This is a genomic window from Burkholderia sp. B21-005 (assembly GCF_020843965.1).
Classification (GTDB): domain Bacteria; phylum Pseudomonadota; class Gammaproteobacteria; order Burkholderiales; family Burkholderiaceae; genus Burkholderia; species Burkholderia ambifaria.
Genome location: NZ_CP086301.1, coordinates 2506963 through 2955018 on the forward strand (window position 1 = coordinate 2506963; position 448056 = coordinate 2955018).

Annotated in this window: 413 protein-coding genes, 4 tRNA genes, 1 other RNA gene, 2 pseudogenes and 1 riboswitch (2 of these 421 cut by a window edge); of the genes and pseudogenes, 207 read left to right on the forward strand and 213 right to left on the reverse strand. The window is 67.5% G+C overall.

Going from position 1 to position 448056, the window contains the following annotated elements; all coding sequences use genetic code 11:
• The 4 genes from LMA02_RS11685 to LMA02_RS11700 all read left to right on the forward strand — a co-directional run.
• Positions 1 to 457 carry the 3' portion of a TetR/AcrR family transcriptional regulator gene (locus LMA02_RS11685; RefSeq protein ID WP_059680581.1) on the forward strand. The gene continues 299 nt to the left of window position 1, outside the view, so only the last 457 of its 756 coding nucleotides appear in the window; its start codon lies beyond the left edge, outside the window; its stop codon occupies positions 455 to 457.
• Positions 454 to 1038 carry a TIGR00730 family Rossman fold protein gene (locus LMA02_RS11690; RefSeq protein WP_166726011.1) on the forward strand — a complete coding sequence of 195 codons (585 nt, stop codon included), beginning with the start codon at positions 454 to 456 and terminating at the stop codon, positions 1036 to 1038. The genes LMA02_RS11685 and LMA02_RS11690 overlap by 4 nt, the downstream gene beginning before the upstream one ends.
• Positions 1039 to 1060: 22 nt before the next feature.
• Positions 1061 to 1822: an SDR family oxidoreductase gene (locus tag LMA02_RS11695; protein ID WP_228905018.1), complete on the forward strand. Its 762-nt coding sequence runs from the start codon at positions 1061 to 1063 to the stop codon at positions 1820 to 1822.
• Between the two features lie 229 nt (positions 1823 to 2051).
• Positions 2052 to 3950 carry an ArnT family glycosyltransferase gene (locus tag LMA02_RS11700; RefSeq protein WP_228905019.1) on the forward strand — a complete coding sequence of 633 codons (1899 nt, stop codon included), beginning with the start codon at positions 2052 to 2054 and terminating at the stop codon, positions 3948 to 3950.
• A 101-nt stretch (positions 3951 to 4051) separates the two neighbouring features.
• Here LMA02_RS11700 and LMA02_RS11705 read toward each other — a convergent pair whose 3' ends face one another.
• The 14 genes from LMA02_RS11705 to LMA02_RS11770 form a co-directional block, all read right to left on the reverse strand.
• The gene (locus tag LMA02_RS11705; protein WP_228905021.1) at positions 4052 to 4669 is read right to left on the reverse strand and encodes a DUF924 family protein; all 618 of its coding nucleotides are present in this window, start codon (positions 4667 to 4669) and stop codon (positions 4052 to 4054) included.
• Positions 4666 to 5397, reverse strand: a complete 732-nt coding sequence (locus tag LMA02_RS11710; RefSeq protein WP_228905023.1) for an alanyl-tRNA editing protein — start codon at positions 5395 to 5397, stop codon at positions 4666 to 4668. Before LMA02_RS11710 ends, LMA02_RS11705 begins: the two co-directional genes overlap by 4 nt.
• Positions 5398 to 5500: 103 nt before the next feature.
• On the reverse strand, positions 5501 to 5911 hold the full coding sequence (locus LMA02_RS11715) for a group II truncated hemoglobin (RefSeq protein ID WP_006754237.1): 411 nt from the start codon (positions 5909 to 5911) through the stop codon (positions 5501 to 5503).
• A 43-nt stretch (positions 5912 to 5954) separates the two neighbouring features.
• Positions 5955 to 8459: an ABC transporter permease gene (locus LMA02_RS11720; protein ID WP_228907631.1), complete on the reverse strand. Its 2505-nt coding sequence runs from the start codon at positions 8457 to 8459 to the stop codon at positions 5955 to 5957.
• A 107-nt stretch (positions 8460 to 8566) separates the two neighbouring features.
• Positions 8567 to 9184, reverse strand: a complete 618-nt coding sequence (locus LMA02_RS11725; protein WP_012364337.1) for a DUF4126 domain-containing protein — start codon at positions 9182 to 9184, stop codon at positions 8567 to 8569.
• Between the two features lie 222 nt (positions 9185 to 9406).
• Positions 9407 to 9727 carry a quaternary ammonium compound efflux SMR transporter SugE gene (sugE, locus tag LMA02_RS11730; RefSeq protein ID WP_228905025.1) on the reverse strand — a complete coding sequence of 107 codons (321 nt, stop codon included), beginning with the start codon at positions 9725 to 9727 and terminating at the stop codon, positions 9407 to 9409.
• Between the two features lie 160 nt (positions 9728 to 9887).
• Positions 9888 to 10172 carry a DUF333 domain-containing protein gene (locus LMA02_RS11735; protein ID WP_006752203.1) on the reverse strand — a complete coding sequence of 95 codons (285 nt, stop codon included), beginning with the start codon at positions 10170 to 10172 and terminating at the stop codon, positions 9888 to 9890.
• Between the two features lie 175 nt (positions 10173 to 10347).
• Positions 10348 to 11046, reverse strand: coding sequence for a two-component system response regulator KdpE (gene kdpE, locus LMA02_RS11740; RefSeq protein WP_228905027.1), 699 nt, complete (start codon positions 11044 to 11046; stop codon positions 10348 to 10350).
• Entirely contained in the window at positions 11039 to 13873 is a 2835-nt protein-coding gene (locus LMA02_RS11745) for a DUF4118 domain-containing protein (RefSeq protein WP_228905029.1), read from the reverse strand. Before LMA02_RS11745 ends, kdpE begins: the two co-directional genes overlap by 8 nt.
• A 145-nt stretch (positions 13874 to 14018) precedes the next feature.
• Positions 14019 to 14600, reverse strand: a complete 582-nt coding sequence (gene kdpC / locus LMA02_RS11750) for a potassium-transporting ATPase subunit KdpC (RefSeq protein WP_166725073.1) — start codon at positions 14598 to 14600, stop codon at positions 14019 to 14021.
• A 24-nt stretch (positions 14601 to 14624) separates the two neighbouring features.
• Positions 14625 to 16736, reverse strand: coding sequence for a potassium-transporting ATPase subunit KdpB (kdpB, locus tag LMA02_RS11755; protein ID WP_228905031.1), 2112 nt, complete (start codon positions 16734 to 16736; stop codon positions 14625 to 14627).
• Positions 16737 to 16781: 45 nt separating this feature from the next.
• A complete protein-coding gene (gene kdpA, locus LMA02_RS11760) occupies positions 16782 to 18587 on the reverse strand; it encodes a potassium-transporting ATPase subunit KdpA (RefSeq protein WP_228905033.1) in 1806 nt (601 codons plus the stop codon).
• Entirely contained in the window at positions 18584 to 18676 is a 93-nt protein-coding gene (gene kdpF, locus LMA02_RS11765) for a K(+)-transporting ATPase subunit F (RefSeq protein ID WP_006752209.1), read from the reverse strand. Before kdpF ends, kdpA begins: the two co-directional genes overlap by 4 nt.
• Positions 18677 to 18984: 308 nt before the next feature.
• Positions 18985 to 19959: a quinone oxidoreductase family protein gene (locus LMA02_RS11770; RefSeq protein WP_166725070.1), complete on the reverse strand. Its 975-nt coding sequence runs from the start codon at positions 19957 to 19959 to the stop codon at positions 18985 to 18987.
• Positions 19960 to 20331: 372 nt separating this feature from the next.
• Between LMA02_RS11770 and LMA02_RS11775 the strand changes: the two genes are divergently transcribed.
• Together LMA02_RS11775 and LMA02_RS11780 are read left to right on the forward strand one after the other, a co-directional pair.
• Positions 20332 to 20685 carry a Rap1a/Tai family immunity protein gene (locus tag LMA02_RS11775; protein ID WP_175677880.1) on the forward strand — a complete coding sequence of 118 codons (354 nt, stop codon included), beginning with the start codon at positions 20332 to 20334 and terminating at the stop codon, positions 20683 to 20685.
• Between the two features lie 15 nt (positions 20686 to 20700).
• Positions 20701 to 21168 carry a T6SS effector amidase Tae4 family protein gene (locus LMA02_RS11780; RefSeq protein ID WP_228905035.1) on the forward strand — a complete coding sequence of 156 codons (468 nt, stop codon included), beginning with the start codon at positions 20701 to 20703 and terminating at the stop codon, positions 21166 to 21168.
• A 141-nt stretch (positions 21169 to 21309) separates the two neighbouring features.
• On the opposite strand, the gene LMA02_RS11785 is transcribed toward LMA02_RS11780, so the two are convergent.
• Together LMA02_RS11785 and LMA02_RS11790 are read right to left on the reverse strand one after the other, a co-directional pair.
• Entirely contained in the window at positions 21310 to 21702 is a 393-nt protein-coding gene (locus LMA02_RS11785) for a methylglyoxal synthase (protein WP_228905037.1), read from the reverse strand.
• Between the two features lie 55 nt (positions 21703 to 21757).
• On the reverse strand, positions 21758 to 22537 hold the full coding sequence (locus LMA02_RS11790) for an SDR family oxidoreductase (RefSeq protein ID WP_228905039.1): 780 nt from the start codon (positions 22535 to 22537) through the stop codon (positions 21758 to 21760).
• Positions 22538 to 22760: 223 nt separating this feature from the next.
• On the opposite strand from LMA02_RS11790, the gene upp reads away from it, so the two are divergent.
• The 14 genes from upp (at position 22761) to LMA02_RS11860 (ending at position 35805) form a co-directional block, all read left to right on the forward strand.
• On the forward strand, positions 22761 to 23411 hold the full coding sequence (upp, locus tag LMA02_RS11795; RefSeq protein ID WP_006478229.1) for a uracil phosphoribosyltransferase: 651 nt from the start codon (positions 22761 to 22763) through the stop codon (positions 23409 to 23411).
• A gap of 216 nt (positions 23412 to 23627) precedes the next feature.
• Positions 23628 to 24356: a YebC/PmpR family DNA-binding transcriptional regulator gene (locus tag LMA02_RS11800; RefSeq protein WP_006752214.1), complete on the forward strand. Its 729-nt coding sequence runs from the start codon at positions 23628 to 23630 to the stop codon at positions 24354 to 24356.
• Between the two features lie 105 nt (positions 24357 to 24461).
• Positions 24462 to 25742 (forward strand): phosphoribosylamine--glycine ligase, encoded by a 1281-nt coding sequence (gene purD / locus LMA02_RS11805; RefSeq protein ID WP_228905041.1) that lies wholly within the window; start codon positions 24462 to 24464, stop codon positions 25740 to 25742.
• A gap of 111 nt (positions 25743 to 25853) precedes the next feature.
• Complete coding sequence (gene hemF / locus LMA02_RS11810; protein WP_228905043.1) at positions 25854 to 26774, forward strand: oxygen-dependent coproporphyrinogen oxidase; 921 nt, start codon at positions 25854 to 25856, stop codon at positions 26772 to 26774.
• Entirely contained in the window at positions 26771 to 27529 is a 759-nt protein-coding gene (locus tag LMA02_RS11815; protein WP_228905045.1) for a nicotinate-nucleotide adenylyltransferase, read from the forward strand. The genes hemF and LMA02_RS11815 overlap by 4 nt, the downstream gene beginning before the upstream one ends.
• Before the next feature lie 4 nt (positions 27530 to 27533).
• On the forward strand, positions 27534 to 27974 hold the full coding sequence (gene rsfS / locus LMA02_RS11820; RefSeq protein ID WP_006752218.1) for a ribosome silencing factor: 441 nt from the start codon (positions 27534 to 27536) through the stop codon (positions 27972 to 27974).
• 19 nt (positions 27975 to 27993) lie between these two features.
• Positions 27994 to 28464, forward strand: coding sequence for a 23S rRNA (pseudouridine(1915)-N(3))-methyltransferase RlmH (gene rlmH / locus LMA02_RS11825; RefSeq protein WP_011657522.1), 471 nt, complete (start codon positions 27994 to 27996; stop codon positions 28462 to 28464).
• Positions 28465 to 28514: 50 nt separating this feature from the next.
• Positions 28515 to 29147 carry a Maf family protein gene (locus LMA02_RS11830; protein WP_228905047.1) on the forward strand — a complete coding sequence of 211 codons (633 nt, stop codon included), beginning with the start codon at positions 28515 to 28517 and terminating at the stop codon, positions 29145 to 29147.
• 8 nt (positions 29148 to 29155) lie between these two features.
• Entirely contained in the window at positions 29156 to 30625 is a 1470-nt protein-coding gene (gene rng, locus LMA02_RS11835) for a ribonuclease G (RefSeq protein ID WP_166725064.1), read from the forward strand.
• Positions 30626 to 30746: 121 nt separating this feature from the next.
• Entirely contained in the window at positions 30747 to 31082 is a 336-nt protein-coding gene (locus LMA02_RS11840) for a YggL family protein (RefSeq protein ID WP_006752222.1), read from the forward strand.
• 459 nt (positions 31083 to 31541) lie between these two features.
• Complete coding sequence (locus LMA02_RS11845) at positions 31542 to 32711, forward strand: collagen-like triple helix repeat-containing protein (RefSeq protein ID WP_228905049.1); 1170 nt, start codon at positions 31542 to 31544, stop codon at positions 32709 to 32711.
• A 266-nt stretch (positions 32712 to 32977) separates the two neighbouring features.
• Positions 32978 to 33946, forward strand: a complete 969-nt coding sequence (locus LMA02_RS11850; protein WP_228905051.1) for a PRC-barrel domain-containing protein — start codon at positions 32978 to 32980, stop codon at positions 33944 to 33946.
• Complete coding sequence (locus LMA02_RS11855) at positions 33943 to 35202, forward strand: MFS transporter (protein ID WP_166726467.1); 1260 nt, start codon at positions 33943 to 33945, stop codon at positions 35200 to 35202. Before LMA02_RS11850 ends, LMA02_RS11855 begins: the two co-directional genes overlap by 4 nt.
• Before the next feature lie 36 nt (positions 35203 to 35238).
• Positions 35239 to 35805 (forward strand): FUSC family protein, encoded by a 567-nt coding sequence (locus tag LMA02_RS11860; RefSeq protein WP_228905053.1) that lies wholly within the window; start codon positions 35239 to 35241, stop codon positions 35803 to 35805.
• 52 nt (positions 35806 to 35857) lie between these two features.
• Here the strand turns inward: LMA02_RS11860 and LMA02_RS11865 are convergent, their stop codons facing one another.
• Together LMA02_RS11865 and msbA are read right to left on the reverse strand one after the other, a co-directional pair.
• Entirely contained in the window at positions 35858 to 36238 is a 381-nt protein-coding gene (locus LMA02_RS11865) for an RcnB family protein (protein ID WP_228905056.1), read from the reverse strand.
• Between the two features lie 82 nt (positions 36239 to 36320).
• Positions 36321 to 38072, reverse strand: coding sequence for a lipid A export permease/ATP-binding protein MsbA (msbA, locus tag LMA02_RS11870; RefSeq protein WP_228907632.1), 1752 nt, complete (start codon positions 38070 to 38072; stop codon positions 36321 to 36323).
• 223 nt (positions 38073 to 38295) lie between these two features.
• On the opposite strand from msbA, the gene LMA02_RS11875 reads away from it, so the two are divergent.
• The 3 genes from LMA02_RS11875 to LMA02_RS11885 all read left to right on the forward strand — a co-directional run bounded on the left by LMA02_RS11875 (position 38296) and on the right by LMA02_RS11885 (position 41456).
• Positions 38296 to 39051, forward strand: a complete 756-nt coding sequence (locus tag LMA02_RS11875) for a glycosyltransferase family 2 protein (RefSeq protein WP_228905057.1) — start codon at positions 38296 to 38298, stop codon at positions 39049 to 39051.
• A 145-nt stretch (positions 39052 to 39196) separates the two neighbouring features.
• Positions 39197 to 40039 carry a glycosyltransferase family 2 protein gene (locus LMA02_RS11880; RefSeq protein ID WP_006753773.1) on the forward strand — a complete coding sequence of 281 codons (843 nt, stop codon included), beginning with the start codon at positions 39197 to 39199 and terminating at the stop codon, positions 40037 to 40039.
• A 136-nt stretch (positions 40040 to 40175) separates the two neighbouring features.
• Positions 40176 to 41456, forward strand: coding sequence for an O-antigen ligase family protein (locus LMA02_RS11885; protein WP_228905059.1), 1281 nt, complete (start codon positions 40176 to 40178; stop codon positions 41454 to 41456).
• Between the two features lie 166 nt (positions 41457 to 41622).
• Here LMA02_RS11885 and LMA02_RS11890 read toward each other — a convergent pair whose 3' ends face one another.
• The 3 genes from LMA02_RS11890 to dnaE form a co-directional block, all read right to left on the reverse strand.
• Positions 41623 to 42801, reverse strand: a complete 1179-nt coding sequence (locus LMA02_RS11890) for a glycosyltransferase family 9 protein (protein WP_228905061.1) — start codon at positions 42799 to 42801, stop codon at positions 41623 to 41625.
• 354 nt (positions 42802 to 43155) lie between these two features.
• A complete protein-coding gene (locus LMA02_RS11895) occupies positions 43156 to 44244 on the reverse strand; it encodes a glycosyltransferase family 9 protein (protein ID WP_228905062.1) in 1089 nt (362 codons plus the stop codon).
• Between the two features lie 323 nt (positions 44245 to 44567).
• Entirely contained in the window at positions 44568 to 48101 is a 3534-nt protein-coding gene (dnaE, locus tag LMA02_RS11900) for a DNA polymerase III subunit alpha (RefSeq protein WP_228905064.1), read from the reverse strand.
• 222 nt (positions 48102 to 48323) lie between these two features.
• Between dnaE and LMA02_RS11905 the strand changes: the two genes are divergently transcribed.
• Both LMA02_RS11905 and gluQRS read left to right on the forward strand, forming a co-directional pair.
• Positions 48324 to 49178 (forward strand): sulfurtransferase, encoded by an 855-nt coding sequence (locus LMA02_RS11905; RefSeq protein WP_175700136.1) that lies wholly within the window; start codon positions 48324 to 48326, stop codon positions 49176 to 49178.
• Positions 49179 to 49200: 22 nt separating this feature from the next.
• Positions 49201 to 50094 carry a tRNA glutamyl-Q(34) synthetase GluQRS gene (gene gluQRS, locus LMA02_RS11910; protein WP_228905066.1) on the forward strand — a complete coding sequence of 298 codons (894 nt, stop codon included), beginning with the start codon at positions 49201 to 49203 and terminating at the stop codon, positions 50092 to 50094.
• Positions 50095 to 50359: 265 nt separating this feature from the next.
• On the opposite strand, the gene LMA02_RS11915 is transcribed toward gluQRS, so the two are convergent.
• From LMA02_RS11915 to purT, 4 genes are all read right to left on the reverse strand, one after another.
• The gene (locus tag LMA02_RS11915) at positions 50360 to 51931 is read right to left on the reverse strand and encodes a DEAD/DEAH box helicase (RefSeq protein ID WP_228905068.1); all 1572 of its coding nucleotides are present in this window, start codon (positions 51929 to 51931) and stop codon (positions 50360 to 50362) included.
• A gap of 433 nt (positions 51932 to 52364) precedes the next feature.
• Positions 52365 to 52748, reverse strand: coding sequence for an MliC family protein (locus LMA02_RS11920; RefSeq protein ID WP_228905070.1), 384 nt, complete (start codon positions 52746 to 52748; stop codon positions 52365 to 52367).
• A gap of 99 nt (positions 52749 to 52847) precedes the next feature.
• Positions 52848 to 53042 carry a DUF6726 family protein gene (locus LMA02_RS11925; protein ID WP_228905072.1) on the reverse strand — a complete coding sequence of 65 codons (195 nt, stop codon included), beginning with the start codon at positions 53040 to 53042 and terminating at the stop codon, positions 52848 to 52850.
• Between the two features lie 18 nt (positions 53043 to 53060).
• The gene (gene purT, locus LMA02_RS11930) at positions 53061 to 54275 is read right to left on the reverse strand and encodes a formate-dependent phosphoribosylglycinamide formyltransferase (protein ID WP_228905077.1); all 1215 of its coding nucleotides are present in this window, start codon (positions 54273 to 54275) and stop codon (positions 53061 to 53063) included.
• 216 nt (positions 54276 to 54491) lie between these two features.
• Here purT and LMA02_RS11935 point away from each other — a divergent pair, with 216 nt between their 5' ends.
• Both LMA02_RS11935 and LMA02_RS11940 read left to right on the forward strand, forming a co-directional pair.
• The gene (locus LMA02_RS11935; protein WP_175760379.1) at positions 54492 to 55037 is read left to right on the forward strand and encodes an META domain-containing protein; all 546 of its coding nucleotides are present in this window, start codon (positions 54492 to 54494) and stop codon (positions 55035 to 55037) included.
• A gap of 180 nt (positions 55038 to 55217) precedes the next feature.
• Positions 55218 to 60026: a DNA translocase FtsK gene (locus LMA02_RS11940; RefSeq protein ID WP_228905078.1), complete on the forward strand. Its 4809-nt coding sequence runs from the start codon at positions 55218 to 55220 to the stop codon at positions 60024 to 60026.
• A 100-nt stretch (positions 60027 to 60126) separates the two neighbouring features.
• Here LMA02_RS11940 and LMA02_RS11945 read toward each other — a convergent pair whose 3' ends face one another.
• Positions 60127 to 61374: a lactonase family protein gene (locus LMA02_RS11945; RefSeq protein ID WP_228905079.1), complete on the reverse strand. Its 1248-nt coding sequence runs from the start codon at positions 61372 to 61374 to the stop codon at positions 60127 to 60129.
• 166 nt (positions 61375 to 61540) lie between these two features.
• Here LMA02_RS11945 and LMA02_RS11950 point away from each other — a divergent pair, with 166 nt between their 5' ends.
• Together LMA02_RS11950 and phaZ are read left to right on the forward strand one after the other, a co-directional pair.
• Positions 61541 to 63370 carry a glycoside hydrolase family 15 protein gene (locus LMA02_RS11950; protein ID WP_228905080.1) on the forward strand — a complete coding sequence of 610 codons (1830 nt, stop codon included), beginning with the start codon at positions 61541 to 61543 and terminating at the stop codon, positions 63368 to 63370.
• Positions 63371 to 63581: 211 nt separating this feature from the next.
• Positions 63582 to 65063 carry a polyhydroxyalkanoate depolymerase gene (gene phaZ, locus LMA02_RS11955; RefSeq protein WP_228905083.1) on the forward strand — a complete coding sequence of 494 codons (1482 nt, stop codon included), beginning with the start codon at positions 63582 to 63584 and terminating at the stop codon, positions 65061 to 65063.
• A gap of 102 nt (positions 65064 to 65165) precedes the next feature.
• Here the strand turns inward: phaZ and LMA02_RS11960 are convergent, their stop codons facing one another.
• Entirely contained in the window at positions 65166 to 65798 is a 633-nt protein-coding gene (locus LMA02_RS11960; protein WP_228905085.1) for a TetR family transcriptional regulator, read from the reverse strand.
• Positions 65799 to 65953: 155 nt separating this feature from the next.
• On the opposite strand from LMA02_RS11960, the gene rsxB reads away from it, so the two are divergent.
• Positions 65954 to 66967, forward strand: coding sequence for an electron transport complex subunit RsxB (rsxB, locus tag LMA02_RS11965; protein ID WP_228905087.1), 1014 nt, complete (start codon positions 65954 to 65956; stop codon positions 66965 to 66967).
• Positions 66964 to 67608 carry an endonuclease III gene (gene nth / locus LMA02_RS11970; RefSeq protein ID WP_006754450.1) on the forward strand — a complete coding sequence of 215 codons (645 nt, stop codon included), beginning with the start codon at positions 66964 to 66966 and terminating at the stop codon, positions 67606 to 67608. Before rsxB ends, nth begins: the two co-directional genes overlap by 4 nt.
• Positions 67609 to 67687: 79 nt before the next feature.
• On the opposite strand, the gene LMA02_RS11975 is transcribed toward nth, so the two are convergent.
• The gene (locus tag LMA02_RS11975) at positions 67688 to 68617 is read right to left on the reverse strand and encodes a DMT family transporter (protein WP_228905089.1); all 930 of its coding nucleotides are present in this window, start codon (positions 68615 to 68617) and stop codon (positions 67688 to 67690) included.
• A gap of 234 nt (positions 68618 to 68851) precedes the next feature.
• On the opposite strand from LMA02_RS11975, the gene LMA02_RS11980 reads away from it, so the two are divergent.
• Positions 68852 to 69319: a DUF1841 family protein gene (locus LMA02_RS11980; protein WP_373421674.1), complete on the forward strand. Its 468-nt coding sequence runs from the start codon at positions 68852 to 68854 to the stop codon at positions 69317 to 69319.
• Positions 69320 to 69391: 72 nt separating this feature from the next.
• Here LMA02_RS11980 and LMA02_RS11985 read toward each other — a convergent pair whose 3' ends face one another.
• Together LMA02_RS11985 and LMA02_RS11990 are read right to left on the reverse strand one after the other, a co-directional pair.
• Positions 69392 to 69751 carry a c-type cytochrome gene (locus LMA02_RS11985; protein ID WP_228905091.1) on the reverse strand — a complete coding sequence of 120 codons (360 nt, stop codon included), beginning with the start codon at positions 69749 to 69751 and terminating at the stop codon, positions 69392 to 69394.
• Between the two features lie 40 nt (positions 69752 to 69791).
• Positions 69792 to 70151, reverse strand: a complete 360-nt coding sequence (locus LMA02_RS11990; RefSeq protein ID WP_006754446.1) for a c-type cytochrome — start codon at positions 70149 to 70151, stop codon at positions 69792 to 69794.
• A 244-nt stretch (positions 70152 to 70395) separates the two neighbouring features.
• Here LMA02_RS11990 and LMA02_RS11995 point away from each other — a divergent pair, with 244 nt between their 5' ends.
• The 5 genes from LMA02_RS11995 (at position 70396) to LMA02_RS12015 (ending at position 75530) form a co-directional block, all read left to right on the forward strand.
• On the forward strand, positions 70396 to 71238 hold the full coding sequence (locus LMA02_RS11995; protein ID WP_228905093.1) for an AAA family ATPase: 843 nt from the start codon (positions 70396 to 70398) through the stop codon (positions 71236 to 71238).
• A gap of 21 nt (positions 71239 to 71259) precedes the next feature.
• Positions 71260 to 72435, forward strand: coding sequence for a vWA domain-containing protein (locus LMA02_RS12000; protein WP_228905094.1), 1176 nt, complete (start codon positions 71260 to 71262; stop codon positions 72433 to 72435).
• 56 nt (positions 72436 to 72491) lie between these two features.
• Positions 72492 to 73703: a benzoate/H(+) symporter BenE family transporter gene (locus LMA02_RS12005; protein ID WP_228905096.1), complete on the forward strand. Its 1212-nt coding sequence runs from the start codon at positions 72492 to 72494 to the stop codon at positions 73701 to 73703.
• A gap of 171 nt (positions 73704 to 73874) precedes the next feature.
• The gene (gene tal / locus LMA02_RS12010; protein ID WP_228905099.1) at positions 73875 to 74828 is read left to right on the forward strand and encodes a transaldolase; all 954 of its coding nucleotides are present in this window, start codon (positions 73875 to 73877) and stop codon (positions 74826 to 74828) included.
• 246 nt (positions 74829 to 75074) lie between these two features.
• Positions 75075 to 75530, forward strand: a complete 456-nt coding sequence (locus LMA02_RS12015; protein WP_175656562.1) for a VOC family protein — start codon at positions 75075 to 75077, stop codon at positions 75528 to 75530.
• Positions 75531 to 75613: 83 nt separating this feature from the next.
• Here LMA02_RS12015 and mctP read toward each other — a convergent pair whose 3' ends face one another.
• From mctP to LMA02_RS12030, 3 genes are all read right to left on the reverse strand, one after another.
• Complete coding sequence (mctP, locus tag LMA02_RS12020; RefSeq protein ID WP_166724893.1) at positions 75614 to 77164, reverse strand: monocarboxylate uptake permease MctP; 1551 nt, start codon at positions 77162 to 77164, stop codon at positions 75614 to 75616.
• Positions 77161 to 77403, reverse strand: coding sequence for a DUF3311 domain-containing protein (locus LMA02_RS12025; protein WP_006754439.1), 243 nt, complete (start codon positions 77401 to 77403; stop codon positions 77161 to 77163). Before LMA02_RS12025 ends, mctP begins: the two co-directional genes overlap by 4 nt.
• A gap of 198 nt (positions 77404 to 77601) precedes the next feature.
• Positions 77602 to 78519, reverse strand: coding sequence for a spermidine synthase (locus LMA02_RS12030; RefSeq protein WP_228905100.1), 918 nt, complete (start codon positions 78517 to 78519; stop codon positions 77602 to 77604).
• 217 nt (positions 78520 to 78736) lie between these two features.
• Here LMA02_RS12030 and LMA02_RS12035 point away from each other — a divergent pair, with 217 nt between their 5' ends.
• Positions 78737 to 78991, forward strand: coding sequence for a hypothetical protein (locus tag LMA02_RS12035; protein ID WP_228905101.1), 255 nt, complete (start codon positions 78737 to 78739; stop codon positions 78989 to 78991).
• A 129-nt stretch (positions 78992 to 79120) separates the two neighbouring features.
• On the opposite strand, the gene LMA02_RS12040 is transcribed toward LMA02_RS12035, so the two are convergent.
• From LMA02_RS12040 to LMA02_RS12055, 4 genes are all read right to left on the reverse strand, one after another.
• Positions 79121 to 79597, reverse strand: a complete 477-nt coding sequence (locus tag LMA02_RS12040) for a DNA-deoxyinosine glycosylase (RefSeq protein WP_228905102.1) — start codon at positions 79595 to 79597, stop codon at positions 79121 to 79123.
• Positions 79597 to 80178: a chorismate--pyruvate lyase family protein gene (locus tag LMA02_RS12045; RefSeq protein ID WP_228907633.1), complete on the reverse strand. Its 582-nt coding sequence runs from the start codon at positions 80176 to 80178 to the stop codon at positions 79597 to 79599. The genes LMA02_RS12040 and LMA02_RS12045 overlap by 1 nt, the downstream gene beginning before the upstream one ends.
• 8 nt (positions 80179 to 80186) lie before the next feature.
• Positions 80187 to 82085, reverse strand: coding sequence for a molecular chaperone HtpG (gene htpG, locus LMA02_RS12050; protein WP_228905106.1), 1899 nt, complete (start codon positions 82083 to 82085; stop codon positions 80187 to 80189).
• 156 nt (positions 82086 to 82241) lie between these two features.
• On the reverse strand, positions 82242 to 83702 hold the full coding sequence (locus tag LMA02_RS12055) for a PLP-dependent aminotransferase family protein (RefSeq protein ID WP_166724888.1): 1461 nt from the start codon (positions 83700 to 83702) through the stop codon (positions 82242 to 82244).
• Positions 83703 to 83919: 217 nt separating this feature from the next.
• On the opposite strand from LMA02_RS12055, the gene LMA02_RS12060 reads away from it, so the two are divergent.
• From LMA02_RS12060 to LMA02_RS12090, 7 genes are all read left to right on the forward strand, one after another.
• On the forward strand, positions 83920 to 84612 hold the full coding sequence (locus LMA02_RS12060) for a VOC family protein (RefSeq protein WP_228905109.1): 693 nt from the start codon (positions 83920 to 83922) through the stop codon (positions 84610 to 84612).
• 47 nt (positions 84613 to 84659) lie between these two features.
• Positions 84660 to 85568, forward strand: coding sequence for a DMT family transporter (locus tag LMA02_RS12065; protein ID WP_006752871.1), 909 nt, complete (start codon positions 84660 to 84662; stop codon positions 85566 to 85568).
• Between the two features lie 152 nt (positions 85569 to 85720).
• Positions 85721 to 86902, forward strand: coding sequence for a PLP-dependent aminotransferase family protein (locus LMA02_RS12070; protein WP_228905111.1), 1182 nt, complete (start codon positions 85721 to 85723; stop codon positions 86900 to 86902).
• Positions 86903 to 86946: 44 nt separating this feature from the next.
• Positions 86947 to 87405, forward strand: a complete 459-nt coding sequence (locus LMA02_RS12075; RefSeq protein ID WP_105833026.1) for a RidA family protein — start codon at positions 86947 to 86949, stop codon at positions 87403 to 87405.
• Between the two features lie 22 nt (positions 87406 to 87427).
• Positions 87428 to 88309: a PhzF family phenazine biosynthesis protein gene (locus LMA02_RS12080; protein WP_228905112.1), complete on the forward strand. Its 882-nt coding sequence runs from the start codon at positions 87428 to 87430 to the stop codon at positions 88307 to 88309.
• A 222-nt stretch (positions 88310 to 88531) separates the two neighbouring features.
• Entirely contained in the window at positions 88532 to 90871 is a 2340-nt protein-coding gene (locus LMA02_RS12085; RefSeq protein WP_166724885.1) for an EAL domain-containing protein, read from the forward strand.
• Positions 90872 to 91068: 197 nt separating this feature from the next.
• Positions 91069 to 92277: a chromate transporter gene (locus tag LMA02_RS12090; RefSeq protein ID WP_228905114.1), complete on the forward strand. Its 1209-nt coding sequence runs from the start codon at positions 91069 to 91071 to the stop codon at positions 92275 to 92277.
• 33 nt (positions 92278 to 92310) lie between these two features.
• Here LMA02_RS12090 and LMA02_RS12095 read toward each other — a convergent pair whose 3' ends face one another.
• Complete coding sequence (locus LMA02_RS12095) at positions 92311 to 92757, reverse strand: multidrug/biocide efflux PACE transporter (protein ID WP_228905116.1); 447 nt, start codon at positions 92755 to 92757, stop codon at positions 92311 to 92313.
• A 113-nt stretch (positions 92758 to 92870) separates the two neighbouring features.
• Here LMA02_RS12095 and LMA02_RS12100 point away from each other — a divergent pair, with 113 nt between their 5' ends.
• The gene (locus LMA02_RS12100; RefSeq protein WP_105833029.1) at positions 92871 to 93755 is read left to right on the forward strand and encodes a LysR family transcriptional regulator; all 885 of its coding nucleotides are present in this window, start codon (positions 92871 to 92873) and stop codon (positions 93753 to 93755) included.
• A gap of 34 nt (positions 93756 to 93789) precedes the next feature.
• Here LMA02_RS12100 and LMA02_RS12105 read toward each other — a convergent pair whose 3' ends face one another.
• From LMA02_RS12105 to LMA02_RS12125, 5 genes are all read right to left on the reverse strand, one after another.
• Positions 93790 to 94248 (reverse strand): CopD family protein, encoded by a 459-nt coding sequence (locus tag LMA02_RS12105; RefSeq protein WP_006752878.1) that lies wholly within the window; start codon positions 94246 to 94248, stop codon positions 93790 to 93792.
• Between the two features lie 245 nt (positions 94249 to 94493).
• A complete protein-coding gene (gene parC / locus LMA02_RS12110) occupies positions 94494 to 96815 on the reverse strand; it encodes a DNA topoisomerase IV subunit A (protein ID WP_228905118.1) in 2322 nt (773 codons plus the stop codon).
• A 61-nt stretch (positions 96816 to 96876) separates the two neighbouring features.
• Entirely contained in the window at positions 96877 to 98859 is a 1983-nt protein-coding gene (locus LMA02_RS12115) for a DNA topoisomerase IV subunit B (RefSeq protein WP_228905120.1), read from the reverse strand.
• Positions 98860 to 99132: 273 nt separating this feature from the next.
• Positions 99133 to 101118, reverse strand: coding sequence for an ATP-binding cassette domain-containing protein (locus LMA02_RS12120; RefSeq protein WP_228905123.1), 1986 nt, complete (start codon positions 101116 to 101118; stop codon positions 99133 to 99135).
• Positions 101119 to 101315: 197 nt separating this feature from the next.
• Positions 101316 to 101720, reverse strand: coding sequence for a DUF4399 domain-containing protein (locus LMA02_RS12125; RefSeq protein WP_228905124.1), 405 nt, complete (start codon positions 101718 to 101720; stop codon positions 101316 to 101318).
• 197 nt (positions 101721 to 101917) lie between these two features.
• Here LMA02_RS12125 and LMA02_RS12130 point away from each other — a divergent pair, with 197 nt between their 5' ends.
• The 3 genes from LMA02_RS12130 (at position 101918) to LMA02_RS35540 (ending at position 102715) form a co-directional block, all read left to right on the forward strand.
• Positions 101918 to 102100 carry a rubredoxin gene (locus LMA02_RS12130; RefSeq protein ID WP_012364402.1) on the forward strand — a complete coding sequence of 61 codons (183 nt, stop codon included), beginning with the start codon at positions 101918 to 101920 and terminating at the stop codon, positions 102098 to 102100.
• A gap of 153 nt (positions 102101 to 102253) precedes the next feature.
• Positions 102254 to 102328: transfer RNA gene (locus LMA02_RS12135), tRNA-Arg, on the forward strand.
• A 204-nt stretch (positions 102329 to 102532) separates the two neighbouring features.
• Positions 102533 to 102715, forward strand: a complete 183-nt coding sequence (locus tag LMA02_RS35540) for a DUF6538 domain-containing protein (RefSeq protein WP_416378666.1) — start codon at positions 102533 to 102535, stop codon at positions 102713 to 102715.
• Positions 102716 to 102959: 244 nt separating this feature from the next.
• Here the strand turns inward: LMA02_RS35540 and LMA02_RS12140 are convergent, their stop codons facing one another.
• The gene (locus LMA02_RS12140; RefSeq protein ID WP_228905131.1) at positions 102960 to 103949 is read right to left on the reverse strand and encodes an acyltransferase family protein; all 990 of its coding nucleotides are present in this window, start codon (positions 103947 to 103949) and stop codon (positions 102960 to 102962) included.
• 590 nt (positions 103950 to 104539) lie between these two features.
• Between LMA02_RS12140 and LMA02_RS12145 the strand changes: the two genes are divergently transcribed.
• A tRNA-Met gene (locus LMA02_RS12145) sits at positions 104540 to 104616 on the forward strand.
• A gap of 78 nt (positions 104617 to 104694) precedes the next feature.
• Here the strand turns inward: LMA02_RS12145 and LMA02_RS12150 are convergent.
• Together LMA02_RS12150 and LMA02_RS12155 are read right to left on the reverse strand one after the other, a co-directional pair.
• On the reverse strand, positions 104695 to 105891 hold the full coding sequence (locus tag LMA02_RS12150) for a right-handed parallel beta-helix repeat-containing protein (protein WP_416378667.1): 1197 nt from the start codon (positions 105889 to 105891) through the stop codon (positions 104695 to 104697).
• Between the two features lie 433 nt (positions 105892 to 106324).
• On the reverse strand, positions 106325 to 107065 hold the full coding sequence (locus LMA02_RS12155; RefSeq protein WP_228905135.1) for an SDR family NAD(P)-dependent oxidoreductase: 741 nt from the start codon (positions 107063 to 107065) through the stop codon (positions 106325 to 106327).
• Between the two features lie 115 nt (positions 107066 to 107180).
• Between LMA02_RS12155 and LMA02_RS12160 the strand changes: the two genes are divergently transcribed.
• Positions 107181 to 107795 carry a TetR/AcrR family transcriptional regulator gene (locus LMA02_RS12160; protein WP_228905137.1) on the forward strand — a complete coding sequence of 205 codons (615 nt, stop codon included), beginning with the start codon at positions 107181 to 107183 and terminating at the stop codon, positions 107793 to 107795.
• A 79-nt stretch (positions 107796 to 107874) separates the two neighbouring features.
• Here LMA02_RS12160 and eco read toward each other — a convergent pair whose 3' ends face one another.
• On the reverse strand, positions 107875 to 108375 hold the full coding sequence (gene eco, locus LMA02_RS12165) for a serine protease inhibitor ecotin (protein ID WP_228905139.1): 501 nt from the start codon (positions 108373 to 108375) through the stop codon (positions 107875 to 107877).
• 144 nt (positions 108376 to 108519) lie between these two features.
• On the opposite strand from eco, the gene LMA02_RS12170 reads away from it, so the two are divergent.
• Complete coding sequence (locus tag LMA02_RS12170) at positions 108520 to 108855, forward strand: hypothetical protein (RefSeq protein ID WP_166725399.1); 336 nt, start codon at positions 108520 to 108522, stop codon at positions 108853 to 108855.
• Positions 108856 to 109056: 201 nt separating this feature from the next.
• Here the strand turns inward: LMA02_RS12170 and LMA02_RS12175 are convergent, their stop codons facing one another.
• Positions 109057 to 109458 (reverse strand): hypothetical protein, encoded by a 402-nt coding sequence (locus LMA02_RS12175; protein ID WP_012364418.1) that lies wholly within the window; start codon positions 109456 to 109458, stop codon positions 109057 to 109059.
• Positions 109459 to 109575: 117 nt separating this feature from the next.
• Between LMA02_RS12175 and LMA02_RS12180 the strand changes: the two genes are divergently transcribed.
• Both LMA02_RS12180 and LMA02_RS12185 read left to right on the forward strand, forming a co-directional pair.
• The gene (locus LMA02_RS12180; RefSeq protein WP_228905141.1) at positions 109576 to 109956 is read left to right on the forward strand and encodes a DUF5594 family protein; all 381 of its coding nucleotides are present in this window, start codon (positions 109576 to 109578) and stop codon (positions 109954 to 109956) included.
• Positions 109957 to 110150: 194 nt separating this feature from the next.
• On the forward strand, positions 110151 to 111518 hold the full coding sequence (locus LMA02_RS12185; RefSeq protein ID WP_228905142.1) for an MFS transporter: 1368 nt from the start codon (positions 110151 to 110153) through the stop codon (positions 111516 to 111518).
• A 32-nt stretch (positions 111519 to 111550) separates the two neighbouring features.
• Here LMA02_RS12185 and LMA02_RS12190 read toward each other — a convergent pair whose 3' ends face one another.
• The 3 genes from LMA02_RS12190 to LMA02_RS12200 form a co-directional block, all read right to left on the reverse strand.
• Positions 111551 to 112132 carry an AAA family ATPase gene (locus LMA02_RS12190; RefSeq protein ID WP_228905143.1) on the reverse strand — a complete coding sequence of 194 codons (582 nt, stop codon included), beginning with the start codon at positions 112130 to 112132 and terminating at the stop codon, positions 111551 to 111553.
• Positions 112125 to 113546 (reverse strand): alpha,alpha-trehalose-phosphate synthase (UDP-forming), encoded by a 1422-nt coding sequence (gene otsA / locus LMA02_RS12195; RefSeq protein ID WP_175708972.1) that lies wholly within the window; start codon positions 113544 to 113546, stop codon positions 112125 to 112127. Before otsA ends, LMA02_RS12190 begins: the two co-directional genes overlap by 8 nt.
• 150 nt (positions 113547 to 113696) lie before the next feature.
• Positions 113697 to 113894: a hypothetical protein gene (locus LMA02_RS12200; RefSeq protein WP_228905144.1), complete on the reverse strand. Its 198-nt coding sequence runs from the start codon at positions 113892 to 113894 to the stop codon at positions 113697 to 113699.
• A gap of 285 nt (positions 113895 to 114179) precedes the next feature.
• Between LMA02_RS12200 and LMA02_RS12205 the strand changes: the two genes are divergently transcribed.
• Together LMA02_RS12205 and LMA02_RS12210 are read left to right on the forward strand one after the other, a co-directional pair.
• On the forward strand, positions 114180 to 114731 hold the full coding sequence (locus LMA02_RS12205) for a hypothetical protein (RefSeq protein WP_228905145.1): 552 nt from the start codon (positions 114180 to 114182) through the stop codon (positions 114729 to 114731).
• Positions 114728 to 115222 (forward strand): hypothetical protein, encoded by a 495-nt coding sequence (locus tag LMA02_RS12210; protein WP_011657617.1) that lies wholly within the window; start codon positions 114728 to 114730, stop codon positions 115220 to 115222. The genes LMA02_RS12205 and LMA02_RS12210 overlap by 4 nt, the downstream gene beginning before the upstream one ends.
• A gap of 73 nt (positions 115223 to 115295) precedes the next feature.
• Here the strand turns inward: LMA02_RS12210 and LMA02_RS12215 are convergent, their stop codons facing one another.
• Positions 115296 to 116633: an AAA-associated domain-containing protein gene (locus LMA02_RS12215; protein WP_006755837.1), complete on the reverse strand. Its 1338-nt coding sequence runs from the start codon at positions 116631 to 116633 to the stop codon at positions 115296 to 115298.
• Between the two features lie 22 nt (positions 116634 to 116655).
• Complete coding sequence (locus tag LMA02_RS12220; RefSeq protein ID WP_228905147.1) at positions 116656 to 118413, reverse strand: ABC transporter permease; 1758 nt, start codon at positions 118411 to 118413, stop codon at positions 116656 to 116658.
• Positions 118414 to 118914: 501 nt separating this feature from the next.
• On the opposite strand from LMA02_RS12220, the gene LMA02_RS12225 reads away from it, so the two are divergent.
• The gene (locus LMA02_RS12225; RefSeq protein ID WP_006755676.1) at positions 118915 to 119181 is read left to right on the forward strand and encodes a hypothetical protein; all 267 of its coding nucleotides are present in this window, start codon (positions 118915 to 118917) and stop codon (positions 119179 to 119181) included.
• A gap of 34 nt (positions 119182 to 119215) precedes the next feature.
• Here LMA02_RS12225 and LMA02_RS12230 read toward each other — a convergent pair whose 3' ends face one another.
• Together LMA02_RS12230 and LMA02_RS12235 are read right to left on the reverse strand one after the other, a co-directional pair.
• Complete coding sequence (locus LMA02_RS12230; protein ID WP_228905149.1) at positions 119216 to 120532, reverse strand: ATP-binding protein; 1317 nt, start codon at positions 120530 to 120532, stop codon at positions 119216 to 119218.
• Positions 120516 to 121241 (reverse strand): response regulator, encoded by a 726-nt coding sequence (locus LMA02_RS12235; protein WP_012364426.1) that lies wholly within the window; start codon positions 121239 to 121241, stop codon positions 120516 to 120518. Before LMA02_RS12235 ends, LMA02_RS12230 begins: the two co-directional genes overlap by 17 nt.
• Positions 121242 to 121463: 222 nt before the next feature.
• On the opposite strand from LMA02_RS12235, the gene LMA02_RS12240 reads away from it, so the two are divergent.
• On the forward strand, positions 121464 to 122015 hold the full coding sequence (locus LMA02_RS12240; protein WP_228905151.1) for a Spy/CpxP family protein refolding chaperone: 552 nt from the start codon (positions 121464 to 121466) through the stop codon (positions 122013 to 122015).
• A 70-nt stretch (positions 122016 to 122085) separates the two neighbouring features.
• Here LMA02_RS12240 and LMA02_RS12245 read toward each other — a convergent pair whose 3' ends face one another.
• Entirely contained in the window at positions 122086 to 122784 is a 699-nt protein-coding gene (locus LMA02_RS12245; protein WP_228907634.1) for a pirin family protein, read from the reverse strand.
• Between the two features lie 365 nt (positions 122785 to 123149).
• On the opposite strand from LMA02_RS12245, the gene LMA02_RS12250 reads away from it, so the two are divergent.
• The 4 genes from LMA02_RS12250 to LMA02_RS12265 all read left to right on the forward strand — a co-directional run bounded on the left by LMA02_RS12250 (position 123150) and on the right by LMA02_RS12265 (position 126351).
• Positions 123150 to 123926: an ABC transporter substrate-binding protein gene (locus LMA02_RS12250; protein ID WP_146125729.1), complete on the forward strand. Its 777-nt coding sequence runs from the start codon at positions 123150 to 123152 to the stop codon at positions 123924 to 123926.
• A 229-nt stretch (positions 123927 to 124155) separates the two neighbouring features.
• A complete protein-coding gene (locus tag LMA02_RS12255; protein ID WP_228905153.1) occupies positions 124156 to 124845 on the forward strand; it encodes an ABC transporter permease in 690 nt (229 codons plus the stop codon).
• Complete coding sequence (locus LMA02_RS12260; RefSeq protein WP_166724204.1) at positions 124842 to 125555, forward strand: ABC transporter permease; 714 nt, start codon at positions 124842 to 124844, stop codon at positions 125553 to 125555. The genes LMA02_RS12255 and LMA02_RS12260 overlap by 4 nt, the downstream gene beginning before the upstream one ends.
• Before the next feature lie 16 nt (positions 125556 to 125571).
• Positions 125572 to 126351 (forward strand): ABC transporter ATP-binding protein, encoded by a 780-nt coding sequence (locus tag LMA02_RS12265; RefSeq protein ID WP_011657624.1) that lies wholly within the window; start codon positions 125572 to 125574, stop codon positions 126349 to 126351.
• Positions 126352 to 126406: 55 nt separating this feature from the next.
• On the opposite strand, the gene LMA02_RS12270 is transcribed toward LMA02_RS12265, so the two are convergent.
• Entirely contained in the window at positions 126407 to 126904 is a 498-nt protein-coding gene (locus LMA02_RS12270) for a GNAT family N-acetyltransferase (RefSeq protein ID WP_175669685.1), read from the reverse strand.
• 140 nt (positions 126905 to 127044) lie between these two features.
• Here LMA02_RS12270 and LMA02_RS12275 point away from each other — a divergent pair, with 140 nt between their 5' ends.
• Entirely contained in the window at positions 127045 to 127971 is a 927-nt protein-coding gene (locus LMA02_RS12275; RefSeq protein ID WP_228905155.1) for a LysR family transcriptional regulator, read from the forward strand.
• A 583-nt stretch (positions 127972 to 128554) separates the two neighbouring features.
• Positions 128555 to 129640 (forward strand): porin, encoded by a 1086-nt coding sequence (locus LMA02_RS12280; RefSeq protein ID WP_166724208.1) that lies wholly within the window; start codon positions 128555 to 128557, stop codon positions 129638 to 129640.
• A 159-nt stretch (positions 129641 to 129799) separates the two neighbouring features.
• Here the strand turns inward: LMA02_RS12280 and LMA02_RS12285 are convergent, their stop codons facing one another.
• Positions 129800 to 130138 (reverse strand): P-II family nitrogen regulator, encoded by a 339-nt coding sequence (locus LMA02_RS12285; RefSeq protein WP_006398637.1) that lies wholly within the window; start codon positions 130136 to 130138, stop codon positions 129800 to 129802.
• 83 nt (positions 130139 to 130221) lie between these two features.
• Positions 130222 to 131952, reverse strand: coding sequence for an NAD+ synthase (locus LMA02_RS12290; protein WP_228905157.1), 1731 nt, complete (start codon positions 131950 to 131952; stop codon positions 130222 to 130224).
• Positions 131953 to 132061: 109 nt separating this feature from the next.
• On the opposite strand from LMA02_RS12290, the gene LMA02_RS12295 reads away from it, so the two are divergent.
• Entirely contained in the window at positions 132062 to 133237 is a 1176-nt protein-coding gene (locus tag LMA02_RS12295; RefSeq protein ID WP_228905158.1) for a GNAT family N-acetyltransferase, read from the forward strand.
• Between the two features lie 80 nt (positions 133238 to 133317).
• Positions 133318 to 134175, forward strand: a complete 858-nt coding sequence (locus LMA02_RS12300; RefSeq protein WP_228905161.1) for a GIY-YIG nuclease family protein — start codon at positions 133318 to 133320, stop codon at positions 134173 to 134175.
• 55 nt (positions 134176 to 134230) lie between these two features.
• On the opposite strand, the gene ppa is transcribed toward LMA02_RS12300, so the two are convergent.
• Positions 134231 to 134758, reverse strand: a complete 528-nt coding sequence (gene ppa / locus LMA02_RS12305) for an inorganic diphosphatase (protein ID WP_014896363.1) — start codon at positions 134756 to 134758, stop codon at positions 134231 to 134233.
• A 207-nt stretch (positions 134759 to 134965) separates the two neighbouring features.
• Here ppa and LMA02_RS12310 point away from each other — a divergent pair.
• The 3 genes and pseudogenes from LMA02_RS12310 to LMA02_RS12320 all read left to right on the forward strand — a co-directional run bounded on the left by LMA02_RS12310 (position 134966) and on the right by LMA02_RS12320 (position 138689).
• A pseudogene (locus tag LMA02_RS12310) lies at positions 134966 to 136407 on the forward strand (aldehyde dehydrogenase family protein).
• Positions 136408 to 136481: 74 nt separating this feature from the next.
• The gene (locus LMA02_RS12315) at positions 136482 to 137240 is read left to right on the forward strand and encodes an SDR family oxidoreductase (RefSeq protein WP_126228310.1); all 759 of its coding nucleotides are present in this window, start codon (positions 136482 to 136484) and stop codon (positions 137238 to 137240) included.
• Positions 137241 to 137384: 144 nt separating this feature from the next.
• Positions 137385 to 138689 carry an MFS transporter gene (locus LMA02_RS12320; RefSeq protein WP_228905163.1) on the forward strand — a complete coding sequence of 435 codons (1305 nt, stop codon included), beginning with the start codon at positions 137385 to 137387 and terminating at the stop codon, positions 138687 to 138689.
• A gap of 254 nt (positions 138690 to 138943) precedes the next feature.
• Here LMA02_RS12320 and LMA02_RS12325 read toward each other — a convergent pair whose 3' ends face one another.
• From LMA02_RS12325 to hemC, 3 genes are read right to left on the reverse strand one after another with little or no spacing between them, the layout of a single operon-like run.
• The gene (locus tag LMA02_RS12325) at positions 138944 to 140131 is read right to left on the reverse strand and encodes a heme biosynthesis protein HemY (RefSeq protein WP_228905165.1); all 1188 of its coding nucleotides are present in this window, start codon (positions 140129 to 140131) and stop codon (positions 138944 to 138946) included.
• A gap of 2 nt (positions 140132 to 140133) precedes the next feature.
• The gene (gene hemDX, locus LMA02_RS12330; RefSeq protein ID WP_228905168.1) at positions 140134 to 142101 is read right to left on the reverse strand and encodes a fused uroporphyrinogen-III synthase HemD/membrane protein HemX; all 1968 of its coding nucleotides are present in this window, start codon (positions 142099 to 142101) and stop codon (positions 140134 to 140136) included.
• Positions 142101 to 143087, reverse strand: a complete 987-nt coding sequence (gene hemC, locus LMA02_RS12335; RefSeq protein ID WP_166726488.1) for a hydroxymethylbilane synthase — start codon at positions 143085 to 143087, stop codon at positions 142101 to 142103. The genes hemDX and hemC overlap by 1 nt, the downstream gene beginning before the upstream one ends.
• A 217-nt stretch (positions 143088 to 143304) precedes the next feature.
• Between hemC and ppc the strand changes: the two genes are divergently transcribed.
• The gene (ppc, locus tag LMA02_RS12340) at positions 143305 to 146301 is read left to right on the forward strand and encodes a phosphoenolpyruvate carboxylase (protein ID WP_228905170.1); all 2997 of its coding nucleotides are present in this window, start codon (positions 143305 to 143307) and stop codon (positions 146299 to 146301) included.
• Between the two features lie 153 nt (positions 146302 to 146454).
• Here ppc and LMA02_RS12345 read toward each other — a convergent pair whose 3' ends face one another.
• Positions 146455 to 147207: a class I SAM-dependent methyltransferase gene (locus tag LMA02_RS12345; RefSeq protein ID WP_165751854.1), complete on the reverse strand. Its 753-nt coding sequence runs from the start codon at positions 147205 to 147207 to the stop codon at positions 146455 to 146457.
• Positions 147208 to 147389: 182 nt separating this feature from the next.
• Here LMA02_RS12345 and LMA02_RS12350 point away from each other — a divergent pair, with 182 nt between their 5' ends.
• Positions 147390 to 148199, forward strand: coding sequence for a helix-turn-helix transcriptional regulator (locus LMA02_RS12350; RefSeq protein ID WP_228905172.1), 810 nt, complete (start codon positions 147390 to 147392; stop codon positions 148197 to 148199).
• A 6-nt stretch (positions 148200 to 148205) separates the two neighbouring features.
• On the opposite strand, the gene LMA02_RS12355 is transcribed toward LMA02_RS12350, so the two are convergent.
• Complete coding sequence (locus LMA02_RS12355; protein WP_228905174.1) at positions 148206 to 149201, reverse strand: spore coat U domain-containing protein; 996 nt, start codon at positions 149199 to 149201, stop codon at positions 148206 to 148208.
• Between the two features lie 298 nt (positions 149202 to 149499).
• Between LMA02_RS12355 and LMA02_RS12360 the strand changes: the two genes are divergently transcribed.
• The 5 genes from LMA02_RS12360 to LMA02_RS12380 all read left to right on the forward strand — a co-directional run bounded on the left by LMA02_RS12360 (position 149500) and on the right by LMA02_RS12380 (position 155574).
• Positions 149500 to 150036, forward strand: a complete 537-nt coding sequence (locus tag LMA02_RS12360) for a spore coat U domain-containing protein (RefSeq protein ID WP_228905175.1) — start codon at positions 149500 to 149502, stop codon at positions 150034 to 150036.
• Between the two features lie 6 nt (positions 150037 to 150042).
• Complete coding sequence (locus LMA02_RS12365) at positions 150043 to 150756, forward strand: molecular chaperone (RefSeq protein ID WP_228905176.1); 714 nt, start codon at positions 150043 to 150045, stop codon at positions 150754 to 150756.
• A gap of 274 nt (positions 150757 to 151030) precedes the next feature.
• A complete protein-coding gene (locus tag LMA02_RS12370) occupies positions 151031 to 153277 on the forward strand; it encodes a fimbria/pilus outer membrane usher protein (RefSeq protein ID WP_228905179.1) in 2247 nt (748 codons plus the stop codon).
• A gap of 109 nt (positions 153278 to 153386) precedes the next feature.
• Complete coding sequence (argH, locus tag LMA02_RS12375) at positions 153387 to 154796, forward strand: argininosuccinate lyase (protein ID WP_175696694.1); 1410 nt, start codon at positions 153387 to 153389, stop codon at positions 154794 to 154796.
• A 94-nt stretch (positions 154797 to 154890) separates the two neighbouring features.
• Positions 154891 to 155574 (forward strand): HAD family hydrolase, encoded by a 684-nt coding sequence (locus LMA02_RS12380; RefSeq protein WP_228905189.1) that lies wholly within the window; start codon positions 154891 to 154893, stop codon positions 155572 to 155574.
• Between the two features lie 89 nt (positions 155575 to 155663).
• Here the strand turns inward: LMA02_RS12380 and LMA02_RS12385 are convergent, their stop codons facing one another.
• The 5 genes from LMA02_RS12385 to apbC all read right to left on the reverse strand — a co-directional run bounded on the left by LMA02_RS12385 (position 155664) and on the right by apbC (position 161378).
• Positions 155664 to 156494 (reverse strand): lysozyme inhibitor LprI family protein, encoded by an 831-nt coding sequence (locus LMA02_RS12385; RefSeq protein WP_228905190.1) that lies wholly within the window; start codon positions 156492 to 156494, stop codon positions 155664 to 155666.
• The gene (locus tag LMA02_RS12390) at positions 156494 to 158773 is read right to left on the reverse strand and encodes an arginine/lysine/ornithine decarboxylase (protein WP_138847327.1); all 2280 of its coding nucleotides are present in this window, start codon (positions 158771 to 158773) and stop codon (positions 156494 to 156496) included. Before LMA02_RS12390 ends, LMA02_RS12385 begins: the two co-directional genes overlap by 1 nt.
• An 81-nt stretch (positions 158774 to 158854) precedes the next feature.
• Positions 158855 to 159424: a dCTP deaminase gene (gene dcd, locus LMA02_RS12395; protein ID WP_228905192.1), complete on the reverse strand. Its 570-nt coding sequence runs from the start codon at positions 159422 to 159424 to the stop codon at positions 158855 to 158857.
• 192 nt (positions 159425 to 159616) lie between these two features.
• A complete protein-coding gene (gene sodC / locus LMA02_RS12400; protein WP_105787525.1) occupies positions 159617 to 160153 on the reverse strand; it encodes a superoxide dismutase [Cu-Zn] in 537 nt (178 codons plus the stop codon).
• A 133-nt stretch (positions 160154 to 160286) separates the two neighbouring features.
• Complete coding sequence (apbC, locus tag LMA02_RS12405; protein WP_228905194.1) at positions 160287 to 161378, reverse strand: iron-sulfur cluster carrier protein ApbC; 1092 nt, start codon at positions 161376 to 161378, stop codon at positions 160287 to 160289.
• 356 nt (positions 161379 to 161734) lie between these two features.
• On the opposite strand from apbC, the gene LMA02_RS12410 reads away from it, so the two are divergent.
• The 4 genes from LMA02_RS12410 to LMA02_RS12425 all read left to right on the forward strand — a co-directional run bounded on the left by LMA02_RS12410 (position 161735) and on the right by LMA02_RS12425 (position 167459).
• Positions 161735 to 162382: an OmpA family protein gene (locus tag LMA02_RS12410; RefSeq protein ID WP_006755121.1), complete on the forward strand. Its 648-nt coding sequence runs from the start codon at positions 161735 to 161737 to the stop codon at positions 162380 to 162382.
• A gap of 376 nt (positions 162383 to 162758) precedes the next feature.
• A complete protein-coding gene (gene metG, locus LMA02_RS12415; RefSeq protein ID WP_228905196.1) occupies positions 162759 to 164921 on the forward strand; it encodes a methionine--tRNA ligase in 2163 nt (720 codons plus the stop codon).
• A gap of 206 nt (positions 164922 to 165127) precedes the next feature.
• The gene (locus LMA02_RS12420; RefSeq protein ID WP_228905198.1) at positions 165128 to 166336 is read left to right on the forward strand and encodes a hypothetical protein; all 1209 of its coding nucleotides are present in this window, start codon (positions 165128 to 165130) and stop codon (positions 166334 to 166336) included.
• A complete protein-coding gene (locus tag LMA02_RS12425; protein ID WP_228905200.1) occupies positions 166320 to 167459 on the forward strand; it encodes a DNA methyltransferase in 1140 nt (379 codons plus the stop codon). Before LMA02_RS12420 ends, LMA02_RS12425 begins: the two co-directional genes overlap by 17 nt.
• A 24-nt stretch (positions 167460 to 167483) precedes the next feature.
• Here the strand turns inward: LMA02_RS12425 and LMA02_RS12430 are convergent, their stop codons facing one another.
• Together LMA02_RS12430 and LMA02_RS12435 are read right to left on the reverse strand one after the other, a co-directional pair.
• On the reverse strand, positions 167484 to 171569 hold the full coding sequence (locus tag LMA02_RS12430) for a translocation/assembly module TamB domain-containing protein (RefSeq protein ID WP_228905202.1): 4086 nt from the start codon (positions 171567 to 171569) through the stop codon (positions 167484 to 167486).
• Between the two features lie 28 nt (positions 171570 to 171597).
• On the reverse strand, positions 171598 to 173424 hold the full coding sequence (locus LMA02_RS12435; RefSeq protein WP_228905204.1) for an autotransporter assembly complex protein TamA: 1827 nt from the start codon (positions 173422 to 173424) through the stop codon (positions 171598 to 171600).
• A 264-nt stretch (positions 173425 to 173688) separates the two neighbouring features.
• On the opposite strand from LMA02_RS12435, the gene LMA02_RS12440 reads away from it, so the two are divergent.
• The 4 genes from LMA02_RS12440 to panD all read left to right on the forward strand — a co-directional run bounded on the left by LMA02_RS12440 (position 173689) and on the right by panD (position 176281).
• On the forward strand, positions 173689 to 173877 hold the full coding sequence (locus tag LMA02_RS12440) for a DUF3460 family protein (protein WP_166726287.1): 189 nt from the start codon (positions 173689 to 173691) through the stop codon (positions 173875 to 173877).
• Between the two features lie 4 nt (positions 173878 to 173881).
• The gene (locus tag LMA02_RS12445; RefSeq protein ID WP_166726286.1) at positions 173882 to 174754 is read left to right on the forward strand and encodes a segregation and condensation protein A; all 873 of its coding nucleotides are present in this window, start codon (positions 173882 to 173884) and stop codon (positions 174752 to 174754) included.
• 259 nt (positions 174755 to 175013) lie between these two features.
• Positions 175014 to 175853: a pantoate--beta-alanine ligase gene (gene panC, locus LMA02_RS12450; RefSeq protein WP_228905206.1), complete on the forward strand. Its 840-nt coding sequence runs from the start codon at positions 175014 to 175016 to the stop codon at positions 175851 to 175853.
• A gap of 41 nt (positions 175854 to 175894) precedes the next feature.
• A complete protein-coding gene (gene panD, locus LMA02_RS12455) occupies positions 175895 to 176281 on the forward strand; it encodes an aspartate 1-decarboxylase (protein WP_006754524.1) in 387 nt (128 codons plus the stop codon).
• Positions 176282 to 176473: 192 nt separating this feature from the next.
• Here the strand turns inward: panD and LMA02_RS12460 are convergent, their stop codons facing one another.
• The 4 genes from LMA02_RS12460 to LMA02_RS12475 form a co-directional block, all read right to left on the reverse strand.
• The gene (locus tag LMA02_RS12460) at positions 176474 to 177133 is read right to left on the reverse strand and encodes a ParA family protein (protein ID WP_011657659.1); all 660 of its coding nucleotides are present in this window, start codon (positions 177131 to 177133) and stop codon (positions 176474 to 176476) included.
• 125 nt (positions 177134 to 177258) lie between these two features.
• On the reverse strand, positions 177259 to 177672 hold the full coding sequence (locus LMA02_RS12465; protein ID WP_124827279.1) for a DoxX family protein: 414 nt from the start codon (positions 177670 to 177672) through the stop codon (positions 177259 to 177261).
• Positions 177673 to 177836: 164 nt separating this feature from the next.
• Entirely contained in the window at positions 177837 to 177977 is a 141-nt protein-coding gene (locus LMA02_RS12470) for a hypothetical protein (protein ID WP_166488180.1), read from the reverse strand.
• Between the two features lie 82 nt (positions 177978 to 178059).
• Positions 178060 to 179562, reverse strand: a complete 1503-nt coding sequence (locus LMA02_RS12475) for a cobyric acid synthase (protein WP_228905208.1) — start codon at positions 179560 to 179562, stop codon at positions 178060 to 178062.
• Positions 179563 to 179637: 75 nt separating this feature from the next.
• On the opposite strand from LMA02_RS12475, the gene cobU reads away from it, so the two are divergent.
• The 4 genes from cobU to LMA02_RS12495 are packed head-to-tail and all read left to right on the forward strand — an operon-like array spanning position 179638 to position 183071.
• Positions 179638 to 180198 (forward strand): bifunctional adenosylcobinamide kinase/adenosylcobinamide-phosphate guanylyltransferase, encoded by a 561-nt coding sequence (gene cobU / locus LMA02_RS12480; RefSeq protein ID WP_006754519.1) that lies wholly within the window; start codon positions 179638 to 179640, stop codon positions 180196 to 180198.
• Positions 180192 to 181136 (forward strand): adenosylcobinamide-phosphate synthase CbiB, encoded by a 945-nt coding sequence (gene cbiB / locus LMA02_RS12485; RefSeq protein ID WP_228905210.1) that lies wholly within the window; start codon positions 180192 to 180194, stop codon positions 181134 to 181136. The genes cobU and cbiB overlap by 7 nt, the downstream gene beginning before the upstream one ends.
• Positions 181129 to 182148 carry a threonine-phosphate decarboxylase CobD gene (gene cobD, locus LMA02_RS12490; protein WP_228905212.1) on the forward strand — a complete coding sequence of 340 codons (1020 nt, stop codon included), beginning with the start codon at positions 181129 to 181131 and terminating at the stop codon, positions 182146 to 182148. Before cbiB ends, cobD begins: the two co-directional genes overlap by 8 nt.
• A complete protein-coding gene (locus LMA02_RS12495) occupies positions 182145 to 183071 on the forward strand; it encodes a cobalamin-binding protein (protein WP_228905214.1) in 927 nt (308 codons plus the stop codon). The genes cobD and LMA02_RS12495 overlap by 4 nt, the downstream gene beginning before the upstream one ends.
• A 46-nt stretch (positions 183072 to 183117) precedes the next feature.
• Here the strand turns inward: LMA02_RS12495 and cobC are convergent, their stop codons facing one another.
• Genes cobC through LMA02_RS12525 form a run of 6 tightly spaced genes read right to left on the reverse strand, consistent with a single transcriptional unit; the run spans position 183118 to position 187650 of the window.
• Positions 183118 to 183702, reverse strand: coding sequence for an alpha-ribazole phosphatase (gene cobC, locus LMA02_RS12500; RefSeq protein WP_228905216.1), 585 nt, complete (start codon positions 183700 to 183702; stop codon positions 183118 to 183120).
• Positions 183687 to 184466 carry an adenosylcobinamide-GDP ribazoletransferase gene (locus LMA02_RS12505; protein ID WP_228905221.1) on the reverse strand — a complete coding sequence of 260 codons (780 nt, stop codon included), beginning with the start codon at positions 184464 to 184466 and terminating at the stop codon, positions 183687 to 183689. Before LMA02_RS12505 ends, cobC begins: the two co-directional genes overlap by 16 nt.
• Positions 184456 to 185511 carry a nicotinate-nucleotide--dimethylbenzimidazole phosphoribosyltransferase gene (gene cobT / locus LMA02_RS12510; RefSeq protein WP_228905222.1) on the reverse strand — a complete coding sequence of 352 codons (1056 nt, stop codon included), beginning with the start codon at positions 185509 to 185511 and terminating at the stop codon, positions 184456 to 184458. Before cobT ends, LMA02_RS12505 begins: the two co-directional genes overlap by 11 nt.
• A gap of 52 nt (positions 185512 to 185563) precedes the next feature.
• Entirely contained in the window at positions 185564 to 186376 is an 813-nt protein-coding gene (locus LMA02_RS12515; protein ID WP_228905223.1) for an ABC transporter ATP-binding protein, read from the reverse strand.
• A complete protein-coding gene (locus tag LMA02_RS12520; RefSeq protein WP_006761136.1) occupies positions 186373 to 187371 on the reverse strand; it encodes a FecCD family ABC transporter permease in 999 nt (332 codons plus the stop codon). The genes LMA02_RS12515 and LMA02_RS12520 overlap by 4 nt, the downstream gene beginning before the upstream one ends.
• Before the next feature lie 39 nt (positions 187372 to 187410).
• On the reverse strand, positions 187411 to 187650 hold the full coding sequence (locus LMA02_RS12525; RefSeq protein WP_228905226.1) for a hypothetical protein: 240 nt from the start codon (positions 187648 to 187650) through the stop codon (positions 187411 to 187413).
• A 484-nt stretch (positions 187651 to 188134) separates the two neighbouring features.
• Positions 188135 to 188388, reverse strand: a riboswitch (cobalamin riboswitch).
• Positions 188389 to 188553: 165 nt separating this feature from the next.
• Between LMA02_RS12525 and LMA02_RS12530 the strand changes: the two genes are divergently transcribed.
• From LMA02_RS12530 to LMA02_RS12550, 5 genes are all read left to right on the forward strand, one after another.
• Positions 188554 to 188904: a hypothetical protein gene (locus tag LMA02_RS12530; protein ID WP_006750007.1), complete on the forward strand. Its 351-nt coding sequence runs from the start codon at positions 188554 to 188556 to the stop codon at positions 188902 to 188904.
• Positions 188901 to 189215, forward strand: a complete 315-nt coding sequence (locus tag LMA02_RS12535; RefSeq protein ID WP_006478091.1) for a cell division protein ZapA — start codon at positions 188901 to 188903, stop codon at positions 189213 to 189215. Before LMA02_RS12530 ends, LMA02_RS12535 begins: the two co-directional genes overlap by 4 nt.
• 80 nt (positions 189216 to 189295) lie before the next feature.
• A non-coding RNA gene (ssrS, locus tag LMA02_RS12540) (6S RNA) lies at positions 189296 to 189477 on the forward strand.
• Positions 189478 to 189585: 108 nt separating this feature from the next.
• The gene (locus tag LMA02_RS12545) at positions 189586 to 190047 is read left to right on the forward strand and encodes an EVE domain-containing protein (protein ID WP_228905228.1); all 462 of its coding nucleotides are present in this window, start codon (positions 189586 to 189588) and stop codon (positions 190045 to 190047) included.
• A gap of 197 nt (positions 190048 to 190244) precedes the next feature.
• A complete protein-coding gene (locus LMA02_RS12550) occupies positions 190245 to 190985 on the forward strand; it encodes an SIMPL domain-containing protein (RefSeq protein WP_006750009.1) in 741 nt (246 codons plus the stop codon).
• 154 nt (positions 190986 to 191139) lie between these two features.
• Here the strand turns inward: LMA02_RS12550 and lgt are convergent, their stop codons facing one another.
• Together lgt and LMA02_RS12560 are read right to left on the reverse strand one after the other, a co-directional pair.
• A complete protein-coding gene (gene lgt, locus LMA02_RS12555; protein WP_228905229.1) occupies positions 191140 to 192030 on the reverse strand; it encodes a prolipoprotein diacylglyceryl transferase in 891 nt (296 codons plus the stop codon).
• A gap of 89 nt (positions 192031 to 192119) precedes the next feature.
• Positions 192120 to 193037, reverse strand: coding sequence for a LysR substrate-binding domain-containing protein (locus tag LMA02_RS12560; protein WP_228905231.1), 918 nt, complete (start codon positions 193035 to 193037; stop codon positions 192120 to 192122).
• A gap of 135 nt (positions 193038 to 193172) precedes the next feature.
• On the opposite strand from LMA02_RS12560, the gene ilvD reads away from it, so the two are divergent.
• Both ilvD and LMA02_RS12570 read left to right on the forward strand, forming a co-directional pair.
• On the forward strand, positions 193173 to 194846 hold the full coding sequence (ilvD, locus tag LMA02_RS12565) for a dihydroxy-acid dehydratase (RefSeq protein WP_228905232.1): 1674 nt from the start codon (positions 193173 to 193175) through the stop codon (positions 194844 to 194846).
• A 125-nt stretch (positions 194847 to 194971) separates the two neighbouring features.
• The gene (locus LMA02_RS12570) at positions 194972 to 195301 is read left to right on the forward strand and encodes a c-type cytochrome (protein WP_006750014.1); all 330 of its coding nucleotides are present in this window, start codon (positions 194972 to 194974) and stop codon (positions 195299 to 195301) included.
• A gap of 137 nt (positions 195302 to 195438) precedes the next feature.
• Here LMA02_RS12570 and LMA02_RS12575 read toward each other — a convergent pair whose 3' ends face one another.
• Genes LMA02_RS12575 through LMA02_RS12585 form a run of 3 tightly spaced genes read right to left on the reverse strand, consistent with a single transcriptional unit; the run spans position 195439 to position 198116 of the window.
• A complete protein-coding gene (locus tag LMA02_RS12575) occupies positions 195439 to 196128 on the reverse strand; it encodes a DUF2486 family protein (RefSeq protein ID WP_228905234.1) in 690 nt (229 codons plus the stop codon).
• Between the two features lie 25 nt (positions 196129 to 196153).
• Entirely contained in the window at positions 196154 to 196570 is a 417-nt protein-coding gene (locus tag LMA02_RS12580) for a DNA polymerase III subunit chi (RefSeq protein WP_228905240.1), read from the reverse strand.
• 34 nt (positions 196571 to 196604) lie between these two features.
• The gene (locus LMA02_RS12585) at positions 196605 to 198116 is read right to left on the reverse strand and encodes a leucyl aminopeptidase (RefSeq protein WP_228905242.1); all 1512 of its coding nucleotides are present in this window, start codon (positions 198114 to 198116) and stop codon (positions 196605 to 196607) included.
• Between the two features lie 122 nt (positions 198117 to 198238).
• On the opposite strand from LMA02_RS12585, the gene lptF reads away from it, so the two are divergent.
• The 3 genes from lptF to LMA02_RS12600 are packed head-to-tail and all read left to right on the forward strand — an operon-like array spanning position 198239 to position 200891.
• Positions 198239 to 199330, forward strand: coding sequence for an LPS export ABC transporter permease LptF (gene lptF / locus LMA02_RS12590; protein WP_166722912.1), 1092 nt, complete (start codon positions 198239 to 198241; stop codon positions 199328 to 199330).
• 3 nt (positions 199331 to 199333) lie between these two features.
• The gene (gene lptG, locus LMA02_RS12595) at positions 199334 to 200482 is read left to right on the forward strand and encodes an LPS export ABC transporter permease LptG (protein WP_166722911.1); all 1149 of its coding nucleotides are present in this window, start codon (positions 199334 to 199336) and stop codon (positions 200480 to 200482) included.
• A 25-nt stretch (positions 200483 to 200507) separates the two neighbouring features.
• Complete coding sequence (locus tag LMA02_RS12600; RefSeq protein ID WP_228905243.1) at positions 200508 to 200891, forward strand: sirohydrochlorin chelatase; 384 nt, start codon at positions 200508 to 200510, stop codon at positions 200889 to 200891.
• Positions 200892 to 200995: 104 nt separating this feature from the next.
• On the opposite strand, the gene cobA is transcribed toward LMA02_RS12600, so the two are convergent.
• From cobA to LMA02_RS12630, 6 genes are all read right to left on the reverse strand, one after another.
• Positions 200996 to 201745, reverse strand: coding sequence for a uroporphyrinogen-III C-methyltransferase (gene cobA, locus LMA02_RS12605; RefSeq protein ID WP_212072517.1), 750 nt, complete (start codon positions 201743 to 201745; stop codon positions 200996 to 200998).
• Positions 201746 to 201828: 83 nt separating this feature from the next.
• Positions 201829 to 203145 (reverse strand): sulfate adenylyltransferase subunit 1, encoded by a 1317-nt coding sequence (locus LMA02_RS12610; RefSeq protein ID WP_228905244.1) that lies wholly within the window; start codon positions 203143 to 203145, stop codon positions 201829 to 201831.
• A 22-nt stretch (positions 203146 to 203167) separates the two neighbouring features.
• Positions 203168 to 204130, reverse strand: coding sequence for a sulfate adenylyltransferase subunit CysD (cysD, locus tag LMA02_RS12615; RefSeq protein WP_228905246.1), 963 nt, complete (start codon positions 204128 to 204130; stop codon positions 203168 to 203170).
• Positions 204131 to 204205: 75 nt separating this feature from the next.
• A complete protein-coding gene (locus tag LMA02_RS12620) occupies positions 204206 to 204949 on the reverse strand; it encodes a phosphoadenylyl-sulfate reductase (RefSeq protein ID WP_166722907.1) in 744 nt (247 codons plus the stop codon).
• Entirely contained in the window at positions 204946 to 205494 is a 549-nt protein-coding gene (locus tag LMA02_RS12625; protein WP_228905247.1) for a DUF934 domain-containing protein, read from the reverse strand. Before LMA02_RS12625 ends, LMA02_RS12620 begins: the two co-directional genes overlap by 4 nt.
• Positions 205495 to 205519: 25 nt before the next feature.
• Entirely contained in the window at positions 205520 to 207199 is a 1680-nt protein-coding gene (locus LMA02_RS12630; protein WP_166722905.1) for a nitrite/sulfite reductase, read from the reverse strand.
• A gap of 219 nt (positions 207200 to 207418) precedes the next feature.
• Here LMA02_RS12630 and LMA02_RS12635 point away from each other — a divergent pair, with 219 nt between their 5' ends.
• The 10 genes from LMA02_RS12635 (at position 207419) to LMA02_RS12680 (ending at position 218872) form a co-directional block, all read left to right on the forward strand.
• Positions 207419 to 208360, forward strand: coding sequence for a CysB family HTH-type transcriptional regulator (locus tag LMA02_RS12635; protein WP_228905249.1), 942 nt, complete (start codon positions 207419 to 207421; stop codon positions 208358 to 208360).
• A gap of 151 nt (positions 208361 to 208511) precedes the next feature.
• Entirely contained in the window at positions 208512 to 209669 is a 1158-nt protein-coding gene (locus tag LMA02_RS12640; RefSeq protein ID WP_228905250.1) for an ABC transporter substrate-binding protein, read from the forward strand.
• Between the two features lie 97 nt (positions 209670 to 209766).
• Positions 209767 to 209851 (forward strand) — tRNA-Leu (locus LMA02_RS12645).
• Between the two features lie 435 nt (positions 209852 to 210286).
• On the forward strand, positions 210287 to 210568 hold the full coding sequence (locus tag LMA02_RS12650; protein WP_228905252.1) for a hypothetical protein: 282 nt from the start codon (positions 210287 to 210289) through the stop codon (positions 210566 to 210568).
• Complete coding sequence (trfA, locus tag LMA02_RS12655) at positions 210565 to 211479, forward strand: plasmid replication initiator TrfA (protein WP_228905254.1); 915 nt, start codon at positions 210565 to 210567, stop codon at positions 211477 to 211479. Before LMA02_RS12650 ends, trfA begins: the two co-directional genes overlap by 4 nt.
• A 682-nt stretch (positions 211480 to 212161) precedes the next feature.
• Complete coding sequence (gene pilV / locus LMA02_RS12660) at positions 212162 to 213574, forward strand: shufflon system plasmid conjugative transfer pilus tip adhesin PilV (protein WP_228905255.1); 1413 nt, start codon at positions 212162 to 212164, stop codon at positions 213572 to 213574.
• 336 nt (positions 213575 to 213910) lie between these two features.
• On the forward strand, positions 213911 to 215086 hold the full coding sequence (locus LMA02_RS12665) for an N-6 DNA methylase (protein ID WP_228905256.1): 1176 nt from the start codon (positions 213911 to 213913) through the stop codon (positions 215084 to 215086).
• A gap of 11 nt (positions 215087 to 215097) precedes the next feature.
• Positions 215098 to 215982 (forward strand): hypothetical protein, encoded by an 885-nt coding sequence (locus LMA02_RS12670; protein ID WP_228905258.1) that lies wholly within the window; start codon positions 215098 to 215100, stop codon positions 215980 to 215982.
• An 8-nt stretch (positions 215983 to 215990) separates the two neighbouring features.
• Positions 215991 to 217943: a hypothetical protein gene (locus LMA02_RS12675; RefSeq protein WP_228905261.1), complete on the forward strand. Its 1953-nt coding sequence runs from the start codon at positions 215991 to 215993 to the stop codon at positions 217941 to 217943.
• Entirely contained in the window at positions 217940 to 218872 is a 933-nt protein-coding gene (locus LMA02_RS12680) for a hypothetical protein (RefSeq protein WP_228905266.1), read from the forward strand. The genes LMA02_RS12675 and LMA02_RS12680 overlap by 4 nt, the downstream gene beginning before the upstream one ends.
• A gap of 6 nt (positions 218873 to 218878) precedes the next feature.
• Here the strand turns inward: LMA02_RS12680 and LMA02_RS12685 are convergent, their stop codons facing one another.
• The 4 genes from LMA02_RS12685 to LMA02_RS12700 form a co-directional block, all read right to left on the reverse strand.
• Complete coding sequence (locus LMA02_RS12685; protein ID WP_228905268.1) at positions 218879 to 219319, reverse strand: pyrophosphatase; 441 nt, start codon at positions 219317 to 219319, stop codon at positions 218879 to 218881.
• Between the two features lie 108 nt (positions 219320 to 219427).
• Positions 219428 to 219568 (reverse strand): hypothetical protein, encoded by a 141-nt coding sequence (locus LMA02_RS12690; RefSeq protein ID WP_228905270.1) that lies wholly within the window; start codon positions 219566 to 219568, stop codon positions 219428 to 219430.
• Positions 219565 to 219846: a hypothetical protein gene (locus LMA02_RS12695; RefSeq protein WP_228905272.1), complete on the reverse strand. Its 282-nt coding sequence runs from the start codon at positions 219844 to 219846 to the stop codon at positions 219565 to 219567. Before LMA02_RS12695 ends, LMA02_RS12690 begins: the two co-directional genes overlap by 4 nt.
• Before the next feature lie 20 nt (positions 219847 to 219866).
• Positions 219867 to 220835, reverse strand: a complete 969-nt coding sequence (locus LMA02_RS12700; protein WP_228905274.1) for a hypothetical protein — start codon at positions 220833 to 220835, stop codon at positions 219867 to 219869.
• 768 nt (positions 220836 to 221603) lie between these two features.
• Between LMA02_RS12700 and LMA02_RS12705 the strand changes: the two genes are divergently transcribed.
• Entirely contained in the window at positions 221604 to 222029 is a 426-nt protein-coding gene (locus tag LMA02_RS12705) for a hypothetical protein (RefSeq protein WP_228905276.1), read from the forward strand.
• 15 nt (positions 222030 to 222044) lie between these two features.
• The gene (locus LMA02_RS12710) at positions 222045 to 224300 is read left to right on the forward strand and encodes a DotA/TraY family protein (RefSeq protein ID WP_228905278.1); all 2256 of its coding nucleotides are present in this window, start codon (positions 222045 to 222047) and stop codon (positions 224298 to 224300) included.
• Positions 224301 to 224360: 60 nt separating this feature from the next.
• Here LMA02_RS12710 and LMA02_RS12715 read toward each other — a convergent pair whose 3' ends face one another.
• The 3 genes from LMA02_RS12715 to LMA02_RS12725 all read right to left on the reverse strand — a co-directional run bounded on the left by LMA02_RS12715 (position 224361) and on the right by LMA02_RS12725 (position 225335).
• On the reverse strand, positions 224361 to 224720 hold the full coding sequence (locus tag LMA02_RS12715; RefSeq protein WP_228905281.1) for a hypothetical protein: 360 nt from the start codon (positions 224718 to 224720) through the stop codon (positions 224361 to 224363).
• 15 nt (positions 224721 to 224735) lie between these two features.
• Complete coding sequence (locus LMA02_RS12720; RefSeq protein WP_228905282.1) at positions 224736 to 224999, reverse strand: hypothetical protein; 264 nt, start codon at positions 224997 to 224999, stop codon at positions 224736 to 224738.
• A 69-nt stretch (positions 225000 to 225068) separates the two neighbouring features.
• Complete coding sequence (locus LMA02_RS12725; RefSeq protein ID WP_228905284.1) at positions 225069 to 225335, reverse strand: hypothetical protein; 267 nt, start codon at positions 225333 to 225335, stop codon at positions 225069 to 225071.
• An 84-nt stretch (positions 225336 to 225419) separates the two neighbouring features.
• Between LMA02_RS12725 and LMA02_RS12730 the strand changes: the two genes are divergently transcribed.
• From LMA02_RS12730 to LMA02_RS12745, 4 genes are all read left to right on the forward strand, one after another.
• Positions 225420 to 225902, forward strand: a complete 483-nt coding sequence (locus LMA02_RS12730; protein ID WP_228905286.1) for a 3'-5' exoribonuclease — start codon at positions 225420 to 225422, stop codon at positions 225900 to 225902.
• Between the two features lie 294 nt (positions 225903 to 226196).
• Entirely contained in the window at positions 226197 to 226766 is a 570-nt protein-coding gene (locus LMA02_RS12735; RefSeq protein ID WP_228905288.1) for a 3'-5' exonuclease, read from the forward strand.
• Between the two features lie 63 nt (positions 226767 to 226829).
• Positions 226830 to 227438 (forward strand): YkgJ family cysteine cluster protein, encoded by a 609-nt coding sequence (locus tag LMA02_RS12740; RefSeq protein ID WP_228905291.1) that lies wholly within the window; start codon positions 226830 to 226832, stop codon positions 227436 to 227438.
• Positions 227439 to 227643: 205 nt separating this feature from the next.
• Positions 227644 to 228147: a hypothetical protein gene (locus LMA02_RS12745; RefSeq protein ID WP_228905293.1), complete on the forward strand. Its 504-nt coding sequence runs from the start codon at positions 227644 to 227646 to the stop codon at positions 228145 to 228147.
• Positions 228148 to 228232: 85 nt separating this feature from the next.
• On the opposite strand, the gene LMA02_RS12750 is transcribed toward LMA02_RS12745, so the two are convergent.
• Positions 228233 to 229330: a site-specific integrase gene (locus LMA02_RS12750; protein ID WP_228905295.1), complete on the reverse strand. Its 1098-nt coding sequence runs from the start codon at positions 229328 to 229330 to the stop codon at positions 228233 to 228235.
• A gap of 439 nt (positions 229331 to 229769) precedes the next feature.
• On the opposite strand from LMA02_RS12750, the gene LMA02_RS12755 reads away from it, so the two are divergent.
• Positions 229770 to 229937: a hypothetical protein gene (locus LMA02_RS12755; protein WP_228905297.1), complete on the forward strand. Its 168-nt coding sequence runs from the start codon at positions 229770 to 229772 to the stop codon at positions 229935 to 229937.
• A 24-nt stretch (positions 229938 to 229961) separates the two neighbouring features.
• On the opposite strand, the gene LMA02_RS12760 is transcribed toward LMA02_RS12755, so the two are convergent.
• Positions 229962 to 230864, reverse strand: coding sequence for a LysR family transcriptional regulator (locus LMA02_RS12760; RefSeq protein ID WP_228905299.1), 903 nt, complete (start codon positions 230862 to 230864; stop codon positions 229962 to 229964).
• Between the two features lie 117 nt (positions 230865 to 230981).
• Between LMA02_RS12760 and LMA02_RS12765 the strand changes: the two genes are divergently transcribed.
• Both LMA02_RS12765 and LMA02_RS12770 read left to right on the forward strand, forming a co-directional pair.
• A complete protein-coding gene (locus LMA02_RS12765; RefSeq protein ID WP_228905301.1) occupies positions 230982 to 231719 on the forward strand; it encodes an SDR family oxidoreductase in 738 nt (245 codons plus the stop codon).
• Between the two features lie 76 nt (positions 231720 to 231795).
• On the forward strand, positions 231796 to 232695 hold the full coding sequence (locus LMA02_RS12770; RefSeq protein WP_228905303.1) for an SDR family oxidoreductase: 900 nt from the start codon (positions 231796 to 231798) through the stop codon (positions 232693 to 232695).
• A gap of 31 nt (positions 232696 to 232726) precedes the next feature.
• On the opposite strand, the gene LMA02_RS12775 is transcribed toward LMA02_RS12770, so the two are convergent.
• Complete coding sequence (locus LMA02_RS12775) at positions 232727 to 233617, reverse strand: alpha/beta fold hydrolase (protein WP_228905310.1); 891 nt, start codon at positions 233615 to 233617, stop codon at positions 232727 to 232729.
• Positions 233618 to 233722: 105 nt separating this feature from the next.
• Between LMA02_RS12775 and LMA02_RS12780 the strand changes: the two genes are divergently transcribed.
• Positions 233723 to 234619: a LysR family transcriptional regulator gene (locus LMA02_RS12780; protein ID WP_228905312.1), complete on the forward strand. Its 897-nt coding sequence runs from the start codon at positions 233723 to 233725 to the stop codon at positions 234617 to 234619.
• An 84-nt stretch (positions 234620 to 234703) separates the two neighbouring features.
• Here LMA02_RS12780 and LMA02_RS12785 read toward each other — a convergent pair whose 3' ends face one another.
• The 4 genes from LMA02_RS12785 to copC form a co-directional block, all read right to left on the reverse strand.
• On the reverse strand, positions 234704 to 235633 hold the full coding sequence (locus tag LMA02_RS12785; RefSeq protein WP_228905314.1) for a LysR family transcriptional regulator: 930 nt from the start codon (positions 235631 to 235633) through the stop codon (positions 234704 to 234706).
• 175 nt (positions 235634 to 235808) lie between these two features.
• Complete coding sequence (locus LMA02_RS12790; protein ID WP_027785181.1) at positions 235809 to 236582, reverse strand: SDR family oxidoreductase; 774 nt, start codon at positions 236580 to 236582, stop codon at positions 235809 to 235811.
• A gap of 192 nt (positions 236583 to 236774) precedes the next feature.
• The gene (locus LMA02_RS12795) at positions 236775 to 237275 is read right to left on the reverse strand and encodes a DinB family protein (protein ID WP_228905316.1); all 501 of its coding nucleotides are present in this window, start codon (positions 237273 to 237275) and stop codon (positions 236775 to 236777) included.
• A gap of 65 nt (positions 237276 to 237340) precedes the next feature.
• Positions 237341 to 237715 carry a copper homeostasis periplasmic binding protein CopC gene (gene copC, locus LMA02_RS12800; RefSeq protein WP_228905319.1) on the reverse strand — a complete coding sequence of 125 codons (375 nt, stop codon included), beginning with the start codon at positions 237713 to 237715 and terminating at the stop codon, positions 237341 to 237343.
• Between the two features lie 102 nt (positions 237716 to 237817).
• Between copC and LMA02_RS12805 the strand changes: the two genes are divergently transcribed.
• On the forward strand, positions 237818 to 238534 hold the full coding sequence (locus LMA02_RS12805; protein WP_228905321.1) for a pseudouridine synthase: 717 nt from the start codon (positions 237818 to 237820) through the stop codon (positions 238532 to 238534).
• Positions 238535 to 238640: 106 nt separating this feature from the next.
• The gene (locus LMA02_RS12810; protein ID WP_166722891.1) at positions 238641 to 238829 is read left to right on the forward strand and encodes a hypothetical protein; all 189 of its coding nucleotides are present in this window, start codon (positions 238641 to 238643) and stop codon (positions 238827 to 238829) included.
• On the opposite strand, the gene LMA02_RS12815 is transcribed toward LMA02_RS12810, so the two are convergent.
• Positions 238812 to 239849 carry an NAD-dependent epimerase/dehydratase family protein gene (locus LMA02_RS12815; RefSeq protein WP_228907635.1) on the reverse strand — a complete coding sequence of 346 codons (1038 nt, stop codon included), beginning with the start codon at positions 239847 to 239849 and terminating at the stop codon, positions 238812 to 238814. The genes LMA02_RS12810 and LMA02_RS12815 overlap by 18 nt on opposite strands.
• 106 nt (positions 239850 to 239955) lie before the next feature.
• On the opposite strand from LMA02_RS12815, the gene LMA02_RS12820 reads away from it, so the two are divergent.
• The 3 genes from LMA02_RS12820 (at position 239956) to LMA02_RS12830 (ending at position 242935) form a co-directional block, all read left to right on the forward strand.
• Positions 239956 to 240987, forward strand: coding sequence for a CDP-6-deoxy-delta-3,4-glucoseen reductase (locus LMA02_RS12820; protein ID WP_105787558.1), 1032 nt, complete (start codon positions 239956 to 239958; stop codon positions 240985 to 240987).
• 294 nt (positions 240988 to 241281) lie between these two features.
• Positions 241282 to 242466, forward strand: coding sequence for an acetylornithine transaminase (locus LMA02_RS12825; RefSeq protein WP_228905323.1), 1185 nt, complete (start codon positions 241282 to 241284; stop codon positions 242464 to 242466).
• Positions 242467 to 242479: 13 nt separating this feature from the next.
• The gene (locus tag LMA02_RS12830) at positions 242480 to 242935 is read left to right on the forward strand and encodes a GNAT family acetyltransferase (RefSeq protein ID WP_228905325.1); all 456 of its coding nucleotides are present in this window, start codon (positions 242480 to 242482) and stop codon (positions 242933 to 242935) included.
• 21 nt (positions 242936 to 242956) lie between these two features.
• On the opposite strand, the gene LMA02_RS12835 is transcribed toward LMA02_RS12830, so the two are convergent.
• From LMA02_RS12835 to LMA02_RS12870, 8 genes are all read right to left on the reverse strand, one after another.
• Positions 242957 to 243628 (reverse strand): DUF2278 family protein, encoded by a 672-nt coding sequence (locus LMA02_RS12835; RefSeq protein WP_105833112.1) that lies wholly within the window; start codon positions 243626 to 243628, stop codon positions 242957 to 242959.
• Positions 243629 to 243877: 249 nt separating this feature from the next.
• Positions 243878 to 244594: an ABC transporter ATP-binding protein gene (locus LMA02_RS12840; protein WP_228905327.1), complete on the reverse strand. Its 717-nt coding sequence runs from the start codon at positions 244592 to 244594 to the stop codon at positions 243878 to 243880.
• Positions 244594 to 245370 (reverse strand): ABC transporter ATP-binding protein, encoded by a 777-nt coding sequence (locus tag LMA02_RS12845; RefSeq protein ID WP_228905329.1) that lies wholly within the window; start codon positions 245368 to 245370, stop codon positions 244594 to 244596. The genes LMA02_RS12840 and LMA02_RS12845 overlap by 1 nt, the downstream gene beginning before the upstream one ends.
• 24 nt (positions 245371 to 245394) lie before the next feature.
• Entirely contained in the window at positions 245395 to 246564 is a 1170-nt protein-coding gene (locus LMA02_RS12850; RefSeq protein WP_166722887.1) for an ABC transporter permease subunit, read from the reverse strand.
• A gap of 19 nt (positions 246565 to 246583) precedes the next feature.
• On the reverse strand, positions 246584 to 247534 hold the full coding sequence (locus LMA02_RS12855; protein WP_006757318.1) for a branched-chain amino acid ABC transporter permease: 951 nt from the start codon (positions 247532 to 247534) through the stop codon (positions 246584 to 246586).
• 211 nt (positions 247535 to 247745) lie between these two features.
• A complete protein-coding gene (locus LMA02_RS12860) occupies positions 247746 to 248582 on the reverse strand; it encodes a branched-chain amino acid ABC transporter (protein WP_228907636.1) in 837 nt (278 codons plus the stop codon).
• A gap of 271 nt (positions 248583 to 248853) precedes the next feature.
• A complete protein-coding gene (ispH, locus tag LMA02_RS12865) occupies positions 248854 to 249834 on the reverse strand; it encodes a 4-hydroxy-3-methylbut-2-enyl diphosphate reductase (RefSeq protein ID WP_006750051.1) in 981 nt (326 codons plus the stop codon).
• 2 nt (positions 249835 to 249836) lie between these two features.
• Entirely contained in the window at positions 249837 to 250292 is a 456-nt protein-coding gene (locus tag LMA02_RS12870) for an FKBP-type peptidyl-prolyl cis-trans isomerase (protein WP_006757321.1), read from the reverse strand.
• 135 nt (positions 250293 to 250427) lie between these two features.
• Between LMA02_RS12870 and radC the strand changes: the two genes are divergently transcribed.
• From radC to nadB, 4 genes are all read left to right on the forward strand, one after another.
• Complete coding sequence (gene radC, locus LMA02_RS12875; protein WP_228905331.1) at positions 250428 to 251204, forward strand: RadC family protein; 777 nt, start codon at positions 250428 to 250430, stop codon at positions 251202 to 251204.
• A 237-nt stretch (positions 251205 to 251441) separates the two neighbouring features.
• Positions 251442 to 251675 carry a 50S ribosomal protein L28 gene (rpmB, locus tag LMA02_RS12880; RefSeq protein ID WP_004186391.1) on the forward strand — a complete coding sequence of 78 codons (234 nt, stop codon included), beginning with the start codon at positions 251442 to 251444 and terminating at the stop codon, positions 251673 to 251675.
• A gap of 17 nt (positions 251676 to 251692) precedes the next feature.
• Entirely contained in the window at positions 251693 to 251860 is a 168-nt protein-coding gene (gene rpmG / locus LMA02_RS12885; protein ID WP_006478046.1) for a 50S ribosomal protein L33, read from the forward strand.
• Positions 251861 to 252021: 161 nt separating this feature from the next.
• Complete coding sequence (nadB, locus tag LMA02_RS12890) at positions 252022 to 253608, forward strand: L-aspartate oxidase (RefSeq protein WP_228905333.1); 1587 nt, start codon at positions 252022 to 252024, stop codon at positions 253606 to 253608.
• 94 nt (positions 253609 to 253702) lie between these two features.
• Here nadB and nadC read toward each other — a convergent pair whose 3' ends face one another.
• The 6 genes from nadC to purN form a co-directional block, all read right to left on the reverse strand.
• Positions 253703 to 254584 (reverse strand): carboxylating nicotinate-nucleotide diphosphorylase, encoded by an 882-nt coding sequence (nadC, locus tag LMA02_RS12895; RefSeq protein WP_228905335.1) that lies wholly within the window; start codon positions 254582 to 254584, stop codon positions 253703 to 253705.
• Positions 254585 to 254715: 131 nt separating this feature from the next.
• Positions 254716 to 255852, reverse strand: a complete 1137-nt coding sequence (nadA, locus tag LMA02_RS12900; protein WP_228905337.1) for a quinolinate synthase NadA — start codon at positions 255850 to 255852, stop codon at positions 254716 to 254718.
• A 301-nt stretch (positions 255853 to 256153) separates the two neighbouring features.
• Positions 256154 to 257350 carry an acyl-CoA desaturase gene (locus LMA02_RS12905; RefSeq protein WP_105834862.1) on the reverse strand — a complete coding sequence of 399 codons (1197 nt, stop codon included), beginning with the start codon at positions 257348 to 257350 and terminating at the stop codon, positions 256154 to 256156.
• A gap of 223 nt (positions 257351 to 257573) precedes the next feature.
• Positions 257574 to 258956, reverse strand: a complete 1383-nt coding sequence (locus LMA02_RS12910) for a mechanosensitive ion channel family protein (protein WP_228905339.1) — start codon at positions 258954 to 258956, stop codon at positions 257574 to 257576.
• Between the two features lie 18 nt (positions 258957 to 258974).
• Positions 258975 to 260237 (reverse strand): RsmB/NOP family class I SAM-dependent RNA methyltransferase, encoded by a 1263-nt coding sequence (locus LMA02_RS12915; RefSeq protein WP_228905341.1) that lies wholly within the window; start codon positions 260235 to 260237, stop codon positions 258975 to 258977.
• Positions 260234 to 260896 carry a phosphoribosylglycinamide formyltransferase gene (gene purN / locus LMA02_RS12920; protein WP_228905343.1) on the reverse strand — a complete coding sequence of 221 codons (663 nt, stop codon included), beginning with the start codon at positions 260894 to 260896 and terminating at the stop codon, positions 260234 to 260236. Before purN ends, LMA02_RS12915 begins: the two co-directional genes overlap by 4 nt.
• 123 nt (positions 260897 to 261019) lie before the next feature.
• Between purN and LMA02_RS12925 the strand changes: the two genes are divergently transcribed.
• The 5 genes from LMA02_RS12925 (at position 261020) to dut (ending at position 267236) form a co-directional block, all read left to right on the forward strand.
• The gene (locus LMA02_RS12925; protein WP_228905344.1) at positions 261020 to 262012 is read left to right on the forward strand and encodes a bifunctional riboflavin kinase/FAD synthetase; all 993 of its coding nucleotides are present in this window, start codon (positions 261020 to 261022) and stop codon (positions 262010 to 262012) included.
• A 102-nt stretch (positions 262013 to 262114) separates the two neighbouring features.
• Positions 262115 to 264952, forward strand: a complete 2838-nt coding sequence (gene ileS / locus LMA02_RS12930) for an isoleucine--tRNA ligase (RefSeq protein WP_228905345.1) — start codon at positions 262115 to 262117, stop codon at positions 264950 to 264952.
• A 2-nt stretch (positions 264953 to 264954) separates the two neighbouring features.
• On the forward strand, positions 264955 to 265455 hold the full coding sequence (gene lspA, locus LMA02_RS12935; RefSeq protein WP_228905347.1) for a signal peptidase II: 501 nt from the start codon (positions 264955 to 264957) through the stop codon (positions 265453 to 265455).
• Positions 265456 to 265522: 67 nt separating this feature from the next.
• Positions 265523 to 266734, forward strand: a complete 1212-nt coding sequence (gene coaBC, locus LMA02_RS12940; RefSeq protein ID WP_228905354.1) for a bifunctional phosphopantothenoylcysteine decarboxylase/phosphopantothenate--cysteine ligase CoaBC — start codon at positions 265523 to 265525, stop codon at positions 266732 to 266734.
• A 55-nt stretch (positions 266735 to 266789) separates the two neighbouring features.
• The gene (gene dut, locus LMA02_RS12945; RefSeq protein ID WP_011657718.1) at positions 266790 to 267236 is read left to right on the forward strand and encodes a dUTP diphosphatase; all 447 of its coding nucleotides are present in this window, start codon (positions 266790 to 266792) and stop codon (positions 267234 to 267236) included.
• A 55-nt stretch (positions 267237 to 267291) separates the two neighbouring features.
• Here the strand turns inward: dut and LMA02_RS12950 are convergent, their stop codons facing one another.
• From LMA02_RS12950 to clpS, 4 genes are all read right to left on the reverse strand, one after another.
• On the reverse strand, positions 267292 to 268062 hold the full coding sequence (locus tag LMA02_RS12950; RefSeq protein WP_228905356.1) for a hypothetical protein: 771 nt from the start codon (positions 268060 to 268062) through the stop codon (positions 267292 to 267294).
• Between the two features lie 147 nt (positions 268063 to 268209).
• Positions 268210 to 269589, reverse strand: coding sequence for an amino acid permease (locus LMA02_RS12955; RefSeq protein WP_175692455.1), 1380 nt, complete (start codon positions 269587 to 269589; stop codon positions 268210 to 268212).
• A 102-nt stretch (positions 269590 to 269691) separates the two neighbouring features.
• On the reverse strand, positions 269692 to 271992 hold the full coding sequence (gene clpA, locus LMA02_RS12960) for an ATP-dependent Clp protease ATP-binding subunit ClpA (protein ID WP_006760023.1): 2301 nt from the start codon (positions 271990 to 271992) through the stop codon (positions 269692 to 269694).
• Positions 271989 to 272303 carry an ATP-dependent Clp protease adapter ClpS gene (gene clpS, locus LMA02_RS12965; RefSeq protein WP_006398529.1) on the reverse strand — a complete coding sequence of 105 codons (315 nt, stop codon included), beginning with the start codon at positions 272301 to 272303 and terminating at the stop codon, positions 271989 to 271991. The genes clpA and clpS overlap by 4 nt, the downstream gene beginning before the upstream one ends.
• Positions 272304 to 272851: 548 nt before the next feature.
• On the opposite strand from clpS, the gene LMA02_RS12970 reads away from it, so the two are divergent.
• Positions 272852 to 273055 (forward strand): cold-shock protein, encoded by a 204-nt coding sequence (locus LMA02_RS12970; protein WP_004196460.1) that lies wholly within the window; start codon positions 272852 to 272854, stop codon positions 273053 to 273055.
• Between the two features lie 177 nt (positions 273056 to 273232).
• Here LMA02_RS12970 and LMA02_RS12975 read toward each other — a convergent pair whose 3' ends face one another.
• Positions 273233 to 274840, reverse strand: coding sequence for a multicopper oxidase family protein (locus LMA02_RS12975; RefSeq protein WP_228905358.1), 1608 nt, complete (start codon positions 274838 to 274840; stop codon positions 273233 to 273235).
• 659 nt (positions 274841 to 275499) lie between these two features.
• Here LMA02_RS12975 and LMA02_RS12980 point away from each other — a divergent pair.
• On the forward strand, positions 275500 to 275724 hold the full coding sequence (locus LMA02_RS12980) for a hypothetical protein (RefSeq protein ID WP_006754596.1): 225 nt from the start codon (positions 275500 to 275502) through the stop codon (positions 275722 to 275724).
• 129 nt (positions 275725 to 275853) lie between these two features.
• Here the strand turns inward: LMA02_RS12980 and LMA02_RS12985 are convergent, their stop codons facing one another.
• Entirely contained in the window at positions 275854 to 278082 is a 2229-nt protein-coding gene (locus LMA02_RS12985; RefSeq protein ID WP_228905360.1) for an NADP-dependent isocitrate dehydrogenase, read from the reverse strand.
• Between the two features lie 282 nt (positions 278083 to 278364).
• Complete coding sequence (icd, locus tag LMA02_RS12990; RefSeq protein WP_228905362.1) at positions 278365 to 279621, reverse strand: NADP-dependent isocitrate dehydrogenase; 1257 nt, start codon at positions 279619 to 279621, stop codon at positions 278365 to 278367.
• 275 nt (positions 279622 to 279896) lie between these two features.
• On the opposite strand from icd, the gene LMA02_RS12995 reads away from it, so the two are divergent.
• From LMA02_RS12995 to LMA02_RS13020, 6 genes are all read left to right on the forward strand, one after another.
• On the forward strand, positions 279897 to 280475 hold the full coding sequence (locus LMA02_RS12995; RefSeq protein ID WP_228905364.1) for a pseudouridine synthase: 579 nt from the start codon (positions 279897 to 279899) through the stop codon (positions 280473 to 280475).
• Positions 280476 to 280765: 290 nt separating this feature from the next.
• A complete protein-coding gene (locus tag LMA02_RS13000; RefSeq protein WP_081472895.1) occupies positions 280766 to 280978 on the forward strand; it encodes a hypothetical protein in 213 nt (70 codons plus the stop codon).
• 159 nt (positions 280979 to 281137) lie between these two features.
• Positions 281138 to 281638, forward strand: coding sequence for a DUF192 domain-containing protein (locus LMA02_RS13005; protein WP_105787574.1), 501 nt, complete (start codon positions 281138 to 281140; stop codon positions 281636 to 281638).
• 215 nt (positions 281639 to 281853) lie between these two features.
• Positions 281854 to 283965, forward strand: coding sequence for an elongation factor G (gene fusA / locus LMA02_RS13010; RefSeq protein ID WP_006754591.1), 2112 nt, complete (start codon positions 281854 to 281856; stop codon positions 283963 to 283965).
• Between the two features lie 172 nt (positions 283966 to 284137).
• The gene (locus LMA02_RS13015; RefSeq protein ID WP_228905366.1) at positions 284138 to 285148 is read left to right on the forward strand and encodes a HoxN/HupN/NixA family nickel/cobalt transporter; all 1011 of its coding nucleotides are present in this window, start codon (positions 284138 to 284140) and stop codon (positions 285146 to 285148) included.
• 288 nt (positions 285149 to 285436) lie between these two features.
• The gene (locus tag LMA02_RS13020; protein ID WP_228905368.1) at positions 285437 to 286843 is read left to right on the forward strand and encodes a hypothetical protein; all 1407 of its coding nucleotides are present in this window, start codon (positions 285437 to 285439) and stop codon (positions 286841 to 286843) included.
• Positions 286844 to 286869: 26 nt separating this feature from the next.
• Here LMA02_RS13020 and LMA02_RS13025 read toward each other — a convergent pair whose 3' ends face one another.
• Positions 286870 to 287715 carry an aldo/keto reductase gene (locus LMA02_RS13025; RefSeq protein ID WP_228905369.1) on the reverse strand — a complete coding sequence of 282 codons (846 nt, stop codon included), beginning with the start codon at positions 287713 to 287715 and terminating at the stop codon, positions 286870 to 286872.
• A 167-nt stretch (positions 287716 to 287882) separates the two neighbouring features.
• Between LMA02_RS13025 and LMA02_RS13030 the strand changes: the two genes are divergently transcribed.
• Positions 287883 to 288629, forward strand: coding sequence for a GntR family transcriptional regulator (locus LMA02_RS13030; protein ID WP_166726619.1), 747 nt, complete (start codon positions 287883 to 287885; stop codon positions 288627 to 288629).
• A 21-nt stretch (positions 288630 to 288650) separates the two neighbouring features.
• On the opposite strand, the gene LMA02_RS13035 is transcribed toward LMA02_RS13030, so the two are convergent.
• On the reverse strand, positions 288651 to 290042 hold the full coding sequence (locus LMA02_RS13035) for a CoA transferase (RefSeq protein WP_228905370.1): 1392 nt from the start codon (positions 290040 to 290042) through the stop codon (positions 288651 to 288653).
• Positions 290043 to 290181: 139 nt separating this feature from the next.
• On the opposite strand from LMA02_RS13035, the gene LMA02_RS13040 reads away from it, so the two are divergent.
• Positions 290182 to 291414 carry a citrate/2-methylcitrate synthase gene (locus LMA02_RS13040; protein ID WP_228905371.1) on the forward strand — a complete coding sequence of 411 codons (1233 nt, stop codon included), beginning with the start codon at positions 290182 to 290184 and terminating at the stop codon, positions 291412 to 291414.
• On the opposite strand, the gene LMA02_RS13045 is transcribed toward LMA02_RS13040, so the two are convergent.
• Positions 291387 to 291710, reverse strand: a complete 324-nt coding sequence (locus LMA02_RS13045; RefSeq protein WP_006755900.1) for a DUF2917 domain-containing protein — start codon at positions 291708 to 291710, stop codon at positions 291387 to 291389. The genes LMA02_RS13040 and LMA02_RS13045 overlap by 28 nt on opposite strands.
• 224 nt (positions 291711 to 291934) lie before the next feature.
• Here LMA02_RS13045 and mdtD point away from each other — a divergent pair, with 224 nt between their 5' ends.
• Both mdtD and LMA02_RS13055 read left to right on the forward strand, forming a co-directional pair.
• Positions 291935 to 293371, forward strand: coding sequence for a multidrug transporter subunit MdtD (gene mdtD / locus LMA02_RS13050; RefSeq protein WP_228905372.1), 1437 nt, complete (start codon positions 291935 to 291937; stop codon positions 293369 to 293371).
• A 189-nt stretch (positions 293372 to 293560) separates the two neighbouring features.
• Entirely contained in the window at positions 293561 to 294835 is a 1275-nt protein-coding gene (locus LMA02_RS13055; protein WP_012364534.1) for an EAL domain-containing protein, read from the forward strand.
• A 15-nt stretch (positions 294836 to 294850) separates the two neighbouring features.
• Here LMA02_RS13055 and LMA02_RS13060 read toward each other — a convergent pair whose 3' ends face one another.
• The 3 genes from LMA02_RS13060 to LMA02_RS13070 form a co-directional block, all read right to left on the reverse strand.
• Positions 294851 to 295465, reverse strand: coding sequence for a methyltransferase domain-containing protein (locus LMA02_RS13060; protein ID WP_228905373.1), 615 nt, complete (start codon positions 295463 to 295465; stop codon positions 294851 to 294853).
• Positions 295466 to 295557: 92 nt separating this feature from the next.
• On the reverse strand, positions 295558 to 296613 hold the full coding sequence (locus tag LMA02_RS13065; RefSeq protein WP_228905374.1) for a 2-dehydropantoate 2-reductase: 1056 nt from the start codon (positions 296611 to 296613) through the stop codon (positions 295558 to 295560).
• Complete coding sequence (locus LMA02_RS13070) at positions 296606 to 297130, reverse strand: DUF962 domain-containing protein (protein ID WP_228905375.1); 525 nt, start codon at positions 297128 to 297130, stop codon at positions 296606 to 296608. Before LMA02_RS13070 ends, LMA02_RS13065 begins: the two co-directional genes overlap by 8 nt.
• Positions 297131 to 297211: 81 nt before the next feature.
• Between LMA02_RS13070 and LMA02_RS13075 the strand changes: the two genes are divergently transcribed.
• Both LMA02_RS13075 and chrA read left to right on the forward strand, forming a co-directional pair.
• Entirely contained in the window at positions 297212 to 297919 is a 708-nt protein-coding gene (locus LMA02_RS13075; protein ID WP_228907637.1) for a Crp/Fnr family transcriptional regulator, read from the forward strand.
• A 105-nt stretch (positions 297920 to 298024) separates the two neighbouring features.
• Complete coding sequence (gene chrA / locus LMA02_RS13080) at positions 298025 to 299236, forward strand: chromate efflux transporter (protein WP_267478977.1); 1212 nt, start codon at positions 298025 to 298027, stop codon at positions 299234 to 299236.
• Positions 299237 to 299914: 678 nt separating this feature from the next.
• Here chrA and LMA02_RS13085 read toward each other — a convergent pair.
• The 3 genes from LMA02_RS13085 to xseA form a co-directional block, all read right to left on the reverse strand.
• Positions 299915 to 300835, reverse strand: coding sequence for a metallophosphoesterase family protein (locus LMA02_RS13085; protein WP_228905379.1), 921 nt, complete (start codon positions 300833 to 300835; stop codon positions 299915 to 299917).
• A gap of 266 nt (positions 300836 to 301101) precedes the next feature.
• A complete protein-coding gene (sodB, locus tag LMA02_RS13090; RefSeq protein WP_014896247.1) occupies positions 301102 to 301680 on the reverse strand; it encodes a superoxide dismutase [Fe] in 579 nt (192 codons plus the stop codon).
• Between the two features lie 242 nt (positions 301681 to 301922).
• Positions 301923 to 303305 carry an exodeoxyribonuclease VII large subunit gene (gene xseA, locus LMA02_RS13095; RefSeq protein ID WP_228905381.1) on the reverse strand — a complete coding sequence of 461 codons (1383 nt, stop codon included), beginning with the start codon at positions 303303 to 303305 and terminating at the stop codon, positions 301923 to 301925.
• Between the two features lie 450 nt (positions 303306 to 303755).
• Between xseA and lpxK the strand changes: the two genes are divergently transcribed.
• From lpxK to LMA02_RS13120, 5 genes are all read left to right on the forward strand, one after another.
• On the forward strand, positions 303756 to 304784 hold the full coding sequence (gene lpxK / locus LMA02_RS13100) for a tetraacyldisaccharide 4'-kinase (RefSeq protein ID WP_228905383.1): 1029 nt from the start codon (positions 303756 to 303758) through the stop codon (positions 304782 to 304784).
• Positions 304765 to 304968 carry a Trm112 family protein gene (locus tag LMA02_RS13105; protein WP_006750935.1) on the forward strand — a complete coding sequence of 68 codons (204 nt, stop codon included), beginning with the start codon at positions 304765 to 304767 and terminating at the stop codon, positions 304966 to 304968. Before lpxK ends, LMA02_RS13105 begins: the two co-directional genes overlap by 20 nt.
• Positions 304969 to 305070: 102 nt before the next feature.
• The gene (gene kdsB, locus LMA02_RS13110; protein ID WP_228905386.1) at positions 305071 to 305862 is read left to right on the forward strand and encodes a 3-deoxy-manno-octulosonate cytidylyltransferase; all 792 of its coding nucleotides are present in this window, start codon (positions 305071 to 305073) and stop codon (positions 305860 to 305862) included.
• A 208-nt stretch (positions 305863 to 306070) separates the two neighbouring features.
• Positions 306071 to 306733: an adenylate kinase gene (gene adk / locus LMA02_RS13115; protein WP_228905388.1), complete on the forward strand. Its 663-nt coding sequence runs from the start codon at positions 306071 to 306073 to the stop codon at positions 306731 to 306733.
• A 179-nt stretch (positions 306734 to 306912) separates the two neighbouring features.
• Positions 306913 to 307671, forward strand: a complete 759-nt coding sequence (locus tag LMA02_RS13120; RefSeq protein ID WP_228905390.1) for an SDR family NAD(P)-dependent oxidoreductase — start codon at positions 306913 to 306915, stop codon at positions 307669 to 307671.
• A gap of 77 nt (positions 307672 to 307748) precedes the next feature.
• On the opposite strand, the gene LMA02_RS13125 is transcribed toward LMA02_RS13120, so the two are convergent.
• Together LMA02_RS13125 and murJ are read right to left on the reverse strand one after the other, a co-directional pair.
• On the reverse strand, positions 307749 to 308591 hold the full coding sequence (locus LMA02_RS13125) for a SirB1 family protein (protein ID WP_006750939.1): 843 nt from the start codon (positions 308589 to 308591) through the stop codon (positions 307749 to 307751).
• A gap of 8 nt (positions 308592 to 308599) precedes the next feature.
• Positions 308600 to 310150 carry a murein biosynthesis integral membrane protein MurJ gene (gene murJ, locus LMA02_RS13130; RefSeq protein WP_228905391.1) on the reverse strand — a complete coding sequence of 517 codons (1551 nt, stop codon included), beginning with the start codon at positions 310148 to 310150 and terminating at the stop codon, positions 308600 to 308602.
• A 304-nt stretch (positions 310151 to 310454) separates the two neighbouring features.
• On the opposite strand from murJ, the gene rpsT reads away from it, so the two are divergent.
• A complete protein-coding gene (rpsT, locus tag LMA02_RS13135; protein WP_006482211.1) occupies positions 310455 to 310727 on the forward strand; it encodes a 30S ribosomal protein S20 in 273 nt (90 codons plus the stop codon).
• A 144-nt stretch (positions 310728 to 310871) separates the two neighbouring features.
• Here the strand turns inward: rpsT and LMA02_RS13140 are convergent, their stop codons facing one another.
• A complete protein-coding gene (locus tag LMA02_RS13140; RefSeq protein ID WP_006762342.1) occupies positions 310872 to 311192 on the reverse strand; it encodes a DUF3579 domain-containing protein in 321 nt (106 codons plus the stop codon).
• A 411-nt stretch (positions 311193 to 311603) separates the two neighbouring features.
• On the opposite strand from LMA02_RS13140, the gene argF reads away from it, so the two are divergent.
• On the forward strand, positions 311604 to 312533 hold the full coding sequence (argF, locus tag LMA02_RS13145) for an ornithine carbamoyltransferase (protein WP_228905392.1): 930 nt from the start codon (positions 311604 to 311606) through the stop codon (positions 312531 to 312533).
• Positions 312534 to 312653: 120 nt separating this feature from the next.
• Here the strand turns inward: argF and murB are convergent, their stop codons facing one another.
• Positions 312654 to 313703, reverse strand: a complete 1050-nt coding sequence (gene murB / locus LMA02_RS13150; protein ID WP_228905395.1) for a UDP-N-acetylmuramate dehydrogenase — start codon at positions 313701 to 313703, stop codon at positions 312654 to 312656.
• A gap of 136 nt (positions 313704 to 313839) precedes the next feature.
• On the opposite strand from murB, the gene LMA02_RS13155 reads away from it, so the two are divergent.
• The gene (locus tag LMA02_RS13155; protein ID WP_012364548.1) at positions 313840 to 314325 is read left to right on the forward strand and encodes a YajQ family cyclic di-GMP-binding protein; all 486 of its coding nucleotides are present in this window, start codon (positions 313840 to 313842) and stop codon (positions 314323 to 314325) included.
• Between the two features lie 84 nt (positions 314326 to 314409).
• Here LMA02_RS13155 and plsY read toward each other — a convergent pair whose 3' ends face one another.
• Both plsY and ybaK read right to left on the reverse strand, forming a co-directional pair.
• Positions 314410 to 315048 (reverse strand): glycerol-3-phosphate 1-O-acyltransferase PlsY, encoded by a 639-nt coding sequence (gene plsY / locus LMA02_RS13160; protein ID WP_175723344.1) that lies wholly within the window; start codon positions 315046 to 315048, stop codon positions 314410 to 314412.
• 182 nt (positions 315049 to 315230) lie between these two features.
• Positions 315231 to 315722, reverse strand: coding sequence for a Cys-tRNA(Pro) deacylase (gene ybaK / locus LMA02_RS13165; protein WP_228905401.1), 492 nt, complete (start codon positions 315720 to 315722; stop codon positions 315231 to 315233).
• A 267-nt stretch (positions 315723 to 315989) separates the two neighbouring features.
• On the opposite strand from ybaK, the gene LMA02_RS13170 reads away from it, so the two are divergent.
• Complete coding sequence (locus LMA02_RS13170) at positions 315990 to 317552, forward strand: class I adenylate-forming enzyme family protein (RefSeq protein WP_228905407.1); 1563 nt, start codon at positions 315990 to 315992, stop codon at positions 317550 to 317552.
• Positions 317553 to 317600: 48 nt separating this feature from the next.
• Here LMA02_RS13170 and xerD read toward each other — a convergent pair whose 3' ends face one another.
• From xerD to queG, 3 genes are all read right to left on the reverse strand, one after another.
• Positions 317601 to 318569 (reverse strand): site-specific tyrosine recombinase XerD, encoded by a 969-nt coding sequence (gene xerD, locus LMA02_RS13175; protein ID WP_228905409.1) that lies wholly within the window; start codon positions 318567 to 318569, stop codon positions 317601 to 317603.
• Positions 318566 to 319036, reverse strand: coding sequence for a methylated-DNA--[protein]-cysteine S-methyltransferase (locus LMA02_RS13180; RefSeq protein ID WP_228905416.1), 471 nt, complete (start codon positions 319034 to 319036; stop codon positions 318566 to 318568). Before LMA02_RS13180 ends, xerD begins: the two co-directional genes overlap by 4 nt.
• A 63-nt stretch (positions 319037 to 319099) precedes the next feature.
• Positions 319100 to 320335 (reverse strand): tRNA epoxyqueuosine(34) reductase QueG, encoded by a 1236-nt coding sequence (gene queG / locus LMA02_RS13185; RefSeq protein ID WP_228905418.1) that lies wholly within the window; start codon positions 320333 to 320335, stop codon positions 319100 to 319102.
• Between the two features lie 17 nt (positions 320336 to 320352).
• On the opposite strand from queG, the gene LMA02_RS13190 reads away from it, so the two are divergent.
• Positions 320353 to 320904 (forward strand): bifunctional tRNA (adenosine(37)-N6)-threonylcarbamoyltransferase complex ATPase subunit type 1 TsaE/phosphotransferase, encoded by a 552-nt coding sequence (locus tag LMA02_RS13190; protein WP_012364555.1) that lies wholly within the window; start codon positions 320353 to 320355, stop codon positions 320902 to 320904.
• Positions 320886 to 322415 carry an N-acetylmuramoyl-L-alanine amidase gene (locus LMA02_RS13195; protein WP_228905420.1) on the forward strand — a complete coding sequence of 510 codons (1530 nt, stop codon included), beginning with the start codon at positions 320886 to 320888 and terminating at the stop codon, positions 322413 to 322415. Before LMA02_RS13190 ends, LMA02_RS13195 begins: the two co-directional genes overlap by 19 nt.
• Before the next feature lie 52 nt (positions 322416 to 322467).
• On the opposite strand, the gene LMA02_RS13200 is transcribed toward LMA02_RS13195, so the two are convergent.
• Positions 322468 to 323346, reverse strand: coding sequence for an EamA family transporter (locus tag LMA02_RS13200; protein ID WP_228907638.1), 879 nt, complete (start codon positions 323344 to 323346; stop codon positions 322468 to 322470).
• Positions 323347 to 323600: 254 nt separating this feature from the next.
• Here LMA02_RS13200 and LMA02_RS13205 point away from each other — a divergent pair, with 254 nt between their 5' ends.
• Both LMA02_RS13205 and trxA read left to right on the forward strand, forming a co-directional pair.
• On the forward strand, positions 323601 to 324482 hold the full coding sequence (locus LMA02_RS13205; RefSeq protein ID WP_228905422.1) for a pirin family protein: 882 nt from the start codon (positions 323601 to 323603) through the stop codon (positions 324480 to 324482).
• Positions 324483 to 324534: 52 nt separating this feature from the next.
• Positions 324535 to 325383, forward strand: coding sequence for a thioredoxin (trxA, locus tag LMA02_RS13210; protein WP_228905425.1), 849 nt, complete (start codon positions 324535 to 324537; stop codon positions 325381 to 325383).
• A 92-nt stretch (positions 325384 to 325475) separates the two neighbouring features.
• Here trxA and tcdA read toward each other — a convergent pair whose 3' ends face one another.
• Positions 325476 to 326333 carry a tRNA cyclic N6-threonylcarbamoyladenosine(37) synthase TcdA gene (gene tcdA / locus LMA02_RS13215; RefSeq protein ID WP_228905426.1) on the reverse strand — a complete coding sequence of 286 codons (858 nt, stop codon included), beginning with the start codon at positions 326331 to 326333 and terminating at the stop codon, positions 325476 to 325478.
• A gap of 127 nt (positions 326334 to 326460) precedes the next feature.
• Here tcdA and pdxH point away from each other — a divergent pair, with 127 nt between their 5' ends.
• From pdxH to LMA02_RS13230, 3 genes are all read left to right on the forward strand, one after another.
• Positions 326461 to 327105 carry a pyridoxamine 5'-phosphate oxidase gene (pdxH, locus tag LMA02_RS13220; RefSeq protein ID WP_228905428.1) on the forward strand — a complete coding sequence of 215 codons (645 nt, stop codon included), beginning with the start codon at positions 326461 to 326463 and terminating at the stop codon, positions 327103 to 327105.
• Between the two features lie 133 nt (positions 327106 to 327238).
• A complete protein-coding gene (locus LMA02_RS13225; protein WP_228905430.1) occupies positions 327239 to 328459 on the forward strand; it encodes an SAM-dependent methyltransferase in 1221 nt (406 codons plus the stop codon).
• 23 nt (positions 328460 to 328482) lie between these two features.
• Positions 328483 to 329805, forward strand: a complete 1323-nt coding sequence (locus LMA02_RS13230) for a DUF72 domain-containing protein (protein ID WP_228905432.1) — start codon at positions 328483 to 328485, stop codon at positions 329803 to 329805.
• Positions 329806 to 329854: 49 nt separating this feature from the next.
• Here the strand turns inward: LMA02_RS13230 and msrA are convergent, their stop codons facing one another.
• Positions 329855 to 330415 (reverse strand): peptide-methionine (S)-S-oxide reductase MsrA, encoded by a 561-nt coding sequence (gene msrA, locus LMA02_RS13235; RefSeq protein WP_228905448.1) that lies wholly within the window; start codon positions 330413 to 330415, stop codon positions 329855 to 329857.
• Between the two features lie 571 nt (positions 330416 to 330986).
• Here msrA and LMA02_RS13240 point away from each other — a divergent pair.
• From LMA02_RS13240 to LMA02_RS13250, 3 genes are all read left to right on the forward strand, one after another.
• Positions 330987 to 332393: a selenium-binding protein SBP56-related protein gene (locus LMA02_RS13240; protein ID WP_012364564.1), complete on the forward strand. Its 1407-nt coding sequence runs from the start codon at positions 330987 to 330989 to the stop codon at positions 332391 to 332393.
• Complete coding sequence (locus LMA02_RS13245) at positions 332390 to 333055, forward strand: hypothetical protein (protein WP_228905449.1); 666 nt, start codon at positions 332390 to 332392, stop codon at positions 333053 to 333055. Before LMA02_RS13240 ends, LMA02_RS13245 begins: the two co-directional genes overlap by 4 nt.
• A gap of 274 nt (positions 333056 to 333329) precedes the next feature.
• On the forward strand, positions 333330 to 333839 hold the full coding sequence (locus LMA02_RS13250) for a flavin reductase family protein (RefSeq protein WP_228905450.1): 510 nt from the start codon (positions 333330 to 333332) through the stop codon (positions 333837 to 333839).
• Here LMA02_RS13250 and LMA02_RS13255 read toward each other — a convergent pair.
• Entirely contained in the window at positions 333826 to 334326 is a 501-nt protein-coding gene (locus LMA02_RS13255) for an Lrp/AsnC family transcriptional regulator (protein WP_006477992.1), read from the reverse strand. The genes LMA02_RS13250 and LMA02_RS13255 overlap by 14 nt on opposite strands.
• A gap of 130 nt (positions 334327 to 334456) precedes the next feature.
• Between LMA02_RS13255 and kynB the strand changes: the two genes are divergently transcribed.
• The 3 genes from kynB (at position 334457) to kynA (ending at position 337384) form a co-directional block, all read left to right on the forward strand.
• Positions 334457 to 335098, forward strand: coding sequence for an arylformamidase (kynB, locus tag LMA02_RS13260; RefSeq protein WP_228905452.1), 642 nt, complete (start codon positions 334457 to 334459; stop codon positions 335096 to 335098).
• A gap of 25 nt (positions 335099 to 335123) precedes the next feature.
• Positions 335124 to 336377, forward strand: coding sequence for a kynureninase (gene kynU / locus LMA02_RS13265; RefSeq protein WP_416378649.1), 1254 nt, complete (start codon positions 335124 to 335126; stop codon positions 336375 to 336377).
• Between the two features lie 80 nt (positions 336378 to 336457).
• Positions 336458 to 337384, forward strand: coding sequence for a tryptophan 2,3-dioxygenase (kynA, locus tag LMA02_RS13270; protein ID WP_228907640.1), 927 nt, complete (start codon positions 336458 to 336460; stop codon positions 337382 to 337384).
• A gap of 21 nt (positions 337385 to 337405) precedes the next feature.
• Here kynA and LMA02_RS13275 read toward each other — a convergent pair whose 3' ends face one another.
• The 4 genes from LMA02_RS13275 to mdlC all read right to left on the reverse strand — a co-directional run bounded on the left by LMA02_RS13275 (position 337406) and on the right by mdlC (position 343112).
• Entirely contained in the window at positions 337406 to 338803 is a 1398-nt protein-coding gene (locus LMA02_RS13275) for an MFS transporter (protein WP_228905454.1), read from the reverse strand.
• 262 nt (positions 338804 to 339065) lie between these two features.
• Positions 339066 to 340010 carry a ketopantoate reductase family protein gene (locus LMA02_RS13280; protein ID WP_228905457.1) on the reverse strand — a complete coding sequence of 315 codons (945 nt, stop codon included), beginning with the start codon at positions 340008 to 340010 and terminating at the stop codon, positions 339066 to 339068.
• Positions 340011 to 340023: 13 nt separating this feature from the next.
• Positions 340024 to 341475 carry an aldehyde dehydrogenase gene (locus LMA02_RS13285; protein WP_228905460.1) on the reverse strand — a complete coding sequence of 484 codons (1452 nt, stop codon included), beginning with the start codon at positions 341473 to 341475 and terminating at the stop codon, positions 340024 to 340026.
• 29 nt (positions 341476 to 341504) lie between these two features.
• Entirely contained in the window at positions 341505 to 343112 is a 1608-nt protein-coding gene (mdlC, locus tag LMA02_RS13290) for a benzoylformate decarboxylase (protein WP_228905469.1), read from the reverse strand.
• 99 nt (positions 343113 to 343211) lie between these two features.
• Here mdlC and LMA02_RS13295 point away from each other — a divergent pair, with 99 nt between their 5' ends.
• The 4 genes from LMA02_RS13295 (at position 343212) to LMA02_RS13310 (ending at position 348396) form a co-directional block, all read left to right on the forward strand.
• Complete coding sequence (locus LMA02_RS13295) at positions 343212 to 344132, forward strand: LysR family transcriptional regulator (RefSeq protein WP_228905475.1); 921 nt, start codon at positions 343212 to 343214, stop codon at positions 344130 to 344132.
• Positions 344133 to 344307: 175 nt separating this feature from the next.
• The gene (gene dalD / locus LMA02_RS13300) at positions 344308 to 345702 is read left to right on the forward strand and encodes a D-arabinitol 4-dehydrogenase (RefSeq protein WP_228905477.1); all 1395 of its coding nucleotides are present in this window, start codon (positions 344308 to 344310) and stop codon (positions 345700 to 345702) included.
• Positions 345703 to 345831: 129 nt separating this feature from the next.
• On the forward strand, positions 345832 to 347313 hold the full coding sequence (gene xylB / locus LMA02_RS13305) for a xylulokinase (protein ID WP_228905480.1): 1482 nt from the start codon (positions 345832 to 345834) through the stop codon (positions 347311 to 347313).
• Between the two features lie 126 nt (positions 347314 to 347439).
• Complete coding sequence (locus LMA02_RS13310) at positions 347440 to 348396, forward strand: sugar-binding transcriptional regulator (RefSeq protein WP_228905482.1); 957 nt, start codon at positions 347440 to 347442, stop codon at positions 348394 to 348396.
• 22 nt (positions 348397 to 348418) lie between these two features.
• Here LMA02_RS13310 and LMA02_RS13315 read toward each other — a convergent pair whose 3' ends face one another.
• Positions 348419 to 349630 (reverse strand): MFS transporter, encoded by a 1212-nt coding sequence (locus tag LMA02_RS13315; protein WP_228905484.1) that lies wholly within the window; start codon positions 349628 to 349630, stop codon positions 348419 to 348421.
• Positions 349631 to 349793: 163 nt separating this feature from the next.
• On the opposite strand from LMA02_RS13315, the gene LMA02_RS13320 reads away from it, so the two are divergent.
• Positions 349794 to 350678, forward strand: coding sequence for a LysR family transcriptional regulator (locus LMA02_RS13320; RefSeq protein ID WP_011657782.1), 885 nt, complete (start codon positions 349794 to 349796; stop codon positions 350676 to 350678).
• Positions 350679 to 350691: 13 nt separating this feature from the next.
• Here LMA02_RS13320 and LMA02_RS13325 read toward each other — a convergent pair whose 3' ends face one another.
• The 8 genes from LMA02_RS13325 to LMA02_RS13360 form a co-directional block, all read right to left on the reverse strand.
• Positions 350692 to 351801 carry an ABC transporter ATP-binding protein gene (locus tag LMA02_RS13325; protein ID WP_175660332.1) on the reverse strand — a complete coding sequence of 370 codons (1110 nt, stop codon included), beginning with the start codon at positions 351799 to 351801 and terminating at the stop codon, positions 350692 to 350694.
• An 83-nt stretch (positions 351802 to 351884) separates the two neighbouring features.
• A complete protein-coding gene (locus LMA02_RS13330) occupies positions 351885 to 352628 on the reverse strand; it encodes an HAD family hydrolase (protein WP_416378650.1) in 744 nt (247 codons plus the stop codon).
• A complete protein-coding gene (locus LMA02_RS13335) occupies positions 352625 to 353476 on the reverse strand; it encodes a carbohydrate ABC transporter permease (protein ID WP_105786271.1) in 852 nt (283 codons plus the stop codon). Before LMA02_RS13335 ends, LMA02_RS13330 begins: the two co-directional genes overlap by 4 nt.
• Entirely contained in the window at positions 353473 to 354420 is a 948-nt protein-coding gene (locus LMA02_RS13340; RefSeq protein ID WP_006759345.1) for a carbohydrate ABC transporter permease, read from the reverse strand. Before LMA02_RS13340 ends, LMA02_RS13335 begins: the two co-directional genes overlap by 4 nt.
• Before the next feature lie 102 nt (positions 354421 to 354522).
• Entirely contained in the window at positions 354523 to 355848 is a 1326-nt protein-coding gene (locus tag LMA02_RS13345) for an ABC transporter substrate-binding protein (protein ID WP_228905486.1), read from the reverse strand.
• A 110-nt stretch (positions 355849 to 355958) separates the two neighbouring features.
• Positions 355959 to 357311 carry a D-tagatose-bisphosphate aldolase, class II, non-catalytic subunit gene (locus LMA02_RS13350; RefSeq protein ID WP_228905488.1) on the reverse strand — a complete coding sequence of 451 codons (1353 nt, stop codon included), beginning with the start codon at positions 357309 to 357311 and terminating at the stop codon, positions 355959 to 355961.
• Complete coding sequence (locus tag LMA02_RS13355) at positions 357299 to 358255, reverse strand: sugar kinase (protein WP_228907642.1); 957 nt, start codon at positions 358253 to 358255, stop codon at positions 357299 to 357301. Before LMA02_RS13355 ends, LMA02_RS13350 begins: the two co-directional genes overlap by 13 nt.
• A gap of 72 nt (positions 358256 to 358327) precedes the next feature.
• Positions 358328 to 359104 carry an L-iditol 2-dehydrogenase gene (locus tag LMA02_RS13360; RefSeq protein ID WP_228905490.1) on the reverse strand — a complete coding sequence of 259 codons (777 nt, stop codon included), beginning with the start codon at positions 359102 to 359104 and terminating at the stop codon, positions 358328 to 358330.
• Positions 359105 to 359431: 327 nt separating this feature from the next.
• Between LMA02_RS13360 and LMA02_RS13365 the strand changes: the two genes are divergently transcribed.
• The 4 genes from LMA02_RS13365 to LMA02_RS13380 are packed head-to-tail and all read left to right on the forward strand — an operon-like array spanning position 359432 to position 362533.
• Entirely contained in the window at positions 359432 to 359893 is a 462-nt protein-coding gene (locus LMA02_RS13365; protein ID WP_011657790.1) for a Fur family transcriptional regulator, read from the forward strand.
• Positions 359894 to 359939: 46 nt separating this feature from the next.
• Positions 359940 to 360854, forward strand: coding sequence for a metal ABC transporter solute-binding protein, Zn/Mn family (locus tag LMA02_RS13370; RefSeq protein ID WP_228905491.1), 915 nt, complete (start codon positions 359940 to 359942; stop codon positions 360852 to 360854).
• A gap of 13 nt (positions 360855 to 360867) precedes the next feature.
• Positions 360868 to 361758, forward strand: a complete 891-nt coding sequence (locus LMA02_RS13375; RefSeq protein WP_228905493.1) for an ABC transporter ATP-binding protein — start codon at positions 360868 to 360870, stop codon at positions 361756 to 361758.
• Entirely contained in the window at positions 361751 to 362533 is a 783-nt protein-coding gene (locus LMA02_RS13380; RefSeq protein ID WP_228905496.1) for a metal ABC transporter permease, read from the forward strand. Before LMA02_RS13375 ends, LMA02_RS13380 begins: the two co-directional genes overlap by 8 nt.
• A 101-nt stretch (positions 362534 to 362634) precedes the next feature.
• On the opposite strand, the gene fghA is transcribed toward LMA02_RS13380, so the two are convergent.
• Positions 362635 to 363483, reverse strand: coding sequence for an S-formylglutathione hydrolase (gene fghA, locus LMA02_RS13385; RefSeq protein WP_228905497.1), 849 nt, complete (start codon positions 363481 to 363483; stop codon positions 362635 to 362637).
• Between the two features lie 241 nt (positions 363484 to 363724).
• Positions 363725 to 365206: a xylulokinase gene (locus LMA02_RS13390; protein ID WP_228905498.1), complete on the reverse strand. Its 1482-nt coding sequence runs from the start codon at positions 365204 to 365206 to the stop codon at positions 363725 to 363727.
• 447 nt (positions 365207 to 365653) lie between these two features.
• On the opposite strand from LMA02_RS13390, the gene LMA02_RS13395 reads away from it, so the two are divergent.
• The gene (locus LMA02_RS13395) at positions 365654 to 367027 is read left to right on the forward strand and encodes a nucleobase:cation symporter-2 family protein (protein WP_228905500.1); all 1374 of its coding nucleotides are present in this window, start codon (positions 365654 to 365656) and stop codon (positions 367025 to 367027) included.
• Positions 367028 to 367142: 115 nt separating this feature from the next.
• On the opposite strand, the gene LMA02_RS13400 is transcribed toward LMA02_RS13395, so the two are convergent.
• From LMA02_RS13400 to LMA02_RS13430, 7 genes are all read right to left on the reverse strand, one after another.
• Positions 367143 to 367595 (reverse strand): hypothetical protein, encoded by a 453-nt coding sequence (locus LMA02_RS13400; protein WP_228905502.1) that lies wholly within the window; start codon positions 367593 to 367595, stop codon positions 367143 to 367145.
• Positions 367596 to 367617: 22 nt separating this feature from the next.
• Positions 367618 to 368226, reverse strand: a complete 609-nt coding sequence (locus LMA02_RS13405; RefSeq protein ID WP_228905503.1) for a M35 family metallo-endopeptidase — start codon at positions 368224 to 368226, stop codon at positions 367618 to 367620.
• Between the two features lie 41 nt (positions 368227 to 368267).
• Positions 368268 to 368822, reverse strand: a complete 555-nt coding sequence (locus tag LMA02_RS13410; RefSeq protein WP_228905506.1) for a hypothetical protein — start codon at positions 368820 to 368822, stop codon at positions 368268 to 368270.
• A complete protein-coding gene (locus LMA02_RS13415) occupies positions 368819 to 369496 on the reverse strand; it encodes a PAAR domain-containing protein (protein WP_228905508.1) in 678 nt (225 codons plus the stop codon). The genes LMA02_RS13410 and LMA02_RS13415 overlap by 4 nt, the downstream gene beginning before the upstream one ends.
• A gap of 477 nt (positions 369497 to 369973) precedes the next feature.
• On the reverse strand, positions 369974 to 371497 hold the full coding sequence (locus tag LMA02_RS13420) for an efflux transporter outer membrane subunit (RefSeq protein ID WP_228905510.1): 1524 nt from the start codon (positions 371495 to 371497) through the stop codon (positions 369974 to 369976).
• Positions 371497 to 374697, reverse strand: a complete 3201-nt coding sequence (locus tag LMA02_RS13425; RefSeq protein WP_228905512.1) for an efflux RND transporter permease subunit — start codon at positions 374695 to 374697, stop codon at positions 371497 to 371499. The genes LMA02_RS13420 and LMA02_RS13425 overlap by 1 nt, the downstream gene beginning before the upstream one ends.
• Before the next feature lie 15 nt (positions 374698 to 374712).
• Positions 374713 to 375999: an efflux RND transporter periplasmic adaptor subunit gene (locus LMA02_RS13430; protein WP_228905514.1), complete on the reverse strand. Its 1287-nt coding sequence runs from the start codon at positions 375997 to 375999 to the stop codon at positions 374713 to 374715.
• Positions 376000 to 376397: 398 nt separating this feature from the next.
• Here LMA02_RS13430 and LMA02_RS13435 point away from each other — a divergent pair, with 398 nt between their 5' ends.
• On the forward strand, positions 376398 to 377039 hold the full coding sequence (locus LMA02_RS13435) for a TetR family transcriptional regulator (RefSeq protein WP_166725180.1): 642 nt from the start codon (positions 376398 to 376400) through the stop codon (positions 377037 to 377039).
• 120 nt (positions 377040 to 377159) lie between these two features.
• Here LMA02_RS13435 and LMA02_RS13440 read toward each other — a convergent pair whose 3' ends face one another.
• On the reverse strand, positions 377160 to 377813 hold the full coding sequence (locus LMA02_RS13440; RefSeq protein WP_228905515.1) for a cysteine hydrolase family protein: 654 nt from the start codon (positions 377811 to 377813) through the stop codon (positions 377160 to 377162).
• A 152-nt stretch (positions 377814 to 377965) separates the two neighbouring features.
• Between LMA02_RS13440 and LMA02_RS13445 the strand changes: the two genes are divergently transcribed.
• Positions 377966 to 378967, forward strand: a complete 1002-nt coding sequence (locus LMA02_RS13445) for a helix-turn-helix domain-containing protein (protein WP_228905517.1) — start codon at positions 377966 to 377968, stop codon at positions 378965 to 378967.
• Between the two features lie 54 nt (positions 378968 to 379021).
• On the opposite strand, the gene LMA02_RS13450 is transcribed toward LMA02_RS13445, so the two are convergent.
• From LMA02_RS13450 to LMA02_RS13475, 6 genes are all read right to left on the reverse strand, one after another.
• Positions 379022 to 379729 (reverse strand): CoxG family protein, encoded by a 708-nt coding sequence (locus LMA02_RS13450; protein ID WP_228905519.1) that lies wholly within the window; start codon positions 379727 to 379729, stop codon positions 379022 to 379024.
• Between the two features lie 29 nt (positions 379730 to 379758).
• Positions 379759 to 380118, reverse strand: a complete 360-nt coding sequence (locus LMA02_RS13455) for a DUF427 domain-containing protein (RefSeq protein ID WP_228905521.1) — start codon at positions 380116 to 380118, stop codon at positions 379759 to 379761.
• 136 nt (positions 380119 to 380254) lie between these two features.
• Complete coding sequence (locus LMA02_RS13460; RefSeq protein ID WP_228905523.1) at positions 380255 to 380692, reverse strand: carboxypeptidase-like regulatory domain-containing protein; 438 nt, start codon at positions 380690 to 380692, stop codon at positions 380255 to 380257.
• Positions 380693 to 380786: 94 nt separating this feature from the next.
• The gene (locus LMA02_RS13465; RefSeq protein WP_166725175.1) at positions 380787 to 382271 is read right to left on the reverse strand and encodes a DegQ family serine endoprotease; all 1485 of its coding nucleotides are present in this window, start codon (positions 382269 to 382271) and stop codon (positions 380787 to 380789) included.
• A gap of 133 nt (positions 382272 to 382404) precedes the next feature.
• The gene (locus tag LMA02_RS13470) at positions 382405 to 383742 is read right to left on the reverse strand and encodes an ATP-binding protein (RefSeq protein WP_228905525.1); all 1338 of its coding nucleotides are present in this window, start codon (positions 383740 to 383742) and stop codon (positions 382405 to 382407) included.
• A 3-nt stretch (positions 383743 to 383745) separates the two neighbouring features.
• On the reverse strand, positions 383746 to 384408 hold the full coding sequence (locus LMA02_RS13475; RefSeq protein ID WP_228905527.1) for a response regulator: 663 nt from the start codon (positions 384406 to 384408) through the stop codon (positions 383746 to 383748).
• Between the two features lie 181 nt (positions 384409 to 384589).
• On the opposite strand from LMA02_RS13475, the gene dacB reads away from it, so the two are divergent.
• From dacB to LMA02_RS13490, 3 genes are all read left to right on the forward strand, one after another.
• The gene (gene dacB / locus LMA02_RS13480) at positions 384590 to 386122 is read left to right on the forward strand and encodes a D-alanyl-D-alanine carboxypeptidase/D-alanyl-D-alanine-endopeptidase (protein WP_228905535.1); all 1533 of its coding nucleotides are present in this window, start codon (positions 384590 to 384592) and stop codon (positions 386120 to 386122) included.
• Between the two features lie 242 nt (positions 386123 to 386364).
• Positions 386365 to 387279 (forward strand): sterol desaturase family protein, encoded by a 915-nt coding sequence (locus LMA02_RS13485; RefSeq protein ID WP_175669933.1) that lies wholly within the window; start codon positions 386365 to 386367, stop codon positions 387277 to 387279.
• 95 nt (positions 387280 to 387374) lie between these two features.
• The gene (locus LMA02_RS13490; protein ID WP_228905537.1) at positions 387375 to 388511 is read left to right on the forward strand and encodes an SGNH/GDSL hydrolase family protein; all 1137 of its coding nucleotides are present in this window, start codon (positions 387375 to 387377) and stop codon (positions 388509 to 388511) included.
• Between the two features lie 87 nt (positions 388512 to 388598).
• Here LMA02_RS13490 and LMA02_RS13495 read toward each other — a convergent pair whose 3' ends face one another.
• The 6 genes from LMA02_RS13495 to pyk all read right to left on the reverse strand — a co-directional run bounded on the left by LMA02_RS13495 (position 388599) and on the right by pyk (position 395515).
• Positions 388599 to 389627: an L-threonylcarbamoyladenylate synthase gene (locus LMA02_RS13495; RefSeq protein ID WP_228905539.1), complete on the reverse strand. Its 1029-nt coding sequence runs from the start codon at positions 389625 to 389627 to the stop codon at positions 388599 to 388601.
• 11 nt (positions 389628 to 389638) lie between these two features.
• Entirely contained in the window at positions 389639 to 390835 is a 1197-nt protein-coding gene (locus LMA02_RS13500) for a 5-(carboxyamino)imidazole ribonucleotide synthase (RefSeq protein ID WP_006749979.1), read from the reverse strand.
• An 88-nt stretch (positions 390836 to 390923) separates the two neighbouring features.
• Positions 390924 to 391445: a 5-(carboxyamino)imidazole ribonucleotide mutase gene (purE, locus tag LMA02_RS13505; RefSeq protein ID WP_006749978.1), complete on the reverse strand. Its 522-nt coding sequence runs from the start codon at positions 391443 to 391445 to the stop codon at positions 390924 to 390926.
• Between the two features lie 66 nt (positions 391446 to 391511).
• On the reverse strand, positions 391512 to 392402 hold the full coding sequence (locus LMA02_RS13510) for a phosphoribosylaminoimidazolesuccinocarboxamide synthase (protein ID WP_006749977.1): 891 nt from the start codon (positions 392400 to 392402) through the stop codon (positions 391512 to 391514).
• A gap of 221 nt (positions 392403 to 392623) precedes the next feature.
• Positions 392624 to 393688 carry a class II fructose-bisphosphate aldolase gene (fba, locus tag LMA02_RS13515; protein ID WP_011657813.1) on the reverse strand — a complete coding sequence of 355 codons (1065 nt, stop codon included), beginning with the start codon at positions 393686 to 393688 and terminating at the stop codon, positions 392624 to 392626.
• Positions 393689 to 394078: 390 nt separating this feature from the next.
• Positions 394079 to 395515 (reverse strand): pyruvate kinase, encoded by a 1437-nt coding sequence (pyk, locus tag LMA02_RS13520; protein WP_011657814.1) that lies wholly within the window; start codon positions 395513 to 395515, stop codon positions 394079 to 394081.
• On the opposite strand from pyk, the gene LMA02_RS35260 reads away from it, so the two are divergent.
• Positions 395514 to 395642 carry a hypothetical protein gene (locus LMA02_RS35260; RefSeq protein WP_256097633.1) on the forward strand — a complete coding sequence of 43 codons (129 nt, stop codon included), beginning with the start codon at positions 395514 to 395516 and terminating at the stop codon, positions 395640 to 395642. The genes pyk and LMA02_RS35260 overlap by 2 nt on opposite strands.
• Positions 395643 to 395799: 157 nt before the next feature.
• Here LMA02_RS35260 and LMA02_RS13525 read toward each other — a convergent pair whose 3' ends face one another.
• The 3 genes from LMA02_RS13525 to LMA02_RS13535 all read right to left on the reverse strand — a co-directional run bounded on the left by LMA02_RS13525 (position 395800) and on the right by LMA02_RS13535 (position 398352).
• A complete protein-coding gene (locus tag LMA02_RS13525; RefSeq protein WP_228905544.1) occupies positions 395800 to 396996 on the reverse strand; it encodes a phosphoglycerate kinase in 1197 nt (398 codons plus the stop codon).
• Between the two features lie 280 nt (positions 396997 to 397276).
• Positions 397277 to 397600, reverse strand: a complete 324-nt coding sequence (locus LMA02_RS13530) for an AzlD domain-containing protein (RefSeq protein ID WP_228905545.1) — start codon at positions 397598 to 397600, stop codon at positions 397277 to 397279.
• Positions 397597 to 398352, reverse strand: coding sequence for an AzlC family ABC transporter permease (locus tag LMA02_RS13535; RefSeq protein WP_175656354.1), 756 nt, complete (start codon positions 398350 to 398352; stop codon positions 397597 to 397599). Before LMA02_RS13535 ends, LMA02_RS13530 begins: the two co-directional genes overlap by 4 nt.
• A gap of 208 nt (positions 398353 to 398560) precedes the next feature.
• Here LMA02_RS13535 and LMA02_RS13540 point away from each other — a divergent pair, with 208 nt between their 5' ends.
• From LMA02_RS13540 to LMA02_RS13565, 6 genes are all read left to right on the forward strand, one after another.
• Entirely contained in the window at positions 398561 to 399484 is a 924-nt protein-coding gene (locus tag LMA02_RS13540) for a branched-chain amino acid transaminase (protein ID WP_228905546.1), read from the forward strand.
• Between the two features lie 50 nt (positions 399485 to 399534).
• Entirely contained in the window at positions 399535 to 399729 is a 195-nt protein-coding gene (locus LMA02_RS13545) for a zinc-finger domain-containing protein (RefSeq protein ID WP_006749970.1), read from the forward strand.
• Positions 399730 to 399865: 136 nt separating this feature from the next.
• Positions 399866 to 400903, forward strand: coding sequence for a lipopolysaccharide heptosyltransferase II (waaF, locus tag LMA02_RS13550; protein ID WP_105832452.1), 1038 nt, complete (start codon positions 399866 to 399868; stop codon positions 400901 to 400903).
• A 115-nt stretch (positions 400904 to 401018) separates the two neighbouring features.
• On the forward strand, positions 401019 to 401465 hold the full coding sequence (locus tag LMA02_RS13555; RefSeq protein ID WP_228905548.1) for a nuclear transport factor 2 family protein: 447 nt from the start codon (positions 401019 to 401021) through the stop codon (positions 401463 to 401465).
• A gap of 33 nt (positions 401466 to 401498) precedes the next feature.
• Entirely contained in the window at positions 401499 to 402536 is a 1038-nt protein-coding gene (locus LMA02_RS13560; protein ID WP_228905549.1) for a hydrolase, read from the forward strand.
• Positions 402529 to 403134, forward strand: coding sequence for a DUF2946 family protein (locus LMA02_RS13565; protein ID WP_228905551.1), 606 nt, complete (start codon positions 402529 to 402531; stop codon positions 403132 to 403134). The genes LMA02_RS13560 and LMA02_RS13565 overlap by 8 nt, the downstream gene beginning before the upstream one ends.
• Before the next feature lie 30 nt (positions 403135 to 403164).
• On the opposite strand, the gene LMA02_RS13570 is transcribed toward LMA02_RS13565, so the two are convergent.
• Positions 403165 to 404859, reverse strand: coding sequence for a M48 family metalloprotease (locus tag LMA02_RS13570; protein WP_228905553.1), 1695 nt, complete (start codon positions 404857 to 404859; stop codon positions 403165 to 403167).
• A gap of 240 nt (positions 404860 to 405099) precedes the next feature.
• Between LMA02_RS13570 and moaC the strand changes: the two genes are divergently transcribed.
• The 3 genes and pseudogenes from moaC (at position 405100) to LMA02_RS13585 (ending at position 407284) form a co-directional block, all read left to right on the forward strand.
• A complete protein-coding gene (gene moaC, locus LMA02_RS13575) occupies positions 405100 to 405588 on the forward strand; it encodes a cyclic pyranopterin monophosphate synthase MoaC (RefSeq protein ID WP_044844513.1) in 489 nt (162 codons plus the stop codon).
• Between the two features lie 43 nt (positions 405589 to 405631).
• Positions 405632 to 406039, forward strand: a pseudogene (locus LMA02_RS13580) (type VI secretion system Vgr family protein); the annotation flags it as partial.
• 39 nt (positions 406040 to 406078) lie between these two features.
• Positions 406079 to 407284 (forward strand): hypothetical protein, encoded by a 1206-nt coding sequence (locus tag LMA02_RS13585; RefSeq protein ID WP_228907643.1) that lies wholly within the window; start codon positions 406079 to 406081, stop codon positions 407282 to 407284.
• Between the two features lie 75 nt (positions 407285 to 407359).
• Here the strand turns inward: LMA02_RS13585 and LMA02_RS13590 are convergent, their stop codons facing one another.
• The 9 genes from LMA02_RS13590 to recA form a co-directional block, all read right to left on the reverse strand.
• The gene (locus LMA02_RS13590) at positions 407360 to 407710 is read right to left on the reverse strand and encodes a TonB family protein (RefSeq protein WP_105787010.1); all 351 of its coding nucleotides are present in this window, start codon (positions 407708 to 407710) and stop codon (positions 407360 to 407362) included.
• A 439-nt stretch (positions 407711 to 408149) separates the two neighbouring features.
• Positions 408150 to 409928 carry a PglL family O-oligosaccharyltransferase gene (locus LMA02_RS13595; RefSeq protein ID WP_228905555.1) on the reverse strand — a complete coding sequence of 593 codons (1779 nt, stop codon included), beginning with the start codon at positions 409926 to 409928 and terminating at the stop codon, positions 408150 to 408152.
• A gap of 162 nt (positions 409929 to 410090) precedes the next feature.
• A complete protein-coding gene (locus tag LMA02_RS13600; protein ID WP_324251208.1) occupies positions 410091 to 410687 on the reverse strand; it encodes a pilin in 597 nt (198 codons plus the stop codon).
• Positions 410688 to 410784: 97 nt separating this feature from the next.
• A complete protein-coding gene (locus tag LMA02_RS13605; protein WP_166723955.1) occupies positions 410785 to 411489 on the reverse strand; it encodes a TerC family protein in 705 nt (234 codons plus the stop codon).
• 158 nt (positions 411490 to 411647) lie between these two features.
• On the reverse strand, positions 411648 to 412529 hold the full coding sequence (gene sucD, locus LMA02_RS13610; protein WP_006477916.1) for a succinate--CoA ligase subunit alpha: 882 nt from the start codon (positions 412527 to 412529) through the stop codon (positions 411648 to 411650).
• Positions 412530 to 412597: 68 nt separating this feature from the next.
• Positions 412598 to 413764 carry an ADP-forming succinate--CoA ligase subunit beta gene (sucC, locus tag LMA02_RS13615; RefSeq protein WP_014896152.1) on the reverse strand — a complete coding sequence of 389 codons (1167 nt, stop codon included), beginning with the start codon at positions 413762 to 413764 and terminating at the stop codon, positions 412598 to 412600.
• Between the two features lie 68 nt (positions 413765 to 413832).
• Positions 413833 to 414441: a DUF2889 domain-containing protein gene (locus tag LMA02_RS13620; RefSeq protein ID WP_006755513.1), complete on the reverse strand. Its 609-nt coding sequence runs from the start codon at positions 414439 to 414441 to the stop codon at positions 413833 to 413835.
• Positions 414442 to 414586: 145 nt separating this feature from the next.
• The gene (recX, locus tag LMA02_RS13625; RefSeq protein ID WP_228905560.1) at positions 414587 to 415456 is read right to left on the reverse strand and encodes a recombination regulator RecX; all 870 of its coding nucleotides are present in this window, start codon (positions 415454 to 415456) and stop codon (positions 414587 to 414589) included.
• The gene (gene recA / locus LMA02_RS13630) at positions 415456 to 416535 is read right to left on the reverse strand and encodes a recombinase RecA (RefSeq protein ID WP_284894758.1); all 1080 of its coding nucleotides are present in this window, start codon (positions 416533 to 416535) and stop codon (positions 415456 to 415458) included. The genes recX and recA overlap by 1 nt, the downstream gene beginning before the upstream one ends.
• A gap of 187 nt (positions 416536 to 416722) precedes the next feature.
• On the opposite strand from recA, the gene LMA02_RS13635 reads away from it, so the two are divergent.
• From LMA02_RS13635 to LMA02_RS13650, 4 genes are all read left to right on the forward strand, one after another.
• Positions 416723 to 417451 carry a response regulator transcription factor gene (locus LMA02_RS13635; protein ID WP_012364629.1) on the forward strand — a complete coding sequence of 243 codons (729 nt, stop codon included), beginning with the start codon at positions 416723 to 416725 and terminating at the stop codon, positions 417449 to 417451.
• A 16-nt stretch (positions 417452 to 417467) separates the two neighbouring features.
• Positions 417468 to 419033: a sensor histidine kinase gene (locus LMA02_RS13640; RefSeq protein WP_228905561.1), complete on the forward strand. Its 1566-nt coding sequence runs from the start codon at positions 417468 to 417470 to the stop codon at positions 419031 to 419033.
• A gap of 229 nt (positions 419034 to 419262) precedes the next feature.
• A complete protein-coding gene (locus LMA02_RS13645) occupies positions 419263 to 420921 on the forward strand; it encodes an MFS transporter (RefSeq protein WP_228905562.1) in 1659 nt (552 codons plus the stop codon).
• A 118-nt stretch (positions 420922 to 421039) separates the two neighbouring features.
• Positions 421040 to 421116 (forward strand) — tRNA-Met (locus tag LMA02_RS13650).
• Positions 421117 to 421259: 143 nt separating this feature from the next.
• Here the strand turns inward: LMA02_RS13650 and LMA02_RS13655 are convergent.
• From LMA02_RS13655 to LMA02_RS13670, 4 genes are all read right to left on the reverse strand, one after another.
• Positions 421260 to 422210 (reverse strand): hypothetical protein, encoded by a 951-nt coding sequence (locus LMA02_RS13655; protein WP_228905564.1) that lies wholly within the window; start codon positions 422208 to 422210, stop codon positions 421260 to 421262.
• Positions 422211 to 422309: 99 nt separating this feature from the next.
• The gene (locus tag LMA02_RS13660; RefSeq protein WP_228905566.1) at positions 422310 to 422615 is read right to left on the reverse strand and encodes a cellulose synthase; all 306 of its coding nucleotides are present in this window, start codon (positions 422613 to 422615) and stop codon (positions 422310 to 422312) included.
• Positions 422616 to 423527: 912 nt separating this feature from the next.
• Positions 423528 to 424499, reverse strand: coding sequence for a LysR family transcriptional regulator (locus tag LMA02_RS13665; protein WP_105784989.1), 972 nt, complete (start codon positions 424497 to 424499; stop codon positions 423528 to 423530).
• 199 nt (positions 424500 to 424698) lie between these two features.
• Entirely contained in the window at positions 424699 to 425667 is a 969-nt protein-coding gene (locus LMA02_RS13670; RefSeq protein WP_228905568.1) for a GlxA family transcriptional regulator, read from the reverse strand.
• Between the two features lie 114 nt (positions 425668 to 425781).
• Between LMA02_RS13670 and LMA02_RS13675 the strand changes: the two genes are divergently transcribed.
• Entirely contained in the window at positions 425782 to 426465 is a 684-nt protein-coding gene (locus LMA02_RS13675) for a DJ-1/PfpI family protein (protein WP_228905575.1), read from the forward strand.
• Positions 426466 to 426547: 82 nt separating this feature from the next.
• Entirely contained in the window at positions 426548 to 426859 is a 312-nt protein-coding gene (locus LMA02_RS13680) for a cupin domain-containing protein (RefSeq protein ID WP_006751320.1), read from the forward strand.
• Positions 426860 to 426902: 43 nt separating this feature from the next.
• Here LMA02_RS13680 and LMA02_RS13685 read toward each other — a convergent pair whose 3' ends face one another.
• The 4 genes from LMA02_RS13685 to LMA02_RS13700 all read right to left on the reverse strand — a co-directional run bounded on the left by LMA02_RS13685 (position 426903) and on the right by LMA02_RS13700 (position 431452).
• On the reverse strand, positions 426903 to 427187 hold the full coding sequence (locus LMA02_RS13685; RefSeq protein ID WP_228905577.1) for a PAAR domain-containing protein: 285 nt from the start codon (positions 427185 to 427187) through the stop codon (positions 426903 to 426905).
• A gap of 127 nt (positions 427188 to 427314) precedes the next feature.
• A complete protein-coding gene (locus tag LMA02_RS13690) occupies positions 427315 to 428517 on the reverse strand; it encodes a porin (RefSeq protein WP_228905579.1) in 1203 nt (400 codons plus the stop codon).
• 113 nt (positions 428518 to 428630) lie between these two features.
• Entirely contained in the window at positions 428631 to 430103 is a 1473-nt protein-coding gene (locus LMA02_RS13695; RefSeq protein WP_228905581.1) for an amidase, read from the reverse strand.
• Between the two features lie 32 nt (positions 430104 to 430135).
• On the reverse strand, positions 430136 to 431452 hold the full coding sequence (locus LMA02_RS13700) for an MFS transporter (protein WP_228905583.1): 1317 nt from the start codon (positions 431450 to 431452) through the stop codon (positions 430136 to 430138).
• A gap of 210 nt (positions 431453 to 431662) precedes the next feature.
• Here LMA02_RS13700 and LMA02_RS13705 point away from each other — a divergent pair, with 210 nt between their 5' ends.
• The 3 genes from LMA02_RS13705 to LMA02_RS13715 all read left to right on the forward strand — a co-directional run bounded on the left by LMA02_RS13705 (position 431663) and on the right by LMA02_RS13715 (position 437111).
• The gene (locus LMA02_RS13705) at positions 431663 to 432580 is read left to right on the forward strand and encodes a LysR substrate-binding domain-containing protein (protein ID WP_228905585.1); all 918 of its coding nucleotides are present in this window, start codon (positions 431663 to 431665) and stop codon (positions 432578 to 432580) included.
• Positions 432581 to 432871: 291 nt separating this feature from the next.
• Positions 432872 to 433759 carry a LysR family transcriptional regulator gene (locus LMA02_RS13710; protein WP_228905586.1) on the forward strand — a complete coding sequence of 296 codons (888 nt, stop codon included), beginning with the start codon at positions 432872 to 432874 and terminating at the stop codon, positions 433757 to 433759.
• Between the two features lie 244 nt (positions 433760 to 434003).
• Complete coding sequence (locus tag LMA02_RS13715) at positions 434004 to 437111, forward strand: biosynthetic peptidoglycan transglycosylase (RefSeq protein WP_228905588.1); 3108 nt, start codon at positions 434004 to 434006, stop codon at positions 437109 to 437111.
• A gap of 34 nt (positions 437112 to 437145) precedes the next feature.
• Here the strand turns inward: LMA02_RS13715 and LMA02_RS13720 are convergent, their stop codons facing one another.
• A complete protein-coding gene (locus LMA02_RS13720) occupies positions 437146 to 437493 on the reverse strand; it encodes a GFA family protein (RefSeq protein ID WP_228905591.1) in 348 nt (115 codons plus the stop codon).
• Positions 437494 to 437647: 154 nt separating this feature from the next.
• Here LMA02_RS13720 and LMA02_RS13725 point away from each other — a divergent pair, with 154 nt between their 5' ends.
• Positions 437648 to 437893, forward strand: coding sequence for a DUF1272 domain-containing protein (locus tag LMA02_RS13725; RefSeq protein ID WP_166723938.1), 246 nt, complete (start codon positions 437648 to 437650; stop codon positions 437891 to 437893).
• Between the two features lie 27 nt (positions 437894 to 437920).
• On the opposite strand, the gene LMA02_RS13730 is transcribed toward LMA02_RS13725, so the two are convergent.
• Positions 437921 to 438604: a FadR/GntR family transcriptional regulator gene (locus tag LMA02_RS13730; RefSeq protein ID WP_228907646.1), complete on the reverse strand. Its 684-nt coding sequence runs from the start codon at positions 438602 to 438604 to the stop codon at positions 437921 to 437923.
• 153 nt (positions 438605 to 438757) lie between these two features.
• Between LMA02_RS13730 and dgoD the strand changes: the two genes are divergently transcribed.
• A complete protein-coding gene (gene dgoD / locus LMA02_RS13735; protein WP_006751313.1) occupies positions 438758 to 439906 on the forward strand; it encodes a galactonate dehydratase in 1149 nt (382 codons plus the stop codon).
• 156 nt (positions 439907 to 440062) lie between these two features.
• Here dgoD and LMA02_RS13740 read toward each other — a convergent pair whose 3' ends face one another.
• The gene (locus LMA02_RS13740; RefSeq protein WP_228905592.1) at positions 440063 to 440995 is read right to left on the reverse strand and encodes a CopD family protein; all 933 of its coding nucleotides are present in this window, start codon (positions 440993 to 440995) and stop codon (positions 440063 to 440065) included.
• A 377-nt stretch (positions 440996 to 441372) separates the two neighbouring features.
• Here LMA02_RS13740 and LMA02_RS13745 point away from each other — a divergent pair, with 377 nt between their 5' ends.
• The 3 genes from LMA02_RS13745 (at position 441373) to LMA02_RS13755 (ending at position 445030) form a co-directional block, all read left to right on the forward strand.
• A complete protein-coding gene (locus LMA02_RS13745; protein WP_228905594.1) occupies positions 441373 to 442137 on the forward strand; it encodes a c-type cytochrome in 765 nt (254 codons plus the stop codon).
• A 19-nt stretch (positions 442138 to 442156) separates the two neighbouring features.
• A complete protein-coding gene (locus LMA02_RS13750; RefSeq protein WP_228905596.1) occupies positions 442157 to 443455 on the forward strand; it encodes a c-type cytochrome in 1299 nt (432 codons plus the stop codon).
• A gap of 129 nt (positions 443456 to 443584) precedes the next feature.
• The gene (locus tag LMA02_RS13755) at positions 443585 to 445030 is read left to right on the forward strand and encodes a DEAD/DEAH box helicase (RefSeq protein WP_228905597.1); all 1446 of its coding nucleotides are present in this window, start codon (positions 443585 to 443587) and stop codon (positions 445028 to 445030) included.
• On the opposite strand, the gene LMA02_RS13760 is transcribed toward LMA02_RS13755, so the two are convergent.
• The 3 genes from LMA02_RS13760 to LMA02_RS13770 all read right to left on the reverse strand — a co-directional run.
• Positions 445024 to 445533: a hypothetical protein gene (locus LMA02_RS13760; protein WP_043173289.1), complete on the reverse strand. Its 510-nt coding sequence runs from the start codon at positions 445531 to 445533 to the stop codon at positions 445024 to 445026. The genes LMA02_RS13755 and LMA02_RS13760 overlap by 7 nt on opposite strands.
• A gap of 66 nt (positions 445534 to 445599) precedes the next feature.
• Positions 445600 to 446427 (reverse strand): ferritin-like domain-containing protein, encoded by an 828-nt coding sequence (locus LMA02_RS13765; protein WP_006751307.1) that lies wholly within the window; start codon positions 446425 to 446427, stop codon positions 445600 to 445602.
• Positions 446428 to 446742: 315 nt separating this feature from the next.
• On the reverse strand, positions 446743 to 448056 hold the 3' portion of the coding sequence (locus LMA02_RS13770) for a gamma-glutamyltransferase family protein (protein ID WP_228905599.1). Its footprint extends 327 nt past the window's final position; only the last 1314 of its 1641 coding nucleotides appear in the window; its start codon lies off the right edge, out of view; it ends in the stop codon at positions 446743 to 446745.

The following is a 448056-nucleotide window of genomic DNA, read 5'->3' on the forward strand; positions in this document are numbered from 1 at the left end:
CCTGTATCGCGACCTCAACGACCTGCTCGCGCGCAACCGCACGCTCGAGACGCACTTCAAGCAGATCATCAGCCACAAAGTGCGCTTCGCGCACGACATGTGCGAACTGCTCGTGTCCGACGCCGAAATGGTCGCGACGCCGGCCGAGATCGAAGTCATCGCCACCAACATGGCCGTGATCTCGACGTACTGGCTGTCGTATCAGTACGTGATGCATCCGCGCAAATACAACGATCAGGACGCGATCCGCGAAGAGCTGCACCAGGTGAGCATGCACGTGATCTCGGTGATGGCCCCGTATCTGCGCGGCCGTTCGCGCCAGCTGTTCGACGATCTCGTCTCCGGCAAGCTGCCCAAGCGCCAGTTCACCGACTACCTGCCGCCGCGCGACGGTTCGCCGCGCCCCGCCGGCAGCCCGGTCACCGCCAAGCCCGCCGCGAAGGATACGAAACAATGAAGGCAGTGTGTGTTTATTGCGGCTCGTCGTCCGGCGTGCGGCCCGTCTATGCGGACGCCGCGCGCGCGTTCGGCCGCGCACTCGTCGATGCGGACCTGACGCTCGTCTACGGCGGCGGCCGTGTCGGCCTGATGGGCGTGATCGCCGATGAAGTGATGGCGGCCGGCGGCCGTGCGGTCGGCGTGATCCCGGAGCTGCTCGTCGACAAGGAAGTCGGTCATACCGGGCTGTCCGAGCTGCACGTCGTGCCCGACATGCACCACCGCAAGAAGATGATGGCCGACCTCGCCGACGCGTTCGTCGCGATGCCCGGCGGCGCCGGCACGCTCGAGGAACTGTTCGAGGTCTATACGTGGGCGCAGCTCGGCTATCACCGCAAGCCCGTTGCGGTGTACAACATCGATTCGTTCTACGATCCGCTGATCGCGCTGCTGCGCCATACGGTCGACGAAGGCTTCATGCGTCCGACCTACTTCGACGCGCTGTGCATCGACTCCGAACCGGTCGCGCTGATCGAGCAGTTGCGCCGCTACCAGCCGCCCGTCCGCGACAAGTGGGCGTCCGACGACGCGGCCAAGTAACGCTTCCCGGGAGCCACGCGCGATGCCCGCACCGTCCGATCGCAAAGCCGTCCTGATCACCGGCGCGAGCCGCGGCATCGGCCGCGCGACCGCCGTGCTCGCGGCCGAGCGCGGCTGGGACGTCGGCATCAACTACGCGCGTGACGCGGCGGCCGCCGAACTGACCGCGCAAGCCGTTCGCAACGCCGGCGCACGCGCGTGCGTCGTCGCCGGCGACGTCGCGGACGAAGCGGACGTCAACGCGATGTTCGATGCAGTCACGGCGGCGTTCGGCCGCCTCGATGCGCTCGTCAACAATGCGGGGATCGTCGCGCCGTCGATGTCGCTCGCCGACATGCCGGTCGACCGGCTGCGGCGGATGTTCGACACCAACGTGCTCGGCGCCTACCTGTGCGCACGCGAAGCCGCGCGCCGGCTGTCCACCGACCGCGGCGGGCGCGGCGGCGCGATCGTCAACGTGTCGTCGATCGCGTCCCGGCTCGGTTCGCCGAACGAGTACGTCGACTACGCGGGCTCGAAAGGCGCGGTCGATTCGCTGACGATCGGCCTGGCGAAGGAGCTCGGCCCGCACGGCGTGCGCGTCAACGCGGTGCGCCCGGGGCTGATCGAGACCGAAATTCATGCAAGCGGCGGCCAGCCGGGCCGCGCGGCGCGCCTCGGCGCGCAGACACCGCTCGGCCGTGCGGGCGAAGCGCAGGAGATCGCCGAGGCGATCGTCTGGCTGCTCGGCGACGCGGCGTCATACACGACGGGCGCCCTGCTCGACGTCGGCGGCGGACGATAATCGCCCTCCAAGGCACCAAAACGGGCCGACTGAAACATTCCCCTGGTCACGACACCACAAATCTCCACAATATCGTGACCATTTCAGTAAACGTTCGTAACAGTTCCATGCTTTACTAGCGCCAAGCCTGAAAACGGCCGGTCACCGGCTGTCTTTCTCGCCTTGATGTGCCCCTTATTGGTTCCGGCCCATGTCGCCGGACCGGCTTGACCCGACCGAGATCTTTTCCATGCCCGGAACCGCAGCACCCGGCCGGCGACGCACGTCCTCCGTGCCCGCTTCGGCCACGCACGCCCGATCAGCCGCCGATCCCGACCTCAACGCGACGCTCAATGCCGCCGGCACGCCCGCCGTGGCCGGCGCGAGCGCGACGAACGGCGTCGGCGATCGCGTGCTGCGGCTCGGCTGGCGCGTCTGGCTGCTGGTCGCCGCGCTGGTCTGCGCGTATACGCTGCCGGGCGTGCTCGGCCACGATCCGTGGAAGCAGGACGAAACCTATACGTTCGGCATCATTCAGCACATGCTCGAGACGGGCGACTTCGTCGTACCGACCAACGCCGGCCTGCCCTTCATGGAAAAGCCGCCGCTCTACGCGTGGGTCGCGACGAGCCTCGCGTGGCTGCTGCAGCGCGTGATGCCGCTGCACGACGCGGCACGGCTCGCGAGCGCGCTGTTCGCCGCGCTTGCGTTCGGCTTCATCGCCCGCGCGGCACGCAGTGCCAGCCGGGCCCAAGGCTGGCTCGAGCTGCGCGTGATGGGCCCCGTCGTGCTGAGCGCGGGCACGCTCGTCGTCATCAAGCACGTGCACGACATGATGACGGACGTCGCGCTGTTCGCCGGCACGGCAATGGCCTTCTGCGGCCTGCTCGAGCTCGTGATGCAGCACGTCGCGCGCGCGCAGCAGATGCGGCATGCGCTGCCGATGCAGCCGTCGAGCCGCTGGGCCGCGCCGATGTTCGGCGCGGGCGTCGGCATCGCGCTGATGGCGAAGGGGCTATTCGTGCCGCTGGTGTTCGCCGCCACGCTCATGGGCGCGCTGGTGCTCTACCCCGCCTGCCGTACGCGCGCGTTCGCGCGCTCGCTCGGAGTCGCCGCGCTCGTGTTCGCACCGTTCGCACTGATCTGGCCGACCGCGCTGTTCCTGCGCTCCGAGACGCTGTTCATGACGTGGTTCTGGGACAACAACGTCGGCCGCTTCTTCGGCTTCTCGGTGCCGGAACTCGGCGCGGAAAACGACAAGCCGTTCTTCATCCTGCGTGCGTTCCTGCTCGTCGGCTTCCCGGTCGCGCCGCTCGCGATCGTCGCGCTGGTGCGCGGCGCATGGCGTGACTGGCACGCGCCGCGCGTCGCGCTGCCCGTGCTGTTCGCCGGCATCGGCCTCGCGGTGCTGCAAGTGTCCGCGACCTCGCGCCAGCTCTACATCCTGCCGTTCTTCGCGCCGCTCGCGCTGGTCGCCGCGCAGGCGATCGAACGCCTGCCGCGCGGGCTGCATCTCGCCTGGGATTACCTGAGCCGCCTGCTGTTCGGTACCGCCGTCGCGCTCGCGTGGGTGATCTGGGCGGTGATGGCCGATCCGCGCGCATCGCGGGCGAGCCTCGCCCCGCTCGGCCGCTGGCTGCCGCTCGACTGGACGATGCCGATCGAGCCCGGGTTCGTGATCGGCGCGCTGGTGCTGACCGTCGGCTGGCTGTGGCTGCTGCCCAAGCTGCGCACGACCGGCCTGTGGCGCGGCGCGCTGTCGTGGGGCGCGGGCGCGCTGGTGGCATGGGGCCTCATATATACGCTGCTGCTGCCGTGGCTCGACGTCGCGAAGAGCTACCGGTCGGTATTCGACGACCTGAACGCGCATCTCGCGCTCGAATGGAGCGACGGCGACTGCATGGCGAGCCTGCACGGGCTCGGCGAGTCGGAAGCGCCGATGCTGTACTACTTCTCCGGGATCCAGCACACGCCGATCGACGACGCGAAGACGACGCGCTGCACGTGGATGATCGTTCAGGGCGTGCGGGCCGTCGATCCGGCGCCGGGCAGCGAATGGAAACTGTTCTGGACCGGCGCGCGCCCGGGCGACAACGAGGAACTGCTGCGCGTCTACGTGCGCACGCCTGAAGAACACGACGCGCCGTGATGCCAGGCGGCGCCGCGCAACGGCGCCGTCGTGATCTCCGGCATGCGACGCAAGCGGTGCGCGAGCGCGGCGTCACGCCCGGCGCGCCACCGCTGCGCACGTCAAAACGACGAACCGGGCTCGCGCAGGAATGCCGCCTCTTCGTCGGTCGACGCGCGACCGAGAATCGCATTCCGGTGCGGGAATCGCCCGAAGCGCTCGACCACGGCCGCGTGGCGCAGCGCGAAGTCGTGATAGCTCTCGCACCCGGCCTCGCCGCGAATGCCCGCGCACAGCCGCACGGCCTCGCGCTGGCTCTCATCCGACTCGTCATGTTCGAACGGCAGGTACGCAAACGCGCGGTGATGGCCGCTCGGCAGTTGCGCGTCCCACCCGGCCGCGACGACGCGCCGTGCGAGCGCCAATGCCTTCGGATCGGCGGCGAATGCGCGCGGCGTGCCACGATGAATGTTGCGCGAGAACTGGTCGAGGACCACGATCAGCGCGAGCGCGCCAAGCGGCGTGGCGGCCCAGCGATCGCACGCGCCGTCGCACGCGGCGTCGAGCAACGCGCCGTAGCGCGTGCGCAGCACGTCGTCGAACGCCGCGCCGCCGTTGAACCATACCTTGCGCGCGTGGCCGAACTCGGCCGAATCCGGCTCGCCGAACCAGAAATCGAGAATCTCGCGCGCTTGCGGATCGAGCGCCGCGGCGCTGTCCATCAGGTTGTCGATCGTCATGCAAACTCCAGTACGAGGCGCCGTGTCCGCGCGCTCTTCTTTTCAAGTTTGGCGACCCGCAGGTCGCCGATTTCCGACGTATTGTGCACGTGCGTGCCGCCGCACGGCTGCAGGTCGACGCCGGCGATGCGCAGCAGCCGCACGCGGCCCAGCCCCATCGGCGGCTTCACGCTCATCGTGCGCACGAGCTCGGGCCGCTCGGTCATCTCCGCGTCGGTGATCCATTCGGTCGTGACCGCATGCGCGCCGCGGACCAGCTCCGCGAGACGGCGCTCGACGTCGACGCGATCGATCGCGTCGGACGTCGCGAAATCCAGCCGCACGTAGTCGGCCGTCACGCTGCAGCCGTCGACCGGGTACGGCAGCACCGCGCACATCAGGTGCGCGGCCGTATGCAGCCGCATGTGCCGGTAGCGGCGCGGCCAGTCGAGGTCCGCGACCACGCGCGCGCCGGGCGTGAGCGCCGCTACGCGCGCCTCCTGGCCCGGCGCGGGCACGTGCACGGCGTCGTCGGGGGTTGCGCCGTCGAACTTCGCCTTGCGCGTGTCGGCGATCGCGATCGTGCCGCCGTCGGGCAGCGTCAGCATGCCGCTGTCGCCAGCCTGGCCGCCGCCGAGCGGATAGAACACGGTGCGGTCGAGCCGGATGCCGTCATCGCCGACGGCCGCGACGACGGCGTCGCATTGCGTCAGATAGGCATCTTCGCGAAACAGGGCCTGGGTCGTCATCGGGGGACCTCGTATCGATCGGGGAAACGGTCAGTGTCGCGCCGCACCGGATCGGCACCCATACGCAGATCGTCCAGCGTCCGGGCAGCGGCGTACCGGTCGATCAACCGGGCCGGTTGCGCATCCAGTCGGCCGTGTCGTAGAACGAATGCATGAGCCGCTCGCGCAGCGGCTCGGGCAAGCCGGTGTCCTCCATCGCCCACGCCATGCAGCGCAGCCACTGGTCGCGCTCGACCGACGCGATCGGGAACGGCAGGTGCCGTGCGCGCAACCGCGGGTGGCCGAACCGGCTGATGTAGTGGTCGGGGCCGCCGAGCCAGCCGCACAGGAACCAGAACAGCTTGTCGCGCGAACCGTCGAGCGACGCCGGATGCAACGCGCGAATCTCCGCGAACTCGGGCTCGAGGTCCATCAGGTCGTAGAAACGGTCCACCATCTCGCGCACGCGGGCTTCGCCGCCCACGAGCTCGAACGCCGTCGGCTGCGACGGCGCATCATCATTCACATCGGTCATTACGGATAATCGGAAACGGGATATTCGGGGCCGCCGGCGACGCTCAGGCGTCGCGCAGCGACTGCAGCGCGGGGCGCCGCAACACATTATGCAGGCTCAGCCAGCCGGCCGCACCGGCGCACGCGACGCCGGCCGCGATGCCGGCCGGCACGAGCCACGGATCGACGGCGAGCTGGAAGTCGAACACGCGCGATGCAAGCACCCAGCCGACCGCGATCGCGCCCGCCGACGCCAGCGCGCCGGCGAGCGCGCCGACGACGATGAATTCCGCGCGCTGCACCGCATTGACCTGCGCGCGCGACGCGCCGAGCGCGCGCAGCAGCGCGGCCTCGTGCACACGCTCGTCGCGCGAGCCGGCGAGCGCCGTGTACAGCACGAGCACGCCGGCCGCGAGCGTGAACCCAAACAGGAACTGCACCGCGCCGACCACCTGCAGCATCATCCGCTGCAGCTGCGCGAGGATCGGCGCGACGTCGATCGCGGTGAGGTTCGGGTAGCGCGCGATCAGCGGATCGAGCAGCGCCGCCTGCTCGGCAGGCAGGTGGAAGCTCGTCAGGTAGACGGCCGGGAAATCCTTCAGCACGGGCGGCGGCATCAGCACGAAGAAATTGACGCGGAACGAGCCCCAGTCGAGCTTGCGCACGCTGGTGATCGGCGCATCGACCGTCAGCCCCGTCACGTCGAAGCGCAGCGTGTCGCCCGGCTTCACGTTCAGGATCTTCGCGAGCCCGTCCTCGATCGAGATCTCCGGCCTGGCCGAGTGGCCGAACCAGTCGCCCGCGACGATCCGGTTGTCGGACGGGAGCTCGGTCGTATACGACAGGTTGAATTCACGGTCGACGAGCCGGCGCGCCTCGTCCGACGGATACGCGTCCGGGTTCACCGGCTTGCCGTTGATCGCGACGAGCCGGCCGCGCACCATCGGCGCGGGCACCGCGTCGCGCACGCCGTGCGCGGCGAGCCACGCCGCGACGTCGTCGCGCTGGTCGGGCTGGATGTCGATCAGGAACTCGTTCGGCGCATCGGGCGGCGTCGACTGCCGCCAGCCGGCGACCAGATCGTTGCGCGTGATCGCGATCAGCAGCAGGCACATCAGGCCCAGCGCGAGCGCGGTGATCTGCAGCGCACTCGCCGTGCCGCGCCGGTGCAGCGACGCGAGCGCGTAGCGCCAGCCGATGCCCGCGGCCACGCGCGCATTGCGCACCGCGCGCGCCGCCACGTACAGCACGAGCCTCGCGATCAGCGAGAAACCGACCAGCGCGCCGGCGAACCCGCCCGCGACGATCAGCCCGAGCTTCAGGTTGCCCGCCGCGACGATCAGCAACCCCGCGAACATCACGACGCCGATCGCATATGCGGCCCACGCGATACGCGACGCGTCGCCCCAGTCGCGCCGCAGCACGCGCACCGGCGGCACGCGCGTGAGCGGCGCGAGCGGCGGCAGCGCGAAGCCGAGCAGCAGCACGAGCGCGGCGCCGACCCCGACGAGCGCGGGCCAGAGTGTCGGCGGCGGCAGCGCGACCTCGATCAGGCCGCCGAGCGCAGCCAGCAGCGCCCAGTGGCCGCTGTAGCCGAGCACCGCGCCCGCGATGCCCGAGACGATGCCGATGCCCGCGAATTCGAGCGCGAACAGCGCGCCGAGCGTGCGGCGGCTCACGCCGAGACAGCGCATCGTCGCGCAGCCGTCCAGATGGCGCCGCATGTAGCGCTGCGCGGCCATCGCGATCGCCACCGCCGCGAGCAGCGCGGTCAGCAGCGCGACGAGCGTCAGGAAATGGCGTGCGCGATCGAGCGTCTGGCGCACCTGCGGCTGACCTTCCTGCAGCGATTCGAGGCCGACGCCGCGCAGCTTGCCGCCGTCGACGCGCCCGTGCGCGTAGGCCTCGAAGCGCGCGACGGCCGGCGTGTCGCCGGCAATCAGCAGCCGGTACGTGACGCGGCTGCCGTAGCCCGTGAGCCCGGTCGCGGCGAGTTCGTCCGCGCGCATCATCAGCCGCGGCGAGAAATTGACGAACGAGAAGCCACGATCGAGCTCGCGGGAGATCGACGCGGCGACCGTGAACGTGCGCAGCCCGACGCGCACGGTGTCCCCCGCCTTCAGATGCAACGCATCGAGCAGCGCGGGATCGGCCCACACGGTGCCGGGCGCGGGAATCGCAGTCGCCTTGTGCGCGGCGCTCGCGCCGGCCGGCACGATCTCGACCGCGCCGCGCAGCGGATAGTCGGGCGATACGGCCTTGACGGCCGCGAGGCGCGCGGGTGCCGCGTCGCTCGCGTGACCGCCGGCGGCCGACGCGATCATGCTCGGGAAGATGGCGGTCGTCGCGGTGCGCAGCCCGAGTGCGCGCGCCTCCTGATCGAACGACGGATCGACGGGATGGTCGGCACGCACGACGAAATCGGCGCCGAGCATCTGGCGCGCGTCGCGCTCGAGCCCCTGGCGCAACCGGTCGGCGAGAAAACCGACGCTCGTCAGCGCCGCGACCGCGAGCACCAGCGCCAGCACGAGCAGCGTCAGCTCGCCGGCACGCCAGTCGCGTGCGGTCATCCGCGCGGCCTGGTGGATCAGGTCGTGCCAGCCGAAGCGGCCGGCGTGGCCGGGCCGCCCGGCCGGCGACGGGTCAGCGTGCTGCCGCTCGGCGGGTGACGGCGCCTTCAATCGCGCTTGCCCCCGATCGAGTTGAGCCGCGTCACCATGTGGTTGGCCATCCCGCGGAACCCGCCGGACACGCCGCGCCACAGACGCGGCAGCGCCCACGCCGACGCCGCGATGAACGCCGCGAGCAGCACGAGGAACGCGAGCGGAACGAAGAACGCGAGCGCGAGGCCGCCGAACACGAGCCCGTCCTCGGTAGACGACGCGACCCAGTTGGAGATCGGTTCCGGAGACAGGTTGATCAGCGCGCGCGTGCCGGCCTTCGCGACGTGCGCGGCGCCGGCGAGCGAACCGCCAGCCAGCCCGGCGACCGCGAGCACGGTCGGGTCGGCATGACCGAGCGCACCGGCGGCCAGCACCGCGCCGGCCGGAATGCGGATGAACGTGTGCACGGCGTCCCACAGCGAATCGAATGCGGGAATCTTGTCGGCGAGGAATTCGGTGACGGCGAGCACGGCGGCGGCGCCGATGACCCACGGCGACGTCAGGACCGCCAGCGTATCGGGCAGATGAAGCCAGCCGACCCGCGCGAGCACGCCGGCGATCAGAACCGTCAGGTAAAGGCGCAGCCCGCTCGCCCACGCGAGCCCCGCGCCGAGCGAAATGGCTTCGATCATGGCCCTCTCCTTGCACGTGCCGTGCGATTTGCCGATTGATCGGATCGAGTCGGTATGACCGGCCGCGGGGCGCGTGGCGACCGGCCCCGCCTGCCGCGAACGGCGCAACGGCATTCAGGCCCGAATGCGTTCCATTATAGACAGGCTCTCAGGAGGGCCGACGCAATTCCGCGGTGCGTCACGGCCGGGCGCGGGCGCCAGTCGGCGCCCGGCAGGTCGGCATCAGGCAGCGGACGACAGTTTCAGGCCGACCAGCCCGAGCACGATCAGCGACGCGCTCGCGACGCGGGCGACGGTCAGCGCCTCGCCCATCATGACGATCCCGAACACGAACGCGCCGACCGCGCCGATACCCGTCCACACCGCATACGCGGTGCCGAGCGGCAGCTGGCGCATCGCGACCGCGAGCAGCCCGAAGCTGGCGAGCGACGTGACGATCGTAAACACCGACGGCCAGAGTTTCGTGAAACCCTCTGACGATTTCATGCCGGCCGCCCAGGCCACTTCCAGCAAACCGGCGATCAACAACAATACCCACGCCATCTCGATTACTCCGTATCGGATGGGGCCGTCCCCGTTGAATCGAATGACCCGGGGTCGTCCCCGGGCGGCGCCGAGTATAACAAGAGGCTTACAGGTATGCAGGATGCCCACATTGAGAATCGGGCCGGAACATGGTCCGGCCGCGGCGGCCGCGCCGCGCTCAGTTCGACACGCGCTTGGCGCCGCCACCGCCGACGCAGCGGTCGTCGCGGTACAGCGCCCATTCGTCGCACACGCGGCCGTCCTTGAACACGCACATCCCGACCTGACCGCTCGGCAGGTTGCGGATCATGTGGCGGCCGCCGAGCTTCACGCAGTTGACCGACGCGGGATTGGCAAGCGCCGCTTGCGGCGCCGAAGGCTGCTGCCCGGGCGGCAGCGGCTGCGAGAACGCGCCGGACGCGGCAAGCGCCAGCGCACACATGACGACCAGACGGACGGACATTGCATGCTCCTCGGTTTCGTTCGCGCAACGGTCAGCATAGCGGGGAATGCGTGGCGGGTGTGCGCGGCCGGCGCATGTGGCAACGATGTCGCGCCGATGCAACTTCACCGGCGGGCGGCCTTGCATTCCGGCCGCATCGCGCGGCGGGCATCACGCCGCACGCATCACGCCGCAATCACGCAGCGCCCACGAGCCGGTAGCCGACGCCCGTCTCGGTGACGATGTGCTCCGGCTGCGCGGGATCGCGCTCGAGTTTCTGGCGCAGGTGCGCCATGTAGATGCGCAGATAGTGGTGGCTCTCGACATGCGACGGGCCCCACACGTCGCGCAGCAGCTGGCGATGCGTGAGCACGCGTCCCGCATGCCGCACGAGCGTCGCGAGCAGCCGGTACTCGAGCGGCGTCAGGTGCACGATCTCGCCGTCGCGCCACACCTGGCGCAGCGCGAGATCGACGCTCACGCTGCCGAAGCTGACCTTCGGCGATTCGTTCGCGCCGCCCTGGTTGCGCCGGCGCAGTTGCGCGCGGATCCGCGCGCGCAGTTCGGACACGCCGAACGGCTTCGTCAGGTAGTCGTCGGCGCCCGCGTCGAGCGCGGCGACCTTCTCGTCTTCCTGCGTGCGCGCGGACAGCACGATCACCGGCACTTCCGACCAGCCGCGCAGCTCGCGGATCACGTCGAGGCCGTCGGTATCGGGCAGGCCGAGGTCGACGATCACGAGATCGGGCTTGCGGGTCGCCGCGTCGATCAGCCCCTGCTTGCCCGTCTCCGCCTCGAACACGGCGATGTCCTCCTCTTCGAGCGCGGCGCGCACGAAACGGCGGATCTGTTTTTCGTCCTCGATCAGGACGACGGTCAGGCTCGGTTCACTCATGATCTGGCAATGGCTCGGAGGGTGACGGTGCGCCGGGCACGTCGAGGTCGTCGGGTACGGCAGGCACGGCCGGCGGCGTGTCGACCGGCAGCGTGAACCAGAAGCGCGCCCCCGTCACGCGGCCGTCGGGCCCGGTCCGGTTGAGCGCGCCGATTCTACCGCCGTGCGCCTCGACGATCGCGCGGCAGATCGCGAGGCCGAGCCCGATGCCCGGCGTCGCCGATTCCTTCTCGCCGCGCGTGAACTTGTCGAAGATGCGCGTTTCCATCCCGCTCGGCAAGCCCGGGCCGTGATCGTCGACGTGCACGCGCACGAACGGGCGCCCGTCGTCGGTCACGCGTGCCGCGCCGATGTCGATCGGCGTGTCGGCCGGCGTGTACTTCGCCGCGTTCTCGAACAGGTTGGTGAGCAGCCGCTCCATCAGCACCGCGTCCATCTGCAGGAGCGGCAGGTCGGCCGGCAGCGACACGCGCGCGGGATGGTGCGCGAGCACGCGCTTGCATGCGGCGAGCGCGGCGCCGACGGTTTCCTCGAGCAGCGACCACTCGCGCTTGAGCTGCACGCTGCCGGCCTGCAGCCGCGCCATGTCGAGCAGGTTCGTGACGATGCCCGTCATCCGCAGCGCCTCGTCGTGGATCGCGTCGACGAGTTCGCCTTCGCGCTGCGCGCACCGTTCGGCCGCCGGCGTGTGCGGCGCGGCCGCGCGCGCGTTCGCGAGCATCGACGAAAAGCCGACGATCGTCGTGAGCGGCGTGCGCAGGTCGTGCGAGATCGCCGACAGCAGCGAGTTGCGCAGCCGCTCGGACTCCATGTTGACGAGCGCATCGCGCGCGATCTCGACGTAGTGCACGCGTTCGAGCGCGAGCGCGATCTGCGCGGCGAACGCATCGAGCATGCGCAGCTGCTCGGGCACCTCGAGCTCGCGCGGCTCGCGCGACGCCACCGCGAGCACGCCGCGCGTGCGCATCGGCGCCTTCAGCGGCAGGTACAGCGCGGCGGTCGCGGGCAGCGTGTCGGTGCCGCGGCCGGCCGGCTTCTGCTGGTCGTACACCCACTGGCCGACGTCGCTGTCGAGATCCGCGCCCGTCAGCGTGACGGCCTCGTCGGGTTCCTCGATCTTCTGCCGTACCTGGTCCGCGCTGTCGGGCAGCAGGAACGCGACGCGTGCGCGGAACACCTCGCCCACGTGGCGGCTGCCGATCTCGACGATCTGTTCGGTCGTCAGCGCCGCGCCGAGTTCGCGCGCCATCGCGTAGATCGCGCCGGTCCGGCGCTCGCGGTGCTGCGCGACGCTCGCCTGGCGCGTCAGCGTCGACGTCAGGTGGCTGATCACGAGCGACGTGAGCAGCATCCCGAAGAAGGTCAGCAGGTATTGCGTGTCGCTGACCGAGAACGACATGCGCGGCGGCACGAAGAAATAGTCGAACGCCGCAACCGACAGGAACGACTGCAGCACGCCCGGGCCGCGTCCGAGCCGCACGGCCGAGAACACGACGCCGAGCAGGTACAGCATCACGAGGTTCGTGAGGTCGAGCCGTGCGGATACGAGGCTCGCGACGCCGGTGATCGCCGCGCAGATCGCGGCGGCGTACAGGTAGTGTCGCGGCGGCGAACGCCGCGTGCCGAATTGCGCGAACGCATCGCGCCAGTCGCGGGCGCGCGCGTCGAGCGGCACCGCGCGCACTTCGTCGCTCGCCGACGCACGGATCAGCATCAGGTCGACGTCGCCCGCGCGTTCGGCGAGCTTTTCGCCGAACGGCCGCGCGAAGCGGCGCGCGAGCCCGACCTTCGGCGAGCCACCCGCGACGATCTTCGACACGTTGCGCACCTTCGCATAGCCGATCAGCGCGGCGACCGCGTCGTCGCCGGCGAGCGTGGCCGTCTCCGCGCCGAGCTCGGCCGCGAGCTTCAGCGCATCGAGCGTGCGCTGCCGCCGCGCGTCGGGCAGCCGCTGCAGCCGCGGCGTCTCGACGTACACGGCGATCCAGTCGGCCTTCACGCTCGCGGCGAGCCGCGCGGCCGCGCGCACCAGCGTCGGCGCCTCGGGACCGGGCCCGACGCACACGAGCAAGCGCTCGCGCGCCTGCCAGATGCGCTGGATCGAACGATCGGCGCGGTACTCGCGCATCTGCGCGTCGACGCGGTCGGCCGTGCGCCGCAGCGCCAGTTCGCGCAGCGCGATCAGGTTGCCCTTGCGGAAGAAGTTGCGCACCGCGCGCTCGGCCTGCTGCGCGAGATACACCTTGCCGTCGCGCATCCGCTCGAGCAGCTCCTCGGCCGGCAGGTCGACCAGCGTGACCTCGTCGGCCGCGTCGAACACGCGGTCGGGCACGGTCTCCCACACGCGAATGCCGGTGATCGCGCCGACCACGTCGTTCAGGCTTTCGAGGTGCTGGACGTTGACGGTGGTGTACACGTCGATGCCCGCATCGAGCAGTTCGTAGACGTCCTGCCAGCGCTTCAGGTGACGTGCGCCCTGCACGTTCGAATGCGCGAGCTCGTCGACGAGGATCAGCTGCGGGGCGCGCGCGAGCGCGCCGTCGAGGTCGAATTCGGCGAGCGTGCGGCCGCGATAGTCGATGCGCGCGAGCGGCAGCACGTCGAGGCCGTCGAGCAGCGCGGCGGTTTCGCCGCGGCCGTGGGTCTCGACGATGCCGACGACGACGTCGACGCCGTCCTGCAGCCGCTGGCGCGCGGCCTGCAGCATCGCGTAGGTCTTGCCGACGCCCGCGGACGCGCCGAAGAAGATCTTGAGCTGGCCGCGCCGCTGCTTTTCTTCGTCGCGCTGCAGCTTGTCGAGGAGTTGGTCGGGATCGGGGCGGTTCATGCGTGAGGAAGGCGAAGCGCCGGATTGCGCGCGAGTATCGGCATTGTTGTTCCAAATCGCCGCAAAAGGCAAAGACGGCGCAGGCGCCGTCGGAAAAGTCGGACCCGGCGCGCCGCAAGCCGCGCCGGGAAGCCCCGATCCGCGTTCAGTGCGCGGCCTGCGCCGCGTCGAGCGCGAGGTTCAGCTTCAGCACGTTCACGCGCGGCTCGCCGAGCACGCCGAACTGGCGGCCCGCCGTGTTCGCGGCGACGAGCTGCGCGACCGCGTCGGCCGTCAGGTTGCGCGCCTTCGCGACGCGCTCGACCTGGTACGCGGCCGCGGCCGGCGTGATCTCCGGATCGAGGCCGCTCGCCGAGGCCGTCACGAGGTCGACCGGCACGGGCTTCGACAGGTCGGTGCCCGCGTCACGCAACGCGGCGATGCGCGCCTTCACCTGGTCGGCGAGCGACGGATTCAGCGGGCCGAGGTTCGAGCCGCCGGAGCCGCTCGCGTTGTACGGCATCGGCGAGGTGGCCGACAGCCGGCCCCAGAAGTACTTCGGCGCATCGAACGGCTGGCCGATCAGCGCGGAGCCGACCGCACGGCCGTCCTTCTCGATCAGGCTGCCGTTCGCCTGCGACGGGAACACCGCCTGGCCGAACACGGTCATCACGGCCGGGTAAGCGAGCCCCGTCACGACGGTCAGTACGACAAAGATCACGACGAGCGGGCGAATCAACGTTTTCATGATGGTTCCTTCAGGTACGGCGCATCAGGCCCAGCCGAGTGCGGCGAGCGTCATGTCGATCAGCTTGATGAACGGGAACGGCAGCAGCAGGCCGCCGAGGCCGTACACCAGCAGGTTGCGGCGCAGCAGCGACGCGGCGCCGAGCGGCCGGTAAGGGACGCCCTTCAGCGCGAGCGGAATCAGCGCGACGATGATCAGCGCGTTGAAGATCACCGCCGACAGGATCGCGGATGCCGGCGAGCTCAGGTGCATGATGTCGAGCACGCGCAGCTGCGGGTACGTGGTCACGAACGCGGCCGGGATGATCGCGAAGTACTTCGCGATGTCGTTCGCGATCGAGAACGTCGTCAGCGAGCCGCGCGTCATCAGCATCTGCTTGCCGATCTCGACGATCTCGATCAGCTTCGTCGGGTTCGAATCGAGGTCGACCATGTTGCCGGCTTCCTTCGCCGCCTGCGTGCCGGTGTTCATCGCCACGGCCACGTCGGCCTGCGCGAGCGCCGGCGCATCGTTGGTGCCGTCGCCCGTCATCGCGACGAGCCGGCCGGCCGTCTGGTGCTCGCGGATCGTCGCGAGCTTGGTTTCCGGCGTCGCTTCCGCGAGGAAATCGTCGACCCCCGCCTCCGCCGCGATCGCCGCTGCCGTCAACCGGTTGTCGCCCGTCACCATCACGGTCTTGATGCCCATCTTGCGCAGCTCCGCGAAGCGCTCCTTGATGCCGCCCTTCACGATGTCCTTCAGCTCGATCACGCCGAGCACGCGCGCCACGCCGTCATGCAGGTCGGCCACGACGAGCGGCGTGCTGCCGCGGCGCGCGACGTCGTCGACCGCGCGGCGCACTTCTTCCGGGAAGCGGCTGCCGTGCGTCTCGACGTAGCGGCGAATCGCGTCGGCCGCGCCCTTGCGGATCTCGCGACCGGGCGCCCCGGCGGAAGTCCCCTCGGGGAACAGATCGACGCCGCTCATGCGCGTCTGCGCGGAAAAGCTGAGGAACGTCGCGTGCAGTTGCGCCATGTCGCGCTGGCGGATGTTGAAGCGTTCCTTGGCCAGCACGACGATGCTGCGGCCTTCCGGCGTTTCGTCGGCGAGCGACGACAGCTGCGCGGCATCGGCCAGCGCTTCCTCGGTCACGCCCGGCGCGGGCACGAACATCGACGCCTGGCGATTGCCCAGCGTGATCGTGCCGGTCTTGTCGAGCAGCAGCACGTCGACGTCGCCGGCCGCTTCCACCGCGCGGCCCGACGTCGCGATCACGTTCGCCTGCATCATCCGGCTCATCCCCGCCACGCCGATCGCGGACAGCAGACCGCCGATCGTCGTCGGGATCAGGCACACCAGCAGCGCGACGAGCGCGGTGATCGTCACCACGTGACCGGCCTTCATCGCTTCGACCGAGAACATCGAGAACGGCAGCAGCGTCGCGGTCGCGAGCAGCATCACGATCGTCAGCGCGACGAGCAGGATCGTCAGCGCGACCTCGTTCGGCGTCTTCTTGCGCTTCGCGCCTTCGACCATCGCGATCATCCGGTCGAGGAACGCCTCGCCGGGGTTCGCGGTGACCTTCACGACGATCCAGTCGGACAGCACGCGCGTGCCGCCCGTCACCGACGAGAAGTCGCCGCCCGACTCGCGGATCACCGGCGCGGATTCGCCGGTGATCGCCGATTCGTCGACCGAGGCGACGCCGTCGATCACCTCGCCGTCGGCCGGGATCACGTCGCCGGCCTCGACCAGCACGACGTCGCCACGGCGCAGCTCGGACGCGGTCGTGATGCGGATCGGCGACTTCGGATGCGGCTCGTTCAGCTTCTTCGCCATCACATCCTTCTTCGCGCTGCGCAGCGACGCGGCCTGCGCCTTCGAACGCCCTTCGGCGAGCGCTTCGGCGAAGTTCGCGAACAGCACGGTGAACCACAGCCACAGCGCGATCGCGAGGATGAAGCCCGCCGGCGCCTCGGCCTGGCCGGCGAGTGCCGCGATCCACAGAATCGTGGTCAGGATGCTGCCGACGTACACGCAGAACATCACCGGGTTGCGGAACTGCGTGCGCGGCGTGAGTTTCTTGAACGAGTCCACGATCGCCGGACGCACCAGCGCCGGATCGAACATGGACCGTGTTGCGGAATGTTGAGTCATTGCGATCTCTTCAGTCTTTTCAAGGTGTCGCGATGCGGGCGCGCGTTACGCGCCCAGCCACATCATCAGATGTTCGACGCCCGGGCCGAGCGCCAGCGCCGGCACGTAGGTCAGCGCGCCCACCAGCAGCACGGTGCCGAGCAGCAGCACGACGAACAGCGGACCGTGCGTCGGCAGCGTGCCGCTCGTCACCGCGATGCGCTTCTTCGCAGCGAGCGAGCCGGCGATCGCCAGCACCGGCACGATCGTGCCGAAACGGCCGAACCACATCGCGATCGCGGTCATCCAGTTGTAGAACGGCGTGCCGACCGTGAGGCCCGCGAACGCGCTGCCGTTGTTGTTCGCGGCCGAGCTGAATGCGTACAGGATTTCCGAGAAGCCGTGCGGGCCCGGGTTCGCGATGCCGGCCTTGCCTGCGTCGGCCAGCACCGCGATCGACGTGCCGACCAGCACGAGCAGCGGCGTGAGCAGCACGACGATCGACACCATCTTCATCTCGTACGACTCGATCTTCTTGCCGACGTATTCGGGCGTGCGGCCGATCATCAGGCCGGCGACGAACACCGCGAGCAGCGCGAACACGAGCATCCCGTAGAGGCCCGAACCGACACCGCCGAAGACCACCTCGCCGAGTTGCATCAGCAGCATCGGCACGAGGCCGCCGAGCGGCGTCAGCGAATCGTGCATCGTGTCGACCGCGCCGCACGACGCGGCCGTCGTCGCGACCGTGAAGATGCCGGTCTGCGCGATCCCGAAGCGCGTTTCCTTGCCTTCCATGTTGCCGCCCGGCTGCAGCGCGCCGGCCGACTGGTCGACGTGAAGCGCGGCGAGCGTCGGGTTGCCGGCCTGCTCGGCGCTCACCTCGACGCCGATCGCGACCGCCAACGCGACCGTCATCGCCGCGAGCACCGCAATGCCCTGCCGGCGGTCGCCGATCATGCGGCCGAACACCAGGCACAGCGCGGCCGGGATGATCAGGATCGAGAAGATCTGCAGGAAGTTCGCGAACGGCGTCGGGTTCTCGTACGGATGGGCGGAGTTCGCATTGAAGAAGCCGCCACCATTGGTGCCGAGCATCTTGATCGCTTCCTGCGACGCGACCGGGCCCATTGCGAGCGTCTGCTTGACGAGCGGGGTCGGCACCGTCACCGGGTTGCCCTTGTCGTCCTTCACCGGGCTGCCCTGCGCGTCGAGCTTCGGCGCCGCGTAGGTGCTCGCCTGCAGCACCGGCACGTCCTGGTACGCCTTCATGTTCTGGATCACGCCCTGGCTCATCAGCAGCGCGGCGACGAGCGCGGCCATCGGCACGAGCACGTACAGCGTCACGCGCGTGAGGTCGACCCAGAAGTTGCCGATGGTCTGCGCGGTGTGGCGCGCGAAGCCGCGGATCAGCGCGATCACGACGATGATGCCGGTCGCCGCCGACAGGAAGTTCTGCACGGTCAGGCCGAGCATCTGCGTCAGGTAGCTGACCGTCTGCTCGGGTGTGTAGTCCTGCCAGTTCGTGTTGGTGACGAAGCTGACGGCCGTGTTGAACGCACCGTCGGGCGTCATCGCGCCGAATTGCTGCTGGTTGCCGGGCAGAAAGCCCTGCAGGCGCAGCAGCCCGTATAGGAACAGTACGCCGAGCGCGTTGAACGCAATCGTCGCGATCGCGTATTGCTTCCAGTTCATTTCGGTGCCGGCGTCGACGCCGGCGATGCGATACAGCGCGCGCTCGAGCGGCCCGAACACGCGCACGACGCGCGAGCTGCCGTCCATCACGCCGGTCAGGTAGCGCGCGACGGGCACGGCCGCCGCGAGCAGCACGACGATGAACAGCAGCGTCTGCAACAGGTTGTTCGCGTTCATTCGATGTCCTCCGCGCGCAGCAGCGCAAAGACGAGGTACGCGAACAGCAGGGCCGTCGAGGCGCCCGCCAGCCAAAGCATCCAGGTCATGCTCGCCCCCCGCGACCGTATTGCACGAGCTTCTCGCAACCGGCAAGCAAACCGAGGATCAGCGCGGTGAACAGCACCAGTGCACCGATGAAAACCCCATCCATTTTTGTGTTCTCCGTCGTCGAAATCTGACGACTCGAACATTATGGGAATGCGCGTAAAGGACGGGTCAAAGGTGATCGGGCGGGTGTAAAAAACGCGTAAACGCGTGCAGCGGAGGACGGCGGGCGGGACAGGAGACAGGACGGGCGGCGGCCGGCGCCGCCCGCAAGGGCGCGTGCCGGCGGGGTGCCGGCACGAAGGGAGCGTCAGGGAATGAGGATCGTCGAGCCGGTCGTCTTGCGCGATTCGAGGTCGGCATGCGCGCGGCCGACTTCCGCGAGCGGATAGCGCTGGTTGATGCTCGTCTTCACCTTGCCCGACAGGATCACGTCGAACAGCTCGGCGGCCGCGGCTTCGAGATCGGCGCGCTTCGCGATGTACGTGAACAGCGTCGGCCGCGTGAAGAACAACGAGCCGCGCGACGCGAACTCCTTCGAGTCGATCGCCGGCAGCGGGCCCGATGCATTGCCGAAGCTGACGAAGTAGCCGAGCGGCGCGAGGCAGTCGAGCGAACCGATGTAGGTGTCCTTGCCGATCGAATCGTAGACGACCGGCACGCCCGCGCCGTTCGTGATCTCCTTCACGCGCTGCGTGAAGTTCTCGCGCGTATAGACGATCGGATGATCGCAGCCGTGCGCCTTCGCGAGCGCGGCCTTCTCGTCGGAACCGACCGTCCCGATCACGGTCGCGCCGAGCGCCTTCGCCCACTGGCACACGAGCAGGCCGACGCCGCCGGCCGCCGCATGGATCAGGATCGTGTCGCCGGCCTTCACCGGGTAGGTGCGGCGCAGCAGGTAGTGCGCGGTCAGCCCCTGCAGCATCACCGAGGCCGCGTCGTCATAGCTGATTCCGTCCGGCAGCTTCACGAGCCGCTCGGCCGGCATCACGCGCTCCTGCGCATACGCACCCGGCGGCTGCCCGACGTACGCGACGCGATCGCCCGCCTTGAGCGCGGTCACGCCGTCGCCGACGGCCGTCACCTCGCCTGCCGCCTCCATCCCGAGGCCGCCGGGCAGCGGCTGCGGATAGAGGCCCGTACGGAAATACACGTCGATGTAATTGAGCCCGACCGCGTGCTGCCGGATGCGGACTTCGCCCGCTTTCGGCGCGCCGACCTCGACATCGACCCACTTCATCACGTCCGGGCCGCCCGGCTGGTCGTATCGGATTGCTTTCGGCATCGTTTCGCTCCTCGTTTGTCTGGAAATCGGATCTGGCAAACGCGTCAATGTCGCCCGATAGGCGATGCATGCAGACGCAGGGCTCAGCGCCTGATTCTCGCGCGTCGTATGCAGCGCGTCGCCGAAATCCCTTCACGTCCGTAGGGTTTTCGCGAAAGAGGGATGGCACGACGTCCAGCCGGTCATGCGCAACACTTTGTCACCTTCAAGTCACGACTTGCAGGGTAGATGAAATGGACGCCGGGTACGCGACGGCAAAGCGCTGCCGCCCGGCGGCCCCGCGTGCCGTGCCCTGCCGTGGAGCGTCGAAGGAAGCTGTGGGGAAGACGGCCATGCTATTTTGCTTTTCGCCGAATCCACGAGCCCCATGCCATGAACGTCTTTGTCATCCGAAGTGTGTTTGTTTTCGCGTCGTTGTCGGCAAGCATCGGCATCGCACACGGCGCAGGGGTACCGCGTGTCGACGGCACCCGACTACTCGACGGCATGAGCCGCACCGACAACACGCCGTACGCCGACGCCGAGCGTCACGCCATGACCGGTTATCTGGCCGGCGTGGCCGATACTTCCGAAGGCAAGGACTGGTGCGACAACGGGCGCGTCAAACCGGGAGAAATCGATTCCGAAGTACTCGGCGATCTCCGGAAACTACCGAACGTTGCGTTGCGGGCAAACGCAGCAGGACTGGTCATCCGCATCCTGCAACAAAAATATCCTTGCCGTTGATCGGAGAACATTTGTTTGAGACCGCACTTTTCTTTGCTGAGCAGCCACTACCCGAGCAACAGAACCGTTTCGCGGGAAGCGCTTTACGAAGCATTGGGCTGGCAGGACCTGATCTCCAATCCGTCGTATGCGAATACCTGCGCCATCCGGGTCAGCCTGGCACTCGTCAGGAGCGGCATGACATTGCGCGGCGGGCTCATGATTCAGAAAGGTCCGCACCGGGGGCGGCGCATTGAAGCCGGACAAGCCAGACTGGCCAGAATGCTGACAGAGCCGGCGTATTTCGGCAAAGCCGAAGTGTTTCGGCGGGACGACGCGACAGCCGGCATTGCCGGCAGAAAAGGCGTGGTGGCGTTCTGGAATATCCCAGGCTACATGAACGGCCGTGGCGGCCACATCGACCTGATTGACGGTGCACGCGCCCTCTGCAGCTCGGATTGCTACTGGACGGCATCGACCGTGTGGTTCTGGCCGCTACGATGATCGCCGGTCCCCGATCTCGCCCGTCGCAATCGGCACCCATGTCGACACACCGCCGACACACCCTGAACGCTCGGCGTCATCTGCCGCATCCTCCACGCGACCGATGACGCCGACCGAGCGCGCTCATCTGTAGCCCGCGCCCTAGCAGACGTCCTGCATGTTCCGCGCCAGATCGTCGAGCAGCATCCGCGCGGTCGCGACGTTGGTCGCGACCGGCACGTCGTGCACGTCGCACGCGCGCACCAGCGCGGTGATGTCCGGATCGTGCGGCTGCGCGGTCATCGGGTCGCGCAGGAACACGACGATGTCGACGCGGCCGTCGGCCAGCTCCGCACCGATCTGCAGGTCGCCGCCGAGCGGCCCCGACAGCTTGCGCTCGACCTCGAGCCCGTGCGCGGCGGCGATGCGGCTGCCCGTCGTGCCCGTCGCGACCAGCCGGCATTGCGCGAGCGTCTCGCGGAACTGGCCCGTGAGCGCGACGATCTCGTCCTTCTTCGCGTCGTGCGCAATCAATGCGATGCGGGGTTTGCTCATCTCCGGTTCCTTCGTGGTTCGATAGTTGTCGTCTTCGTGAATGGCGGTGCGTGCGTCAGAAGGTGCCCGGATACGCGCCGCCGTCGAGCAGCCAGTTCTGCCCGGTGATATAGCCGGCATGCACGCTGCAGAGAAACGCGCACGCGGCGCCGAATTCGGCACGCGTGCCGAGGCGCCCGGCCGGGATCTCCTTCGCGCGCCGCGCGCGCAGTTCGTCGACCGTCACGCCCTGCGCCTTCGCCGACGCGGCAAGCGTCGTCGCGATCCGGTCGGTGTCGAACAGCCCCGGCAGCAGGTTGTTGATGGTCACGCCCTGGCCGGCGACCTTGCGCGACAGCCCCGCGACGAAGCCGGTCAGCCCCGAGCGCGCGCCGTTCGACAGCGCGAGCACGTCGATCGGCGCCTTCACGGCCGAACTCGTGATATTGACGATCCGGCCGAAGCCGCGCCCGATCATCCCGTCGACGGTCGCGCGGATCAGCTCGATCGGCGTCAGCATGTTCGACTCGAGCGCGCGGATCCAGTCGTCGTGCGAGAAATCGCGGAAGTCGCCGGGCGGCGGGCCGCCCGCATTGTTCACGAGAATGTCCGGCTGCGGGCAGGCGGCGAGCGCGGCCGCGCGCCCGTCGGGCGTCGTGATGTCACACGCGACGGCGGTGACCGACACGTTCGACCCGGCGCGGATCTCCTCGGCGGTTTCCTCCAGCGTGTCGCGCGTGCGCGCGACGATCACGAGGTTCACGCCCTCGGCGGCCAGCGCTTCCGCGCAGCCGCGCCCGAGGCCCTTGCTCGCCGCGCACACGAGTGCGGTCTTTCCTGCGATGCCGAGATCCATCGTCGATTCCTTTATGGCGACGCGCGCCGGCGCGGCCCCGCTCGGACGCATCGCCGGACGGGCGAACGGTCGCGAACGGGCTGACACGACGCGCGGATTGTCGTGAGACGTCGATAATATCCGGATCGCGCGGCGCGCCTTGGTAAAATTGCGGCCATAAGCGGCAGCCGGCTTGCGCCCGCCGCCGCCCCCGATCCCCTTTTGCCGTCAAGGCGCCCCCGTCATGAAACAGGACAGCCGTTTCCCGAATCTCTTCATCACCGATCACCCGCTGATCCAGCACAAGCTCACGCACATGCGCGACAAGGACACGTCGACACGAACGTTCCGCGAACTGCTGCGCGAAATCACGCTGCTGATGGGCTACGAGATCACCCGCAACCTGCCGATCACGACCAAGCGGGTCGAAACCCCGCTCGTCGCGGTCGACGCACCGGTGATCGCGGGCAAGAAGCTGGCGATCGTGCCCGTGCTGCGCGCGGGCATCGGGATGTCGGACGGCCTGCTCGACCTGGTCCCGTCCGCGCGGGTCGGCCACATCGGCGTGTACCGCGCGGAAGATCACCGCCCGGTCGAATATCTGGTGCGCCTGCCGGATCTCGAAGACCGCATCTTCATCCTGTGCGACCCGATGGTCGCGACCGGCTACTCGGCCGTGCACGCGGTCGACGTGCTCAAGCGCCGCAACGTGCCGGCCGCGAACATCATGTTCGTCGCGCTGGTCGCCGCGCCCGAAGGCGTGCAGGTGTTCCAGGACGCGCACCCTGACGTGAAGCTGTTCGTCGCGTCGCTCGACTCGCACCTGAACGAGCACGCGTACATCGTGCCGGGCCTGGGCGACGCGGGCGACCGCCTGTTCGGCACCAAGAACTGACGCGCCGCGGCCGGGCCGAACGGCCGGTGCGCGGCGACGGCCCGCACCGGCCGTTCGGCCATGCGCGGCGGCCCCGAAGCGACGGTCGCCGCGTGATAAAATCACCTTCTACTCGACACGCGCGGCCCCGCGGCATCACGCCCGCCGACACGGCCGCCGATTCAACGACACATTGGCACAATCGCCCGCGCAGCGCGCCCGGGCACGGAGAAAGGTATGGCTGGTCATTCGAAATGGGCCAACATCAAGCATAAGAAGGCAGCAGCCGACGCGAAGCGCGGCAAGATCTGGACCCGCCTGATCAAGGAAATCCAGGTCGCGGCCCGTCTCGGCGGCGGCGACGCGAATTCGAACCCGCGTCTGCGTCTCGCGGTCGACAAGGCGGCCGACGCCAACATGCCGAAGGACAACGTCAAGCGCGCGATCGACCGCGGTGTCGGCGGCGCGGACGGCGCGAACTACGAAGAAATCCGTTACGAAGGCTACGGCATCAGCGGCGCGGCCATCATCGTCGACACGCTGACCGACAACCGCACCCGCACGGTCGCGGAAGTCCGCCACGCATTCTCGAAGTTCGGCGGCAACATGGGCACCGACGGTTCGGTCGCGTTCATGTTCGATCACGTCGGCCAGTTCCTGTTCGCGCCCGGCACGTCGGAAGACGCGCTGATGGAAGCCGCGCTCGAAGCCGGGGCGGACGACGTCAGCACGAACGACGACGGCTCGATCGAGGTGCTGTGCGACTGGCAGGCGTTCTCGGCGGTGAAGGACGCGCTCGAAGCCGCGGGCTTCAAGGCCGAACTCGCCGAAGTGACGATGAAGCCGCAGAACGAAGTCGAATTCACCGGCGACGATGCGGCAAAGATGCAGAAGCTCCTGGACGCGCTCGAGAACCTCGACGACGTGCAGGAGGTGTATACGAACGCCGTCATCGTCGAGGAATGAGATGCCGGCCGCCGTGCCCACAGTCACGGCGGCGGCCCGACCGATTTCGCGGCCGGCGCGCCTGAGCGTGCCGGCCGCCCTGTTTTCTAGTCTGCGGGGAATCCCATGAAACTACTCGTCGTCGGTTCAGGCGGCCGCGAACATGCGCTCGCGTGGAAGCTCGCGCAATCGCCGCGCGTCCAGATGGTCTACGTCGCGCCCGGCAATGGCGGCACGGCGCAAGACGAGCGTCTGAAAAACGTCGACATCACGTCGCTCGACGCGCTGGCCGATTTCGCCGAAAGCGAAGGCGTCGCGTTCACGCTCGTCGGGCCGGAAGCGCCGCTCGCGGCCGGCATCGTCAACCTGTTCCGCGCACGCGGCCTGAGGGTGTTCGGCCCGACCCGCGAAGCCGCGCAGCTCGAAAGCTCGAAGGATTTCGCGAAGGCGTTCATGAAGCGTCACGGCATTCCGACCGCCGACTACGAAACCTTCTCCGACGCCGCCGCCGCGCACGCGTACATCGACGCGAAGGGTGCGCCGATCGTCGTGAAGGCCGACGGCCTCGCGGCCGGCAAGGGCGTCGTCGTCGCGATGACGCTGGAAGAAGCGCATGCCGCGGTCGACATGATGCTGTCGGGCAACAAGCTGGGAGATGCCGGCGCGCGCGTCGTGATCGAGGAATTCCTCGATGGCGAGGAAGCGAGCTTCATCGTGATGGTCGACGGCAAGCACGCGCTGGCACTGGCATCGAGCCAGGACCACAAGCGCCTGCTCGACGAGGACCGCGGCCCGAACACGGGCGGCATGGGCGCCTATTCGCCCGCGCCGATCGTCACGCCGCAGATGCACGCACGCGTGATGCGCGAAATCATCATGCCGACGGTCCGCGGGATGGAGAAGGACGGCATCCGCTTCACGGGCTTCCTGTATGCGGGCCTGATGATCGACAAGGAAGGCAATCCGCGCACGCTCGAGTTCAACTGCCGGATGGGCGACCCCGAGACGCAGCCGATCATGGCGCGCCTGAAGAGCGATTTCTCGAAGGTCGTCGAACAGGCGATCGCGGGCACGCTCGATTCGGTCGAGCTCGACTGGGATCGCCGCACCGCGCTCGGCGTCGTGCTGGCCGCGCACGGCTATCCGGACGCGCCGCGCAAGGGCGACCGCATCAACGGGATCCCGGCCGAGACGGCACAGGCCGTGACGTTCCACGCGGGCACGACGCTCGCCGAAGGCGACAAGCTCGTCACGTCGGGCGGCCGCGTGCTGTGCGTGGTCGGCCTCGCCGATTCGGTGCGCGAAGCGCAGCAGCATGCGTACGACACGATCAACCAGATCAATTTCGAAGGCATGCAGTACCGGCGCGACATCGGCTTCCGTGCACTGAACCGCAAGAGCGCGTGACGCACTGACCGCCGCCCTGCTCGCGCAGGCCCCTCTGCCGGGGTTCGATAGAATGCCCGGCAGCGGCCTTTTTTCCGGCCCCCGCTTCGCGCGGGGGCACCCAGTCCAGACATGACCGATTCCACCTACGACGTGCCACGCGTGCGCACGTACCTCCAGGGCCTGCAAGCTCGCATCGCCGACGCGCTCGGCGCGCTCGACGGCACGCCGCTTGCGACCGACGCATGGCAGCGCGGCCCTGAAGAGCGTCTGCGCGGCGGCGGCTGTACGCGGATTCTCGAAGGCGGCCGCGTGTTCGAGCGCGCGGGGATCGGTTTTTCCGACGTCGCGGGCGACGCGCTGCCGCCGTCGGCGAGCGCCGCGCGCCCGCAGCTGGCCGGCCGCGGCTTCGAGGCGCTCGGTGTGTCGCTCGTGCTGCACCCGCGCAACCCGTACTGCCCGACCGTGCACATGAACGTGCGGATGCTGATCGCGACGAAGCCCGGCGAGGCGCCGATCTTCTGGTTCGGCGGCGGCATGGATCTGACACCGGTTTATCCGTTCGAGGACGACGCGCGGCATTTCCACCAGGTCTGCAAGGACGCGCTCGATCCGTTCGGCGCCGAGCTCTACCCGCGCTTCAAGACCTGGTGCGACGAGTATTTCTTCCTGAAGCACCGCAACGAGACGCGCGGCATCGGCGGGATCTTCTTCGACGATTTCTCCGAGCCCGGATTCGAACGCTCGTTTGAGATGATGCAAAGCGTCGGCGACGCGTTCCTGAACGCGTACCTGCCGATCGTCGAACACCGTGCCGCGCTGCCGTACGGCGAGTGCGAGCGCGACTTCCAGGCTTACCGGCGCGGCCGCTATGTCGAATTCAACCTCGTGTTCGACCGCGGCACGCTGTTCGGTCTGCAAAGCGGCGGCCGGACCGAATCGATCCTGATGTCGATGCCGCCGGTCGCGAACTGGCGCTACAACTGGCAGCCCGAGCCGGGCTCGCCGGAAGCGCGCCTGACCGAGTTTCTCGTGCCGCGCGACTGGGTGTGAGCCCGCCGCGCCCCGCCGCCCCAAGAACAGGACACGTTTTTCTGGACACCACCGCCCGCCCCACCCCGCAGCCGCACCCGCCGTTACGTCGCATCGGCCTGCTGGGCGGCACGTTCGACCCGATCCACGACGGTCACCTCGCGCTCGCGCGCCGGTTCGCCGACGTGCTTGGCCTGACCGAGCTCGCGCTGCTGCCGGCCGGGCAGCCGTACCAAAAGCGCGACGTGTCGGCCGCCCAGCATCGGCTCGCGATGACGCGCGCCGCTGCCGGCTCGCTGTCCCTGCCCGGCGTGACGGTCACCGTCGCAACCGACGAGATCGAGCACGCCGGGCCAACCTATACGGTCGAGACGCTCGCGCGCTGGCGCGAGCGGATCGGCCCCGAGGCGTCGCTGTCGCTGCTGATCGGCGCCGACCAGCTGGTGCGGCTCGACACCTGGCGCGACTGGCGCAAGCTGTTCGACTACGCGCACGTGTGTGCGTCGACGCGCCCGGGTTTCGACCTCGGCGCGGCGTCGCCGGACGTCGCGCGGGAAATCGCGCGGCGGCAGGCCGGCGCCGACGTGCTGAAAACGACGCCGGCGGGCCACCTGCTGATCGATACGACGCTGGCGTTCGATATCGCCGCAACCGACATCCGCGCGCATCTGCGCGAATGCATCGCGCGTCACGCGCAAATGCCCGATGCGTCGGCCGAGCATGTGCCGGCCGCCGTCTGGGCCTATATTCTTCAACATCGTCTCTACCATTCCTGATTCCATGGATATCCGCAAACTGCAGCGCGTGATCGTCGACGCTCTCGAAGACATCAAGGCGCAAGACATCAAGGTGTTCAACACCAGCCACCTGACCGAACTGTTCGACCGCGTGATCGTCGCGTCGGGCACGTCGAACCGCCAGACCAAGGCACTCGCGTCGAGCGTGCGCGACAAGGTCAAGGAAGCCGGCGGCGACATCGTCAGCTCCGAGGGCGAAGACACCGGCGAATGGGTGCTGGTCGACTGCGGCGACGCCGTCGTGCACATCCTGCAACCGGCGCTGCGCCAGTATTACAACCTCGAGGAAATCTGGGGCGACAAGCCCGTGCGGATGAAGCTCGGCGGCGGCAAGGACGGTTTCGCGACGGCCAGCGAAGGCGAGGACGACGAGGAAGAAGCGCCCGCACGCCCGGCGCGCAAGACGGCGGCCCGCCGCCGCTGAGTCGCAGCGAGTCGTCCCGATGAAGCTTTTCATCCTCGCGGTCGGCCACAAGATGCCCGGCTGGATCGCGTCCGGCTTCGACGAATACACGAAGCGGATGCCGCCCGAGCTGCGCATCGAGCTGCGCGAGATCAAGCCCGAACTGCGTTCAGGCGGCCGCAGCGCGGACAGCGTGATGGCGGCCGAGCGGCAGAAGATCGAGGCCGCGCTGCCGAAGGGCGCGCGCATCGTCGCGCTCGACGAGCGCGGCCGCGACTGGACCACCATGCAGCTCGCACAGGCGCTGCCCGGCTGGCAGCAGGACGGCCGTGACGTCGCGTTCGTGATCGGTGGTGCCGACGGGCTCGATCCGGAGCTGAAAGCGCGCGCCGACGTGCTGCTGCGCATCTCGAGCATGACGCTGCCGCACGGGATGGTACGCGTGCTGCTTGCCGAACAGCTTTACCGGGCGTGGAGCATCACGCAGAATCATCCCTATCATCGCGCATGACGTGCCGTCCTCGGACGCGCGCCGCGCGCGCTCACCGAGATAACGACACCATGCCGTCCAGCACGCCCTCCGCCTTTTTTCCGATTCTTTACCTCGCTTCGCAAAGCCCACGCCGCCAGGAACTGCTGCAGCAGATCGGCGTGCGCTTCGACTTGCTGCTGCCGGGCCCCGACGAGGACGCCGAGGCGCTCGAAGCCGAACTGCCCGGCGAAGCCGCCGATGCGTACGTGCGGCGCGTCACCGTCGCGAAGGCCGAGGCCGCGCGTGCGCGCCTCGTCGCGAGCGGCAAGCCGGCCGCGCCGGTGCTCGTCGCCGATACCACGGTGACGATCGACGGCGCGATCCTCGGCAAGCCGGCCAACGCCGACGACGCGCTCGCGATGCTGACCCGCCTCGCGGGCCGCGAACACGAGGTGCTGACCGCGGTTGCCGTGATCGGCGCCGACGGCGAACTGCTGCCGCCCGCGCTGTCGCGCTCGTCGGTGCGCTTTTCGGCCGCACCGCGCGACGCATTCGCGCGCTACGTCGAAACCGGCGAGCCGTTCGGCAAGGCGGGCGCGTATGCGATCCAGGGGCGCGCCGCCGAATTCATCGAGCGAATCGACGGTTCCCATTCGGGTATCATGGGTCTGCCCCTTTTTGAGACTGCCGCGTTGCTGCGCACCGCGCGCCTCGCCTTCTGAATCCCACCATGAACGAAGAAATCCTGATCAACCTCACGCCCCAGGAAACACGGGTCGCACTCGTCCAGCAAGGCGCGGTGCAGGAGCTTCACGTCGAGCGCACGCTGTCGCGCGGGCGGGTCGGCAACATCTATCTCGGCAAGGTCGTGCGCGTGCTGCCCGGCATGCAGTCGGCGTTCATCGACATCGGGCTGGAGCGCGCGGCGTTCCTGCACGTCGCGGACATCTGGCATCCGCGCCTGGCCGGCGAGCCGCAGTCGGGCGCGCCGCACCAGCCGATCGAGAAGATCGTGTTCGAAGGCCAGACGCTGATGGTCCAGGTGATCAAGGATCCGATCGGCACGAAGGGCGCGCGACTGTCGACGCAAGTCAGCATCGCGGGCCGCACGCTCGTATATCTGCCGCAGGAGCCGCACATCGGCATCTCGCAGAAAATCGAGAGCGAAGCCGAGCGCGAGGCCGTGCGCGCGCGCCTGACCGCCGTGATCCCGCCGGACGAGAAAGGCGGCTACATCGTGCGCACGATCGCCGAGGATGCCACCTCCGAGGAGCTGGCCGGCGACGTCACGTACCTGCGCAAGACCTGGGCGACGATCGTCGCGCAGGCGCAGCGGCTGCCGGCGACGAGCCTGCTGTACCAGGATCTCGACCTCGCGCAGCGCGTGCTGCGCGATTTCTCGAACGACGACACGACGCGCATCCAGGTCGATTCGCGCGAGACGTACCAGCGCCTCGCGGAATTCGCGGGCGAGTTCACGCCGGCGGTGAGTCCGAAGCTGCATCACTACACCGGCGAGCGGCCGCTGTTCGACCTGTACAACATCGAGACGGAGATCCAGCGCGCGCTGTCGCGCCGCGTCGACCTGAAGTCGGGCGGCTACCTGATGATCGACCAGACCGAGGCGATGACGACGATCGACGTCAACACCGGCGGCTACGTCGGCGCACGCAACTTCGACGACACGATCTTCAAGACCAATCTCGAGGCCGCGCACACGATCGCGCGACAATTGCGACTGCGCAATCTCGGCGGGATCATCATCATCGACTTCATCGACATGGAGAACGCCGAGCATCGCGACGCGGTGCTGTCGGAGCTGAAGAAGGCGCTGTCGCGCGACCGCACGCGCGTGACGGTCAACGGCTTCTCGCAGCTCGGGCTCGTCGAGATGACGCGCAAGCGCACGCGCGAATCGCTCGCGCACGTGCTGTGCGAGCCGTGCCCGACCTGCCAGGGCAAGGGCCAGGTGAAGACGTCGCGCACCGTGTGCTACGACATCCTGCGCGAGATCCTGCGCGAGTCGCGCCAGTTCAATCCGCGCGAATTCCGCGTGATCGCCGCGCAGCAGGTGATCGACCTGTTCCTCGACGAGGAGTCGCAGCATCTCGCGATGCTGATCGACTTCATCGGCAAGCCGGTGTCGCTGCAGGTCGAGTCGAACCTGAGCCAGGAGCAGTACGATATCGTGCTGATGTAACCTCCAGCCTGCCCGCCGCCGGCTTTGCCGCGCGGCGCCCCGATGCGGCCGCCCGGACCGCTTGCGCATGGCGCGCCAGCACCCGCCGCCGCCCTTTTTCTCTTCTCGTACATCACCCACCATGAGCCAACGCCACAACCGTCGCCAGCGCAAGAAACTCCACATCGCCGAGTTCCAGGAACTCGCGTTCAACGCGACCGCGCAATACCGCAACGAGCTGTCCGACCTCGAGCGCGGCCAGCTGATCGATTCGTTCATCGATTTCGTCGAAGCGAACGGGCTGCTCACCGTCGCGTCCGCCGACGAAGGGATCGGCGCCTACGTGATCTCCGGCGCGCCGCGCGGCACGACGACCGATGCCGACCGCGAGAGCGTGCGTGCGTGGCTGGCCGCACGGCCGGAGCTGACCGACGTCCAGGTCAGCGAATTCAGCGACGCGTGGTATCCGGACGCCTGACGCTCCGGCTGCTTCACCCGTCGCGCGCCGCCCGCGCCTGCCCCCGTGAGGGCGGACCGGGCCGGCGCCGCCGCTTCACCCGCACGTCTCCCCCCCTTCCTCCCTTCTCCTCCTGCCCATCACACGACGCGCCCCGTGTCGATCGTGATTACCCCGATTCCGGCAGTGAATCGGACGCTTACTTCAATTTAACGATCATTAAAAGACGGCTCGCGCAGACGGACCTACTCTGATCGTACGAATCCGGTGATTTCCGGCACGATCGGCAAGCAAGACGAAAGAATGCAAACGACTCGTCCTGCAAGCGCTCCGGATTCCGACTCAGGCGAAGACGCGACACGGCGACAGGTCAATCAGGGAGACAACAACAATGCGCCCGCCGCTTCACTTCCGCAGCGACGGCACGTCGGCGCACACGAAGGCCGCCTGATCCATTTCCATAATCGAGACGAGGACGACATGAACACGCCCAGCACCCATCAAGCAGGACTCCGAATGATCATGATCGCGGCAGGCGTTGCGGCGCTGATGTCGCTGTCCGCGTGCGGCGGCTCCGGCTCGCTGAGCCAGGGCACCGGCGGCTCCGGGTCGGGGTCCGGCGACACGACGGCGTCCACCGGCGGTACCAGCAACGGTACGAGCGGCACGACGGCGTCGACCGGCGGCACGGGCAGCACCGGCAGCACCGGTACCGGTGCGAGCGGCACGTCGGCCAACGGCGTCGGCCAGACGGTCGCGGCGTCGAGCAACATCGTGACGGCCGGCGGCGGCGCCATCTCGGGCGTCGGCACGGCGATCGCGGCCCAAACGCTGCCCGGCACGAACCCCGCGACGACGCAGGGGCTCGGCACGGTCGTGCAGGATGTCGGCGCGGCCGTCACGACGCTCGGCACCGGCCTCGGCTCGGGCCTCGGCCAGCTGGGCGCGTCGTCGAATCCGATCGGCACGACGGTCGCGAGCACGGGCGGCGTGGTCACGAATCTCGGCCAGGCCGTCGCCGCGACGGGCGGGGTCGTGTCGAGCCTGGGGGCCAGCGGTTCCGCACTGGCGCCGCTTGCGCCCGTCACCTCGCCCGTCGGCGGTGCCGTGACGATGCTCGGCAACACGATCGCGGGCGGCGGCGCGACGCTCGGCACGCAGCTGTCGACCGGCCCGATCGCGCAGGTGACGGGCGCGGCCAGCTCGGCGATCACGCCGATCACGACGACGGTCGGCTCGCTCACGCAGACGGCCGCCGCAAGCACGCCGCTCGGCGCGCCGCTGACGAACCTCGTCACGACCGTCGGCAACGGCGTCGCGAACGCCGGCACGACGATCGCGAAGACGGGCAACAATCCGGTCACGACCGGCGTCGGCAACGTCGTGACCGCGACCGGCAATACGGTCGCGACCGCAGGCACCGCGCTGCTCGGCGGCGGCGCGGCCGCAACGAATTCGCTCGCACCGGTGACGGGGCTCCTGTCGACCGGCGCACTCGGCGGCACGACGGGCGGCAGCAACCCGGCCGGCGCGCTCACGTCGGCGGTCGGCGGCCTGACGGGCGGCAGCGGCAGCGGCGCGCTGTCGAAGACCGGCGGCGGTCTGCTCGCCCCGGTCACGACGACGCTTGGCACGCTGGCCAAAAAATAACGTCACGCCGGCACCCCATGCGGCGCCCGTACCGTCGTCGACGGTCGGGCGCCGCGCGCGTTAGGGCACCCGGACACCCGATGCCGCCCGCCCCGCGATCGATCGCTACCCTTTCCCCGCCATTCCGCACCCAATCCTCCGCATAAATCGGTCCTGAAAGGAAGACACGTTAAACTCTCACCTCGCGAGGTGCGCCGCCCGCACCCGCCATCCATCGCCAGCCGCGCCCCCCCGGGCCCGGCCCCCGACCCATGGAGTGAGTGTCAATGAGCGGCGGACTCCCGTTTCCCGCATCCCGAATGTCGTTCCCGTCCTCGACGGTCTTCCTGGTGCTCGCAGCCGCCGCGCTGCTGTCCGGCTGCGGCTTGCTGCCGACCCAGAATCCGCCCGCGCCGATCAGCGAGGCGCTCGTCGAGCCCATCGAGGAAACCGCCGGCGAGCCGCTGACGATGCCGCCCGTGCCCGCGCCGACGCCCCCGGAGGAACCGGAAGCGCCGAAGAAGCCGCACCGTGAAGTCACGCGGCCGAAGCCCGTGCAGCGCCCCGAATCGCCGACACCGCCGCCGCCTCCGCCCGCGCCGCTCGTCGCGACGCGCCCGCTCGACCGCACCCAGATCCATGCACTGCTCGACAGCGAAGTCGCGCGCCGCAACGGCAAGGTGATCGGCCGCGCGGTCGACATGGTGATCGACGCGAACGGCAATCCGCGCGAGATGATCGTCAACCTGCAGGGCTTCATGGGCATCGGCGACCGCAAGGTCATCTTCCCGTGGAACGTGTTCCGCTTCACGCCGGGCGGCAAACAGGAGCCGATCGTGCTCGACGTGCCGTCGGGCGAACTGCCGCCTGCCGCGAGGCCCAAGGCCGTGCCGCTGTCGGGCTCTGCCGCGGCGTCACCCGCCACGCGACTGCCGATGCTCGACAGCGACGTCGAGCGCCCGAACGGCACGAAGATCGGCCGCGTCGTCGACGTGCTGATCGACCGCGCCGCGCAGCCGCAGGCCATCGTTCTCGACCTCGGCGGCCTCGTCAATACCGACCGCCGTTCGATCGCCGCGAGCTGGGGCGCGCTGCGCTTCGTCACGCGTGACAAGGCGCTGCACCCGCAGCTCGACCTGAACGACGCACAGATCAAGGCGGCGCCGCCCTACGCGGCCGACAAGCCGATCGTCGCGGTCTACCCGCCCGTTGCCCCGGCACCGGCGCAGGCTTCCTCTGCGAGTGCGACCCGATGACGATCAAGCATTCCGTCACCGTACGCAGTCTGCGGTCCCTCGACTGGCTCAACTTTTTCGTTGCAAACGTTCAAACCGGGTTCGGTCCGTTCATCGCGTCCTACCTCGCGTCGCACAAGTGGACGCAGGGCGAGATCGGCATGGTGCTGTCGATCGGCACGATCAGCGCGATGGTCAGCCAGGTGCCGGGCGGCGCCGCCGTCGACGCGCTGAAGAACAAGAAAGGCGCGGCCGCATGGGCGATCGTGGCCATCATCCTGTCCGCGGTGCTGCTCGCGTCGAGCCCGACGATCGTGCCGGTGATCGCGGCCGAAGTGTTCCACGGCTTCGCGAGCTGCATGCTCGTGCCGGCGATGGCCGCGATCTCGTTCTCGCTGGTCGGCCGCGCCGATCTCGGCGACCGGCTCGGCCGCAACGCGCGCTGGGCGTCGATCGGCAGCGCGGTCGCGGCGGGGCTCATGGGGCTCACCGGCGAGTATTTCTCCGCGCGCGCGGTGTTCTGGCTGACCGCGGTGCTGGCCTTGCCCGCGCTGTTCGCGCTCGCGATGATCCAGCCGACGCACGAAGTGATTCCGCAGTCGTCGAAGCCCGACGATCACGACGAAGGCGAGCACCGCGAGACGCTGCTCGAGCTGCTGCGCGATCGCCGGATGCTGATCTTCGCGTCATGCGTCGTGCTGTTCCACCTGTCGAACGCGGCGATGCTCAACCTCGCGGCCGGCGAAGTCACGGCCGGGATGGGCGAGAACGTGCAGCTCGTGATCGCCGCGTGCATCATCGTGCCGCAGGCGATCGTCGCGATGCTGTCGCCGTGGGTCGGCCGCTCGTCGCAACGCTGGGGACGCCGGCCGATCCTGCTGCTCGGCTTCTCCGCGCTGCCGGTGCGCGCGCTGCTGTTCGCCGGCGTGAGCAGCCCGTACCTGCTCGTGCCGGTGCAGATGCTCGACGGCATCAGCGCGGCCGTGTTCGGCGTGATGCTGCCGCTGATCGCGGCCGACGTCGCGGGCGGCAAGGGCCGCTACAACCTGTGCATCGGGCTGTTCGGTCTTGCGGCCGGAATCGGCGCGACGCTCAGCACGGCCGTGGCCGGCTATGTCGCCGATCACTTCGGCAACACGACCAGCTTCTTCGGGCTGGCCGCGGCCGGCGCGCTCGCGGCGCTGCTGGTCTGGCTCGCGATGCCCGAAACGCGCGTCGAAAACGGCGACGTGACCGCCGGCGAGCCGGCCGCCGCGTCGCCCGAACAGGCGCACTGACGCGCTCGCACCGCCCCCGCTTCTTGGCACGACACGATGGATACGATCAGGACACTCAACGAAGCCCGCCAGCAGATCCAGCAGTCGATCTTCGATCTGTTCAAGGGGCTGACCTTCGGCGAACGGCTCACGCAGGGCACGCTGATGGCGCTGCAGGCGGTCTGCGGCGCGTGCCTCGCGTACACGATCGGCCGCGCGCTGCACACCGAACAGGCCGTGTGGGCGGCGGTCACCGCGATCGCCGTGACGCAGCACAACTACTCGGACACGATGTCGCTGTCGCGCGATCAGTTCATCGGCGCGATGATCGGCGGCCTGCTCGGCTTCGCGGGCGCGGCGCTCGGCGGCGACCGCCTCGTCGCCTATGCGATCGCGGTCGCGCTCACGATCGTCAGCTGCTGGTGCCTGAACGTCGGCAGCGCGGCGCGGCTTGGCGGCGTGACCGCGACGATCGTGCTGCTGTTTCCGGGCAACGGCCCGCTATGGGACATTCCGCTGATGCGGCTCGGGGAAGTGGCGCTCGGCACCGTGTGCGCGCTGGCCGTGTGCTGGGCGATGTCGCTGATCGAGCGACGCTGGTTCCGCCGGGCGGCGGCAAAGTGACGCGGCGCCGGGCAACGCGCCCGGCAGCCGGATGAACCATCGGAAAGAAACGTTACGGACCGACCCGCAGCACGATGCCCGAACCGATCTGCACGAGCAGGTAGTCGCCGCCGACGCCGACCCACTGATAGCCGCGCGGCGGCGCACTCAGATGATAGCCGCGCCAGTCCTCGACCACGTACTGGCGATCGCGGAATTCGCCGGGAAGCCGGTCGCCCCTGTGCCACTCGCGACGCGGCTGGTCGGCCCAGCGCGGCGGCACGTCGTCCTCGTGGCGCATCTGGCCGGGTGGCATGTGCTTCGGGCCATGACCGCGGTGCATGCCATGATTGCCGTGGTTGTCATCGTTGCCGTGATCCTGCGCCATGGCTGCGGGTGCCGCGAAACCCGCCACGATCAGCGCGGCCAGCATCGTCCCGTGCATCTTGTTCATTGTTCTTCCCTCCGAGTTGTCACGTCGAACCGGAAACAACGGTGCCTGCCAATCAAGACTAGCACACCGGCGTGACCCGGCGTCACGCCGCCTGCTGCTGGTACTGGATCCGGTGGAGGTGCGCGTACAGCCCGCCGTGGCGCAGCAGTTCTTCGTGGCTGCCCTCTTCGACGATCTTGCCGGCTTCGAGCACGAGGATCCGGTCCGCACGCTCGATCGTCGACAGCCGGTGCGCGATCACGAGCGTCGTGCGCCCTTCCATCAGCCGCTCGAGCGCGGCCTGCACGTGGCGCTCGGACTCCGAATCGAGCGCGGAGGTCGCCTCGTCGAGGATCAGGATCGGCGCGTCCTTGTAGATCGCGCGCGCGATCGCGAGCCGCTGTCGCTGGCCGCCCGACAGACGCATCCCGTTGCCGCCGACCAGCGTGTCGAGCCCGTCGGGCATCGCGGCGACCGCGTCGGCCAGGTTCGCGGCCTCGAGTGCCGCCTGCACGCGTGCGCGGTCGGGCGTCTGGCCGTACGCGACGTTCGCGGCGATCGTGTCGTTGAACAGCACGACGTCCTGGCTGACCATCGCCATCTGGCCGCGCAGCGCGTGGAGGTCGTAGTCGGCCACCGGCACGCCGTCGACCAGGATCGCGCCGCCCGTGGGGTCGAAGAAGCGCGGCAGCAGGTTCACGAGGGTCGTCTTGCCGCTGCCCGACGGCCCCGCGAGCGCGATCATCTCGCCCGGCGCGACCTTGAACGAAATGCGGTCGAGCGTCGGCCGCTCGGATGCGCCGTAGTCGAACGACACGCCGCGGAATTCGATCTCGCCACGTGCGTGCGGCAGCGCACGGCCGCCGCCCTGCGGCTCGGCCGGCTCGTCGATCAGCCCGAAGATCAGCTCGGCGGCCGTCATCCCGCGCTGCAGCGGCTGGTTCACGTCGATCAGGTGCTTGAGCGGCGAAATCACCAGCAGCATCGACGTGACGAACGCGACGAAGCCGCCGACCGTCGTCTGATCGTTGGTCGACTGCACGACCGCGATCGTGATCACGACCGCGAGCGCGATCGACGCGAGGAACTGCGTCAGCGGCTGCGCGAGCCCGCCGGAGATCGTCATGCGCATCGCGTAGCCGCGCAGGCGCTTGCTCATCGCCGTGAAGCGGTCCATCTCGTACGTCTCGCCGTTGTGCACCTTGACGACCTTGTAGCCGCCGACCGTCTCCTCGACGATGTACGACAGCTCGTTGGTCAGCGTCTGGTGCTCGCGGTTCAGGCGGCGCAGGCGGCGGTTGATCTTGCTGACGAGCCAGCCGATGCCCGGCAGGATCACCGCGACGATCAGCGTGAGCCGCCAGTTCAGGTAGAACAGGTAGCCGAGCAGGAACATCACGGTCAGCGAGTCGCGCACGAGCGTGACCATCACACCGGTCAGCACCGACAGGATCTGGTTGACCTCGAACACGATCGCGTTGATCACCGTGCTCGCCGTCTCGCGCTGGAAGAACGACGCGCCCGTGTGCAGCATCCGCTGGAACATTTCGAGCCGCAGCTGCAGCAGGATGCGGTTCGATACGTAGTTGAGCAGGTAATTCGACGCGTACTGCGACACGCCGCGCACGAGCGCGAGGCCGATCACGGCCATCGGCACATACCATTTCGCGCGGTCGCTGCCGTGCGAGCCGAAGCCGTGGTCGAGCAGCGGCTTGAGCAACGCCGGAATCCCGGCTTCCGTGGCCGCGACGACGCCCATCGTGACGACGGCGAGCACCACGATGCCGATCAGCGGCCGGATGTACGGCCACAGGCGCTTGAGAACCGTGAGCGGCGACGTGCCCGTGCCGTCCATCGGTTTGCGAAGAGTGTTCTGGGTTTCCAAGGCAATCCTTCTTGAGCCGCGACGCGGCGCCCGGGGCATGGCTGCCCGGGATTCGCCCAGTCCGGCGGTTGCCGAAAAAGGCCCAACATTATAGCTGTACCGCCCGCGCCGGCACGGCCGTTGCCGAAGCGGCCGCCGGCCGGTGCGCGGGTATACTGCCGCTCACCGTTTTCTCCGCCTTTTCGACGATTTCATGGCAGAACCCACCCTCGGCGTCGCCCTCATCGCCCTCAACGCGGCCGCGCGGCTTGCGCAGTGCCTCGACGCGCTGGCCTTCGCCGACGACGTCGTCGTGATCGACGGCGGCAGCACCGACGATACCGTCGCGATCGCCCGTGCGCACGGCGCCCGGGTGATCGTCGAGCGTGACTGGCCGGGCTTCGGCCCGCAGAAGAACCGCGCGCTCGCCGCGCTCGACACCGACTGGATCCTGTCGCTCGACACCGACGAGGTGGTCAGCCCCGAACTCGCACAGTCGATCCGTGCGGCCATCCGTGCGCCGGCCGCGCAAGTCTACGCGCTCGATCGGCTGTCGAGCTTCTGCGGCCAGTGGATCCGCCACAGCGGCTGGTATCCGGACTGGGTACCGCGCCTGTTCCGGCGCGGCGCCGCACGCTTCTCCGACGATCTGGTGCATGAACGGCTCGTGTTCGACACGCCCGCGCAGCGGCTGCCGGGCAAGCTGATGCACTATTCGTACGAGGATTTCGAAACCGTCGTGCGCAAGCTCGATGCGTATTCGACGGCCGGCGCGCGCCAGCGCCGCGCGGCCGGCCAGCGCGGCGGCTTCGGCAAGGCGCTCGCGCGCGGCGCATGGGCGTTCGTGCGGACCTACGTGCTGCGGCGCGGGTTTCTCGACGGACGCGCGGGCTTCATGATCGCCGTGTTCAACGCGGAAACGGTGTACTACCGGTTCCTGAAGCTCGGCCACGAACAACCAGCCCGCTGAGCGCGGCCCGCCGCGCCCCACCCCGACGCCGCCGGCATGCGGCCGGCCCGGCGTTACAATGCCGGGCTGCCTGCGTGCCATGCGCGCCCCAAGCGCGGCGCCGCGCCACGCGCCGCCGACACGACGACCACCGAATCCGACCGCCATGTTCTCCATCATCATCCCGACCTGGAACAACCTGCCGTACCTCAAGCTCGTCGTCGACAGCCTGCGCCGCCATTCGGCGTACGACCACCAGATCATCGTGCACGTGAACGACGGCTCGGACGGCACGCTCGACTGGGTGCGCGGCGAAGGCATCGAGCACACCGCGTCGCCGACCAACATCGGCATCTGCCACGCGGTGAACCTGGCCGCCGCGCGCGCGACGCGCGACTACGTCGTCTACATGAACGACGACATGTACTGCTGCCCCGGCTGGGATGCGGCGCTCGTGCGGCGCATCGAGCAGATGCCGACCGACCTGTTCATGCTGTCCGGCACGATGGTCGAGCCGGTCGACACGCGCAACCCGTGCGTCGTCGTCAGCAATTTCGGCCGCGACGCCGAGCAGTTCGACGCGGCCGGCCTCGTCGCGGCCACGCCGCGGCTCGCGCGGGCGGACTGGCTCGGCTCGACCTGGCCGCCGACGCTCGTGCACCGCGACTGGTGGAACCGCATCGGCGGCTACAGCAGCGAACTGTCGCCGGGAATGAGCAGCGACAATGACTTCTCGATGAAATTCTGGGACGCCGGCTGCCGGATCTTCCTCGGCGTCGGCGACAGCCTCGTCTATCACTTCCAGCAGAAGAGCACCGGCAAGATCGTCAAGAACGACGGCCGCCGCCAGTTCCTCAACAAATGGGGCATGACGCAGGCCACGTTCGACCGCTATTACCTGCATCGCGGCGAGCCGGCCGGCTCGCGTATCGCGCTCGACACGCCGGCCGTCGACGGGCGCCTCAAGCGCGCGCTGCTGCGCTCGCGGATCAAGCGCGCATTCAGCTGATCAGACCCCGGAAACCCCACGGAAACGCGCGCCGCTTCGCGTATACTGCGCGCTTCGTCCCGGGCACTGCCGCCGCGGGGCGCGCGGCGCGCAGCACGGTGCCCGCATGCCGCATTCGTCCATTCGACAGGTTCCGATGCTTTCGTTTTCCGCTCCCGCCACGCGGCGCCTGACCGCCGCCCGCGCCTTCGCCGTCATCGCGCTCTGCATGGTGCCCGTCTCGACCGCGCTGACCAATGTGTTCTGCGGGCTGTTCGCGGCCGCGCTCATCATCTCCCCCGAATTCTGGCGCGACCTGCGCTCGTTCGTCACCGAACCGGCGTCGCTCGCCGCGCTGCTGATCCTCGTGGCGCTGACGGCGAGCGTCACCTATACCGTCGCGCCGCACCCGAAGGCGTGGAACTGGATCGGCAAGTACGACAAGCTGCTGCTGCTGCCGTTTGCGGTAGTCGCGTTCCGCCATTCGAACTGGGCGCCGATCGTGCGGCGCGCGTGGTTCGGCACGCTGTGCGTGATCCTGTTGCTGTCGACCACCAACTATCTCGGCCTGACCGCGATCGGGCCCGCGCATGCGACCGATCTGCCGCTGTCGCGCGCGTGGGTGTTCAAGAACCACATCGCGGCCGGCATGTTCGGCGCGCTGCTGTTCTATCAGGCCGCCGACCTGGCGCTGTCGGCCCGCACCGCGCTGTCGCGCGCCGCGTATGCAGCCGTCGCCGCATGGTCGTTGATCAACGTGTTCGTGATGCTGCAGGGGCGCACGGGGCAGGTCATCGCGCTGCTGCTGATCCTCGTCGTCGCGGTGCGTTTCGTGTTGTTGCTGCGCCGCCAGTCGGCGCTGCGCGCGACCCTCGCCGCCGGAGCGCTGGTCCTGGCCGGCGTCGCGCTCGTCGCCGCCGCGTGCACGGTGCACAACGGCCGCCTCGTGAAGGTCGTGACGGAAGTGCAGCAGTATCGGCAGACCGATGCGGCCACGTCGACCGGGCTGCGTCTCGAGTGGTACAAGAAGGGGCTCGAGCTGTATCGCATGCGCCCCGTGATCGGCTACGGCTCGGGCGGTCTCGAGTTCGAGTTCGAGAAGCTCACGGCAGGCAAGACGGCTGCCGAAGGCCAGCTCACGTCGAACCCGCATAACGAATACCTGCTGATGGCCGTGCAGCTCGGCACGCTCGGGGTCCTGCTGTTCGTGAACCTGATCGTGCAGATCGCGCGCGGCAGCCGCGCGCTCGACCCGCGTTCGCAGCACTTGCTGCTCGCATGGCTCGCGATCTTCGCGATCGGCAGCCTCGCGAATTCGCTGCTGCTCGATTTCGCCGAAGGTCACCTGCTGGTGCTGCTCGCCGGCATCCTGCTCGGCTGCGCCGAGCGCGGCGAAGCGCTGCCGCGCGAGACGTCGGCGATCCGGCGCAGCGCGTAACGCATCACACGCCGGGCTGGTGGGCGGCGCATGGTGCCGCCCGCCCCCGGCTCGTCTTCAATGACGGCGCGCGCCGCTGCCGGATGCGCGGCCGCACGCCTTCGACGCGTGGCGCCGCAATGCCACGCTCCGCCTTTCAAGTCGGGAAATGTTCAGGGCTCGCGCGTCAGTCCGAGCGCGCGCGATGCAGCCGCGACGTGTCGATGACCGTATCGGCGGCGTCCGGCGGATTCAGCCCGAGCATCTCGGCCGCCGCCATCTTCACACGCTGCGTGCCGAGATTGACGAGGCAGTCGCTGTGACTGTCCACATGGCGCTCGCAGCCCTCCTGCCGGCACGGCACGCAATCGCCCTCACCCTGCAGCAGCCATACGTTGCCGTGCCGCGCGGAGCCGCGCAGCGCCCACGGATTTTCGGTCGGCGGCCAGTGCTGCGGCCACGGCCCCCAGCGCACCGGGTCGGACGGACCGAACAGCGCGATCGTGTCGACGCCCGTCGCGGCCGCGACGTGCGTCGCGCCCGTATCGGGCCCGACGAACAGCCGCGCGCGCCGCACCAGCTCCGCGCTTTCGCCGAACGTGAGGCGGCCCACCAGGTTCAGCACGTCGCCGCCCGCCCCGGCCGCGACCTGCTCCGCGTACTCGCGCTCGCGATCGGCCGGGCCGCCCGACAGCGCGATCGCAAAACCCTGCGCGCGCAGCCATTCGATCATCTCGATCCAGCCTTCGAGCCGCCATTGCTTGTAGCGAAACATCGGGTACGGATGCAGCACGACGAGCGGCTTGCCGTCGCGGATGGCCGGCGACTCCGCGAGCCACGCGTCGAAACGCGCGCGCCGCGCGGGATCGTCGCCGATTCCCGGCGCAACGACCTCGGACACCGGCTCGATGCCGATCACCGGCGCGAGCGCGAGCGTGCTGACGACCGTGTGCGCGGACTCGTGGTGATTGATCGCGATGCCGTTCAGCATCATCCGCGTAAGCCACGTGACACGGTTCGGATCGACGAGGCCGACGCGCTTGCGGCCGGCGAACCAGCTATAGAAGCGCGGCCGGTCGGAGCTCAGTGCCGCGCACGCGAGATCGTAGCGGCGCCACATCGACAGCGCGTCGCGCAGCCGCTCCCGGAACCCGGCGCGCTGCGCGACGACGATCACGCGCCGCACGTCGGGGTTGTGCTCGAGCACGCCCTCGGTGCCGCGAAACACCAGCATGTCGATCTGCGCATCGGGCCAGCGCGCCTTCAGCGAACGCACGAGCGGCGTCGTCAGCAGCACGTCGCCGATGCGGCGCGGTGCGGCGACGAGGATGGTTCTGGGCGGGTGGGCGGAAGAAAACAGGGCCACGGCGATCGTTCCGTCAAGCAGGCTGGACAAGGCTCGCAATGTACAGGATTTTGCGGCCGCAGGCGTGGCGTCGGGCAGCGGGCTTCGAGTGTGGGCGGCACGTTCCGGCGGCGGGTGGTAGCCGGTGCCGCCCTTTCCGGCGATGCGGCAACGGCGGGCGGCGGGCGGCGGCCAGCGGGCATCGAGCGGGGGCGGCACGTCCCGGCGGCGGCCGGTAGCCGGTGCCGCTCTTTCCCGGCGACGCGGCAACGGCGCGCCGCGCGCTGCGGGACCTGCGGCCACCGCGTCGCGTTGCTCCCGTTTGCGCCCGTTTGCTGCCGCTGGCCTGTCCCGTGTCAGCGCCGGCCGGGCGCGCTACGAAACGATCGCACCGACCTCGGGTACGGCGAGCGTGACGTCCGGAAGCGGCAGCGCGCCGCCCGTCGCGTCGTCGGCCCGCCCGGCCTTCGTCAACAGATGCAGCACCGCGCGCTCGAGCGCGTCGACGCCGATCGCGTCGACCGTCGCGCCGGCCCGCAGGATCATGTGCGGCACGCCGAGCGGATGCCAGCGCCGGTATTTCTCGGGACGGTCCTCGAACAGCGCGGCCACCGGCACGCCGAGCGCCGACGCGAGATGCACGGGAGCGCTGTCGGCCGACACGATCGCGTCGAGCAGGCTCGTGGCGGCCACCAGTTCGGCCACCGACGACGGCGCGACATGCCGGGCGTTCACATCCCGCCACGCGTCGCCGTCGGCCTCGGCTGACACCGCGGGATCGCGAAACACGATCACGTCGGCGAACGGCGCGAGCCGCCGGCCGAGATCGCACCATCGATCGGCCGGCCAGCGCCGCTCCGTCGCCTTGTTCGAGACGAACAGGCCGACGCGCGGCTTCGTGCGGGCCCCTAGCAGCCGATACCAGGTGTCCTGCAGCGCGCGATCCGGATGGACGGACAGCGCGAGACCGTCGAGATCAGCACGACCGAGTTCGGGCACGAGCCGGAATCCCGACAGCGCTTCATGGCACATCGGCCGCGACGCAACGTGTGCGGGCTTGCGATCGTCGAATTCGGAATCGGCATCGTGCCAGCGGCAATCCTTCACGCCGAGCTGCCGTGCCAACTGGATGCTGCTGCGATGCATGCCGCCGTTCGGCACGACCACGAGGTCGAACCGCAGGCGGCGCAGCCGGCGCACGAGCCGCAGCCGGTCGAAGAACGCGCGCATCCGTCCGGGGCGGTCGTTGCGCTCGCACTGACGGCTGTACACATACGTATGGACCGCGTGCACGTCCGAGTTGCCGTCCAGCGCGCTCGCGTTGTAGCGGTTCGCGACCACGTGCAGTTCCGCGTCCGGCCAGCGCCGTTTCAGCGCGCCGAGGAAAGCGGTCGTGCACAGCATGTCGCCCAGAAAATCAATCCGGATCACGAGGATCCGCCGCTTCGGTGTCTCATTGGCCATTGTTATGGTGTCACTGTCGATTTGTTATCGTCGCGCACAGACCGGCATCCTGACGTCCAGCGCCGCGCCGGCCTCCTCGCGGGGTCGCTCACGGCGCCGCGCCGCATCGTGTGCCGCGCGAACCGTCCCCGTTTTCAAGCTCGTGATGTCACCGCCGGCCGGAGGATGGACCGCGGCCGGCGTCGGATCTGCATTGCGCGCGACGGATTGTATAGCGTCCGAATGACAGCCCCAAGCACCCGCCGAAATGAAAACGGCCCGCCGCACCGCACGTTGGCGATGCGACGGGCCGTAAAAGCGACGACCGTCCGGCGGGGACGCGTTCAGTACGTGATTTCGACGACGCTGCCGTCGAAGGTCGCGCGCAGCTCCGCGAGCAGCGTGTCGCTCGGCTTCACGCGCCACGCGTCGCCAAGACGCATTTCGCCCTGCGCGCGCGCGTTGCTGTAGTGAACCTGCACCGCGAGCCCGTTCGGCAACGGTGCCTGCGGGCGACGGCCGCCGTCGCGCCCGCCGCCACGCGGCATGGGCGCCTCGACCGGAGGCGCGGCCGCCGAATCGTCCTTCGACACGTGCGGTTCGAGCACGCGGCGCAGCACCGTCGCATCCGCATTGCCGTTCATCGTGAGCCGCACCGCCTGCGCGTAGCGGCTGCGCGCACGTTCGAGATCCATCACCGTGTCGGCCGTGAAGCGCAGACCGCCGGTGAACGCGTCGTTGCGCGCCTGCCCCTGCACGATCAGCAGTTCGTCTTCCTTGAACAGCGCCTTGTTCGCCTCGAACTGCTCGTTGAAGATCGTGATCTCGCACTGGCCCGAACCGTCGTCGAGCAACGCGATCAGCATCTTGCCGCGCTGGGTCATCTGCGTGCGCAGCGACGCGATGATGCCCGCGACGAGCTTGTCGCGCCCCTCCTTCAGATCGCCGATCTTCTGCCTCACGAACCGGCGCACTTCATCGCGATACGCGTCGAACAAGTGGCCGGACAGGTAGAAGCCGAGCGCGCCCTTCTCTTCCTGCAGGCGGCGCTTGTCGTCCCACGCGGGTTCGTCGACGAGCGCATGCGCGTGCGGCGACTCGGCGCCCATGTCGAACAGGCCGGCCTGCATCGCGTTCGCCGCGGCCTGCTCGGCCGCTTCCATCGCGAGCGGCACCGACGCGAGCATCTGCGCACGGTTCGCGTTCAGCGAATCGAATGCGCCGGCGCGGATCAGCGCCTCGACCGTGCGGCGGTTGACGACGCGCCGGTCGATCCGTTCGCAGAAGTCGAACAGGTCGGTGAACGGCTTTTCCTCGCGCGCACGCAGGATTTCCTCGATCGCATTCTGGCCGCTGCCTTTCACCGCGCCGAGGCCGTAGCGGATCGTGCGCGAGCGCTTGCCGTCGGCTTCGCCGACCGGCTCGAAGCGGTAATGCGACTGGTTGATGTCCGGCGGCAGCACGACGAGGTTGTTCACGACGCAATCGTCGAACAGGATCTTCACCTTGTCGGTGTCGTCCATCGCGAGCGTCATGTTGGCCGCCATGAATTCGGCCGGATGGTGCGCCTTCAGCCACGCGGTGTAATACGCGAGCAATGCGTAGGCCGCCGCGTGCGACTTGTTGAAGCCGTAGCCCGCGAACTTCTCCATCAAGTCGAAGATCTCGTCGGACTTCTCGCGCGTAAGGCCGTTCTTCGCCGCACCCTCGGCGAAGATCTCGCGATGCTTGACCATCTCCTCGGGCTTCTTCTTGCCCATCGCGCGACGCAGCAAGTCGGCGCCGCCGAGCGAGTAGCCGCCGATGATCTGCGCCATCTGCATCACCTGCTCCTGATAGACCATGATGCCGTAGGTCTCTTTCAGGACGGGTTCGACGCGCGGATCCGGATACTCGACCTTCTCGCGGCCGTGCTTGCGGGCGCAAAAGCTCGGGATCAGGTCCATCGGGCCCGGACGGTACAACGACACGAGCGCGATGATGTCCTCGAAGCGGTCGGGCTGCGCATCCTTCAGCATGCCCTGCATCCCGCGGCTTTCCAGCTGGAACACGGCGACCGTGTTGGCCTTCTTCAGGATCTGGAACGACGCGGGATCGTCGAGCGGCACCTGCGCGAGCGACCAGTCGGCCTTCGACGCATCGAGGCGGCGGATGTAGCGCTCGGCCCAGTCGAGGATCGTCAGCGTCGTGAGACCCAGAAAGTCGAACTTCACGAGGCCGACGGCTTCGACGTCGTCCTTGTCGTACTGGCTGACGACGCCGCCGTCGTCGCCCTGCGTGTACAGCGGGCAGAAATCGGTCAGCTTGCCGGGCGCGATCAGCACGCCGCCCGCGTGCATCCCGACGTTACGCGTCAGGCCCTCGACGCGCTGCGCGAGGTCGAGCAGCTGGTGCACTTCGTCCTCGTGGTCGTAGCGCTCCTGCAGTTGCGGCTCTTCCTTCATCGCGTCGGCGATCGTCACGTGCTTGCCCGGCTTGAACGGGATCAGCTTCGCGATGCCATCGGTGAACATGTAGCCGAGATCGAGCACGCGGCCGATGTCGCGCACGGCCGCCTTCGCGGCCATCGTGCCGAAGGTGGCGATCTGCGACACGGCGTCCGCGCCGTATTTTTCCTTCACGTACTGGATCACGCGATCGCGGCCGTGCTGGCAGAAGTCGATGTCGAAGTCGGGCATCGACACGCGTTCCGGATTCAGGAATCGCTCGAACAGCAGGTTGTAGCGCAGCGGATCCAGATCGGTGATGCCGAGCGCGTACGCGACCAGCGAGCCGGCGCCCGAGCCGCGGCCCGGGCCGACCGGCACGCCGTTGTTCTTCGCCCAGTTGATGAAGTCGGCAACGATCAGGAAGTAGCCCGGGAAGCCCATCTTCGTGATGGTCCCGCACTCGAATTCGAGCCGCTTGTAGTACGTGTCGCGCTGCGCGTCACGCTCGGCCGTATCCGGAAACAGCTGTTCGAGGCGCTTCTCGAGCCCCTCCTTCGACAGCTGGACCAGGTAGTCGTCGAGCGACATGCCGTCCGGCGTCGGGAACAGCGGCAGCTTCGGCTTGCCGAGCTCGAGCTTCAGGTTGCAGCGCTTCGCGATCTCGACCGTGTTCGCGACCGCCGACGGCAGGTCGGCGAACAGCGCGACCATGTCGTCCTGCGTGCGGAAGTACTGATCGGTCGTGAAGCGCTTCTGGCGCCGCGGATTCGCGAGCATGTCGCCTTCCGAGATGCACACGCGCGCTTCGTGCGCGGTGAAATCATCGTCGGTCATGAACTGCGTCGGATGCGTCGCGACGACCGGCAGACCGAGCGACGCGGCGAGCGTCGCGGCCTGCTGGATGTACGCCTCGGCGCCCGGCTGGCCGTAACGCTGCAGCTCGATGTAGAAGCCGCCCGGGAACACCTTCGCCCAGCGCTCGGCATGACGGCGCGCGGCTTCCTCGTTACCGGCCGCGAACGCGAGCCCGATATCGCCCTGCTGCGCGCCCGACAGCGCGAGCAGCCCTTGCGACAGTTCGCCGTCGAGCCAGCTCGCGTCGAGCTCCGCGCGGCCGCGATACTGGTTCGTGAGCCACGCCTTCGACAGCAGCTCGCACAGGTTCAGGTAGCCGACCTTGTCCTTCACCAGCAGCAGCAGGCGCGACGGTTTGTCGCGATCGTCCGGATTGGTGATCCAGACGTCGCAGCCGGCGATCGGCTTGATGCCCTTGCCGCGGGCTTCCTGGTAGAAACGGACGAGGCCGAATGCGTTGCCGAGATCGGTGAGGGCGAGCGCGCCCTGGCCGTCCGCGGCCGCCGCCTTGACGATGTCGTCGAGACGCACGATGCCGTCGGCAATCGAGAATTCGGAGTGAACGCGAAGATGGACGAAGCGGGGATCTGACATGGGCGTTATTGTAGCCGCGTCGTCGCGCAGGCTGCCCAAAAAATCCCCGCGCCCGGCCGTTCGGCCGATGCACGCGATGCAGGCCGAACGCTCAGGTGCCGGCGCATGCGCAGTTTGCGGGATAATACGGGTTTTCGAATCTTCGCCCCGGCTTCGCACCCTTTTTTGCGGGGCCGCCGTGCGCCCCGCCGCACGGCCGCGGCCGTTTCCCGTCGGACCATCATGACCATCGTCAACCTCGCCGCCTACCACTTCGTGTCGATCGACGCGACCGAGCAATGGCGCCCCCTCGTCACCGCCCGCTGCAACGAACTCGGCCTGCGCGGCACGATCCTGCTCGCGCCGGAAGGCATCAACCTGTTCGTCGCCGGCCCGCGCGAAGCGACCGACGCGTTCATCGACTACATCCGCCACGATCCGCTGTTCGAAGGCAAGTTCGCGACGCTGCAGTTCAAGGAGAGCCTGTCCGACTCGCAGCCGTTCCGCCGGATGCTCGTGCGCCTGAAGCGCGAGATCATCACGATGAAGAAGCCCGCGATCAAGCCCGAGCTCGGCCGCGCGCCGTCGGTCGACGCACGCACGCTGAAGGCGTGGCTCGACCGCGGCCACGACGACGCCGGCCGCCCGGTCGTGATGCTCGATACGCGCAATGCCTTCGAAGTGGACGTCGGCACGTTCGACGGCGCGCTCGACTACCGGATCGACAAGTTCAGCGAGTTCCCGGAGGTGATCGACGCGAACCGCGCCGATCTCGAGGGCAGGACGGTCGTGTCGTTCTGCACCGGCGGGATCCGTTGCGAGAAGGCGGCGATCCACATGAAGGAAATCGGCATCGACAACGTGTACCAGCTCGAGGGCGGGATCCTGAAGTATTTCGAGGAAGTCGGCGGCGCGCACTATCACGGCGACTGCTTCGTGTTCGACTACCGCACCGCGCTGAACCCGCAACTGCAGCCGACCGAGAACGTCACGTGCTTCGCGTGCCGCGCGGTCGTCACGCCGGACGCCCAGCAATCGCCGAGCTACGTGCCCGGCAAGTCGTGCCCGGCCTGCGCGCAGGCAGCCAGCGCCGCGTAAGCGCGCGTTGCGCCGCGCCCCGATGAACGGCTACCGCGGCCGCTTCGCGCCGTCGCCCACCGGCCCGCTGCATTTCGGCTCGCTGGTCGGTGCGCTCGCGAGCTGGCTCGACGCGCGCGCGCACGGCGGCGCGTGGCTCGTGCGCATCGAGGACATCGACGGCCCGCGCACGGTGCCCGGCGCCGCTGACGACATCCTCGCGACGCTCGCGCATTTCGGCATGACGCCCGACGAGCCGCCCGTATGGCAAAGCACGCGCGATGCCGATTATGCGGCCGCCCTCGAACGGCTCGTCGCCGCGGGGCGCGTCTATCCGTGCGGCTGCACGCGCAAGGAAATCACCGATTCGCTGCGTGCCGCGCACGAGCGTCACACGACACTCGCGTACCCCGGTACCTGCCGCACCGGCCTGCACGGCAAGCCCGCGCGCGCGTGGCGGCTGCGCGTGCCGGACGGCGACGATGCGATCGTCACCTTCGACGACCGCTGGCAGCACACGCAAACGCAGAACCTCGCGACCGAAGTCGGCGATTTCGTGCTGAAGCGCGCGGACGGCCAATGGGCGTATCAGCTCGCGGTCGTGGTCGACGATGCCGACGCGGGCATCACGCACGTCGTGCGTGGCGCCGACCTGCTCGATTCGACCGCGCGCCAGATCTACCTGCAGCGCTGTCTCGGCGTGCCGACACCCGCCTACCTCCACGTGCCCGTCGTCGTCGACGCGAACGGCGAAAAGCTCAGCAAGCAGACGGGCGCGATCGCGCTCGAACGCGACGATCCGCTGCCGGCGCTGCGGGCCGCCGCCGCGCATCTCGGCCTGGCAGTCGATGGCGGTCCATCGGGCGATACGATGGATGCGTTCTACGCGGCCGCGACCGAGGCGTGGGCACGCCGCTTCGGACAGCGCGCCGATTGAATCGCGCGCAGGACACGGTCCGGGCCGACCGCGTTCCTGCATCCGTCGGCGCCGATTCAAGTTGCATGAGGACAACAGCACGCCCGCTGACTGCACGGCACCGGAGCGTCCCCCGGACTGCGCCGCCCCGCGCGGCACGTCATGGCCCCCGCTCACCCACGCGCTCGCAATCCACTCGCCCAATGAAAAACGGGCACATGCTCATCGCATGCACCCGTTTCTGCGGCAGCGCTCGCGCGCCGCACCAACCGCTTGACCCGCCCGCTTACGCCGACGGCTTGCGCGGCATCCCGAAGCCGCCGAGCAACGCGGCGACCTGACGTTTCGGCCCCTTCTTCTCGTGCTGCTGCGCGGACTGCGTCTCTTCCGGCTGCGTCGCCGGCACCGACGGTTCGTACGGCTTCAGGAAGAAATCGTCGACCGGCGCCTCGTGGCGACGATGGTGGCCGCCACGCTCGGACCCACCCGAACGACGCGCCGACGCACCGCGATGCTCGTCGCGCTCGCGCCGACCGCCGCGTTCACCACCGCGTTCGCCGCTGCGCTCCCCGGCACGCTCGCCGCCACGCTCGCCGCCGCGCTCGTCGTGACGATGACGCGACGGCTTGTCGAGCGCGAGCGTCTGCACCTCGAGCGGACGCTTGATCAGCTTTTCGATATCGGCCAGCTGCTTGCGCTCGTTCGGGCTGCACAGCGACAGCGCATCGCCCGTCGCGCCCGCGCGACCCGTGCGGCCGATCCGGTGCACGTAGTCTTCCGCGTTGAACGGCAGGTCGAAGTTGATCACGGCCGGCAGTTCGACGATGTCGAGACCGCGCGCGGCCACGTCGGTCGCGACCAGCGCCTCGATCTCGCCGCGCTTGAACGCGTCGAGCGCCTGCATCCGCTCGAGCTGCGACTTGTCGCCGTGGATCGCCGACGCGACCACGCCGTCGCGCTCGAGGTTGCGCGCCAGCCGGCTCGCGCCGATCTTGCTGTTGCAGAACACGATCACCTGCTTGAGCCCGCGATCGCGCAACAGTTGCACGACGGCCGAGTGCTTGTCGCCTTCGGCCACGTCGTAGACGATCTGCGTGACGTTCGCGTTGGTCGAGTTGCTGCGCGCGACCTCGATCGTCTGCGGGTTGCGCAGGTAGGTCGATGCGAGCTTCTTGATTTCCGGCGAGAAGGTGGCCGAGAACAGCAGCGTCTGGCGTTCCTTCGGCAGCAGGTTCAGGATGCGCTGCAGGTCGGGCAGGAACCCCATGTCGAGCATCCGGTCGGCTTCGTCGAGCACGAGGATCTGGACCTGACCGAGGTTCGCCGTCTTTTGCTGCACGTGGTCGAGCAGGCGGCCCGGCGTCGCGATCAGGATCTCGACGCCGCGGCGCAGCTCGGCCATCTGCGGATTCATGTCGACGCCGCCGAACACGACCGCGCTGCGCAGCGACGTGTGCTTCGCATACGCGTGCACGTTCGCGGCGACTTGGTCGGCGAGTTCGCGGGTCGGCGTGAGGATCAGCGCGCGCACCGGGTGGCGCGCCGGGGACGCGCTCGTGCTGGCCTGCGGCAGCAGCCGCTGGATGATCGGCAGCGAGAAGCTCGCGGTCTTGCCGGTACCCGTTTGCGCGGCGCCCATGACGTCGCGCCCGGCGAGCACGACGGGAATGGCCTGCGCCTGGATCGGCGTCGGCGTCGTATAACCCTGCTCCGCAATGGCTTTCAGGATATCGGCGGCAAGGCCGAATTGATCGAAGGTTGCGTCGACTGGCTTGGCGACAGAATCGGACATGGTGGCGTTTCGCTCAAAAGGCGCGGCGGGGACATCGTGCGTCAGGCCCGCCGGGCCTGCGCTCATCACAATTCGGAAGTAGACGGAGCCGCGGCGCGCCGCGCGGCGCCGCTCTGGCGCTTGGGACCGGTTCGATTCGAACAGCGGGCACCACAGGCCGTGCGGACTCCGTTCGGCGCGAATGCCGGCGGAAAGGGCCGTATTGTAGCACTGCGCGGCCATCTGTCCGTGACAACACCGCGAACGGCCCCGGGTGGCGGTTCGCGGCGTGCGCCGGGAGGCTGGGCGCGGGCGATGCGCGGAGCGATCGGGCTATTCCGATCGGCCGATGGCCGCTATTAGGGGCCGGATCGCGGTCGTGGAGATCGAAAAATCACCGGATGGCCGGCGAGCCCGGGGGGCCGCCCGATCCGCCGTCCGGTTCAGGACCCCACCCGGCTGGCCGCGCCGGTCGCGGCGATCGGCACGCTCGCATCACGTATCCGATCGCGTGCGGCGCTCAGCCCTTCTTCTTTTTCTTCTTCTCGACCTGCATGCAGTCGCCCAGCAGCGGTGCCGCATTCTGGTCGGCGATCTCGTCGCGCAGCGTCCCTTCCCTGCCCTTCGTCCACCACGTATAGCGTCCGGCCTGATAACGCGCGCCCGACGCCGATACGGTGTCGACGAACAGCAACTGCTGCCCGTTGACCGGCACCAGCGCGAAGCTCTGGCCGTTGGCCGCGCGCCAGTACGACACGCGTACCGGCTGCTTCAGGTTCGCGCACTGATAGATGGTCTGCTCGCGCGCATCGGCGTCGATCTCCTCGACGGTCAGTTGCGCGGCATGCGCGACGGAAACGGCGATGCCGGCCAGCGCGAGCGCGGCGAAGGTTTGGCGAATCATGCAGATCCTTTCACGAGACGGGTGGAAGCGCGCCCTCGCGGAACGCGCGGTTATCGTTGGTGATGGGACGAGGGTGCCGAGGGGACGAGGATTCGGCGCTCAGGGATCGATGACGTCGGCGCACGCGTCGGTCGGCGCGGCCGCGATATGGCCGACGAGCGGCACGATCTTCAACCCGGCCGATGCGACCCGGCACGGCGCGGCCGCGAGGCCGCACCCCGCGAGACTCGCGATCAGCGCCAGCGCGGTGCCCAGCCTGCCGATACGTCCGATCCGCCGCCATCTCGATGCCATCGCGCGCGCCTCGTCTCGTCAGCGCGTCGACACGGGCCGCACGGCCGCCGCGGCACGCTTCGCGCGTTCGCGGGCTTCGTCGACGCTCGCGCCGGTCGCGAGGGCGACGCCCATGCGCCGCTTCGCAAAGCTTTCCGGTTTGCCGAACAGGCGCAGGTCGGCGCCCGGCACGGCCAGCGCGTCGCGCACGCCCTCGAACGCGATGCCGCGCTCGTCGAGCCCGCCGTAGATCACCGCCGAGGCGGCCGGCGAACCGAGCGTCGGATCGACCGGCAGCCCGAGAATCGCGCGCGCGTGCAGCTCGAACTCCGACTGACGCTGCGACGCGAGCGTGACGAGACCGGTGTCGTGCGGCCGCGGGCTCACCTCGGAGAACCACACGTCGTCGCCGCGCACGAACAGCTCGACGCCGAACAATCCGCGCCCGCCGAGCGCCTCGGTCACCTTGTGCGCGATCTCGCGCGACTTTTCCAGCGCGAGCGCGCTCATCGGCTGCGGCTGCCACGATTCGACGTAGTCGCCCGCCACCTGCACGTGGCCGACCGGCTCGCAGAAGTAGGTCCGCGTCTCGAGCGTCGCCGGGTCGATCGCGCGCACGGTCAGTTGCGTGATCTCGTATTCAAAATCGATGAAGCCCTCGACGATCACGCGGCCGTGGTTCACGCGGCCGCCCGCCATCGCGTAGTCCCACGCGGGCTTCACGTCGGCTTCGGTCCGCACGACCGACTGCCCCTTGCCCGACGACGACATCACGGGCTTCACGACGCACGGCATGCCGATCTTCTCGACGGCCGCGCTGAATGCGTCGAACGAATCCGCGAACGCGTACGGCGACGTCGCGAGCCCGAGCTCCTCGGCCGCGAGCCGGCGGATGCCTTCGCGGTTCATCGTGAGCTGCGTCGCGCGCGCGGTCGGGATCACCTCGGCCAGGCCGGCCGCCTCGATCGCGGCGAGCGCGTCGGTCGCGATCGCCTCGATCTCCGGCACGATCAGGTGCGGACGCTCGGCCTCGACGACCGCGCGCAGCGCGGCGGCGTCGGTCATGTCGACCACGTGCGCGCGATGCGCGACCTGGTGGCCCGGCGCGTCCGGGTAGCGGTCGACCGCGATGACTTCGACGCCGAGCCGCTGCAACGCGATGATGACTTCCTTGCCGAGTTCGCCCGCGCCGAGCAGCATGACGCGCGTGGCCGAGGGAGAAAGCGGTGTACCGAGCCGCTGACCGATCTGCATGTGATTTCCCGCTGGTTCTGTTGGAGGACGAAAACGGCTTCGATGTTAACACGCGCACCCGCGCCGGTTTGGCCGGTTTCGTCGCGCCGCCGCCCCGCCGCGCGCGGCCCGCGGGCGGGCCGCGAACGTTTTCACGCGCGAAGTGTCGGCTCGCCTCGCGCGGGGCGGGTGCGTTACTCTTACGCCTTGATCAGAATCCGATGAGGAACGAGGCTCATGTCCCACTTGTCCGCCGCCGCACGCGCACGCACCGGTCTGCTTCGCCCGTTGCGCGCGCCGCTCTGCGCGTTGACGCTTGCCACGCTTCTCGCCGCCTGCGCGATGCCGACCCACCCCGATTCCGCCGCCCCCGCACCCGACCCGTACAATCCGGCCGCCGTCCAGCTGCTCGACGACACGAGCTGGGAGCTCACGAGCTGGCTGAACGCCGACGGCACGCCGCGCACGATTCCGCACGGCGACAACGGCGAGCCGATCAAGCTCGCGCTGTCCACCGAATCGGGCGTCCGGCGCGCCAGCGGCTTTTCGGGCTGCAACCGTTACATGGGCACCTATGCGCTCAAGAACGGCCTGCTGAGCTTCGGACCGCTCGCCGGCACGCGCATGGCGTGCCCGAACGCGCTCGGCGGCCAGCTCGAGCACGCCTACCTCGATGCGCTCGCGCACATCGAAAAGACCGGCGTGCAGATGCGCGAGCCGCAGCAACTGCAGATCGTGACCGAAGCCGGCGCGACGCTGACCTTCACGCGCCGGAGCCCCTGATGCGGCGCGCGGGCGAAGGCCGACCGGCCGCCTTCGCCACGCGCGCAACCCGGACGCATACGTCCCGCAGCCTGGAAGCGCAGCGCTGCCTTCATGCTGCATTAGAGTCCTGTTCGTCGGCCGGTTAAACTCGGCGGGTCGCGCACCGCGCTCCCCGCCCTCTTCCTGTTTCATCAAAGCATGCACACGGTTGTCTTCGGCTGGTTCGGCATCTCCGCCGTCTGGTTCCTCCTTCTCTTCTGGCGTCTCGTTCAGGCGATGCTACCCGCTGGCGGCGGCCTCGCCGGCCGCGGCTCGATTCGCCTGTGGCTGGGCTTCGCGGCCGTGTTCGTCGCGAGCTGCGCACTGACGAGCCCGTTGTCGGGCCCCGACACGAATGCGCTCGGCCACGCGTTCTCGAACGGCTTCGCGCACGTGCTCGGCCCGATCGGCACGCCGGTCGCGATGGTCGTGCTGTTCTTCGCGGGCCTGCCGTGGCTGACCGGCATCGGCTGGCGGCAGTTCGCCGCGTGGGTCGACACGTCGTTCGGCGTCAAGCTCGCGCGCGACGTCGACGACGACGATGTGCGCGGCGTCGCCGATCTGCCGCGCAGCGCGCTGCACCGTGACGACGACCTCGTGCAGCCGACGACCGCCCATACCGTCAACTCGATGGCGCCGCGGCAGAACGGCCGGTATTCGCGCCCGACGGTGTGGAAACCCGATCCGCAAGCCCGGCCGAAGCCGCGCAGCAAGGCAGCACCGCGTCCGCTCGCGGAGCCGGTCGCGCCGTCGGGGTGGCTCAAGCCGACGCCGGCCAGCCGGATGCCGGCACCGCCCGCACCGGGCACGGCGAGCGCAATGCCGCCCCCGACGACCGGCAGCACCGCCAGCCTCGCGCGCGCCGCCGCGAACGCACAAGTCCCGCGCCCCAATCCGGCCCCGCTGCCGGCCGGGTTCGAGCCCGTTCGGCCGCAACCGACCGCCGCGCGACCGGCCGCGGCCGCGCTGAAGCAGCCGGCCGCGCCTCGCACCGCGGTCACGCCGCGTCCGGTCGGCACGACGCCGCCGCGCACGCCGGCACGCCCGGTGACGGGAGCCGGCGCCGCCGGCCAGTCGCAGGATGCGGCACGCCGCCGCCCCACGCCGCCGACACCGGCACGCGCGCCGCTCTACGCATGGGTACAACAGCCCGCGGAGCCGATCACGCCCGCGCCGAGCGTTCACGACACGCTGCGCTCCATCGAGGCCAGCACCGCGCAGTGGGCGGCGCTGGATGGCGTGCGCCCGACCGATGGGTCGCCGGCGACGGCCGCCGCAGCGACTGCGGCGACCGTGGCCGGCACGGTTGCTGCCGCGGGCAGCGTGGCCGCGTCAGCATCGGCGGCATCGATGGCCTCGACTGCATCGACTGCCGTACCGGCTGGCGTCGTTCAGGATGCGCGTCAGTTCGCACCTCTCGACACAACCCGTCCGGATGCGCACGAAGCTGCGTCGGCATACGACGACAACGCACCGATCGTGCTGGATGCGTTCATGCCGGCCGAGCCGATCGTGCGCGCGCCTGCTGTTACTGTTGATGCGGTTGATGCTGTTGATACCGGCACCTCTACGTTCAGTGACGCCGCGCGCCATGCCATGTCGGATTCCGCCATCGAGGACGATGCGCCGACGCGTCATGCGGACGGCGAGCATCGGCATGGCGCCGATGTTCCTGCCGCGCCAGCATTCGATGCACCGATCGACTTTGCGCCGTGGGAAGACATCGTCAGCCAGCCGGTTTCCGGACTCGGCGAATCACACCAGCGCCCGGTTGCCACGCCGCTGTCCGCCACGCGTGAGCCGGTGGCCGCACACACGGCTGTCGAAGCGCCTGCGGCCGCCGTCACACCGACGGCAAGCGATATGGGCCGCCCCGTCGATGCGAAGGACGTGGGAACGGCCGCCAGGATCGCCGGCCAGTTCCAGCCGCAATCCGCGCCTCCTGCCGACACCGGCGTATCGGTCGAGGCGAAACAACACGCACACGCAACCCTGGACGACGTGAAGCCCGTCCAGCCGGTCGCGCCGGGCACTCCCCTCCCCGCTTCGTCGATCGCGGCAACGCCGACGCGTCCGCCCGCCGACGCAATGCCCGTCGCGGCAGCGACGACGACGACGCCCTTTGCCGCGTCGAATGCCGCACTGGCCGACGCCGTGACGGGAACGGTCTGGAAGGTAGCGGAAAATCACACTGGCGACACCGCGCCGTTGCCCGCAGACACGCAACGCGCGACGCCGGTGGCGTCTGCTGCGGCGACTGCGTCGACCTTCGCGAGCGCTGAATCTGCGTCCGTCGATTCCGCTGCGCCCGCGTCGTGGTCGAAACCGTTGTCGGCTGAACCCTTCGCTGTCGCGCAGACAGCCCCGGTAGCTGGCACGCCGTCGCCCATCGGCACCACGCCCGGCTCCGCTGCGCCGGCACCGGCACCGGCACCGGCACCGGCAAACACGTCGAACAGCACGCCGCTCGCCGCCACGCCTTCGTTTGCCGGCGTGACGAACACGGCCTCCGGTTCGCTGTCGCAACCGGCCGCATCGGTCGCGACATCCGTCCCGACGTCCGCAGCGGGCGCTTCCAGCCCGACCACAGCGCCGTCTTCCGTATCCGCACCGTTCGCAGCGGCTGCGACGTCCGCGACGGGCGCCTCGGGCATGCCCCTCGCGCAGCCTGCTACGACCGCGCCGACCGTGACAGCCTCGTCGGCACCTGCATCGACCGGCGCGTCCTTCAACGCAACCGCCTCGCAACCGACGCCAAGCACGCCGGTGTCGCCTGCCGCAGTGTCGTCCGCCGCGTCAGGTAGCGCATTTGCCACAACGTCGAGCGCGTCGGCCACGCCTTCGGCAGCACCGCCGAGCCGCATGCCCGACGCTTCGGCGATCGGTCAACCGTCCATGTCGACGGGCGCAGTACAGACGGCAACCGGCACCGCGCCTGCCGCTGCCGTTGCCGCCGCTACTGCCGCCGCCGTCCCAGGCGCTCTCACCCCGACGAGCCCGGTCGCGGCCGCTTCGCCCGCCGCATTCGGCGGCACGCCAGTCTCGACGAGCGGTGCGCTTGCCTCCGTCGCCGTAACCCCCACCGCGACGGCATCGGCTGCGCCCGCGACTTCCGCGAGCCCGTCGGCGTCGGCCTTGCCGACCCTCTCCGTTCCGGGCGCCTCCATCGACGTGGCGACACCGACACCACCCATCGCGCCCACCCCGGCGCCGCAGGCCCAGCCGTTCGCCGCCCCGCCGGCTGCCGCTGCTGCGCCGTCGAGCTGGGCCATGCCCGGCGCCGGCGCAATGCCCACGACGACCGGCACCGCGATCCCGGCCGTCACGACCGCGCCGCTCCCGGCCGCAACGTTTCCCGCGGCCACCCTGCCGACCGCAGTCGATCCCGCCGCACTCGTGGAATCGAGCGCTCCGAGCCCCGACGCACCAGCCGCACCCGAGCGCCCGCCGCGTCCGAACGCATTCGAATTCCACGCGCCCGCCTCGTTCAACGTCGAACTGCCGACGCTCGATCTTCTCGAGCCCGCCTCCGGCGACGTCGAACCGATCACCGAAGAACATCTCGCGCAGACGGGCCAGGTGATCGAACAGCGCCTGCAGGAGTTCAAGGTGCCGGTGACGGTGGTCGGCGCATCGGCGGGCCCGGTGATCACCCGCTTCGAAATCGAACCCGCGCTCGGCGTGCGCGGCAGCCAGATCGTCGGCCTGATGAAGGACCTGTCGCGCGGCCTCGGCCTCACGTCGATCCGCGTCGTCGAGACGATTCCCGGCAAGACCTGCATGGGCCTCGAACTGCCGAACGCGAAACGCCAGATGATCCGCCTGTCGGAGATCCTCGAATCGCGCCAGTACCAGCACTCGACGTCGCAACTGACGATCGCGATGGGCAAGGACATCACCGGCCACCCGGTCGTCACCGATCTCGCGAAGGCGCCGCACATGCTGGTCGCCGGCACGACGGGCTCCGGCAAGTCGGTCGCGATCAACGCGATGATCCTGTCGCTGCTGTACAAGGCGACGCCCGAGGACGTGCGGCTGATCATGATCGACCCGAAGATGCTCGAGCTGTCGGTCTACGAAGGCATCCCGCACCTGCTCGCGCCGGTCGTCACGGACATGAAGCTCGCGGCGAACGCGCTGAACTGGTGCGTCGGCGAAATGGAGAAGCGCTACCGGCTGATGTCGGCCGTCGGCGTGCGCAACCTCGCGGGCTTCAACCAGAAGATCCGCGACGCGGAAGCGAAGGAAAAGAAGATCGGCAACCCGTTCTCGCTGACGCCCGAAGATCCCGAGCCGCTGTCGAAGCTGCCGCTGATCGTCGTCGTGATCGACGAGCTGGCCGACCTGATGATGGTCGCCGGCAAGAAGATCGAGGAGCTGATCGCCCGTCTCGCGCAAAAGGCGCGCGCGGCCGGCATCCACCTGATCCTCGCGACGCAGCGCCCGTCCGTCGACGTGATCACCGGCCTCATCAAGGCCAACATTCCGACGCGCGTCGCGTTCCAGGTGTCGTCGAAGATCGACTCGCGCACGATCCTCGACCAGATGGGCGCCGAATCGCTGCTCGGCCAGGGCGACATGCTGTTCCTGCCGCCGGGCACCGGCTACCCGCAGCGCGTGCACGGCGCGTTCGTCGCCGACGAGGAAGTGCACCGGATCGTCGAATTTCTGAAGCAGTTCGGCGAGCCGCAGTACGAGGAAGGGATTCTCGACGGCCCCGCTGCCGACGGTGCGACGCAGGACCTGTTCGGCGACGCGCCGGATGCGGAAGCCGATCCGCTGTACGACGAAGCGGTCGCGTTCGTCGTGCGCACGCGGCGCGCGTCGATCTCGTCGGTGCAGCGTCAGCTGCGCATCGGCTACAACCGTGCCGCACGCCTCGTCGAGCAGATGGAAGCGGCCGGACTCGTGTCGGCGATGGGCATCAATGGCAGCCGCGAGGTGCTCGTGCCGGCCGCGGCCGACTGAGCATGGCGGCCGCATGGCCGCAGACGATCGTTACGGGCGCCCCGCGCAAGCAGCCGCCCGACACTGAAAGGGCGCTGCCTCGGCAGCGCCCTTCGTGCATTTACTGCGCCACCGGCACCAGCTTGAAGTCGACCGGGCTGCCGAGCGCAACCTTCTGCGGATTCGAGCCGAGCTGCCCCGTTTCGACATCGCGGCTGAACACGTAGAACGTGTCGCTGTCCTGGTTGCCGACGATCAGCCACTTGCCGGTCGGATCGATCAGGAATTCGCGCGGCGTCTTGCCGAGGCTCGACTGGCGGCCTACAAGCTTCAACCGGCCGTCGGCCTGGCTCACCGCGTAGATCACGATGTCGTTCACGTCACCGCGGTTGGTCACGTACAGGAAGCGGCCGTCCGGCGACAGGTGGATCGCGCCGCCGCCGACCTTGCCCTTGAAGCCCGGCGCCGTCATCGGCAGCGTCTCGACCGGCGTCAGCTTGCCGTCGTGGTAGCCGAACACCTCGACCGAAGCGTTGAGTTCGCTCGTCACGTACGCGAACCGGCCGTCGGCGCCGAATACCATGTGACGCGGGCCGGAGCCGGCCTTCACGGGCGTGTAGCGCGTGTCGGTCGGGCTGATCAGCCCGCGGCTGCCGTCCACCGTGTAGCGGTAGCCATAGAGCTTGTCCGCGCCGAGATCCTGCACGAACAGGTAGCGACCATCGGGCGAGAACACCGTCGAGTGCACGTGCGCGCCGTCCTGGCGCCCCTTCACGGGCCCCGTGCCTTCGTGGTGCACGGTGAGCACGGCCGGGCCGACCGCGCCGCCGTCGCGGGTCGGGAACACCGCGAAGCTGCCGCCCGGATCGGCCGCGACCGAATAGTTGGCCGTGACGAGGTACTTGCCGTCCGGCGACAGCGCGAGATAGCAGGGATCGTTCCCTTCCGACGAAACGCGGTCGATGAACGTGAGCGCACCCGTTTTCGGATCGAAGCCGAACGCGCTGACGCCGCCGCGCTGCGTGGCCGGCCCGTTGTCGCCGGGCAGTTCGTTGACCGCGTAGACGGTGCGACCGTCGCGGCTCGGCAACAGATAGGACGGATTCACGGTCTTCGCCGACGACACGGGCGCGACGCTGCCCGTTTTCGTATCGAAGTGGTACACATAGATCCCGTCGCTGCCGTGCCCCGTATAGGTGCCGACGAGCAGGTTGTAGACGCCGTCGGCCGGTGCCGGCGATTGTTGTGCGTAGACGTGGGTCGCGGACAAGGAAAGCACGAGCGCGAAACCTTTCATCCAGTGAGCGAGCCTAAGCGGGAACCCTCGTGTCGAAGCGCGTGCGTCATGCTCGCGTAAACGGTTGGGCATTGAATCCTCCTTGCATCGAGTCGCTTCAAGTGTTGAGATAGGACGAAACGCCGGCCGTTCATGCGCTCCGCCGCCCGGCCGAGTATACGGGGCGCGACGCCGACACGTGAAGCCCGGGCGACGCAGCCTGCATTGTGAACTCGAATAACCCAAGGACCGCTTGCCCATGCCCGCCCTGATCGAAGACTACGCCCTCGTCGGCGACGGACACACCGCCGCGCTGATTTCGAAAGACGGCTCCGTCGACTGGCTGTGCTGGCCCCGCTTCGATTCGGGCGCCTGTTTCGCGGCGCTGGTCGGCACCCCCGAGCACGGCCGCTGGCTGCTCGCGCCGGCCGCCGACGCCGCGATCACGCACACGTCACGCCGCTACCGCGGCGACACGCTGATCCTTGAAACCGACTACGAAAGCGTCGACGGCGCCGTCACCGTGATCGACTTCATGCCGCCCGGCAACGGCTGGTCGGAACTCGTGCGGATCGTCGTCGGCCGGCACGGCACGATGAAGATGCGCATGGAACTGGTGTTGCGCTTCGACTACGGTTTCTCGATCCCGTGGGTCACGCAGTTGTCACGCGAGAACGGGATGAAAGCAATCGCCGGACCCGATACGGTCGTGCTGCGCACACCGGTCGAGCTCACTGGCAAGAACCTGCACACGCTCGCCGAATTCACGGTGAGCGCCGACGAGCGCATCCCGTTCTCGCTCGGCTACGCGGCGTCCCACCTGCGGCTGCCGCCCGCGCGCGACCCGCTGTCGATGCTCGCGCGCACCGAGAACTACTGGCTCGAATGGTCGGGGCGCTGCCAGGTGCAGGGCCGCTACGCGGCCGCCGTGCGCCGCTCGCTGATCACGCTGAAGGCGCTCGCGTACGAGCCGACCGGCGGCATCGTCGCGGCGCCCACCACGTCGCTGCCCGAGAAGATCGGCGGCAACCGCAACTGGGACTATCGCTACTGCTGGCTGCGCGACGCGACGATCACGCTGCTCGCGCTGATGCGCGGCGGTTATTACGACGAGGCGCGCGCGTGGCGCACGTGGCTCGGCCGCGTGATGGCCGGCTCGCCCGAGCAGATCCAGATCATGTACGGGATCGCCGGCGAGCGCCGGCTGCCGGAAATGGAGCTCGACTGGCTGCCCGGCTATCAGGATTCGAAACCGGTGCGCGTGGGCAACGGCGCCGCGAACCAGCTGCAGCTCGACGTGTTCGGCGAGATCATGGCCGCGCTGCACCTCGCGCGCGTAGGCGGCCTGCAGGCCGACGACACGGTCTGGTCCGTGCAATGCGCGCTGCTCGACCATCTCGAGAAGATCTGGCAGGAGCCCGACGAAGGCATCTGGGAAACACGCGGCGGCCGCCGCCATTTCACGTTCTCGAAGGTCATGGCGTGGGTCGCGTTCGACCGCGCGATCAAGTCGGCGGAGATGTTCCGGCTGCCCGGCTCGCTCGACCGCTGGCGCGCGCTGCGCGACCGGATCCACGCGGACGTATGCGAGAACGCATGGCATGAAGGCAAACGGTCGTTTGCGCAGAGCTACGGCAGCGACGAGCTCGACGCGAGCGTGCTGCTGATGCCGCTGCTCGGCTTTCTGCCGCCGGAAGACCCGCGCATCGTCGGCACGGTCGACGCGATCGAGCGGGAATTGCTGCACGACGGGCTCGTGATGCGCTACCGCACGACCGAATACGACGACGGCCTGCCACCCGGCGAAGGCACGTTTCTCGCGTGCAGCTTCTGGCTGGTCGACAATTACGCGCTGCTCGGCCGGATCGACGACGCGCACCGGCTGTTCAGCCGGCTGCTCGCGCTGTCCAACGACCTCGGGCTGCTTGCCGAGGAATACGACCCGGTCGAAGGCCGGCTCGTCGGCAATTTCCCGCAGGCGTTCTCGCACGTGGCGTTGGTGCATACCGCCATGAACCTCATGCACCACGAAGATGCAATGGCGCGCGCGGCAGGCCAGCCCGCACCGGCCATGGCGACGGGGCGCTGACCGGCGGCGGGGCGGCTTCTTCAGAGATCGTCAATTCGCAAAAGTTTGATGAAAAATCGGGGAAATGTTGCATTGCAACATCCATCGTTGTCCGATATGATCAACTCGATTGTCCGGCCGCACTGCAATATGGCCGGTTGCTGACCCACACGGCACGCCGCGACGCACCACACCGCCCCTGCGCACCGTCCCCCAAGCGGGAGTAGTCTGCATGCTTTACCAACTGCACGAATTCCAGCGGGCCATGCTGAGCCCGCTCACGGCCTGGGCCCAGGCCGCCTCCAAGTCGTTCGCCAATCCGTCCAGCCCGTTCTCGCTGATGCCCGGCGCGACGCGGATGGCGGCCGCTTACGAGTTGATGTACCGGCTCGGCAAGGATTACGAGAAGCCCGAATTCAACCTGCACCAGATCGTCAAGGACGGCCACAACATCCCGATCGTCGAGCAGACGATCGTCGAGAAGCCGTTCTGCCGGCTGCTGCGGTTCAAGCGCTATTCGGACGACGCCGACGCCGTCACGCAACTGAAGGACGAGCCGGTCGTGCTGGTCTGCGCGCCGCTGTCGGGCCACCATTCGACGCTGCTGCGCGATACCGTGCGCACGCTGCTGCAGGATCACAAGGTGTACATCACCGACTGGATCGATGCGCGGATGGTGCCGGTCGAGGTCGGCCCGTTCCACCTGCACGACTACGTCGCGTACATCCAGGAATTCATTCGTCACATCGGCGCGCGCAACCTGCACGTGATCTCCGTGTGCCAGCCGACGGTGCCGGTGCTCGCGGCGATCTCGCTGATGGCGAGCCGCGGCGAGGACACCCCGCTCACAATGACGATGATGGGTGGGCCGATCGACGCGCGCCGCAGCCCGACCTCGGTGAACTCGCTCGCGACGCAGCACTCGACCTCGTGGTTCGAAAACAACGTGATCCACACGGTGCCCGCGAATTATCCGGGCGAAGGCCGCCACGTGTATCCGGGCTTCCTGCAGCACACGGGCTTCGTCGCGATGAACCCGGAGCGCCACGCGCAATCGCACTGGGATTTTTATCAGAGCCTGCTGCGCGGCGACGAGGAAGACGCCGAAGCGCACCGCCAATTCTATGACGAGTACAACGCGGTGCTCGACATGGCCGCCGAGTACTACCTCGAGACGATCCGCGTCGTGTTCCAGGAATTCCGGCTCGCGGAAGGCACGTGGGATGTCGAAGGCGAGCGCGTGCGTCCGCAGGACATCAAGCACACCGCGCTGATGACGATCGAGGGCGAGCTCGACGACATCTCGGGCAGCGGCCAGACGCACGTCGCGCACGAGCTGTGCACGGGCATCCCGCAGGACGATCGCCGCAGCCTGACCGCGGAGAAGTGCGGTCACTACGGGATTTTCTCGGGCCGCCGCTGGCGCACGATCATCTACCCGCAACTGCGCGACTTCATCCGCGAGCATGCGCCGGAACCGAAGAACGGCGCGACGAAGACGCCCGCCGATGCCCCGGCCACGACAACCCTCGCCGCCGTGCCGGCCAGCAAGCAGCCCGAAACGACGCGCGCCACCGTCGCGAAACGCGTGCGCGCGAAGGCGCCGGCCGCGACGGTTGCCCCCGCCAGGACGGCAACCGTGAAGGCCGCGCCGGCCGCGAAAAGCACAGGCAGCACGCGGGTCAAACCCGTTCGCGCGCGCAAGGCCGCCTGACGCGCCGCATTCCGACGCAAAAACGCCGCCGTTGCTTGTGTGCACGGCGGCGTTTTCTTATGCAGCGAGCGGCCGCGAGTGGGCCGCTCATCGGCGCACGGCTCAGCGTCGCAGCAGATACGCGAGCAGCACCTCGGTGTTCATCCTGACCATCTCCGCACGCTCGTCGGCTTCGCTGAAGTCGCGCCCGAGCGTCGCGGCGAGCGTGAAGCGGTTCGACACGATGTAGTAGCCGAGTCCCGACAGCGTCACGTAGAAGTGCAGCGGATCGACGTCGCCGCGGAACAGCCCGGCCTTCTGGCCGCGCATCAGCACGTTGCCGAGCTTCGCGACGATCGGCGACATCATCTCGCGGATCCGCGTCGACTTGTGCAGGTAGCGCGCCTCGTGCAGGTTCTCGTTGTTGATGAGCCGCAGCAGCTCAGGATGATCGCGGTAGTAATCCCACACGAAATGCGCGAGCCGCGTGACGGCTTCGACGGGTGCGACGCCATCGAGATCCAGCACGCGCTCCGCGTCGGTCAGCGCGGAGAACGCGTGCTCGAGCACGGCCGTAAACAGCTGCTCCTTGCTGCCGAAGTAGTAATAGAGCATGCGCTCGTTGGTTTCGGCCCGGCGTGCGATCTGATCGACGCGTGCGCCGAACAGCCCTCCACTCGCGAACTCTTCGGCTGCCGCCATCAGGATGCGACGGCGCGTACCTTCAGGATCTCTTTTGATTTTTGGCTGATTCATGTGGCGTTTTGCTATGTGAGCCGCGTGATCCGGACCGGCACCCCCACCGCCTCGGCGCCGGCCGCCCTGGAACGGGCGCACCACGTGCGGCCGCCCTCCTGCTGAGCCCCTGCAAAAAAGCGGTTCGATTATGCGCACAGACGGCGTCCAGCGCAATGCGGGAAATCGGCGATAATCAAGGTTTGGCAAACCTTTCCGGCCGCGCCACACGCGGCCGAGAGCCATTCGGCGCTACAGCGCCCGTTGTCACCGTGACTGATTCCAAGACCCTCGCGGATCGCATCGAAGATCTGCTTCCCCAGACGCAATGCACGAAGTGCGGCTATAACGGCTGCCGTCCGTACGCCGACGCGATCGCCGCCGGCGACGCGAGCTACAACCAGTGCCCGCCCGGCGGCGCCGAAGGCATCGCGCGCCTCGCGCGCCTGCTCGGCAAGCCCGTGATCCCGCTGAACCCCGTCAACGGCACCGAGCATCCGCGCGCCGTCGCGTTCATCGACGAAAGCATGTGCATCGGCTGCACGCTGTGCATGCAGGCGTGCCCGGTCGACGCGATCGTCGGCGCACCGAAACAGATGCACACGATCGTCGAATCGCTGTGCACGGGCTGCGACCTGTGCGTGCCGCCCTGCCCGGTCGACTGCATCGCGATGGTTCCCGTGACCGGCGAGCGCACCGGCTGGGACGCGTGGTCGCAGCAACAGGCGGACGCCGCACGCGAGCGCCACGACCGCCGGCTCGCCCGCCAGCGCCGCGAACGCGAGGCCGCCGAAGCGCGCGCCGCCGCCCGCCGCGCCGCCAGCGCCGGTGCCGCCAGGACGGCGCCGGCCGCGGCCGAACCCGGCAAACAGCCTGACGCACCGAGCGCCGCGCCGGCCGACGACGCCGACGCGAAGAAACGCGCGATCATCGCCGCCGCGCTCGAACGCGCGCGCAAGAAGAAGGAAGAACTGTCCGAGCAAGGCACCGGGCCGAAGAACACCGAAGGTGTGAGCGCGGCCGTGCAGGCGCAGATCGACGCGGCCGAAGGCCGCCGCAAGCGGCTCGCCGAGCAGCAGGCGCAGCGCGACGCGCAAGCCGCGGCAGCCGGCGACGATAACGACAACGACGATCCAGACAACAACGACGACCGGAGCAGCCCGTCCGCACCGCCCAAGAACCGTCCATGAACGCCACCAAACGACGCGCGATCTACGAAACGCTGCAAAGCCTCAATCCGCATCCGACCACCGAGCTCGAATACACGACGCCGTTCGAGTTGCTGATCGCGGTGATGCTGTCCGCGCAGGCGACCGACGTGTCGGTCAACAAGGCGATGCGCAAGATGTTTCCGGTCGCGAACACCCCGCGACAAATCGTCGCGCTCGGTGAAGAAGGCGTCGCCGACTACATCAAGACGATCGGCCTGTACCGCACCAAGGCGAAGAACGTGATCGCCGCGTGCAACATCCTGCTCGAGCGCTACGACGGCGAGGTGCCGGCCGATCGCGAAGCGCTCGAAAGCCTGCCGGGCGTCGGCCGCAAGACCGCGAACGTCGTCCTGAACACCGCGTTCGGCCAGCCGACGATCGCGGTCGACACGCATATCTTCCGCGTCGCGAACCGAACGGGGCTCGCGCCCGGCAAGGACGTGCGGGCCGTCGAGGCCGCGCTCGAGAAGTTCACGCCGAAGGAATTCCTGCAGGATGCGCATCACTGGCTGATCCTGCACGGGCGCTATGTGTGCAAGGCCCGCAAGCCCGAATGCTGGCACTGCGCGATCGAGCCGCTGTGCGAATTCCGGCCGAAGACGCCGCCGCCGAACGAGTGAGCGCGAGCCGCGGCTGACGGGCCGCGCGCCTTGCAACCGGCCGGCTCCATCGTTGCGCCGGCGGCTTTCCCCTTCCCTGCTATGCGTTGGACGTCGCCGTCGCGTCGTCGGCCGCCGCGCCGCCCGCGCGCACGAGCGCCAGCACAGCCGCGAGGATCGCGACGCCGCCGGCCCACTGCAGCGGCGACAGCGCCTCGCCGAACAGCAGCGCCGCGAGCGCGACCGTCACGACCGGTTCGAGCGTCGACAGCATCGACGTACGCGCGGCCCCCAGCCGCTCGAGCCCGGCGAAAAACGCGAGCATCGCGGCGACCGTCGACACCAGCGCGATCGCGAGCATCGACGCCCAGCCGGCGGCCGTCGCCGGCCAGCGCGGCGGCGCGCCGAACGCCGTGGTCCGCACGATCGCGATCGCGACGAGCGTCGCGGTCGCCGACAGGCAGATGATCGCGGTGGTCGCGAGCGGATCGACGCCGCGCGTCGCCTTCGTGCCGCCGACGATATACAGCGAATAGATCACCGCGGAAGCCAGCGCGAGCGCGATGCCGAGCGGCTCGCCGTGGCCGCCGCCGACCATCAGCGCCGAGCCCGCGACACAGAGCACGAGCGCGACCGCCTTCGCGCGCGTCAAGCGCTCGCCGAGCCACCACGCGGCCAGCAGCGTGACGAAGGCCGGATACAGGTACAGCAGCAAGGCGACGAGGCTCGCCTGCGCATGCTGGAGCGCGCTGAAATAGCAGAACGACTGTCCGACGTAGCCGAGCGCACCCATCGCCACGAGCGGCACGAGCGTGCGGCCGCGCGGCCATGCGACGCGGCGGTGCCGGGCGATCGCGGCGAGGATCGCGCCGCCGATCGCGAAACGTACGATCAGCAGCCCGAGCACGTCGACACCGGCCGCATACGCATAGCGGCCGAAGATCGCCATCGCGCCGAATGCGGCGGCGGACAGCGCGACATAGAGCGCGCCCTGCAGCGCGGGGGACGATGAGCGGGCGGTGGCGGACATGTTGAGCGGGTTGAGCGGTGCAAGCGCGACGACGGGAATCGTCGGAGTGTAGCGGCGCGGCGGCCGGCAGCCTAGCCCGCGCTTACCCGTTGCGCCGCGCCGCGGCCCGCGGCAGGCTGGCTCCCGCCCACGCCGCCCACGCCACCCCCGTGGACCGCCACGATGCGCGCCCCGCCCGCGCGCCCATCGCCGCCAGCACCGTGCGCCGACCCGGCGTACAATGCGCGACGCGGCATGACGCCGCCCGAATCACGACGTTTCCCCACCATGTTCAATCCGAGTCGCGACGAAGTCCGTCGCTTTTTCACCGAGACCTGGCGCAAGCAGCGCGCCGGCGAGATCCTGACGCCGCTGGAAGCGATGGCAGCCGACTGGATCGTCGAGCACCCCGAATACCACGCCGACCTCGCGGACGCCGACGGCGCCACCGCGCGCGACTACACGCCCGAGGAAGGCCGCACGAACCCGTTCCTGCACCTGTCGATGCACCTCGCGATCAGCGAGCAGTTGTCGATCGACCAGCCGCCCGGCATCCGCGCCGCGCACGACAAGCTGGCCGCGAAGCTCGACTCGACGCACGAAGCGCAGCACATGATCATGGAATGTCTCGGCGAGACGATCTGGGAAGCGCAGCGCACCGGCACGCCGCCCGATACGGACGCGTACCTGCAGCGCATCCTGCGCCGCGCGTCGCGCGACTGAGCGCCGCGGACAAAAAAATACCCCGCCATGGCGGGGTATTCCTGCTGCACGGACCGGCAAGGTCCGGCGCGCTTACTTCTTGAAGACGAGATCGGTCTCTTTCAGCGACTCGATGTAGGCCGCGATGTCCTTCATGTCGCTGACCGACAGGTTCTGGACCTGCGCCTGCATGATCGCGTTGTTGCGACCGAGCAGCGGGTTCGTCAGCCCCATCTGGTACTGGCGCATCGACCACACGAGGTAGTCGGCGTGCTGGCCCGCGAGGCGCGGATACTCGGCGTTGATCGGCTTGTTCAATTGCGCGCCGTGGCAGGCCGCGCAGTTGTGCGACTCGACCAGTTCCTTGCCCTTCACGGTGTCCGCCGCATGCGCGGTACCGATCGCGAGGCCGGCCGCCAGTGCAACCGCCGCCGTCTTGAATGCGTTGTTCATGAATGCTCCTGTCCCGCCGGTCAGATCGGCGGCGCGCGCTTTACTTGTAGGGATTGTCCTTCGTGTCGGCCTTCTGGGCGGCGTAGTAGGCCGCCAGATCCGCGATGTCCTGGTCCGTCAGCGAACCGGCGATCGCGTTCATCGACGGGAAATGACGATCCTTCTTGCGGTAAGCCTTCAGCGCGTTCTCGAGGTATTGCTGGTTCTGGCCGCCAAGGACGGGCACCCGGTAGACCTCCGGGTACGCCGCGCGGTAATCCTGGATGCCGTGGCAACCGATGCACATGGCGGCCTTGCCCGCCCCGTCCTTCGGGTTGCCGACCACACCGGCCGCCTGCGCGCTGCCCGCGAGCGCCACGAGCGCCGCGACAACGACGTGTTTGCCGACGAATTTGTTCATAGCTCTTGTAACCTAGCTTGAGGGGAAACTGGCGCCGAAGCGGCAACGGCCCGCGCCGTTTTGCTTATCGGATCGCCACGCAGGCCAAAAAAAACGGCCAGATTGTACCGCGTCGGCGGGGAACGCGTCCACCAGGCGCCCCGGCCCGCCCCGCCGCAGCTCCGCAACGATACGCGCCCCCGGCCCGACTGGACAGCCCTTCTGACTTATACTGGGTTTTTTTGCGATTAAGAAGAGCGCCACCATGCGTTTCGAAGGATCCTCGCACTACGTCGCCACCGACGACCTGAAACTCGCGGTCAACGCCGCGCTGACGCTGCAACGCCCGCTGCTGATCAAGGGCGAGCCCGGCACCGGCAAGACCATGCTCGCCGAGGAAGTGGCGGCCGCGCTCGACATGCCGCTGCTGCAGTGGCACATCAAGTCGACGACCAAAGCGCAGCAGGGCCTGTACGAATACGACGCGGTATCGCGGCTGCGCGACTCGCAGCTCGGCGACGAGCGCGTGAAGGACATCTCGAACTACATCGTGAAGGGCGTGCTGTGGCAGGCGTTCGACGCCGAGCGCCCGAGCGTGCTGCTGATCGACGAGATCGACAAGGCCGACATCGAATTCCCGAACGACCTGCTGCGCGAGCTCGACCGGATGGAATTCCACGTGTACGAGACGCGCGAGACCGTGCGCGCGAAGCACCGCCCGCTCGTGATCATCACGTCCAACAACGAGAAGGAGCTGCCCGACGCGTTCCTGCGCCGCTGCTTCTTCCACTACATCCAGTTTCCCGACGCGTCGACGATGCAGAAGATCGTCGCGGTCCACTTCCCGAACATCCGCGAGGAGCTGCTGCGCGCGGCGCTCGAGAGCTTCTTCGAATTGCGCACCGTATCGGGGCTGAAGAAGAAGCCGTCGACGTCCGAGCTGCTCGACTGGCTGAAGCTGCTGCTCGCCGAGAACATCCCGGCAGACGCGCTGCGCAGCGTCGACGCGAAGCAGATCGTGCCGCCGCTCGCAGGTGCGCTGCTGAAGAACGAGCAGGATCTGAGCCTGCTCGAGCGGCTCGTCTACATGAACCGGCACAACCGGTAACCCACCCGCGAAGGCCCGGCCATGCTGCTCAATTTCTTCTACGCGCTGCGCGCAGCCAAGCTGCCCGTCTCGGTGAAGGAATACCTGACGCTGCTCGAATCGCTGAAGGCCGGGCTGATCTCGCCGTCGATCGACGCGTTCTACTTCCTCGCGCGCATGACGCTCGTCAAGGACGAGCAGTACTTCGACAAGTTCGACCAGGCGTTCGGTGCGTATTTCCACGGCGTGTCCGCGTTGCCGTCCGAAGCGTTCGACCTCCCGCTCGACTGGCTCGAGAAGCGTCTCGAACGCGAGCTGTCGCCGGAGGAAAAGGCGCAGATCGAGGCGATGGGCGGGCTCGACAAGCTGATGGAGCGCCTGAAGGAACTGCTCGACGAGCAGAAGGAACGCCACGAAGGCGGCAACAAGTGGATCGGCACGGGCGGCACGTCGCCGTTCGGACACGGCGGCTACAACCCCGAGGGCATGCGCATCGGCGGCCCGTCGAACGGCAACCGCACGGCGGTCAAGGTGTGGGAGGCGCGCGCGTATCGCGACTACGACGATTCGGTCGAGATCGGCACGCGCAACATCAAGGTCGCGCTGCGGCGCCTGCGCCGCTTCGCGCGCGAAGGCGCGGCCGAGGAGCTCGACCTGCCCGGCACGATCCGCAGCACGGCCGCGAATGCCGGCTGGCTCGACCTGCGGATGGTGCCCGAGCGTCACAATAACGTGAAGGTGCTGATGCTGCTCGACGTCGGCGGCTCGATGGACGACTACATCAAGCGCACCGAGGAGCTGTTCTCCGCCGCGAAGGCCGAGTTCAAGCACCTGGAGTTCTACTACTTCCACAACTGCGTGTACGACCACCTGTGGAAGAACAACCGCCGCCGTCATGCGGAGCGCACCGCGACGTGGGACGTGCTGCACAAGTTCACGCCCGACTACAAGCTGATCTTCGTCGGCGACGCGACGATGAGCCCGTACGAGGTGCTGCAGCCCGGCGGCTCGGTCGAATACAACAACCCGGAAGCCGGCGCCGTCTGGCTGCGCCGCCTCGCCGACCAGTTCCCCCACCATGCATGGCTGAACCCCGAGCCCGAGCGGCTATGGGAATACCGGCAATCGGTCGCGGTGATCCGCGACCTGCTCGGCCAGCGCATGTATCCACTCACGCTCGCGGGCCTCGAAACCGCGATGCGCGCGCTCAGCAAGTAACGAACCCAACCTGCAGACACGAAGGCCGCGTCCGAGCGGCCCTCTCCGGAGATAGCATGAATCCTTCGCCCACCGCGAGCGCAGCCCGCGCCGGCGGCCGCCGCTTTTTCACCGATACGTCCGTCTCCGCGCTCGTCGCCGGCTTCGTCGCGATGATGACGGGCTACACGAGCTCGCTCGTGCTGATGTTCCAGGCCGGTCGCGCCGCGCACCTGAGCGACGCGCAGATCTCGTCGTGGATCTGGGCGCTGTCGATCGGCATGGCGCTGACGACGATCGGCCTGTCGCTGCGCTTTCGCGCGCCTGTCGTGGTCGCATGGTCGACGCCCGGCGCCGCGCTGCTGATCGCGTCGCTGCCCGGCGTGCCGTATCCCGAGGCGATCGGCGCGTTCGTCGTGTGCGCGCTGCTGCTGACTGCGGTCGGCGTGAGCGGGCTGTTCGACACGCTGATGCGGCGCATTCCGGCCGGGATCGCGGCCGCCTTGCTCGCGGGCATCCTGTTCGAGATCGGCATCGAGATCTTCCGCGCCGCGCAGTTCCAGACCGCGCTCGTGCTCGCGATGTTCTTCACGTACCTGATCGTCAAGCGGCTCGCGCCGCGCTACGCGATCGTCACGACGCTGATCGTCGGCACCGCCGTGGCCGGCGGCCTCGGCCTGCTCGACTTCAGCCGCTTCCACATCGCGCTCGCGCAGCCCGTGTTCACGATGCCCGCGTTCTCGCTCGCTTCGATCGTCAGCATCGGCATTCCGCTGTTCGTCGTCGCGATGGCGTCGCAGAACGTGCCCGGCATCGCAGTGCTGCGCGCGGACGGCTACACGACACCGTCGTCGCCGCTGATCGCGACCACCGGCCTCGCATCGCTGCTGCTCGCGCCGTTCGGCTCGCACGGCGTGAACCTCGCGGCGATCACCGCGGCGATCTGCACCGGCCCCGAAGCACACGAGGAGCACGCGAAGCGCTACACGGCCGCCGTGTGGTGCGGCACGTTCTACCTGATCGCCGGGATCTTCGGCGCGACGATCGCCGCGCTGTTCGCGGCGCTGCCGAAGGCGCTCGTCGTGTCGGTCGCCGCGCTCGCGCTGTTCGGCTCGATCATGAGCGGCCTCGCGAACGCGATGCAGGACGTGAAGCAACGCGAGGCCGCGCTCGTCACGTTCATGGTCACCGCGTCGGGACTCACGCTGCTGTCGATCGGCTCGGCGTTCTGGGGGCTCGTCGCGGGAATCGTCACGCAGGTGATCCTGAACGCACGGCGCCCCGCGTAGCGCCGCCCCACGGCGGGGGCCCGCCCTGCAAACGGCACGCCAAAACGTGCGCGACACGAATCGGGCCTAAAATGATGAATCGGAGGCGGCGCCCGGCGCCGCTTCGCTTCGCTGCCGCGCTCGCGCGGCCCGTGAGAACCCCGGCGCCCCGCGCCCTCCTCCCGAATCGCCATGACTACCGCACTCGACCAGCTGAAGCAGTACACGACCGTCGTCGCCGACACGGGCGATTTCCAGCAGCTTGCGCAATACAAGCCGCAGGACGCGACCACGAACCCGTCGCTGATCCTGAAGGCCGTCCAGAAGGACGCGTACAAGCCGATCCTCGAGAAAACCGTCCGCGATCACCGCGACGAATCCGCCGATTTCATCATCGACCGCCTGCTGATCGCATTCGGCACCGAGATCCTGAAGCTGATCCCGGGCCGCGTGTCGACCGAGGTCGACGCGCGCCTGTCGTTCGACACGCCGCGCTCGATCGACAAGGGTCGCGAACTCATCAAGCTGTATGAAGACGCCGGCATCGGCCGCGAGCGCATCCTGATCAAGCTCGCGTCGACGTGGGAAGGCATTCGCGCGGCCGAAGTGCTGCAGAAGGAAGGGATCAAGTGCAACATGACCCTGCTTTTCTCGCTCGTGCAGGCCGCCGCGAGCGCGGAAGCCGGCGCGCAGCTGATCTCGCCGTTCGTCGGCCGTATCTATGACTGGTACAAGAAGCAGGCCGGCGCCGACTGGGACGAAGCGAAGAACGGCGGCGCGAACGATCCGGGCGTGCAGTCGGTGCGCCGCATCTACACGTACTACAAGACGTTCGGCTACACGACCGAAGTGATGGGCGCGAGCTTCCGCACGACGAGCCAGATCACCGAGCTCGCGGGCTGCGACCTGCTGACGATCAGCCCCGACTTGCTGCAGAAGCTGCAGGACAGCAACGACACGGTCGAGCGCAAGCTGTCGCCGGACGCGCTGCTCGACAAGCCGACCGAGCGCGTCGCGATCGACGAGGCCTCGTTCCGCTTCCAGCTGAACGACGAAGCGATGGCGACGGAAAAGCTGTCCGAAGGCATCCGCGTGTTCGCCGCCGACGCGGTGAAGCTCGAAAAGCTGATCGACTCGCTGCGCTGATCCGCACAGCGCATGACTGCTGTCAGTTGAACTGTCAGCAACGCTGACAACAGACGTCAGCAAGCGTTGCGAACGGCCGCGAACCTCGTGTTCGCGGCCGTTTTTATTTTTCATTCCATCGTCAAGCGCGCGCACTACAATCCACGTCACGAGTGCGCCGGCCGCATCCCGACGCGCTCTTCCCGGTCAATCTTCGAAGTACCCGGGCCGGCCCCGACACGCCAGCCCGGTCAACAGGAGACAACGATGCAAGTCCAACCGTACCTGACGTTCTACGGCCGCGCGGAAGAAGCCCTTCAGTTCTACGAAAAGGCGCTCGGCGCGAAGACGATGTTCAAGATGCATTTCAAGGATGCGCCGCCCAATCCCGATTACCCGATGACGCCGGAAATGGCCGACAAGGTGATGCATGCCAGCTTCACGATCGGCGACTCGATGATCATGTGCTCGGACGGCGACTGCAGCCAGCCGGGCGGCGGCATGCACGCCGGCTATTCGCTGTCGCTGAACCCGGCGACGGTCGACGAAGGCCAGAAGCTGTTCAATGCGCTCGCCGACGGCGGCGAAGTGACGATGCCGTTCGGCAAGACGTTCTGGGCGCTCGGCTTCGGGATGGCGAAGGATCGTTTCGGCGTGCACTGGATGGTCAACGTCGAGGATCTGTCGCAGCGCGAGGATCTCGCGAAACGCGCGCAGGGCTGACGCCAGCGAAAACGCCCGCCACTTCGCAGTGACGGGCGTCGTTGTTGCGGCGCGATGCGCGGCGCGCGGCCGCGCCGCCCGTATCAGCTCTCGACGACGTCGAGATAATCCTCCGGCCGCGTGCGATCCTCCGCATGCGCCATGCCCATCACGCGCACCAGCACGCTCACCGCCACCGACACCACCAGGTTCACGATCAGCGACCACACGGCCGCGTAGCCGGGAATCGCGAGACCGAACAGGTGGATCGTGAAAATCGATCCGGCCAGCTTCAGCGAGATCGCCATCCACGTGCCGCACACGATGCCGGCCGCCCAGCCGGCCAGCAGGCCGCGATGGTCGAGCACGCGCGTGTACAGGCCGAGCACGATCGCCGGCAGCGTCTGGATGATCCAGATCCCGCCGAGCAGCTGCAGCTGGATCGCATACGTCAGCGGCAAGCCGAGGATGAACGCGACCGCGCCGACCTTCACGATCAGCGACACGAGCTTCGCGACGTGCGTCTCCTGCTGGTGCGTCATGTTGCGGTTTACGAACTCGCGGTGGATGTTGCGCGTGTACAGGTTCGCGGCCGCGATCGACATGATCGCCGCCGGCACCAGCGCGCCGATGCCGATCGCCGCGAACGCGACGCCGACGAACCACGACGGGAAATACTCGAGGAACAGCGCGGGCACCGCGAAGTTCGGGCCGAACGCCTTGAAGTACGGCGCGTACTGCGGCATGTCCTTCACGCCCGCCGCGAGCGCCATGTAGCCGAGCAGCGCGAGCAGGCCGAGCACGAACGAGTATGCGGGCAGCATCGCCATGTTGCGGCGGATCGAGTTGCCCGACGACGACGACAGGATCGCCGTGACCGAGTGCGGATACAGGAACAGCGCGAGCGCGGAACCGATCGCGAGTGTCGCGTACGCGCTGTAGCCGTTCAGGCTCATCGCGTCAGGCGCCTTCAGCAGCAGCTTGGCCGGCGGCACCGACGCGAAGATGTGCCCGAAGCCGCCGAGCTTCGCGGGAATCACGATGACTGCTGCTGCGATCGTGATGTAGATCAGGACGTCCTTCACGATCGCGATCATCGCGGGCGCGCGCAGCCCCGACGTGTACGTGTACGCGGCGAGGATCGCGAACGCGATGATGAGCGGCAGATCGCCGACGAAGCCGGTCGTGTCGAAACCGAGCGCGCCGATCACGACTTCGATGCCGACGAGCTGCAGCGCGATGTACGGCATCGTCGCGAGAATGCCCGTCACCGCGATCGCGAGCGCGAGCATCCGGCTGCCGTAGCGTGCGTTCACGAAGTCGGCGGCCGTCACGTAGCCGTGGCGCTTCGCGATGCTCCACAGCTTCGGGAACACGACGAACGCGAACGGATAGATCAGGATCGTATAGGGCAGCGCGAAGAAGCCCATCGCGCCGGCGCCGAACACCAGCGCGGGCACCGCGACGAACGTATAGGCCGTGTAGAGGTCGCCGCCGAGCAGGAACCACGTGACGATCGTGCCGAAGCGGCGTCCGCCAAGGCCCCATTCGTCGAGATGGGCGAGATCGCCGCGCCGCCAGTTCGCGGCCAGGAAACCGATGATCGTGACGCCGATGAACAGCAGCACGAAGACGAAGGTTGCGCCGAGGTTCATTGCGCACCTCCCTGCGGGCCGCTCGCCTTCCACGCGTTCTTGGTCTTGAAATAGACGAACGCGGTGATCACCGCGCTAATGAAGACCCACAGCAGCTGGTACCAGTAGAAAAACGGAAAACCGAACCATTGCGGTTCGATCTTGCTGTACGACGGTACCCAGACCATCGCGATCAGCGGCAGCACCAGCAGCCAGAGCCAGCGCTTCGCGGCCCGATTGGCGTCGGCATCGTGAGCCATGACGTCTCCTCTTCTTTCCCGGTTATCGATCTTGTTGAGCGGGTACGGCGCCGGGAGGAGCGGCGAAACGGGTAGGCTGCGGCTCCCCTGGCTTCGCGCCAGTATAGGAGCCGCGAGCACGCGGTCAAGCGGGGGCGAACCCGAGGTGATCCGCCCCCAGTCGCGCGGTTGCACCGGCATGCGGCCGGTGCATGAGCGTCAGATCGCGAACGAGGATTCGCGTGCGCCGGTCGTTTCTTTCAAAGCTTTCACCCACTTGCGCGCGGGCAGTTTCAGCGTGTCCTCGATCAGCTTCGCGCGTGCTTCCAGCTGCGCGAACGACACGTCGAGCACGGGGCCCGAGAACGCGATCGCGATCCGGTTGCCGTCGTGCACTTCCGGCAGCGCGATCACGCGATGGTCGAACGCCGCGTTCAGGTGCTTCATGTTGCGCACGAAGCTCGGATGGTCGCCGAACAGGTTGATCGTCGCGATGCCCGCGTCGGCGAGGCAGCCGCGCACCGCGCGATAGAACGCGACGCTGTCGAGCACCGGGCCGCGCGCGGTCGCGTCGTACAGGTCGATCTGCAGCGCGCCCGTCGTGCCGCGGTTGGCCGGATCGTTGACGAAATCCCATGCGTCGGCTTCGTGCACGACGAGGCGTTCGTCGTCGGGCGGCAGCGCGAACATCGTGCGCGCCGCGACGATCACGGCCGGGTTCAGTTCGACGGCCTCGACCTTCGCGTGCGACAGGAAGCGGTGCGAGAACTTGGTCAGCGCGCCGGTGCCGAGCCCGAGCTGGACGATCCGTTCGGGCGTTTCGAGGAACAGCAGCCACGCCATCATCTGCTGCGCGTATTCGAGCTCGATGTGCAGCGGCTTCGAGATCCGCATCGCACCCTGCACCCATTCGGTGCCGAAGTGCAGGAAGCGCACGCCGCGCTCTTCCGAGAACGTGACGGGCGCGAAGCGCGGCTTGCGCGGCGCTTCGAGCACGGGCACGTCGTCGTGTTCGTCGATTTCCGGGCGGCGCTTCATGCGCGGCGGCTGGAGCTTGTCGGAGCCGTTGTAGGCGGACGTCTTGCGTTGCTTGAACGCGCGCGCCTCGGCGGACGCGCGCTTGATGAGTCGGGACATGATTGAATCTCGCTGGGTGATGCTGGGTAATGCCGGATGAGCGGACGAGAGGATAGCATTGGTGGGAGCGGGCCGGCCGCCAGGCAAGCGCACGGCCGGTCGCGCGGCCATTCGATCGACTTGCATGCGCTTCGGGCAGGCGGGACAGCCGAACGGTGACGACGCTTGCAGTTCGCCATCCGCGAGAACGCGACTACCACTAACGACAGGGCGTCATATGAGCTCGAACGACAAAAAGATCTGGTTTCCGGCCAAGCGCTACGGATGGGGCTGGGGTTTGCCGGTCGCGTGGCAGGGCTGGGTCGTGTTGCTGCTGTTCGCGATCGGGATCGGCGTCACTGCATGGCTTCTGCCGCCGAAACGATCGCCGCTGGCATACGGCGCCTGCATCGTGGTGTTGGTCGCGCTGCTGACCGCCGTGTGCTGGCTCAAGGGCGAGAAGCCCCGGTGGAGATGGGGCAAGGAGGACTGATCATCGGGCGCGCAGCGGAAACGTCTACGCTGATCCTCATCAAGGCGCGCAAATGCATGCTGCGCTCGATCACGCCCTGCCAACGACTTCACAGCGCTGGCCGTGAGTGCGGCGGCAGCGCTTGGGCGCTCAGGAAGCAATGTGACGCCACTGCTCCAGCTTCTGCTCGAACGACAGCATCGCATTCGCCGGGCTCGACGAAGGCAGCACCAGCGTTTCATACCCGGCCTGCCCGATCACGTCGGCAAAGCGCCCCGCCGTCTTCCCGTTGAAACACACCTTCTTCAGCAACGGCGCATGCTCGCGCAACGACGCAAAGTCGTTCGGCTTCGCATTCCGGATCGCTGAATCGAGACTGCCTTGCCGATGGCATGCATCGAGGACATCCCAGATGCCGATGCCGTGCGAAAGCACACTTTCGAGCCGTGCGTCGTACGCAAGCTCGTGCAGCCCGGGCTCGCCGAGCACCGCACCGAGCAACCGCCAGAACTGATTGCGCGGATGCGCGTAGTACTGCGCGGCATCGAGCGACGCCTCGCCCGGAAAGCTGCCGAGAATCATCGTGTGCGTATTCGGCCCGACGACCGGCGCAAAACCTTGCAGCATCACGCGGCTCCGCGCGGCCCGTCGCCATGCGCATCGAGATGGCGCCACAACGCGGGCAGCATGCACTCGGTGACCATCAACGGCTTGCCGTGCCGCTGGAACACCGAGCGCCGCGCGACGAACGCGTGTGGCGCCCGCGCACCCTGCAACGCATGGCTCGCGAGCGCATAGAGTGGATGACCGGCGATCACGCGCCGGCTGACGAGCGCCGAGCGCTCGACCTGCGGATCGCTGTACAGCAGCTCCGCGAGCGGCCGCGTGCGCAACCGCCGCATCGCCTGCCATACCCCCTTGCTGGCCGCGAGCGTCGCGATGCTGTGCGCGGCGACGTACGGCGTGCCGTCCACCGACAGGATCACCTCGCGCACCCACATCGGCGCGCGCGGCGCACTGTCGAGTGCGTCAGGCTCGTCGAACCACGGACAGTCGACGGCCTCGCGTGTCACGCGCACGCTCACGCTGCCGAGCCGCGCGAGATGCGCGGTCAGCGAACCGCCGCGCGTCAGCCAGTCGCGCTGGTCGAGCGTGCAACCGGGCCGGGGCGTTTCGCGCCAGCCCGCCTGTGCGCCGTCGAATCGAATCCGCGTGCTCACGCAGTGCGCGACAGCAGCAGCGCGTTGGTTCGCTTCACGAAGCTCGCCGGATCGTCGAGCATCCCGCCTTCGGCCAGCAATGCCTGGTCGAACAGCAGATGGCACCAGTCGCCGAAATTGGCGCTCTCGGCGTTGAGCTGCTTCACGAGCGCGTGCTCCGGGTTGATCTCGAGGATCGGCTGCATCGCCGGCGCGTTCTGACCAGCCGCCTTCAGCATCCGCTGCAGGTAGCCGCTCATGTCGTTGTCGTCCGCGACGAGGCACGACGGCGAATCGGTCAGGCGGAACGTGACGCGCACTTCCTTCACCTTGTCGCCGAGCGCTTCCTTCATCTTCTCGACGACCGGCTTGATCGCCTCGCCCGCCTGCTCCTGCGCCTTCTTTTCCTCGTCGTTCAGCTCGCCGAGGTCGAGATCGCCGCGGGCAACGCTCGCGAGCGGCTTGCCGTCGAATTCATGCAGGAACGACAGCATCCATTCGTCGACGCGATCGGTCAGCAGCAGCACCTCGACGCCCTTCTTGCGGAACACTTCCAGATGCGGGCTGTTCTTCGCGGCCTGCCACGTATCGGCGGTCACGTAGTAGATCTTGCTCTGCTCCGACTTCATGCGCGACACGTAGTCGGCGAGCGACACGTCCTGCGCGTCGGTGTCGCCGTGCGTCGAGGCGAAGCGCAGCAGCTTCGCGATGCGCTCGCGGTTCGCGTGATCCTCGCCGAGGCCTTCCTTCAGCACCTGGCCGAACGCGCTCCAGAACGTCTTGTACTTCTCCTTGCCGGCATCCTCTTCCGCGTTCGCGAGTTCCTCGAGCATCGACAGCGCGCGCTTCGTCACGCCTTCGCGGATCGCCTTCACGTCGCGGCTTTCCTGCAGGATTTCACGCGACACGTTCAGCGGCAGGTCGGCCGAATCGACCACGCCCTTCACGAAGCGCAGGTATTGCGGCAGCAGTTGCTCGGCGTCGTCCATGATGAACACGCGCTTCACGTACAGCTTCAGGCCGCCGCGATAGTCGCGGTTCCACAGATCGAACGGCGCGTGCGCCGGCACGAACAGCAGTTGCGTGTATTCGCTGCGGCCCTCGACGCGGTTGTGCGTCCACGTGAGCGGGTCCTGGTGGTCGTGCGCGACGTGCTGGTAGAACTGCGTGTACTGCTCGTCGGTGATGTCGCTCTTCGAACGCGTCCACAGCGCGCTCGCCTGGTTGACGGTCTCGTCCTCGTCCTTCAGGACCATCTCGCCCTTTTCCTGATCCCACTCTTCCTTCTGCATCAGGATCGGCAGCGCGATGTGATCGGAATACTTCTGGATGATCGACTTCAGGCGGTGCGACGACAGCAGCTCGTCCTCGCCTTCGCGCAGGTGCAGCGTGATCGTCGTGCCGCGCTGCCCGCGCTCGATCGCGTCGATCGTGAAATCGCCCTCGCCCGCGCTTTCCCAGCGCACGGCTTCGTTCGCCGGCAGGCCGGCGCGGCGCGTCTCGACGGTGATCTTGTCAGCGACGATGAAGCCCGAGTAGAAGCCGACGCCGAACTGGCCGATCAGCGCCGCGTCCTTCTGCTGGTCGCCGGACAGCTTCGTGAAGAATTCCTTGGTGCCCGAGCGCGCGATCGTGCCGAGGTTCGCGATCGCCTCGTCGCGGCTCATGCCGATGCCGTTGTCGTCGATCGTGATCGTGCGTGCAGCCTTGTCGAAGCCGATGCGGATGCGCAGGTTCGGATCGTTCTCGTACAGCGCGTTGTCCGCGAGTCCTTCGAAACGCAGCTTGTCGGCCGCGTCGGACGCGTTCGACACCAGTTCGCGCAGGAAGATTTCCTTGTTGCTGTAGAGCGAATGAATCATCAGGTGGAGGAGTTGCTTGACCTCTGCCTGAAAGCTCATCGTTTCGTGTGCCATGGATGCTGTTTCCTCTTACTTGAACTTGAATGGTGTGGCGCGGGCGCCCGGCGCGCGATGCCGGAGGGCCCGTCAAGGACGACCGCCTGGCGCAAGCGGTTTGCGCGGGTATCTGGGGCCGGGCGGCCGGATTTCAAGGGGCGGCGTGCCGCCCCATCACGACGCGCGACGCGCCGCCGACTCGATATAGCGCGCGAGAAAGCCCGGCAGCGCCGGATCGCCGCAGTTCGCGACGTTGAAGCGCGTCCACGTCGACGACGACTGCTGCGGCGAGAACAGGCTGCCCGGCGTCAGCAAGAATCCTTCCTCGTGCGCGGCGGCCGCGAGCGCGTCCGAATCGACGCCCGTGTCGGCCCACAGGAACATCCCGGCTGCCGGCATCGTGAACAGCCGCAGCCCGGTGCGCTCGAGCATCCGCGCGGTCTTGTCGCGCACGCCGTCGAGTCGCGCGCGCAAGCGCTCGACGTGGCGCCGGTAATGCCCTTCGGTCAGGATCTTGTAGAGCACGCGCTCGTTGAGCTCCGGCGTCGTCATCCCGACCAGCATCTTCTGGTCGGTGATCGCCTTCGCGATCTCCGGCGCGCAGGCGACATAGCCGACCCGCAAATTCGCCGCGAGCGTCTTCGAATAGCTGCCGAGGTAGATCACGCGCTTCAACTGGTCGAGGCTCGCGAGTCGCGTCGCCGGGTAGCTCGGCGGGCACAGGTCGCCGTACACGTCGTCCTCGACGACGAGAAAGTCGTACGCCTCCGCGAGCTTCAGGATCCGGAACGCCTGCGCGGCCGACAGCGACGTGCCGGTCGGGTTCTGCAGCACCGAATTGATCACGAGCATCTTCGGCCGCCACATCTGCACGAGCGTTTCCAGCGCGTCGAGATCGGGGCCGTCGGGCGTATACGGCATGCCGACGAGCTGCGCGCCCTGCGACGCGAAGCGGCCGAACATCTGGAACCACGCGGGATCGCCGACGATCACCGCGTCGCCCGGCTGCACGTAGATGCGCGAGATCAGGTCGATCGCCTGCGTGATGCCCGACACCATCACGAGTTGCTCGGGCTTCGCGCCGATCTCGACTTCCGCCAGCCGCGTCTGCAGTTGCTGGCGCAGCGGCAGAAAGCCCTGCGGCGTGCCGAAGCCGAGCATCTGAGCGCCGGACTGGCGCCCGAGCGCGCGCAGCGAGCCGGTGATCAGCTCGCCGTCGAGCCAGCGGCCCGGCAGGTAGCCGAGACCCGGCCCCTTTTCCGGGCTGGCGGTGTGCAGCATGTTGCGCAGCAGCCAGACGACGTCGATCGTGTTGTGCACGGGCGCGGCCTCCGCCACGCGCGCCACGTTGTCGACCGGCTGCGGACCGACGGCCGTGCGCTCGCGCACGTAGAAACCGGAGCCGCGCCGCGAATCGAGATACCCCTGCGCGACGAGCCGCTCGTACGCCTCGACGACGGTGAAACGCGACACGCTCTTGTCGAGCGCGAGCTTGCGGATCGACGGCATGCGCATGCCGGGCCGGAACACACGCTCGTCGATGCGCCGCCGCGCCCACTGGACAAGCTGGTCGACGAGCGTGAGGGTGGCCGTATCGTGCGGCGCGGGAATCTGGGCGAGAGGAACGGTGGACACGGGCGGCAACTCCAACTGTACCGAAGGCTATCGCGCCGATTGTACCGTTACTGTGCCGGTGCCGACGATTACAGTTGACCTCAATGGCGACCTGCGGCCGCCGTTCCGGCCCGGCCGCACGCGGGGCCGCACCGCCCGGCGTGCAGCGCGGCCCGGGCACCGGCCGGTCGCGCTACCGTCCGCCCACCATGACACTTTCGCTTCCCGACCGACGTTCATGCCAGCCCGCTCCCTGACCCTCGACCATCTCGTGATCGCCGCGCGCACGCTCGACGACGGCGTGCGCCATGTCGCCGACGCGCTCGGCATCCAGCCCGCCGGCGGCGGCCGCCATCCGCTGATGCGCACCCATAACGCGCTGTTCGGCGCGTGGGGCGGGCTGTACCTCGAAGTGATCGCGATCGATCCCGACGCACCGGCCACCGGCGACGACGCCACGCCGCCGCGCGCGCGGCTGTTCGGCCTCGACGATCCGGCGATGCACGCACGGCTCGCGCACGGCCCGTTCCTCGCGCACTGGGTCGCGCGCGTCGACCGCCCGCGCCAGCTCGCGCTGTGGCAGAGCCAGTACCCGACGCGCATCGCGCCGGTCGTCGCGATGCGGCGCGGCGACCTGAGCTGGGGCCTCACGGTGCCCGACGACGGCGCATTCCCCGCGTGGCAAGGCGCCGGCGACGGCCTCGTGCCGTCGCTGATCCAGTGGGACAGCCCGCGTCATCCGGCCGAATCGCTGCCGGACAACAGCGTCGCGCTGAAGTCGCTCAAGGGCGTCCACCCGCGTGCGGACGCGATCCGCGAGCAGCTCGACTGGCTCGGCGCCGGCCATCTGCTCGACGTCGAAACCGGCGACGGCCCACCCGCGCTCGTCGCGGAATTCGACACGCCGCAAGGCGCCCGCACGCTGCGCTGACCGCCCGTTCGATTACACAAACCCAGCAATACGGAGACACCCAGTACATGAATTCGCGCGAAACCCGGGGCATGCTGCTCGGCCTCATCGGCGTGATGATCTTCAGCCTGACGCTGCCGATGACGCGTATCGTCGTCTCCGAACTCAATCCGCTGCTCAACGGGCTCGGCCGCGCGCTCGCCGCGTCGGTGCCGGCCGGCCTGCTGCTGTGGTGGCGCCGCGAACGGCTGCCGACGCGCGCGCAACTGAAAAGCCTGGCCGTCGTATCGGCCGGCGTGATCATCGCGTATCCGGTGTTCTCCGCCTGGGCGATGAAAACCGTGCCCGCGTCGCACGGCGCGGTCGTCAACGGCCTGCAGCCGCTGTTCGTCGCGCTGTACGCGGCGTGGCTGTCGCACGAGCGCCCGTCGAAGGCGTTCTGGGCCAGCGCGCTGGCGGGCAGCGCGCTTGTGATCGCGTTCGCGCTGCGCGACGGCGGCGGCACCGTGCAGGCGGGCGACGCGCTGATGCTCGTCGCGGTCGGCATCGGCGCGCTCGGCTATGCGGAAGGCGCGCGCCTCGCGCGCCAGATCGGCGGCTGGCAGGTGATCTGCTGGGCGCTCGTCGTGTCCGCGCCGTTCCTCGTGCTGCCGGTCGGCTGGCTCGCGTGGACGCAGCACGTCGCGCATCCGGCCCCGCTTGCGCTGCGCACGTGGCTCGCCTTCGGCTACGTGACCCTTTTTTCGCAATTCATCGGCTTTTTCGCGTGGTACGCGGGGCTGGCCATGGGTGGCATCGCGCGCGTCGGCCAGGTGCAGCTGCTGCAGATCTTCTTCACGATCGCCTTCTCCGCGCTGCTGTTCGGCGAAACGGTGACGCCGTCCACCTGGCTGTTCGCCGCCGCCGTGATCGCGACCGTGATGCTCGGCCGGCGCTCGGCCGTGGCCACGGCCCCGCGTCCTGCTCGCGCCGGTTGATGAGGTGCGCCATAATGTTTGTTTTGCCAGAACGGTTTTGCCCACCCGGCCGCGACGGCCCGATCGCGCTCCCGCATGCCTACCCGGCCGCGTCGACGCAATCTGCCTGATCGACCTTTCTTGACTGACCCCGATATCCGAACGAGGAGACTATGAATCCGACCGACCTGCATCCACCGCACTGGCAGCTTTCCGAACGCGCCCGCAAGCTGACGAGCTCCGCGATCCGCGAGATCCTGAAGGTCACGGAACGCCCCGAGGTCATCTCGTTCGCAGGCGGCCTGCCGGCTCCGGCGACGTTCCCGGCCGAACGCATGCGCGCCGCGTCCGACCGCGTGCTGCGCGACGCGCCCGCCGCCGCACTCCAGTACAGCGCGACCGAAGGCTACCTGCCGCTGCGCGAATGGATCGCCGAGCGCTACAGCGTGCGCGTGTCGCAGGTGCTGATCACGACCGGCTCGCAGCAGGCGCTCGACCTGCTCGGCAAGGCGCTGATCGATCCGAACAGCCCGATCCTCGTCGAAACCCCGACCTACCTCGGCGCGCTGCAATCGTTCTCGCTGTACGAGCCGCGCTACGTGCAGGTGCCGACCGACGAGCAGGGCCTCTTGCCCGAAGGCCTCACGCCCGAGCTGACGCAAGGCGCGCGCCTGCTGTACGCGCAGCCGAACTTCCAGAACCCGACCGGCCGCCGCCTGCCCGTCGAGCGCCGCCGCGCGCTCGCCGCGTTCGCGCAGTCGAGCCCGTTCCCGGTGCTGGAAGACGACCCGTACGGCGCGCTGAACTACCAGGGCGAGCCGCTGCCGACGATGCTGTCGATGGCGCCGGACCACATCGTGCACCTCGGTACGTTCTCGAAGGTGCTCGCGCCGGGCCTGCGGATCGGCTACATCATTGCCCCCGAAGAACTCCACTTCAAGCTCGTGCAGGCCAAGCAGGCCACCGACCTGCACACGCCGACGCTCACGCAGCGCATCGCGCACGAAGTGATCAAGGACGGCTTCCTCGACGAGCACATCCCGACGATCCGCCAGTTGTACGGCGCGCAATGCGAAGCGATGCTCGCGTCGCTCGCACGCCACATGCCGGAAGGCGTCACGTGGAACCGTCCGGAAGGCGGGATGTTCATCTGGGTGAACCTGCCCGCGCAGATCGACAGCATGAAGCTGCTCGCCGCGGCCGTGGACAACCACGTCGCCTTCGTGCCGGGCGCGCCGTTCTTCGCGGACGACGCTCAACAGAACACGCTGCGCCTGTCGTTCGTGACGGTGCCGCCCGAAAAGATCGAGGAAGGCGTCGCGCGGCTCGGCAAGCTGCTGCGCGAGCGTCTCTGATCCCCGCTTTTTCCTGTCACGACTCTCTACGAGGAATCGAACGCATGGCTAACGTCTACGACAAACTGAAGTCGCTCGGCATCGAGCTCCCGACCGCCGGCGCACCGGCCGCCGCCTACGTGATGAGCGCGCAAAGCGGCAACACGGTTTACCTGTCGGGCCACATCGCGAAAAAGGACGGCAAGGTCTGGGCCGGCAAGCTCGGCGCGGATCTGCAGACGGAAGACGGCAAGGCGGCCGCACGCTCGATCGCGATCGACCTGCTCGCGACGCTGCACACGCACACCGGCGACCTGAACAAGGTCACGCGCATCGTGAAGCTGATGAGCCTCGTCAACTCGACGCTCGACTTCACCGAACAGCACGTCGTCACGAACGGTGCGTCGGAACTGATCGCGGAAGTGTTCGGCGACGCGGGCAAGCACGCGCGTTCGGCGTTCGGCGTCGCGCAGATTCCGCTCGGCGCATGCGTCGAGATCGAGCTGATCGCCGAAGTCGCGTAACTCACGTCGCGCAATCGTCACGATGACTAGCCACGGCGTCCGTTTCAAGCAGGTCGACGTCTTCACGTCGGTGCCGTTCAAGGGCAACCCGCTCGCGGTGGTGTTCGACGCCGATTCGCTCGGCGACGACGACATGCTGGCGATCGCCCGCTGGACGAACCTGTCGGAAACGACGTTCGTGTGCACGCCGACCGATCCGGAGGCCGATTACCGCGTCCGGATCTTCACGCCGGGCGGCGAACTGCCGTTCGCCGGCCACCCGACGCTCGGCACCGCGCACGCGTTCCTGGAAAGCGGCGCGCGACCGCGCACGCCGGGCGTGCTGATCCAGCAATGCGGCGTCGGCCGGGTCGAACTGCGCGAACAGGCCGACGGCTGGGCATTCGCCGCGCCGCCGGCACGGTTCATGCCACTCGACCGGTCGGACTATCCGGTGCTGGCGGCCGCGTTGCGCAGCAATGCGATCGATCCGGACGCCGAACCGTGCGCGGTCGACAACGGCGCGCCATGGCTCGTCGTGCGGCTTACGTCGGCCGAGGCCTGCATCGGCCTCGCGCCCGATCCGGCCGCGCTCGAGGCCCTCACCCATCGCTACGGCGCGCACGGCCTCGCGGCCTACGCGCCCCACCCCGACGACAGCCCCGCGACGTTCGAAATCCGCTGCCTGATGACGGGCGGCGGTTTCGGCATCGGCGAGGATCCCGCCACCGGCAGCGCGAACGCCGCGCTGGCCGAGCTGCTGAGCCGCCAGCAGCGCCGCCCCGGCACGTCGTATACGGCCCGCCAGGGCACGGCGATCGGCCGCGACGGCCGCATTGCCGTTCGCTATGACGACGACGGCACGATCTGGATCGGCGGCCACGTCGTGACGGTCGTGGACGGCACGTTCCAGATGCCCGCCTGACGTTTCGACGTTTCACCATGTGCGATGGCCCGGCCGGGCGCCCTGAGGTTGCCCGGCTATCGCAAAAACGTTCCAACCAGTAATATCGGGCCTAATCCGTCGCTTCGGCGGGTCTGTCCATGGTTGCGCATCCCGCGAACGAACAGACGCCGGGGCGACCCCAACCATAGCCGGCCATCCCGACGAGGATGGCGCAAGCGAGCAGGACGCCGCCCTTCTTCAATGAGCTCCGCCCGGTCCAACCACACGCCGCCGACCCGGCCGCTACGTGCGCCGCGCAAATCGCGCCGGCGTGCGCTGTTCGCGATCCCGCTGCTCGGGATGCTGGCGCTCGCGCTGCTGTGGGCGGTGATCATCGCGCGACTGTCGGTCGAAAAGGACAGCGCGTACAAGGAAGCGGCGGCATCCGCGGCGATCCTGTCGTCCGCGCTCGAGCAGCACACCGTCAAGGCGATCCACCAGGTCGACCAGATCACCCGCTTCGTCAAGTTCGAATTCGAGAAATCGCCCGCGCACTTCAACCTCGCGAGCGCGGTCGAAAAAGGCGTCGTGCCGAGCGACACGCTGATCCAGGTCTCGCTCGTGAACGCGAAGGGTATCCTGTTCGCGAACACGGCCGAACTCCATCCGCAGCCGATCAACCTGTCGGATCGCGAGCACTTCAAGGTGCATCTCGCGCACAACGACGACCGCCTGTACATCAGCAAGCCGGTGCTCGGCCGCGTGTCGAGCCACTGGACGCTGCAGATGACGCGGCGCCTGAACAACCCGGACGGCAGCTTCGCGGGCATCGTCGTGGTGTCGGAAGACCCGAGCTACTTCACGAACGACTTCTACAACAACGCGGCGATCGGCAAGGAAGGCGTGATCTCCGTGGTGTCCGACACGGGTGCCGTGCTCGCGCGGCGCACCGGCTCGCTCAGCAACGCACCGGGTGCGTTCTCCGCCTCGGGCGTGTACCCGATCGCCGAGCGCGTGACGGGCACGATCATCGACCCGATCGACGGCGTGACGCGCATCGTGTCGTACCGCCACCTCGACGGCTACCCGCTCGCCGTGATGGTCGGGCTGTCGCAGACCGAGGAATTCGCGGACTACTACCACACGCGCAACGTCTACCTGCTGATGACGAGCTTCATCACGCTCGCGATGCTCGCGTTCTTCAGCGTCGCGACAGGGCTGATCGGCAAGTTGCTGGGGCGCGAGCGCGAGATGACCCAGCTCGCCGAATACGACCTGCTCACCGGCCTCGCGAACCGCTACGCGACGCTGCGCGGGCTGCGTAACGACGTGTCGATGCCGGCCAGCCTGTCGCGGCTCGGCCTGCTGTTCATCGACCTCGACAACTTCAAGACCGTCAACGACACGCTCGGCCACAACGCCGGCGACATCGTGCTGCAGATGACCGCGTCGCGCCTGTCGGATGCGGTCGGCGACGAAGGGTCGCTCGCGCGGATCGGCGGCGACGAGTTCGTGGTCGTGATGAAGGGCGACGACATCGAACGGCGCGCGGTGCGGCTCGCGGAAGCGATCATCCGGATGTTCGGCGAGCCGTTCGACGTGCGCGGCAGTTCGTTCGTGCTGCACGCCAGCATCGGCATCGCGCTGCACAGCGTCGCGAACGAAAGCGAGATCGACCTGCTGAAGAAGGCCGACCTCGCGATGTACAGCGCGAAGGACGCCGGCAAGAACTGCTACCAGTTCTACGCGCCGCACCTGTCGCACCGCGCGGACCACCTGATGCGCTGGGAACAGCAGTTGCGCGTCGCACTCGCCGAAGGGCAGCTGTTCCTCGCCTACCAGCCGAAGATCGACCTGACGCACCGCACGATCACCGGCTTCGAGGCGCTCGCGCGCTGGGACCACCCCGAGCACGGAGTCATCTCCGCGAACGAATTCATTTCGATCGCCGAATCGACGGGCCTGATCGTGCCGATCGGCGACTTCGTGATCCGCACCGCATGCGAACAGATCGCGCGCTGGCGCGACGACGGCCACGACACGCTGACACTCGCGATCAACATCTCGCCGGTGCAGTTCTGGCGCGGCGACCTGATCGAGACGATTTCCCAGGCGCTGCAGGACACCGGCATCGACGCGAACCGGCTCGAACTCGAGATCACCGAAACCGCGATGATGGAATACCCGGAGCTCGTGTCCGAGAAGATCGTCGCGCTAAAGAAGCTCGGCATCCGGATCGCGCTCGACGATTTCGGCACCGGCTATTCGTCGCTGTCGTACCTGCACCGCTTCTCCGTCGACACGCTGAAGGTCGACCGCTCGTTCGTGCAGGCCATCCCGAACGATCGCAGCGTGTGCGTGATGGTGTCGTCGATCGTGCATCTCGCACGCTCGCTCGGCCTGACGGTCGTCGTCGAGGGCACCGAGACCGAGGAGCAGATCGCGTGGCTGTCCGCGCTCGGCGAGATCGAGGCGCAGGGCTTCCTGTTCTCGCGCCCCGTGCCGGCCGACGCGATTCCCGCGCTGATCGCACGCTTCGGCGTGCGCGGCGCCCGGCCGAACGTCCTCGCCCACCGCGCGACCGGCAGCACGGGCGCCTGAGCCCGCAACACGCACGGCACGTGTTGCGCGGCCCATCGATTGTTTCGGCTTCCGATCCGATTGTTTAGTCCATTTACTAGCGTTTTCGCGCATGGCAGTGTCACGATGCGCGGCGGACAATCGGGAGGGCCACCGTGTCGGCGGGCCGCCGGCACGTTTTCACGCGCGAGACCAGGCCCAGCGCCAACAGCATAGTCATGACAACCGTCGAAGTCGAAGCGGCCGAACGTGTCGAACAGGCACAGGCCTCCCTATGGACCTTGTTCAAGGTCATCGCCGGCATTTCCGCCGTGTCGTGGGGCGGGCTGTCGATGATGGCGCAGCTCGAACGCCACTACGTCGACCGGTTGCAGCGCATCGAGCCGCACGTGTTCGCCGATTTCATCGCCCTCGCATGGCTCGTGCCGGGCCCCGTCGGCTGCAATGTCGCGGTGCAGGTCGGCCAGACGCTGCACGGCCGCATCGGCGCGTGGATCGCCGGCATCGCGAGTGTGCTGCCGTTCTTCCTGCTGATGACGCTGTTCGCGATCTTCTACCGCACGCCGATCGTGCGCTCGCTCGCCGCGCCGATGCTGATCAATCACTTCGGGATGGTGCTCGCCGCGCTGATCGGCGTCACGTGGATCAAGCAGTTGCGTACGCTCGTGCGCACGCGGCTCGAACAGTTGATTGCCGCGCTATCGACGATTCTGCTCGCTTTCGCGCATAGTCCTGCCGCGTTCGTCGGGATTCTTTTCGCTGCGTTTGCAGCCGGCTGGCTGACCGGGCCGCCGCAAGACGACGTGGTCGACTTCACGCTGTCCCGGCGCGACCGCAACCTGCTCGTGCTGCTCGCCGTCCTCGTCGCGCTGTTCGCGCTGCCGCTGTCAGGCGACTATCAGATGACGCTGCTGTGGCCGCGGCTCGCCGGCGCCGGGATGACGCTGTTCGGCGGCGGCTTCTCCGCGCTGCCCGTGCTCAAGACGCTGTTCGTGTCGCCGGGGACCGGCATCTCCGATCACGACTTCACGCTCGCGTTCGCGCTGTCGCCCGTATCGCCCGGCCCGCTGCTGAACGTCGTGCCGTTTCTCGGCTACCTGACCGACGGCTGGATCGGCGCGCTGCTCGCGACCGCCGCGCTGTTCATTCCGTCGGGGTGTCTCGTCGTGTTCGCGCAAAACCATCTGTTCCGGCTCAAGCGCCACTCGCGCTTCGAGCACGGGATGCGCCTGATGCGCGCGGCGACGACGGGCTTTCTGGTCGTCGCCGTCGTGAAGATCCTGCATCGCGAACCGGCCGATCCCGTCTATTGGCTCACGGGCGCCTTTGCGATGCTGTGCTTCGCGCGCTTCAAGGTGCCCGTGTATGCCGTCTACGGCGCGGTCGCGATCGCGTGCGGCGTATGGCTGTGGGCCGTCGCGCATTGACGGCCGGTTGCGATCACCGCCACCGCTTGCCGCTCAGCCTGCTTGCACCGCGACGCGGCGTGTGACCCAGCGCGCCCGCAGCGCGTCGTAGGCGAGGTTGAAGCAGAACGTGTAAGGCAGGAAGAACAGCACGATGCCGAGGTCGAGCAGCAGCGCCTCGACGAGGCTCACATCCAGCCACCACGCGGCGACCGGCACCACCATCGCGACGAGGCCGAGCTCGAACGCGACCGCATGCGCGATCCGCATCCCGAGCGTGCGCGTGAGGCCGGCCCGCCGCTCGAAGCGGTCGAACAGCGTGTTGAACGTCATGTTCCAGGCCATCGCGATCAGCGACACCATCACCGTCAGCACGCCGACGTGCGAGACCGGCATGTCGAGCAGCCACGCGCCGATCGGCGCGCACAGCGCGATCGCCACCAGCTCGAACGTCAGCGCGTGAACGAGGCGTTCCGTCACCGTTTTGTTCATCTGTTTCATGCTTCCCTCCGATTCGTTGGTCCAGCTCATGTCGGCCATTTTGATCGGCACGACCGTATGAATCCAGTTTGATATCATCGGTTTTACCGATACAACGCCGTGAGGTCCGCCGCATGCGCCACGCCCCCGAAGCCCTGCTCGCCTTCGCCGAAGCCGCGCTGCTCGGCTCGTTCACGGCCGCCGCGCGCAAGCTGGGCAAGCGGCAGTCGACGGTCTCCGAAGCGATCGCGAACCTCGAGATCGATCTCGGCGTGCAGCTGTTCGACCGCTCGACGCGCACGCCGACGCTGACCGATGCCGGCCGCGCGCTGCTGCCGCAGGTGCAGCGCACGCTGGAAGCCGGCGCGGCGATCGACCGCACCGCCGCGCGGCTCGCGCAGGGCGAGGAAGCGCGGCTCACGCTCGTCGTGTCCGATACGTACCAGTCGAAGCGATACGAGGAAACCTTGATGGCGCTCGAGCGACGTTTTCCGGCGCTCGAGCTCGAATGCCAGATCGCCGAGCACGAGGACGTGCTCGACCTGATCCAGCAGGGCCGCGCCCAGCTCGGGCTGATGGCCGCGCGCGCCGTCTACCCGCCCGATATCGGCGCGGCGACGGTGGCGGAGGAATCCGAGATCGGTCTGTTCGTCGGACGCACGCACGCGCTGGCCGCCCACGGCGACGCTGACGTGCCGCATGCGGCGCTGCGCGACGCGCGCGAGCTGCGCCTGAACACCTACGTGAAGCCGGAGGATCGCGGCGCCGACGACCGGATCGTCGTCGGCACGCAGCGCTGGCTCGCGCCGAGCTATCTGATGCTGCTGGAGATGGCGGTGCTGGGGTTCGGCTGGGCCGAGCTGCCGCGCTGGATGGTCGAGCACTTCGCGCGCGACCGGCTGTGCGAGCTGCGCTCGCGCGGCTGGCCGCGGCGCGTGCGGGTCGATGCGGTCTGGTCGCGCAACCGGCCGCTCGGCCCGGCCGGCGCGTGGCTGCTCGACGCAATGCTGGCCGCGTAGCGGCGGGTGCCGAACGGCGCCGCGGAATCGGAGGTCAGAAGCCGCGCGACAGCACGGCGGCGCCGATCGTCACGACGCCGAGCACGAGATTGACGACGACGAGCAGGCGCACCGTGTTCACGGCACGCGCGCCATCGGGCCAGTTCTGCGCCTGCACCGCGCGGCGGATACGCGGGAACAGCGCGAAGCGGATGTGGCCGAAGATCAGCATCATCACGACGCCCAGCCCCGCCATCGCATGCAGCGTCCACGTCGCGTGCGCGCCGCCGAATGCCATCAGCAGGAACCCGCCGGACAGCAGGATCACGATCACCGAGCCCGACACCCAGTTGAAGAAGCGGCCGAACACGCCCTCGATCAGCGGCAGCCGGAGCTGCGGCGTCAGGTCGGACAGCGCCGGGCGCAGGCAGAAATTCGCGAAGACCATCCCGCCCACCCACACGGCGACGGCCAGCAGGTGAAGAAACAGCGCGACGGCAACAGCGTGGGACATGGCGACAATCCTGATAGGGGTTGGGTGCAACGAACAGCCGCGTCACGCGCGGTCTCGAGCGACGTTCGACCGGCGGCCCGCCGCTCGGTTCAGACCCCGGGCGGCATTTCACACTATTTTGCAAATTCCGCGTGGCGCCGCCACTGTCGCTTACCTGAATACGCCGCGCAAAAGAACAGGCCGCACGCCCGCCGAAGCGGAGGTGCGGCCTGCGATGCCGGTCGAGCCGGCAAGCGGATGCGGCGTCAGCCGAGCAGCGGACGCAGTTCGTTGACGACCTTGAGCTTCGTCTCCGGCGCGCGGCCCTTGCGTGCGCGCTTGCCGATGTGCGGCGCGAGCCCCGCGTACGACAGCGTTTCGTCCTGCGCCTTGCCGCCGCGACCCGTGCCGATCAGCACGACGCCGGCCGGGTCGATCGCGAGCGCCTGCACGAGCGTTTCCTTGTCGTCGAGCGCCATCAGGATCACGCCGCGGCCGCCGCCGGACAGCGTCTTCATCTCGTCCATCCCGAACACCAGCAGCCGGCCGCCGCTCGACAGGCATGCGACCTGCGTCGCGTTCGGCAGCACGGGCATCGGCGCGAGCGGCACCGCGCCCGTATCGATCGTCATGAACGCCTTGCCGGCCTTCACGCGGCTCACCATGTCGCCGACCTTCGCGAGGAAGCCGAACCCGTTGCTCGACGCGAGCAGCAGTTGCTGGTCGACCGGCGCCGCGTAGTAGTGCATCAGGTGCGAGCCCGATTCGAGCTCGATCAGCGACGTCACCGGCACGCCGTCGCCGCGGCCGCCCGGCAGCACCGACACGTCGACCGAGTACACGCGGCCGCTGCTGCCCCACGCGATCAGGCGGTCGGGCGTGCGGCACTGGAACGCCGCGTACAGGTGGTCGCCCGCCTTGAACGTGAAGCCGGCCGGGTCGAGCCCGTGACCCTTCAGCGCGCGCACCCAGCCCTTCTGCGACACGACGACCGTCACCGGCTCGTCGACGACCTTCGCCTCGAACGTCGCGCGCTTTTCCTGCTGGATCAGCGTGCGGCGATCGTCGCCGTACTGCTTCGCGTCGGTCTCGATCTCCTTGATCATCAGCCGCTTCATCGCGCTTTCGTTCGCGAGCAGTTCCTCGAGCTTCGCCTTCTCGTCGCGCAGCGTCTCGAGTTCCTTCTCGATCTTGATCTTCTCGAGCCGCGCGAGCTGGCGCAGCCGGATTTCGAGAATGTCTTCCGCCTGGCGGTCGGTGAGGCCGAACGCGCTCATCAGCGCGGCCTTCGGCTCGTCCGCCTCGCGGATGATGCGAATCACCTCGTCGATGTTCAGGAAGACGATCATCCGCCCTTCGAGGATGTGGATGCGGTCGTCGACCTTCGCGAGACGATGGCGGCACCGGCGCGTCATCGTCAGCTGGCGGAACTTCACCCATTCGTCGAGGATCGTCAGCAGCCCCTTCTGGCCCGGCCGGCCGTCGGCGCCGATCATCACGAGGTTCAGCGTCGCGTTCGACTCGAGGCTCGTATACGCGAGCAGCGTGTTCACGAATTCCGTCTGGTCGATCGTGCGCGACTTCGGCTCGAACACGAGCCGCACCGCCGCTTCCTTGCCCGACTCGTCGCGCACCGCGTCGAGCAGGTCGAGCATCGCCTTCTTCGTGTTGAGCTGTTCGGGCGTGAGCGTCTTCTTGCCGAGCTTGAGCTTCGGGTTGGTCAGCTCCTCGATTTCCTCGAGCACCTTCTGGCCCGACGTGCTCGGCGGCAGCTCGGTGACGACGAGTTGCCACTGGCCGCGCGCGAGATCCTCGATCTTCCAGCGCGCGCGCACCTTCAGGCTGCCGCGGCCGGTTTCATAGGCCGCCGCGATCTCGGCGTCGCTCGAGATGATCTGGCCGCCGCCCGGGAAGTCCGGGCCGGGGATCAGGTTCATCAGCTCCGCGTGCGTGAGCTTCGGATTGCGGATCAATGCGACCGCCGCCGCCGCGACTTCGCGCAGGTTGTGCGACGGGATTTCGGTGGCGAGGCCGACCGCGATGCCCGATGCGCCGTTCAGCAGCACGAACGGCATGCGGCTCGGCAGCGTCTTCGGTTCCTCGAACGAGCCGTCGTAGTTCGGCATGAAGTCGACCGTGCCCTGGTCGATCTCGTCGAGCAGCAGCTTCGAGATCGGCGTGAGCCGCGCTTCGGTGTATCGCATCGCCGCCGCGCCGTCGCCGTCGCGCGAGCCGAAGTTGCCCTGCCCGTCGATCAGCGGATAGCGCAGCGAGAAATCCTGCGCGAGACGCACGAGCGCGTCGTAGGCCGACTGGTCGCCATGCGGGTGGTATTTACCGAGCACGTCGCCGACCACGCGCGCCGACTTCACCGGCTTCGCGTCGGGGCCAAGGCCCATTTCGTTCATCGCGAACAGGATCCGGCGCTGCACCGGCTTCTGGCCGTCGCACACGTCGGGCAGCGCGCGGCTCTTCACGACGCTGACCGCGTAGCTGAGGTACGCCTGCTCCGCGTAATTGCCGAGCGTCAGCGCATCGGCGTCCGGTGCGTCGGACCCGGCGAAGAGATCGGAAGTATTGTCGTCCATCTGAATTCCGTATTCGTAAATGGCGTGAGGCCGGGCCGGGCGTCATGCCCGGCCGCGCGGGTTAGATGTCCGCTTCGACGTCGTTGCCCTTTTCCTCGAGCCAGCCGCGCCGCGCGGCTGCCTCGCCCTTGCCCATCAGCATCGTCATCCGCGCGACGGTCGCCTCGTAGTCGAGCTCGCCGAGCTTTACCGGCATCAGGCGGCGCGTGTCGGGGTTCATCGTCGTGTCCCACAGCTGCTCCGCGCTCATTTCGCCGAGACCCTTGAAGCGGCTGATGCTCCATTGGGTTTCACGCACGCCGTCCTTGCGCAGCTTGTCGAGCGTCGCCTCGAGTTCGCCTTCGTCGAGCGCATAGAGCTTCTGCGCGGGCTTCTTGCCGCGCGCGGGCGCATCGACGCGGAACAGCGGCGGCCGTGCGACATGCACGTGGCCGCGTTCGATCAGCTGCGGGAAGTGCTTGAAGAACAGCGTGAGCAGCAGCACCTGGATGTGCGAGCCGTCGACGTCCGCGTCCGACAGGATGCAGATCTTGCCGTAGCGCAGGTTCGACAGGTCGACGGTTTCGTCCGGGCTGTGCGGATCGACGCCGATCGCGACCGAGATGTCATGCACCTCGTTGTTCGCGAACAGGCGGTCGCGCTCGGTTTCCCACGTATTCAGCACCTTGCCGCGCAGCGGCAGGATCGCCTGGTATTCCTTGTCGCGGCCCATCTTCGCGGAACCGCCCGCCGAGTCGCCCTCGACGAGGAACAGTTCGTTGCGCGCGATATCTTCCGTCTCGCAATCGGTCAGCTTGCCGGGCAGCACCGCGACGCCCGAGCTCTTGCGCTTCTCGACCTTCTGGCCCGCGCGCGTGCGCGCCTGCGCCTGCTTGATCACGAGTTCGGCGAGCTTCTTGCCGTGCTCGACGTGCTGGTTCAGCCACAGCTCGAGCGCCGGCCGCGAGAACGACGACACGAGCTTCACCGCGTCGCGGCTGTTCAGGCGTTCCTTGATCTGCCCCTGGAACTGCGGGTCGAGCACCTTCGCGGACAGCACGAACGACACGCGTGCGAACACGTCTTCCGCGAGCAGCTTCACGCCCTTCGGCTGCAGGTTGTGCAGTTCGACGAAGCTTTTCACCGCCTGGTAGAGACCGTCGCGCAGGCCCGACTCGTGCGTGCCGCCGGCCGGCGTCGGAATCAGGTTCACGTACGATTCGCGCACGAGCGAACCTTCCTCGCTCCATGCGACGACCCACGACGCGCCCTCGCCTTCGGCGAAGGTTTCGTCGGTCGAACGCGCATCGGCAAAGCGCTCGCCCTCGAACAGCGGGATCAGCAACTCGCTGCCGTTCATCTCGTCGAGCAGGTAACCGCGCAGGCCGTCCTCGTATTTCCAGGTCTGGCGTTCGCCGGACTTCTCGTTGACGAGCACGACCTCGACGCCCGGCAGCAGCACGGCCTTCGAGCGCAGCAGGCGCTGCAGCTCGCCGAGCGGCAGGTTCGGCGAATCGAAGTACTTCGGATTCGGCCACACCTGCACGCGCGTGCCGGACTTCTTCTCGCCGCGGCCCGCGCCTTGCGTCGCGAGCGGCTTCACGACATCGCCGTCGGCGAAGCCGAGTTCGGCGATCTTGCCGTCGCGCCAGACCGTCACGTCGAGGCGCGTCGCGAGTGCGTTCGTCACCGACACGCCGACGCCGTGCAGGCCGCCCGAGAACGTGTACGCGCCGCCGGCGGCCTTGTCGAACTTGCCGCCCGCGTGCAGGCGCGTGAACACGATCTCGACGACCGGTACGCCTTCCTCGGGGTGCATGCCGAACGGGATGCCGCGGCCGTCGTCCTCGACCGACACCGACTGGTCGGCGTGCAGCGTGACCGTGATCTGCTTGCCGTGGCCGCCGAGCGCCTCGTCGGACGCGTTGTCGATGACTTCCTGAATAATGTGCAGCGGATTTTCGGTACGGGTGTACATGCCGGGCCGCTGCTTGACCGGCTCGAGACCCTTGAGCACCTTGATCGATGCTTCGCTATAGGCCGCGCTGGGCTTCTTCGTTGACATAGGCGCTGAATTTCGTCATTCATCGGGACGTTGTCCACGCCTGGTGTGGATAACGTCGTGGACAAAACGTTGAGTTCCGTAAAAAAGCGAATCGAAACAACGCTGTGCTTGGACTGCTTCGAAAGCGGGCGCGCGGCATGCGCTACGCGACCCGGGACGCGCGGTATTTTACTGGTTCCGCGTGGCGCGCCATCGCAAGATCGTCGCACGGCGCAACCGGTCATGCGACCGGCGATACGACGCGCCGGCCGGCGACGCGCCGCGCGCCGCGCGTCAGACCGGCTTGCGCTTCGCCTCGAGCGTCTCCCACCGCTCGAGCGCGGCGAGCAGTTCGTCGTCGATCGCCGCGAACCGTTCGGTCAGGCGCGTGCCTTCCTGCGGATCCTTCGCGAAGATCGCGCCGTCCTCGAGCTGCGCGTTGATCGTCTTCTGTTCTTCCTCGAGCGCCGCGATCTTCTGCGGCAGCGCATCGAGTTCGCGCTGCTCGTTGAACGACAGCTTGACCGTGCGCTGCGCGTTGCGGCCGGCGGCACTTTTCGCCGGGTCTTCCTTGACCGGCGCCGCTTCCTTCACCGCGCGCTTCGCTGCTTCCTGTTGCGCGAGCTGCTGCGAACGCTCGCTCTGGATCTGCCAGTCGGTGAAGCCGCCGACGTATTCGCGCCACTTGCCGTCGCCCTCGGCCGCGATCACCGACGTCACGACGTTGTCGAGGAACGCGCGATCGTGGCTGACGAGCAGCACCGTGCCGTCATAGTCGGCCAGCAGCTCTTCGAGCAGTTCGAGCGTCGGGATGTCGAGGTCGTTGGTCGGTTCGTCGAGCACCAGCACATTGGCCGGACGCGCGAACAGGCGCGCGAGCAGCAGCCGGTTGCGCTCGCCGCCCGACAGCGACTTCACCGGCGAGCGCGCACGTTCCGGTGCGAACAGGAAGTCGCCGAGATAGCTCATCACGTGCTTGCGCACGCCACCGATCTCGACCCATTCGCTACCCGGGCTGATCGTGTCGGCCAGGCTCTTTTCCTGGTCGAGCTGCGCGCGCATCTGGTCGAAATACGCGACCTGCAGGTTCGTGCCCGTGCGCACCGTGCCCGTGTCGGGCTTCAGCTCGCCGAGGATCAGCTTGAGCAGCGTGGTCTTGCCCGCGCCGTTCGGGCCGACGAAACCGATCTTGTCGCCACGCATGACCGACGTCGAGAACGTGTCGACGACCGTTCGATCGCCGTAGCGCTTCGTCACGTCCGTCAGTTCCGCGACGATCTTGCCCGACTTCTCGCCCTGCGCGACGTCGAGCTTCACGTTGCCCTGCGAATTGCGGCGCTCCGAGCGCTCGTTGCGCATCTGCACGAGCCGCGCGATGCGCCCGACGCTGCGCGTACGCCGCGCCTCGACGCCCTTGCGGATCCACACTTCTTCCTGCGCGAGCAGCTTGTCGAACTTCTCGTTTTCCACGCGCTCGACTTCGAGCTGCTGCGCCTTGCGCGTCTGGTACGCGGAGAAATTGCCCGGATACGACAGCAGCCCGCCACGATCGAGCTCGACAATGCGTGTCGCAACGCGGTCGAGGAACGCGCGATCGTGGGTGATGAACAGCAGGCCCGCGCGCTGCGAGACCAGCAGTTCTTCCAGCCAGCGGATGCCGTCGAAGTCGAGGTGGTTGGTCGGTTCGTCGAGCAGCAGCACGTCGGGCTGCAGCACGAGCGCGCGCGCCAGCGCGACGCGCTTCTGCATCCCGCCCGACAGCGCGTCGACGCTGGCGTCGCCGTCCGTCAGGCCGATCTGCGCGAGCGTCATCGACACACGCGTGCGCCAGTTCCACGCGTCGTGCATGTCGAGCGACGACTGCAGCGCGTTCATTCGCGCGAGCAGCGCATCGTGCTCGGCGCCTTCGGGTGTGTCGGCGAGGCGGTGCGCGATCGAATCGTATTCTTCGAGCACTTCGCGCGTGTGCGTGAGCCCCGATGCCACGGCCTCGAACACCGTCGCGCCGGGTTCGAATTCGGGCTCCTGCGGCACGTAGACGGTCACGAGCTCCTGCTGGCGCGTGATCAGCCCGTCATCGGGCTTCGCGAGCCCGGCGACGATCTTCAGCAGCGACGACTTGCCCGCGCCGTTGCGGCCGATCAGGCCGACGCGTTCGCCTGCCTCCAGCGAGAAGTCCGCGTGATCGAGCAACGCGACGTGACCGAACGCGAGGTGCGCGCCGGTAATGGAATAAAGCGACATGGGGAGACGGCGAAGAGAGAAATCGGAAGCGCCCATTGTACCGGTGGCGGACGCCTGCGCCGGGATGGCCGGACGGACTATGCCGGTGCGCGGTGCTTTTTGTGCTGTGACTGCGTGTAGGCGTGCGCTCGGCGGACGGCGCCGGCATCGCGCACTTCGCCGCCACGCGAAGCCGGCACGGCGGGCATCCGGCCGCAGCTTCGCGGCCGGGCGCCCGCACGCGGGAGGTGCGATTACTTCACGTTGACCGTGATCGTCGAGCTCAGCTCGGGACCGTACGAACGGTGTGCGCCGTCGCCGAGTTGCAGCGTCAGCGTGTGCTGGCCAGGCGGCAGCTTCACGTCGGTTTCGGTCTGGCCCTTGCCGAAGTGCAGCGAATGGTCGGAGGCGGGAATCACGTCGCCCTTCGGCACCGGCTTGCCGTCGATCAGCAGGTGATGGTGGCCCGTGTCCGGCGTCATGTCGCCGGCCGGCTTGAGCGCCATCCCTTCGAGGCCGAACTGCACGTGCACGGGGCTCGACACCGTCGCGCCATCCTTCGGCTCGACGAAGAACACGCGCGCCTCGGCACGCGCGAGCGTCGACACGGCCAGTGCCGCGACACATACCGCACCCGCGATCCATTTCTTGTTGAGCATCGTTTCCTCCTTCAGATTGAAAGGCTCACGAAGCATACACTGCGTGCCCGGCCCGTGCGATGACAGCCGTTGTTCGCGATGCGTACGTTTAAAAGGACGTTGCGCAGGTGTTCGGCGAAATTACGGTACTATTGCGCCTTTCGTCCGTTGGCCGCACCGCGGACGGCATGACCGACTTTCTTCATCGCGAACGCCCTATGAGCGAAGTAATCGAATACCAGAGCTGGGTCTGCCTGATTTGCGGGTGGGTCTACAACGAAGCCGAAGGGCTGCCCGACGAGGGCATTCCCGCCGGCACCCGTTTCGCCGACATTCCCGCCGACTGGCGGTGCCCGCTGTGCGACGTGGGCAAGGAAGATTTCGTCGTCGTGGATTTCTGATTTCGATTTTCGGTTTCTGGACACACTGAGCACGCGCGCCGCGCATCGGCACGCTTTCCGTCCGCCGATTCGCCGCGCGTTTGCTATACTCTGCGCGCTGTCCACATCGCCGTCCCGGTCGCGTTTTTTGCACGCGATAGCGCGGACTCGGCTCTCCCCGTAGTTCAATGGATAGAACAAGCGCCTCCTAAGCGCTAGATACAGGTTCGATTCCTGTCGGGGGGACCAGAGATCCTCCAGCAAAGCCTTATCTGGCTTGCCCGAAAAGGTTAACAGGGTCGTGCATGGGTACCACAACGGTTACCACATGCGGTACTCCAATGGCCCTGTTGCATCTCTCCTCACTCGTGTCCGTTAAGCTTAAACGTCTGGCAGAAGTCGAATAGCCCACTGCTGTACTTCCGCCGCCGCATCCCCGAGGATGTAAAGCCGCTGCTTGCCGCCGCTGGCTCTCCGCATGCGGGAAAGATTCACTACGTAGTCTCGCTACAGACCGCGGATCCTCGGGTGGCAGCGCCCAAGGTCGCCAAGTGGGTAAAAGAGACTGACGAAGATTGGGTGCGCTTGCGCAATCCCACCCGGGCGGAAGGGCGAGCGGAGCGCGTACCGCAGTAACCGCGAAAAAATTCGATGCTCGAACCGTGTGCAGAAGCGACCATCATCAACGTTCAATTTTCCGACTGAATCGGAAGTGATTGCGTATTTCTCGGCCCCGCAAGGCCCTGAAATCTATGAACACCTCGTCACCATCGATACCTACGATGAGCTCCGGTCAGCGTTTTATAACGGAGCCGGAGGCGCGCATTCCGGATTGCCGGCTCCCGACCAAGTCGCTCCGGAGGCGTGAACATCGCAATCGCTAGCTAGCCTTCGAGAGTTCCGTTGATGTTCCGGATTTGGCATCGGCTGGATTTTTGCGCAACAGACGGCGGGCCGCCACGACTCTCTTCTCGACTAGTTCGTATGACACCCATGCGAGTATTAGCGAGCTCGCGACCAAGGTAGGGATGTAGAAATACGAGCTCCGAGGAAGGCCCACGATCTGAAGGCACCAAATGATGAAGAAGTGATTTAAGTAGACGCCATAGCTCAGGTTCCCGAACAGTTCATCAAATGATCCGAAGGTGACCTTTCTCAGTGCGACCACGATCGGCACTCCAATTGCGATTCCAAACGTGACCTCGAACAGCGGATACTTGATCGCGTGATAGGTTGCCGACAGCACACACAGTGCAACCGATGTCACGTAGACGAACACTACCAAGGGCTTTCTATCTTCGGTTCGAAGAAAGCTTCCGGTTATGAAGATGAACAGGGTGCCTGGAAGCATCCTGTAGCTCCACGTGTCTGGATCGATCACATCAAAAAAGGGAAGCAAGAAAAAGGACAGCGACAGAAGAATCGCCGGAACGCGAAGGCCCAAGATCAAGATAAACGGAATGACCAGGTAGAACTGTGCCTCGAGGCCGAGCGACCATGCTTGGGGCACGGTTTGCGCGTTCGGGAAGTATCGAAAGAAGTTCAGCGGCAGCATCGTCAGATTCATGGCCACGGTCGATGGCGTCAACCCCGAGGTGAACTCGGACTCAGGGTGAAACAAGAAAATCAAAACGAGCGTGAGGGAACTGTAGAACAGAAACTGCGGAAAGAGCCGCATCGAGCGATCGAGGAGAAACCTCGGAAAGGAAGAAGCGCTCGCATAGTGCCGCTCGATCAAAGCGGTCATGACATAACCGCTCAGCAGGAAGAAAGACACGACCGCAACGATGCCGGGATTCTTCCCATGGACGGCAATGCCGACGTGAGACAGGACAACGGCGAGTGCGAGCAAGAGGCGATAGATACCCATGGAGAGTTGGTGCCAGGTCGAGCGATCAGGAACAGTGCAGGATTGTAGCAACTCAATGAATCCAACCGGCTTCGGGCCATTTCTCGTTTACGGGGAATGAAGGACCGACAACGCGGCACGCACGCGCGTCGACGAACGACTCCACGCAGGGGGCGTCGCTTCCAAGAACTCGAACAACGCCTCGACGAGAGCGCTACGAAAGAAGAGCTTCAGCGCTAGGGCGAAAAGAACGACGGGATCGTGGCCTCGGTCGCGACGGTCCGGACGAACACGCAATCGATAGTCGACACGTGGGAAGGTGGCGCCCGAGGGTTGCGCGTGGTGGCATCGGTCAGAAAGCGGTCCGGAAGCGCGGGAAGCTGACTTGCGCTTGCGGAAGATGAGATGAGCTTCCAAGCATCTAACACCAACCGCCGGAGGACAGCAAACATGGATCCGTTACCTTGATCGGAACCAAGGTAACACCCGGGTATCCAGAGAACCCTGGCAATGCCAGCGAGCGCATTCTGATGGGCGACGCGCCATCGCCCCGGACGAGCCATATCATTGATCATTTGACGCACTGCAACAGTCCGGGGTACACTTCGCGCCGCGGGGTGGAGCAGTCTGGCAGCTCGTCGGGCTCATAACCCGAAGGTCATAGGTTCAAATCCTATCCCCGCAACCAACATCGAAGCCCGCTCTGCGAAAGCAAGCGGGCTTTTTGATTTGCATGTTGTTGTACCAGCACGGCCGGCCCCCAGCCTCACTGCGTCAACCCCGTCCTGACCTTCGGCATCAAACTCGCGTTCACCCCCGTCACGGCAAACGTGCCTGTCGACGACGCCCCGGCCGGCAGCGCCAGCACACTGCCATCCCCGAGCCGATTCGCATCGACAACGATCTGGCTCACCGCGCACCCATTCGTCAACAGCCCGACCGGCGACCCGGCGATCGACGAAAACGTGTTGCCCGTCACGCTGAACGAACACACGTTTCCATACGCCCGGAACCCCGCATAGCCGGACCCCGACACGCGGTTATCCGTCACCGCGACGCCCGACACCGTTCCCGTCCATGTATCCAGTTCGATCGCGCCCTGTTGCGTCGGCTGCAGGCCGTTGTTCACGTTCGAGTTCTGGATGTTGGTCACGGTATTGCCGGTGATGACGACGTTCGATGAACCATAAGTCTTCCAGCTGTCTTCCTGCGCGACCAGGATACCCGCCGCCTTCTCGACGCCGTCGACCGTGTTGTTCGAGATCGTCACGCCCTGCCCGCCGACAACGGTAATACCGCGCCCCCACGAGTTCCCCGACACTGAATTGTGATCGATCAGCACGTTGCTGCTGAGCCGGCCGTCGCCGAGATAACTGACCACGGCGATCAGATCGTCGCCGGTGCCCGTCACCGTATTGTTCTGCACCAGCACGTTGGTCGAACCGTAAGTCGTGTGGATGCCGTCGGCCAGCGTCGCCCGCACGGTATTGCCCACGATCGCGACACCGTTGCCGCCGAACACGAAAATCCCCGCGCTCGCGCCCCCTTGGATCGTCACACCGAGCACCTGAACGTCCGCGCCCGTCACCTCGACCTTGGTCGACTCGGGCGTCGTGAGCCGCGTCGTGCCGGTCCCGGCGAGCGTCACGCCGACGAGCGTCGAACCGGCGCCCCTCATCACGATCGTCTGGTCGGCCGGATTCGTGGCCGCGAGCGTCGCACCGTATCCTGAGATCACCGCGTGCGGCACGGTCACGGCAAGCGAATGCCCGACAACATAGCAGCCCGGCGCAATCACCAGGCGCTGGCCGGCCTGGAGGCTGTCGAATGCTTTCTGCAACGCGTCGGCCTGATCGCTGCCGTCGGCGGCCGGGGAGACCGTCACATCGGCGACGAGAACCGGTTTGGAGCCGCTGGGCGGCTGAAGCGTCGCACCGGGGGTGACGCCGGTCGCCCCTGCGATTGGGCCGGAGCTTCCGGAATTCGTCGATGAAGTGGATGCGCCGGATGCCGTGTCGGCAGATGTCGATGTACCCGCAACGGTTTGCGGTGCCGGCGCCGCGTTGTCGTCGCCACCGCCGCATGCGGCAAGACAAAGGCAGAGCGCGGCAAGCATCGCCTGATCGACTGTACGCATACGATGTTCCGCTAGCCCAAGTTGGCGTCATCGTAAGTACGCCAGCGCACTTTGTAAATGGATTCCGTGCGGAGGCACCGTTCGCAGTCCTCCATCATTCATCGCCGCTGACGCGCATCCTACATTGCATAGAAGCCCGAACCTTATTCAGCACGCGAACGTCAGGGCTGATTCGGACGCGCGCGACCTCGAGATCGCGCGCGGCATCGGTGCAGCGATTGCCGGCCGCACACGAGCAAATTACATCGCACTTCTACGCTTATGCATTCGCGCCGCCATCGATTGTCAACCCGGTACCGTTAATCGACCGCCCTTCCGGCCCGACGACGAACGCGACGAGTGCCGCCACGTCCTCCGCCTTGCCGTACTGCGGAATCGCCATCCGCGAACGTTGCGCGCCGGCATGCTCACCACCGGCCGGATTCATGTCCGTGTCGGTCGACCCCGGATGCACGAGATTGACCGTGATGCCGCGCGCACCGAGATCGCGCGCGAGCCCCTGCGTCCAGCCGATCAGCGCGGCCTTGCTCGCCGCATAGAGGCTCATCCCCGCATCGGGCACGCGCGTCGCGAGACAACTGCCGGTCGACACGATGCGCCCACCCTCTCCGAGATGCCGCGCAGCCGCCTGCGACGCGACGATCACCGCGCGCACGTTCACGTTCAGCGTCGCGTCGATATCGTCGAGCGTGAGGTCGTCCAGCGCGCCCGCGCGGAAGATGCCCGCGTTGTTGACGAGGATGTCGAGGCCGCCGAGCGTCTGCGCGGCATGATCGACCGCGCCGCGCACGGCAACCGGATCGGCGCTGTCGGCCTGGATCGCGACGGCCCGGCGGCCCAGCAACTCGATGTCGGCAACGACGGCCCGCGCCCGCTCCGCCGATTTCTCGTAAGTGATCGCGACGTCGGCGCCGTCGGCCGCCAGCCGTTTCGCAATGGCCGCGCCGATGCCGCGACTGCCGCCCGTGACGAGTGCACGCTTGCCCTGAAGTCGATTCATGAAAGCTCCTGTGGTCATTTATGTAACGACCGACACAGAATGTGGCAGGTTGCGCGGCGCTGTCAATTGAATTATTTTATCGAGCGATACAGATATCACCGAAGGAACGGACGTCATGGCTGAACGGGGCCGACCGAGAAGCTTCGACAAGGAAGCGGCGCTGGATCGCGCGATGGAGGTGTTCTGGCGCCTCGGCTACGAGGGTGCGTCGATGACGGACCTGACGGCCGCGATGGGCATTGCGTCGCCGAGCCTGTACGCGGCGTTCGGCAGCAAGGAGGCGTTGTTCCGGCAGGCGGTCGAGCACTATCGGGAAACGGAGGGCCGTGAGATCTGGGACGGCGTCGAACAGGCCGGCAGCGCACACGACGCGATCGAGAACTACCTGATGCAGACCGCGCGCGTGTTCACGCGCCGGTCGAAGCCGGCCGGCTGCCTGATCGTCTTGTCGGCGCTGCATCCGGCCGAGCGATCGGACACGGTTCGGCAAATGCTGATCGCCATGCGCGAGCAGACGCTCGCCGCGTTACGCGCGCGGCTCGGCGAAGGCGTTGCAGCGGGCGAGATCTCCGCGCACGCGGATCTCGACGCGATCGCGCGCTACTACGTGACGGTGCAACAGGGGATGTCGATTCAGGCGCGCGACGGCGCGAGCCGTCGCGATCTGGAAGCGGTCGCGCAAGCCGCGCTGGCCGCGTGGCCGGCGCTTGCGGGCGCACGCGGCGGCTAGCGGCAGGCCGCGGAAAGAAACCCGCGACACCGCGCGCGGCCGGGCGGCGGCAAGCGGCCGGCATGGCCGCGCGGGTACCTTACTGCGTCACGGCGTGCTGCACGTCCTTCGACGCATGCCACACGCGGTAGCGCACGTCGAAGCCGTCCGGCACGTACACGACGAGCGGCAGGCGGCTGTTGTAGCGCAGCAGCTGGCCGTCGCCACGCACCTGCACGAACCGCTGCTGCGGCGCCTGGCCCGGGCAGGCCATCAGCGTCGACGCCGGCCCCTTCACATCGGTCAGCCGATAGTACGTATAGCCCCAGCCCTTCACGTCCTCGGCGGTCAGCTCGCCGCCGAACCATTGCTGGTTGCAGTCGGTCTGCAGCGTCTTGCCGATCATCAGTTCGACGCGCGCGTCGCCTTCGTTCTCGAGCGCTGGCAGCGCGATCACGGCGCGTTGCTGGCCGGCCGCCGGCTGCGGGAACATCTTGATCGACTCGGCCGGCACGGCGGGCGCCGATGCGGGCCCGGCCGCGCAGGCGGCGGCGGTCGTCACGCAAAAGGCGGCCAGGACAGCCCGGATCGCGAATTTCATCGATGTGCTCCTGATAAACAAAATGGGCCCCGGATGCTAACACTTTCGTCGCAAGACCTTACGAGGCTGTAATTTGACGACACAATTGCAAACAGTCGCCAATCCCCGCGCGCGGTACTTATAGGGGAACCCACGGAGAACATCATGCTGAAGCTCATTGCTGCCGCCGGCGTCGCCACGCTGCTGGCCGGCTGCGTCGTCGGCCCGGACGCCGGATACGGCTACGGACAGCCCTACTATTCCGATCCCGGCTACGCGTACGGGCCGGCCTACGGGGCGGCCCCGGTCTATGGCACGGTCAATATATGGGGCGGCGGCGGCGGCGGGCGCGACTGGGATCGCGGCCACCGCGACTACCGCCGCTGGGATCGCGATCGCGGCGATCGCGGTGACCATGGCGGCTGGGGACGCGGCGGCGGACGCCGCGGCGACTGGAACGAAGGCGGCGGCGGGCGCGGCGACGGCGGCCATCGCCACTGATTCCCCTGATCCCGCGGATCCAATTGCAACCGTTTGTATCCGCAGGCGGCTCCGTGCAGCCGCTGCGTGGGGCGCAAAAACCAGCTCCCCCGACATGACAAAGGCCCTCGCATCACGCGAGGGCCTTTCCTTTTGTCATCCTGCGTACCGGCAACTCAGTCGGCACCGATCAGGCGGCGCCGAGCCCGGTCACGCGTCCGCTTACCAGCCGGCCGGCTGCGCATAGCCGCCCGACACGGGCGCGCCGCACACATACGCGCGCTGATAGCGGTCGTAGCAATAGTTCGGGCCGCCGTCCTGGTACTGCGCCTGCTGGTAGCTCGGATACGCCGGCTGCTGGTAGGCCGGCGCCTGGTAGTACGTCGGCGGCTGATAGGCCGGCGCCTGATACACGGGCGCCTGGTACGCGACCGGCGGGTTCATCGCCGACGTCACGATCGCGCCGAGCACCGCGCCGCCGATCAGCGCGCCAATGACGGCGCCCCCGTCGCGGCCATGCGCGGACGCCGGGCCCGCCACGGCGAGCGAACCGGCGAGGACACATACAGCGGCAATTTTTTTCATGATGGACTCCCACGCGAAGTGGTACTGGATGCGATGCATTGTGGCCGCACGCGGTCGTAATAGATGCAGCAAGTGGTAACGCGCCATTACGGGTATCACGCACACCGAAACGCGGTACGGCCGTGCTACGATTTTCAGCCCACAGGAGACGCGTTCATGCAGCCCGAAACCGCCCGCCGTTTCGATACCGAATTCGCGCCGCGCATTGCGCAGGCGATCGCCGCCTTCTTCGCCGATCACGTCCAGGCCGACGTCGTCCCGTACGGCGGGCACGGGCAACCGACGCGCGTGCGGATCCGCAGCGCGCCGCACGAGCACGTGAGCGGCTTCGTGCATCCGCTGAACCTCGAGTTGACCTGGGACACCGACGAGATCGAGCGGCTGATGGAGCCGGACAGTCCGCAGCGCTTCGAGCATTATCTGGCCGCGCTGCCGAAGAAACTGGGCGCGTGGCAGAGCGCGCGCGACATCGATCTCGCGTCGCGCACGCAGGCCGACCCGCTCGTGCGGCTCGGCGGCCTCGATTTCGAAGGCTGAATGCGCGCGCCGGACGGCGGCCGGCGGCCCCGCGTGCGTTGGCGTCGCGCGATGCGGCCCGGTGATACACTCGACCGGCCCCGCGCCGGCGCCGCCAGGCCGGCCGGGCCACTCACCGCCGCCTCCACCCGCGAGCATGGTTGCGCACACAACCGGTGCCCGGGCGCGCGGACAACCACGCTTTCGCTCCCGTCATGAACGCCGATACCGGCCTGCCGCTTCCGCAACGCTACTGGGCGATCGTCTGCGTCGCACTGGGCATCACGCTCGCCGTGCTCGACGGCGCCATCGCGAACGTCGCGCTGCCGACGATCGCGCGCGACCTGCACGCGTCCGATGCCGCATCGATCTGGATCGTCAACGCGTATCAACTCGCGGTCACGATCACGCTGCTGCCGCTCGCGTCGCTCGGCGAGCGCGTCGGCTATCGCCGCATCTATATCGCGGGGCTCGCGCTCTTCACCGCGGCGTCGCTCGGCTGCGCGCTCGCCGGCTCGCTGCCGATGCTGGCCGTGATGCGTGTGATCCAGGGGTTCGGCGCAGCCGGCATCATGAGCGTCAATGCTGCGCTGGTCAGGATGATCTACCCGTCGTCGATGCTCGGGCGCGGGCTGTCGATCAACGCGATGGTGGTCGCGCTGTCGTCGGCGATCGGGCCGACGGTCGCATCGGCGATCCTGTCGTTTGCGTCGTGGCCGTGGCTGTTCGCGGTCAACGTGCCGATCGGCATCGCCGCGGTACTCGGCAGCGTGCGCGCGCTGCCGGCCAACCCGCTGCACGACGCGCCGTACGATTTCCCGAGCGCGCTGATGAACGCCTGCGTATTCGGGCTGCTGATCACGGCCGTCGACGGGCTCGGCCACGGCGAACGCCACGCTTACGTCGCAGCGGAGCTGGCCGTCGCGTTCGTCGTCGGCTACTTCTTCGTGAAGCGCCAGTTGTCGCAGCCGGCGCCGCTGCTGCCGGTCGACCTGATGCGTATCCCGATGTTCGCGCTGTCGATCTATACGTCAATGGCGTCGTTCACGTCGCAGATGCTCGCATTCGTCGCGCTGCCGTTCTGGCTGCAGAATTCGCTCGGCTTCTCGCAGGTCGAAACCGGCCTCTACATGACGCCGTGGCCGCTCGTGATCGTGTTCGCCGCGCCGCTGGCGGGCGTGCTGTCGGACCGCTACTCGGCCGGCGTCCTCGGCGGAATCGGACTCGCGCTGTTCGCGGCGGGCCTGCTGTCGCTTGCGACGATCGGCGCGCACCCGGGCACGGTCGACATCGTGTGGCGGATGGCGCTGTGCGGCGCGGGCTTCGGGCTGTTCCAGTCGCCGAACAATCGCGCGATGCTGTCGTCGGCGCCGCGCGAGCGCAGCGGCGGCGCGGGCGGGATGCTGAGCACGGCGCGCCTGACCGGCCAGACCCTCGGCGCCGCGCTCGTCGCGCTGATTTTCGGGCTCGCGCCCGACCACGGCCCGACGATCGCGCTGTATGTCGCCACGGTGTTCGCGGCGATCGCCGCGGTGGTCAGCATGCTGCGCATCACGTCGCCACGCCCGGACGCGGCGACCTGACGCCGCCGCGCGCCGCGCGCCGCGTGCGCGCGTCATGCGGCGTCGAGCGCGTCCATCACGAAGCGCACGCGCGCCTTCACGCTCACCCGCGGCAGTTCGATCAGCCGATACCCGTACGCCGTATAGCAGTCGACCATCGCGTCGTAGGTACGCACGGCCTCAGCGAAATCCTGCCGCCGTTCGGTGTCCTGCGCGTAGATCTCGGGCCACGGCGGCGCGATGAACACGCGCCGGTGATAGCGAAAGCGCCGCGCCGCGGCCTCGGCATGCGCGGGCACGGCGAGGCCCGTCAGCCGCAGGTAACCGATCACGTCCGGCACGCCACGATCGAAGAACACGGGCCCGCGCGCATCTTGCGCGAGACGGTACGAACGCATCTCCCAGTTCAGCATCTGCTCGGCGAACGCGGCCCGGTCGCGCCACGGCAACGCAGGGCCGTCGATCGCCATCTGGTCACGGATCACGCCGCGCCCGGCCTCGTGCGAGCGCGCGAAACCGGTGCGTTCGAGCGCATCGAGCAACGTGCTCTTGCCCGAGCCCGGGCCGCCCGTCACGACGAAGAAGCGGGCCGACGCTTCGTCCGCCGCGCCGCCCTCCTCCACCCGCTCAGACATGCGCGGCCCGCCGGCCCGCGCGCTGCGTGACCGACGCGGCCGCCGCGACGCTGCGCAAGTCGGCGACGAACGTGTCGCGCCAGACCGACAGGTTGTTCTCGCGCAGCCGCGCGAGGTTCTCTTCATGTCGCGCCTGGCGCTCCGCGAGCGGCATCGACAGCGCGCGTTCGAGCGCGTCGGCCATCTGCGACAGGTCGTACGGATTGACGAGCAGCGCGCCGGTCAGCTCGGCCGCCGCACCGGCGAACTCCGACAGCACGAGCACGCCCGGATCGGCCGGATCCTGCGACGCGACGTATTCCTTCGCGACCAGATTCATCCCGTCGCGCAGCGGCGTCACGTAGCCGACCTGCGACATCCGGAAGAACGCCATCAGCAGATTGCGCTCGTATTTGCGGTTCAGGTACTGGATCGGCGTCCAGTCGAGTTGCGAGAAGCGGCCGTTGATGCGGCCGGCCTCGCCTTCGAGCGTTTCGCGAATGTTCTGATAGGTCTTCACGTCGGAACGGGTCGGCGGCGCGATCTGCACGAGCGATACGCGCCCCTGCCAGCCCGGCGCGTTGGCGAGCATCCGCTCGAACGACTGGAAGCGCTCGACGAGCCCCTTCGAATAGTCGAGCCGGTCGACGCTCATCACGAGCTTGCGGCCGTCGAGCGCGTCGCGCAGCATCTTCACCGGCTTGCGCGAGCCGTACTGGACGGCCGCCTCGGCAATCGCATCCGGATGCACGCCGATCGGATAGGCGGCGACCTTCACGACGCGGCCGTGCGCATGCAGCATCCCGTCGTCGCTCGCCGCGCCGATGCCGCGCCGCTCGATGTAGTCGGTGAACGCCTGCTTGTCGGCATCGGTCTGGAAACCCGCGATGTCGTACGCGCACATGAACTTCACGAGCTCCTCGTGCGGCGGCACGACGCGCAGCATGTCGGGCGAAGGGAACGGAATGTGCAGGAAGAAGCCGATCGGGTTCTTCACGCCGAGCTCGCGCAGGCAATGCGCGAACGGCAGCAGGTGATAGTCGTGCACCCAGATCAGGTCGTCGGGCCGCAGCAGCGCGGCGAGCTGCTTCGCCAGCATCGCGTTCACGCGCAGATAGCCTGCATACTCCTGCCGGTCGAAGCGCGTGAGATCGCCGCGGTAGTGGAACACCGGCCACAGCGTCGCGTTCGAGAAACCGCGGTAGTACTGATCGTAGTCGCGCCGGGTCAGCCCGACCGTCGCATACGTGACGTTGCCGTCCCGCTGGATCGCGGGTTCGGCGTCGGGCGTACCGACGATCTCGCCGTTCCAGCCGAACCAGACACCGCCGGTGTCCTTCAGCGCGTCCATCACGCCGACCGCGAGACCACCTGCACTCGGGCGTGTGTCCTCGCCGGCGGCGACACGGTTCGATACCACGATCAATCTGCTCATGCGGCTTCCCCTCCTCGATTCGATTGGATGACGCGCGACGCGCGCCAAGGCGGACGCGACAGCCCGCAGGCGGTCGCGCGGCGATTCAGATGTGAGCGATGCAACAAAGAGCGCAATGAAATGCGGCGGCGGAATGCAACGGCGACGGGATCAAGCGTCCTGCTCCTGACCGAGGTCGCGTTGATAGTCGAGCCCTTCCGGGCGTGCGCCGCCCTGGTTGTGATCGCCGTCGGCCGGCGTCTCGCCGGGCGCGCCGGCAGGCGGTGCGGCCGGCGCATCGGTCTGCGGACGAGGACGCTCGGCGCCCCCATCGGGCGGCCGGGGAGAAAATCGTTTCGAACGGCGCATGGCTGGGTGTCTCATATGCGGCGCGGCTCGGAGCCGTCGGAGAAACATTCCATAACAAAACAGTCTAGGTCGCTTCCTTGCATACCAAGGTAACAATTACCTTCAATTTGTAACGTTTCGACCCCGCTCCAGCCGTCTGTCCGACAATAGCGCGGCGCGCACGCGCGAGCCGCCGGCCGCGATTTGTCAAAGCTTTGCAGTTTTCCTATGACAATTGCGAAACAATGACGCGGCAAGGGGGCGCGCATGCGTCGCCGCTCACCCAGACAGGACTTGCACTCAGGGATGAACATTCGTTTTGAACCGCCGCGCCGGGCCATGACGGCGCGCATCGTGTTGGCCGCGCTCGCCACGGCCACACTGCTGTCCGGCTGCAACTCGCTGTACAGCGAAGGCGCGACCGCCGGTGCCGGTATCGCGGGCGCCGCGATTGCCTCCAAGGTCACCAACAACGCCGCCGTCGCGACGGGCATCGGCCTCGGCGCCGTCGCCGGCGCGCGGGCGGGTGTCCAGTACTCGCAGCGCGTCGCACACCGCTACACGCAGGAACAGATCGCGAAGGCGGCCGCCCCGCTCGACGTCGGCGGCGTCGCGCCGTGGTCGACGCACCATTCGTTCCCGATCGAGGACGACGAACAGGGCCGCGTGACGGTCAGCCGGATGATCAGTATCGGTCCGCTCGACTGCAAGGAAATCGTGTTCGCTGTCGACACGCCCGCGAAGGCCGACAAGGCCGCGCAGTCGGCGTTCTACGTCGCCACGATCTGCCGCGACGGTCCCGTGTGGAAATGGGCGTCGGCGGAGCCGGCAACCGAACGCTGGGGCGCGCTGCAATGAGCATCGCGATCCGTATCGCGACGATCGGCGCGCTGTGCGCGGCCAGCGCCGCGCTGTCGGGCTGCGGGTCGGTCGGCGCGGCGAGCGGCGCGCTCGCCGGCGCGGCGACGGGCCTCGTCACCGCCAATCCGGCCGTCGGCGTCGGTGTCGGCATTGCCGTGCAGGCGGCGACGGACGAAGCCGTCAACCGCACGATGAAGCAGCTCCATCAGAACCAGCAGGATGCGATCGCGAAGGCGGCCGGCAGCCTGGCCGTCGGTGAAGTCAAGCCGTGGAAGGTGAAGAACACGCTGCCGCTGGAAAACGGCGAAGGCGAGGTGCGCGTCACGCGGGCGTACTCGACGGCGCTTGCGCTGTGCAAGGAATTCGCGTTCTCGGTGAAGGACGGCGACAAGGCCGACTGGTATTTCGCGAATGCGTGCCAGCAAGGTACGCACTGGAAGTGGGCGTCTGCCGAACCGGCCGTCGACCGGTGGGGCAATTTGCAGTAACGATGCGATGCGCGGCGCTGACCCCAAGCGCGGCGCAGGCGGATGCCGGGCCATACGGCCCGGCTCGGCGGCCTCAGGACTCGACGTCCTCGAGGCTGAAGATTTCGGTCTGGTCGTTGTACGAGAAAATCTCGCCGTAACGGCCCCAGTCGATCACCGCGTCGAGCGTTTCCTCGGCCGCGCCGTCCGACAGAAAATCCTCCAGCTCCTGCTCGAAGCGCACGCGCGGCGCACGATGGCCCGGGCGCTCGTTCAGCACCTTCTTGATCCGCGCGGCGAGCGGCACGTGCTTGAGCAGGTGATCCGCGAACATCAGCTTGCGCTCCTGCGTGCCGAATTCCGCGAACACGCGCCCCGGCGGCGTCAGGAACACGTCCCCTTCCCGCACGTCCGCGAAACCGAGGTACTGCAGCACTTCGGCGATCGGGAACAGGTCGTCCACTTCCAGATGCAGCGTGCGCGCGATTTCCGGCATGTCCGCGCGGCCGTGGTACGGCGCCATCGCGAGCGTCTCGATCAGGCCGGCCATCAGGTTGGTCGACACCTGCGGCAGCCAGCTGCCAAGCTCCAGGCCCTTCTTCGTCGCCTCGCCGGTCTGGCGCGCGGTCATCTTCGCGTAGATATCGTCGACCAGCTTGCGGAAGGCCGGGTCGAGCCGGTTGCGCGGATGCTTGAACGGCACCTTGATCTCGGCGATCACGCGGCCCGGGTTCGACGACAGCACGAGGATCCGGTCGCACATGAACACCGCTTCCTCGATGTTGTGCGTGACGATCAACACCGACTTGATCGGCATCCGGCCTTGCGTCCACAGGTCCAGCAGATCGGTACGCAGCGTTTCGGCCGTCAGTACGTCGAGCGCGGAAAACGGCTCGTCCATCAGCAGGATCGTCGGATCGACGACGAGCGCGCGCGCGAAGCCCACGCGCTGGCGCATGCCGCCCGACAGCTCGCGCGGATACGCGTTCTCGAAGCCGTCGAGACCGATCAGGTCGATCGCGGCGAGCGCGCGTTCGCGCCGCTCGCGCGCGCCGACGCCAAGCGCTTCCAGCCCGGCTTCCACGTTCTGCAGCACGGTCAGCCACGGGAACAGCGCGAAGGTCTGGAACACCATCGCGACGCCTTCGGCCGGGCCGCGCAGCGGCTTGCCGAGATAGGTCACTTCACCGCCGGTCGGCTCGATCAGCCCGGCGATGATCCGCAGCAGCGTCGACTTGCCCGACCCGGAACGGCCGAGCAATCCGACGATCTCGCCTTCGCGCAGCGACAGGTTCGCATCGTCGAGCACCAGCAATTCGCCCTGCGTCTTGTTGAAGCCGCGGCAAACGTGATCGACACGCAGGATTTCCTCGCCGAGGCGCGGCGGCTGGGACGTCTGGACGGGGGCGTTTACAGCATTCGGATTGTGCATCGCGTTTCGCTCTCAATCGGTCTCAGTCGAGCCGCAGCTTCGCTTCGGCGAAGGCATACAGCGGGCGCCACAGCAGGCGGTTGAACAGGGTAACGAACAGGGACATCACGGCGATGCCCAGGATGATCTTCGGAAAGTCGCCGGCGGCGGTGGTCTGCGCGATATACGCGCCGAGGCCGTGCGCCTCGATCTTGGTCGTGCCCCACTGCACCGCTTCCGACACGATGCTCGCGTTCCACGCGCCGCCCGACGCGGTGATCGCGCCGGTCACGTAGTACGGGAAGATGCCGGGCAGGATCGCCTGGCGCCACCACTGCCAGCCGCGGATCCGGAAGTTCGTCGCCGCTTCGCGATAGTCGTTCGGATAGGACGTCGCGCCGGCAATCACGTTGAACAGGATATACCACTGCGTGCCGAGCACGATCAGCGGCGACAGCCAGATGTCGGGGTTCAGGTGGAAGCGCGCGATCACGATCACGAACACCGGGAACAGCAGGTTGGCCGGGAACGCGGCGAGGAACTGCGCGAGCGGCTGCAGCTTCTCCGCCAGCCGCGGACGCAGCCCGACCAACACGCCGATCGGCACCCAGATCACGGACGCGATCGTGATCAGCACGACCACGCGCAGCAGCGTGATGAGCCCGAGCACCAGCACGTGGCCGACGTCGGCCATCGTCACGCCGGTCGCGACGAAGCTGAAGACGCGCCACACGATATAGGCCGTGCCGATCAGCACGAAACCCGACCACGCGATGTCGACCGTGCGCGACGCCTTCTTCTCGACTTTCGGCAGCGTGAAGCGCATCGTGCCCGACAGCGGCAGGCGCAGCGGAATCCGCGCGGCCTTCGCGAAGAGCCAGCCGGCCGGCACGAGCAGCTGATGGATCAGGCGCGTGCGGCGCACGAGGTCGAGCAGCCAGGACTGCGGCGCATCGCCCGACGCGGTGTTCTCCATCCGGAACTTGTCGGCCCACGCGATCAGCGGGCGGAACAGGAACTGGTCGTACGCGAGAATCACGACCGTCATCGTGAGGATCACCCAGCCGATCGCGCCAAAGTTCTTGTCCGAGATCGCCTGCGCGAGATACGCGCCGATCCCCGGCAGCGTGATCGTCTGGTTGCCGACGGTGATCGCCTCCGACGCAACGACGAAGAACCAGCCGCCCGACATCGACATCATCATGTTCCAGATCAGCCCGGGCATCGAGAACGGCACCTCGAGCTTCCAGAAGCGCTGCCACGACGTCAGGTGGAAGCCGCGCGACACTTCGTCGAGGTCGCGCGGGACCGTGCGCAGCGACTGGTAGAAGCTGAACGTCATGTTCCACGCCTGGCTCGTGAAGATCGCGAAGATCGCCGCGAGTTCGGCGCCGAGCACCCGGCTCGGGAACAGCGCGAGGAAGAACGTGACCGTAAACGAGATGAAGCCGAGCACCGGCACCGACTGCAGGATGTCGAGGATCGGGATCAGCACCATCCCCGCGCGGCGGCTTTTCGCGGCGAGCGTACCGTAGACCAGCGTGAACACGAGCGACGCGACCATCGCGGCGAGCATCCGCAGCGTCGTGCGCAACGCGTATTCGGGCAGGTTCGACGGATCGAGCGAGATCTTCTGGGTCTGAAGGGTCCCGATCGGCGCCATCGTTTCATGAAAGCCGACGACCGCCATCGCGATCAGGCAGATGATCAGCGGGAACGCGATGAAGTCCCACCGGTTCGGCAGAACACGCCACGCGGACGCGTTGGCGGTCCGGTTCGGATTGAAGAATCCGACGTCCATCAGGCGCCCTCCCCGGTAAGGCCGAACGAAGCCGGCAGACGATGTTGATTCATGGCAAAGCGCACGGGCGCGGTAATTCGACGCGGTAATTCGATTGATTCACGATCTCACGCCGGCGCGACGCGCCGTGCGTGCAAGCTGCGCCCCGGCGCGGCGAGTCGGCCGCGACGGCACGACACTACACCAACCTGTATTTCAGGTACAACCGTCCGGGGCCAGTGTGGCGCCGCGCGACGCGTGGGCGGTGCGTGGATCGTGCCGGGCGCGCGGGCGGACGGCGGGCGCGCGGGGCGGTGCAGCCCGGCCGCAGTCGTTCGGCCGGCGTGCAGGCCCCGAATTATGCCGTGATCCGGGCCGGCCGGGAACCCGCCAGCCGCACACGGGCGCAAACCATGCCGGACGTCAGCGGACGATCGCGGCGAAGGGGGTATGATCGGGGCTAGCCCCTGGGGTGTGCCGACCCATGGCCCCGGGGATTGACCGACCAGCTGGAGGAAGGGAATGGCAGGAAATTTGGTGATCGTCTGCCGCGATCAGGACGCCGAGGCGTTCTACGAGCTGATGCAGGAATACGGGTCGTTCCAGACCCGGCTGTCGTCGACGGCGTGGTACCTGAACATGAACGTCGTGCCCGAATCACTGCAGGAGGAAATCCTGGAGCGCCTCGGCCGCTATACGACCGTCTATATCTTCGAGGCCACGAGCGTGACCTACAACACCATCGACAGCAACGCCGCCGAGACGCTCGGCACGCTGTTCGGCGAATGATGCCGGGCGGCGCCTGCCCGGCAGGCGCCGCTTCTCACGCAGCCTGTGCGTGAAGTTCGTCTTTCGGCACCACGTCGAACGGGAACGTCATCGCCACGCGCAGGCCGCCCTCGGGACGGTTACCGATCTCGCACGTCCCGCCCAGCCTCAGCACGAGCCGCTCGACGATCGCGAGCCCCAGCCCGCTGTGGCCGTTCCCGCCGCGCGCGGGGTCGAGTCGCACGAACGGCCGCGTCGCGGCCGCCAGGTCGCGCGGCGCAATCCCGCCGCCGCTGTCGCTGACCGACAGCACATAGCCCGTCGGCGTACGCGCCGTCTCGACCAGCACCGGCGGCGCGCCGTACGCATGTGCATTGTCCAGCAGGTTCGACAGGATCCGGTCGAGCGTCGCGGTCGGCAGGCGGAAGCCCGCGTCGGCCGTGAGATGCGTCTGGACCGCCGGCGCGTTCGGTGCGACCGCGCGATAGCTGCGCGCGATCCGCTCGCAGGTCTGGTCGACCGGCACGGGCTCGCTGCGGTCCGCCCCGCCGTGCGCGAACGCGAGGAACTGGTCGACGATGTGCGACATCGAGTCGACATCGCGCACGACGCCATCGCGCAGCCGCGCGTCGTCCATCATTTCGGCACGCAGGCGCATCCGCGCGAGCGGCGTGCGCAGGTCGTGCGCGACGCCAGCCAGCATCACCGCGCGGTCGCTGTCGGCCTGCGAGACCTGTTCCACCATCTGGTTGAAGCCGCGCGTGAGCTGGCGCAGCTCGCGCGGGCCGCGCTCGCGCAGCGGCGGCACCGGCTGACCGCGGCCGAAGCGCGCGACCGCACGCGCCAGCGAGCGCAGCGGCTGCTGCAGCTGCCAGGCCGCGAACAACGCGGCGATCACGCCGGCCGAGAAGATCGTGCCGAGCCACAGCAACATCCGGTCGAGCGAGCGCGGCGGCCGCAGCGGCTGCACCGGCACCACGATCCAGTTAGGGTCGGTCGGCTCCTTGACCCACAGCACCGGCGGATGACCCGGCGCGCCGATCTCGACCTGGGTGCCGTGCGGCATCCGCTCGCTCACGTCATCGCGGAAGCGCTTGAGCGGCGCCGGCAGGTTCGTGTCGGCCACCTTCGGCACGTCGGGACTGTCCGGCGACACGAGCCGCACTCGCGACGGCAGCGGCTGATCGGGCGTGCGCTCGACGTGCTGGCGCACCGCGTCGACGAGGAACGCGGCCTCCTCGACCGCGTAGCGCGTCTGCATCTGGTTGCGCTCGATGCGCATCGCGAAGAACCACGCGAAGTGCGACAGGAGCAGCACGCCGATGACCAGCAGCGCCAGCCGCCCGAACAGTGAATCAATGGGCTTGCGCATGGGCCTCGCCGTCGGGCACGAACACGTAGCCGCGCCCGCGGACCGTCTGGATGAAGCGCGGCGCGGACGGATCCGTTTCCAGGATGCGGCGCAGGCGCCATACCTGGACGTCGATGCCGCGGTCGGTGCCGTCGTACTCGGGCCCGTGCAGCAGCTCGAGCAGCCGCTCGCGCGTGAGCGTGCGCAGCGCATGGTTCACGAAGATCTTCAGCAGCGCGAATTCGCTGCTCGACAGCGTCGCCGGCTTGCCGTCGACCGACAGCGTGCGCGCCTGGAAGTCGAGCACGAAGCGGCCGAACGCGAACGGCTCGCGCTGCTCGGGTGCCGCCGCCGACGGCGTCGCGCGGCGGCGGCGCAGCACGGCCTGCACGCGCGCGAGCAGCTCGCGCGGGTTGAACGGCTTGCCGAGATAGTCGTCCGCGCCGAGTTCGAGCCCGACGATGCGGTCGACGTCGTCCGCGCGCGCGGTCAGCATGATCACGGGGATGTCGTCGCCGGCCGCGCGCAACTGGCGCAGCGCGGTCAGGCCGTCCACGCCCGGCATCATCAGGTCCAGCACGATCAGGTCGGGCCGCTCGCGCTCGAGGCGCTTCTCGAGCGTCGCCGCGTCGTGCAGCACGGACACTTCCATCCCCTGACGCACGAGATAGTCGCGCAGCAGGTCTCGGAGTTCTTGGTCGTCGTCGACGATGAGGATCTGGGTAGTCATGGCTTGAAGTTTACCGCGCGAGTGTGGAGTCGAAGAACGAAACAAAGGGACGAAAGGGTTACTGCGGGTTACGGCGCAAGGGAACTGTAATGCGCCGTAACCCGGCAGCCACCCCGCGTAACACCGGCGGGGACCCGCGCCGCTAACCTGCGTCTTACCGGATGCGGACACGAATCACCGCGCATCGCATCGCCGGACCCTTTGATACAAGGAGTTTCTGAAATGTATAAGAAGACTTCCCGCGTGGCCATTGCGGCCGCCACCGTGCTCGCTCTCGCATTCGGCACCGCGCATGCCGCGCAACCCAACGACATGCCGCCGCCGGGCGGCCCCGGCATGCACCAGATGCACGGCGGCCATGACGGCGGCCCGTTCGGCGTGATCATGAAGCTGCACGACCAGCTGAAGCTCAACGCGTCGCAGGAACAGCAGTGGCAGACGGCCGTCAACACGATGAAGCAGAACCATGAAGCGATGCGCAAGAGCCACGAGCAGATGCGCGAGCAATTCAAGGCGCAGCAGAACCAGCCGATCCTCGACCTGAGCGCGATGCACGCCGCCCGCCAGCAGGCCGAGCAGCAGAATGCGCAACTGCGCGAGCAGAGCTCGGCCGCGTGGCTCGCGTTCTACAACGGGCTGAACGACCAGCAGAAGACCACCGTCAGCACGGCACTCAAGCAGCAGTTCGCACGGATGGAGCAGCGCCACGAGAAGATGAAGGAACGTTGGCAGCAGCACGGCGCGGCCAAGGGCGCGTCGGCGCCGGCGCAGTAAGCCGGCAGGCCGCCTCCCAGGCGGCACCGCGGGGGACGCGGGCGCTCAGCGCCGCGTCCCCTGTTTCATTTCAGGCGACGTCGAACAGCAGCACCTCGGCCGCCCGGCCGCGGGCGAACGCGACCGTGTCCACGCCGGCGATCCGCGCGCCGTCTCCCTCGGCCAGCGTGTGGCCGTTGACCTCCACGTCGCCGCGCGCCACGTGCACGTATGTGCTGCGCCCGGCCGGCACGCCGAAAGCCGTCTCCTCGTCGCCATCGATCAGCCCCGCGAAGATCCGCGCGTCCGCACGGACCGACAATGCGCCGTCGTCACCGTCGGGCGACGCGACGAGCCGCAGCCGGCCGCGCTTCTCGTCGTCGGCAAAGCGCCGCTGCGCGTAGCCGGGCCGTCCGCCCCGCTCGGCCGGCTGCAGCCAGATCTGCAGCAGATGCAGCGGCCGGTCGCACCACGCATTAGTTTCGCTGTGCATGAGCCCCGTGCCGGCGCTCATCCGCTGGATGCCGCCGGCGCGCACGATCGCGCCGTTGCCGAGGCTGTCGCGATGCGCGAGCGCGCCGTCCAGCACGTAGGTGACGATCTCGAGGTCACGGCGCGGCTGCATTCCGAAGCCGCGCGTCGGTGCGATCCGGTCCTCGCTCAGCAAGCGCAGCGCGCCGAACGGCGGATGCGTGGCCCCGGCGTGGCCGGCAAGCGGGATGCTGCTGCTCGATTCGAGCCAGCCTTGACGCGTGTGGCAACGGTCGGCGGCGCGGCGGATCTGGAACATGGGGCGGGCACTCCGGCAGGCGGCGATTCTTTTCGGGTTTACCTGTACTGTAGGCTCGCCTCCATCCAGCCACAATCCGCCGCCCGCGCACCGCATCGTTGCGCTCACGAATCCAATGGACGCAATACTCGTTGCGAATACCACGATTGCCGCAACAGCCGATTCGAAGAATCGATCGGTCGCGCCGGATTGCCGTTTTCCGGGTATCGCGTTCGGGTAAAATACCGCCCTTTTGGCGTTCGCCCGTCCGGCGGGCGCCGTTGCCAGCGCGCCGAAACACGAATTTTGGCCGTCTAGAATACGCCGCGGCGCCCGGCCCGACCGGCCGCGAGCGCCCCCCGGAAGTGAGCGACAAAAGGATGGAAATGAAGAAGGCCGCCCTGTGCGCCGCCCTCGCCCTCGTGGCGAGCGGCGCCTTCGCGAAGGAGTGGAAGACCGTGCGGATCGGTGTCGATGCCAGCTACCCGCCGTTCGAGTCGACCGCGCCGAGCGGCGAGATCGTCGGTTTCGACGTCGATCTCACCAAGGAAATCTGCAAGCGGATCAACGTGAAGTGCGTGTGGGTCGCGCAGGATCTCGACGGGATCATCCCCGCGCTGAAAGCGAAGAAGTACGACGTCATCGTGTCGTCGCTGACCGTCACGGACAAGCGCCGCGAGCAGATCGACTTCTCCGACAAGGTGTACGACGCACCGGCACGCATGATCGCGAAGGCCGGCTCGCCGCTGCTGCCGACGGTCGCGTCGCTCAAGGGCAAGCACGTCGGCGTCGAGCAGGGCTCGACGCAGGAAACCTACGCGAAGGCGTACTGGGAACCGCAGGGCGTGACGGTCATTCCTTACCAGAACCAGGACCAGGTCTATGCCGATCTCGGCTCGGGCCGCCTCGACGCGACACTGCAGGATGAACTGCAGGCCGACTACGGCTTCCTGCGCACGCCGCGCGGCAAGGGCTTCGCGTTCGCCGGGCCGGAAGTGAAGGATCCGAAGACGATCGGCGACGGCACCGCGATCGGCCTGCGCAAGGAAGACACGGACCTGAAGCTCAGGATCAACAAGGCGCTGGCCGACATGCACAAGGACGGCACCTACGACCGGCTGTCGCACAAGTATTTCTCGTTCAGCGTCTACTCGGCTCGCTGAGCGCCGACAATGACGGGAAGCGGATGCGGGGGCGGCCCCGCGTCCGGCAGCACAGGCAGTCAACCACGCGCCGCCCGCCCCCTTGCCCGCCGCTCACGCGACGGGCGGGCCCGGCACCGTTGCCGGGGCGGACGGTCATGATACGCACGGGGCGTTCCGCGCAGCTTGGCGGGCGCGTATTTCGCGGCGCACCGCATGCGCCCTCAGGGACCACACCAGGGACCACTCTATGTTTCTACAAGGTTACGGCCCGCTGATCCTCGCAGGCACCTGGCAAACCGTCAAACTGGCGGTGCTGTCGCTCGCGTTGTCGTTCCTGCTGGGCCTGCTCGGCGCGGGCGCGAAGCTGTCGCGCAACCGCGTGACGAACGGCATCGGCACCGTCTACACGACGCTGATCCGCGGCGTACCCGACCTCGTGCTGATGCTGCTGCTGTTCTACAGCCTGCAGATCTGGCTGAACTCCGCGACCGACGCGCTCGGCTGGGACCAGATCGACATCAACCCGTTCCTCGCCGGCGTGCTCGTGCTCGGCTTCATCTACGGCGCGTACTTCACCGAGACCTTCCGCGGCGCCTTCCTGTCGGTGCCGCGCGGCCAGCTCGAGGCCGGCAGCGCGTACGGGATGACCAACTGGCAGGTGTTCGCGCGGATCATGTTCCCGCAGATGATGCGCTTCGCGCTGCCCGGCATCGGCAACAACTGGCAGGTGCTCGTGAAGTCGACCGCGCTGGTATCGATCATCGGCCTCGCGGATGTCGTGAAGGCGTCGCAGGACGCCGGCAAGGGCACGCTGCGGTTCTTCTTCTTCACGCTGATCGCCGGTGCGGTGTACCTCGCCATCACGACGATCTCGAACTTCGTGCTGATGTGGCTGGAAAAGCGCTACTCGACCGGTGTCCGCAAGGCTGACCTATGATCGAACTCATCCAAGAATACTGGCGCAACTACCTCTATACCGACGGCTTCCGGATCACCGGCGTCGCGATCACGCTGTGGCTGCTCGTCGTGTCGATCGGCCTGGGCTTCTGCCTGTCGGTGCCGCTCGCGGTGGCCCGCGTGTCGAAGAGGAAGTGGCTGTCGCGCGCCGTGTGGCTCTACACGTACGTGTTCCGCGGCACGCCGCTCTACGTGCAGCTGCTGCTCTGCTACACCGGCCTCTACAGCCTGCAGTTCGTGCGCGGCACGCCGCTGCTCGATTCGTTCTTCCGCGACGGGATGCACTGCACGCTGCTCGCGTTCACGCTGAACACGTGCGCGTACACCACCGAGATCTTCGCGGGCGCGATCAAGGCGACCTCGTACGGCGAGATCGAAGCCGCGCGCGCATACGGGATGTCCACCTTCACGATGTATCGCCGCGTGATCCTGCCGTCCGCACTGCGCCGCGCGCTGCCGCTCTACAGCAACGAAGTGATCCTGATGCTGCACGCGACCACCGTCGCGTTCACAGCGACCGTGCCAGACATCCTGAAGATCGCCCGCGACGTGAACTCGGCGACCTACATGTCGTTCCATGCATTCGGCATCGCCGCCCTGCTCTATCTCGTGATCTCGTTCATGCTCGTGTGGCTGTTCCGCCAGGCCGAGCGTCGCTGGCTCGCGTATCTGCGCCCGCAAGGCAAGTAAGTTTTCGCAGGACTATATGAATTCCCAGACTCAGAAACTTTTCGTCGACGATCTGCACAAGCGGTACGGCGACAACGAGGTGCTCAAGGGCGTGTCGCTGAAGGCGAACTCGGGCGACGTGATCAGCGTGATCGGCTCGTCCGGCTCCGGCAAGAGCACGATGCTGCGCTGTATCAACTTCCTCGAACAGCCGAACGCAGGCCGCATCGTCGTCGACGGCGAGGAAGTGCGCACCACCGCCGACAAGACGGGCGCGCTGCGCGCGGCCGATTCGAAGCAGCTGCAACGCGTGCGCACCAAGCTGTCGATGGTGTTCCAGCACTTCAATCTCTGGTCGCACATGAACGTGATCGAGAACGTGATGGAAGCGCCCGTCAACGTGCTCGGCATCCCGAAGAAGGAAGCCGAGGATCGCGCCCGCACGTATCTCGAGAAGGTCGGTCTCGCGCCGCGCGTCGAGAAGCAGTATCCGTCACATCTGTCGGGCGGCCAGCAGCAGCGCGTCGCGATCGCGCGCGCGCTCGCGATGCATCCCGACGTGATGCTGTTCGACGAGCCGACGTCGGCGCTCGACCCGGAACTCGTCGGCGAAGTGCTGAAGGTGATGCAGAAGCTCGCCGAGGAAGGCCGCACGATGATCGTCGTCACGCACGAGATGGGCTTCGCGCGCAACGTGTCGAATCACGTGATGTTCCTGCACCAGGGGCGCGTCGAGGAAGAAGGCGTGCCGTCCGAGGTGTTCGCGAATCCGAAGAGCGAGCGCCTGCGCGGGTTCCTGTCGGGCAGCCTCAAGTAACGCGCGCTGCGCGATACAACACACGAGCGGGCGCCAGGCGGCGCCCGTTTCGCGTTTACGCGGCGTCCACCGGCGCGCCGTCCGCGAACGCGCGCAGCGCATCGCCCGCGAGCCGGTAGCGCACCCATTCGCTCTGCGGCGCCGCGCCGACGCTTTCGTAAAAGCGGATCGCCGGCTCGTTCCAGTCGAGCACGCTCCATTCGAACCGTCCGCAGCCAGTGTCCACGGCGATGCGCGCGAGCGCCTTCAGCAGCCGCAGCCCGGCGCCCGCGCCGCGAAAGCGCGGCGATACGTACAGATCCTCGAGATACAGCCCCTGGCGGCCGAGCCACGTCGAATACGAGAAGAAGTACACGGCGAAGCCGGCCGGCTCGCCGTCGACCTCGCAGATCAGCGCACGCGCGGGCGAGCCTTCGCCGAACAGGCTGCGCTCGAGCGACGCGGGCGTCGCGACCACCTCATGCTCCGCCTTCTCGTAGATGGCCAGCTCGGTGATGAAACGCAGGATTTGCGGGACGTCGGCGACGGTGGCGCAACGGATGTCGATTTGCACGGCGGGGAGCCCTCCTTCGGCCCGGACTGGAAACGGAATGCAGCCGTGGCCCGCGCAAATGCGCGTGGCGGCGGTCAGATCCACATGCTACGTTCCCTGCTCAACTGCAGGAAGTGCAGTTTCTTCATCCGGACATGAACATGATGCATCCCGATCTGCGCCGTCTCGACCTGAACCTGCTGCTCGCGTTCGACGCGCTGTATCGCCACCGATCGGTGGCCGCGGCCGCGCACGAACTGGCGATGAGCCCGTCCGCGCTGAGTCACGCGCTCGCGCGGCTGCGCGACGCGATCGGCGACGCGCTGTTCGTGCGGCTCGGCAACGAGATGCAGCCGACTGTACGCGCCGACGACATCGCCACCTGGGCCGGCGACGCGCTCGACACGATGTCGAAGGGGCTCGCCCGCGCGCGCCGCTTCGATCCCGCGCAAAGCGACCGCACGTTCGTGTTCGCCGCGAGCGACTACACGGCGTTCGCCGTGCTGCCGGCCTTGCTCGCGCGCATCGAGCGGGTCGCGCCGCGGCTGCGGATCCGCGTCGTCCATTCCGAGCGCAAGATTTCGATCGACGAGCTCGCGGCCGGCCGCATCGATTTCGCGCTCGGTTATCACGAGGAGTCGGCCGCCGACTCGCCGGGCATCGAGGATTTCGACTGGTTCTCGGATGACTACGTGGTGATCGCGAGCGCCGCGCATCCGGACATCCGCCGGCGGCTGACGCTGGACCAGTATCTCGCGGCACGCCACGTGGTCGTCACGCCGTGGAACGAGTCGCGCGGCGTCGTCGACTACGTGCTCGACCGGCTCGGCCTCGCGCGGCAGGTCGCCGTGCAGCTGCCGAGCGTGCTGGCCGCACCGTTCGCGATCGCGGAATCGGCGCTGCTGATGACGGTGCCGAACCGCGCCGCGCAGGCGCTGCGCCACGCGGCGCCGATCCGCATCTTCCCCGCGCCGTTCGAGATCCCGCGCTACACGGTGAAGGTCTACTCACACGCGAAGCACGCACGCACCGATGCGCACCGATGGATCCGCGCGCAACTGCTCGCTGCACGACCGGCGCAGGGTTGAGCCGGGCGCGCTTGCCCGGCGGTCGAGGGCCCATGCCGCACAAGCGTTTCAGCGTCGTTTCAAATGCGGCCCGGCGACCGCGGGCCACGCCCGATTTATTACGAAATACTTACCAATTTCACGTCTCCGACGCTTACGCTCGCGCCTCGGCAACGTCAATAGTGGCAATCCTTGACCCCACACCGCGGAATCCGTGTCTCCCTTTCCGGACAAGGGTTTACGGGGACCGGCGGCCCTCCGCGCTGCCGCCGCGCACTCTGTTGCATGGCAAATTGGCGACACGTGTTAGTCAAACAACGATTTCCATCGCCACAAAATTGTATTTTTGCTAAATTAGTAACCAAAGTAGCAAAACGAAGTTCGTGAAATGTAGTTTAGCTTCACGACACAACAAGGAGACCCCGCAAGCCGACCCGGCCGCGCGGGACCGCTCAACGGTTTTTCCGTCCGCTTGCCCGCGTGCCGCGCTTACCGGCCCTGCACGAGGTCTCCCTGGTTATCCCGCTTTTCGCTTTTGCCCGACGCTCGCAGCGCCGGGCATCTCGTGCAGTCTGGGTTGACTTTTTGACAGGGTATGGAGGAGATGATGAAGAAAGCTTTGGTCGCGGCCGCGCTGATGGCTGCTGGGGTGGTTACGGCGCACGCGCAGAGCAGCGTCACGCTGTACGGTCGCCTGGATGCCGGCCTTGAGTACCTGAACGGCCTGCAGAACGGCCACCAAGTGCGCGCGGAAAGCGGCGACTGGGGCACGAGCCTGTGGGGCTTGAAGGGCAGCGAGGACATCGGCGGCGGCAACAAGGTCCTGTTCCACCTCGAAGGCGCGTTCAACACGATGAACGGCGGGCTCGGCACGAGCGGCTCGATCTGGGATCGTTTCGCGACCGTCGGCATCTCCAACGACCGCTACGGTACGCTGCTGCTGGGTCGCGAACTCGCGATCGCGAACGGCGTGTGGGACTTCGATCCGCTGGGCCAGTCGAGCTGGTCGTCGGCATCGCTCGTGCGCGGCCGCAACTGGAACAAGACCAGCAACAACGTGTCGTACCAGTCGCCGCAGTTCTACGGCCTCGACTTCTACGGCCAGTTCGCATTCTCGAACTCGACCAGCTTCAACGGCAACACGACGGCCGGTCAGCCGGGCCGTGCGGCCGGTGCGCAGGTCACGTACACGAACTCGCTGTTCCAGTTGCGCGGCATCTACGACGAAACGCGCGATAGCAATGGCCGCTTCTCCGACGTGTTCAACTACTCGCGTGAATACTTCGCGGGCCTGAACGTGTTCCTCGGCCAGTTCAAGCTGCAAGCGGCTTATCAGTCGTCGCACGCGGACGGCAGCGGCGGCCCGGCCGTCAACAACGGCATCACCGGCACCCAGCAGGTCTGGGGCGGCGTGACGTGGCAAGCCACGCCGGCGGCCGCGCTGATCGCAGCCGTGTACCACGTGAATGCGAACCACGGCGGCGGCAACGCGAACATCTACACGGTCGGCGGTTCGTACAACATCTCGAAGCGCACGCTGTTCGACCTGCAGGTCGCGACGGTGCGCAACAGCTCGACGGCCAACTTCGGCCTGAACGCGAACGGTGCGGGCACCGCCGTATCGACGGGCAACCCGCATCCGGGCGGCAGCCAGACCGGCGTCTACGCCGGCATCCAGCACCTGTTCTGATCAGGCGCCGTCCAGAGAACGATTCGACAACACTTTCCACGCTGCTGCGAGAGGCGCGTATCGGTGCGGTACCCACCCGGGTATCGCACCGTTTTTTTATTGGCGGGCCGGAATCGTGCGACCCGCGGCCGGATCGACCTGATCGGCCGAGTGCGGCGCTCAGACCGCCGCTTCGTTCTCTTCGCCGGTGCGGATGCGGATCACGCGCTCGACGTCCGAAACGAAGATCTTGCCGTCGCCGATCTTGCCCGTGCGCGCCGCGCCGATGACCGCGTCGATCACCTGGTCGACCTGCGCTTCCGCGACGACCACCTCGATCTTCATCTTCGGCAGGAAGTCGACGACGTATTCGGCGCCGCGATACAGCTCGGTGTGCCCCTTCTGGCGGCCGAAGCCCTTCACTTCCGTTACGGTCAGCCCCGTGAGGCCGACTTCGGCGAGCGCTTCGCGGACTTCGTCCAGCTTGAACGGCTTGATGATGGCGGTGATGCGTTTCATGATGGTTGTCCCTCAATGCTCGTTTGGATGCACAATCGCGATCCCGATTGTAAGCCGGCCGGCCGCGTACGGCCCAGCACCGCTCAGTCGAGACGTTCGGTAAAGCGTGACGTGATCGGATAGCGCCAGTCGCGCCCGAACGCGCGATGCGTGACGCGAATGCCGATCGGCGCCTGGCGGCGCTTGTATTCGTTGATCTTGATGAGCCGCGTCACGCGTGCGACGTCGGCCTCCGCATAACCGGCCGCGACGATCTCCGCGAGCGGACGGTCCTCCTCCATGTACATCCGCATGATCGCGTCGAGCACGTCGTACGGCGGCAGGCTGTCCTGGTCCGTCTGGTTCTCGCGCAGCTCGGCCGACGGCGCGCGCGTGAGGATCCGCTCGGGGATCACGTCGCGCTGCCCGTAGTCGGCGGTCGCGTTGCGATAGCGGCACAGCTGGTAGACCAGCGTTTTCGCGATGTCCTTGATCACCGCGAAGCCGCCGGCCATGTCGCCGTACAGCGTGCAGTAGCCGACCGCCATCTCGCTCTTGTTGCCGGTCGTCAGCACGATCGAGCCGAACTTGTTCGACAGCGCCATCAGCAGCGTGCCGCGGATGCGCGCCTGGATGTTCTCTTCCGTCGCGTCCTCCGCGCGGCCCGCGAATTCGTCCGCGAGCGCCGCCCGGAACGCGTCGAACATCGGCGCGATCGCGATCTCGTCGTAGCGCACGCCGACGCGCCGCGCCATCTCCGCCGCGTCGGTGGTCGAGATGTCGGCCGTGTAGCACGACGGCATCATCACCGCGCGCACGCGCTCGGGCCCGAGCGCGTCGCATGCGACCGCGAGCACCAGCGCCGAGTCGACGCCGCCCGACAGCCCGATCAGCACGCCGGGAAAGCCGTTCTTGCCGATGTAGTCGCGCACGCCGGTCACGAGCGCGCGATAGACCTGCGCGTCGACCGGCAGCGCGGGTGCGACCGCGCCGGGCAGCGGGCGCGCGCCGTCGAATTCGACGATCGCGTGCCCTTCGTCGAACTGCGGCATCTTCGCGACGAGCGCACCCTGCGCGTCGAGCACGAACGAGCCGCCGTCGAACACGAGCTCGTCCTGGCCGCCGACGAGGTTCACGTACACCATCGGCAGCCCGGTCTCGCGGATCCGCGCGCGCAGGACGTCGATGCGCAGCGCCTCCTTGTTCATGTGGTACGGCGAACCGTTCGGGATCAGCAGCACCTGCGCGCCGGCGGCCTTCGCGATCTGCGCGGCCGACGCATGCCATGCGTCCTCGCAGATGATCACGCCGAATTTGACGCCGTTCAGTTCGAACACGAGCGGTTCGGCGTCGGTCGCGAAATAGCGCTTCTCGTCGAACACGTCGGCATTCGGCAGATCCTGCTTGCGGTAGGTGCCGGCGATCTCGCCGCCGACGATCAGCGATACCGCGTTGTAGGTGTCGGCCGGCGGCACGCCGCGCTCGATCGGGCGGTTTGCATTACCATCGACGGCTGGCGCGCGTGCATCGTCGCCACGATCCCTGCCCGGTCCCCTGCCCGGACCCCGCAACGGATGACCGACCAGCACCGCGAGCCCGTCGAACGGGCGCAGCGCGTCGGCGAGCGCGTCGAGCGCGGCAGCGGCCGCCGCGTAGAACGCGGGCCGCAGCAGCAGGTCTTCCGGCGGATAGCCGGACAGCGCGAGCTCGGGTGCGACCATCAGTTGCGCACCATCGTTGTGCGCGGCGCGGGCGGCCGCGACGATTCGCGCGACGTTGCCGGCGAAATCGCCGACGGTGACGTTGATCTGGGCGAGAGCGAGTCGGGTCTTCATGACGGGATCGGCGCAGCCCGGCGGCGCGCCCTGAACGGCTGACGAAATCGTCCCGGACGCGGGCCATGGCGGCACGCATCCGGCGGCATCCAACAGTACGGATTCACGCTTGAAACACGAACGCATCGATTATCGCACGGGCATCCTGTCGTCCCCCGCGGAAGTGCCGGCCGACGAATGGAACGCGCTGCTCGAGCGCGACGCGCAGCCGACGCCGTTCCTGCGCCATGAATTCCTCGACGCGCTGCACGTCGCGCGCTGCGCGGTCGACGACACCGGCTGGTCGCCGCACTTCGTCACGCTGACCGATGCGCGCACGGGCCGGCTCGCGGCCGCCGCGCCCGTCTATGCAAAGCAGCATTCGTACGGCGAATACGTGTTCGACTGGGCATGGGCCGACGCGTACCAGCGCAACGGCCTGTCCTACTACCCGAAGCTGCTGTGCGCGGTGCCGTTCACGCCCGTGCAGGGCACGCGCCTGCTCGCGGCCGACGACGACGCACGCCGCCAGCTCGCGGCCACGCTGCTCGCGTTCGCCGAGCAGAGCGACGTGTCGTCGCTGCACGTGCTGTTCCCGACTGGCGACGAAGCGCGGCTGCTGGAATCGATGGGAATGATGTTGCGCGAAGGCGTGCAGTTCCACTGGCTCAACGACGGCTACCGCGACTTCGACGACTTCCTCGGTACGCTCGAGCAGAAGAAGCGCAAGAACATCCGCGCCGAACGGCGCAAGGTGCGCGATGCCGGCGTCACGTTCCGGCGGATCACCGGCGACCGGATCACCGATGCCGACTGGCGCTTCTTCTCGCGCTGCTACCGGCAGACCTACCGCGAACACTACTCGAGCCCGTACCTGAATCTCGACTTCTTCCGCGCGATCGGCGCGACGATGCCGGAGAACCTGCTGCTCGTGATCGCCGAAGCCGACGGCCGCCCGATCGCGAGCTCGCTCGCCGTCTACCGGCGTGGCGCGAACGGCGGCGGCACGCTGTACGGTCGCTACTGGGGCGCGCTCGAGCACGTGCCCTGCCTGCATTTCGAAACGGCGTACTACCAGCTGCTCGAATTCTGCATCGAGGCCGGGCTCGATACGTTCGAGGGTGGCGCACAGGGCGAGCACAAGCTCGCGCGCGGCTTTCTGCCGACCGTCACGCATTCCGCGCACTGGCTCGCACATCCGGCGTTCTCAGATGCGGTCGCGCATTTTCTCGCACGCGAGACCGAGCATATCCACGCGTACGTCGACGAGTTGCGCGAGCACGATCCATTCCGGCACCACACGTGACGACGCTCGCGCATCGCGTCTTTCGCGGTGCGAGCCGCCATTTCTGAGACACTGGCGGCTTCGCATCCCGCCGCTTTCCCATGTCCTGGTTTCTGTATCTGATCGAGTGCGCCGACGACAGCGTCTACACGGGCATCACGACCGATGTCGCCGCGCGCTTCGACGAACACGCATCCGGCAAGGGCGCACGCTACACGCGTTCGCGCAAGCCGCGCGCGGTGCTCGCGTCGTTCCCGCTGCCCGACCGCTCGATCGCATCGCGTGCCGAGTACTGGGTGAAGCGGCTCACGGCCGCACAGAAGCGCGAGCTGGCGGCCGGAATCCGGACGCTGGAATCGGTGTTGCCGGCCGGGATGTCGATCGACGGCAGCGTCGAGGCGGCCGGTGTGCAGGCCGGCTCGCGCGGGCGGAAGAAGGCGAAGGGCAAGGACACGCCCGGCGACGATGCGCCGCCGCCTGCCGAAACGAAACAGCCTCTCAAGAAAGCCGCGAAGTCAGGCAGCGACGCGAAAGCAGCCAGGACCGTGAAGTCCAGAGAAGCCCCGCAGGCTTCCACGAAGACCCGCGCCGCGCCGGCAAGTAAGCGTGCAAAGACCGGCGACGCCCCTGAAGGGAAAAAGATCGCGTCGCGCGGCAAGTCGGCCACAAACGCAGCGCCGCAACGGAAAGCGCCGGCGGCGGCCGGCGGCAAGTCCGCAACGGATGAACGGCCAGACACCGCGTCCGCACCGGCGCGCGGCCGTGCATCGACGAGAAAGGCCGCCACCGAAGCCGTCGCAGTCACGGCCGCGCCCGTCGCCGCTGCACGCCGCGCAACCGGCGCGAAACGTGCGAAGTCCGCACCGAACGCTGCCGCCCTGCCCACTGCCGCACGCGCACGAAAGAACACCCCCGCACGCGCCGCACCGCGCACAAAACAAAACCGCGCGGCCTCCTGAGGAGACACGCGCGGTTTGCGTTCCGAACGAACCGGCGCGAAGCCGGCCAACGGGCTTACTTCTGGTAGTTCGCGGCGCCGTCGGTGATTTCCTTGTGCGCGGCGTCGATGCCGGCCCAGCCTTCGACCTTCACCCACTTGCCCTTCTCGAGCGCCTTGTACTGCTCGAAGAAGTGCTTGATCTGATCCTTCAGGTATTCGGGCACGTCGTCGATCGACTTCAGGTTCGCCGTCATCGGGCAGACCTTGTCGTGCGGCACGGCGACCAGCTTCGCGTCGACGCCCGACTCATCGGTCATCTGCAGCATGCCGAGCACGCGCGAACGCACGATCGAGCCGGCCAGCAGCGGGAACGGCGTGATCACCAGCACGTCGACGGGATCGCCGTCGCCCGACAGCGTCTGCGGGATGTAGCCGTAGTTCACCGGGTAGCGCATGCCGGTACCGATGAAGCGGTCGACGACGAGGAGACCCAGTTCCTTGTCCGCCTCGTACTTCACCGGATCGCTTTGCGCGGGGATCTCGATGATCACGTTGAAATCGTGCGGCAGGTCCTTGCCGGCCGGAACATGATTAAAGCTCATAGCGCTCTCTGTTGGTCGATGGAATTCGGGACAGGGCGCCGCGGGCGCTGCACCGCCGCGGGCGTCCCCGCAGGGAATGCGCCATTATAGCCAATCGACCGGTGGCGTCCGGATGACGATCGGCGCGATAATCGTTCCGGATGTCCGGCCACCGAACCACGGGCGACGTCGTCCGTCGCCTCGAAGCATGGGACCCGAGGAGCAGGCATGGAAGAAGCGAAGCACTTCATCGCGGGCGAATGGACGTTGCCCGCGCAACTGGAGACCATCCCGGTCGTCGATCCCTCCGACGGCCAGCCGTTCGCGACGATCGCGCGCGGCACGGCACCCGACATCGAGCGCGCGGTCGCCGCGGCCCGCGAAGCGTTCGTGGGCCCGTGGGGCGCGGCGAGCGCCGCCGAGCGCGGCCGCGTGCTGATGCGGCTATCGGCACGCATCGCCGACCATCTCGAGGAACTCGCGACGATCGAGGCGCGCGACACCGGCAAGCCGCTGAAGCAGGCGCGTGCCGATGCCGCCGCGCTCGTGCGCTATTTCGAGTTCTACGCGGGCGCCGCCGACAAACTGCACGGCGAGACCCTCCCCTATCAGGCCGGCTATACGGTGCTGACCGTGCGCGAGCCGCATGGCGTGACCGGCCACATCGTGCCCTGGAACTACCCGATGCAGATCTTCGGGCGCAGCGTCGGGGCGGCGCTCGCGGCCGGCAACGCGTGCGTCGTGAAGCCGGCCGAGGATGCGTGCCTGTCGGTGCTGCGCGTCGCCGAGCTGGCCGCCGAAGCCGGGCTGCCGGCCGGTGCGCTCAACGTCGTCACCGGCTACGGCCATGAAGCGGGCGCCGCGCTCGCGCGCCACCCAGGCATCGACCACATCTCGTTTACGGGCTCGCCCGCGACCGGCAAGCTGGTCACGCAGATGGCCGCCGAGAACCACGTGCCCGTCACGCTCGAGCTCGGCGGCAAGTCGCCGCAGATCGTGTTCGCCGACGCCGATCTCGAAGCGGCGCTGCCCGTGCTCGTGTCGGCGATCGTGCAGAACGGCGGGCAGACCTGCTCGGCCGGCAGCCGCGTGCTGATCGAGCACGCGGTCTACGAGCCGCTCGTCGATCGGCTCGCCACCGCATTCAACGGGCTGCGGGTCGGCCCGAGCCGCGCGGATCTCGACTGCGGCCCGCTGATCAACGCGAACAGCAGCAGCAGCGCGTGTGGGATTTCCTGTCCGACGCGCAGCATGACGGCATTCCGATGGCAGGGCACGGCCAGGTCGTCGCCGACGCGCCCGAAAGCGGCTTCTACCAGGCCCCCGCGCTGCTGCGCGACGTGCCGGCGTCGCACCGGCTCGCGCAGGAGGAAGTGTTCGGCCCGGTGCTCGCCGCGATGCGTTTCGTCGACGAGGAGGAAGCGGTCGCACTCGCGAACGGCACGCCGTACGGCCTCGTCGCAGGCATCTGGACCCGCGACGGCGCGCGCCAGCTGCGCCTCGCGCGGCGCCTGCGCGCCGGTCAGGTGTTCATCAACAACTACGGTGCGGGCGGCGGCGTCGAACTTCCGTTCGGCGGCGTCGGCCACTCGGGCCATGGCCGCGAGAAAGGCTTCGAGGCGCTGTATGGCTTCACCGTACTGAAGACGATCGCGATCCGGCACGGCTGACCCGTTGAACCCGGCCGGCAACGACCGGCCGCGCACCGAAACACCACGCACGCATCCAACAGAGGAGACACACCATGCGGTTGAGCGGCAAGACGGCCATCGTCACCGGCGGCGGCTCGGGCTTCGGCGAGGGCATCGCGAAGACCTATGCGCGCGAAGGCGCGAACGTCGTCGTCAACGACCTGAACGGCGCGGCGGCGGAGCGCGTCGCGAGCGAAATCGCGCTGGCGGGCGGCAAGGCGATCGCGGTCGCGGGCGACGTGTCCCGCGACGCCGACTGGCGCGCGCTGCTGCAGGCCGCGCTCGACGATTTCCACTCGGTGCAGATCGTCGTGAACAACGCCGGCACCACGCACCGCAACAAGCCGGTGCTCGACGTGACGGAGGCCGAGTTCGATCGCGTGTACGCCGTCAACATGAAGAGCCTGTTCTGGAGCGTCCAGACCCTGGTTCCGTATTTCCGCGCGCAGGGCGGCGGCGTGTTCGTGAACGTCGCGTCGACGGCCGGCGTGCGGCCGCGCCCGGGCCTCGTCTGGTACAACAGCACGAAGGGCGCGATGATCACCGCGAGCAAGTCGCTCGCGGCCGAGCTCGGCGCCGACCGGATCCGCGTGAACTGCATCAACCCGGTGCTCGGCGAGACGGGCCTGATGACCGAGTTCATGGGCTGCGAGGACACGCCGGAGAATCGCCGCCGGTTCCTCGCGACGATTCCGCTCGGCCGCTTCTCGACGCCGCAGGACATCGCGAACGCAGCCCTGTACCTCGCATCCGACGAAGCCGAGTTCATCACCGGCGTCTGTCTCGAAGTCGACGGCGGGCGCTGCATCTAGCCGCACGACCGTGATGGCGCGCGCCGGCATCGCCGGCCGCATCCACGCATGGTGCACCCACGCATCGGCATTGCTTCGCAAGACACCGGATCGGGCGCCGACGCGCCGGCTCCGGCACATGACAAGACAAGGACAGGAGACAACATGGCTACATCGATGCAGTCGCTGCCGGGCTCGTCCGGCGCATTCGAGGAAGCAACCTACCGCAAGGTGTCGTGGCGGCTCACGCCGCTCCTGCTGCTGTGCTACGTGGTCGCGTATCTCGACCGCGTGAACGTCGGCTTCGCGAAGCTGCAGATGGCGAGCGACCTGAATCTCAGCGACACCGTCTACGGGCTCGGCGCCGGGATCTTCTTCTTCGGCTACTTCTTGTTCGAAGTCCCGAGCAACATCATCCTGCACAAGGTCGGCGCGCGCGTCTGGATCGCGCGGATCATGGCGACGTGGGGCGTGATCTCGATCCTGACGATGTTCGTCACGACGCCCGCGATGTTCTACGTGATGCGCTTCCTGCTCGGCGTCGCCGAAGCCGGCTTCTTCCCCGGCGTGATCCTGTATCTCACCTACTGGTATCCCGCGCACCGGCGCGGCCGGATGACGACCTTCTTCATGACCGCCGTCGCACTGTCCGGCGTGATCGGCGGACCAATCTCGGGCTTCATCCTGAAGGCGTTCAACGGCGTGAGCGGCTGGCACGGCTGGCAATGGCTGTTCCTGCTCGAAGGGATCCCGTCGGTGCTGGCCGGCGTGCTCGTGTTCTTCGCGCTCGACGACCGAATCTCGAAGGCCAAATGGCTCACCGACGAGGAAAAGGCGCTGCTCGCGCGCAACGTCGACGCGGAGGAAGCGACCAAGGAAGACCTGCCGCTCGGCGCGGTGATGGCGAGCCCGCGCGTGTGGCTGATGGCGCTCATCTACTTCTCGTTCGTGATGGGCCTGTACGGCGTCGGCTTCTGGCTGCCGACGATCATCAAGGCGACCGGCGTGGTCGACACGTTCACGATCGGCCTGCTATCGGCGATTCCGTATGCGGCGGCGGTGGTCGCGATGATCCTGATCGCATACAGCGCGGACAAGCGGCGCGAACGACGCTGGCACCTTGCGATTCCGGCCGCGTTCGGCGCGCTCGGGCTCGTGTTGTCGGTGATCTGGGCGCACCAGACGGCGCTGGCGATGCTCGGCCTCACGCTCGCGACGATGGGCATCCTGACGACGCTGCCGCTGTTCTGGAGCCTGCCGACCGCGTTCCTCGGCGGCGCGGCGGCCGCGGCCGGCATCGCGATGATCAACTCGATCGGCAACCTCGCGGGTTTCCTGAGCCCGTACCTGATGGGCTGGCTCAAGCAGGCGACGGGCGCCAACGACGCGGGCATGTACATGCTCGCCGCGTTCCTCGTGCTCGGCGGGCTGCTCGCGCTGTCGGTGCCGAAGCGACTCGTCGACAAGTGACGCGGTGGGCGTAACCTCGTCGCACTCGCGCGCGAGCATGAAGCCGACCGGGTCGCGCCCGCCGCCGGTGCGCCGCACGACGACGTCTACCGGCTCGGCAGCGGGCTCGACTGCGGGCTCGCGGGCGCCGTGCTGCAAAAGCACGTGAACCACGGCGTCCGGGCCGGCCTGCCAGGCGGCACCGGATAAAAAATGCCCCGAAGGCCAATCGGCGTTCGGGGCATGTCCACGCGCGGCAGAGGACCGCCGCCGCGTCAGACCACGGTGATCGCGAGCGCGCTTTCGCGGTAGTGCTTCGCCGCCTTGTCGGTTTCGCCGAGATGCTCGAACAGGCGTGCGAGCGCACGGTGCGCACGCACTTTCAGCGCCTCGTTGTCGGCCTGCTTCAACGCGGCCTCGAGGAACGACTGCGCCTTGCCCCATAGCTGCTGCTGCTGGCAGAGACGGCCGAGCGCGAACAGCAGGTCGGCATCGTCCGGGTGATCCTTCTTCCACCCTTCGGCCTTCTGGATCAGCGGCAGCGCATCGCCGCCGGCCGTATCCGGATAGCGGCGCAGCAGCCGCGCATCCCAGTTGTGCGCGAGCGCGTCCTCGACGATGCGGCGCGCTTCGGGGCGACGCTCGAGCGGCACCAGCAGTTCGGCCGCGAGATCGGCGAGGCGCGGCGACTGACGCTCGAGCGGCGACAGCGACTGCCACACTTCGAGCAGCGCGTCCGGGTCGTGCCGGCGTTCGCGCAGCAGGTTCTCCGCCGCCTGCTGGCGCAGCCGCACGGCCGCGGCCGGATGCAGCGCCTCGCGCTTCTCGAGCGCCTTCGCGAGCTTCAGCACCTCGGCCCAGTTCTTCAACTGCTGCTGCGCGCGCAGGGCGACCTGCTGCGCATGGATGCGCTTGCCGCCCGCCTGCAGGTCGGCCAGCGCGGCGAGCGCGCCGTCGGCATCGCGTGCATCCGCGCGCATGTCGGCCGCGGCAAGCAGCCTCGCGTCCTGCCATTCGGGCGCGTCCACCTTCGACAGCCAGTCGTCGCGGCGCGTGTACTCGTGCATCCGGTGCGCGGCGGTCGCCGCGACGAGACTCGCGGCGCCCTGGTTCGCATCGACCGCGAGCGCGTCGCGCGCGGCCTTCTCGGCGCGCGAGAAGCGGCCCGCATACAGGTTCGCGATCGCATCGCGCAGCGACGCCTGTGCCTTCTCGTTGCGCGAACGCGCACGATACGCGGCGACCCGCTGCGGCATGCGCCAGATGTTGCGCACGATGCGCAGCAGCGCGTACACGACGATGAACAGCACGACGATGCCGATCACGAACAGGTTCAGCGACACGTCGATCCGGTACGGCGGATAGACGAGCAGCACCTGCCCCGCGTCGAAACGGCCGACGGTGGCGAGTGCCGCGGCGATCCCGAACAGGATCGCGAGCCAGACGATTCCTCGAAGCGTCATCGTTACCCCCGGCTCTTGAACTGCTGAACGGCGTTCAGGCTCGTGTTCAGGTTCGGCACCGCGACCGTCAGCGATGCGCCGTCGACCTGCCGGAGCAGATCCTGGACGGTTTGCGTGTCCTTCGATGCCGGGTCGAAATACTTGCCGAGCGACGCCTGCGCGGCATGCAGGTCGGCCTTCATCGCGGTGTCATTGCGCGAGAGCAGCGACAGCCGCGCGGTGAGCAGGCGCAGCTTCACGTTCTCGCGCACGAAGTAGCCCTGGTCGGGCGACGCGAGCATCGCGTCCGCATTGTCGATCCGGCGCACCTGCACGAGGCCCTTCAGTTGCTCGCCGAGGCCCGCCGAGAAGTCATGCCACCACACCTTCCAGCGCGGCGTGTCCGCCGCGACCGACGATGCGGCATCGGCCGGCGCGGCCTTCGGCGCCGCGTGCGGAACGATCGCCTCGCCCGACAGCGGCAGCGCGTCGATCTTCGCGATCGCGTCGTCGAGCTTGATCGCGAGGCCCGTGAGGTCGGCCGACGGTGCGGCCTTCAGCTTCTCGATGTCCTGCGCGAGCGCCTTGCGCACCGTGACGGCCTGCGCGCTCTGCGACGTCGCGAGGCGCGCGTCGGCATTCTGCAGCGCGATCAGCGCGAGCTGCGTGTTGCCGCTGAGCTGCAGTTGCTGGCTCGCGCTCGACAGCATCTGGTCGACTTCTTCCAGCATCCAGGCATCGCGGTTGCGCGACAGGTCCTGGTACTGCTGCTGCAGCGCCTGCTGCGCGCTCTGCGCGTCGGCGAGCTTGCCGTCGAGCTGCGCGAGCTGCGTGTCGACCTGGTGCGTGCCCGCGAGCGCCTGCTCGGTCTTCATGCGGGTCTCGGCCGTTTGCGCGTCGAGCGCCTTCTGGCGCGCGACGAACGTGGCGTCGAGCCGGTCGACCTTGCGGTTCAGCGCGTAGGCGCCCACGCCCGCGGCGCAGCCGAGCACGACGACGACGAACCAGAGCGCCGCGCTGCTGCCGCGGCGCGCAGGCGATTGCGCGAGATAAGGGGGACTGGACGGCGGCGCGGAGGCAGCGGCCGGCTGGGAAGCGACGCTTTTGGAATCGTTGGTATCTGTCATGCGTTTAGTCACCGGTGCGGCTGTCGCCGGTTGGACGGCCTCGTCGGCCATCGTTCGAAACGCGCGGACGATGCGCTCATCGCCCGCGCCGGTCAGCGTAATCCTATCAAAACCCAGTGCGCGGGCGGTCTGCTCGATGCGCGGGTGCGGCGTCACGAGCGGCGCATGCTTCAGCGCTTCGATCTCGGCGTCGTTCAGGTGGGTGCGCGCGAGTTCGTGCAGGTTGCGCACCCCTTCCGAGCTCGTGACGAGCCACGCGTGCGGCGCGCCGGCGAGTAGCGCATGCACGCGCTCCCACGCGCCGACGCGCGGCTCGGGCACGACGCGCCGGTACGCGGCGACCAGCGTGACGTCCGCGCCGGCTTCGCGCAGCCGCTCGGCGAGCCATTCGCGCCCGCCGTCGCCGCGCACGATCAGCACGTGCTTGCCGGCGAGCGCCTGCGCGCCGCCGAACGCGGCCTCGATGCTCGCGAACAGGTTTTCCGAATCGTAATGCGGCACGCCGCCGTCGGCGGGCGCCTGCGGCGCGATCACGCGATGCGCGGGCGCCGCGATTCCGTGGCGCTCGAGCGCCGCGACGCTGCCCGGGCCGACGACGCCGACCGGCAGTGCATTCGGCCAGATCGCGCCGTACTGCGCGAGCGCGCGCTCGATCGCGTTCGGCGACACGAAGATCACCAGCGCGTAACGGTCAAGCGCCGCGAACGCGGCGTCGAGCGGCGCCGGATCATCGACCGGCGCGATGTTGATCAGCGGGAATTCGAGCACGTCGCAGCCGGCCTTGGCCAGTTGGGCCGAGAGTCCGGCCGACTGCCCGTCCGGGCGCGTCAGGACGGCGGTGAACGCGCGCGCGCCGCCCGCCATCAGGCGTCGCCCTTGCCGGCCTGCGACGCGGCCAGCAGTGCGTTGACGATGTCGAGCGCGCCCTGCGCCTCGAGCTCGTCGGACACCGCGCGGCCGAGCGCGAGCGCATCGGCGACGGTCATGACGGCGCCGCACTCTTCGGCCGTCAGCACGCGCTGGCCGTCGGTCGTCGACACGCGGCCCGTCAGGTACAGCTCGCCGGCGCGCCACACCGCGTGCGCGGCGAGCGGCACCTCGCAGCTGCCGCCGAGTGCGCGCGACACCATCCGCTCGGCCTCGACCGCGAGCGCGGTCTGCGGGTCGTGCAGCGGCGCGAGCCATGCGGCGACGTCCGTGCGGTGCGCGGCGATTTCGATGCCGAGCGCGCCCTGACCGGCCGCCGGCGGGCTGTCCTCGACGTCGATCAGTGTACGGATTCGCGCTTCGAGGCCGAGGCGCTTGAGGCCGGCGGCCGCGAGAATGATCGCCGCATAGTCGCCGCGATCGAGCTTCGACAGGCGCGTGTCGAGGTTGCCGCGCAGCGGCAGCACGTCGAGGTGCGGATAGCGCGCGCGCAGCATCGCCTCGCGGCGCAGGCTCGACGTGCCGACGACGGCACCGGCCGGCAGCGCGTCGAGCGACGCGTAGTCGTTCGACACGAACGCATCGCGCGGATCCTCGCGCTCCATGATCGCGGTGAGCGCGAAGCCGTCGGGCAGCGCCATCGGCACGTCCTTCAGCGAATGCACGGCCAGGTCGGCGCGACCGTCGGCGAGCGCATTCTCCAGCTCCTTCACGAACAGGCCCTTGCCGCCGACCTTCGACAGCGTACGATCGAGAATCTGGTCGCCGCGGGTCGTCATCCCGAGGATTTTCACGTCGCAAGCTGGATATAATTTGCGCAGCGCATCACGCACATGTTCGGCTTGCCACATCGCCAGGCGGCTCTCGCGCGAAGCAATCGTCAGCGTCGCAGGGGCTTGTGCCGAAATAGTCTCGGAATTCATTGCTGGAACATCGAAGGACGGGATGGAAGATCGAACAATGGTAGCACGCACGCTTCGGCCCGCCCGGGCCCGGAGCCCGCGCCCGCCGCGCTTCGGCGCGGGCGGGGACACCGATGCGCGGATGCGCCGCACGTAGCTGGTTGCTTGACCGCAGTTCCCGTAGTTTCCGCAGTACCCGCAGTCCCTTTTGACTCGAGCTTTCCCAAGGAAACCCATCGTGAAGTCTTCCGGATCGGCGCGTACGACGCGCCGCAATGCTGCCTTGCCCTCCCCCGACGCCCAGACGGGCACCATCGCTACCGCCGCGAACGGCCGTGCGAAAACGGCAACGAAACCGAAAGACTCGATACCTCGGACAAAACGCGCGATCAAGACGTCGGGCCCGGCTGCCCGCACGGCGAAGCCGGGCGTGCGCACGCGCGAGGACAAGGACGGCCCGCTGTTCGAGGACATCCGCTTCCTCGGCCGCCTGCTCGGCGACGTGGTGCGCGAACAGGAAGGCGACACGGTGTTCGACGTCGTCGAAACGATCCGCCAGACCGCGGTGAAGTTCCGCCGCGAAGACGACAGCGAAGCCGCGCAGACTTTGGAGAAAAAGCTGCGCAAGCTGACGCCGGAGCAGACGGTGAGCGTCGTGCGCGCGTTCAGCTATTTCTCGCACCTCGCGAACATCGCGGAAGACCGCCACCACAACCGCCGCCGCCGCATCCACGCGCTGGCCGGCTCCGCGCCGCAGCCCGGCACCGTCGCGTATGCGCTCGAACAGCTGAAGACGACCGGCAACGCGTCGAAGCGCCTGCTGCAGCGCTTCTTCGACGATGCGCTGATCGTGCCGGTGCTGACCGCACACCCGACCGAAGTGCAGCGCAAGAGCATCCTCGACGCGCAGCACGACATCGCGCGGCTGCTCGCCGAACGCGACCAGCCGCTCACCGCGCGCGAACGCTCGTACAACGAATCGATGCTGCGTGCGCGCGTGACCGCGCTGTGGCAGACCCGCATGCTGCGCGACTCGCGCCTGACGGTCGGCGACGAGATCGAGAACGCGCTGTCGTACTACCGCGCGACGTTCCTCGACGAGCTGCCCGCGCTGTACGGCGACATCGAGGCCGCGCTCGCCGAGCACGGCCTGTCCGCGCGCGTACCCGCGTTCTTCCAGATGGGCAGCTGGATCGGCGGCGATCGCGACGGCAACCCGAACGTCACCGGCCCGACGCTCGACGAAGCGATCAACCGCCAGGCCGCGGTGATCCTCGAACATTATCTGGAACAGGTTCACAAGCTCGGCGCCGAGCTGTCGGTGTCGAACCTGCTGGTCGGCGCGAACGACGCGGTGAAGGCGCTCGCGGCCGCGTCCCCCGACCAGTCGCCGCACCGCGTCGACGAACCGTATCGCCGTGCGCTGATCGGCATCTACACGCGGCTCGCCGCCAGCGCGCGCGTGCGCCTTGGCGAAGGCACGGTGCCGGTGCGCAGCGCGGGCCGCGGCGCGCCGCCGGTGCGCGCGATTCCGTATGCTGATTCCGAAGCGTTCGTCGCCGACCTGAAGGTGCTGACCGCCTCGCTCGACGAACACCACGGCGCGTCGCTCGCCGCGCCGCGCCTGGCTCCGCTGGTGCGCGCGGCCGAAGTGTTCGGCTTCCATCTCGCGAGCATCGACCTGCGCCAGAGCTCCGACATCCACGAAGCCGTGGTCGCGGAGCTGTTCGCGCGTGCCGGCGTCGAAGCCAACTACGCGGCGCTCGCCGAGGAAGACAAGCTGCGCGTGCTGCTGGCCGCACTCGCCGATCCGCGCCCGCTGCGCTCGCCGTACCTCGAATACTCGGCGCTCGCGCAGAGCGAGCTCGGCGTGTTCGAGAAGGCCCGCGACGTGCGCGCGCAGTTCGGCGCGCGCGCGGTGCGCAACTACATCATCTCGCATACGGAAACCGTCAGCGACCTCGTCGAGGTGCTGCTGCTGCAGAAGGAAACGGGCCTGCTCGAAGGCCCGCTCGGCAGCCATGCGAAGAACGGCCTGATGGTGATCCCGCTGTTCGAGACGATCCCCGACCTGCGCGACGCCGCGCGCATCATGCGCGAGTACTTCGCGCTGCCGGGCATCGACGCGCTGATCGCGCACCAGGGCGCCGAGCAGGAGGTGATGCTCGGCTATTCGGACAGCAACAAGGACGGCGGCTTCCTGACGTCGAACTGGGAGCTGTATCGCGCCGAACTCGCGCTCGTCGACGTGTTCCGCGAACGCAAGATCACGCTGCGGCTGTTCCACGGCCGCGGCGGCACGGTCGGCCGCGGGGGCGGCCCGACCTACCAGGCGATCCTGTCGCAGCCGCCGGGTACCGTCAACGGCCAGATTCGCCTGACCGAACAGGGCGAGGTGATCGCGAGCAAGTTCGCGAACCCCGAAATCGGCCGGCGCAACCTCGAGACGGTGGTCGCCGCGACGCTCGAGGCGTCGCTGCTGCCGCAGTCGAACGCGCCCGCACAACTGCCCGCGTTCGAAGCCGTGATGCAGACGCTGTCGGACGCCGCGATGGCGTCGTATCGCGCGCTCGTCTATGAAACGCCCGGCTTCACCGACTACTTCTTCTCGTCGACGCCGATCACCGAGATCGCGGAACTGAACATCGGCAGCCGCCCGGCCTCGCGCAAGCTGCAGGATCCGAAGAACCGCAAGATCGAAGACCTGCGCGCGATTCCGTGGGGCTTCTCGTGGGGTCAGTGCCGGCTGCTGCTGACGGGCTGGTACGGCTTCGGCAGCGCGGTGAGCGCGTATCTCGACGGCGCGCCGGACGAGGCCGAACGCACGAAGCGCCTGACGCTGCTCAAGAAGATGAACAAGACCTGGCCGTTCTTCGCGAACCTGCTGTCGAACATGGACATGGTGCTCGCGAAGACCGATCTCGCGGTCGCGTCGCGCTATGCGCAGCTGGTCGCCGACCGCAAGCTGCGCAAGCACGTGTTCGAGCGGATCGTCGCGGAATGGGAGCGCACGTCGCAGGCGCTAGCGGAAATCACCGGGCACGAAGGCCGCCTCGCGACCAACCCGCTGCTCGCGCGCTCGATCAAGAACCGCTTCCCGTATCTCGATCCGCTGAACCACCTGCAGGTCGAGCTGATCAAGCGTCACCGCGCGGGCGACACGAACGCGCGGCTGCGCCGCGGGATTCACCTGACCATCAACGGGATCGCGGCCGGCCTGCGCAACACGGGCTGATCCGCGCGCGGCGCGGGTCCGCCCCGCGCCGCGCCGGCATCGCGATAGGAAAGCCGCGATACGCGCGTCACGCGTATCGCGGCTTTTTTCATCGGACGGCGCGGCGGCACAGCGGTACGACGGCACGATTGAGATGGCCGCCGTGCCGCCGATTCATCGCGCGTCGATCAGCAACGCATCGTGCTCGAACGACCCGTCCGGCTGCACCGCGTAGTAGCCGCGCACCTCGTCGGGCGCATGCGCCCACAGCGCGCGGATGCCCGCGACGCTGTCGGCCGGCGTGCGAATCCGCTCGACCCACGTCTCGAAATCGATCGGCAGGCGCCAGCGGCTTTGCACCTGTGCATCGAAACCGGCGCCGCGGAACATCGCGAGCCATTCGTCGGCACGGTAGTCGCGCACGTGGGACGCGTCGCGCAGCACTTCCGCGGCCTGCAGATACGTGTCGAGCAGCGGATGGTCGTTGCCCGCGATGTCGATCATCAGCACGCGGCCGCCCGGCTTGAGCACGCGGCGCACCTCGGCGAGCGCCGCGCGCACGTCGTGCCAGTGGTGCGCACTCATCCGGCTGACCACCCAGTCGAAGGTGCCCGCGTCGAACGGCAGCCGCTCGGCCGGGCCCTGCTGCGTGCGGATGTTCGCGAGCCCGCGCTCGCGCGCGGCGGCGTCGACGGTCGCGAGCATCGGCGCGGCGAGATCGTAGGCGACCACGTCGCGCACGTGCGGCGCGACTGCAAAGCTCGCGTGGCCCGCGCCGCAGCCGAGATCGAGCACCGCGCCGTCGGGCGTCGCGCGCACGGCGTCCGCCAGTGCCTGCAGATCGGCGCCCGTCGCGTGGACCGTGCTCGTCAGGTAGGCGGCGGCCGTCGTGCCGAATGCGTCGGCGACCTGGTCGTGGTGTTTCATCGTTCGCTCCTTCGTTGGGTGGGGCGCCCGCTGCCTGTCAGCGCGCGAATCGCTACAATAGGGCCGCGCTTGTACCAGTACAAGTTAAGCGGTTATTCTGGTATTTGTTACACCTGCCTGATTTCCGGCCCGATCTTCGCCGCGCGTCCCGCGCCCTTTTTCGTCGTTTCAGCCGTTTCCGCATGAACCAGCCGTCCTCCGCCCCCACCCCGCCGCTCGACGCCACGCCCGCCCGCGCGCTCGGCGAATTCATCCGCGCGCATCGCGAACGGCTGTCGCCGCAGGCCGTCGGCCTGCCGCCCGGCCCGCGCCGCCGCACGCCGGGGCTGCGGCGCGAGGAAGTCGCGCAGCTGTGCGGCGTCAGCCCGACCTGGTACACGTGGATCGAGCAGGGCCGCCCGGTGTCGGCGTCGGCTGACGCGCTCGCGCGGATCGCCGTCGCGCTGCAGTTGTCGAAGGCCGAACGCGCGTACCTGTTCGAGCTGGCCGCGCAGCGCGATCCGGCCGAGCCCGACGTCGCGGCCGGCGACCTGCCGCCGACGCTCGCGGCGACCGTCGCCGCGATCGCCACGCCTGCCTACGTGCTCGACCGGCAATGGAACGCCCTCGCCTGGAACGCGCCGGCCGCCGCGCTGTTTACGGGCTGGCTCGACGGCGAGCACGACCGCAACCTGCTGCGCTTCACGTTCATGGCGCCGGCCGCGCGCACGCTGATCGTCGACTGGGAAACCCGCGCGCGCCGGCTCGCGGCCGAATTCCGCGCCGACTCGATCCGCCACCTCGCCGACGCGCCGACCCGCGCGCTGATCGACGCGCTGATGGCTGGCAGCGACGCGTTCGCGCAGTACTGGGCGTCGCAGGACGTATTCGAGCGCGAAGGCGGCCTGCGCGAGTTCGACCATCCGGCCGACGGCCGGCTCATGTACCAGCAGATCACGCTGAAGCCCGCACACCGCGAGGACCTGAAGCTCGTCGTGCTGGTGCGCGATTGACGCGACTCAGAAGCTGATCGTCGCGGTAATGGTGTCGCTGTAGTTGCCGGGCGCCGGCGTCGTCTGCGCGGGGACGCGGCCGTACACGGTGATCGCCTGCGCGAACCCGCTGCCGGTGCCCGTCGCCATCGACGTGCCGCCGGTGCCGTCGCCCCACGGCTGCGTGTGGCCGCTGTCCTGATAGAGCTGATAGCTGACCGAGCCGCCGCCCGTGCGCTGCATCGTGCGTGCGACGACACTGCCGCTGACCCCGCCGTTCAATGCGATCTGGAATGCATCGCCGCTCGTGCACCGCGCACTGATCGAGCCGCTCGCGCTCAGCGCCGACGTCAGCACGCCCGCAGCCGGAAACGCAACGCCGGTCGCGCTGATGATGCAGTTGTTGACGACGGTGGCGGTAGCGGCAAAGCTCATCGTGCCGGCCGTCGACTGCGACGCGCATGGCGTCGGCAGCACGCCGAGCAGCGAAAAACTGAAGCTGTAGGCGGCCTGGTTGCCGGCGAAACTTTGCGTATAGACCGTGCTGGCATTGTTCACGGTCGGCACGGTCGGCTGGTTCGACGCGATGCGGCCATAGATGGTCACGTTGGTACTCGCGGTCGTGCCGAGCACCGGTTTCGTCAACGAGACGGAGATCGGCGTCGTGCCGGCACTGACGGCGCCCCAAGGCTGCGAATAGCCGGCGTCCTGATACAGGTCGTACTGCATCTGGTTCGTCCCGTTGGTCAGGTAGCGCGGGCTCGTGCCGCCGAGGTTCACGCAAACGAGCACGCCGGTGTTCACGCTCAGTGCATCCCACGTGCAACTGACCGTCATCGTGCTGTTCGTCGTATAAGCCTGCAGCGTGATCGGACTGACCGAGCCGAAGCTCGGCGCCGGCGGCGTCACGGAACACGTGTCCGCTCGGGCCGACATCCATGGCATGCCGAGCAGTGCGGCCAGCAGCACGCACGCTAGCGCGCGCATCCAGCGGCGCGCCGTGTCGAATTCGTCATCCGCCATGCGTTCCCCCCGAACATGCTCGTCCGCTCGACCGGGCTTCCGGCCCTGGCGGCGCCTCATCGTATCCGGCCGCGCATCAATCGTTCGCACTGTTACTTGATCCATGTCAAATGGGCCACTGGCAATCGGTCCGCAACCCCGCACAATGCGTTCCGGGTCGGCGTTTTCTCGATTGCGCGCCCCTGAATCCGTGGAGTAGTCTTCCAACAACGACAGAGCGGTTACGGCGACCGGCAACAGACCACGCGGCAGGCACTCCGCGTCCGGGCGACCCCTTGAACGGCAGGAGACAATCATAATGAACGATTCCCGACGTCGTGTTCTTTCGGCCATGCTCGCGGCCAGCTTCGCATTCGCGCCCGCGCTGCAGCCCGTCGCCATTGCGGCAGTCTATTCGAACGGCACCGCCACCACCCAATTCAACGTCACGCTCACGATCCAGGCCAACTGTACGATCGCCGCGAACCCGCTTGCATTCGGCACGGCCGGTGTGCTCGCGTCGGCAGTCAACCAGCAGACCACGGTCTCCGTCACCTGCACGAACTCGACGCCCTACAACGTCGGACTCGACGGCGGCACGGTAAGCGGCTCGACGGTCACCAGCCGGCTGATGGGCGGCACGACAACCGGCAATACCGGCACGACGGTCGGCTATCAGCTCTACCAGGACTCGGGCCACTCGACGATCTGGGGCAACACGCAGGGCACCGACACGGTCGGCGGCACCGGCACCGGTTCCGCGCAAGTGCTGAACGTGTACGGCCAGGTGCCCGCGCAAGCGACGCCGAAGCCCGACACCTACCAGGCCTCCGTCACCGCCACCGTGTACTTCTGACGCGCCATGGCAGGGTTCCCGCGCGCATTGGCCGCGCTGTGCGTCGTGTCGGCGTGCGCGGCCGCATCCGCCGCCACGCTGCAGATCACGCCCGTGACGATCGAGTTGGCGCCGTCGGCCGCCGCCGCGAGCATGACGCTCAGCAATCCTGGCGGACAGCCGATCTACGGCCAGGTCCGCACCTATCGCTGGACGCAGCAAAACGGCGACGACGTGATGACGCCGACCGACACGCTCGCCGCGTCGCCGCCGCTGCTGCAGATCGGCGCGAACGCCGAGCAGTTGATCCGGCTCGTGCGCACGAGCCGCGGCGCGCCGCCCGCCGAGGAAAGCTATCGCGTGCTGATCGATGAACTGCCCGCGCCCGGCACGCCGGTCGCGAACGGCGTCACGATCCGGCTGCGCTATTCCGTGCCCGTATTCGTCGAGCCCGATGGCGCACCGGCGTCCCCGAACCTTGACTGGCGCGTCGAGCGTGACGGCGCCGGTGCGCGGCTCGCGGTCGACAACCGCGGTGGACGGCGTGCTCAGATTTCCGCGGTTCGGCTCATCGACGCGCGCGGCACCGTGCATGACGTCACGCGCGGCCTGCTCGGCTATGCGCTCGCGGGCAGCACGCGGCGCTGGCCGCTCAAGCTGGATGCGGGCCCGGCGACATTCGTCAGGATCCAGGCGACCGTCAACGCGCAGCCGGTCGAAGCGCGGCTGACACCGCCCTGATCCGGCTCGGAAGGATCGCACGACGTTGCCCGTTCCGACGACGCGCACGGCCCTCCAGGCTGCTGCCTGCCCCGCACGATATGCCCGGCACGCCGCCGCGTTGCTTGCACTGGAGCTGACACTGCATGCAGGCCCCGGCTGCGCGCTAACGGCGCCGGTGCAGGTGGCTGCCGCGCCGGTGCAGGTGCCCGTGCCTGCGCCCATGCCGGTGCCGGGGCCGGGGCCGGGGCCGGGGCCGGGGCCGGGGCCGGGGCCGGGGCCCACGCCCACGCCCATGCCTGCGCCGATGCCCGCGCCCGCATCCGACGCACTGTTTCTCGACGTCTCGGTCAATGGCGAACCGACGCACCGGATCGCACGCTTCCAGCAAATCGGCGGACGACTGTACGCGGCCTCCGCCGACCTGAACGACCTGGGTATCGCGACGAACGACCGGACGAACGACCGCACGCCGGAGCCGTCGAACGCGCTCGTCGCCCTCGACACGCTCGCCGGGCTGCGCTACGACTACGACGCGGGCCGGCAGACGCTCGACCTGCGCGTGCCCGACGCGCTGCGCATCCCGCACACGTTCGATACGCGCGCACTCGCGGCCGCGCCGCCTGCCACGTCCGGCCGCGGCTTCGTGCTGAACTACGACGCCTACGCACAGACCATCGCCCATGCCCCGCTCGCGGTCTGGAGCGAGGCGCGCTATTTCGATCCGTACGGCGTATTCAGCAGCACCGGCGTCGCGTATCTGTACGACGACCGCCGGCGCTATGTGCGCTACGACACGTCGTGGAGTCATTCGAACCCCGGCACGCTCACGACGACCCAGATCGGCGACACGATTTCGTCGTCGTTGTCATGGACCCGCTCGCTGCGCATCGGCGGCGTGCAGTGGCGCAGTAATTTCGGCCTGCGCCCCGATCTGGTCACGTTTCCGGTGCCCGCGCTGTCCGGCAGCGCGGTCGTGCCGACCTCGGTCGACCTGTACGTGAACAACGTGCGCCAGTTCAGCGGCAACGTGCCGAGCGGGCCGTTCGTGATCAACAGCGTGCCCGGCATCACCGGCGCGGGCAACGCAACCGTCGTCACGCGCGACGCGCTCGGCCGCTCGATCGCGACGTCCATTCCGCTGTACGTCGACACGCGCCTGCTCGCCCCCGGCCTCGCCAGCTATTCGGCGGAAGCCGGGTTCCTGCGCCGCGCCTATGGCGCCGATTCGTTCGACTATGCGCGCACGCCGGCCGCGAGCGGCTCGCTGCGCTTCGGCATCAGCGAGCGGCTGACCGTCGAGGCGCACGCGGAAGCGACGGCCGGCGTCTACAACGCAGGCGCCGGCGCGCTCGCACGTCTGGGCGAACGCGGCGTGGCGAACGCGTCGCTGGCGCTCAGCGCGCCGGGCCGCACGGGCATGCAGGCCGGCATCGGCTACCAGTACGTGACGCCGCGCTTCTCCATCGATGCCCAGACGCTGCGCGCCTTCGGCGACTACAGCGATCTCGGCAGCCGCGAAGGCGTGCCGGTGTCGCGCGCCACCGACCGCGTCACGGTCTCATTCCCGTTCCTGCGCATGCAGACGCTGTCGTTCAGCTATCTCGGCCTCAAGTATCCGGGTGTCGCCGCCTCGCGCATCGGCTCGATCGCCTACCTGGTCAATCTCGGCGGGCTGACCTCGATCACGTTCAGCGGCTTCCAGGACTTCCGCCAGCGCGACACGCGCGGCTTCTTCGTGAGCCTGAGCATCGGGCTCGGCGGCAACATGTCCGTCTCGGCGAACGCCGGGCGGCAGAACGGCGACTCGACCTACACGCTGAGCGCGACACGGCCGCCCGACTATGGCGGCGGCGTCGGCTGGAACGTGCAGGCGGGCGCCAACGCAGGCATGCGCTACGCGCAGGGCCAGCTGCAGTATCTCGGCCGCGCGGGCGAGGTCACGTTGCTCGCGCAGTCGTTCGACGGGCACCGCAACGCGTCGGTCGACGTCACGGGCGCGATCGTGCTGATGAACGGCCAGCTGATGACGGCACGCCGCGTCGACGACGGCTTCGCGCTCGTCTCGACCGACACCGGGCGCGTGCCCGTGCTGCACCAGAACCGGCTGATCGGCGAGACGAACCGGGCTGGCTACCTGCTCGTGCCCGACCTGAATGCGTACCAGAGCAATCGCGTCGCGATCGACGGCACCGCGCTGCCCGCTGACGCACGGATCGCCGACACGACGCTCGATGTCGTGCCGCAGGCGCGCTCCGGCGTGCTCGCGCACTTCGCCGTGACACGCTACAGCGCCGCGTCGATCGCGCTGCGCGCGCCGGACGGCACGCCGCTGCCGCCCGGGCTCGAGGTTCGCCACGTCGAAAGCGGTCAGCGCACGATCGTCGGCTATGACGGCCTGACCTTCGTCGACGGCCTCGTCGCGAACAACCATCTGGAAATCTCCGGCGGCGGCCGCGATTGCGCGGTCGCGTTCGCCTACCGGCGCCCGGACGACGGCACGCTGCCGCGGATCGGCCCGCTGACCTGCGGCCCGCGGTAATCCGCGCCCGTTCGCGACCGGCGCGCGCCGGCCGTCAGCCCCGCGAATGTTAGAATTGCGGGATTCCCTCGGCGGCGCACGCCGCCCAACTCCCCTTCGAAGAATCGCCATGACGTCCCAACTGCACAAAAAGGGCGAGGCCTGGTCGGCCCGCTTCTCGGAACCGATGTCGGAGCTGGTCAAGCGCTACACGTCGTCGGTGTTTTTCGACAAGCGCCTCGCGCTCGTCGACATCGCCGGCTCGCTCGCGCACGCGAGCATGCTCGCGGCGCAGAAGATCATCAGCGCCGACGACCTCGCCGCGATCGAACGCGGGATGACGCAGATCAAGGGCGAGATCGAGCGCGGCGAATTCGAATGGCAGCTGGATCTCGAGGACGTCCACCTGAACATCGAGGCGCGCCTCACCGCGCTGATCGGCGACGCCGGCAAGCGCCTGCACACGGGCCGCTCGCGCAACGACCAGGTCGCGACCGACATCCGTCTGTGGCTGCGCGGCGAGATCGACCGCATCGGCGGCCTCCTGAACGACCTGCGCGGCGCGCTGATCGACCTCGCGGAGAAGAACGCCGACACGATCATGCCGGGCTTCACGCACCTGCAGGTCGCGCAGCCGGTCACGTTCGGCCATCACCTGCTCGCGTACGTCGAGATGTTCACGCGCGACACGGAACGCATGCGCGACTGCCGCACCCGCGTGAACCGCCTGCCGCTCGGCGCGGCCGCGCTCGCGGGCACCAGCTACCCGATCGACCGTCACGCCGTCGCGAAGACGCTCGGCTTCGACGGCATCTGCGCGAACTCGCTCGACGCGGTGTCGGATCGCGACTTCGCGATCGAATTCACGGCGGCATCCGCGCTCGTGATGACGCACGTGTCGCGCTTCTCCGAAGAACTCGTGCTGTGGATGAGCCCGCGCGTCGGCTTCATCGACATCGCCGATCGCTTCTGCACCGGCAGCTCGATCATGCCGCAGAAGAAGAACCCGGACGTGCCCGAGCTCGCGCGCGGCAAGACGGGCCGCGTGAACGGCCACCTGATGGCGCTCCTCACGCTGATGAAGGGCCAGCCGCTCGCGTACAACAAGGACAACCAGGAAGACAAGGAACCACTGTTCGACACGGTCGACACCGTCGCCGACACGCTGCGGATCTTCGCCGAGATGGTCGCGGGCATCACCGTGAAGCCGGACGCGATGCGCGCGGCCGCGCTGCAGGGCTTCTCGACCGCCACCGACCTCGCCGACTATCTCGTGAAGCGCGGGCTGCCGTTCCGCGACGCGCACGAAGCCGTCGCGCACGCGGTGCGGATCTGCGACGACCGCGGGATCGACCTCGCCGACCTGACGCTCGACGAAATGAAGCAGGAACTGCCGAACGTCGCGCACCTGATCGGCGACGACGTGTTCGGCTATCTGACGCTCGAAGGTTCGGTCGCAAGCCGCAACCACGCGGGCGGCACCGCGCCCGACCAGGTGCGTGCGGCGGTCAAGGCTGCCCGCGCCGCGCTCGGCACGTAAGCCCGTCGTCCCGGACGGACGCCTCCGGCGTCCGTTTCTCATTCGGGCGGCCGCCGCGCCGCCCATTGCCTGCCCCGCTTCCCGGATACCGCCGATGACCTTCTCCGCCGCGCTCTTCGACATGGACGGCCTGCTCGTCGATTCCGAGCGGACCATCATGAACACGTGGATCGACGTGTCGAACGCACACGGCGTCACGTTGACCGAGATCGACTACCTGCAGATCGTCGGGCGCTCGTTCGCCGAAGGCCAGGTGATTCTCGCGCGGCTGATCGGCGACACCGATACGTTCGACGCCGTGCGCCTCCTCGTGCGCGAACAGCTCGCCGCGCCCGAACCCCATCCGAAGTTTCCGCTGAAAGCGGGCGCGTTTGCGCTGCTCGAGGCGCTCGCGCAGGCCGGCATTCCGTGCGCGGTCGCGTCATCGTCCGCGCGCGACGTGATCCGTGCACGGCTCGACGCGGTCGGCGTGCTGCCGTTCTTCCGCGCGATCGCGGGCGGGGACGAAGTCGCGCGCGGCAAGCCCGACCCGGCCGTGTACCGGCTCGCGGCCGAGCGCCTCGGCGTGCCGGCGCACGCGTGCGTCGCGTTCGAGGACAGCGACTTCGGCGCGCAGTCGGCCGCCGGCGCCGGCGCATCGGTCGTCACCGTGCCCGACCTGAAGGCGCCGACGCCCGAGATCGTCGCGCTGAGCCTGCACGTGCTCACGTCACTCGACGATGCGGTCGCGCTCGTGCCGTCGTGGTTCGGCGGCCTCGACACGCAGCAATCCGCGTAAGCGCCGCACGCGGCACGCCACATGCAAACGGGCACCCGAGGGTGCCCGTTTTGCGTTGCCGCGCCGGATGACCGGCGTCGCGGCGATGCCTACTTGTTGCCGGCCGTCTCCGACAGCCGCTTCATCGTCGCGATGCGCGCGCCGATCAGGTCGACGCGCCCGTCCTCGCCGACGAGCGGCGCGGTCGCATCGCGGAACCCGACCCATGCGCGTTGCGCGCGCACGAGCGTCGAGGTCGAATGCGCGGGCATCTTGCGACGCAGCTTCTGGTAATAGCGGTTCAAATCGAACAGCGCATGCTCGCACGCGGCATCCTCCCCGCACGGCCGCACGCGGCGGATCGCCGGATCGCGCGACCCGTTCGCCGGCTTGCCGCCGACTGCCGCGGCGGCGCCCGGCGCCGCGCTCACACCGCCCTGCGCACCGCTCGTGGCGGCCACCGGCACGGCGGCAGGCGGCGGCGCATAGCGGTCGGCCGCCGCGCGTAGCGCCAGCGCGCGATCGCGCACCGGCTGCAGTTGCATGTCGGCGCTCGACATCGCGTATGCCGTGCCGCGCGTCGTGTCGTACACGGCCTTCAGCAGCTGAATTTCATCCTTGCGCCACGTGACCCAGTGGCGCTGGCTGTCCTGCCAGCCGCGCTTCACGTCGGCCGGCGCATCGTCCGACAGGCGCTGGTACGCGCGGTCCATCACCGTCTGCCACTGCTGCTGCGCCTCGCCCATGCACTGGATCTGGCCGGCCGTCGACGACCGGTCGCGCCGCGCGAGACACTGCCGCATCGCGACGTCGATCGGGTCGGCCGCCGCCACTTCCGCATGCGCGGCATTCAACCCCGCCGGCCCTGCCGACCACGCGGCCCAGACGACGAGCGCGGCCAGCGCCGCGCGCATCGTCCGGATTCGTCCCTGCGTCGCCATCAGTCGCGCACGCAGTCGACGAAGTACTCGACGCGACCGTTCACTTCTTCCGCGACGAGGCCGTGGATGTCGGTATGGAAGCCCGGGAAGCGTTCGTTGAAGTCGCGCGCGAACCGCAGGTAGTTCACGATCGTCTTGTTGAAGCGCTCGCCCGGGATCAGCAGCGGAATGCCCGGCGGGTACGGCGTCAGCAGGATGCTCGTCACGCGGCCTTCGAGCTCGTCGAGCGGCACGCGGTCGATCTTGCGGTGCGCGAGCTTCGCGAACGCGTCCGACGGCTTCAGCGCCGGCTCCATGTCCGACAGGTACATCTCCGTCGTCAGGCGCGCGATGTCGTTCGCACGGTACACGTCGTGGATCTGCGTGCACAGGTCGCGCAGGCCGACGCGCTCGTAGCGCGGATGCTGCGCGACGAATTCCGGCAGCACGCGCCACAGCGGCTGGTTGTTGTCGTAGTCGTCCTTGAACTGCTGCAGTTCGGTCACCATCGAGTTCCAGCGGCCCTTCGTGATGCCGATCGTGAACATGATGAAGAACGAGTACAGGCCGGTCTTCTCGACGATGATCCCGTGCTCGGCCAGGTACTTCGTGACGATCGCGGCCGGAATGCCCGTCTCGCCGAACTCGCCGTCGACGTCGAGCCCCGGCGTGATGATCGTCGCCTTGATCGGGTCGAGCATGTTGAAGCCTTCCGCCAGCGGGCCGAAGCCGTGCCAGTGGTCGTTCGGCTTCAGCATCCAGTCCTCGCGCGAACCGATGCCTTCTTCCGACAGGTCGTCCGGGCCCCACACGCTGAAGAACCAGTCGTCGCCGTATTCGGCGTCGACCTTGCGCATCGCGCGGCGGAAGTCGATCGCCTCGGCGATCGATTCCTCGACGAGCGCGGTGCCGCCCGGCGGCTCCATCATCGCGGCCGCGACGTCGCACGACGCGATGATCGCGTACTGCGGGCTCGTCGACGTGTGCATCAGGTACGCCTCGTTGAAGCGGTGCTTGTCGAACGTGCGGTTCTCGGAATCCTGCACGACGATCTGCGACGCCTGCGAGATGCCCGCGAGCAGCTTGTGCGTGGAGTGCGTCGCGAACACGAGCGCGCCCGTGCGCGGACGGCCGTCGCCGATCGCGTGCATGTCGCGGTAGAAGTCGTGGAAGGTCGCATGCGGCAGCCACGCTTCGTCGAAGTGCAGCGTGTCGAGCAGGTCGCCGAGCAGGTCCTTGATCATCTCGACGTTGTAGACGACGCCGTCGTACGTGCTCTGCGTGATCGTCAGGATGCGCGGCTTCAAGTCCGGATTCTCGCGCAGCGCTTCGCGTGCGAACGGGTTCGCCTCGATCTTCTTGCGGATGTTCTCCGGCTTGAATTCGTCGCGCGGGATCGGCCCGATGATGCCGAAGTGGTTGCGCGTCGGCGTGAGGAACACCGGAATCGCACCCGTCATCGTGATCGCGTGCAGGATCGACTTGTGGCAATTGCGGTCGACCAGCACGATGTCGCCGGGCGCGACCGTCGCGTGCCAGACGATCTTGTTCGACGTCGACGTGCCGTTGGTCACGAAGAACAGGTGGTCCGCGCTGAAGATGCGCGCCGCGTTGCGCTCGGAGGCCGCGACCGGGCCCGTGTGGTCGAGCAGCTGGCCGAGTTCGTCGACTGCGTTGCAGACGTCCGCGCGCAGCATGTTCTCGCCGAAGAACTGGTGGAACATCTGGCCGAGCGGGTTCTTCAGGAACGCGACGCCGCCCGAGTGGCCCGGGCAGTGCCACGAGTACGAGCCTTCGTCCGCGTACTTGACCAGCTCCTTGAAGAACGGCGGCGCGAGCGAGTCGAGATAGACCTTCGCCTCGCGGATGATGTGGCGCGCGACGAACTCCGGCGTGTCCTCGAACATGTGGATGAAGCCGTGCAGTTCGCGCAGGATGTCGTTCGGCAGATGCCGCGACGTGCGCGTCTCGCCGTACAGGAAGATCGGGATGTCCGCGTTGCGGCGGCGCACTTCGGTCACGAACGCGCGCAGCTCGATGATCGCGGTCGCCAGCTCGGGCAGTTCGCCGTCCGAGCCCGTTTCGCCGAGCATGAGTTCGTCGTCGTCGATCGACAGGATGAAGCACGACGCGCGGCTCGACTGCTGCGCGAACGACGTCAGATCGCCGTAGCTCGTGAGGCCGAGGACTTCGACGCCCTCCTTCTCGATCGCTTCGGCCAACGCCCGGATGCCGGAGCCCGAGATGTTCTCGGAGCGGAAATCTTCGTCGATGATGACGACGGGAAAACGAAACTTCATGGGCGATTCTCCAAAAAGAACGACCGCGGCGCGTCACGCGCAGCGGTCACCCGGAAACCGGTGAGACGATATGCAACCAGATCAGGTTTTCGGCAGCGTGACACCACGCTGACCCTGATACTTGCCGCTGCGATCGGCGTACGACACGTCGCACACCTCGTCGCTTTCGAAGAACAGCACCTGCGCGACCCCTTCGTTCGCGTAGATCTTCGCGGGCAGCGGCGTGGTATTCGAGAATTCCAGCGTGACGTAGCCTTCCCACTCGGGTTCGAACGGCGTCACGTTGACGATGATCCCGCAGCGCGCGTACGTCGACTTGCCGAGGCAGACCGTCAGCACGGTGCGCGGGATGCGGAAATATTCGACGGTGCGAGCCAGCGCGAACGAGTTCGGCGGGATGATGCACACGTCGCCCTTGAAATCGACAAACGAGCCCTCGTCGAAGTTCTTCGGATCGACGATCGTCGAATTGATGTTGGTGAAGATCTTGAATTCGTCCGCGCAGCGGATGTCGTAGCCGTAGCTCGACGTGCCGTAGCTGACGATCCGGCGACCATCCTCGGACGCGCGAACCTGATCGGGCACGAACGGCTCGATCATCTTGTGTTCTTCGGCCATGCGCCGAATCCACTTGTCGGACTTGATGCTCATGCCAGCCTCCGGGCCGTCCCAGGAAGGCTGAGCGCCCCGTCGGAGGGCAGCGAACAAAGTGAGCGTTGGGGTCGTTTCATATCGGGGCGCCTGGAAACGCTGCGTGACAGTCGGTGACGGCCGTACCCGCGAGGCGGCGGCCGGGAAAGGCGCACATTTTACGCGATCATCGGCTCGCGCACGCGGCGACCGTCAACGGATCACGCCGCACGCGAGCGCAGCGCCCGCGCCATGCTGCGAAAAGATCGGATCGCTCGGGTCGCGGTGCACCAGCGCCGCCCGGTTCAGCGCGGAGCGCACACCATCGAGGGCCAGATCGGGCGCGACGATGAAACCGGCCGCGACGCCGTTCGCGTCCGCATGGATATTGCCGAGGTCGCCGGCGACCCGCGCGCCCGCGCGCAGGCGCTCGGCGGCCGGCGCGAACACCGGGCCGGCGCTCGAGCCGTCGCCCGCGTTGCAGTCGCCGCGCTCGTGCACCTGCAGCGCGTGATCGCTGTTCGGCGGCAGGCCGACCAGGTTGTACGTGACCTGGACGCCGTCCGGGCGTTCGACGAACGTCACCGCGCCGCGTGCCTGCGAGCCGACCGTCGGCTGCAACTGCGCGTCGGCGCGCTTTTCGTGCGACGAGGAAAAGGAGGTACAGCCGGCCAGCAGGCCCAGCGCGGCGGCGGCCAGCAGCGCGCGCCGCGCGCGGCCGGCGCGCACGCCGTGATGTCGTTGGTTCATTCGATCCTCATGCCGGCTGGCGGCTGTTTGATACGGCCGCCATGCCGGGTGGGTAAAGGGACCCGGGAAAAGTCGCCATGATACCGCGCCTCGCGGCGCCGTAAACAGCGTGAGCCCCCGCCCCGCAAGGGTTTTACGTATTTTGAACAACGATCGACGGGAACTTCGACGTCATGTCGCGCGCGCGCTCGGCGATCGCCAGCGCGACGCCGCGCGCGATGTCGCGATAGCGCCGCGCCAGCGCGCCGTCCGGCTCGGCCGCGACCGTCGGCGTGCCGCTGTCGGCGCGCTCGCGGATCGCGATGTCGAGCGGCAGGCTGCCGAGCACGTTCACGCCGTAGTCCTGCGCCATCCGCTCGGCGCCGCCCGCGCCGAAGATGTGCTCCTCGTGGCCGCAGTTCGAGCAGATGTGGATGCTCATGTTCTCGACGATGCCGAGGATCGGAATCCCGACCTTCTCGAACATCTTCAGGCCCTTCTTCGCGTCGAGCAGCGCGATGTCCTGCGGCGTCGTCACGATCACGGCGCCCGTCACCGGCACGCGCTGCGCGAGCGTGAGCTGGATGTCGCCCGTGCCCGGCGGCATGTCGACGATCAGGTAGTCGAGCTCGCGCCAGTTGGTCTGGCGCAGCAGTTGCTCGAGCGCCGACGTCGCCATCGGGCCGCGCCACACCATCGGATTGTCTTCCTCGATCAGGAAGCCGATCGAGTTCGCCTGCAGCCCGTGGCCGACCAGCGGGTTCATCGACTGGTTGTCCGGCGACTCGGGGCGCTGGCCGTGAATGCCGAGCATCGTCGGCAGCGACGGGCCATAGATGTCCGCGTCGAGAATGCCGACCGATGCGCCTTCCGCGGCGAGCGCGAGCGCGAGGTTGACGGCCGTCGTGCTCTTGCCGACGCCGCCCTTGCCCGACGCGACCGCGACGATGTTCTTCACGTTCGGCAGCAGCTTCACGCCGCGCTGCACCGTGTGCGCGACGATCTCCTGCGACACGGCGACACGTGCGTCGCGCACGCCCGGCACGGCCTTCAGCGCAGCGGCGATGCGCGCGCGCACGTCATCGTGCTGGCTGCGCGCGGGATAGCCGAGCACCACGTCGACCGCCACGGCGTCGCCGTCGATCGCGACGTTGCGCACGCCCTTGTTCGCCGCGTACGGACGGTCGGTATTGGGGTCGACGACAGCCGCCAGTGCGGCGTCGACTTGTGCCCGGTCAATGCTCATCGAAACTCCGTGAAAACGTTTTTCTCCCGCGCAAACGTCAAAAAATATCAAATTACGCTGCGAAAATCGGGAAAAGTGAAAGAATCTGTTGCATGCCATTGCGCGAACGCGCGCGGCGGCGCACTCTTCGCGTGCGGCATGCTATGGGGCCAAATCGGCCGCCAACCGCCTATATTGTAGAGGCTGACGCGTCACCCTGTCCGGAACAGCCACGCTGGCGAACAGGGCATGCAGCCGCCTCGGCGGCTGCCGCGCGCCCGGGCCTGCCCTCCTTTTTCGGGCACCCGTGGAGGGAGCCGTAACTGTTGTTTGTCGTCGTTGTCGACTCGTTCAACCAAGAAAGAGAGGAATCCAAGATGAACATGAAAATCGCTACCCGCTTGTCCGTCTTCGCATTGGCCGGCGCATTGCTGGCAGGCTGCGCCACGCAGCAAGGCAACAACGCGGCTGTCGGCACCGGCACCGGTGCGGCGCTGGGCGCGGGCATCGGCGCACTGGCCGGTGGCGGCAAGGGCGCGGCGATCGGCGCGGGCGTCGGCGCACTGGTCGGCGGCGTGACCGGTTACAACTGGCAAGCGATCAAGAACAAGCTCGCACCGTCGGCCGCCCAGACCGGCACGCAAGTGACCGAGCAGCCGGACGGCTCGCTGAAGCTGAACGTGCCGAGCTCGGTGACGTTCGCGACGAACCAGTACGCGATCACGCCGGCCTTCACGCCGCTGCTGAACGACCTGGCGACGACGCTGAACCAGAACCCGCAACTGACGGCATCGGTCGTCGGCTACACGGACAGCACGGGTTCGGCACAACTGAACCAGACGCTGTCGCAGAACCGTGCGCAAAGCGTCGTGAACGCGCTCGTGCAGCGCGGCGTCGCGGGCGGCCGCCTGTCGGCCCAGGGCATGGGCGCGTCGAACCCGATCGCGGACAACGCGACCGAAGCCGGCCGTGCGCAAAACCGCCGCGTCGAGATCTACCTGCGCGCGCCGCAGCAGCATCAGTAAGCATCGCCACGAGAGGGAACGGGGCCGTGCGCCACGCGCTCAGCCCCGCCGCACAAGGCTTCCAGCAGGATCCGTAACAAATCGAAAAAAATTTCGAACTTCCGTCGCGGCCTGCGGTCTGTCTTTACGGTACGCGGCTGGCGCTGCCGGCGCGTCACCATTCTCCTCTTGTCGTTGTTGCTCCGGGGCCGAATCCGCCCCGGTTTTTTTTGCCCGAAAATCGTGTGCTGCATTGCAGCATTTCACTACCGGGCACGCGCCCCCCGCCCTCTCGCCCGTTGCGGCGCCCGCTCCCGAACACCCGCCCCGGCTGACCGGCGCGCGCCCCTGCTAGAATCGCAGTTTCCGTCGTTTCCGCCGTTCTTCTACAGACCCTATGTCCGCATCCGACCTGACTTCCGTGCAGGCTACGGCGCCGCAAGGCCGCCGCCAGATCCTCGTTACGTCCGCACTGCCCTATGCCAACGGCCAGATCCACATCGGCCACCTGGTCGAGTACATCCAGACCGACATCTGGGTGCGGACGATGCGAATGCACGGCCACGAGGTCTACTACATCGGCGCCGACGACACGCACGGCACGCCGGTCATGCTGCGCGCCGAGAAGGAAGGCCTCACGCCGAAGCAGCTGATCGACCGCGTGTGGACCGAGCACAAGCGCGACTTCGACAGCTTCGGCGTGTCGTTCGACAACTTCTACTCGACCGACTCGGACGAGAACCGCGTGCTGAGCGAGAACATTTATCTCGCGCTGAAGGAAAACGGCCTGATCGCCGAGCGCGCGATCGAGCAGGCGTACGACCCGGTCAAGGAAATGTTCCTGCCGGACCGCTTCATCAAGGGCGAGTGCCCGAAGTGCCACGCGAAGGACCAGTACGGCGACAACTGCGAAGTGTGCGGCTCGACCTACCTGCCGACCGAACTGCTGAACCCGTACTCGGTGGTGTCGGGTGCGACGCCGGTGCGCAAGACGTCGACGCACTACTTCTTCCGCCTGTCCGACCCGCGCTGCGAGTCGTTCCTGCGCGAATGGGTCAGCGGTCTCGCGCAGCCCGAAGCCACCAACAAGATGCGCGAATGGCTCGGCGACGCCGGTGAAGCCAAGCTCGCCGACTGGGACATCTCGCGCGACGCGCCGTACTTCGGCTTCGAGATCCCGGGCGCGCCCGGCAAGTACTTCTACGTGTGGCTCGACGCGCCGGTCGGTTACTACGCGAGCTTCAAGAACCTGTGCGACCGCGAGGGCATCGACTTCGACGCGTGGATCCGCGCGGGTTCGACGGCCGAGCAGTATCACTTCATCGGCAAGGACATCCTGTATTTCCACACGCTGTTCTGGCCGGCGATGCTCGAGTTCTCGGGCCATCGCACGCCGACCAACGTGTTCGCGCATGGCTTCCTGACGGTCGACGGCGCGAAGATGTCGAAGTCGCGCGGCACGTTCATCACCGCGCAGAGCTACATCGACACCGGCCTGAACCCCGAATGGCTGCGCTACTACTTCGCCGCGAAGCTGAACGCGACGATGGAAGACATCGACCTGAACCTCGACGACTTCCAGGCGCGCGTGAACAGCGACCTCGTCGGCAAGTACGTGAACATCGCGAGCCGCGCGGCCGGCTTCCTGATCAAGCGTTTCGACGGCCGCGTGCAGGACAGCGCGATGAACCATCCGCTGGTCGCGAAGCTGCGCGATGCGATTGCGTCGATCGCCGCACACTACGAAGCACGCGAATACAGCCGCGCGCTGCGCCAGACGATGGAACTCGCGGACGAAGTGAACGCGTACGTCGACGGTGCGAAGCCGTGGGAACTCGCGAAGGATCCGGCCAACGCGGTCGCGCTGCACGAAACCTGCAGCGTGAGCCTCGAGGCGTTCCGCCTGCTGTCGCTCGCGCTGAAGCCGGTGATGCCGCGCGTGGCCGAAGCCGTCGAAGCCTTCTTCGGAGTCGCGCCGCTCACGTGGGCCGACGCCGCGACGCCCCTGTCGTCGGCGCAGCCGATCAAGGCGTACCAGCATCTGATGACGCGTGTCGATCCGAAGCAGATCGACGCGCTGCTCGCCGCGAACCGCGATTCGCTGCAGGCCGACGCGGCGGGCGCCGCTGCCGCGGGCGCGACCGCCGCCAACGCCGCGAAGGACGCGAAGAACGCCAAGGCCAACGCGAAGGCGGTTGCCGCGAACGGTGCCGACGACGCGCCGATCTCGATCGACGATTTCGCGAAGGTCGACCTGCGCATCGCGAAGATCGTCGCGTGCCAGGCCGTCGAAGGCTCGGACAAGCTGCTGCAGCTCACGCTCGACATCGGCGAGGAAAAGACCCGCAACGTGTTCTCGGGCATCAAGTCGGCCTACCAGCCCGAGCAGCTCGTCGGCAAGCTGACGGTGATGGTCGCGAACCTCGCGCCGCGCAAGATGAAGTTCGGGCTGTCCGAAGGGATGGTGCTCGCCGCGTCGGCAGCCGACGAGAAGGCCGAACCGGGCCTCTACATCCTTGAACCGCACAGCGGCGCGAAGCCCGGCATGCGCGTGAAGTAAGCAGCACACGCCGCTGCTTGACCAAGAAAGCCTCGCACGATACGTGCGGGGCTTTTTTTCATGGCGTGGCGCGTGCAGCACCGCCCGACGCGCAGCGCGCGCGAGTTCCGCTAACATGGCGACGACATCGGGCCCGCCGGATTCCGAAGACCGCCTCGAGCGGTCACCCCTGGCCGTGGCGGCGGGCCTCGCCCCAGAACAACGACATGACACACACTTCCGACGCCCCGCCAGCGGAACGCACGCGTGCTTCGCCGCGCCCGAGCCGTGCCCGCGCCCCGATCACGATTCCGCTCGTGCCGATCGCGCACGCCAACGCCGTCGCGCCGCTCGTCGCACGCAGCCGCGCGTTCGACACGCTCGCCCGGCGCTTCGCCTGGCTCGCGTTGCGCGAGCCGCCCGCCGACGACAGCCGCCGCTGGCATGTCCATACCGTTGCCGGCCGAACGATCCGCTTCGCGCAGCCGCTCACGTTCACGCCTTACGCCGCGGCGCAGCCCTGCTCCGCACGCTGCCGGTTCTGCTCGGAAACGCTGGTCGACGAAACCGCGTCGGGCCCGGTCGCGGCAGGCCTGCGCCCGCCGGCTGACTATTTCGACACGCTGCGGCGTGCGCTGCGGGCCCTGCGCGGCGTGCCGCTGTCGTACTCGCTGTCCGGGCTCGAGAACACGGACGATCCGCGCTGGCTGCTGTCGCTCGTCGCGACGCTCGGCGCGGCCGGCGACGACGGTCCGGACGCGACCGGCAGCGTGCTGTACACGAACGGCGCCGGGCTCGTCGAACACGGTGACGCGCTGCTGCCGGCCCTCGCGGACTTCGGGCTGTCCTGGCTCGAATGGTCGCGTCATCACGACCGCGACGACGTGAACCAGTCGATCATGCGCTTTCGGCCCGGCCGGCACGTGATGCACCAGCACGCATTCGAGACGGCATTTGCCGCCGCGCGCGCGCACTTTCCGGTCAAGCTCGTCTGCATCGTGCAGCGCGGCGGCATCGAGACGCCGGCGGACGTGCTCCGCTACCTGGCCCACGCGCGCGCGCTCGGCGCCCGCGCGGTGATCTTCCGCGAGTTCTCCGCGCTGCCCGACACCTATCGGCACAACGCGACGCGGCGCTACATCGACCGCACGCGGGTTCCGATCGACGCGCTGCTGCTTGCCTGCACGGCGGACGCCGCGTTTTCCGCGCAGTACGAACCGATCGCGCTGACGGGCGGCTACTACTTCTGGAATGCGCGCTGGACGCATCGCGACGGCTTCGAGGTCGTGTTCGAGACCTCCGACTACGGCGCGATGCGCGAGCACGAGTTGCGCGACGCCGTGTACAAGCTCGTGTTCCACCCGAACGGCAACCTGTGCGCCGGCTGGCATCCAGCGCGCGACATCCTGTGGAGCAACGATGACCCTCGTGACTAGCTGGCTGCGCCTGACCGACGAGGCCGCCGACACCACCCTGCCCGCCGACCTGCGCGCGCGGGATGCGTTTGCCGCGCGCGATTGCGGCTGGGTCGAGCAGATGGTGCCGTTCATCGGCAGCCACGCGACGCCGGGCGGCTGGATCGTCGATCCGTTCGGCGGCTTCGGCACGACGCTCGTCGCGGCCGCGCGATGCGGTGTGCCGGCGCTTGGCGTCGAGATCGACCCGACGCGCGTCGCATTCGCACGCGAACGACTCGCGCGCACGGGCGCGCCAGCCGCCCGCTACCCGGTGCTGGCCGGCGACCTGTCGAGCGACGCGACGCAGGCCGCGGCACGCCGCACCGGCGGCCCGTTCACGCTGTGCCTGACGAGCGTGCCGTACTTCGGCTGCGCCGGGCTGCCCGACAGCCCGCGCGACGGGCAACTGTACGGCGTCGATTGCTATGCGCCGTATCTCGAACGGATGCGCAACGTGTTCGCCGGCGTGCATGCGCTGCTCGAACCCGGCGGCTGGTGCATCGCGATGGCGCAGAACCTGCGGGTCGGCGGCCGGTTCGTGCCGCTTGCATGGGATGTCGCGCGGCTGCTCGGCGAGCGCTTCGTGTTGCACGAGGAACGCGTGCTGATCTACGAGCGCGCCGACGGTCCCGCGCCGCACGGCGCCGGCGCCACCGACCGCACGCATGAATACGCGCTCGTGTGCCGCAAGGCGCCGCTCGCGAGCGACGCCGACGCGGCCCGCGCGCTGGTTGCCGCGCTGACGCACGCCGGTTTCGCGTTCGCGGTGATCGGCGGCTTCGCGCGACAGCTCGCGGCGGCAGCGGACGATGCCGCCGCCGATGCGCTGCTGAACGACGTCGACCTCGTCGTGCCGCCCGACGATGCGGACCTGTCGCGGCTGCTGCAATGGCTCGACGCCGACGGCTTCTCGATCGAATCGTGGAATGCGCGGGTGACGCCACCGGTGGCCGCCGCCGCGCTGCAATACCGCCACTACTTCCGCGCACGGCGGCTTGATGCACGCGGCCGCTGGCTGCAGGTCGACGTGACGGTGGCCGCTACGCGGGAAGCCTTCGACGCATGCATGCGCGCCAACCTGGGGCCGGGCGCGTCGGGCTGAGCGGGCCCGGAGCGCGCCCCTTGATCACCGCTGGCTGAACCAGCGATCGAAGCGCCGCGTGTAGTTCAGGTCGACGCCCTGGAACGTGCCGCCATACGCGGACACCGACCAGAAGCGCGTCAGGTTGATCGTCGCCTTGAACGCGTTGCTCGCCGATTGCAGCCCTTGCTCGTAGCCGAGCACGAAGCGCTCGTTGATCGCCTTCGAGATCTGCACGACCTGCGAATCGGTCAGGCCGACATCGCTGCGGCCGATCGAGAATTCGTCGAGACCGATGCTCTGCGCGACCCGCTTGCCGGTCGCGCTGCCGAGCAGCGCAAGCGCGGCGGTCATCGCATTCTGCTGGCCGACGTTGTTGCCCTGGTCGGTGCCGTGACCGAACAGCAGCCACGACAGCTTCTCGTTGTCGGTGACGTTCGGCTCGGACACGAGCTTGACCGTCGGCGACTGGATCGTGCCGATGACCTGCACGCCGGCCTCGACCTCCTGGTTGCGCCGCATCGCGAGGATGTTGATGCCCGGATTCGACACCGGGCCGTTGAACGTGAAGAAACCGTTCTCGACCGCGAGCTTGCGGCCGAACGACGTATAGGTCGACCCTTCCGTCACGCGCACGTTGCCGACCGCGCGCAGCGGCACGCCCGGCGCGCTCATCACGGTGATCGTGCCGCGCAGCCCGAGGTCCGCGCCGTGGCCCCTGAAGCGGAAGTTGTTGCCGAGGCCGATGTCGATGTTGGCGCGCGGCGCGAGCGACGGCGCCGGCTTTTCGTCGACCTTCTGCGGCTTCGCGACCGCGGTGCCCGTCTGCACGTCACCGCGCACCGTGCCGTCCGGGCGCACGATCACGACGTCGTCGGACAGATGCGGCGCCCCGTTCTCCGGCAGGTCGAACAGCGCGCGATCGACGACGAACTTGCCGTCGATCGACAGCGCGCCGCGCGGCCCGTCGTTCGCGACGGTCGCCTTGCCCGACAGCGACAGCTTGCGGTCCGGTGCCGCGAACAGCTCGAGCTTGTCCGCGACGATGCTCGCGGTCAGGTCCGGCGCCTCGCCGTCGAGACGCACGCGGCCGATCGCGCGCAGCGTGCCGTCGCCACCGTGGAACTCGACCTGCTGGAATTCGACGAGGTTCTCCGCGAGCTTCACGCGCACGATGCCGTCCTTCAGCTGCACGCCCTGGTCGACGAGCGTCGCGGACAGATCGTCGCCCGTCAGCATCCCCGACACGTTCGGCTTCACCGGCGTGCCCGCGATCGTCAGGTTCAGCGCCGCGCGCCCGCCGAGCAGGTAGCTCGGCCCGAACAGGTTGCCGGTCGCCTTCAGTGACGGGATGTCGGCGTCGATGCGGCCCGACAGCGGGCCGTCGTCGACGACGCCGAACACGCCGTCGCGCAGCGCGAACGGCACGGTGACGTTCGCGGCGAGCGAGCCGATCCGGTTCGCCTTCGCGAGCGCCACCACGTTGAGCCGGTTGCCGGGGACGAAGCTCGCGCGCGCGGACAGGTCGGTCAACCCGAGCGATGCGATGCCGCGCCCGCTCTCGATCGTCACGTCGCCGCCGCGCCGCTTCACCTGCACGTGGCCCGTTGCATTCGCGCCGAGCGAGAAGTCCCAGTCGGCATCGAGCACGACGTCGGTGCGCACCGGCGGCCGCTGGCCCGTCAGCACCTGGCGGATCTCGAAGAAACGCGCGACCGATGCATCGCGCACGGAGCCTGCGGAGCGCATCTGGCCGCGATCGAACACGAACGACTTCAGGTCGATCGCCGCGCCTTCGAGCGTGAGCCGCGTCGCGCCGAGCGTCACGCGGCCGGCGCCGGCCGAGACGGTGAGCGGCGCCTGCAGCGCGAGCGCCGGCGTGCCGCGGTTCGCGAGGCGCGTGACGGTGCCGTCCCAGCGCATCCCGTCGCGGTTCTCGACCACGCCGCCGTTCGCCGCGAGCGTCAGGTTGATCACGCGGCCGTCGGCGATCCCCATCGCTGACGCATCGAGCGTGTGCTTCGCGCGCGTGCCGTCGAGGTTCGCGCGCAGCGATTTCAATTGCAGCGAGCCGAGCGCGATATCGGTCGCGTCGGCCGTGAACACGAGCGCGCCGTGCGCGCCGTCGCGGATGTCGGCGTGGCCCTGCGCGGCGCCGATCCGGTTCGAGCCGACCACGACGTGCTGGGCCTTGTAGGTGGCCGTCACGTTCGGATGCGCGAAGCTGCCGGTCAGGTCGCCCTGCGCCTGCACGAGCCCCTGCATGCCGAAGCCGAGCCGGTCGAGCTCCGGCGCGTCGACGACGAAGTGCAGCCGGTCGCCCGGCGCGCCGAAGCTGCCGCGCAGGTCGACATGGTTGCCCGCGATCGACAGGGTCGCGTTGCTCGGCAGAATCCGCGTGCCGACCAGTTGCACGACGCCGGCGCCGGTCAGCGGCACGCCGTCGTACAGGCTGTCGCCGAGCTTGAAGGTCGCCTTTGTCGACACCTGCGGCGCGAACGCGCCGGAGGCCGTCAGCGTGCCCGATACGCGCGTCTCGCCGTGCTTGGCCGGCGCCTTGGTTGTCGCTTTAGCCACGTTGGCCGTCTTTGCCGGCTTTGCAGCCGCCTTTGCAGCCGGCTTGCCGCTAGCCGCGCCCGGCGCATTCATCGCGGCGAGCAGCAGCGGATCGAACGCTGTCAGCGTCGCCTTCGCGTCGTAGCTCGAATGCGCGTCGTGGCGGAACACGCCCGTCAGGTCGATACGGCCCTTGCCGGCCGTCACGCGCGCATCGGTCAGCACCGTCTGTTGCGCCGTCAGCGCGACCTTCGCACGCGCGCCGAGCGCGAGCTTCGGATCGTTCAGGTTGAAGTCGACGGTCGTCACGTCGCCCGCGAGCGTCACGCCGAGCGGGCCGCCGAGGCGCATCGGCCGCAATTGGGCGACGAATGCATTGAGGTCGAGATTCGCGACCTGCAGGTCGAAGCGGCCCTTGCCGCCCGTCAGCGTGCCGCTGCCGGTCACGCTGCCGTCGCGGATCAGCTTCAGCGCGAGGCCGTCGATCCGCTGCGCATGCGCGTCGAGATTCACGGTCGCATGCGCGTCGACGACCGGCAGCAGGTGCTCGCCGAGCAAGCCGGGCTTCGCGTTGACGATCGACACCGGGCCCGTCACCGCGAAGCCCTTCGCCGGTGCGGCGCCGGCCGGCGCGGTCACGGGCGCCAGCTCCGCGCGCACCGCGAGATCGGCGGCCGGCGCGCCCGGCGAAATCGCCTGCGGGTTCACGTGCTCGAACGCGATCGACGCCCGCGTGAGCGGCACCGCGCCGAACGGCGCGGCCTCGACGTGCGCGCGCCCGTTCAGCTTCATCCCGCTCGCGGCGACGTCGGCGACCAGCGCCTCGAGCGAACCCGATACGTTCGCGCTCGCGTTGACCGGTTCGTCGGCGAGCTTGCCCACGTAGGTCGCGTTGCCCGTCAGCGCGAACGGCTTCACGCCGTCGAGCTTCGCGCGCGCGGTGAGCGCGCCGTACGGCGTGTCGACGCCGTCGAGCGCGAGTTCATGGTGACGGCCGTCGCTGCGGCCGTTCAGCGCGAGATGGTCGAGCTGCGTCGTCGAGCCGCCTTCGTGGATCGCCAGGTGATCGACGCGCAGATCGTCGATCCGCACCTGCAGCGGCAGGCTCAGGTCCTGCGGTGTCGTGGCCGGTGTCGACGGCCCCGGCACGATCCGCACGTCGATCGTGCCCGCGCGCAGGTACGCGACCGACAGCCGCCACGGCGCGCGGGTCAGCGCCCAGCGGCCCTCGAGCCGGTCGATCCGCACTTCGGTGCCGGCGCCGCCGGGGCTCGTCCACGCGAAGCCGCGCAGCCGCACGCCGGTCGCGAGCGCGCCGCCTTCCAGCGTGCCCGTCAGCCGAGCGCCCAGCACGCGCACGGCCGTCTGCCATGCGAGCCGCGTGCCGCGCTCGGTCGTCGCGGCGGCCAGCACGAGCCCGACCGCCAGCACGACGAGCAGCACGACCGTCGCGAGCGTCCACCCGACGATCCGGCCCGCCCGCGCGCGGCGCGGTGCGCGCGGCGGCGCGGCGGGCACGCGCTCGGGCGAATCCGGATCGTGAGGCGGCGGGGTGTCGTTCGGGTCCTTCGTCATGCGGTTCGTCGTGGATCGGGCAATAAGGTCAGAAAGCGATGCCGAGCGTCAGGTACGGGCGCACGCTGTGGTTGCGCAGCCCGTACGCGACGTCGACGTTGATCGGGCCAACCGGGCTGCGCCAGCGCGCGCCGATGCCGACACCCGGGTAGAACACCTTCTCGCCCCACGCATCGGTCGCGGTGCCGATGTCGAAGAACGTCGCGGCGCCCCAGTCGCGGTTGAACCAGTGCTGGTATTCGGCGGTGCCCGTCATCAGGTACTTGGTCGGCAGCACGGAGCCGGCGACGCTGTTGCCGATGCTCTGGTAACCGTAGCCGCGCACCGAGTTCGAGCCGCCCGCGCGGAACAGCAGCGACGCCGGCACGCCGGTCGAGCTGCCGCTCGTGAACACGCCGCCGAGCTCCGCGCGGAACACGAACAGGTCGCGCTTGCCGATCGGCACGTACTGCTGGCCGCGCGCGTAACCGCGGATGAAGGTCTGGTCGGTCAGCACGCCCTTGATCGCGAAGCCGGCCTCCGCGTGGATCAGGTTGCCCGAGCGCGGGAACAGCGGATCGTCGACGTTGCGGCGCGTCCATGACCACTGCGGCACCAGCGCGCGGCTCGTGGTCGGGCCCGCGCCGTTCTGGTCGAGCCGGTCCTGGTAGTACATCAGCGAGTACGCGTAGTCGATGAACTGGCCGGTGCGCGTACGCTGCGCGCCGATCCGCGCGCTGTAGATCCGCGTGTCCGACACGTTGGTGTTCGTGTACGACGCGAGCACGCTGTTGGTCCACCCCTTCTCGCCGGGCGGCATCGACAGCTGCACCTGGCCATACTGCTGGATCTGGTCGACCCGGCCCGACACGGTGAACGGCCACGCGGCGCCGAACGTGTCGAGGTACGTGTACGAGCCCTGCACGTGCGGGCCCGTGTCGGTCGCGTAGCCGACGCCGCCGCGAATGTTGTTGTACGGGAACTCGCTGACCTTCACATGCACGGGCGTGAGCTCGGGCTTCGACGTGTCGTCGCCGACGTCGATCGCGACGCTCGCGTAGTACGGCGTGTTCTGCAGTTGCCGCTGCAGCTCGGTGATGCGCCGTGCGTCGTAGATCTCGCCTTCGGACAGCGGGTTGACGTTCGTGACGATCTTCTCCGGATAGCGGCGCACGCCGTCGACGTCAACCTTGCCAATCGTAAATGTCGGGCCGCTGTCGAACGCGACGGCCAGCGTCGCGCGCTGCGTGCGCGGATCGATGCGCGCCTCCGACGACGTGATTTTCGCGCCCAGGTAGCGGCGCGACTGCAATTGCTTGAGCGCCTCGCCCTTTGCGGTGTCCCAGTCGGACTGCGTGAATGGATCGCCGGGCTTCAGCGAGAACGCGAAGCGGGTCGCGGTCTCCTGCTTCGGATCCTCGGTGTCGACGGGCCCCTTGAACGTCAGGTCGACCGTCGACACGACGGTCTGCGGCCCCGGATCGACGGCGACACGGACGTCGCGCTTGCCGTCGCGCGTGCGCACGTCGGTGCGCACGACCGGCGAAAAATAGCCGGCCGTCGCGGCCAGGTCGCGAACCTGCTGCGGCGTGGCGGTCACGAGGAAGTCGAACTGGTCGTCGCTGATGTCGTCGCGCTTCGCGAAGCGCGCAATGTCGAGATGGGCCTTGAGGAGCTTGCGGATCGAGCGCGGCGCGTCGATGTCGACGTCGTACTTTGCGTAGGCCGGCAATACGACGCACGCGGCGAGACAGCCCACGAGGGCGGCCCGGGCCGCGGCACCGACGCCGCGCCGTGCGCGATCACCCACGTGACGGGCCGCGCGCGGCCCCGCCTCATGCGCCGGATATGCTTGCTGGTTCGCCTGACCCGCCAAATATGACCTCGCCCTCGGTTGTCATGGTTTCGTGGAAAGCCCTGTATTTGACCACAGGGCAGCGGCCCTGCCCGCGCGGGCGCCGCTTTGACGCTTGCGCGCAACGACGCGCGCGCCCGGCCAGTCATGCCCGGCCAGCCGCGCCGCACGCGCCGGCCAGCGGATTCGACGCGCGATTGCCGCCGGCTGTTCCCCGCGATGCGGTAAAATCCCGCCATCGAGAATCCGGCGCATCGTGCGCCGCCCGAAACGGAAAGCCAAGCCATGCCGTACCAGTCCGACGTCACGCAATTCCTGAATCAGCTCAAGCAACAGAAGCCGACGCTCGAAGCCGAGCAACGCAAGGGCCGCTCCCTGCTGTGGGACAAGCAGCCGATCGACCTCGACGAGCGCGAAGAGCAGCAGGAATCGCGCGTGAAGCAAACGTCCTACGTCTACTACCAGAACTTCTGACGACGTGAGCGCCGCCGACGAGGCCAGCGCCGCCCGGCAGGACGACGCGGTCGCCGCGCCCGCGGGCGCCGATTCGACGCCCGACACGGTAGACGGCGTCGCGGCATTCGCACGCCTGTACGGCGAGCCGCTCTTCAAGCTGCCGCAGGATCTCTACATCCCGCCCGATGCGCTCGAGATCTTCCTCGAGACGTTCGAAGGCCCGCTCGACCTGCTGCTGTACCTGATCCGCAAGCAGAACTTCAACGTGCTCGACATCCCGATGGCGCAGGTCACCGCGCAGTATCTGGGTTATGTCGACCAGATCCGCACGTCGAACCTCGAGCTGGCCGCCGAATACCTGCTGATGGCCGCGATGCTGATCGAGATCAAGTCGCGGATGCTGCTGCCGGTCAAGAAGGCCGACACCGGCGAGGAAGCCGAGGATCCGCGCGCGGAACTCGTGCGCCGCCTGCTCGAGTACGAGCAGATGAAACTTGCCGCGCAGCGCCTCGACCAGTTGCCGCAGCTCGGCCGCGACTTCCTGCGCGCCGAGGTCTACATCGAGCAGAGCACCACGCCGCGCTTCCCGGACGTCGATTCGAACGACCTGCGCGCCGCGTGGGCCGATGTGCTCAAGCGCGCGAAGCTCGTCCAGCACCACAAGATCTCCCGCGAGGAACTGTCGGTGCGCGAACACATGAGCCTGATCCTGCGCCGGCTGCAGAATGCGCGCTTCATGGAGTTCGCCGACCTGTTCGACACGTCGCGCGGCGTGCCGGTCGTCGTCGTGAACTTCATCGCGATGCTCGAGCTCGCGCGCGAGTCGCTCCTCGAGATCACGCAGGCCGAACCGTTCGCGCCGATCTACGTGCGCCTCGCTTACCTGCCCGCCTAAGGGGCGCCCCCGCGCCCGCGTCGTCCCCGCACACCGCCACGCACCGCATTGCGCCGCCGGGCCCGCCCGCGTGGCCGGCCAGCGGCACGCCCGACTAAAAAGTGAACGACCGTACTTTTTTCGATGCGCCCGGCGGCCAAATCCTCTACAATCCGCCGACGCCCGATGCGCCGCCCGCGCGCCGGCGTTCTCCGCTTCGACCCCGACGCCGCTGTTGCGGCGCCAACGCGCGCATGCGCGAGGAACCCGCTACCCGATCATGAAAGTCATCAGCTCGATCCAGGAACTGCGCGACCAGTTGCGCGGCCAGAACCGCACGGCGTTCGTGCCGACGATGGGCAACCTGCACGAAGGTCACCTGTCGCTGATGCGCCTCGCGCGCCAGCACGGCGACCCGGTCGTGGCGAGCATCTTCGTCAACCGGCTGCAGTTCGGCCCGAACGAGGATTTCGACAAATATCCGCGCACGCTGCTGGACGACATCGAGAAGCTGCAGAAGGAAAACGTCTACGTGCTGTTCGCGCCGACCGAGCGCGACATGTATCCGGAGCCGCAGGAGTACCGCGTGCTGCCGCCCGACGACCTCGGCGGGATCCTCGAGGGCGAGTTCCGCCCCGGCTTCTTCGCCGGCGTGTGCACGGTCGTCACGAAGCTGATGTCCTGCGTGCAGCCGCGCGTCGCCGTGTTCGGCAAGAAGGACTACCAGCAGCTGATGATCGTGCGCCGGATGTGCCAGCAGCTCGCGCTGCCGGTCGACATCATCGCGGCCGAGACCGTGCGCGACGAGGACGGCCTCGCGCTGTCGTCGCGCAACCGCTATCTGACGACCGACGAGCGCAAGGAAGCGCCCGAACTCGCGAAAACACTTCAGCGCGTGCGCGACGGCGTGCTCGGCGGCGAACGCGACCTCGGCAAGCTCGAGCAGACCGCGTGCACGCACCTGGCCGAGCGCGGCTGGGCGCCCGACTACATCTCGATCCGCCGCCGCGCGAACCTGATCGCGCCGAGCGCCGCCGAGCTCGAAGCCGGCGAGCCGCTCGTCGTGCTCGCGGCCGCGAAGCTCGGCGCGACGCGCCTGATCGACAACCTGGAAATCTGACGGGCCGCCCGCCCTCGCCTCTCACGCATCACGGAGATACCATGCAGCGCCACATGCTCAAATCGAAGATCCACCGCGCGGCCGTCACGCACTGCGAGCTGCATTACGAAGGCTCGTGCGCGATCGACGAAGACCTGCTCGAAGCAGCGAACCTCGTCGAAAACGAACGGATCGACATCTGGAACATCAACAACGGCGAGCGCTTCTCGACGTACGCGATCAAGGGCGAGCGCGGCAGCGGGATGATCTCGCTGAACGGCTCGGCCGCACGCCGCGCCCAACTCGGCGACCTCGTGATCATCGCGGCGTTCGCGATGGTCGACGAAGCCGAGCTGCAGGCCGGCTGGAAGCCGAAGCTCGTGTTCATCGACGAAGGCAACAAGATCAAGGGCCACCGCGATCACGTGCCGACCCAGAACTGGACCTGAGCCAGGCCGCCGCCGGCGTGTCGCGACACGCCGGGTCGCGGTCGCGGCGCCGCGCGCGCCGTGACGGCCGGTGTCGTGCAGCCGTATACGTACGAAGGGCCTGATCCGGCGCGATGCCGGATCAGGCCCTTCGTCATTCGACCGGATCGCAGTCGATTCGCCGTCGGTTCTCTCCGGCTTCGGCCAGTGCGGTCAGGACGCCTTGCCGACCTTCTCCGCTTTCGGCGCGCGGCGCTCGGCCCATTCGACGATCGGCCGCCACTGCTCGAGATCCTTCTCGACGCGGCTCTTCGCGACGTCCCACAGCGTCAGGCCGTGCGCGGCGATCTGCACGTAGTTCTGCGTGTCGCGCACGTAGCCGAGCACCGGCAGCCCGAGCCCTTCGACGAAACGATGCAGCTGGTCGGACGAGCGCGTGCGCGCGTCGACCCGCATCCCGACGATCCCGACCTCGACGCTGCCCTTGCGCACGGCCTTCTCGCCGGCGAGGCGCTCCAGAAACTGCTGGGTCGCGAGGATATCGAACATCGACGGCTGCAGCGGCACGATCACCTTGTCGGCGAGCTGCAGCGCGACGCTGAGCCGGTTGCCGTGCAGGCCGGCCGGCGTGTCGATCACCGCATATTCGAGGCCGCGCGGCGGCTTCGACGGCGCGTCCGGATCGAGCTCCCACGCCTCGATCGCCGGCAGGCCGGCCGGCCGCAGGTCGAGCCACGCATGCGCGGACTGCTGCCGATCGAGATCGGCGAGCGCGACCCATGCGCCCTGCGCCGCGAAATAGCCGGCAAGATTGGTGGACAGCGTGCTCTTCCCCACGCCGCCCTTCGGATTCGCCACCACGATGACCGTCATGAATTCCCCCAAAAAGCCGCGCGGCGCCTGCCGCCTTGCAGGCGCCGCTCGATTGCGGATACAGGGAGCGATGATATCGGCAAACGGGGTATCACCGGAACGGGTCGCGCCGATGCCCGCCCCGTTTATGCGGTCCGCGTTGCGGCGCGCGGTGCGCCGAGCGCGAACGCGCCACCGCCCAGCAGCGCCTGCACGGCCAGCGTGACGGCCCAGAACGCCGGGTATTCCCAGCCGCCGTTGGGCGACGCGAAGCTCCAGCCGTTCGGCAGATGCGCGGACACCGCGCCGAGCATGAACGGCAGCAGCACGAGCGCGGCGATGCGCACGCGGAAACCCGCGAGCAGCGCGAGGCCGCCGGCCAGTTCGACGAACGTCGTCACGTACGCGAGCCAGCCCGGCAGGCCGATCGACGCGAAGAACTGAGCGGTGCCGGGCAGCGTGAAGACGAACACCTTTTGCGCGACGTGCGCGAGATACAGCACGCCGAGTGCGACACGCAGCAGCGTCGCGCCGAGATCGTTCAGGCGATTGGGGTTCATGGCGAATTCCTTCGTGAGTGGCTGAGAATGGATTGCACTCTATTCGAATCGATTCGGCCGATAAACACGCACCAAGGCTTTAATTGATTCCTATTGAGAACGAATCGAGCCATAAAAAAGGGCATGACCGATCATGCCCTGACGTCCTGTCTCCGATACGCCTGTCAGCCGCCGCTCTTGCCTTGTGCGGCGTCGCCCGAGCCGGTCGAACCGCCGCCCGGTGTGTACGAGTCGCACGCGTGCGCAAGCGCTGACGCGCCCAGCAGCGCCGCGAGCAGCACGCTCAACCACCATCGAGCCTTCATCGTCGCGCTCCTTCGGGCGGACCTCCGCCCACCTGAGTTGTACGCGATTCTGCGCAAAATGCCAGGCCGGCCGCGCCGTGCGTCAGCGGAACTCGGCGTACAGCGCGCGGAGGTCGAGATGCTCGGCGAACGAATCGGCCAGCCGCGCCAGCGACGCTTCGCGCAGCGCCGGATAGTCGATGCGTTCCGCGCCGTCGAGCCCGGCCCACGCGAGCAGTGCCGCGCACCCGTCAGGCGCGTCGAACAGCCCATGCACGTAGGTCGCGAGGATCTGCCCGTCGGCCGACACCGCGCCGTCCGTGCGTACGCCGCCCGGTGCGTCGCCCGCCGCCAGCGCCAGCGCGGGTGCCGCGAGCGCGGGCCCGCGCGTGTCGCCCATGTGGATCTCGTAGCCGTGCACGGCGGCCGCGCCGGGCAGCGCGAGATGCCCGGTCACGTTCTTCAGCGTCTTGTCCGGCTGCAGCGTCGTGTCGAAGTCGAGCAGCCCGAGCCCCGGCACGCTACCGGGCGTGCCCTCGAGGCCCAGCGGATCGTCGAGCGTGCGGCCGAGCATCTGCATCCCGCCGCAGATGCCGATCACCTTGCCGCCATAGCGCAGGTGCCGGCGGATCACCGCGTCCCAGCCGGCGTCGCGCAGCCACGCGAGATCGCGCTGCACGCTCTTCGAGCCGGGCAGGATCAGCAGGTCGGCGTCCGGCACCGGGCCGCTCTTCCAGTACGTGAACTCGACCTGCGGATGCGCGCGCAGCGGATCGAAATCGGTGTGGTTGCTGATCCGCGGCAGCGCGGGCACCACCACGCGCAGCACGCCGGCGGCGCCGCGCGCGGCGGCGCTGCGTGCCTGCGACGGCAGCATGTCCTCGGCGTCGAGCAGCAGCCCGTGCAGGTACGGCAGCACGCCGAACACCGGCTTGCCCGTCTGCGCGCGCAGCCAGTCGAGGCCCGGTTCGAGCAGCTTGATGTCGCCGCGAAAGCGGTTGATGACGAAACCACGCACGCGCGCGCGCTCGCTGTCCGACAGGCACGCGAGCGTGCCGACCAGGTGCGCGAATACGCCGCCGCGATCGATGTCGGCCACGAGCACGACCGGGCAGTCCACGCGTTCGGCAAAGCCCATGTTCGCGATATCGCCTTCGCGCAGGTTGATCTCGGCCGGGCTGCCCGCGCCTTCGACGAGCACCGTGTCGTAGCCGGCGCGCAGCCGTGCGTACGATTCGAGCACCGCGTCGAACGCGACCGGTTTGTAGTCGTGGTACGCACGCGCATCGAGGTTCATGCGCGCCTTGCCGTGAATGATCACCTGCGCGCCGCGATCGCTCGTCGGCTTCAGCAGCACCGGGTTGAAATCGGTATGGGGCGCCACGCCCGCGGCGAGCGCCTGCAGCGCCTGCGCGCGGCCGATCTCGCCGCCGTCGGCCGTCACCGCGCTGTTCAACGCCATGTTCTGCGGCTTGAACGGCGCGACGCGCGCCCCCGCGCGGCGCGCGAGGCGGCACAGGCCCGCGACGAGCGTGCTCTTGCCCGCGTCGGACGTCGTGCCCTGGATCATCAACGTGCCGCGCGGCGGCGGTTCGGGTGCGTTCATCGTGTGCAAGGTCGTGGCGAAGCAAAGGCCGCATTATCGCCCGCGCCGCCGCGCGCGCGCCGTTACAATCACGCGATGATTCCGCACGACCTCACCTTCGTCCTCGGCGGCGCGCGCTCGGGCAAGAGCGCGCACGCCGAGCGGCTCGCCGCCGACAGCGGCCGCTCCGTCACCTATATCGCGACCGCAACCGCGAGCGCCGCCGATGCCGAGTTCGAACGGCGCATCGCGCATCACCGCGCGCGCCGGCCGGCCGACTGGGGCTTCGCCGACGCGCCCGTCGACCTCGCAGGCACGCTCGCGCGGCTCGACGATCCGCGCGCGTGCCTGCTCGTCGACTGCCTGACGCTGTGGCTCACGAACCTGCTGTGCCCGCTCGACGGCGAACCGCTCGACGACGCGCAGTACGCGGCGCAGGTCGAGCGGCTCGAACACGCGTTGCGCAACGCACGCGCGAAGGTAATCGTCGTCAGCAATGAAATCGGGCTCGGCGTCGTGCCGCTCGGGTCGGTCACGCGCCGCTACGTCGACGAACTCGGGCGCCTGAACCAGCGCATCGCCGCGCTCGCGACACGCGTAACGCTGCTGGTGGCCGGGCTGCCGCTCGAGCTCAAGGCCGGGGCGCCGTCATGCTGATGCTGTCGCTGCCCGTCGTCGCGATGCTCGCGGTCGCGGCCGTGATCGTCGATCGCATCGTCGGCGAACCGGCCGGCTGGCATCCGCTCGTCGCGTTCGGCCGGCTCGCCGGCCGCATCGAAGGCGCGCTGAACACGGGCCGGCGCGGCCGCGTGGTCGGCGTCGCCGCATGGGTCGCGGCGGTGGTGCCGCCGGTTGCCCTCGCCGCGTGGCTCGTGGCCGTGCTGCCCTGGCCGCTCGCGGCCGCGCTGCACGTCGCGCTGCTGTGGTTCGCGCTCGGCGCGAAGAGCCTCGCCGACCACGTCGCACCGATCGCCGCCGCGCTGCTGCGGCACGATCTCGACGCCGCACGCGCGCTGACCGCGCGCATCGTGTCACGCGACACGAGCGAAGCCGACGAAGGTGCGCTGTCGCGCGCGGCCGTCGAATCGGCGCTCGAGAACGGCAACGACGCAATCTTCGGCGCGCTCTTCTGGTTCGTCGTCGCGGGCGGCCCCGGCGCGCTGCTGTTCCGGCTCGCGAACACGCTCGACGCGATGTGGGGGTACCGCACGCCGCGCTTCCTGACCTTCGGCTGGGCCGCCGCGCGCCTCGACGACGCGCTCAACTGGATGCCCGCACGCCTCACCGCCGCGAGCTATACGTTGCTCGGCGACACGGCCGCCGCGTGGCGCTGCTGGCGCACGCAGGCACGCCACTGGGACAGCCCGAACGCGGGCCCCGTGATGGCCGCAGGCGCCGGCAGCCTGAACGTGCAGCTCGGCGGCCCGGCCGTCTATCACGGCGAAATCGAAGACCGTCCCGCGCTCGGCACCGGCGCGCCCGCGACGGCCGTGCACGTCGTCGCCGCGCTGTCGCTCGTCACGCGCACGCTCGCGCTGTGGCTCGCGCTGCTCGTCGCGAGCGGCGCCCTCATCCTCGCTACCCATCATGTCTGACGCACGCATCCCGCACGGCGGCAACCTGCACGAAGCCGCGCGCCGCCACGGCATTCCGCACGACGACTGGCTCGACCTGTCGACCGGCATCAATCCGGTCGGCTATCCGGTGCCGCCGGTCCCGGCCGACGCCTGGCGCCGGCTGCCCGACGACGGCGATGCGCTCGCCGCGTGCGCGGCCAGCTACTATCACGCGCCCGATGCCGCGCACGTGCTGCCGGTCGCCGGCAGCCAGGCCGCGATCCGCGCGTTGCCCGCGCTGCTGCCAACCGGCGACGCCGGCGTCGCCGCACTCGCGTATGGCGAATACGCGCCTGCCTTCGCGCGCCACGGCCATCGCGTCGTACCGCTCGACGTCGACACGAACGTGTTGCCTGCAACGGTACGTCACGTCATCGTCGGGAATCCGAATAATCCGACCGCCGAATGCGTGCCGGCCGAACGGCTGCTCGGCTGGCATGCGCAGCTGTCGGCACGCGGCGGCACGCTGATCGTCGACGAGGCCTTCGCGGATACGGGCGCCACGCCATCGCTCGCGCAGTACACCGATCGCCAGGGTCTGGTCGTGCTGCGCTCGGTCGGCAAGTTCTTCGGGCTCGCCGGCATTCGCGCGGGCTTCGTGCTCGCGCATCCCGACCTGGTCGCCGCGCTGCGCGACGTGCTCGGCGCATGGACCGTCAGCGGCCCCGCGCGTCACGCGGTCACCGCCGCGTTCGCCGATCGCGCATGGCAGGCGGCCGCGCGCGATCGGCTCGCGACCGACGGCGAACGACTCGCCACGCTGTTGCGCACGCACGGCTTCGCCGTGCACGCGACACCGCTCTTCAGCTGGACCGACGACCCGCGCGCCGGCGCGCTGCATGCGGCGCTCGCCGCACGCGGAATCTGGACGCGGCACTTCGCGCAACCGTCGAGCGTGCGCGTCGGCCTGCCGGGCTGCGAAGCCGAATGGCGGCGCGTCGCCGGTGCGCTCGCGGAGTGCGTCCCGATGCTGCAACAGGTATCCGCATGAACGCTCGTCTGTTGGGCCTGTCGCGCCGGCTGCCGCCGCTCGCGACGCTGGTCGCGCTCGCGCACGCGCCCATCGCGCACGCCGACGTCACGGCCCGCGACGATGCCGGCAATACCGTCACGCTGCCCGCCCCGGCGCAACGCGTGATCAGTCTCGCGCCGCATGCGACCGAACTGGTCTACGCGGCCGGCGGCGGCGCGAAGCTGGTCGGCACGGTCACGTACAGCGACTATCCGCCCGCCGCGCAGGCCGTGCCGCGCGTCGGCGACAACAAGGCGCTCGATCTCGAGCGGATCGCCGCGCTGAAGCCGGACCTGATCGTCGTCTGGCGGCACGGCAATGCCGAACGGCAGACCGATGCGCTGCGGGCGCTGCACATCCCGCTGTTCTTCAGCGAACCGAAGCGCCTCGACGACGTGGCGACGTCCCTGCGCCAGCTCGGTACGCTGCTCGGCACGGCACCGGTCGCCGACGCGGCCGCGGCATCGTTCTCGCGCGACATCGCGGCACTGCGCGCACGCTACGCGGCGCGCGCCCCCGTCACGATGTTCTTCCAGGTATGGGACCGGCCGCTGACGACGCTCAACGGCGCGCACTTGTTCAACGACGTCATTGCGCTGTGCGGCGGCCGCAACGTGTTCGCGGCGCTGAAGCCGCTCGCGCCGAGCGTCACCGACGAGGCCGTGCTCGCGGCCAATCCGGAAGCGATCGTGACGACGAGCGCGGGCGCGACGCGCTCGGACGCGCCGCTGCCGAGCCTCGCGCGCTGGCGCGCATGGCCCGCGCTGACGGCCGTGGCGCGCAACAACCTGTTCGCGATCGACGGCGATCTGCTGACCCGGCCGTCACCGCGGATCGCGCAAGGCGCGGCCGCGCTGTGCGAGGATCTCGACGCCGCGCGGGCGCGGCGGCCGGCGCACTGATTCCGGGCTTCGAAGCGTTTGCGCTTCAGGCGAGCATGCGCTTCGCCTACGCGTCCCAGTGGACGACTTCCCACGTGCGCGCGGCATCATCCACACGCAACCACACGACGCCGGCCGTCGGCACCGGCCGCGCCAGCAGCGTATCGAGCGGCACGCGCAACGCGTGCGCTGCGAGCGTGCGAATCACGCCTGCATGCGTGAGTACCCATTGCGGCGCGTCGTTCTGCGCGACCGCGTCCGCGATCCGTGCGACACGCGCGGCGAACCGTGCAACGCTTTCGCCGCCATGCGCGCACGCATGCATCAGGTCGGCCGCCCACGCATCGAGCGCGGCGCGGTCGATATCGTCCCAGCGCTGCAGCTCCCACGCGCCGAAGTTCATTTCCTGCCAGCCCGCGTCGCGCCGCAGCGGCACGCCCAACGCCTGCGCGAGACGTTCGGCGACCGACGCGCAGCGTATCAGCGGGCTCGTCCAGACCTGCTCGGGCAGCGGCGCCCCGAGCGCCGCCAGACGCTCGCGCACGGCCCGCGCGCCCGCGTCGGCCGAGGCGGCGAGCGGCACGTCGCTGCGTCCGTAGCAAACGCCCGGCTCGACATCGACGGCCGGATGGCGAATCAGGACGAGATCCATCCGAGCACCACCAGATAGATCGCCAGTTCACCCAGTTGCTGCGCGAAGCCGAGACAGTCGCCGGTATAACCGCCGATCCGCTTCACGAAATAGCGGGCCGCCCATGCCCGCACGAGCATGAGCGCGACGAAGGCCGCGACGCCCGCGCGCCAGTCCGGCCACAACAGCCACGGCAGCCCGAATGCGGCCGCGACCCACGCCGCGCGCGCGCCCATGCGCTGCGCGACCGGCTTCGCCTTGCCCTCCGGCCGAACGTAGTCGAGCGACATCAGCAGGCTCACGGCCGCCGCCCGGCTCGCCGCATGCGCGGCGACCATCGTCCACGCGGCGCGCAGCGGCGGCATGGCCGCGAGCGCCTGCCATTTCAGGCCGAGCGTGATCACGAGCGCGACCGCGCCGAACGTGCCGATGCGCGAGTCGTGCATGATCCGCAGCACGTCTTCGCGCGTATAGCCGCCGCCGAACGCATCGCAGCTGTCGGCCAGGCCGTCCTCATGGAACGCGCCGGTCGCGAGCAGCGTCGCGGCCATCGACAGGCCGACCGCGATCGACGCGGGCAGCACGCGCAGCGCCGCGAGATAGATGAGCGCGCCCCACGCGCCGACGCATACGCCCACCAGCGGGAAGTAACGCGCGGCCTGATCGAGATCGCCGGCCGCATAGCCGATCGCACGCGGCACCGGCACGCGCGTGAAATAGCCAAGCGCGACGAAGAAGTAGCGCAGTTCGGCGCGTACGCCGCCGCGCGCGCGCTCAGGCGTCACGATTGTCGACGCCCGCGGATTCGAAGCTCGCCATCTCGGTGAGGAACGCGGCCGCCGCGCGCACCAGCGGCAGCGCGAGCGCGGCGCCCGTGCCTTCGCCGAGCCGCAGGTCGAGCGCGAGCAGCGGCTTCGCGCCGAAATGCTCGAGCATGCGCCGGTGGCCGGCCTCGTGTGACGTATGCGAGAACACGCAGTAATCGCGCACGCCGGGCGCGATGCGCTCGGCGACGAGCAGCGCGGCCGTCGCGATGAAGCCGTCGACGAGGATCGTCATCCGCTCGCTCGCGGCCGCGAGATACGCGCCCGTCATCATCGCGATCTCGAAACCGCCGAACGTCGCGAGCACGTCGAGCGGCGCGATCGCGTGCGAATGCCGGACGAGCGCGCGGCCGAGCACCGCGCGCTTGTGCGCGAGCCCCTGGTCGTCGAGGCCCGTGCCGCGCCCCACGCACGCGTCGATCGGCACGTCGAGCAGGCGGCTCATCAGGCACGCGGCCGACGACGTGTTCGCGATCCCCATTTCGCCGAAGCCGATCACGTTCGTGCCGAGCGACGCGTGCAGGCGCACGCGCGCGGCGCCGGCCGCGAGCGCCGTCGCCGCCTCGTCGCGCGTCATCGCGGGTTCGGCCGCGAAGTTGCGCGTGCCGCGCCCGACCGGCAGCGACACGAGCCGGTCGGATACCGGCAGCGGCGACGCGACGCCCGCATCGACGATCTCGAGCACGCACTGCGCGACACCCGAAAACGCATTGATCGCCGCGCCGCCGGCCAGGAAGTTCGCCACCATCTGCGCGGTGACCGCCTGCGGATACGGGCTCACGCCCTCGGCCGCGATCCCGTGGTCGCCGGCGAACACGATCGTCACGGGACGCTGCACGTGCGGCCGCTCGGTGCGCTGGATCAGGCCGATCTGCAACGCGATCGCCTCGAGCTGGCCGAGGCTGCCGGGCGGCTTGGTCTTGTGATCGATCACATGCTGCAGGCGCTTGCGCAACGCGTCGTCGAGCGGCGCGATCGCGGGCGGGAAGTCGGTCGGATTCGTCATCGGAAGATTGCCTCGTTGGCGCGGCCGGTGCCGCGCATCGAAAGAAGGAAGTTCATCGCCGCTCGGGCCACGCGGGCAGCAGCGCGTCGCGGCCGTTCTCGCGGATCAGCACGAGCGGGTAGCCGAACGCGTCGCTCGCGCGCGCCGGCGTCAGCACGTCGTGCACGGGGCCCGCCCACGCATGGCCGCGGCCGTCGAGCAACAGCGCGTGCGTCGCGAAACGCCGCGCGAGATTCAGGTCATGACACGAGAACAGCACCGTGCGCGGGCCCGCGTCGAGCCATGTGCACAGCGCGGTGAGGCCATCGATCTGGTGATGCAGGTCGAGATGGGCGAGCGGCTCGTCGAGCAGCATCAGCGGCGCGTCCTGGCACAGCGTCGCGGCCAGCGCGACGCGCTGCCGCTCGCCGCCCGACAGCGACAGCACGTCGCGCGACGCGAGCGCGCTCAGCCCGAACGTCGCGAGCGCATCGCGCGCAGCCGCGCGGTCGCCGTCGCGTTCCCAGCCCCAGCCGCCGAGATACGGAAAGCGGTTGAGCAGCACCGTGTCGAATACCGTCGCGCTGAACGCGTCGTGCAGTTGCTGCGGCATCAGCGCGCGGCGCCGTGCGAGCTGTTGGGGTGGCCACGCGGCGAGTGGCAGGCGGTCGATCTCGACGTGGCCGCCGGCCGGCTGCCACAGGCCCGCGAGCGTCGCGAGCAGCGTCGTCTTGCCGGCACCGTTCGGCCCCGCGACGCACCAGATCTCGCCGGGCCGGAACGCCTGCGTGAAGCCGTCGAGCAGGGTCCGGTCGCCGGCCTTCAGCGTCAGGTCGACGGCCGCGCAGGTCATGTCGCCGGCGGTGTGCGGTACGGCGTGCGTCATCGCATCGGTCTCCTCAGCAACATCCACAGGAACACCGGCACGCCGATCAGCGCGGTCATCACGCCGACCGGCAATTGCGCGGGTGCGATCGCGGTGCGCGCGAGCAGATCGGCCGCCATTACGCCGCCGCCGCCCGCGAGCATCGCGGCGGGCAGCAGCATGCGCTGGTCGTTGCCGAATGCGAGCCGCAGCGCGTGCGGCACGACGAGGCCGACGAAACCGATCGTGCCGGCCGTCGTCACCGCGGCCGCGGCGGCCAGCGACGCGACGAGGTAGATCCGCATGCGCAGCCGCGCGACCGGCACGCCGAGCGCGAGCGCGGTCGCGTCGCCGCGCAGCAGCACGTTGAGTTGCGGCGCGGCCGGCAGCGCGACGCATGCGGCCAGCAGCAGCGCGCCCCATGCGAACCAGGGCGCCGTCACGCCGTTCAGGTCGCCCGTCAGCCAGAAGATGATGCCGCGCAGCCGCGCATCGGGCGCGAGCGACAGCAGCAGCGTGACGAGCGCGCCCCACCCGGCCGCGATCACGACACCCGTGAGCAGCAGCCGCGGCGACGCATCGCGCGAATCACCGCGCCCCAGCTCGCGGCGAGCAAGCCCGAGCACGAGCGCGACCGACACGAGCGCGCCGGCGAACGCGGACGCATCGACGAGCCACCACGCGGCGCCCGCGATCATCGCGACGAGCGCGAAGCCGGCCGCCCCGCCCGATACGCCGAGCACGTACGGCTCCGCGAGCGGATTGCGCAGCAGCACCTGCAGCAGCGCACCGGCCAGCGCGAGCAGCGCGCCGCATGCGAAGCCCGCGAGCGCGCGCGGCAGCCGCAGCGTGCGCACGATGTCGGCGAACAGCGCGTCGCCGCCGTGCGGCACGAGCGACGCGAGCGCCTGCCACGGCGACATCGGCACGCTGCCGATCGACAGCGACGCGACGAACAGCAGCGCGACCACGGCCGCGAGTGCGGCCCAGATCGACGCGGCACGCGCGGCGCTCATGCGGTGCACGACATCGTGCACGATGCACGATGCCTTCGCTTATCGCCGTTGCCGGCCGTGCGCGGCACGGGCATCGCGCCGCGGCGTGTTGTAGGCATACGCAAGCTCGTCATCCTCGTTGAGCAGGTTGTTGATGCGTGCGCGGACGACCGGTGACCCGGCGATGTCATCGCGCGCGGCAGGATTGACGATCGCGTCGTCGCGGCGCCGCGTGCCGCCCGAATCATTGGGCGCATGGCTCAGGCACCACGCGCAGCCGAACGCGCGATTCGCCGCCATCGACGCACGATACCGCGTGCGGCGATCGGCCCCCCGATTCCGCGTTTGGCCGAGCGCGTCGCGCGACGTGGCGGCAGGTCGCTCGTCGGTCGAGCCGACGCCACACGGTCGCGCACACGGCCGCGATCCGTCGAGCCGCACGTTCGCGGGGCCGACGTTCTGCGCAATATAGTGGAAGCCGCCCCATCGGGTCGACCGGCGTCGCGCCGGCGTCACCGTCAAGCACGACCGGCTCGGCAACGGCGACTTCCGGCGGCAAGGGTGCGTCAGCACGCCGCGCGACGGATCGCGGCGCCGCTTGACGTGCGACGGGCGACGTCGCCGCTCCGGACGGATCGGCGTATGCCGCAGCCTGCGCGACGGCGGCAAGCGGCACGCCGCGGCGCGCACCGGGCGCCGGGCGAACGATTGGGGTCAGCATCGAAGACAAGTCCCGTGAAGCACTGCGCGCCCCGCTTCCCCGCAGGCCGCGCGTCATGAAGCCGTGCAGGCTCCTCGCCTCGGCCGGTATCCGGGCTGGCGGCGTACCGGCTCGCCTTCCCGCGCGTTTCACGCGCAGTGGCCCGCGCCCGCGTGCGACCTGCACGCGAAACGCGCCCGAGCCGGCCTGCGTCATGCGACGCGGCCGCTTACCGTTGCGGGGGCAGCGCAGGTTGGCGATCTCCGTGCGGAGCACGCGCCCTGCTTCCCGTTTAACCGCGCGACGCACGCGCGAGCACCGAGGCGGCGCCAGTTTAGGAGCGGGTCGCACGAGCGTCAAGAAAGCGCCCAAACGCATGCCGGGAGCGCGTCGGACGCGCATATTCGCGGCAAGAAGCGGGGGTGTTACGACTGGAAACGTTACAGATGTCGGAATGCGCGTTATTCCGCGCTAAAATGCTGGGTCTTTAGAGGACGCAGCAGATGCTCAACGAACTCGAAACTTTATCTCAAAATATTGGCCGTCTGATCTCGCTGAACAAGCGCTATCACTCGGAACGGCTCGCGCTCGAGGAGCAGGTCGCGCAAATGCGCGCGGAAGCGGACACTGTCCGCGCGGAACTCGCGCAACTGCGCGACGAACGCAATGCACTCGCGGCGGAGCGCGACACGCTGTCGGCAAAGATCGACGACGCTCAGGTCAAACTGAACGCGATTCTCGAAAAGCTGCCGCGCACGAAGAGCGCCGAGCAAGCCGACAACCAGCTCGATCTGCTGGATGCACAGGCGCGCCCGGATAGCGACGACGCGGCCAGCCACGGAGAACATGCATGAGCACCAAGCAGATCGAAGTCTCGATTCTCGGTCAGCCCTATCGGCTCGCCTGCTCGGCCGAGACCGAAGCGGCGCTGCTCGAGGCCGTCGCGCGCGTCGATGCCGAAATGTCGAAAATCCGCTCGAACAGCTCGGTGCGCGGCACCGATCGCATCGCGGTGATGGCGGCCCTGTCGCTTGCATCCGAATTGCTGCGACTGCAAACGAGCGTGCGGCACGGTGAAGCATTTCCGGCGGAAGAAATCCGTCGTACAATGCACCAGATGAACGAACAGCTCGGCGCGGTGCTCGCACAGCACGAGACGCAGTAACGTTTGATCGATGCGTCGATTCCCCTTGATCTCAGCGATCAACGGTGGTCAAATTGGCGCAACGAAACACAGTTCAGTCAGCTTCCCTGCCTGGTTCGCCAAGGTCATATATTCCTTGAACCAATGCCATGTGCACGGTTGCGGAAATTTGTAGCACGGGCGCGCGCGTCACTCTGTCTGATGTACCCGAAGTGCTGCTAACTGCGACCAATTCTGAACCTCAGGTTCAGGATGCCGGCCTAGCGGCCAAGGCGGGGACCTATTCAACGGCATCGGGCCATCCCGATGCCGTTTCCTTTTCAAGGTCTGTCTGCATGCCGAACGCGTATGCAGTCAGGCCGTCACGCCCTTTCTGCATCGATCACGATCCATGCAATACTGGCTGATGAAGTCCGAACCGGACGAAGCAAGCATCGACGATCTCGCCCACGCGCCGCAGCACTCGCTGCCCTGGACCGGCGTGCGCAACTATCAGGCGCGCAATTTCATGCGAGACACGATGAAGATCGGCGACGGCGTGCTGTTCTATCACTCGAGCTGCCCCGAGCCGGGCATCGCGGGCCTTGCCGAAGTCTCGTCGACGCCCTACCCTGATCCCACCCAGTTCGATCCGAAAAGCCCGTATTACGATCCGAAGTCGACGCAGGAAGCACCGCGCTGGCTGCTCGTCGACGTGCGCTTCGTGAAAAAGTCGCCGCTCGTGCCGCTCCCCGCGCTGCGCGAACACGACGAACTCGCCGACATGCGTGTGCTCGCACGCGGCAACCGGCTGTCGATCACGCCGGTCACGCGCGCCGAATGGCGCTTCATCACCGAAAAGCTGATGAGGTAGGCACGCGCAGCAGGCGCGCGCAAGCCAAAGGTCAAATCCCGTCAACACACGCCACCGCCACGGAACTCGCGGCGCGTTCGCGCAGCCTAAGCAACCGCTGTCGCCCGCTCGGGCCGACAGCCGTTTTTTCGTCGCGCGGCACGCCCGCGTCGCGCACGCGTGATCCGCGTGCGCGCCCTCGCACAAGGAGTCCAACAATGACCAAGAAAACCGCACTCGCGCTGTCGCTCGCCCTCGCCGCCGCCGTGCCCGTCGCGCTGACGCTCGCGTCGCCGGCCGCGCATGCGCAAACGGCGAACCCGCACTTTCCGGAGCCGGCGGGCGTGCTGTCGCTGTCGTCGCAGGCCAGCGCCGATGTGCCGCAGGACATCATCCACATCACGCTGTTCTACGAACAGCAGGCGAAGGACCCGGGCAGCCTGACGTCCGCGCTGAACCAGCGCGCCGATGCCGCGCTCGCGCAGGCGAAGGGCGTGTCGGGCGTCACCGCGCACACCGGTGCGTTCTCCGTGTATCCGAGCACCGATCGCGACGGCAAGATCTCCGCATGGCGCGGCCGTACCGAAGTCGTGCTCGAATCGCGCGATTTCGCGGCGGCGTCGAAGCTCGCGGGCCAGTTGTCGAACCAGATGCAGATCGCGAACGTCGAGTTCTCGCTGTCGCCCGAAGCGCAGCGCGCGGCCGAGCAGAAGCTCACGACCGAAGCGATCAAGTCGTTCCGCGCGCGCGCGGACGAAGCCGCGAAGGCCTTCGGCTACGGCAGCTACTCGATCCGCGACGTCAACGTCGGCGGCGGGCGCAACGTGCAGCCGTATCCGCGCATGATGGCGATGGCCGCGGCGCCGATGGACAGCGCGAAGATGAGCGCACCGATCGCGGTCGAAGGCGGCAAGGCGACCGTGTCGGTCACGGTCAACGGCTCGGTGCAGATGAAGTAACGCACATCGCGCCGCACACGGCAGATGCAAAAACGCCGGCCCTCGGGCCGGCGTTTTTCGTTTGCGCTCCTGCGATCGATGCGCATGCCGATCGACTACATCGGCATCGCATCACGCATCATGCGTCACACTGCTCGCGCACGACGCAACCCCATCACGCAGCCGCATTCACCGGGCGTCGGCGGTAGCCCCACACCAACAGCGCGATGCCCACGAGGATCATCGGCAGCGACAGCCACTGTCCCATCGACAGGCCGAGCGCGAGCAGGCCGAGGAAGTCGTCCGGTTCGCGCGCGAATTCGACCGTGAAGCGCGCGAGCCCGTAGCCGATCAGGAACAGCGCGGACACCGCACCCAACGGCCGCGGCTTGCGCGCGAAGAAGAACAGCACGAAGAACAGCGCAATGCCTTCGAGCGCGATTTCGTAGAGCTGCGAAGGATGGCGCGGCAGCATCTGGTACTGCATGAACACGTCGGCGAGATGCCACTTCTCGACGAGCGCCGGATGCTTCGGCAGCCATGCCGCGTCATCACGCATCGCGCCCGGGAACAGCATCGCCCACGGCGAATTCGGATCGGTCACGCGGCCCCACAGCTCGCCGTTGATGAAGTTGCCGAGCCGCCCGGCCGCGAGCCCCGCCGGCACCATCGGCGCGACGAAATCGGTGACCTGCAGCCAGTGGCGCTTGCGCTGCCACGCGAACAGCACCATCGCGAGCGTCACGCCGAGGAAGCCGCCGTGGAACGACATCCCGCCCTCCCACACCTTGAACACGTCGAGTGGATGCGAGAAGTAGAAGTCGGCCTTGTAGAACAGCACGTAGCCGAGCCGGCCGCCGAGCACGGTGCCGAGCACGCCGTAGAACATCATGTCGTCGATGTCCTTCGCGGTCCAGCCCTGCGCCGCGACATGCGGCAGCTTCAGGCGGATCCGGCCGACGACGATCGCCGCGATGAAGCCGACGAGATACATGAGGCCGTACCAGCGCACGGCCAGCGGCCCGAGATGGATCGCTACGGGGTCGAAATTCGGGTGAATGATCATGGATTAGCGATGAAGTTTTCGAATGCGATACGGCGCTCGCACCGGCGCCGCACCGCGCATTGGACGGCGCCGGCGCGCCATCGTTCGCATCACGTGGCGAGACCGTGCGCGCGCACGACGTCGATGAAGCCGGCGAGCACGGGACTGACATCGCCCGTGCGCCATACGAGGCCCGTCTCGACGACCGGCGCGTCGCCGGCGAGCGGCCGGTAGACCACGCCGGTGCGCCGCAGGTTACGCAGCGATTGCGGCACCAGTGCGACGCCCATGCCGGCCGACACGAGGCTGACGATCGTCTGCATCTGGATCGCCTCCTGGCCGATGTGCGGGGTTTCCCCCGCCGCGCCGTAGCAGCCCGTAATGATGTCATAAAAGCCGGGCGCCAAACGACGCGGGAAGATCACGAGCGGCAGCGCGGCCAGGTCGGCCAGATGCACGGGCTCGTCCTCGGACACGTCGGGCGCCGCGGCCGCCGGCATCGCGACCACCAGCGGCTCGCGCACGACCGGCAGGTACGACAGCCCGGCCGCGTGGCGCGGCGGCACCGGGGGAATCACGAGCCCCGCGTCGATGCGTCCCGCGACGAGTTCGTCGATCTGCACGTCGCTCGTCGCCTCCGCGAGCTGCAGCCGCACCTGCGGATAGCGCGCACCGAACGCGCGCAGCAGCGACGGCAGCAGCCCGTAATCGGCGGTCGACACGAACGCGAGCGACAGCGAGCCGGCTTCGCCGCGCGCGAGGCGCCGCGCGAGCGGCGGCAGCGCGTCGGCCGACGCGAGCAGCCGGCGCACGTCGGGCAGCAGCGCCGCGCCGACCGCCGTCAGCGCGACCGAGCGCTTGGTACGCACGAACAGCGCGACGCCGAGCGCATCCTCGAGCGCCCGGATCGCCTGCGACAGCGGCGACTGCGTCATCGACAGGCGCTCGGCCGCGCGGCCGAAGTGGCGCTCGTCGGCAACGGTCACGAAATAGCGCCACTGGCGCAGGTCGGGCGTCGGCTCAGCCATGCTTCACTCATTCGCAAAACGACTTAATAAGCGACAAATAATATATTGGACATCCCAAACCGGAAACTCCATTCTTGATTGATCCGAACCGGCGCGCCATTCGCGAGCGCCGCCAACACAACGATGGAGTCCCCCATGCCGTACAACCGTCGCTCGAAGCACATCACGCAAGGCGTGGCCCGTTCGCCGAACCGCTCGATGTATTACGCCCTCGGCTACCAGAAGGACGATTTCGACAAGCCGATGATCGGCATCGCGAACGGCCACTCGACGATCACGCCGTGCAACTCGGGCCTGCAGCGGCTGTCGGACGCGGCCGTCGCGGCGATCAAGGCGGCCGACGCGAACCCGCAGATCTTCGGCACGCCGACGATCTCGGACGGCATGTCGATGGGCACCGAGGGGATGAAGTACTCGCTGGTGTCGCGCGAAGTGATCGCCGACTGCATCGAGACTTGCGTACAGGGCCAGTGGATGGACGGCGTGGTGGTGGTCGGCGGCTGCGACAAGAACATGCCGGGCGGGATGATCGCGCTCGCGCGCCTGAACGTGCCGGGCATCTACGTGTACGGCGGCACGATCCGCCCCGGCCACTGGAAGGGTCGCGACCTGACGATCGTGTCGTCGTTCGAGGCGGTCGGCGAGTTCACCGCGGGCCGGATGTCGCAGGAGGATTTCGAAGGGGTCGAGAAGAACGCGTGCCCGACGTCGGGGTCGTGCGGCGGGATGTACACCGCGAACACGATGAGCTCGTCATTCGAGGCGCTCGGCATGTCGCTGATGTACTCGTCGACGATGGCGAACCCCGACCAGGAGAAGGTCGATTCGGCCGCCGAATCGGCGCGCGTACTGGTCGAGGCCGTGAAGCGCGACCTGAAGCCGCGCGACATCATCACGAAGGCATCGATCGAGAACGCGGTGTCGCTGATCATGGCCACCGGCGGCTCGACCAACGCGGTGCTGCACTATCTCGCGATCGCGCACGCGGCCGAGATCGACTGGACGATCGACGACTTCGAGCGCATCCGCAAACGCGTGCCGGTGCTCTGCGACCTGAAGCCGTCGGGTCAGTACGTCGCGACCGATCTTCACCAGGCAGGCGGCATCCCGCAGGTGCTGCGCATCCTGCTCGATGCGGGGCTGCTGCACGGCGACTGCATGACGATCACCGGCCGCACGATCGCCGAGGAACTGAAGGACGTGCCGGGCGTGCCGCGCGCGGACCAGCATGTGATCTTCCCGATCGATCGCGCACTGTACAAGGAAGGCCATCTCGCGATCCTGAAGGGCAATCTCGCGGAAGACGGCGCGGTCGCGAAGATCACGGGCCTGAAGAATCCGGTGATCACGGGCCCGGCGCGCGTGTTCGACGACGAGCAAAGCGCGATGGACGCGATCCTCGGCGACCGGATCCGCGCGGGCGACGTGCTGGTGCTGCGCTATCTCGGCCCGCAGGGCGGCCCCGGCATGCCGGAAATGCTCGCGCCGACGTCGGCGATCATCGGCAAGGGGCTCGGCGAATCGGTCGGCTTCATCACGGACGGCCGCTTCTCGGGCGGCACCTGGGGGATGGTGGTCGGCCACGTCGCGCCCGAGGCGTTCGTCGGCGGCACGATCGCGCTCGTACAGGAAGGCGATTCGATCACGATCGATGCGCACCGGCTGGTGCTGCAGCTGAACGTCGACGACGCGGAGCTCGCGCGCCGCCGCGCCGCGTGGAAGCAGCCGGCGCCGCGCTACACGCGCGGCGTGCTCGCCAAGTATGCGGCCCTCGCCCGCCCGGCGAACCAGGGCGCCGTTACCGGTTGATGCGGCGCGCGGGGCATGCGACCCCATTTCAGGCGACCGCTGGGGAAACGCGTAAAACGCGTTTCCCCTTTGCTTTTATAATGCGCGGACCGTGAAGCCGGCCGTCCCCGCCGGCGGAGAACCGCATGAAACAGACGATATTGCGCGCGCTGCTCGCGGCGCTGCTGACCGGCAGCGCGGCGGCCGCGCACGCCGACCTGGCCGGCGACGGGCTCGCGCTCGCGCAGCGCAAGAACTGCGTGGCCTGCCATGCGGTCAGCAAGCCGCTGATGGGCCCGCCGTTCCACGACATCGCCGGCAAGTACGCGGCGCGCGCCGACGCGGTCGATTACCTCGCGCAATCGATCGTGAAGGGCAGTATCGGGGTGTGGGGCAGCGTGCCGATGCCCGCCAATACGCAGCTGACGAGCGCCGAAGCGCACACGCTCGCGCAGTGGGTGCTGTCGCTGCATTGAACTGGATGAACGGGCGCACGCGCGCTGCGCTTCGCGCCGGGCACCGTGCTGCTCTCCTCGACATGACCGGCTCGTCGATCGTCATCGACGAGGAACGGAACCGCACTCGCGTTCCCGTGCACGAAACGATCGTGCACTCAGCCTGAACGACCGGTCCGGCGGCGGGCGATCTCTTCGTCGACCGCGTCGCGAACCCACTCCATCACTTCGGTTTCGAGCGCCAGCGCCACCTCGCGCGTGATCTGGCCGACCAGCCACGCCGTATGGTCGTGCAGCGCGTCACGGCAGCGGGCCTCGATGGCCTCGCGCCCTTCCCCGGTCAGATAATTCGTCAGCCGATTGCGCAGACGCTCGGCGATATGCTGCGCGTCCTCTGGCGTCAACGCGACGGCCGCATGCGTGTCCGGCTGCGCCGCGCCGGCGAGATGATCGGTAGCCAGCCCGTCGGCAGCCGGCGCGCCCCGGTGCGACAGCACCGCTTCGTCGGCCTCCTCCGGCGCCGCGGCCAAGCCAGACTGCTGCGCATCGTCGGCGGCCAGCGCGGATCGCAGCGGCGCCTGCATCCCGGCCGATTCCTCGGCGACGACGTGCCCGGCGGCACCGGGTAGCGCCGGTGCGTCGCTGTCGCCCGGCAGTTCGACGGTCGGGACGTGCGGCGTCGGCACCGGCTCGACCACCACGAATTCGGGGTCGGTTCCTGTGTGTTCCGGCACGGCGGCATCGTCGCGCGGCGGCATATCGGCCACGGAAGAACGCGCCGGCACCGGCTTGCCCGGCACCAGCACGTCGGTCAGCGTCGGGATCGAAGAGGATTCGGCTTGTGTCACGGGAAGGCTCCGTCGACGGTTGCGGCTAGCTGCCCTGCTTGTAATTGTTCAGCGCGTAGCCGCGATCGCGGTAGAAGCGATAGCGGTCGCGGCCCGCGGCCAGCTCGTCCGGCGCGTTGCCGACCACCTCGAGCAGGCGCTCGAAGCGGGCGAACTGCGCGGGCACGGCCGCGCCGAGGTTCAGCAGCACATGGTAATGCGGCGCCTGGTCGAGATCGGCGGCCAGCACGATCGGCGTGCCGGCCGCGTGCGCGCTGTCGACGCCGCAATGCGGGATGAAATCGAGCGGCGAGAACGTCCAAAGCCGCTCGTCGAGCGCGCGCAGGCGCGCGGGGTCCGCGAGCACGACAACCGGCTGCCCGGCCTGATAGGCCTTGCGCAGCAGCCGGCATGCGTACGCGAGCGAATCGCCGACGTTCGAATGGAAATCGATTCGCGTCATTGCCCGCGCACCCGCATCGTCGTGAGACCTGCCATCACTGGCCGGCGCGGTCGATCAGGAACTGCGCGAGCAGCGGCACCGGACGGCCGGTCGCGCCCTTCGCCGCGCCGCCCTTCCAGGCGGTGCCGGCGATGTCCAGGTGCGCCCACGGATAGCTGTCGGTGAAGCGCGACAGGAAGCACGCCGCCGTCACGGCACCGGCCGGACGCCCGCCGATGTTCGCGATGTCCGCGAAGTTCGACTTCAGCTGATCCTGGTACTCGTCGTCGAGCGGCATGCGCCACGCCGGATCGTTCGCTTCGCGCGATGCGTCGAGCAGTTCGCCCGCCAGCGCGTCGTCCTTCGAGAACAGGCCGCTGTTGTGGGCGCCGAGCGCGATCACGCAAGCGCCCGTCAGCGTCGCCACGTCGATCACCGCGGCCGGCTTGAAGCGCTCCGCATAGGTCAGCGCGTCGCACAGGATCAGGCGACCCTCGGCGTCGGTGTTCAGCACCTCGATCGTCAGCCCCTTCATGCTGGTGACGATGTCGCCCGGCTTCGTCGCGTTGCCGCCCGGCATGTTCTCGCAGGTCGGCACGATCGCGACGACGTTGATCTTCAGCCCCATTTCGGCGACCGCACGCATCGTGCCGAGCACCGAACCGGCGCCGCACATGTCGTACTTCATCTCGTCCATGCCCTCGCCCGGCTTCAGCGAGATGCCGCCCGTGTCGAACGTGATGCCCTTGCCGACCAGCACGACCGGTGCGACCTTCGCGGCGGCGCCCTGGTAGTGCAGCACGATGAACTGCGGCGGCTCGACCGACGCACGCGCGACCGACAGGAACGAGCCCATGTTGAGCGCCTGGATCTGCTTCAGGCCGAGCACCTCGGCCTTCAGACCCCAATCCTTCGCGATCTTCTTCGCGGTGTTGCCGAGATAGGTCGGCGTGCACACGTTGCCGGGCAGATTGCCCAGGTCGCGCGTGAGATCCATCCCGTTCGCCAGCGCGACGGCCTGCTTGACTGCCAGCTTCGCCGCCTTTTCATCGGCCGGATCGACGCTGAACACGACGCGCTTGAGCGTGTGCGACGCCGGTTCCGGCTTGCTCTTCATCTGCGTGAAGCGGTAGGTCTCGTTGCGCAGCGCGAGAATCGCCGCACGCACGCCCCAGTCGGAGCTGCGCTCGTCGACCGGCAGCTGCGCGAGCGTGAACGTGACCTGGACGATCTTGGTCGCCAGCAGCGCGCGCCATGCGGCCGTCACCGCGTCGTTGTAGGCTTTCTGATTGAAAGCATCCTGCTTGCCGAGGCCGACGAGCAGCACACGCGACGCACCGATGCCCGATACTTCGTGCAGGAACAGCGTCTTGCCGCGCTTGCCGTCCATGTCGCCGGCCTTCACCACGCGCGAGATCAGCCCCTTGGTGGCCGTGTCGATGTCGAGCGCCGCGCCCGACAGGGTTTGCGCCTCGAAGATGCCCAGCACGATGCAATCGGACTTCCCCGTCAGGAACCCCTTGGCCTCGCCTTTGCTCCAATCACAGCCTTTTATGCTAAAGTCCATCGCGCTTGTCCTCGGATAAAATCTGGGCTAAGGATGAAAGCCGCAATTATCCGCTATTTTTCCCGTGGCGGCGCGAGCGCTCCACCACGCGTGCGCAGCCTCCCGCCCTCTTCTCATCAAGAATGATCTTCGAACGCTCCCTCCAGCGCGAGCTTGCGTATACGGCTGGCGCCGTGTTCATGGTGCTGCTCACGATCATGCTCACGACGATGATGATCCGCATCGTCGGCTATGCCGCGTCCGGCGAAATCGATCCGCGGGACGTGCTCGTGCTGATCGGCCTGACCGTGATCGGCTATCTCGCCGTGATGCTCGTCGTCACGCTGTTCGTGTCGATCCTGTTCGTGCTGACCCGGTGGTACCGGGACTCCGAAATGGTGGTCTGGCTCGCGTCCGGCGTCAGCCTCACGCGCCTGATCAAGCCGATCGGCGTGTTCGCCACGCCGATCATCCTGCTGATCGCGTTCTTCGCGTTCGTCGGCTGGCCGTGGTCGAACCAGCAGAGCAAGATGATCAAGGCGCGCTTCCAGCAGCGCGACGAGATCTCGCTGCTCGCGCCCGGCCAGTTCCGCGAATCGGCGTCGAACCATCGCGTGTTCTTCATCGAGAAGATGTCGCCGGATCAGAGCAAGGTGCAGAACGTGTTCGTCACGTCGACCGAGAACGGCAAGGTCAATATCGTCGTATCGCACACGGGCCACACGGAAACGAAGGACGGCGATCGTTTCGTCGTGCTGGAAGATGGCCGCCGCTACGACGGCACGCCCGGCCAGCCGAACTTCAAGATCATGGAGTTCCAGCGCTACGGCGTGAAGATCACGAGCACCCCGGTCACCAACGTGCCGACCACCAACAGCACGCCCACGCCGGACCTGCTGCGCAACCCGACGCGCGACAACCTCGCGGAATTCGCATGGCGCGCGGGCTTGCCGCTGATCGCGATCAACCTGATGGTGCTCGGCATCCCGCTGTCGTACCAGAACCCGCGCCGCAGCCGCACGATCAACCTCGTGATGGCCGTGCTGATCTATCTCACGTACTCGAACCTGCTGAACGTCGTGCAGGCGCAGATCGAGCAGGGCAAGATGTCGTTCGGCGTCGGCCTGGTTGGCCTGCATGTGGTCGTCGCGGCGATCGTCGCGCTTATCTTCTGGTTGCGCGTGCGCAATCGTCCGCTGTTGACACGCGCGCTGTTCGGCCGCTCGGGAGCATGATCGATGCGGCTCTATGAAAAATACTTCGCGCGGCAGATCTACGTCACGTTCGTCTTCATCCTGTTCGCGTTCTCGGGCCTGTTCTTCTTCTTCGACCTGATCAGCGAACTGAACTCGGTCGGGCACGGCAACTACAAGTTCGGCTACGCGGTGCTGCGCGTCGCGCTGCAAACCCCGTCGCGCTTCTACGAGATCATCCCGGTCGCCGCGTTGATCAGCGCGATCTACGTGTTCGCGCAAATGGCCGCGAACTCGGAATTCACGATCTTCCGCGTGTCGGGCCTCGCGACCAACCAGGCGCTGCGCTCGCTGCTGAAGATCGGCATTCCGCTCGTGATCATCACCTACATGATCGGCGAATTCGTCGGCCCGTACGCCGACCAGCTGTCCGAACGCGTGCGGTTGCAGGCGCTCGGCGCGTCGGTGTCGTCGAACTTCCAGTCGGGCGTGTGGGTGAAGGACACGCTCGCGGCCCGCGAGAACGGCGAGCAGGTCACGCGCTTCGTCAACGTCGGCAACCTGTCGCCCGATTCGACGATCAGCAACGTGCGCATCTACGAGTTCGACTCCAAATTCCAGCTGCAGAACGTGCGGATCGCGCAGACGGGCCGCTACGAGCCGCCCGGCCACTGGCTGCTCACGGGCGTCACGGAAACCGAACTGACGCCGATCAAGCCGATCAGCGGCGCACCGGCCGACGCGCTGAACCCCGTGTACCGGTCGCAACAGGTGACGCTGCCGGAATACCGGCTGCGCTCGGACCTGACGCCGCAGATCCTGTCGGTGCTGCTCGTGTCGCCGGAACGGATGTCGATCATCAACCTGTTCCGCTACATCCAGCACTTGCGCGAAAATCAGCAGGACACGCAGCGCTACGACATCGCGCTGTGGCGCAAGCTGCTCTACCCGTTCGCGGTGTTCGTGATGCTCGTGCTGTCGCTGCCGTTCGCGTACCTGCATACGCGCGCCGGCGTGGTCGGCGTGAAGGTGTTCGGCGGCATCATGCTCGGCATGAGCTTCCAGTTGCTCAACACGCTGTTCTCGCACATCGGCACGCTGAACACGTGGCCTGCGCCGCTGACCGCGGCGACGCCGGGCCTCATCTATCTCGCGCTCGGCCTGTTCGCGCTCAAGTGGGTCGACCGGCACTGAGCGCCGTCACGACGGAGGCTTCGACATGAGTTCGCACGGCATCGTCCTGTTCGGCCACGGCGCACGCGATCCGCGCTGGGCCGAGCCGTTCGAGCGGCTGGCCGCGCGGCTGCGCGGCAGCGGCGCACCCGCGCCGCACGTGTCGCTCGCGTTCCTCGAACTGATGACGCCTTCGCTCGACACAGCCGTCGCCGCGCAGGTCGCGGCCGGCTGCACGCGCATCACCGTGGTGCCCGTGTTCTTCGGCCAGGGCGGCCATGTCCGTCGCGACCTGCCGCAGCTCGTCGATGCCTGCCGGGCCGCCCATCCGAATGTCGAGATCCATTGCGCGACGGCGGTCGGCGAAGACGACGGCGTGCTCGATGCCATCGCACGCTACTGCATCGACCAGATCGGCCGCAACGCGTAGCCGGATCAACGGCACCAACAAAAAAGCGCCGGCTTCCGCCAGCGCTCTTTTGAATCACCCACCGCGAAGCCGAGCGGCTGCCGCATGGGAACCGCTACGTCGACTCAAGCCGCATTGCGCAACGCATCGCCCGCTTTCGCGGGTCGCACGCGTTCGGCGAATGCATCGCCGATCATCAACAGGCTCGGTTCCGCCGGATCGAGCCACGCCTGCGCGTCGCCCGCCGCCATCTGCGCGAGCGTCAGCGTCAGCGTGCGTTCGCGCACCGTGCTGCAGGCCTCGACGATCGCCACCGGCGTCGCGGGCGCCCGGCCCGCGTCGATCAGCTCCTGCGCGATACCGGGCGCGCTGTCGCGGCCCATGTAGTAGACGATCGAATCGGCGCGCGCCGCCTCGCGAATCTCGTCGCTACCGGGTGCGCGGCTGTGCGTCGCGAACGCGACGCTGCGCGACACGCCGCGCAACGTCAGCGAGCGCTTCAGCGTCGCCGCGCCGGCCAGCGCCGCGGTGATGCCCGGCACGACCTCGTAGTCGATGCCGGCCGCCTCGAGCGCACGCATTTCCTCTTCGGCGCGACCGAACAGCATCGGGTCGCCGCCCTTCAGCCGCACGACGCATGCATGCTCGCGCGCCGCGTCGACGATCTGCTTGTTGATGAAGTGCTGCGCGGTCGAACGCTGCCCGCAGCGCTTGCCGACCGCGATCTTGCGCGCGTTCGGCGCGTAGTCGAGCATCGCCGGCTCGACCAGCGCGTCGTGCAGCACGACGTCGGCTTGCTCGAGCAGCCGCGCGCCGCGCACCGTGATGAGGTCCGCGGCGCCCGGCCCTGCTCCGATCAGATACACCTTGCCCATGTTTGTCGCTTCGCTTCGCTTCGGTTCTGCCCGTGCGGACGGCGGCCGGCCCGCGCCGCCACGAGGGCGGCGCGCAACGCCGGTTACGCCGAGAACGCCCGGATCATGCCGGCGGCGACCGTGTGGTGCGTCGCCTCGTCGATCAGCACGAATGCGCCCGTGCCCGGATGTGCATCGTACGTGTCGCAGACGATCGGCTTCTGCAGCGTCAGCGCGACGCGGCCGATGTCGTTCATCTTCAGTTCCTGGCGGTCGGTCGCTTGCGACAGCGTATGCACGTCGAGCACTTCCTTGACCGCGCCGATCTTCGCGAACACCGTGCTCGTGGTTTGCTTCAGCAGATACTTGCGCTGCGGCGACAGCGGCGTCTCGTCGAACCAGCACAGGTCGGCCTCGAGCTTCTTCGCCGGCTCGACCGGCTCGGCGGTCGTGACGAACATGTCGCCGCGCGACACGTCGACATCCTCCGCGAGGCGAATCGTCACCGTCTGGCCCGCGAATGCGTGCGCGACGGACGCGGTGCCGCCCGGCACCGGCGCGACGATCTCGGCGACCGTCGCGGTGCGGTTCGACGGCAGCACGACGATTTCGTCGCCGACCTTCACCTCGCCCGATTCGATCCGGCCCATGTAGCCGCGGAAATCGTCGGCCGAGCTGCCGTCCTGGCGTGCGACCCACTGCACCGGGAAGCGCAGCGCGTCATGCGCCTGCGTCTCGACCGGCAGCGACTCGAGCACGTCGAGCAGCGGCTCGCCCGCGTACCAAGGCATGCGTTCGCTCGCGCCGACGATGTTGTCGCCCTTCAGCGCCGACACCGGCACGAACCGCACGTCGGTCAGGCCGAGCTGCTTCGCGAGCGTGACGTAGGCGTCGCGGATCTCGTTGAAGCGCGCTTCGCTGTAGTCGACCAGGTCCATCTTGTTGATCGCGACGATCACGTGCTGCAGCGCCAGCAGCTTCACGATCGCGCTGTGGCGCTTCGTTTGCGGCAGCAGTTGCGCAACGCCGTTCTCGAGCGTCACGCGCGTCGCGTCGACCAGGATGATCGCCGCATGCGCGGTCGATGCGCCCGTCACCATGTTGCGCGTGTACTGCTCGTGGCCTGGCGTGTCGGCGATGATGAACTTGCGCTTCGCGGTCGCGAAATAGCGGTACGCGACGTCGATCGTGATGCCCTGCTCGCGCTCGGCTTCGAGCCCGTCCGTCAGCAGCGCGAGGTCGAGCTCGTCGCCGACGGTGCGCTTGTTCTTCGCGCGCGACAGCGCGGACAGCTGGTCGGACAGCACGGCCTTGCTGTCGTACAGCAGGCGGCCGATCAGCGTGCTCTTGCCGTCGTCGACGCTGCCTGCGGTGATGAAGCGCAGCACGCCGAGGTCTTCGGTGTTCTCGATGATGCTCATGATTTGAATGTCCTCGTGTGCTTCAGAAATAACCTTGCTTCTTGCGCTGTTCCATCGCGGCTTCGGAGGCCTGGTCGTCCATCCGGGTCGCGCCGCGTTCGGTGATCTCGGTCACGGCCGTCTCGGCGATGATCTTCTCGACGTCGTCCGCATCGCTCGCCACCGGGCACGTGCAGCTGATGTCGCCGACCGTGCGGAAGCGCACCTGCGCGATCTCGCTCGTCTCGCCGTCACGCATCGGCGTGAGCGGCGTGACGGGCACGAGCAGCCCGTTGCGGCGCACGATCTCGCGCTCGTGCGCATAGTAGATCGACGGCAGTTCGAGGTTCTCGCGGGCGATGTACTGCCACACGTCGAGTTCGGTCCAGTTGGAGATCGGGAACACGCGCAGGTGCTCGCCCTTGTGCAGGCGGGCGTTGTACAAGCTCCACAGTTCCGGGCGCTGCGCCTTCGGATCCCACTGGCCGAATTCGTCGCGGAACGAGAAGATCCGCTCCTTCGCGCGCGCCTTCTCTTCGTCGCGGCGCGCGCCGCCGATCAGCGCGGTGTAGCCGTGCTGCTCGATCGTCTCGAGCAGCGTGACGGCCTGCGCGGCATTGCGCGAATCGGTTTCGCGGCGCAGCACGACCGTGCCGCGCTTGATCGAATCCTCGACGTGGCCAACCACCAGCTCGGCGCCGAGCTCTTGCGCACGGCGATCGCGGAAGTCGATCACTTCCTCGTAGTTGTGGCCCGTGTCGATGTGCACGAGCGGGAACGGCAGCGTGGTCTTGCGGTTCGTGCCGAGGCCGAATGCCTTCAGCGCGAGGTGCAGCACGACGACCGAATCCTTGCCGCCCGAGAACAACAGCGCCGGCTTGCTGCACTCGGCGACCAGCTCGCGCAGGATGTGGATCGACTCGGCTTCGAGCCAGTCGAGGTGGCCCATGCGGTTGTCGGTACCGGTGGGCGGGGCAAAGGCGGATTGCTCGAGCGTCGTGCTCATGATTTCAGTCCTTCTCTTCTGGGTTCGTGCCGCCCGCTGTCGCAGGCGGCGCAATATTCGGTTTCTTGTCGGCTGTCAGTGCGCGGCGCCAGCTTCGGCGTTCGCGGGAATCGGCGTGATCGTGATGTGCAGCCCGCATTCCTTCGTGTCGCGCGACTCCCACCACCAGCGGCCCGCCCGGCTGTCCTCGCCGGGACGGATCGCGCGCGTACAGGGCTCGCAGCCGATGCTCGGGTAGCCGCGCGCATGCAGCGGGTTGACCGGCACGTCGAACGCCTTCAGGTACGCCCACACGTCGGCTTCCGTCCAGTCGGCGAGCGGGTTGTACTTCGCGATCCCGCGCGCTTCGTCCTGTTCTTCCTCGTGCAGCTCCGCACGCGTGACCGACTGCTCGCGACGCTGGCCCGTGACCCACGCGCCGACGTCGGCCAGCGCACGGTTCAGCGGCTCGACCTTGCGGATGTGGCAGCACGACTTGCGCAGCTCGACGCTTTCGTAGAACGCGTTCAGGCCATGCTCGGCGACGTACTGGTCGACCGCGTCCTGCTGCGGGTGAAACTGCTCGATCTCGTAGCCATAGCGCTCGCGCACGCGGTCGATCATGCCCAGCGTTTCCGCATGCAGGCGGCCGGTGTTCAGCGAGAAAATGCCGATCGATGCGCCCTTCGACAGGATCGCGTGCGTGAGCAGCATGTCTTCCGCGGCGAGGCTGCTCGCGAACTTCACCTTCTCGTGCCGGGCGCCGATCTGCGCGAGCAGCGCGTCGAGGCGCTCGACCTTCGCGGCGAGTTCCGGCGTCAGTGCGTTCGCGCTGCTCATGCGCTCACCTTCGCGTCGGGCGTCGCTGCGTCGGCGCGGCGGCGGAACAGCGGCGCCGGCTCGTCGAACGCGCCCTGGTAACGCTGCGTGAATTCGGCGAACGCGTTCAGCGCGTCGTGGATGTCCTTGTCGGCACGCACCGCGAACGCGTCGAAGCCGCAACGCGACATGTACAGCAGCTGGTCGCGCAGCACGTCACCGATCGCGCGCAGCTCGCCGGTCCAGCCGTGGCGCTCGCGCAGCAGGCGGCCGATGCTGTAGCCGCGGCCGTCCGCGAAGCGCGGGAAGTCGACGGCGATCAGCGAGATCGCGCCGAAGTCGGCCACGAGATCGGCCGGCTCGCTGTCGGGCGCGAGCCACACGCCGAGTTCGTCCTTCGTCTTCGCGGCGACGAGCGCCGCGCGCTCGGCCTGCCACAGGGTGAACGGCACCAGCACCTTGCCGGCCGGCAACGCGTCGACCGTGGGCAGCGCACCGTCTTCCGCCGCGCGCACGACCTGCCATGCGTCGTCGATCACTGCGCGGTTCTTGATAATCGAAGCCATCTGCAAATTCCTTCTAGCCGGTTGGTTACGCGTTCACTGCCTGGCGCGCCGCATACACGCGCTCCTTGAACGGCGCGATGCCGATGCGGTCGTACGTGTCGATGAAGCGCTCGCCGTCGGTGCGCGCCTCGACGAACGTGTCGATCAGCTTCGCGATCACGTCCGGCACTTCTTCCGCCGAGAACGACGGCCCGATCACGCGGCCGAGGCGCGCGCCGTTGCGGCCCGTGCCCTGCTCGCCGCCGAGCGACACCTGGTACCACTCGGCACCGTCCTTGTCGACGCCGAGGATGCCGATGTTACCCACGTGATGATGACCGCACGAGTTCATGCAACCGGAAATATTCAGCGACAGGTCGCCGAGGTCGTACACGTAGTCCAGATCGTCGAAACGCTGCTGGATCGCCAGCGCGATCGGGATCGACTTCGCGTTCGCGAGCGAGCAGAAGTCGCCGCCCGGGCACGCGATGATGTCGGTCAGCAGGCCGACGTTCGGCGTCGCGAAACCGGCCGCCTTCGCCTTTTCCCACAGCGCGAACAGGTCGCGCTTCTTCACGTTCGCGAGAATCAGGTTCTGCTCGTGCGACACGCGCAGTTCGCCGAACGAGTACGCGTCGGCCCAGTCGGCCACCAGGTCCATCTGCGCGTCGGTCGCGTCGCCCGGGGCCACGCGGTGGTCCTTCAGCGACAGCGTCACGGCGGCATAGCCCGGCACCTTGTGCGGCGCGACGTTGCGCTCGACCCAGCGCGCGAACGCCTTGTTCTCGAGCAGGTGCTGTTCGAACGATGCGTCGGTGTCGGCGAGCTTCTCGTAGACGGGCGGCAAGAAGGACTGCGACACGCGGTCGAGCTCGGCCTGCGTGAGCGTCGACGGGCCGTCCTTCAGGTGCTGCCACTCTTCCTCGACCTGCTGCGCGAACTTCGCGGGCGACAGCGCCTTCACGAGGATCTTGATCCGCGCCTTGTACAGGTTGTCACGGCGGCCGTAGCGGTTGTACACGCGCAGCACGGCTTCGCAATAAGTGAGCAGGTGCTGCCACGGCAGGTCTTCCTTGATCACCGCGCCGACGATCGGCGTGCGGCCGAGACCGCCGCCCGCGAGGATGCTCGCGACCACTTCGCCCTGCGCATTCTTCTTCAGGTACACGCCGAGGTCGTGGATCTGCACGGCCGCGCGGTCGTCCTTCGAGCCGGACACCGCGATCTTGAACTTGCGCGGCAGCCATGCGAATTCGGGATGGAACGTCGACCACTGGCGCAGGATCTCGGCCCACGGACGCGGATCGATCTCCTCGTCCTGCGCAACGCCGGCGAACTGGTCGGCCGTGATGTTGCGGATGCAGTTGCCCGACGTCTGGATCGCGTGCATCTGCACCGATGCGAGCTTCGCGAGGATCTCCGGCGTTTGCTCCAGCTCGACCCAGTTGAACTGGATGTTCGAGCGGGTCGAGAAGTGGCCGTAGCCGCGGTCGTGTTCGCGGGCGATGCGCGCCAGCATGCGGAGCTGGTCGCTGCGCAGGTTGCCGTACGGAATCGCGATGCGGTGCATGTACGCGTGGCGCTGCATGTACAGGCCGTTCTGCAGGCGCAACGGACGGAACTCGTCTTCGCTCAACTCGCCCGACAGGCGGCGGCGCACCTGATCGCGGTACTGTGCGACTCGCTCGTCGACGATCGTCTGGTCGTACTGGTCGTACTGATACATTCGGGGACCCCAGGGTTTTCGTGGTGACCGCGCGACGTCCTAGCCACGTCGCGCCCGAATCTCCGTTCCGCCGCCACCGCCGGCGGCCTTCCGCTGCCCGGCTGGATTGCTAATGACGAAAACAGATATCCATATTTGAAAAACTCCGGTGAATCGTAATAAACTCGCCTTATATTTCAAACGACTAAAAAATTCTGTTGATATGCGAAAGGGTTATAAATGAACCTGCACCAATTTCGCTTCGTGCGCGAGGCCGTCCGGCAGAATTTCAACCTCACCGACGCCGCCAAGGCCCTCTTCACGTCGCAACCGGGGGTATCGAAGGCGATCATCGAGCTTGAGGACGAGCTCGGGGTGGAGATCTTCACGCGGCACGGCAAGCGCGTGCGCTCGCTCACCGAGCCGGGCAGGATCATCCTCGCGTCGGTCGAACGAATCCTGCAGGAAGTTGAAAGCCTGAAAAGGGTCGGAAAAGATTATGCGGCGCAGGATCAGGGCAACCTGACGATCGCCGCCACCCACACGCAGGCCCGCTACTCGCTGCCGGCCGCGATCGCCGAGTTCAAGAAGCGCTTCCCGAAGGTGCACCTGTCGATCCTGCAGGGCAGCCCGACGCAAGTGGCCGAGATGGTGATCCACGACCAGGCCGATCTCGCGATCGCGACCGAGGCGATCGCCGACTACAAGGAACTCGTGTCGCTGCCCTGCTTCCAGTGGCATCACGCGGCCGTGGTGCCGGCCGATCACCCGCTGCTCGAACGCAAGCCGGTCACGCTGGACGATCTCGCGCAGTACCCGCTGATCACGTACGACGATGCGTTCGCGGGCCGCAAGAAGATCAACCATGCGTTCGCGCTGCGCGGGCTGTCGCCGGACATCGTGCTCGAGGCGATCGACGCCGACGTGATCAAGACCTATGTCGAGCTCGGCCTCGGCGTCGGGATCATGGCCGACATCGCGTTCAACCCGGAGCGCGACCGCAACCTGCGGCTGATTCCGGTCGGCCACCTGTTCGGCAGCAACGTGACGCGCGTCGCGCTCAAGCACGGCGCCTACCTGCGCAGTTATGTGTATACGCTCGTCGAGCTGCTGTCGCCGACGCTGAACCGCAAGCTGATCGAGCAGGCGCTCAAGGGCGAAGCCGACTCGTACGAGCTTTGACCAGCGCCCCCGACCTGTCGCTTCGCGCCAGGCGCCCCGCGGGGATCAAGAACACCTTGGGGCGGCCGGCGTTTTCTTGAAGCGACGTGTACGTGTATAACCACAGGGGCGCATATCGCGCCCCTTTTTGTTGCCCGACGGAGATTCCCGCATGACGCTTCCCGCCCTGTTGCGCCGCGCCGCCGGCGCCGCCCTCGTGCTCGGCTGCACGGCCGCGCATGCCGACCTCAAGGTCGGCGTCGACCTGTCGTCCACCGGCCCGGCCGCCGCGATAGGCATCACCAGCAAGAACGCGATCCTGATGTGGCCGAAGACGATTGCCGGGCAGCCGGTCCAGGTGACGGTGCTCGACGATGCGTCGGACCCGGGCACTGCCGTGCGCAACATCCGCAAGCTGGTCGACGAAGATCACGTCGACGTCGTGGTCGGGCCGAACATCACGCCGGCCGCGCTCGCGGCGCTCGACGCGGTGGCGGCCGCCCAGACGCCGATGATCACGCTGGTCGGCTCCGGCGCGATCGTCGAGCCGCAGGAAGGCGCGCGGACCTGGGCGTTCAAGATGGCGCAGAGCGACAGCGCGATGGCCGACGTGATGACGCGCTATATGGCCAATCACGGCGTGAAGACCGTCGGCTTCATCGGCTTCGCGGACAGCTATGGCGACAGCTGGCTGAATGAATTCACGCGCTTCGCGCAAGTGCGCAAGATTCGCGTGATCGCGACCGAGCGCTTCAACCGCACCGACGCGAGCGTCACCGGCCAGGCGCTGAAGTTGATCGCGGCGAAGCCCGATGCGATCCTGGTCGCGGGCTCGGGCACGCCGGCCGTGCTGCCGCAACGCACGCTGATCGAGCGCGGCTACAAGGGCGCGATCTATCAGACGCACGGGATCGCGACGCCGGAATTTATCAAGCTCGGCGGCAAGGACGTCGACGGGACGCTGTTCCCGACGCAGCCGGTCGTCGTCGCGCGCACCCTGCCTGCCGACCACCCGGCGCGCAAGGCCGCGCTGGCATTCGTCGACGCCTATGAAGCGAAATACGGTGCCGGCACCGTCACGCAGTTCGCGGGTGACGCGGCCGGCGTGTACCCGCGCCTGGCGGATGCGGTCGGCCGCGCGCTGAAAACCGCGCAGCCCGGCACGCCGGCCTTCCGCGCGGCGCTGCGACGCGAACTCGAACGCGCGAACGAGCTCGTCGTGCCGAACGGCGTCGTCAATACGAGCGACAAGGATCATGTGGGACTCGACCAGCGCGCGAGCGTGATGGGGATCGTCAAGCAGGGCCAGTTCGTCTACCTGAGCCAGTAACGCGCGAACGGCTCGCCGCGCGGCTTGCCCCGCGCCCCGTTTTCCGCCATAATCCGCAGTTCGCCGCGCGCAACTGCAGCGCGGCCAGGATCAAAAAGCCCAGGTGGTGAAATTGGTAGACGCAGGGGACTCAAAATCCCCCGCCGCAAGGCGTGCCGGTTCGATTCCGGCCCTGGGCACCATTTAAAATCAAAGGGTTACCGTACCCTGCGATACCTTCAGATACCGCGAAATACCCTCTTTTTCGCGAAAAATTTTCCCAGATTGTCACACCCATTCGTCGTTGACGCTCGATGGGTACTTTGCGATACTTCTCGCCATGCTGCGGGGAGGCAGGTCACACTCCCCTGTCCTGGAGGGACGAGATTAACTCCAGGGAACTGCCAGTCGATAGTCGACGTCGGGTCGACTCCCTTGAGTGGTGGAGAAGCGGCTAGCCCCTATGCAAGGCGGGTGCAGAGAACGTTCACCTCGATAGAGGTCGAGCGGAAGAGACATTGGGTCCACGGGCCACCAGTTCTCGATTGCACTGCGCAGCTATCTCCAATCCCCGACTTTCCTTAGCTTAGGCCCGTGGGCCGACCCGGTTGCGCCGGGCCGTTAGGGAAAGTCCGTCTGTGCTTACCAATTCCACTCTCGACTATCTGGAGAGCCTGTGGCCGCGTCAGGCCCTCGTACCCGTACTTGAGGCGGGGAAATGCCTCAGCTACGCACCTCAAACGACGCGGAACAAGCTTGCAAAGGGCCAGTTCCCCGTGCCGACCGTATTGGTCGGCGGTAAACGTCTTGTCAATAAGACGCAGCTCGCGCGCTACATCGACGAACTCAGCATTGAGAAAAAGCGACGCGGACGACCAACAAAAGCCGAAGTCATCGCCCGCGATCGAGGTGGTCGATGAGCGGCGCCGATGCATCCGTAGACGCACACATCCCAGATAACCGCGGCATCGGAGCCGCCTTGGCATTGGTTCGACGACTCGAAGCTGAGCGTTTGACGCGCGCCGATGCACCGACCGAAAAACGGTCGCCGCAGCAGCTCTTCCTGCCCGGCATGGACGATTTCATGCGGGCCATGCCCAATCACATCGCGCGATCGAGCCTCTTCGCCCCGGTCGCGCGTGGCCGGAAAACGATGCACAAGGACACAGTGCTCGTGAGCCGCTCCGATGCCGTCATCAAGTTCTGGGGTGAGCAACTCGACGAAGCGCAGGCGGACGTGTGGATGCAAGCCATGCACGAGGCCAGCAAGCACCCACTGGGCGAGCCGGTAGCAATTCGTCGCGCAGCCTTTCTTCGCTCCATTGGACGGCACGTCGGCAACTACGAGTACAAATGGCTGCATCGTGCCATGGAAGCACTGACATTCGCGATGCTGGTGATCGAGGTCACCAAAGACGGCGCTCCGAAGCTTGAGATCGGCAAGAGCCGAGCGCTCCACCTGATCGACGGTTTCGATTTTGACGTCGAGAGCGAAACCTACATGCTTCGCGTCGACCCGCGTTGGCAAGCTATGTTTGCCAACCGCGAATTCGCGCTCATCGATTGGGACAAACGCCTCCGAATCGATCCGCGGCAAGACATGGCAAAGGCGCTGCAGCGGCTAGCCGCAACATCCGACGAGACCATCCAGCGATACGCACTTGACTGGCTTAAGCGGAAACTCGAATACACAGGGCGTCCGAGAGACTTCGTCGATGCGCTGAAGCGCGCTATGCGCGAGCTTGAGCGACACGACGTAGGAATCATTGCCGGCGGTCGGATAGAGACGAGCACCAAAGGCAAGCTGCAGGCGGTGTGGACAAAGATATGAAAACCATCGGGGTCACGTCGCGTCTTCTTCGGGGTTACGTCGCTGGGCGTCGGGGTTACGTCGCTCTTTCTCGGGGTTACGTCGCACAGCGGGCGCATAAGCCATTGTTCTTCTTGGTATTTCCCAACAAATCTCGCCCTCTACCTTTCTTCTACCTTCTTTCTACCAGAGGTCCCTGTGGACAACCGGCGGCCTCCTCAACACCAGCGCCGTGCAATCGTCGGTGGCCCGCGCCATCGGCTCGCCGGGCTGCGGGGTCACCCACCCTGCGGGCGGGCGAGTCCTACCGGACCGGCCCCTACCGGCTCGGCGGCTACGCCGCTTCCCTATATGGCGCGGCGAACACGTCTGATGCGCGCGAACGTAGGACAAGTTTTGCAGGAATGACGCACTGGCAAAGCAACCGACCATGGCCCGAAGCAGCGCCTGCAACCGGCCCTTCGCCAGTTGTCTCTTTCTCATTGGGGCAAGGCCCTTCAGGGCCGCGTCAGGCCCGTAAGGGCTACGGCCGCGAGGAGCCGGTGGACGGGTGCGGAACCCCGGCCGCTCGGCCGGGGCTGTCCACACCCTCGAGGTGTGGGCAGCGCAGCCGTCCACGGGCGGGCGCGAGCGCAACCCATGACCTGTCCTTCACGACGCTTTTGCGCCCTCTCGCGGGCGCGTAACGGGATCCTCATCGACCATGAAATCGAAATCGAACATTGAGCGCCAGCGAGGCGCCATCACGTTGGTTGAAACACTCGGCGTTCTTATCATTGCGAGCCTCATCATGCCCACGGTTTGGGGCTGGCTGTCGGACGACGCAGACAGCAAGGTCAACCGTGCGACCGCAGACCATGACAAACAGGTAGTCCTCGCTGCCGGGCAGTACATCAAAGATAACTACGCCGCCGTGTTGGCTAACGCGAGCGCTACGACGCCGGCGACGATTACGGTGCCAATGCTGCAGTCCCAGTATCCGCAGATGTTCGCGACGGGCTTTTCGGTAAAAAACCCGTATGGGCAAACGGTGACGGCGCAGGCATACCAGCCCACCGCAGGTACGCTCGATACCATCATTGTGACGTCGGGGGGGCAGACGATCAGCGAAGGAAACATGCGAAAAATTGCGCAGCTGATCGGTGGCGCCGGCGGCTATATTTCTTCGACCAATCCGAGCGTTGCGAACGGCAGCTACGGCGCATGGGGGCCCAAGACAATTCCGAACTCACCCGGGGGCGGCCACATGGTCTATTCGCTTATGTTCGAGAATGGATCAATGGTGACTGATTACCTCTATCGAAAGGCGGTGCCGGGACACCCCGAGCTGACCAACATGCAGACGGATCTTGGCATGACGGATACGAGCGGTACGCCCCACAACGTTACGGGAGCGAACCTGATTAGTTCCCAAAGCCTGCAGGCGCTCTCGAACGGCTCGGTGGGCGCGCCTTCCGTATCGTTGGCTAATGGCAAGGTGATTAGCTTCAATCAGGTGCCAGAGGGCGGGGTGCTGGGCCTAGTAGGCGCGAATGGTCAGCCCATTTATCTAGAAAGCCTCAACGGCACCTTCCGCCTTGTGAACGGACCGTGGAACGCGCAACTTTTCTCCGTGGATCAAAGTGGCAACGTCAACGCGAGCGGCAACCTCACAGCAAACGGCCAAATCACGACCAACAGCAACGTGTACCTGGCGCAAAATGGCACGTCGGTGCTCGGCGGCGGTCAGTTGCAGGTGAACGCCAATGGTCCGCTGTATCTGAACCCCTGGTCAGGCGGTCAAACGATCGTCGGCGGGGGCGGTGGTAGCGGAAATCTGCAGGTGACGGGTAACGTCGACGGAGACGGCTACATCCGGGCTGGGCAGATTGCATCGACGGGTGCGCGGTGCGGGCCGAACGGATCGTTCGGTAACGACGGGCGGCAAGCGTTGTTCTGCAATGACGGTGTTTGGACGGCGGTTGGTGAAAGCCAAGCATGGCGATGCGTTCAATACTGGTCCGTTTGGGCGTCGGGAATTTTGCAGGACCACTACTTCTCCGTTTTCAACTCTACTTCCGACGTCTCCTATGGCTCCGAAGGTAACGGTTGGATGGCTGTGTGCAGGTTAAGTTAGCCGGAATACTTAGACGTGACATAGCCTAGCGAGATGCACTTTGATGGCTCCGGCCCTTTGCTAAAACCGATCGCCGCGACCACTGATATCGCGAACGGCACCGCAGCAGCGGCCGCCGTTAGAACGCCCGCTGCAGTCGTCGAAGCTTCCACCTAAGCTGGATTTTTTGGACGAAGCGATCGTGACATGGGGTCGGCTATCGCTTTAGAATATGCGGTTGCGCAAGGGGGGGAGATGGCGGCGTCATCAAGTGGTCTTAGGCAACAGCCGACCCAGTCGGGCCAGTACTCCGATCCATGGGGGCGGTACTACACTTCTGCTGAAGTCGGCCGCTCGTTGATCGAGCGCATCAAGGCACACAAGCCCAAACTGGTGCTAGAACTGGGTTCAGGCTCAGGATCTCTATGTTCGGCCGCTGCCAACCGATGGCGCGACGCCCAGCTCGTCACGGTCGATGTTGATCGCCAGGCCCCGAAGCGACTAGATGCAGAACAGATTGGCCCAAACTCGAAGCATATTCACTTTGTGCACGACGCGCTTGATGAAGCGCTCTCGGACAAGATCGGACTTTGCCTGGGTACCGTGGACGTCGCGGTCTGCAATCCGCCCTACATCCGGCCGCGGTGGCGATCCGACTTCGGCAAGATCCTGGAGGACGCGGGCCTTTCAGCCGCTCTCGCCTCACTTCGGGACGCTGGCGCCGACCTGCTTTTCTTAGCACAGAACCTGCGGCTGTTACGCCGCAATGGCAAGCTCGGATTGATCCTGCCGGATGGGCTGATCACCGCCGAGCGGTTCAGTGGCGTGCGCCAAGCGCTTATGCGCCAACACAAGATCGAGCAAGTCGTTCAGCTTCCACGCGGGGTGTTCAAGAGCACTGAAGCTCAGACCTACCTCGCCGTGCTCTCGAAGATGGCTGGAGAGACCGACCAAGTGAAGCTGCGGCAGATGGGGCATGACGGACGTCTGAGCGCGGCTATCGAGGTTCCTCAGGATCTCGCGGCCAAGCGACTCGACTACACGTTCCACGCGCGGCCGAGCTTTCAAACGCGCCACGGCACCCTTCAATCGATCGCTGTGGGCGCGGCCGTTACGCATGTCGTACGAGGGACGATTTGCTCGTCAGCGATCTCGGCGTTTCCAACGCCGGTGTTCCACCTTAGCGACTTTGCTGAGTCCACTAGCGAGCGGGGTATCCGCGTCGTCCCCAAACGCTTCGCCCTCGGAAACCGATCCGCCGGAATTGCGTCGCAGGATGCCCGCTTGGCGCTACCCGGCGATATCCTTTTGGCACGAGTGGGCCGGAGGCTTGAGAGCCAGCTCGCGCTGGTGGTCCACGGCCCATGCGTCATCAGCGACTGCGTCTTTGCTCTGCGCACGACCGACGAGTACCGGGAGAGGCTTTACCGTTTCTTTGAAAGCGAAGCCGGCCGGCTTGCTCTCGCGACATCGGCCCATGGCGTCGCGGCCAGGTTCTTATCAAAGACCAACCTTTTCGAAATCCAATTCTGAACGGCCGAACGATGTTGCAGATACCCCAACTCGGTAGCTTCGATCAACTTGCCGTGGAGCGGGCGGTCCACGCCCTTAGCCGCTCGAACGTGCGCAACCCCCTGTCCGTCGAGCGCATCAAGGTGTGGGTCAAACAGTTCGTGTCGGACGAGGAAAAGACACTTGCTTGGTTGATCCTGCGCAACCTGATTTTCCGGACCAGCGAACAGCTGCAGTCATCGATGCGCCAAGCCTTGAAGCAGGCTGCGCTGCACTTCCTCGACAAGACTGGCCAGCGGGATACGGTTGCTTGGACCGACGCCCTGAAGGGCGCCGCGGGGCTGGCTTTCTACTGCGGTCCACCGTCGGCCGCGCTCTACAGCAAGCCCGGCAAGAGCGGCGACGTGATCGCTAGGGCGATCAATCAACGGTACGGCATCGAGAAGTTGTTCCCATCCGACGTCACAGTACTGAGCGAGAAGGAGCGATTCATTGTCGTGGACGACGGCACTTACACTGGCACACAGCTTGCTAACTTCCTTGAGAGTTGGGAACAAGACTATTCCAGCGGGCGCGTGGCCATCGCTGTCGGTATGGCACACCAAACGGCTTGCGATCACCTGCGCACCCGGTTTCCTGAGGTGCCGCTATTCCACGGTGAGTTGCTGACGCCGGAAACCTGCTTCGTCTCGCTGGCCCAGAAGTGGATCGAGACTCAGCAGTGGACGTACGATAAATCGCCCCTTGAGGTCTACGCTGAGGTTCACAATCGCGCCCAGCCATTTAAGGAAGGAAACGGAGAAAATGGCTACGGCAACATCGGCGCGTTGGTTGCGTTCAGCCACGGCGTGCCGGATGACTCGATTCAGTTGCTCTGGGGCGCTTCCGAAAACTGGAAACCTCTGGTCGAACGATAGGCTTGATCATGCATATTGACGCTTCCATGCTCGCGCGCACCCGCGCAGAGGAACATAGCGCCGACGTCTGGGGCGAATTCTTCATCCCCCCCTACTTCGATCGGTTGGCTCTCACGTCGGCCACGCGCTCGGTCTACATCACCGGCAAGCGCGGCTGCGGCAAGACCATGCTGCTGAAGTACTTCGATTACCACACCGCATTTTCCAAGCGGCGCAAGGAAATCCCGGTCGATGCCATCAACCATGTCGGCATCTACTGGCGCGTCGACACTCAGTTCTGCAGCTCGCTGAAGCACCGCGGCATCGAGGACGACGAATGGAGCGTGGTGTTCGAGAGTTACTTCGGCCTGGTGATCGCCACCGAACTCCTGCATGCCGTCGAGACCATCGCCGAGAGCACCTTCTCCGGCTTCAACCGTGAGGATCTGGCCGCGCTACGGCTGCCCAGCGCCGCAGACTACCTCGCCGAGGCACCCACTAGCGTGCGCGAGCTGACCAAGTACCTTGAATCGCTGCGGCGCAGGTTCACGACCTGGGTGTCCAATGTCAAGGCCATGGACTGTCCTATTCTGCCCCCGGGCCGAGAGTTCATCCTGTCCTTGATCGCCGACTTGCAGGCCAACGTGGCACTTTCGACGCTTGCCGTCTTTGTCTACGTCGACGAGGTCGAGAACCTGGTGCCCTACCAGCGCCACGTGCTGAACTCCTTCCTAAAGCACAGCCAGCGCCCGATGATCGTCAGCTTCACGTCGAAGGAACATCCATCCGACAACGACACGTCCGGCTCCGAGTCAATCAATGCAACCCACGACTACCGGCTGGTAGACCTAGACTACTTGCTGGCCCTCAGCGACACCGCGATGATTTTTTTCGCCGAGGTGTTCCTTGGCAACCTGGACATCGCCGCAGGCCGAAGGGAGAGCGAGCGGCTGGATATCGTCAGGTCGCACGACCGGCTGGCTGAACGCCAAACACCTGCATATCAGAAGGCGGTGCTGACCGACATGCGCACGCGGTTCCCCAACATGGCGGACAAGCAGATCGCCATCCATGCTCTGCAGCAGGCGCCACTACGCAAAAGCATCCACGAACGGATCAGCAGGGCCCTGAAAGATCGCAAAAGCGGCCTGACCGTCGATGATTTCCTGTTCGAGGGCGCGCCGGCTGAAGCAGTCGTGACGCTGCCCGCGCTGCTGAACCGAGAAACGCTTCATCCCGACAAGGTGCTGGCCGAGCTGAAGAGCTTTGCCACCGATCAGAAGGGGCAGTTCAGCAGCAGTTGGGTGCACAACAACCTGTTCGGATCCCTGCTGGAGTTGTATCGACCTTTCGGGCGCGAATGCCCGCTGTATAGTGGCTTCGAAACTCTGTGCACGATGTCGAACAACAACCTGCGGAATTTCCTCATCCTTTGTTACAAGACTCTCGAAGTCGCGGAGTTGCGGGACCAGCCAGACGCGCCGTACGCGGTATCGATCCAATGCCGCGCGGCATACGATGCGTCGGAACAATTGATCAAGGAAATCCGGACGTTTGGGCGATTCGGTGAGCCGCTGCGGATGTTCGTGCTGAGGCTGGGCAATATCTTCCGGGCGTTGCAGGCCAGCCCGACCATGAGTGAGCCCGAGCAGAACCAGTTCACGATCAATTCAGGCGGTCGCTCGCTCAATAAAGCCGAGCAGGACTTCATCGCGGAGGCGCTGCGCTACGGCATCTTGGTCGAGCAATTGGAAACCAAATCGAAGTCCGGCGTTGGACAGGACATCGTCGACTACCTATTGAACCCTATCTACGCGCCCTACTTCCAGATTAGCTACAGGCGCAAGCGCAAACTCGAAATCTCGGTGGAGCAGTTCCACACACTGGTGATGGGCAACGAGAACGAATACAAGGAGCTGGCTCGTGGCCTCGCGCGGCAGCTATCGGACACCGACGCCCAACAACTCGGCTTGCAGTTATGATGAAGACAAAGTTTTTCTCAGTCTCCGGCAAAAGCGCTGCAGACCTCCAACTTCCCGAGGACATGATCCTGCTGCACGGCGAGGAATTGGATGATCGAGGTGAATCGGCCTGCCGAAGCGCGCCTGAAAACGGCCGAGTCCAGCTGAGCTTCGGTGTGGACGACATGTCGCTGACCGTCGGTACACAGAAGAAGTCCAGCGACTCGGCCGCCGAACTGCTAAGCGAGTACGACTGGCGCAAGGTGGTGCTAGAAGCCACCACACTCGGCTTTGCCGAGCTGTTTTGTGCCGTCAACGCGCTGCTGGCGAGCGGCGCCACCTCGATCAACATCATCTACGTTGAGCCGGCCGAATACACGCGCGACGGCAAGGGCGCAGAGCTGTTCGCGCTGTCCGAGCCGACCCGCGGTTACGTGGCCATTCCGAACGCTATCGTCGACCTAGCCAGCGAGGAGGTCGAAGCCGGGGTATTCTTCCTCGGCTTCGAGCCTGAGCGGCTCGACCGTGCACTTGAGGAATACCAGATGATCGCGTCGAAGTACGTAAAGGTGGTGTTCGGGATCCCGGCATACCATCCTGGCTGGGAGCTCGATGCCATCATTCCGCATCTCACAGCTCTGGAAAGCCACAAGCTGCAGCTCGATTATTGCTCGGCCAACGACCCTGAGGCCGCGTTCGAATGCCTCGAACGCACGCGCGACACACTTAGTGCCGAAAAGCGGATGTTCGTTGCGCCCATCGGCCCGAAGCCATGCGGCATCGCGTCGGCGATCTTCGCGAGTGTCTATCCCAAGCAGGTTGGCCTTCTGTTCGACCACCCACGTCGCAAGAAGAAGCGTTCCTCGGGCGTTGACCTTTGGCATCGATTCACGGTGACGGTCGATCGCATCGACGAATCGGCGGCTGCGGCGCCAGCCGCAACCGCCTGAACCGGTTCAGGTCTTGGCGTTGGCAATGGCGGCCTGGAGGAGTTCCCTGATCTTCGGCTCGGGCTTCCAGTAGTTCGGCCCCTTCAGGAACTTGCCGTTGTCGTCGTAGATGGGCTTGCCGTCCGCGCCGAGCTTGCTCTCGTTGCTGTCCATGATGATAGACAAAACCTCTTCGAGCGGGATGCCGTATTTCAGCGCTTCGGACCGGCAATAGACGATCACGTCACCAAGAAGATCGGCCACTGCCACGAGGACATCTAGGGGATCCACCTGTCGCTCGACGGCAATGACGATCTCGTCGATCTCGTTGACCTCGTCCAGCAGGGTCGCCTTGAATTTTCGCAACCTGTCGGCAGGTGCGGCTGGCAATACGGGGCTCGGCTGCGCCGGCAGCTTGTACATCGCGTTCATCGCGGCGATGCGCTTGGCAAAGGTCGGTTCAGTCAATCTTGCTCTCCAACAACGATCGGGCATCAGGGTACAGTAATACCGCCCGCCCAAAGTCATTTATTCTAGATGTGTCGCCGGCGCAAGGCACCAGAGCGGCGCACGGCTCTACTGCGTCAGCGTCGCCAGCCTTAAGCCTCTCATGGTCTTCGCCAGGGACGCCCGCGCCCACTGTTGCTGTAGCGAATAGTAGAACAGGTTTTCAAGCAAACCGTCCAGTCGCTCGATCTGTCTTGGCAACAGCTTCATTGCGTCGGCGCCTGCATGGCGACCGCTGGCACGTTGAGCACATTCGCAGGCGAGAGCCGGCGCGTCTCGCATTCGAGCGAGCGTTGCGCCTCGGGCAGACCGGCCATTTCCCGCGCGATACATGCTGCGTTGTCGCCACAGTAAACGCTTTCTCGCTCGACTTGCTGAGGATCCTTGCCCCCGCACGGATTTCCGTCGACGGGCGCTGCGGTGGCGAGTGCGGAGACTAAAATCAGTGTGGCTGCAACGGCAAGCAATAGCATACGTCGGAAGCTCATGTCGGTCCTCGAGTGGTTCGTTAACAAGTAGGATCGTTTCGGCGGTGCGCAATGTACGGACGTGCCTTCGCACGCACCGTTTGAATTTCCGGGCCGATGGGTGCGACGCGGATCGACGATTGGCCGGCACGAGCGCGTGCGTAGTGTCGCCCCGCCGTGTCGTCGCTGGCGTGACCTAGCAACGCAGCGACCTCCTCCTGTGTCCATCCCGACGATTTCGCATCGGCCGCGAATTGGTGTCTGGTCGAGTACAACGTCGGATATGTCTTCCGTGAACCGAAGCACGCTCTCGTTGCCCTCTTCATGTAGTGCGTCAGGGCCGCTTGCAGCCGCTCGAACGGCATCTCGCGCTCATAGCCCTCGAGCATCGCGAGGATCTCGTGTACGACGTCCACGTCCGCCGTCGACGTTGTGGACAGGTCGAGGGTACGGAACGTGCCATTGGCGCGGCGGTTCGTGGCCTTCCCATTCTTCACGATCAAGCATGGCCGACCACCGATCTCTACAAGGCCAGCGTGCTCCCATTCACTCGGGCGGAGGCCTGTAATCCGGGATGCAAGCAGCCAAGTCCGCAGCGCGTTCGCGAACCTATGCCGACCGATGTTGGCATTTAGGTAGGCGTGGAAGCGGTCGAAATCTGCCTGCTTGAAACCTTTCTGCTTGGTCGCCGAGGTTCTGGTTCCCCGCTTCATCGCACCGGTCGATGACTCAGCATCAAGCACCGCAATGGCCACGTGCAGTTCCTCAAGGGCGACCGAATCATCCGTTTCGATGGCGAGTGATTGGAAATGGCTACGAAGCGCGTTCTTGTATTGCTTCCAGGTGTTCCTTCCGATCGTCGGTTTACGACCAATCAGGTGATCGACGATAGTGGTTGGGGGGACCGAATAGGGGGAAAAGTAGCCGAGCTCACGTGCAACTCGGGAGCGAATCTGCAGAGCTCTGTTGGCATAGCTTTCCTCTGTTTTCGGAGTTCGAGTTGTGGTCATCTAAGGTCAAAAATCTGGTGTCCGTACGTTACTTGGCTCGGCGTCACGCCTCCGCTCCCTGCGGAGCTCCGCCGAACGCCAAGCCAAGTAACGCCTGAGGTTGCTCGATTGCGTCACATGTGACTCGGATGGCCGAAGGTTTTCAATCTGGAAAACGGACGGTTGGGTCACATGTGGCGTGCGAGGATGATTAGCGGCGGCAACTTGGGTCACATGTGGTTGCATCTACTACGCACCAGCTCGATCGATTGGGTCACATGTGACCGCCGCGGGTCTCGCCGTCTGCAAAAGTGAGTCACATGTGTCTCCCGTTGCTGCGCACCACCTCTCGAGTTTGGGTCACCTGTGACCAGCGGGCTCTTCAGGCGGACCGAAGTGCGTCACATGTGACCTCGTTACCCTTGGTTCAGTGCTGCCTGCCGCTATCGGCAGCCGAAGCGAGCGTCACGGCTGTAATTTCAATCGCGCCAGCTTCATTCCCACTCTCCTTTTCGATTAAGTGAATTGAAAACATGAAAGGTGAAAGTTTATGGGGAAAATCAGCGGCCATAGCATCCCCGCTTCCAGACGGATAAAAATTCCACCACTTTCATCACACTATAAATATAATTCAATTCGCCAAGTAACTGATGAACAAGGATTTTTTCGTTGCACTATAACAAAACTCAATCCCCACATCCTTTCACCTTTGGATGATGTTATTAACGCGTATTTTTGCGCATTAGTGCGCGTTGTCAGCCCCATTTATTTTCACCTTTGAGGACAACCATGCGGATTTCCACCCCTCATTCGATTGTGGCGGCACCTGTAGCGACGTGGTTGCTGCGATCCCTGTTCGGCTATGCAGTGCTGGTCTGCGTCAGCCTTTGGTTCCCCGCAGGCCTTCACCGCGTCGTAATGGGGCGCCGTGATTGGTGGCACTTCCCACTGACCTACGTGGCGCTGCTCCCCGGCGCAATCGCCTGGATCGCCGCGGGCCGGCATCCGCTTGCGGTCGCCCTCCTGGTGAGCGGTGGCTTATTTTGGTACGGGCTGCTGGTCAAGGATCTCTTCACGATGTGGAGCTGGCATTGGCCCTTCGGTTCGATCGCCGACCGGTTCGAAGCGCTCAACAAGCGTTTCCACCTCGTCGAGAACGCTGGGGTGTTCGTAATCGTCGCGCTCGCAATGGCGCTTTTCGCGCAGCTGTCCTGACTAGGGACCGCGACGATGAAAAGAATCCCCGTCCTCGCCGTGTTGTTGCTCACCGCTTCCGGCGCAGCACTAGCCGCTGACGCGGGCAGCATGAGCCTTCACGCCTTCTCTCCGCCGGTGGGCGACGCAGCAGTCGCGTACCTGCGACAGGTCTTTGGCACGGTGATCGATACGATCACCGCGAATGGCAATGCACAGGGCATGACGACCGATTCGACACTCGGTGCGATGCTGCAGCCGTTCAACTCGGCCGTGCTTTTTGTCGGCATGCTGTACATGGTCTATACGACCGTGAAGGGTACGGTCGATTCGGCTCATGACGGCGAATTTCTCGGCGCCCGTATGTCGTCGGTCTGGGTGCCGATTCGCGCAGTCGCGGGAACGGGCATGTTGCTTCCGCTCGCGTCCGGCTATTCGCTGATTCAGGTCCTCGTGCTCTGGCTCGCGATCCAGGGTGTCGGAATCGGAGACGCGACGCTTTCTGCGGGCTTGGACTACGTGACAAGCACGTCGCTTGTCGCGCGACCGAATCTCCCCGAGACGCGCCCGCTCGCGGCCAATATCCTGCGGTACGAAACGTGCATGGCGGCCATGAACAAGCAGTATGAGGCGTCAGGTCGATCGACTCGCATTACGGAGCAGGAGCATTCTCGGACCCTCAGCAATACCGGCGAGCTCGGCTTCGGCGATGCGGTGACCGCTGGTGCCGCCGGCGCGGCCTTTGGACCTCTCGGCGCGCTTGGTACGGCCGCGAACGCGTTGGCGAACGCGACATACACAGTTACCGACTATCAGTGGGCCGCAAATGACAACTCGTATACGAATCCCGCCGTGTGTGGTGCGATCAGTTGGCAGCAATCGGCCGCATCTTCTCAGGGAGACGGAAACGCGTCGATTTCCAAAGCGGCAATCATGCAGGCTCATGCGAACGCCGTGCACGCAATGATCGCCTCTCTGCGGCCAGTGGCAGAACAGATCGTGGCGGGCCAAAAACCAGCGCCGGGTGCAATTGAGCAAGCTGCGGCGACATACGAGAACACGCTTTTTTCAGCCGCCAAGTCGGCGCTCGACTCATCCCAGCAGAGCGCAAATCGCACACAGTTCATCGACAACGCGAAAAGCGCCGGCTGGCTATTCGTCGCGACGTGGTACAACCAGCTAATCCAGCTCAACGACTCCATGCAGAGCGCATTGAACACTCTGCCCGCCTCGAAGCCGGTGAATATCGATGACAAGGAGATTGGTGACGTGCTCGTCGACTACCGAGACGCGATGGCAGTCGCCGACGAATACATCAAAAATCACAGCGCCGCGGTTCAGGATGCTTACGATCAGCAGGCGCAGGATGCCGTCACCGTTCCGCACTCGTGGGAGGATATGAAGCGCCTCCTGTCGCGTCCGGCGATCGCAGCGATCCATCAGTTCGTCGAGCGGCTCGCCGGGGGCGGCATGTCACATGTGGCTCAGGTCAAGTCGGTCGGCGACACGATCATAGGCGCGGGCGAGGCCATAATCGCCGCGACATTCACGGCGACCGGCCTGGCGGGCTCCAACGCCGCGACGCTCACGATCGGTAACGTGTTCAACATCGGAACCGCTCTGTCGTCGATCAGCGGGGTGCTAACGGCCCTCGTCATCCTGATTTTTACTTTTGGCGGGACGTGCGCTTACTACATCCCCATGATTCCGTATATCGCGGGCATTACCGCCGTAATCAAATGGTTCGTGCTCGTATTCGAATCCGTCATCGCGGCGCAGCTCTTCGGTGTGGCGCACGCGCACCCGGAAGGACACGACGCCGTCGGGCACGCTGGCCCCGGCTACATGCTGCTTCTCGGCGTCACGCTGCGCCCCGCCCTCACGGTCCTCGGCTTCTTCGGGTCGATCTGGCTCGCCCAGCCCATCTCCGAGTTCGTGAATCTGAGCTACGCAACGACAGTAGCGGGTGCCGAGCACAACAGTCTGACCGGGATCGTCGGGTTCATCGCATACGTCGCGATCTACGCAATTATCATGACGACGGTCATGCATGGGGTGTTCACGCTAACAAACTGGGTACCCGATAACGTACTGCGCTGGATTGGCGGGCGTCTTGGCGCTGATGGCGTGGCCGATCGCGAGCCGGGTGAAGCGTCCGAACGATTCCACAAAGGTGTGGGTACGCTGACGCAAAACTCGATACCGACTGCCGAGAGCGGGAGCTCGAATCGTCCAAACGGAGATAGTGCCAGCGCGCCCCAAGTGCGCGACCTTATGCCGCCAGTGGACTGAGAGTTGGGGAGGGGCCAATCGTCCGGGCCCCTCCAGCGGTACCGCTGCCAAAGGGGAGCCCTACACACCAAATCGCCGACCGGCGTTAGGAGTCATCTCTCCACTGGTGACATCGTACTCGTAGCCGTGCTCGTCTAGATAGTTACATACCGCCGTATTGCCGATTTGCGGCAATGCCGCCAGCAACTTGTGTGTCGGATCCAAAGCGGCCAGCGCTTTCCGAAGCTCCTGCTGCTGCGCTTGCCGTCCCGCCAGCTGCGCACCATTCTTGAGAGCCGCCATCTCAGCAGATCTCAATTTTGCGAGAAGATCATCGGCATACGCCTTCCACTCGGCTACGGTTGCTCGAGCGTCTGCCTGCACTTTACGCGCTCGAGCCTGGGCGAAAGCCATCCCGTCAAGGTAGTCGGAAGACGACATTGCTCCCTCCGTTGGTTAATCGAATGCGAGCTCGACGTTGTAGACAAAGCGCTGAAACGCCCTAGTAGCGGATACGCTCGAACGCTGAAGCCTCTGGGTCTCGCGATCAACGGCCGCGTAAAACGCGCCGCGAGACAGTTGGACCGCTTCGATTACAGCATCCGTGCTTGGGCGCAGTATGGCCCGCACGGCGCCAATCTCACCGTCCGTGAACAGTTGCGGCAGCGCCTCAACGATAGCATCGTCGAGGAGCGCGTTCGATACAATTGACGTCGTCATAGTCATCACCTGTGTGTGAGGTGGGTTGTGACAGGTCCGCTGCAGGGTTGCCGCCCTGCAGCGGACCACTTACTTGTCCGCTTTGCTCCGCCATGCCGCAAGATCGACGGTTGCAGTCGGAACGTCGCGATCCCTCAAATAGCGCAGGGCCGTGTCAAGGCTCGCAAAACGCCGGCGAGGCTCGCGTTGAGAGCGCAAATAAAACGTGCCATTAATGCGGACCTCCCATCGGTCACCGCCGTCGCTCGGTACCAATTCGACGACCCTGACCGCATCGGCCAGAAGGAGCGCACTGAATTGCGCATCGGTTAGTGAATTTTCATCAGTTGCGCTCATGATGATTATCACTTTAGCACTAAGTGATCGTCGAAAGTATAATTTTGACTAACGATGCATCAATCTCACAAGCAACGAAACCCCATGTCTAAACTGCCCGCTGCGCGTAGCGTTTGGAAGACTCGATACTTCGTGGATACCGAGTTCACGGACTTTATTGATTGCCAGCTCATCAGCCTGGCGGTCGTTGGCGAGGACGGCAGTGAGTTCTACGGCGAGTGCTCCGACTTCGAGCAATCGGCATGCAGCGAATTTGTTCGTGCCGCCGTATTGCCCCAGCTCGGCCAGTTTCCCGGCCGCTCGATGCCGGCAAGGCAGCTCCGCGACGAGCTAAGGACGTGGCTGCTCGCCCTGCCGGCAAAGCCCAAACGAGTCCTGTGTTTCGACTATCAGGGCGACTTCGATCTGCTCTACGACCTGCTCGATGGCGATATTCCGACAGGCTGGAAGTGTGAGCACATCGGGCGCCGGCTCAACGTTGAACGGCTGGAAGCGTATTTTCGCGAACACGGTGGACGGCACCACGCGCTACATGACGCACGCGCCAACGCTCTTGCGTTCACGTAATGGGACTTTGGCCCGCAAGTGTTGGCGCTATCGTGAGGTGACGGTGAAAGAACATGGGGCAAACTGGGCATTGCCGCTTATCGACGTCGGCGACGGCAGCGGCGACAAACTCTTGCAGCTTCCGACCGAGTTGCTGGACGCGCTCGGATGGACAGTTGGAGACGAGATAGAGCTATTCCCTCAGGAAAACAGTGAGCTTCGGTTGCGGCGGGCTAAGCCGGGGCGCTTATGAAACTCACGCTAATGTCCCGAGAAAGCGCTGTCCTGCTCAGCCGAGAAACCGGAGCTACGTATATGCCGCCAATCCTCGTTGTGGATCTCGAGGCCACGTGCGACGAAAACGTGCCGTCGTTTGACATGGAAACGATCGAGATCGGTGCGGCTTGGATTGCGGCCGATGGAGTCGTCCTCGATCGCTTCCAATCGTTCGCGCGGCCGATCGTCAATCCAACGCTGACGCCTTTTTGCAAGCAGCTGACCGGGATCACGCAGGCCGACGTGGACGCCGCACCGCTGTTCCCGATGGCCGCTGATGCGCTGCGCGCCTTCGTTGCGAAAAACCAGGATGCAAGTTCCGTTTGGATGAGCTGGGGGGCTTGGGACCGCACGCAACTCGAACGCGATAGTGCACGGCACGGCGTCGCCATGCCGATTGCTCTGCCACATCAGAATGCCAAGCGCCTTTTCGCCAAGACGAAACGTATCAAGCAAGTGGGCATGGCCAAGGCCTGTGAGCTTGTCGGACTCACCCTCGTCGGCGCACATCACCGCGCCCTCGACGACGCGCTGAATGTTGCCCGGCTGCTACCATGGGTGTTGGGTAATTCCAACCCTGTCGCTGCCGTCGCGGCGCTCAAGATTTGACGGCTCCTGTCCGATATAGCGCTTTGCAAGAGCACGTTGCAACTCTTTATCTGGGGAGATATCGTGGCATCAACACCCGTTAAGTTTTTCAAGAACCCTGAGGACGTAAAGCTCCCACCGATTCCACAGTCACTCGTTGACGAAGCCAATGCGCTTTACGTATCGCTGAATGAGCCGGGACAAGAACTGGGCGCACAATTACAGCGCGTGTACGCGTACCTCGACAGGTTCAAACCGTACATTAGCGAGTTCGTCTCCTGCTCGAAGGGCTGCTCGCATTGCTGCTCGATAGACGTCCAGCTGACCACTCTCGAAGCTGAGTACATACAGGTCAATACGGGCGTGCCGGCTCGTACTGACGGTCGTTTGAGCACCGGGCATCGTAAAGCCTGCCCTTTCCTCACCGAGGCGGGGGCCTGCGGGATATACGAACATCGGCCGCTCGTGTGTCGCATGTTCCATGCTTTGGGTGACCCAGAGAATTGCCGGCCAGGTCGCTCGCAGATCCAGTATGGCGCACCGCCAAAATACGGGAACAATATCTTCGCAAACCTGATCGGGTGGGTGCACCACGTCAACGCACATGGGAATGGGACGTGCAAGGATATTCGGGACTTCTTTCCCCATCCTCGGCCTCAGGTTCAATCGTTCCTGTCGCAACGACCTGTTTGAAGCGCAAACCATCTACGCGGTCGCCTCGGGTATATCCGTCATGCCTACCTCTCGAACATCTGTTGGCCCAATTTGGTGGGAAAAAACTGTCGAGTATCTATACGCGTCAAGGGAGTTGTCTCGGTACTCCTTCGTCGCACCGCTCGCTGGCCGGCAGGAAGCAGCCGGCGATGTGGTACTGAGGGACCTTAATGCACGATGGAACTTGATTGAGTTCAAACGCACGGCAGCCGATATTCAGTCGGAACTGTTGAAATACGATCACAGGGGGGAAGCCTTCGGTCAACTCGCCGAATTTTTGTGCATCGGCAGCAAGAGCGCCCCTCACTTCATCGTATTCGGCTGTTGCGATGAATTGGGAATGTTGGAGCTCCGGGCGCAACACTATTGGGGGCGCTGGACCGGTGTCAAATCCGCAGAGGATCGCCATGTCGAGGTTGAATCGATCCCCAAACTCGGCCGCGAATATGACCACTTCGTGAAATATCTGACTGCTCTGCTTTCCATCAAATCCAAAACGGCATCAGGCTCAGCGGGCTCCCTGCAATTTAATGCAGTCGTTGGGATAGCCGGCGATCGCGTCGTAACGGCGAGTCTGTCGGACTTCATCGACCGGACGCCGAAGCTCGCACGTCAGATTCAGGTTACCCCGCCTGCTCCGGATCTGACGATGCCGGAGCCTAATCCCAGCTGGGGTATGGAGCCGTAACGGTTTGTGCGCGCGCCTCATACGGTCGTGCGTAGTTTGGTGGTTACGGGCTGAAAGCTTCGTACAGCTCCTATCACCCGCCCGGTCACGCGGTACCGCTCGCCGGCGCCAACCGCTTCGCCAAGTTCAACTTACGCGCGAGGCCCTCGGCACGAAGATGGGTGTAATCCTTCAACATTTGCAGCGTCTTGTGTCCGGTGATCGACGCAGCCTCGATCCGATCCAAGCCGAGCTCGAACAAGCGGCTAGTAGCCTCGTGCCTGAGATCGTGGAAGCGGAGCCCTTCGATCTGAGCCCGCTCGCACGCGTTCTCCCATGCCGAACGTAGCTCGGATGTCTTGATCGGGAAAACCGGCCCGCCCTTGAGAGGGCGCGGCATAGCTCCCAAGATGGCACAGGCGGTAGCCGTCAGCGGTACTATCCGACCGTCGCCGTTCTTCGTGTCGTGGAGCATGGCTGTTCCATGGTCACCGACGATTCTCACATCGGACCAGGTCAGAGCAAGAAGCTCCCCTTGCCGCATAGCCGTTTCGATAGCCAATCCAACCAACGGCACAACAACAGTTGCTCTCCGTGCCTTCGCAAGCTCCGCCAGCAACCGCGCCTCTTCACCGTCCTCCAGCCGACGGCTGCGGGATCGCCCGGCACGCGGCAGTTCGATCTCGATGACCGGGTTTTTCACATCCATCCGCCACCGCTTTCGCGCGATGGTGAACACGTGCGACAAAAGTGCGGCCAGCTTACGTTTCGTGGATTCCGACAGCGGAGCGCCAATCATCGGCCCCTGCTGCTCTCGGCGCAGCCCATTCAAAAAGGCGAGGATGTCTTCCGGCGTGATCCGGTACAGGCTTTTCTTCGCCAGGCTGCTGCGCTGAATGCGCGCGATCTTGTGAGCTTCCGAGTCCGACGACTTCTTCTTCGACGAAATCTCCTTGTTGTACCGATCGAGGATCGTCGACAGCGTCGCTGCCTTCACGTCGCTGCGCTTCGCACGAGTCTCAAGCAGGCGCTTCGCATCCGGATCCAGCGTCAAGGCCGCGCGCTTGGCGTCGCGAAACGCCCTAGCCTCTTCGAATGAATCAAACGTCCCGACAATACGATGGCCGTCGACCATCAGCTTGACTTGGAATGAGAACGGGCCGCGCTGGTAGATCCCCCGTTCGATCGTCGTATTTTTTCTCAATTTGTCCCAGTAATTCAGCCGGAATATTGGAAATGGATTGTACAGCGGGCCTCTCAGCCCTCAAAGTCAGGGGACTCAAAATCCCCCGCCGCAAGGCGTGCCGGTTCGATTCCGGCCCTGGGCACCATCGAATTCCTTCAAAGCCTTATCCAGCAAGGCATCCCGGCAGTTTAGGGCGTGTTTCTGTGGTAACTTCCGTGGTTACCACATCCTATGAAGCTACGCCTAGGCGCGCTCACCGGATAAGGCTTTGAGGCCCACGGTTCGATTCCTAGAGTCCGGCCCTGGGCACCAGCATTTCGCAGCGTCATGCGCTGCACTCGAAACCCGCGCAAGCTCGCTGCTTCGCGGGTTTTTTGTTTTTCGGCCGTACGCCGCAACGCGTGCCGCCCTCCGGCGGTCCAAGCATCATGATGAATGCGCGGCACGGAGGCAGGCCATGTCGATGCGCACGATGTCATCCGCGCTCTGCCGCGGCGCGCTCGCGGCGGTGCTCGTCCTCGCGCTCGGCGGATGCGACGTGCTGACCGCACCGCCCGTGCCCGACTGGCCTGGGCCGCATGCGCCCTATCCCTTCCCCGACAACATCCCGCATCGCACCGAATGAACGGCCGCCTTGCGCCGTACACGCTCAGCCCGTCAATTCCCGCACGAAGTCGAGAAACACGCGCACCTTGGCGGAAACGAGATTCGACGCGTGGTGATACGCATAGAGCGGGAATGTCTCGTCCGCCCATTCCGGCAGCAGCTGCACCAGCCGCCCTTCGGCAAGGATGTCCCTCGCATAGAGTTCCAGCAGCTGCGCAACGCCCTCTCCGCCAACGCATGCGCCGAGCAGCGCCCCCGTATCGTTGACCGTCAGCCGGCCGGTGGCGTCGAACGGCACCACCTCGTCGCCGCGATGGAATTCCCATCCGTACGGCCGGCCCGTCACCGGATCGCGAATCAGCACGCAGCGGTGCCCGTCCGCGAGATCCCGCGGGTGCCGCGGCTCGCCGTGACGCGCGACATAGGCCGCCGACGCGCAGGTGAGCACGTGCGTCTCCAGCAGCAGCCGCGCACGGTATGACGACGGCTCCGGAATGCCGAAACGCACCGCCACGTCGAACCCGTCGGCGACGAGGTCGCCCATCCGGTCGCGCACGCTGATCTCGACGGACAGCTCGGGGAAGCAGTCGAGGAATTCGGCCATCCTCGGCGCCAGCACGTAGTGGCCGAAGGTGCCGTCCACGTTGACCCGCAGCCGTCCCCTGACACGCGCCCGGGAACGGCCGGCGTCGACCGCCGCCTCCTCGATGCCGGCCAGCAGCGGCGCGACCGCCTCGTAGAAGCGCCGCCCTTCGTCGGTCAACGTGATCGCGCGCGCCGTCCGGTTGAAGATCCGGATGCCGACGCGCTCTTCCAGCCGCGCGACCGCGCGGCTCACCGCCGGCTGCGTCAACCCCATCGCCTCGCCCGCGCGCGCGAAGGTACCGGCCTCGATCACCGCCGAGAGCACACCGATACCGCTGAGGAGCCTGCTGTCGAACGCCATGAGACATACTTTCAGTCATTCTTGATCTGATCATTATTCATTATTTTTATTTATCGAGGAAGCCTACATTAGTCCTGTCGCCGGATCGCCCGGCCCTCACGAACCAAGGAGCAGGACATGAACGCATCGAAACAGGTCGCCCTCGTCACGGGCTCGTCGCGCGGCATCGGCGCGGAAATCGCTCGCCGCCTCGCCCGGGACGGCTTCCAGGTCGTCGTGAACTACGCCGGTGGCGCCGGCCCGGCGCGCGAAGTGGTCGACGCGATCGCCGCCGACGGCGGCGAGGCCATCGCGGTACAGGCGGACATCGCCGACCCGGCGGCGGTGACCGCGCTGTTCGATGCGGCCGAGCAGGCGTTCGGGCGCATCGACGTGGTCGTCAACAGCGCGGGTGTCATGAAGCTCGGGGCGATCGCCGACTACGACGACACCACGTTCGACCAGACCGTCGCGATCAACCTCAAAGGCACCTTCAACGTCAGCCGCGAGGCGGCAAAGCGCGTGCGCAGCGGCGGCCGCATCGTCAACCTGTCGTCGACGATGGTGGGCGTGCGTCTGCCCACCTACGGCGTGTACGTCGCGACCAAGGCAGCCGTCGAGGGACTGACGCAGGTCCTCGCGCAGGAAATGCGCGGCCGCGGCATCAGCGTGAACGCCGTCGCGCCGGGGCCGGTCGCGACCGAGCTGTTCCTGCAGGGCAAGAGCCCCGAGCAGGTCGATCGCCTGGCGAAGATGAACCCGCTCGAGCGGCTGGGCCAGCCCGCGGACATCGCCGGCGTCGTCGCGTTCCTCGCCGGCCCCGACGGCGCGTGGGTCAACGGCCAGATCCTGCGCGCCAACGGCGGCATGTGCTGACCGACGCAGGAACCGCGCACACCGCACAAGGGCCGCCCGCCACGGCCCGCCCCCACCCGCTTGCAGGAGATCGATCATGAAGGAAGTCATTCTCGTCACCGGTGCGTCCAGCGGCTTCGGCCTGCTGACGGCCCAGGCACTCGCCCGCGCCGGCCATACGGTCTACGCGTCGATGCGCGAGAGCGCCGGCCGCAATGCGCCGCGCGTCGCCGCCATCGCCGACTACGCACGCGAGCACGGCGTCGACCTGCGCACCGTCGAACTCGACGTCGGCGACGACGCATCCGTCGCCGCTGCGATCGAGCGCGTGATCGCGGACAACGGCCGCCTCGACGTCGTCGTCCACAATGCCGGCCACATGGTGTTCGGCCCGGCGGAAGCGTTCACGCCCGATCAGCTGGCGCAGCTCTACGACATCAACGTCGTGTCGACGCAGCGCGTGAACCGGGCCGTGCTGCCGCACCTGCGCAGCCGGGGCCGCGGCCTGCTGGTGTGGGTGTCGTCCTCGTCGGCGCGCGGCGGCACGCCGCCGTTCCTCGCACCCTACTTCGCCGCGAAGGCCGCGATGGATTCGCTCGCGGTGTCCTATGCGGCCGAGCTCGCGCGCTGGGGCATCGAAACCTCGATCGTCGTGCCGGGCGCGTTCACCCACGGCACGAACCACTTCGCCCACGCGGGCAAGCCGGCCGACACGGTGGTGCAGGCCGCGTACGACGACGGCCCCTACGCGAGGGTCGCCGAGCAGGCGTTGCAAGGCCTCGCCGCACTCGAGCCCGCGGACGCCGATGCCGCTACCGTCGCGACGGCGATCGTCGACATCATCGCCGCGCCGTCAGGCAAGCGCCCGTACCGCGTGTTCGTCGATCCGTCGCAGGACGGCGCGGAAGAAGTGTTCCGCGTCGGCGATCGCATTCGCCGCGAGATGTTCCGCAACATCGGACTCGCCGACCTGCTTGCGCCCCGCGTCGGCAGCTGATCACGCCTCGCGCCGGGCCGGCCGGCGCGCGTCAGTCGCGCTCGCAGAACCCGAGGATTGCCTTCGCGACCGCCGCCGGCGCCTCCCGCTGCGGAAAGTGCCCCACCCCGTCCAGCACCTGTCGCGCGCAACGCCCCGTGAAGAACCGCTCGCGCCCGGCCGAGCCGTCCGGGTGATTGCAGGCATCCGCGCCGCCATGCAGCACGAGCGTCGGCACCGACAGCCGCGGCGCCGGGTTCAGCCGCGCGTCGTCGTCCGCATAGGCCGGCGTGCCGGGCGCGAAGCCCCACCGCTGCCGGTACGAATGCAGCACGACGTCGATCCAGTCGGGTCCGTCGAACGCCGTGGCAGCCGCGTCGAATTCCGCATCGCGGTACCAGCCCGGCGGCGACCACGTATCCCACATCAGGCGCGCGAACGCGCGACGGTCGTCGCGCAACGCCTGCTCGCCGCGCGGCGTCGCCATGAACCAGTGATACCAGTAATTGCGCGCCTGCTGCAGCGACAGCGGCTGCGCGGGATCGTTGGTGCCGTAGCCGACCGACAGCATCACCAGGTGCGACGCGACGCCGTCGCGCAGCCCGCATGCGTTCGCGACCGCGCGGGCGCCCCAGTCGTGTCCGACCAGCACGGGCCGCTCGAGGCCGAGCACGTCGACGAATTCCAGCACGTCGCGCCCGAGCGCCGCGAGCTGGCCGCTGCGCGGCACCGTCGCGTCGCGAAAACGGGTCGGCGCGAAGCCGCGCAGCGCAGGCGCCAGTACGCGGTAGCCGCGGACAGCCAGCGTTTGCGCCACCGTCTCCCAGCCGACCGGGCTGTCCGGCCAGCCATGCAGCAACACGGCCACGCGTTCGCCGCGCGGATTCCATTCGAGATAGGCGAGTTCGAGCGACGCGGTCGTCGCAAATCGATAAGCGGTCATCGTGTACTCCGGCGGGTCGGTTTGAAGGTCGATGGTAGAGCCGCCTCTCATCATGATTCGCGGCGTATCATGATCCATTCTTTGAATATCGCGTTGAATCGACCTATGGAATCGCCGACCGATCGCGCATCGACCGCGCTCGACATCGCGCTGTTGCGCACCTTCCTCGAAGTCGTCGACAGCCGCGGCTTCGCGCCAGCGGCGGAGCGCCTCGCGCTGACGCCGTCCGCGGTCAGCGGCCACATCAAGCGGCTCGAACAGGCGGCCGGCACGGTGCTGCTCGCGCGCACCACGCGCCGCGTCGCGCTCACGCCGGCCGGCGACACGCTGTACGCGTACGCGCGCAACATCGTCGACATGGAGCGCGAGGTGCGTGCCCGGCTGCGCGGCGCGCCCGCGCATGGCCGGCTGCGCGTCGGCGCGTCGGAGGACTTCGCGGGCACGTGGCTGCCGCAGGTATTGCGCACGTTCCGCGACAACCATCCGCGCACGTCGATCGAGCTGAAGGTCGGGATCACCGCGTCGTTGTTGCGCGAGCAAGCGCTGGGCCGGCTCGACGTCGTGTTCGGCAAGCAATGCCGGCAGGTCGACGCAGCGGGCGAACTGCTGTGGGAAGAACCGCTCGTGTGGGCGTTCGCGTCGGATACGGCGCTCGACGCCGAAGGCGACGTGCCGCTCGCGCTGTTTCCGGAGCCGTGCGTGTATCGGGAAGCCGCGGTGTCCGCGCTCGCCGCCGCGCTGCGGCCGTTTCGCGTGCTGTTCGAAAGCGGCAGCATGGCCGGGTGCATATCGGCCGCGCTCGCCGGCTTCGCGGTCACGGCGCTCGCGCGCAGCCAGTTGCGCGACGGCCTGCGCGCATGCGGGCCCGACGACGGCCTGCCGGCATTGCCGGCCGCGCGCTTTCATGCGTTCGCATCGAAGCCCGACGGTACGGCAGCCGCGCTGATCGACGCGGTGCGGGCCACCGGGCGCAGCCGGCAGTTCGCCGCGCGGCCCGGCTGAACCCGCACGCCGCGGCCGCGACACCCGTCGACGGTCGCTCACACCTGCCGATCGCGGTCGGCGCAGGCGAGCGCAGCGCCCTTTTCAGTCGCCGCGCGCGGGCGCGCCCGTGTCGCTCAGCGCATTCGCCATCAACTCCCCGAACCACTCGATGAACGCGTTGAGCCGCCGCGACCGGTGCCGGCGATGCGGATACACGGCCGACACGTCCATCGGCGCGGCGCGATGGCCCGGCATCACCTCGACCAGCGCACCGCTGTCGAGCAGGTGCACGACGTCGAAGCGCGGAATCTGGATCAGCCCCATCCCGGCGATGCAGCTCGCGATATAGGTTTCGGCGTTGTTGACGATCACGCGGCTCGGCAGCGCCAGCGTGTGCTGGCCGCCGTCCGCGCAGTATTCCCAGCCGAGTTCGCGCCCGGTCGTCGGCGACGCATAGCCGATCGCCCAGTGTCCGTGCGCGAGCGCATCCGGATGCTCGGGCACGCCGCATTCGCGCAGATAGTCGGGGCTCGCGCAGTTGATCAGCGCGAACTGCCCGAGCGGCCGCACGACGAGGCTGCTGTCCGCGAGCCGTCCGACCCGGATCGCGCAGTCGACGCCCTCCTGCACGAGATCGATCGTGCGGTCCGTCGAGCCGAGCGACAGTTGCAGCTTCGGGTAGCGGCGAAACAGCGACGGCAGTGCCGGCGCGATCACGCGGCGCGCGATCCGGCTCGGCGCATCGACGTTCAGCCGCCCGACCACGTCGCGATCGCGACGCCGGAACAGCCGGTCGAGTTCGTCGGCTTCCGCGAGCAGGCGCCGGCCGCGCTCGAGCAGCAGCGCGCCGTCGGCGGTCAGCTGAACCTGCCGCGTCGTGCGGTGCAACAGGCGCGTGCCGAGCGCCGTCTCGAGCTGCTGGACAGCGGCCGACACGGTCGCGCGCGGCACGTCGAGCGCATGCGCGGCCTTGATGAAGCTGCCCATCTCGGCAACCTGAAGGAAGATTCTGACCTGGTCCAGCTTGTCCATCGGAGCAAAACGTAGATTCGGACGACCGTCGCCGGCACCCGTCGCATGGCGCGGCCGAGTTCGGCGGCACAGGAAAAGCGGGCGCGCGGCTTCGTGCCCGCGCGCCCGTCCATTGTCCATGCAAACGGTCCATTGCGGGTCGCCGCGCGCACGCGACGACCGCCGGCGCGGCCCGTTACTTGGTCGTATAGCCGCCGTTGATCAGGATCGTCTGGCCGGTGATCCACCAGCCGTCGGTCACGAGATGGCGGATGAACGGCACGACGTCCTCGATGTCGGTAAGGCCCGTCTTGCTGAACGGCGACAGCGCGGCTGCCGTCTTGTGATACGCGACCGCGTCGGCGCCTTCGGCCGGATAGAAGAACGGCGTGTCCATCGGACCCGGCCCGACCGCCGTCACCGAGATGCCGCGCGCGCCGTACTCCTTCGACGCGGCGCGCGTGAAGTGCTCGACCGGCGCCTTCGACCCTTCGTAGGCCGCATAGAACGGCGTGAACGCGCCGAGCAGCGACGTCACGAGCGTGACGAGCTTGCCGTGATCCTCGAGGTGCCGCCCTGCCTCCTTGATGAAGAAGAATGCCGACTTGCTGTTCACCGCGAACATCTCGTCGTATTCGGCCTCGGAGATTTCGGTGAACGGCTTCTTCAGCACCTTGCCGACGGTATTGATCGCGATGTCGATCTTGCCGAAGCGCTGCTTCGCGTCGTCGAACAGCTTCTCGACCGCGGCGGCCGTCGTCAGGTCGGCCTGGAACGTCGCGGCTTGCGCGCCGGCCGCGCGCACCGCGGCAGCCGTCTCTTCGGCCTGCGCCTGCGACGCCGCGCTGTTGTAGTGAATCGCCACCGCCTTCGCGCCGTGGCCGGCCAGGTCCCGGGCGATCAGGCCACCGAGATTCTTGGCGCCGCCTGCGATCAGGACGACCTTGTCTGCGAGCGTGTGAGTCGCCACGGTTGACTCCTTTTAGCGTTGAATGAAGCTAGGAGTGTAGGCACGCACGCCGCGACGGTCAGCCGGGCACGGCTGGATGAATTATCCAGAAAAACGATCCAATCATTCGGCCGGAATGGTGGGCTGCCGCACCGACAACGGCCGCACGATCTGCTCGACGCGACACGATGCCCGGCCACCGGGCCGCACGCGTCAGCGTGCGTACAGCACCGCGTCGATCTTGCCGAGCAGCCACTGCATGCCGGCCAGATGCTGCTGGTCGTGGCTGCACAGGTAGTGCAGGAGGCCGCGCACGGTCAGCGCGCCGTGGCCTTCGAACTCGCCGGTGCGGGCGAACTGCGCGGGCGTGATGCGCGCCACGAGGTCGAGCGTCTCGCGCCGGGCGTCGCGAATCGCCGCGAGCACATCGGAGGCGTAGGCGGCGTCGTAGCGGCGTTCGATCGCAAGCGCGTCGCCGTCGACCGACACGAGCAGCGGATGATCTTCTTCGAGCATCCGCCGCAGCCGCACGTGATAGCCGTCGATCTCGATGTCGCGCACGTGGCAGAGCTGCCCGAGCGGCGAGAAGTGCTCGCTCGGGATTCCGCTCCAGTCGTCGGGGGTCCAGCGCGCGTAGCCGTCGGGCACGGCGGCGAAATGGGCTTCGAGCTGGCGGGGAAAATCGGCGAGTGCATCGAGCGTCGTTGGATTCATGCGGCAACCTCCGGGTCGGATGAAGACGACGGCAGCCCTGGCACGGGCCTGCCGCCACAGTGGCACTACTTCACGCTGAAGCCGTACAACCCTTGCGTACGATGCCCGTCGGCCGCGACGGCCACCCATTTCACCGTATAGGTGCCCGCGCCGAGCGCGGTGAGCGGCACCGTCATGCGCTTGCGGTTCGCGGCGTCGATCTTCGCCTGGCCGTCGGACACCGGCTTGCCTGCGCCGTCGACGACGATGATCGAGCTGAATGCCGGCTCCAGCGGCTCGGTGAACGCGATCGTGACCGCGGCCGGCGCGGCGGCCAGCGCCGCGTTCGCGGCCGGGTCGCTGCTCGCGACGTGCGCATGCGCGAATGCGGCCGACGAAACCGTTGCGGCCAGCACGATGGCGGCGGCCTTCCGGCCGAACAGCAGCGAATCGAATGGCATGGACTTTCCGTGAAGAATGAACGCGCGCAGCGCTCCGGGAGCTTACCAGCGCGAGCGCGTTCGTGCCGGTGCCGGCACGCCGCTTGATAGAATGCGCGCGCTATGGATCTCGAAAGCATTCTCTACACGCAGGGCTTCGGCTCGCGCCGCCAGTGCCGCGGCCTGATCGAAACGGGCCGCGTCACCGTCGCGGGCGCGAGCGCGACCGACCCCGACGCGTCGTTCGACACCGACGGCCTCGTATTCACGGTCGACGACACCGCATGGCCGTTCCACGCCCGCGCGTATCTCGCGCTCAACAAGCCGGCCGGCTACGAGTGTTCGCGGGACCCGCAACACCACGCGAGCGTATTCAGCCTGCTGCCCGCGCCGCTCGTCGCACGCGGCGTGCAGTGCGTCGGCCGCCTGGACCAGGACACGACGGGCCTGCTGCTGCTGTCCGACGACGGCCAGTTCGTGCACGCCTACACGTCGCCGAAGCGCAAGGTGCCGAAGACCTACGTCGCGACCGTGCGCCACCCGCTCGACGACACCCAGCTGAACGCGCTGCGCGCCGGCGTGCAGCTCCACGGCGAGCCGAAGCCGATCGCGGCGGTCGCCGCCCACGCGCGCGACACGCACGCGCTCGCGCTGACCGTCCTCGAAGGCAAATATCATCAGGTGAAACGCATGGTCGCCGCGGCGAGCAACCGCGTCGAGGCGCTGCACCGCGAAAGCATCGGCGGCTTCACGCTGCCGGACGACCTGGTGCCCGGCGCGTGGCGCTGGCTCGGGGAAGGCGAGCTTTCAGCGCTGCGCGATTCCGTCAAAACCCTCTAAGGGAAAATCCGCACGACCGTTCGATGTCCAGCCGCATCGCGGCCGCACGAACCCCCGCTATACTGAAATCACAAGCTGTACGAGCAGCGATGCAGGGGGAGACATCATGAACATCAATCATTCGTTGGAACTGTCGTACGTGATGATCGCGTTCGCGGTCGTGGGCGCCATCGTGATCGGCGCACTGCTGGCCACAATGCACAGGAAGCACAAATATCATCCGAACCTGATCGGCGCGCTGATCGGCGCGTTGCTGTGCTTCCTGCTGATCGAGGCGTTACCGGCGCTGACCTGACGCGTCGCGCGGCGCGAGCGTTTGAAGGAATTCGTCTACGGTCGGGTAGCGCAACGTCACGCACAATTCGGTCTTGAGGCGTGCATTGGACAGGCGCCGCGACTCGCGCATGAACGACAGCAGCATCGGCTCGAGCTGATGCTCGGCGTTCGCGCGGCTGATGCGCGGCGGCGGCGGCAGGCCGAACACCCGCGCGACCCCGTCGAAATACTCTCCCATCCGCAGTTCGCTGTCGTCCGACGCGTGCACGGCGCGCGCCGGCTTGCCGCGCACGGCCGCTCGGCGCAGGATCGTCGCGAGATCGTCCGCGTGGATGTGATTCGTGTAGACGTCGTCGGCCGCATCGAGCGCAGGCGTGCCGCGCTCGAGCCGCGCGAGCGGCAGCCGGTTCGCCGCGTAGATGCCGGGAATGCGCACGATGCGCGCGGACAGTGCGCCGCGCACCGTCGCCGCCCGCAGCTGACGCTCGGCCGACACGCGCCGGAACGCGCGCGGATTCGCCGGGCGCAGCGGCTGCGTTTCGTCGATTCGCGCCCCGCCGCAATCGCCGTAGACGCCCGTCGTGCTGGCGTAGACGAGCGTCGGTGCGCGAAGGGCGTCGGGTACAATACGCGCTGCCCGACCGGGCGCGCCGGCCTGTCGGGTCGCAACGCGCAGTGTGCGAAGCCGGCCGACCGCGGACACCGACGGTGCGGCGGGTCGCCGCGCAGGCACGGACAATGCGGCGATCAGCGCACGGGTGCGGCGATCGTCACTGCCGTCGGATTGCGGCGGCGCGAGATGCAGGATCGTGCGGGCGAGCCCGGCAATCCTTCCGAGTGTCGCCCGGCGATCGAGGTTGCCGACGATCGGCGTCGCGCCTGCCGCGCGCAATTCGTCGCAGCGGCCCGGATGGCTCGTCAGCGCGACGATGCGCAGGTCGCGGCGCGCGGCGCGCCATTGCGCGACGCAGCGCAGGCCGACGTCGCCGCAGCCGACGATCAGTGCGCGCGGGCGGCGCAGGATTCGAGTCGCGATCATGTTGGTTGCGAAATCAGTAGCCACCGTTGCGCGGCGCGCAACGGGTTTGCATTGTAGCTGCCGTGCGCGACATGCACGGTTCCCACATTTTGTTCTATTTGGTTCTATGGCATTCAACGTTACTCTCAAGCAAAGCGGCCGGCAGTTCCAGGTCGAGTCGGACGAAACCGTGCTGGCGGCGGCGCTGCGCCAGAACGTCCATCTGCCGTACGGGTGCAAGAACGGCGCGTGCGGCTCCTGCAAGGGCCAGATCGTGTCGGGCCAGATCGAACAGGGCCCGCACGCCGCGTCCGCGCTGTCCAACGACGAGCGCACGCGCGGCCTCGCGCTGCTGTGCTGCTCGAAGGCGCAATGCGACCTCGAGATCGACGTGCGTGAGATCGCCGGCGTCGACGGCGTGCAGGTGAAGAAGCTGCCGTGCCGAATCGCCGCGCTCGAGCGCCGTGCCGACGACGTGATGGTCGTGAAGCTGCAGCTGCCCGCCAACGAACGCCTGCAATACCTCGCGGGCCAGTACGTCGAGTTCATCCTGAAGGACGGCTCGCGCCGCAGCTACTCGATGGCGAACGCGCCGCACGAGGAAGGCCCGGTCGAGCTGCACATCCGCCACATGCCGGGCGGGAAGTTCACCGATCACGTGTTCGGCGCGATGAAGGAGCGCGACATCCTGCGCTTCGAAGGCCCGCTCGGCACGTTCTTCCTGCGCGAGGATTCCGACAAGCCGATCGTGCTGCTCGCGTCGGGCACCGGCTTCGCGCCGATCAAGGCGATCATCGAGCACGTGAAGCACACGGGCATCACGCGCCCGATGACGCTCTACTGGGGCGCTCGCCGCAAGAAGGACATCTACCTCGGCGAACTCGCCGAGCAATGGGCGCGCGAGATCCCGAACTTCAAGTACGTGCCGGTGCTGTCCGAGCCGGACGACGCCGACCAGTGGACCGGCCGCACCGGCTTCGTCCACCGCGCGGTGATCGAAGATCTGCCCGATCTGTCGGGCTATCAGGTGTACGCATGCGGCGCGCCGGTGATGGTCGAATCCGCGCAGCGCGATTTCACGCAACACCACGCGCTGCCGGCCGACGAGTTCTACGCGGACTCGTTCACGAGCGCCGCCGATCTCGCGCATCCGGTCTGAGCACCGGGCGCGCCCGCGCTTCCCGCTGCGCACCGCCGTGTCACATCCGTGGCATCGCGGCGGTTTACAGTGGGGCGCGGGATGCCTTATGCTTGCGCACATGAACCGCTTCCTGTCCGCTCTCCGACGTCGCCGCTCGCCGCTCCGCCCGGATGCCGCCGGCTCGTCACGGACTCGCGCGTAACCCTCCTCCGCTTCACCGGTTACGCACAAGCTGTTCGATCCACCAGCCACGGCCTTCCGTGGCTTTTTTATTGCCCGTTTCCCTTTCAACGCCCGCTGGAGTCTGCTGCCATGCCCCTGAACGATTACCCGATCGACTCGCTGATGTACATCACGAACCGCCCCGACATCGTGTTTACGCACGGCAAGGGTTCGTGGCTCTACGATCACACGGGCAAGCGCTATCTGGACTTCATCCAGGGTTGGGCCGTCAACAGCCTCGGCCACTGCAACGACGGCGTGGTGGACGCGCTGAAGAGCCAGGCGGAAAAGCTGCTGAACCCGTCGCCGGCGTTCTACAACGAGCCGATGGCGAAGCTCGCGGCGCTGCTCACGCAGCACAGCGTATTCGACAAGGTGTTCTTCACGAACAGCGGCGCCGAGGCCAACGAAGGCGCGATCAAGCTCGCCCGCAAGTGGGGCCGCAAGTTCAGGAACGGCGCGTACGAGATCATCACGTTCGACCACAGCTTCCACGGCCGCACGCTCGCGACGATGTCGGCCAGCGGCAAGCCGGGCTGGGACACGATCTACGCGCCGCAGGTGCCAGGCTTCCCGAAGGCCGAACTGAACAACATCAACTCGGTCGAGAAGCTGATCACCGACAAGACTGTCGCGGTGATGCTCGAGCCGATCCAGGGCGAAGGCGGCGTGATCCCGGCGACGCGCGAGTTCATGCGCGAGCTGCGCGCGCTGACGAAGCAGCACAACCTGCTGCTGATCGTCGACGAAGTGCAGAGCGGCTGCGGCCGCGCGGGCACGCTGTTCGCGTACGAGCTGTCCGACATCGAGCCGGACATCATGACGCTCGGCAAGGGTATCGGCAGCGGCGTGCCGCTCGCGGCGCTGCTGTCGAAGGCCGACGTCGCGGTATTCGAGGCCGGCGACCAGGGCGGCACGTACAACGGCAACCCGCTGATGACGGCAGCCGGCTATTCGGTGATCTCGCAACTCGTCGCCCCCGGCTTCCTCGAAGGCGTGCGGGCGCGCGGCGAATACCTGAAGCGCAAGCTGCTCGAACTGTCGGAGGAGCGCGGCTTCGAGGGCGAACGCGGCGAGGGCCTGCTGCGCGCGCTGCTGCTCGGCAAGGATATCGGCCCGCAAATCGTCGAGAAGGCGCGCGACATGCAGCCCGACGGCCTGCTGCTGAACGCGGCGCGCCCGAACCTGCTGCGCTTCATGCCCGCGCTGACCGTGACGACCGAGGAAATCGACCAGATGATGGCGATGCTGCGGTCGATCCTCGACACGCTCTAAGGAGACCGCCGCGATGGATGCCGCCGCCGATGCTGTCGCCATCCGCCCGTTCGAACGCGCCGACACCGATGCCGTGCTTGCCGTCTGGCGCGACGCATTCCCGCAGTACGACGAAGCCGGCGCGCCGCCGCACCGCGATCCGCTGCGATCGATCGCGCTGAAGCTCGCGACGCAGCCGGAGCTGTTCTTCGTCGCGACCTGCGGCGCGCGGGTGGTCGGCACGCTGATGGCGGGTTTCGACGGACATCGCGGCTGGCTCTACTCGTTCGGTGTGTCGAACGACGCGCGGCGACTCGGCATCGGCCGCGCGCTGATCGCGCATGCGGAACGCGCGCTCGCCGCGCGCGGCTGCCTGAAGATCAATCTCCAGGTGCTGCCCGGCAACGACGATGCGTGCCGCTTCTATGCGGCGCTCGGCTATCGCGTCGAGGAACGCATCTCGTTCGGCAAGACGCTGCCGGCCGCCTGACGACACCGGCAGCCGCCCGCCTCAGCGCGTGATCGGCCCCGCGTCCGGCAGCGGATTGCCGAGCGCGTCGGTCGGCACGGCCTGCTTCTCGAATGCCGCGAAATACGCGGCCCATTGCGTATCGCTCACGCGCACGATCAACGCGCCGTCCTGCCACACGTCGTTGTGATCGTTGTGGTCGTTGCCCGCGCGGTGCAGGTAGTTCGAGCCCGTCGAACCCTGGTTCATGTGCGTGTCGTGGATGCCGTTGCCTTGCGCATACGTGCGGCCGAACACGACGACGTCGAGCCCCTGCGACTGCGCGGCGTTGACGAGCCGCAGCAGCGACGGAATCGGCTCCGCGCTCTCGGTGCCATCCATGACGGCGCTGGCACGCCATGCGCCCGTCTCGTTCAGGATGTCGCTGCGCAGATAGTCGAGCGCCGGCAGCGCCGTTTGCCCGGTGAGATCCGTATAGCCTTCGGCCGCGGCCGCGAGCGTCGCCGTGACCGGATGATGGAAATCGTAGACGAGCTTGTAGTTCAGCAGGTCGTCCGCGTCGTTGGTGCCGACGTTGATCGCGACGTCCCAGTCGCCCGTCGGCAACGCGAGCGTCAGGTGAATGTGATACTGGATCTCGCTGCCGTGCGGCGAGCCCTTGAGCTTCGCCACCGACGTCACCTTCGCCTTCACGAAACCGTAGTCCAGACTCATGCGTGCTCTCCGTGTCCCGATGGATCGACCATGCTACGCAGCCCGCGTGTCGGTTTGCGGACGGCCGGTTGCGGACGGCCCGTAGCAGATGGCCGGTGTCACTATCGAATCAATGGAGTCGCATCCGCGCGCACAGTTCGCCGTCGGGCGCGCCGCACGAAAAAAAGGCTGTCACGAGATCCCGTGACAGCCTTTCGAAAACCCTGGCGCGACACGCCGGCATCCGCCGCCGCGTCGCCCCGGGCCCGCTCATTCACCCAGATACGCGGCCCGCACCTTCGGATCGTCGAGCATCTGCTTCGCATCGCCTTCCATCGTGACCGTGCCCGAGTCCATCACGTAGCCACGGTCGGCCGCCTGCAGCGCGAGGCGCGCGTTCTGCTCGACCAGCAGCACCGTGATGCCCTCCTTCGAGATCTCGCGCACCACTTCGAAGATCTTCTCGACCATGATCGGCGACAGGCCCATCGACGGCTCGTCGAGCAGCAGCAGCTTCGGCTTCGAGAGAATCGCGCGCGACATCGCCAGCATCTGCTGCTCGCCGCCCGACAACGTGCCGGCCAGCTGCGTCGCACGCTCCTTCAGGCGCGGAAAGAAGCCGAACATCCGCTCGACGTCCTTCTTGATCTGCTCGTTGTCGTTGCGCAGGTACGCGCCCATCTGCATGTTCTCGATGATCGACATCCGCGCGAAGATCCCGCGGCCTTCCGGCACCATCGCGAGGCCGCGCTTGAGCAACTCGTGCGACGGCACGCCCTTGATCGACTTGCCGTTGTATTCGATGTCGCCCGCCGAATACGGCTTCAGACCCGTGATCGCCTTCATCGTCGTGGTCTTGCCGGCACCGTTCGCGCCGATCAGCGTCACGAGCTCGCCCTGACGGACTTCCATGTCAACGCCCTTGACGGCCTGGATGCCGCCGTAGTTGACCTGCAAGCCCTTGATTTTCAACATTGCCGCTGCCATCAGTGCACCCCTGCGCCGAGATATGCCTCAATCACCTTCGGATTCTTCTGCACGTCCTGCGGCAGACCCTCGGCGATCACCTTGCCGTAATCGAGCACCGTCATCCGGTTGCACAGACCCATCACGAGCTTCACGTCGTGCTCGATCAAGAGGATCGTGCGGCCGTCCGAACGGATCTTGTCGAGCAGGCGCGTGAGTTCGACCTTCTCGGTCGCGTTCATCCCGGCCGCCGGCTCGTCGAGCGCGAGCAGCTTCGGGTCGGTGGCAAGGGCGCGCGCGATCTCGAGACGGCGCTGGTGGCCGTACGACAGGTTGCGCGACGTATAGTCCGCGTACTGCAGCACGCCGACGTATTCGAGCAGCTCGATCGCACGTTCCTTGATCTCGCGCTCTTCCTTGCGCTCGGCCGGCGTCTGGAACACCGCGCCCAGCAGCCCGTGCTTGGTGCGCACGTGGCGGCCCACCATCACGTTCTCGAGTGCGGTCATCCCGCCGAACAGGCGGATGTTCTGGAACGTGCGCGCGATGCCCGTCTTCGCGACCTGGTGCACCGCGGTCGGCTTGTATTCCGTGCCATCCAGCTTGAACTCGCCGGAGTCCGGCGTGTAGAGGCCCGTGATCACGTTGAAGAACGTCGTCTTGCCGGCGCCGTTCGGGCCGATCAGGCCGTAGATCTCGCCTTCCTTGATCTGCAGGCCGACATCGGACAGTGCCTGCAGCCCGCCGAAGCGTTTGTTCACGCCCTGCACGGACAGTCGGATTTGCTTGTCGCTCATGTGTGTATCCCCTGTGTCCGTCGATTAAGCGCGCACCGGCTTCTTGCTGGCGCGCTTCGCCAGTTTCGCGATCTTGTCCTCATGCTTCGGCGCGGGCCACAGGCCTTCCGAGCGGTACAGCATGATGATCACCATCGCGAGGCCGTACAGCGCCTGGCGGATCACTTCCGTATCGACGATGTCATGACCGAACAGCGCATGCTGCAGCGGGCTCATCGTCGAGCGCAGGAATTCCGGGAAGATCGCGAGCAGCACCGCGCCCAGGATCACGCCCGGGATGTGGCCCATGCCGCCGAGCACGACGCAGGCGAGCACGACGATCGATTCCCAGAACGTGAACGATTCCGGCGACACGAAGCCCTGGAACGAACCGAACATCGCGCCCGACAGGCCGCCGAACGATGCGCCCATCGCGAACGCGAGCAGTTTCACGTTACGGGTGTTGATGCCCATCGCCTTCGCCGCGATCTCGTCTTCGCGGATCGCCGCCCACGCGCGGCCGATACGCGAGTGCTGCAGGCGCGTACAGACCCAGATCACCAGCAGCGAGCAGAGCACGAACAGGTAGTAGTACATGTACACCGACGGCAGCTGGAAACCGAACAGCGTGTGCGTTTGCGACAGGTTGAAGCCGCCGACGTGCACCGGATCGATGCCCGTGATCCCCTTCGGGCCGTTGGTGATGTTCACCGGACGGTCGAGGTTGTTCATGAAGATCCGGACGATTTCACCGAAGCCGAGCGTCACGATCGCCAGGTAGTCGCCGCGCAGGCGCAGCGTCGGTGCACCGAGCAGGATCCCGAAGGTGGCCGCCAGCGCCATCGCGATCGGCACGATGAGCAGGAACGGGATGTGCAGCCCGTTCGGCGCGAGCGCCGCGATCCACTCGAACTGCGAGGTCAGGTGCGGCGAGCTCAGCAGCGCCGCCGTGTACGCGCCCACCGCGTAGAACGCGATGTAGCCGAGGTCGAGCAGGCCGGCGAAGCCGACCACCACGTTCAGACCCAGCGCGAGCATCACGTACAGCATCGCGAAGTCGAGCACGCGGACCCAGTAGTTGCCGCCGGCCGAGCCGATGATGATCGGCGCCGCGATCACGAAGGCCGCGGTCAGGATGCCGATGATGACGGTCTTGGTGGTGTTGCGCTCTTCGACGAGCGACGTCGAGGATTCGATCGGTTGAATGGATGTCATGTTGTTTGCTCCCCTTCCGTTACGCGCGATCCGCGACACGTTCGCCCAGCAGGCCCGACGGACGGAACACCAGCACGATGATCAGCACGATGAAGGCGAACACGTCCTGGTAGTTACTGCCGAATACGCCGCCCGTGAGGTTTCCGATGTAGCCGGCACCGAGCTGCTCGATCAGACCGAGCAGCACGCCGCCCACCATCGCGCCGCCAAGGTTGCCGATCCCGCCGAGCACCGCCGCCGTGAACGCCTTCATGCCGGGAATGAAGCCCATGTAGAAGTGCACGTTGCCGTATTCGGACGCGATCATCACGCCGGCCAGCGCGGCGAGCGCGGAGCCGATCATGAACGTCGCGGAAATCACGAAGTTCGGGTTCACGCCCATCAGGCTTGCCGTATTCGGGCTTTCGGCGATTGCGCGCATCGCGCGGCCGAGCTTGGTCTTGTGCACGAGCAGCAGCAGGCCGCCCATCACGATGAACGCCACCGCGATGATCACGATTTCAGTGACCGAGATCACGGCGCCAGGCGTCGTGTCGGTCGCCTTGATCACGTTGATCGGGTCGGTCGGCAGCAATTGCGGGAACGGCAGCGGGTTGCGCGACCAGATGATCATCGCGGCCGTCTGCAGCAGGATCGACACGCCGATCGCGGTGATCAGCGGTGCGAGGCGCGGCGCGCGGCGCAGCGGCCGGTACGCGACGCGCTCGATCGCGAAACCGACGAACGCACACACGACCGCCGCAATGCCCAGGCCAATCGTCAGCGTCGCGACGTTGCCGAGTCCGGGAAAGTGGTTCTGCAGCACGGTGATGGCCGACAGCGCAACCATCGCGCCGATCATCAGCACGTCGCCGTGCGCGAAGTTGATGATGCCGAGAATGCCGTACACCATCGTGTAGCCCAACGCGATGATGGCGTACACACTGCCGAGCACCAGCCCGTTGAGAACCTGCTGGACGAAAATATCCATTTAAAGCTCCTTGGCCCATGCTGCCGGAGGACGTTGCGCCCCGCGGGTAAGCGAGGAATCGCGCCTTCTCGGCGACACTGCGGGTACTAGTCGATACCGGTAAGGGTGGATCGTCCCGGCGCGCGCCGCCCGGCCTGTACGGCCGGACCTGCCGCCGGAGCGGATACAAAAACAGCACCGCACTGTTCCGGTGCCATCAAGAGTCCTGTCGCTAAATCGTCACGACATCGAGGACGGTGTACTTGGCCTCCTTGAAGTCGTAGGGCAGCGTGCCGAAACGGCCGGCCTCCGGTTTACCGAAGTCCACGCCTTTTTCCGTCCGGGCCGGGGCGAACCCCGCGTCCGGGCAGATCAGGTTCCGCGCCGCGTCGCCCGCGGGCTCGACCACCTTGACGGCGCACATGCCATTGTCGCCAAGGATTTGCGCTCCGATGCCGGACGCCGTCGCCTGTTTGGCAAGCCGGCCGTCCGCCGCCGCCCGCGCGGCGCCCGAACGGGCATCGCGAAGGTGGTGCCCGACTTTCGTCAGGACTGCGTCGGAATTCGTGAAACGAAGCGTGCCGCCCGCCGCGCCGCGGCTCGCGGCGACACGCTGTTTCGTCGAATCGAAATGAAAGGGGATCAGTGACATCTGCACGCCGCCTGCGTTGCCCCGAAACCCGGGCGTCCGTCGTATGACGCGCCCTGCTGCCGCCGCATCACGGTCGGCGGCTCGTTGTCGGGCGAACCACGTGCCCGTCGCCCGGTTGGCCGCAGCGCTGCCGGCGAGTGCTGCCCGCCGTGCCGAATGCATGCCGATCTTCGGGCCCTGCGCGTTGAAATCCTCGATCGCCAAACGTGCCCCGTTATCCTTGTCACCGTCCGATTGCGCGATGCGGCACGCCGCCGGCGTCGCACGACCGGTTCCGGCAGCGTGCACGTCGCTGCTCGCCGGTACTGCGTATGCCGCAGCCTCCCCACCCGCCCCGTCGTCGCTCTTTTTGCTGCAACCGGCAAGCATTGCAACCGGTGCGGCGACGAACCTGGCGTAAGCCAACCTCACATGCATCGAATAGGTCTCCCGCGCCTTCCCAAAACCCGATTTCAAAGCCATTCCGGCCTGAAAACGGGCGCATTGTAACTCCATTTACAGGACGCCAATATTCCTGATTCGATGGGGTTTTCCTGCATTGCAACCAATTTTGAGAGACGGTTAAGCGCGGGGATAGCAACCGGGTTGCACTATTAATGTGAATAATGGTTGCGATCTCGTTTTTCATGACGCAAAAAAAGCGCGCCCGGAGGCGCGCTTTTGGAGTACCGCGAGTGCGATGCGGCAATCAGACGGCGGGCGGCAGGTTCAGGCCGCGCGGCAGCGGAAACGACACGTTTTCCTCGATGCCGTCGAGGGCGCGGACGTTGCGCACGCCGAGCTCGCGCAGCCGCGCGATCACGGCCTGGGCGAGCACTTCGGGCGCCGATGCGCCGGCCGTCACGCCGATGCGGCGCTTGCCTGCGACCCATGCGGGATCGATCTGGTCGGGTGCGTCGACCATGTACGCGGCCACGCCGCGCTTCTCGGCCACTTCGCGCAGGCGGCTCGAATTCGAGCTGTTCGGGCTGCCGACGACGATCACGACGTCGCATTGCGGCGCCATGAACTTCACCGCATCCTGGCGATTCTGCGTCGCGTAGCAGATGTCCTGCTTCTTCGGCTCGCGGATCTTCGGATACTTCGACTTCAGCGCGCCGATGATCTCGGCCGCGTCGTCGACGGACAGCGTCGTCTGCGTGACGAGCGCGATGCGCTCGGGATCGGCGAGCTCGAGCTTCTGCACGTCCTCGACGCTTTCGACGAGATGCATGCCGCGCTCGACCTGCCCCATCGTGCCCTCGACTTCCGGATGGCCCTTGTGGCCGATCATCACGATGTCGACGCCGTCCTGGCGCATCTTGGCCACTTCGACGTGCACCTTCGTGACGAGCGGGCAGGTTGCGTCGTAAATGCGCAGCCCGCGCACGTCCGCCTCGTCGCGCACGGCTTTCGACACGCCGTGCGCGCTGAAGATCACGGTGTTGCCGGCCGGCACTTCCTCGAGTTCCTCGACGAAGATCGCGCCCTTCTTCTTCAGATCCTCGACCACGTACTTGTTGTGGACGATCTCGTGACGGACGTAGATCGGCGCACCGTGCATCGCGATCGCGCGCTCGACGATCTCGATGGCGCGGTCGACTCCTGCGCAGAAACCGCGCGGCTGGGCCAGCAGGATTTCGGCATCGGCGGCGACGGTCTGCCCGGACAGCGTATCGGTGGTACTCATGATTACAGGATTCCGATGATTTTCACTTCGAACGTGAGCGCCTGGCCCGCGAGCGGATGATTGAAGTCGAACAGCGCCGAGGTTTCGCTGACTTCCTTCAGCACCCCTGCATAGCGGCCGCCGTCCGGCGCGTTGAACTCGATCAGCTCGCCCGGCGTGAAATCGTCGCCGACCATCCCGTTCTCGCGCAGCGTCGACAGCGTCACGCGCTGGAGCATGTCGGGATTGCGGGGACCGAACCCCTGCTCGGGCGTTAGCTGAAAAGTCGAATGGTCGCCGACCCGCAGCCCGAGCAGAATCTGTTCCAGCGAGGGCGCCAGTTGCCCCGCGCCGAGCAGCAGCGTGGCGGGCTTGTCGGAGAAGGTGTTGACGATGTCGGCGCCGTCGGCCAGTGCAAGCCGGTAATGCAGCGTGACATGGGAACCGGGCTTCACTTCGGATAGATCGATGAGGCTCATGAATGACTCGTGTTCGTCGGCGCCCGAACTGGCCGAAAGGCCCGGCGCAAAGCCAATATTGTAAGTCACCTGAGCGCGCAAGGCTGAAAGTGCGACGACGTCGCATCCACGCCCGCCGCCAATGGAGTTTCGCTCATGCTGTCACCCTGCCTCGCCGCCCCGGCGACCGAATGTCGCGACACCGTCGATGCCCCGGCCGCTCCAGCCCGCCACACGGGCGCGGCCCGGCCGCGCAAGCGCCGCCCGCGAAACTGGAAGCCGCATCTGCCGCGCGAGCGGTTGCTGGAACGCGGGCCGGCCGCGCTGACCGACGCGGAGCTGATCGCGCTGCTGCTCGGCACCGGTGGCGGCGGCCGCGATGTATTCGCCAGCGCCCGCGCGCTGCTCGCCCGGTTCGGCGACTCGCTGCGCGACATGCTCGATGCGGAGCCGGACGTGTTCGCCATGCACCCGGGCATCGGCACGGCCCGCTCGGCGGTGCTGATCGCCGTGACCGAGATCGTGCGGCGCGCGCTGGTCGAAAAAGCGCGCGAGCGGCTGCAGATCGACTCGCCCGGCGCGGTCGAGGACTATCTGCGGCTCAGGATCGGCACGCGTCCGCACGAGGTGTTCGTCACGCTGTACCTGGACGCCCGCCACGGCCTGATCGACGTGGAAGAAAGCGCCCGCGGCTCGCTGACGCGGATGGCCGTCTATCCGCGCGAGATCGTGCGGCGCGCGCTCGTGCTGAATGCCGCCGCGCTGATCATCGCGCACAACCACCCGTCCGGCGCGGTGCAGCCGAGCGCCGAGGACCGGCGGCTGACTCGCGTGCTTAACGAGGCGCTCGCGCTCATCGACGCGAAGCTGCTCGATCACGTGGTCGTCGGCACCGCCGATACATTTTCGTTCGCGCGCGCCGGTTGGCTGTAGACTGTGGCCCGGCGACCCGCCTTGGGGCGCCGCGACGATGAAGCGAAATTGGGTTTGATTTTTCTGAACTTTTTCTGCTAGAATCATCGTCTGTCTTTTTTCCAACCAGTTCTAGCCATCGAAGGGCCTTGTCTGTAAGGGCTTCGGCGTTCTGAGTGCAGCCATGGATCACGTGGCGGTACGATGGAACCTTCATCGGCGATCGAACCCCGAATTTAGCGTATTAGGAGTGCTCTCATGGCACGCGTATGCCAAGTAACTGGGAAAGCGCCGATGAGCGGCAACAACGTTTCCCACGCCAACAACAAGACCAAGCGTCGCTTCCTGCCGAACCTGCAAAACCGCCGGTTCTGGGTAGAGAGCGAAAACCGCTGGGTGCGCCTGCGCGTCTCGAACGCCGGCCTGCGCCTGATCGACAAGAACGGCATCGATTCCGTGCTCGCTGACCTGCGCGCACGCGGCGAAGCCTAAGCCCAAGGAGCATAATCATGGCAAAAGGCGCACGCGACAAGATCAAGCTCGAGTCGACCGCTGGCACGGGTCACTTCTACACGACCACGAAGAACAAGCGCAACATGCCGGAAAAGATGGCGATCAAGAAGTTCGATCCCGTCGTCCGCAAGCATGTGGAATACAAAGAAACCAAGATCAAGTAATCTCCGGTTTCTGTAGCCTGACGGCGACCAAAAAGCCCCGCACATGCGGGGCTTTTTGTTTTGCGCACGCGCGCGCGGGCCCGACGCGGTATGCTCTTCCCTTTCCGCGGCCCCGGCCGACGGAATGCACAAGATCTAAAGCGTAACGATGGAGATGCAGCATGAAATTCGACGTGGCGATCGTCGGCAGCGGCCTGGCAGGGCTGTCGGTCGCACTCAACCTGGCCAGCACGCGACGTGTCGCGCTGATCGCGAAACGTTCGATGATGGAGGGGGCGAGCGATAACGCGCAAGGCGGCATCGCGGCCGTCCTCGACTCGGCGGACAGCATCCAGAACCACGTCGACGACACGCTGGTCGCCGGCGGCGGGCTGTGCGACGAAGGCGCGACGCGCTACATCGTCGAGCACGGCCGCGAAGCGATCGAATGGCTGATCTCGCAAGGCGTGCCGTTCACGAAGGACGATGCGGCCGAACTCGGCTTCCATCTGACGCGCGAAGGCGGCCACAGCCACCGCCGGATCATCCATGCGGCCGACGCGACCGGCCATGCAGTGCTCGCGACGCTGTCCGAGCGCGCACGCCAGCATCCGAACATCACGTTCTTCGAAAACCACCATGCGATCGACCTGATCACGTCGGACCGGCTCGGCCTGCCCGGCCGCCGCTGTCACGGGCTGTATGCGCTCGACGTCGACAACGACCGCACGATCACGATCGAGGCGCCGCACACGGTGCTCGCGACCGGCGGCGCCGGCAAGGTGTACCTGTACACGACCAACCCCGACACCGCGACCGGCGACGGCATCGCGATGGCGTGGCGCGCGGGCTGCCGCGTGTCGAACATGGAATTCATCCAGTTCCACCCGACCTGCCTGTTCCATCCGTATGCGAAATCGTTCCTGATCTCGGAAGCCGTGCGCGGCGAAGGCGGCTTGCTGAAGCTGCCGGACGGCACGCGCTTCATGCCCGCGCACGATCCGCGCGCGGAACTCGCGCCGCGCGACATCGTGGCGCGCGCGATCGACTTCGAGATCAAGAAGCGCGGGATCGACTGCGTGTATCTCGACATCAGCCATCAGCCGGAAGCGTTCCTGCGCGAACACTTCCCGACGATCCACGCACGCTGCCTCGAATTCGGCATCGACATCGCCCGGCAGCCGATTCCGGTCGTGCCGGCCGCGCACTACACGTGCGGCGGCGTCGTCACCGACCTCGCGGGGCGCACCGATCTCGCGGGCCTGTATGCGGTCGGCGAAACGTCGTATACGGGGCTGCACGGCGCGAACCGGCTCGCGAGCAATTCGCTGCTCGAATGCCTCGTGATCGGCCGCGCGGCGGCCGAGGCGATCGAGGCGGCCGGCTTCGACGCCGAAACGCCGGCCACGCTGCCCGCATGGGACGAAAGCCGCGTGTCGGATGCGGACGAGGAAGTCGTCGTTGCGCACAACTGGGACGAGCTGCGCCGGCTGATGTGGAACTACGTCGGCATCGTGCGTACCGACAAGCGTCTCGAACGCGCGAAGCACCGCTTGTCGCTGCTGCGCGACGAGATCCACGAGTACTACGCGAATTTCCGCGTGACGCGCGACCTGCTCGAACTGCGCAATCTCGTCGACGTCGCGACGCTGATCGTGAAGAGCGCATACTCGCGCCGCGAAAGCCGCGGGCTGCACTACAGCCGCGACTGGCCGCACACGCTGCCGAAGGCGCTGCCGAGCGTGCTCACGCCACGCTCGCGCCGCTGACCGGCACGCCCCTCCCGGCGCGGCCACCATACAGAAAAAAGCCGTTGGCGCTTGCACGCCAACGGCTTTTTTCGTCAGACGACATGCCGCGCAGTCAGTCGACGATCCGCATCGAATAGTCGGTCGCGCGCACGTCCTTCGTCAGCGCGCCGATCGAGATGCGGTCGACGCCCGTTTCCGCGAACGTGCGCACCGTATCGAAATTGACGCCGCCCGACACTTCGAGCACGGCCTTGCCGGCCGCGACGCGCACCGCTTCGCGCATCATGTCGAGCGTAAAGTTGTCGAGCAGCACCGATTGCGCGCCATGCGCGAGCGCCGTGTCGAGCTGCGCGAGCGTCTCGACTTCGACCTGCACCGGCACGCCCGAATCCAGCGCGAACGCCGCATCGAGGGCTTCGCCGACGCCACCGGCTGCCGCGATGTGGTTTTCCTTGATCAGGATGCCGTCATACAGCGCGAGACGCTGGTTCTCGCCGCCGCCGACCCGCACCGCGTACTTCTGCGCGAGCCGCAGGCCCGGCAGCGTCTTGCGCGTATCGAGGATCTTCGCGCGCGTGCCTTCGACGCGATCGACGTAACGACGCGTCGCGCTTGCGACGCCCGACAGCAGTTGCAGGAAATTCAGCCCGTTGCGCTCGGCCGTCAACAGTGCGCGCGCCGGCCCTTCGAGCTCGCAGACGGTCGAATCCGGCGTCATCCGGTCGCCTTCGCGATAGCGCCACTGCACGACGATCGACGGATCGATCCGCGCGATGACGGCCTCGAACCATGGCACGCCGCACAGCACCGCTTCCTCGCGCACGATGATGCGCGCACGGCGCCGCTCGCCGGCCGGCACAAGCCGCCCGGTCTGGTCGCCCGTGCCGACGTCTTCGGCGATCGCATCGACGACGTTGCGCGCGATCGCTTCCTCGAATGCCGCACCGTATTGTGCGCGGACCGCCTCGAACAGCGGGGAGACTGCGGTCGACACGACGCCTTCCGGCGCGCCGCCCTCAAGCGAGGTGGCTGCCCCGTCGGAGGGCGCCGTGCATGGGACCAGAGTGAGCGCCGAAGCGCCAACTTCGGTCGACAGCGGACGAATATGAGCGCGGGGGCCGGTCATTACGCAGCCCCCACGTTCGCGAACAGTTGCTGGTCGCGCTGCAGATCGCCGCTCGCCTGTACGCGCTTCTTGTGCGCCGCTGCGAAATCGAGCATCCGGTCGATCGGCAGACGCGCACGCACGCCGATCGCGGGATCGACGAAGATCTCGTTGTGACCGCGCTCGAGCACGTCGGCGAGGTTCGCGAGGCCGTTCATCGCCATCCACGGGCAATGCGCGCAGCTCTTGCAGGTCGCGCTGTTGCCGGCCGTCGGCGCGGCGATGAAGGTCTTGCCGGGCGCCGCGAGCTGCATCTTGTGAAGGATGCCGAGATCGGTCGCGACGATGAAATGCGTCGCGTCGAGCTTCACGGCTGCGTCGATCAGTTGCGTCGTCGAGCCGACGACGTCCGCCTGCGCGACGACGTTTTCCGGCGACTCGGGATGCACAAGCACCTTTGCGTCCGGATATTCGGCGCGCAGCAGGTCGAGCTCGACGCCCTTGAATTCGTCGTGGACGAGGCACGAACCCTGCCACAGCAGCATGTCCGCGCCGGTTTTCTTCTGGATGTAGCTGCCGAGATGGCGATCGGGTGCCCAGATGATCTTCTCGCCCCGCGCGTGCAGGTCGGCGACGATCTCGAGGCCGATCGACGACGTGACCATCCAGTCCGCGCGCGCCTTCACGGCGGCACTGGTGTTCGCGTAGACGACGACCGTGCGATCGGGATGCGCATCGCAGAACGCGGAGAATTCGTCGGCCGGGCAGCCGAGATCGAGCGAGCAGGTCGCATCGAGGTCGGGCATCAGCACGCGTTTGCCGGGACTCAGGATCTTCGCGGTTTCGCCCATGAAGCGCACGCCGGCGACGACGAGCGTCTGCGCGTCGTGGTCACGGCCGAAGCGGGCCATTTCGAGCGAATCGGCGACGCAGCCGCCTGTTTCATCGGCCAGTTCCTGCAGCTCGGCGTCCACGTAGTAGTGGGCGACGAGCACGGCCTTTTCACGTGCGAGCAGCGCCTTGATGCGCGCCTTCAGTGCAGCGCGCTCCTCGGGGGACGGCGCGTCGGGCACCTTGGCCCATGCTTGTCCCACGCCGCACACGGTCCCTGCCGCGACGGGCCGGTCGTACTCGACGGGTTTGATCGTCGATTGCATCTCCATATCTCCTGTCGACCAGAGTTAGTGCTTTAGCACTTACTCTGGTCCCATGCTTCGCGGTCGACCAGAGTTAGCACTTTAGCGCTTGCTCCGATCCCATGCTTCGCGGTCGACCGGAGTGAGCGGTTTGACGCTCACTCCGATCCCATCCTCTGCGCACGCCCGGGGCATCGAATCCACTGCCCCAAGCCTCATACCAATCCACCCTGCCGATCGGCCATCAAAAACCGGCGGCCCAAATGAAAAAACCCCGCCAACGCGGGGTTTGTGACGTCCTTAGATTCTAATCGATTTCGAATCAGGCGTAGCGACGCAGACGTGTCGCGAATTCCTGCAGCGCCTTGATGCCGCTTTGTTCCGCGCGATGGCACCAATCCTGCAATTGCGCGAGCAGCTGTTCGCGCGATGCGGTCGAACGATCCCAGATCGCGGCCAGATCCTGGCGCAGCTGGAAGTACGTCTGCAGCTTCTGGCTGTTCGCGAAGATTTCCGGCAGCAGCTTCTTCTGCGGCTCGTCGAGGCCGTCGGCGTCCTTGTGGAACCACTTGCGCGCGCTGCGCATCAGCTGGTACTTGTCGCTCGCACCGAGCTCCTTCAGGTGCGCGAGCTCCTGGCGGTATGCACGCTTGACGGCCTTGCCGTAGCGCGCCATCACTTCGTAGCGGTTCGACAACACGGCCTGCAGCGTTTCCTGGTCGAGCACCGTCTTCGGCTTGTTCAGGCGCGGCGTCGGTGCGACCTTCTTCACCTTCGCGAGACCGAATGCCGACATGATGCGGATGTACATCCAGCCGATGTCGAACTCGTACCACTTGTTCGACAGCTTCGCCGACGTCGCGAACGTGTGGTGGTTGTTGTGCAGCTCTTCGCCGCCGATCACGATGCCCCACGGGAACAGGTTCGTGCTCGCATCGGCCGAGTTGAAGTTGCGGTAGCCCCAGAAGTGGCCGAAGCCGTTCACGACACCGGCGGCCCAGAACGGAATCCAGACCATCTGCACGGCCCACACGGTCAGGCCGAGCACGCCGAACAGCGCGACGTCGAGCACCATCATCAGGCTCACGCCGAGGATCGGGTACTTCGAGTACAGATTGCGCTCGATCCAGTCGTTCGGCGTGCCGTGGCTGAACTTGCGCATCGTTTCTTCGTTCTTCGCTTCCGCGCGATACAGCTCGGCGCCTTCGAGGAACACCTTCCAGATCCCGCGCGTCTGCGGGCTGTGCGGATCTTCCTCGGTTTCGCACTTCGCGTGGTGCTTGCGATGGATCGCGGCCCACTGGCCCGTCAGCATGCCGGTCGTCATCCACAGCCACATGCGGAAGAAGTGGCTCGCGATCGGATGCAGCTCCAGCGCGCGGTGCGCCTGGCAGCGATGCAGGTAGACCGTCACGCCGATGATCGTGACGTGCGTGACGGCGAGCGCGAACAGCGCGACCTGCCACCACGAAAAACGCAGGAGCCCGTGGGAAAGAAAATCGAGCAGGGAATTCAACAAGGCAGTTACCTGTGGTGAGAGCGACGCCGACGCGGGCCGACGTCATAAAAATGAAAGCATACCGCGTGTAGACCGGAATTTTACTTCAACCGTTCCAAGTCTTTGTAAAAAATGAATATTTTCTTGTGTTGACGCAATTCGGATAGTCCATCTCCGGACCCGGAGAGCCCCGCGATCCCGTTTTGGCCGTCGAATTTACCGATTCTGGCCGGCGCGCCGCGCCTTAGGCCGCCGACGCCTGCCCGTCCACCGGGCCGACACTGGCCACGGGCACGCCCTGCGCTACCACGCCTGTCGCCGCAAGACCGTCGGGCAGGCCGACCACGCGCACTTCGCGCTGCGGGAACGGGATCGAGATCCCGTGCTCGCCGAACAGCCGCCAGATGTTGCGGTTCACGGCCGAGCGCACGCCCGACGTGCCCTTCGCCGCATCCTCGATCCAGAAACCGAGCTCCAGATCGATCCCGTCCGCGCCGAAGCCGACCAGGTACGGAGCCGGCGCCGGCTCCGCGAGCACGCGCGGCACTCCCTTCGCGGCTTCCGCCAGCACCGACAACGCCTGCTCGACGTCGTTCGTATAGGCGACCTGCACGGCGACCTTCGCGTAGCCGCGCGTCAGGTACGACGACTGGTTCTGCACGACGTCCGTGATCAGCTTCTCGTTCGGGATCAGCGTCTCGTTGCCGTCGAGGCCGCGCACGACCGTATAGCGCGTGCGGATCTGCGTGACGACGCCCTGCAGCCCGCCGACGCTGATCGCGTCCCCGAGCCGCAGCGAGCGATCGAGCAGGATGATGAAGCCCGACACGTAATTGCTGGCGACCTTCTGCAAGCCGAAGCCGAGGCCGACGCCCAACGCGCCGCCGAACACGCCGAGCACCGTCACGTCGATGCCGACGAGCGACAGCCCGATCAGGATCGCCGCGAACACGAGCAGCGCGCGGCCGACCCGCGACAGCACGACCTTCAGGTTCGCGTCGAGCGTGCGCGCGCGCGCGAGGCGATCCTCGAGCACCGAGCCCAGCCACATCGCGACCATCAGCGTCACGCACACCCACAGCGCGCCGGAGATCACCGACAGCAGCGTGAGATGCGCATTGGCCACGCGGAACTGCACGCTGTCGAGCCAGCCGAGCACGTCGCGCTGGATGCCGAGCACGGTCAGCACCATCGCGGCCCACACGACGGTCGATACGATCTTCTCGACGATCGACAGCCACGCATGCGTGTGGCCGTCGCGCGCAAACACGCGCCGCGCGAAGAAGAACAGCACGTAGATCAGCCCGATGCCGAACAGCGGCACGAGCGCGAGCGACAGCAGCGACGTCGACATGAACGGCTCGAACGCGAGCTGCGCGACGCCGACGAAAATGCCGCCGAACAACGGGAACAGCGCACGTTTCAGGCTATCCGCGCCCGCACCGGGCGCGCGTCCGGCCGCCCTGCGGCGCGCATCGATCCAGCCGTGCACGAAGCGCGCGGCCAGCCATGCGAAACACAGTGCGCCGACGAGGATCGCCGCCTGCCAGATCATCACCGGCTGGTGGAAATCGCGAATCACCGAGGCCAGCCGGCGCGACAGCAGGCGGCTTTGCAGACTCTCCATCGTCCGTCCGCGCCGCTGTTACTGCGCGCGCCGTTCGAGCACCGCGGCGAAGAAGCCGTCGGTCGCGTGGCGGTGCGGCCACAGCGACAGGTAGTCGCCGGTCTCGATCTCGATGCGCTGGTCGGCCAGCACCTGCTGCGCGGGCACCAGCACGAACTCCGGATGATCGGCCAGGAACTGCTCGACGATCGCTTCGTTCTCCGCGTGGAGCACGCTGCAGGTCGCGTACACGAGCCGGCCGCCCTTCTTCACGAGACGCGCGGCGCTCGCGAGGATCGACGCCTGCTTCGGCGCGAGCTCCTCGATCGACGTGCGCGTCTGGCGCCACTTCAGGTCGGGATTGCGGCGCAGCGTGCCGAGGCCACTGCACGGCGCGTCGACCAGCACGCGGTCGATCTTGCCGGCGAGCCGCTTGATCTTCGCATCGTGCTCGCTGTCGATCAGTACCGGGTTCACGTTCGACAGCCCGCTGCGCGCGAGGCGCGGCTTGAGCTTGGTCAGGCGCTTTTCCGACACGTCGAACGCGTAAAGGCGCCCGGTCGAGCGCATCATCGCGCCGAGCGCGAGCGTCTTGCCGCCGGCGCCCGCGCAGAAATCGACGATCATCTCGCCGCGGCGCGGCGCGACCAGCGAGCACAGCAGCTGGCTACCCTCATCCTGCACCTCGATCTGCCCTTCCTGGAACAGTTGCAGGCGCGTGAGCGCCGGCTTGCCGACGACGCGCACGCCCTGCGGCGCGAACGGCGTCTCGCCTGCGTCGATGCCGTTCGCGCGCAGCGCGTCGATCACCTGGTCGCGCGTCGCCTTCTGCGCGTTGGCACGCAGGTCGAGCGGCGCCGGGTAGTTCAGCGCGGCGGCGAGCTGCGCGAGTTCGTCGGCGTCGAAACGGGCCGACAGCGCCTGGTAGATCCAGTCCGGCAGGTTCGTGCGCACGCGCACCGGCAGGCTCGCCGGATCGATCTTCGACACGTGCTCGAGCCACGCGGCCTCGGTGTCGGACACGAACGGCTTCAGCGCATTGCGGCCGAGCGTCTGCATCAGGCCCAGCAGCGTGAGGCGCCGTGCGGGGCTGCCCGTGCCGCTCTCGGCGAGGTGCGAAAACTCCATCTTCCGGCGCAGCACCGCGAACACCGCCTCGGCGATCACGCCGCGCTCGGCGTGGCCGAGCTTCGGGTGCGCGCGGAAGAACCGGCTCGTCGTCGCGTCGGCGGGGCCGGTGAACTTCAGCACCTCCGCCAGCAAGGTCTCGGTCTGGCCAATCAGGAATCCGTGCAGCTTCATACGCCCTCGCTCGTTTCGGTATGCGGTTGATCCGCGAAAATCCAGCGCGCCTCTTCCGGCGCCACCACTGCCCGGCCGTTCTCCAGGCGCAGGCGCCCCTCGACGAACCAGCGCACCGCACGCGGATACAGCACGTGCTCGACCGTCAGCACGCGCCGCGCGAGCGCGGCCGCGTCGTCGCCCGCGCGCACGGGCACCGCGCCCTGCGCGACGATTGCGCCGCTGTCGAGCTCGGGAATCACGAAATGCACGCTCGCGCCATGCACTGCGACGCCGGCATCCAGCGCCTGCTGGTGCGTGTGGATGCCCTTGAAGCTCGGCAGCAGCGACGGATGGATGTTCAGCAGCCGGCCTTCATATCGTCTGACGAAATCGGGCGTCAGGATGCGCATGAAGCCGGCGAGCACGACGAGATCGGGCGCGAAACGGTCGATTTCGGCGGCGAGCGCCGCGTCGAAGCTGTCACGGCCGTCGAACGACCGGTGGTCGACCACCGCGGTCGCCACCCCGTGCGACGCGGCAAAAACCAGGCCGGCCGCGTCGGGCCGGTTGGCGATCACGGCGGCGACCTGGGCCGGCCAGCGTTCCTGCGCACACGCGCGGACGATGGCCTCCATGTTGCTGCCGCGACCGGAAATCAGGATCACGAGTTTTTTCATCCGCGAATTTTACCATTCGCCCCCGCGTTTCCCCCCTTCTCGGCCGCCGGGCCGCCCGAACGTTTATAATCTTCTGCTTTGCGGCATCCCACCGCCCATTCCCCCGACGCTGCATCCGCTATCGTGAAAGTCTTCCGCGGCCTGCCCAACGCCGAGAGCCGCGCGCCGTGCGCGCTGACGATCGGCAACTTCGACGGTGTCCATCGCGGCCACCAGGCCCTGCTCGCGCGCGTGCGCGCGGCAGCGGACGCGCGCGGCCTGCCCGTGTGCGTGATGACCTTCGAGCCGCATCCGCGCGAATTCTTCAATCCGGCCGGCGCGCCGCCGCGCATCGCGATGCTGCGCGACAAGCTGGAAGCGCTGCGCGACCACGGGGTCGACCGCGTCGTCGTCGAGCACTTCAACCACACGTTCGCAAGCCAGTCGCCGCAGGCGTTCGTCGAACGCACGCTGGTCGGCGGGCTGCACACGCGCTGGATGATGGTCGGCGACGATTTCTGCTACGGCGCGAAGCGCGCGGGCACCTTCGACACGCTGAAGGCGGCCGGCGAACAGTACGGTTTCGAAGTCGAGCAGATGGGCACGGTCTCCGGCAGCGACGGCACGCGCATCTCCAGCTCCGGCGTGCGCACCGCGCTCGCCGCGGGCGATCTCGACGCGGCCGCGCAGGCGCTCGGCCACGGCTACGCGATCAGCGGCCACGTCGCGCACGGGCTGAAGCTCGGCCGCGACCTCGGCTTCCCGACCCTGAACCTGCCGATCGCGCACAAGCGGCCGGCGCTCGCGGGCATCTTCGTCGTGCAGGTGCACGGCCTGGGCCCCGCCCCGCTGCCGGGCGTCGCGAGCCTCGGGCTGCGCCCGACGGTCGACGATTCCGGCCGCGTGCTGCTCGAAGTCCACCTGCTCGACTGGCACGGCGATGCGTACGGCAAGCTGATCCGCGTCGAATTCCTGAAGAAGCTGCGCGACGAGGCGAAGTTCGACGATCTCGAGGCGCTGTCGCGCGCGATCGCACTGGACGTCGCGAATGCGCGCGCGTACTTCGTTGAGCGCGCCCGCGCGCCGGGCAGCCGCGCGACCGGCTTCTCGACGTCGGCGACCGACCGAATTAGCTGATCCGGCCGGCGGCGCCACGCGCCGCGCCCTCGCGCCGCCCACCCGCGCGCATCCCCGATTCACGACGCACGAGCGTCCCTCGATTTAGATAGCGATCCCATCATGAGCAACAAGAAAGCCGATTCGAAACCGCAGGCCAAGTATCCGGTCAACCTGCTCGACACGCCGTTCCCGATGCGCGGCGACCTGCCCAAGCGCGAGCCGCAGTGGGTCAAGGAATGGGAAGAGCGCGGCATCTACGAAAAGATCCGCGCGGCCAGCAAGGGCCGCCCGAAGTTCATCCTGCACGACGGCCCCCCGTATGCGAACGGCGACATCCACCTCGGGCACGCGGTCAACAAGATCCTGAAGGACATCGTCGTCAAGTCGCGCAACATGGCCGGCTTCGACGCACCGTACGTGCCGGGCTGGGATTGCCACGGGATGCCGATCGAGATCCAGATCGAGAAGCAGTTCGGCAAGTCGCTGCCGGCGGCCGAAGTGATGAGCAAGGCGCGCGCGTACGCGACCGAGCAGATCGAGAAGCAGAAGGTCGGCTTCAAGCGCCTCGGCGTGCTCGGCGACTGGGCGAATCCGTACAAGACGATGAACTTCGTCAACGAGGCGGAAGAGATCCGCGCGCTCGGCAAGATCATCGAGAAGGGCTACGTGTACCGCGGGCTGAAGCCGGTGAACTGGTGCTTCGACTGCGGCTCGGCGCTCGCCGAGGCGGAAGTCGAGTACAAGGACCGCACCGACCCGACGATCGACGTGATGTTCGCGTTCGCCGAGCCGGAAAAGACCGCCCAGGCGTTCGGCCTGCCGGCGCTGCCGCGCGCCGAGGGCGGCATCGTGATCTGGACCACCACGCCGTGGACGATCCCGGCCAACCAGGCGCTGAACCTCCATCCGGAAATCGTCTACGCGCTGGTCGACACCGAGCGCGGGCTGCTGATCATCGCGGAAGAACGCGTCGCCGCCTGCATGGCCGACTTCAAGCTGACCGGCCGCGTCGTCGCGACCGCGCCCGGCGTGAAGCTCGCGAACCTGCGCTTTCACCACCCGCTCGCGTCGGCCCACCCCGGCTACAAGCGCACCGCGCCCGTCTACCTCGGCGACTACGTGACGACCGACACGGGTACCGGCGTCGTGCACTCGTCGCCCGCCTACGGCATCGAAGACTTCATCTCGTGCAAGGCGCACGGGATGACCGATTCGGACTTCATCAACCCGGTGATGGGCGACGGCCGCTACATCGAATCTCTGCCGCTGTTCGGCGGCCTGTCGATCTGGGACGCGAACCCGAAGATCGTCGACGCGCTGAACGCGGCCGGCTCGCTGCTGCGCAGCGAGAAGTACACGCACAGCTACATGCACTGCTGGCGCCACAAGACGCCGATCATCTACCGCGCGACGTCGCAATGGTTCGCCGGCATGGACGTGACGCCGCGCGACGGCAGCAAGACGCTGCGCGAAGCGGCGCTCGAAGGCGTCGAGGCAACCGCGTTCTACCCGTCGTGGGGCAAGCAGCGCCTGTTCAGCATGATCGCGAACCGTCCCGACTGGACGCTGTCGCGCCAGCGCCAATGGGGCGTGCCGATGGCGTTCTTCGTGCACAAGGAAACCGGCGAGCTGCACCCGCGCACGCTCGAGCTGCTCGAGGAAGTCGCCAAGCGCGTCGAGCAGTCGGGCATCGAGGCGTGGCAGTCGCTCGATCCGCGTGAGCTGATCGGCGACGACGCGAACATGTACGAAAAGAATCGCGACACGCTCGACGTGTGGTTCGACTCGGGCACGACGCACTGGCACGTGCTGCGCGGCTCGCACAAGGATCAGCTGCAGTTCCCGGCGGACCTGTACCTCGAAGGCTCGGACCAGCACCGCGGCTGGTTCCACTCGTCGCTGCTGACCGCGTCGATGATCGACGGCCGCGCGCCGTACAAGGGCCTGCTCACGCACGGCTTCACGGTCGACGGCGAAGGCCGCAAGATGAGCAAGTCGCTCGGCAACGGTGTCGACCCGCATGAAGTCGCGAACCGCCTCGGCGCGGAAATCATCCGCCTGTGGATCGCGTCGACCGACTATTCGGGCGAGCTCGCCATCTCCGAGGAAATCCTGAAGCGTGTGACGGAAGGCTATCGCCGCATCCGCAACACGCTGCGCTTCCTGCTCGCGAACCTGTCGGACTTCGACTTCGCGCAGCACGCGGTGCCGGTCGACGAATGGCTCGAGATCGACCGTTATGCCGTCGCGTTCTCCGCGCAACTGCAGACGGAATTGCTCGGCCACTACGAGAAGTACGAGTTCCACCCGGTCGTCGCGAAGCTGCAGACGTACTGCTCGGAAGATCTCGGCGGCTTCTACCTCGACGTGCTGAAGGACCGCCTGTATACCAGCGCGGCCGATTCGCGCGCGCGCCGCTCCGCGCAGACCGCGCTGTACCACCTGACGCACGGGCTGCTGCGCGTGCTCGCACCGTTCCTGTCGTTCACCGCGGAAGAAGCGTGGAAGGTGTTCCAGCCGGCCAGCGACACCGTGTTCACGGAAACCTACTACGCGTATCCGGAAGTGGCCGGCTCGGCCGCACTGATCGAAAAGTGGGCGCTGCTGCGCGACGTGCGCGGCAACGTGACGAAGGCGCTCGAGGAAGCACGCACCGCGAACCGCATCGGTTCGTCGCTGCAGGCCGAAGTGGCCGTGCATGCGAGCGGCGCGCGCTACGATGCGCTGACGAGCCTCGGCGACGACCTGAAGTTCGTGCTGATCACGTCGGCGGCGACGGTCGCGAAGGTCGACGACGAAGCGCAGGAAAGCGTCGACGTCGCGGCGTCGAAGTACCAGAAGTGCGAACGCTGCTGGCACTACCGCGAGGACGTCGGCGCGCACGCCGACCACCCGACGCTGTGCGGACGCTGCTTCTCGAACCTGTTTGAAAACGGCGAAATCCGGAGCGCGGCTTAACTATGGCAAAAACCCTGTCGAAACCGGCCAGCGGCGCGCTCGCGCCCTGGCTCGGCATTTCGCTGATCGTGATCCTGTTCGACCAGCTGTCGAAAATCGCGATCCTGAAAACGTTCGCGTACGGCGCGCAGCATGCGCTGACGTCGTTCTTCAGCCTCGTGCTGGTGTACAACCGCGGCGCCGCGTTCGGCTTCCTGTCGACCGCGAGCGGCTGGCAGCGCTGGGCGTTCACCGCGCTCGGCATCGGCGCGACGCTCGTGATCTGCTTCCTGCTGCGCCGCCATGGCCAGCAGCGGCTGTTTAGCCTGTCGCTCGCGCTGATCCTCGGCGGCGCGCTCGGCAACGTGATCGACCGGCTGGTCTACGGCCACGTGATCGACTTTCTCGATTTCCACGTCGGCGGCTGGCACTTCCCGGCGTTCAACCTCGCCGATTCCGCGATCACGATCGGCGCGGTGCTGCTGATCTACGACGAACTGCGTCGCGTGCGCGGCTCGCGCTGAGCGCGCATACTCGGTGTCGACGGCCGGCTTCGCGCCGGCCGTTCCGTTTGACCCTTGGAGGCCTGAGTTGGCACACGCAGAACTCGCTGGAAAACACCTCGTTCTCGGCCTGACGGGCGGCATCGCCTGCTACAAGATCGCCGAGCTCACCCGGCTCCTGACGAAGGCAGGCGCGACCGTGCAGGTCGTGATGACCGAAGCCGCCGCGCAATTCATCACGCCCGTCACGATGCAGGCGCTGTCCGGCCGGCCCGTCTATACGAACCAGTGGGACGCGCGCATCGACAACAACATGGCGCACATCGACCTGTCGCGCGAAGCCGACGCGATCGTGATCGCGCCCGCGTCGACGGATTTCCTCGCGAAGCTCGCGCACGGATTCGCGGACGACCTGCTGTCGACGCTGTGCGTCGCGCGCGACTGTCCGCTGCTCGTCGTGCCCGCGATGAACCGCCAGATGTGGCAGAACCCGGCCACGCAACGCAATGCCGCGCAACTGCGCACCGACGGCGTGTCGGTGCTCGGCCCCGATTCGGGCGCGCAGGCCTGCGGCGAAATCGGCGACGGCCGCATGCTTGAACCCGAGGCGATCTACGAAGCCATCGTCGCGCACTTCGCACCGAAGGTGCTCGCGCACCGTCGCGTGCTGATCACGGCCGGCCCGACGTTCGAGCCGCTCGACCCGGTGCGCGGCCTCACGAACCGCTCGAGCGGCAAGATGGGCTTCGCGCTCGCGCGCGCCGCGCAGCAGGCCGGTGCCGACGTGCATCTCGTCGCGGGGCCGGTCGCGCTCGACACGCCGTGGGGCGTGACACGCCAGGACGTGCAGACCGCGCAGCAGATGTACGACGCGGTCATGCACGCGGTATCCGACGCGGACATCTTCATCGCGGTGGCCGCGGTCGCCGACTGGCGCGTCGACCAGCCGGCCGAGCACAAGATGAAGAAGACGGCCGATCGCAAGATGCCGGCGCTCGCGTTCGTCGAGAACCCCGACATCCTCGCATCGGTCGCGGCGCTACCCGATCCGCCGTTCTGCGTCGGTTTCGCCGCCGAAAGCGGCGACCTCGACGTGCATGGCGACGAAAAGCGCAAGCGCAAAAACGTGCCGCTGCTGGTCGGCAACCTCGGCCCGCTGACGTTCGGCCGCGACGACAACGAAGTCGTGCTGTTCGAGGCAGCCGGGCTCACGCGCCTGCCGCGCGCGCCGAAGGACGAGCTCGCGCACGCGCTCGTCGCCGAAATCGCAAAGCGCCTGCCCGACAATCACCTGATCTGATCCATTGCGCGGCGGCACGCGCCGCCGCGCCCCTCCCGACCGATTCGACGACCGCATGAAACTCGACCTGAAGATTCTCGACGCGCGCATGCGCGACTACATGCCCGCCTACGCCACCACCGGCAGCGCGGGCCTCGACCTGCGCGCATGCCTCGACGCACCCGTCACGCTGCAGCCGGGCGAAACGACGCTGGTGCCGACGGGCCTCGCGATTCATCTCGCGGATCCCGGCTATGCGGCGCTGATCCTGCCGCGCTCGGGCCTCGGCCACAAGCACGGGATCGTGCTCGGCAACCTCGTCGGCCTGATCGATTCCGACTACCAGGGCCAGCTGATGGTGTCGACGTGGAACCGCGGCCAGACCGAATTCGTGCTGAACCCGTTCGAACGGCTCGCGCAGCTCGTGATCGTGCCGGTCGTGCAGGCGCAGTTCAATATCGTCGACGATTTCGCGCAAAGCGATCGCGGCGAAGGCGGCTTCGGCAGCACTGGCCGTCACTGAACGGCGTGATACGAAAAGGGGGCCTCGCGGCCCCCTTTCCTTTTTCCGTTTCCCCTCACCGATCGGCCGTCTGCGCGATCCGCGCGGGCGCGAGTTCGCGTCGCCGTGCCTGCGCGATGCTCGCATAGATCACCAGCGCGGCCAGCACACCGAGCAGCACCGCCGACGAGCCGACCGTGCCGAGCGCGAGCCCGCCCTTGGCGACCGGTTTCGTCAGCAGGTCGCCGACCGTCGCGCCGAACGGACGCGTGAGCACGAACGCGGCCCAGAACAGCAGCACGCCGGAGATCCGCGTGAAGTAATGCGCGAGCACGATCGCCGCGAGCAGCGCGCCGATCAGCAGCGCGCCGCCGCCGAAGCCGAGCCCCGAGCTGTCCGCGAGGAAATCGCCGAGCGCGGTGCCGAGCGTGTTCGAGAACAGGATCGCGATCCAGTACAGCAGCTCGACCTTGCGCGTGCGGATCAGGTCCACCGACAGCGACTCGCCGCTCAGGCGCCACACCGCGAAGATCGCCAGCAGGATCGCGACGAGAATCGATGAGCCGGCCGCGTAGCCGAGGCCGAGCGTGCGGTCCATGAAATCGGACATCGTCGTGCCCGCGGTGCTCGTCGCAACGATCACGGCCCAGTAAATGGCCGGGCGATAGCCGGTCGTCCTGAGCTGCGCACCGAGCGTGACGAGAAAGAAACCGAACAGCAGGATCGAGCTCACCGCGTAGCCGACGTTCAGCGTCATCGACAGCAGGTCGCCGCCGGTTTCGCCGAGCGTCGTCGCGCAGATCTTCATGATCCAGAACGCGAGCGTGATTTCGGGAAGTTTGTTCATTCGAACCCCTTTTGACAGGAACGCAGCGAGCCGACGTGGGCCGGCCCGCCATGCAGACAGGTTCGAATGTTATCGCCGCCGGCTTAACGCAACCTTAGCGGCCTCGCCTCGCCGCGCGGGCCACCGCCCGCGGCGTGCGCTCACGCGTCAACGCGCGTGCTGGTGCCGGTAGTGCAGCGCGTATGCGAGCGTCAGCAGCACGACAAACACGACGCCGACCACCATCGTCATCCGGAATTCGCGCGTGAACGCGGTCGTGAGCAGGACCGCGCCGACGAGCCCCGCACCGAGCAGGCTGCCGAACGGGTGGCCCCACATCCGGAATGCGAGCGCCGGGCCACGATACCGCACGCGAAAGCGCAGGTGCGTAACGAAGATCATCAGCCACGTGAACAGCGCGCCGAACATCGCGATCGCCATCATCACGGTAAACGCGGTGTCGGGCGACAGCGCGACCAGCACGGCCGCGACCGCGACGCCGCTGGTCGAGATCCACAGCGCCGCGCGCGGCACGCCGTTGTTGCCGAGCCGGCCGAACACCGCCGGCGCGAGCCGCGCACGCGACAGGCTGAACATCATCCGCGTCGTCACGTAGAGCTGGCTGTTCATCGCCGACAGCGCCGCGATCAACAGCACGAAGTTGATCACGCCGGCCGCATAGGGCACGTGCGTCGCCGCCATCACCTTCACGAACGGGCTTTCGTCGGTGCCGGCCTGCGTCCAGGGCACGATCGCGAGCATCAGCGACAGCGTCAGCAGGTAGAACAGCACGAGCCGGAACACCGTCGAGCGGAACGCACGCGTGACCGCATGCTGCGGATCGCGCGCCTCGCCGGCCGCGATCGCGACCGCCTCGATGCTCATGTAGCTGAAGATCGCGACGATCACCGCGACCCAGGTGCCCCACGGCCCTTTCGGCATGAAGCCGTCGTGCGCCGTGTAGTTCGCGAAGCCGATGCCCGACGCCGCCGGCGCCGACCACACGAGATACGCGCCGAGCACGATGAACACGACGATCGCCGCGATCTTCAGCAAGGAAAACGCGTATTCGACCGATCCGTACAGCGTGACGCTCGCGAGGTTCACCGCAATCAGCAGCGCGGAGAAGCCGATCACCCAATACCAGCCGGGCACGGCCGGGAACCAGTACTTCATGAAGACGGCGATCGCGCTGATCTCGGTGCCGATCGCGAACACCACCGCGAACCAGTACGCATAGCGCACGAGAAAGCCCGCGAGCGGGCCGACGTAGTGCTCGGCGTATGCGCCGAACGAACCGGCCGTCGGATGCGCGACCGTCATTTCCGCGAGCGCGCCCATCAGCAGCAGCGCAATCAGCGCGCCGATCGCATACGAGACCAGCACGCTCGGACCGGCGAGCCCGATCGCGAACCCGCTGCCGAGGAACAGCCCCGTGCCGATCGCGCCGCCGATCGCGATCATCGCCATCTGCCCCGACGTCAGCGCGTGGCGCAACCCTTGTTCGCGCGCGACGATGTTGTCGAACGACCGTTGTTGTTGTGTCACTGCGTTGCTACTCCCTGCCCCACCATTGCGCCACCGGCGCCAGATAAAACGAAACGGCGCGGAGAACTTCCCGCGCCGTTCGCATGAACAACGAATTATCGCTTACTCGACTTCGACCGTCTCTTCGTTCGGCTTGTGCGGCGGATTCGCCAGCTTGTCGAACGACAACTGAACCTTGTCGCTTTCGTCGACGTCGACCGTCACGTGCCCGCCGTTGACGAGCTTGCCGAACAGCAGTTCGTCGGCCAGCGCACGACGGATCGTGTCCTGGATCAGCCGCTGCATCGGCCGCGCGCCCATCAACGGGTCGAAGCCGTGCTTCGCGAGATGCTTGCGCAACGCGTCGGTGAACAGCGCGTCGACCTTCTTCTCGTGCAGCTGCTCCTCGAGCTGGATCAGGAACTTGTCGACCACGCGCATGATGATTTCCTCATCGAGCGAGCGGAAGCTGATGATCGAATCCAGGCGGTTGCGGAACTCCGGCGTGAACAGACGCTTGATGTCGGTCATCTCGTCGCCCGTCTCGCGGCGCGTCGTGAAGCCGATCGTCGCCTTCTGCATCGACTCGGCGCCCGCGTTCGTCGTCATGATGATGATGACGTTGCGGAAATCCGCCTTGCGGCCGTTGTTGTCCGTCAGCGTGCCGTGGTCCATCACCTGCAGCAGCACGTTGAAGATGTCCGGATGCGCCTTCTCGATTTCGTCGAGCAACAGCACGCAATGCGGCTTCTTCGTGACGGCTTCGGTCAGCAGGCCGCCCTGGTCGAACCCGACGTAGCCCGGCGGCGCGCCGATCAGGCGGCTCACCGCGTGACGCTCCATGTATTCCGACATGTCGAAGCGGATCAGCTCGATGCCGAGCGTGAACGCGAGCTGGCGCGCCACTTCGGTCTTGCCGACGCCCGTCGGGCCGGAGAACAGGAACGAACCGATCGGCTTGTCCATCTTGCCGAGGCCCGCGCGCGCCATCTTGATCGATGCGGCGAGCGCGTCGATCGCCGGATCCTGGCCGAACACGACGCTCTTCAGGTCGCGATCGAGCGTCTGCAGCTTGCTGCGATCGTCCTGCGACACGCTTTGCGCCGGCACGCGCGCGATCTTCGAGATGATTTCCTCGATCTCGCTCTTGCCGATCGTCTTCTTCTGCTTCGACTTCGGCAGGATGCGCTGCGCGGCGCCCGCTTCGTCGATCACGTCGATCGCCTTGTCCGGCAGGTGCCGGTCGGTGATGAAGCGCGCCGACAGTTCGGCCGCGGCCGACAGTGCGCCCGACGAGTACTTGACGCCGTGATGCTCCTCGAAGCGCGACTTCAGCCCGCGCAGGATCGCGACCGTCTGCTCGACGGTCGGCTCCGTCACGTCGACCTTCTGGAAGCGCCGCGACAGCGCCGCATCCTTCTCGAAGATGCCGCGATACTCGGTGAACGTGGTCGCGCCGATGCACTTGAGCGTGCCCGACGACAACGCCGGCTTCAGCAGGTTCGACGCGTCGAGCGTGCCGCCCGATGCGGCGCCCGCGCCGATCAGCGTGTGGATCTCGTCGATGAACAGGATCGCGTGCGGACGCTCTTTCAGCTCCTTCAGCACCGTCTTCAGACGTTGCTCGAAGTCGCCGCGATACTTGGTGCCCGCGAGGAGCGCGCCCATGTCGAGCGAATACACCTGTGCGTTCGCCAGGATGTCCGGCACTTCGCCGCGCGTGATGCGATAGGCGAGCCCTTCCGCGATCGCGGTCTTGCCCACGCCCGCTTCGCCCACGAGCAGCGGATTGTTCTTGCGGCGGCGGCACAGCACCTGCACGACGCGCTCGACCTCCGGCTCGCGGCCGATCAGCGGATCGATGCGGCCGTCCTTCGCCATCTGGTTCAGGTTCTGCGTGAACTGCGCGAGCGGCGTTTCCTTCTGCGCGTTCGCGTCTTCGCTTTCCGCGTTCGCGTCGGTCGACTTCGCGGCTTCGCCGCCGTTCGTCTTCGCGATGCCGTGCGAAATGAAGTTCACGACGTCCAGGCGCGTGACGCCCTGCTGCTGCAGGTAATAGACGGCGTGCGAATCCTTCTCGCCGAAGATCGCGACCAGCACGTTCGCGCCGGTGACTTCCTTCTTGCCGTTCGACGTCGACTGGACGTGCATGATCGCGCGCTGGATCACGCGCTGGAACCCAAGCGTCGGCTGGGTATCGACATCGTCGGTACCCGGGACGGTCGGTGTGTTGTCGTGGATGAAATTGCGCAGGTTCTGACGCAAGTCCTCAATGTTGGCCGCACACGCGCGCAACACCTCGGCTGCCGTCGGATTATCCAGCAGAGCCAGCAGCAGATGCTCGACCGTAATGAACTCATGGCGCGCCTGGCGTGCTTCCATGAACGCCATGTGCAGGCTGACTTCCAATTCCTGGGCAATCATGCTTCCTCCATCACGCACTGCAGCGGATGCCCGGCCTGCCGCGCATGGGTAACGACTTGCTCAACCTTGGTCGACGCGATGTCCCGCGTATAGACCCCACATACCCCTCGCCCTTCGCGATGGACCTTCAGCATGATCTGCGTGGCCGTCTCGCGATCCTTCTTGAAATACTCCTGTACGACCATCACGACGAACTCCATCGGCGTGAAGTCGTCGTTCAGCAGCACCACCTTGTACATCGAAGGCGGCTTGAGCTTCTGCTGCTTGCGTTCCAGGACGGTACTGTCCTGCTTGTCCGGGATAATCGCCATACACCCATTCTAAACAACTCGGACAGGCCCGCAATCCTGCCATTACCCGACCGACCGGCCGGCGCCCTCCCTGGTTCCCGACGACATGCGATCGTCTTCGCGCCATACGAAAGCCGGCTGCGGTGCCGGCTTTCACGCGTGGCGCGGAACACGAACCGTCAGGGGGAGACTGCACCGGACCGTCGCATCCGCATCCAGTATCCCACAAGCCGGGCCGACTCGATCGCGTGTCACTCGAGCCTGGTATATGAGCCGATTATGCGACTTTTCAAGTCCGCGCGCTCGGCGGCATGCTGCGAAGCAAAGCCGGAAAAACCCTGAAAATGGGTTCTTTACAACGGCCCTCTAACCGTCTAAAAATTCCACTTGACACTCAAATAAAGAGCGCCAACAATCAAGCTGGCACTTTTTTCAATTTGCCAGTTGGCGAAATGAAAGAGGCCGAAGGTGAGCTTGTGAGGGGGGAACGGCTGTATTTTCCGGTCGTTTAGCTTTTCGAGCGTGCTCGTGGTAAGTAGCAGCGACTGTGTGACAGGGGAAGTAGGAAAATGGCAACTGGTATCGTTAAGTGGTTCAACGACGCGAAGGGCTTCGGTTTCATCACCCCCGACGAGGGCGGTGAGGATCTGTTTGCGCACTTCTCGGCCATCAACATGCAGGGCTTCAAGACCCTGAAGGAAGGCCAGAAGGTGAGCTTCGAGGTCGTTCAAGGGCCGAAGGGCAAGCAAGCGTCGAACATCCAGGCCGCGTAAGGCACCGGATATTGGACGAAGAAACCCGGCATTGCGCCGGGTTTCTTTTTTTCAGGCCGGCCATTCGTTAATTCGATTGGCCGGCCTTTTCGTTCAATCCGGATTATTGAACACGTATTGTCTTGTTGCACATGCAGATCGAATGCCGTCATACATGTGAAACATAATCGATACGCGTTACACGACCTTCAGCGTGCCCATCATGCCGAGATCCTCGTGTTCGAGAATATGGCAGTGGAACATGCGCTCGCCGGGCATGTCTTGCGTAACGAGAATCGTCACGGTCTCGCCGCTGCGCACGTTCACGGTATCCCGCCACGCGCGGAACGGTTCACTCGTGCGCGTGCCGTCCGATGCACGCTCGATCACCTGGAATTGCGTGCCGTGCAAATGGAACGGATGATCCATGTCGGTCGCATTGCGGATCGTCCAGCGCTCGATGTCGCCGCGGCGGCTCGTCAACGTCGCGCGATGCGGTGCATAGGTCGCGCCGTTGATCGTGAAGCGCATCCCGGCCGGGCGGCCATGCATCGGGCCGTTCATCATTGCGTCCATGTCCATCTCTTCGCCGAACGCGACCTCCTTGTGCGCGACCGGCTCGCCGAGCGCCGGCACCGTGCGTAGCGTCGCCGGCAGCGCACGGGCGGCGGCCGGTGCGAACGCGACGTCGGCCAGCGGCAGCGCCGGATCGGGTGGCAGGCTACCGTGGCCGTCGTCGTGGGACATCGCCATCTTGCGGCGGTCGTATTCGGCCGCCTGCAGCACGGCGCGTGACGCGCGCTCGCCGGCGCGCACCAGCAGTTCCGCGCGCTCGCCCGGCGCGAGCAGCAGCGACGTCACGCGGCGCGGCGCATCGAAGAGCCCGCCGTCCGTGCCCGCATGCTCGAACGCGCGGCCGTCGTCGAACGCCACGCGCAGGTAGCGCGCGCTGCACGCGTTCCACACGCGCCAGCGCTCGTCACTCGCGACGTCGATCCGCGGCCGGCGCGCACCGTTGACCAGCACGAACTGACCTTCGCGGCCGTTCATCCAGTCCATCATGTCGTTCGGCGCAATCGTGCCGTCGCGCGCGAGCTTCAGGTCGGACACGAACAGGTTGCGCTCGGGCCAGCCGGCGAGCGGATCGTCGGCGGCGCGCACGACGAACGGGCCGGCCAGCCCGCGGAACACCTGCTCGGCGGTCATCATGTGCGGATGCGGGTGATACCAGTAGGTGCCGGCACTGCCCTTCGGCAGCGTGAAGCGGTACACGTGCGACGCACCCGGCGCGACGGGGTCGGACGGGTTGCCGTCCTGGTCGGGTGGCACCGGCAGGCCATGCCAGTGGATCGTCGACGGTTGCGGCAGTTTGTTCACGAAGCGGATTTCGACCGTATCGCCCTCGCGTACGTCGATCAGCGGGCCGACCACCGGCCCCTGCGTGCCCGTGCCGAACTGCCAGAACGTTGTCGGACGCGCTCCGTGCAGCAGCGGACGCGCGACCGGCTGCGCGACCAGCGTCGCGCGGAACGTGCCGGGCTCACGACTTTCGTTCGCGAGCGTGCGCAGCGACGCGAGCGGCGCGCCGGCTGGCAGCGCATCGGCCGCCGCGAGCGCGGCCGGCGCCGGCTTCGCGTGCTGCGTGTGGCCCGCCATCCCTGACATGCCCGACATGCCGGGCATGTCGTCCATCTGATCCATGCCGGCCATGCCCGCGTGTGCGGCATGCTGCGCCCAGGCGGTGCGCGCAAACAGCGATGCGGCCGCAACGCCGATGGCATGCGACAGGAAGGTTCTCCGTATCATCAATCATTCCTCGTTATTCGTGCTGCGTCGCGCGGCCGTCGCGACACCCGCGCCGGCCGGTGCGCAAGCGCCCACGCGCGACGCGAAACCTGATGCCCGCGTCATCATAACCGCGGGCCGTGGCCGAAGCAGCGCGGCACCGCGCAAGCGGCGATACGCCGCAGTGCACTGCCGGGCCCGACGGCCCGGGCGCCGTTCGCGCGGCGTTTTCAACCATCGCCCGACGCCGCGACGCCCTACCACATTCATACCGGCCGCCTGGTCGACGGCATTCGCTCCTGGCGTTCGCCCCGCCCGATCAGGGCAATTCGCACCCCCGTTCATCCCGCCAGCGGCACGCCACACACCTTCGATGCACGGATCCGTTGATTTTTCACGATGCGGAACAAGTCTCTGCGTTATAAAAATTCGTGGTGCACGGCACAAATTCGCTGTTTCGCGATGCCAAAAATCGTTCCGCAATACAAAACGCCCGAAATAACCCGATGTTTTTAAATGGGATTTTTTGTTTCGAGCAAGCGTTCTACGCGCACCATCGATCGCGACCATGGACGTAGACTGGGTTCCATGCACCGACGCTTCGCCACGACGTTCGATACGAAACGCCAACCGGCGGGCGGCACAACAGAATCGCTTGTAATCAGAAAGGGAGAACGGAAATGAAGGGATTTCGCTTTGGTTCAGCGCTCGGGTCGTTCTACATCCTGCCGGGTAACGGCGGCTGGGAAGCGACGTTCGGCAACGCTCTGCTCGGCGCGTTCTCGTGCCCGGAAGTGGCCGCCGACCACATCTCCCGCGGCGACTGCGAGCAACCGTCCGAACTGGATACGGCCACGCTCGAAGTGCCGCCCGAAATCAGCGAATGGGAAATCGTTCACGTCTGAATGGCACGCCTGCAACGAAAAACGCCCCGGGCGACCGGGGCGTTTTTATTGTCGGCGCAGCGGCGAGCCGTGAGGCCCGCCGCGTCGGCGGCTGCCGTTGCCGTGGCGCGCGCGTGGGCGCGGCCGACGTCAGGCGACTGCGTCGACGATGGCGTTCAGCGTTGCGCTCGGACGCATCGCCTGGCTCGTCAGCTCGACGTTCGGACGGTAGTAGCCGCCGATCGCCTGCGCGGTGCCCTGCGCGGCCGACAGCTCTTCCAGGATGCGCGCTTCGCTGCCGGACAGCGACTTCGCGACGCCTTCGAACTGCGCCTTCAGCGCGGCATCGTCGGTCTGCTCGGCCAGCGCCTGCGCCCAGTACAGGCACAGGTAGAAGTGGCTGCCGCGGTTGTCGAGGCCGCCGACCTTGCGTGCGGGCGACTTGTTCTCGTCCAGGAACTTGCCGGTCGCCTGGTCGAGCGTCTTCGCGAGCACGAGGGCCTTCGGGTTCTGGTAAGCGTGGCCGAGGTGTTCGAGCGACGCGGCCAGCGCGAGGAATTCACCCAGCGAATCCCAGCGCAGGAAGCCTTCCTCGACGAACTGCTGCACGTGCTTCGGTGCCGAGCCGCCCGCGCCCGTTTCGAACATCCCGCCGCCAGCCATCAGCGGCACGATCGACAGCATCTTCGCGCTGGTGCCGAGTTCCATGATCGGGAACAGGTCGGTCAGGTAGTCGCGCAGCACGTTGCCCGTGACCGAGATCGTGTCCTTGCCCGCACGGATGCGCTCGAGCGAGAAACGCGTCGCGTCCACCGGCGTCATGATGCGGATGTCGAGGCCGTTCGTGTCGTGATCCTTCAGGTAGCGTTCGACCTTCGCGATGATCTGCGCGTCGTGCGCACGTGCCGGGTCGAGCCAGAACACGGCCGGCGCGCCGGTCGCGCGGGCACGGTTCACCGCGAGCTTGACCCAGTCCTGCACCGGTGCGTCCTTCGTCTGGCACATGCGCCAGATGTCGCCCGACTCGACCGCGTGCTCGAGCAGCACGTTGCCGGCTTCGTCCGTGACGCGCACGACGCCATCGGCCGGGATCAGGAACGTCTTGTCGTGCGAGCCGTATTCCTCTGCCGCCTGCGCCATCAGGCCGACGTTCGGCACGCTGCCCATCGTGACCGGGTCGAATGCGCCGTGCTGCTTGCAGTCTTCGATCACGGCCTGGTAGACGCCCGCGTAGCAGCGGTCCGGAATCACGGCCTTCGCGTCGGACAGTTCGCCGTCCGGGCCCCACATGCCGCCCGAGTCGCGGATCATCGCCGGCATCGATGCGTCGACGATCACGTCGCTCGGCACGTGCAGGTTCGTGATGCCCTTGTCCGAGTTGACCATCGCGAGACGCGGGCGCACCGCGTACTCAGCCTTGACGTCGGCTTCGATCACTTCGCGCGTGTCGGCCGGCAGGTCCTTCAGGCGCGCGTACAGGTCGCCGATCCCGTTGTTCGGGTTGAAACCGAGTTGCGCGAGCACGTCGGCGTGCTTCGCGAGCGCGTCGCTGTAGAACACCGACACGAAGTGACCGAACAGGATCGGGTCCGAGACCTTCATCATGGTCGCCTTCAGGTGCACCGAGAACAGCACGTCCTGCGCCTTCGCGTCGGCGATCTGCGCTTCGATGAAGCTGCGCAGCGCCTTGCGGCTCATCACCGATGCGTCGATGATTTCATCGGCCTTCACCGCCGTCTTTTCCTTCAGCACCTTCTTCACGCCGTCGGTCGTCGTGAGTTCGATCTTCACGCTGCCGGCCGCGGCGATCAGCGCCGACTTTTCGCTGCCGTAGAAGTCGCCTTCGCTCATGTGCGCAACGTGCGCCTTCGACGTGGCCTTCCATGCGCCCATCTTGTGCGGGTGCTTGCGTGCGTAGTTCTTCACCGACAGCGGCGCGCGGCGATCCGAGTTGCCCTCGCGCAGCACCGGGTTCACCGCGCTGCCCTTGATCTTGTCGTAGCGGGCCTTGACCGCCTTCTCTTCGTCGGTCGACGGATCTTCCGGATACGCCGGCAGCGTGTAGCCCTGCGCCTGCAGTTCCGCGATCGCGGCCTTGAGCTGCGGCACCGATGCGCTGATGTTCGGCAGCTTGATGATGTTCGCTTCCGGCTTCAGCGTGAGCTGGCCCAGTTCGGCCAGATCGTCGGAACCCTTCTGCTCCGGCGGCAGGACGTCGGCGAATGCCGCGATGATACGGCCGGCGAGCGAGATGTCGCGCGTTTCGACGGCGACGCCGGACGAGCGCGTGAAGGCCTTGACGATCGGCAGCAGCGAATAGGTCGCGAGCGCGGGCGCTTCGTCGGTGAGGGTGTAGATGATCTTGGGCGAAGTGGACATGGTGGTCAAAGCATTGCTACGTGAATGTTGGACTGAGAAGCGCCGGCGGTAACCGGCGGGGAGCGACCGGGTGGGTCGCGAAAGGGGCGCGCCGGCTCAGCCGGGCGGTGGTGTTGCGAGGGCCGTCATGTTCTACCTTGCAGGGCATGCGGGCCGCATCGCGGCGCCGCGGCCCGCACGCCGGACCGCCCTGCCAACAAACCTGCCATCCACGAAACGCCCCGGCGCCGGCAGTAGGCGCCGGAGCGGCCGGCGATCCGCCGGCCCACCCCGGAAGGGGTCTTACATGTTCTCGATCAGCACTTCGCCGAAGCCGGAGCACGACACCTGCGTCGCGCCTTCCATCAGGCGCGCGAAGTCGTACGTGACGCGCTTCTGCAGGATCGACTTTTCCATCGAGGCGATGATCGTGTCGGCCGCTTCCGTCCAGCCGAGGTGGCGCAGCATCATTTCCGCCGACAGGATCTCGGAACCGGGGTTCACGTAATCCTTGCCCGCATACTTCGGCGCCGTGCCGTGCGTCGCCTCGAACATCGCGACCGAATCCGACAGGTTCGCGCCCGGCGCGATCCCGATGCCGCCGACCTGCGCGGCCAGTGCGTCGGAGATGTAGTCGCCGTTCAGGTTCAGCGTCGCGATCACGTCGTATTCGGCCGGACGCAGCAGGATCTGCTGCAGGAACGCGTCGGCGATCGAATCCTTGATGACGATCTCGTTGCCCGTCTTCGGGTTCTTCACGCGCATCCACGGGCCGCCGTCGATCAGCTCGCCGCCGAATTCCTTCTGCGCGAGCGCGTAGCCGGCGTCACGGAACAGGCCTTCCGTGAACTTCATGATGTTGCCCTTGTGCACCAGCGTGACCGACTTGCGATCGTTGTCGATCGCGTACTGGATCGCCTTGCGCACGAGACGCTCGGTGCCTTCGGTCGACACGGGCTTGACGCCGATCCCCGAGGTTTCCGGGAAGCGGATCTTCTTCACGCCCATCTCGTCCTGCAGGAACTTGATCACCTTCTTCGCCTGCTCGGAGCCCGCGGCCCATTCGATGCCCGCGTAGATGTCTTCCGAGTTCTCGCGGAAGATCACCATGTCGATCTTTTGCGGCTCGCGAACCGGCGAGGGCACGCCCTTGAAATACTGGACCGGGCGCAGGCACACGTACAGATCGAGCTCCTGGCGCAGCGCGACGTTCAGCGAACGGATGCCGCCGCCGACCGGGGTCGTGAGCGGCCCCTTGATCGACACCACGTATTCCTTCAGCACCTGCAGCGTTTCGTCCGGCAGCCACACGTCCGGACCGTACACCTTCGTCGCCTTCTCGCCCGCGAAGATCTCCATCCAGTGGATCTTGCGCTTGCCCTTGTAGGCATGGGCGACCGCCGCGTCGACGACCTTGATCATGACCGGCGTGATATCGAAGCCCGTACCGTCGCCTTCGATATAGGGAATGATCGGCTGATCGGATACGTTGAGCGAGTAGTCCTTGTTGACGGTGATCTTGTCACCGCCCTCCGGAACCTTGATGTGCTGATACGGCATGATCGACTCCAGTGACGTGGCTGAGCAGGTATTGCTGGTCGAAACTGCGCGCGTGGCGAGGTGGCCTTGCCACCTTCGTGACGGCAACAGCGAGCCGCTATTCTAGCGCCCCAATCGGGGCCGGCGGCACGAAGCGCGACGCTGCGTATCAAGTCTTCCCTTATGTCTTATATAAGACAGATGACTTGCCGTTCCGTATTATGCATTAAGATTCCGCCATTTGCCATAGACCGCCGGTCCCGCCTTCCTGCGGCACGCCGCGCGGGCGCCCCGCCATGACCCTGATCGCCCTCAACAAGCCGTTCGGCACGATTTGCCAGTTTTCCGCGCACGAGACGCGGCCGTCGCTCGGCGACTGGGTAAAAACGCCCGGCGTCTACCCGGCCGGCCGGCTCGACGCGGACAGCGAGGGCCTGCTGCTGCTCACCGACGACGGCGCGCTGCAGGCGCGCATCGCGGAGCCGCGCCACAAGCTCGTCAAGCGCTACTGGGCGCAGGTCGACGGCGCGCCGGGCCCGGCCGACCTGAAGACGCTCGCGCGCGGCGTCGATCTCGGCGACTACGTGACGCGCCCCTGCCGCGCCGAATTCATCGAGCCGCCCGCCGCGCTGTGGCCGCGCAACCCGCCGATCCGCTACCGCGCCGCGATCCCGACCACGTGGATCGAACTGACGATCACCGAAGGCAAGAATCGGCAGGTGCGCCGGATGACGGCCGCGATCGGCTTCCCGACGTTGCGTCTCGTGCGCGTCGGCATTGGCGCGTTGGACATATTCGCGCTCGGCATTGCACCGGGCGAAACAATCGCGCTGCCGCCACGCGCCCCGTGGGACGGTTTTGCACGCGGCGCATGACCGCGTCGGCAACTTTCGATTTTTTTCGTCATCTTTTTCGTCAACCGCCGGCGAAGATCGCGCGTTAAACCACGCAGATGCCATCCTGAGCTATCCGGCATTGGCAGCCGAACCGGTATTTCCGTGTTTGCGTCACGAAAGCGACGTTTTCTTCGAATACGATTCGGCGCCCGCAGCGCAATGAGAAATTTCTCGAAGCGTCTGTCAACCGAAAGGTGGATGGCACCGTTAGACGACATGACTCCTATGCCGGGTCATTTGGTTAATTAACTAAAGCTGAGGAACACAACATGAACAAACTGATCGCCGCTCTGGTCGCTGGTCTCTTCGCAACGGCTGCTTTCGCACAAGCTTCGGCTCCGGAAGCTGCTTCGGCTGCTGCTCCGGCAGCTGCTTCGGCACCGGCAAAGAAGGCCCACGCCAAGAAGCATCACGCTAAGAAGCACCACGCAGCGAAGAAGGCTGCTAGCGAAGCCGAAGCCCCGGCAGCTGCTTCGAACTAAGCAAGCTGGTTGTAATAACGCAGTCAAGAACACGCAGTCTTGCCGTTCTTACGGCGTTGAAAGGCAGATCACCGCGAGGCGATCTGCCTTTTTCTTTTTGTGCCCGCCGGCGCGCTTCGCGTACCATGCGGGTCTCGTTTTCCCGATAGGAGCCTTGCTGTGCGATTCTCCCTGCGCTCGTCGCTCGGCCGCCTTGCGCGCGCCGCCGTGTTTCCCGCCGCGCTCGCCGTCCTCGCACTCGGCGTGCACACCGCCCACGCGCAGATGCCGCCCGGCGCCAAGCAGCCGAGCGAGTTCCCGCACGTGAAGCTGCGCGCCGGCATGTACGTGATCGACGCGGCCGTCGCCGCGAACGACGCCGACCGCGAACAGGGGCTGATGTACCGGTCGCAGCTCGCTCCGAACGAAGGCATGCTGTTCGTGTTCAACGAGAACGCCGTGCACTGCTTCTGGATGAAGAACACACTGATCCCGCTGTCGATCGCGTTCATCCGCGCGGACGGCACGATCACCGACATCGACGAGATGCGGGCCGAGACGACCGACAATCACTGCCCGCGCAACAACGGCGTCTATGCGCTCGAAATGAGCAAGGGCTGGTTCGCCGCGAAGGGCATCAAGCCGGGCATGAAGCTCGACGGGCTGCCCAAGCCCCAGTAACGGCGAATGCCGCGGCACCGCCGCGCATCGACCGAAGCCGGCCGCCCGTTGCGCGCCGGCTTTTTTTTCGCGTGCCGGCGGCGCCCGCCTTGATTCGGCAAACGCTGGCCGCATCTGCAAAAGCCACGGACAAGCGCTATCCTTTAAATCTCGCTTGTTCCAATCCGGACCGGCCCAGCCGGCCCGCTTACGATCCGAACCACCAGGAGGTTCACGTGCCCCGCAAAACCCCCATCGAGCGCTATCGCAACATCGGGATCAGCGCTCACATCGATGCCGGCAAGACCACCACGACCGAGCGCATCCTGTTTTACACCGGCGTGAGCCACAAGATCGGCGAAGTGCACGACGGCGCGGCCACGATGGACTGGATGGAGCAGGAGCAGGAACGCGGCATCACGATCACGTCGGCCGCGACCACGGCCTTCTGGAAGGGCATGGCCGGCAACTATCCGGAACATCGGATCAACATCATCGATACCCCCGGGCACGTCGACTTCACGATCGAGGTCGAACGCTCGATGCGCGTGCTCGACGGCGCGTGCATGGTCTACGACTCGGTCGGCGGCGTGCAGCCGCAGTCCGAAACCGTGTGGCGCCAGGCGAACAAGTACAAGGTGCCGCGCATCGCGTTCGTCAACAAGATGGACCGCGTCGGCGCGGACTTCTTCCGCGTGCAGCGCCAGATCGGCGAGCGCCTGAAGGGCGTCGCGGTGCCGATCCAGATTCCGATCGGCGCGGAAGATCATTTCCAGGGCGTCGTCGATCTCGTCAAGATGAAGGCGATCGTGTGGGACGACGAAAGCCAGGGCGTGAAGTTCTCCTACGAGGAGATCCCGGCGAATCTCGTCGAGCTCGCGCACGAATGGCGCGGGAAGATGGTCGAGGCCGCCGCGGAAGCCAGCGAGGAATTGCTCGAGAAGTACCTGCACGACCATGAGTCGCTGACCGAGGACGAGATCAAGGCCGCGCTGCGCCAGCGCACGATCGCGAACGAGATCGTGCCGATGCTGTGCGGCAGCGCGTTCAAGAACAAGGGTGTGCAGGCGATGCTCGACGCGGTGATCGACTACCTGCCGTCGCCGGTCGACGTGCCGGCCATCCTCGGCCATGACTACGCCGATCCGGAAAAACCGGCGGAACGCCACCCGAGCGACGACGAGCCGTTCTCGTCGCTCGCGTTCAAGATCATGACCGACCCGTTCGTCGGCCAGCTGATCTTCTTCCGCGTGTATTCGGGTGTCGTGGAATCGGGCGACACGGTGCTGAACGCGACGAAGGACAAGAAGGAGCGGCTCGGCCGGATCCTGCAGATGCACGCGAACGAGCGCAAGGAAATCAAGGAAGTGCGCGCCGGCGACATCGCGGCGGCGGTCGGCCTGAAGGAAGCGACGACGGGCGACACGCTGTGCGATCCGACCAAGCCGATCATCCTCGAGAAGATGGAATTCCCGGAGCCGGTGATCTCGCAGGCCGTCGAGCCGAAGACGAAGGCCGACCAGGAGAAGATGGGCCTGGCGCTGAACCGTCTCGCGCAGGAGGATCCGTCGTTCCGCGTGCAGACCGACGAGGAAAGCGGCCAGACCATCATTTCGGGGATGGGCGAGCTGCACCTCGAAATCCTGGTCGACCGGATGAAGCGCGAGTTCGGCGTCGAGGCGACGGTCGGCAAGCCGCAGGTCGCGTATCGCGAAACGGTGCGCACGACGGCGTCCGACGTCGAAGGCAAGTTCGTCAAGCAGTCGGGCGGGCGCGGCCAGTACGGGCATGCGGTGATCACGCTCGAGCCGAACCCCGGCAAGGGCTACGAGTTCCTCGACGAGATCAAGGGCGGCGTGATTCCGCGCGAATTCATCCCGGCCGTCGACAAGGGCATCACCGAAACGCTGAAGAGCGGCGTGCTCGCCGGGTATCCGGTCGTCGACGTGAAGGTGCACCTGACGTTCGGCTCGTACCACGACGTCGACTCGAACGAAAACGCGTTCCGGATGGCCGGCTCGATGGCGTTCAAGGAAGCGATGCGCCGCGCGAAGCCCGTGCTGCTCGAGCCGATGATGGCCGTCGAGGTCGAGACGCCCGAGGATTTCATGGGCAACGTGATGGGCGACCTGTCGAGCCGGCGCGGCATCGTGCAGGGAATGGAGGACATCGCGGGTGGCGGCGGCAAGCTGGTACGCGCCGAAGTGCCGCTTGCCGAGATGTTCGGCTATTCGACGTCGCTGCGCTCGGCAACGCAAGGCCGTGCGACGTACACGATGGAGTTCAAGCAGTACGCGGAAACGCCGGCGAACGTGTCGGAAGGCGTGATCAACGCGAAAGTGAAGTAAGCGCCGGGCGCGTATGCCCGGTGGCAAGTCGCAGGCCCGTCCGGTTCCGGACGGGCCTTTTTTCATCCGTCGCACGCGCCGATGCGGGCGGCCGCCGACGTTTGCGATCGGCACGCCAGGCATTTTTTCACATGTCACAATGGATCGCGATTCGTCCGACGGAACCTTCGCCATGCCGCCCACCCCTGCCCTGCGCCGCCTGCTGACGCTGTATGCGGGCCTGATCGCCGCCAACATCGCCGTCTGGCTGTGGGCGCTCACGGTGCTGCGCGACCATCCGCTGCTGCTCGGCACCGCGGCGATCGCGTACGGGCTCGGGCTGCGTCACGCGGTCGACGCCGATCACATCGCCGCGATCGACGTCGCGACGCGCAAGCTGATGCAGGACGGCCAGCGTCCGGTGACTGTCGGCCTGTGCTTCTCGCTCGGCCACTCGACGATCGTGATTGCCGCGACACTCGGCATCGCGCTGACCGCGTTCGCGCTGCGCGACCGCTTCGACGCATTCCGCGAGATCGGCGGCACGATCGGCACGGCGGTGTCCGCGACTTTCCTGCTCGTGCTCGCATGCATGAACCTCGTGATCCTGCGCGGCGTGTGGCGGCGCTATCGCGGCGCGCCGGACCATGCTCACGGCGGCGCGCACACGCATCGGGCGGGCGGCCTCGTGTCGCGGCTGCTGCGGCCGTTGTTCCGGTTCGTGTCGAAAAGCTGGCACATGTATCCGGTCGGCGTGCTGTTCGGCCTCGGTTTCGATACTGCAACAGAAATCGCGCTGCTCGCGATCGCGGCCGCGCAGGCAAGCCACGCGCTGCCGCTCTATACGGTGATGCTGTTTCCCGCGCTGTTCGCGGCGGGCATGACGCTGATCGACTCGACCGACAATGTGCTGATGATTCACGCGTACGGTTGGGCGATGGACGACCCGCAGCGCAAGCTGCTCTATAACGCGAGCATCACGCTGCTGTCCGCGGTCGTCGCGCTGGCCGTCGGCGGGATCGAGGCCGCCGGCCTGCTCGCCGACAAACTGTCGCTGACGGGCCCCGTACGCGATGCACTCGATACGCTCGGCGAGCACTTCGGCGCGATCGGCTATGGCATCGTCGCGCTGTTTCTCGTCGGCTGGATCGCGTCGATCCTGTGCCATCGCTGGCCGCGCGCTGCCGATACGACGGCGCGCTGATCTGGTCAGACGTTTCATTCCAGAAACAAAATGCTCACAACAGCGTTTCACGCGCTGTCTGCTATATGTGCACGCCTTGCGCCACGGGCATAGCCGGCCGGTGGCACGAATCTCGCAGTTAGGGATTCGCACGGCGGGCCCGCGTGCCGATCCGAGTTCGCGGCTGGCCTCCGGCGCCAGTGCGACACGCATCGGCCGCCGAAACGACATTGCATCGTTGCTGGTCCCCTGCATCACACGTTGACGGTCGCGCGTGACGAGGCATCGCGCCCATCGGGGAGATCAATGATGAGCATAACGAAACAATTGTCCCGCACGGCGGACCGGTGCTTTCACACGACCCTGCTGGCCGCGGCCGCGTTTGCATGCTGCTGCTCGTACGCCAGTGCGCAGGACGCGACGGCCGCCGCCTCGCCCGACGCGATTGCCGGCGCGGACCCCGTCATGACGCTGGTCGAGAACGCGGCACCCTGCGCTGCCAATCCGGCTGCATGCGCGGTACACGTCTATGCCGGCCGTGGCGCGGCAGGCAGCGGTGCCGGCAATACCACTGGCGGTGGCAGCCCGGGTAACGGCGGCAATGGCGGAAGCGGCGCTGTCGGTCCCGCGGGTGTCGGCGGAGCCACGGGAGCGACATCCGGCGGTATGAATGGCACGGGCCGTGGCGGCAATGCATCCGGCAACGGAGGTAACGGTAATGGGACTTCGGGTGGTGGCACTTCGGGTAACGGCACTTCGGGTGGCGGTACTTCTGGTGGTACTTCTGGCGGTGGTACTTCTGGTGGTGGTACTTCTGGTGGCGGCACTTCGGGTGGCGGTACCTCGGGTGGCGGCACTTCGGGCGGCGGTACCTCGGGCGGCGGTACCTCGGGCGGCGGTACCTCGGGTGGCGGTACCTCGGGTGGCGGTACCTCGGGTGGCGGTACCTCGGGTGGCGGTACCTCGGGTGGCGGTACCTCGGGCGGCGGTACCTCGGGCGGCGGTACCTCGGGCGGCGGCACTTCGGGTGGTCATGGTGGTCACGGCGGTGGTGGTCATGGCAACGGTGGCGGCAATGGCAATGGCAACGGCAGTGGTGGTGCCGGCAATGGTGGGGGGAATGGCGTAGGTAACGGCGGCGGCAACGGTGGCGGTCACGGCAGCGGCAACGGCGGCGGCAATGGCGGCGGCAACGGCGGTCATGGCAACGGCGGCGGCGGCGGCGGCAGCGGCGGCAGCGGCGGTGGCGGCGGTGGCGGCGGTGGCGGTGGCGGTGGCGGCGGCAGCGGCGGCAGCGGCGGTGGCGGCGGCAGCGGCGGCAGCGGTGGCAGCGGCGGCAGCGGTGGCAGCGGTGGCAGCGGCGGCAGCGGCGGCAGCGGTGGCAGCGGTGGCAGCGGTGGCAGCGGTGGCAGCGGCGGCAGCGGCGGCAGCGGCGGCAGCGGCGGCAGCGGCGGCAGCGGCGGTCATGGCAACGGGAATGGCAATGGCAGCGGCGGTGCCGGCAATGGCGGCGGTAGCGCCGGTGGCAACGGTGGCCAAGGTAATGGCGGCAATGGCAGCGGCAGCGGCGCCGGCGGTCATGGAACCGGTGGGCACGGCAACAGCGGCGGCAACGGTAATGGCAACGGCAATGGTGGCGCCGGCAGCGGCGGTGCCAACGGTGTCGGCAACGGCAATGGCAGCAGCGGCGGATCGGCCGGTGGCCATGGTCACTGACCGACGCATCGCCTGAGCAGGTGCCGTCAGAGCATTTCGAGCGCGCGCTTGCTGCGCGGCGGACGGAAATAACCGTCGATCTGCGCGCGCTCGTCATCGCTCAACACGAGATCGAGCGCCGCACGATTGTCGCGCACGTGCTCGATCCGCGACGCCTTCGGAATCGCGAACACACCCGGTTGCGCGAGCACCCAGGCAAGCGCGACGCGCGTCACCGACACGCCGCGCTGCCGCGCGATGTCGTCGAGCGGCGAGCGCTTCGGCAGCCGCCCGTGATCGACCGGGCTGTAGGCCATCGCCGGCATCCGGTGGTCGGCGAGCCACGGCAGCAGGTCGAATTCCGGACCGCGCCGCGCGATGTTGTAGAGGATCTGGTTGGTCGCGCACGCGCCGCCGCCCACCTCGTCGACGAGTTCGGCCATGTCGGCCGTATCGAAGTTGCTGACGCCCCAGTGCCGGATCTTGCCCGCGCGCCGCAACGCCTCGAACCCCTCGACCGTCTCCTCGAGCGGCACCGAGCCGCGCCAGTGCAGCAGGTACAGGTCGAGATGATCGGTACGCAAACGCTGGAGGCTCGCCTCGCATGCGGCGACGACGCCGCGTCGGCTCGCATGATGCGGGTACACCTTGCTGACGAGGAACACGTCGTCGCGCAGGCCGGCCAGTGCCTCGCCGACGAGTTCCTCGGTCGCGCCATCACCGTACATCTCGGCGGTGTCGACCAGCGTCATCCCGAGCGCGATACCCTCGCGCAATGCGGCAATCTCGTCGGCGCGGCGCGCGGGCCGCTCGCCCATTTCCCAGGTGCCCAGGCCGAGCTTCGGAATCGTCTCGCCGTCCGGCAGGGCGACCGTTGCGATCGTGTCTGTCATGCGTTCCTCGCTGCGGATTCGTGGCCGCGCATCGCGGCCGAAGCATCAAATACGACGCATCAGTGTAGTCAATCGGTGCGGCGCTCACCTATTACACGGCAAAAACCGGCTATAACGGCGCCGCATGATGACTTAGAATGGCCGGCAACCTGATCGATACCCATTCCATGAAGTCACCCACGGACGACCGCTGGCAGGACCTGCGCCCCGACCCCGACCACGACACGCCGCTCTATCTGCAGCTCGCCCGCAAGCTCGGCGACGCGATCCACGACAATCGCTGGGCGGCCGGCGAGGCGCTACCGTCCGAGCGCGTGCTGTCCGAAGCGCTCGGCGTGTCGCGCATCACCGCGCGCAAGGCGATCGCGCTGCTCGTCGAGCAGGGCCTGATCCGCCGCACGCAGGGCGCCGGCAATTTCATCCAGCCGCGTTACGAGGATCCGCTGTCGCGGCTGTCGAGCTTCAGCGAGATGCTCGAGCGCCGCGGCTTCAAGCCGAGCTCGCAATGGCTCGAGCGCGAAATCCAGCCGGCGAACCGCGACGAAGTGATTCAGCTCGGCCTGTCCCCCGCCGCATCGGTCACGCGGCTGAAGCGCCTGCGCCTCGCCGACGGCATCGTGATGGCCGTCGAGAACTCGACGTTCCCCGCCACGCTGATTCCCGATCCGCAAGCGATCGGCGGTTCGCTGTACAGCTATCTCGAAGCGCGCGGCACGCCGATCGTGCGCGCGCTGCAGCATTTCCGCGCCGTCAATGCGACCGATGAGATCGCGCAACAGATGGGCATCGCGCCGCACGACGCGCTGCTGCTGATCACGCGGATCGGCTATACGGCCGACCAGCGCGCGATCGAGCTCACCGATACCTACTGCCGCAACGACTACTACGACTTCGTCGTCGAGCTGCGCAAGTAACGGGCACGGCGCCGCCGGCGCTCACAGCCAGCGCGCGTCGTCGGTGCCGAGCGGGACGGGGGGCCGAGCGAAGCGCGGCGGCGTCGCCGACAGGTGTTCGGCCGGACGCACCGCATCGATCGTGCCGAACGGCGACGCGCTCCGGTCGATCCGGTCGCTCACGTCGTCAGGCGTGAACTCCGGTGCGTGCAGACCGTCCGGCACCACGCCGAACGATTGCAGCCAGCGCCCCGTCTGCGCGAGCGACAACCGCACGTGCCAGCTTCCCCCTTCCGTCGCCCGGCGCGCGAGCGCGATCATCGCGCCGAACGCCGCCAGATAACCTGTCGCATGATCGAGCGCCTGGCACGGCAGATGGCGCGGGCCGTCCGCGTGCGCGGCGTACTGCTCGCTCCATGCGATGCCGCTCGCCGACTGCACGAGGCTGTCGAAGCCGCGCCGCATCGACCATGGCCCCGCGTGCCCGTACGCGGATACCGACACGCAGACGATGCCGGGCCGCAGTTCCGCGAGCGCCTGCGGCGAAAACCCGCGCGCCGCGAGCGCGCCCGGGCGATAGGCCTGCAGGAATACGTCGGCGTGGCGTGCGAGATCGCGCAACGCGGCGACGCCCTCCGCCTCGCGCAGGTCGATCCACGTCGAGCGCTTGCCGCGCCCGTTGTCGATCACGAGCGACGCGATGTTCGGCAGATGCGGGCCGTTGACGAGCAGCGTTTGCGCGCCGTGCGACGCGAGCGTGCGGCCCGCGACCGGCCCCGCGATGATGCGCGTGAGATCGAGCACGCGCACGCCCGCGAGCGGCTGGTCGGGCTCGCCGCGACCGATCGCCTCGACGGGTGCATCGCCGATCCGCTCGATCTCGAACAGCGGCAGCGACGCGAGCGCGCGCGCCTGGTCGTGCGAAGCCCATTCGTCAGGGGTTCTGATCAATGCCGCGCACAGGCCGGCCTCGGCCAGCGCGGTATCGAGCGCCGTGCCGTCCCATGTGCGGATCGCCGCGGCAACGTCGTCGCGCCGCGGGCCGCAGCCGAGCACGTCGAGAATCCCGTGCAGGTGATGCGGAAAGTTCGCATGCAGCTGGATCCAGCGTCCGTCGCGCGTGTCGTAGAAGCCCGTCACCGGATGACGCGGCTCCGGCGGCGGGCCATCGTCCACGCGCAGGTAGCGTTCGCTGCGGAACGCGACGAGCGCGTCGCGCATCGACACGTCGACGCGCTGCGCGACACCCGTGCGCAGCCGGTGACATTCGGCCGCGGCGAGGCCGGCTGCCGCGATCGTCGCCGCGGCCAGCGTGCCGACGTGGAACGTCGACGGCAGCGTCGGGTCCTGCCCTGTCACGGCCGCGCGGGCCAGCGCGTCAGGCGCGCCGTGCGCGAGTTGCCACAAACGGGTCAATGCGAGTTCGGGGGTCATGGTGAAAGCGCGCCGTTGAGGAGACTGAATCGAGTCTAGAATTCGCGACGGGTGCGATCAATCTTGATTGCGCGAATCAATGCATAACGATTAGTTGTAGCCGGGCTGCGTTTCATGCGCCCCGACAGGAGCGATCCGCATGACGTCCCTCAGCGCGCCGGAAGCCGCCGGCATTCTCGGTGTCAGCGTGAGCACCCTTTATGCGTATGTGAGCCGCGGCCTGCTGCGCTCGCTGCCCGACGGCGCGAGCAAGCGCCGCCGCTACGACGCGGACGAGGTGCGCCTGCTCGCGCGCCGTCGCGCCGATGCAAAACGCGCGGGCGGCGTCGCCGAACGCTCGCTCGACTGGGGCGTGCCCGTGCTCGAATCGCGGATCACGCAGATCGCCGACGGCCGCCTGCACTACCGCGGCGCCGATGCGATCGCGCTCGCGAACGACGCGACGCTCGAGGAAGCGGCCGCACGGTTGTGGGATTGTCCGCCCGCGCGGCTCGCCGCCGCATCGCTGGCGTCGACCGGTTTCGACGCCGCGCAGTGGGACGACTGGGCTCGCCGCTGGGCGCATCTGGCGCCGCTCGAGCGCACGCTGGTGCTGCTCCCCGCCGCGGCCGCGTCGCGGCCGCGCCTGTGGGCGCAGGGGCGCGACGCGCAGTTCGACGCGGCCACGCTGCTGCTGCGCGTGACGGCGGCCGCGCTGGCCGGCAGCACGCCGCATGACGCGCCCGTGCATCGGCAGCTCGCCGCCGCGTGGCGCATCCGGCGGCGCGACGAAGCCGACCTGCTGCGCCGCGCGCTCGTGCTGTGCGCCGATCACGAGCTGAATCCGTCGACCTTTGCGGTGCGCTGCATCGCATCGACCGGCACCCACCTGTTCGGCGCGATCGCGGGCGGGCTCGCCGCGCTGTCGGGCCCGCGCCACGGCGGCGAGACGTTCCGTGCGGGCGCCCTGCTCGATGAAGCGGTGCGTGCCGCCGACCTCGATCGCTATCTCGCGCTGCGCGTCGCGCACGACGAATGCGCGGACGGCGCACGCACGGTGCTGTCCGGCTTCGCGCACCCGCTCTATCCCGACGGCGATCCGCGTGCCCGTGCGTTGCTCGACGCACTGCACACGACGCTGCCCGACCGGGCCCCGCTCCAGGTGGCTCGCGCGCTCGCCGCGCGCGTGGAAGCGGCGACCGGCCTGCGCCCGTCGATCGATTTCGCGCTCGCGGTGCTGGAGCGCACGTTGGCGCTGCCCGACGGCGCCGCGTTCACGCTGTTCGCGGCCGGCCGCACCGCGGGCTGGATCGCGCATGCGCTCGAACAGTATGCGGACGGCAAGCTGATCCGGCCCCGCGCACGCTACGTCGGCAGCGATGCGACGGCCTGAGCGCGGCCGGCGCGCCATGCGGCAAACCGTCGCCACGCGATCGGCGTGGCGTGCACGGCCGGCGCCGCCTGCGGGCCGAACGCGAACACCGCACCGCCCGCCGCCGCGCTGATCCATACGCGCATACCGGGCAGCAGCGCCAGCGACTCGCCGGCGCGCAGCCAGTGATCGTCGGGTCGGCCCTCGACCGTCACCCACAGGTCGCCGTCCGCGACCTGCAGCGCGGTGCGATCGACGATCCGCCACCGCGCGGCCGGCTCGTTGCCGTCCATCTCGTAGAGTCGCAGTTCGCGCATGGCGGCCTCCGGGTCGCGTGGGTTCGATGACACCAGTATTCCGGACAGCGGCAACACACGGACAGATACGCCTGCAGACACTTTCGGCTGAACTGTACCGGTCCGCCGGCGGACGGGCGTCCGCCCGGTATCGGGTCCGGACGGCTGGCACGCCCGGCCCCATTCTGCGTGTTCCGGTGGCTTTGCCTACAATGGCGGCTGTCCCGCGCCCCCGGTCCGCCCCCATGTTCCAACGCCCTCCCGCCGCCGCTCCCGGCGAAAAGAACCTCACCGTGATGCTGTGGCTCGTCGCGACGGGCTTCTTCATGCAGACGCTCGATGCAACGATCGTCAATACGGCGCTGCCGTCGATGGCTGTGAGTCTCGGCGAATCGCCGCTACGGATGCAGTCGGTCGTGATCGCTTACTCGCTGACGATGGCGGTGATGATTCCCGTTTCGGGCTGGCTCGCGGACACGTTCGGCACGCGGCGCGTGTTCTTCAGCGCGATCCTGGTGTTCTCGCTCGGCTCGCTGCTGTGCGCGAACGCGCATACGCTGCAGCAGCTCGTCGTGTTCCGCGTCGTGCAAGGGGTGGGCGGCGCGATGCTGCTGCCGGTCGGGCGGCTCGCCGTGCTGCGCACGTTCCCGGCCGAACGCTACCTGCCCGCGCTGTCGTTCGTCGCGATTCCCGGGCTGATCGGTCCGCTGATCGGGCCGACGCTCGGCGGCTGGCTCGTGAAGATCGCGTCGTGGCACTGGATCTTCCTGATCAACGTGCCGGTCGGCGTCGCCGGCTGCGTCGCGACCTTCTACTCGATGCCCGACTCGCGCAACCCGGCCGTCGGCCGCTTCGACCTGAAGGGCTATCTGCTGCTCACGATCGGGATGGTCGCGATCTCGCTGTCGCTCGACGGGCTCGCCGATCTCGGCATGCAGCACGCGGCCGTGCTGGTGCTGCTGATCCTGAGCCTCGCGTGCTTCGTCGCGTACGGACTGTACGCGGTGCGCGCGCCGCAGCCGATCTTCTCGCTCGAACTGTTCAAGATCCATACGTTCAGCGTCGGCCTGCTCGGCAACCTGTTCGCGCGCATCGGCAGCGGCGCGATGCCGTACCTGATCCCGCTGCTGCTGCAGGTGAGCCTCGGCTATTCGGCGTTCGAGGCCGGGCTGATGATGCTGCCGGTCGCGGCGGCAGGGATGTTCTCGAAGCGGATCATCACGCACCTGATCACGCGGCACGGCTACCGCAAGGTGCTGCTCGCGAACACGATCATGGTCGGCGTGATGATGGCGAGCTTCGCGCTGATGCGCGACACGGTGCCCGTGTGGGTAAAGGTCGTCCACCTTGCGCTGTTCGGCGGCTTCAACTCGATGCAGTTCACCGCGATGAACACGCTGACGCTGAAGGATCTCGGCACCGGCGGCGCAAGCAGCGGCAACAGCCTGTTCTCGCTCGTGCAGATGCTGTCGATGAGCCTCGGCGTCACGGTCGCCGGTGCGCTGCTGGCAACCTTCACCGGGATGCTGCGCACGGTGACGCCGAGCAATACGCTGCCCGCGTTCCATGCAACCTTCATCTGCGTCGGGATCATCACGGCCGCGTCGGCGTGGATCTTCGCGCAGCTCGCACCCGAAATCCGCGGCCGCGCGCAGAAGACCGACCCGTCCGAACGCGCGTGACGCCCGGCGCACGCCGTCGAGATCGCCGCGATCGCCACGACGGCGCGGCGCGCACCATGTCGGTGCGGCCGTGCTGCACCGCGCGGCAGCCGGCTCCCGCGGTGGGCCGCCGCACGGGGCACGACGCCGTGCATGCTTCTTGCTCGCCTATTCTGTAGGTAAACTGGCAGTCTTCCTTCGGCCGACATCATGAGCATGATCGACATCGATCCCCCCGGCTTCCAGCCGCCCCGCCCCGTCGCCGGTGACGACGGAAAGCGGCGCACCGTGCTGTACGGCGCGTACACCGTGTTCAGCGTGTTCCAGCCTGTTTTCTCGGTGTCGCACCGCCGCGCGATCGGCTATCACGCGTCGCTGCGCGCGCACGACGAGGAAAGCCGCCAGGTCGCGTCGCACGAGGTGTTCACGCAGGCGGCACGGCGCGGCGACCTGCTCGAGCTCGGCCGGCTCGCCGAATCGCTGCACCTCGGCAACTTCCACGCGTTCGACAGTCACGACGAATGGCTCTTCCTGAGCCTGCATCCGGCCGCGCTGATGGACACCGTCTACGGGGACGCGCTGCTCGCGAACCTGAAGGCGCTCGGCCTGCCGCCGCATCGCGTGGTGCTCGAGGTGCCCGAACAGGCGGGCGGCGAGACGCCGCGCTATGCGGCGATCGTCGACGGGTTGCGCAAGGCCGGCTTCCTGATCGCGCTCGGCGGCTTCGGCGCGAAGCATTCGAACATCGACCGCGTGTGGCACCTGCACCCCGACATCGTCACGCTCGATCGCGGCATCCTCGCGCAGGCGAGCGAGCACTCGCATCTCGAACGCGTGCTGCCGGGGCTCGTGTCGCTGCTGCACGAATCCGGCCAGCTCGTGCTGATGGGCGGGCTCGCGACCGAGCGCGACGCGCTGATCGCGCTCGAATGCGACGTCGATTTCGTGCAAGGGCAGTACTTCGCGGGGCCGAGCGTCGATCCCGTCCAGCCGCAGGCCGCCGCCGGCTGCATGGACACGCTGTCGGCCGCGTTGCGGCTGCGCGTCGCCCAACGCGAGCGCACGCAGGCCGAACGCCTCGCGCCGTATGTCGCCGCGCTGGAGGAAGCGAGCCAGAAGCTCGCCGCCGGCGAGCCGCTGATCGACGCCGCCGGCGCCGTGCTCGGGTTGCCGGAAACCGCGCGCTGCTTCCTGCTCGATGCATCGGGCCGCCAGATCGGCGACAACGTGCTCGCGCGCGGCAGCGTATCGCAGCGGGCGAAACGCTTCCGGCCGCTGCTGCATTCGGAAGGCGCGAGCTGGGAGCGCCGCCCCTACTTCAGCCACGCGATGCGCGCGCCGGGCCGCGTGCATCTGACGCCGCCGTACCTGTCGATCAACGAGGCGCACCTGTGCGTGACCGCATCGATCGCCGCGCCGGTCGCGACCGGCATGCAGGTGCTGTGCGTCGACATCAACTGGGAAGCGGCGCTCAACCGCGAATGAAGATGCGCGCCGCGCTCATGCGGCGCCGTCGACATCGTCGGCCCGGCGCGCGATCAGACGATGCACGCGCTTGCCGGACGACGCGCTGACGACTTCATGCTCGTCGATCACCTGCATGCCGGCGCCGAGTGCCGCACGCATGCGCGCCGAATCGAGCGGCGTGTACAAGCGGCCGCGCTCGTCGCGCAACCCACCGTTGCCGGCCACCCGCCAGCTCAGGTACAGCGTGCCGCCGGGCAGCAGCAGCGCGGCGAGCCGTGCGGCCGCCGCGGCCGCATCGGCCTGGTCGAGGTGCATCACGACCGTCTCGCACAGTACGTTCCGGAACGCGCCGGACGGCACGCCGGCGAGCGCCGGCAGCGTGGCCAGCTCGAACGTCAGCGACGGGTGGCGCAAGCGCGCCTCGGCGAGCAGCGCGGCGCTCGCGTCGTAGCCGCGCACGTCGAATCCTTGCGAAGCGAGCCAGGCGGTGTCGCGCCCCGCGCCGCAGCCGACATCGGCCGTCGGCCCCGGCGAGAAATGCTGCTCGAGCAGCGCATACATGTCGTCGGGGGCGGCCTGGTCGAGCCAGTCCTGCGCGTATTGCGCGGCATGGGCTTCGTAGGCGTCGAGAGTCGGGCGATCCACCATGGCGATTGCTCCGCGTACGCGTCTGATCGTGCGACGCATCCCGCATCTTAGCCGTTGCGGATCGCGCGTGGTATGGCGCGAGGCGCGCGGCCCTACGCCGCTCGCATGCCGCCCGCGCGGGTCACCTCGACAGTCAGTTCGGCCCACAGCGCGTCGCCACGCCAGGCCGGCCGCGATGCCGCCGTTTCCGCGTCGTGAACGAGTGCGCAGAGCCGCGCGTTGACCGGCGCCGGCGCGCCGAAGCGCGCGGCCAGCCGGACGATCTCGCCGTTGATCCATTCGACTTCGGTCGCCCGGCGCGCGGCGAGATCGTCGGACATCGACGAACGCGCGAGCGGATCAATCGCGAGCATCCGGCCGCCCAGCGCGCGAAACGCGGGATCGGGGAGTTCCAGCACCGCGGGAATCCATGCGGCCGGCAACGGCGTGAGCCGCGCGGGCCGGATCGCGGCGCGGGACAACACGTGCAGCGCTTCGCGCTGCGCCAGCGCAACGCAGCGCCGGTATGCGCGTTGCGAGAGTTCGTCGCGCAGCGGCAGGTTCGCGAGCGCATTGACCGCGTTGTTCAGGTTCAGCAGCAGCTTCGCCCATTGCACGGCGCGCATGTCGCGGTGCAGCGCGAGCGGCAGCCCGGCACGCGCGAACGCGCGGGTGAACGGCCGCAGCGCGGGCGACGCATCGGCCGCGAGCGCGCCGGTCGAACCCTGGTGAAACGCGCCGGGCCCGCGCTCGATCACGTTGAACGGCACCATGCCGGCCAGCACGGTCGCCTGCGGCAGCGCAGCGCGCAACACGTCGGCGTTGGAGAGGCCATTCTGGAAACTGACGACGACCGTGCCGGGCCGCAGCACGTCGGAGAGCTGCGCCGCGGCGTCATGCGTCGCGGCCGACTTCACCGTGACGAGTACCAGCCGCGCGGTGGCCGCGGCGGCCGGATCGGTCGAGAACGCGACCTCGGCCGGCTCGAGCGTCGCGCGATAGCCGCGCGAGTCGGTCAAGGTCAGCCCGTTCACCCGAATCGCGTCGCCAATTCGGGCTCGGCCGACGAGCGCCACCGGCGTACCGGCCGCCGCGAGCCGGCCGCCGAGATAGCAGCCGACCACGCCCGCGCCGAACACGCAGACGGGCGCGGCCGACGGGTCAGACATGCGAATGCGCGCCGCCGTGGACGGGCCCCGAGCGCCGCTCGACTTCGCGGCGCACGTCGCCGCGCAGGCCCGCGAAGAACGCGACTTCGGCGACGACGAACAGCGGCCCGACGATCAGGCCGACCAGGTCGTCGACGAACGCGGGCTTGCGCCCCTCGAACCAGTGCCCGACGAACTGCACGATCCAGCCGACCACGAACGCGCCGATGCCGATCCCGAGCCACTGCGCGGTGGGCAGCAACGCGAGCGTCTGCGCGGCCCACAGGCCGAGCGCGAACAGCGCGGTCATCACCACGCCGAAGCGCAGGTCGAGGCGCAGGTAGAACACCACGGACGCCACGGCGAGCAACAGCGCGGGCGACAGCGCGACGCCGGCCAGCGTGCCGAGCGCCGGCCGCGACAGCAGCACCTCGACCGCGAACACGATCATCGGAATACCGACCAGGTGCGTCGCGATGTTGCGCGCGTCGCGATGGTAGGCCGCATACTGGGAAAGGTGGTCCTCGAGGGTCTTCATGGTGTCTCCTGAACGATCATTGAGCGCTATGATGCGCGTCACGCCCGAGAACCTCTGTCAGCTACCCGACATCGCGTGCCCATGCCCTCGTCGCTCGCCCCCTACCTGCCGCAGATCGAAGCGCACCCGTGGTTCGCCGCGCTGCCGCCTGCGTTGCGCGCCGACCTGCTCGCCCGCGCCGCAGTGCGGCGCCTGCCGGCCGGCCACGCGCTGTTCCGCCGCGGCGACCCGCCATGCGGGCTGTATGCGGTGCTGGCCGGCTCCCTCACCATAGGCGCGGTGGATCCGCAGGGCAAGGAAGCGCTGCTGATGGTCGCCGAACCCGTCACGTGGTTCGGCGAAATCGCGTTGTTCGACGGCCAGCCGCGCACCCACGATGCGATCGCGCTCGACGACACGCTGCTGCTGCACGTCCCGCAGGCCGCGCTGCTCGCGATTCTCGACACGACGCCCCAGTACTGGCGGCAGTTCGCGCTGCTGATGGCGCAAAAGCTTCGGCTGAGCTTCCTGACCGTCGAATCGATGAGCGTGATGCCGGCCGCGCAGCGGCTCGCCGCGCGGCTGCTGATGATCGCCGACGGCTACGGCGGGATCAGCGCCGGCCGCACGCACATCCGGCTGTCGCAGGAAAAGCTTGCGGCGATGCTGTCGCTGACGCGGCAGACCACCAACCAGCTGCTGAAGGCGCTGCAGGCCGACGGCGTCGTGCGGCTGCACGTCGGCGAGATCGAACTCGTCGACGTCGACGCGCTGCGCCGCGCGAGCGGACTGCCCGGCAGCACGGACTGACACCGCCGCGCAAGCGCAGCAATACCGCAAGCGCCGCAACCTCGCATTCCCGCCGTCATGGCATTGCGCTATCGTGGCGGCTCGCTCACCCTCCCCGATCCGCGCTTGAACACGTCGACCGTCACCGCCCCCTCCCGCCATGCCTGGCCCGTGTTCGTCGCGTTCCTGCGGCTCGGCCTGACGTCGTTCGGCGGCCCCGTCGCGCATCTCGGCTACTTCCGCGATACGTTCGTCACGCGGCGCGGCTGGCTGACCGAGCGCGCCTATGCGGATCTCGTCGGGCTGTGCCAGTTCCTGCCGGGGCCGGCGAGCAGCCAGGTCGGGATGGCGATCGGACTGTCGCGCGCGGGCTATGCAGGGATGTTCGCCGCGTGGCTCGGCTTCACGCTGCCGTCGGCGCTGCTGATGATGCTGTTCGCGCTCGGCGTGCATGCGACGGGCATGCCGGTCGCCGCCGGCGCGCTGCACGGGCTGCGCATCGTGTCGGTCGCGGTGATCGCGCAGGCGGTGTGGGGCATGGCGCGCACGCTGTGCCCGGATGCGCGCCGCGTTACGCTGATGGCGATCGCGGCCTCCATCGCGCTGCTCGTGCCGGCCGCGTGGCTGCAGGTTGCCGTGATCGTCGCGGCGGGTATCGCCGGTCTCGTGCTGTTGCCGCAGCCCGAGCGCGGCGCGCACGATCCGTTGCCACTGCATGTGTCGCACCGCGCCGGCGTGCTGTGGCTCGCGCTGTTCGCCGCGCTGATCGTCGTGTTGCCGTTCGCGGCCCGCGCGTTCCATTCGAACACGCTCGCCGTCGTCGACGCGTTCTTTCGCACCGGCGCGCTGGTGTTCGGCGGCGGGCACGTGGTGCTGCCGCTGCTGCAGGCCGCCGTCGTCGCGCCGGGCTGGGTCGGCGATTCGGCGTTCCTGGCCGGCTACGGTGTCGCGCAGGCCGTGCCGGGGCCGCTCTTCACATTCTCGGCCTTCCTCGGTGCGTCGCTGCGCGATGCGCCGAACGGCTGGCTCGGCGGGACGATCGCGCTCGTGTCGATCTTCGCGCCGTCGTTCCTGCTCGTGGCCGGCACCGCGCCGTTCTGGGAACGCCTGCGCCGCAGCACGCGCATGCAGGCCGCGCTTGCGGGCGTGAACGCGGCCGTCGTCGGGCTGCTGCTCGCCGCGCTCTATCACCCGGTATGGAGCGACACGATCGTGTCGCCAGGCGATTTCGCGGCCGCACTCGTCGCGTTCGTCGCGCTCGTGTTCTGGCGCGTGCCGCCGTGGGCGGTCGTGATCGCAAGCGCGGCGCTCGGGTGGTTGGCGGGGATGATCGCCTGAGCCGGCGAATGTCGGGTGTCGATTCACGTCCGACAAAAACAAAAAAGCCCTCGTCACGAGGGCTTTTTTTGGGTGCCGCGCGCCGCATAGGCGCGCAGGACACGTGTTCCGTGACAATAAAGTTTCGAACGTATCGCAATAAAGTTCGGAAAGCACCAACTTCGCGCCGTCGCAGTTGGAATGGCAAATAATGCGACCATCATATCAAATTCATCATGGAATTCGTTCTGTTCATAACCAGTTTCGCATATTCACTTCGTCATCCGCGCTTCTAGACCGCCATGAAATCTTCATGAAAGAACATTTCCGGACTTCTTTGTTCGTCTACGCAAACGCAGTTGACCAATGACGGCGCTTATCTCGAGGGCAAACTAGCGTTGCGTCGATCAAAAGTTTGGCGTGCTTTCGTGTACCGCTCCAGCACCCTTGACTTGCGGGCCTGGTTGCTCTACCCGCTCATCGCCTCTGATTGACCCAAGGCGGCCCTTCGGGCGAGCAACGTCTCAACGCCCCCTTCCGAGGCACTACGGCCGTTCCTTATCTTGTATCGTAAGGCGGATCATCGGCCAGGCCGGGCGTTCAACCCCATTCCCTTTTCAACCGAATAAACAAGTGTCTGACCGGTCGCAGCAGCGCCCGTCGCATCGTCGGGAATCGTACTCGCTCATACAAACAGCGTTATCCGTCGCCATCATCCAGAAGCTTTCGAGCACGCGAGTCATGCTGCCAAAGCGCGCTCACTAGGAATTGTCGGTTAGCCGAAAGAAACGCCTTCAACGTGCGAGGTGACTTGAGCTTCAACTTCGCCAGCATCGGCTGGGCCCGATGCACGATAAACTGGCAATCGATCAATATCTGTTCCGCCTCGCGCAGCCGGTCGATCGTGGCTCGGTCGAGGCTTCCGGGCGCCGGCAAACTCTCGTGTTGGGCGGCGGCATCCTGCAGCCAAGAAAGTGGGTGATGGGCAATGAGCACCAGCTCCTCGCCGGCAGTGATTGGTAGAACGCGCTGACGGGCGCCAAGCAAAAGCTTCCCCTCTTCATCCTTCAGGGCACCACATATAAGTGCCGTGTTCAGCCCGATAAAGCGAAGTACCCGATTCGGCGCGAGCTCGACGGTCCGCGCTCCAGCGTTACCGCCTTCGAAATCGAGCGGACACCCGTAGCCCTCGCCAAATGGACGGTAGCCGTCGAACCGCGCGTAAAACATCTCGCGATCCTCAGGTGCCACCAGCACTCGGTCTAGCTCTTGCTCCCCTTGATCTGCGATGTTCCTAAGCGTCTGTCCGATGATATGAGAGACACGGGTGCGGTCGACATCGTGATTTCCAGGGACGACTTGAATTGCCGTGATAGGACAACCTGCTGCAGCTGCCAATTGATCGAGCCAACGAGCCGCATCCGCGTATTCATCGGATTTTCCAGCGTACGCGATGTCACCGGAGATGATGACTCCGTCGACTCTCGGTTCGGGTAGCGTCCCCGTAACTTTGCGCACATCATCGATCAGGCGTGCCTTGACGTCGTTGTGGGTAACAACAGTACCGCCCTTTTCTTGGCCGAAGTGAATGTCCGACAGATGGATGTAAGTGGTTGCCATGCATTGCCCCGCAAACGTTTGTTCTTTTGCTGCCCACGACAGTGCCAGATTGTATCGTCAGACCGGAACTCGACGGGCATTGCTGGTAGTCAAGAAGTCGCCGATATGCACCGCTAAGACCAAAACGAGCATGAAAAGCAGAAAGCCCTCATACCGAGGGCTTTCAATTTCACTACAATTTCAAAACTTTATTGCGCGGCTCAGTCCGGGTTTTCCAGTCTTTATTGCACTTTCCAAACTATATTGTCACGCTACAACACGTGGACTTACGCGAAGTTCTTCGCTGCGAAGTCCCAGTTCACGATGTTCCAGAACGCTTCGACGAACTTCGGACGTGCGTTGCGGTAGTCGATGTAGTACGCGTGTTCCCACACGTCGATCGTCAGCAGCGCCTTGTCGGCCGTCGTCAGCGGCGTTGCGGCGTTGCTCGTCGACACGATGTCGAGCGAACCGTCGGCCTTCTTCACGAGCCATGCCCAGCCCGAACCGAACGTGCCGACCGCTGCCTTCGAGAACGCTTCCTTGAACGCGTCGTACGAACCCCACTTCGCGTTGATCGCGTCGCCCAGCGCGCCCGACGGTGCGCCGCCGCCATTCGGCGACAGGCTGTTCCAGAAGAACGTGTGGTTCCAGATTTGCGCGGCGTTGTTGAAGATGCCGCCCGACGACTTCTTCACGATCTCTTCCAGCGACAGGTTTTCGAATTCCGTGCCGGGGATCAGATTGTTCAGGTTCGTCACATAAGCCTGGTGATGCTTGCCGTAGTGGTACTCGATCGTCTCTTTCGAGATGGTCGGCGCGAGTGCGTCTTCAGCGTACGGGAGCGGCGGGAGCGTATGAGCCATGGCGATTCCTTCGTTGAGTATGTAGGGAGGCTGTGTTGGATGCTGCCGAGCGTCCGATTGTAGGCGAGTCCGAATATCCCCGCAAACTCACGGGCATTTATCCGCGGTATGCAGAAAATCGGCGTTGGTGCTTCATCCGGCACGACGAGACGACGATGCGCAGCATCCGTTCCCGCGCGCGGCGCAACCGGTAGATCCGGGACGCCGGGCGCGCGACCTCCGTTTCGCGTACGCCGCCCTCGTCAGATCGAATCGGTCAGCCGCGGCTGCACGTCGGCAAGCGACACGTCGGCCGAGCCTTCGGCGAGATGCACGGTCAGGCGGCGCTGCGGCTTCAGCGCGCTCGGCGCACGCACCGCACGGCCGGTCTGCGCGTCGATCAGCGCCGCGTAGCCGCGCTCGAGCGTGCGCTGCGGGCTCAGCACCTCGAGCCGCGCCGCGCAGGCCGAGACCCGCGCGGTGTCGCGCTCGTGACGGCGCTGCAACGCCACGGTGAGACGCTGCGACAGTCCTGCGAGCGCATGGCGCGCCTGCGTCGGATCGGGCCGCGCGCGCTGCCAGCGCAGTTGCGCGAGCGCGAAACGCGCACGCGCGTCGCGCACCGGCCGCGACGCCGCCGACGCGAGCCGCACCGCCAGTTGCTCGACGTGGGTGCGCTGCCGCTGCAGCCGTTCGGCCGGGCTGACGAGCCGGCGTGCGAGCCAGTCGAGCTGCTGCGCGCGCTGCTCGAGCCCGCGCTCCAGGCTGCGCGCGAGCGCGCGCTGCCGGTCGGCGACCTCGCGCAACAGCAACGCGCGCTGCGGACTTGCGAGCTCGGCCGCGCCGGTCGGCGTCGGCGCGCGCAGGTCGGCCGCGAAGTCCGCGATCGTGAAATCGGTTTCGTGGCCGACGCCGCTGACGACCGGCAGTTCGCTCGCGGCGATCGCGCGCGCGAGCGCTTCATCGTTGAACGACCACAGATCCTCGATCGACCCGCCGCCGCGACACACCAGCAGCACGTCGACCTCACGCCGCGCGTTGGCGGCCTGCACGGCCGCGACGAGCTTCTCGGCCGAGCCCGCGCCCTGCACGGGCGCCGGATAGACGATCACCGGGATGTGCGGCGCGCGGCGCGCGAGCGTGGTCAGCACGTCACGCAGCGCGGCGGCCTGCAGCGACGTGACGATGCCGATCGCGCGCGGGTGCGCCGGCAGCGGCCGCTTGCGCTCGGGTGCGAACAAGCCTTCGGCCTCGAGCTGCGCCTTCAGCCGCAGGAACGCCTCGTACAGGCGCCCTTGCCCGGTGCGCCGCACGGCCTCGACATTGAGCTGCACTTCGCCGCGCGGCTCATACATTGTGACGACCGCGCGCACCTCGATCCGGTCGCCTTCGCGCGGCGTGAACTCCGCATACTGCGCGCGACCGCGAAACATCACGCAGCGCATCTGCGCCTGCTGGTCCTTGATCGAGAAATACCAGTGGCCGCTCGCGGCGCGCGTGAAATTCGACACTTCGCCCGAAATCCACAGCAGCGGAAACGAGCGCTCGAGCATCGTCGAAATCGCGCGATTGAGCGCCGAAACGGGAATCACTTCGTCGCCGCCGCGGGTGGCGCCGGGAACGGAAAAAGGAGAGTCGGAAAGCATGGGCGATCGAATGAATGCTGGCGGCGACACGATAGTCCGACACGCGCCCGACGTCCAGCGCCGACCGTGCGCGCCGCGATGCGCGAAATGTGTCCACACTCTGGCAATCGTCCGCCAAAAACGCTGGAAAACCGCGGAAAAATCCAGACGATTACTTGCAACACCTTGATTTTTATATATTTTTAAACCTTACGAATTGATTCTCGACCGATTCGATGTCCGCCCGGCGGGCGTTTGGCGCGAACAGGCGGGGAGTTCTTCACAGACTTATCCACAGCCCGCCCCGATCCGGCCCCGTCGGGTGCGTCGCCCGGCCGCGCTTGCCGCGCCCGCGTGCGGCGCGCTAGAGTGCCGCCTTCCGAAGACCTTGCGGCATGCGCCGCGCAACGGAGAATCCGTCTTGACGAATCCGTCCCACGCCGCGGCGCACGACACGCCGCGCCCGGCCCGATGAGCGCGCCCGGCGGCCCGCTCGCGCGGCTCGAAGCGCGCCTCACGCGCGAATGGCAGCGACGCGGCGCACTCGCCTGGGCGCTCACGCCGTTCGCGTGCGTGTTCGGCCTGTGCGCGGCGCTGCGCCGTACCGCCTACGCACAGGGCTGGAAACAACCGGTCGACGTCGGCGTGCCCGTCGTCGTGGTCGGCAACGTGACCGTCGGCGGCACCGGCAAGACGCCGACCGTGATCGCACTCGTCGATGCGCTGCGCGCGGCCGGGTTCACGCCGGGCGTCGTGTCGCGCGGCTACGGCGCGAATGTGAAGGCGCCCACCGCGGTCACGCCCGCGTCGCGCGCGAGCGCGGCCGGCGACGAACCGCTGCTGATCGCGCGCCGCACCGATGCGCCCGTGTGGGTGTGTCCCGACCGCGTCGCGGCCGCACAGGCGCTGCGCGCCGCGCACCCGGACGTCGACGTGATCGTCAGCGACGACGGTCTGCAGCACTACCGCCTCGCGCGCACGGTCGAACTCGTCGTGTTCGACCACCGGCTCGGCGGCAACGGTTTCCTGCTGCCGGCCGGCCCGCTGCGCGAGCCGCTGTCGCGCCACCGCGACGCGACGCTCGTCAACGATCCGTACAGCGGTGCGCTGCCGCCGTGGCCCGACACCTATGCGCTCGCGCTGACGCCGGGCGCCGCGTGGCACCTCGACCAGCCGGCGCTGCGCCGCCCGCTGTCGCAGTTCGCGCACGAGCGCGTGCTCGCCGCGGCCGGCATCGGCGCGCCGGAACGCTTCTTCGCGACGCTGCGCGCGGCCGGCCTCGCGCCGGCGACGCGCGCGCTGCCCGACCATTACGCGTTCGCCGACAATCCGTTCGTCGACGACGCAGTCGACGCCATCCTGATCACCGAGAAGGATGCAGTAAAATTGGGCGCTTCCTGGCGCGACGCTCGGCTGTGGGTCGTCCCCGTCGAAGCCGCGCTCGATCCTCGCCTCATTGCCCTCGTTGTGGAGAAACTCCGTGGACGCTCGCCTGCTTGAAATCCTTGTGTGCCCTATCTGCAAAGGCCCGCTCCACTATGACCGCGCCGCGCAGGAGCTGATCTGCAACGCGGACAAGCTCGCCTACCCGATCCGCGACGGCATCCCCGTGATGCTCGTCGACGAAGCACGCCAGACCGTCGAAGGCACGCCGGTCGACCCCGCAGGCCCGGCCGGCAGCTGAACGCCGCCCTGCGGCACCGGCACGCGGCCGCGTGCCGAACCCTGCCGGGCGGCCTGCTTTCGACGCGTCGCCCACCCCAGCCCTTCTCACCGCCCAGCCCCGATGACTCATCAGCAGCCCTTCATCGCCGTCATTCCTGCCCGGCTCGCGTCGACGCGCCTGCCGAACAAGCCGCTCGCCGATCTCGGCGGCAAGCCGATGGTCGTCCGCGTCGCCGAGCGCGCGCGCGAAGCGGGCGCGCAGCAGGTGCTCATCGCGTCCGACGCGCAGAGCGTGCTCGACGCGGCACGCGATCACGGTTTCGAAGCGGTGCTGACGCGCGCCGACCATCCGTCCGGCACCGACCGGCTCGCGGAAGTCGCCGCGACGTTCGGATGGAGCGACGACACCGTCGTCGTCAACGTGCAGGGCGACGAACCGCTGATCGACCCGGTGCTCGTGCGCGACGTAGCGTCGCACCTCGCCGCGCATCCGGACTGCGCGATCGCGACCGCCGCGCACCCGATCCACGACGCGGCCGACGTGTTCAACCCGAACATCGTCAAGGTCGCGCTCGACGCGCGCAACGTCGCGATGTACTTCTCGCGCGCACCGATTCCGTGGAGCCGCGACGCCTATCTGCCGCACTGGCCCGACGTCGCAGCCATGCCTGCGCCGGCCTTTCCGGTCCATCGCCACATCGGCCTCTACGCGTATCGCGCGCGCTTCCTGCGCACCTATCCGTCGCTCGCGCAGGCGCCGGTCGAGCAGGCGGAGCAGCTCGAACAGCTGCGCGCGATGTGGCACGGCGAGCGCATTGCCGTGCTGATTACCGAGCACGCGCCCGAAGCCGGCATCGACACGCCGGCCGATCTCGCACGCGTGCAGGCCCTTTTTCGTCCGGGTTCAAAATAACCCGTGGCATAATCAGGCGATTGTGCGAGCCGTCCGCGACCCGCGCGTTCTTGCTTGACCCCGCCACGGCCCGTCCCGGCAGCCGCGCGTCGCTTTTCGCTGACGCGCAGCATCAGACCGGTTCGCCGCGCGCCAGGCAAGCCCCGCGCACGCTGTCGCCGACACTTTTGCGTCTCGCCAGACGAATCTACATACTGGAGATATCACCATGCGTTTGATCCTGTTGGGCGCGCCCGGCGCGGGAAAGGGCACCCAGGCAAACTTCATCAAGGAAAAGTTCGGCATCCCGCAAATCTCGACGGGCGACATGCTACGCGCGGCCGTCAAGGCCGGCTCGCCGCTCGGCGTCGAGGCGAAGGGCTACATGGACGCCGGCAAGCTCGTGCCGGACGCGCTGATCATCGGCCTCGTGAAGGAGCGCCTGAAAGACGCCGACTGCGCGAACGGCTACCTGTTCGACGGCTTCCCGCGCACGATCGCGCAGGCTGACGCGATGAAGGACGCCGGCGTCGCGATCGACTACGTGCTCGAAATCGACGTCCCGTTCTCGGAAATCGTCGAGCGCATGAGCGGCCGCCGCACGCATCCGGCATCGGGCCGCACGTACCACGTGAAGTTCAACCCGCCGAAGGTCGAGGGCAAGGACGACGTGACGGGCGAACCGCTGATCCAGCGCGACGACGACAAGGAAGAAACCGTCAAGAAGCGTCTCGAGGTGTACGAAGCGCAGACCAAGCCGCTGATCACGTACTACGGCGACTGGGCGAAGCGCGGCGAGGAAAACGGCCTGAAGGCCCCGCAGTACCGCAAGATCTCGGGCCTCGGCAGCGTCGACGAAATCCGCGAGCGTGCGTTTGACGCACTGAAGTAAGCACCGCGTCGTGCACCCGCAAGCCGCCCTTTCCGGGCGGTTTTTTTTCGTCTGCTTGATCCGCTTCGGCTGACGGGGATTCGCACGATCGTGCCGGTCTCTCCGCCGCCTGGCGGCGCCCCGTACAATCGATCGGACGCAGGTGCCGACCGGCATCGGACCCAACCAAGGAGACAGTGATGGAGATTCGCGGCAACGTCTTTCTGATCACGGGCGGCGCATCGGGCCTCGGCGCCGGAACGGCCCGCATGCTCGCGCAGGCCGGCGGCAAGGTCGTGCTCGCCGACCTGAACGAGGCGGCCGGCACGGCGCTCGCGAACGAACTGGGTGGCGTATTCGTGCGCTGCGACGTGTCGAGCGAGGCAGATGCGCAGGCAGCCGTCGACGCCGCGACGCGCGCGGGCACGTTGCGCGGCCTCGTGAACTGCGCGGGCATCGCGCCCGCCGCGAAAACCGTCGGCAAGGACGGCGCCCATCCGCTCGACGTGTTCGCGAAGACGATCAACGTGAACCTGGTCGGCACCTTCAACATGATCCGGCTCGCGGCCGCCGCGATGGCCGCGACCACGCCGAACGACGGCGGCGAGCGCGGCGTGATCGTCAGCACCGCGTCGGTCGCCGCCTACGACGGCCAGATCGGCCAGGCCGCGTACGCGGCGTCGAAGGCCGGCGTCGCGGGCATGACGCTGCCGATCGCACGCGACCTGGCTCGCCAAGGCATCCGCGTGATGACGATCGCGCCGGGGCTGTTCGAGACGCCGATGCTGCTCGGCATGCCGAAGGACGTGCAGGACGCGCTCGGCGCGATGGTCCCGTTCCCGCCGCGGCTCGGCAAACCGGACGAATACGCGATGCTGGTGCGCCAGATCGTCGAGAACCCAATGCTCAACGGCGAAGTGATCCGTCTCGACGGCGCGATCCGGATGCAGCCGAAGTAAGTGCAAACAACTGCAAACAAAAAACGCCCGCTATGCGGGCGTTTTTCGTTCGAGGCGCCCGGCGCCGCGCCAGCGGCTCAGTCCTCGTCGTCGCGCTGCATCCGCTGCCGCAATTCCGTCACCTGCGATTCGACGACGGTTGCATCGTCCGCATCGGGCCGCTCGCCGAGATACTGCTCGAGATCCTCGAGCGCGGGGCGCAGGTAGTCGAGCCGTGCATACGCGAAGCCGCGGTCGCGCACCTCGTCGAGGTGCTCCGGCAGCAGGATCACGAGCCGCTGCTGTACCGCGAGCAGCCGCTGCCAGCGTTCCGTCTGCAGATAGATCGTCTTCAGGTTGCGCAGCATCCGCGCGATGATCTCGCGGCTCGTGGCCGGCTGCAGCAACGCGCGCAACGCGCTGTCGACCGCGCCCGCCGCACGCGCGACGTACGGCTCGAGCATCTCGACCATCTCGGCTTCGGACAGCGAATGGCCATTGGTCGGATCGATGATCAGGTCGCCGTCCGGCAGCGTCACGCGCAGCAGGAAATGGCCGGGAAACGACACGCCGCGCGCCGGCACGCCGATCTGTTCGGCGAGCTCGAGATACAGCACCGACAGCGAGATCGGAATCCCGCGCCGCCGCTTCAGCACCGCGTTCAGGTGGCTGTTATCGGGGTCGTAGTAATCGTTGTGATTGCAGGCGAAGCCGAGTTCGCGAAAGAAGAATTCGTTGAGCGCGGCGACGCGGTCCTTCAGGTTCGCATCGTCGGCGAGCCGGCGGCGCAGCCGCGCGGCCAGCATGTCGAGTTCGGCCAGCGTGCCCTGCAGGTCGAGGTCGGGATAGGCGTCCTGTGCGAGCGACAGCGCGGTCTCCGTGACGGGCAGGCTGTCGTCGTCCGCCACGAGCGTGCTGAAGTAGTCGAGGACGCGGGTCATTGCGGTCGTCACTTGGCGCGCCTTCTGAAGTAAGCGTATTTGAAGCCCATCACCCACAACATACCGAAATATAGTGCAGCGAACAGCACGAGGCACGCGGCCATCAGCGCAATGCGATCGAGCGGCTGCGCGCGCATGCCGGTCCAGTCGAAGCTGATCGCGCACCAATGCATCAGGCCCGCGAGTACGAGCGTCGCGCCAATGAGCTGCACGAAGAAGCGCGGCCAGCCCGGCGACGGCTGGTAGATGCCGCGCTTGCGCAGCCCGAGGAACAGCAGCAGCGAGTTCAGGCACGCGCCGACGCCGATGCTCAGTGTGAGGCCTGCATGACCGATCAGCGGCACGAACACGTAGTTCGACAGCTGCGTGACGATCAGCACGCCGATCGCGATCTTCACCGGCGTCTTGATGTCCTGCTTCGCATAGAAGCCCGGCGCGAGGATCTTGATCAGGATGATGCCGACGAGGCCGATCCCATAGGTCGCGAGCGCGCGGGCGACCATCGTGACGGTATGCGCGTCGAACTTGCCGTAGTTGAACAGCGTCGCGGTGAGCGGCGTCGCGAAGAAGAACAGCGCGAGCGCGCTCGGCGCCGCGAGCAGGAACGTGACGCGCAGCCCCCAGTCGAGCAGCGACGAATACTCGTTCGCATCGGCGTCGACGTGCGCCTTCGACAGGCTCGGCAGCAGGATCGTGCCGAGCGCGACGCCGAGCAGCGCCGTCGGGAACTCCATCAGGCGGTCGGCGTAGTTGATCCACGACACCGCGCCCTGCCCGAGCCGCGACGCGATGTTGGTGTTGATGATCAGCGACAGCTGCGCGACCGACACCGCGAATGTCGCGGGCACCATCTTCGCGAGCACGCGCTTCACGCCCGGGTGTCGCAGCGCGCGCAGCGGGTTGATGCCGATCAGCGGCACCATGTCGATCTTCTTCAGCCCCGGCAGTTGCACGAGGAACTGCAGCACGCCGCCCACGATGACGGCCCACGCGAGCGCATACACCGGCACCTTCAGATGGGGCGCGACGAACACGGCCGCGGCGATGAACGCGACGTTGAGCAGCACCGGCGCGAACGCGGGCAGCGAGAAGCTCTTGTAGGTGTTGAGCACGCCGGACGCGAGCGTCGTCAGCGAGATGAACACGATGTACGGGAACATGATCCGCGTCATCGTGACCGCGAGCGGGAATGCCTGCCCGTCGGTATGCAGGCCGGAGGCGACCGCGAACACGACCCATGACGCGCCGGCGATCCCGAGGACCGACAGCACGGCAAGCGCCCACGCGAGGACGGTCGACATCGCGTCGACGAGCGCCTTGGTCGCATCGTGCCCCTGCTGGTTCTTGAACTCGGCCAGGATCGGCACGAACGCCTGCGAGAACGCGCCTTCGGCAGACAGGCGGCGCAGCAGGTTCGGAATACGGAAGGCGACGTAGAACGCGTCGGTGTATTGACTGGCGCCGAACGCACGGGCGATCAGCGTCTCGCGGGCCAGTCCGGTCACGCGCGACAGCAGCGTGAAGCCGCTGACCGTCAGCAGGGCTCGGAATAGATTCATGGGGCGCTTATTATACGGACGTTGCGTGTCCCGGCACGGACGGATGCCGAAAAGGACATGCGTCGCCGGCGCCCTCGCCTGGCGGGCGTTACGTTGAACTTGCCACGCGCTTGATTTTGTTGCTATAATTGCCGGTTTCTGAGCCTGTTACATGCACGGCACCTGTCGTTTTCATGTCTCGGCCTCGGTTAAACTCACCGTTTTTTATGCGCCCCTGGGCAATCGTTCTCAGGGGACGGATCGAAAAGCAGCGCTTGGCCGTCAGGCTCCAAGCTCTGGAAACAGGACAGGATAAGGAACCGTCATGGCTAACTCCGCACAAGCACGCAAGCGCGCCCGCCAAGCCGCGAAGGCAAATTCGCACAACTCGGCGCTGCGCTCGAAATTCCGTACCGCGATCAAGTCGGTTCGCAAGGCTGTTGAAGCCGGCGACCAGGCAAAGGCTGCCGAGCTGTTCAAGGCTGCCGTGAAGACGATCGACACGATCGCCGACAAGAAGATCGTTCACAAGAACAAGGCCGCTCGCAGCAAGAGCCGCCTCGCCGCGGCCGTCAAGGGCCTGCAGGCAGCAGCGTAAATCTGGCGCGCCCGCTTCGGCGGGCGTTCCTGTTTCCTGCGATCGCAAAAAAGCCCGCCTAGGCGGGCTTTTTTGCGTGTCGTCCGCGCATCGCGCCGGACGACCACCAGACGCGGGCGCGGCATGCGCGCACGCCCGTCGATCTCACTTCTTCTCGTTGTAGTCCGGCAGCTCGCACGCCTCGGTGACGACGAGGTTGTTGTCCTTCGCGAAATTCAGCACGAAATCGAACGCCATCGGCTCGATGTCGCGCAGCCGGGAATCGAGGATCACGCATTTCAGGTCGCCGAGCATCGTCGGGCGCACGTACAGCGAATATTTCAGGCGCGCGTTCGGCCCGCTCGCACCCGGCCCGAAGCAGGCCATCACGCCGGCCAGACGCTCCGACCAGTCGCTCGGGCGAAACTTTTTCCCGTCTTTCGTGATGCCCTGGATGAAGAATTCGGTCGGAGGGGTTTCAGCCATGTGGTTACCCAAGTGACGGCCCGGCGATGTCCAGGCGACGGCGCCTGGATACGCGAACACAAAGCTGGAGTGGACGACACACGCACTTCGATATCCCGAAAACAGGCCGTCGATGCGTGCCGCCGGCGCGCCGCACCGGATGTGTGCAGCGCATGGCTTGTGTCCGGCAGAGCGCGAAAAGCCTTGCCTGCCGGGCTGGAGAAAACTTTTGGATTATACCGCAGCGCGCCATCGCGCGTCGTCTCGCCGCCCCTGTTCCGGCGTTCTCCAGCGTGCGTGACGATCCCGCCCCGGTTTGTGCCGCGGCTCGTCAAAGCACAGAAAATCCTTTATGCTGCTTCGAAGTTATCCACACCCGACGGCGGCGGCGTCCGGCTCCGCAGCCGGCTCCAACCCGCCGTATTTCGTTTCATGACCGCCAAAACCATTCGTCACTACCTGCAGTTCAAGGATTTCTCGCTGGAAGACTACGAGTACGTGCTCGAACGCACGGGTATCCTGAAGCGCAAGTTCAAGAACTACGAGACCTATCACCCGCTGCACGACCGCACGCTCGCGATGATCTTCGAGAAGAGCTCGACGCGCACGCGGCTGTCGTTCGAAGCCGGCATCTTCCAGCTGGGCGGCCACGCGGTGTTCATGAGCACGCGCGACACGCAGCTCGGCCGCGGCGAGCCCGTCGAGGATTCCGCGCAGGTCATCTCGCGAATGGTCGACATCATCATGATCCGCACGTTCGAGCAGGACGTGATCACGCGCTTCGCGGAGAACTCCCGCGTACCGGTGATCAACGGCCTGACCAACGATTACCACCCGTGCCAGGTGCTCGCCGACATCTTCACGTACTACGAGCACCGCGGCCCGATCGCCGGCAAGACGGTCGCGTGGGTCGGCGATGCGAACAACATGCTGTACACGTGGATCGAAGCCGCGCAGATCCTCGGCTTCAAGCTGCGCCTGTCGACGCCGCCGGGCTATGCGCTCGACATGAAGCTCGTGTCGCCGGACAGCGCGCCGTTCTACGAAGTGTTCGAGGATCCGAACGAAGCGTGCAAGGGTGCCGATCTCGTGACGACCGACGTATGGACGAGCATGGGTTTCGAAGCCGAGAACGAAGCGCGCAAGCAGGCGTTTGCCGACTGGTGCGTCGACGAGGAAATGATGGGCCACGCGAACGCGGACGCGCTCTTCATGCACTGCCTGCCCGCGCACCGCGGCGAGGAAGTGACGGCCGGCGTGATCGACGGCCCGCAGAGCGTCGTGTGGGACGAGGCGGAAAACCGCCTGCACGTGCAGAAGGCGCTGATGGAGTTCCTGCTGCTCGGCCGCCTCAAGCACTGAACGCAGCCCTCGCGCGCCACCGGAATCCGGCGGCATGCGAAAAAAAGCGCCGATCGATGATCGGCGCTTTTTTGTTTGCGCGGGCGAAAGCGCATGAAAGGTGCGGGTCGAACGCCCGCGTTACACGCACACCGGCTCGGGTTCGAGCTCGACGCCGAACTGCTTGCGCACGTCGTCCTGGATCGCCCGCGCCAGTGCGAGCACGTCGGCGCCCGTCGCGCCGCCGCGATTGACCAGCACGAGCGCCTGACGGTCGTGCACGGCCGCCGCGCCGAGCGTGCGCCCTTTCCAGCCGCAGCGGTCGATCAGCCAGCCGGCCGCGAGTTTCACCTGGCCGCCCGGCTGCGGATACGACACGACGTCCGGCACGCGCGCGCGCAGCGCATCGAACCGCGCGGCGTCGATCACCGGATTCTTGAAGAAACTGCCCGCGTTGCCGAGCTCGAGCGGATCGGGCAGCTTTGCGCGGCGGATCGCGACGACCGCGTCGAATACGTCGCGCGGCGTCGCCGCGCCGGGCGCGATGCCGCGCGCGTCGAGCTCGCGCGTGACATCCGCGTAGCCGAGCCGCGGCGTCCAGTGCTTGGGCAGCCGGAACGTCACCGCGACGATCGCGAAGCGGCCGCGCCCTTCCCGCTTGAAGAAGCTGTCGCGATAGCCGAACGCGCAGCGCGCGGCGTCGAAGCGCTCGCTGCGCCCCGTCGCGAGTTCGATGGCGACCAGCGAGTCGAAATACGTCTTCATCTCGAGGCCGTACGCGCCGATGTTCTGGATCGGCGCGGCGCCGACGGTGCCCGGAATCAGCGCCAGATTCTCGAGGCCCGGCATGCCGTGCTCGAGCGTCCACGCGACGAATGCGTGCCAGGTCTCGCCGCCGCCGGCCTCGACGTACCACGCGTCGTCATCCTCGCGCACGACGCGGCGCCCGGCGATCTCGTCGAGCAGCACGACGCCGTCGAAATCGCGCGTGAACACGACGTTGCTGCCGCCGCCCAGCACGAGTTGCGGCAGGTGCGCGACGCGCGGATCGCGATGCAGCGCCGCGAACTGCGCCGCATGCGTGATGCGGGCGGCAAAGCGCGCGGTCGCGTCGATGCCGAACGTATTGTGCGCGGCAAGCGGATGGTCGGGGAGCAGCGACAGGGCGGAATCGTCAGGTGGCATCGGCATTCGCGGTCACGTCCGCCGGGGCGGCATCAGGCCGGCCTTGGGCAAACGCAGGGGCATCGGTAAAATGGCAAACAGTCCGCAATTATAGCGAGTGCCCGCGCGCAAGCCGGGCGCTTGCATCTCAAGGGAGAATGCCATGCCATCGTTCGACGTCGTTTCCGAAGCGAACATGATCGAAGTGAAGAACGCCATCGAGCAGTCGAACAAGGAAATTTCGACGCGCTTCGACTTCAAGGGCTCCGACGCGCGTGTCGAGCAGAAGGAGCGCGAGCTGACGCTGTTCGCCGACGACGATTTCAAGCTCGGTCAGGTCAAGGACGTGCTGATCAACAAGCTCGCGAAGCGCAACGTCGACGTGCGCTTCCTCGACTACGGCAAGGTCGAGAAGATCGGCGGCGACAAGGTCAAGCAGATCGTCACCGTGAAGAAAGGCGTGACGGGCGACCTCGCGAAGAAGATCGTCAGGCTCGTGAAAGACAGCAAGATCAAGGTGCAGGCGAGCATCCAGGGCGACGCGGTACGCGTGACCGGCACGAAGCGCGACGACCTGCAGAGCGTGATCGCGATGCTGCGCAAGGACGTGACCGACACCCCGCTCGACTTCAACAACTTCCGCGACTGATCGACGCCGTCGACCGGTCACTCCGCGCCGCCGGGCCCCGCATGCGGGATGCCCCGGCGGGCGGCGACAGCAGCACCCCCTTCCTCAGAGCTTCCCGCCGTCCTGCGCGCCGCCGTCGGCCGCGGCCTTCTTCTTGTCGCCGATCCGGCTTTCCTGCCCCGCCAGCAGCTTCGAGATGTTGCCGCGGTGACGCCACACGAGCAGCACGCTCATCGCGAGCACGGCCCACGCGACCGGGTTGTGGCTCGTGCCGAACAGGAACACGTCGAACAGCGGTGCGAACACGGCCGCCACCAGCGCCGCGAGCGACGAATAGCGGAAGAAGAACGCGACGATCAGCCAGGTCAGCGCGGTCGCGAGCCCGAGCACCGGGTGCACCGCGAGCAGCACGCCGGCCGCGGTCGCGACGCCCTTGCCGCCCTGGAAGCGGAAGAACACCGGATACAGGTGGCCAAGGAACACGGCGATCGCGACCCACGCGACGGCGACGTCGGGCAGCCCGAAGTGCCGCGCGAGCCAGACGGCGAGCCAGCCCTTGAACGCGTCGCCGACGAGCGTCAGGATCGCGGCCTTCTTGTTGCCGCTGCGCAGCACGTTGGTCGCGCCGGGATTCTTCGACCCGTACGAACGGGGATCGGCCAGGCCCATCGCGGCGCTGACGACGACGGCGAACGACACCGAACCGATCAGGTAGGCAACAAGTGCGGCGAGCAGGATCTGCATGCGGAGAACTCTTCTTTCAACGTATCGGTGAAGGGGCGGCCGGGCGCGGCATGCCGGCCGGTTGCGGCAGGTGCCGTCGCGGCGAACCGCCGGCAGGCCATGGCGGCCGGCCGTGCGGGCCGACCGGCCGAAACGGCGCCCATTCTACCGAACGCGCACGGCCTGCCACGAAGGTGAAACCCTCAGTCGACGCTCGCGCACTGCACGGACATCGCGCCGAGCAGCGTCGTGAGCACCACCGGCGCGAGGCTGACGAGATAGCCGCGGCGGCCGCCGTTCAGGTAGATCGTCGGCAATTCGAGGATGGTCGACTCGACGTACACGGGCATCGGCTTGCGCGTGCCGAACGGCGACGTGCCGCCCACCAGGTAGCCGGAATGGCGGTTCGCGACGTCGGGCTTGCACGGCTCGACGCGCTTCGCGCCGATCTGCCGCGCGAGGTTCTTGGTCGATACCGTGCGGTCGCCGTGCATCAGCACGATCAGCGGCTTTGCATGCTCGTCCTCCATCACGAGCGTCTTCACGACGCTGTGTTCGTCGACGCCGAGCTGGCGCGCCGACTCGCCGGTGCCGCCGTGCTCGACGTAATCGTACGGATGCTCGCCGAATGCGACACCGTGGCGACGCAGCAGCTGGGTCGCGGGTGTCTCGGACACGTGTCTGGATTTGCTCATGGCGGCATTTTAATGGCGAACGACCAGCGGGCGCGCGCGCCATCGCCCCTGCGCGTGCTCGCGGTGGGTTGCGGCGCGCCGACGGTATACTCGCGGCCCTTTTGTTCCGGACGGGCGCGCCGGTCGCCGCAGCGCGCCCGTCCATCATCATTGCGGACTTCGCGAAGTGCCATTGACCGAATGGCCGATTGTGGCGCGCCCGCCGTCATGGCACGATCGTTCGTAAAACTCGCCGCGCCACCGCCCGGCCCATCTTCTGGAGACGCCATGTCCTCGCCTGCCCGCTCATCCGCGCCGCTCGACGTCGCGGCACTGCTCGCCGCGTTGCCCGGCCGCATCGCCGACGTGCCCGCCCGCTGGGCCGCGCACGCGCCCGCGCATCCGGCGCTGATCGAGGACGCGCGCCGCCTGTCGTACGGCGAGCTGGCGCAAGCCGTCGATGCTGCCGCCGAGCGGCTCGCGCGCCTGGGCGTGCGCGGGGGCGATCGCGTGATGATCGTCGCGGAAAACAGCGTCGCGCAGATCGTGCTGCTGTTCGCGGTCGCGCGCGTCGACGCATGGGCGCTCGTGTCGAACGCGCGGCTGTCGGCCAGCGAACTCGATGCGATCGCCGCGCACGCGCGCCCGAAGCTGATCGCGTTCGCAACGGAAGCGTCGCCCGACGCGCACACGCACGCGGCGCGCCACGACGCGACGCCCGCCGACGCGCTGCCGGTCGACATCGGCGCGTGGTCGTACCGCGTCGATCCGAGCGCGCCCGACGAACCGGTGGCGGCCGACGGCGCCGCCCAATGCGCGGCGCTGATCTACACGACCGGCACGACGGGCACGCCGAAAGGCGTGATGCTGTCGCATCGCAACCTGCTGTTCATCGCCGCGATGTCGAGCACGCTGCGCCGCGTGTCGCCCGACGACGTCGTCTATACGGTGCTGCCCGTGTCGCACGTGTACGGGCTCGCGTCGGTCTGCCTCGGCAGCCTGTACGCGGGCGCGACGCTGCGGCTCGCGCCGCGCTTCTCGCCGGAGGCCGTGCGCGTCGCGCTCGCCGACGAAGGCGTGACGATCTTCCAGGGCGTGCCCGCGATGCACGCGAAGCTGCTCGAGCACCTGCACACGCACGCGCACGCATGGCGCGCGCCGCGGCTGCGCTTCGCGTATTCGGGCGGCTCGCCGCTCGACGCCGACCTGAAGGCGCGCGTCGAGCACGTGTACGGCGTGCCGCTGCACAACGGCTACGGGATGACCGAGAGCAGCCCGACGATCACGCAGACGCCGCTCGACGCACCGCGTACCGACTGCTCGGTCGGCGTGCCGATCCCGGGCGTGGAGATGCGGATCGTCGCACCGGACGGCACCGACGTGCCGCAGGGCGAAGTGGGCGAAATCCGCGTGCGCGGGCCGAACGTGATGCTCGGCTACTACCGCAACGCGGATGCGACACGCGCGGCCGTGTCGCCCGACGGCTGGCTCGGCACCGGCGATCTCGCGCGCCAGGAAGCGGACGGCTCGGTGACGATCGCGGGCCGCAGCAAGGAGTTGATCATCCGCTCGGGCTTCAACGTGTATCCGGTCGAGGTCGAACAGGTGCTGAACGCGCACCCGGACGTCGTGCAGGCGGCCGTCGTGGGCCGCGCGGTCGAGGGCAACGAGGAAGTGCTCGCGTTCGTCGAGCTGGTGCCGGGCGCGAGCGCGACCGAGGCCGCGCTGCAGGCGTGGTGCGCGCAACGGCTCGCGCCTTACAAGCGCCCTGCGCGGATTCGCGTGCTCGATGCGCTGCCGGCCGCTTCGACGGGCAAGGTGCTGAAGCACAAGCTGCGCGAACTCGCGTAACGCGCGGCGCCGGTCGCATGCCGCGCACGGGCCAGCGCACGCACCGTGCTAGCCGCGCGGATGGTGCTGCGCGTGCAGCGTCTTGAGCCGCTCGCGCGCGACGTGCGTGTAGATCTGCGTGGTCGAGATATCGCTGTGGCCAAGCAGCAGCTGCACGACGCGCAGGTCGGCGCCGTGGTTCAGCAGGTGCGTCGCGAACGCGTGTCGCAGCGTATGCGGCGACAGGTGCGCGCGCACGTCGGCCTGCTGCGCGTGGCGCTTGATGATGTTCCAGAACTGCTGGCGCGTCATCCCGTCGCCGCGCGCGGTCACGAACAGCGCGTCGGCCGCGCGTGCGCCGAGCAGCGCCGGCCGCGCGTTGCGCAGGTAGCGCTCGATCCAGCCGTGCGCGACTTCGCCGAACGGCACGAGCCGCTCCTTCGAGCCCTTGCCCATCACGCGCACGACGCCCTCGTTGAGCCCGACCTCGACGGTCTTCAGCGTGACGAGCTCGCTCACGCGCAGCCCGCTCGCATACATCAGCTCGAGCATCGTGCGATCGCGCAGGCCGAGCGGCGTGCCGACGTCGGGCGCACCGAGCAGCGCCTCGACCTGCGCCTCGGACAGCGTCGACGGAAACCGCGCGGCCTGCTTCGCCGACGTGATCCGCAGCGTCGGGTCCGCGCTCGCGTGATGCTCGCGCACGGCCCAGCCGTAATAGCGACGGAACACCGACAAGCGCCGGTTCGACGACGTCGCCTTGCCGTCGCTGCGCGCGGCGATGTAGCCGGTCAACATCGCTTCGTCGGCCGAGTCGAGCGGCGCGTCGTGCGTCGCGGCCAGCCATTGCGAAAACAGCACCAGATCGCGCCGGTACGCATCGAGCGTATTGCGCGCGAGCCCGTGCTCGAGCCACAGCGCATCGCAGAACACGTCGATCGACGCGCGGCTCGCGAGCAGCGCGGGCGATGCGGCCGCCGCGTCGCCGTCGGTGTCGGTGTCGGACGCGGAGTCGGGGGAAAGCAGCGATTCACTCATCGGTACAGCACGCCCTCATGCGCCAGCAGCCAGCGCTTTACTTTCTGGTAATAGCCATTGTCGTCGTGGTTCGCGAAGCCGCCGAGGCCGCCGGCCGCGACGACGCGATGGCACGGAATCACGAGCGGGAAATAATTCGCGCCGCACGCCTGGCCGACCGCGCGCGGCGCGCTGCCGATCCGCTTCGCGACCTGTCCGTAGGTCAGCACCGTGCCCGGCGCAATGTCGCTAATCACGTTCCACACGCGATGCTGGAATGCGCTGCCGACGTCGGCGAGCGGCAGGTCGAAGCGGGCCGATGCACGCTCGAAATAGCGTTCGATCTGCTCGACCGCGCGCCGCGCGAGCGGCGAATCCGGCTCGACCGACTTGACCGACTCGGGCAGATAGACGATCTCGCGCACCACCGCGGCGTCGGTGCGGATGCCGACCTTGCCGAACGGTGCGTCGATGACAGCGTTGAACATGAGCTTCTTCTCCCCGATGAAACGCGCGCCGCCGCCGCGCGCCGACGATACTTTACGCCGCGTTCATGCGGCACGCAGCGCCCATTCGACATGCTCGCGCACGATCGGCGACGGATCGTCGGCCCGGGCGCGCAACGCGGCGATGATCGCGTCGCGCGCATCGGGCGCGAGCCGGTCGGCCGGCGCGCGCAATGCATTGCCGAGCCCGACCGCGAGATTGCGCAGCCAGCTTTCATGGCCGATGCGCCGGATCGCGCTGCCCTGCATCCGCGTATCGAACGTGTCGGCATCCCAGCCGAACAGTTCGACGAGCGTCGCGCGGTCGAGCCCGTTCCGCACGTCGAAATCGGCGACGGGCGCGGCCTGCGCGAACTTGTTCCACGGACATACGAGCTGGCAGTCGTCGCAGCCGTACACGCGGTTGCCGATCATCGGCCTCAGCGGCTCCGGAATGCTGCCTTTCAGTTCGATCGTCAGGTACGAGATGCAGCGGCGCGCGTCGACGCGATACGGCTCGACGATCGCGCCGGTCGGGCATGCATCGATGCAGCGCGTGCAGCTGCCGCAGTGCGCGCCGGGCGTCTCGGGCGCGACGTCGGGCGCCGTTTGCGCGTCGGTCGGCAGCGGAACGTCGACGTAGATTTCGCCGAGGAAGAACAGCGAACCCGCGTCGCGCTGCAGCAACAGCGTGTGCTTGCCGCGCCAGCCGACACCGGCCTTCTGCGCGAGCTCGACCTCGAGCACCGGCGCCGAATCGGTGAACACGCGGTAGCCGAATGCGCCGATCTCGTGCTCGATGCGCTCCGCGAGCGTCTGCAGCCGGTTGCGCAGCACCTTGTGATAGTCGCGGCCGCGTGCGTAGATCGACACGACCGCCGCCTGCGGATCGTCCAGGCGCGCGCGCTCACGGGCGCGCCAGTCGTGCGGAACGAGTGCGCCGGAGGCTGCATCGGGCGCGTCGGCCGCGAGCGTTTGGGCCGGCAGATAGGCGAGCCGCGCGGAGATCACACGTCGCGTACCGGCCACAAGTTCGGCCGGCCGCGCGCGTTTCGTCCCGTGTTTCGCCATATAATCCATTTCGCCGTGGTACCCGGCTTCCAGCCAGGCGGCGAGGCCTGCTTCGGCATCCGAGAGATCGGTATCGCTGATGCCGATCGCCCCGAAACCCAATTCGCGCCCCCACGCCTTGATGCGAGTGGCGAGCGCAGTCAACGTCGCATCATCGAGCGCGCACGGCGCCACGCCTTCGGTACGAGTCGAAGGCCTGTCGGATGCGGCGAGTTCCGGTAAGCGGTTCATCGCACTATTTTACGAGAATGCCAGCCACGTCCCATACGCCTCATGCCGACACGCTGCCCGCCCCGCTCGCGGAGCGCGTGATCGCACTCGCCGACGAAGCGGCGACCGAGGCCTTCGGCGCCCGCTTCGCGCACGCGCTCGACGCGGCGCGCGGCGAACTCGCCCGCGCGCACGCGTTCGACGGGCTGCAGATCCAGCTGATCGGCGACCTCGGCGCGGGCAAGACGACCCTCGTGCGCGCGATCCTGCGCGGCCTCGGCCATCCGGGACGCGTGCGCAGCCCGACCTATACGCTCGTCGAGCCGTATGCATTCGCACGCGACGATGGGGAACTTGAGGTCTATCACTTCGATCTGTATCGATTCAACGATCCGGCCGAATGGTCCGACGCGGGCTTTCGCGAATATTTCAATTCCAGCGCGATCTGCCTCGTCGAATGGCCGCAACAGGCGGGCACCCTGCTCGGCGTGCCCGATCTGGTTTTCTCGCTCGACGTGGATGGCGACGGTCGCGCCCTCACCGTCCGGGCGTTCAGCGCTTCAGGAAAGGCATGTCTCGAAAGATGTTGATCAAACCGTTCCGCTCGATCGAATCGGCGGCCACCGCGACGCACAACTGGCGGCGCCGCCAGATCCTGCGCGCGGGCGCGTCGACGCTGGTGCTCGGTCTCGCCGCGCCGCGGCTCGCGCACGCGTCGTCGGTGCTCGGCGTGCGCGTGTGGCCCGCGCGCGATTACACGCGCGTCACGATCGAATCCGACCAGCCGCTGCAGAATAGCCAACAGCTGTTGCAGGGCCCCGACCGGCTCGTCGTCGACCTGAGCGGGCTCGATCTCGATCAGGCCCTGCGCGACCTCGTGTCGAAGATCGCGCCGAACGATCCGCAGATCCAGTCGGTGCGCGTCGGCCAGTACCAGCCGCACGTCGTGCGGATGGTGTTCGACCTGAAAGGCTCGGTGAAGCCGCAAGTGTTCACGCTGCCGCCGGTGGGTACCTACAAGTACCGGCTCGTGTTCGACCTGTATCCGGCCGTCGCGCCCGATCCGCTGTCCGACCTGATCGCGCAGACGGAACGCAAGGAACAGGCGCTCAACGACACCGCGCGCGCGCAGCAGATGCAGCCGCCGACCTCGCTCGCGGGCCCGGCCGCGCCGTCGGCGCCCGCCGCGGGCGACAACACCGACGCGTTCTTCCAGCGCTTCGCGCAGAACACGCCGGCCACGCCGCGCACGCCGCCGGCCGCCGCGACGCCCTCCACGCCCGCGAAGCCGACCGTCAAGCCGCCGCCCGTCATCGCGCGCCGCGACGACAGCGACGACGACGGCGACACCTACAAGTTCACCGCACCGAAATCCGGCAAGGGCGGCACCATGCGCCTGCTGACGGTCGCGATCGATCCGGGCCACGGCGGCGAGGATCCGGGCGCGATCGGCGGCGGCGGCACGTACGAGAAGCACATCGCGCTCGACATCGCGAAGAAGCTGCGCGCGAAGATCGACGGCGCACCGAACATGCGCGCGATGATGACGCGCGACGCCGACTTCTTCGTGCCGCTGAACGTGCGCGTGCAGAAGGCGCGCCGCGTCGGCGCCGACCTGTTCGTGTCGATCCACGCGGATGCGTTCACGACGCCGTCCGCGCGCGGCTCGTCGGTGTTCGCGCTGTCCGACCACGGCGCGACGAGCGCCGCGGCACGCTGGATGGCGAACAAGGAGAATTCGTCGGACCTGATCGGCGGCATCAACATCAAGACGCAGGACGCCGCCGTGAGCCGCGCGCTGTTCGACATGTCGACGACCGCGCAGATCCGTGATTCGCTGCGCTACGGCGGCTACGTGCTGAAGGAAGTCGGCGGCATCAACAAGCTGCACAAGGGCTCGGTCGAGCAGGCCGGATTCGCGGTGCTGAAGGCGCCCGACATTCCGTCGATCCTCGTCGAGACCGCGTTCATCAGCAACCCGGAAGAGGAGAGCCGGCTGAACGACGAAAGCTATCGCGACCAGATGGCCGACGCGATCTTCCGCGGCATCAAGCGTTACTTCGCCGCGAACCCACCGCTCGCGAAGAACCGGATGGCCTGACGCACGGCCGCCCGCTCTTCCCCACCGCCGGCACGCGCTGCGTGCCGGCCCGTCACGACGCCGCGAAGCGGCGCACCAGCTTCCCACCGAATACGTTCACTGCGAGCCCGCCCATCACGAGCGCGGCGCCCGCCAGCTGCGCGCGCGTCAGGTGTTCGTCGAGCAGCAGCGCCGACGACGCGAGTCCGACGATCGGCACCAGCAGCGAGAACTGCGCGACCTGCGCGGCCGGATAGCGCGACATCAGGCGGCTCCACAAGCCGTAGCCGAGCAGCGTCGCGACGAACGCGAGATAGACGACCGCGAAGATCGACGCGCCGTTCAGTCCGGCCAGCGCGGCGCCGATCCGCTGCGGCCCCTCGAACCACAGCGACAGCAGGAAGAACGGCACGGGCGGCACGAGGCTCGCCCACACGACCAGCGACACGAGGTTCGCACGGCCAACCTTCTTCGTGACGATATTGCCGATCGCCCACATCGCGGCCGAGCAGATGGTCAGCAGGAAGCCGGCGAGCGTCATCGCGCGGCCGCCCTGCGCCGCGATCACGACGAGCCCGGCCGCGGCGATCGCGAGCCCGATCAGGTTCTGCATGCGCAGCCGCTCGCCGAGGAACAGCATCGCGAACACGAGCGTGAAGAACGCCTGCGACTGCAACACGAGCGACGCGAGACCGGCCGGCATGCCGACGTACATGCCGGTGAACAGGAACACGAACTGGCCGAGCTGGATCGTCGCGCCGTACAGGATCAGCATGCGCCACGGAATCTGCGGCCGGCGGACGAAAAACACCGCGGGCACGGCCGCGAGCGTGAAGCGCAGCGCGCCGAGCAGCATCGGCGGCATGCCGTGCAGCCCGACCTTGATCACGACGAAGTTCACGCCCCACGCCAGAATCACGACCAGCGCGAGCAGCAAGTCCTTCGGGGCCATCATCGGCGTCTCCTCGATTTGAATGGTTGTTCCGAAGCGGCTCAGTCTACCGGGTTCCGCCGCCCGGCCCGATACCCGCGCGGCGCGCATGGAATCGGCCACGTGCGGAGCCGCGCGTCGACAGGAAAGCCGCATCGCGCGTGCCCGCTGCGTCCGGTATCGCCAGCCGGCGCATCGCCATGCCCGGTGCGCGCGTCGCCGCCGCGCCGCCAGTACAATGACCGGCATCCCCGCCGTTCGCCACGAGGCCTGTCATGACCGAACCGATCAAAGCCTTGCTGAAGCCGCACATTCGCGACATCGGCAACCTGCAGGTGCGCCGCACACTGCCCGCGCTCGCCGCGCGCCTCGTCGGCCCGTTCATCTTCTTCGATCACATGGGGCCCGCGACGCTGCCGGCCGGCACCGGGCTCGACGTGCGCCCGCACCCGCATATCGGGCTCGCCACCGTCACCTACCTGTTCGACGGTGCGATCCTGCACCGCGACAGCCTCGGCTCGCGGCAGGAGATCGTGCCGGGCGACGTGAACTGGATGACGGCCGGCCGCGGCATCGTCCACTCGGAGCGCACGCCCGACGCGCAGCGGGCGAACGGCCATACGGTGCACGGGATCCAGACCTGGGTCGCGCTGCCCGTCGCCCACGAAACCACCGAGCCGTCGTTCGAGCACCATGCGGCCGACACGCTGCCCAAGCGCGACGAAAACGGCGTGACGCTGACGGTGATCGCCGGCGACGCGTTCGGCCTGCGCTCGCCCGTCACGACGTTCTCGCGCACGCTGTACGTCGCCGCCGAATTCGCGGCCGGCGGCCGCCTCGAACTCGACGCGTCGCACGAGGAGCGCGCGGTCTACGTAGTCGACGGCGACCTGACGATCGACGGCACGCCGGTGCCGGCCGAGCAGATGGCCGTGCTCACGCCGGGCGCGACCGTCACGCTCGCGAGCGGCAACGGCACGCGCGCGATGTTGCTGGGCGGCGACAAGATCGACGGCGAGCGCTTCATCGAATGGAATTTCGTCGCCAGCAGCCGCGACGCGATCGAGCGCGCGAAAGCGGCGTGGACGAACCAGGAAATGGGCAAGGTGCCCGGCGAAACCGAGTGGATTCCGCTGCCCGAATCGAAGCCGCGTTGAAAAAGGCGCGCGCCGCCCCCATCCTGACGACATTCGACTGGAAGAGAACGACATGGACACCACGCTTGCCACTTTCGAGAAAGACGTCATCGAGGCGTCGCTGGACGCCCCCGTGCTGGTCGACTTCTGGGCGCCGTGGTGCGGCCCCTGCAAGACGCTCGGTCCGCTGCTCGAAAAGCTCGAAGCCGACTATCAGGGCCGCTGGAAGCTCGTGAAGGTGAACGTCGACGAGAACCAGGAGCTCGCCGCGCACTTCCAGACGCGCAGCATCCCGCACGTGATCGCGTTCGCCGACGGGCGCCCGGTCGACCAGTTCATCGGCGTGCTGCCGGAAGGCCAGTTGCGCGCGTTCCTCGACCGGCTGCTGCCGGCGCCCGAGGAAGCCGAACGCCGCGCCGCGCAATACGCGATCGCCGAGTCACGCTACGACGATGCGCTCACCCACCTCGAGGCGGCGCTCGCGCTGAACCCCGGTTTCGACGATGCACGGCTTGACCTGATCGAACTGCTGCTCGCGAACAACCAGGTCGATGCCGCGCGCACGGAGGCCGAGCGCCTGTCGCCGCAGACCGTGCAGGGCGCCGACCCGCGCTACCAGGCGATCAAGACCCGTTTCGATGCGCTCGACGCGACGGCCGACCTGCCGCCGACCGACGCGCTCGAAGCGCGTATCGCGGCGAACCCCGCCGATCTCGACGCACGCTTCGACCTCGCGCAGAGCCTGATCGCGCGACGCGCCTACGAAGGCGCGCTCGAGCAGCTGCTGGAAATCGTGTTGCGCGACCGCGTGTATGGCGACGACCTCGGCCGCCGCACGATGCTGTCGGTGTTCGAGCTGGCGGGCGACAGCCCCGAGCTCGTCGCCGCGTGGCGGCGCAAGCTGAGCATGGCGCTCAACTGACGAACGGCCGGCCGGGCCGCAATGGCCCGCAATGGGCCGGCCGTCGCGCCGCGCCATCGCAGCATGCTGCTGCGCGTCGAGCGATTTCCGGATCAGCCCGCGGCCCGCGCCGCGAGCGCGCGCAGCGCATGCGCGGCGGCCGCGAAACCGAAGCTCGCGGTCACGCACACGCTGGAACCGAATCCCGCACAGTTGAGCCCCGCGACATGCGCGGCCGCGGACGGCTCCGCGCCATCCTCGATGTCGCAAGCGGCCGCTTCCGGATAGATCAGCGGCTCGTCCGAATACACGGCGCTGACCTTGAAGCGCGCCTTCGGCCCGCGCGGAAAGCCGTGCTGCTTGCGCAACTGCGCGCGCACCTTCGACAGCAGCGGATCCTGGATCGTCAGCGCGAGATCGTCGATCCGGATGCGCGTCGGGTCGAGCTGCCCGCCCGCGCCGCCGACCGTGACGAGCGGCTGCCCTTTCGCGACGCACCACGCGATCAGCGCGACCTTCGTACGCACGCTGTCGATCGCGTCGATCACGTAGTCGAAGCCGCCGCCGAGCAGCGCATCGAAGTTGTCGGGTTCCGCGAAATCCTCGATCCGGTTCACGCGGCACGCGGGATCGATCAGCGCGATCCGCTCGGCCATCGCATCGACCTTCGGCTTGCCGTAATTGCCGTCGAGCGCGTGGATCTGCCGGTTCGTGTTGCTTTCCGCGACGTTGTCGAGATCGATCAGCGTCAGCGTGCCGATCGCGCTGCGCGCGAGCGCCTCGGCCGTCCACGAACCGACGCCGCCGATGCCGATCACGGCGACATGCGCGCGCTGGAACGCGGCGAGCGCGGGGGCGCCGTACAACCGCGCGATGCCGCCGAAACGGCGTTCGCGATCCACGTCAAGCTGGATTGTCGGGCTCGGGGTAAGATCAGAAGAACTGGGCGGGGCAGCGTCGGGGGCGGACATGGCAGCAAGGAAAACGTAAGCGTACAGCCCTCTATTTTGCCTGAACTCGCCGCCTACACGCGCCACTGTGCACGCACGATTCTCGCGCGTTCGCTATACTGGCCCCGGATTGAAGCGTTTGCATAACATGACAACTCTCGCCGATCTTCGCATCAACTATTCGCGTGCTTCGCTCGACGAAGCCGATGCCGCCCCCGACCCTTTCGCCCAGTTCGATCGCTGGTTCAAGGAGGCGCTCGCCGCCAAGCTTCCGGAGCCGAACACGATGACGCTCGCCACCGTCGGCGACAACGGCCGGCCGTCGGCCCGCATCGTGCTCATCAAGGGTGTCGACGAACGCGGGTTTGTCTTCTTTACCAATTACGAAAGCCGCAAGGGCCGCGATCTCGCCGCCCATCCGTACGCGGCGCTGCTGTTCTACTGGATCGAACTCGAGCGCCAGGTGCGCATCGAAGGCCGGATCGAGAAAACCAGCACTGACGAAAGCGACCGTTATTTCGCGTCGCGCCCGCTCGGCTCGCGCATCGGTGCGTGGGCATCCGAGCAGAGCGCCGTGATCGACAGCCGCGCGACGCTCGAAGCGCGCGAGAAGGCTGTGGCCGAACGCTACGGCGAGAATCCGCCGCGCCCGCCGCAGTGGGGCGGCTATCGCGTCGTACCCGACGCGATCGAATTCTGGCAGGGCCGCCCGTCGCGGCTGCACGATCGCCTGCTCTACACGCGCGACGCCGCGGCGGCGCCAGGCTGGACCCTCTCGCGCCTGTCGCCGTAAGCAAGGCTGCGGCAGCGGCGCCGGCGCACGCCGGTCGTGTCTCGTGTTGCATCCGGGCGCCCGCCTCGCGAGGAGCGGGCGCCGGTCAAGATACTTGGCTGTATTCGATTCAACGAACAAACGGAGAATCCAAATGTTCTGGGAAAAGAAGCTGGCACAGTGGGCGGACGAAGTACGGGCGAAGGCGAACATACCGGCGCGCCTCGTGCTGTGGAACGGCGATCAACTCGATTTCGGCACCTTCAGCGCGCCGCAGGTCACGCTGAAGGTCAACAGCGCGTCCGCGTTGCCGCTCCTGCTCGAACCGAGCCTCGACAATCTCGGCGAGGCGTACGTGAAGGGCAAGATCGACATCGAGGGCAGGCTGTCGGACATCATCAACATCAGCTACTCGCTCGCGCGCAGCACCGTCACCAGCGCCAGCAAGCTCGCGCGCGTGAAGCGCTACTTCAATCATACGAAGAACACCGACAGGAAGGCGATCCAGTATCACTACGACGTCTCGAACGAGTTCTACCAGCTGTGGCTCGACGAGAACATGGTGTACTCGTGCGCGTACTTCGAGAACGGCGACGAGGATCTGGCCACCGCGCAGATCAAGAAGATCGACCACATCCTGACCAAGATCCAGCTCGAGCCCGGCCAGCGCCTGCTCGACATCGGCTGCGGCTGGGGCGCGCTCGTGCTGCGCGCCGCGCAGAAGTTCGGCGCGACCTGTCTGGGCGTGACGCTGTCGCAGAACCAGTTCGATCTCGCGACCGCACGTGTGAAGGCTGCCGGGCTCGAGGACAAGATCGAGATCCGCCTGCAGGACTATCGCGAGATCGACGGGCAGTTCGACCGCATCACGAGCGTCGGGATGTTCGAGCACGTCGGCCGCAAGAATCTGCCGCTCTATTTCTCGCGCGTGCATGACCTGCTGACCGACGACGGCATCGCGATGAACCACGGGATCACGTCGACCGACGCCGAAAGCGGCGAGACGGCGCTCGGCGGCGGCGAATTCATCGACCGCTACGTGTTTCCGGACGGCGAGCTGCCGCACATCAGCCTCGCGCTCGAAGCGGCGCAGCGCGGCGGGCTCGAGGCGATTGACGTCGAAAGCCTGCGGCGGCACTATGCGCGCACGCTCGAGATCTGGACCGAGAACTTCGAGGCGAAGGCGGACGAGGCGCGCGCGCTCGTCGACGACGAAAAATTCCGCATCTGGCGCGTGTACCTCGCCGGTTGCGCGTATGCATTCGAGCACGACGACGTGTCGATCTTCCAGATCGTGTGCCGCAAGGCCGGACGCAGCGCGAAAACGCTGCCGTGGTCGCGGCGCTATATGTACGAACACACGCTGCCGCGCTAGGCGGCACTTCACGCTGGGCACGCATGGGTGACGGCAGGACGCGGCGCAACACGCCGCCGCAACGACAGCAGCACGACGAACCGGACGGGTCGCCCGCCGATGGGCAGTTCGACCTGTTCGGCGCGCCGCCCGACGACGCACGCGCAGCGGCTGCGCCCTCGGACGACGACAACCCTGCCGGCGCCGGCGATCGCGTGACGCCGGGCGCGCACAATGCTGCGCAACCGGCAACGTCGCCTGCGCGCGCGGGCCGTGCGTCGCCCCGCCCTTCCTCCGACCAGGAGCCGGAACCCTCCCCCGCCTCAGGCCTGCTGTGGGACGAACCGTTGCCGCCTGCCACGCCGCCGAAGAAGGGCCGGCGCCAGCGCGGCGTGCCGCCCGCACCGGTTTCCGCGGAAGTTGCCGACGTGGCGGCCGCCTTGCCGCCGAATGTGCGGCTCGGCACATCGTCGTGGTATTTCCCCGGCTGGGACGGCATCGTCTACGACGGCGATTTCGCGCAGACGAAACTGTCGCGCGAGGGGCTCGAGGCGTACGGCGCGCATCCGCTGCTGAAGAGTGTGAGCCTCGACCGGTCGTTCTACGGCCCGCTGTCGGTGGCCGACTACCTGCGCTACGCACAACAGGTGCCGGACGACTTCCGCTTCGTCGTGAAGGCGCCGGCGTCCGTTACCGACGCGGTCGTGCGCGGCCGGCGCGGCGAGCCGTCGGGCCCGAACCCGACCTTTCTCGACGCGCAGCTCGCCACCCGGGAATTCGTGCAGCCGTGCATCGAAGGACTCGGCAAGAAGGCCGGCGTGCTGGTGTTCCAGTTTTCGCCGATGCCCGATCAACTGCTCGTCGAACCGGCCGCGCTGATCGACCGGCTGTCGGCGTTCTTCGCGGCGCTGCCGTCGCTGCCGCCAGACGCCGACGGCACGCGCTACGCGATCGAGATTCGTGACGCGTGCCTGCTCACGCCGCGCTTCATCCGCGCGCTCGCGGCGCTCGGCGTGCGCTACTGCGTCGGCCTGCATGCGCGGATGCCCGACCCGCTACGCCAGGCGGCCGCGCTCGCGCTGCTCGACGGCGACGCGCCGGGCCCGCTGATCGTGCGCTGGAGCCTGCATGGCGGATTCAAGTACGAACAGGCCAAGGCGAAGTACGAGCCGTTCGACAAGCTCGTCGACGAGGATCCGGCCACGCGCGCGGCGCTCGCCGAATTGGCCGCGCGCTACGCGCTGGCCGGACAGCCGGTGATCATCACGATCAACAACAAGGCGGAAGGCTCCGCGCCGCTGTCGTGCCTCGCGCTCGCGCGCGAGATCGCCGCCGCGTGCGCGCAATGGCGCAGCGAGGCGGCGTAGGGCCCGGCGGCGCCCGTCTAGCGGCGCCGCCTGCGGGCTTGTCGCCCGATTACGCGCCGCGCAGCGACTTCAGCCGGTGCGAGAACTTCTGGCGGAATTTCGCGAGCTTCGGCCCGATCACGACCGAGCAGTAGCCCTGCCCCGGATTGCGCGCGTAATAGTTCTGGTGATACTCCTCGGCCGGCCAGTAGTTGTCGTTGAGCGGCACGACCTGCGTGACGATCGGCTGCCCGAACACCTGCTCGCGCTCCAGTTCGCGGATCACGTCCAGCGCGACGTCGCGCTGCTCATCCGAATGCGTGAACACGACCGAACGGTACTGCGTGCCGACGTCGTTGCCCTGCCGGTTCAGCTGGGTCGGATCGTGCGTCGCGAAGAAGATCTCGAGGATCTCGCGATAACCGATGCGCGCCGGATCGAACGTCACGTTCACGACCTCCGCATGACCGGTGTCGCCGTCGCACACGTCGCGATAGCCGGGATTGCGCATATGGCCGCCCGCATAGCCCGACTGGACGGCCGTCACGCCGTCGACATCGAGAAACACGGCCTCCGTGCACCAGAAGCACCCGCCGCCCACGGTCGCGGTTTCAAGCATCTCGTTCACCATGAAATCATCACCTCGTTGATGACGGCGACCGGCACGCAAGCGCGCGCCGGCGCCGCCGGTCCGTATCGCCGCTGCCCGGTTGCCCGGCGCGAAGCGGCACGCGTTCAAGTATCTCACTCGCGCGCGAATCAGGCAGAAACGCGTGCGTGCCGCGCACCACCCGCGGGGCGTTTCTCGACTACACTTAGGCACGCTTGCCCGCGACGGCACACCGTCCGGCTGCACGCAGCGTCCGATGCATGCCCGCCCCGATGCCAACATCATCCGCCGGAACATCGCTATGCACGCCCCGACAGAAATCGTCCGGATTGCAGCTCCGCCCGCCGGTGCCCCGCGCGCTGGCACTTCCATCGCACCATTGCGCCACCATGCATCCGTTGCGCCCGTTGCGCCGCATGCGCGGCGATCCAGCGCACCGCGTTTCCCCGCTGTCCCGATCTGATGCACCGCACCGCGCGTCCTGCCACGCGTGCGGCCGCCGGTGCATGCGCATCACGCAACTGTTCGACCCGCACGTCCGCAACGAACGGCCGTGCGCCCGTGATCCGATACAACCGAGAGAGGCATTACGATGAGCATGCGGCCTGACCCGACATTTCACGCTTCGCCGGAACTCGCGATGCAGGCGCCGGCGGAAGAGTTCGCCTATACATTGTTGCTGAGCCCCGATTTTTCCAGACCCGACGCGCTCGCCGTGATCGACGTGAAGCCCGGTTCCTCGACCTACGGCAAGATCGTGCACACGGTGACGATGCCGAACACCGGCGACGAGTTTCACCACTTCGGCTGGAATGCGTGTTCGTCGTCGCTGTCGCCGCTGACCGGCCACGCGTTTCTCGAGCGCCGCTTCCTGATCATCCCCGGCCTGCGCTCGTCGCGGATCTACGTGATCGACACGAAGCCGCACCCGACGCAGGCGCGCATCCACAAGATCATCGAACCCGACGAGATCTTCGCGAAGACCGGCTATTCGCGGCCGCATACGGTCCACTGCGGCCCCGAGGGCATCTACGTGAGCACGCTCGGCGGCGCGGGCAAGGACGGCACCGACGGCGCGCCCGGCATCTTCATCATGGACTGCGAGACCTTCGACGTGCTCGGCCGCTGGGAAATCGACCGCGGCCCGCAGGACAAGCATTACGACTTCTGGTGGAACCTGCCGCGCGACTACATGGTGTCGAGCGAATGGGCGCTGCCGCCGCAGTTCGAGAACGGCATCGTGCCGGAAGACCTGCTCGCGAACCGTTACGGCCACCGGCTGCATTTCTGGGACCTGCGCGCGCGGCGCAATGTGCAGACGATCGATCTCGGCGCGCAGCACCAGATGGCGCTCGAGGTGCGGCCCGCGCACGATCCGGTGCGCGAATACGGGTTCGTCGGCGTCGTGGTCGATACGACCAACCTGGAAGGGTCGATCTGGACCTGGTGGCGCGAGGACGGCCAGTTCCATGTGAAGAAGACCGCGACGATTCCGCCCGAGCCGGCCGCGGCCGACGAGTTGCCGCCGCTGCTGCAAGGGTTCGGCGCGGTGCCGCCGCTCGTGACCGACATCGACCTGTCGCTCGACGACCGCTTCCTGTACGTGTCGTGCTGGGGCACGGGCGAAATGCGCCAGTACGACGTGTCGGATCCGCATCACCCGGTGCTCGCGGGGTCGGTGCGCATCGGCGGCATCGTGCGCCGCGCGCCGCACACGAACGGCCGCGCGTTCGCGGGCGGCCCGCAGATGGTCGAGATCAGCCGTGACGGCCGGCGCGTGTACTGGACCAACTCGCTCTACTCGACGTGGGACGACCAGTTCTATCCGGACGGCGTGCCGGCCGCGCAGGTGCTCGCGCATGTGGGGCCGGAGGGCGGCCTGACGCTCGCCGACGACTACTGGGTCGAGTTCCCCGACGGCTATCGCGCGCACCAGATCCGGCTCGAGGGCGGCGACTGCTCGACGGACTCATTCTGCTATCCGTCGGTCAAGCGTTGAGCACCGGCCTCTCCGCGCCGCTCGCGCTGTGGGCGGCCGTGCTCGCGAGCGGCGTCTATCACGGACTCAACCCGGCGATGGGCTGGCCGCTCGCGGTATCGAACGCGCTGATGACGCGCCGCGGCGGCGCGCTGGTCGCGGCGCTCGGCTATCTCGCGCTCGGCCATGCGCTCGCTGTCTTCATGGTGATGCTGCCGTTCGGGCTGCTCGCCGCGTTGCTCGCGTGGCAGTCGGCGATCCGGATCGGCGCGAGCGCGCTCGTGATCGGCTTCGGCGCGGTGCTGCTGATCCGGCGTCGCCACCCGCGCGCGCTTGCGCGGATTGCGCCCGCGCGGCTCGGGCTGTGGTCGTTCGCGGTCGCGCTCGCGCACGGCGCGGGACTGATGCTGGTGCCGATCTATCTCGGGCTCTGCGGGCTCGACCGGGATGCCGGCCATCGCGCGGCGGCCGCGCTCGTCGACGCGCATCTCGGGATGGCCCTCGTCGTCGCGGCCGTGCACGCAGCCGCGATGATCGGCGCGGGCGGCGTGCTCGCGTGGCTCGTGTACCGCTATCTCGGGCTGAAGTTCGTCGCGCGCAGCTGGTTCAACCTCGACGCGGTGTGGGCGTCGAGCCTGATCCTGACGGGCGCGCTGTCGCTCGGGCTGGCGGCGGCGCGCTAGCATCTGGCGCACAGCGCGGCCGCGGATGGCGCGCGGCAAAACGCGACAGAACGGCCGTTCCGCCTCGATCGCGGCGCCGCGCGACAGTGTTCGCTACCTCACGCTCACTCCGCAATGCGCCGTCCGCACGGGCCCGGCGGTCGCGATTCCGCTAAAATCCGACCATGCGCACCCCTTCCCAACCGATCGCCCCGGCCTTGTCGCCTTTCGTCCGCCGCGCCCGTTGCATCCGCCGCGCGCCGCGCCCGTCCGTTTCGTTCCGGATGGCCGCCCGATGAACCATGCCAACCCGCCGGATTTCGATTCGGCCGCATTCCGCCAGGCGCTCGGCCAGTTCGCGACGGGCGTCACCGTCATCACGACGCAGGCGCCGTCCGGGCAGTTGATCGGCATCACCGCGAGCTCGTTCAACTCGGTGTCGCTCAATCCGCCGCTCGTGCTGTGGAGCCTCGCGCACAAATCGGCGTCGACGCCGGTGTTCCGCAGCAACAGCCATTACGTGGTGAATGTGCTCGCGGCATCGCAGATCGACTTGTGCAAGCGCTTCTCGACCTACAAGGGCGACCGCTTCGAAGGCATCGCGCACGTGGCCGGCAACTCGGGCATGCCGGTGCTCGACGGTGCGCTCGCGTGGTTCGAATGCCACAACCGCAGCCGCTACGACGAAGGCGATCACGTGATCTTCGTCGGCGAAGTGGAACGCTGCGGCGTGCGCGCGGTATCGGATACCACGCCGCCGCTCGTGTTCCACGGCGGCGGCTTCCACGGCCTCACACCGCTTTGATCGCCCCGGTGCGCGCCAATCCGACCGGCGCGCCCGCTTCGTCCTTCAGCGTCTGCAGCACGATGTTCGAACGGATGTCCATCACACCCGGCGCCTTGTAGAGCCGGTTCAGCACGAAATCCGAATAGTGCTTGAGGTTGTGCGCGAGCACGCGCAGCAGATAGTGGCTCTCGCCCGTCACGACGAACGCGCCGACCACCTCCGGCCATTCGCGCAGCGCTTCCGCGAAGCGCTCGTGCCATTGATTCTCTTCGTTGCGCATCGACACCTGCACGAACGCCTCGAGCTCGAAGCCGAGCTTCTCGCGGCTCAGGCACGCGCGATAGTGTTCGATGACGCCCTGCTCCTCGAGCAGACGCATCCGGCGCAGACAGGCCGACGGCGAAAGCGAGATGCGTTCGGCCAGGTCGAGATTGCTGATTCTGCCTTCCTCCTGCAGTACCGCCAGAATCCTGCAGTCGGTGGCATCGAGCGTGATCGCATGCATTTTTGGTCCCCCTTTTCCCTCTCATTCGAATTATCTGCCAATTCGGCGGATTGTCCATGTTTATTTCGCAAGCACTTTCTGCGAGCGTCCACCTATCATTCGAAGGATCGATTCACCGATTCGTCATGCCATGGACACACTCTGGGACATCTCGCCGCCCGTCAGCCCCGCCACCCCCGTGTGGCCGGGCGATACGCCCGTTTCCGTCGAACGCGTGTGGCGGATGGAGGCCGGCTCGCCGGTCAACGTCGCGCGCCTGACGCTGTCGCCGCATACGGGCGCCCACTGCGACGCGCCGCTCCACTATGACGCCGACGGCGCGCCGATCGGCGCGGTGCCGCTCGATACCTATCTCGGCCCGTGCCGCGTGATCCACTGCATCGGCGCAGCGCCGGTCGTGCGCCCGGCCGACATCGAGGCCGCGCTCGACGGCGTGCCGCCGCGCGTGCTGCTGCGCACCTATGCGCGCGCCAGCGTCGAGCAATGGGACAGCGGCTTCTGCGCGGTCGCGCCCGAGACCGTCGACCTGCTCGCCGCGCGCGGCGTGAAGCTGATCGGCATCGACACGCCTTCGCTCGACCCGCAGGAATCCAAGACCATGGATGCGCATCATCGCGTGCGCGCACACCGGATGGCGATCCTCGAAGGGATCGTGCTCGACGACGTGCCGCCCGGCGACTACGAGCTGATCGCGCTGCCGCTGAAGTTCGCGACGCTCGACGCAAGCCCCGTGCGTGCGGTGCTGCGCGCGCTGCCCGGCCACGCCTCCTGATTACCCGACCCACTGACCCGACATCATGATCAAGACCCGTGAAGACGCGCTCATCCTCGACCGCGACGACCCGCTCGCCGCGCTGCGCGACCAGTTCGCGCTGCCCGACGGCGTGATCTATCTCGACGGCAACTCGCTCGGCGCACAGCCGCGCGCGTCGGCCGCCCGCGCACAACAGGTGATCGGCGCCGAATGGGGCGAAGGCCTGATCCGCAGCTGGAACACCGCCGGCTGGTTCGCGCTGCCGCGCCGCCTCGGCGACAAGCTCGCGACGCTGATCGGCGGCGCGCCGGGCGAGACCGTCGTGACCGACACCATCTCGATCAACCTGTTCAAGCTGCTGTCGGCGATGCTGCGGCACCAGGCCGAGCGCGCGCCGGAGCGCCGCGTGATCGTGTCGGAGCGCTCGAACTTCCCGACCGACCTGTACATCGCACAAGGGCTGATCGAGCAGCTCGGCGGCGGCTACGAGCTGCGCCTGATCGACGATCCGGCCGACCTGCCCGACGCGCTCGGCGCGGACACGGCCGTCGCGATGATCACGCACGTGAACTACCGCACCGGCTACATGCACGACATGCCGGCCGTCACGCAGCTCGTGCACGACGCGGGCGCGCTGATGCTGTGGGATCTCGCGCACTCGGCCGGCGCGGTGCCGGTCGACCTGAACGGCGCGCACGCGGACGGCGCGGTCGGTTGCACGTACAAGTACCTGAACGGCGGCCCCGGTTCGCCGGCGTTCGTGTGGGTGCCGCAGCGCCATCACGCGCATTTCTCGCAGCCGCTGTCGGGCTGGTGGGGCCATCGCGCACCGTTCGCGATGCAGCCGGGCTTCGCGCCCGATCCGGGCATCGCGCGCTTCCTGTGCGGCACGCAGCCGATCGTGTCGATGTCGATGGTCGAATGCGGGCTCGACGTGTTCCTGCAGACCGACATGCAGACGATCCGCCGCAAGTCGCTCGCGCTCACCGATGCGTTCATCGCACTCGTCGAAGCACGCTGCGCGGGCCTGTCGCTGAAACTCGTCACGCCGCGCGCGCATCACCAGCGCGGCTCGCAGGCGAGCTTCGAGCATCCGCACGGCTACGAGGTGATGCAGGCGCTGATCGCGCGCGGCGTGATCGGCGACTACCGCGAGCCGTACGTGCTGCGCTTCGGCTTCACGCCGCTCTATACGCGCTTCGTCGACGTGTGGGATGCCGTCGAGACGCTGCGCGACATCCTGGCCACCGATGCGTGGAAGGCACCCGAGTTCGCCGAGCGCGGCGCGGTGACCTGATCGGCGTCGATCGGCGCGCGCAGGCCGCGCGCCGCGCCCCCCGTCATTCAAATCTGGAGAGAGTCGTGAATTCTGGTCATATGCAGCCACCCGGCGACAATGCGCCGGCGGGCTGCCCGTTCTCGAGCGCACGCGCGGCCCAACCCGCTCATGAAGCGCCGCACGTGCCCGGCGATGCGGCAGGCGAAGCCGGCTGGCACGACGCGCAGCTCGATTTCTCGAAGTCGATGAGCTACGGCGACTATCTGTCGCTGAATTCGATCCTCGACGCGCAGCATCCGCTGTCCCCCGATCACAACGAGATGCTGTTCATCATCCAGCATCAGACGAGCGAGCTGTGGATGAAGCTCGCGCTGTTCGAGCTGCGCGGCGCGCTCGACGCGGTGCGTGGCGACGCGCTGCCGCCCGCGTTCAAGATGCTCGCGCGCGTGTCGCGGATCCTCGAGCAGCTCGTGCAGGCGTGGAACGTGCTGTCGACGATGACGCCGTCCGAGTATTCGGCGATGCGGCCGTATCTCGGCCAGTCGTCGGGCTTCCAGTCGTACCAGTACCGGCAGCTCGAATTCTTGCTCGGCAACAAGAACGTGCAGATGCTGCAGCCGCATGCGCACCGGCCCGACATCCTCGAGCAGGTGCGCGCGACGCTCGAGGCGCCGTCGTTCTACGACGAGGTCGTGCGCCTGCTCGCGCGGCGCGGTTTCCCGATCGCGCCCGAGCGGCTCGAGCGCGACTGGACGCAGCCGATGCGTCACGACGAAACGGTCGAGGCCGCGTGGCTCGAGGTCTACCGTCACCCGCAGCAGCACTGGGAGCTGTACGAGATGGCCGAGGAACTCGTCGATCTCGAGGATGCGTTCCGCCAATGGCGCTTCCGTCACGTGACGACCGTCGAGCGCATCATCGGCTTCAAGCAGGGCACGGGCGGCACGAGCGGCGCGCCGTATCTGCGCAAGATGCTCGACGTCGTGCTGTTCCCCGAGCTCTGGCACGTGCGCACCACGCTGTAACGCACGGCATGCGCCCGCGCGTCACGACGACGTGCGGGCCAGCTCCTCCCCTTCGCGCGGCAACGCCCGTTCGCGCGCGAACCGCGGAATGTGCCGCCGCATCGCGAGCAGTGCGACGCACACCACGCCCATCGCGGCGGCCAGCATCGCCAGGTACGTCGTCGCGCCGCCCGCGGTGATCACGATCGCGCCCGCGAACGCGCTGAGGATCGCGCCGAGCCGGCCGAATGCGAGCGCGCTCGCGGTGCCGGTCGCACGCACCGCCGTCGGATAGATGTACGCGCAGAGCGCATACATCGTCGACTGCACCGCGTTGACGAACAAACCGTGCAGGCCGAGCCCGACGATCAGCCAGCCCGTGTGGCGTCCCGCATCGATACCCATCAGCCATATCGCGCTCGCCACGCCGCCGATGCTGCACAGCGCGAGCGGCCAGCGTGAACCGGCATGCGTGATCGCCCATGCGCACAGCAGCGCACCGATCACGCCGCCGAGGTTGTAGGCGGTCAACCCCGAGCCCGCGACCGACACGCTCAGCCCGCTCGCGGCCAGCATCGTCGGCAGCCAGCTGAATGCCGCATACACGGCGAGCAGGCACATGAAAAACGCGCACCACAGCGCGATCGTGTCGCGCGCCTGGTGGCCGGCGAACAAGGCGCCGAACCCGCCGCGCGCGCCGGGTGCGCGCGCATCGCGCAGATCGGTGAACACGGTGCCCGGCGCGATCGGCCGCTGCATGCGCGCGAGCAGCGCGCCGAGTTCCGGCCAGCGCGCGGGGCGGCGCGCCAGATAGCGTGGCGATTCGGGCAGCGCGCGCACCAGCACGAAACCGAGCACGAGCGGCAGCGCGCCGCCGGCGAAGAACAGCCCGCGCCAGCCATAGCGCGGGAGCACCTCGTGCGCGAACAGTCCGGCCAGCATGCCGCCGAGCGGTACGCAGACGATCGTCGCCGTCACCATCATCGTGCGGCGCCGCGCGGGCGTGTATTCGGCCGTCATCGTCGTGGCGGTCGGCAGCGCGCCGCCGATCCCGAGCCCCGCGCAGAAGCGCAGCATCGCGATCGCCGCGACATCCGGTGCGAAGCCGATCGCGCAGGTCGCGACGCCGAACAGGAACACGCTGCCGATCACGGCCTGGCGGCGGCCGAAACGATCCGCGACGATCCCCGCGCACGCGCTGCCGATGCCCATGCCGATCAGCCCGGCGGCCACCGCCGGCGCGAATGCGCCGCGCGTGATTCCCCATTCGCGGATCAGCACCGGAATCGCGAAGCCGATCAACTGGCCGTCGAAGCCGTCGAGCACGATCGCGAGCGCGGCGAGCAGCACCACGCAACGCTGCATCGTCGTGAACGGCCCGTCGTCGAGCGTCGCGCCGATATCGACCGCCGGCGGCTGCACTCCGTCGCGCGTGCTCATGCGGCCTCCCGGCTGCCGCGCATCGGCGGCAAGGTGCGCGAACGGCGCGCGGCAACACAACGGTATTCGATGAGTTTCATGGCGTCTCCTGTTGCCCGGGCTGACGCTGGCGCGTGCCCGGATCTCGTGCTGCGCGGCCGGCCGACGTCAATGCATCGGCGCCGGCCCCGGCATCCTGTCCAACCCGTCCCGATCCGGCGGCATCGCCTCACGCGGCGCGCCCGTATCGTCGTGCGGCGCAAGCCGGCCGCCGGCCTGATGCTCAGTCGAGCTGCGCGTCGATCAGCCGGACCAGCGCGAGCAGCGTCTCGACGTGCGGCACCGCGACGCCCGTCTCGCGCGCGGCCGCGACGACCTGACCGTTGATCGCGCCGATCTCGGTGCGGCGGCCCGCGAGCACGTCCTGCAGCATCGACGGCCGGTGGCCGCGATGCTCGCGGATCGCGTGCTCGACATTGCGCGCGATTCGCTCGCCGTCCACGGCGACGCCTTTGGCGCGCGCGACGGCAGCCGTCTCCGCCGCGATCGCGAGCGCGAGCCGCGGCCCTTCGGGATCGCGGCCGAGCTGGTCGACCGTGCAGCCCGTCGCCGCGCACAGCGTGTTGAGCGCCGCATTGAACGCGACCTTCTCCCAGATCGCGGCCCAGACGTCCGCATCGAGCGAACACGCGAGCCCGGCGCGCGACAGCGCGTCGGCCACGGCCGCCGCGAACGGGCGCGACGCGCCGTCCGCCGTCATCATGCGGATCGTGCCGGCACCGTGCGAGCGCACGTGCCCGGCGCCCGCGAAGTCGGCCGGCCACGTCGTGACGCCGACCAGAATGCGCTCGAGCGGCACGAACGTATTCAGCGTCTCGACGTTGCCAAGGCCGTTCTGCAGCGTCAGCACGGATGTCCGCGGCGTCAGCAATGCGTGCACGCCTTCGAGCGCCGCGCAGGTGTGCAGCGATTTCGTGAACACGATCAGCAAGTCGAACGGTGCATCGGGCGCGTCGCCTGCCGCCGCATTCGCGGCTTCCGGCCGCACGGCCCGCAGCGTGCGGATGCGGCGTTCGCCGCGATCGTCGTCGATGCGCAGCCCGTCGCGACGGATCGCATCGAGATGCGCGTCGTTCACGTCGATCAGCGTCACGGCTTCGCCGTGCTCGGCCAGCCGCGCGCCGAACAGCGAGCCCATCGCGCCGGCACCCAGAATCGCAATCCTCATCGTCGGTCGCCTCTCAGAACGGATAGTGGCGCGGCGTGGTCTGCACGGTGATCCAGCGCAGGTCCGTGAACGCGGCGATCCCGGCCTTGCCGCCGAAATGCCCGAAGCCGCTGTCCTTCACGCCGCCGAACGGCATCTGCGCCTCGTCGTGCACGGTCGGACCGTTCACGTGGCAGATGCCCGATTCGATGCGCGCCGCGACGCGCATCGCGCGCGCGACGTCGCGGCTGAACACGGCCGACGACAGCCCGAACGCGTTGTCGTTCGCGCAGTCGATCGCGGCCGCCTCGCCGTCGACCCGCACGATGCCCTTCACCGGCCCGAACGACTCCTCCGCGTAGATCCGCATCGCGGGCGTCACGTGATCGAGCAGCGTCGCCGGGAACAGCGTGGTGTCGGACTTGCCGCCGCACAGCAGCGTCGCGCCGTGCGCGAGCGCATCGTCGATCAGCGTGTTGCAGCGCTCGACGGCCTTCATGTCGATCAGCGAGCCGAGCACGACGGGCCCGTGGCGCGGGTCGCCCAGCGGCAGCGACGCGGCCCGGGCGGCGAGCTTCGCGACGAACGCGTCGGCGATCGATGCGTCGACGATGATCCGCTCGGTCGACATGCAGATCTGCCCGGAATTCGCGAACGCGCCGAACGCGGCCGCCGCAACCGCCGCGTCGAGATCCGCATCGTCGAGCACGACGAACGGCGCCTTGCCGCCGAGTTCGAGCACCGACGGTTTCAGATGACGCGCGCACGCTTCGGCGATGATCCGCCCGACGCGCGTCGATCCGGTGAAATTCACGCGGCGCACGGCCGGATGCGCGATCAGTGCGTCGACGACGGCGCCCGCGTCCTCGGGCGCGTTCGTCACGAAGTTGACGACGCCCGGCGGCAACCCGGCCTCCTGCACCGCCTCGACGACCAGCCCGTGCGTGACCGGGCACAGTTCGGAGCCCTTGAGCACGATCGTGTTGCCGCACGCGAGCGGCAGCGCGAGCGCGCGCGTCGCAAGGATCACCGGCGCGTTCCACGGCGCGATGCCGAGCACGACGCCGGCCGGCTGCCGCACGCCCATCGCGAGCGAACCGGGCACGTCGGACGGGATCAGCTCGCCGCCGACCTGCGTGGTCAGCGACGCGGCCTCGACGAGCCCGCTCGCGGCAAGGTGCACGTTGAAGCCGGCCCACAGCGCCGACGCGCCGGTTTCGGCCGCCATCGCGGCGACGAACTGCTCGTGCTTCGCTTCGAGCGCGGCGGCCGCCTTCAGCAGCAGCGCGCGGCGCGCGCCGGGGCCGAGCGCCGCCCATTCGGGAAACGCGCGCGCGGCCGCGTCGGCCGCCGCGCGCGCATCGTCGACCGTGCACGCCGGCGCGGCCGACGCGACTTCGCCGTCGAGCGGATTGCGGCGCACGAAGGTCGCGCCGCTGGACGAATGACGGCGTTGGCCGCCGATCAGCATCGATACGGTTTGCATGAATTCTCCGGAACGACGCGCGCTGCGCGTCAGGCAACCTCGACGTCGACGACGACGGGCGTATCGGCCCGCAGCGCATCCGTCAGCGTGTCGCACAGGCGTGCGGCATCGGTGACGCGGATGCCGCGGCATCCCATCCCTTGCGCGAGCGCGACGAAATCCAGATCGGGCAGATCGGTGCCCTGCACCGGATCGTCGGGACCGAAACCGAACACGGGCGCGAAGTCCTGCAGCGCCGCGTAGCGGCGATTGTTCAGGATCACGAACGTGATCGGCAACTTCTGCTGCGCGGCGCTCCACAACGCCTGGACCGAATAGAGGCTCGACCCGTCGCCGATCAGCCCGATCACGCGCCGCCCCGGCTGCGCGAGCGCGACGCCGACCGCGGCCGGCATCCCGTAGCCGAGGCCGCCGCTGTCCATCGTGTAGAACGTGCCGCTGCGCGTGAACGGCAGGTGCGTCTGCATCACCGGCCGCGCGCTCGGCGCTTCCTCGACGACGATGTCGTGCGCGTCGCGCAGGTCGGCGAGCGTCTGCAGCGCGAACGCCACCGACATCCGCTCGCCGGCGGCCGGTGCTTCGGCGCGCGGGCGCGGCGGCCGCGGCGCGGGCATCGGCCGCTCGGGCGGCGCCGGCCGGGCCAGCAGGTCGCGCGCCGCGAGTCGCAGGTTGCCGACGACCGCGTCGCCCGACGGCGTCCATGCGGCGATGCCCGGATCGTCGACGAGCTGCACGAGCGTGGCGCCCGGCGGCACATGCGGGCCGAAGCCTTCGACGTGATAGGTGAACGCGGGCGCACCGAAGGCGAACACGAGGTCGTGCCCGTCGAGCCGCGCGACGATCTTCTCGCGGATCGCGGGCAGGAAGCCGGCGAACAGCGGATGGTCCTCGGGAAAGCTGCAGCGCCCCGACATCGGCGCGGCGTACACGCTTGCGCGGTGCCGCTCGGCAAGCCGCACCACGTCGTCCCACGCACCGGCCCGATCGACGGCCGCGCCGACCACCAGCGCGGGACGCCGCGCGGCATCGAGCGCGTCGCCGAGCCGGGCGAGCGCGTCGGGATCGGGCCGCACGACGCTGCTCACGTCGCGGCGCGGCAGCAGCTCGGCCGGCTGGTCCCAGTCGTCCACCGGGATCGACACGAACACCGGCCCGCGCGGCTCCTGCATCGCGATCCGGTAGGCGCGCGCGATCGCGGCCGGCACGTCCTGCGCACGCGCGGGCTCGATGCTCCACTTCACGTACGGCTTCGGCATCTCGGCGGCCTGCGTCGCGCCGAGGAACGGATCGAACGGCAGGATCGCGCGTGCCTGCTGGCCGGCGGTGACGATCAGCGGCGTGCGGTTCCTGAACGCGGTGAACAGGTTGCCCATCGCGTTGCCGACGCCGGCCGCCGAATGCAGATTGACCACCGCCGCATTGCCGGTGGCCTGCGCATGACCGTCCGCCATCCCGACCACGACGGCCTCCTGCAGGCCGAGCACGTAGCGGAAATCGGCGGGGAAATCGCGGAACATCGGCAGCTCGGTCGAGCCGGGGTTGCCGAACACGCGATCGATGCCGAACTGGCGAAACAGGTCAATGACCGCGTCGCGGACGGTGATCGGGGCGGCGGATTGGGACGGGGTGCCGGACATGCTCGGGCGTCTCCTCGATGGCTTGGCGGTTTCCACAGTATCGAAGCGCGAGTCATTCTCGGATACTGTATTTTCTGCGAAAAGCCATTACGATTCGGCATGACTTTCGATCTCCGGCAATTGCGTGCATTCACGACCATCGTCACCTGCGGCAGCCTGGGCCGCGCGGCCGACGCGCTGCACGTGACCCAGCCGGCGCTCAGCCGGATCCTGAAGCGGCTCGAGGATCAGGTCGGCGCGCCGCTGTTCGAGCGTCACTCGAAAGGCGTGCAGCTGACCGCGTTCGGCGAGGCACTGCTGCCGCACGCAACGCTGCTGCAGCACGAGGCCGAGCACGCGCGCGAGGAGCTCGATGCGATGCGCGGCTTCGCGAAGGGCACGATCAAGGTCGGCACGGTGGGCAGCATCGCGAGCCTCGTGCTGCCGGTCGCGGTCGGCCGCGTGCTCGACCGCTGGCCGAACCTGCGCGTCGAGATTCTCGAAGGCGTGTGGGACCGACTCGCGGATGGGCTGAACAAGCACGAGATCGATCTCGCGCTGTCCGCGCACGGCCCTGACACCGACGAGATCGTCGCGATTCCGGAGTGCCGCTGGGAGGATCGCAGCCATATCGTTGCGGCGCCGCACCATCCGCTACGCGCGCTCGGACGCGCGCCGACGCTCGCCGACACGCTTCACGCGCGCTGGGCGATTCCGCCGCGCGGCACCCCGCCGTTCGACCACATGCGCGCGACCTTCGACGCGCACGGGCTCGCGCTGCCCGACATCGCGGTCGAGACGCGCTCGGTCACGACGCTGAAGAGTCTCGTCGCGCACGCGGGCTTCCTGAGCTGGATGGCCGAACCGATGTACGGCGCCGAACAGCGCGCCGGCACGATCGATACGCTGCCGGTGCGCGAAGTGGTCGCGGTGCGCACGCTCACCGCGTTCCGCCGCCGCCACGGGATCCTGCCGGGGCCGGCCGGCAAGCTGCTCGACGAACTCGTCGCGCTCACCCGCAATGCACGCGACGCACGCTGACGCCCGCCCTCCCGCCCCGCAGCGCACCATCGAAATGCCGTGTCGTCGCCTTGACTTTCGTTCGCCCGAATACGATCATTCGCTCACATAATGAGCAAATGATCGTATTCGACGGCGCGGATCGCGGGTGCTGCCGCCAGGCCGGCCGGGATCCGATCGCGACAGGAGACACCGGATGACCGAATCGCCCTCCGCCCGCACGCCCGTGCTGCTGCACATCGGCGCAGGCTCGTTCCACCGCGCGCACCAGGCGTGGTATCTGCATCGCGTGAATGCGGCCGTGCCGGCCGGCGAGCGCTGGTCGCTGACCGTCGGCAACATCCGCGACGACATGCGCGCGACGATGGACGCGCTCGCCGCGCAGCACGGCGCGTACACGCTCGAAACCGTCACGCCGCAAGGCGAGCGCGCATACGAGACGATCCGCGCGATCTCGCGCGTGCTGCCGTGGTCGATCGACCTCGCCGCGCTGATCGACGCCGGCGCCGACCCGGCGTGCCGCATCGTGTCGTTCACCGTCACCGAAGGCGGCTACTACCTCGACGAACACAACCGGCTCGATATCGCGAACGCCGATCTCGCGGCCGACCTGCAGGGCGCACGCACGACGTTGTACGGCGCGCTCGCGGCGCTGCTCGCCGAACGCGTGGCGCGCGGCGCGGGCCCGCTCACGCTGCAGAGCTGCGACAACCTGCGCAACAACGGCGCGCGCTTTCGCGCGGGCATGCGCGAATTCCTCGAACGGCGCGGCGAGGCCGGCCTGCTCGCGTGGTTCGATGCGAACGTCGCGACGCCGAGCGCGATGGTCGACCGCATCACGCCGCGCCCGACCGACGACGTGCGCGAACGCGTGCGCGCGGCCACCGGCGTCGACGACGCGTGCCCGGTGATGGGCGAATCGTTCATCCAGTGGGTGATCGAGGACCGCTTCGCGGCCGGCCGGCCGCGCTGGGAGCTGGCCGGCGCGGAACTGGTCGACGACGTGCACCCGTACGAGGAAGCAAAGATCCGCATCCTCAATGCGACGCACAGCTGCATCGCCTGGGCCGGCACGCTCGCGGGCCATACGTACATCCACGAGGGCACGCACGACGCGGCGATCCGCCGCTTCGCGCACGACTACGTGACGCAGGACGTGATCCCGTGCCTCAGCCCGAGCCCGCTCGACCTCGAACGCTATCGCGACGTCGTGCTCGAACGCTTCGGCAACCCGTACGTGCTCGACACGAACCAGCGCGTCGCGGCCGACGGCTTCTCGAAGATTCCCGGCTTCATCGCGCCGACCCTCGTCGAATCGTTCGCGCGCGGCGCGGCGCCGGTCGCCACCGCGGTGTTGCCGGCGCTGTTCCTGCGCTTTCTCGAACGCTGGGCGCGCGGGCTGCTGCCGTATGAATACCAGGACGGCGTGATGGATGACGGCACCGCGCGGGCGATCGTGGAAGCCGACGACCCGGTCGTCGCGCTGTGCGCGAGCCGCGCGCTGTGGGGCTCGCTCGCCGGCAACGCCGCGCTGTTCGACGCGCTGCGCGCCGGGCTCGCACGTGTCGACGCCTGGCTCGCGCAGCGCTGATTCACGGCCCCTTGGCCCTCGCCCGGCGGCCGGCGCGCCAAGCAGCCGCGCATCCGGGCGAACCTGCGTTGGCATGCGCGGGTGCGTACGGCTAAAGTAGCGGCTCCTCACTGATGGAACGGATCGCTCATGTATCTCGGCATCGACCTCGGCACCTCGGAAGTGAAGGTGCTGCTGCTGGCCCCGGACGGCACCGTGGTCGGCACCGCGGGCACGCCGTTCGGCGTGTCGCGGCCGCACCCGCGCTGGGCTGAACAGCATCCGGACGACTGGTGGCAAGGCACGCTCGCCGCGCTCGCGGCGCTGCGCGAACGGCACCCCCAGGCGTTCGCGCAGGTGCGCGGGATCGGCCTGTCGGGCCAGATGCACGGCGCCGTGCTGCTCGGCCGCGACGATCGCGTGCTGCGCCCCGCGATCCTGTGGAACGACATGCGCAGCGCCGACGAATGCGCGCTGCTCACCGAACGCGCGCCCGATCTGCACGCGCTGGCCGGCAACCTCGCGATGCCCGGCTTCACCGCGCCGAAACTGCTGTGGGTCGCGAAGCACGAGCCCGACGTGTTCGCCGCGACCGCGTGCGTGTTGATGCCGAAGGACTACCTGCGCTTCCGGCTCACCGGCGCGAAGGTGTCCGACCCGTCCGACGCGGCCGGCACGCTGTGGCTCGACGTCGCGCGCCGCGACTGGTCCGACGCGCTGCTCGCCGCGTGCGACATGACGCGCGAGCAGATGCCGCGCATCGTCGAAGGCAACGCGCCGTCCGGCACGCTGCGCGCGGATGTCGCGCGCGAACTCGGGCTGTCGGAGGCTGTCGTGGTGGCGGGCGGCGGCGGCGACAACGCGACGAGCGCGCTCGGCATCGGCGCGATCCACGCGGGCGACGGCTTCGTGTCGCTCGGCACGTCGGGCGTGCTGAGCGTGGTCGGCGACCGCTTCATGCCGAATCCCGCCTCGGCCGTGCATGCGTTCTGTCACGCGATTCCCGATCGCTGGCAGCTGATGAGCGTCGTGCTGTCGGCCGCGAGCTGCCTGCGCTGGGTCTGCAAGCTGACGGGTACCGACGAGCCGGCGCTGCTCGCCGAAATCGAGGCGCTCGACGCGGACGCGCTCGCCACGGCGCCGCTGTTCCTGCCCTACCTGTCCGGCGAACGCACGCCGCACAACGATCCGTATGCGCAGGGCGTGTTCTTCGGGATGACGCACGCGACCGAACGCGCGCATCTCGGCTACGCGGTGCTCGAAGGCGTGACGCTCGGCCTCGCGGACGGCCTCGACGCGCTGCACACGGCCGGCGTCGAAACCGACCGGCTGTCGCTGATCGGGGGCGGCGCGCGCAGCGCGTACTGGGCGCAGCTGATCGCCGATGCGCTGAACGTGCACACGCGCCAGCACGGCGGCGGCGAAACCGGTGCGGCGCTCGGTGCGGCGCGCCTGGGCTGGCTCGCCGTCGGAGGCGATCCGCAGGTGGTGCTGACCAAGCCGCCGGTGCGCGCCGAATACACGCCCGACGCCGCGCGCCATGCGCTGCTGCGCGAGCGCCTCGACGCATTCCGCGCACTGTATCGCCACGTGCGCCCGCTTTACGAACCGTCGCGCGCGCGGCTCGCGTAAGCGCCGCCGCGGCGACGCGCAGCGGCCGTCGGCCGCGCGCCCGGCATGCGTTACAGTGGATGCCGTCGGCGCCCCCTGACGGCTGGCCCGCGGGGGCGCCCCCCCGATCCAAACCGAACCGCTATCGTGTCCAAGTCCTCAGAAAAACTCGATCTCGCCACGCGCGCCGCGTGGCTCTACTACGTCGCGGGCGACACGCAGAATGAAATCGCCGAGAAGCTGCAGGTGTCGCGCCCGGTCGCGCAGCGCCTCGTCGCGTTCGCGGTCGAGAAGAACCTGATCCGCGTGCGCGTCGATCACCAGCTCGCCGACTGTCTCGATCTCGGCGCGCAACTGTCGAAACGCTACGGGCTCGCGATGTGCGAAGTCGTGCCGGTCGATGCCGACGCGCCCGAAGCAATCGACCGCAAGCTCGCCGTCGCCGGCGCGCAGGTGATGGAGCGCTACCTGAACGAAACGCGGCCGATGGTGATCGCGATCAGCAGCGGCCGCACGCTGAAGGCGGCGGTCGCGCAGATCGCGCAGATCGAGCGGCCGCAGCACCGACTCGTGTCGATGGTCGGCGCGATCGCGGCCGATGGCTCGTCGAACCGCTACGACGTCGCGCAGTACATCTCCGAGAAGACCGGCAGCAAGCACTTCCTGCTGCCCGCGCCGCTGTTCGCCGACAGCGACGCCGAGCGCGCGCAATGGTGCAATCACCGTCTGTACCGGATCGTCGATGCGCTGTCGGCGCAGGCCGACGTCGCGTTCGTCGGGATCGGCAACATCGGCCCGCACTGCCCGCTCTACGAGGACGGCTTCATCACCGAACAGGAACGCGACGAGATGACCGCGCTCGGCGCGGTCGCCGAGCTGCTCGGCGTGCCGATCGATGCGCGGGGCAGGCTGGTCGACGTGTCGACGAGCGCGCGCGTGACGAGCGTCGCGCTCGACGCGCCGCCGAAACGTCCGACGATCGCGTTCGCGGGCGGCCCGAAAAAGCGCGACGCGGTAATCGCCGCGCTGCGCGGCGGCTGGCTGTCGGGGCTCGTCACCGACGAGACCTGCGCGCGTGCGGCACTCGAGGCGAAGGCGGCCTGACACCGCCGTCGACCACCCCGGCTCAGGCCGCGCGCGGCGCCGGGAACGCATGCCGGCGCGCACGCCACGCGACGGCCCACGCGGCCGCCAGCAGCGCGACGAGCACCCACGGAATCGCGCCGGCGCCCGTTGCGCCGAGCAGCATCCCGCCCGCGATGCCGCCGCCCGCGATCGCGAGATTCCACACCGTCACGAGCATCGACTGCGCGACATCGGCCGACTCCCCGGCCGCGTTCGCGGTGGCCGTCTGGAACAGCGTCGGCGCACCGCCGAACGCGAGCCCCCACAGCACCACGCCCGCATAGACGATCGTCATCCCGGAGCCGGCGCCGAGTATCGCCGCCGCGAGCGCGAACAACGCGATGCTCGCAAGCGTCAGGCGCCGCTGCGCCGCACCGATCCAGGCGCCCGTCAGCGCGATGCCGACCAGCGACGCGATGCCGAACACGAGCAACACCACATCGACCTGCGCGCCCATCCGCATGCCCGCGAGGAACGGCGCGACGTACGTGTACAGCATGTTGTGCGCGAGCACGTACGCGAACATCACCGTCAGCACCGGCCGCACGCCAGGCAGCGCCATCACGCCGAACACCGGTTCGCGCGCGCCGGCAGGCTGCCCCGGATAATCGGGCACGCGCAGGCGGATCAAGCCGATCAGTGCCAGCGCCGCGAGCGTGATGCCCGCGAACGCGACGCGCCACCCGAACGCTGCGCCGAGCGAAGTGCCGGCCGGAATACCGATCGACATCGCGACCGGCGCGCCGAGCATCGCGACCGCGATCGCGCGGCCGCGCAGCGACACATCGACCATCCGGCTCGCGTAACCGGCTAGCAGCGCCCACAGCAGCCCGGCCGCCATCCCGGCGACGAAACGCGCGACGAGCGTGAGCGCGTAGTACGGCGACACGGCCGTCACCGCGTTCGACACGACGAAGCCGGCCAGCGCCGCGAGCAGCAGGCCGCGCCGGCGCATCGCGCGTGTCGCGGCGACGAGCGGAATCGCCGCGACGATCGAGCCGAGCGCATACACGGTCACGAGCTGGCCGATCAGCGCCTCGGTCACATGCAGGTCGACGCTCATCAGCGGCAGCAAGCCGGCCGGCAATGCTTCGGTGAGGATCGTGATGAAGCCGGCCGTCGCGAGCGCCAGCAGGTTCGCGACCGGCAGGCGTTCGGCCGCCTGCGCCGGCCGGCCGGCAACACGGCCGTCCATCGACGGGCAATCGCTCATGATGCGCTCCCGGCTTCGACGCGACGAGCGATGACAGGCAGGGATGACATGGCGTGACCTCGAACAGTGAAGGAACGCCCATCGTAGGGAGCCGGCGCAAGAAGAAAAACCGGGTTAGAGTTCCGGACACTCCGGACATCGATGTCCGCAATCGGGAACCTGCATGGAAAATCTTGGCGGCTTCGTCGTGTTCGTCCAGGTCGCGGAAACGCGCAGTTTCGTCGCGGCCGGCCGCGCGCTCGGGCTGTCGGCGTCCGCGATCGGCAAGCGCATCGCGCGGCTCGAGGCCCGGCTGAACGTGCGGCTGTTTCACCGCAGCACGCGCAGCATCACGCTGACCGCGGAAGGCACGCGTTTCCTAGAGCGATGCCGGCGCGTGATCGCCGAGATCGACGCGGCCGAGCAGGAACTGACGCACAGCGCCGAAGCGCCGCGCGGGCGCCTGCGCGTGAGCCTGCCGACGATCGGCACGCTGCTGCTGCCGCTGCTCGCCGATTTCATGGCAGCGTATCCGGAGATCGAACTCGACATCGATTTCAGTGACCGCCTGGTCGACGTCGTCGAAGAAGGCTTCGACGCGGTGCTGCGCACCGGCCAGCCGACGGATTCGCGGCTGTCGTCGCGGCTGCTCGGCCATTTTGGCCAGCACCTCGTCGCGTCGCCCGACTATCTCGAACGGCACGGCACGCCGCGCACACCGACCGATCTCGCACGGCACCGCTGCCTGCACTACCGCTTCCCGAGCAGCGGCAAGCTCGAGATCTGGCCACTGCGCGCGTCGCGCTCGGGCACACCACCGGCGGTGCCGGTCTCGATGGTCAGTAACAGCGCGGAGACGCGTCTGTGCTTCGCGCGGCGCGGGCTCGGCATCGCGTGCCTGCCCGAATTCTTCGTGCGCGACGCGCTCGACGACGGCACGCTGCGTGCGGTACTCGCCGAACACATCGTGAGCCGCACGCCGTTCTACGTGCTGTGGCCATCAGGCCGCCATCCGACGCCGAAGCTGCGTGCATTCGTCGACCACATGGCCGAGCACTTGCGCCTGTAACCGGCGCAAGCCGTTACGCCGCCTTCGCGTGCGCGCTCAGCCGCCGGAACGCCTGACCCTGCTCGTCGAACAGGTGGCAATGCTCGGCCTGCGCGTGCACGTGCAGCGCTGCGCCGGTGCGGTACGTGTCGAGCGGCGGAATCCGCGCGATCAACCCGTCCGGCGCGACCGCCGACTCCGCGTACAGATACGCGGCATCGCCGAGCGATTCGACGGCCATCGTCCGCGCGGCGACACCGGTGCCCGCCGCGCCCACCAGCAGATGCTCGGGCCGCACGCCGACAGTCACGGCCGCGCCGGGCTGCAGCCCCGCCGCATCGACCGCCACACGCTGCGTCTCGCCGCTGTCGAAGCGCACCAGCACGCCGGTCGCATCGGCCGACTCGGCCGTGCCCTTCAGGAAGTTCATCTTCGGCGAGCCGATGAAGCCCGCGACGAACTGGTTCGCCGGCGCGTGATACAGCGTGTTCGGCGTGCCGACCTGCTGCACCGCGCCGCCCGACAGCACGACGATCTTGTCGGCGAGCGTCATCGCCTCGACCTGGTCGTGCGTCACGTAGATCATCGTCGTCTTCAGCTCGTCGTGCAGCCGCGCGAATTCCAGCCGCATCTTCACGCGCAGCGCCGCATCGAGGTTCGACAGCGGCTCGTCGAACAGGAACACCTTCGGCTTGCGCGTGATCGCGCGGCCGATCGCGACGCGCTGCCGCTGGCCGCCCGACAGCTGCTTCGGCTTGCGCTCGAGCAGGTGATCGATGTGCAGGATCTTCGCAGCCTGCTTCACCGCCTGGTCGATCTCGGGCTTCTTCGCGCCAGCGAGCTTCAGGCCGAACGCCATGTTGTCGTACAGCGTCATGTGCGGATACAGCGCATACGACTGGAACACCATCGCGATGCCGCGCTTCGCGCTCGGCACGTCGTTGACCTTCGCGCCGTCGATCAGCAGCTCGCCGCTCGAGATGTCCTCGAGCCCGGCGATCATCCGCATCAGCGTGGATTTGCCGCAGCCGCTCGGGCCGACGAACACGACGAATTCGCCGTCGGCGATGTCGAGGTTCACGTTGCGCAGCACTTCGGTGTCGTCGTAGCGCTTCGCGATGTTGCGCAGGAGCACGCTTGCCATGGTCTGTCTCCGTTCGTTCGTGATGCGCCGCGTTCGACGCGGCGCGCAATCGTTCGTGGTGAGGGTCTGTTTCAGCTCACGTCCTAGCCCGGCAGCACCGCGCCCGTCGCCTGCCAGCGCGCGACGTAGCCGGGCAGCTCGTGCATGTCGTCGAATACGTGACGCGCGCCGATCCCGCGCAGCGCGTCGACCTGCGCGGCCGACGCATGCCCGCCGCCGACGAAGCCGAGCACGGTCATGCCGGCCGCGGCGGCCGCGGTGATGCCCGTCACGCTGTCCTCGACGACGAGGCATTGCGCGGGCACCGCGCCGAGCGCGCGCGCGGCCGCGAGATACACGTCGGGCGCGGGCTTCGGCCGCGCGACGGCGTCCGCGCAGAACAGCCGGTCGCCGAAGAAGCGTGCGAGGCCGGTGCGCGCGAGCGCCGCCTCGACATACGCGCGGTAGCTGTTGCTTGCGCACGCCGTCGGCAGGCTGATCGCCGCGAGTGCCGTCTCGATGCCGTCGACCATCGGCGCGTTGACGGCCGCCGCCTCGACCGCGCGGCGGATCGCGTCGACGTCGTCGGCCGACAGCGTGCGGCCGACGGCCTCGCTTGCGCCCGCCAGCACGCGCTCGATGCGCAGCCCCAGCAGCGGCATCACGGCTGGCCGCGCATCGACACCCGGCCAGCGCGCGTCGAGCTCGCGCACGATCACGTCGGCGGCGACGGCCTCGCTGTCGATCAGCACGCCGTCGCAATCGCAGATCAGCACGTTCAACCCATGGCCGACCATGCCTTCGCCGGCCGCACCTGCGCCGGCCGCACCTTTGCCGGCCGCGCTCATTTAACCGCCCCGAACGTGAGCCCGCGCACGAGCTGCTTCTGCGACAGCCAGCCGACGATCAGGATCGGCGCGACCGCGAGCAGGGAAGCGGCGGACAGCTTCGCCCAGAACAAACCCTCGGGGCTCGAGTACGACGCGATGAACACGGTGAGCGGCGCGGCGTTCGAGCTCGACAGGTTGATGCTCCAGAACGCCTCGTTCCACGACAGGATCACGAGCAGGAGCGCGGTGGACGCGAGGCCCGGCAGCGCCATCGGCATCAGCAGGTAGACGATCTCCTGCCACGTCGACGCGCCGTCGATGCGCCCCGCTTCGAGGATGTCCTTCGGGATCTCGTTGAAGTACGTGAAGGTCATCCATACCGCGATCGGCAGGTTGATCAGCGTGTACACGATCACGAGGCCCGACACGGTATCGAGCAGCCCCGCGTTCTTCCACAGCAGGTAGATCGGCACGAGCACGCCGACCGACGGCATCATCTTGGTCGACAGCATCCACAGCAGCACCTTCTGCGTGCGGCGGTTCGGGAAGAACGCCATCGCGTAGGCCGCCGGCACCGCGAGCAGCAGCGAGATCACCGTGACGCCCGCCGAGATCAGCACCGAGTTCCACGCGAAGCCGAAGTAGTTGCTGCGCGCGAACACCTCGCGGAAGCTGTCGAACGTCGGCACGAAGAACAGCGTCGACGCGTAGGCCTGCTGCTCGGTCTTGAACGCGGTGATCGCCATCCAGAAGATCGGGAAGAACAGCAGCAGCGCGATCAGCCACGCCAGCGCGCCGGGCAGCGCGCGCCGCACGAGGTCGAACGGGGCCGGCGCGCGCCGGCCTTCCAAAGTCAGGTCGCTCATTTCTCGTACTCCCCCTTCAGGTTGCGCGCGAGCATCCGCACCAGGAAGAACGACACGACGTTCGCGACCACGACGGCGATGATCCCGCCCGCGGACGCGAGGCCGACGTCGAACTGCTGCAGGCCGAGCGCGTAGATCAGGTACGACAGGTTGGTCGTCGCATTGCCCGGGCCGCCGCCCGTCGTCGTGTAGATCTCCGCGAAGATCGACAGCAGGAAGATCGTCTCCATCATCACGACCACGGCGATCGCGCGCTTCAGGTGCGGCAGCGTGATGTAGAAGAACATCGCGATCGGGCCCGCGCCGTCGATGCGGGCGGCTTCCTTTTGCTCCTGGTCGAGCGACTGGATCGCGGTGAACAGGATCAGGAACGCGAACGGCAGCCACTGCCACGCGACGATCATGATCACGGCGGTGAGCGGGTAATCGGCGAACCAGTCGACCGGCGTCATCCCGAGCGCGCGCATCGCGTTCGCGACGAGCCCGTACACCGGATGCAGGATCATGTTCTTCCAGATCAGCGCGGCGACCGTCGGCATCACGAAGAACGGCGCGATCGCGAGCAGCCGTGCGATGCCCTGCCCGTAGAACTTGCGGTCGAACAGCACGGCCATCAGCACGCCGCCGACCACCGTGATCGCGAGCACCGCGCCGATCAGCACGAGCGTGTGCCAGATCGCGGGCAGGAACGACGGATCGGTCGCGAGGAAGCGGTAGTTGTCGAGCCCGGCGAAGCCCTTCACGTCCGGGTTCAGCAGGTTGTAGCGCGAGAACGAATACCAGATCGTCATCGCGAGCGGAATCGACATCCACAGCAGCAGCACGGCGACGGACGGCGACACGAGCCAGCTCGGGCCGCCGCGCGCGCGGCGCGGCGCGCCCGGCGGCGACGACGCGTCGCCGACCGACGGCGCGTGGCTCAGGGGAAGACGCAAGTGACGCATGATCGGAGTCCCTCCGGTTGAGGCGCGGGCGCGAACGGCCGGCCCGCGTTGTTGCTTCGGTCACGTGCACCGTGCGCGGTGGCGCGCACGGTGCGGGCCGCGTTACTTCTTGTAGCCGGCCTGCCGGACCGCGCGGTCGGCGGCGGCCTGCCCGGCGGCCAGCGCCTGGTCGACCGTCATCTGGCCGGCGACCGCACCCGCGATCGCCTGGCCGACCACCGTGCCGAACGACTGGAATTCAGGAATCCCGACGTACTGCACGCCCGTGTACGGCACCTTCTTCAGCGACGGATCGTTCGGGTCGGCCGTCTCGATCGCCTTCAGCACGAAATCCGAGAACGGCGCGGCGGCCTTGTACTCGGGACGCTGGTAGGTCGACGTGCGCGTGCCCGGCGGCACCGACGCCCAGCCTTCGTCCTTGCCGGCCATCTCGATGTACTGCTTCGACGTCGCCCACGCGATGAACTTGCGCGCGGCGTCCTGCTGCTTCGACGTCTTCGGCACGGCCAGCGCCCACGCCCACAGCCAGTGCGAGCCCTTCGGCGTGGCGGCCACAGGCGCGGCCGCGAAGCCGATCTTGTCGGCGACCTGCGACTGCTGTTTGTTATAGAGCATCCCGGCCGCGACCGTCGCGTCGATCCACATCGCGCACTTGCCCGAGGCGGTCAGCGTCAGGTTCTCGTTGAAGCCGTTCGAGCTGGCTCCCGGCGGGCCGTCCTTCTTCAGCAGGTTCACGTAGAAGCCGATCGCCTTCTTCCATTCCGGCGACGTCAGCTGCGCATTCCAGTTCTCGTCGAACCAGCGCCCGCCGAACGTGTTCACGACCGTCGACACGTACGCCATGTTCTCGCCCCACCCGGCCTTGCCGCGCAGGCAGATCCCGTAGGTGCCCTTCGCCTTGTCGGTGAGCTTGTCCGCGAACTCGGCGATCTGGTCGTAGGTCGGCTGGTCGGGCATCTTGAGCCCCTTCGCCGCGAACAGGTCCTTGCGGTAGAAGGTCATCGAGCTCTCGACGTAGAACGGCAGCGCATACAGCTGGCCGTTGTACGACAGGCTGTCGCGCGCGGTCTTCACAATGTCGTTCAGGTCGTAGTCGGCGGGCAGCCCCGTCATCGGCGCGAGCCAGCCGCGCTTGCCCCACTGCGGCGTCTCGTAGGTGCCGATCGCCATCACGTCGAACTGGCCGCTGCCGGTCGTGATGTCGGTGGTCGCGCGCTGGCGCAGCACGTTCTCCTCGAGGATCACCCAGTTCAGCTTGATGTCGGGGTTCGCCTTCTCGAACGCCGGCGACAGCTTCTTCAACTCGATCATGTCCGGGTTGTTCAGCGTCGCGATCGTCAGCGTGCCGGCGGACGCCGCGCACGCGGCCGTCGCGAGCGCGGCTCCGGCGAAGCAGCGTGCGGCGGCATCGAGCATCTTTCGTTGCATGGCATGTCTCCTGTGATTGTTCGAACTGTCGTCGGTGTTGCGTATCGTGTGTTGCGTATTACCGATTACGTATTGCGTGTGTCGCGTTGCTGCGTTTCCTTCTCGGCCCGTCACGCCGGCCGCTGCATGCCGCACGCGCGCGCATAGTGCGCGATCACCTCGCGGATCCGGTGGCGCACCCACGCGCGCGGTTCCTTCGCGAGGCCGCCCGCGCGGCACGCCGCGTACACGTCCGGCAGCCACTGCGCGACGAGCGTCTCCGGCACCGGCTGCCGCGCGAGGTTGTCGAACAACTGCTCGACCGCCGCCGCGACGGCCGGCTGCAGCCAGTAGTAGCGGATCCGGTCGCTGTAGCTGAACTGGCGCGCGAGCCGCTGCTCGGTTTCGTCGCCGCGGTAGTACGGCGCCCAGTGCTCGGGCTGCGCGCGCATCGCGGCGTCGACGACCTCGCGCAAGCGCGAGCGCTGCGCGACGTCGCCGATCAGCGCGTCCTCGATGAAGGTGAGCGCGAACAACGCCTCGCGCAGCGCGAAGGTCAGCGCGGGGCCGACCTTCAACACCGCGAAGTGGTCACGCACGAGCGCGGCGAGCGCGCCTTCGGTCTGGTAGTCGGTCGAATGCGCTTCGAACACGAGACGCGGCGTGCGCAGGATGCTCGCGCCGAGCGACGCGGCCTTCGCGCTGTCGTAGTCGAGCACGTGGCGATCGTCGAAGTCGACGCCCGGCTGCGCGACGATCGCGACCACGCGGGTCCACGCATCGTCGAGCCCGGCCGCCGCGAATGCGCCGCGGTGCGCATCGAGCGTCGCGGCGATGCTGTCGCCGCGCGTGACCGCGATCCGCGCGATCGCATCGCCATCCGCGCCGCCGGCCACTTCGCCGCCCGGCGTCGGCACTTCGGTGCCGATCACGTAGACGGGCGCGACACCAGCACGCGCCGCCGCGTCTTCGGCCGCGCGGCACAGCTCGGCCGCGCGCGCAGCGATCGTCCGGTCGTCGAGCCGCGGCGGATCGTCCGCGCACGCCATGCTCGCATCGAGGTGGATCTTCTCGAACCCGGCTTCGACATACGCGGCGACCATCGCGGCCGCTTCGCGCATCGCGTCGGCCGCGCGGCGGTGCCGCCACGGGTTCGGGCCGAGGTGGTCGCCGCCGAGCACGAGCGCCGATGGCGCAAGCCCGCAGCGCTGCGCGATCGCATCGACGTCGCGCCGGAAATCGGCCGGCGTCATGCCCGTATAGCCGCCAAGATGGTTCACCTGGTTGCAGGTCGCCTCGATCAGGAGCGGCGAGCCGTCCGCGCGCGCGGCCTCGCAAGCGGCCTCCAGCACGAGCCGGTGCGCGCTGCAGATCGAATAGATGCCGCGCTGCGCATCCGCGCGATTCGCGTCGAAGATCATTCGCAGCACGGCGTCGGCGTGCGCGTGGCGCGGGCGTTCGGCGGTGGAGGTCAGGCCGGACATGCGACACCTCGTTCGGTCAGGAAGCCATCGATCTCGGCCGCGCTGCTGTTGCCCTCCATCGGGCCGCGCCGCGTGACGGCGATCGCACCGGCCGCATTCGCACGGCGCAGCGCGACGTCGATCGGCAGGCCCGCGACGAGGCTCGCGACCAGCGTGCCGCCGAAACAATCGCCGGCGCCGGTCGGATCGAGTTCGTCGACCGGCCAGGCCGGCACGTCGACGCGGCTCGCACGATCGAATGCGGCGCTGCCGGCCGCGCCGCGCTTGAGCACGACGCGCTCGAGCAGCGGATGCGTCGCGAGCAGCCCCGCGATCGCACGCTCGGCCGGCTGCGGCCCGCAGAAGAACGGCAGGTCGGCCTCGCTCGGCAGGAACAGGTGACACGCGGCGAGCATCGCGTCGAGTGCCGCGCGCATCGGCCGGAAGCTCAGCATCTCCGGCCGAACGTTCGGGTCGAACGACACCTTCGCGCCGACGCGCGCCGCTTCGATCACGCCGCGCTGCACCGCCGCGATCGCCGATTCGCTCGTCAGCGACGAGCCCATCACGTGGAAGTAGCGGCAGCCGTCGAATATCGCGGTGTCGACGTCGGATGCGTCCACGCACGCGGCCGCGCTGGTGGACAGGCTGAAGACGAAGCTGCGCGAGCCGTCGTCGCGATACGCGACGAATGCGGTGCCGGTCGGGCGTGCAACGCGGCGGATGCGCGCGACGTCGACGCCGTCGCGCTCGAGCCGCGCGACGATCGCGTCGCCGAACGCATCGCGGCCGACGCAGCCCGCATACGCGACGCGCGCGCCGAGCCGCGCGGCCTGGTCGGCGAAGATCGCCGGCGCGCCGCTCGGAAACGGGCCCGCGAACAGGCCCCGCGTGTCGAAACCCTGGCCGCGCTCGGCGGCGACGAATTCGGCCAGCAGTTCGCCGGCGACCACGATCTCGGCCATCATGCGGGCCCTCGTGCGGCGGCGGCCGCGTTTAGCGACCCCGCCTGAGTTACGCGTGCGAGCATCGTCAAGTCAGCTCATCCAGTTGCCGCCGTCGACGTTCAGCGTCTGGGCGGTGATGTAGTCGGCGTCGGCCGACGCGAGGAACAGCGCGGCGCCCGTCAGGTCGCCCGGCACGCCCATCCGGCCGAGCGGCACGGCCTCGCCGACGAGCCGCTTCTTTTCGCCGGGCGGACGCTGCTCGTAGCGCGCGAACAGCGCATCGACCTGCTCCCACATCGGCGTGTCGACCACGCCCGGCGCGATGCCGTTCACGTTGATCCGGTGAGGCGCAAGCGCGAGCGCGGCCGACTGCGTGTAGCTGATCACCGCGGCCTTGGTCGCGCAGTAGTGCGAAACGAGAGCCTCGCCGCGACGCCCTGCCTGCGACGACATGTTGACGATCTTGCCGCCGCGGCCCTGCTCGACCATCCGCTGTGCCACGGCCTGCATCAGGAAGAACAGCCCTTTCACGTTGACCGCGAACAGCCGGTCGAACACGTCCCAGGATTCGTCGAGGAGCGGGCGCATGTCGAACAGCGCCGCGTTGTTGAACAGGATGTCGACGCCGCCGAAGCGCTCGACCGCGGTGGCGACGATCCGCTCGATGTCGTCGCGGCGCGTGACGTCCGCGGTGACGGCCACCGCGCGGCCGGGACTGGCCTCGATCAATCGTGCGAGCGAACCGCCCGCCGGCTTCACGTCGACCAGCACGCAGCGCGCGCCTTCGTCCAGATAGCGTTGCGCGACCGCCTCGCCGATGCCGCTTGCCGCGCCCGTCAGGATCGCGACCTTCTGTTCCAGTCTCACTGGTTGTCTCCGGTTCGTTCTGCTGCTCGAAGGTCGCGAGGTGAGCGAACGCTCGCTGACCGATCAATTGCTCTGTTGGTGATCGAATGATCGGATACGCGATTCGCGCTGTCAAGGCGACGCGGCGGCTTTCGATGATGCGCTGCGGCACGGCGCAGCGCAGCGCTGGCTCGTGACCCGCGTCCGGCAAGGCGCGGCGCACCGGGTGCGGCGCGGCTGAAACGGCGATGAAGGGGACGGAGCGGATGCGCGGGAAGGAATTCGGGCTGCACGGTGGGGAGATACGTTATATCATCGCCATACTTCGTTTCTCGCCTGCTTCACGCCATGGCCACCTCATCGCCCATCGACGCCCGGCTGTCCCGGGCCGACGCATTTGCCGCCGAGCACGGGCTCGCGTGGACGCCGCTGCGCCGCCAGGTCTACGAACGCGTGCTGGCCGCGCAGCGCCCGATCGGCGCGTATGACCTGCTCGCCGAGCTCGAGCCGCAGCGCGGCCGCGTGCCGCCCACGACCGTCTATCGCGCGCTGGATTTCCTCGTCGAGCACGGCTTCATCCACCGGATCGAATCGAAGAACGCGTTCTTCGCGTGCTGCGAGATCGGCGTGCCGCACGAAGGCCAGTTCCTGATCTGCGATTCGTGCGGCGAGACCGTCGAGATCCCGGGCAGCGACCTCGCGAAGCAGCTGTCCGCGAGCGCGCCCGCGCACGGGTTCGAAGTCCATCACCAGGTCGTCGAGCTGAACGGCCTGTGCGGGCACTGCAAGGGCAAGCCCGCGCACCGCTGACGCCCCGCGCGGCGCTCGGCGCCGCCCCCTTCCAACGAGGAGTTCCATGTCCATTGCCCTGAAGCGCGCGCCACGACGCGCCCTGCCGCTTGTTCGCCTGCTGGCCGCCTCGGCTGCCGCGCTGTCGATCGCGGCGCCCTCCTTCGCGCAGGCCGCGACCGTCAACGTCGTCGCCGCCGAGAATTTCTATGGCGACGTCGCATCGCAGATCGGCGGCCGCCATGTCGCGGTGACCAGCATCCTCAGCAATCCCGACCAGGATCCGCACCTGTTCGAAGCGAGCCCGAAGACCGCGCGCGCGCTGCAGCATGCGCAGGTCGTGATCTACAACGGCGCGAACTACGATCCGTGGATGGGCAAGCTGCTCGGCGCGTCGAAGCAGGCGAAGCGCGCGACGATCGTCGTCGCGGATCTCGTCGGCAAGAAGGCCGGCGACAATCCGCACGTCTGGTATGACCCGGCGACCATGCCGGCCGCCGCGCGCGCGATCGCGGCCGAGCTCGGCCGTGCCGATCCGGCGAACAAGGCCGACTACGACGCGAACCTGCAGACGTTCGTCGCGTCGCTGAAACCCGTCGACGACAAGGTCGCCGCGCTGCGCGCGCAGTACAAGGGCGTGCCGGTGACGGCCACGGAGCCTGTGTTCGGCTACATGTCCGACGCGATCGGCCTCGACATGCGCAACCAGCGCTTCCAGCTCGCGACGATGAACGACACCGAAGCCAGCGCGCAGGACGTCGCCGCGTTCGAGAACGACCTGCGCAACAAGCAGGTGCGCGTGCTGATCTACAACAGCCAGGCCGAAGCGCCGATGACCAAGCGCCTGCTGAAGATCGCGCGCGACGGCGGCGTGCCGAGCGTGAGCGTCACCGAGACGCAGCCGGCCGGCAAGACCTTCCAGCAATGGATGGCCGGCCAGCTCGACGCGCTCGCGGCCGCGCTTTCCGCCAGCAAGAAATGATCGACGCAACAAAATGACCGCTACTCCCCACGCACTCGCACTCGATCGCGTCACGCTCGAACTGGGCGGCCGCACGATTCTGCGCGACGTCAGCTTCTCGATCGAACCCGGCGAATTCGTCGGCGTGCTCGGGCCGAACGGCGCGGGCAAGACGACGCTGATGCGCGCGGTGCTCGGCCTCGTGCCCGTCTCGAGCGGCACGCTGTCGGTCGGCGGCGTGCCGCTCGTGCGCGGCAACGCGTCGATCGGCTATATGCCGCAGATCAGGAGCGGCCTCGCGAATCGCCGGATGCGCGGCTATGACTTCGTCGCGATGGCCGCCGACGGCCATCGCTGGGGGCTACCGCACCCGAACGCCGCGACGCGGCGCGACGTCGAGCGCGTGCTCGAGCTCGTCGGCGGCGCGGCGCTCGCGCGCCGGCCGCTGTCGGAACTGTCGGGCGGCGAACGGCAGCGGCTGCTGCTCGCGCAGTGCCTGCTCGGCAGCCCGAAGCTGCTGCTGCTCGACGAGCCGCTGATCAGCCTCGACCCGAACCACCAGCGCGGCGTCGTCGAGCTCGTGCGCAACGTGCAGCGCGAGCTCGGCATCACCGTGCTGTTTTCCGCGCACGAACTGAATCCGCTGTTGAACGCGCTCGACCGCGTGCTGTATCTCGGCAACGGCGTCGCGGCGCTCGGCACCGTCGACGAGGTGATCACCAAGCCGGTGCTGTCGCGACTCTACGGCTCGCCGATCGACGTGATGCGCGTGAACGGCAAGATCTTCGTGATGTCGGGCGACGTCGAAGTCGAGAAGCACGATCACGAACACGAGGACGACGACGGCCACTCGCACGGCGGTGGCGGCGGCCACGGCCATCACCACCACGGACACGCTCATCCCGGGCATTCGCACGATGTTTGAATACGACTTCATGATCAACGCGTTCGCCGCGTCGGGGATCGTCGCGGTGCTCGCGGGCATCGTCGGCTACTTCCTGGTGCTGCGCGGACAAACCTTCGCCGGCCACGCGCTGTCGCACGTCGGCTTCACCGGCGCGACCGGCGCGGTGCTGCTCGGCATCTCGCCGATCTGGGGGATGGTCGGCTTCACGCTCGCGGCCGGAATCGGGATGGGCGCGCTCGGCGAACGGCTCGCGGGCCGCGACGTCGCGATCGGCGTGGTGCTGTCGGGGGCGCTCGGCTTCGGGCTGCTGTTCCTGCACTTCTACACGTCGTTCGCGACGCAGGTCACCGCGCTGTTGTTCGGCAACGTGCTCGCGGTCAGCCGCGACACGCTCGCGGTGCTGGCCGGCATCGGCGCGGTGAGCCTCGTCGCGCTCGCCCTGATCGCGCGGCCGCTGCTGTTTGCGTCGCTGCAGCCCGAGCTGGCCGAAGCCAAGGGCGTGTCGCTGCGCACGGTGTCGATGCTGTTCCTCGCGGTATGCGCGCTCGCGGTGGCCGCGGCGACGCAGATCGTCGGCGTGCTGCTGGTGTTCACGCTGCTGGTCGGGCCGGCCGCGGCCGCCCAGAACGTGTCGACGCGGCTGTCGACCGGCGTGCTGCTCGCCGCGTTGTTCGCGCTGTTCGAAGCGTGGCTCGGGATCACGCTCGCGTATCACACCGACTGGCCGACGAGCTTCTGGATCACCGCGCTGTCCGCGCTCGTGTATGGCGCGAGCCTGTTGCGGCGCCATTGATCGTCGGGCGGCACCAATGAAAAAACGCCGGCACAGCCGGCGTTTTTTCATGCTTCACGCGAGCGCACCGCGCGCCGCGAGTTACAGGCTTCGTGCGCGGTTCACCGTGCCAGCACGCGCGCATGATGCGCGACGTGATCGGCGATGAACGTCGAGATGAAGTAGTAGCCGTGGTCGTAGCCCGCGTGTCGGCGCAGCGTCAGCGGCTGGCCGGCCTTCGCGCACGCGGCTTCGAACACGTCGGGGTTCAGCTGGTTCGCGAGGAACGAGTCGGCGAGGCCCTGGTCGACGAGGATGCCGTCCGCGAACTTCGGCGCATCCGCGCGCGCGACGAGTTCGCTCGCGTCGTGCTGCTTCCACGCGTCGCGGTCGGCGCCCAGGTAGCCCGAGAACGCCTTCTCGCCCCACGGGCAGCGCGTCGGCGCGGCGATCGGCGCGAACGCCGACACCGAGCGGTACAGGTCGGGATGGCGCAGCGCGAGCGTCAGCGCGCCGTGCCCGCCCATCGAGTGGCCGAAGATCCCGAGCCGCGCGCCGTCGATCGGCAGCTCGGCCGCGACGAGTTCGCGCAGCTCGCCCGTCACGTACGACTCCATCCGGTAATGCGTCGACCACGGCGCTTGCGTCGCGTCGACATAGAAGCCCGCGCCGACGCCGAAATCCCACGCATCGGTCTCGCCCGGCACATCCGCGCCGCGCGGGCTCGTATCGGGCATCACGAGCGCGAGGCCGTGCTGCGCCGCGTACTGCTGCGCGCCGCCCTTGATCGCGAACGTTTCCTCGGTGCACGTGAGCCCCGCGAGGTAGAACAGCGCCGGCACGCGGCCGTGCGCCGCCTGCGGCGGCAGGTACACCGAGAACTTCATCGGCAGGCCGATCGCCTTCGAATCGTGGCGATAGAAGCGTTGCTCGCCACCGTGGCAAGCATGCGAAGAAACGAGTTCGAGCATGGGGTTCCCTTCCGTTCAATACAGCACGATCGGGCGAATCGATTCGCCCGTCTTCATCGAGTCGAAGCCGTCGTCGAGCTTCCCGAGCGGCAGCGCGTGCGTGTCAGGCCAAGCCGTGCCGCGCGACACGGCGAAACCGTGCCCGGCATGATCCCCGATCCCGCCGCCCGTCGCGTGCGCGAAACAGTCGTCGGCTTGCCGCGATGCGTCACCGCCGTCGCAACAGGACAAGTGCCCGAGTTTAAACGGCGGTCGTGAACCACGCATCCGTTCGCGCATACAGATCGACGAAACGCGCATGGCGTGCGGCCAGCGCGCGATCGTCGCGCGGCGCGGCGACCGGCGATGCAGCCGGCGCCAGCGTGCGCAGCGCGTCTTCATGCCAGTGCCCGATCGCGACGCCCGCGAGCAGCGCGGCGCCCCGCGTCGCGGCGTTCGGGCAATCGACCGCGTCGAGCGAGGCGCCGAGCGCATCCGCGAGCAACTGGCGCCAGCGCGGATCGACCGAGCCGCCGCCGGCGAGGCGCAGCGTCGTCACCGGATCGGCCGGGTTCGCGTCGCGGATCGCATCGAGCCCCGCGCGCAACGCGAACGCGACGCCTTCGAATGCGGCGCGCATCATCGCGCCGCGCGTGTCACCGAGCCCCAGACCGAGCCAGCCGCCGCGCGCATCGGGATTCATCCACGGCGAGCGCTCGCCCGTCAGGTACGGCAGGAAGCAGAGCCGCTCGGACGGCGGCTGCGCGAACGCGTCGTCGTACGCCGCCGGCCAGCCGGCATAGCCGAGCCAGCCGCGCACCGCTTCGAGCGCGATCCCGACGTTCTGCATCGCGGCCATCGTGTAATAGCCGCCGCCGGCCGCCGTGCGATAGCGATGCAGCCCGCGCCGCGCGGGCGGCAAGCGATCCGCGAGCACGACGATCTGGCCGCCGCTGCCGGTGGTCAGCAGCGCGTCGCCGGCGGCGACGAGCCCGCTGCCGAGCGCCGCGCACGCGGTATCGGCCGCCCCCGTCGCAAGCGGCACGCCGGCCGGCAGCCCGAGTGCCGCCGCCGCCGTCGCGGCGAGCACGCCGCAGCGCGCGCTCGACGCCTGCACCGGCGCGAAGCGGTCGGCCGACAGGCCCAGCGAGTCGATCAATGCCGTATCCCACGCGCCGTCCGGCGTCGCGAGCGCGGTCGCGCACGCATCGCTCGGATCGGCCGCGATCTCGCCGCCCAGTGCGATGCGCAGCCAGTCCTTCGGCTGCACGGCCCGGCGCGCGGCCCGCAGCGCCTGCGGTTCGTGTGCGGCCAGCCAGCGCAACAGCGGGCCCGCCATGCCGGGCGCGACGGGATTCGGTGCGACGGGCAATCCGGCGACGGGCAATCCGGCGACGGGCAAACCGGCGCCGGGCCAGTCGGCCGCGTCCGCTTCACGCACCGCGCGCGTGTCGGGCCACAACAGTGCGGGCCGCACCGGCTGCCCGGCCGCGTCGATCAGCACGACGCCATGCATCTGGCCGGAGAAGCCGATCGCGGCGACCTGCTCGCGCTCGGCGGCCGGCAGCCGCGCAGCGGCGCGCACGAGTGCCTGCCACCACACGTCGGGCGCGATTTCGGCCCAGCCGGGCTGCGGCGAAGACAACGCATAGGGTTCGCTCGCAACCGCGCGCTCGACGCCGTCGGCATCGAGTGTGACGAGTTTGATGGAGCCGGTACCGAGGTCGATTCCGAGCAGGCGCATGGCTGAATGGTGTAGTCGAGTAAACGGATATCGATGATAGCGGGATCGCGACCCGCGCCCCGATTTGCGCGGCGCTTTTGCCGCCGCGGCAACGCGAAAACGCGGCCGCGCGCGGCGGCTTCACGAGGCTGCATCTTGCGCGTGAAAACGGCCGCTCGCGGGTTAACCCGGCACGATTTTTCGCAGGTCGTTTTTGCCACTATGCCGCCGTCCCGATACACACCATAAAGCCGGCGATATTTGACATGGGGGTCCGCACTATTTTGAAGGGCTATAAAACCGGGGAACCTCACTCCAGCGGCGTTTCCCGATGATCTTCCCCCTGTTGCATGCCGAAACGGCATATCGAACCAGCAAAGAGCGGAATAGTACCCAGTGCTCTTGTTGCGATGGTGCATTCCGCATAACTTCGTACCACCCCGAAAACAAGATCATGGAGTGAGACAGATGCAATCGAACACGGTCCATCCGTGCGATGAGGTGCTGCCGACCGGCAAGCTTGTAACGCTTGGTCTCCAGCACGTCCTCGTCATGTACGCCGGCGCTGTCGCCGTGCCGCTTATCGTCGGCGGCGCGCTGAAGCTGCCGAAAGACCAGATCGCGTTCCTGATCAGCGCCGATCTGTTTTCGTGCGGCATCGCCACGCTGATCCAGACGCTCGGCCTGTGGATCTTCGGGATCCGCCTGCCCGTCATCATGGGCTGCACGTTCGCCGCGGTCGGCCCGATGATCGCGATCGGCACCAACCCCGGCCTCGGCATTCTCGACATCTTCGGCTCGACCATCGCGGCCGGCATCATCGGCATCGTGCTCGCGCCGATGATCGGCAAGCTGCTGCGGTTCTTCCCGCCAGTGGTGGTCGGCACCGTGATCGCGGTGATCGGGCTGTCGCTGATGGAAGTCGGGATCAACTGGGCCGCCGGCGGTGTCGGCAATCCCGAATACGGCAGCCCGGTCTATCTCGGCCTGTCGCTGCTCGTGCTCACGCTGATCCTGCTGATCAACAAGTTCGGCCGCGGCTTTCTCGCGAACATCTCGGTGCTGCTCGGCATCGTCGCCGGCTTCGTGATCGCGTTTGCGGTCGGCCGCGTGAATACGGACGGCGTGGCGCTCGCACCGTGGGTCGGCTTCGTGATGCCGTTCCACTTCGGCCTGCCGCACTTCGACCCGCTGTCGATCGCGACGATGGTCACGGTGATGTTCGTCACGTTCATCGAATCGACCGGCATGTTCCTCGCGGTCGGCGACATGGTCGATCGTCCGGTCAACCAGGACCGCCTCGTGCGCGGCCTGCGCGTCGACGGCCTGGGCACGCTGATCGGCGGCATCTTCAACTCGTTCCCGCACACGTCGTTCTCGCAGAACGTCGGCCTGATCGGCGTGACGGGCGTGAAGAGCCGGTACGTCTGCGCGACGGGCGGCGTGATCCTGGTGCTGCTCGGCCTGTTCCCGAAGATGGCGCAGGTCGTCGCGTCGGTGCCGCCGTTCGTGCTCGGCGGCGCAGGCATCGTGATGTTCGGGATGGTGGCGGCAAACGGCATCAAGGTGCTGTCTAAGGTCGACTTCGTGAACAACACGCACAACCTGTTCATCGTCGCCGTGAGCGTCGGCATGGGCCTCGTGCCGGTCGTGTCGCCGCACTTCTTCTCGAAGCTGCCGCCCGCGCTCGCACCGATCCTGCACAGCGGCATCCTGCTCGCGTCGGCCTCCGCCGTGATCCTGAACATCGTGTTCAACGGCGTGAAGGGCGAGAAGGACGCGAAGTGCGAGATCCGCCGTGCAGGACATGACTTCGACGGACGCCCGGCCGATCTGCACTGATGGACACCACGCATGCGTCGGCTTGTGACGGGCCGGCGCTTACCACATGGTGCGTAAGGGGCCGCTTAATACTGTCAAAATATGCAGCACTGCACGGCAGATCGCGGCCAAGACCTCATTTCACTTGGCAAGGGCATTCATGCGGGCAACCGGGAAGGAAGTCGACTTCTACTCGTCGGCCATTATCCGGCAAACCGTTCAAATGATGCGGCTTATAAAGCCTGGCGTCGACGTCGATAGGTGCTCGACCAAGCCCCAATGTGATTAGAAGTCCCTTGATACTTTCCGCGCGTTGTTGAGCCAGCACGCGCGGCTGTCTTTCGTCAGCTTCGGCAAGGCCACCGACAGACGTACGATCAAGATTGGGATATTTGAGTTGAAGGTCTATCGCCCAATTGGCCAGTTTTATGAGCTCATCGCCGGGCAATTTGGCAGAATCTCTCCCAAACGAAACATCAAGCGTATGGACCGGGGAGCAGGCGAATGTTCCGGCGGAGAGAAATGCCAGCGCAATACATGCCGATCCTTTTACCATATCGACTTTCCGTGACCCAATCAGATTCAACAAGGGTCGCCCTGCCCCGCTACCTCTAATCCTCATAGATGATATACCCGGCAATGCTATCCGCATTATTGATTACGAGATCGGGACGCGTGCGAGCCAATACCAGGCACTCACGCATGAAATATTGATGATCCTGAGCGCCAAAAGTGTCGGAAAAATGAGTGCACTCGTGAATGAGTGTCGATAACATCGAGTCCTTCGCGCTGGATATGGGACGCATCCCACAAAAATTCTCACGAATACAAATAGTATGTGTAGCAGTGTCAGGGCCGCAAACATGAGCGACGGCGCCATCAGGGTCCTTGTTATTCGGCGTACAACCAAGATATCGATCAAGCTCCTCTGAGTGACGAACAAAATTTCCAGGCTTGAGATCGCACATCACCCGACTTACTCGTGCGAGGCCGACTGTCAGACGTTGCCGAATCGTTTCGTCGCTTGAGCCAAACCACGTTGCGACGCGTTGACGTTCGACCGCCCCCCACTTGCGCAAGTCTACGAGCCGTACGTCGATCATTTGTACGGCTCTGTCGCGTAACGTTAGAACCATACGGCGAAATTCCGCATCAGTCATGTTTGGACAGATGGGCGGCCCGTTCGATATTAATGCTTCGATTACCGAACCTTGTTTCATGTCCGTCCTCGCCTCTGCAATTGCTACACGATCGCCGTCACTCATTCTTCTTCCCCGCTGATTTCCAGTTTTACCGATTCAGACTTCGGTGTGACCACTCGCATGGTATGGCCCTGCGCATCAGTAGTCCCTGACGCCAGCACGTCACCACGGTAATTTGTGATCCAATACCGAACGCCCACCACCGGTTGCCTGGACTTCTTGTTGCGAATGACGAACTGCTGATCGTGGACTGCTGTGCTACCTCTTGCAGGGGCGACACCCGAGTCATTCTTCCCTGTCAACCGCGCCACCTCTTCAGCGGCAAAGATCATCTTCATGCCGCGCTCGGCGTAGAAAACAGGTGGCGGATTGCAATCACAGACGTTGATATCACCACTCAACGCCCACGGCTTGCCGTTTGGTCCAGTGCCGGGCCAGCGTGGGCCCTCCGGGGCGACAAACCCTTCCTGCTTGCATGCCGTGCAGTACGTCTTCATGTAGAGCGTTGCAATATGTACGCGCGGCGGCGGATTGGAACAGGTGACGTCCTCCAGTCCTTCCGTAATCGTGGCGCTGCCGCCCTGATCACCTTTGGCAAGGAAATAACGAATCATGAGGTCTTGCCTCGATGCGCAACAGTTGGCCGCCTCACAACGGTGAAGGCATCAGCAGATACCAGACCATCACGCTCAGGGCTATCGGTAATGACGTCGTCGTTATCTAGTTCGCTACCGACGAAAGCCAGCGGCTGGAAGTCTCCGTTATCCACCAGCCCAAGGCCGCTTATGATTCGCGCGGTCGAACCGTCTGCGTAGTGAATCTGATTACCCACGACACCGGCCTTGCCAAGACGAACGCCGGTGTCCCACGTGCCGGTAGCTTCGCGCAACGCACCGCCTCGCGCGGTCGTGGCTCCCCGTACAGCCAACCGGTGGCGCGGCACCGCAGGCGGCGGCACATAATCCTCGTTAAACAATCCCTCGGCCGTTTCGCCAGCCGGTACGTGAATTCCCCAAAACCGCTGAAGCGTTTCGACGATACGATCGCCGTTGCTCAACCGGCTACCCACCAGCGCAAACGGCTTGTCGCTGCAAATCGCATATTCGCCTGCGCCATCCATAATGACAGCCTCGCTGCCATCCTCGTAAGTGACGACATCTCCAACGCGGGCAACGACAAGGCCGGCGACTGTCAGGCCGCTGGTAGCATTGGTTACCCGCCCACCGCGCTCAGTGAGTGCCCCGATGGTGGCAAAAAGATGGGTCTGTGCGGTCTGCTCGCTCTTCATCCGGATTTCCTTTCTCGACAATGGGTGAGGAATGCTCCACGCAAATTTGCGCGGACGAGAAAGAAGAATCAATCAGACGAATTCGAATTTTGGATAGCTAATTGTTATATGCACCGTTCAACAGCAAACGAGCCTGCAGTTCGCTTCCATCGGGCGATGAGCATGAATAGGGGGAGTGAGCAAGGACTGCCGATGGCCGACAGGCTACCGGAGAGGGATGATCATCGATCGGGCGAAACAAGAATCTGCAGGGTGAGCCGGTACGCGTCGCGCTCGACGGCGCTCGGCCGCTGGATTTCAAGCCCGCTGCCGATACATGCGTGTTCCGCGTAGATCGCCGCAGCATTCGCACGCAAGGTTACCGCGCACTCAGTTGCGCTTCGTATCGTTTAGTAACAGCCAACTTACTGCAGGACTAACACCCGCACCGTCCTGCCTGCGCGCGAAGCGACCGTACGCAGGCAGGACAACCGCAGGTTACCCGTTCGTCGACGTGGCCGACGCAGGCGCCGGCGCGGCCGGCTTGTCGTAGTCGACCGTCTGGTCCGGCGCGCGCGGCGTCTCGCCGGCCTGCTGGATCCAGCCGCCGCCCAGTGCGCGGTACAGCGTGACCAGGTTCGTCCAGCGGGCCAGACGCGCGTTGATCAGCGACTGCTGCGCGGTGTACAGATCGGTTTGCGCGGTCAGCACCGACAGGTAGCTGTCGACCCCGTTCTTGTAGCGCAGGTCCGACAGATCGAAACGACGCTGCTGCGCGTGCTCGTTGCGCTCGAGCGCGGCGATCTGCTGGTCGTACGTGCCGCGTGCCGCCAGCCCGTCCGACACTTCGCGGAACGCCGACTGGATCGCCTTCTCGTAGTTGGCGATCTCGATGCGCTTCTGCACGTTCGCGAGGTTCAGGTTCGCGATGTTCTGCCCGCCTTCGAAGATCGGCATCGTGATCTGCGGCGCGAACGACCACGCCGCCGTGCCGGCCTTGAACAGCCCGCCGAGCGTGGGGCTCCCGGTGCCGAACGCGCCCGTCAGCGAGATGCGCGGGAAGAACGCCGCGCGTGCCGCGCCGATGTTCGCGTTCGCGGCCAGCAGCGTCTGCTCGGCCTGCATCACGTCGGGGCGACGCGTCAGCAGGTCCGACGGCAGGCCGGCCGGCACGTCCGTCAGCAGGTTCTGCGCGTCGAGCGGCATGCCTGCGGGCAGATCGTCCGGCAGCGGCTCGCCGACCAGCAGCACCAGTGCATTCAATGCCTGCGCACGCGCGCGCGCCTGCGCCTGCTGGTTCGACAGCGCCTGCTCGACCACCGTCTGCGCCTGACGCAGCTCGAGCTCGGAGCCCGTGCCGTTGTCGAACTGCAGCTTGGTCAGGTCGTACGACGCCTGCGCGGTCTTCAGCGTGTCTTCCGTGACCTTCAGCAGGTCGTCGGTCGACAGCAGCGTCAGGTACTGATCCGCGACCTGCGACACCAGCGAGATCTCGGTGGCCTGCCGTGCATACGACGTCGACAGGTACTGCGCGAGCGCCTGGTCCTTCAGGCTCTGCACGCGGCCGAACAGGTCGAGCTCCCACGACGCGGACAGGCCGACGTTGTAGGCGCGCGAGATGTACGGCGCACCGGTCTGCGAAAGGCCCTGCGGCACGCGCTGGATATTGCCGGTGCCCGTGCCGTCGAGCGTCGGGAACAGGCCGGCGCGCGTGATCTGGTACTGCGCGCGCGCCGCCTCGATGTTCAGCACCGCGACGCGCAGGTCGCGGTTGTTCTTCAGCGCGATCTCGATCAGCCGCTGCAGGCGCGGATCGACGAAGAATTCGCGCCAGCCGATGGCGGTCGCCGCCTGGCCGTTCGCGCTGCGCGCGCCGGCAGCACCCGGCTGCGTCGCATAGACGCCGTCGGCCGGGTACGCCTGTGCGACGGGTGCGTCGGGCCGCTTGTAATGCGGCGCCATCGTGCAGCCCGTGGCAAGGAGCGCGACCGCGATTGCAGTCAAAGCGTGTTTTTGCATCATCACTGTCCCTTGTTGCCTTCGTCGCCGTTGCCCGGCTTCTCTTCGTGGTGCGAGTGCTCCTGAGCCAGGCGCAGCGCGTCGTCGACGTCTTCCTTCTCGCCGCTGAAGATCGCACGAATCTTCACGAAGAACATCGGGATCATGAAGATCGCGAGGAACGTCGCCGTGATCATCCCGCCGATCACGCCGGTACCGATCGCGTGCTGGCTCGCCGAACCCGCGCCGTTACTGATCGCGAGCGGCATCACACCGAGAATGAACGCGAGCGACGTCATCAGGATCGGACGCAGCCGCAGGCGCGCTGCTTCCAGCGCGGCCTCGATCGGCCCCATCTTCTCCGTCATCTGCAGTTCGCGCGCGAACTCGACGATCAGAATCGCGTTCTTCGCGGACAAGCCCACGGTGGTCAACAGGCCGACCTGGAAGAACACGTCGTTCTCGAGGCCGCGCATCGTCGCCGCGAGCAGTGCGCCCACGACGCCGAGCGGCACCACCATGATCACCGAGAACGGGATCGACCAGCTTTCATACAGCGCCGCGAGACACAGGAACACGACCAGGATCGAGATCGCGTACAGCACCGGCGCCTGCGAGCCGGACTGGATTTCCTGGAACGACAGGCCGGTCCACGAATAGCCGATACCGACCGGCAGCTTCTTCGCGAGCCCTTCCATCGCGGTCATCGCCTGACCGGTCGACTTGCCCGGTGCGGCCTGACCCTGGATTTCCATCGCCGACACGCCGTTGTAGCGCTCGAGCTTCGGCGAACCGTACGTCCAGTGACCGCTCGCGAACGCGCCGAACGGCACCATCCCGCCCGCCCCGTTGCGCACGTACCAGATGTTCAGGTCGTCCGGCGTCATCCGGAACGGCGCGTCCGACTGCACGTACACCTTCTTGATCCGGCCGTCGGTGTCGAGGAAGTTGTTCACGTACTTCGACGCCCATGCGATCGAGAACGTCTGGTCGATCGCGTCCGCCGTCACGCCGAGCGCGTTCGCCTTCTCGCGATCGATGTCGACCTTGTACTGCGGCGTATCGTTCAGCCCGTTCGGACGCACGCCCTGCAGCGTCGGATCCTTTGCGGCCATCCCGAGCAGCTGGTTACGCGCGGCCATCAGCGCGTTGTGGCCGAGACCGGCGTTGTCCGTCAGCTCGAAGTCGAAGCCGGCGGCCGTGCCGAGTTCCGGAATCGACGGCGGGTTGAACGGGATCACCATCGCGTCCTTGTAGCCCGCGTAGCGGCCGAACATCCGGCCGATCAGCGCCTGGACCTTCTGGTTCGCGTGCTGACGCTGCGAGTAGTCCTTCAGGCGCACGAACACCAGACCGGAGTTCTGGCCGCGGCCGGCGAAGCTGAAGCCGTTGACCGTGAACGCCGATTCGACGATTTCCTTCTCGTCCTTCAGCAGGTAGTCGGAAATGTTCGCGAGCGTTCGCGCGGTCGTTTCCTGCGTCGAACCCGACGGCGTCTGCACGATCACGAACATCAGGCCCTGGTCTTCATCGGGCAGGAACGACTTCGGCAGGCGCACGAACAGCAGCCCGACCGCGACGATCACGACCAGATAGATGATGAGCCAGCGGCCCGAGCGCTTGATCACGTGGTGCACGCCGACGTGGTACTTCTCGCGGCTGTTGTTGAACGTGCGGTTGAACCAGCCGAAGAAGCCCTTCTTCTCTTCGTGATGGCCCTGCGGGATCGGCTTGAGGATCGTCGCGCACAGTGCGGGCGTCAGAATCAACGCGACCAGCACCGACAGCACCATCGCCGACACGATCGTCAGCGAGAACTGACGATAGATCGCGCCGACCGAACCGCCGGAGAACGCGACCGGCACGAACACCGCCGACAGCACGAGCGCCACGCCGACGAGGGCGCCGGTGATTTGGTCCATCGCCTTGCGGGTCGCCTCCTTCGGTGACAGCCCCTCTTCCGCCATCACGCGCTCGACGTTCTCCACCACCACGATCGCATCGTCCACCAGCAGGCCGATCGCGAGCACGAGGCCGAACATCGACAGCGTGTTGATCGAGAAGCCCACCATCGACATGATCGCGAACGTGCCGAGCAGCACCACCGGAACCGCGATCGTCGGGATGATCGTCGCCCGCAGGTTCTGCAGGAACAGATACATCACGAGGAACACGAGCACGATGCCTTCGAGCAGCGTCTTGACCACTTCCTCGATCGACAGCTTCACGAACGGCGTCGTGTCGTACGGATACTTCACGACGAGGCCGTGCGGGAAGAACGGTGCGAGCTCGTCGATCTTCGCGCGCACGGCCTTCGCGGTCGCCAGCGCGTTCGCGTTGGTCGCGAGCTGGATACCGAGTGCCGCGGTCGGCTGACCGTTGTACTTCGTGTCGAAGTTGTAGTTTTCGCCGCCGAGTTCGATCTTCGAGACGTCCTTCAGGCGAACCTGCGAGCCATCCTGGTTGACCTTCAGCAGGATGTTGCCGAACTGCTCGGGCGTCTGCAGCAGCGTCGATTCGGTGATCGTCGCCTGCAGCACGGTGCCCGGCTTGGCCGGCGTGCCGCCGATCTGGCCGCCCGCGATCTGCACGTTCTGCGCGGCGATCGCGCTCGACACGTCGACCGGCGTGAGGCCGTAGTTCGTCAGGCGGGTCGGGTCGAGCCAGATCCGCATCGCGTACTGCGAGCCGAACAGCGTGACGGTACCGACGCCGTTCAACCGGCTGATCGGATCCTTCACGTGCGACGCCACGAAGTTCGCGAGGTCGTACTTGTTCATGCTGCCGTCTTCGGAGTTGAAGGCGAGCACCAGCAGGAAGCTGCTGCTCGACTTCGTCACCGACAGACCGAGCTGCTGCACGACCTGCGGCAGAACCGGCGTCGCGAGCGACAGCTTGTTCTGCACCTGGACCTGCGCGATGTCGGCGTTGGTGCCCGGTGCGAAGGTCAGCGTGATCGTCGCGTTGCCCGAGTCGTCACTCGTCGACGACATGTACAGGAAGTTGTCGAGACCGCTCATCTGCTGCTCGATCACCTGCGTCACCGTGTCTTCCACGGTCTTCGCGGAAGCGCCCGGGTAGTTCGCGGTGATCTGGATCGATGGCGGCGCGATCGTCGGATACTGCGAGATCGGCAGCGTGAAGATCGCCGCAACCCCGGCCAGCATCAGGATGATGGCGATCACCCACGCAAAGATCGGGCGATCGATAAAAAACTTTGCCATGAAACAGGCTCCCTGTTATTTCGCGCTCGAAGCAGCGGCGGCGCTCGCCGGCGCTGCGCCCGATGCGGCGGCATCCGATGCGGAGGCACCCGAAGCGGCGGCACCCGAGGCAGCGGCGGCGGCCGGCGCGGCGGATGCGGCTGCACCCGATGCGGCATCGGCGGCCGGCAACTGCGCGGCGACCGACTTCACCGTCGCGCCCGGACGAACCTTCTCGACGCCCTGCACGATCACGCGGTCGCCCGCTTGCAGGCCGCTTTCGACGATCCAGTTCTGACCTTGCATGCCGGTCGTCTTGAGCGGACGCGGCTCGACCTTGTTGCTCGCGTTCACGACCAGCGCGACCGCCTGGCCCTTCGCGTCATGCGTGACGCCGATCTGCGGCACCAGGTACGCGTTCTCGTTCACGCCTTCCTCGATCCGTGCGCGCACGAACATCCCCGGCAGCAGCACGCGGCCCGGGTTCGGGAACACCGCGCGAATCGTCACCGAGCCCGTCGTCTGGTCGACCGTCACGTCCGAGAACTGCAGCTTGCCGGCGTCGGAATAGGTCTTGCCGTCCTCCAGGATCAGCGACACCTTCGCCGCGCCCGGGCCGCTCGTCTTCAGGCGGCCGCTCTGCACGTCCTGGCGCAGCTTCAGCCCCTCGAGGCTCGACTGCGTCAGGTCGACATAGACCGGATCGAGCTGCTGCACCGTCGACATCAGCGTCGCCTGGCTCGCCTGCACGTAAGCGCCCGGCGTGACTTGCGAAATGCCGACGCGGCCGGTGATCGGCGACACGACGTCCGTATAGCCGAGGTTGATCTGCGCGGTATCGACCGCTGCCTTGCCGGCCGCGACGTCCGCAGCCGCCTGCCCTTGCGTGGCCACCGCGTTGTCGTATTCCTGCTTGCTGACCGCGTTCGCGGCCACCAGCACCTTGTAGCGCGCGACCAGTGCGTTCTGCGTGACGAGGTTCGCCTGCGCCTTCGCGAGCGTCGCCTTCGCGCTGTTCAGCTGAGCGATGTACGGTGCCGGGTCGATCTTGTAGAGGCGCTGGCCGGCCTTGACGTCGCCGCCTTCGGTGAATTCACGGCGCAGCACGATGCCGTCGACCCGTGCGCGCACTTGCGCGACGAGGAAGGCGCTGGTGCGGCCCGGCAGTTCGGTGAAGACCGGGACGGCTTGCGGCTGGACGGTGACGACACCGACTTCCGGCGTTTGCGGCGGCGGTGCCGATTCTTTTTTTCCGCAGGCAGCCAGGAAAACCGCGGCTGCCGCGACAGTGATCAAGCGGTATGGAACCCGTTCGACGCGCATGGAGCGACCTCTGTTTGTAACCAATGGAATGAGTGCGGCGCCCCGCGGGAGCGCAACACGGATGCGCCTCGCGGCGCAGATCGAACACCTGAATTACTGGACTGCTGGATACAGCAAGTCGGCACGAGACCTCCATGCCGACGAGATGCCGCGAACTGCGGACTGGTACTTTGGCGGGAATCAGCAGAGTGGGATATTAACTGATTGCCACTTGGGCCATTCGATCGTAGGGTGGTATTGTATATACATTCACGAATGTATGTAAAAAGCCCGATCGCCCGTCGCGACCCGCCCAATCTTACGAATTATTTCCAATCGAGAGCATAGCGGCTCCCGGAGACGGCGACGAGGGTTGCAGACCCTATATTCACCTACGATCGATCCATTCAGGCCTGCACATGGTCAGACGTACCAAGGAGGAGGCGCTCGAGACGCGCAATCGCATTCTCGATGCCGCCGAACACGTATTCTTCGAGAAGGGCGTGTCGCACACTTCGCTCGCGGACATCGCCCAGCATGCCGGCGTGACGCGCGGCGCGATCTACTGGCATTTCGCGAACAAGAGCGAGCTGTTCGACGCGATGTTCGACCGCGTGTTCCTGCCGATCGACGAGCTCAAGCGGATGCCGCTCGACGCGCCCGGCGGCAACCCGCTCGACAAGATCCGCAAGATCCTGATCTGGTGCCTGCTCGGCGTGCAGCGCGACTCGCAGTTGCGACGCGTGTTCAGCATCCTGTTCATGAAGTGCGAATACGTCGCGGACATGGAGCCGCTGCTGCAGCGCAACCGCGCGGGGATGAGCGAGGCGCTGCACGCGATCGATGCCGATCTCGCGGGCGCCGTCAGGCTCAAGCTGCTGCCCGAGCGGCTCGACACGTGGCGCGCGACGCTGATGCTGCACACGCTCGTCAGCGGTTTCGTGCGCGACATGCTGATGCTGCCCGACGAAATCGACGCCGAGCAGCATGCGGAACAACTCGTCGACGGCTGCTTCGACATGATGCGCTACAGCCCGGCGATGCTGAAGACGGGCGACTGACGGGCGCCCCGCCGACGGCGCGACATGCGCCGTTTCATCGTCATTGGTCGGTCAATCCGGCCATGCGCGGGCGGGCAGCGCCGTGCCGCCCGATCGATTCCTCTACTTTCCCCGGTTCGCTCAGGCCGCCTTCGCGCGTTGCGCGCGGGCCCGCCGGTTCGACGCGGCCACCGAATCGCGCGTCGGCATCGCCGCGCCGCCGAGTCCCGCGATCCATGCATCGGTCGACATCACGGCCGCGAAATTCGACTGGAACACCACCGTGTACGCGCGGTGAATCTCCTCGGCGCTCGCCGCGCCCGCTTCGTTCGCGTACGGCAACGCACCGGTTGCATCCGTCAGGTACTCGACGGCGAGCCCCGCATGCGCCGCGTGATAGACCGTCGCCGCATTGCAGTTGTGCGTCATGTAGCCGGCGACCGAGAGCGTGTCGATGCCGTGCGCGTCGAGCCACGCGGCGAGATCGGTGCCGGCGAACGCGCTGGCCTGCGCCTTCACGATCAGGTGCGCATGCGGCCGGTCGGCGACGACCGGATGCAGCGCGACGCCGTCCGTGCCGGGCGCGAAGATCGGTGCACCCGCCGGCGCGACGTGCTGGACGACGATCACGGGCACGCCGGCCGCATGCGCGGCGTCGATCGCGCGGCCGATGTTCGCGAGCGATGTGTCGACGCTCGGATACTCGATCGGCAGGTTGCCCGTCACGTATTCGTTCTGGACATCGATCACGATCAGGGCACGGCGGGAAGCGGAAGGCGATACGGCGTTCGACATGGCAGGCTCCGGGTTCGGCCGCGCCGCCCCGCTCCGAAACGGGGCGGACAGCAGCGCGATGGGATGCATTGTCGGATCGCGTCGCGCTTGACGACAGTGGCCCGATAGCCATTCTTCGATAAAATCGGGCCATCGCCATTCCGGAGCCCGTCATGCGCGCCGCTGCGTCGTCCGTTGCCCCCGCCCCGACCGTCGTCGCCGTGATCGCGTACGACGGCATCAGCCCGTTCCACCTGTCGGTGCCGTCCGTCGTGTTCGGCCAGGAGCGCGATGCGGCCGCGACGCCCGCGTTCGAGTTCCGCGTGTGCTCGGCCGAGCGCGGCCCGCTGTCGACGACGGGCGGCTTCACGATCATCGCGCCGCACGGGCTCGACGCGCTCGACGACGCGGACATCGTCATCGTGCCGGCATGGCGCGATCCGGCCGAAGCGCCGCCGGACGTGCTGGTCGACGCGGTACGCGCGGCGGCCTCGCGCGGCGCGCAGGTCGTCGGCCTGTGCCTCGGCGCGTACGTGCTCGCCGCGGCCGGGCTGCTCGACGGGCGCCCGGCCACGACGCACTGGGCGTGGGCCGACGACTTCGCGCAGCGCTTTCCGCGCGTGAAGCTCGACCCCGACGTGCTGTACGTCGACGACGGCAACCTGATGACGTCGGCCGGCACGGCCGCGGGGCTCGACTGCTGCCTGCACGTGGTGCGGCGGCGCTTCGGCTCGGACGCCGCGAACCAGATCGCGCGCCGTCTCGTGATCCCGCCGCACCGCCAGGGCGGGCAGGCGCAGTACGTGCCGCAGCCGGTCGCCGCGCATCCGCGCGACGCGCGGCTCGCGGGCCTGCTCGACTGGGTGCGCGCGCATCTCGACGTCGCACACAGTGTGGATTCGCTCGCCGAACGCATACTGATGAGCCGGCGCACGTTCACGCGCCACTTCCGCCAGGCGACGGGCACGACCGTCACCGCGTGGCTGCAGGCCGAGCGGCTCACGCGTGCGCAGCATCTGCTGGAAACCACCGGACAGTCGATCGACGCGATCGCGCAGGCGGCCGGCTATGGCTCGAGCGTGTCGCTGCGCCAGCATTTCGCGGGCGCGCTCGGCACGTCGCCGTCGGCATATCGGAGGGAATTTCGCGGGGCCGGGCCCGACGCGCGGCGCTAGTGGGCGCCGCGCCGCCGAGGATCGGCCGGGCAACGCGCCAGCGGGCGCGGCCGCTCAGGCGCCGTTGATCCAGCGCGCCGCATACAGCAGCAACGCGACGAACACGATGATCGCCGCCCATGCCCAGACGGGCAGCGGGCCGGATTCGCGATGATGAACGGCGCTCGCGGCACGGCCGCTCAGCGCGCTGCCGAGGTGCGACGGCAGCGGACGCTTCGCCGCGGCCATCAGCGACGCGGGCCGCAGGAACACATGCTGGCGACGTTGCGGGCTCGAACGCGCGCGGTTCGGCACAAGACCGTGCTTCGCCTGCACGACCGCGCAGAATTCGCGGAAGAAATCGTCGGTCCACTCGTGCAGCGCATTCTCGATCTGCCGCGCCGGCAACTCGGCGAGCGGCCCGCTCGCGGTCGCCCACACCACGTATTCGATGCGCGTCGTGGCCTCGTCGTCGTCCGGCAGCAGCACGAGCTCGACCTGCCCGCGCAGCGCGCCGAGGCCGTCGGCCCGCGCCTTGAAGTTGAGCACGCGGCGCGGCTGCCCTTCCGCGTCGCCCTGTTCGCTCGCCGAATGCGCCCGCACGTCGTAGCGCGCACGCAGCGGGCCGAGCGGGACCGTGATCGTCAGCGCGAACTCGCCGTGCGCGAGCTTCACGAACGATTCGCAATGGTCGAAGCTGGCCCGCAGCAACGCGAGATCCTCAAGTGCCTCACGCACGACAGCCGGCGCGAGCGGTACGCGTAACGTGTCGGTCAGTTCCATGATGCCTCCCCCGATGAACCGACGCCGTCTCAGGACGTCTCGATGAGATTGTCGACCCGTGCGACATCGAAGGCGACGTAGTGCGCGAGCACGGACGCGGTCTCCCCCGGTTCCTCGTAACTCCACGCGGCGTTCTCGATCACGCCGTCTTCGGTCTGCAGGTGGAAATACACGGCCAGGCCCCTCAGCGGACACGCCGTCGTGACGCTCGACTTCACGAGCCGCTGCATGTTGACGTCGCCGCGCGGCAGGTAATGAATATCCGGCAGGCCCGTTTCGCGCACGGTCAGTGCGCCCTGCGAGTCGGCGTACGTGATGCCGCGATGAATCACGCGCACGCGATGGCGGTTCGGCACGATTTCTAGGCGAGGGTCGGCGGCATCGGACATCGTTTCTTCTCCGGGCGGCGGCCCCGGCGGGCAAGCCGGGTACAGGAAACGAAAAAGCCACGGCACAGGTGCCGTGGCTCTCATTATGGGCGAAACTGCACCCGATTGCGCGACCAGGCCGGGCCCGCGCGATCCGCTATTGCGTATTCCACCGGAACGCGGCCTTCGCGCCGCCCTTCGCACCGACCGTGACCGCGCGCGATTCGTCGCTGCCCTGGTACGACGCGTGAACGGTGTAGCGCCCCGGCGGCAGCTTCACGAGCATGTATGGCCCGCGCGCGTCCGTCTTCAGCAATTCGGTGCCCTTGGCGTCGACGATCCGCACATGGACGTCGGCCAGGAATTCGCCGCCCGCGCCGGTGAAACGCAGCGCCAGCGGCCACGCCGCTTCGCTTTGCTCGAATGCCGTCGATTGATCCTTGCCGATGCCGCCTGATACATAGCTGACATCGCCCTGCTGGCTCGCCGCGGGCAAGCCGTCCGATTGCGCGTAGGCGCCGGGCGCGGCGCCGACAAGGCCGGCGGCCAGTGCCGCGGCGGCGGCAATTCGGGACACGTTGCGTAGATATTGCATGGCTCTCTCCTTTCGGGTCGGAACACAGCACCACGGGGCCGAACGCCGGCAGCGCCCGCGAGGGCCGGCGAGGCCGGCCCGCAACGGCCGCCGGTCAGCTCAGGTCGACCGGCACGAAGATCTGTGCATTATCGCGCTGAATCAGGAGAGCAAGACTGTTGCCCGCTCCCTTGACCGCATCGCGCAATTGCTCGGCGCTCGTGACCGGGCGGCCGTTGACCGCCAGGATCACGTCGCCGGGCTGGATGCCCGCGGTCGCGGCCGGCCCGCCGGCCTGCTGCACGATCAGCCCGTGCGACAGGTTGGCGGCGCTGCGCTCCTGCGGCGTGAGCGGCCGCACCGCGACGCCGAGGCGCCCCTGCTCGACCGGGCCGCCGTCGTTCGACGCGAGCTTCGCGTCGGTCATCGCGCCGAGCGTCACGCTGATCGACTTCTTCGACTTGTCGCGCCACACCTGCAGGTCGGCCTTCGAGCCCGGCTTCAGGTTCGCGATCTGCGCGGGCAGCGACGTCGAGTCGGCCACCGGCGAGCCGTTCACCCCCAGGATCACGTCGCCCGGCTGCAGGCCGGCCTTCGCGGCCGGGCCGTTCGGGTCGACCGAGCTGACGAGCGCGCCGTCCGGCTTCTGCAGCCCGAACGAGCTCGCGAGCGTCTGGTTCAGCCCCTGCACGGCGACGCCGAGGCGGCCGCGGCTCACGTGGCCCGTCTTCACGAGCTCGTCCTTGACCTTGATCGCCTCGTTGATCGGGATCGCGAACGACAGGCCCTGGAAGCCGCCCGTCTGCGAGTAGATCATCGAGTTGATGCCGATCACCTCGCCCTGCAGGTTGAACAGCGGGCCGCCCGAGTTGCCGGGGTTCACCGGCACGTCGGTCTGGATGAACGGCGTGTAGTTCTCGTCGGGCAGCGCGCGCGATTTCGCGCTGATGATGCCGGACGTGACCGTGTTGTCGAAGCCGTACGGCGAGCCGATCGCGACAACCCACTGGCCGACCTTGCTCTGGCCCGGGTCGCCGATCTTCACGGTCGGCAGGCCGCTCGCGTCGATCTTCAGCACCGCGACGTCGGACTGCTTGTCGGAGCCGACGACCTTCGCCTTGTACTCGCGCTTGTCGGTCAGCTTGACCGTGACGACGTTCGCGCCGTCGATCACGTGCGCATTGGTGAGGATGTACCCGTCGGCGCTGACGATGAATCCCGAACCGAGGCTCGCGCTCGGCTGGTCGTCCGGCTGCGCGTCGCCGCCCATGCCCGGCACCTGGCCGTAGAAGTGCTTGAAGAACTGGTAGAACGGATCGCTCGGATCCATCGGCAGCTGCGGCTGCTGCACCCGTCGCGACACCTGCTTCACGACGTGCTTCGCGCTGATGTTCACGACCGCCGGGCCGTAGGTTTCGACCAGCCCGGAGAAATCGGGAATGCCGGTCTTCGCCGCGGCCTCGGCCGGCATCAGCGCAGCGGCCTGCGCGGGCGTGATGATCTGCGGATCGGCGCGGCGGGTGCCCGCGACATAGCCGGCGGACAGGGCGGCCGCCACGGCGACCGCGACGGCGCCGCGCGCAAGGAATCGGGTGTTCATCGTAGGACCTCCTCTTTGTTAGGACGCAGCGTAACGACCCTGACTTAAAGGAGGCTTAATCGACCTCAAGCGAGGCCTGGACCCTGTTCACGCTGATGACGGGCTGGCGCCGGCGCCCGCGCGGCGCCGCGCATCATGCGGATTCGGAAGCCTGTGCCGGCATCTCGGCGTCGCGGAACACGACGCTCACGAGCAGGCCGCCCGCGGCCGCGTCGCCGAGCGACACCGTCGCGCCCTGCTGCGCCGCCACGCGCTTGACGATCGCGAGCCCGAGCCCGCTGCCCGACACGTCGGCGCGCGCCCGCGCGGAGCTGTCGCGGTAGAAGCGGTCGAACACGCGCTCGCGCTCGTCGGCCGGGATGCCGGGCCCGCTGTCGCCGATCTGCACGCACGCGCGGCCGGCCGCGTCGCGCGTCAGCGACACGTCGATGCGGCCGCCGTCGGGGGTGTACTTCACCGCGTTGTCGAGCAGGTTGCCGAACATCACGCGCAGCGCGCCGACGTCCGCGACGACGGTCGCCGCGCGGGTCTCCTCGAAGCCGAGATCGATATGATGCCGCTGCGCGAGCGGCGCATGCGCGGCCACGCATTCGACGAGCAGCGCCTGCAGATCGATCGGCTCGCGCATCGTCGCGCCGTCCGGTTCGGCGCGCGCGAGCGCGAGCAGTTGCTCGGTGAGACGCGTCGCGCGCGACACGCCGTCCTGAAGATCCGTAATCGCCTCGCGACGCGATGTATCGTCCTTCGCGCGGGCGACGAGCTGCGCCTGGATCTGCACGGCCGCGAGCGGCGTGCGCAGTTCATGCGCGGCATCGGCGACGAAGGCCTTCTGCGTGTCGAGCGCCGCCGACAGCCGCGCGAGCAGCCCGTTCAGCGCGCGCACGAGCGGCTGCACCTCGAGCGGCAGGCCCGCATCGTGCAAGGGATCGAGCGCTTCCGGGCGGCGCGCCTCGACCGCGCGCGTCACGCGGGCGAGCGGCGCGAGCCCGCGCCCGACGATCACCCAGACCGCCGCGCCGAGGAACGGCAGCAGCACGATCAGCGGCCACAACGTACGCAGCGCGACGTTCGCCGCGAGCCGGTTGCGCACCGACAGCGGCTGCGCGAGCTGCACGACGTTGTCGCCGACGATCGCGCCGTACACGCGCCATTCGCCGCGATCGGTGCGCTCGGTCGAGAAGCCGAGTTCCGCCCGCGGCGCGATCGGCGCGCGCGGATGCGAGAAGTACATCAGCACGCCGTTGCGGTTCCAGATCTGGATCACGATGCCTTCGTCGCCGTTGGTGCGCGAACCGAACACCTGCGAGAACGGCTCGGACGGCAGTGCCGCGGCGATTTCCTGCAGCTGGTAGTCGAACAGCTCGTTCGCTTCGGCGAGCGCCTGCCGGTAAATCAGCCAGCCCGCGAGGCCCACGCCGGCGACAACGATCGCGAGCAGCCAGATCAGCAATTGATGACGAATCGACCTCACGCGTCAGCTTTCCTTGACGACCATGTAGCCGAGCCCGCGCACGTTGCGGATCAGGTCCGAACCGAGCTTCTTGCGCAGCGCGTGGATGTAGACCTCGACCGTGTTGCTGCCGATCTCCTCGCCCCAGCCGTACATCTTCTCCTCGAGCTGGCTCTTCGACAGCACCGCGCCGGGCCGCGCCAGCAGCGCCTGGAGCAGCGCGAACTCGCGCGCGGACAGCGCGACGGGCGCGCCGTCGAGCGTCACCTGGTGCGACGCGGGATCGAGCGTCAGCGCGCCGTGGCGGATCAGCGACTCGCTGCGCCCGGCCTGGCGGCGAATCAGCGCGCGCATCCGCGCGCCCAGTTCGTCGAGGTCGAACGGCTTGACGAGGTAGTCGTCGGCGCCCGCGTCGAGCCCCTTCACACGATCGGCGACCGCATCGCGCGCGGTGACGATCAGCACCGGCAGCGACTGCCCGCGCGAGCGCAGCGTGCGCAGCACGTCGATGCCGTCGCGCTTCGGCAAGCCGAGATCGAGCAGCAGCAGGTCGTACGCCTCGCCGCCGAGCGCCGTGAGCGCGGCGTCGCCGTCCTGCACCCAGTCGACCGCGAAGCCGTCGGCGCGCAACGCCTTGCGTACGCCTTCGGCAATCATTCGATCGTCTTCAACAAGGAGAATCCGCATCGGAACCGGAACCCATGGGGCGAGTCAACATGGCGACCATTGTAGCGCCGCGAATCGCGTGCGCCCCCTGCAATGCAACAGAAAGGCGGATTGCAAGGGACGTGTCCGCACTTGTCTCTACAATGTGCGCTCCGGCGCCCCGCGCGCCCTGCCCGAACCCCTGCATTTCCCGTATTCGCCCATGCCGATTTCCGATCTCTCCGCCCGGTTCGCGCCCCGCGCCCGCCTCTGCCTGCGTGCGGCCGCCGTCGTCGCCACCTGCACGGCCCTTGCGTTCGCACCTTCCGCGCAGGCCCGCAAGAAGCCCCTCAAGGAAGCGCGCAAGACCGTCGTCGTGTCGCCCGCCGCGCGCGCGGCCGGCCTGCCGGCGTCCGTGCTCGTCGCGCTGCAGCGCGCGAAGGTGCCGGCATCGGCGATGAGCGTCGTCGTCGAGCGCGTCGGCAATCCCGAGCCGCTGATCGAATGGAACGCGAACCGGCCGATGCTGCCGGCATCGACGATGAAGCTCGTCACGACCTTCTCGGGCCTGTCGATCCTCGGCCCCGACTTCCGCTGGCGCACCACCGCGTATGCGGACGGCCAGGTCGATCCGGACGGCACGCTGGAGGGCAACCTGTACATCAAGGGCACCGGCGATCCGAAGCTCGTGCCCGAGGAGTTGATCGACCTCGTCGACAAGCTCCGCAAGGCGGGCATCAAGCGCGTGGCCGGCGGCCTCGTGCTCGACAAGAGCTATTTCGCTGCGTCGACGCGCGACCTGCCGTCGTTCGACGACGACGTGAGCGCACCGTACAACGTCGGCCCCGATCCGCTGCTGTACGCGTTCAAGGCCGTGTCGTTTACGGTGACGCCGGGCGACGACGGCAAGGTCGCCGTCGATGTGCTGCCGCCGCTCGCGAACCTGTCGATCGACAACCAGCTGTACGAAGGCAGCGGATCGTGCGGCGCGGCTGCCGCGGCCGCGCGTCCGACGCTGTCGGCCGGCAGCGGGATCATGACCGCGTCGTTCGCCGGCGACTATCCGCTGCACTGCGGCGCGCGCACGACCAATCTCGCGATCCTCGATCACACGACGTTCTTCGCGCGCGGCTTCCTCGCGCTGTGGCAGCAGGACGGCGGCACGATCGCAGGACCGGTCAGCGAAGGCAAGGTGCCGACCACCGCGCGCCCGCTCGCCGTCCATCACAGCCCGGTGCTCGGCAGCATCGTCTACGACATCAATAAGTTCAGCAACAACGTGATGGCGCGCAACCTGTTCCTGACGATCGGCGCGGTCGCCGGCAAGCCGCCCGCGACACCCGAGCAGTCGAGCCGCGCGATTCACGCGTTCCTGCAGAAGAGCGGGATCGCGATGCCCGACCTCGCGCTCGAGAACGGCTCGGGCCTGTCGCGCGACGAGCACGTGAGCGCGCTGTCGCTCGCCGCGCTGCTGCAGGCCGCGAACGCGAGCCCGGTCGCGCAGGCGTTCGTCGATTCGCTGCCGGTCGCCGGCATCGACGGCACCATGAAGAACCGCCTGACCAACGCCGGCGTGCTCGGCAATGCGCACATCAAGACGGGCACGCTGCGCGACGTGCGCGCGATCGCGGGCTACGTCGCGGGCGCGGACGGCCAGAGCTACGTCGTCGTCAGTTTCATCAACGACGATCACGCGGAAGCCGCGCGCGCCGCGCACGACACGCTGCTCGAATGGATCTACGCGGGCGCGCACTGACGGCGCGCGCGGCGCGACGCGGCGCAGCCGCGCACCGCCCGCGCGCTGCGCCATAAAACGGGGCCGCACCGCGCGGCCCCGTTGCACATGGTTTCCGTAGAAACCCTGTCCTCAGAGGGAACCCTCTACGCTGCCCTCTCGCCTAGCGCGTGGCGATTGCGTAGGCTGTTGGCCTGACCGATATCTACAACGGGCCATGGGCCCGGCCTCACGGCTTGCAGGGGAAAGGAGGAGACACGTCCATGCGATTCGACGTCGAATTGCTTCTGCTCGCGCTGGCGCCCGTCTTCCTGCTCTGCATCGCGTGGGAGGCCTGGCACCTCGCCCGCACGCGCGCGCAGGACCCTGTCTATGCGTGGCGCGACACGCTGTGCAACGCGGCGCTCGCGCTGATGCACCAGGGCGCCGACAAGCTCGCGTGGCTGTTCGTGATCCCCGTTTATGCGTACTGCTACGCACATTTCCGGCTGTTCACGTGGCACGACGGCTGGCTGTCGTTCGCCGTGCTGTTCATCGGCCAGGACTTCCTCTACTACGTGTTCCATCGCGCGAGCCATCGCGTGCGCTGGCTGTGGGCCGCGCACGTCGTGCACCACTCGTCCGAGCGGATGAATTTCTCGACCGCGTTCCGGCAGAGCCTGATGTATCCCGTCGCGGGCATGTGGGCGTTCTGGCTGCCGCTCGCGTTCGTCGGCTTTCCGCCGCAGCAGATCGTCGGCGTCGTGCTGATCAACCTCGCGTTCCAGTTCTTCGTGCACACGCAGGCGATCGGCAAGCTCGGCTGGCTCGAATACGTGCTCAACACGCCGTCGATCCATCGCGCGCACCATGCCCGCAACCCGCGCTACATCGACCGCAATTACGCAGGTGTGCTCGTGATCTGGGATCGCCTGTTCGGCAGCTACGTCGAGGAGTCGCCCGACGATCCGCCGCGCTATGGGATCGTCGAGCCGCTCGGCTCGAACAACCCGCTCGTCGCGACGTTCCACGAGTGGGTGTCGATGGCGGCCGACGCGTTGCGCATCGACGGATGGCGCAACAAGCTGCGCGCGATTTTCGGCCCGCCCGAATGGGCGAGCGCTTATCATGCGCAGATTGCAGAGGCCGCGAACCAGGATCCGCGCGCCGTGCCGCTTGCGGCTGCGCGTGACCAATAAACCGTTTCAGCCAACGGCCGCCGCGCAGCCCGGAACCGGGCAGGCACGCGGCAGATGAGAAACACATCAGGCCATATCTACGAGGAGATCGAACGATGCAATCACAACAACACGCACCTTCCCGCACCCGGCAGCGCATGCTGCGCACCGCGCAGGTCGCGATCGCCGGCGCCGCGCTCGCGCTGCTCGCCGCCTGCGGCGGCGGCGACGACAACAACAGCAGCGCGTCGAACACGCCGCCGTCGGGCGTGAAGATGCAGATCGTATCGTTCGGCGACAGCCTGTCCGACGCCGGCACCTACTCGCAGATCAAGCTCGGCTTCGGCGGTGGCCGCTTCACGACCAACCCGGGGCAGGTGTGGACGCAGGACGTCGCGCAGTACTACGGCGACACGCTGCAGCCCGCGAACCAGGGCGGCTTCGGCATTCCGCTGCAGGCCACGGGCGCCCTCGGCTACGCACAGGGCGGCTCGCGCGTGACGCTGCAGCCGGGCATCGGCCACGCGGCCTCGAGCGTGCCGAACGCCGACTACGCCCAGGCCACGACGACGCCGATCGCCGATCAGGTCAAGCAGTACCTGACGCAGCACGGCAGCTTCAATGCCGGCCAGATCGTGCTGATCAACGGCGGCGCGAACGACATCTTCTATCAGGCGCAGGTCGCGCAGGCGCAAGGCAACACACCGGCCGCGCAACTCGCGGCCGCGCAGGCGATCGGGCTGGCCGCGCAGCAGCTCGGCGGCATCGTCCAGCAGATCGTCGCGGCCGGTGCGTCGCACGTGTTCGTCGCGAACGTGCCGGACATGGGCGGCACGCCGCTCGCGCTGCAGGGCGGCACGCAGGCCGCGTTCACGCAACTGTCGGGGCTCTTCAACCAGACGCTGGTCGGCACGCTCGCCGCACTGAAGGTCGACACGACGAAGTATGTGGTGGTCGATTCGTTCAAGTGGCAGGACGGCATCGCGGCCAACTACCAGGCGAACGGCTTCAGCGTGTCGAACACCGACACCGGCTGCAACCTGAAGGCGATGGTAGCGGCGGCGACCCAGTACGGCGTCGCGGATGCGACCGCCTTCGGCTCGTCGCTGTTCTGCTCGCCGCAGACCTACACGACCGCCAACGCGGACCAGACCTACATGTTCGCCGACCTGGTCCACCCGACGACGCACCTGCACGCGCTGTTCGCGCAGTACGTCGAGAAGCAGATCGCGGCATCGGGCGTTGGCAAGTAAGCCGCCTGCCACGCGCTCAAACGAAAACGCCCGACCGGTTCGCCAGTCGGGCGTTTTTTTATTCCGGATCGGATGCGCGACGCTGCGTCAGTCGTGCGCTTCGAATGCCGCGGCCGCGCGGCCGAGCCGGTCGTTGACCGCAATCCATTCGACGGTGTCCGGCAGCTTCTCGACGAGAATCCGCGCGACGTCCGCACGATCGAGCGCGCGCAGCATGCCGTACAGGTCGCGCGCATACGCCTGCGGATCTTCCGGCGCCGCGACGAAATGCACGCCGTCGGCCTGCGCCCAGCGTCCCGCGCGCGACGCGCGTGCGACGAGCGCGACGCGTTCGCCATCGGTCTGCGCGGCCGCGAGCAGCGGCTCGAGCGCATCGAACGGCAGCAGCGAGAGCGGCGTGCGCGGCGCGTAATGGGCCTTCAGCGTGCCGGACGCGCGCGGCGCGGTCGCGTCGCCGCCGTCGGGCAGGCGCGGCGCGCGGCCGAGCACGTCGGCGATCTGCCGCGGCGTCACGTGGCCCGGGCGCAGCAGCGCCGGGAAGCCGCGCGACAGGTCGAGGATCGTCGATTCGATGCCGACTTCGGACGCGCCGCCGTCGAGCACATGCACCGTGTCGCCGAATTCGTCGCGCACGTGCTGAGCGGTAGTCGGGCTCACATGGCCGAAGCGGTTCGCGGACGGCGCGGCAACGCCGCCATGGCCGCCGCGCCGCGCGCTGAACGCGGCCAGCAGCGCCTGCGCGACCGGATGCGACGGGCAGCGCAGGCCGACCGAATCCTGCCCGCCGCTCACGGCGTCCGGAATGCGCGCATGGCGCTTCAGGATCAGCGTCAGCGGGCCCGGCCAGAATGCATCGATCAGCGCCTGTGCATCGGCCGGCAGGTCGTCGGCCCAGTAGCCCGGATCACCGCCCGGCGGCAGATGCACGATCACCGGATGGTTCGCCGGGCGCCCTTTCGCCGCGTAGATGCGCGCGACGGCTTCGGGATTCGCCGCGTCGCCGCCGAGTCCGTACACGGTTTCGGTCGGGAATGCGACGAGCTGCCCCGCGTCGAGCAGCGCGGCGGCCGCGTCGATCTGCGCGCGCGTCACGGAGTTCGGGAGATCGATGGACATCGGCTGGCGCCTCAGTCGAGCGGCACGCGCAGCAGCTGCGCACACGCGGTGGCAGCGGCGACGGCGGCGTCGCGCGTCTCGGCCGTGAAGTTCACGTGGCCCATCTTGCGGCCGACGCGCGCTTCTTCCTTGCCGTACAGGTGCAGGTGCGCGGCCGGCATCGCGGCGACCGTGTCCCACGGCGGCGTGACGGCCTCGGCCGCCCCACCATTGGGGAACCACACGTCGCCGAGGATGTTCAGCATCGCGGCCGGCGAATGCTGGCGCGGGTTGCCGAGCGGCATGCGCGTCATTGCGCGCACCTGCTGCTCGAACTGGCTCGTTGCGCACGCATCGACCGTGTAGTGGCCGGAGTTGTGCGGGCGCGGCGCCATTTCGTTCGCGACGAACGAGCCGTCTTCCAGCACGAAGAATTCGACGCACAGCACGCCGACGTAGCCGAGCGTATCGGCGATCCGGACGGCCGCCTGTTGCGCCTCTTCGACACGCGCGGCATCGGCGGCCGGCGCCGGCACGATGGTTAGCGCGAGGATGCCGTTGTGATGCACGTTCTGCGCGAGCGGGAAGGCGGCCGAGCGGCCGTCCGCGCCGCGCGCGATCAGCGCGGACACTTCGTACTTCAGCGGCAGGCGCTTTTCGAGCACGCACGGCACGCCACCGAGCGCCGCATGCGCATCGCGCGCTTCCCGCGCGGTGCTCACGCGCACCTGGCCCTTGCCGTCATAGCCGAGACGCGCCGTCTTCAGGATGCCCGGCAGCACCGCGTCGAGCGCGGCATCGTCGAGCGCGGCCAGTGCCGCCGCCGATTCGATCACGACGTGCGGCGCGACCGGCACGCCGGAGGCCTCGATGAAACGCTTCTCCGCGATCCGGTCCTGCGCGACCGCGACGCAGCGGCCGGCCGGCGCGACAAACGTCGTGCGTGCGAGAAAATCGAGGCTCGCGGCCGGCACGTTCTCGAATTCAGTCGACACGGCTTCGCACAGTCCGGCCAGCTCGGCGAGCGCGGCTTCGTCGTCGTAGGCCGCGCGCAGGTGGCGGTCGGCGACCGCGCCGGCAGGGCTCGCCGGATCGGGATCGAGCACGGCGACGCGATAGCCCATCGACTGGGCGGCAAAGCAGAACATGCGGCCGAGCTGGCCACCGCCGACCATGCCCAGCCACGCGCCGGGCAGGATCGGGGAAACGGAATCAGGAGTTGCGGTCATGTCAGTGGTCGGTCGCGGCGGGCGCTGCCCGCCGCTGTGAGGAAAGTCAGGCGGCCGCCGGAATGGCAGTGCGGCCGCCGGTGTGCCGTCATGCCAGCGGCGGCAGCACCATGGCGTGCGCAGCTTCGTTCTGGCGCACGCGGAACGCGGCAAGCCGGTTCGCATAGTCGACCGACGTGCCGGACAGGATCGACACCGCGAACAGCGCGGCGTTCGCGGCGCCGGCCTCGCCGATCGCGAACGTCGCGACCGGCACGCCCTTCGGCATCTGCACGATCGAGTGCAGCGAATCGACGCCCTTCAGGTACTTGCTCGCGACCGGCACGCCGAGCACCGGTACCGTGGTTTTCGCGGCCAGCATGCCGGGCAGGTGCGCGGCACCGCCGGCGCCCGCGATGATCGCGCGCAGCCCGCGCTCGCGCGCCTTCTCCGCATAGTCGAACATCTCGTCGGGCATCCGGTGCGCGGACACGACCTTCGCTTCGTACGGCACGCCGAATTCCTGCAGGATCGCGACCGCGTTCTTCATCACGTCCCAGTCGGAACTCGAACCCATCAGCACGCCGATGAGCGGCGCGCTGTGCGTGTGGGCGGTCTGGACTTCACTCATTTTCGTATGTCCTTGTCGACCCGAGTTAGCGCTTCAGCGCTTACTCGGGTCCCATGCAAAGCTCGCTCAGGCGAGCGGCTGGCCGGTGATGCGCTCGAGCGCTTCCTGGTACTTCGCGGCCGTCTTCTCGACGACGTCGGCCGGCAGCGCGGGCGCCGGTGCGGTCTTGCCCCACGGCTGCGTCTCGAGCCAGTCGCGCACGAACTGCTTGTCGAACGACGGCGGGTTGGTGCCGACCTGGTACTGGTCGGCCGGCCAGAAGCGCGACGAATCGGCCGTCAGCACTTCGTCCATCAGGTACAGCTTGCCGTGATTGTCGAGGCCGAATTCGAACTTCGTGTCGGCGATGATGATGCCGCGCGTCGCCGCGTAGTCGGCCGCTTCCTTGTACAGGCGGATCGAGATGTCGCGAATCGTCGCGGCCAGCTCGGTGCCGATGCGGCGCTCGGTTTCCTCGAACGTGATGTTCTCGTCGTGCTCGCCCAGCTCGGCCTTCGCGGCCGGCGTGAAGATCGGCTCGGGCAGCTTCTGCGCGTTCTGCAGGCCTTCCGGCAACTGCACGCCGCACACGGCGCCCGACGCCTGATATTCCTTCCAGCCGCTGCCGGCCAGGTAGCCGCGCACGACCGCTTCGATCATGATCGGCTCGAGGCGCTTGACGACCACGCCGCGGCCCTTGACCTGCTCGACCTCGTCGGCCGCGACGACCGCTTCCGGCGCATCGCCCGTCAGGTGGTTCGGCACGATGTGCGCGAGCTTGTCGAACCAGAAGTTCGCCATCTGGTTCAGCACGCGGCCCTTGTTCGGAATCGGCTCGCCCATGATCACGTCGAATGCCGACAGGCGATCGGTCGTGACGATCAGGAGCTTGTCGTTGCCGACCGCGTAGTTATCGCGGACCTTGCCGCGACCGAGGAGCGGCAGCGAGCGGAGCGTGGATTCGTAAAGGGTAGACATCGTCTTTTCGCAGATAAGGAGCCAAACAAAAAGGGAAACGCCGTTCCCCGCGGCAGGCGGGAACGGCGGTCTTGCAATGCGTCGGCGAACCGGCGGGCGATCGTGCCCACCGGTTGCCGGCCGGCCCTCGTTCGGCCGGACGGAACGGCTGCCGGGGCCGGATCAGATCCGGCAGCGGGCAGCCGGCCCCAGCCTTTCGGCGGGGCAATCGTACTACAGTCTCAGCGCACGACCTGCGCGAGCGCGCCGGACTTGTACTGTTCGGCGATCTTGTCGAGCGACACCGGCTTGATCTTCGCGGCCTGGCCTTCGCAGCCGAACGCGAGGTAGCGGTCGACGCATACCTTCTTCGCCGCTTCACGCGCGGGCTTCAGGTAGTCGCGCGGATCGAACTTGCCCGGGTTCTCGAACAGGTAGCGGCGGATCGCGCCGGTGATCGCGAGACGCAGGTCGGTGTCGATGTTGATCTTGCGCACGCCGTGCTTGATGCCTTCCTGGATTTCCTCGACCGGCACGCCGTAGGTTTCCTTCATGTCGCCGCCGAACTGGCGGATTTCTTCCAGCAGCTCCTGCGGCACCGACGACGAACCGTGCATCACCAGGTGCGTGTTCGGGATGCGTGCGTGGATTTCCTTGATGCGCTGGATCGACAGGATGTCGCCCGTCGGCTTCTTCGAGAACTTGTACGCGCCGTGCGACGTGCCGATCGCGATCGCGAGCGCGTCGCACTGCGTGAGCTTCACGAAGTCGGCCGCCTGCTCCGGATCGGTCAGCAGCTGCTCGCGGGTCATCGTGCCTTCCGCGCCGTGGCCGTCTTCCTTGTCGCCCTTCATCGTCTCGAGCGAGCCGAGCACGCCGAGTTCGGCTTCGACCGTCACGCCGATCGAGTGCGCCATCTCGACGACCTTGCGCGACACGTCGACGTTGTACTCGTACGAGGCGACCGTCTTGCCGTCGGCTTCGAGCGAACCGTCCATCATCACGCTGGTGAAGCCGCTGCGGATCGCGCCCATGCAGACTGCCGGCGACTGGCCGTGGTCCTGGTGCATCACGACCGGGATATGCGGATACGACTCGACCGCCGCTTCGATCAGGTGGCGCAGGAACGGCTCGCCCGCGTACTTACGCGCGCCGGCCGATGCCTGCATGATCACGGGCGCGCCGACCTGATCCGCCGCCGCCATGATCGCCTGGACCTGCTCCAGGTTGTTCACGTTGAAGGCCGGCAGGCCGTAACCGTGCTCTGCCGCGTGGTCCAGCAATTGACGCATTGATACGAGAGGCATTGTGGAACTCCTTGGAATGAAAACCGGTGCGCCCTGACGCCGGCGCGGCGCTCGCTCCCCGTTCGAACCGGGGCGGCACGGCGCGGCTGAGCGTCGAATAGCGGCATTTTATCGCGAAGCGCCTCCGATTCCGACCGCCCGGTGGCGCGTACTCGCAATTTGTTACCTTCGCACGGCACAATGCGGGCAAAAAACAGAAAAAAAGCCGCGCGGGGTATCAGACCCCGCGCGGCTTCCGTCAGTAAACGGTGCCCGATCAGCTCGGGCGGGCCGGCGGGCCGGCCCGGCGCATGCCGGCGCTCTCAAGAAAACGCCGGGCCGCCCCCAGGTTTTCCTGCCCCCCTCGGGGGCTTGGCGCGAAGCGACAGGTTTGGGGGCGCTCAGCTCAGCTCAGTAATGCTCGCCGACCCGCACGATCTTCAGCGTGTTGGTGCCGCCCGCCTGCCCCATCGGCTCGCCGACGGTCAGCACGACCATGTCGCCGTGCTGCACGTAGCCCTGCTTGACGACGATCTCGAGCGCCGCCTGCAGCGCCGAGTCGCGGTCGCTGTTGAAGTCGACATGCAGCGGCGTCACGTTGCGGTACAGCGCCATCGTGCGCTCGCTGCCGACGCGCGGCGTCAGCGCGAAGATCGGTACGTGCGTGTAGTGACGCGACATCCACAGCGCGGTTGCGCCCGATTCGGTCAGCGCGATGATCGCCTTGGCACCCAGGTGATAGGCGGTGAACAGCGCGCCCATCGCGATCGACTGGTCGATCCGCGTGAACGTGCGGTCGAGGAAATCCTTGTCCAGTTCGACGTGCTCGGACTTTTCCGCCTCGACGCACACGGCCGCCATCGTCTCGATCGTGACGACCGGGTACTTGCCGGCGGCCGTCTCGGCCGACAGCATCACCGCGTCGGTGCCGTCGAGCACCGCGTTCGCGACGTCCGACACTTCCGCGCGGGTCGGCACGGGTGCGAGGATCATCGACTCCATCATCTGCGTCGCGGTGATCACGAGCTTGTTCGACTCGCGCGCCATCCGGATCATCCGCTTCTGCAGCGCCGGCACGGCCGCGTTGCCGACTTCCACCGCGAGGTCGCCGCGCGCGACCATGATGCCGTCGGACGCGTCGAGGATGCTCTGCAGCGCCGGAATCGCCTCCGCGCGCTCGATCTTCGCGATCATCTTCGGCTTGATGCCGTAAGGCGCGCCCGCGATGTTCGCGAGCTGGCGCGCCATTTCCATGTCGGTCGCGTTCTTCGGGAACGACACCGCGACGAGATCCGCGCCGAGCGACATCGCCGTGCGGATGTCCTCCATGTCCTTCGCGGTCAGCGCGGGCGCCGACAGGCCGCCGCCCTGGCGGTTGATCCCCTTGTTGTTCGACAGCTCGCCGCCCACCTTGACGACCGTGTGGATCTCGTCGCCGAGCACGCGCTCGACGGTCAGCACGATCAGGCCATCGTTCAGCAGCAGCAGGTCGCCCGGCTTCAGGTCACGCGGCAGTTCCTTGTAGTCGAGGCCGACGCGCTCGTCGTTGCCGAGCTCGCAGCCCGCGTCGAGGATGAAGGCCTGGCCCGGCTCGAGCGTCGTCTTGCCGTTCTCGAACTTGCCGACGCGGATCTTCGGGCCCTGGAGGTCGGCCATGATCGCGATCTCGCGGCCCACCTTGCGGGCGGCCTCGCGCACCATCTCGGCGCGCTGGCGGTGATCGTCGGCCGTGCCGTGCGAAAAATTGAGCCGCACGACGTCGAGGCCCGCCTGCATCATCTGCAGCAGAATCTCCGGCGAACTGGAAGCCGGGCCGATCGTGGCGACTATCTTGGTGGCGCGCTGCATGAAACTCCTCATCTGGATCAAGGTGGATGCGCTGGGTGAAACGCTGCGAGAGCCGGAATCGGCAGGCCCAGCGGCCGCCGTTCCGGGGGGCGTGCCGGTGCTTGCGCCCGGCATCGCTTTGTTCTGAATCTCGTGGTGCTGCACGGCCGCGTCGCCGGCGGCCGCCGGTGCGCGCGGGGCTGAGTTCGCCCGCGCGGGCGCGCGTTTGCGCTTGCCCGCGCCGGCCGGCTGCTCCGCTCTCGCGGAGCGCGCGGCCCTGGTCACCCCTGCGCGCGCCGCCACGCTCAGGCCGCCCGCGTTTCGAGCACTTCCACCGCCGGCAGCTTCTTCCCCTCGAGGAACTCAAGGAAGGCGCCGCCGCCGGTCGAGATATAGCTGACCTGGTCGTGGATGCCGTACTTCGCGATGGCCGCGAGCGTGTCACCGCCGCCCGCGATCGAGAACGCGGACGATTTGGCGATCGCTTCGGCGAGCGTCTTGGTGCCGTTGCCGAACTGGTCGAACTCGAACACGCCGACCGGACCGTTCCACACGATCGTGCCGGCCTTCTCGAGCTGGCTCGCGAGCGCCTTGGCCGTATCCGGGCCGATGTCGAGGATCATGTCGTCCGCTTCGATGTCGGCGACCTGCTTCACCGTGGCCACGGCCGTCGGCGAGAATTCCTTGGCCGTCACGACGTCGGACGGGATCGGCACCGACGCGCCGCGCTCGCGCGCTTCGTCGATGATCGCCTTCGCCTCGGCGACGAGATCGGCTTCCGCGAGCGACTTGCCGATCGACAGGCCGACCGCGAGCATGAACGTGTTCGCGATGCCGCCGCCGACGATCAGCTGGTCGACCTTCCCGGCGAGCGACTTGAGAATGGTCAGCTTGGTCGACACCTTCGAACCGGCGACGATCGCCACCAGCGGGCGGGCCGGGTTGCCGAGCGCCTTGCCGAGCGCGTCGAGTTCGGCGGCCAGCAGCGGGCCCGCGCACGCGACCGGCGCGTACTTCGCGATCCCGTGGGTGGTCGCTTCCGCGCGATGCGCGGTGCCGAACGCGTCGTTCACGTACACGTCGCAGAGCTTCGCCATCTTCTGCGCGAGCTCGTCCGAATTCTTCTTCTCGCCCTTGTTCACGCGGCAGTTCTCGAGCAGCACGACCTGGCCCGGCGCGACGTTCACGCCGTTCTCGACCCAGTTCGGGACCAGCGGCACGTCGCGGCCGAGCAGTTCGGCGAGGCGCTTCGCGACCGGCGCGAGCGAGTCTTCGGGCTTGAATTCGCCTTCGGTCGGACGACCGAGGTGCGACGTGACCATCACGGCCGCGCCGGCGTCGAGCGCGGCCTGGATGGCCGGCACGGACGCGCGCACGCGCGTGTCTTCGGTGATGTTGCCGTGATCGTCCTGCGGGACGTTCAGGTCGGCGCGGATGAACACCCGCTTGCCGGCGAGCTGGCCGGCGGCGATCAGGTCGGTAAGACGCTTGACTTGGCTCATGTTGAACAGATTGAAGTAGTGGATGGGGAAAGGGGGTTCACGCTGGACGTGCGCGGGCAGCCGCGAAAGGGCGCCGGATGCGGCCGTGGCTGGCGGTTCGCATGACGCGCACGGGTAAAAAATCTCGAACGGGCATTCTAGCCGATCCATCCGGCAGACTGACCCGTGCGGCGGCGAATTCCGCCTATTTGGGATCGCACGCGGCCGCCGACACATTGCCGCAATGCAGCAATGCGCAGGCGCAAGCGGCCGGGGCCCGGCTGGCCGGCGCGGCGATTCGTCAGAAGATCAGGCGCAGCGCGGTGAAGACCAGCATTCCGATGACGATCGTGCCGAGCATGCTGTGCCGCCACAAAAACCAGCCGAGGCCGGCGAGCGCCGCGTAGAACGGATGGTTGGACAGCGCGAACGACAGCCCGGCCGGCGTTTCGAGCACGTCGGGCAGCACGACCGCGACGAGCGCGGCGGCCGGCGCGTAGCGCAGCGCGCGCTGCGCACGCTCGGGCAGCACGGTGCGTTCGCCGCCGAGCAGGAACAGCGCGCGCGTGACGGCCGTGACGATCGTCATCCCGACGATCACGATCCAGATTTCCGTCGCGCTCATTCGATTTCCTTCTCGTGCACGGTTTCGGTGCGGATGCGGCGCCAGTCGGCGCGTTCGACGAAGAAATCGGCCGTGCAGCCGGCCGCGAGCGCGGCCAGCACCGCGATCGGCAGCGCGAGCCGGTACGGCAGGTCGAACGCGATCAGCGACACGATGCCCGCGACCGCGACGGCGGCGAGCGTCGAGCGGTTCGCGACCGCCGACACCATGATCGGGATCAGCGCGAGCGTGCCGGCCAGCTCCAGCCCCCAGCTCGCGGGAAAGACGCTCGCGAGCAGGATGCCGGCGAGCGACGACACCTGCCACGACAGCCAGCTCGCGAGCGCCATCCCCCAGAAGTAGGCTTCCTTGCCCGGCACCTGGCCATAGGCAAAGCCCTGTTTCTGGAACAGCAGGTAGATCACGTCGCCGTTGAAATAGCCGATCGCGAGGCGCCGCCACAGCGGCAGGTAGGAAAAATGGGGAGCAAGCCCGGCGCTGAAGATCACGAAGCGCAGGTTGACCATCGCGGCCGTGAGCAGGATCGTCCAGATCGGCAGCTTCGCGACGAGGAGCGGCAGCACCGCGAGCTGCGACGAGCCCGCGTAGACCAGGATCGACATCGCGCTCGCCTGCCCGAGCGTCATCACCGACTTGCTCATCGCGACGCCCGTGACGAGCCCCCACGAGAGGATTGCCATCAGTGTCGGGGAATAGTCGCGCGCGCCCTGGATCAGCGCGAAGCGGTCGGTGGCGGACAATCGAGCGAGCATCGGAAAGCGGGCCGCGGCGGGCGGTTCGTGCGGGCTCCGGCGTCTCCTGCCGGCACGGCCCGTCGTTATTGGAATCGGTACCGGACGATTATAGCCTCGGCCCTGCGCCGACCGACCGGCTCGACACCAAATGACGCTAAAATAAGCGTCTTTCCGGCTCAATGCTGCACACAAGCCGCTGTACCCAATTGCTTCACAGGAGAACCCCATGTCAATGGCCGACCGCGACGGCAAGATCTGGATGGACGGCAAGCTGATCGACTGGCGCGACGCCAAGATCCACGTCCTGACGCATACGCTGCACTACGGCATGGGCGTCTTCGAGGGCGTGCGCGCGTACCGGACGGCCGACGGCAGCACCGCGATCTTCCGCCTGCACGAGCACACCAAACGTCTGCTGAATTCGGCGAAGATCTTCCAGATGGACGTGCCGTTCGACCGGGAAACCCTCGAAGCCGCGCAGCTCGAAGTCGTGCGCGAGAACAAGCTCGAGTCGGGCTACCTGCGCCCGATCATCTGGGTCGGCTCGGAAAAGCTCGGCGTGTCCGCGAAGGGCAACACGATCCACGTCGCGATCGCCGCGTGGCCGTGGGGCGCGTACCTCGGCGAGGAAGGTCTCGCGAAGGGCATCCGCGTGAAGACGTCGTCGTTCACGCGCCACCACGTGAACGTGTCGATGGTGCGCGCGAAGGCGTCGGGCTGGTACGTGAACTCGATCCTCGCGAACCAGGAAGCGACCGCCGACGGCTACGACGAAGCGCTGCTGCTCGACGTCGACGGCTACGTGTCGGAAGGCTCCGGCGAGAACTTCTTCCTGGTAAACAACGGCAAGCTGTACACGCCCGACCTGTCGTCGTGCCTCGACGGCATCACGCGCGACACGATCATCACGCTCGCGAAGGACGCAGGCATCCAGGTGATCGAGAAGCGCATCACGCGCGACGAGGTCTACACGGCCGACGAAGCGTTCTTCACGGGCACGGCCGCCGAAGTCACGCCGATCCGCGAACTCGACAACCGCACGATCGGCAGCGGCGCGCGCGGCCCCGTGACGGAAAAGCTCCAGTCGGCGTTTTTCGATATCGTGTCGGGCAAGAACGCGAAGTACGCGCACTGGCTGACGAAGGTCTGAGCGCGCCGCGCCACCGACCGCCCCATCAAAGAGTGATAAGAGAAAGTCTCATGAGTGAAATCAAGGAAATGCCGCTGGTCGAACTGACGGCCAAGGATCTCCCCGCCTACTGCCCGAACCCGGCCATGGCGCGCTGGAGCGCGCACCCGCGCGTGTTCATCGACGTCTCGCACGGCGAGGCGCGCTGCCCGTACTGCGGCACGCGCTACAAGCTGCGCGACGGCGAGGTGGTCAAGGGCCATTGAGCCCGGCCGGGCCCGCGGGCCTGCCGCACACAAGGCGGCGCAGCCGGAACGCCGGCGCGCCGCCCTTTTCCTGTTCTGACAACCCGAACGCGGTGCATGCGCGCCGTGCTTCATTACGACATCGGAAGTCGACCTGATGCGTCGAGCGCTGGTTATCGCACCGAATTGGATCGGTGACGCATTGATGGCGCAGCCGCTTTTTGCGCTGCTGAAAAAAATCCATCCCCGCATCGCGATCGATGCCGTCGCGCCCACCTGGGTCGCGCCCGTGCTCGAGCGGATGCCCGAGATCCACGATGTCTACGCGACCGACCTCGCGCACGGCAAGCTGCAGCTGCTGCGCCGCTGGCAGCTCGCGAGCGACCTGCGCGACGTCGGCTACGACGCGGCGTACGTGCTGCCGAATTCGCTGAAGTCCGCGGTGATCCCGTGGCTCGCGAACATTCCGCTGCGGATTGGCTACACGGGCGAGCACCGCTACGGCCTGCTCAACGTGCGGCACGCGAACCCCGACAAATCGGCCGAGCGTCCGCCGATGACGACCCACTACGCGGCGCTCGCGTATGCGCCGGGCGCGAAGCTGCCCGAGTCGATGAAGACGCTGCCCCCGCCGCGCCTCGACGCCGACCTGAACGAGACGGCGCGCGTCTCCGCGCGTTTCAATCTCGATACGCGCAAGCCGCTCGTCGTGTTCTGCCCCGGCGCGGAATACGGCCCGGCCAAGCGCTGGCCGCCCGAGCACTTCGCGACGCTCGCGACGATCGTCCACCAGTCGTTCCCGTACACGCAGATCATCGCGCTCGGCTCGCAGAAGGACGCCGCCGCCGCGCAGGCGATCGCCGACCACGCGCCGAACGTGCGCAACCTGTGCGGGCAGACGTCGCTGTCCGAGGCGTGCGCGCTGATCGCGCGCGCGAACGCGGTCGTGACCAACGATTCCGGGCTGATGCACGTCGCCGCCGCGCTGCGACGGCCGCTCGTCGCGTTGTACGGATCGACTGATCCGCGCCACACCCCTCCGCTGTCCGACCTGGCGAAGGTACAATGGCTTCATCTCGAATGCAGTCCCTGCTTCGAACGCGAGTGCCCGCTCGGCCATCTGAAATGCCTGCGCGAACTCGGTCCCGAGCAGGTATTCGGCGATTTGCGCGGCATGCTCGTCGGGCAGCGCTGACCCTGACCGGCAGCGTCGCACGACGTGCCGGGCAATCCGATTCACCGGTGTACGGCGGCCCCACCCGGGCCGCCGTGCTGAATACGGCGCGCGACGCGCGCGAGAGATAACCCCGATGCCACGTTTTGCCCGCCTCTTCGAAGCCGCTGCCGATACGCTGAACGCCTACTACCAGGCCGTCGCCGATGCCAATCTCGACGCGCTGCTGGGGTTGTGGATCGACGAGGACTTCGCCAGCTGCGTCTGGGCCGACGGCGAGCATCTGCACGGCCTCGACCAGATCCGCAGCGGGCTGGCCAACCGGCTCGTGACGCGCCCGGTGACGATCGAACCGCTCGACATCCGCGTATACGACAGTCTCGGCACCGTCGTCTATACGATCGCCGAAGCCCATCAGCAGGCCGACCTGACGGCCGAACCCGACATGGTTTTCGCGACGTACGTGATGATCCACGAACGCGGCGAGTGGCGCATCGCGCATATTCACGCGAGCCCGATTCCTGAACAAGCGGCCGGACAATTCGCCGCGAAGATCCGTCACGGGCAGGGTCCGCTGCACTGACGAACAACGAAGCAACGCATTAGCGGGGCGATCATGAGTACGGCTTCTCCGCCCACCTCGCCGCTGACCGGGGCCCCGGCCCCCGACGACGATTCACTGCGCTATCGCGCACCGCGCTGGCTGCCGAACAGCCATGTGCAAACCATCGTGCCCGCGCTGTTCGCACGGCGTCCGGCTGTCGCCTACCGACGAGAGCGATGGGAAACCCCCGACCACGACTTCATCGATCTCGACTGGGTCGCGCACCTCGACAGTGCCGCGCCGCCACCCGACGCGCCGCTGTTCGTGCTGTTCCACGGCCTCGAAGGCAGTTCCGGCTCGCACTACGCGCTGGCGATGATGGCCGCCGCGCGCGCGAAGGGCTGGCATGCGGTCGTCCCGCACTTTCGCAGTTGCAGCGGCGAGTTGAACCGCCAGCCGCGCTTCTACCATCTCGCCGACAGCGCCGAAGTCGACTGGATCCTGCAGCGGCTCGCCACGCAGCATCGCGGGCCGATCGTCGCGGCCGGCGTGTCGCTCGGCGGCAACGTGCTGCTGCGCTGGCTCGGCGAGCACCGCAGCGACACGTCGATCGTGCACGCGGCCGCCGCGATCTCGACGCCGATCGACGTGCATGCGGGCGGCCGCGCGCTGTCGCAGGGCTTCGCGATGGTCTATACGCGCAGCTTCCTGAAGACACTGAAGCGCAAGGCGCTCGCGAAGCTCGACCAGTATCCGGGCCTGTTCGACCGCGACGCGATGCTGCGAGCCGTGACGATGCGCGACTTCGACGAGGTCGTGACCGCGCCGCTGCACGGCTTCGCCGACGCCGACGACTACTGGACCCAGGCCACGACGCGCCCGCTGTTGCCCGCAATCGACGTGCCCACGCTGATCCTCAACGCCCGCAACGATCCGTTCCTGCCCGAATCCGCGCTGCCGAGCGCCGCCGACGTGTCGCCGGCCGTCGAGCTCGACCAGCCCGCGGACGGCGGCCATGCGGGATTCATGACCGGACCGTTCCCCGGCCGCCTCGACTGGCTGTCGGCGCGGGTGTTCGGCTATTGCTCGAAATTCGTCGACCATGGATGACATCGTCAGGCAGGCCCTCGCCAAGTGGCCCAACGTGCCACATTGCACCGGCTGGCTGCTGCTCGACCGGCGCGGCGAGTGGCGGCTGCGCGACGACGCCGCGCAGGCCGCCGGCGAGCTCGGCTCGCCGATCCGGCATGCGGCGCTCAACGCGTTCATCGGACGCAACTACGAATGCGACGCGCACGGCCAGTGGTTCTTCCAGAACGGGCCGCAGCGCGTGTACGTCGAGCTCGCCTACACGCCGTGGGTCGTGCGCCTGGCCGAACGCGACGGGCAGCTCACGCTGGCCGACCAGACCGGTGCGCCGTTCGAACCCGACGCCGCATGGCTTGACGATGCGGGCGGTGTGCTGTTCCGCGCGGCGGGCACACCGCCGCGCATCGCGGCGCTGCACGACCACGACCTCGGCCTGTTCGCCGATCATGCGGACTTCGACGCGACGCCGCCCGTGCTGCGCTGGCGTGACGGGCGCACGCTGGCGCTCGGCAACCTGGCGGGTGCCGATGTGCCGGCAACGTTCGGCTTCGTCGCGAGTCCCGCGCAGCGGGCGCGGCGCGACACGCCGGACGGTGGCAACGGCAGCGCCGCAAGCTGAAGCGCCCCCGCCCTGCCCGCCTGGCGGCCGCTATCCGCGGCCGTTCTTCTCGTCCTCGCGCTCTTCCTTGTAGCGCGCCTCGAATTCCAGCAGCCGCGCGCCGATGATCGACTGGTCGTAGAACGACACGTCCTTCGCGTCGCGCGCCTCCTTCAGCTGGCGAATCGCCGACGGCCACGCGCCGTCGAGCGCCAGCTTCTCCGCGAGTGCACGGCGCCGCGCGAGCACGTCGCCCTTGCCGTCGCTCGCCTTCGCGAGGTAGTCCCACCAGTCCGGCTGCTCGGGGTCCGCTTTCGCCTGCTTGCGGGCGAGCAACTGCGCTTCGTCGAAGCGGCGCGCGGCGATCAGCGCCTGCAGGTGCGCGACGATCGCCGCGTGCGACGCCGGCCAGCGCCGCTGCGCGAGCGCCGCGAGCCGCACCGCGTCGTCGGTCCGGCCCGCGCGGCGGGCGAGGTCGGCGGAGAGCACGTCGAGGCTCGGCGAACTCGTCTGCGGATCGTCCGCGCGCCGCTCGCGCGCGTCGAATGCGGCGCGGGCCGACGCGAGCGCCTTGTCGGCCGCGTCGTACTGGCCGAGCAGCGTGTTCGCGAGCGCGATCCCGTACTCGTTCGCCGCGACGTTCGGCGCCGTGCGATCGTCGATCTCGAGCTGCATCCGGCGCGCCTCGGCCGCGATGTCATTCGGCACACGGTTCTGCAGAATGCGCAGCCGCGCGCGCACGAAGCCGTATTCGGCCGACTGGCGCGGCTGCCGGTACGGCGCGCGGCGCGCGCGATCCTCCATGTCGGCGATCCGTTCACCCGTCAGCGGGTGCGTGCGCGCATAGGCCGGCACGCCCGCGTCGCCCATCGACGCGCGTTCGAGCCGTTCGAAGAAGCCCGGCATCCCGTACGGGTCGTAGCCGGCGCCCGCGAGCAGCTGGAAACCGACGCGATCGGCCTCGCGCTCGGCCGAGCGCGAGAAGCGCAGCTGGTTGTCGACCGCATACGCCTGCCCGCCCATCGCGATCGCGCTGCCGAGATCGCCGCTGCGCGCGAGCACGCCCGCCAGCACCCCGAGCAGCATCGTCGCGAGCGCGGTGTAGCCGGTCTTCTCGTTCGCGCCGATCATCCGCGCGATGTGCCGCTGCAGCACGTGGCCCATCTCGTGGCCGACCACCGATGCGAGTTCGGATTCCGTTTGCGTCGTGACGACCAGGCCGCTGTTGATCCCGATGAAACCGCCCGGCATCGAGAATGCGTTGATCTGCGGATCGCGCACCGGGAACAGCTCGAAGTCCGGCGTGTAGCCGCCGATGTAGCGCGCCGCGGCCGCGGCCGCGAGCCGCTTTGCGATCGCATTCAGGTAGTCGCGCGCGAGCCAGTCGTCGAGGTAGTCCGGGTCGCGCCGCACCTCGCGCATCACGCGCTCGCCGAGACGGCGCTCGGCCTGCGGCGTGAGCGAACCGCCGGAGCCGTCGCCGAGGTCGGGTAGTTCCAGCGCGCGCAGCGGTGCGCGCAGGCTCGCGACGGGCGCGGACGCGCCGTCGGCGCCGGAGAACCGGCTTTCCGCGCCGCCGTAGGTGCCGAATACACCGGTCGCGATGCCGGACGGCACCGTGGAAATCGACGGCGAAGCGCCGGCCGCCGGCTCGAGCGGCAGCGCGGACGGACGCTGTGCGTAGCCGCTCGGCGGCAGCACGAGCGCCGCCGACAGCAACACGGCAAGCAACTGTTTGACACGCATGGCAGGATGAAGACGACGCGTCCCGCGCGCCGGGCGCGCATCGCGGCGTTTGGTCTGAAGATCCCGGTCATTGTACCGGCGGGATCGCGACTGTTCGCTGCGGCGGATGCGCCGTCTGCACGCCCGGCGTCGCGCAGGCCGCTGCTATGATAGGCGCCCGTTGAAACGTTGCAGGTGTTCGCGGCACGGTGCCCGATGCGGTGGATCGAGCGGCCGCAACACAAGAGATCGGAGCAGGACATGTCAGGACTTACCCATTTCGACGCCGCCGGCCACGCGCACATGGTCGACGTCGGCGGCAAGCAGGAAACGCAACGCATCGCGATCGCGCGCGGCACGATCCGGATGCTGCCGGCGACGTTCGCGCTGATCCGCGACGGCAAGGCGAAGAAAGGCGACGTGCTCGGCGTCGCGCGCATCGCCGCGATCCAGGGTGCCAAGCGCACCGCCGACCTCATTCCGCTGTGTCACCCGCTCGCGCTGACGCGCGTGGCCGTCGACTTCGAACTCGACGACGCGCTGCCCGGCGTGCACTGCGTCGCGCAAGTCGAGACGTTCGGGCGCACCGGTGTCGAGATGGAAGCGCTGACCGCCGTGCAGGTCGGGCTGCTGACCGTGTACGACATGTGCAAGGCGGTCGATCGGGGGATGGTGATCACCGAGGTGAGCGTCAGGGAGAAGCGGGGTGGGAAGTCGGGGGACTGGAAGGCGGAGGATGTCGCCGGCTGACCGGTCGGAAACCCTGTCGGCGGGCAAATCCAGGATACCGGCCCGTGCCACCGTGTCGGATTCGGGCAATGGTTACGGCGCCGTTCACCTGCACCGCAGCGGCGAGGAGGTGCTGGTCGATTTCCTCGGCGGCGACTGCGATCGCCCGATCATCGTCGGCAAGGTCTACAACGGCGCGACAAGTCCGCAATGGCACAGCAACGGCATCCTGTCCGGATACCGGTCGAAAGAGTATGCGGGCGCCGGCTACAACCAGCTCATGCTCGACGACGCGACATCGCAGAACCGGGTGCACCTGTACAGCAGCCCGACCAATGCGCACCTGCATCTCGGTTACCTGATCGACCACACGGGCAACAACCGCGGCAGCTATCTCGGCAGCGGCTTCGACCTACGCTCGGACGCATACGACGCCGGGCGTCGATTCCGCTTCGGTCTCCGACCGACTGCTCCCCGTGATGAACGAAGAAAAGAACGAAAAAAGGCTTCGATGAAAAACTTGCTGAACCGCGTAACACTCGCACTCGCCATCGCCTGCACTTCACCGGCCACCGCCTCCGCCGCCAGCCCCTGCCCCGCCGCCGACACCGCCGCACGCGCGACGCTCGACGCGCAGCACCGCGTACAGCAAGTCCGGAATCCGCAAGGCGACGGCGGCGGCACCGTCGACGTCTCGCCGCCTTTGCGCGACGCGCTTCGCGCATACAAGCAGGCGCTCGTCGGCGCGATCGACGCGCGGCTTGCGTGCAGCGACGAACACGTCGAACCGGCTGCGCTGAAACGCACGCTTGCGGCCGCGCTCGGCGTACCCGCCCAATCCGCCCAGCCGAAAAACGGCGAATCGGCATTCGGCCGCAACCCGGACGTCGACGTCGAGCGCGACGGCACGTCCCGCTCGCTGCTCTTCGTGCGCGCCGGCTTCGACATCGCATGCGGCGACGACAACCTGCTCACGGCCTACGCATGGGAAAACGGTGGCTGGCGGCGCGTGCTGCGCTGGCAGGCCGACGACTACAAGGACATCGGCGGCGCCTACGGCGGCGGCTTCTGGTTCGGCGCATTGCCCGGCGGCCAGGTGGCGGTCGTCCACGGCACGCCGTGGTGCTCGTCGCGCTGGAGCCGGTTCGGCGCGGACGTGGTCGCGCCGGCAAACGGCGCGGCCGCGCAACGCACGCTGTTCCATACGGATCACGGCTACGTGCTCGACGACGACGCGATCCGCTTCAAGGTGCGCCCCGACGGCTTCGAGCTGCGCACGACGGTCGGCTCGCGCGACAGCGACGTGATGACACGGCCGGGCATCTTCCGCTATCGCGTCGACGGCGACACCGTGCAACGCGTGCAGCCGGTCGCGGGCAACGGCCGCGATTTCGTCGATGAATGGCTGGGCGTGGACGATGCGCTCGCGCGCGCATGGAGCGAACCTGCGGCCGCTGCGGCGGCGCTGCAAGCCCGGCAGGCGTTCATTGCAGAAAGCAAGGCGCCCGATACCGGGTTCGCATACGGACCGGTACGCGGCTGCTCGGACAGCAAGGATCGCTTCCAGGTCGAACTGGATCTGACGGGCAAGGACGGAAACACGGTTGCGCGACGCTACGCGCTGATCCGCCAGGAGCGCAACGGGTTCACGATGCTCGGGCTGCGCAAGGCAGCCGAGCCGGCGTGCCACGGCGCGAACCTGATGCCGCAGCACTGAACATCGGCGCCTCGGCGGCGCCGGACAGGAAACGACAGCAAGCGGCAGGCGAGACGCGGCGTAACCGACCGCCCATCATTGCGCGCGTCGCGGCTCGAACACGAACGGTTGCGTGAGCAGGAACGGATTCGCGGTGGCGCCGGTCTGCGCACAGGTCGCGTGCGTCATCGCGTCGACGGCCGCGCGGTCCGCCGCCGCATTGCGGCTGCTCGTCGTCACGGTGACGTTCTGCGCTTCGCCCGAGGTCGTCATCAGCGCGCGCACGAGCACGGTGACCGGACGCGTGAGCGGCTTCGCGCTATCCGGATAGACGGCGCGCGGAATGTGGCAGGTCAGCTTGCTTTCCTGCGACGACGACAGCATCGCGCAGCCGGAAAACAGCACGGCGACGGCAGGCAGGATCAGGAGGGTCGAGCGAAGGGCCATGGTCGAATATCGTTCTTCAGTACTGTTCCGGACGAACGCCGCGCCGGCGGACATCGCCCGGCCGCATCGCGTGCATCGCCCTGCGCCGCGGCCATCGGACCGGCGCGCCGTTACGGCCGCACGACCAATGGCTGCCCGGTCGCGATCCTGCTTGGCGGGTTCCCGGAGATCCGGGGGCCGCGTTCGCGGCAGCCGCCCGCATCGGGCGGCCGCGCACGCGAACGCTTTCGCGCATTGTGCACGCGCCGCCTCGCGCGTGGCCGCGATTTGACAATGGTTGACGCGAATCGCACCGGATTCGGCAGGCATCCATTCCCTGCGGGAAGCAATCGCCGCACCGTCCCGGCCCGCCACCGCCCACCCGCCTCATCGCAATGCGGCCAGCGCCGGGAGTCCCCGCCCGGCGCCGCGCGGTGTCAGCGCGGTGTTCAGCGTGGTGTCACTCGGAATCGTCGTCGGAGTCGTCATCGTCCGCATCAGCCGGCACTTCGCCGTACTTCGCGACGACGGCCGCCTTGAACGCCTTCAGCGCCGGTTGCTGGTCGCACAGCTTGTACAGCAACGCCAACTGCTGCGGCCAGTCCTTCAACTCCTTCGCAAACACATGCAGGCGCTCGACCGTATCGAGCGCATCGGCTTCCCGACCGGCCAGCGCCTGCAGCGCCGCATAGCGACGCAGCACCGTCTCGCCCGGCAGCAGCGCGATCGCGCGCTCGTGCGCGACGAGCTTGAGCGGCAGGTTCTCCGGCGAAATCGTCAGCAGCGTGGCCACCCCGTAATCGCCCCACGCGCCGAACAGCAGCGACGGCGCATCGCGATACTGCGCGGCCGGATCGTTGCCGTAATACAGCACTTCCGCGCGCTGGTAGTCGCGCAGCACGGGCACCGCCGCCAGCACGCCGCCGACCGACAGCACCGCGAACAGCCCGAACGCCGCGCGGCCCGGCAGGAGGCGCAGCGGCTTCACGTCGAGCAGGCCGATCACGAACATCGCCGGCAGCAGGAAGAACATGTACTGCTGCGGATATTCGACGAGCGCATGCATCAGCAGGATGCCGATCAGCGCGAGGCCGAACACGCGCGTGCTCGACTGCGGCGCGCGCACCGCGCGCACGAACCACGTCACGAGCGCAACGACGAGCACGCCGAGACCCAGCAGACCGGACTTCGCGAGCAGGTCGATGAAAATGTCGTGCGAGTTGTTCGCGATCTCGACACCGCCGAGCGTGCGCACGAGGGCGAACTGGTGCGACGGGAATTCGCCCCAGCCGACGCCGAGCACCGGATGCTCGCGGAACATCGCAAGCCCGTACTTCCACAGCGCGAGCCGCGGCGCGATCTGCCCTGCGTCGCGCATCCGTTCGGCGGCCGACTCGGCAAGCCCCAGGTGGAAGTGCAGGTTGGCCCAGCGCACCGCGACGTTCACCGCGACGAAGGCCACCGCGAGCGCGGCCGGTATCAGCCATGCGCGGCGGTTGCCCGGCGTGCGGCGCGACTCGAGCCATGCCATCCAGAAGCCCGCGACGACCATCACCGCGACCTGCAGCCACGGGCCGCGCGACACCGTCAGCGCGAGACCAACCGACAGCACGATCGACAGCGCGAACCATGCCCATACCGCGAGCCGGCGCGTCTGCACCAGATACAGCGCGCCCGCCAGCGCAAAAGCGATGTAGGTCGCCAGGTGGTTCGCCTGCGCCATGTTGCCGTACGGACGGCGATCGACCGCGATGTTGTATATGACGACGAACGGCGACACCGCGGATTCGAGATGGAACAACTGCACGACCTGGCTCGCGACCGCAAACACGCCGCCAACGAGCAGCGCGCCGGCCATCATTCGCGCGGTGGCTTCGGCGAGCCCCTCGCGCGAGAGCGTGTAGCCGGCCTGCATCGCGACCAGCGCGGCGGCCAGATAGCCGAGCGCCAGCCAGTTCATCGACGGCACTTTCAGCGGCATCAGCGCGACCTGCGCGAGCAGCACCGCCGCGAACCCGAGCGGCGCGACGAACGCGGCCGGCGCGGCGAACGGCTCGGCCGGGCGGCCCGTGCGCGCGAGCAGGACGACGGAGAGCCCCACCAGCAGATACAGCACCAGCGCGGCAAACTCGGAATAGAAGGTTGGGATCGGATACGTGTGATTCGTGATCGAGTACGGCACGATCAGGGCGACAGCCAGCGCAACGAGCGGCAACGAACGGGAAAAAGTAGAAGGCATGAGCGAACCGGATGTCAGCAACCGGCGCACTATACAAAACTTTCCCCCCTCTGTGCGGCCCCGGCACGCCGTCACCCGATACGGGCGGACCGGCTCGGCCGGCCGGCACGGCATGCGCCGCGCCGTGCGCGCGGCCGCGCAGCGGCCCGCGGGCCGCCTGCACTATGCGCGGCATTCCGCCGGCGCGTATTTCGCGGGCAACGTCGCCGCCTCCGCCGGCAACGGGCCCGCGCCCGGCGCCGGCAGCGATGACGCGGCCTTGCCCCCGGCAAAGCACTCCCAGGCGATTGCGCCGGCCTGCATCGCGCCCTTTTTCAGCGGCACCCGTGCGGTGGGGGTGTCGGCCTTGTCCGGCGCGGACGGCACCAGGACGAGTGTATTCGCGCCGGCCGCGGCGACGCGGGTGGTGAACGCCACCGTGATCTGGCCCGTATCGGCGTCGATCCGAACGGATTCGACGTTCCGGGTGGCGACCGGCGGGCTGTAGCCGCCATCGAGGCCCGCGCCACTCGCGGCATTGTCGGCGACCGCGAGCCGCGCGGACGACGCGAGCGCGAGCCCCTCGCCGACGCGCGACCGCGCGAGGTAATCCTGGTACGCGGGAATCGCATAGGCGGCGATCACGCCGACGATCGCGAGCACGATCATCAGCTCGATCAGCGTGAAGCCGGCCGGCCGCCAACGCGGCACCGGCCGGCGCGCGCGCCGCAGATCGGCGGAGATGCGACGGAACAGGGAAACGGAAAAGGCTTCGAACATGACTGGCTCCGGAAACGAAAAACGCCTGCCGAATCAGGCAGGCGTTTCGATCGTAGCCAGCGGGCCGCGGCCCCGGCAGTCGGCCGGACGGCCAACGTTATTGCGGGTGCGGAACGCCGCGGCGGCGCCGGAGCGCGTATCCGGCGCCCACGACGAACAGTGCGCCGGCGATGCTCGCGCCGTAGATCGCGGCCTGCGTATCGAGCACCGGCCAACGATCGCCGACCGGGTCGTGCACCATCAGCCCGCCGGCGATCCAGCCGAGCAGCCCCGCGCCCAACGCGACGACGATCGGGAACCGGTCGAGCAGCTTCAGCACCAGCGTGCTGCCCCACACGATGATCGGCACGCTGACGACGAGCCCGAAGATCACGAGCGCCAGCCGGTGCGACGGATCGGCCTGCTCGGCCGCGCCGGCGATCGCGATCACGTTGTCGAGGCTCATCACGGCGTCGGCGATCACGATCGTCTTCACCGCGTCCCACAGCCGGTCGGCCGGCTTCACGTTGTCGTGCGCGTCGGCGTCCGGCGCCATCAGCTTGATGCCGATCCACAGCAGCAGCAGGCCACCGCCGAACTTCAGGAACGGCACGTCGAGCAGCGCGACCGCGAATGCGATCAGCACGACCCGCAGCAGGATCGCGCCGGCCGTGCCCCACACGACGCCGCGCAGCCGCTGGTTGGCCGGCAGGTTGCGGCATGCGAGCGCGATCACGACCGCGTTGTCACCGCCGAGCAGGATGTCGATGATGACGATCTGGAACACGGCGCCCCAGTGCAGCGACGTCAGGAATTCAAGCATGAGTGGATATAGGTGCGGGGCGACGACCCTTTGACGGGCGGCCCGGTTCATTGCCGGTACATGCGTCGCGCATGCCCGGGGCTTACAAATTCATTGCGCGAGCATAACAAAAAACGCCGGCTAAGCCGGCGTTTTTTGCAGGACGAACCACGCGGGAATTACAGCGCCTTCTTCAGCAGACGGCCCATTTCCGACGGGTTGCGCGTGACGGTGATGCCGCACGCTTCCATGATTTCCAGCTTCGCTTCGGCCGTATCCGCACCGCCCGAGATCAGCGCGCCGGCGTGGCCCATGCGCTTGCCCGGAGGCGCCGTGACGCCAGCGATGAAGCCGACGACCGGCTTCTTCATGTTGTCCTTGATCCACTCGGCGGCATTGGCTTCGTCCGGACCGCCGATTTCGCCGATCATCACGACTGCATCCGTATCCGGATCGTCGTTGAACATCTTCATCACGTCGATGTGCTTCAGACCGTTGATCGGGTCACCGCCGATACCGACTGCCGACGACTGGCCGAGGCCCAGTGCCGTCAGCTGTGCAACGGCTTCATACGTCAGCGTGCCCGAACGCGACACGACGCCGATGCGGCCCTTGCGGTGGATGTGACCCGGCATGATGCCGATCTTCAGTTCGTCCGGCGTGATCGTGCCCGGGCAGTTCGGCCCGAGCAGCAGCGTCTTGCGGCCTTCGCGACGCATGCGGTCCTTCACTTCGATCATGTCGCGCACGGGGATGCCTTCCGTGATGCAGATCGCGAGATCCAGGTCGGCTTCGACGGCTTCCCAGATCGCGGCGGCTGCGCCCGCCGGCGGAACGTAGATGACCGACACGGTCGCGCCGGTTTCTGCCTTCGCTTCCTTGACGCTCGCGTAGATCGGAATGCCTTCGAAATCTTCGCCGGCCTTCTTCGGGTTCACGCCCGCGACGAATGCTTCGCGGCCGTTTGCGTATTCACGGCAGGCGCGCGTATGGAACTGACCGGTTTTGCCGGTAATGCCCTGCGTGATGACCTTCGTGTCCTTGTTGATCAGAATCGACATGTATTTTGACCTCTGTTCGATTGGCGTCGCGAGCAAACCGCGCCGCCATGCGTATTCATTGAGCGCGCTTATTTGCCTGCGGCAGCCGCGACGACCTTCTGCGCAGCCTCTTCCATGCTGTCCGCCGAGATGATCGGCAGGCCCGAATCGGCCAGCATCTTCTTGCCCAGGTCCTCGTTCGTGCCCTTCATGCGCACGACGAGCGGCACGTTCAGGTTCACGGCCTTCGAACCGGCGATGACGCCTTCGGCGATCACGTCGCAGCGCATGATGCCGCCGAAGATGTTCACGAGGATCGCCTTCAGGTCCGGGTTCTTCAGCATCAGCTTGAACGCTTCCGTGACCTTCTCGGTCGTGGCGCCGCCGCCGACGTCCAGGAAGTTCGCCGGCTCGCCGCCGAACAGCTTGATGGTGTCCATCGTCGCCATCGCGAGGCCTGCGCCGTTCACGAGGCAGCCGATGTTGCCGTCGAGCGAGATGTACGCGAGGTCGAACTTCGACGCTTCGATTTCAGCCGGATCTTCTTCGTCCAGGTCGCGGTACGCGACGATTTCCGGGTGGCGGAACAGCGCGTTCGAGTCGAAGTTGAACTTCGCGTCGAGTGCGATGACCTTGCCGTCGCCGGCGACGTTCAGCGGGTTGATTTCAGCCAGCGATGCGTCGGTTTCCCAGAATGCCTTGTACAGGCCTTGCAGGATCGCGCGCGCTTGCGGAATCGAAGCAGCCGGCACGCCGATCTTCGCGGCGAGGTCGTCGGCTTGCGCGTCGAGCAGGCCCGTCGACGGCTCGACGATGACCTTGTGGATCAGTTCCGGGTGCTTTTCGGCAACTTCCTCGATGTCCATGCCGCCTTCGCTCGAACCCATCAGAACGATCTTTTGCGTCACGCGGTCAACGACGAGGCTGACATACAGTTCCTGCTTGATGTCGGCGCCTTCTTCGACCATCAGACGGTTGACCTTCTGGCCTTCCGGACCGGTCTGGTGCGTGACGAGCTGCATGCCGAGGATCTGGTTCGCGTATTCGCGAACCTGCTCGATCGACTTCGCCACCTTCACGCCGCCGCCCTTGCCACGGCCACCCGCGTGAATCTGAGCCTTCACGACCCACACCGGGCCGCCCAGCTCTTCTGCCACCTTGACGGCCTCGTCAACCGAGAACGCCGGCTTGCCGCGCGGTACCGCGACTCCGAATTTCCGCAGGATTTCCTTACCCTGGTACTCGTGAATCTTCATGCGTGATTCCCTTCAGTCTGAGAGTTGGATGAAAAGTCGCTTAAGACGCTTCTTCGAATGATTTCCGTTCATTCCTTCGTGCTGCCTTCACCGGGCACGTCCGGCCGGCTCGCGCCATACCAGCGCGGGTAGTACTGCCGCACGACCTCGCCGTCGAACCGCAACGCCCGGCAGCGGCCGAGCTGGAAAGGCGCTTCGTCGTGCGCACCGCCATGATCCGGCCCTTCGCCACCTTCCTCGCGCACGTTCCACACATCGCCGGCGAACGCCTGGATCGCTGCCGTCGGCAGCACGGCGCACAGTTCGGTGAGATGGGAACAGCCTGCGACGCCGGCGAGCAGCCGGTTCGCGTTGCGGCGGAAATTGCGGAAGAGATTGAGCCCGATGAGGGCCCGATAGGCGGGAGAGGCGGATTGACAGTGACCGGGATAGGGAACCCATTCCGAAGACGCTTCGGCGTCGACGACGTTGAGATCACGATCGATAGTCACGCGCAGCCAGAGTTCGTGGATCGGCAGGCCCTGGGGCCGGATGCCCGACGCAAGCGCGACATCGCGCGGCTTGTGGTCGGTCAGGCAGGCTTCGATGTCCCACAAGCCGTCGCCGCGCTCGTAGGCTTCCGCTCGGATTGCGCGTCGATGTCGCAACTGACGGGGCACGGGCTCGGATAGCGGCATGCTGGAGGTTGAGGCCGAAGAGGAAAACCCGTGGATTTTAGCATATCGGGTATTTGAGGCAGCCGGCCGCGACGGCGGGTATTCCCGCCTGTCCGGAAACGGTTGCATTGCAGCAAAATCGCGCGCAGCGCGCGTGACGAGCCGGTCAGTCGTCGACCAGGAAATCGTCGCCGACCTTCAGCAACTTCACGATGATCCCGCTCGAGAAGCCGCGCGCGGCAAGGAAGCGCGCCTGCTTCGCGCGCTCGGCCGGCGTTTGCGGCAGTGCACCGAATTTCTTGCGCCAGACGGCCTGCGCACGTGTCCATTCGGTCTCGCGCAACTGCGCGTTGACTTCCTCGACGAGCGTGTCGCCGACCGCGTGACGCTTCAGTTCGCTGACGATGCGCGCGGCGCCGACGCGCGACGCGCGGCGATGCACGAGGCTCTCGGCAAAGCGCGCGTCGGACAGCCAGCCTTCCTTTTCCAGCGCATCGAGCACCGGCTCGACGGATTCGTCTTCGCCGACGTACGGCCCCAGCTTGCGCGCGAGTTCCGCGCGGCTGTATTCGCGCCTGGACAGATAGCCGAGCGCGCGGCCCTTCAACGAACGCGGCGGCTTCGACGACTTGCGCTGGCTGGCGCCCGGATCGTCGCCGGCAGACGTGCTTGAAGACGCGCCGGACGCCCGGCGGGTGCGGCGCGGATGCTGGCTGCTGCGGGTATAGACGTCTTCCCTGGCCGGCGCCGACGCATCGGCTGCGCGCTCGCCGGGGAAGCTGACGCCGGAAACACGACGGCGGGAGCGGTCGTGCGCGTCGAACGATTCGTCGTCGTCGAACGGATCGTCCGGCGCGGCAATCTCAAACGAAACGAGGGCATCGTCGGATGCCCTCGTCGCGGTGCGGTTCGCGGCGTTGCCGCCTGCGACCGGCCGGTCGGCACCCGAGGATCCGGCTCGCCGACCGGAGCGACCCGCCGTTTCGGGCACGTCGCTCTCCTCCGGCTTGCCTGCCTGACCTCGGCGCCCGACCATCACTCTTCTTCGTCCATCGCCTCGGCTTCGTCCTGGACCGCAGCCGCACCTTCAGGCATGGTGACCACGCCGAGCGATTCGCGGATACGGTTCTCGATCTCGCGCGCGATTTCCGGATTCTCGCGCAGGAATTCACGCGCGTTGTCCTTGCCCTGACCGATCTTCTCGCCGTTGTAGCTGTACCAGGCACCCGCCTTGTCGACGATCTTCGCCTGCACGCCGAGATCGATGATCTCGCCCTGACGCGAAATGCCTTCGCCATACAGGATGTCGAAGATCGCTTCGCGGAACGGCGGCGACACCTTGTTCTTGACGACCTTCACGCGGGTTTCGTTGCCGATCACCTCGTCGTTCTTCTTGATCGAGCCGATCCGGCGGATGTCGAGACGCACCGACGAATAGAACTTCAGCGCGTTGCCGCCCGTCGTGGTTTCCGGGTTGCCGAACATCACGCCGATCTTCATCCGGATCTGGTTGATGAAGATCACGAGGCAGTTCGTGCGCTTGATCGTGCCCGTCAGCTTGCGCAGCGCCTGCGACATCAGGCGGGCCTGCAGGCCCGGCAGCGAATCGCCCATCTCGCCTTCGATTTCGGCCTTCGGCACGAGCGCCGCGACCGAGTCGATGACGATCATGTCGATCGAGCCCGAGCGCACCAGCGCGTCGGTGATTTCGAGCGCCTGCTCGCCGGTGTCCGGCTGCGAGATCAGCAGTTCCGGCACGTTCACACCGAGCTTCGCTGCATATTGAACGTCGAGCGCGTGCTCCGCGTCGATGAACGCCGCCGTGCCGCCCAGCTTCTGCAGCTCGGCGACGACCTGCAGCGTCAGCGTGGTTTTACCCGACGATTCCGGACCGTAGATCTCGACGACCCGGCCGCGCGGCAGGCCGCCGACGCCGAGCGCGATATCGAGACCGAGCGAGCCCGTGGACACGACCTGGATGTTCTCGGCCACGTCGCCGTCGCCCATGCGCATGATCGAGCCCTTGCCGAACTGCTTCTCGATCTGTGCGAGTGCGGCCGCCAGCGCCTTGCTCTTCTCGGCGGTCATCCCGGAGCCCTTCTTGCTATCTTCCATGAATCGTCCTTTGCTATGATGAGCAGCGTCTGTTAGAGGCGCGCCAACTTTCAAGCGCTGCCCATGAATGCAGACACTGTATAAAAAAACAGTGTTTTGTGCAAGCCCGCAATGCAGAGCGTTGTACACGAATAACTTCGGAGACAGCCGCGCCGGCGCGAATGCCCGCCGGCCATCGGTCAGCACCATGCGAATTCTCATCGCCGAAGACGACAGCATACTCGCGGACGGCCTCACCCGGTCACTCCGCCAATCGGGCTATGCGGTCGACCACGTGAAGAGCGGCGTCGACGCCGATACGGCGCTGTCGATGCAGACATTCGACCTGCTGATCCTCGATCTCGGGCTGCCGAAAATGTCCGGGCTCGACGTGCTCAAGCGCCTGCGCGCCCGCAATTCCAACCTCCCCGTGCTGATCCTGACCGCCGCCGACAGCGTCGACGAACGCGTGAAAGGGCTCGACCTCGGCGCCGACGATTACATGGCCAAGCCGTTCGCGCTCAACGAGCTCGAGGCGCGCGTGCGCGCGCTGACCCGGCGCGGCGCGGGCGGCGGCCCGACCGTCGTGCGCCACGGCTCGCTCGCGTTCGACCAGGTCGGCCGCATCGCGTATGCGAACGATCACGTGCTCGATCTCTCCGCGCGCGAGCTCGGCTTGCTCGAGGTGCTGCTGCAGCGGATCGGCCGGCTCGTGTCGAAGGAGCAGCTCGTCGATCATCTGTGCGAATGGGGCGAGGAAGTCAGCAACAACGCGATCGAAGTCTACGTGCACCGGCTGCGCAAGAAGATCGAACCGAGCGGCGTGCGGATCTCGACCGTGCGCGGCCTCGGCTATTGCCTCGAGAAGGTCGCGCCTGCCGCGCCGGCCGACACGGCAGCGCCCCAGCCCGCGGTGGCCGGCACGCCGCTGCGCTGAAGCCGGGCGCGCCGCGATGGCCACCCCAGCCCATTCCCGCCACCCGAGCGGCACGCCGGCATCGGCCGCCGACGAGGCACGCGACGCGCGCTACGAGAACCCGTTCGCGCCGCCCGACGAAACCGATGCGCCCGAGGCGCCGCGCCCGCGCTCGCTGTTCGGCGAAATCCTCGACTGGATGCTCGCGCCGCTGCTGCTGCTGTGGCCGATGAGCATCGCCGTCACCTATCTCGTCGCGAAGACGATCGCGAACGGCCCGTTCGACCGCGCGCTCGAGACCAACGCATACGTGCTCGCGCGGCAGATCCATCCGGTCAACGGCGTCGCCGAGTTGACGCTGCCGCAGCAGACGCGCGACTTCCTGCGCGCGGACAACGTCGACAGCGTGTACTTCCAGGTGCTCGGCACGCGCGGCGAGCTGGTCGCGGGCGAGGCCGACATGCCGCTGCCGCGCGACGAGGACCGGCCGCCGCCAGGCGTCGTCGTGTTCCGCGACGACCTTTTGCGCGGCAACGACGTGCGCGTCGCGTATACGACCGTCGCACTGCCGGAGCCGGGCGGCGCGCAGTCCGTGCCCGTGCCCGTGCTCGTGCAGGTCGGCGAGACGCTCGACAAGCGCAACGCACTCGCGAACGACATCATCAAGGGCGTGATCCTGCCGCAGTTCGTGATCCTGCCGCTCGCGATCCTGCTCGTCTGGTTCGGGCTGTCGCGCGGGCTCGCGCCGCTCAACGCGCTGCAGGCGCACATCCGCGGGCGGCGGCCCGACGACCTGTCGCCCGTCGAGGCGCAGCGCGCGCCGCCCGAGATCGAGCCGCTCGTCACGTCGTTCAACGACCTGCTCGCGCGGCTCGAGCAGAACATGGCGTTGCAAAAGCGCTTCATCGCCGACGCCGCGCATCAGATGAAGACGCCGCTCGCGGGGCTGCGCACGCAGGCCGAATTCGCGTTGCGCCACCCCGTGCCGCCCGACGTGCAGCGCTCGCTCGAACAGATCGCGACGAGTTCCGAGCAGGCCGCGCGGCTCGTCACGCAACTGCTCGCGCTCGCGCGCGCCGAGAACCGCGCGAGCGGGCTGACGTTCGAGCCGGTCGAAATCGGCGCGCTGGCGCGCCGCACAGTGCGCGACTGGGTGCAGGCCGCGCTCGCGAAGCGCATGGACCTCGGTTACGAAGGCCCGGAGGACGACGCGCCGCTCGACGTCGACGGCAATCCCGTGATGCTGCGCGAGATGCTCGGCAACCTGGTCGACAACGCGATCCGCTACACGCCCGAAGGCGGCCGCATCACCGTGCGCGTGCGGGCCGAGCCGGCGGCGCGCCGCGTGCATCTCGAAGTCGAGGACACCGGGCCCGGCATCCCGGCTGCCGAACGCGACCGCGTGGTCGAGCGCTTCTACCGGATTCTCGGCCGCGAAGGCGACGGCAGCGGCCTCGGGCTCGCGATCGTGCGCGAGATCGCGACGCAGCACGGCGGCACGCTGACGCTCGACGATCATGTCTATCAGCACGCGCCGCGCCTCGCCGGCACGCTCGTGCGCATCAGCCTGCCGCTGTCGGAGCCCGCCGCGGATCCATCCTGACACGCGCGAGCCTCCACCGCGCGCCACGCCGCGATCGCATCGAAACCGGCGCTTTACCGCCCGGTTGCCACCCGATCGAGGGGTGAAGCGGGTGATTCGGCACGGGTTAACGCGCAGTCGTTTTGTGCCCGGCAGTCAGTGCGCCGTAAGTTTCCGTGCCAATAATCGTCGACAGGCCCGCCCACCCAAGGCGGCCGCATATCTATATCAAGGGACTTGGAGACGATTCATGGCAACCTTAGGCGGGCAAATTTCGCACTCGCCGATGACGGCCGAAGAAAAGAAGGTGATCTTCGCGTCGTCGCTCGGCACCGTGTTCGAGTGGTACGACTTTTACCTGGCCGGGTCACTCGCGGCCTACATCAGCAAGAGCTTCTTCTCCGGGGTCAATCCGACCGCCGCCTTCATCTTCACGCTGCTCGGCTTCGCGGCCGGCTTCGCCGTGCGGCCGTTCGGCGCGATCGTGTTCGGCCGGCTCGGCGACCTCGTCGGCCGCAAGCACACGTTCCTCGTGACGATCGTGATCATGGGCATCTCGACCTTCGTGGTCGGCTTCCTGCCCGGCTACACGACGATCGGCATCGCGGCGCCCGTGATCTTCATCGCGATGCGGCTGCTGCAGGGCCTCGCGCTCGGCGGCGAGTACGGCGGCGCGGCGACCTACGTCGCCGAGCATGCGCCGGCGAACCGTCGCGGCTTCTACACCGCGTGGATCCAGACGACCGCGACGCTCGGCCTGTTCCTGTCGCTGCTCGTGATCCTCGGCGTGCGCACGCTCATCGGCGAGGAATCGTTCGGCAGCTGGGGCTGGCGCGTACCGTTCGTCGCGTCGATCCTGCTGCTCGCGGTGTCGGTGTGGATCCGGTTGCAGCTGAACGAATCGCCGGTGTTCCTGCGCATCAAGGCCGAGGGCAAGACGTCGAAGGCGCCGCTGACCGAAGCGTTCGGCCAGTGGAAGAACCTGAAGATCGTGATCATCGCGCTCGTCGGCCTGACCGCCGGCCAGGCCGTGGTCTGGTACACGGGCCAGTTCTACGCGCTGTTCTTCCTCACGCAGACGCTGAAGGTCGACGGTGCCAGCGCGAACATCCTGATCGCGATCGCCCTCCTGATCGGCACGCCGTTCTTCCTGTTCTTCGGCTCGCTGTCGGACCGGATCGGCCGCAAGCCGATCATCCTCGCCGGCTGCCTGATCGCGGCGCTCACCTACTTCCCGCTGTTCAAGGCGCTCACGCACTACGCGAACCCGCAGCTCGAACTCGCGACGCAGAAGGCACCGATCTCGGTCATCGCCGATCCGGCCACCTGCTCGTTCCAGTTCAACCCGGTGGGCACGTCGAAGTTCACGAGCTCGTGCGACATCGTGAAGAGCGCGCTCGCGAAGGCCGGCCTGAACTACGAGAACGTCGCGGCGCCGGCAGGCTCGACCGCCCAGATCAAGGTGGGCGACACGGTGATCCCGGCCTATGACGGCAAGGCGGCCGATGCGAAGGCGCAGGGCGCGGCGTTCGACAAGACGCTCGCGTCGACGCTGAAGGGCGCCGGCTATCCGGCCAAGGCCGACCCGGCGCAGCTCAACTGGCCGATGACGATCGTGATACTGACGATCCTCGTGATCTATGTGACGATGGTCTACGGCCCGATCGCCGCGATGCTGGTCGAGATGTTCCCGACGCGGATCCGCTACACGTCGATGTCGCTGCCCTATCACATCGGCAACGGCTGGTTCGGCGGCTTCCTGCCGGCGACCGCGTTCGCGATCGTCGCGGCGAAGGGCAACATCTATTCGGGGCTCTGGTATCCGATCGTGATCGCGCTGGGCACGTTCGTGATCGGTCTGCTGTTCGTCAAGGAGACGAAGGACTCGAACATCTACGCGCAGGATTGATGAGGTCGGGCAGGCGGGGGGCACCCCGCCTGCAACCCGGGCCGCCGGCAACTTTTTTCAGGGAAGATGAAAAAAGGTGTTGACAGCCCGGCGGCACATCTGCATAATTCAATTCTTCGGCGAATTAGCTCAGTCGGTTAGAGCGACGGAATCATAATCCGCAGGTCCGGGGTTCGAATCCCTGATTCGCCACCAAATGCGAAAGGGCTCAGCGCAAGCTGGGCCCTTTTTCTTTGCTCCGCAAACACGACATCGCTCCGCAAATGTCGTAGCACTGCCCCCTCACACCGCCTACGAGGCATCCCAATCGACGCCGCGAACTAGAGGCCATCCGCCCCCTATGCGGACCGCTTTCTAGATAACGCCAAGGGTGCGCCGCCAGTCAGTCTCAACAAGCTGGTTTCGAACGAGCCTCGGGCGGCTTGGATCGTCGCAACCTCAGCATCAAATTCAGTTTGTGACAACACGCCGTCACGAAGATCCGCTTCACACTCTTTCTGTTCATCCGCAAGCCGAGCAATCTCGGCCGTCAACAGACCAACCATCAACATGGTGCTTTTGCGGTACTCCACTGACTCTGGATCATTCAACTGAAGTAGCGCCTCCGTGTGCCGACCATAATCGGACGTTGCACGAATCTCCCCGGTCGTCGCATCAAAACGGAGATGACTCGCCATCTCGTGGTCACACGGATTCACTACAAAAGGCCCAGCCGACTCATCTGCGGGCCAATCATCACTCTTTCGACTGTTACAACTCCCGCAACAATAATAGAGGTTATCGTAATCGCAAACCAAATGCGCGAAGCGGGTGTTGCCTTTGGGCCGGTAATGGTCCGCACCGAAGTTCAAATTCGGTGCACTACTATCCGGCTGTCGACAATACACACACACGCGCGAAAATTCGACTTGTAACCAGCGCTTGTATGTCTGGTAGCGCTTGTATACCGGGGGGACAAACTTCCGCGCGTGCTTCGCTTTCGGATACCGAAAAAGACTCATGTCCGTCCAGACGCAGCATGGCGAGCACGTCTCCCCGCCCGAATTGAAATGGTCACGCAGCACCCGCAGGCCATAAGCCACCCCCAGCACTGCCAACACAGCCCCACCGATCTCAAGGCCCACCGTCTCGCCACCGGCCACCGGCTCATCACTCGCAAGCGTCGAAACTTGCAACTGCAACGTATTCCCTACCGAATCAGTGCCGCACACCACCGAATGCCCACCCGACGACACATACGTAACGCCAGCAACACCAGCAGGCCCACAAACAATCGCCGTCAGCGCCATACGCCCTCCGACTCAACCGCGCACAAAGGCCAAACAACGCCGGAAGCCCTCACGCACCACCACCAGCGCAACAGCAACGACCACCAGGCGATACATCGCTTATGCCGCCTTCGGCTGCGGTTTCGCCGGTCCGAATGGCGACAACGAGACAATCTGCGGCACCAAGCGGCCTTGATCTTGTCCGTAACCCATACCGAACGAAAACTCAGCCAGATAATCGCCCGGCTGAATATCCTTGAATTCGCGAGGCAAATTGATCGTACCAACGACAACTTGCTCACCCCCAGCTTCAGAATGTTGAGTAAGTACGCAATGGGCTGTCCGAATCTCGAATGGCAGACCCGTTTTCTTAGAAGTTCCGGAATTTGATGCAATCGCCAAAATGGTAAGTTTTTGTTTTGCCATGGATATCACCGATCTTTAATTATCGAAAGCGTCACCGTGAATCGAACGCAGACGAACAGTACACAGCGCGCCGCAAAGCCACAATCCCCCGAAGAATTGCAGTTCACCAAATGCACCCCATTCACCCCACTAAATATGATCATTTAGTAGAATCATTTGATCCGCTTTAGTCCCAACAGACCACACGCGCTTGATAGACGAATTGAATTACAAAGGAACAATTAATTACTTGAATAATCTAAGAAAATTCAGATCGACGTTCAGCACGTATCGACTCGCACAACCATCGGAGATATGCGACCACGTCCACGGTGGCAAAAAATTTTTCTATCGGATAGCAACATCCGATTAGACCAACGGATCTCAACCCGCAAAGTACATATGCTCAAGCCGCTCAACTCGAAAGAATCTGACTCGCTCGACCTCACCGAGATGAGCTTCGCTCGATGGGAAAAGCTTCTGTCACGCGATGATGGGCGAGCAGCGGCTAGCCATCTCAGCGCCGGCCACCCCATCTACGTTCACGACGCTCTAACTCCAACTGGTTTGGTAACGAAAATTTGGCCCGACGGCCGACGGGAGCACGTTAGATTCAGTGCACAACAGGGCGAAGTTGCAGTTGGAGACGCGAGCCACGACGTGACCTGAAATTGCACCGCAACGTTGTGGGCGGGCTCGCGGAGATAGGGAGTTTAGAGGGAGAAATCTTGCTAGATTGCGGTGCAGGAATTCCCTTTACAGCATTGTTTTTATTGATAATTCCGGTGGAATCATAATCCGCAGGTCCGGGGTTCGAATCCCTGATTCGCCACCAAATGCGAAAAGCCGCTGTTCCGCAAGGAACAGCGGCTTTTTTCATTGCTTCATCCGGCACACGCAGCGTCGCCCGTCCTTCTGGCCACGCGCGCGGCGCTACGCCACCACCGATCCGCGCTCCTCCACGGCATCCGCACGCACCTTCCCGCGCCAGTTCTCGCCGCCCTCCAGCGCCGGCGTCGACTCGAACAGCTCCGCCAGCCAGTCCGCGAACACCCGCACCTTCTGCGACAGATGCCGGTTGTGCGGATACACGATCGAGATCGGCTTGGGCTTCGGATTGCAGTCGGGCAGCACCTCGACCAGCGAGCCGTCGCGCAGGTTCGGCAGCACCATGAACAGCGTCGGCTGGATCATCCCGAACCCTTCGAGCCCGCACGTCACGTACGCATCCGAATCGTTGACGGTGACACTGCCGTTCATCCGCACCTCGAGCGGCTTGCCGTCGATCATGAACACCCACGGAATCGCCCGCGCGCCGTGGCTCGCGCGGAAATTGACCGCATGATGGTCGGCCAGGTCGGCGATCTCCTGCGGCTCGCCGTGACGCGCCAGATAGTCGGGCGACGCGCAGGTCACGCGCTTGAGCATCCCGATCCGCCGCGCGACCATCGACGAATCCTCGAGCGGCCCGACCCGGATCATGCAGTCGATGCCCTCCTCGACCGGATCGACGTAGCGGTCCGACAAGCCGAGGTCGAGCGTGATGTCCGGATAGCGCTGCCGGAAGATCGACAGCGCCGGCAACACCACGCGCCGCCCGAGCGAGCTCGGCATGTGCACGCGCAGCACGCCGCTCGGCTTGCGGTTGCCGGACTGGAAACTCGCGTCGGCCTCCGCGATCTCCGAGATGATCTTCATGCAATGCTCGTAGTACGCGGCGCCCTCCGGCGTCAGCGACAGCCGGCGCGTCGTCCGGTGCATCAGCCGCACGCCGAGCAGCGCCTCGAGATTCTGGATGATGGTCGTGACCGATGCGCGCGGCATCGCGAGCGTGTCGGCCGCGCGCGTAAAGCTGTTCGCGTCGACCACGCGGGTGAAAACTTCCATTGCCTGGATGCGGTCCATGCTGCGCCCCCCCTTCGAATCGCCAACAGGACAGAATAGAGCGCGCAACGGGCGCGGCACAAGCCCCCGTCCATTGGTCTCCACTTCTGAATAGTCAACGCGCTTCGGACTGGAAAGTAACCGGCTTTCGTTCAGTTCGACACGACGATCGTTCCGTCCCCGGCTGCCGCGCGCCGGCCGCCCGCGGCACGCCCGTGCGTTACCGCACGAACCGCTCGCGATAGCCCTGCGGCGACACGCCGAGCACGCGCACGAAACTGCGCCGCAGCGTCTCTTCCGAACCGAAGCCGCACCGCGTGGCGATCCGCTTGACGGGCCACGCAGTTTCACCGAGCAAACGCTGCGCGGCCTCGACGCGAATCTGTTCGACCGCGCGCGCGGGCGTGCGGCCGGTCCCCGTGCGGTAGTGGCGCACGAAGCTGCGCTCGCTCATGCTGACGCGCTCGGCGAGCGCGGGCACCGACAGGTCGGCCGTCAGGTGCTCGGCGATCCATGCATGCAGTTCGCCGAAGCGGTCGTCGGTACGCTGCATCGACAGCATCGCGCTGAACTGTGCCTGCCCGCCCGGCCGCTTCAGGAACACGACGAGTTCGCGCGCGGCGTCGAGCGCGACCGCCCGCCCGAGATCCTCCTCGACGAGCGCGAGCGCGAGATCGATGCCGGCCGTCACGCCGGCCGACGTCCACAGCGCGCCTTCGCGGATGAAGATCGGATCGGGCTCGACGCGCACGTTCGGGTAACGCGCCGCGAATTCGTCGCAGCGCGCCCAGTGCGTGACCGCCCGCCGCCCGTCGAGCAGGCCGGCCTCGGCGAGCAGGAACGCGCCAGTGCAGACCGACGCGACCCGTCGCGCGCGCTGCGCCTGCTGCCGGACCCAGCGCACCATCCGCGCATCCTGCGACGCGGCGCGCACGCCCTTGCCGCCGGCCACGATCACCGTATCCGGCCGTCCGGCGGAGCGCAGCGAATCGGCCATCACGACGAGACCGGACGACGTCTCGAGCGGCCCGGCCTCGGCGGCGACGACGCGCGGCGCATACGGCGCGGGCTGACCACGTTCCTCGGCGAGTTCGTTGACGGACGCGAACACCTGCAGCGGCCCGCTCACGTCGAGCAACTGCGCACGGGGGAACGCGAGAATCAGGATCGAGCGCGGCGCGGTAGACATAGCGATTGGCTGAAAACGTGGGTGATATGGCAATTTCGCCAAACACTACGCGCCTAGAATCGATCTGTCCATCGTGCGCCGGTCGCGGCGCCCCCTTCCCCACGGAGTGTTCGCATGACCCTGCATATCGGCCTTCTCGTGTTTCCGGGCGTCCAGCAACTCGATCTCACCGGCCCGCACGACGTGCTCGCCTCGCTGCCCGACGCGGCTGTCCACCTGGTCTGGAAATCGCACGACACCGTCGCGTCGAGCAGCGGCCTCGCGCTCACGCCGACCTGCACGTTCGACGACTGCCCGCCGCTCGACGTGATCTGCGTGCCCGGCGGAATCGGAATCAACAACCTGCTGCTCGATGCGGAAACGATCGCGTTCGTGCAGCAGCGCGCGGCCACCGCGCGCTACGTGACGTCGGTCTGCACGGGCGCGCTGCTGCTCGGCGTGGCCGGCCTGCTGCGCGGACGCCGCGCGACGACGCACTGGGCGTTTCACGGGCTGCTCGAGCCGCTCGGTGCGGTGCCGGTGCGCGAGCGCGTGGTGCGCGACGGCAACCTGATCACCGGCGGCGGCGTGACGGCCGGCATCGACTTCGCATTGACGATCGCCGCCGAACTCGTTGGCGACGAAGAGGCGCAGTCGATCCAGCTGGCGCTCGAATACGCGCCCGCGCCGCCGTTCGACGCGGGCTCGCCGGATACGGCACCCGCGTCGGTCCTGAAGCGCGTGACCGAGCGCTCGGCGGCAGCGCTGGAGAAGCGCAGGCAGACGATCGACGCGGCCTTGCGCGCGATGGCGCGCTGATCCCGAGCACACTGAATCCCGCGGGCAAGCGACGCGACCACGCCGCCCGCCCTGCGCGGCATCCACACTCACGGACCTATCGATGAACATCATCCGCAGCACCGCGTTCACCGCCGAACGCCCATGGGGCGCGCTGGACATCGCGAACCTGAACGGCATCACGGTCCGCCTGCACTGGACCGATCAGCCGTACCGGTGGCATGTGAACGATGGAGAGGAAGTTTTCGCGGTGCTCGACGGCCGTGTCGAGATGCGCTACCGGGAAGCGGGCATCGAGCACGCGACGGTGCTCGAAACGGGAGACGTATTCCACGCGACGATCGGCACCGAACACGTCGCGCACCCGCTCGGCGAAGCACGCATCCTGGTGATCGAGACCGAAGGCAGCGTCTGACGACGGGCAGCCCGCGGCGGGCGTCGCACCGATTCGACGGGCATCAGCCCGAGATGGTGCCCGTGCCCTGCGACGGGATCAGCTTCGGCTGCGGCGTGCACTGGCACTGGCACAGGTCGTGTTCGAGCGCGACGACCTTGCCCATCACGGTCATCGTCCGCTCGCCGCCGTCGGACACGATCACGCCCTGGGTCTTGCACGCGGCGCAGAACACGGGCGCGCCGAGATAGGCGAGCTCGCGGCCGTCGAACGACGAATTGGCGATGCCGTCGAGCACGACGCCGCCACGGTCGGTCGTGTCGCCCTTCAGAATGAATTTGCGGCTCATGGTTCGGCTCTCCCTCGGAAACGCCGCGCGGCACGGCGTCGGGCCGCGTCCGGGCAGTCGGTATCCGCCCGTCGGTCGCGGGCGTTTCGCGAGGATATCACCGCGCGCTCGAGCGCCGCCGTGCGGATCAGAACTTGTGCCGCATGCCGACCCGCGCCAGGAACTGCCGGTCGTTCGCGGATGCACCCGGCCCGTTGATCGCCGCGACTGCCAAGTGCCCCGTCGAGTCGGTGCCCGATGCGCGCTGATAGACGGCGCTCACGTAGACGTCGGTGCGCTTCGACAGGAAATAGTCGAGCCCCGCCGCGACCTGGTGATACGTCGCGCCGTCGCGGCCGTTCACGCCGCCGCCCCGCGTGTAGTCGTACGCCACGCCGCCGAACAGGTAAGGCATGAACTGATAGCGCACGCTCGCCTCCGCGTTGTTGAACACCGCGTTGCCGGCCACGCCGCCCGGGTTCGGCCCGGACGACAGGTCGCCGAGCTGGCGGAACGACGTGTTCGTATACATCGCGCCGAGCGTCATCGCGCCGATCGCATAGGTGCCGCCGACCGCCGCGACCTGCAGCGTGCGCGCGGATGCATAGCCGGAATACACCGGCGACAGCATGTTGTTGCCTGGCACGCCGCCCACGGTCGGCGCGGGGCTGCCGGTCGTGCCGAAGAACGACACGTTCGGGTTGCGCGCATTGAGGTAGCCGGCCGCCACCGCGAGCGGCCCGCGCGTGTAGCCGACTGTTGCCGACCACACCTGGTTGCGCGTCGCCGCGCCCGCGATGCCGCCCACCCCATACATCGCCGCGAAGCGGACCCCGCCGTAGTCGTTGCTCGTGAACTTGATCGCGTTGTTGGTCGAGTTCGCGTTGTTCACGTTGTCGAGGTCGCCGGGGTGCGCGACCATGTAGCCGCCGAACAGCGCGGCGGCCTCGAGCGGCCCGAGGAAGTCGACATTGGTGTCGTACTGCCGCCCGAGCGTGACGGTGCCGAACGGCCCTGACAGCCCGACGAACGCCTTCTTGCCGAAGATCAGCCCGCCCTGCCCGAGCTTGCCGGTGCTCGGATCGAAACCGTTCTCGAGCGTGAAGACCGCCGCCAGCCCGCCGCCGAGATCCTCGCTGCCGCGCAGCCCCCAGCGGCTTGCCTGCTGCACGCCGCCCAGCATCCGCAGCGCGGGCTTGCCGCTCACCGCGCCGTTCGGGCCGGGCGTCGCGATGTTGCTCGCATAGGTCAGCCCCTCATCGATAATGCCGTACAGCGTGACGCTGCTCTGGGCGTGCGCCGCACCCGCGATCAGCGCGACACCCGCGCCGGCCAACAGCTTCTTCTTCATCGAACGATCTCCAGTGCGCGGGTCGAATGGCGACACACGGGCGCACGCCCCCCGCAGGCGCGCGGCCTGCTCCGGTGCAAACCGGAACGGTCGGGGTCAGTCGAGAAAGGCGGTCAGCGCAGTGCGTCGGCAACAACCGGCGGCGGCGTCCAGCGCCGGCCGGCCGCGACTTCGTACGCATGGCCGAACTGCAGCACGCCCCAGTCGTCGCGGTAGCCGCCGACGATCTGCATGCCGATCGGCAGGCCGGCCTCGGAAAATCCGCACGGGACCGACAGGATCGGCGCCTCGGTCGACGACAGCAGCCAGCACACGCGCATCCAGTCGATGTAGGTCGTGTTCTCGACGCCGAGCACATCGGCGGGCGCACGCAGCGCAGCATCGAACGGCATCACCTGCGTCGTCGGCAGCACGTAGAACGCGTAGCGCTGCATGAACGCGCGCATCCGCTCGAACAGGCGCGTCTTGCGCACGAACAGGCGGCCGAGATCCGCGGCGGCGAGCGAACGATGCAGCCGGTATTCGTCGCGGAGTTCGGGTTTCAGCGCCGCGCGCTGCCGCTCGTCGAAGCCGTCCAGCAGCGTGCCGATCATCCACGCGCGCTCGATCCGGAACAGGTCTTCGGCTTCGGCGAGATCGGGATCGTCGAATTCGACTTCGCAGCCGAGCGACGCGAACACGCGCGCCTGCGCATCGACCGTGCGCCGGATCTCGGGATCGACCGGCACGCCGGGCAAGTCGCGCGACATCGCGATGCGCGTGCCGCGGAAATCGCGTTCGAGCGGCTGCGCGAAGCGCGCGCCCGGCTCCGCGATTTCGGTCGCGGTTTCGCCGCTCGGCCCGGCGATCGCGGACAGCAGCAGTGCCGTGTCGGCGACATCGCGCGCCATCGGCCCGTCGACGCCGAGCGTCGCCCAACCGTTCAGGTCCGGCGCGCGCGGCACGCGCCCGGGCGACGGCCGCAGCCCGACGACGTTGTTCCACGCGGCCGGATTGCGCAGCGAACCGCCCATGTCGCTGCCGCACGCGAGCGGATTCATCCCGCATGCGAGCGCCACGGCCGCGCCGCCGCTGCTGCCGCCGGCGGAGCGCGTCAGGTCCCACGGGTTGCGCGTCGCGCCGAACACCTCGTTGAACGTATGCGAGCCGGCGCCGAATTCCGGCGTATTCGACTTGCCGATCATCAGCGCGCCGGCGCTCGCGCAGCGCCGCACGATCAGCGCGTCGTGCTGCGGGACGTGGTCGGCGAACAGCGGCGAACCGAAGGTCGTGCGCACGCCGCGCGTCGCGGTCAGGTCCTTCTGCGACACCGGCAGCCCGTGCAGCGGCCCCTGCCATTCGCCGCGGGCCCAGCACGCGTCGAGCTCGCGTGCGCGGGCGCGCAGCGCATCGGGATCGACGACGGTGACGAGCGCATTCACGCGCGGGTTGACCGTTGCGATGCGCGCGAGATGCGCGTCGAGCAGGTCGCAGGCGCTGATCTGCCGGGACTTCAGCAACTCGAGCATGGTGCGCGCGGGCAGGTCGCACAGATCGCCGGCGGCAACGTCGGCCGGCGACGGCGAAAACGAATCGTGGGTGGTCATGGAATGAATCGAAGAAGAAGGAAATCGGTCGGTCAGTGATCCTGATCGCTTCGGTCCGACGCGAACGCGAGCGCGACGAGCGACAGCAGGCCGCAGACGATCACGTACCACGCCGGCGCGGCCGGATTGCCGGTCGCCCCGATCAGCCAGGTGACGATGAACTGCGCGAAGCCGCCGAAGATCGACACGCCGCCCGCATACGCGATCGACAGCGCGGTCGCGCGCGTGCTCTTTGGAAACAGCTCCGCGAGGATCACGCCGTTCGCGCCCGCATTGACCGAGTGCAGCGCGGCGAGCAGCATCACGACCGCGTACATCGTCGCGATCGACGGCACCGCGCGGATCAGCCAGAAGCCCGGCAGGATCAGCATGGTCAGCGCCACGCGCGTCCACAGCGCGACGCGCTTGCTGCCGACACGATCCGACAGGCGTCCGCCGATCGGCGCGGCGACGAACATCACCGCACCGGACAGGATCCCGCACCACAGCGCGGTATCCATCGACAGGTGCAGCACCCGGATCGCGTACGTCGACATGTAATAGAGGACGATGAAGTGCGCGGCGGTGCCGCCGACCACGAGGCCGAGCGCGGTCAGCACGGCGCCGCCATCACGCCGCAGCACGGTGCCCAGCACCGCGGACGAGCGCCGCGCGGCCGCGGCCGGCGCGTGCTGTTCGATCGCATTGAAGCGCGCACGCAGATACAGGCCGACCGGCGCGATCAGCACGCCGGCGAGAAACGGCACGCGCCAGCCCCACGATTCGAGCGCGGCCGGTTCGAGGAAATACGACAGCAGGAAGCCGACGAACGAACCGGCCAGTGCCGCCGCGCCCTGGCTCGCGAACTGCCAGCTCGTGTAATAGCCGCGTTCGCCAGGCGGTGCACGCTCGGCGAGCAGCGACGTCGATACGCCGACTTCGCCGCCGGCGGAAAAGCCCTGCAGCAGCCGTGCGAGCACGACCAGCACGGGCGCCGCGACGCCGATCTGCGCGTAGGTCGGCAGGACGCCGATCATCCCGGTGCCGATCGCCATCGTCACGAGCGTGAGGTTCATCGCCGGCACGCGGCCGAAGCGGTCGGCGACCAGCCCGATCACGACGCCGCCGACGGGCCGCGCGATGAAGCCGACGCCGAACGTCGCGACCGACATCAGCAATTGCTGCTGCGCGGACGCGGCCGGGAAAAACAGTTTTCCAAGCAGCACCGCGAAAAAGCTGAACACGGTGAGATCGAAGAATTCGAGGCCGTTGCCGATCGTGATCGCGACGATCAGCTGGCGATTGGACGGGGATGCGGCAACGTCGCCGACATGCCCGCCGAACATGCTGTCCGCTCGGGGCGCCTTCATGAAGGTATGTCTCCGTACTGGTTGTGCGTATCTGTTGCGTGTGTGGTGCGCGGCCTGTTCGACGGCCTGCGCATGCAGTCTAGGCATTCAAAATACGCAGCCCGGAGCGACATTTTTCGATCGTGATAACGCCCGGTTATCGCGCGCTTTGCCGGCGCGATCGCGGTGTAGGATACGAACGTCGCTACTGCCGCCGCGCCCCGCCACGCCGTGAAACACCACCAGCTCCGGGCGCTTGCCGCCATCGCCGAACACGGCAGCCTGCGCGCCGCCGCGCGTGCGATTCATCTGTCCCAGCCCGCGCTCACGAAGGCGATCCGCGAACTCGAGCAGGACCTCGGCGTGCCGCTCGTCACGCGCAACGCGCGCGGTGCGCAGCTCACGCGCTTCGGCCAGGCCGTCTATGCACGCGCGCGGCTGATCCTCGCGGAGATGCAGCACGCGCGCGACGACGTGATCCATCTGTCGGGCGGCAAGGAAGGCGCGCTCGCGTGCGCGCTGACGCCGCTGATGTCGCTCGGCTTCCTGCCGGCCGCGCTCGACGCGTTCCGCCAGCGCATGCCGACAATCCGCCTCGACGTGCGCGAAGGCTTTCTCGACACGGCGCTGCCGCGCCTGCGCGACGGCTCGCTCGACTTCGTGATCGCGATCGTCGATGCGACGCGGCTGTCGCCCGAATTCACGTTCCGGCCGCTCATCGAATCGGAGCTGATCCTGATGACGCGCGCGAGCAATCCGCTGCGCCACTGCACGTCGCTCGCGCAGTTGCAGGATGCGCAGTGGGTGCTCAATACGTCGCCGGAAAGCATCGGCCGGCTGCTGCAGAATGTGTTCATCGCGCACGGCTACCCGGCACCGCAGCCGATCGTCGAATGCACGTCGTTCAGCGCGGCGTTCTCGCTGTCGGTGCATACCGACAGCGTGTCATGCGTGCCGAAGCTCTTCATGGAGATCGACTGGATACGCGAGCGGATGGTCACGATCGACGTGAAGGAGACGATTCCGACCGTGTCGGCCGGCGTGCTCACGCGGCGCGATGCGCTGAACACGGTGGCATGCGACTACCTGATCCACTGCTTCGTCGAAGCCGTGCGCCGGTACGATCCCGCGAAACTGCTGTGGCGATAGTGACCCGTCCTATTCGATTCGAATCGCACTACGAATATCGAACGTCTTTATCAGAAAAATCACGCCTATTTTCGTACGATTACTAAATACAAATCGATTCGTAAGGTTTATATAGGACCAATCCCAAGAATGAAATCCAGCAGGGATATGGCCCCGGAACCCGTTATTCTGAAACCGTTCCAGCGGTCGATCAACACATCATTCCATAATACTTATTCGCCTGAATCGGTCGTTCAAATAAATGAATCGACAGATAGAATCAAACAAACAATTCTATTTCTCGATAAAAAAATGGACGAACTCCTGCCAATGCGGCTATTCATCAAGGTGGCCGAACTTCACAGTTTCGCGCGTGCAGCCACGGAACTGAACATCTCCAACTCGTCGGCCACCCGCCTCGTCATGGGCATCGAGGACCGGCTCGGTGCACGCCTGCTGAACCGCACGACGCGCAGCCTGTCGCTGACCGACGCCGGTCATCTGTATCTCGCGCAGATCCGTCACGTGATCGAGGAAATCGACCGCGTCGAGGAAACGATCGCGTCGATGCATCACGAACCGATCGGATCGCTGAAGATCGCCGCGCCGGTCATGTTCGGCATGCACGTGCTCGCACCGGCGATCGATGCGTTCAAGACGCTGCATCCGGCCATCGTGCCGGAAGTCACGATCGTGGACCGCCATGTCGACCTCGTGTCGGAGGGCTTCGACGTCGGGCTGCTGCTGTCGCAGCGCATCAGCACCAACACGCTGGTGACGCGCCCGCTCACGCGACTCAAGCGAATCGTCTGTGCGGCACCCCGGTATGTCGAAACACACGGCGCACCAACCCATCCGCACGATCTCGCGTCGCACGCGTGCCTGACGTTCCATGCCGATTTCGCGGGCGAATACCTGTCGTTTGATCACGAGCCGACGCGCGTCGCCGTGCGGCCGAATAAATCCGCATCGTCGAACAACATCGGGTTGATCCGGAACTGGGCGTTGTCGGGCATGGGCATCGCGGTCCTGCCCGACTTCCTCGTCGAACCGGATCTCGCCGACGGACGGCTGCTCGCGCTGCTCCCCGACTATCGGCTGGAGGAACTCGAGATGAATATCGCGTACCCGAGCCGGCGGCACTTTCCGCGCAAGACCCGGCTGTTCGTCGATCACCTGGTCGAGTATTTCGTCAGGTGAAAGAAGGGTTCGATCGCGCACCTTTTTTGCATCGACGACGGGCGCCGTCGACCCACCCGCGGTTCGCCCCGAAACCACGCCAGCCGGGCCCCGGGCGGCCACGCCACGGTTCGCGCACGGTGCGGGCACACCTGTTGCGTCGCTGCATCTCAGTAGTGAACCGCTCTTGGCAGCCGGCCGTTGAGGACTACACTAATCCTTAATGAGGTGCGGCCGGAGCCCGTGCCTCCAGGGAGACGCCGCCATGAATCGGCCACTGAATCGCATCCTGCCGCGCGTGACCGGTGGTGCATCGGTCTGGACGTGGATCAAGTGGTCGTTGCTGGCCGCGCTGGTGATCGCCGTCGCGATCATTGCGCGGCTCGTGATGACCGAGATCGCGACGTCGCGCATGCAGGCGCACTACCTGTCCGAACTCACCCGCGACGTCGGCTACACAGTCGAGGCGGGCACGAGCGACCACATCCGCTTCCCTGCCAACGGGCCGTACGACCAGCGCCTGGGTTATTCGATGATTCCCGCGTTCCAGCAACGTCTGCTCGCGCGCGGCTTCGTCGTCGGCAAGCAGGCGCGCGATTCCGACCGGATGCTGTCACTCGCCGATCACGGCCTGTTCCTTCCTTACGAAGAGAAAGACCAGACCGGGCTGATGCTGTTCGACTCGACCGGCTCGCCGCTGTTCGCGACCGTGTTCCCGCAGCGCGTCTACGCCGACTTCGACACGGTGCCGCGCGTGGTCGCCGATTCGCTGATGTTCATCGAGGATCGCTACCTGCTCGACGCGAACCAGCCGAACCGCAATCCGGCGATCGACTGGGGGCGCTTCAGCCGCGCGCTCGCCGACCAGGCGATGCACGTCGTCAACCATCACCAGGCGCGCCCGGGCGGCAGCACGCTCGCGACGCAGATCGAGAAGTTCCGCCATTCACCCGACGGCCGCACCGCGACGCCGCCGGAGAAGCTGCGCCAGATCGCGTCCGCGTCGATCCTCGCGTACCTGAACGGCCCGCAGACGATGCTCGCGCGCCGCGCGATTCTGGTGCGCTACCTGAACTCGGTGCCGCTCGCCGCGCGGCCGCACGTGGGTGAAATCACCGGTATCGGAGACGGTCTCGCCGCGTGGTACGGCCGCGACTTCAACGACGTGAACCGCATCCTGTCCGCGCCGACGACCGGTGACAACGTCGACGCACAGGGCAAGGCGTTCCGCGAGGTGCTGTCGCTGATCATCGCGCAGCGCGCGCCGTCGTACTTCCTGAATCACGGCTATCCGGCGCTGCAGAAGCTGACCGACAGCTACCTGCGGCTCCTGTCGAACGGCGGCGTGATCTCTCCCGCGCTGCGCGATGCGGCGCTCGCCGCGCAGATCGAGCGCAGCGCGCCACCGGCCGCCGCGCACGTGCAGTCGTTCGTGTCGCGCAAGGCCGTGTCGTCCGCGCGCGCGTCGCTGCTCTCGGCGCTCGGCATCAACGACCTGTACCAGCTCGACCAGTTCGACCTGGAAGCCACCAGCACGCTCGACAACGGCGTGCAGCAGGCGGTCGCCACCCGACTCGCGCTGGCGTCGACCCGCGCCGGTGCGCAGGCGGCCGGCCTGTACGGCTTCGAGATGCTCGCGCCGAAGGACGACCCGTCTCATCTGACGTACAGCTTCACGCTGTACGAGCATCGCAACGGCGCGAACATGCTGCGCGTGCAGACCGACAGCGTGAACCAGCCGTTCGACGTGAACCGCGGCGGCCGCATCAACCTCGGCTCGACCGCGAAACTGCGCACGCTGATCACCTACCTGCAGATCGTCTCCGAGCTGCACGCGCGCTACGGCAACCTGTCGAACGCACAACTCGCGCACGTGAAGCCCGATCCGATCGACGGGCTGTCGCACTGGGCGCTCGACTACCTGTCGCATACGCGCGACCGCTCGCTGCAGGCGATGCTCGATGCGGCGGTCGAACGCAAGTACTCGGCGAGCCCCGACGTGTTCTACACCGGCGGCGGCGCGCAGGTGTTCTCGAACTTCGAAAAGTCGGACAACGGCCGCATCCTGACGCTGCATACGGCGTTCGAGCATTCGGTCAACCTGGTGTTCGTGCGGCTGATGCGCGACATCGTCCATTACGAAATGCTGAAGGCGGCCGGCCCGTCGACGTCGTGGCTCGGCGATCCGGAGCAGCGCAAGCACTACCTCGAGCAGTTCGTCGACGGCGAAAGCAAGGTTTACGTGAAGCGCTACTACACGCGCTACGCGGGCAAGACGCCCGACGACGCGCTCGCGCTGATGCTGCAGGACGTGCGCAAGTCGCCGCCCAAGATCGCGACGGTGCTGCGCAGCGTCGCGCCGAACGAATCGCTCGCGTGGTTCGCGGCTCACATGCGCGCGCAGCTGAAGGGCACGCCGGCCGCGACGCTGTCGGACGACGATCTCGCCGCGCTCTATGCGAAGTACGCGATCGACCGCTTCAACCTCAACGATCGCGGCTACATCGCGAGCGTCCACCCGCTCGCGCTGTGGACCCTCAATTACCTGCGCGCCCACCCGAACGCGCCGCTCGCCGACGTCCAGCGCGACAGCCGCGATGCGCGCTTCTACACGTACTCGTGGCTGTACAAGACCCGCTACCACGCGACCCAGGACCGCCGCATCCGCCGCATGGTCGAGTTGCGCGCGTACGGGGAAGTCACGAAGGCGTGGCGCGCGCTCGGCTACCCGTTCGCGGAAGTCACGCCGTCGTACGCGGCCGCGATCGGCGCATCGGGCGACCAGCCGGATGCGCTCGCGAAACTGATCGGCCTGATCGCGAACGGTGGCCAGAAGGCACCGACCGAGACGATCACGCGCCTCGACTTCGCGAAGGGCACGCCGTACGAAACGCGCTTCGTGCGCGCGGCCGCGCAGCCGCAGCCGGTGCTGTCGCCCGAGATCGTCAACGTGGCGCGCACGCTGCTGCGCGACGTCGTGCAGCACGGCACCGCGCGGCGTCTCGCGGGCGGCTTCACGCTGCCCGACGGCAAGACGCTCGAGGTGTACGGCAAGACCGGGACGGGCGACCAGCGCTTCAATGTCTACGCGCGCGGCGCGCGGCTGATCGAGTCGCGCAAGGTCAATCGCAGCGGCACGTTCGTGTTTGTGCTCGGCGACCGCTTCTTCGGCGTGCTGACGGCGACCGCGCACGAGCCGTACGCGGCGCGCTACGACTTCACGAGCGCGATGGCCGTGCAGTTGCTGAAGTCGATGGCGCCGGCGCTCGCGCCGCTGATCGAGCGCCCGGTCGAAGCCGGCACGCGCACGACGGGCCCCGCGCCGCAGGCGGAAACGCCCACGCCGCAGGCCGCGCCGGTCGAGCCGTCCTGACGGCCGCCCGCACGCTCACGCGACGACGCGCCGCTCAGTGCGAGCGGCCGTCGAAATGCGTGACGGGCAGCGCGTCGATATCGACATCCTCGAGGCATCGCACGTTGATCGCGGCCATCGCGGTGCCGTTCGGATGCGTACCCTCGCCGAACGCGTGAATCCCGCAGCGCTTGCAGAAGCGATGACGGATCACGTGCTTGTTGAACATGTAGGTCGACAGATTGTCGTCGGGCGTGAGGAGCGTCATGTGGTCGCGCGGCACGAACCACATCAGCGCGCCCTTGCGCCGGCAGATCGAGCAGTTGCAGGCCATCACGCCCTGCAGGTCGCCTTCCGCCTCGAACTTCACGTCGCCGCAGTGGCAGCTTCCGCGATAGAGCATGGTCGTCTCCCGGTGCGGCCCGTGCGCGACGACGGCGCCCGGGCGGGACACCGTTGGCCGGGCCGATCCATGCAGGTACAGTAGCGCGCACATGCGCCGCACGCAATGTCCGGCGGCGCCCGTCCCGACCCGCCCCAAACCAAGGAAAACCGTCATGCTCGAACTGCGCCCCGGCTGCGAATGCTGCGACAAGGACCTGCCGCCCGATTCGGCGGAGGCGCGCATCTGTACCTTTGAATGCACGTTCTGCGCGACCTGCACCGAAGAGGTGCTGAAGGGCCGCTGCCCGAACTGCGGCGGCGACCTGGTCGCTCGCCCGCGCCGGCCGGCGAGCCTGCTCGCGAAGTATCCGGCGTCGACGGAGCGCATCCACAAGCCGGGCGGCTGCGCGAACGCCTGACGGCGCTGCCTCGCCCGCCGCTTCCCGTCACGACATCTCGATCCGCGCGCGCGTGATCGCAAGCAGCGACGCCATCGCGCGGCGCGCGCCGTCCTCGTCGCGCACGCCGATTGCGTCGGCGACGGCCGCATGCTCGGCGAGCGACGCATTGAACACGTGCGCCCGGCGTGCGTTCAGGTGCAGTTGCGCCTCGAGCGTGCGGTCGATCAGCGCGCCGAGCGGCACCAGCAGCTCGTTGCCGCCGGCCTCCAGCACGCTCAGGTGAAAGCGCAGGTCCGCGCGCACCCATTCGTCGACGTTGCGCGCGGCGGCCATCGCGCGCACCGCGTCCTCGATTGCGTCGAACGCGCCCGGCCCGTGCGCACGCGCGGCCAGCGCGGCCGCGTGGGGCTCGATCATTTCGCGCATCTCCTGCAGCTTGAGCGCGAACGCGAGCGGCGGCGCGACCCGCGCGTACCAGTCGAGCAGGTCGGCGTCGAGCAGGTTCCATGCGCGGCGCGGCCGCACACGCGTGCCGACCTTCGGCCGCGATTCGACCAGCCCCTTCGACGTCAGCGTGCGCAGCGCCTCGCGCAGCACCGTGCGGCTCACGCCGAACATCTCCATCAGGTCCGGCTCCCGCGGCAGCAGCGATTCGGGCGGATAGTCGCCACGCAGGATCGCCGTCGCAAGGCGGAAGGATGTCTGTCCATGCAGGTCGCGTTGAATGATCGTTCTCCGTTGGCGGGCACGCCGCGGCTGTCCACTATCTGCACAATAGTGCTATTAATACTATTTTTTATCCCGCTACGCTAGGATAACCGTCACGTACTCGACGGCGCCGCGTCCGCACGTCCACGCCGCTCAACCCAGGAGACTCGCGACATGAAAATCATCCGCCTCGAAACCTTCGTCGTCCCCCCGCGCTGGCTGTTCCTCAAGATCGAAACCGACGAGGGCATCGTCGGCTGGGGCGAGCCGGTGGTCGAGGGCCGCGCGCACACGGTCGAAGCCGCCGTGCAGGAGCTCGCCGACTATCTGGTCGGCAAGGATCCGCTGCTGATCGAGGATCACTGGCAGGTGATGTACCGCGCCGGCTTCTACCGCGGCGGCCCGATCATGATGAGCGCGATCGCGGGCGTCGACCAGGCGCTGTGGGACATCAAGGGCAAGCATCACGGCGTGCCGGTGCATGCGCTGCTCGGCGGCCAGGTGCGCGACCGCATCAAGGTGTATTCGTGGATCGGCGGCGACCGGCCGAGCGATGTCGCGAACAACGCGCGCGCGGTGGTCGAGCGCGGCTTCAAGGCCGTGAAGATGAACGGCTCCGAGGAACTGCAGATCGTCGACACCTACGACAAGGTCGAGCAGGTGATCGCGAACGTCGCGGCGGTGCGCGACGCGGTCGGCCCGCACGTCGGGATCGGCGTCGACTTCCACGGCCGCGTGCACAAGCCGATGGCGAAGGTGCTCGCGAAGGAGCTCGATCCGTACAAGCTGATGTTCATCGAGGAGCCGGTGCTGTCGGAGAACGCCGAGGCGCTGCGCGACATCGTGAACCAGACCAACACGCCGATCGCGCTCGGCGAGCGGCTCTACTCGCGCTGGGACTTCAAGCACATCCTCGCGGGCGGCTACGTCGACATCATCCAGCCCGACGCGTCGCACGCGGGCGGCATCACCGAGTGCCGCAAGATCGCGACGCTCGCGGAAAGCTACGACGTCGCGCTCGCGCTGCACTGCCCGCTCGGCCCGATCGCGCTGGCCGCGTGCCTGCAGCTCGATGCGGTCAGCTACAACGCGTTCATCCAGGAACAGAGCCTCGGCATCCACTACAACCAGGGTAACGACCTGCTCGACTACCTGCGCAACCCCGAGGTGTTCCGCTACGAAGACGGCTTCGTCGCGATTCCGCAGGGCCCGGGGCTCGGCATCGACGTCAACGAGGAGAAGGTGCGCGAGATGGCGAAGACCGGCCACCGCTGGCGCAATCCGGTGTGGCGCCACGCGGACGGCAGCGTCGCGGAGTGGTGATGCAGAGGTGAAGTGAGATGAGATGACGTGCGATGCACGGCGGACCAGCCGCGCATCGCGCGTCGAGACGGCCGCCCGACAGGCGGCCGTTCTTGCATCCGCGGCATGCGGCTCACGCGACTCATGCGGGGGCGAGGCCCCGCGCCGAACCGGTCGTCAGCCGAGCGCCGCGAACCCCGGCACGCAGAACGACAGCACGGCGGCCGCGACGAACACGGCGATCATCGTCAGCGCTTCGAGATGCAGGATGTTGCGGAACGTGTGCGCGTCTTCGGTCGACGCGGTACGGCGCAGGCGCGGCAGCGCGGAGAAGCGGTTCAGCCCGCCGAGCACGAGCGCGAGCGCGACGAGCAGCAGCTTGAGCAACAGCACGCGCCCCCACGTGCTGCCGTCGAGCGGCGCGAGCGAGCCGCCGAGCCCGCGCAGCGCATTGAGCACGCCGGTGCCGAGCACGAAGACGACCGCGATCGCCGACGTCCGCGACAGTTGCTGGCCGATCCGGATCAGCGCGCCGCGCGCAACCGACGAACCGAGCACCGGCAGCACCGCCAGCCCGGCCGCGAGCACGAGGCCGCCCCACACCGCGGTGGCAAGCAGGTGCAGCGTCTGCACGCCGACCGCCGCGGACAGCGGGCCCGTGTCGGCCGCATGGCCGAGCGACGCCTTGCCGGCCGCGACCACGATCACCGCGAGCCACAGCACCGCGTGCGCGAGCGGGCCCTCGGGCTTCGCCAGCGCGACGATCGCGAGCAGCACGGCGCCGGCGAACGCGACGCTCCACGCAAAGCCCGCATGCGTCTGCATGAGCATGGTGGGGATCGCAGCGAACGCACCGCCGAGGCCCGCGCCGCTCATCGACGCGGCTTCATACACGAGCCACCCGAGATCGGCGAGCACGAGCGCCAGCGCCGCCGCGACCAGCGAATGTTGCGCGCGCAGCCAGGCATGATGCGACGGCGCGACGACCGGTCGCGCGCCGTCCTTGCCGAGCCACCCCTTGAGCAGCGCCGAGCCGACCGCCATCGCGAACGTCGCGTCCATCAACGCCGCGAGCGCGACCTGCCCGATCCACAAGCTGTCGATCCTCATTGCGCGCGCCCTCCCGGAAACGGCCGGCCGGCGGCGCGGCGGCAAGTGGAACGACAGCGGGAAGACGGCAACGGCACGGTAGGGAACGTCATCGATGAATCCGGAAACGGGGGAAATGACTGGATCTGCGGCGGAGGCGGCGCCGCGCGACCCGCGAGTGTACGGTCTTCGATGGTCAAAGCGCACGCCGGTTCACATCATCCGTACATATAGCGCGGCAAATTGTCGCAAGTCGCAAACAGACAGGAACCCATGTCCTTTTGCCAAATAGCCGCCATTACCCATCGATGATAGAATGCCGCGTCGCAGCAGCCCGGCTGCCCTGCCATCCATGCGCCGAGCCGATCGTAGCCCGGACAGGTCCCCGACGAATAAACATGGAGTCTCGTGTGTCTTCAAGACGCCTCTTCCGTCCGTTGCTCGCCGTTCTCTTGATCGGTGGCGCGGGCCTTATGAGCGCTGCTCAAGCGCAGACCAAGCCCACGGAGCAAGCGCACGCCCAGCAGGCGCCGCTCAAGGCACCCGATACGATGGCCGAGCGTGTGCGCGGCTGTACCGCATGCCATGGCGTTCACGGCCAGGGCACGGACAACGACTATTTCCCGCGTCTTGCCGGCAAGCCGGCCGAGTACCTGTACAACCAGCTCGTCAACTTCCGTGACGGACGGCGCAAGTACCCGCCGATGAACTACCTGCTGACGTACCTGAACGACGATTACCTGAAAGAGATCGCCGAGCACTTCTCGGCCGAGCGTCCGCCGTACCCGACGCCGGCCAAGCCGGCGCTGCCGGCCGCCACGCTCGCGCGCGGCAAGCAACTCGTCACGCAAGGCGATCCGTCCCGCAAGCTGCCGGCCTGCGTGGCCTGCCACGGCGCTGGGCTGACCGGCATGCAGCCGGCGATCCCGGGCCTCGTCGGCCTGCACGCCGATTACCTGAGCGCACAGCTCGGCGCATGGCGCTCGGGCAACCGCCACGCAAAGGCACCGGATTGCATGCACGATATCGCGTCGAAGCTGTCGGATGAAGACGTCACGGCCGTGACCGCGTGGCTCGCCGCGCAACCGGCGCCCGCCAACCCCGTGCCGGCCCCGGCGCGTTCGATGAAGACTCCGCTCGCCTGCGGCAGCGAACCGCAATAAGGCAAGGGAGACAGACACAATGAAACGCAAGTCCCTGTTTGCACTCTCGGCTGTCGCGATCGTCGCGGCCGTCGCCCTCGTGCCGGTCCTGTGGCCCGGCAACGACACGCTGCACGGCGCTGCCGCCGTCGCGGCCACGCCGGCCGACCAGGCCGCGCTGATCAAGAAAGGCGAATACCTCGCGCGCGTCGGCGACTGTATCGCGTGCCACACCGTGCGCGGCGGCAAGTCGTTCGCGGGTGGCCTGCCGATGGCGACGCCGTTCGGCACGATGTACACGCCGAACATCACGCCGGACGACAAGGACGGCATCGGCAAGTGGACGTCGGACGACTTCTACCGCGCGATGCACACCGGTCGTTCGAAGGACGGCAGCCTGCTCTACCCGGGCTTCCCGTTCGCGAGCTACACGAAGGTCACGCGCGCCGATTCGGACGCGATCTACGCGTACCTGCGTTCGGTCCCGCCGGTCTCGGTGCCGAGCCGTCCGCACGAACTGAAGTTCCCGTTCAACAACCGCAACCTGCTGATCGGCTGGCGCACGCTGTTCTTCAAGGAAGGCGAATACAAGCCGGATCCGACCAAATCGGTCGAATGGAACCGCGGCGCGTACCTCGTCGAAGGCCTCGGCCACTGCTCGATGTGCCACACGTCGATCAACATGATGGGCGGCCCGGTGAGCTCGGCAGCCTTCGCGGGCGGCCTGATCCCGCTGCAGAACTGGTATGCTCCGTCGCTGACGAACGACAAGGAACTCGGCCTCGGCGACTGGCACGTGCAGGAGCTGTCCGACCTGCTGCAGGCCGGCGTGTCGAACAAGGGCGCGGTATTCGGCCCGATGGCCGACGTCGTGCACAACAGCCTCCAGTACATGAACGACGAAGATACGCGCGCAATGTCGACGTACCTGAAGTCGATCCCGCAGAAGGCTGAAGCGCCGAAGAACATGCAGTACGAGCCGTCGAAGCAGTTTGGCAACACGCTGTTCGACCAGGGCAAGAAGATCTACGCGGACAATTGCGCGACCTGCCACGCCGAAACCGGCTCCGGCAAGCCGCCCGCGTATCCGCCGCTCGCGGGCAACCATTCGATCGTGATGGAATCGGCAGTCAACCCGATCCGCATGGTGCTGAACGGTGGCTACCCGCCGAGCACGTTCAAGAATCCCCGTCCGTACGGGATGCCGCCGTTCGCACAGTCGCTGTCGAACCAGGAAGTTGCGGCAGTCGTCACGTATATCCGGATGTCGTGGGGCAACAACGGTACGCCGATCTCGCCGCAACAGGTGAGCGACCTGCGTTCCGCGCCGCTTGACTAAATAACGCGCGACACAGACGGGGGCGCGGCTGCGGGAAAACCGCAGCCGCGCCCCTTTGCTTTTTGCGACGCCATTCCCCGCGCAGGCCGCGCGAGGCGTCGCAGATCATAAAACTCCAGAGTGGTATCTATGTCTTTCGAATCTCTCGGCTTGGCCGAACCGCTGGTCAAGGCGGTCAATGAGCTCGGCTACACATCGCCGACCCCCATCCAGCAGCAGGCCATCCCCGCCGTCCTCGGCGGCGGCGACCTGCTCGCCGGCGCACAAACCGGCACCGGCAAGACCGCCGGCTTCACGCTGCCGATCCTGCAGCGCCTGCACACGTACTACGCCGAGCATCGCGGTGCGAAGCGCGCGGTGCGCGCGCTGATTCTCACGCCGACGCGCGAACTCGCCGCCCAGGTCGAGGAAAGCGTGCGCGCGTACAGCAAGTACGTGAAGCTGCGCTCGACCGTGATGTTCGGCGGCGTCAGCATCAATCCGCAGATCGACGCGCTCAAGCGCGGCGTCGACATCGTCGTCGCGACGCCGGGGCGTCTACTCGACCACATGCAGCAGAAGACGATCGACCTGTCGAATCTCGACATCCTCGTGCTCGACGAAGCCGACCGGATGCTCGACATGGGCTTCATCCACGACATCAAGCGCGTACTGGCGAAGCTGCCGCCGCAGCGCCAGAACCTGCTGTTTTCGGCTACGTTCTCCGACGAGATCAAGTCGCTGGCCGACAGCCTGCTCGATTCGCCGGCGCTGATCGAAGTCGCGCGCCGCAACACCACCGCGGAAAGCGTCGCGCAGAAGATCCACCCGGTCGATCGCGATCGCAAGCGCGAGCTGCTCACGCACCTGATCCGCGAACACAACTGGTTCCAGGTGCTCGTGTTCACGCGCACCAAGCACGGCGCGAACCGGCTCGCCGAACAGCTGACGAAGGACGGCATCAGCGCGATGGCGATCCACGGCAACAAGAGCCAGTCGGCCCGCACGCGCGCGCTCGCGGAGTTCAAGAGCAGCACGCTGCAGGTGCTGGTCGCGACCGACATCGCCGCACGCGGGATCGACATCGACCAGTTGCCGCACGTCGTCAACTTCGACCTGCCGAACGTGCCGGAAGACTACGTGCACCGTATCGGCCGCACGGGCCGCGCAGGCGCGACCGGTGAAGCCGTGTCGCTCGTATGCGTCGACGAGAAGCAACTGCTGCGCGACATCGAGCGGCTGATCAAGCGCGAGATTCCGCAGGAAGTGATCGCGGGCTTCGAACCCGATCCGAGCGCGAAGCCGGAACCGATCCAGCAGCGCCGCGGGCAGCAGCCGCGTGGCGGCAATGCCGGCGGCGGCGGCGGCAATCGCCAGCCGCGTGCAGGCGGCTCAGGCCAGCCGGCCGCGAAGCGCGAAGGCAGTGCGCAGCCGAAGGCCGCGAAGGCAGCCAAGCCGCGCACGGCCGGCGGCGCGGGCGGCAATGCCGGCGGCGGCGCTCGTCCGTCCGGCGGCAATAGCGCACGCCCCGCGAGCGGCAACGCCGCGCACCCGAACCGCAACCGTTCGTCGCGCAGCGGCCAGCGCGGTCACTGAAGCCGCGCCGCCGCGCGCCGCAGGTGCTCGACCTGGCTTTGCCAGCGCGCGAGCACCTCGGCGCGCGCATCCCCTTCCAGCGCAAACGTGACGCCGGTCGCGAGACGCGCATAGCCGACCCGCTGCGCATCGCCGTGCGCGATCGTCGCAGCGAATCCGGCCAGTCCGCCGAAGTCTCCTTCGAGCGGCTCGATCCTCAGTTGTGCCTGAAAGAATGCGCCGTCCGCGACGAGCGTCAGCGCGGCCGCGCGCCGCTGCGCGATCGCACGCGCCGCGCGCGATTGCGGCCATAGCGCGAGCAGCAGCGTATGCGCGTCGCGCGCATGGATTTCGCCGACGCTAAGCAGCGTCGTACGCAACTGGCCGTCGTCGGTCGCGACGATCAGCGACGCGGCGAAGTCGGCGTGACGCTCGAGCGCGGTGCCGTCGAACAGCGCGACGACGGCCGGCGGCCACGCGTCGAACGTCCATTGCTCGAGCGCGTGGCGATGGGAATCGGTCATGATGGCGGCCCCGGTGAAAAGCAGACGATGATGCCGCAGCATACGCGCTGAGCCGCGCGGTGACGATCAGCGCATGAACACGTGCCGCGTGATCTTCGTCAGCGGATAGTGGACGCCCGGCTGGATCTTCGCGGGCAGGTCGAGCGGCTTGAGCAGCATCTTCACGCACATGTCGGCCGACAGGTTGCGCCGCACGAGCGAGCTGATGCGGGCGACGCGCTCGCGGTTGTACTGGCTGTCGCCGACGCGATCCGGATAGCGGATCGCGAACACGTGGCGCAGCGCGATCTCCGAATCCTCGTTCTTGATTTCCATCACGCGGCGCATCAACGCGCCGAGCACCGCGAGCCGGCCGTTGCCTTCGAGCTTGTTGTACTTCTTGAAGAACTTGAAGAAGTGCTTGTAGTGACGCACTTCGTCGGTGCGGATGTTGTCGGTGATTTCCTTCAGCACCGGCTCGTCCGAGCATTCGTTGATCGCGCGATAGAGCGTGGCCGTGCCCGTCTCGACGACGCAGCGTGCGACCATCTCGAGCGCGCGGGTCTTCTCGAATGCGTCGACCGAGCAGGTCTTCGAATACTCGGCGAAGAAATTCGCGAACGCGGTATCCCAGTCGAACTCGGGCCACACGTGCGCGATGTACGCCTTCAGCGCGCGCCCGTGCTGCAGTTCCTCGGGCTCCCACGCACTGTTGAGCCACGCGGATACTTCCGGGTCGTCGTTGAAGAACTCGCTCAGGTTGCTCGTGTAGAGATCCGAGCCGCTTTCGATGAACGACGACGCGCACAGCAGCAGCAGCAGATCCTCGTTTGCGGCGGCACGCTGACGATCGATCCGGTTCAGGTCGATGTCCTCGATACGCCACGGCATGACATGCGTCGTTTCAGTAGGCATGGTGGTGCGCTCCCAGTCGTCGCGCGGCCGCGCGGCCGATGCCTTCGGCACGGGCCCGGCGCGCCCGCAGGCGACGTGTTGCTTGCATTTTTAGTGGATTGGTCCGGCCGAACCATGCTGGCATCTTAGCCGCACTTGAATGTTCGTGCTTCAAAGCACTGACCATGCCCAACAGGCGCAGTTCCGCCGCGGATGTTGCGGTTCGTTAGACGAGTTCTTCGAACCGGTTGCGCACGCTCGACGGTAGGCGCGGCATCAGGCAAAACGGGCGGCCATTCGGCCGCCCGTCGCGCGCAACAAACTGGAAGCGTTCCGTCAGAAACCGGCCGCGAGGCCATCGCGACGGCTGTCGCTCGCGGCCACGTAGCCGCGGTCGGGATCGTCGGGATCGAGGCGCCACACGAACTGCCCCGAGCCGAAATCCATGTAAGGATCGTCGATCGACTTGATCGTATGGCCGCGCGCGGCGAGCGCCTCGACCGTCTCGCGGTTCATCGTCGCCTCGACGTCGAGCGTGAAGTCGCGATTGACCTTCCAGCGCGGCGCGCAGCAGGCAGCCTGCGGCTGCTGTCCATAGCCGAGCATCCGCACGATGGTCTGCAGATGGCCCTGCGGCTGCATGTCGCCGCCCATCACGCCGAAGCTCATCACGGCCTCGGTGCGGCCGTCGATCTCCTCGGTGACGAACGCCGGGATGATCGTGTGGAACGGCCGCTTGCCGCCCGCGACGACGTTCGGTGAGCCCGGGTCCATCGAGAAGCCGTGCCCGCGGTTCTGCAACGCGATGCCCGTCCCGGGCACGACGAGCCCCGAGCCGAAGCCCATGTAGTTCGACTGAATAAAGCTCACCATCATCCCGCGCTCGTCCGCCGCCGACAGATAGATCGTGCCGCCCGATTGCGGCCGCCCGGCGGCGAAGTGCGTCGCGCGCGTGCGATCGATCAGCTTCGCGCGTTCGGCGAGATACGCGTCGTGGAGCATCTGTTCGGGCGTCAGTTCCATCGCGCGCGGATCGGCGACGTAGCGATAGACGTCCGCGAACGCGAGCTTCATCGCCTCGATCTGCAGGTGCTGCGAGTCGACCGAATCGACGGGCCATTCGGTCACGCCCGCATGCTCGGCGATCCCGAGCGCGATCAGCGCGGCGATGCCCTGCCCGTTCGGCGGGATCTCGTGGATCGTGTGGCTGCCGAAGCGCTTGCCGATCGGCTCGACCCATTCCGGGCGGTACCCGTGCAGATCGGCTTCGGTCAATGCGCCGCCGCCTTCGCGCGCGAACGCCGCGAGCTGCCCGGCGAGCGCGCCCTCGTAGAAGGCGCGCGGGCCGTCCTTCGCGAGCGTGCGCAGCGTCCGCGCATGGCCCGGCAGGCACATGCGCTCGCCGACGAGCGGTGCCCGCCCGCGCGGCATGAAAGTATCGGCGAAGCCCGGCAGCCCCTGCAGCTCGGGCACCGCGGCCGCCCACTTGTGCGCGACGATCGGCGACACCGAATAGCCGCGCTCGGCGAGCTCGATCGCCGGCTCGAGCAGGTCCGCGAACGGCAGCGAACCGAACTTCGCATGCAGTGCTTCCCAGCCCGCGATCACGCCCGGCACCGTCACGGTGTCCCAGCCGCGCGTCGGCTTGTT

What these genes read in the sequence shown, in the direction of transcription:
- LMA02_RS11690 (WP_166726011.1), top strand. Translation starts at nt 454, where the DNA reads ATGAAGGCAGTGTGTGTTTATTGCGGCTCGTCGTCCGGCGTGCGGCCC.
- LMA02_RS11695 (WP_228905018.1), top strand. Translation starts at nt 1,061, where the DNA reads ATGCCCGCACCGTCCGATCGCAAAGCCGTCCTGATCACCGGCGCGAGC.
- LMA02_RS11700 (WP_228905019.1), top strand. Translation starts at nt 2,052, where the DNA reads ATGCCCGGAACCGCAGCACCCGGCCGGCGACGCACGTCCTCCGTGCCC.
- LMA02_RS11705 (WP_228905021.1), bottom strand. Translation starts at nt 4,669, where the DNA reads ATGACGATCGACAACCTGATGGACAGCGCCGCGGCGCTCGATCCGCAA.
- LMA02_RS11710 (WP_228905023.1), bottom strand. Translation starts at nt 5,397, where the DNA reads ATGACGACCCAGGCCCTGTTTCGCGAAGATGCCTATCTGACGCAATGC.
- LMA02_RS11715 (WP_006754237.1), bottom strand. Translation starts at nt 5,911, where the DNA reads ATGACCGATGTGAATGATGATGCGCCGTCGCAGCCGACGGCGTTCGAG.
- LMA02_RS11720 (WP_228907631.1), bottom strand. Translation starts at nt 8,459, where the DNA reads ATGACCGCACGCGACTGGCGTGCCGGCGAGCTGACGCTGCTCGTGCTG.
- LMA02_RS11725 (WP_012364337.1), bottom strand. Translation starts at nt 9,184, where the DNA reads ATGATCGAAGCCATTTCGCTCGGCGCGGGGCTCGCGTGGGCGAGCGGG.
- sugE (WP_228905025.1), bottom strand. Translation starts at nt 9,727, where the DNA reads ATGGCGTGGGTATTGTTGTTGATCGCCGGTTTGCTGGAAGTGGCCTGG.
- LMA02_RS11735 (WP_006752203.1), bottom strand. Translation starts at nt 10,172, where the DNA reads ATGTCCGTCCGTCTGGTCGTCATGTGTGCGCTGGCGCTTGCCGCGTCC.
- kdpE (WP_228905027.1), bottom strand. Translation starts at nt 11,046, where the DNA reads ATGAGTGAACCGAGCCTGACCGTCGTCCTGATCGAGGACGAAAAACAG.
- LMA02_RS11745 (WP_228905029.1), bottom strand. Translation starts at nt 13,873, where the DNA reads ATGAACCGCCCCGATCCCGACCAACTCCTCGACAAGCTGCAGCGCGAC.
- kdpC (WP_166725073.1), bottom strand. Translation starts at nt 14,600, where the DNA reads ATGAAAACGTTGATTCGCCCGCTCGTCGTGATCTTTGTCGTACTGACC.
- kdpB (WP_228905031.1), bottom strand. Translation starts at nt 16,736, where the DNA reads ATGACTCAACATTCCGCAACACGGTCCATGTTCGATCCGGCGCTGGTG.
- kdpA (WP_228905033.1), bottom strand. Translation starts at nt 18,587, where the DNA reads ATGAACGCGAACAACCTGTTGCAGACGCTGCTGTTCATCGTCGTGCTG.
- kdpF (WP_006752209.1), bottom strand. Translation starts at nt 18,676, where the DNA reads ATGACCTGGATGCTTTGGCTGGCGGGCGCCTCGACGGCCCTGCTGTTC.
- LMA02_RS11770 (WP_166725070.1), bottom strand. Translation starts at nt 19,959, where the DNA reads ATGCCGAAAGCAATCCGATACGACCAGCCGGGCGGCCCGGACGTGATG.
- LMA02_RS11775 (WP_175677880.1), top strand. Translation starts at nt 20,332, where the DNA reads ATGAACGTCTTTGTCATCCGAAGTGTGTTTGTTTTCGCGTCGTTGTCG.
- LMA02_RS11785 (WP_228905037.1), bottom strand. Translation starts at nt 21,702, where the DNA reads ATGAGCAAACCCCGCATCGCATTGATTGCGCACGACGCGAAGAAGGAC.
- LMA02_RS11790 (WP_228905039.1), bottom strand. Translation starts at nt 22,537, where the DNA reads ATGGATCTCGGCATCGCAGGAAAGACCGCACTCGTGTGCGCGGCGAGC.
- upp (WP_006478229.1), top strand. Translation starts at nt 22,761, where the DNA reads ATGAAACAGGACAGCCGTTTCCCGAATCTCTTCATCACCGATCACCCG.
- LMA02_RS11800 (WP_006752214.1), top strand. Translation starts at nt 23,628, where the DNA reads ATGGCTGGTCATTCGAAATGGGCCAACATCAAGCATAAGAAGGCAGCA.
- purD (WP_228905041.1), top strand. Translation starts at nt 24,462, where the DNA reads ATGAAACTACTCGTCGTCGGTTCAGGCGGCCGCGAACATGCGCTCGCG.
- hemF (WP_228905043.1), top strand. Translation starts at nt 25,854, where the DNA reads ATGACCGATTCCACCTACGACGTGCCACGCGTGCGCACGTACCTCCAG.
- rsfS (WP_006752218.1), top strand. Translation starts at nt 27,534, where the DNA reads ATGGATATCCGCAAACTGCAGCGCGTGATCGTCGACGCTCTCGAAGAC.
- rlmH (WP_011657522.1), top strand. Translation starts at nt 27,994, where the DNA reads ATGAAGCTTTTCATCCTCGCGGTCGGCCACAAGATGCCCGGCTGGATC.
- LMA02_RS11830 (WP_228905047.1), top strand. Translation starts at nt 28,515, where the DNA reads ATGCCGTCCAGCACGCCCTCCGCCTTTTTTCCGATTCTTTACCTCGCT.
- rng (WP_166725064.1), top strand. Translation starts at nt 29,156, where the DNA reads ATGAACGAAGAAATCCTGATCAACCTCACGCCCCAGGAAACACGGGTC.
- LMA02_RS11840 (WP_006752222.1), top strand. Translation starts at nt 30,747, where the DNA reads ATGAGCCAACGCCACAACCGTCGCCAGCGCAAGAAACTCCACATCGCC.
- LMA02_RS11845 (WP_228905049.1), top strand. Translation starts at nt 31,542, where the DNA reads ATGAACACGCCCAGCACCCATCAAGCAGGACTCCGAATGATCATGATC.
- LMA02_RS11850 (WP_228905051.1), top strand. Translation starts at nt 32,978, where the DNA reads ATGAGCGGCGGACTCCCGTTTCCCGCATCCCGAATGTCGTTCCCGTCC.
- LMA02_RS11855 (WP_166726467.1), top strand. Translation starts at nt 33,943, where the DNA reads ATGACGATCAAGCATTCCGTCACCGTACGCAGTCTGCGGTCCCTCGAC.
- LMA02_RS11860 (WP_228905053.1), top strand. Translation starts at nt 35,239, where the DNA reads ATGGATACGATCAGGACACTCAACGAAGCCCGCCAGCAGATCCAGCAG.
- LMA02_RS11865 (WP_228905056.1), bottom strand. Translation starts at nt 36,238, where the DNA reads ATGAACAAGATGCACGGGACGATGCTGGCCGCGCTGATCGTGGCGGGT.
- msbA (WP_228907632.1), bottom strand. Translation starts at nt 38,072, where the DNA reads ATGGACGGCACGGGCACGTCGCCGCTCACGGTTCTCAAGCGCCTGTGG.
- LMA02_RS11875 (WP_228905057.1), top strand. Translation starts at nt 38,296, where the DNA reads ATGGCAGAACCCACCCTCGGCGTCGCCCTCATCGCCCTCAACGCGGCC.
- LMA02_RS11880 (WP_006753773.1), top strand. Translation starts at nt 39,197, where the DNA reads ATGTTCTCCATCATCATCCCGACCTGGAACAACCTGCCGTACCTCAAG.
- LMA02_RS11885 (WP_228905059.1), top strand. Translation starts at nt 40,176, where the DNA reads ATGCTTTCGTTTTCCGCTCCCGCCACGCGGCGCCTGACCGCCGCCCGC.
- LMA02_RS11895 (WP_228905062.1), bottom strand. Translation starts at nt 44,244, where the DNA reads ATGGCCAATGAGACACCGAAGCGGCGGATCCTCGTGATCCGGATTGAT.
- dnaE (WP_228905064.1), bottom strand. Translation starts at nt 48,101, where the DNA reads ATGTCAGATCCCCGCTTCGTCCATCTTCGCGTTCACTCCGAATTCTCG.
- LMA02_RS11905 (WP_175700136.1), top strand. Translation starts at nt 48,324, where the DNA reads ATGACCATCGTCAACCTCGCCGCCTACCACTTCGTGTCGATCGACGCG.
- gluQRS (WP_228905066.1), top strand. Translation starts at nt 49,201, where the DNA reads ATGAACGGCTACCGCGGCCGCTTCGCGCCGTCGCCCACCGGCCCGCTG.
- LMA02_RS11915 (WP_228905068.1), bottom strand. Translation starts at nt 51,931, where the DNA reads ATGAGCGCAGGCCCGGCGGGCCTGACGCACGATGTCCCCGCCGCGCCT.
- LMA02_RS11920 (WP_228905070.1), bottom strand. Translation starts at nt 52,748, where the DNA reads ATGATTCGCCAAACCTTCGCCGCGCTCGCGCTGGCCGGCATCGCCGTT.
- LMA02_RS11925 (WP_228905072.1), bottom strand. Translation starts at nt 53,042, where the DNA reads ATGGCATCGAGATGGCGGCGGATCGGACGTATCGGCAGGCTGGGCACC.
- purT (WP_228905077.1), bottom strand. Translation starts at nt 54,275, where the DNA reads ATGCAGATCGGTCAGCGGCTCGGTACACCGCTTTCTCCCTCGGCCACG.
- LMA02_RS11935 (WP_175760379.1), top strand. Translation starts at nt 54,492, where the DNA reads ATGTCCCACTTGTCCGCCGCCGCACGCGCACGCACCGGTCTGCTTCGC.
- LMA02_RS11940 (WP_228905078.1), top strand. Translation starts at nt 55,218, where the DNA reads ATGCACACGGTTGTCTTCGGCTGGTTCGGCATCTCCGCCGTCTGGTTC.
- LMA02_RS11945 (WP_228905079.1), bottom strand. Translation starts at nt 61,374, where the DNA reads ATGCCCAACCGTTTACGCGAGCATGACGCACGCGCTTCGACACGAGGG.
- LMA02_RS11950 (WP_228905080.1), top strand. Translation starts at nt 61,541, where the DNA reads ATGCCCGCCCTGATCGAAGACTACGCCCTCGTCGGCGACGGACACACC.
- phaZ (WP_228905083.1), top strand. Translation starts at nt 63,582, where the DNA reads ATGCTTTACCAACTGCACGAATTCCAGCGGGCCATGCTGAGCCCGCTC.
- LMA02_RS11960 (WP_228905085.1), bottom strand. Translation starts at nt 65,798, where the DNA reads ATGAATCAGCCAAAAATCAAAAGAGATCCTGAAGGTACGCGCCGTCGC.
- rsxB (WP_228905087.1), top strand. Translation starts at nt 65,954, where the DNA reads ATGCGGGAAATCGGCGATAATCAAGGTTTGGCAAACCTTTCCGGCCGC.
- nth (WP_006754450.1), top strand. Translation starts at nt 66,964, where the DNA reads ATGAACGCCACCAAACGACGCGCGATCTACGAAACGCTGCAAAGCCTC.
- LMA02_RS11975 (WP_228905089.1), bottom strand. Translation starts at nt 68,617, where the DNA reads ATGTCCGCCACCGCCCGCTCATCGTCCCCCGCGCTGCAGGGCGCGCTC.
- LMA02_RS11980 (WP_373421674.1), top strand. Translation starts at nt 68,852, where the DNA reads ATGACGCCGCCCGAATCACGACGTTTCCCCACCATGTTCAATCCGAGT.
- LMA02_RS11985 (WP_228905091.1), bottom strand. Translation starts at nt 69,751, where the DNA reads ATGAACAACGCATTCAAGACGGCGGCGGTTGCACTGGCGGCCGGCCTC.
- LMA02_RS11990 (WP_006754446.1), bottom strand. Translation starts at nt 70,151, where the DNA reads ATGAACAAATTCGTCGGCAAACACGTCGTTGTCGCGGCGCTCGTGGCG.
- LMA02_RS11995 (WP_228905093.1), top strand. Translation starts at nt 70,396, where the DNA reads ATGCGTTTCGAAGGATCCTCGCACTACGTCGCCACCGACGACCTGAAA.
- LMA02_RS12000 (WP_228905094.1), top strand. Translation starts at nt 71,260, where the DNA reads ATGCTGCTCAATTTCTTCTACGCGCTGCGCGCAGCCAAGCTGCCCGTC.
- LMA02_RS12005 (WP_228905096.1), top strand. Translation starts at nt 72,492, where the DNA reads ATGAATCCTTCGCCCACCGCGAGCGCAGCCCGCGCCGGCGGCCGCCGC.
- tal (WP_228905099.1), top strand. Translation starts at nt 73,875, where the DNA reads ATGACTACCGCACTCGACCAGCTGAAGCAGTACACGACCGTCGTCGCC.
- LMA02_RS12015 (WP_175656562.1), top strand. Translation starts at nt 75,075, where the DNA reads ATGCAAGTCCAACCGTACCTGACGTTCTACGGCCGCGCGGAAGAAGCC.
- mctP (WP_166724893.1), bottom strand. Translation starts at nt 77,164, where the DNA reads ATGAACCTCGGCGCAACCTTCGTCTTCGTGCTGCTGTTCATCGGCGTC.
- LMA02_RS12025 (WP_006754439.1), bottom strand. Translation starts at nt 77,403, where the DNA reads ATGGCTCACGATGCCGACGCCAATCGGGCCGCGAAGCGCTGGCTCTGG.
- LMA02_RS12030 (WP_228905100.1), bottom strand. Translation starts at nt 78,519, where the DNA reads ATGTCCCGACTCATCAAGCGCGCGTCCGCCGAGGCGCGCGCGTTCAAG.
- LMA02_RS12035 (WP_228905101.1), top strand. Translation starts at nt 78,737, where the DNA reads ATGAGCTCGAACGACAAAAAGATCTGGTTTCCGGCCAAGCGCTACGGA.
- LMA02_RS12040 (WP_228905102.1), bottom strand. Translation starts at nt 79,597, where the DNA reads ATGCTGCAAGGTTTTGCGCCGGTCGTCGGGCCGAATACGCACACGATG.
- htpG (WP_228905106.1), bottom strand. Translation starts at nt 82,085, where the DNA reads ATGGCACACGAAACGATGAGCTTTCAGGCAGAGGTCAAGCAACTCCTC.
- LMA02_RS12060 (WP_228905109.1), top strand. Translation starts at nt 83,920, where the DNA reads ATGCCAGCCCGCTCCCTGACCCTCGACCATCTCGTGATCGCCGCGCGC.
- LMA02_RS12065 (WP_006752871.1), top strand. Translation starts at nt 84,660, where the DNA reads ATGAATTCGCGCGAAACCCGGGGCATGCTGCTCGGCCTCATCGGCGTG.
- LMA02_RS12070 (WP_228905111.1), top strand. Translation starts at nt 85,721, where the DNA reads ATGAATCCGACCGACCTGCATCCACCGCACTGGCAGCTTTCCGAACGC.
- LMA02_RS12075 (WP_105833026.1), top strand. Translation starts at nt 86,947, where the DNA reads ATGGCTAACGTCTACGACAAACTGAAGTCGCTCGGCATCGAGCTCCCG.
- LMA02_RS12080 (WP_228905112.1), top strand. Translation starts at nt 87,428, where the DNA reads ATGACTAGCCACGGCGTCCGTTTCAAGCAGGTCGACGTCTTCACGTCG.
- LMA02_RS12085 (WP_166724885.1), top strand. Translation starts at nt 88,532, where the DNA reads ATGAGCTCCGCCCGGTCCAACCACACGCCGCCGACCCGGCCGCTACGT.
- LMA02_RS12090 (WP_228905114.1), top strand. Translation starts at nt 91,069, where the DNA reads ATGACAACCGTCGAAGTCGAAGCGGCCGAACGTGTCGAACAGGCACAG.
- LMA02_RS12095 (WP_228905116.1), bottom strand. Translation starts at nt 92,757, where the DNA reads ATGAAACAGATGAACAAAACGGTGACGGAACGCCTCGTTCACGCGCTG.
- LMA02_RS12100 (WP_105833029.1), top strand. Translation starts at nt 92,871, where the DNA reads ATGCGCCACGCCCCCGAAGCCCTGCTCGCCTTCGCCGAAGCCGCGCTG.
- LMA02_RS12105 (WP_006752878.1), bottom strand. Translation starts at nt 94,248, where the DNA reads ATGTCCCACGCTGTTGCCGTCGCGCTGTTTCTTCACCTGCTGGCCGTC.
- parC (WP_228905118.1), bottom strand. Translation starts at nt 96,815, where the DNA reads ATGGACGACAATACTTCCGATCTCTTCGCCGGGTCCGACGCACCGGAC.
- LMA02_RS12115 (WP_228905120.1), bottom strand. Translation starts at nt 98,859, where the DNA reads ATGTCAACGAAGAAGCCCAGCGCGGCCTATAGCGAAGCATCGATCAAG.
- LMA02_RS12120 (WP_228905123.1), bottom strand. Translation starts at nt 101,118, where the DNA reads ATGGGCGCTTCCGATTTCTCTCTTCGCCGTCTCCCCATGTCGCTTTAT.
- LMA02_RS12125 (WP_228905124.1), bottom strand. Translation starts at nt 101,720, where the DNA reads ATGCTCAACAAGAAATGGATCGCGGGTGCGGTATGTGTCGCGGCACTG.
- LMA02_RS12130 (WP_012364402.1), top strand. Translation starts at nt 101,918, where the DNA reads ATGAGCGAAGTAATCGAATACCAGAGCTGGGTCTGCCTGATTTGCGGG.
- LMA02_RS12140 (WP_228905131.1), bottom strand. Translation starts at nt 103,949, where the DNA reads ATGGGTATCTATCGCCTCTTGCTCGCACTCGCCGTTGTCCTGTCTCAC.
- LMA02_RS12155 (WP_228905135.1), bottom strand. Translation starts at nt 107,065, where the DNA reads ATGAATCGACTTCAGGGCAAGCGTGCACTCGTCACGGGCGGCAGTCGC.
- LMA02_RS12160 (WP_228905137.1), top strand. Translation starts at nt 107,181, where the DNA reads ATGGCTGAACGGGGCCGACCGAGAAGCTTCGACAAGGAAGCGGCGCTG.
- eco (WP_228905139.1), bottom strand. Translation starts at nt 108,375, where the DNA reads ATGAAATTCGCGATCCGGGCTGTCCTGGCCGCCTTTTGCGTGACGACC.
- LMA02_RS12170 (WP_166725399.1), top strand. Translation starts at nt 108,520, where the DNA reads ATGCTGAAGCTCATTGCTGCCGCCGGCGTCGCCACGCTGCTGGCCGGC.
- LMA02_RS12175 (WP_012364418.1), bottom strand. Translation starts at nt 109,458, where the DNA reads ATGCATCGCATCCAGTACCACTTCGCGTGGGAGTCCATCATGAAAAAA.
- LMA02_RS12180 (WP_228905141.1), top strand. Translation starts at nt 109,576, where the DNA reads ATGCAGCCCGAAACCGCCCGCCGTTTCGATACCGAATTCGCGCCGCGC.
- LMA02_RS12185 (WP_228905142.1), top strand. Translation starts at nt 110,151, where the DNA reads ATGAACGCCGATACCGGCCTGCCGCTTCCGCAACGCTACTGGGCGATC.
- LMA02_RS12190 (WP_228905143.1), bottom strand. Translation starts at nt 112,132, where the DNA reads ATGTCTGAGCGGGTGGAGGAGGGCGGCGCGGCGGACGAAGCGTCGGCC.
- otsA (WP_175708972.1), bottom strand. Translation starts at nt 113,546, where the DNA reads ATGAGCAGATTGATCGTGGTATCGAACCGTGTCGCCGCCGGCGAGGAC.
- LMA02_RS12200 (WP_228905144.1), bottom strand. Translation starts at nt 113,894, where the DNA reads ATGCGCCGTTCGAAACGATTTTCTCCCCGGCCGCCCGATGGGGGCGCC.
- LMA02_RS12205 (WP_228905145.1), top strand. Translation starts at nt 114,180, where the DNA reads ATGAACATTCGTTTTGAACCGCCGCGCCGGGCCATGACGGCGCGCATC.
- LMA02_RS12210 (WP_011657617.1), top strand. Translation starts at nt 114,728, where the DNA reads ATGAGCATCGCGATCCGTATCGCGACGATCGGCGCGCTGTGCGCGGCC.
- LMA02_RS12215 (WP_006755837.1), bottom strand. Translation starts at nt 116,633, where the DNA reads ATGCACAATCCGAATGCTGTAAACGCCCCCGTCCAGACGTCCCAGCCG.
- LMA02_RS12220 (WP_228905147.1), bottom strand. Translation starts at nt 118,413, where the DNA reads ATGGACGTCGGATTCTTCAATCCGAACCGGACCGCCAACGCGTCCGCG.
- LMA02_RS12225 (WP_006755676.1), top strand. Translation starts at nt 118,915, where the DNA reads ATGGCAGGAAATTTGGTGATCGTCTGCCGCGATCAGGACGCCGAGGCG.
- LMA02_RS12230 (WP_228905149.1), bottom strand. Translation starts at nt 120,532, where the DNA reads ATGCGCAAGCCCATTGATTCACTGTTCGGGCGGCTGGCGCTGCTGGTC.
- LMA02_RS12235 (WP_012364426.1), bottom strand. Translation starts at nt 121,241, where the DNA reads ATGACTACCCAGATCCTCATCGTCGACGACGACCAAGAACTCCGAGAC.
- LMA02_RS12240 (WP_228905151.1), top strand. Translation starts at nt 121,464, where the DNA reads ATGTATAAGAAGACTTCCCGCGTGGCCATTGCGGCCGCCACCGTGCTC.
- LMA02_RS12245 (WP_228907634.1), bottom strand. Translation starts at nt 122,784, where the DNA reads ATGTTCCAGATCCGCCGCGCCGCCGACCGTTGCCACACGCGTCAAGGC.
- LMA02_RS12250 (WP_146125729.1), top strand. Translation starts at nt 123,150, where the DNA reads ATGAAGAAGGCCGCCCTGTGCGCCGCCCTCGCCCTCGTGGCGAGCGGC.
- LMA02_RS12255 (WP_228905153.1), top strand. Translation starts at nt 124,156, where the DNA reads ATGTTTCTACAAGGTTACGGCCCGCTGATCCTCGCAGGCACCTGGCAA.
- LMA02_RS12260 (WP_166724204.1), top strand. Translation starts at nt 124,842, where the DNA reads ATGATCGAACTCATCCAAGAATACTGGCGCAACTACCTCTATACCGAC.
- LMA02_RS12265 (WP_011657624.1), top strand. Translation starts at nt 125,572, where the DNA reads ATGAATTCCCAGACTCAGAAACTTTTCGTCGACGATCTGCACAAGCGG.
- LMA02_RS12275 (WP_228905155.1), top strand. Translation starts at nt 127,045, where the DNA reads ATGATGCATCCCGATCTGCGCCGTCTCGACCTGAACCTGCTGCTCGCG.
- LMA02_RS12280 (WP_166724208.1), top strand. Translation starts at nt 128,555, where the DNA reads ATGATGAAGAAAGCTTTGGTCGCGGCCGCGCTGATGGCTGCTGGGGTG.
- LMA02_RS12285 (WP_006398637.1), bottom strand. Translation starts at nt 130,138, where the DNA reads ATGAAACGCATCACCGCCATCATCAAGCCGTTCAAGCTGGACGAAGTC.
- LMA02_RS12290 (WP_228905157.1), bottom strand. Translation starts at nt 131,952, where the DNA reads ATGAAGACCCGACTCGCTCTCGCCCAGATCAACGTCACCGTCGGCGAT.
- LMA02_RS12300 (WP_228905161.1), top strand. Translation starts at nt 133,318, where the DNA reads ATGTCCTGGTTTCTGTATCTGATCGAGTGCGCCGACGACAGCGTCTAC.
- ppa (WP_014896363.1), bottom strand. Translation starts at nt 134,758, where the DNA reads ATGAGCTTTAATCATGTTCCGGCCGGCAAGGACCTGCCGCACGATTTC.
- LMA02_RS12315 (WP_126228310.1), top strand. Translation starts at nt 136,482, where the DNA reads ATGCGGTTGAGCGGCAAGACGGCCATCGTCACCGGCGGCGGCTCGGGC.
- LMA02_RS12320 (WP_228905163.1), top strand. Translation starts at nt 137,385, where the DNA reads ATGGCTACATCGATGCAGTCGCTGCCGGGCTCGTCCGGCGCATTCGAG.
- LMA02_RS12325 (WP_228905165.1), bottom strand. Translation starts at nt 140,131, where the DNA reads ATGACGCTTCGAGGAATCGTCTGGCTCGCGATCCTGTTCGGGATCGCC.
- hemDX (WP_228905168.1), bottom strand. Translation starts at nt 142,101, where the DNA reads ATGGCGGGCGGCGCGCGCGCGTTCACCGCCGTCCTGACGCGCCCGGAC.
- hemC (WP_166726488.1), bottom strand. Translation starts at nt 143,087, where the DNA reads ATGAATTCCGAGACTATTTCGGCACAAGCCCCTGCGACGCTGACGATT.
- LMA02_RS12345 (WP_165751854.1), bottom strand. Translation starts at nt 147,207, where the DNA reads ATGAAACACCACGACCAGGTCGCCGACGCATTCGGCACGACGGCCGCC.
- LMA02_RS12350 (WP_228905172.1), top strand. Translation starts at nt 147,390, where the DNA reads ATGAACCAGCCGTCCTCCGCCCCCACCCCGCCGCTCGACGCCACGCCC.
- LMA02_RS12355 (WP_228905174.1), bottom strand. Translation starts at nt 149,201, where the DNA reads ATGGCGGATGACGAATTCGACACGGCGCGCCGCTGGATGCGCGCGCTA.
- LMA02_RS12360 (WP_228905175.1), top strand. Translation starts at nt 149,500, where the DNA reads ATGAACGATTCCCGACGTCGTGTTCTTTCGGCCATGCTCGCGGCCAGC.
- LMA02_RS12365 (WP_228905176.1), top strand. Translation starts at nt 150,043, where the DNA reads ATGGCAGGGTTCCCGCGCGCATTGGCCGCGCTGTGCGTCGTGTCGGCG.
- LMA02_RS12370 (WP_228905179.1), top strand. Translation starts at nt 151,031, where the DNA reads ATGCCTGCGCCGATGCCCGCGCCCGCATCCGACGCACTGTTTCTCGAC.
- argH (WP_175696694.1), top strand. Translation starts at nt 153,387, where the DNA reads ATGACGTCCCAACTGCACAAAAAGGGCGAGGCCTGGTCGGCCCGCTTC.
- LMA02_RS12380 (WP_228905189.1), top strand. Translation starts at nt 154,891, where the DNA reads ATGACCTTCTCCGCCGCGCTCTTCGACATGGACGGCCTGCTCGTCGAT.
- LMA02_RS12385 (WP_228905190.1), bottom strand. Translation starts at nt 156,494, where the DNA reads ATGGCGACGCAGGGACGAATCCGGACGATGCGCGCGGCGCTGGCCGCG.
- LMA02_RS12390 (WP_138847327.1), bottom strand. Translation starts at nt 158,773, where the DNA reads ATGAAGTTTCGTTTTCCCGTCGTCATCATCGACGAAGATTTCCGCTCC.
- dcd (WP_228905192.1), bottom strand. Translation starts at nt 159,424, where the DNA reads ATGAGCATCAAGTCCGACAAGTGGATTCGGCGCATGGCCGAAGAACAC.
- sodC (WP_105787525.1), bottom strand. Translation starts at nt 160,153, where the DNA reads ATGAACCAACGACATCACGGCGTGCGCGCCGGCCGCGCGCGGCGCGCG.
- apbC (WP_228905194.1), bottom strand. Translation starts at nt 161,378, where the DNA reads ATGAGCATTGACCGGGCACAAGTCGACGCCGCACTGGCGGCTGTCGTC.
- LMA02_RS12410 (WP_006755121.1), top strand. Translation starts at nt 161,735, where the DNA reads ATGAACATGAAAATCGCTACCCGCTTGTCCGTCTTCGCATTGGCCGGC.
- metG (WP_228905196.1), top strand. Translation starts at nt 162,759, where the DNA reads ATGTCCGCATCCGACCTGACTTCCGTGCAGGCTACGGCGCCGCAAGGC.
- LMA02_RS12420 (WP_228905198.1), top strand. Translation starts at nt 165,128, where the DNA reads ATGACACACACTTCCGACGCCCCGCCAGCGGAACGCACGCGTGCTTCG.
- LMA02_RS12425 (WP_228905200.1), top strand. Translation starts at nt 166,320, where the DNA reads ATGACCCTCGTGACTAGCTGGCTGCGCCTGACCGACGAGGCCGCCGAC.
- LMA02_RS12430 (WP_228905202.1), bottom strand. Translation starts at nt 171,569, where the DNA reads ATGACGAAGGACCCGAACGACACCCCGCCGCCTCACGATCCGGATTCG.
- LMA02_RS12440 (WP_166726287.1), top strand. Translation starts at nt 173,689, where the DNA reads ATGCCGTACCAGTCCGACGTCACGCAATTCCTGAATCAGCTCAAGCAA.
- panC (WP_228905206.1), top strand. Translation starts at nt 175,014, where the DNA reads ATGAAAGTCATCAGCTCGATCCAGGAACTGCGCGACCAGTTGCGCGGC.
- panD (WP_006754524.1), top strand. Translation starts at nt 175,895, where the DNA reads ATGCAGCGCCACATGCTCAAATCGAAGATCCACCGCGCGGCCGTCACG.
- LMA02_RS12460 (WP_011657659.1), bottom strand. Translation starts at nt 177,133, where the DNA reads ATGACGGTCATCGTGGTGGCGAATCCGAAGGGCGGCGTGGGGAAGAGC.
- LMA02_RS12465 (WP_124827279.1), bottom strand. Translation starts at nt 177,672, where the DNA reads ATGAACCCCAATCGCCTGAACGATCTCGGCGCGACGCTGCTGCGTGTC.
- LMA02_RS12470 (WP_166488180.1), bottom strand. Translation starts at nt 177,977, where the DNA reads ATGAAGGCTCGATGGTGGTTGAGCGTGCTGCTCGCGGCGCTGCTGGGC.
- LMA02_RS12475 (WP_228905208.1), bottom strand. Translation starts at nt 179,562, where the DNA reads ATGAACGCACCCGAACCGCCGCCGCGCGGCACGTTGATGATCCAGGGC.
- cobU (WP_006754519.1), top strand. Translation starts at nt 179,638, where the DNA reads ATGATTCCGCACGACCTCACCTTCGTCCTCGGCGGCGCGCGCTCGGGC.
- cbiB (WP_228905210.1), top strand. Translation starts at nt 180,192, where the DNA reads ATGCTGATGCTGTCGCTGCCCGTCGTCGCGATGCTCGCGGTCGCGGCC.
- cobD (WP_228905212.1), top strand. Translation starts at nt 181,129, where the DNA reads ATGTCTGACGCACGCATCCCGCACGGCGGCAACCTGCACGAAGCCGCG.
- LMA02_RS12495 (WP_228905214.1), top strand. Translation starts at nt 182,145, where the DNA reads ATGAACGCTCGTCTGTTGGGCCTGTCGCGCCGGCTGCCGCCGCTCGCG.
- cobC (WP_228905216.1), bottom strand. Translation starts at nt 183,702, where the DNA reads ATGGATCTCGTCCTGATTCGCCATCCGGCCGTCGATGTCGAGCCGGGC.
- cobT (WP_228905222.1), bottom strand. Translation starts at nt 185,511, where the DNA reads ATGACGAATCCGACCGACTTCCCGCCCGCGATCGCGCCGCTCGACGAC.
- LMA02_RS12515 (WP_228905223.1), bottom strand. Translation starts at nt 186,376, where the DNA reads ATGACGCACGCCGTACCGCACACCGCCGGCGACATGACCTGCGCGGCC.
- LMA02_RS12520 (WP_006761136.1), bottom strand. Translation starts at nt 187,371, where the DNA reads ATGAGCGCCGCGCGTGCCGCGTCGATCTGGGCCGCACTCGCGGCCGTG.
- LMA02_RS12525 (WP_228905226.1), bottom strand. Translation starts at nt 187,650, where the DNA reads ATGGCGGCGAATCGCGCGTTCGGCTGCGCGTGGTGCCTGAGCCATGCG.
- LMA02_RS12530 (WP_006750007.1), top strand. Translation starts at nt 188,554, where the DNA reads ATGCTCAACGAACTCGAAACTTTATCTCAAAATATTGGCCGTCTGATC.
- LMA02_RS12535 (WP_006478091.1), top strand. Translation starts at nt 188,901, where the DNA reads ATGAGCACCAAGCAGATCGAAGTCTCGATTCTCGGTCAGCCCTATCGG.
- LMA02_RS12545 (WP_228905228.1), top strand. Translation starts at nt 189,586, where the DNA reads ATGCAATACTGGCTGATGAAGTCCGAACCGGACGAAGCAAGCATCGAC.
- LMA02_RS12550 (WP_006750009.1), top strand. Translation starts at nt 190,245, where the DNA reads ATGACCAAGAAAACCGCACTCGCGCTGTCGCTCGCCCTCGCCGCCGCC.
- lgt (WP_228905229.1), bottom strand. Translation starts at nt 192,030, where the DNA reads ATGATCATTCACCCGAATTTCGACCCCGTAGCGATCCATCTCGGGCCG.
- LMA02_RS12560 (WP_228905231.1), bottom strand. Translation starts at nt 193,037, where the DNA reads ATGGCTGAGCCGACGCCCGACCTGCGCCAGTGGCGCTATTTCGTGACC.
- ilvD (WP_228905232.1), top strand. Translation starts at nt 193,173, where the DNA reads ATGCCGTACAACCGTCGCTCGAAGCACATCACGCAAGGCGTGGCCCGT.
- LMA02_RS12570 (WP_006750014.1), top strand. Translation starts at nt 194,972, where the DNA reads ATGAAACAGACGATATTGCGCGCGCTGCTCGCGGCGCTGCTGACCGGC.
- LMA02_RS12580 (WP_228905240.1), bottom strand. Translation starts at nt 196,570, where the DNA reads ATGACGCGAATCGATTTCCATTCGAACGTCGGCGATTCGCTCGCGTAC.
- LMA02_RS12585 (WP_228905242.1), bottom strand. Translation starts at nt 198,116, where the DNA reads ATGGACTTTAGCATAAAAGGCTGTGATTGGAGCAAAGGCGAGGCCAAG.
- lptF (WP_166722912.1), top strand. Translation starts at nt 198,239, where the DNA reads ATGATCTTCGAACGCTCCCTCCAGCGCGAGCTTGCGTATACGGCTGGC.
- lptG (WP_166722911.1), top strand. Translation starts at nt 199,334, where the DNA reads ATGCGGCTCTATGAAAAATACTTCGCGCGGCAGATCTACGTCACGTTC.
- LMA02_RS12600 (WP_228905243.1), top strand. Translation starts at nt 200,508, where the DNA reads ATGAGTTCGCACGGCATCGTCCTGTTCGGCCACGGCGCACGCGATCCG.
- cobA (WP_212072517.1), bottom strand. Translation starts at nt 201,745, where the DNA reads ATGGGCAAGGTGTATCTGATCGGAGCAGGGCCGGGCGCCGCGGACCTC.
- LMA02_RS12610 (WP_228905244.1), bottom strand. Translation starts at nt 203,145, where the DNA reads ATGAGCATCATCGAGAACACCGAAGACCTCGGCGTGCTGCGCTTCATC.
- cysD (WP_228905246.1), bottom strand. Translation starts at nt 204,130, where the DNA reads ATGAGCACGACGCTCGAGCAATCCGCCTTTGCCCCGCCCACCGGTACC.
- LMA02_RS12620 (WP_166722907.1), bottom strand. Translation starts at nt 204,949, where the DNA reads ATGAGCAGCGCGAACGCACTGACGCCGGAACTCGCCGCGAAGGTCGAG.
- LMA02_RS12625 (WP_228905247.1), bottom strand. Translation starts at nt 205,494, where the DNA reads ATGGCTTCGATTATCAAGAACCGCGCAGTGATCGACGACGCATGGCAG.
- LMA02_RS12630 (WP_166722905.1), bottom strand. Translation starts at nt 207,199, where the DNA reads ATGTATCAGTACGACCAGTACGACCAGACGATCGTCGACGAGCGAGTC.
- LMA02_RS12635 (WP_228905249.1), top strand. Translation starts at nt 207,419, where the DNA reads ATGAACCTGCACCAATTTCGCTTCGTGCGCGAGGCCGTCCGGCAGAAT.
- LMA02_RS12640 (WP_228905250.1), top strand. Translation starts at nt 208,512, where the DNA reads ATGACGCTTCCCGCCCTGTTGCGCCGCGCCGCCGGCGCCGCCCTCGTG.
- trfA (WP_228905254.1), top strand. Translation starts at nt 210,565, where the DNA reads ATGAGCGGCGCCGATGCATCCGTAGACGCACACATCCCAGATAACCGC.
- pilV (WP_228905255.1), top strand. Translation starts at nt 212,162, where the DNA reads ATGAAATCGAAATCGAACATTGAGCGCCAGCGAGGCGCCATCACGTTG.
- LMA02_RS12670 (WP_228905258.1), top strand. Translation starts at nt 215,098, where the DNA reads ATGTTGCAGATACCCCAACTCGGTAGCTTCGATCAACTTGCCGTGGAG.
- LMA02_RS12675 (WP_228905261.1), top strand. Translation starts at nt 215,991, where the DNA reads ATGCATATTGACGCTTCCATGCTCGCGCGCACCCGCGCAGAGGAACAT.
- LMA02_RS12680 (WP_228905266.1), top strand. Translation starts at nt 217,940, where the DNA reads ATGATGAAGACAAAGTTTTTCTCAGTCTCCGGCAAAAGCGCTGCAGAC.
- LMA02_RS12690 (WP_228905270.1), bottom strand. Translation starts at nt 219,568, where the DNA reads ATGAAGCTGTTGCCAAGACAGATCGAGCGACTGGACGGTTTGCTTGAA.
- LMA02_RS12695 (WP_228905272.1), bottom strand. Translation starts at nt 219,846, where the DNA reads ATGAGCTTCCGACGTATGCTATTGCTTGCCGTTGCAGCCACACTGATT.
- LMA02_RS12700 (WP_228905274.1), bottom strand. Translation starts at nt 220,835, where the DNA reads ATGACCACAACTCGAACTCCGAAAACAGAGGAAAGCTATGCCAACAGA.
- LMA02_RS12705 (WP_228905276.1), top strand. Translation starts at nt 221,604, where the DNA reads ATGCGGATTTCCACCCCTCATTCGATTGTGGCGGCACCTGTAGCGACG.
- LMA02_RS12710 (WP_228905278.1), top strand. Translation starts at nt 222,045, where the DNA reads ATGAAAAGAATCCCCGTCCTCGCCGTGTTGTTGCTCACCGCTTCCGGC.
- LMA02_RS12715 (WP_228905281.1), bottom strand. Translation starts at nt 224,720, where the DNA reads ATGTCGTCTTCCGACTACCTTGACGGGATGGCTTTCGCCCAGGCTCGA.
- LMA02_RS12720 (WP_228905282.1), bottom strand. Translation starts at nt 224,999, where the DNA reads ATGACGACGTCAATTGTATCGAACGCGCTCCTCGACGATGCTATCGTT.
- LMA02_RS12725 (WP_228905284.1), bottom strand. Translation starts at nt 225,335, where the DNA reads ATGAGCGCAACTGATGAAAATTCACTAACCGATGCGCAATTCAGTGCG.
- LMA02_RS12730 (WP_228905286.1), top strand. Translation starts at nt 225,420, where the DNA reads ATGTCTAAACTGCCCGCTGCGCGTAGCGTTTGGAAGACTCGATACTTC.
- LMA02_RS12735 (WP_228905288.1), top strand. Translation starts at nt 226,197, where the DNA reads ATGCCGCCAATCCTCGTTGTGGATCTCGAGGCCACGTGCGACGAAAAC.
- LMA02_RS12755 (WP_228905297.1), top strand. Translation starts at nt 229,770, where the DNA reads ATGTCGATGCGCACGATGTCATCCGCGCTCTGCCGCGGCGCGCTCGCG.
- LMA02_RS12760 (WP_228905299.1), bottom strand. Translation starts at nt 230,864, where the DNA reads ATGGCGTTCGACAGCAGGCTCCTCAGCGGTATCGGTGTGCTCTCGGCG.
- LMA02_RS12765 (WP_228905301.1), top strand. Translation starts at nt 230,982, where the DNA reads ATGAACGCATCGAAACAGGTCGCCCTCGTCACGGGCTCGTCGCGCGGC.
- LMA02_RS12770 (WP_228905303.1), top strand. Translation starts at nt 231,796, where the DNA reads ATGAAGGAAGTCATTCTCGTCACCGGTGCGTCCAGCGGCTTCGGCCTG.
- LMA02_RS12775 (WP_228905310.1), bottom strand. Translation starts at nt 233,617, where the DNA reads ATGACCGCTTATCGATTTGCGACGACCGCGTCGCTCGAACTCGCCTAT.
- LMA02_RS12780 (WP_228905312.1), top strand. Translation starts at nt 233,723, where the DNA reads ATGGAATCGCCGACCGATCGCGCATCGACCGCGCTCGACATCGCGCTG.
- LMA02_RS12785 (WP_228905314.1), bottom strand. Translation starts at nt 235,633, where the DNA reads ATGGACAAGCTGGACCAGGTCAGAATCTTCCTTCAGGTTGCCGAGATG.
- LMA02_RS12795 (WP_228905316.1), bottom strand. Translation starts at nt 237,275, where the DNA reads ATGAATCCAACGACGCTCGATGCACTCGCCGATTTTCCCCGCCAGCTC.
- copC (WP_228905319.1), bottom strand. Translation starts at nt 237,715, where the DNA reads ATGCCATTCGATTCGCTGCTGTTCGGCCGGAAGGCCGCCGCCATCGTG.
- LMA02_RS12805 (WP_228905321.1), top strand. Translation starts at nt 237,818, where the DNA reads ATGGATCTCGAAAGCATTCTCTACACGCAGGGCTTCGGCTCGCGCCGC.
- LMA02_RS12810 (WP_166722891.1), top strand. Translation starts at nt 238,641, where the DNA reads ATGAACATCAATCATTCGTTGGAACTGTCGTACGTGATGATCGCGTTC.
- LMA02_RS12815 (WP_228907635.1), bottom strand. Translation starts at nt 239,849, where the DNA reads ATGATCGCGACTCGAATCCTGCGCCGCCCGCGCGCACTGATCGTCGGC.
- LMA02_RS12820 (WP_105787558.1), top strand. Translation starts at nt 239,956, where the DNA reads ATGGCATTCAACGTTACTCTCAAGCAAAGCGGCCGGCAGTTCCAGGTC.
- LMA02_RS12825 (WP_228905323.1), top strand. Translation starts at nt 241,282, where the DNA reads ATGCCCCTGAACGATTACCCGATCGACTCGCTGATGTACATCACGAAC.
- LMA02_RS12830 (WP_228905325.1), top strand. Translation starts at nt 242,480, where the DNA reads ATGGATGCCGCCGCCGATGCTGTCGCCATCCGCCCGTTCGAACGCGCC.
- LMA02_RS12835 (WP_105833112.1), bottom strand. Translation starts at nt 243,628, where the DNA reads ATGAGTCTGGACTACGGTTTCGTGAAGGCGAAGGTGACGTCGGTGGCG.
- LMA02_RS12840 (WP_228905327.1), bottom strand. Translation starts at nt 244,594, where the DNA reads ATGGCAGCGGCAATGTTGAAAATCAAGGGCTTGCAGGTCAACTACGGC.
- LMA02_RS12845 (WP_228905329.1), bottom strand. Translation starts at nt 245,370, where the DNA reads ATGAGCGACAAGCAAATCCGACTGTCCGTGCAGGGCGTGAACAAACGC.
- LMA02_RS12850 (WP_166722887.1), bottom strand. Translation starts at nt 246,564, where the DNA reads ATGACATCCATTCAACCGATCGAATCCTCGACGTCGCTCGTCGAAGAG.
- LMA02_RS12855 (WP_006757318.1), bottom strand. Translation starts at nt 247,534, where the DNA reads ATGGATATTTTCGTCCAGCAGGTTCTCAACGGGCTGGTGCTCGGCAGT.
- LMA02_RS12860 (WP_228907636.1), bottom strand. Translation starts at nt 248,582, where the DNA reads ATGCATGTGAGGTTGGCTTACGCCAGGTTCGTCGCCGCACCGGTTGCA.
- ispH (WP_006750051.1), bottom strand. Translation starts at nt 249,834, where the DNA reads ATGAGTACCACCGATACGCTGTCCGGGCAGACCGTCGCCGCCGATGCC.
- LMA02_RS12870 (WP_006757321.1), bottom strand. Translation starts at nt 250,292, where the DNA reads ATGAGCCTCATCGATCTATCCGAAGTGAAGCCCGGTTCCCATGTCACG.
- radC (WP_228905331.1), top strand. Translation starts at nt 250,428, where the DNA reads ATGCTGTCACCCTGCCTCGCCGCCCCGGCGACCGAATGTCGCGACACC.
- rpmB (WP_004186391.1), top strand. Translation starts at nt 251,442, where the DNA reads ATGGCACGCGTATGCCAAGTAACTGGGAAAGCGCCGATGAGCGGCAAC.
- rpmG (WP_006478046.1), top strand. Translation starts at nt 251,693, where the DNA reads ATGGCAAAAGGCGCACGCGACAAGATCAAGCTCGAGTCGACCGCTGGC.
- nadB (WP_228905333.1), top strand. Translation starts at nt 252,022, where the DNA reads ATGAAATTCGACGTGGCGATCGTCGGCAGCGGCCTGGCAGGGCTGTCG.
- nadA (WP_228905337.1), bottom strand. Translation starts at nt 255,852, where the DNA reads ATGCAATCGACGATCAAACCCGTCGAGTACGACCGGCCCGTCGCGGCA.
- LMA02_RS12910 (WP_228905339.1), bottom strand. Translation starts at nt 258,956, where the DNA reads ATGGAGAGTCTGCAAAGCCGCCTGCTGTCGCGCCGGCTGGCCTCGGTG.
- LMA02_RS12915 (WP_228905341.1), bottom strand. Translation starts at nt 260,237, where the DNA reads ATGAAGCTGCACGGATTCCTGATTGGCCAGACCGAGACCTTGCTGGCG.
- purN (WP_228905343.1), bottom strand. Translation starts at nt 260,896, where the DNA reads ATGAAAAAACTCGTGATCCTGATTTCCGGTCGCGGCAGCAACATGGAG.
- ileS (WP_228905345.1), top strand. Translation starts at nt 262,115, where the DNA reads ATGAGCAACAAGAAAGCCGATTCGAAACCGCAGGCCAAGTATCCGGTC.
- lspA (WP_228905347.1), top strand. Translation starts at nt 264,955, where the DNA reads ATGGCAAAAACCCTGTCGAAACCGGCCAGCGGCGCGCTCGCGCCCTGG.
- dut (WP_011657718.1), top strand. Translation starts at nt 266,790, where the DNA reads ATGAAACTCGACCTGAAGATTCTCGACGCGCGCATGCGCGACTACATG.
- LMA02_RS12950 (WP_228905356.1), bottom strand. Translation starts at nt 268,062, where the DNA reads ATGAACAAACTTCCCGAAATCACGCTCGCGTTCTGGATCATGAAGATC.
- clpA (WP_006760023.1), bottom strand. Translation starts at nt 271,992, where the DNA reads ATGATTGCCCAGGAATTGGAAGTCAGCCTGCACATGGCGTTCATGGAA.
- clpS (WP_006398529.1), bottom strand. Translation starts at nt 272,303, where the DNA reads ATGGCGATTATCCCGGACAAGCAGGACAGTACCGTCCTGGAACGCAAG.
- LMA02_RS12970 (WP_004196460.1), top strand. Translation starts at nt 272,852, where the DNA reads ATGGCAACTGGTATCGTTAAGTGGTTCAACGACGCGAAGGGCTTCGGT.
- LMA02_RS12975 (WP_228905358.1), bottom strand. Translation starts at nt 274,840, where the DNA reads ATGATACGGAGAACCTTCCTGTCGCATGCCATCGGCGTTGCGGCCGCA.
- LMA02_RS12980 (WP_006754596.1), top strand. Translation starts at nt 275,500, where the DNA reads ATGAAGGGATTTCGCTTTGGTTCAGCGCTCGGGTCGTTCTACATCCTG.
- LMA02_RS12985 (WP_228905360.1), bottom strand. Translation starts at nt 278,082, where the DNA reads ATGTCCACTTCGCCCAAGATCATCTACACCCTCACCGACGAAGCGCCC.
- icd (WP_228905362.1), bottom strand. Translation starts at nt 279,621, where the DNA reads ATGCCGTATCAGCACATCAAGGTTCCGGAGGGCGGTGACAAGATCACC.
- LMA02_RS12995 (WP_228905364.1), top strand. Translation starts at nt 279,897, where the DNA reads ATGACCCTGATCGCCCTCAACAAGCCGTTCGGCACGATTTGCCAGTTT.
- LMA02_RS13000 (WP_081472895.1), top strand. Translation starts at nt 280,766, where the DNA reads ATGAACAAACTGATCGCCGCTCTGGTCGCTGGTCTCTTCGCAACGGCT.
- LMA02_RS13015 (WP_228905366.1), top strand. Translation starts at nt 284,138, where the DNA reads ATGCCGCCCACCCCTGCCCTGCGCCGCCTGCTGACGCTGTATGCGGGC.
- LMA02_RS13020 (WP_228905368.1), top strand. Translation starts at nt 285,437, where the DNA reads ATGAGCATAACGAAACAATTGTCCCGCACGGCGGACCGGTGCTTTCAC.
- LMA02_RS13025 (WP_228905369.1), bottom strand. Translation starts at nt 287,715, where the DNA reads ATGACAGACACGATCGCAACGGTCGCCCTGCCGGACGGCGAGACGATT.
- LMA02_RS13030 (WP_166726619.1), top strand. Translation starts at nt 287,883, where the DNA reads ATGAAGTCACCCACGGACGACCGCTGGCAGGACCTGCGCCCCGACCCC.
- LMA02_RS13035 (WP_228905370.1), bottom strand. Translation starts at nt 290,042, where the DNA reads ATGACCCCCGAACTCGCATTGACCCGTTTGTGGCAACTCGCGCACGGC.
- LMA02_RS13040 (WP_228905371.1), top strand. Translation starts at nt 290,182, where the DNA reads ATGACGTCCCTCAGCGCGCCGGAAGCCGCCGGCATTCTCGGTGTCAGC.
- LMA02_RS13045 (WP_006755900.1), bottom strand. Translation starts at nt 291,710, where the DNA reads ATGCGCGAACTGCGACTCTACGAGATGGACGGCAACGAGCCGGCCGCG.
- mdtD (WP_228905372.1), top strand. Translation starts at nt 291,935, where the DNA reads ATGTTCCAACGCCCTCCCGCCGCCGCTCCCGGCGAAAAGAACCTCACC.
- LMA02_RS13055 (WP_012364534.1), top strand. Translation starts at nt 293,561, where the DNA reads ATGAGCATGATCGACATCGATCCCCCCGGCTTCCAGCCGCCCCGCCCC.
- LMA02_RS13060 (WP_228905373.1), bottom strand. Translation starts at nt 295,465, where the DNA reads ATGGTGGATCGCCCGACTCTCGACGCCTACGAAGCCCATGCCGCGCAA.
- LMA02_RS13065 (WP_228905374.1), bottom strand. Translation starts at nt 296,613, where the DNA reads ATGTCTGACCCGTCGGCCGCGCCCGTCTGCGTGTTCGGCGCGGGCGTG.
- LMA02_RS13070 (WP_228905375.1), bottom strand. Translation starts at nt 297,130, where the DNA reads ATGAAGACCCTCGAGGACCACCTTTCCCAGTATGCGGCCTACCATCGC.
- LMA02_RS13075 (WP_228907637.1), top strand. Translation starts at nt 297,212, where the DNA reads ATGCCCTCGTCGCTCGCCCCCTACCTGCCGCAGATCGAAGCGCACCCG.
- LMA02_RS13085 (WP_228905379.1), bottom strand. Translation starts at nt 300,835, where the DNA reads ATGGCAACCACTTACATCCATCTGTCGGACATTCACTTCGGCCAAGAA.
- sodB (WP_014896247.1), bottom strand. Translation starts at nt 301,680, where the DNA reads ATGGCTCATACGCTCCCGCCGCTCCCGTACGCTGAAGACGCACTCGCG.
- xseA (WP_228905381.1), bottom strand. Translation starts at nt 303,305, where the DNA reads ATGCTTTCCGACTCTCCTTTTTCCGTTCCCGGCGCCACCCGCGGCGGC.
- lpxK (WP_228905383.1), top strand. Translation starts at nt 303,756, where the DNA reads ATGAGCGCGCCCGGCGGCCCGCTCGCGCGGCTCGAAGCGCGCCTCACG.
- kdsB (WP_228905386.1), top strand. Translation starts at nt 305,071, where the DNA reads ATGACTCATCAGCAGCCCTTCATCGCCGTCATTCCTGCCCGGCTCGCG.
- adk (WP_228905388.1), top strand. Translation starts at nt 306,071, where the DNA reads ATGCGTTTGATCCTGTTGGGCGCGCCCGGCGCGGGAAAGGGCACCCAG.
- LMA02_RS13120 (WP_228905390.1), top strand. Translation starts at nt 306,913, where the DNA reads ATGGAGATTCGCGGCAACGTCTTTCTGATCACGGGCGGCGCATCGGGC.
- LMA02_RS13125 (WP_006750939.1), bottom strand. Translation starts at nt 308,591, where the DNA reads ATGACCCGCGTCCTCGACTACTTCAGCACGCTCGTGGCGGACGACGAC.
- murJ (WP_228905391.1), bottom strand. Translation starts at nt 310,150, where the DNA reads ATGAATCTATTCCGAGCCCTGCTGACGGTCAGCGGCTTCACGCTGCTG.
- rpsT (WP_006482211.1), top strand. Translation starts at nt 310,455, where the DNA reads ATGGCTAACTCCGCACAAGCACGCAAGCGCGCCCGCCAAGCCGCGAAG.
- LMA02_RS13140 (WP_006762342.1), bottom strand. Translation starts at nt 311,192, where the DNA reads ATGGCTGAAACCCCTCCGACCGAATTCTTCATCCAGGGCATCACGAAA.
- argF (WP_228905392.1), top strand. Translation starts at nt 311,604, where the DNA reads ATGACCGCCAAAACCATTCGTCACTACCTGCAGTTCAAGGATTTCTCG.
- murB (WP_228905395.1), bottom strand. Translation starts at nt 313,703, where the DNA reads ATGCCGATGCCACCTGACGATTCCGCCCTGTCGCTGCTCCCCGACCAT.
- LMA02_RS13155 (WP_012364548.1), top strand. Translation starts at nt 313,840, where the DNA reads ATGCCATCGTTCGACGTCGTTTCCGAAGCGAACATGATCGAAGTGAAG.
- plsY (WP_175723344.1), bottom strand. Translation starts at nt 315,048, where the DNA reads ATGCAGATCCTGCTCGCCGCACTTGTTGCCTACCTGATCGGTTCGGTG.
- ybaK (WP_228905401.1), bottom strand. Translation starts at nt 315,722, where the DNA reads ATGAGCAAATCCAGACACGTGTCCGAGACACCCGCGACCCAGCTGCTG.
- LMA02_RS13170 (WP_228905407.1), top strand. Translation starts at nt 315,990, where the DNA reads ATGTCCTCGCCTGCCCGCTCATCCGCGCCGCTCGACGTCGCGGCACTG.
- xerD (WP_228905409.1), bottom strand. Translation starts at nt 318,569, where the DNA reads ATGAGTGAATCGCTGCTTTCCCCCGACTCCGCGTCCGACACCGACACC.
- LMA02_RS13180 (WP_228905416.1), bottom strand. Translation starts at nt 319,036, where the DNA reads ATGTTCAACGCTGTCATCGACGCACCGTTCGGCAAGGTCGGCATCCGC.
- queG (WP_228905418.1), bottom strand. Translation starts at nt 320,335, where the DNA reads ATGAACCGCTTACCGGAACTCGCCGCATCCGACAGGCCTTCGACTCGT.
- LMA02_RS13190 (WP_012364555.1), top strand. Translation starts at nt 320,353, where the DNA reads ATGCCAGCCACGTCCCATACGCCTCATGCCGACACGCTGCCCGCCCCG.
- LMA02_RS13195 (WP_228905420.1), top strand. Translation starts at nt 320,886, where the DNA reads ATGTCTCGAAAGATGTTGATCAAACCGTTCCGCTCGATCGAATCGGCG.
- LMA02_RS13200 (WP_228907638.1), bottom strand. Translation starts at nt 323,346, where the DNA reads ATGGCCCCGAAGGACTTGCTGCTCGCGCTGGTCGTGATTCTGGCGTGG.
- LMA02_RS13205 (WP_228905422.1), top strand. Translation starts at nt 323,601, where the DNA reads ATGACCGAACCGATCAAAGCCTTGCTGAAGCCGCACATTCGCGACATC.
- trxA (WP_228905425.1), top strand. Translation starts at nt 324,535, where the DNA reads ATGGACACCACGCTTGCCACTTTCGAGAAAGACGTCATCGAGGCGTCG.
- tcdA (WP_228905426.1), bottom strand. Translation starts at nt 326,333, where the DNA reads ATGTCCGCCCCCGACGCTGCCCCGCCCAGTTCTTCTGATCTTACCCCG.
- pdxH (WP_228905428.1), top strand. Translation starts at nt 326,461, where the DNA reads ATGACAACTCTCGCCGATCTTCGCATCAACTATTCGCGTGCTTCGCTC.
- LMA02_RS13225 (WP_228905430.1), top strand. Translation starts at nt 327,239, where the DNA reads ATGTTCTGGGAAAAGAAGCTGGCACAGTGGGCGGACGAAGTACGGGCG.
- LMA02_RS13230 (WP_228905432.1), top strand. Translation starts at nt 328,483, where the DNA reads ATGGGTGACGGCAGGACGCGGCGCAACACGCCGCCGCAACGACAGCAG.
- msrA (WP_228905448.1), bottom strand. Translation starts at nt 330,415, where the DNA reads ATGGTGAACGAGATGCTTGAAACCGCGACCGTGGGCGGCGGGTGCTTC.
- LMA02_RS13240 (WP_012364564.1), top strand. Translation starts at nt 330,987, where the DNA reads ATGAGCATGCGGCCTGACCCGACATTTCACGCTTCGCCGGAACTCGCG.
- LMA02_RS13250 (WP_228905450.1), top strand. Translation starts at nt 333,330, where the DNA reads ATGAACCATGCCAACCCGCCGGATTTCGATTCGGCCGCATTCCGCCAG.
- LMA02_RS13255 (WP_006477992.1), bottom strand. Translation starts at nt 334,326, where the DNA reads ATGCATGCGATCACGCTCGATGCCACCGACTGCAGGATTCTGGCGGTA.
- kynB (WP_228905452.1), top strand. Translation starts at nt 334,457, where the DNA reads ATGGACACACTCTGGGACATCTCGCCGCCCGTCAGCCCCGCCACCCCC.
- kynU (WP_416378649.1), top strand. Translation starts at nt 335,124, where the DNA reads ATGATCAAGACCCGTGAAGACGCGCTCATCCTCGACCGCGACGACCCG.
- kynA (WP_228907640.1), top strand. Translation starts at nt 336,458, where the DNA reads ATGCAGCCACCCGGCGACAATGCGCCGGCGGGCTGCCCGTTCTCGAGC.
- LMA02_RS13275 (WP_228905454.1), bottom strand. Translation starts at nt 338,803, where the DNA reads ATGAGCACGCGCGACGGAGTGCAGCCGCCGGCGGTCGATATCGGCGCG.
- LMA02_RS13280 (WP_228905457.1), bottom strand. Translation starts at nt 340,010, where the DNA reads ATGAGGATTGCGATTCTGGGTGCCGGCGCGATGGGCTCGCTGTTCGGC.
- LMA02_RS13285 (WP_228905460.1), bottom strand. Translation starts at nt 341,475, where the DNA reads ATGCAAACCGTATCGATGCTGATCGGCGGCCAACGCCGTCATTCGTCC.
- mdlC (WP_228905469.1), bottom strand. Translation starts at nt 343,112, where the DNA reads ATGTCCGGCACCCCGTCCCAATCCGCCGCCCCGATCACCGTCCGCGAC.
- LMA02_RS13295 (WP_228905475.1), top strand. Translation starts at nt 343,212, where the DNA reads ATGACTTTCGATCTCCGGCAATTGCGTGCATTCACGACCATCGTCACC.
- dalD (WP_228905477.1), top strand. Translation starts at nt 344,308, where the DNA reads ATGACCGAATCGCCCTCCGCCCGCACGCCCGTGCTGCTGCACATCGGC.
- xylB (WP_228905480.1), top strand. Translation starts at nt 345,832, where the DNA reads ATGTATCTCGGCATCGACCTCGGCACCTCGGAAGTGAAGGTGCTGCTG.
- LMA02_RS13315 (WP_228905484.1), bottom strand. Translation starts at nt 349,630, where the DNA reads ATGAGCGATTGCCCGTCGATGGACGGCCGTGTTGCCGGCCGGCCGGCG.
- LMA02_RS13320 (WP_011657782.1), top strand. Translation starts at nt 349,794, where the DNA reads ATGGAAAATCTTGGCGGCTTCGTCGTGTTCGTCCAGGTCGCGGAAACG.
- LMA02_RS13325 (WP_175660332.1), bottom strand. Translation starts at nt 351,801, where the DNA reads ATGGCAAGCGTGCTCCTGCGCAACATCGCGAAGCGCTACGACGACACC.
- LMA02_RS13330 (WP_416378650.1), bottom strand. Translation starts at nt 352,628, where the DNA reads ATGAGCGCGGCCGGCAAAGGTGCGGCCGGCGCAGGTGCGGCCGGCGAA.
- LMA02_RS13335 (WP_105786271.1), bottom strand. Translation starts at nt 353,476, where the DNA reads ATGAGCGACCTGACTTTGGAAGGCCGGCGCGCGCCGGCCCCGTTCGAC.
- LMA02_RS13340 (WP_006759345.1), bottom strand. Translation starts at nt 354,420, where the DNA reads ATGCGTCACTTGCGTCTTCCCCTGAGCCACGCGCCGTCGGTCGGCGAC.
- LMA02_RS13345 (WP_228905486.1), bottom strand. Translation starts at nt 355,848, where the DNA reads ATGCAACGAAAGATGCTCGATGCCGCCGCACGCTGCTTCGCCGGAGCC.
- LMA02_RS13350 (WP_228905488.1), bottom strand. Translation starts at nt 357,311, where the DNA reads ATGTCCGGCCTGACCTCCACCGCCGAACGCCCGCGCCACGCGCACGCC.
- LMA02_RS13355 (WP_228907642.1), bottom strand. Translation starts at nt 358,255, where the DNA reads ATGGCCGAGATCGTGGTCGCCGGCGAACTGCTGGCCGAATTCGTCGCC.
- LMA02_RS13365 (WP_011657790.1), top strand. Translation starts at nt 359,432, where the DNA reads ATGGCCACCTCATCGCCCATCGACGCCCGGCTGTCCCGGGCCGACGCA.
- LMA02_RS13370 (WP_228905491.1), top strand. Translation starts at nt 359,940, where the DNA reads ATGTCCATTGCCCTGAAGCGCGCGCCACGACGCGCCCTGCCGCTTGTT.
- LMA02_RS13375 (WP_228905493.1), top strand. Translation starts at nt 360,868, where the DNA reads ATGACCGCTACTCCCCACGCACTCGCACTCGATCGCGTCACGCTCGAA.
- LMA02_RS13380 (WP_228905496.1), top strand. Translation starts at nt 361,751, where the DNA reads ATGTTTGAATACGACTTCATGATCAACGCGTTCGCCGCGTCGGGGATC.
- fghA (WP_228905497.1), bottom strand. Translation starts at nt 363,483, where the DNA reads ATGCTCGAACTCGTTTCTTCGCATGCTTGCCACGGTGGCGAGCAACGC.
- LMA02_RS13390 (WP_228905498.1), bottom strand. Translation starts at nt 365,206, where the DNA reads ATGCGCCTGCTCGGAATCGACCTCGGTACCGGCTCCATCAAACTCGTC.
- LMA02_RS13395 (WP_228905500.1), top strand. Translation starts at nt 365,654, where the DNA reads ATGCAATCGAACACGGTCCATCCGTGCGATGAGGTGCTGCCGACCGGC.
- LMA02_RS13405 (WP_228905503.1), bottom strand. Translation starts at nt 368,226, where the DNA reads ATGAAACAAGGTTCGGTAATCGAAGCATTAATATCGAACGGGCCGCCC.
- LMA02_RS13410 (WP_228905506.1), bottom strand. Translation starts at nt 368,822, where the DNA reads ATGATTCGTTATTTCCTTGCCAAAGGTGATCAGGGCGGCAGCGCCACG.
- LMA02_RS13415 (WP_228905508.1), bottom strand. Translation starts at nt 369,496, where the DNA reads ATGAAGAGCGAGCAGACCGCACAGACCCATCTTTTTGCCACCATCGGG.
- LMA02_RS13420 (WP_228905510.1), bottom strand. Translation starts at nt 371,497, where the DNA reads ATGATGCAAAAACACGCTTTGACTGCAATCGCGGTCGCGCTCCTTGCC.
- LMA02_RS13425 (WP_228905512.1), bottom strand. Translation starts at nt 374,697, where the DNA reads ATGGCAAAGTTTTTTATCGATCGCCCGATCTTTGCGTGGGTGATCGCC.
- LMA02_RS13430 (WP_228905514.1), bottom strand. Translation starts at nt 375,999, where the DNA reads ATGCGCGTCGAACGGGTTCCATACCGCTTGATCACTGTCGCGGCAGCC.
- LMA02_RS13435 (WP_166725180.1), top strand. Translation starts at nt 376,398, where the DNA reads ATGGTCAGACGTACCAAGGAGGAGGCGCTCGAGACGCGCAATCGCATT.
- LMA02_RS13440 (WP_228905515.1), bottom strand. Translation starts at nt 377,813, where the DNA reads ATGTCGAACGCCGTATCGCCTTCCGCTTCCCGCCGTGCCCTGATCGTG.
- LMA02_RS13445 (WP_228905517.1), top strand. Translation starts at nt 377,966, where the DNA reads ATGCGCGCCGCTGCGTCGTCCGTTGCCCCCGCCCCGACCGTCGTCGCC.
- LMA02_RS13450 (WP_228905519.1), bottom strand. Translation starts at nt 379,729, where the DNA reads ATGGAACTGACCGACACGTTACGCGTACCGCTCGCGCCGGCTGTCGTG.
- LMA02_RS13455 (WP_228905521.1), bottom strand. Translation starts at nt 380,118, where the DNA reads ATGTCCGATGCCGCCGACCCTCGCCTAGAAATCGTGCCGAACCGCCAT.
- LMA02_RS13460 (WP_228905523.1), bottom strand. Translation starts at nt 380,692, where the DNA reads ATGCAATATCTACGCAACGTGTCCCGAATTGCCGCCGCCGCGGCACTG.
- LMA02_RS13465 (WP_166725175.1), bottom strand. Translation starts at nt 382,271, where the DNA reads ATGAACACCCGATTCCTTGCGCGCGGCGCCGTCGCGGTCGCCGTGGCG.
- LMA02_RS13475 (WP_228905527.1), bottom strand. Translation starts at nt 384,408, where the DNA reads ATGCGGATTCTCCTTGTTGAAGACGATCGAATGATTGCCGAAGGCGTA.
- dacB (WP_228905535.1), top strand. Translation starts at nt 384,590, where the DNA reads ATGCCGATTTCCGATCTCTCCGCCCGGTTCGCGCCCCGCGCCCGCCTC.
- LMA02_RS13485 (WP_175669933.1), top strand. Translation starts at nt 386,365, where the DNA reads ATGCGATTCGACGTCGAATTGCTTCTGCTCGCGCTGGCGCCCGTCTTC.
- LMA02_RS13490 (WP_228905537.1), top strand. Translation starts at nt 387,375, where the DNA reads ATGCAATCACAACAACACGCACCTTCCCGCACCCGGCAGCGCATGCTG.
- LMA02_RS13495 (WP_228905539.1), bottom strand. Translation starts at nt 389,627, where the DNA reads ATGTCCATCGATCTCCCGAACTCCGTGACGCGCGCGCAGATCGACGCG.
- LMA02_RS13500 (WP_006749979.1), bottom strand. Translation starts at nt 390,835, where the DNA reads ATGACCGCAACTCCTGATTCCGTTTCCCCGATCCTGCCCGGCGCGTGG.
- purE (WP_006749978.1), bottom strand. Translation starts at nt 391,445, where the DNA reads ATGAGTGAAGTCCAGACCGCCCACACGCACAGCGCGCCGCTCATCGGC.
- LMA02_RS13510 (WP_006749977.1), bottom strand. Translation starts at nt 392,402, where the DNA reads ATGTCTACCCTTTACGAATCCACGCTCCGCTCGCTGCCGCTCCTCGGT.
- fba (WP_011657813.1), bottom strand. Translation starts at nt 393,688, where the DNA reads ATGCCTCTCGTATCAATGCGTCAATTGCTGGACCACGCGGCAGAGCAC.
- LMA02_RS35260 (WP_256097633.1), top strand. Translation starts at nt 395,514, where the DNA reads ATGAAACTCCTCATCTGGATCAAGGTGGATGCGCTGGGTGAAACGCTG.
- pyk (WP_011657814.1), bottom strand. Translation starts at nt 395,515, where the DNA reads ATGCAGCGCGCCACCAAGATAGTCGCCACGATCGGCCCGGCTTCCAGT.
- LMA02_RS13525 (WP_228905544.1), bottom strand. Translation starts at nt 396,996, where the DNA reads ATGAGCCAAGTCAAGCGTCTTACCGACCTGATCGCCGCCGGCCAGCTC.
- LMA02_RS13530 (WP_228905545.1), bottom strand. Translation starts at nt 397,600, where the DNA reads ATGAGCGCGACGGAAATCTGGATCGTGATCGTCGGGATGACGATCGTC.
- LMA02_RS13535 (WP_175656354.1), bottom strand. Translation starts at nt 398,352, where the DNA reads ATGCTCGCTCGATTGTCCGCCACCGACCGCTTCGCGCTGATCCAGGGC.
- LMA02_RS13540 (WP_228905546.1), top strand. Translation starts at nt 398,561, where the DNA reads ATGTCAATGGCCGACCGCGACGGCAAGATCTGGATGGACGGCAAGCTG.
- LMA02_RS13545 (WP_006749970.1), top strand. Translation starts at nt 399,535, where the DNA reads ATGAGTGAAATCAAGGAAATGCCGCTGGTCGAACTGACGGCCAAGGAT.
- waaF (WP_105832452.1), top strand. Translation starts at nt 399,866, where the DNA reads ATGCGTCGAGCGCTGGTTATCGCACCGAATTGGATCGGTGACGCATTG.
- LMA02_RS13555 (WP_228905548.1), top strand. Translation starts at nt 401,019, where the DNA reads ATGCCACGTTTTGCCCGCCTCTTCGAAGCCGCTGCCGATACGCTGAAC.
- LMA02_RS13560 (WP_228905549.1), top strand. Translation starts at nt 401,499, where the DNA reads ATGAGTACGGCTTCTCCGCCCACCTCGCCGCTGACCGGGGCCCCGGCC.
- LMA02_RS13565 (WP_228905551.1), top strand. Translation starts at nt 402,529, where the DNA reads ATGGATGACATCGTCAGGCAGGCCCTCGCCAAGTGGCCCAACGTGCCA.
- LMA02_RS13570 (WP_228905553.1), bottom strand. Translation starts at nt 404,859, where the DNA reads ATGCGTGTCAAACAGTTGCTTGCCGTGTTGCTGTCGGCGGCGCTCGTG.
- moaC (WP_044844513.1), top strand. Translation starts at nt 405,100, where the DNA reads ATGTCAGGACTTACCCATTTCGACGCCGCCGGCCACGCGCACATGGTC.
- LMA02_RS13585 (WP_228907643.1), top strand. Translation starts at nt 406,079, where the DNA reads ATGAAAAACTTGCTGAACCGCGTAACACTCGCACTCGCCATCGCCTGC.
- LMA02_RS13590 (WP_105787010.1), bottom strand. Translation starts at nt 407,710, where the DNA reads ATGGCCCTTCGCTCGACCCTCCTGATCCTGCCTGCCGTCGCCGTGCTG.
- LMA02_RS13595 (WP_228905555.1), bottom strand. Translation starts at nt 409,928, where the DNA reads ATGCCTTCTACTTTTTCCCGTTCGTTGCCGCTCGTTGCGCTGGCTGTC.
- LMA02_RS13600 (WP_324251208.1), bottom strand. Translation starts at nt 410,687, where the DNA reads ATGTTCGAAGCCTTTTCCGTTTCCCTGTTCCGTCGCATCTCCGCCGAT.
- LMA02_RS13605 (WP_166723955.1), bottom strand. Translation starts at nt 411,489, where the DNA reads ATGCTTGAATTCCTGACGTCGCTGCACTGGGGCGCCGTGTTCCAGATC.
- sucD (WP_006477916.1), bottom strand. Translation starts at nt 412,529, where the DNA reads ATGTCGATTCTGATCAACAAGGACACGAAGGTCATCACGCAGGGCATT.
- sucC (WP_014896152.1), bottom strand. Translation starts at nt 413,764, where the DNA reads ATGAAGATTCACGAGTACCAGGGTAAGGAAATCCTGCGGAAATTCGGA.
- LMA02_RS13620 (WP_006755513.1), bottom strand. Translation starts at nt 414,441, where the DNA reads ATGCCGCTATCCGAGCCCGTGCCCCGTCAGTTGCGACATCGACGCGCA.
- recX (WP_228905560.1), bottom strand. Translation starts at nt 415,456, where the DNA reads ATGGTCGGGCGCCGAGGTCAGGCAGGCAAGCCGGAGGAGAGCGACGTG.
- recA (WP_284894758.1), bottom strand. Translation starts at nt 416,535, where the DNA reads ATGGAAGATAGCAAGAAGGGCTCCGGGATGACCGCCGAGAAGAGCAAG.
- LMA02_RS13635 (WP_012364629.1), top strand. Translation starts at nt 416,723, where the DNA reads ATGCGAATTCTCATCGCCGAAGACGACAGCATACTCGCGGACGGCCTC.
- LMA02_RS13640 (WP_228905561.1), top strand. Translation starts at nt 417,468, where the DNA reads ATGGCCACCCCAGCCCATTCCCGCCACCCGAGCGGCACGCCGGCATCG.
- LMA02_RS13645 (WP_228905562.1), top strand. Translation starts at nt 419,263, where the DNA reads ATGGCAACCTTAGGCGGGCAAATTTCGCACTCGCCGATGACGGCCGAA.
- LMA02_RS13655 (WP_228905564.1), bottom strand. Translation starts at nt 422,210, where the DNA reads ATGGCGCTGACGGCGATTGTTTGTGGGCCTGCTGGTGTTGCTGGCGTT.
- LMA02_RS13660 (WP_228905566.1), bottom strand. Translation starts at nt 422,615, where the DNA reads ATGGCAAAACAAAAACTTACCATTTTGGCGATTGCATCAAATTCCGGA.
- LMA02_RS13665 (WP_105784989.1), bottom strand. Translation starts at nt 424,499, where the DNA reads ATGGACCGCATCCAGGCAATGGAAGTTTTCACCCGCGTGGTCGACGCG.
- LMA02_RS13670 (WP_228905568.1), bottom strand. Translation starts at nt 425,667, where the DNA reads ATGTCTACCGCGCCGCGCTCGATCCTGATTCTCGCGTTCCCCCGTGCG.
- LMA02_RS13675 (WP_228905575.1), top strand. Translation starts at nt 425,782, where the DNA reads ATGACCCTGCATATCGGCCTTCTCGTGTTTCCGGGCGTCCAGCAACTC.
- LMA02_RS13680 (WP_006751320.1), top strand. Translation starts at nt 426,548, where the DNA reads ATGAACATCATCCGCAGCACCGCGTTCACCGCCGAACGCCCATGGGGC.
- LMA02_RS13685 (WP_228905577.1), bottom strand. Translation starts at nt 427,187, where the DNA reads ATGAGCCGCAAATTCATTCTGAAGGGCGACACGACCGACCGTGGCGGC.
- LMA02_RS13690 (WP_228905579.1), bottom strand. Translation starts at nt 428,517, where the DNA reads ATGAAGAAGAAGCTGTTGGCCGGCGCGGGTGTCGCGCTGATCGCGGGT.
- LMA02_RS13695 (WP_228905581.1), bottom strand. Translation starts at nt 430,103, where the DNA reads ATGACCACCCACGATTCGTTTTCGCCGTCGCCGGCCGACGTTGCCGCC.
- LMA02_RS13700 (WP_228905583.1), bottom strand. Translation starts at nt 431,452, where the DNA reads ATGAAGGCGCCCCGAGCGGACAGCATGTTCGGCGGGCATGTCGGCGAC.
- LMA02_RS13710 (WP_228905586.1), top strand. Translation starts at nt 432,872, where the DNA reads ATGGACGAACTCCTGCCAATGCGGCTATTCATCAAGGTGGCCGAACTT.
- LMA02_RS13715 (WP_228905588.1), top strand. Translation starts at nt 434,004, where the DNA reads ATGAATCGGCCACTGAATCGCATCCTGCCGCGCGTGACCGGTGGTGCA.
- LMA02_RS13720 (WP_228905591.1), bottom strand. Translation starts at nt 437,493, where the DNA reads ATGCTCTATCGCGGAAGCTGCCACTGCGGCGACGTGAAGTTCGAGGCG.
- LMA02_RS13725 (WP_166723938.1), top strand. Translation starts at nt 437,648, where the DNA reads ATGCTCGAACTGCGCCCCGGCTGCGAATGCTGCGACAAGGACCTGCCG.
- dgoD (WP_006751313.1), top strand. Translation starts at nt 438,758, where the DNA reads ATGAAAATCATCCGCCTCGAAACCTTCGTCGTCCCCCCGCGCTGGCTG.
- LMA02_RS13740 (WP_228905592.1), bottom strand. Translation starts at nt 440,995, where the DNA reads ATGAGGATCGACAGCTTGTGGATCGGGCAGGTCGCGCTCGCGGCGTTG.
- LMA02_RS13745 (WP_228905594.1), top strand. Translation starts at nt 441,373, where the DNA reads ATGGAGTCTCGTGTGTCTTCAAGACGCCTCTTCCGTCCGTTGCTCGCC.
- LMA02_RS13750 (WP_228905596.1), top strand. Translation starts at nt 442,157, where the DNA reads ATGAAACGCAAGTCCCTGTTTGCACTCTCGGCTGTCGCGATCGTCGCG.
- LMA02_RS13755 (WP_228905597.1), top strand. Translation starts at nt 443,585, where the DNA reads ATGTCTTTCGAATCTCTCGGCTTGGCCGAACCGCTGGTCAAGGCGGTC.
- LMA02_RS13760 (WP_043173289.1), bottom strand. Translation starts at nt 445,533, where the DNA reads ATGACCGATTCCCATCGCCACGCGCTCGAGCAATGGACGTTCGACGCG.
- LMA02_RS13765 (WP_006751307.1), bottom strand. Translation starts at nt 446,427, where the DNA reads ATGCCTACTGAAACGACGCATGTCATGCCGTGGCGTATCGAGGACATC.